General features: G+C 37.0%; 432 protein-coding genes, 6 tRNA genes, 1 other RNA gene, 3 pseudogenes, 4 riboswitches and 1 other annotated feature (2 of these 447 cut by a window edge). Of the genes and pseudogenes, 225 read left to right on the top strand and 217 right to left on the bottom strand.

Annotation, left to right across the window (positions count from 1 at the left end; all coding sequences use genetic code 11):
- From VEIT17_RS05555 to VEIT17_RS05485, 15 genes are all read left to right on the top strand, one after another.
- Nucleotides 1–25, top strand: partial view of a hypothetical protein gene (locus VEIT17_RS05555; protein ID WP_178885163.1) — the final stretch only. 731 nt of this gene lie to the left of the window's left edge; 25 of the gene's 756 nt are visible here — the last part of the coding sequence; its start codon lies off the left edge, out of view; it ends in the stop codon at nt 23–25.
- A 161-nt stretch (nt 26–186) separates the two neighbouring features.
- Nucleotides 187–666, top strand: a complete 480-nt coding sequence (locus VEIT17_RS05550) for a pyridoxamine 5'-phosphate oxidase family protein (RefSeq protein ID WP_178885161.1) — start codon at nt 187–189, stop codon at nt 664–666.
- A 112-nt stretch (nt 667–778) separates the two neighbouring features.
- Nucleotides 779–1840 (top strand): ankyrin repeat domain-containing protein, encoded by a 1062-nt coding sequence (locus VEIT17_RS05545; RefSeq protein WP_178885159.1) that lies wholly within the window; start codon nt 779–781, stop codon nt 1838–1840.
- A gap of 28 nt (nt 1841–1868) precedes the next feature.
- Nucleotides 1869–2288, top strand: coding sequence for a bacteriocin (locus VEIT17_RS05540; protein ID WP_178885157.1), 420 nt, complete (start codon nt 1869–1871; stop codon nt 2286–2288).
- A complete protein-coding gene (locus tag VEIT17_RS05535) occupies nt 2281–2640 on the top strand; it encodes a hypothetical protein (RefSeq protein ID WP_105094477.1) in 360 nt (119 codons plus the stop codon). The genes VEIT17_RS05540 and VEIT17_RS05535 overlap by 8 nt, the downstream gene beginning before the upstream one ends.
- A 47-nt stretch (nt 2641–2687) precedes the next feature.
- Nucleotides 2688–3146 carry a glycosyl transferase family 4 gene (locus VEIT17_RS05530; RefSeq protein WP_105094478.1) on the top strand — a complete coding sequence of 153 codons (459 nt, stop codon included), beginning with the start codon at nt 2688–2690 and terminating at the stop codon, nt 3144–3146.
- Nucleotides 3147–3188: 42 nt separating this feature from the next.
- A complete protein-coding gene (locus VEIT17_RS05525) occupies nt 3189–4703 on the top strand; it encodes an SMI1/KNR4 family protein (protein WP_178885155.1) in 1515 nt (504 codons plus the stop codon).
- A gap of 80 nt (nt 4704–4783) precedes the next feature.
- A complete protein-coding gene (locus tag VEIT17_RS05520) occupies nt 4784–5353 on the top strand; it encodes a helix-turn-helix domain-containing protein (RefSeq protein WP_242013241.1) in 570 nt (189 codons plus the stop codon).
- Nucleotides 5317–6171 (top strand): IS3 family transposase, encoded by an 855-nt coding sequence (locus tag VEIT17_RS05515; protein ID WP_242013293.1) that lies wholly within the window; start codon nt 5317–5319, stop codon nt 6169–6171. The genes VEIT17_RS05520 and VEIT17_RS05515 overlap by 37 nt, the downstream gene beginning before the upstream one ends.
- A gap of 448 nt (nt 6172–6619) precedes the next feature.
- Nucleotides 6620–7198 carry a hypothetical protein gene (locus VEIT17_RS05510; RefSeq protein ID WP_178885153.1) on the top strand — a complete coding sequence of 193 codons (579 nt, stop codon included), beginning with the start codon at nt 6620–6622 and terminating at the stop codon, nt 7196–7198.
- 125 nt (nt 7199–7323) lie between these two features.
- Nucleotides 7324–8340, top strand: coding sequence for a DMP19 family protein (locus tag VEIT17_RS05505; protein WP_178885151.1), 1017 nt, complete (start codon nt 7324–7326; stop codon nt 8338–8340).
- A 78-nt stretch (nt 8341–8418) separates the two neighbouring features.
- The gene (locus tag VEIT17_RS05500) at nt 8419–8904 is read left to right on the top strand and encodes a prolyl-tRNA synthetase associated domain-containing protein (protein WP_178885149.1); all 486 of its coding nucleotides are present in this window, start codon (nt 8419–8421) and stop codon (nt 8902–8904) included.
- Between the two features lie 33 nt (nt 8905–8937).
- Entirely contained in the window at nt 8938–9705 is a 768-nt protein-coding gene (locus VEIT17_RS05495; protein WP_178885147.1) for an antibiotic biosynthesis monooxygenase, read from the top strand.
- A gap of 121 nt (nt 9706–9826) precedes the next feature.
- Nucleotides 9827–10606 carry a protein-ADP-ribose hydrolase gene (locus VEIT17_RS05490; RefSeq protein ID WP_178885145.1) on the top strand — a complete coding sequence of 260 codons (780 nt, stop codon included), beginning with the start codon at nt 9827–9829 and terminating at the stop codon, nt 10604–10606.
- A 137-nt stretch (nt 10607–10743) separates the two neighbouring features.
- Nucleotides 10744–11241 carry a methylated-DNA--[protein]-cysteine S-methyltransferase gene (locus VEIT17_RS05485; RefSeq protein ID WP_005386920.1) on the top strand — a complete coding sequence of 166 codons (498 nt, stop codon included), beginning with the start codon at nt 10744–10746 and terminating at the stop codon, nt 11239–11241.
- 114 nt (nt 11242–11355) lie between these two features.
- Here VEIT17_RS05485 and VEIT17_RS05480 read toward each other — a convergent pair whose 3' ends face one another.
- Nucleotides 11356–12021 (bottom strand): fumarylacetoacetate hydrolase family protein, encoded by a 666-nt coding sequence (locus VEIT17_RS05480; protein WP_178885143.1) that lies wholly within the window; start codon nt 12019–12021, stop codon nt 11356–11358.
- A 158-nt stretch (nt 12022–12179) separates the two neighbouring features.
- On the opposite strand from VEIT17_RS05480, the gene VEIT17_RS05475 reads away from it, so the two are divergent.
- Nucleotides 12180–13403, top strand: coding sequence for a hypothetical protein (locus VEIT17_RS05475; RefSeq protein WP_178885141.1), 1224 nt, complete (start codon nt 12180–12182; stop codon nt 13401–13403).
- Nucleotides 13404–13552: 149 nt separating this feature from the next.
- Nucleotides 13553–14575 carry a branched-chain amino acid aminotransferase gene (locus VEIT17_RS05470; RefSeq protein WP_129822937.1) on the top strand — a complete coding sequence of 341 codons (1023 nt, stop codon included), beginning with the start codon at nt 13553–13555 and terminating at the stop codon, nt 14573–14575.
- Nucleotides 14576–14731: 156 nt separating this feature from the next.
- Here the strand turns inward: VEIT17_RS05470 and VEIT17_RS05465 are convergent, their stop codons facing one another.
- The gene (locus VEIT17_RS05465) at nt 14732–15124 is read right to left on the bottom strand and encodes a thioesterase family protein (protein ID WP_178885139.1); all 393 of its coding nucleotides are present in this window, start codon (nt 15122–15124) and stop codon (nt 14732–14734) included.
- Nucleotides 15125–15504: 380 nt separating this feature from the next.
- Between VEIT17_RS05465 and VEIT17_RS05460 the strand changes: the two genes are divergently transcribed.
- From VEIT17_RS05460 to tnpA (VEIT17_RS05320), 29 genes are all read left to right on the top strand, one after another.
- The gene (locus VEIT17_RS05460; protein WP_178885137.1) at nt 15505–16242 is read left to right on the top strand and encodes a TVP38/TMEM64 family protein; all 738 of its coding nucleotides are present in this window, start codon (nt 15505–15507) and stop codon (nt 16240–16242) included.
- A gap of 52 nt (nt 16243–16294) precedes the next feature.
- On the top strand, nt 16295–17488 hold the full coding sequence (locus tag VEIT17_RS05455; protein ID WP_178885135.1) for an aminotransferase-like domain-containing protein: 1194 nt from the start codon (nt 16295–16297) through the stop codon (nt 17486–17488).
- Nucleotides 17489–17611: 123 nt separating this feature from the next.
- The gene (locus VEIT17_RS05450) at nt 17612–18445 is read left to right on the top strand and encodes an Mrp/NBP35 family ATP-binding protein (RefSeq protein WP_178885133.1); all 834 of its coding nucleotides are present in this window, start codon (nt 17612–17614) and stop codon (nt 18443–18445) included.
- A gap of 247 nt (nt 18446–18692) precedes the next feature.
- Nucleotides 18693–20093, top strand: a complete 1401-nt coding sequence (locus VEIT17_RS05445) for an anion permease (protein WP_178885131.1) — start codon at nt 18693–18695, stop codon at nt 20091–20093.
- Between the two features lie 234 nt (nt 20094–20327).
- On the top strand, nt 20328–21674 hold the full coding sequence (locus VEIT17_RS05440; RefSeq protein ID WP_178885129.1) for a M18 family aminopeptidase: 1347 nt from the start codon (nt 20328–20330) through the stop codon (nt 21672–21674).
- Nucleotides 21675–21959: 285 nt separating this feature from the next.
- Entirely contained in the window at nt 21960–25406 is a 3447-nt protein-coding gene (locus tag VEIT17_RS05435) for a pyruvate carboxylase (RefSeq protein WP_105094255.1), read from the top strand.
- Nucleotides 25407–25604: 198 nt separating this feature from the next.
- Nucleotides 25605–26081 (top strand): transcriptional regulator NrdR, encoded by a 477-nt coding sequence (gene nrdR / locus VEIT17_RS05430; RefSeq protein ID WP_105081086.1) that lies wholly within the window; start codon nt 25605–25607, stop codon nt 26079–26081.
- 25 nt (nt 26082–26106) lie between these two features.
- Nucleotides 26107–27033 carry a dipeptidase gene (locus VEIT17_RS05425; RefSeq protein ID WP_178885127.1) on the top strand — a complete coding sequence of 309 codons (927 nt, stop codon included), beginning with the start codon at nt 26107–26109 and terminating at the stop codon, nt 27031–27033.
- Entirely contained in the window at nt 27033–27602 is a 570-nt protein-coding gene (gene gmhA / locus VEIT17_RS05420; RefSeq protein WP_060924703.1) for a D-sedoheptulose 7-phosphate isomerase, read from the top strand. The genes VEIT17_RS05425 and gmhA overlap by 1 nt, the downstream gene beginning before the upstream one ends.
- A gap of 96 nt (nt 27603–27698) precedes the next feature.
- A complete protein-coding gene (gene rfaE1, locus VEIT17_RS05415; RefSeq protein WP_178885125.1) occupies nt 27699–29177 on the top strand; it encodes a D-glycero-beta-D-manno-heptose-7-phosphate kinase in 1479 nt (492 codons plus the stop codon).
- Nucleotides 29174–30139, top strand: coding sequence for an ADP-glyceromanno-heptose 6-epimerase (rfaD, locus tag VEIT17_RS05410; protein ID WP_005386892.1), 966 nt, complete (start codon nt 29174–29176; stop codon nt 30137–30139). Before rfaE1 ends, rfaD begins: the two co-directional genes overlap by 4 nt.
- Nucleotides 30139–30633, top strand: a complete 495-nt coding sequence (locus VEIT17_RS05405) for a D-glycero-alpha-D-manno-heptose-1,7-bisphosphate 7-phosphatase (protein WP_178885123.1) — start codon at nt 30139–30141, stop codon at nt 30631–30633. The genes rfaD and VEIT17_RS05405 overlap by 1 nt, the downstream gene beginning before the upstream one ends.
- A 92-nt stretch (nt 30634–30725) precedes the next feature.
- A complete protein-coding gene (locus tag VEIT17_RS05400; RefSeq protein WP_024066227.1) occupies nt 30726–31745 on the top strand; it encodes a glycosyltransferase family 9 protein in 1020 nt (339 codons plus the stop codon).
- Nucleotides 31745–32785: a glycosyltransferase family 9 protein gene (locus VEIT17_RS05395; protein ID WP_105094261.1), complete on the top strand. Its 1041-nt coding sequence runs from the start codon at nt 31745–31747 to the stop codon at nt 32783–32785. Before VEIT17_RS05400 ends, VEIT17_RS05395 begins: the two co-directional genes overlap by 1 nt.
- Nucleotides 32786–32789: 4 nt before the next feature.
- Entirely contained in the window at nt 32790–33773 is a 984-nt protein-coding gene (locus VEIT17_RS05390) for a 3'-5' exonuclease (protein ID WP_060924698.1), read from the top strand.
- A gap of 70 nt (nt 33774–33843) precedes the next feature.
- Nucleotides 33844–35235 (top strand): aminopeptidase, encoded by a 1392-nt coding sequence (locus tag VEIT17_RS05385; protein ID WP_178885121.1) that lies wholly within the window; start codon nt 33844–33846, stop codon nt 35233–35235.
- A gap of 50 nt (nt 35236–35285) precedes the next feature.
- On the top strand, nt 35286–35663 hold the full coding sequence (locus VEIT17_RS05380) for a hypothetical protein (RefSeq protein WP_178885119.1): 378 nt from the start codon (nt 35286–35288) through the stop codon (nt 35661–35663).
- 131 nt (nt 35664–35794) lie between these two features.
- A complete protein-coding gene (locus tag VEIT17_RS05375) occupies nt 35795–36772 on the top strand; it encodes an ABC transporter substrate-binding protein (RefSeq protein ID WP_178885118.1) in 978 nt (325 codons plus the stop codon).
- A gap of 24 nt (nt 36773–36796) precedes the next feature.
- Complete coding sequence (locus tag VEIT17_RS05370) at nt 36797–37777, top strand: ABC transporter substrate-binding protein (protein WP_178885117.1); 981 nt, start codon at nt 36797–36799, stop codon at nt 37775–37777.
- A gap of 11 nt (nt 37778–37788) precedes the next feature.
- Nucleotides 37789–38661 carry an ABC transporter permease gene (locus VEIT17_RS05365; protein WP_178885115.1) on the top strand — a complete coding sequence of 291 codons (873 nt, stop codon included), beginning with the start codon at nt 37789–37791 and terminating at the stop codon, nt 38659–38661.
- Between the two features lie 13 nt (nt 38662–38674).
- Nucleotides 38675–39472: an ABC transporter ATP-binding protein gene (locus VEIT17_RS05360; protein ID WP_178885113.1), complete on the top strand. Its 798-nt coding sequence runs from the start codon at nt 38675–38677 to the stop codon at nt 39470–39472.
- Between the two features lie 171 nt (nt 39473–39643).
- On the top strand, nt 39644–39910 hold the full coding sequence (rpsO, locus tag VEIT17_RS05355) for a 30S ribosomal protein S15 (protein ID WP_005386879.1): 267 nt from the start codon (nt 39644–39646) through the stop codon (nt 39908–39910).
- A 409-nt stretch (nt 39911–40319) separates the two neighbouring features.
- Nucleotides 40320–42389: a polyribonucleotide nucleotidyltransferase gene (locus VEIT17_RS05350; protein WP_178885111.1), complete on the top strand. Its 2070-nt coding sequence runs from the start codon at nt 40320–40322 to the stop codon at nt 42387–42389.
- 10 nt (nt 42390–42399) lie between these two features.
- The gene (dut, locus tag VEIT17_RS05345) at nt 42400–42849 is read left to right on the top strand and encodes a dUTP diphosphatase (protein WP_024066377.1); all 450 of its coding nucleotides are present in this window, start codon (nt 42400–42402) and stop codon (nt 42847–42849) included.
- Between the two features lie 217 nt (nt 42850–43066).
- Entirely contained in the window at nt 43067–43528 is a 462-nt protein-coding gene (tnpA, locus tag VEIT17_RS05340) for an IS200/IS605 family transposase (RefSeq protein ID WP_005380067.1), read from the top strand.
- A gap of 284 nt (nt 43529–43812) precedes the next feature.
- Nucleotides 43813–44277, top strand: coding sequence for an IS200/IS605 family transposase (gene tnpA / locus VEIT17_RS05335; protein ID WP_178885105.1), 465 nt, complete (start codon nt 43813–43815; stop codon nt 44275–44277).
- A 519-nt stretch (nt 44278–44796) separates the two neighbouring features.
- The gene (locus VEIT17_RS05330) at nt 44797–45330 is read left to right on the top strand and encodes an NUDIX hydrolase (protein ID WP_178885109.1); all 534 of its coding nucleotides are present in this window, start codon (nt 44797–44799) and stop codon (nt 45328–45330) included.
- 21 nt (nt 45331–45351) lie between these two features.
- Nucleotides 45352–46524 (top strand): phosphopentomutase, encoded by a 1173-nt coding sequence (locus VEIT17_RS05325; RefSeq protein WP_178885107.1) that lies wholly within the window; start codon nt 45352–45354, stop codon nt 46522–46524.
- Nucleotides 46525–46877: 353 nt separating this feature from the next.
- Nucleotides 46878–47342 (top strand): IS200/IS605 family transposase, encoded by a 465-nt coding sequence (tnpA, locus tag VEIT17_RS05320; RefSeq protein WP_178885105.1) that lies wholly within the window; start codon nt 46878–46880, stop codon nt 47340–47342.
- 173 nt (nt 47343–47515) lie between these two features.
- Here tnpA (VEIT17_RS05320) and VEIT17_RS05315 read toward each other — a convergent pair whose 3' ends face one another.
- Together VEIT17_RS05315 and rpsT are read right to left on the bottom strand one after the other, a co-directional pair.
- Nucleotides 47516–49720: an RNA ligase gene (locus VEIT17_RS05315; RefSeq protein WP_178885103.1), complete on the bottom strand. Its 2205-nt coding sequence runs from the start codon at nt 49718–49720 to the stop codon at nt 47516–47518.
- A 137-nt stretch (nt 49721–49857) separates the two neighbouring features.
- On the bottom strand, nt 49858–50118 hold the full coding sequence (gene rpsT / locus VEIT17_RS05310) for a 30S ribosomal protein S20 (protein ID WP_009351773.1): 261 nt from the start codon (nt 50116–50118) through the stop codon (nt 49858–49860).
- A 273-nt stretch (nt 50119–50391) separates the two neighbouring features.
- Here rpsT and polA point away from each other — a divergent pair, with 273 nt between their 5' ends.
- The 16 genes from polA to VEIT17_RS05230 all read left to right on the top strand — a co-directional run bounded on the left by polA (nt 50392) and on the right by VEIT17_RS05230 (nt 66750).
- A complete protein-coding gene (polA, locus tag VEIT17_RS05305; protein ID WP_178885101.1) occupies nt 50392–53013 on the top strand; it encodes a DNA polymerase I in 2622 nt (873 codons plus the stop codon).
- A 39-nt stretch (nt 53014–53052) separates the two neighbouring features.
- A complete protein-coding gene (coaE, locus tag VEIT17_RS05300) occupies nt 53053–53667 on the top strand; it encodes a dephospho-CoA kinase (protein ID WP_178885099.1) in 615 nt (204 codons plus the stop codon).
- Nucleotides 53668–53815: 148 nt separating this feature from the next.
- Nucleotides 53816–54370, top strand: coding sequence for a lytic transglycosylase domain-containing protein (locus tag VEIT17_RS05295; RefSeq protein ID WP_105094289.1), 555 nt, complete (start codon nt 53816–53818; stop codon nt 54368–54370).
- Nucleotides 54354–55049 carry a hypothetical protein gene (locus VEIT17_RS05290; RefSeq protein ID WP_178885097.1) on the top strand — a complete coding sequence of 232 codons (696 nt, stop codon included), beginning with the start codon at nt 54354–54356 and terminating at the stop codon, nt 55047–55049. The genes VEIT17_RS05295 and VEIT17_RS05290 overlap by 17 nt, the downstream gene beginning before the upstream one ends.
- Before the next feature lie 262 nt (nt 55050–55311).
- A complete protein-coding gene (locus VEIT17_RS05285; protein WP_039969229.1) occupies nt 55312–55770 on the top strand; it encodes a ribosome maturation factor RimP in 459 nt (152 codons plus the stop codon).
- Between the two features lie 17 nt (nt 55771–55787).
- Nucleotides 55788–56864: a transcription termination factor NusA gene (gene nusA, locus VEIT17_RS05280; protein ID WP_178885094.1), complete on the top strand. Its 1077-nt coding sequence runs from the start codon at nt 55788–55790 to the stop codon at nt 56862–56864.
- A 2-nt stretch (nt 56865–56866) separates the two neighbouring features.
- Entirely contained in the window at nt 56867–57136 is a 270-nt protein-coding gene (rnpM, locus tag VEIT17_RS05275) for an RNase P modulator RnpM (protein ID WP_105085510.1), read from the top strand.
- 12 nt (nt 57137–57148) lie between these two features.
- Complete coding sequence (locus tag VEIT17_RS05270; RefSeq protein ID WP_119206896.1) at nt 57149–57454, top strand: L7Ae/L30e/S12e/Gadd45 family ribosomal protein; 306 nt, start codon at nt 57149–57151, stop codon at nt 57452–57454.
- A gap of 15 nt (nt 57455–57469) precedes the next feature.
- Nucleotides 57470–59920 carry a translation initiation factor IF-2 gene (gene infB, locus VEIT17_RS05265; protein WP_178885092.1) on the top strand — a complete coding sequence of 817 codons (2451 nt, stop codon included), beginning with the start codon at nt 57470–57472 and terminating at the stop codon, nt 59918–59920.
- A gap of 9 nt (nt 59921–59929) precedes the next feature.
- Nucleotides 59930–60286, top strand: coding sequence for a 30S ribosome-binding factor RbfA (gene rbfA / locus VEIT17_RS05260; protein WP_005386857.1), 357 nt, complete (start codon nt 59930–59932; stop codon nt 60284–60286).
- Nucleotides 60287–60303: 17 nt separating this feature from the next.
- Nucleotides 60304–61248, top strand: a complete 945-nt coding sequence (locus VEIT17_RS05255; RefSeq protein WP_178885090.1) for a DHH family phosphoesterase — start codon at nt 60304–60306, stop codon at nt 61246–61248.
- Nucleotides 61248–62189, top strand: coding sequence for a tRNA pseudouridine synthase B (locus VEIT17_RS05250; protein ID WP_178885088.1), 942 nt, complete (start codon nt 61248–61250; stop codon nt 62187–62189). The genes VEIT17_RS05255 and VEIT17_RS05250 overlap by 1 nt, the downstream gene beginning before the upstream one ends.
- Before the next feature lie 2 nt (nt 62190–62191).
- Nucleotides 62192–63124 (top strand): riboflavin biosynthesis protein RibF, encoded by a 933-nt coding sequence (gene ribF, locus VEIT17_RS05245; protein ID WP_156719750.1) that lies wholly within the window; start codon nt 62192–62194, stop codon nt 63122–63124.
- Between the two features lie 13 nt (nt 63125–63137).
- Entirely contained in the window at nt 63138–63902 is a 765-nt protein-coding gene (locus VEIT17_RS05240; RefSeq protein WP_105085516.1) for a shikimate kinase, read from the top strand.
- Entirely contained in the window at nt 63902–66055 is a 2154-nt protein-coding gene (gene recD2 / locus VEIT17_RS05235) for an SF1B family DNA helicase RecD2 (protein ID WP_178885086.1), read from the top strand. The genes VEIT17_RS05240 and recD2 overlap by 1 nt, the downstream gene beginning before the upstream one ends.
- Entirely contained in the window at nt 66055–66750 is a 696-nt protein-coding gene (locus VEIT17_RS05230; RefSeq protein WP_178885084.1) for a ComF family protein, read from the top strand. The genes recD2 and VEIT17_RS05230 overlap by 1 nt, the downstream gene beginning before the upstream one ends.
- A gap of 47 nt (nt 66751–66797) precedes the next feature.
- Here the strand turns inward: VEIT17_RS05230 and VEIT17_RS05225 are convergent, their stop codons facing one another.
- Entirely contained in the window at nt 66798–67400 is a 603-nt protein-coding gene (locus VEIT17_RS05225; RefSeq protein WP_004693025.1) for an HD-GYP domain-containing protein, read from the bottom strand.
- Between the two features lie 896 nt (nt 67401–68296).
- Here VEIT17_RS05225 and VEIT17_RS05220 point away from each other — a divergent pair.
- From VEIT17_RS05220 to VEIT17_RS05055, 34 genes are all read left to right on the top strand, one after another.
- Nucleotides 68297–69103, top strand: a complete 807-nt coding sequence (locus tag VEIT17_RS05220; RefSeq protein ID WP_105094300.1) for a basic amino acid ABC transporter substrate-binding protein — start codon at nt 68297–68299, stop codon at nt 69101–69103.
- A gap of 11 nt (nt 69104–69114) precedes the next feature.
- On the top strand, nt 69115–69771 hold the full coding sequence (locus VEIT17_RS05215) for an amino acid ABC transporter permease (RefSeq protein WP_024066676.1): 657 nt from the start codon (nt 69115–69117) through the stop codon (nt 69769–69771).
- Complete coding sequence (locus VEIT17_RS05210; RefSeq protein WP_178885082.1) at nt 69768–70487, top strand: amino acid ABC transporter ATP-binding protein; 720 nt, start codon at nt 69768–69770, stop codon at nt 70485–70487. Before VEIT17_RS05215 ends, VEIT17_RS05210 begins: the two co-directional genes overlap by 4 nt.
- Before the next feature lie 523 nt (nt 70488–71010).
- Nucleotides 71011–71208: a cold shock domain-containing protein gene (locus VEIT17_RS05205; protein ID WP_178885080.1), complete on the top strand. Its 198-nt coding sequence runs from the start codon at nt 71011–71013 to the stop codon at nt 71206–71208.
- A gap of 240 nt (nt 71209–71448) precedes the next feature.
- Nucleotides 71449–71976 carry a ribosome hibernation-promoting factor, HPF/YfiA family gene (gene hpf, locus VEIT17_RS05200; RefSeq protein ID WP_178885078.1) on the top strand — a complete coding sequence of 176 codons (528 nt, stop codon included), beginning with the start codon at nt 71449–71451 and terminating at the stop codon, nt 71974–71976.
- Nucleotides 71977–72192: 216 nt separating this feature from the next.
- On the top strand, nt 72193–74628 hold the full coding sequence (gene secA / locus VEIT17_RS05195; protein WP_178885076.1) for a preprotein translocase subunit SecA: 2436 nt from the start codon (nt 72193–72195) through the stop codon (nt 74626–74628).
- Nucleotides 74629–74749: 121 nt separating this feature from the next.
- Nucleotides 74750–75857 (top strand): peptide chain release factor 2 gene (prfB, locus tag VEIT17_RS05190; protein WP_231723933.1). Its coding sequence is split into 2 segments (ribosomal slippage): nt 74750–74806 and nt 74808–75857, totalling 1107 coding nucleotides; the frame shifts between segments, so codons are not numbered across the junction.
- An 8-nt stretch (nt 75858–75865) separates the two neighbouring features.
- Nucleotides 75866–76561: an LmeA family phospholipid-binding protein gene (locus tag VEIT17_RS05185; protein WP_156719753.1), complete on the top strand. Its 696-nt coding sequence runs from the start codon at nt 75866–75868 to the stop codon at nt 76559–76561.
- 12 nt (nt 76562–76573) lie between these two features.
- Entirely contained in the window at nt 76574–78616 is a 2043-nt protein-coding gene (locus VEIT17_RS05180; RefSeq protein ID WP_156719754.1) for a DUF5693 family protein, read from the top strand.
- Nucleotides 78609–79709 (top strand): polysaccharide pyruvyl transferase CsaB, encoded by a 1101-nt coding sequence (gene csaB / locus VEIT17_RS05175; protein ID WP_119208223.1) that lies wholly within the window; start codon nt 78609–78611, stop codon nt 79707–79709. The genes VEIT17_RS05180 and csaB overlap by 8 nt, the downstream gene beginning before the upstream one ends.
- Before the next feature lie 33 nt (nt 79710–79742).
- On the top strand, nt 79743–80579 hold the full coding sequence (locus tag VEIT17_RS05170) for a transketolase (RefSeq protein ID WP_119208221.1): 837 nt from the start codon (nt 79743–79745) through the stop codon (nt 80577–80579).
- Entirely contained in the window at nt 80579–81511 is a 933-nt protein-coding gene (locus VEIT17_RS05165; protein WP_178885074.1) for a transketolase family protein, read from the top strand. The genes VEIT17_RS05170 and VEIT17_RS05165 overlap by 1 nt, the downstream gene beginning before the upstream one ends.
- 14 nt (nt 81512–81525) lie before the next feature.
- The gene (ftsE, locus tag VEIT17_RS05160; RefSeq protein WP_178885072.1) at nt 81526–82212 is read left to right on the top strand and encodes a cell division ATP-binding protein FtsE; all 687 of its coding nucleotides are present in this window, start codon (nt 81526–81528) and stop codon (nt 82210–82212) included.
- Nucleotides 82202–83089: a permease-like cell division protein FtsX gene (gene ftsX / locus VEIT17_RS05155; RefSeq protein ID WP_024066929.1), complete on the top strand. Its 888-nt coding sequence runs from the start codon at nt 82202–82204 to the stop codon at nt 83087–83089. Before ftsE ends, ftsX begins: the two co-directional genes overlap by 11 nt.
- Nucleotides 83089–84294: a murein hydrolase activator EnvC family protein gene (locus VEIT17_RS05150; protein WP_105094305.1), complete on the top strand. Its 1206-nt coding sequence runs from the start codon at nt 83089–83091 to the stop codon at nt 84292–84294. Before ftsX ends, VEIT17_RS05150 begins: the two co-directional genes overlap by 1 nt.
- A gap of 1 nt (nt 84295) precedes the next feature.
- On the top strand, nt 84296–85435 hold the full coding sequence (locus VEIT17_RS05145; protein WP_178885070.1) for a S41 family peptidase: 1140 nt from the start codon (nt 84296–84298) through the stop codon (nt 85433–85435).
- 17 nt (nt 85436–85452) lie between these two features.
- On the top strand, nt 85453–86724 hold the full coding sequence (obgE, locus tag VEIT17_RS05140; protein WP_119208216.1) for a GTPase ObgE: 1272 nt from the start codon (nt 85453–85455) through the stop codon (nt 86722–86724).
- 8 nt (nt 86725–86732) lie between these two features.
- The gene (gene yhbY, locus VEIT17_RS05135) at nt 86733–87017 is read left to right on the top strand and encodes a ribosome assembly RNA-binding protein YhbY (protein WP_024066152.1); all 285 of its coding nucleotides are present in this window, start codon (nt 86733–86735) and stop codon (nt 87015–87017) included.
- A gap of 66 nt (nt 87018–87083) precedes the next feature.
- Nucleotides 87084–88205 carry a glutamate 5-kinase gene (proB, locus tag VEIT17_RS05130; protein WP_178885068.1) on the top strand — a complete coding sequence of 374 codons (1122 nt, stop codon included), beginning with the start codon at nt 87084–87086 and terminating at the stop codon, nt 88203–88205.
- 9 nt (nt 88206–88214) lie between these two features.
- Entirely contained in the window at nt 88215–89474 is a 1260-nt protein-coding gene (locus VEIT17_RS05125) for a glutamate-5-semialdehyde dehydrogenase (protein ID WP_178885066.1), read from the top strand.
- A 139-nt stretch (nt 89475–89613) separates the two neighbouring features.
- Nucleotides 89614–90228, top strand: a complete 615-nt coding sequence (gene nadD / locus VEIT17_RS05120; protein WP_178885065.1) for a nicotinate-nucleotide adenylyltransferase — start codon at nt 89614–89616, stop codon at nt 90226–90228.
- Between the two features lie 3 nt (nt 90229–90231).
- Nucleotides 90232–90801 carry a bis(5'-nucleosyl)-tetraphosphatase (symmetrical) YqeK gene (gene yqeK / locus VEIT17_RS05115; RefSeq protein ID WP_178885062.1) on the top strand — a complete coding sequence of 190 codons (570 nt, stop codon included), beginning with the start codon at nt 90232–90234 and terminating at the stop codon, nt 90799–90801.
- A 12-nt stretch (nt 90802–90813) separates the two neighbouring features.
- On the top strand, nt 90814–91935 hold the full coding sequence (locus VEIT17_RS05110) for an LCP family protein (RefSeq protein ID WP_119208207.1): 1122 nt from the start codon (nt 90814–90816) through the stop codon (nt 91933–91935).
- A gap of 12 nt (nt 91936–91947) precedes the next feature.
- The gene (gene rsfS / locus VEIT17_RS05105) at nt 91948–92310 is read left to right on the top strand and encodes a ribosome silencing factor (RefSeq protein ID WP_024066146.1); all 363 of its coding nucleotides are present in this window, start codon (nt 91948–91950) and stop codon (nt 92308–92310) included.
- A 1-nt stretch (nt 92311) separates the two neighbouring features.
- Complete coding sequence (locus VEIT17_RS05100) at nt 92312–93220, top strand: CvfB family protein (protein ID WP_129822971.1); 909 nt, start codon at nt 92312–92314, stop codon at nt 93218–93220.
- Between the two features lie 5 nt (nt 93221–93225).
- Nucleotides 93226–94566: a Trk system potassium transporter TrkA gene (gene trkA / locus VEIT17_RS05095; RefSeq protein WP_178885060.1), complete on the top strand. Its 1341-nt coding sequence runs from the start codon at nt 93226–93228 to the stop codon at nt 94564–94566.
- Between the two features lie 12 nt (nt 94567–94578).
- Entirely contained in the window at nt 94579–96066 is a 1488-nt protein-coding gene (locus VEIT17_RS05090; protein ID WP_129822973.1) for a TrkH family potassium uptake protein, read from the top strand.
- Nucleotides 96067–96079: 13 nt separating this feature from the next.
- Complete coding sequence (locus VEIT17_RS05085) at nt 96080–96676, top strand: MBL fold metallo-hydrolase (RefSeq protein WP_129822974.1); 597 nt, start codon at nt 96080–96082, stop codon at nt 96674–96676.
- 50 nt (nt 96677–96726) lie between these two features.
- Nucleotides 96727–96802, top strand: a tRNA-Asp gene (locus tag VEIT17_RS05080).
- 5 nt (nt 96803–96807) lie between these two features.
- Nucleotides 96808–96883 (top strand) — tRNA-Phe (locus VEIT17_RS05075).
- 7 nt (nt 96884–96890) lie between these two features.
- A tRNA-Gly gene (locus tag VEIT17_RS05070) sits at nt 96891–96965 on the top strand.
- Nucleotides 96966–96974: 9 nt separating this feature from the next.
- Nucleotides 96975–97049 (top strand) — tRNA-Cys (locus VEIT17_RS05065).
- A gap of 14 nt (nt 97050–97063) precedes the next feature.
- Nucleotides 97064–97152, top strand: a tRNA-Leu gene (locus VEIT17_RS05060).
- Between the two features lie 135 nt (nt 97153–97287).
- Nucleotides 97288–97743: a 2-thiouracil desulfurase family protein gene (locus VEIT17_RS05055; RefSeq protein WP_129823248.1), complete on the top strand. Its 456-nt coding sequence runs from the start codon at nt 97288–97290 to the stop codon at nt 97741–97743.
- Between the two features lie 94 nt (nt 97744–97837).
- On the opposite strand, the gene VEIT17_RS05050 is transcribed toward VEIT17_RS05055, so the two are convergent.
- Nucleotides 97838–99670 (bottom strand): phosphoethanolamine transferase, encoded by a 1833-nt coding sequence (locus VEIT17_RS05050; RefSeq protein ID WP_178885058.1) that lies wholly within the window; start codon nt 99668–99670, stop codon nt 97838–97840.
- A gap of 166 nt (nt 99671–99836) precedes the next feature.
- Between VEIT17_RS05050 and VEIT17_RS05045 the strand changes: the two genes are divergently transcribed.
- The 13 genes from VEIT17_RS05045 (at nt 99837) to VEIT17_RS04985 (ending at nt 110892) form a co-directional block, all read left to right on the top strand.
- Nucleotides 99837–100562, top strand: a complete 726-nt coding sequence (locus tag VEIT17_RS05045; RefSeq protein ID WP_024065984.1) for a segregation and condensation protein A — start codon at nt 99837–99839, stop codon at nt 100560–100562.
- A gap of 12 nt (nt 100563–100574) precedes the next feature.
- The gene (gene scpB / locus VEIT17_RS05040) at nt 100575–101084 is read left to right on the top strand and encodes an SMC-Scp complex subunit ScpB (RefSeq protein ID WP_024065983.1); all 510 of its coding nucleotides are present in this window, start codon (nt 100575–100577) and stop codon (nt 101082–101084) included.
- A gap of 1 nt (nt 101085) precedes the next feature.
- On the top strand, nt 101086–101814 hold the full coding sequence (locus VEIT17_RS05035) for a pseudouridine synthase (RefSeq protein WP_024065982.1): 729 nt from the start codon (nt 101086–101088) through the stop codon (nt 101812–101814).
- Nucleotides 101811–103058, top strand: coding sequence for a BaiN/RdsA family NAD(P)/FAD-dependent oxidoreductase (locus tag VEIT17_RS05030; RefSeq protein ID WP_178885056.1), 1248 nt, complete (start codon nt 101811–101813; stop codon nt 103056–103058). The genes VEIT17_RS05035 and VEIT17_RS05030 overlap by 4 nt, the downstream gene beginning before the upstream one ends.
- Nucleotides 103059–103066: 8 nt before the next feature.
- Nucleotides 103067–103741, top strand: coding sequence for a (d)CMP kinase (gene cmk, locus VEIT17_RS05025; protein WP_024065980.1), 675 nt, complete (start codon nt 103067–103069; stop codon nt 103739–103741).
- A gap of 1 nt (nt 103742) precedes the next feature.
- The gene (locus VEIT17_RS05020; RefSeq protein ID WP_105085548.1) at nt 103743–104363 is read left to right on the top strand and encodes a lysophospholipid acyltransferase family protein; all 621 of its coding nucleotides are present in this window, start codon (nt 103743–103745) and stop codon (nt 104361–104363) included.
- On the top strand, nt 104354–106252 hold the full coding sequence (locus tag VEIT17_RS05015; protein WP_060924660.1) for a bifunctional 4-hydroxy-3-methylbut-2-enyl diphosphate reductase/30S ribosomal protein S1: 1899 nt from the start codon (nt 104354–104356) through the stop codon (nt 106250–106252). Before VEIT17_RS05020 ends, VEIT17_RS05015 begins: the two co-directional genes overlap by 10 nt.
- A 113-nt stretch (nt 106253–106365) precedes the next feature.
- The gene (der, locus tag VEIT17_RS05010; RefSeq protein WP_178885055.1) at nt 106366–107700 is read left to right on the top strand and encodes a ribosome biogenesis GTPase Der; all 1335 of its coding nucleotides are present in this window, start codon (nt 106366–106368) and stop codon (nt 107698–107700) included.
- Entirely contained in the window at nt 107700–108296 is a 597-nt protein-coding gene (plsY, locus tag VEIT17_RS05005) for a glycerol-3-phosphate 1-O-acyltransferase PlsY (protein ID WP_060924658.1), read from the top strand. Before der ends, plsY begins: the two co-directional genes overlap by 1 nt.
- A gap of 3 nt (nt 108297–108299) precedes the next feature.
- On the top strand, nt 108300–109298 hold the full coding sequence (locus VEIT17_RS05000; protein WP_178885053.1) for an NAD(P)H-dependent glycerol-3-phosphate dehydrogenase: 999 nt from the start codon (nt 108300–108302) through the stop codon (nt 109296–109298).
- Between the two features lie 67 nt (nt 109299–109365).
- Nucleotides 109366–109917 carry a 16S rRNA (guanine(966)-N(2))-methyltransferase RsmD gene (gene rsmD, locus VEIT17_RS04995; RefSeq protein WP_060924657.1) on the top strand — a complete coding sequence of 184 codons (552 nt, stop codon included), beginning with the start codon at nt 109366–109368 and terminating at the stop codon, nt 109915–109917.
- Nucleotides 109918–109921: 4 nt separating this feature from the next.
- Nucleotides 109922–110413 (top strand): pantetheine-phosphate adenylyltransferase, encoded by a 492-nt coding sequence (gene coaD / locus VEIT17_RS04990; RefSeq protein WP_024066177.1) that lies wholly within the window; start codon nt 109922–109924, stop codon nt 110411–110413.
- An 11-nt stretch (nt 110414–110424) separates the two neighbouring features.
- Nucleotides 110425–110892 carry a hypothetical protein gene (locus tag VEIT17_RS04985; protein ID WP_005386756.1) on the top strand — a complete coding sequence of 156 codons (468 nt, stop codon included), beginning with the start codon at nt 110425–110427 and terminating at the stop codon, nt 110890–110892.
- 41 nt (nt 110893–110933) lie between these two features.
- On the opposite strand, the gene VEIT17_RS04980 is transcribed toward VEIT17_RS04985, so the two are convergent.
- Nucleotides 110934–112649, bottom strand: a complete 1716-nt coding sequence (locus tag VEIT17_RS04980) for an Rqc2 family fibronectin-binding protein (RefSeq protein ID WP_178885051.1) — start codon at nt 112647–112649, stop codon at nt 110934–110936.
- A gap of 127 nt (nt 112650–112776) precedes the next feature.
- Between VEIT17_RS04980 and VEIT17_RS04975 the strand changes: the two genes are divergently transcribed.
- The 50 genes and pseudogenes from VEIT17_RS04975 to VEIT17_RS04730 all read left to right on the top strand — a co-directional run bounded on the left by VEIT17_RS04975 (nt 112777) and on the right by VEIT17_RS04730 (nt 165681).
- On the top strand, nt 112777–113658 hold the full coding sequence (locus VEIT17_RS04975; RefSeq protein ID WP_178885049.1) for a YicC/YloC family endoribonuclease: 882 nt from the start codon (nt 112777–112779) through the stop codon (nt 113656–113658).
- A gap of 14 nt (nt 113659–113672) precedes the next feature.
- Entirely contained in the window at nt 113673–113942 is a 270-nt protein-coding gene (remA, locus tag VEIT17_RS04970) for an extracellular matrix/biofilm regulator RemA (RefSeq protein WP_005386753.1), read from the top strand.
- Between the two features lie 8 nt (nt 113943–113950).
- Nucleotides 113951–114580 (top strand): guanylate kinase, encoded by a 630-nt coding sequence (gmk, locus tag VEIT17_RS04965; protein WP_060924654.1) that lies wholly within the window; start codon nt 113951–113953, stop codon nt 114578–114580.
- 4 nt (nt 114581–114584) lie between these two features.
- Nucleotides 114585–114800: a DNA-directed RNA polymerase subunit omega gene (gene rpoZ, locus VEIT17_RS04960; protein ID WP_060924653.1), complete on the top strand. Its 216-nt coding sequence runs from the start codon at nt 114585–114587 to the stop codon at nt 114798–114800.
- 53 nt (nt 114801–114853) lie between these two features.
- Complete coding sequence (gene coaBC, locus VEIT17_RS04955) at nt 114854–116047, top strand: bifunctional phosphopantothenoylcysteine decarboxylase/phosphopantothenate--cysteine ligase CoaBC (protein WP_178885047.1); 1194 nt, start codon at nt 114854–114856, stop codon at nt 116045–116047.
- 101 nt (nt 116048–116148) lie between these two features.
- Nucleotides 116149–116249, top strand: a riboswitch (SAM riboswitch).
- Nucleotides 116250–116298: 49 nt separating this feature from the next.
- On the top strand, nt 116299–117489 hold the full coding sequence (metK, locus tag VEIT17_RS04950; protein WP_060924651.1) for a methionine adenosyltransferase: 1191 nt from the start codon (nt 116299–116301) through the stop codon (nt 117487–117489).
- A 62-nt stretch (nt 117490–117551) separates the two neighbouring features.
- A complete protein-coding gene (gene priA / locus VEIT17_RS04945) occupies nt 117552–119735 on the top strand; it encodes a replication restart helicase PriA (RefSeq protein ID WP_178885045.1) in 2184 nt (727 codons plus the stop codon).
- Between the two features lie 13 nt (nt 119736–119748).
- A complete protein-coding gene (gene def / locus VEIT17_RS04940) occupies nt 119749–120237 on the top strand; it encodes a peptide deformylase (protein WP_105094326.1) in 489 nt (162 codons plus the stop codon).
- Nucleotides 120230–121240 (top strand): methionyl-tRNA formyltransferase, encoded by a 1011-nt coding sequence (gene fmt / locus VEIT17_RS04935; RefSeq protein WP_129822980.1) that lies wholly within the window; start codon nt 120230–120232, stop codon nt 121238–121240. Before def ends, fmt begins: the two co-directional genes overlap by 8 nt.
- Complete coding sequence (locus tag VEIT17_RS09810; RefSeq protein WP_178885043.1) at nt 121224–122006, top strand: DUF116 domain-containing protein; 783 nt, start codon at nt 121224–121226, stop codon at nt 122004–122006. The genes fmt and VEIT17_RS09810 overlap by 17 nt, the downstream gene beginning before the upstream one ends.
- On the top strand, nt 121999–123354 hold the full coding sequence (rsmB, locus tag VEIT17_RS04925) for a 16S rRNA (cytosine(967)-C(5))-methyltransferase RsmB (RefSeq protein ID WP_178886022.1): 1356 nt from the start codon (nt 121999–122001) through the stop codon (nt 123352–123354). The genes VEIT17_RS09810 and rsmB overlap by 8 nt, the downstream gene beginning before the upstream one ends.
- An 18-nt stretch (nt 123355–123372) precedes the next feature.
- Nucleotides 123373–124419 (top strand): dual-specificity RNA methyltransferase RlmN, encoded by a 1047-nt coding sequence (gene rlmN / locus VEIT17_RS04920; protein WP_178885041.1) that lies wholly within the window; start codon nt 123373–123375, stop codon nt 124417–124419.
- Nucleotides 124412–125113 (top strand): Stp1/IreP family PP2C-type Ser/Thr phosphatase, encoded by a 702-nt coding sequence (locus tag VEIT17_RS04915; RefSeq protein WP_178885039.1) that lies wholly within the window; start codon nt 124412–124414, stop codon nt 125111–125113. The genes rlmN and VEIT17_RS04915 overlap by 8 nt, the downstream gene beginning before the upstream one ends.
- A 27-nt stretch (nt 125114–125140) precedes the next feature.
- Entirely contained in the window at nt 125141–127066 is a 1926-nt protein-coding gene (gene pknB, locus VEIT17_RS04910; RefSeq protein ID WP_178886020.1) for a Stk1 family PASTA domain-containing Ser/Thr kinase, read from the top strand.
- Between the two features lie 7 nt (nt 127067–127073).
- Nucleotides 127074–127937: a ribosome small subunit-dependent GTPase A gene (rsgA, locus tag VEIT17_RS04905; RefSeq protein WP_024065692.1), complete on the top strand. Its 864-nt coding sequence runs from the start codon at nt 127074–127076 to the stop codon at nt 127935–127937.
- 1 nt (nt 127938) lies between these two features.
- A complete protein-coding gene (rpe, locus tag VEIT17_RS04900; RefSeq protein WP_060924644.1) occupies nt 127939–128589 on the top strand; it encodes a ribulose-phosphate 3-epimerase in 651 nt (216 codons plus the stop codon).
- Nucleotides 128590–128837: 248 nt separating this feature from the next.
- A complete protein-coding gene (rpsB, locus tag VEIT17_RS04895) occupies nt 128838–129551 on the top strand; it encodes a 30S ribosomal protein S2 (RefSeq protein WP_129822985.1) in 714 nt (237 codons plus the stop codon).
- Nucleotides 129552–129666: 115 nt separating this feature from the next.
- A complete protein-coding gene (gene tsf, locus VEIT17_RS04890; RefSeq protein ID WP_060924642.1) occupies nt 129667–130347 on the top strand; it encodes a translation elongation factor Ts in 681 nt (226 codons plus the stop codon).
- Nucleotides 130348–130409: 62 nt separating this feature from the next.
- Nucleotides 130410–131135, top strand: a complete 726-nt coding sequence (pyrH, locus tag VEIT17_RS04885) for a UMP kinase (protein WP_024066541.1) — start codon at nt 130410–130412, stop codon at nt 131133–131135.
- Nucleotides 131136–131140: 5 nt separating this feature from the next.
- Nucleotides 131141–131701 (top strand): ribosome recycling factor, encoded by a 561-nt coding sequence (frr, locus tag VEIT17_RS04880; RefSeq protein WP_024066542.1) that lies wholly within the window; start codon nt 131141–131143, stop codon nt 131699–131701.
- A gap of 26 nt (nt 131702–131727) precedes the next feature.
- The gene (locus VEIT17_RS04875) at nt 131728–131952 is read left to right on the top strand and encodes a hypothetical protein (RefSeq protein WP_242013239.1); all 225 of its coding nucleotides are present in this window, start codon (nt 131728–131730) and stop codon (nt 131950–131952) included.
- On the top strand, nt 131933–132697 hold the full coding sequence (locus tag VEIT17_RS04870; protein ID WP_156719086.1) for an undecaprenyl pyrophosphate synthase: 765 nt from the start codon (nt 131933–131935) through the stop codon (nt 132695–132697). Before VEIT17_RS04875 ends, VEIT17_RS04870 begins: the two co-directional genes overlap by 20 nt.
- Nucleotides 132698–132700: 3 nt before the next feature.
- Entirely contained in the window at nt 132701–133525 is an 825-nt protein-coding gene (locus VEIT17_RS04865) for a phosphatidate cytidylyltransferase (protein ID WP_178885037.1), read from the top strand.
- A gap of 18 nt (nt 133526–133543) precedes the next feature.
- Nucleotides 133544–134689, top strand: a complete 1146-nt coding sequence (locus tag VEIT17_RS04860) for a 1-deoxy-D-xylulose-5-phosphate reductoisomerase (RefSeq protein WP_178885035.1) — start codon at nt 133544–133546, stop codon at nt 134687–134689.
- An 8-nt stretch (nt 134690–134697) separates the two neighbouring features.
- Nucleotides 134698–135714, top strand: a complete 1017-nt coding sequence (gene rseP, locus VEIT17_RS04855; RefSeq protein ID WP_178885033.1) for an RIP metalloprotease RseP — start codon at nt 134698–134700, stop codon at nt 135712–135714.
- Between the two features lie 18 nt (nt 135715–135732).
- On the top strand, nt 135733–136818 hold the full coding sequence (gene ispG, locus VEIT17_RS04850) for a flavodoxin-dependent (E)-4-hydroxy-3-methylbut-2-enyl-diphosphate synthase (RefSeq protein WP_178885031.1): 1086 nt from the start codon (nt 135733–135735) through the stop codon (nt 136816–136818).
- Nucleotides 136812–138530, top strand: a complete 1719-nt coding sequence (locus VEIT17_RS04845; protein WP_178885029.1) for a proline--tRNA ligase — start codon at nt 136812–136814, stop codon at nt 138528–138530. The genes ispG and VEIT17_RS04845 overlap by 7 nt, the downstream gene beginning before the upstream one ends.
- Before the next feature lie 117 nt (nt 138531–138647).
- Nucleotides 138648–139475, top strand: a complete 828-nt coding sequence (locus VEIT17_RS04840) for a PHP domain-containing protein (RefSeq protein ID WP_060924638.1) — start codon at nt 138648–138650, stop codon at nt 139473–139475.
- Between the two features lie 15 nt (nt 139476–139490).
- The gene (locus tag VEIT17_RS04835; RefSeq protein ID WP_178885027.1) at nt 139491–140366 is read left to right on the top strand and encodes an Asp23/Gls24 family envelope stress response protein; all 876 of its coding nucleotides are present in this window, start codon (nt 139491–139493) and stop codon (nt 140364–140366) included.
- A gap of 8 nt (nt 140367–140374) precedes the next feature.
- Complete coding sequence (gene miaB, locus VEIT17_RS04830) at nt 140375–141691, top strand: tRNA (N6-isopentenyl adenosine(37)-C2)-methylthiotransferase MiaB (RefSeq protein WP_060924636.1); 1317 nt, start codon at nt 140375–140377, stop codon at nt 141689–141691.
- Nucleotides 141692–141693: 2 nt separating this feature from the next.
- Nucleotides 141694–144327, top strand: coding sequence for a DNA mismatch repair protein MutS (mutS, locus tag VEIT17_RS04825; RefSeq protein WP_178885025.1), 2634 nt, complete (start codon nt 141694–141696; stop codon nt 144325–144327).
- Complete coding sequence (gene mutL / locus VEIT17_RS04820) at nt 144327–146390, top strand: DNA mismatch repair endonuclease MutL (RefSeq protein ID WP_178885023.1); 2064 nt, start codon at nt 144327–144329, stop codon at nt 146388–146390. The genes mutS and mutL overlap by 1 nt, the downstream gene beginning before the upstream one ends.
- A 1-nt stretch (nt 146391) precedes the next feature.
- On the top strand, nt 146392–147204 hold the full coding sequence (locus VEIT17_RS04815; protein WP_178885021.1) for a class I SAM-dependent methyltransferase: 813 nt from the start codon (nt 146392–146394) through the stop codon (nt 147202–147204).
- Nucleotides 147201–148130 carry a tRNA (adenosine(37)-N6)-dimethylallyltransferase MiaA gene (gene miaA / locus VEIT17_RS04810; protein WP_178885019.1) on the top strand — a complete coding sequence of 310 codons (930 nt, stop codon included), beginning with the start codon at nt 147201–147203 and terminating at the stop codon, nt 148128–148130. Before VEIT17_RS04815 ends, miaA begins: the two co-directional genes overlap by 4 nt.
- Nucleotides 148127–149365, top strand: coding sequence for a methionine gamma-lyase family protein (locus VEIT17_RS04805; protein WP_178885017.1), 1239 nt, complete (start codon nt 148127–148129; stop codon nt 149363–149365). Before miaA ends, VEIT17_RS04805 begins: the two co-directional genes overlap by 4 nt.
- A 199-nt stretch (nt 149366–149564) precedes the next feature.
- A complete protein-coding gene (gene mnmA, locus VEIT17_RS04800) occupies nt 149565–150626 on the top strand; it encodes a tRNA 2-thiouridine(34) synthase MnmA (protein WP_178885015.1) in 1062 nt (353 codons plus the stop codon).
- A 38-nt stretch (nt 150627–150664) separates the two neighbouring features.
- On the top strand, nt 150665–152464 hold the full coding sequence (gene lepA / locus VEIT17_RS04795) for a translation elongation factor 4 (protein WP_178885013.1): 1800 nt from the start codon (nt 150665–150667) through the stop codon (nt 152462–152464).
- Between the two features lie 4 nt (nt 152465–152468).
- A complete protein-coding gene (gene hemW, locus VEIT17_RS04790; protein WP_178885011.1) occupies nt 152469–153653 on the top strand; it encodes a radical SAM family heme chaperone HemW in 1185 nt (394 codons plus the stop codon).
- Nucleotides 153654–153734: 81 nt separating this feature from the next.
- On the top strand, nt 153735–154337 hold the full coding sequence (locus tag VEIT17_RS04785; protein ID WP_060924627.1) for a nitrite/sulfite reductase domain-containing protein: 603 nt from the start codon (nt 153735–153737) through the stop codon (nt 154335–154337).
- 398 nt (nt 154338–154735) lie between these two features.
- Nucleotides 154736–155765: pseudogene (gene hrcA / locus VEIT17_RS04780) on the top strand (heat-inducible transcriptional repressor HrcA).
- The gene (grpE, locus tag VEIT17_RS04775) at nt 155765–156310 is read left to right on the top strand and encodes a nucleotide exchange factor GrpE (RefSeq protein WP_119208672.1); all 546 of its coding nucleotides are present in this window, start codon (nt 155765–155767) and stop codon (nt 156308–156310) included. Before hrcA ends, grpE begins: the two are co-directional and overlap by 1 nt.
- A gap of 28 nt (nt 156311–156338) precedes the next feature.
- Nucleotides 156339–158180, top strand: a complete 1842-nt coding sequence (gene dnaK, locus VEIT17_RS04770; protein ID WP_129823003.1) for a molecular chaperone DnaK — start codon at nt 156339–156341, stop codon at nt 158178–158180.
- A 16-nt stretch (nt 158181–158196) separates the two neighbouring features.
- A complete protein-coding gene (gene dnaJ, locus VEIT17_RS04765) occupies nt 158197–159354 on the top strand; it encodes a molecular chaperone DnaJ (protein WP_004695739.1) in 1158 nt (385 codons plus the stop codon).
- A 55-nt stretch (nt 159355–159409) separates the two neighbouring features.
- Nucleotides 159410–160273, top strand: coding sequence for a 50S ribosomal protein L11 methyltransferase (locus tag VEIT17_RS04760; protein WP_129823004.1), 864 nt, complete (start codon nt 159410–159412; stop codon nt 160271–160273).
- Nucleotides 160270–161001, top strand: a complete 732-nt coding sequence (locus tag VEIT17_RS04755; protein WP_119208676.1) for an RsmE family RNA methyltransferase — start codon at nt 160270–160272, stop codon at nt 160999–161001. Before VEIT17_RS04760 ends, VEIT17_RS04755 begins: the two co-directional genes overlap by 4 nt.
- Nucleotides 161002–161025: 24 nt before the next feature.
- Complete coding sequence (gene mtaB, locus VEIT17_RS04750) at nt 161026–162321, top strand: tRNA (N(6)-L-threonylcarbamoyladenosine(37)-C(2))-methylthiotransferase MtaB (protein ID WP_178885009.1); 1296 nt, start codon at nt 161026–161028, stop codon at nt 162319–162321.
- Nucleotides 162322–162332: 11 nt separating this feature from the next.
- On the top strand, nt 162333–162677 hold the full coding sequence (locus VEIT17_RS04745; protein ID WP_024063776.1) for a histidine triad nucleotide-binding protein: 345 nt from the start codon (nt 162333–162335) through the stop codon (nt 162675–162677).
- Between the two features lie 157 nt (nt 162678–162834).
- On the top strand, nt 162835–163014 hold the full coding sequence (rpsU, locus tag VEIT17_RS04740; RefSeq protein ID WP_004695751.1) for a 30S ribosomal protein S21: 180 nt from the start codon (nt 162835–162837) through the stop codon (nt 163012–163014).
- An 81-nt stretch (nt 163015–163095) separates the two neighbouring features.
- On the top strand, nt 163096–163539 hold the full coding sequence (locus VEIT17_RS04735; protein ID WP_178885007.1) for a GatB/YqeY domain-containing protein: 444 nt from the start codon (nt 163096–163098) through the stop codon (nt 163537–163539).
- A gap of 237 nt (nt 163540–163776) precedes the next feature.
- On the top strand, nt 163777–165681 hold the full coding sequence (locus VEIT17_RS04730) for a type I glutamate--ammonia ligase (RefSeq protein ID WP_178885005.1): 1905 nt from the start codon (nt 163777–163779) through the stop codon (nt 165679–165681).
- Nucleotides 165682–165773: 92 nt separating this feature from the next.
- Here the strand turns inward: VEIT17_RS04730 and VEIT17_RS04725 are convergent, their stop codons facing one another.
- Together VEIT17_RS04725 and tpx are read right to left on the bottom strand one after the other, a co-directional pair.
- Nucleotides 165774–165944 (bottom strand): phosphate-starvation-inducible PsiE family protein, encoded by a 171-nt coding sequence (locus VEIT17_RS04725; protein ID WP_277872769.1) that lies wholly within the window; start codon nt 165942–165944, stop codon nt 165774–165776.
- Entirely contained in the window at nt 165944–166459 is a 516-nt protein-coding gene (tpx, locus tag VEIT17_RS04720; RefSeq protein ID WP_024064190.1) for a thiol peroxidase, read from the bottom strand. The genes VEIT17_RS04725 and tpx overlap by 1 nt, the downstream gene beginning before the upstream one ends.
- A 282-nt stretch (nt 166460–166741) precedes the next feature.
- Between tpx and VEIT17_RS04715 the strand changes: the two genes are divergently transcribed.
- From VEIT17_RS04715 to VEIT17_RS04665, 11 genes are all read left to right on the top strand, one after another.
- The gene (locus VEIT17_RS04715) at nt 166742–168469 is read left to right on the top strand and encodes an ABC transporter ATP-binding protein (RefSeq protein WP_178885003.1); all 1728 of its coding nucleotides are present in this window, start codon (nt 166742–166744) and stop codon (nt 168467–168469) included.
- Complete coding sequence (locus VEIT17_RS04710; RefSeq protein WP_178885001.1) at nt 168456–170201, top strand: ABC transporter ATP-binding protein; 1746 nt, start codon at nt 168456–168458, stop codon at nt 170199–170201. Before VEIT17_RS04715 ends, VEIT17_RS04710 begins: the two co-directional genes overlap by 14 nt.
- Nucleotide 170202: 1 nt before the next feature.
- Nucleotides 170203–170997: a TrmH family RNA methyltransferase gene (locus VEIT17_RS04705; protein WP_178884998.1), complete on the top strand. Its 795-nt coding sequence runs from the start codon at nt 170203–170205 to the stop codon at nt 170995–170997.
- Between the two features lie 185 nt (nt 170998–171182).
- The gene (locus VEIT17_RS04700) at nt 171183–172037 is read left to right on the top strand and encodes a ChbG/HpnK family deacetylase (protein WP_178884996.1); all 855 of its coding nucleotides are present in this window, start codon (nt 171183–171185) and stop codon (nt 172035–172037) included.
- Nucleotides 172034–173026 carry a lysylphosphatidylglycerol synthase transmembrane domain-containing protein gene (locus VEIT17_RS04695; RefSeq protein WP_178884994.1) on the top strand — a complete coding sequence of 331 codons (993 nt, stop codon included), beginning with the start codon at nt 172034–172036 and terminating at the stop codon, nt 173024–173026. Before VEIT17_RS04700 ends, VEIT17_RS04695 begins: the two co-directional genes overlap by 4 nt.
- Before the next feature lie 15 nt (nt 173027–173041).
- Nucleotides 173042–173491 carry an ACT domain-containing protein gene (locus VEIT17_RS04690; protein WP_005386672.1) on the top strand — a complete coding sequence of 150 codons (450 nt, stop codon included), beginning with the start codon at nt 173042–173044 and terminating at the stop codon, nt 173489–173491.
- Nucleotides 173492–173515: 24 nt separating this feature from the next.
- The gene (locus tag VEIT17_RS04685; protein WP_178884992.1) at nt 173516–174805 is read left to right on the top strand and encodes a homoserine dehydrogenase; all 1290 of its coding nucleotides are present in this window, start codon (nt 173516–173518) and stop codon (nt 174803–174805) included.
- A gap of 3 nt (nt 174806–174808) precedes the next feature.
- Entirely contained in the window at nt 174809–175723 is a 915-nt protein-coding gene (gene thrB / locus VEIT17_RS04680; RefSeq protein WP_178884990.1) for a homoserine kinase, read from the top strand.
- 55 nt (nt 175724–175778) lie between these two features.
- On the top strand, nt 175779–176654 hold the full coding sequence (gene htpX, locus VEIT17_RS04675; protein ID WP_060924609.1) for a zinc metalloprotease HtpX: 876 nt from the start codon (nt 175779–175781) through the stop codon (nt 176652–176654).
- A 22-nt stretch (nt 176655–176676) separates the two neighbouring features.
- Nucleotides 176677–177084, top strand: coding sequence for a nucleoside-diphosphate kinase (gene ndk / locus VEIT17_RS04670; RefSeq protein WP_060924608.1), 408 nt, complete (start codon nt 176677–176679; stop codon nt 177082–177084).
- A 65-nt stretch (nt 177085–177149) separates the two neighbouring features.
- Nucleotides 177150–177665 (top strand): cob(I)yrinic acid a,c-diamide adenosyltransferase, encoded by a 516-nt coding sequence (locus tag VEIT17_RS04665; protein ID WP_178884988.1) that lies wholly within the window; start codon nt 177150–177152, stop codon nt 177663–177665.
- A 48-nt stretch (nt 177666–177713) separates the two neighbouring features.
- Here VEIT17_RS04665 and VEIT17_RS04660 read toward each other — a convergent pair whose 3' ends face one another.
- Nucleotides 177714–178049 (bottom strand): hypothetical protein, encoded by a 336-nt coding sequence (locus VEIT17_RS04660; RefSeq protein ID WP_129823014.1) that lies wholly within the window; start codon nt 178047–178049, stop codon nt 177714–177716.
- A 63-nt stretch (nt 178050–178112) separates the two neighbouring features.
- Between VEIT17_RS04660 and cobU the strand changes: the two genes are divergently transcribed.
- The 25 genes and pseudogenes from cobU to dapA all read left to right on the top strand — a co-directional run bounded on the left by cobU (nt 178113) and on the right by dapA (nt 198070).
- On the top strand, nt 178113–178691 hold the full coding sequence (gene cobU, locus VEIT17_RS04655) for a bifunctional adenosylcobinamide kinase/adenosylcobinamide-phosphate guanylyltransferase (protein WP_024066073.1): 579 nt from the start codon (nt 178113–178115) through the stop codon (nt 178689–178691).
- Entirely contained in the window at nt 178684–180201 is a 1518-nt protein-coding gene (locus tag VEIT17_RS04650; protein ID WP_178884986.1) for a cobyric acid synthase, read from the top strand. The genes cobU and VEIT17_RS04650 overlap by 8 nt, the downstream gene beginning before the upstream one ends.
- Before the next feature lie 12 nt (nt 180202–180213).
- A complete protein-coding gene (cbiB, locus tag VEIT17_RS04645) occupies nt 180214–181206 on the top strand; it encodes an adenosylcobinamide-phosphate synthase CbiB (protein ID WP_119208702.1) in 993 nt (330 codons plus the stop codon).
- On the top strand, nt 181206–182099 hold the full coding sequence (cobS, locus tag VEIT17_RS04640; protein WP_024066070.1) for an adenosylcobinamide-GDP ribazoletransferase: 894 nt from the start codon (nt 181206–181208) through the stop codon (nt 182097–182099). The genes cbiB and cobS overlap by 1 nt, the downstream gene beginning before the upstream one ends.
- A 65-nt stretch (nt 182100–182164) precedes the next feature.
- A complete protein-coding gene (locus VEIT17_RS04635; protein ID WP_178884984.1) occupies nt 182165–183049 on the top strand; it encodes a GHMP family kinase ATP-binding protein in 885 nt (294 codons plus the stop codon).
- Between the two features lie 24 nt (nt 183050–183073).
- Nucleotides 183074–184204: a pyridoxal phosphate-dependent aminotransferase gene (locus VEIT17_RS04630; protein WP_178884982.1), complete on the top strand. Its 1131-nt coding sequence runs from the start codon at nt 183074–183076 to the stop codon at nt 184202–184204.
- Nucleotides 184205–184211: 7 nt separating this feature from the next.
- The gene (locus VEIT17_RS04625) at nt 184212–184850 is read left to right on the top strand and encodes a histidine phosphatase family protein (protein WP_156719122.1); all 639 of its coding nucleotides are present in this window, start codon (nt 184212–184214) and stop codon (nt 184848–184850) included.
- Entirely contained in the window at nt 184850–185548 is a 699-nt protein-coding gene (locus VEIT17_RS04620) for a pseudouridine synthase (RefSeq protein ID WP_178886018.1), read from the top strand. The genes VEIT17_RS04625 and VEIT17_RS04620 overlap by 1 nt, the downstream gene beginning before the upstream one ends.
- Nucleotides 185549–185618: 70 nt before the next feature.
- Complete coding sequence (locus VEIT17_RS04615; protein WP_156719123.1) at nt 185619–186692, top strand: M24 family metallopeptidase; 1074 nt, start codon at nt 185619–185621, stop codon at nt 186690–186692.
- A 15-nt stretch (nt 186693–186707) separates the two neighbouring features.
- Nucleotides 186708–187265: an elongation factor P gene (gene efp / locus VEIT17_RS04610; RefSeq protein WP_060924599.1), complete on the top strand. Its 558-nt coding sequence runs from the start codon at nt 186708–186710 to the stop codon at nt 187263–187265.
- 134 nt (nt 187266–187399) lie between these two features.
- On the top strand, nt 187400–187780 hold the full coding sequence (locus tag VEIT17_RS04605) for an Asp23/Gls24 family envelope stress response protein (RefSeq protein WP_178884980.1): 381 nt from the start codon (nt 187400–187402) through the stop codon (nt 187778–187780).
- Nucleotides 187781–187792: 12 nt separating this feature from the next.
- Nucleotides 187793–188188: an Asp23/Gls24 family envelope stress response protein gene (locus VEIT17_RS04600; protein ID WP_129823021.1), complete on the top strand. Its 396-nt coding sequence runs from the start codon at nt 187793–187795 to the stop codon at nt 188186–188188.
- A complete protein-coding gene (gene nusB / locus VEIT17_RS04595) occupies nt 188178–188582 on the top strand; it encodes a transcription antitermination factor NusB (protein ID WP_178884978.1) in 405 nt (134 codons plus the stop codon). The genes VEIT17_RS04600 and nusB overlap by 11 nt, the downstream gene beginning before the upstream one ends.
- Entirely contained in the window at nt 188582–189535 is a 954-nt protein-coding gene (locus VEIT17_RS04590; protein ID WP_178884976.1) for a Kae1-like domain-containing protein, read from the top strand. The genes nusB and VEIT17_RS04590 overlap by 1 nt, the downstream gene beginning before the upstream one ends.
- 2 nt (nt 189536–189537) lie before the next feature.
- Nucleotides 189538–190761, top strand: coding sequence for an exodeoxyribonuclease VII large subunit (gene xseA, locus VEIT17_RS04585; protein ID WP_178884974.1), 1224 nt, complete (start codon nt 189538–189540; stop codon nt 190759–190761).
- Entirely contained in the window at nt 190736–190942 is a 207-nt protein-coding gene (gene xseB, locus VEIT17_RS04580) for an exodeoxyribonuclease VII small subunit (RefSeq protein ID WP_178884972.1), read from the top strand. The genes xseA and xseB overlap by 26 nt, the downstream gene beginning before the upstream one ends.
- A gap of 9 nt (nt 190943–190951) precedes the next feature.
- A complete protein-coding gene (locus tag VEIT17_RS04575) occupies nt 190952–191830 on the top strand; it encodes a polyprenyl synthetase family protein (RefSeq protein WP_178884969.1) in 879 nt (292 codons plus the stop codon).
- Between the two features lie 28 nt (nt 191831–191858).
- Nucleotides 191859–192338, top strand: coding sequence for a divergent PAP2 family protein (locus VEIT17_RS04570; RefSeq protein ID WP_119208723.1), 480 nt, complete (start codon nt 191859–191861; stop codon nt 192336–192338).
- Complete coding sequence (locus VEIT17_RS04565; RefSeq protein ID WP_178884967.1) at nt 192335–193138, top strand: TlyA family RNA methyltransferase; 804 nt, start codon at nt 192335–192337, stop codon at nt 193136–193138. The genes VEIT17_RS04570 and VEIT17_RS04565 overlap by 4 nt, the downstream gene beginning before the upstream one ends.
- 9 nt (nt 193139–193147) lie before the next feature.
- Nucleotides 193148–194032, top strand: a complete 885-nt coding sequence (locus tag VEIT17_RS04560) for an NAD(+)/NADH kinase (RefSeq protein WP_105085621.1) — start codon at nt 193148–193150, stop codon at nt 194030–194032.
- Between the two features lie 27 nt (nt 194033–194059).
- Nucleotides 194060–194635, top strand: coding sequence for a tRNA 5-(aminomethyl)-2-thiouridylate-methyltransferase MnmM (gene mnmM / locus VEIT17_RS04555; RefSeq protein ID WP_060924590.1), 576 nt, complete (start codon nt 194060–194062; stop codon nt 194633–194635).
- A 320-nt stretch (nt 194636–194955) separates the two neighbouring features.
- A pseudogene (locus tag VEIT17_RS09965) lies at nt 194956–195147 on the top strand (arginine repressor); the annotation flags it as partial.
- A riboswitch (Lysine riboswitch) is annotated at nt 195106–195234 on the top strand. (Overlaps the previous pseudogene by 42 nt.)
- A 74-nt stretch (nt 195235–195308) precedes the next feature.
- Nucleotides 195309–196106 carry a 4-hydroxy-tetrahydrodipicolinate reductase gene (gene dapB / locus VEIT17_RS04545; RefSeq protein ID WP_178884965.1) on the top strand — a complete coding sequence of 266 codons (798 nt, stop codon included), beginning with the start codon at nt 195309–195311 and terminating at the stop codon, nt 196104–196106.
- A gap of 23 nt (nt 196107–196129) precedes the next feature.
- Nucleotides 196130–197161 (top strand): aspartate-semialdehyde dehydrogenase, encoded by a 1032-nt coding sequence (locus tag VEIT17_RS04540; RefSeq protein ID WP_105094375.1) that lies wholly within the window; start codon nt 196130–196132, stop codon nt 197159–197161.
- A gap of 21 nt (nt 197162–197182) precedes the next feature.
- Entirely contained in the window at nt 197183–198070 is an 888-nt protein-coding gene (dapA, locus tag VEIT17_RS04535) for a 4-hydroxy-tetrahydrodipicolinate synthase (protein ID WP_178884963.1), read from the top strand.
- A gap of 92 nt (nt 198071–198162) precedes the next feature.
- Here dapA and lexA read toward each other — a convergent pair whose 3' ends face one another.
- Nucleotides 198163–198834 carry a transcriptional repressor LexA gene (gene lexA / locus VEIT17_RS04530; protein WP_024065698.1) on the bottom strand — a complete coding sequence of 224 codons (672 nt, stop codon included), beginning with the start codon at nt 198832–198834 and terminating at the stop codon, nt 198163–198165.
- Between the two features lie 252 nt (nt 198835–199086).
- Between lexA and VEIT17_RS04525 the strand changes: the two genes are divergently transcribed.
- Nucleotides 199087–199395 (top strand): LysM peptidoglycan-binding domain-containing protein, encoded by a 309-nt coding sequence (locus VEIT17_RS04525; protein ID WP_105094378.1) that lies wholly within the window; start codon nt 199087–199089, stop codon nt 199393–199395.
- A 122-nt stretch (nt 199396–199517) separates the two neighbouring features.
- On the opposite strand, the gene VEIT17_RS04520 is transcribed toward VEIT17_RS04525, so the two are convergent.
- On the bottom strand, nt 199518–200528 hold the full coding sequence (locus VEIT17_RS04520) for a site-specific integrase (protein ID WP_024065696.1): 1011 nt from the start codon (nt 200526–200528) through the stop codon (nt 199518–199520).
- 106 nt (nt 200529–200634) lie between these two features.
- On the opposite strand from VEIT17_RS04520, the gene VEIT17_RS04515 reads away from it, so the two are divergent.
- The 3 genes from VEIT17_RS04515 to VEIT17_RS04505 all read left to right on the top strand — a co-directional run bounded on the left by VEIT17_RS04515 (nt 200635) and on the right by VEIT17_RS04505 (nt 203505).
- Nucleotides 200635–201975 carry a VanW family protein gene (locus tag VEIT17_RS04515; RefSeq protein ID WP_178884961.1) on the top strand — a complete coding sequence of 447 codons (1341 nt, stop codon included), beginning with the start codon at nt 200635–200637 and terminating at the stop codon, nt 201973–201975.
- Nucleotides 201976–202170: 195 nt separating this feature from the next.
- Nucleotides 202171–202788 (top strand): phosphatase PAP2 family protein, encoded by a 618-nt coding sequence (locus VEIT17_RS04510; protein WP_005386609.1) that lies wholly within the window; start codon nt 202171–202173, stop codon nt 202786–202788.
- Nucleotides 202789–203355: 567 nt separating this feature from the next.
- Nucleotides 203356–203505, top strand: a complete 150-nt coding sequence (locus VEIT17_RS04505) for a hypothetical protein (protein WP_024066213.1) — start codon at nt 203356–203358, stop codon at nt 203503–203505.
- A 111-nt stretch (nt 203506–203616) separates the two neighbouring features.
- Here VEIT17_RS04505 and VEIT17_RS04500 read toward each other — a convergent pair whose 3' ends face one another.
- The 3 genes from VEIT17_RS04500 to VEIT17_RS04490 all read right to left on the bottom strand — a co-directional run bounded on the left by VEIT17_RS04500 (nt 203617) and on the right by VEIT17_RS04490 (nt 206348).
- The gene (locus VEIT17_RS04500; protein ID WP_178884958.1) at nt 203617–204360 is read right to left on the bottom strand and encodes a DUF4241 domain-containing protein; all 744 of its coding nucleotides are present in this window, start codon (nt 204358–204360) and stop codon (nt 203617–203619) included.
- Nucleotide 204361: 1 nt separating this feature from the next.
- Nucleotides 204362–205270 (bottom strand): haloacid dehalogenase-like hydrolase, encoded by a 909-nt coding sequence (locus VEIT17_RS04495; RefSeq protein WP_024066211.1) that lies wholly within the window; start codon nt 205268–205270, stop codon nt 204362–204364.
- Between the two features lie 139 nt (nt 205271–205409).
- Nucleotides 205410–206348: a DUF1848 domain-containing protein gene (locus tag VEIT17_RS04490; protein ID WP_178884956.1), complete on the bottom strand. Its 939-nt coding sequence runs from the start codon at nt 206346–206348 to the stop codon at nt 205410–205412.
- A 147-nt stretch (nt 206349–206495) separates the two neighbouring features.
- Here VEIT17_RS04490 and VEIT17_RS04485 point away from each other — a divergent pair, with 147 nt between their 5' ends.
- Nucleotides 206496–207245 carry a class I SAM-dependent methyltransferase gene (locus tag VEIT17_RS04485; protein WP_024066209.1) on the top strand — a complete coding sequence of 250 codons (750 nt, stop codon included), beginning with the start codon at nt 206496–206498 and terminating at the stop codon, nt 207243–207245.
- A 111-nt stretch (nt 207246–207356) separates the two neighbouring features.
- Here VEIT17_RS04485 and VEIT17_RS04480 read toward each other — a convergent pair whose 3' ends face one another.
- The 10 genes from VEIT17_RS04480 to ribD all read right to left on the bottom strand — a co-directional run bounded on the left by VEIT17_RS04480 (nt 207357) and on the right by ribD (nt 217543).
- A complete protein-coding gene (locus VEIT17_RS04480; RefSeq protein WP_024066208.1) occupies nt 207357–208019 on the bottom strand; it encodes a hypothetical protein in 663 nt (220 codons plus the stop codon).
- A 105-nt stretch (nt 208020–208124) separates the two neighbouring features.
- On the bottom strand, nt 208125–209414 hold the full coding sequence (locus VEIT17_RS04475) for an amidohydrolase (protein ID WP_178884954.1): 1290 nt from the start codon (nt 209412–209414) through the stop codon (nt 208125–208127).
- Between the two features lie 120 nt (nt 209415–209534).
- Nucleotides 209535–210779: an adenosylhomocysteinase gene (locus tag VEIT17_RS04470; protein WP_178884952.1), complete on the bottom strand. Its 1245-nt coding sequence runs from the start codon at nt 210777–210779 to the stop codon at nt 209535–209537.
- A 75-nt stretch (nt 210780–210854) separates the two neighbouring features.
- A complete protein-coding gene (gene mtnA / locus VEIT17_RS04465) occupies nt 210855–211919 on the bottom strand; it encodes an S-methyl-5-thioribose-1-phosphate isomerase (RefSeq protein WP_178884950.1) in 1065 nt (354 codons plus the stop codon).
- 42 nt (nt 211920–211961) lie between these two features.
- Entirely contained in the window at nt 211962–212756 is a 795-nt protein-coding gene (mtnP, locus tag VEIT17_RS04460; RefSeq protein WP_178884948.1) for an S-methyl-5'-thioadenosine phosphorylase, read from the bottom strand.
- A gap of 108 nt (nt 212757–212864) precedes the next feature.
- Entirely contained in the window at nt 212865–213743 is an 879-nt protein-coding gene (gene hslO, locus VEIT17_RS04455) for an Hsp33 family molecular chaperone HslO (RefSeq protein ID WP_178884946.1), read from the bottom strand.
- 194 nt (nt 213744–213937) lie between these two features.
- Nucleotides 213938–214399 (bottom strand): 6,7-dimethyl-8-ribityllumazine synthase, encoded by a 462-nt coding sequence (gene ribH / locus VEIT17_RS04450; protein WP_119209211.1) that lies wholly within the window; start codon nt 214397–214399, stop codon nt 213938–213940.
- A 72-nt stretch (nt 214400–214471) separates the two neighbouring features.
- Complete coding sequence (locus tag VEIT17_RS04445; RefSeq protein ID WP_119209212.1) at nt 214472–215674, bottom strand: bifunctional 3,4-dihydroxy-2-butanone-4-phosphate synthase/GTP cyclohydrolase II; 1203 nt, start codon at nt 215672–215674, stop codon at nt 214472–214474.
- 17 nt (nt 215675–215691) lie between these two features.
- Nucleotides 215692–216348, bottom strand: coding sequence for a riboflavin synthase (locus tag VEIT17_RS04440; RefSeq protein ID WP_178884944.1), 657 nt, complete (start codon nt 216346–216348; stop codon nt 215692–215694).
- Nucleotides 216329–217543: a bifunctional diaminohydroxyphosphoribosylaminopyrimidine deaminase/5-amino-6-(5-phosphoribosylamino)uracil reductase RibD gene (gene ribD / locus VEIT17_RS04435; RefSeq protein ID WP_178884942.1), complete on the bottom strand. Its 1215-nt coding sequence runs from the start codon at nt 217541–217543 to the stop codon at nt 216329–216331. The genes VEIT17_RS04440 and ribD overlap by 20 nt, the downstream gene beginning before the upstream one ends.
- Before the next feature lie 68 nt (nt 217544–217611).
- Nucleotides 217612–217727, bottom strand: a riboswitch (FMN riboswitch).
- Nucleotides 217728–218019: 292 nt separating this feature from the next.
- On the opposite strand from ribD, the gene poxB reads away from it, so the two are divergent.
- Nucleotides 218020–219762, top strand: coding sequence for a ubiquinone-dependent pyruvate dehydrogenase (gene poxB / locus VEIT17_RS04430; RefSeq protein ID WP_178884940.1), 1743 nt, complete (start codon nt 218020–218022; stop codon nt 219760–219762).
- A gap of 96 nt (nt 219763–219858) precedes the next feature.
- Here poxB and VEIT17_RS04425 read toward each other — a convergent pair whose 3' ends face one another.
- From VEIT17_RS04425 to VEIT17_RS04400, 6 genes are all read right to left on the bottom strand, one after another.
- A complete protein-coding gene (locus VEIT17_RS04425; RefSeq protein WP_178884938.1) occupies nt 219859–220317 on the bottom strand; it encodes a hypothetical protein in 459 nt (152 codons plus the stop codon).
- A gap of 56 nt (nt 220318–220373) precedes the next feature.
- Nucleotides 220374–220616: a hypothetical protein gene (locus tag VEIT17_RS04420; RefSeq protein ID WP_155086993.1), complete on the bottom strand. Its 243-nt coding sequence runs from the start codon at nt 220614–220616 to the stop codon at nt 220374–220376.
- 192 nt (nt 220617–220808) lie between these two features.
- A complete protein-coding gene (locus tag VEIT17_RS04415) occupies nt 220809–224600 on the bottom strand; it encodes a PolC-type DNA polymerase III (RefSeq protein ID WP_178884936.1) in 3792 nt (1263 codons plus the stop codon).
- Between the two features lie 2 nt (nt 224601–224602).
- Nucleotides 224603–225580, bottom strand: a complete 978-nt coding sequence (holA, locus tag VEIT17_RS04410) for a DNA polymerase III subunit delta (RefSeq protein ID WP_178884935.1) — start codon at nt 225578–225580, stop codon at nt 224603–224605.
- 11 nt (nt 225581–225591) lie between these two features.
- Nucleotides 225592–227814, bottom strand: a complete 2223-nt coding sequence (locus VEIT17_RS04405; RefSeq protein WP_178886014.1) for a ComEC/Rec2 family competence protein — start codon at nt 227812–227814, stop codon at nt 225592–225594.
- On the bottom strand, nt 227771–228340 hold the full coding sequence (locus tag VEIT17_RS04400; RefSeq protein ID WP_178884933.1) for a ComEA family DNA-binding protein: 570 nt from the start codon (nt 228338–228340) through the stop codon (nt 227771–227773). Before VEIT17_RS04400 ends, VEIT17_RS04405 begins: the two co-directional genes overlap by 44 nt.
- Nucleotides 228341–228451: 111 nt before the next feature.
- On the opposite strand from VEIT17_RS04400, the gene VEIT17_RS04395 reads away from it, so the two are divergent.
- Nucleotides 228452–229681, top strand: a complete 1230-nt coding sequence (locus VEIT17_RS04395; protein ID WP_178884931.1) for an aminopeptidase — start codon at nt 228452–228454, stop codon at nt 229679–229681.
- A 99-nt stretch (nt 229682–229780) separates the two neighbouring features.
- Here the strand turns inward: VEIT17_RS04395 and VEIT17_RS04390 are convergent, their stop codons facing one another.
- The 3 genes from VEIT17_RS04390 to VEIT17_RS04380 form a co-directional block, all read right to left on the bottom strand.
- Complete coding sequence (locus VEIT17_RS04390; RefSeq protein ID WP_119208988.1) at nt 229781–230260, bottom strand: deoxycytidylate deaminase; 480 nt, start codon at nt 230258–230260, stop codon at nt 229781–229783.
- A 76-nt stretch (nt 230261–230336) separates the two neighbouring features.
- On the bottom strand, nt 230337–232805 hold the full coding sequence (leuS, locus tag VEIT17_RS04385) for a leucine--tRNA ligase (RefSeq protein ID WP_178884929.1): 2469 nt from the start codon (nt 232803–232805) through the stop codon (nt 230337–230339).
- Between the two features lie 90 nt (nt 232806–232895).
- The gene (locus VEIT17_RS04380) at nt 232896–234578 is read right to left on the bottom strand and encodes a glycosyl hydrolase family 18 protein (protein WP_178886013.1); all 1683 of its coding nucleotides are present in this window, start codon (nt 234576–234578) and stop codon (nt 232896–232898) included.
- A 152-nt stretch (nt 234579–234730) separates the two neighbouring features.
- Here VEIT17_RS04380 and lgt point away from each other — a divergent pair, with 152 nt between their 5' ends.
- A complete protein-coding gene (gene lgt / locus VEIT17_RS04375) occupies nt 234731–235555 on the top strand; it encodes a prolipoprotein diacylglyceryl transferase (RefSeq protein ID WP_178884927.1) in 825 nt (274 codons plus the stop codon).
- Nucleotides 235556–235669: 114 nt separating this feature from the next.
- Here the strand turns inward: lgt and trmFO are convergent, their stop codons facing one another.
- The 27 genes from trmFO to gatC form a co-directional block, all read right to left on the bottom strand.
- The gene (gene trmFO, locus VEIT17_RS04370; RefSeq protein ID WP_178884925.1) at nt 235670–236986 is read right to left on the bottom strand and encodes a methylenetetrahydrofolate--tRNA-(uracil(54)-C(5))-methyltransferase (FADH(2)-oxidizing) TrmFO; all 1317 of its coding nucleotides are present in this window, start codon (nt 236984–236986) and stop codon (nt 235670–235672) included.
- On the bottom strand, nt 236979–239378 hold the full coding sequence (topA, locus tag VEIT17_RS04365; RefSeq protein WP_178884923.1) for a type I DNA topoisomerase: 2400 nt from the start codon (nt 239376–239378) through the stop codon (nt 236979–236981). The genes trmFO and topA overlap by 8 nt, the downstream gene beginning before the upstream one ends.
- Entirely contained in the window at nt 239368–240594 is a 1227-nt protein-coding gene (gene dprA / locus VEIT17_RS04360; protein WP_178884921.1) for a DNA-processing protein DprA, read from the bottom strand. The genes topA and dprA overlap by 11 nt, the downstream gene beginning before the upstream one ends.
- 8 nt (nt 240595–240602) lie before the next feature.
- Complete coding sequence (locus VEIT17_RS04355; RefSeq protein ID WP_178884919.1) at nt 240603–242183, bottom strand: YifB family Mg chelatase-like AAA ATPase; 1581 nt, start codon at nt 242181–242183, stop codon at nt 240603–240605.
- An 11-nt stretch (nt 242184–242194) separates the two neighbouring features.
- Nucleotides 242195–242593: a YraN family protein gene (locus VEIT17_RS04350; protein WP_060924313.1), complete on the bottom strand. Its 399-nt coding sequence runs from the start codon at nt 242591–242593 to the stop codon at nt 242195–242197.
- Nucleotides 242594–242871: 278 nt separating this feature from the next.
- Complete coding sequence (locus tag VEIT17_RS04345) at nt 242872–243669, bottom strand: ribonuclease HII (protein WP_178884917.1); 798 nt, start codon at nt 243667–243669, stop codon at nt 242872–242874.
- Entirely contained in the window at nt 243662–244567 is a 906-nt protein-coding gene (ylqF, locus tag VEIT17_RS04340) for a ribosome biogenesis GTPase YlqF (protein WP_009372039.1), read from the bottom strand. Before ylqF ends, VEIT17_RS04345 begins: the two co-directional genes overlap by 8 nt.
- A 68-nt stretch (nt 244568–244635) precedes the next feature.
- Entirely contained in the window at nt 244636–244977 is a 342-nt protein-coding gene (rplS, locus tag VEIT17_RS04335) for a 50S ribosomal protein L19 (RefSeq protein WP_005377523.1), read from the bottom strand.
- Between the two features lie 131 nt (nt 244978–245108).
- Nucleotides 245109–245495 (bottom strand): MarR family winged helix-turn-helix transcriptional regulator, encoded by a 387-nt coding sequence (locus VEIT17_RS04330; RefSeq protein WP_005386549.1) that lies wholly within the window; start codon nt 245493–245495, stop codon nt 245109–245111.
- Between the two features lie 167 nt (nt 245496–245662).
- Nucleotides 245663–247714, bottom strand: a complete 2052-nt coding sequence (glyS, locus tag VEIT17_RS04325) for a glycine--tRNA ligase subunit beta (protein WP_178884915.1) — start codon at nt 247712–247714, stop codon at nt 245663–245665.
- A gap of 1 nt (nt 247715) precedes the next feature.
- The gene (gene glyQ, locus VEIT17_RS04320) at nt 247716–248591 is read right to left on the bottom strand and encodes a glycine--tRNA ligase subunit alpha (RefSeq protein ID WP_178884912.1); all 876 of its coding nucleotides are present in this window, start codon (nt 248589–248591) and stop codon (nt 247716–247718) included.
- 333 nt (nt 248592–248924) lie between these two features.
- Entirely contained in the window at nt 248925–249347 is a 423-nt protein-coding gene (locus VEIT17_RS04315; protein WP_119208998.1) for a hypothetical protein, read from the bottom strand.
- A gap of 1002 nt (nt 249348–250349) precedes the next feature.
- Nucleotides 250350–250700: a hypothetical protein gene (locus VEIT17_RS04310; protein WP_178884910.1), complete on the bottom strand. Its 351-nt coding sequence runs from the start codon at nt 250698–250700 to the stop codon at nt 250350–250352.
- 134 nt (nt 250701–250834) lie between these two features.
- Complete coding sequence (locus VEIT17_RS04305; RefSeq protein ID WP_178884908.1) at nt 250835–252154, bottom strand: amidohydrolase; 1320 nt, start codon at nt 252152–252154, stop codon at nt 250835–250837.
- 132 nt (nt 252155–252286) lie between these two features.
- Nucleotides 252287–252748: a hypothetical protein gene (locus VEIT17_RS04300; RefSeq protein WP_005386525.1), complete on the bottom strand. Its 462-nt coding sequence runs from the start codon at nt 252746–252748 to the stop codon at nt 252287–252289.
- Entirely contained in the window at nt 252741–253544 is an 804-nt protein-coding gene (locus VEIT17_RS04295) for a DUF3100 domain-containing protein (protein ID WP_119206430.1), read from the bottom strand. The genes VEIT17_RS04300 and VEIT17_RS04295 overlap by 8 nt, the downstream gene beginning before the upstream one ends.
- A gap of 283 nt (nt 253545–253827) precedes the next feature.
- A complete protein-coding gene (gene recO / locus VEIT17_RS04290) occupies nt 253828–254532 on the bottom strand; it encodes a DNA repair protein RecO (protein ID WP_178884906.1) in 705 nt (234 codons plus the stop codon).
- Nucleotides 254519–255850 carry a hemolysin family protein gene (locus tag VEIT17_RS04285; protein WP_178886011.1) on the bottom strand — a complete coding sequence of 444 codons (1332 nt, stop codon included), beginning with the start codon at nt 255848–255850 and terminating at the stop codon, nt 254519–254521. The genes recO and VEIT17_RS04285 overlap by 14 nt, the downstream gene beginning before the upstream one ends.
- Nucleotides 255851–255904: 54 nt before the next feature.
- A complete protein-coding gene (era, locus tag VEIT17_RS04280; protein WP_005386518.1) occupies nt 255905–256804 on the bottom strand; it encodes a GTPase Era in 900 nt (299 codons plus the stop codon).
- Nucleotides 256797–257273 carry an rRNA maturation RNase YbeY gene (gene ybeY / locus VEIT17_RS04275; RefSeq protein WP_178884903.1) on the bottom strand — a complete coding sequence of 159 codons (477 nt, stop codon included), beginning with the start codon at nt 257271–257273 and terminating at the stop codon, nt 256797–256799. Before ybeY ends, era begins: the two co-directional genes overlap by 8 nt.
- Before the next feature lie 2 nt (nt 257274–257275).
- Entirely contained in the window at nt 257276–258289 is a 1014-nt protein-coding gene (locus VEIT17_RS04270; RefSeq protein WP_178884902.1) for a PhoH family protein, read from the bottom strand.
- An 8-nt stretch (nt 258290–258297) separates the two neighbouring features.
- Nucleotides 258298–259263, bottom strand: coding sequence for a tRNA modification radical SAM protein MnmL/YtqA (gene mnmL / locus VEIT17_RS04265; RefSeq protein ID WP_178884900.1), 966 nt, complete (start codon nt 259261–259263; stop codon nt 258298–258300).
- A 39-nt stretch (nt 259264–259302) separates the two neighbouring features.
- Complete coding sequence (locus tag VEIT17_RS04260) at nt 259303–261141, bottom strand: B12-binding domain-containing radical SAM protein (RefSeq protein ID WP_178884898.1); 1839 nt, start codon at nt 261139–261141, stop codon at nt 259303–259305.
- A gap of 63 nt (nt 261142–261204) precedes the next feature.
- Nucleotides 261205–261621, bottom strand: a complete 417-nt coding sequence (locus VEIT17_RS04255) for a transcriptional regulator (RefSeq protein WP_105085671.1) — start codon at nt 261619–261621, stop codon at nt 261205–261207.
- A gap of 167 nt (nt 261622–261788) precedes the next feature.
- Nucleotides 261789–263237, bottom strand: coding sequence for an Asp-tRNA(Asn)/Glu-tRNA(Gln) amidotransferase subunit GatB (gene gatB, locus VEIT17_RS04250; protein ID WP_178884896.1), 1449 nt, complete (start codon nt 263235–263237; stop codon nt 261789–261791).
- Nucleotides 263234–264694: an Asp-tRNA(Asn)/Glu-tRNA(Gln) amidotransferase subunit GatA gene (gene gatA, locus VEIT17_RS04245; RefSeq protein ID WP_178884894.1), complete on the bottom strand. Its 1461-nt coding sequence runs from the start codon at nt 264692–264694 to the stop codon at nt 263234–263236. Before gatA ends, gatB begins: the two co-directional genes overlap by 4 nt.
- 11 nt (nt 264695–264705) lie before the next feature.
- The gene (gene gatC, locus VEIT17_RS04240) at nt 264706–264996 is read right to left on the bottom strand and encodes an Asp-tRNA(Asn)/Glu-tRNA(Gln) amidotransferase subunit GatC (RefSeq protein WP_178884892.1); all 291 of its coding nucleotides are present in this window, start codon (nt 264994–264996) and stop codon (nt 264706–264708) included.
- Nucleotides 264997–265197: 201 nt separating this feature from the next.
- On the opposite strand from gatC, the gene VEIT17_RS04235 reads away from it, so the two are divergent.
- Both VEIT17_RS04235 and VEIT17_RS04230 read left to right on the top strand, forming a co-directional pair.
- On the top strand, nt 265198–265725 hold the full coding sequence (locus VEIT17_RS04235) for a hypothetical protein (RefSeq protein ID WP_178884890.1): 528 nt from the start codon (nt 265198–265200) through the stop codon (nt 265723–265725).
- Between the two features lie 26 nt (nt 265726–265751).
- A complete protein-coding gene (locus VEIT17_RS04230) occupies nt 265752–266276 on the top strand; it encodes a hypothetical protein (protein WP_178884888.1) in 525 nt (174 codons plus the stop codon).
- A gap of 215 nt (nt 266277–266491) precedes the next feature.
- Here VEIT17_RS04230 and ligA read toward each other — a convergent pair whose 3' ends face one another.
- The 26 genes from ligA to VEIT17_RS04100 form a co-directional block, all read right to left on the bottom strand.
- Nucleotides 266492–268495: an NAD-dependent DNA ligase LigA gene (gene ligA, locus VEIT17_RS04225; RefSeq protein WP_178884886.1), complete on the bottom strand. Its 2004-nt coding sequence runs from the start codon at nt 268493–268495 to the stop codon at nt 266492–266494.
- Nucleotides 268496–268576: 81 nt separating this feature from the next.
- Nucleotides 268577–270766: a DNA helicase PcrA gene (gene pcrA / locus VEIT17_RS04220; RefSeq protein ID WP_004697124.1), complete on the bottom strand. Its 2190-nt coding sequence runs from the start codon at nt 270764–270766 to the stop codon at nt 268577–268579.
- 104 nt (nt 270767–270870) lie between these two features.
- Complete coding sequence (locus VEIT17_RS04215) at nt 270871–271812, bottom strand: manganese-dependent inorganic pyrophosphatase (protein ID WP_004697337.1); 942 nt, start codon at nt 271810–271812, stop codon at nt 270871–270873.
- 155 nt (nt 271813–271967) lie between these two features.
- Complete coding sequence (locus VEIT17_RS04210) at nt 271968–275150, bottom strand: efflux RND transporter permease subunit (RefSeq protein WP_178884885.1); 3183 nt, start codon at nt 275148–275150, stop codon at nt 271968–271970.
- Nucleotides 275151–275164: 14 nt separating this feature from the next.
- Complete coding sequence (locus VEIT17_RS04205) at nt 275165–276292, bottom strand: efflux RND transporter periplasmic adaptor subunit (protein WP_178884883.1); 1128 nt, start codon at nt 276290–276292, stop codon at nt 275165–275167.
- A 385-nt stretch (nt 276293–276677) separates the two neighbouring features.
- Nucleotides 276678–277019, bottom strand: a transfer-messenger RNA (tmRNA) gene (gene ssrA, locus VEIT17_RS04200).
- 176 nt (nt 277020–277195) lie between these two features.
- On the bottom strand, nt 277196–278350 hold the full coding sequence (bioF, locus tag VEIT17_RS04195; RefSeq protein ID WP_178884881.1) for an 8-amino-7-oxononanoate synthase: 1155 nt from the start codon (nt 278348–278350) through the stop codon (nt 277196–277198).
- A 4-nt stretch (nt 278351–278354) separates the two neighbouring features.
- A complete protein-coding gene (locus VEIT17_RS04190) occupies nt 278355–279083 on the bottom strand; it encodes a 6-carboxyhexanoate--CoA ligase (protein WP_178884879.1) in 729 nt (242 codons plus the stop codon).
- On the bottom strand, nt 279083–279583 hold the full coding sequence (locus tag VEIT17_RS04185; RefSeq protein ID WP_178884877.1) for a hypothetical protein: 501 nt from the start codon (nt 279581–279583) through the stop codon (nt 279083–279085). The genes VEIT17_RS04190 and VEIT17_RS04185 overlap by 1 nt, the downstream gene beginning before the upstream one ends.
- A 150-nt stretch (nt 279584–279733) precedes the next feature.
- On the bottom strand, nt 279734–280204 hold the full coding sequence (smpB, locus tag VEIT17_RS04180) for an SsrA-binding protein SmpB (protein ID WP_004697155.1): 471 nt from the start codon (nt 280202–280204) through the stop codon (nt 279734–279736).
- A gap of 8 nt (nt 280205–280212) precedes the next feature.
- Nucleotides 280213–282576, bottom strand: coding sequence for a ribonuclease R (gene rnr, locus VEIT17_RS04175; protein ID WP_178884875.1), 2364 nt, complete (start codon nt 282574–282576; stop codon nt 280213–280215).
- Between the two features lie 55 nt (nt 282577–282631).
- Nucleotides 282632–282868, bottom strand: a complete 237-nt coding sequence (gene secG, locus VEIT17_RS04170) for a preprotein translocase subunit SecG (RefSeq protein WP_004695991.1) — start codon at nt 282866–282868, stop codon at nt 282632–282634.
- Nucleotides 282869–282873: 5 nt separating this feature from the next.
- The gene (sigH, locus tag VEIT17_RS04165) at nt 282874–283548 is read right to left on the bottom strand and encodes an RNA polymerase sporulation sigma factor SigH (RefSeq protein ID WP_178884873.1); all 675 of its coding nucleotides are present in this window, start codon (nt 283546–283548) and stop codon (nt 282874–282876) included.
- A 72-nt stretch (nt 283549–283620) separates the two neighbouring features.
- On the bottom strand, nt 283621–284154 hold the full coding sequence (locus VEIT17_RS04160) for an NYN domain-containing protein (RefSeq protein WP_178884871.1): 534 nt from the start codon (nt 284152–284154) through the stop codon (nt 283621–283623).
- A 2-nt stretch (nt 284155–284156) separates the two neighbouring features.
- A complete protein-coding gene (gene rlmB / locus VEIT17_RS04155; protein ID WP_060924287.1) occupies nt 284157–284888 on the bottom strand; it encodes a 23S rRNA (guanosine(2251)-2'-O)-methyltransferase RlmB in 732 nt (243 codons plus the stop codon).
- A 1-nt stretch (nt 284889) separates the two neighbouring features.
- Complete coding sequence (locus VEIT17_RS04150; RefSeq protein WP_156718952.1) at nt 284890–285366, bottom strand: Mini-ribonuclease 3; 477 nt, start codon at nt 285364–285366, stop codon at nt 284890–284892.
- Entirely contained in the window at nt 285356–286804 is a 1449-nt protein-coding gene (cysS, locus tag VEIT17_RS04145) for a cysteine--tRNA ligase (RefSeq protein ID WP_178884869.1), read from the bottom strand. The genes VEIT17_RS04150 and cysS overlap by 11 nt, the downstream gene beginning before the upstream one ends.
- Before the next feature lie 49 nt (nt 286805–286853).
- Nucleotides 286854–287059: a binding site (T-box leader), on the bottom strand.
- A gap of 157 nt (nt 287060–287216) precedes the next feature.
- A complete protein-coding gene (locus tag VEIT17_RS04140) occupies nt 287217–288170 on the bottom strand; it encodes a bile acid:sodium symporter family protein (protein ID WP_227282943.1) in 954 nt (317 codons plus the stop codon).
- Between the two features lie 133 nt (nt 288171–288303).
- Entirely contained in the window at nt 288304–289773 is a 1470-nt protein-coding gene (gene gltX, locus VEIT17_RS04135) for a glutamate--tRNA ligase (RefSeq protein ID WP_178884867.1), read from the bottom strand.
- A gap of 2 nt (nt 289774–289775) precedes the next feature.
- Nucleotides 289776–290951 carry a 2-C-methyl-D-erythritol 4-phosphate cytidylyltransferase gene (ispD, locus tag VEIT17_RS04130; RefSeq protein ID WP_178884864.1) on the bottom strand — a complete coding sequence of 392 codons (1176 nt, stop codon included), beginning with the start codon at nt 290949–290951 and terminating at the stop codon, nt 289776–289778.
- Nucleotides 290935–292086: a PIN/TRAM domain-containing protein gene (locus VEIT17_RS04125; RefSeq protein WP_178884862.1), complete on the bottom strand. Its 1152-nt coding sequence runs from the start codon at nt 292084–292086 to the stop codon at nt 290935–290937. The genes ispD and VEIT17_RS04125 overlap by 17 nt, the downstream gene beginning before the upstream one ends.
- A 15-nt stretch (nt 292087–292101) precedes the next feature.
- Entirely contained in the window at nt 292102–293475 is a 1374-nt protein-coding gene (gene radA, locus VEIT17_RS04120) for a DNA repair protein RadA (protein ID WP_178884860.1), read from the bottom strand.
- A 169-nt stretch (nt 293476–293644) separates the two neighbouring features.
- Entirely contained in the window at nt 293645–296092 is a 2448-nt protein-coding gene (locus tag VEIT17_RS04115) for an ATP-dependent Clp protease ATP-binding subunit (protein WP_024065770.1), read from the bottom strand.
- Nucleotides 296093–296179: 87 nt separating this feature from the next.
- Nucleotides 296180–297241 (bottom strand): protein arginine kinase, encoded by a 1062-nt coding sequence (locus VEIT17_RS04110; protein WP_178884859.1) that lies wholly within the window; start codon nt 297239–297241, stop codon nt 296180–296182.
- A gap of 12 nt (nt 297242–297253) precedes the next feature.
- On the bottom strand, nt 297254–297751 hold the full coding sequence (locus VEIT17_RS04105; RefSeq protein WP_227282940.1) for a UvrB/UvrC motif-containing protein: 498 nt from the start codon (nt 297749–297751) through the stop codon (nt 297254–297256).
- A 48-nt stretch (nt 297752–297799) separates the two neighbouring features.
- Nucleotides 297800–298279, bottom strand: coding sequence for a CtsR family transcriptional regulator (locus tag VEIT17_RS04100; protein WP_178884857.1), 480 nt, complete (start codon nt 298277–298279; stop codon nt 297800–297802).
- A 214-nt stretch (nt 298280–298493) separates the two neighbouring features.
- On the opposite strand from VEIT17_RS04100, the gene VEIT17_RS04095 reads away from it, so the two are divergent.
- Entirely contained in the window at nt 298494–299000 is a 507-nt protein-coding gene (locus tag VEIT17_RS04095; RefSeq protein ID WP_005386379.1) for an S-adenosylmethionine decarboxylase family protein, read from the top strand.
- A gap of 105 nt (nt 299001–299105) precedes the next feature.
- Here the strand turns inward: VEIT17_RS04095 and VEIT17_RS04090 are convergent, their stop codons facing one another.
- The 32 genes from VEIT17_RS04090 to recG form a co-directional block, all read right to left on the bottom strand.
- Nucleotides 299106–299789, bottom strand: a complete 684-nt coding sequence (locus tag VEIT17_RS04090; RefSeq protein WP_178884855.1) for an HAD hydrolase-like protein — start codon at nt 299787–299789, stop codon at nt 299106–299108.
- A gap of 1 nt (nt 299790) precedes the next feature.
- Nucleotides 299791–300216 carry a Fe-S cluster assembly sulfur transfer protein SufU gene (gene sufU / locus VEIT17_RS04085; protein WP_024066921.1) on the bottom strand — a complete coding sequence of 142 codons (426 nt, stop codon included), beginning with the start codon at nt 300214–300216 and terminating at the stop codon, nt 299791–299793.
- A gap of 14 nt (nt 300217–300230) precedes the next feature.
- A complete protein-coding gene (locus VEIT17_RS04080; protein ID WP_178884853.1) occupies nt 300231–301460 on the bottom strand; it encodes a SufS family cysteine desulfurase in 1230 nt (409 codons plus the stop codon).
- A 12-nt stretch (nt 301461–301472) separates the two neighbouring features.
- Complete coding sequence (locus tag VEIT17_RS04075) at nt 301473–302519, bottom strand: SufB/SufD family protein (protein WP_178884851.1); 1047 nt, start codon at nt 302517–302519, stop codon at nt 301473–301475.
- A 9-nt stretch (nt 302520–302528) separates the two neighbouring features.
- The gene (sufB, locus tag VEIT17_RS04070) at nt 302529–303938 is read right to left on the bottom strand and encodes a Fe-S cluster assembly protein SufB (RefSeq protein WP_178884849.1); all 1410 of its coding nucleotides are present in this window, start codon (nt 303936–303938) and stop codon (nt 302529–302531) included.
- 8 nt (nt 303939–303946) lie between these two features.
- Complete coding sequence (sufC, locus tag VEIT17_RS04065) at nt 303947–304690, bottom strand: Fe-S cluster assembly ATPase SufC (protein WP_178884847.1); 744 nt, start codon at nt 304688–304690, stop codon at nt 303947–303949.
- Between the two features lie 296 nt (nt 304691–304986).
- Nucleotides 304987–306243: a diaminopimelate decarboxylase family protein gene (locus VEIT17_RS04060; protein WP_060924272.1), complete on the bottom strand. Its 1257-nt coding sequence runs from the start codon at nt 306241–306243 to the stop codon at nt 304987–304989.
- A 58-nt stretch (nt 306244–306301) separates the two neighbouring features.
- A complete protein-coding gene (locus tag VEIT17_RS04055) occupies nt 306302–306718 on the bottom strand; it encodes a DoxX family protein (protein WP_129823082.1) in 417 nt (138 codons plus the stop codon).
- 332 nt (nt 306719–307050) lie between these two features.
- Complete coding sequence (groL, locus tag VEIT17_RS04050; RefSeq protein WP_105089275.1) at nt 307051–308676, bottom strand: chaperonin GroEL; 1626 nt, start codon at nt 308674–308676, stop codon at nt 307051–307053.
- A gap of 111 nt (nt 308677–308787) precedes the next feature.
- Nucleotides 308788–309069 carry a co-chaperone GroES gene (gene groES / locus VEIT17_RS04045; protein WP_004696047.1) on the bottom strand — a complete coding sequence of 94 codons (282 nt, stop codon included), beginning with the start codon at nt 309067–309069 and terminating at the stop codon, nt 308788–308790.
- A 201-nt stretch (nt 309070–309270) separates the two neighbouring features.
- A complete protein-coding gene (locus VEIT17_RS04040) occupies nt 309271–309837 on the bottom strand; it encodes an ANTAR domain-containing response regulator (protein ID WP_105085699.1) in 567 nt (188 codons plus the stop codon).
- Nucleotides 309838–311226, bottom strand: a complete 1389-nt coding sequence (locus VEIT17_RS04035; protein WP_178884845.1) for a sensor histidine kinase — start codon at nt 311224–311226, stop codon at nt 309838–309840. It abuts the gene before it with no gap.
- A 2-nt stretch (nt 311227–311228) separates the two neighbouring features.
- On the bottom strand, nt 311229–312260 hold the full coding sequence (gene tsaD / locus VEIT17_RS04030; RefSeq protein ID WP_178884843.1) for a tRNA (adenosine(37)-N6)-threonylcarbamoyltransferase complex transferase subunit TsaD: 1032 nt from the start codon (nt 312258–312260) through the stop codon (nt 311229–311231).
- Nucleotides 312257–312706: a ribosomal protein S18-alanine N-acetyltransferase gene (gene rimI / locus VEIT17_RS04025; RefSeq protein WP_178884841.1), complete on the bottom strand. Its 450-nt coding sequence runs from the start codon at nt 312704–312706 to the stop codon at nt 312257–312259. The genes tsaD and rimI overlap by 4 nt, the downstream gene beginning before the upstream one ends.
- On the bottom strand, nt 312706–313464 hold the full coding sequence (gene tsaB / locus VEIT17_RS04020; RefSeq protein ID WP_178884839.1) for a tRNA (adenosine(37)-N6)-threonylcarbamoyltransferase complex dimerization subunit type 1 TsaB: 759 nt from the start codon (nt 313462–313464) through the stop codon (nt 312706–312708). Before tsaB ends, rimI begins: the two co-directional genes overlap by 1 nt.
- On the bottom strand, nt 313448–313942 hold the full coding sequence (tsaE, locus tag VEIT17_RS04015) for a tRNA (adenosine(37)-N6)-threonylcarbamoyltransferase complex ATPase subunit type 1 TsaE (RefSeq protein WP_178884837.1): 495 nt from the start codon (nt 313940–313942) through the stop codon (nt 313448–313450). Before tsaE ends, tsaB begins: the two co-directional genes overlap by 17 nt.
- Nucleotides 313932–314912 (bottom strand): thiamine-phosphate kinase, encoded by a 981-nt coding sequence (gene thiL / locus VEIT17_RS04010; protein ID WP_178886009.1) that lies wholly within the window; start codon nt 314910–314912, stop codon nt 313932–313934. The genes tsaE and thiL overlap by 11 nt, the downstream gene beginning before the upstream one ends.
- Nucleotides 314913–315026: 114 nt before the next feature.
- Nucleotides 315027–315587 (bottom strand): GerMN domain-containing protein, encoded by a 561-nt coding sequence (locus VEIT17_RS04005; protein WP_178884835.1) that lies wholly within the window; start codon nt 315585–315587, stop codon nt 315027–315029.
- A 3-nt stretch (nt 315588–315590) separates the two neighbouring features.
- Nucleotides 315591–316688 (bottom strand): N-acetylmuramoyl-L-alanine amidase family protein, encoded by a 1098-nt coding sequence (locus tag VEIT17_RS04000; RefSeq protein WP_178884833.1) that lies wholly within the window; start codon nt 316686–316688, stop codon nt 315591–315593.
- Between the two features lie 245 nt (nt 316689–316933).
- Complete coding sequence (locus VEIT17_RS03995; RefSeq protein WP_178884831.1) at nt 316934–317878, bottom strand: ComEC/Rec2 family competence protein; 945 nt, start codon at nt 317876–317878, stop codon at nt 316934–316936.
- Between the two features lie 2 nt (nt 317879–317880).
- The gene (locus VEIT17_RS03990; protein ID WP_178884829.1) at nt 317881–319452 is read right to left on the bottom strand and encodes an NAD(P)H-hydrate dehydratase; all 1572 of its coding nucleotides are present in this window, start codon (nt 319450–319452) and stop codon (nt 317881–317883) included.
- A 1-nt stretch (nt 319453) separates the two neighbouring features.
- Nucleotides 319454–319825, bottom strand: a complete 372-nt coding sequence (gene acpS, locus VEIT17_RS03985) for a holo-ACP synthase (protein WP_024066570.1) — start codon at nt 319823–319825, stop codon at nt 319454–319456.
- 68 nt (nt 319826–319893) lie between these two features.
- Nucleotides 319894–320685 carry a hypothetical protein gene (locus tag VEIT17_RS03980; RefSeq protein ID WP_178884827.1) on the bottom strand — a complete coding sequence of 264 codons (792 nt, stop codon included), beginning with the start codon at nt 320683–320685 and terminating at the stop codon, nt 319894–319896.
- A 103-nt stretch (nt 320686–320788) separates the two neighbouring features.
- A tRNA-Leu gene (locus tag VEIT17_RS03975) sits at nt 320789–320872 on the bottom strand.
- A gap of 54 nt (nt 320873–320926) precedes the next feature.
- Nucleotides 320927–321688: a 5'/3'-nucleotidase SurE gene (gene surE / locus VEIT17_RS03970; RefSeq protein WP_178884825.1), complete on the bottom strand. Its 762-nt coding sequence runs from the start codon at nt 321686–321688 to the stop codon at nt 320927–320929.
- Nucleotides 321689–321705: 17 nt separating this feature from the next.
- Complete coding sequence (locus VEIT17_RS03965) at nt 321706–322968, bottom strand: glycosyltransferase family 2 protein (RefSeq protein WP_024066567.1); 1263 nt, start codon at nt 322966–322968, stop codon at nt 321706–321708.
- A 19-nt stretch (nt 322969–322987) separates the two neighbouring features.
- Nucleotides 322988–323659, bottom strand: a complete 672-nt coding sequence (gene pssA / locus VEIT17_RS03960) for a CDP-diacylglycerol--serine O-phosphatidyltransferase (RefSeq protein WP_178884823.1) — start codon at nt 323657–323659, stop codon at nt 322988–322990.
- Nucleotides 323652–324293: a phosphatidylserine decarboxylase family protein gene (locus VEIT17_RS03955; protein ID WP_178884821.1), complete on the bottom strand. Its 642-nt coding sequence runs from the start codon at nt 324291–324293 to the stop codon at nt 323652–323654. The genes pssA and VEIT17_RS03955 overlap by 8 nt, the downstream gene beginning before the upstream one ends.
- 14 nt (nt 324294–324307) lie before the next feature.
- Entirely contained in the window at nt 324308–325030 is a 723-nt protein-coding gene (locus tag VEIT17_RS03950; RefSeq protein WP_060924256.1) for a WecB/TagA/CpsF family glycosyltransferase, read from the bottom strand.
- 15 nt (nt 325031–325045) lie between these two features.
- Complete coding sequence (gene guaB, locus VEIT17_RS03945) at nt 325046–326500, bottom strand: IMP dehydrogenase (RefSeq protein WP_178884819.1); 1455 nt, start codon at nt 326498–326500, stop codon at nt 325046–325048.
- Between the two features lie 75 nt (nt 326501–326575).
- Complete coding sequence (locus VEIT17_RS03940) at nt 326576–326761, bottom strand: 4-oxalocrotonate tautomerase (protein ID WP_060924254.1); 186 nt, start codon at nt 326759–326761, stop codon at nt 326576–326578.
- A 132-nt stretch (nt 326762–326893) separates the two neighbouring features.
- On the bottom strand, nt 326894–328936 hold the full coding sequence (gene recG / locus VEIT17_RS03935; protein ID WP_178884817.1) for an ATP-dependent DNA helicase RecG: 2043 nt from the start codon (nt 328934–328936) through the stop codon (nt 326894–326896).
- A 223-nt stretch (nt 328937–329159) separates the two neighbouring features.
- Here recG and rpmB point away from each other — a divergent pair, with 223 nt between their 5' ends.
- Complete coding sequence (gene rpmB / locus VEIT17_RS03930; protein WP_005386334.1) at nt 329160–329348, top strand: 50S ribosomal protein L28; 189 nt, start codon at nt 329160–329162, stop codon at nt 329346–329348.
- 107 nt (nt 329349–329455) lie between these two features.
- Here the strand turns inward: rpmB and VEIT17_RS03925 are convergent, their stop codons facing one another.
- From VEIT17_RS03925 to tyrS, 6 genes are all read right to left on the bottom strand, one after another.
- A complete protein-coding gene (locus tag VEIT17_RS03925; RefSeq protein WP_178884815.1) occupies nt 329456–330445 on the bottom strand; it encodes a deoxyguanosinetriphosphate triphosphohydrolase in 990 nt (329 codons plus the stop codon).
- Nucleotides 330442–331263, bottom strand: coding sequence for a pyruvate, water dikinase regulatory protein (locus tag VEIT17_RS03920; RefSeq protein WP_119208000.1), 822 nt, complete (start codon nt 331261–331263; stop codon nt 330442–330444). Before VEIT17_RS03920 ends, VEIT17_RS03925 begins: the two co-directional genes overlap by 4 nt.
- Nucleotides 331264–331273: 10 nt before the next feature.
- Nucleotides 331274–331903: a helix-turn-helix transcriptional regulator gene (locus VEIT17_RS03915; RefSeq protein ID WP_174683254.1), complete on the bottom strand. Its 630-nt coding sequence runs from the start codon at nt 331901–331903 to the stop codon at nt 331274–331276.
- A gap of 98 nt (nt 331904–332001) precedes the next feature.
- Complete coding sequence (ppsA, locus tag VEIT17_RS03910; protein ID WP_119207998.1) at nt 332002–334383, bottom strand: phosphoenolpyruvate synthase; 2382 nt, start codon at nt 334381–334383, stop codon at nt 332002–332004.
- 76 nt (nt 334384–334459) lie between these two features.
- Entirely contained in the window at nt 334460–335101 is a 642-nt protein-coding gene (locus VEIT17_RS03905; RefSeq protein WP_178884814.1) for an NUDIX hydrolase, read from the bottom strand.
- Nucleotides 335102–335355: 254 nt separating this feature from the next.
- Nucleotides 335356–336564 carry a tyrosine--tRNA ligase gene (tyrS, locus tag VEIT17_RS03900; protein WP_178884812.1) on the bottom strand — a complete coding sequence of 403 codons (1209 nt, stop codon included), beginning with the start codon at nt 336562–336564 and terminating at the stop codon, nt 335356–335358.
- A 162-nt stretch (nt 336565–336726) separates the two neighbouring features.
- Between tyrS and VEIT17_RS03895 the strand changes: the two genes are divergently transcribed.
- A complete protein-coding gene (locus tag VEIT17_RS03895; RefSeq protein ID WP_178884810.1) occupies nt 336727–338814 on the top strand; it encodes a transglycosylase domain-containing protein in 2088 nt (695 codons plus the stop codon).
- A gap of 183 nt (nt 338815–338997) precedes the next feature.
- Here the strand turns inward: VEIT17_RS03895 and VEIT17_RS03890 are convergent, their stop codons facing one another.
- The 40 genes from VEIT17_RS03890 to nth form a co-directional block, all read right to left on the bottom strand.
- Nucleotides 338998–341376 (bottom strand): endonuclease MutS2, encoded by a 2379-nt coding sequence (locus tag VEIT17_RS03890; RefSeq protein ID WP_178884808.1) that lies wholly within the window; start codon nt 341374–341376, stop codon nt 338998–339000.
- Nucleotides 341377–341389: 13 nt separating this feature from the next.
- Complete coding sequence (locus VEIT17_RS03885; protein WP_178884806.1) at nt 341390–343813, bottom strand: U32 family peptidase; 2424 nt, start codon at nt 343811–343813, stop codon at nt 341390–341392.
- Nucleotides 343814–343901: 88 nt separating this feature from the next.
- Complete coding sequence (pheT, locus tag VEIT17_RS03880; RefSeq protein WP_178884804.1) at nt 343902–346346, bottom strand: phenylalanine--tRNA ligase subunit beta; 2445 nt, start codon at nt 346344–346346, stop codon at nt 343902–343904.
- A gap of 9 nt (nt 346347–346355) precedes the next feature.
- Nucleotides 346356–347378, bottom strand: a complete 1023-nt coding sequence (gene pheS, locus VEIT17_RS03875) for a phenylalanine--tRNA ligase subunit alpha (protein WP_178884801.1) — start codon at nt 347376–347378, stop codon at nt 346356–346358.
- Between the two features lie 36 nt (nt 347379–347414).
- Nucleotides 347415–347879 carry a PaaI family thioesterase gene (locus VEIT17_RS03870; RefSeq protein ID WP_024061874.1) on the bottom strand — a complete coding sequence of 155 codons (465 nt, stop codon included), beginning with the start codon at nt 347877–347879 and terminating at the stop codon, nt 347415–347417.
- 224 nt (nt 347880–348103) lie between these two features.
- On the bottom strand, nt 348104–349315 hold the full coding sequence (locus VEIT17_RS03865) for an ABC transporter permease (RefSeq protein WP_178884799.1): 1212 nt from the start codon (nt 349313–349315) through the stop codon (nt 348104–348106).
- Nucleotides 349308–350030, bottom strand: a complete 723-nt coding sequence (locus tag VEIT17_RS03860) for an ABC transporter ATP-binding protein (protein ID WP_005386312.1) — start codon at nt 350028–350030, stop codon at nt 349308–349310. The genes VEIT17_RS03865 and VEIT17_RS03860 overlap by 8 nt, the downstream gene beginning before the upstream one ends.
- A 12-nt stretch (nt 350031–350042) precedes the next feature.
- Nucleotides 350043–351125: an efflux RND transporter periplasmic adaptor subunit gene (locus VEIT17_RS03855; RefSeq protein WP_105085731.1), complete on the bottom strand. Its 1083-nt coding sequence runs from the start codon at nt 351123–351125 to the stop codon at nt 350043–350045.
- A 169-nt stretch (nt 351126–351294) separates the two neighbouring features.
- Nucleotides 351295–352209 carry an ATP-dependent 6-phosphofructokinase gene (locus VEIT17_RS03850; RefSeq protein WP_060924239.1) on the bottom strand — a complete coding sequence of 305 codons (915 nt, stop codon included), beginning with the start codon at nt 352207–352209 and terminating at the stop codon, nt 351295–351297.
- Complete coding sequence (locus tag VEIT17_RS03845; protein ID WP_178884797.1) at nt 352181–353065, bottom strand: shikimate kinase; 885 nt, start codon at nt 353063–353065, stop codon at nt 352181–352183. The genes VEIT17_RS03850 and VEIT17_RS03845 overlap by 29 nt, the downstream gene beginning before the upstream one ends.
- Nucleotides 353066–353192: 127 nt before the next feature.
- Nucleotides 353193–353543: a hypothetical protein gene (locus tag VEIT17_RS09805; RefSeq protein WP_242013288.1), complete on the bottom strand. Its 351-nt coding sequence runs from the start codon at nt 353541–353543 to the stop codon at nt 353193–353195.
- Between the two features lie 46 nt (nt 353544–353589).
- Nucleotides 353590–354186, bottom strand: coding sequence for a fimbrial assembly protein (locus VEIT17_RS03835; protein WP_178884795.1), 597 nt, complete (start codon nt 354184–354186; stop codon nt 353590–353592).
- Nucleotides 354170–355024, bottom strand: coding sequence for a hypothetical protein (locus VEIT17_RS03830; RefSeq protein WP_129823106.1), 855 nt, complete (start codon nt 355022–355024; stop codon nt 354170–354172). Before VEIT17_RS03830 ends, VEIT17_RS03835 begins: the two co-directional genes overlap by 17 nt.
- A 9-nt stretch (nt 355025–355033) precedes the next feature.
- Nucleotides 355034–355441, bottom strand: a complete 408-nt coding sequence (locus tag VEIT17_RS03825) for a hypothetical protein (RefSeq protein WP_119207978.1) — start codon at nt 355439–355441, stop codon at nt 355034–355036.
- The gene (locus tag VEIT17_RS03820; RefSeq protein ID WP_242013287.1) at nt 355422–355949 is read right to left on the bottom strand and encodes a hypothetical protein; all 528 of its coding nucleotides are present in this window, start codon (nt 355947–355949) and stop codon (nt 355422–355424) included. The genes VEIT17_RS03825 and VEIT17_RS03820 overlap by 20 nt, the downstream gene beginning before the upstream one ends.
- A 44-nt stretch (nt 355950–355993) precedes the next feature.
- Nucleotides 355994–356350 (bottom strand): hypothetical protein, encoded by a 357-nt coding sequence (locus VEIT17_RS03815; protein ID WP_119207976.1) that lies wholly within the window; start codon nt 356348–356350, stop codon nt 355994–355996.
- A 7-nt stretch (nt 356351–356357) separates the two neighbouring features.
- On the bottom strand, nt 356358–356819 hold the full coding sequence (locus tag VEIT17_RS03810) for a hypothetical protein (RefSeq protein WP_178884793.1): 462 nt from the start codon (nt 356817–356819) through the stop codon (nt 356358–356360).
- Nucleotides 356774–357229, bottom strand: coding sequence for a prepilin peptidase (locus tag VEIT17_RS03805; RefSeq protein ID WP_238672481.1), 456 nt, complete (start codon nt 357227–357229; stop codon nt 356774–356776). The genes VEIT17_RS03810 and VEIT17_RS03805 overlap by 46 nt, the downstream gene beginning before the upstream one ends.
- A 313-nt stretch (nt 357230–357542) precedes the next feature.
- Nucleotides 357543–357989, bottom strand: a complete 447-nt coding sequence (locus tag VEIT17_RS03800) for a competence type IV pilus major pilin ComGC (RefSeq protein ID WP_277872765.1) — start codon at nt 357987–357989, stop codon at nt 357543–357545.
- Nucleotides 357990–358061: 72 nt separating this feature from the next.
- On the bottom strand, nt 358062–359237 hold the full coding sequence (locus VEIT17_RS03795) for a type II secretion system F family protein (RefSeq protein ID WP_178884791.1): 1176 nt from the start codon (nt 359235–359237) through the stop codon (nt 358062–358064).
- Between the two features lie 8 nt (nt 359238–359245).
- Nucleotides 359246–360265: a type IV pilus twitching motility protein PilT gene (locus VEIT17_RS03790; protein WP_060924228.1), complete on the bottom strand. Its 1020-nt coding sequence runs from the start codon at nt 360263–360265 to the stop codon at nt 359246–359248.
- A complete protein-coding gene (locus VEIT17_RS03785; protein ID WP_178884789.1) occupies nt 360249–361259 on the bottom strand; it encodes a GspE/PulE family protein in 1011 nt (336 codons plus the stop codon). The genes VEIT17_RS03790 and VEIT17_RS03785 overlap by 17 nt, the downstream gene beginning before the upstream one ends.
- 188 nt (nt 361260–361447) lie before the next feature.
- The gene (eno, locus tag VEIT17_RS03780) at nt 361448–362731 is read right to left on the bottom strand and encodes a phosphopyruvate hydratase (protein ID WP_024065658.1); all 1284 of its coding nucleotides are present in this window, start codon (nt 362729–362731) and stop codon (nt 361448–361450) included.
- Between the two features lie 115 nt (nt 362732–362846).
- A complete protein-coding gene (gene gpmI / locus VEIT17_RS03775; RefSeq protein WP_178884787.1) occupies nt 362847–364373 on the bottom strand; it encodes a 2,3-bisphosphoglycerate-independent phosphoglycerate mutase in 1527 nt (508 codons plus the stop codon).
- Between the two features lie 13 nt (nt 364374–364386).
- The gene (tpiA, locus tag VEIT17_RS03770) at nt 364387–365157 is read right to left on the bottom strand and encodes a triose-phosphate isomerase (protein ID WP_105085795.1); all 771 of its coding nucleotides are present in this window, start codon (nt 365155–365157) and stop codon (nt 364387–364389) included.
- A 1-nt stretch (nt 365158) separates the two neighbouring features.
- The gene (locus VEIT17_RS03765; protein WP_105085796.1) at nt 365159–366337 is read right to left on the bottom strand and encodes a phosphoglycerate kinase; all 1179 of its coding nucleotides are present in this window, start codon (nt 366335–366337) and stop codon (nt 365159–365161) included.
- A 13-nt stretch (nt 366338–366350) separates the two neighbouring features.
- Nucleotides 366351–367361: a type I glyceraldehyde-3-phosphate dehydrogenase gene (gap, locus tag VEIT17_RS03760; protein ID WP_105085797.1), complete on the bottom strand. Its 1011-nt coding sequence runs from the start codon at nt 367359–367361 to the stop codon at nt 366351–366353.
- Nucleotides 367362–367419: 58 nt separating this feature from the next.
- Nucleotides 367420–368445 carry a sugar-binding transcriptional regulator gene (locus VEIT17_RS03755; RefSeq protein WP_060924221.1) on the bottom strand — a complete coding sequence of 342 codons (1026 nt, stop codon included), beginning with the start codon at nt 368443–368445 and terminating at the stop codon, nt 367420–367422.
- Nucleotides 368446–368652: 207 nt separating this feature from the next.
- Nucleotides 368653–369279, bottom strand: a complete 627-nt coding sequence (upp, locus tag VEIT17_RS03750; protein ID WP_060924220.1) for a uracil phosphoribosyltransferase — start codon at nt 369277–369279, stop codon at nt 368653–368655.
- Nucleotides 369280–369466: 187 nt separating this feature from the next.
- A complete protein-coding gene (locus VEIT17_RS03745) occupies nt 369467–370699 on the bottom strand; it encodes a serine hydroxymethyltransferase (protein ID WP_060924219.1) in 1233 nt (410 codons plus the stop codon).
- Nucleotides 370700–370744: 45 nt separating this feature from the next.
- Complete coding sequence (rpiB, locus tag VEIT17_RS03740; protein ID WP_119207967.1) at nt 370745–371182, bottom strand: ribose 5-phosphate isomerase B; 438 nt, start codon at nt 371180–371182, stop codon at nt 370745–370747.
- A gap of 11 nt (nt 371183–371193) precedes the next feature.
- Nucleotides 371194–371640 carry a low molecular weight protein arginine phosphatase gene (locus VEIT17_RS03735; protein ID WP_178884785.1) on the bottom strand — a complete coding sequence of 149 codons (447 nt, stop codon included), beginning with the start codon at nt 371638–371640 and terminating at the stop codon, nt 371194–371196.
- 112 nt (nt 371641–371752) lie between these two features.
- Nucleotides 371753–372784 carry an L-threonylcarbamoyladenylate synthase gene (locus VEIT17_RS03730; protein WP_178884784.1) on the bottom strand — a complete coding sequence of 344 codons (1032 nt, stop codon included), beginning with the start codon at nt 372782–372784 and terminating at the stop codon, nt 371753–371755.
- A 1-nt stretch (nt 372785) separates the two neighbouring features.
- Nucleotides 372786–373655 carry a peptide chain release factor N(5)-glutamine methyltransferase gene (gene prmC, locus VEIT17_RS03725; RefSeq protein WP_178884783.1) on the bottom strand — a complete coding sequence of 290 codons (870 nt, stop codon included), beginning with the start codon at nt 373653–373655 and terminating at the stop codon, nt 372786–372788.
- Complete coding sequence (prfA, locus tag VEIT17_RS03720) at nt 373648–374730, bottom strand: peptide chain release factor 1 (RefSeq protein ID WP_105093892.1); 1083 nt, start codon at nt 374728–374730, stop codon at nt 373648–373650. Before prfA ends, prmC begins: the two co-directional genes overlap by 8 nt.
- A gap of 2 nt (nt 374731–374732) precedes the next feature.
- Entirely contained in the window at nt 374733–375638 is a 906-nt protein-coding gene (locus VEIT17_RS03715) for a DUF1385 domain-containing protein (protein ID WP_178886003.1), read from the bottom strand.
- A 57-nt stretch (nt 375639–375695) separates the two neighbouring features.
- Complete coding sequence (rpmE, locus tag VEIT17_RS03710; RefSeq protein WP_004696185.1) at nt 375696–375893, bottom strand: 50S ribosomal protein L31; 198 nt, start codon at nt 375891–375893, stop codon at nt 375696–375698.
- Between the two features lie 79 nt (nt 375894–375972).
- On the bottom strand, nt 375973–376242 hold the full coding sequence (locus VEIT17_RS03705) for a YdbC family protein (RefSeq protein WP_005386267.1): 270 nt from the start codon (nt 376240–376242) through the stop codon (nt 375973–375975).
- A 110-nt stretch (nt 376243–376352) separates the two neighbouring features.
- A complete protein-coding gene (locus VEIT17_RS03700) occupies nt 376353–377792 on the bottom strand; it encodes a hypothetical protein (RefSeq protein ID WP_178884782.1) in 1440 nt (479 codons plus the stop codon).
- A 1-nt stretch (nt 377793) separates the two neighbouring features.
- A complete protein-coding gene (gene nth, locus VEIT17_RS03695) occupies nt 377794–378429 on the bottom strand; it encodes an endonuclease III (RefSeq protein WP_119207953.1) in 636 nt (211 codons plus the stop codon).
- Nucleotides 378430–378552: 123 nt separating this feature from the next.
- On the opposite strand from nth, the gene VEIT17_RS03690 reads away from it, so the two are divergent.
- The gene (locus VEIT17_RS03690) at nt 378553–378822 is read left to right on the top strand and encodes a DUF896 domain-containing protein (RefSeq protein ID WP_178884781.1); all 270 of its coding nucleotides are present in this window, start codon (nt 378553–378555) and stop codon (nt 378820–378822) included.
- A gap of 62 nt (nt 378823–378884) precedes the next feature.
- Here the strand turns inward: VEIT17_RS03690 and VEIT17_RS03685 are convergent, their stop codons facing one another.
- From VEIT17_RS03685 to VEIT17_RS03545, 29 genes are all read right to left on the bottom strand, one after another.
- On the bottom strand, nt 378885–380132 hold the full coding sequence (locus tag VEIT17_RS03685; RefSeq protein WP_178884780.1) for an aminotransferase class I/II-fold pyridoxal phosphate-dependent enzyme: 1248 nt from the start codon (nt 380130–380132) through the stop codon (nt 378885–378887).
- A 243-nt stretch (nt 380133–380375) separates the two neighbouring features.
- Entirely contained in the window at nt 380376–380945 is a 570-nt protein-coding gene (locus VEIT17_RS03680; protein WP_024064722.1) for an outer membrane beta-barrel protein, read from the bottom strand.
- An 81-nt stretch (nt 380946–381026) separates the two neighbouring features.
- Nucleotides 381027–382070: a cell division protein FtsZ gene (gene ftsZ / locus VEIT17_RS03675; protein ID WP_060924208.1), complete on the bottom strand. Its 1044-nt coding sequence runs from the start codon at nt 382068–382070 to the stop codon at nt 381027–381029.
- A 138-nt stretch (nt 382071–382208) separates the two neighbouring features.
- Nucleotides 382209–382553: a small basic family protein gene (locus tag VEIT17_RS03670; protein WP_005386246.1), complete on the bottom strand. Its 345-nt coding sequence runs from the start codon at nt 382551–382553 to the stop codon at nt 382209–382211.
- Nucleotides 382550–383245, bottom strand: a complete 696-nt coding sequence (locus tag VEIT17_RS03665; protein WP_024065456.1) for a DUF881 domain-containing protein — start codon at nt 383243–383245, stop codon at nt 382550–382552. Before VEIT17_RS03665 ends, VEIT17_RS03670 begins: the two co-directional genes overlap by 4 nt.
- A 23-nt stretch (nt 383246–383268) precedes the next feature.
- Nucleotides 383269–384126: a cell division protein FtsQ/DivIB gene (locus VEIT17_RS03660; protein ID WP_024065457.1), complete on the bottom strand. Its 858-nt coding sequence runs from the start codon at nt 384124–384126 to the stop codon at nt 383269–383271.
- A gap of 27 nt (nt 384127–384153) precedes the next feature.
- Nucleotides 384154–385086 carry a D-alanine--D-alanine ligase family protein gene (locus VEIT17_RS03655; protein ID WP_060924207.1) on the bottom strand — a complete coding sequence of 311 codons (933 nt, stop codon included), beginning with the start codon at nt 385084–385086 and terminating at the stop codon, nt 384154–384156.
- Nucleotides 385083–386465 (bottom strand): UDP-N-acetylmuramate--L-alanine ligase, encoded by a 1383-nt coding sequence (murC, locus tag VEIT17_RS03650; RefSeq protein ID WP_178884779.1) that lies wholly within the window; start codon nt 386463–386465, stop codon nt 385083–385085. Before murC ends, VEIT17_RS03655 begins: the two co-directional genes overlap by 4 nt.
- Before the next feature lie 14 nt (nt 386466–386479).
- The gene (gene murG, locus VEIT17_RS03645) at nt 386480–387589 is read right to left on the bottom strand and encodes an undecaprenyldiphospho-muramoylpentapeptide beta-N-acetylglucosaminyltransferase (protein ID WP_060924205.1); all 1110 of its coding nucleotides are present in this window, start codon (nt 387587–387589) and stop codon (nt 386480–386482) included.
- Nucleotides 387589–388959, bottom strand: coding sequence for a UDP-N-acetylmuramoyl-L-alanine--D-glutamate ligase (gene murD, locus VEIT17_RS03640; protein ID WP_060924204.1), 1371 nt, complete (start codon nt 388957–388959; stop codon nt 387589–387591). The genes murG and murD overlap by 1 nt, the downstream gene beginning before the upstream one ends.
- Before the next feature lie 84 nt (nt 388960–389043).
- A complete protein-coding gene (gene mraY, locus VEIT17_RS03635; RefSeq protein WP_024065462.1) occupies nt 389044–390030 on the bottom strand; it encodes a phospho-N-acetylmuramoyl-pentapeptide-transferase in 987 nt (328 codons plus the stop codon).
- A 58-nt stretch (nt 390031–390088) separates the two neighbouring features.
- Nucleotides 390089–391447 carry a UDP-N-acetylmuramoyl-tripeptide--D-alanyl-D-alanine ligase gene (locus VEIT17_RS03630; protein WP_024065463.1) on the bottom strand — a complete coding sequence of 453 codons (1359 nt, stop codon included), beginning with the start codon at nt 391445–391447 and terminating at the stop codon, nt 390089–390091.
- 1 nt (nt 391448) lies between these two features.
- Complete coding sequence (locus VEIT17_RS03625; protein WP_178884778.1) at nt 391449–392933, bottom strand: UDP-N-acetylmuramoyl-L-alanyl-D-glutamate--2,6-diaminopimelate ligase; 1485 nt, start codon at nt 392931–392933, stop codon at nt 391449–391451.
- A 55-nt stretch (nt 392934–392988) separates the two neighbouring features.
- Entirely contained in the window at nt 392989–393393 is a 405-nt protein-coding gene (gene ftsL, locus VEIT17_RS03620) for a cell division protein FtsL (RefSeq protein ID WP_060924202.1), read from the bottom strand.
- Between the two features lie 21 nt (nt 393394–393414).
- Nucleotides 393415–394347 (bottom strand): 16S rRNA (cytosine(1402)-N(4))-methyltransferase RsmH, encoded by a 933-nt coding sequence (gene rsmH / locus VEIT17_RS03615; RefSeq protein WP_060924201.1) that lies wholly within the window; start codon nt 394345–394347, stop codon nt 393415–393417.
- Between the two features lie 9 nt (nt 394348–394356).
- Complete coding sequence (gene mraZ / locus VEIT17_RS03610) at nt 394357–394788, bottom strand: division/cell wall cluster transcriptional repressor MraZ (protein WP_060924200.1); 432 nt, start codon at nt 394786–394788, stop codon at nt 394357–394359.
- A 398-nt stretch (nt 394789–395186) separates the two neighbouring features.
- Complete coding sequence (locus VEIT17_RS03605) at nt 395187–403079, bottom strand: ESPR-type extended signal peptide-containing protein (protein WP_242013286.1); 7893 nt, start codon at nt 403077–403079, stop codon at nt 395187–395189.
- A gap of 378 nt (nt 403080–403457) precedes the next feature.
- The gene (gene trxA, locus VEIT17_RS03600) at nt 403458–403778 is read right to left on the bottom strand and encodes a thioredoxin (protein WP_060924199.1); all 321 of its coding nucleotides are present in this window, start codon (nt 403776–403778) and stop codon (nt 403458–403460) included.
- 9 nt (nt 403779–403787) lie between these two features.
- Nucleotides 403788–404162, bottom strand: coding sequence for a CoA-binding protein (locus VEIT17_RS03595; RefSeq protein ID WP_178886001.1), 375 nt, complete (start codon nt 404160–404162; stop codon nt 403788–403790).
- A 125-nt stretch (nt 404163–404287) separates the two neighbouring features.
- Entirely contained in the window at nt 404288–405256 is a 969-nt protein-coding gene (gene gluQRS, locus VEIT17_RS03590; protein ID WP_172703336.1) for a tRNA glutamyl-Q(34) synthetase GluQRS, read from the bottom strand.
- Nucleotides 405257–405373: 117 nt separating this feature from the next.
- Nucleotides 405374–408283, bottom strand: a complete 2910-nt coding sequence (locus VEIT17_RS03585; RefSeq protein ID WP_178884776.1) for an insulinase family protein — start codon at nt 408281–408283, stop codon at nt 405374–405376.
- A 222-nt stretch (nt 408284–408505) separates the two neighbouring features.
- Nucleotides 408506–408823, bottom strand: coding sequence for a hypothetical protein (locus VEIT17_RS03580; protein ID WP_172703334.1), 318 nt, complete (start codon nt 408821–408823; stop codon nt 408506–408508).
- Between the two features lie 7 nt (nt 408824–408830).
- Nucleotides 408831–410060: an aspartate kinase gene (locus VEIT17_RS03575; protein ID WP_060924195.1), complete on the bottom strand. Its 1230-nt coding sequence runs from the start codon at nt 410058–410060 to the stop codon at nt 408831–408833.
- A gap of 219 nt (nt 410061–410279) precedes the next feature.
- Complete coding sequence (locus tag VEIT17_RS03570; protein WP_060924194.1) at nt 410280–410669, bottom strand: class II SORL domain-containing protein; 390 nt, start codon at nt 410667–410669, stop codon at nt 410280–410282.
- Between the two features lie 148 nt (nt 410670–410817).
- Nucleotides 410818–411360: a cob(I)yrinic acid a,c-diamide adenosyltransferase gene (gene cobO / locus VEIT17_RS03565; RefSeq protein ID WP_178884775.1), complete on the bottom strand. Its 543-nt coding sequence runs from the start codon at nt 411358–411360 to the stop codon at nt 410818–410820.
- A gap of 2 nt (nt 411361–411362) precedes the next feature.
- On the bottom strand, nt 411363–412742 hold the full coding sequence (locus VEIT17_RS03560) for a cobyrinic acid a,c-diamide synthase CobB (RefSeq protein ID WP_178884774.1): 1380 nt from the start codon (nt 412740–412742) through the stop codon (nt 411363–411365).
- Nucleotides 412743–412771: 29 nt separating this feature from the next.
- Complete coding sequence (gene cobI / locus VEIT17_RS03555; protein WP_119209266.1) at nt 412772–413479, bottom strand: precorrin-2 C(20)-methyltransferase; 708 nt, start codon at nt 413477–413479, stop codon at nt 412772–412774.
- Nucleotides 413480–413565: 86 nt separating this feature from the next.
- Entirely contained in the window at nt 413566–414420 is an 855-nt protein-coding gene (locus VEIT17_RS03550) for a sirohydrochlorin cobaltochelatase (RefSeq protein WP_119209267.1), read from the bottom strand.
- 207 nt (nt 414421–414627) lie between these two features.
- Nucleotides 414628–415509, bottom strand: a complete 882-nt coding sequence (locus VEIT17_RS03545) for a sirohydrochlorin cobaltochelatase (protein ID WP_178884773.1) — start codon at nt 415507–415509, stop codon at nt 414628–414630.
- A 432-nt stretch (nt 415510–415941) separates the two neighbouring features.
- Here VEIT17_RS03545 and VEIT17_RS03540 point away from each other — a divergent pair, with 432 nt between their 5' ends.
- Nucleotides 415942–416931, top strand: a complete 990-nt coding sequence (locus VEIT17_RS03540; protein ID WP_178884772.1) for a sirohydrochlorin cobaltochelatase — start codon at nt 415942–415944, stop codon at nt 416929–416931.
- 51 nt (nt 416932–416982) lie between these two features.
- Nucleotides 416983–417924: an ABC transporter substrate-binding protein gene (locus tag VEIT17_RS03535; protein ID WP_060924188.1), complete on the top strand. Its 942-nt coding sequence runs from the start codon at nt 416983–416985 to the stop codon at nt 417922–417924.
- A gap of 73 nt (nt 417925–417997) precedes the next feature.
- Here VEIT17_RS03535 and VEIT17_RS03530 read toward each other — a convergent pair whose 3' ends face one another.
- From VEIT17_RS03530 to VEIT17_RS03470, 13 genes are all read right to left on the bottom strand, one after another.
- Nucleotides 417998–418777, bottom strand: a complete 780-nt coding sequence (locus tag VEIT17_RS03530) for an ABC transporter ATP-binding protein (protein WP_060924187.1) — start codon at nt 418775–418777, stop codon at nt 417998–418000.
- Entirely contained in the window at nt 418777–419772 is a 996-nt protein-coding gene (locus VEIT17_RS03525) for a FecCD family ABC transporter permease (protein WP_060924186.1), read from the bottom strand. Before VEIT17_RS03525 ends, VEIT17_RS03530 begins: the two co-directional genes overlap by 1 nt.
- 119 nt (nt 419773–419891) lie before the next feature.
- Entirely contained in the window at nt 419892–420557 is a 666-nt protein-coding gene (locus VEIT17_RS03520) for a precorrin-8X methylmutase (protein WP_060924185.1), read from the bottom strand.
- Nucleotides 420544–421332, bottom strand: a complete 789-nt coding sequence (cobK, locus tag VEIT17_RS03515) for a precorrin-6A reductase (RefSeq protein WP_129823128.1) — start codon at nt 421330–421332, stop codon at nt 420544–420546. The genes VEIT17_RS03520 and cobK overlap by 14 nt, the downstream gene beginning before the upstream one ends.
- The gene (cobJ, locus tag VEIT17_RS03510; RefSeq protein WP_004696265.1) at nt 421329–422018 is read right to left on the bottom strand and encodes a precorrin-3B C(17)-methyltransferase; all 690 of its coding nucleotides are present in this window, start codon (nt 422016–422018) and stop codon (nt 421329–421331) included. Before cobJ ends, cobK begins: the two co-directional genes overlap by 4 nt.
- 29 nt (nt 422019–422047) lie before the next feature.
- Entirely contained in the window at nt 422048–423193 is a 1146-nt protein-coding gene (locus tag VEIT17_RS03505; protein WP_129823130.1) for a cobalt-precorrin 5A hydrolase, read from the bottom strand.
- 4 nt (nt 423194–423197) lie between these two features.
- Nucleotides 423198–423959, bottom strand: a complete 762-nt coding sequence (cobM, locus tag VEIT17_RS03500; protein WP_024064141.1) for a precorrin-4 C(11)-methyltransferase — start codon at nt 423957–423959, stop codon at nt 423198–423200.
- 1 nt (nt 423960) lies between these two features.
- Entirely contained in the window at nt 423961–424548 is a 588-nt protein-coding gene (cbiT, locus tag VEIT17_RS03495) for a precorrin-6Y C5,15-methyltransferase (decarboxylating) subunit CbiT (protein ID WP_009351736.1), read from the bottom strand.
- Nucleotides 424545–425171, bottom strand: a complete 627-nt coding sequence (gene cbiE / locus VEIT17_RS03490) for a precorrin-6y C5,15-methyltransferase (decarboxylating) subunit CbiE (RefSeq protein ID WP_060924181.1) — start codon at nt 425169–425171, stop codon at nt 424545–424547. Before cbiE ends, cbiT begins: the two co-directional genes overlap by 4 nt.
- Nucleotides 425147–426265, bottom strand: coding sequence for a cobalt-precorrin-5B (C(1))-methyltransferase CbiD (gene cbiD / locus VEIT17_RS03485; RefSeq protein ID WP_060924180.1), 1119 nt, complete (start codon nt 426263–426265; stop codon nt 425147–425149). Before cbiD ends, cbiE begins: the two co-directional genes overlap by 25 nt.
- A gap of 71 nt (nt 426266–426336) precedes the next feature.
- Nucleotides 426337–426831, bottom strand: a complete 495-nt coding sequence (locus VEIT17_RS03480) for a YajQ family cyclic di-GMP-binding protein (protein ID WP_004696277.1) — start codon at nt 426829–426831, stop codon at nt 426337–426339.
- Between the two features lie 321 nt (nt 426832–427152).
- Nucleotides 427153–427869, bottom strand: a complete 717-nt coding sequence (locus tag VEIT17_RS03475) for a hypothetical protein (protein WP_060924179.1) — start codon at nt 427867–427869, stop codon at nt 427153–427155.
- 163 nt (nt 427870–428032) lie between these two features.
- Nucleotides 428033–429637 (bottom strand): WG repeat-containing protein, encoded by a 1605-nt coding sequence (locus VEIT17_RS03470; RefSeq protein WP_129823131.1) that lies wholly within the window; start codon nt 429635–429637, stop codon nt 428033–428035.
- A 173-nt stretch (nt 429638–429810) separates the two neighbouring features.
- Here VEIT17_RS03470 and VEIT17_RS03465 point away from each other — a divergent pair, with 173 nt between their 5' ends.
- From VEIT17_RS03465 to VEIT17_RS03455, 3 genes are all read left to right on the top strand, one after another.
- Nucleotides 429811–430710 (top strand): RluA family pseudouridine synthase, encoded by a 900-nt coding sequence (locus VEIT17_RS03465; RefSeq protein ID WP_129823132.1) that lies wholly within the window; start codon nt 429811–429813, stop codon nt 430708–430710.
- A gap of 251 nt (nt 430711–430961) precedes the next feature.
- Nucleotides 430962–431891 (top strand): class II fructose-1,6-bisphosphate aldolase, encoded by a 930-nt coding sequence (fba, locus tag VEIT17_RS03460; protein WP_129823133.1) that lies wholly within the window; start codon nt 430962–430964, stop codon nt 431889–431891.
- 3 nt (nt 431892–431894) lie between these two features.
- Entirely contained in the window at nt 431895–433451 is a 1557-nt protein-coding gene (locus VEIT17_RS03455; RefSeq protein ID WP_005386176.1) for a putative polysaccharide biosynthesis protein, read from the top strand.
- 80 nt (nt 433452–433531) lie between these two features.
- On the opposite strand, the gene VEIT17_RS03450 is transcribed toward VEIT17_RS03455, so the two are convergent.
- Nucleotides 433532–434914: a hypothetical protein gene (locus tag VEIT17_RS03450; RefSeq protein WP_178884771.1), complete on the bottom strand. Its 1383-nt coding sequence runs from the start codon at nt 434912–434914 to the stop codon at nt 433532–433534.
- Nucleotides 434915–435035: 121 nt separating this feature from the next.
- Nucleotides 435036–436073, bottom strand: coding sequence for an AEC family transporter (locus VEIT17_RS03445; RefSeq protein ID WP_129823135.1), 1038 nt, complete (start codon nt 436071–436073; stop codon nt 435036–435038).
- A gap of 237 nt (nt 436074–436310) precedes the next feature.
- Here VEIT17_RS03445 and VEIT17_RS03440 point away from each other — a divergent pair, with 237 nt between their 5' ends.
- Nucleotides 436311–437051, top strand: a complete 741-nt coding sequence (locus VEIT17_RS03440) for a gamma-glutamyl-gamma-aminobutyrate hydrolase family protein (protein WP_129823136.1) — start codon at nt 436311–436313, stop codon at nt 437049–437051.
- 15 nt (nt 437052–437066) lie between these two features.
- Nucleotides 437067–438374: an APC family permease gene (locus VEIT17_RS03435; RefSeq protein ID WP_060924172.1), complete on the top strand. Its 1308-nt coding sequence runs from the start codon at nt 437067–437069 to the stop codon at nt 438372–438374.
- 366 nt (nt 438375–438740) lie between these two features.
- Here the strand turns inward: VEIT17_RS03435 and VEIT17_RS03430 are convergent, their stop codons facing one another.
- Nucleotides 438741–439580 carry a hypothetical protein gene (locus tag VEIT17_RS03430; protein ID WP_129823137.1) on the bottom strand — a complete coding sequence of 280 codons (840 nt, stop codon included), beginning with the start codon at nt 439578–439580 and terminating at the stop codon, nt 438741–438743.
- A 139-nt stretch (nt 439581–439719) separates the two neighbouring features.
- Between VEIT17_RS03430 and VEIT17_RS03425 the strand changes: the two genes are divergently transcribed.
- The 3 genes from VEIT17_RS03425 (at nt 439720) to VEIT17_RS03415 (ending at nt 443435) form a co-directional block, all read left to right on the top strand.
- The gene (locus tag VEIT17_RS03425; protein ID WP_178884770.1) at nt 439720–440379 is read left to right on the top strand and encodes an HAD family hydrolase; all 660 of its coding nucleotides are present in this window, start codon (nt 439720–439722) and stop codon (nt 440377–440379) included.
- Nucleotides 440380–440787: 408 nt separating this feature from the next.
- On the top strand, nt 440788–442191 hold the full coding sequence (locus VEIT17_RS03420) for a YkvI family membrane protein (RefSeq protein ID WP_178884769.1): 1404 nt from the start codon (nt 440788–440790) through the stop codon (nt 442189–442191).
- Between the two features lie 14 nt (nt 442192–442205).
- Nucleotides 442206–443435, top strand: a complete 1230-nt coding sequence (locus tag VEIT17_RS03415; RefSeq protein WP_178884768.1) for a threonine/serine exporter family protein — start codon at nt 442206–442208, stop codon at nt 443433–443435.
- A 123-nt stretch (nt 443436–443558) separates the two neighbouring features.
- On the opposite strand, the gene VEIT17_RS03410 is transcribed toward VEIT17_RS03415, so the two are convergent.
- Nucleotides 443559–444155, bottom strand: coding sequence for a hypothetical protein (locus VEIT17_RS03410; protein ID WP_178884767.1), 597 nt, complete (start codon nt 444153–444155; stop codon nt 443559–443561).
- A 179-nt stretch (nt 444156–444334) separates the two neighbouring features.
- Between VEIT17_RS03410 and VEIT17_RS09960 the strand changes: the two genes are divergently transcribed.
- The 3 genes from VEIT17_RS09960 to VEIT17_RS09910 all read left to right on the top strand — a co-directional run bounded on the left by VEIT17_RS09960 (nt 444335) and on the right by VEIT17_RS09910 (nt 446368).
- Nucleotides 444335–444469: a hypothetical protein gene (locus VEIT17_RS09960; RefSeq protein ID WP_277872763.1), complete on the top strand. Its 135-nt coding sequence runs from the start codon at nt 444335–444337 to the stop codon at nt 444467–444469.
- Nucleotides 444470–444727: 258 nt separating this feature from the next.
- A riboswitch (ZMP/ZTP riboswitch) is annotated at nt 444728–444815 on the top strand.
- 87 nt (nt 444816–444902) lie between these two features.
- Nucleotides 444903–446123 (top strand): L-lactate MFS transporter, encoded by a 1221-nt coding sequence (locus tag VEIT17_RS03405; RefSeq protein ID WP_178884766.1) that lies wholly within the window; start codon nt 444903–444905, stop codon nt 446121–446123.
- 167 nt (nt 446124–446290) lie between these two features.
- Nucleotides 446291–446368, top strand: a complete 78-nt coding sequence (locus VEIT17_RS09910; protein WP_223209338.1) for a putative holin-like toxin — start codon at nt 446291–446293, stop codon at nt 446366–446368.
- 208 nt (nt 446369–446576) lie between these two features.
- Here the strand turns inward: VEIT17_RS09910 and VEIT17_RS03400 are convergent, their stop codons facing one another.
- Complete coding sequence (locus tag VEIT17_RS03400) at nt 446577–447794, bottom strand: hypothetical protein (RefSeq protein ID WP_178884765.1); 1218 nt, start codon at nt 447792–447794, stop codon at nt 446577–446579.
- 220 nt (nt 447795–448014) lie between these two features.
- Between VEIT17_RS03400 and VEIT17_RS09905 the strand changes: the two genes are divergently transcribed.
- The gene (locus VEIT17_RS09905) at nt 448015–448092 is read left to right on the top strand and encodes a putative holin-like toxin (protein ID WP_223209338.1); all 78 of its coding nucleotides are present in this window, start codon (nt 448015–448017) and stop codon (nt 448090–448092) included.
- A 271-nt stretch (nt 448093–448363) separates the two neighbouring features.
- On the opposite strand, the gene VEIT17_RS03395 is transcribed toward VEIT17_RS09905, so the two are convergent.
- Both VEIT17_RS03395 and VEIT17_RS03390 read right to left on the bottom strand, forming a co-directional pair.
- On the bottom strand, nt 448364–449608 hold the full coding sequence (locus VEIT17_RS03395; RefSeq protein ID WP_178884763.1) for an LlaJI family restriction endonuclease: 1245 nt from the start codon (nt 449606–449608) through the stop codon (nt 448364–448366).
- 1 nt (nt 449609) lies between these two features.
- A complete protein-coding gene (locus tag VEIT17_RS03390; RefSeq protein ID WP_178884761.1) occupies nt 449610–451421 on the bottom strand; it encodes an AAA family ATPase in 1812 nt (603 codons plus the stop codon).
- A gap of 281 nt (nt 451422–451702) precedes the next feature.
- Here VEIT17_RS03390 and VEIT17_RS09900 point away from each other — a divergent pair, with 281 nt between their 5' ends.
- Nucleotides 451703–451780, top strand: coding sequence for a putative holin-like toxin (locus tag VEIT17_RS09900; RefSeq protein WP_223209338.1), 78 nt, complete (start codon nt 451703–451705; stop codon nt 451778–451780).
- Nucleotides 451781–451995: 215 nt separating this feature from the next.
- Here VEIT17_RS09900 and VEIT17_RS03385 read toward each other — a convergent pair whose 3' ends face one another.
- The 3 genes and pseudogenes from VEIT17_RS03385 to VEIT17_RS03375 all read right to left on the bottom strand — a co-directional run bounded on the left by VEIT17_RS03385 (nt 451996) and on the right by VEIT17_RS03375 (nt 459357).
- A complete protein-coding gene (locus tag VEIT17_RS03385) occupies nt 451996–455334 on the bottom strand; it encodes a DEAD/DEAH box helicase (protein ID WP_178884759.1) in 3339 nt (1112 codons plus the stop codon).
- Between the two features lie 172 nt (nt 455335–455506).
- Nucleotides 455507–455656: pseudogene (locus VEIT17_RS03380) on the bottom strand (IS3 family transposase); the annotation flags it as partial.
- Complete coding sequence (locus VEIT17_RS03375; protein ID WP_420031276.1) at nt 455653–459357, bottom strand: YobI family P-loop NTPase; 3705 nt, start codon at nt 459355–459357, stop codon at nt 455653–455655. The gene VEIT17_RS03375 and the pseudogene VEIT17_RS03380, both read right to left, overlap by 4 nt.
- Nucleotides 459358–459519: 162 nt before the next feature.
- Here VEIT17_RS03375 and VEIT17_RS03370 point away from each other — a divergent pair, with 162 nt between their 5' ends.
- Nucleotides 459520–461373: the 5' portion of a DUF2075 domain-containing protein gene (locus VEIT17_RS03370; protein WP_178884753.1), read on the top strand. It continues 129 nt past the right edge of the window; the window shows 1854 of its 1983 coding nt (coding positions 1–1854); its start codon is at nt 459520–459522; its stop codon lies beyond the right edge, outside the window.

The raw sequence follows: 461373 nt of genomic DNA, 5'->3' as shown, positions 1-461373 counted from the left end.
GAAGCAAATAGCTATTTTAAATTGATAGATTATAAATTATTATCGGAGATTAATACCAGTTTAGGTACCAAAAAGGTATGGAAAATCCGGGTGTATTGGAAAGAATACTCTAAAGTTGATGATACTAATAGTGGCACTTTTATGTATCTTGTAAATAGGATTAGTAAATAAAGTAGGAGACATATTATGTTTAAACCAATTCGTAAAAAGATAAATGAAATAGATCGCGCTGCTACAGAAGCATTATTAACCTCTAATCGTCGTGGTAGTTTGGCCATGAATGGAGATAATGGATACCCCTATGCTATTCCTATCAATTATTTTTATGATAATGAAACACAGAAAATTTATTTTCATGGAGCCAAAGCTGGTCATAAAGTAGATGCATTAAAAGCTTCAGATAAGGTATGTTTTACAGTATATGGTGATGAGCGTATTGATGAATCTGAACCATGGGCCCCATATGTACAAAGTGCTGTTGTATTTGGGAGATGCCGTTTATTAGAGGCCGGTCCAAAATCTATAGCTCGATTAAAAGAATTTGCTATGAAATATTATCCTGATGAAGCATTAGCTGATGAACAAATTGCTCGTAATGGTAGAGCAACTCAGATGTTTGAAATCACTATTGAACATATGAGTGGTAAACAAGTACAAGAAAAATAGTAAGATAGCCCTTCGCTTATACGAAGGGCTTTTACTATACACTCATACTTATAAATGTAATATAATGTAATTAGTGATAATCATTTTAAAATATAGTTTATGGGAGAGAGACATGATAGAACTAAAGGATTTAGGTACCTTTGAATCTGTACCTGAAATAGTAGTAGATATCGTAAAAGGAAATATTGTAGCGTTAGAAAATACATTAGCAGATGGTTGGGATATTCATAAACCTATACAATTGGGTAAGTACAGTGAGTATTCCCCTCTAGAATTGGCATTAGTAATGAACTGTTTACCAAGTGTTCGATGGTTAGTTGAACATGGAGCAGATCTAAATGATGAAGAAAATCCAAGCTTCTTATTAGCTGTACGGTATGCTGATCAAAAGGTAATAGATTATATTGTGGATAATGGTGCTAATATTCACGCATTGAACTCTGTGGAGGTAGATGCTTTTCAAGCTGCCTTATATGGCAAGAAATATGAGAACCTACAACTGATTCATGACTTAGGCCATACAGTACATAAGTATGGCGGTAAAGCTTTTAGAAATGCTATTACAGATGAAAATTATGAGGTTCTAGATTTCTTTATTCATAATGGTGTAGATATTAATTACAACAAGCCTGATTCTGTATATCCCTTTAAACCGACACCATTGTGCGTAGCAGCGCGGTATGTTGATTTACAGATGTGTAAATATTTGGTAGAACATGGTGCAGATGTGACTATTGCGGAAAAGGATGGTATGCGTCCTTATAGCATTGCCATTGAAAAGGGCGATATGGAAATGGCGGGGTATTTTAAAACATTAGAGCCTGCTGAGTACCATGATAAACAAAATAAAATGGATCAATTAAAACCATTTAAATTACCAAAGGGGTTAGTAACGTTTTTAGAGGGAGATACACTCTATTTTGAATTGCCAGACTCTGATTTTATATCGGTTGAGTTTTTACCTTTACTTGATACTGTTCCATTTAAAGTGGGACGTCGTAAATTATTACGACTATCTAAAGAGCTAGGCGAGTATAATGATTATCAAATTGTATGGGATCCTAGGTCTAAAAAAATCGGTTGTTATGATATAGAGCATCAAGAGTTACGAGAGCTTTGTAAGTTTGATGAGTTTATAGCAGATATGTCAAGTCAATTAGAGACCTTATTCTAATGTATATTGTAAAGTTGAGGAGATACATATGGCAGATGCAGTTGAGAAGACTTATACAGACTGGTCAATTGATGTAGGTAACTATAAGTATGAAGGAATTACATTGAATGAGGTTGAGCAAAATCTCTACGCTATTGAGAATCAAGAGCAGGATTTTGTAGTTATCTCTCCAGCAAAGGCAATTTCCATAGATAATAAAATGTATAACTTTGTACAAGTTTGTAGTGATCAAGATACCGATTTATTACATATAGAGCTTAGTGTAACTAATGATGGTGATCAGGGTGCGATAATATACGGTAAAAATGAGCTAGGCCCTCAAGAGGCATTACAGATTATAGAAGAATTTATTGCACATCATAAGGCTCCATCATTAGATGATTGGGAAGTCGTACTAGATTTAAGACCGAAGATGGAAAGCTATGTAAAGGGTACAAACGATGATTAATCCTGTAATTTATGATGAACAGTTAAGGCAATATACCATATTCTATGAAGGAATACAGTTTTGCTGGGATGAGAAACCAACAGATACTAATTTAGATACGGCAAAGCTATTAGCTGTTAATTACCATAAAAATATAGATGCAATTGTAACTTTCATTTATAACGAAATACGAGATTGGTATGGTGATATAACTATTGATGACATGAAATCACGCATTGGTATGCCTATTATTGAACCAGAACGTGATGCTGTAACCTATTGCGAGCAAACCTTTGATGATACCCATATCTTTTCTTTTACATTTTGGGATGATGAATTCAAAGATTTACATTATTTTGCCATAGATGGATGATATATTTTCCATGATTTTGCTAGCATGACTTATATGTGGAGTCTATTATGTTATATACACCGAATAACATTTTGTATAAGTATATTCGCTATCGATTTAGACGGATTCAGATTCAGTGCAATATGTTATATGATATAGCACCAGAGGAAGAAGATGAGATTTGTCGTAATCTATTAAAAAAGCGAGCGAAGATATTAATTCCCGTTGGCATAGTATATTTTTTGCTTTTTGGGGTTATCTTCGCTTGGCTAGTAGGAACATGTGAGGACTTAAATCCATTAATGCAATGGGAATTAAGAGTGATAGACTATGTGATACCCATTTTAAATACCATAGATATTAAGTGGTATGCATATCCTCTAGATCTATTATGGGTGGCAATTATATTAGCGCCTATAGCGATTATAAATGCATCTCCTTATATCATTGTTTCCTATATTGTAGATACTATTTTGATACGACGTGAGGTAAAAGCTTTAATCAAAACTTATTTTATGAATGAGTAATTAAAATTTAGATTATATTGGTTTAAACTAGGAGAGAGTATTATGAGTAATCTAAAAGACTTTGATTGGACCGGATTTTGGAACGATGTTGATTATGCCTTTGAATCCTATATTGGTAAACCTGTTACCGATGAGGATATTAAGGATACTGAAGCTGAGCTTGGCTATACATTGCCTGCAGCCTATATTGAGCTACTTAAAAACCATAATGGTGGTGTAGTAAAGAAAAATTGTTTTATTAACGATAATGACGATTGTGTTTATGTAACAGGTATATATGGTATCGATAGAGATAAAAAATACTCTCTTTTAGGTGAGATGGGAAATGAGTTTTGGATTTCAAAAGTAAAATATCCCCCTATCGGTGTCGTTGTAGCCGATACGATTTCTGGTGGGCATGATATGATTTTCCTTGATTATCGTGAGTGCGGTCCAACCGGTGAACCTAAGGTTGTACGGGTTGATCAAGAATGTGATTACTCCATGACTCCCTTAGCAGATAACTTTGGTGAATTTATTAAGAACTTATATTTCAATATAGAAGAAATTACGGATGAAGAGTTTCAAGTATTAAGTGATACGGAAAAGGTTAAGCTCCTTAATGAACAAGAGGGCATCGATATTAAGCGTGCGATGGAGCTATTGACGAACATAGGCATTGATAATTTGTCGCCTATACTATTAAGTACCTTAGGACGTATGTATAACAATAATGGCCGTGCGTCAGAGGCTATCGAGTTGTTTGAACGAATCGATGAGGCACATCGTGATTGGTCTTGGTACTATCGTTGTGGTTATGCTCATGGGATGTTAGCTATTGGTGAAAGCTACGAATCTGAACATGTGCAGAAAGCATTACAGTTAATAGAGACGGGCATAAAAGTGACGAAAGAAGCTCACTTAGATAAACAGCTTGTTTGGTGCTGTGAAGTAGTAAAATATCACCTATCTAAAATTAAGCCAAAAGAGTACAAGGTGGATTATCCTTTGGTATATGAAACTATTAAGACTGTGTTTGATAAGAAAAATAGCAAAGATGCTACAGAAGGTAAAGATATTAAAGACGTTACTGAATGCGATGAAGATAACTATCCTACATATGATGTAGTACATTGGGTATTTAATAAGCAAACATATAGCAGAGAAGAGTTTTCCAAAGAATACAATGAAAATGTAAAGAACTATGTAGATGATGATCAAGAAGATGACGACGATAGATTAGAAGAACCAGAAATTCTAGTAACCTATGAGGCTTGGATTGAAAGTAAAGACCAACTCTTTGACAATGAACGTGTAACCGATGAGGAGTTACGCGAAGAAGATAAAGAAGATGGCATGTGGCAGGTAGAAATTATGGCTCATCTTGTGGCGGATAATGGTACATATTTTACAAGAGAAGAATTGCTCTTTAAATTGCACAATTTGATGGCCAATAAAGAATTAGGAGATCACGTATTCTTTGAAGGCATTGAATACGAAGGCCATGAATGTGAAGGTTACGGACTTATAGATAATGAAGATGGCATACCTGTATTCTATATTTGCTGTGGTAGTTGATTAATAGAGAAATAATATATTAGCCCTTCGCTTATGATATGTACCCCCTTTACTGGACAACCAGTAAAGGGGGTATTTTCATGAGATATAGTTATGAATTTAAAAGAAAAGCAATTGAATTATTCTATCAAGGTGAATGGCCCAAGACGCCTAACGGTGTGAGGACAGATACATTTCATAAACTAATAAGAGATTGGGTTAAATTAGAACGACTTCATGGTTCAGACATTAATAAATGTCGAGGGACTAATAAGTATTGGTCTCCAAAAGAAAAATTTGAGTTAGTATGCCAAGTTCTTTCAGGTCAAGGTTTAAGATCAGTAGCTATTATAGCGGGTATTAATTCTGGACAACTGTATCAATGGGTTCATAAATACAAAACTTTGGGATACAATGGTCTTATTAATAAACCTAAAGGACGACCACCAAAGGATTGCAAAATGAAAGTACCTAAGACTATCTCACCTCGAGAACTCAAAGAGAGTGAATATGAGGAACTCATTCGCTTACGAGCTGAAAATGCTTATATTAAAGCTGAAAATGAAGTCATAAAAAAAGAGATTGCCTTGAGAGAAGAAAAAGAGGCTGCGCGACTCAAGGCGAAAAAGCAGCGATCATCAAAATGCTCCGCCAACAAGGCTATCAACTAAAGTATCTTTTGAAAGCTATGCCAATGTCCAAATCTACCTATTATTTTGAACTTACTAAAGTAGATCTTGTAGATAAAAGGAATACAGAGCTAAAAGATGAAATTCAAAAGATTTTTACAGAACATAAAGGTCGGTATGGTGTACGCCGTGTATACCAAGAACTTCTTAATCGAGGTTTTGTAGTTAATCATAAACGAGTGCAAAGACTTATGCATAGCATGGGACTCGCAGGAAAGCGACCGAAGGAAAAGTATCACTCTTACAAAGGGAAAGTCGGTAAAGTAGCAGAAAATATCGTCAATAGAGATTTTAGTACAACTGCACCATTACAAAAATGGACTACAGATGTGTCTCAATTTAATTTCTCGTGGGGAAAATGCTATTTGTCGCCTATTTTAGATATGAATACGAATGAGATTATTGCTTATGACTTAGCATTAAGGCCCAACTTAGAACAAATTTCTCGTATGTTAGAGAAGGCATTCAAGAAGTTTACGAATCTTTCAGGATTAATCCTCCATTCTGATCAAGGATGGCAATACCAACATAAGTACTTTAGGAGAACACTCAAAGAACACGGTATTATTCAATCTATGTCTCGAAAAGGAAATTGTTATGATAACTCTGTGATGGAAACCTTTTTTGGTAGATTGAAAACAGAAATATATTATGGTTTTGAAACAGAATATTCATCATTTAATGCTTTTGCAGTAGCGATAGAAGAATACATTAACTATTACAACAACAGAAGGATCCAGAAAAAAACAAAATGGATGCCCCCTGTAAAATACAGGGAAGCATCCATGTGTTTAGGCTAGTAAATAATATGTGTCCAGGAAAATGGGTACATATCATTATGCGAGGGGCTTTTACTATACACGGAAATTTATAACAGTAATAAATTAGATTAAATTATTATAATTTTGTGCTTTGGGCTACGTTATTTTATATGAGATTAGTTTACAATAATGAGGAATATATTATGAATAATACAATCAAAGCATGTTGAAGAGAGAGAGTTGATGCCCATGATAGACAATGAACTCATATATGATGAGAGATATTGTGAATATAGTCTTCTTTATGAAGGCTTAAAATTCTGTTGGGATGAGAAAACTTCTAAACTACTTTGCTATTGATGGCTAATATATTGCCATAATAACGGTAAAAAAGCTACTTTAGATAACTAGATTAGGTTGGTGTTGTGAAGTAGTAGAGTATTTATTAAGTTCTATTAGTTTAAAGAATTATAAGGAGGATTATTTCATGATTTTTGATGTGATTAAGAACCTGTTTAACAAGGATGAGAATACTGAGCAGATTGAATATCTCGGTACTGATAAAGATGGTAATAAAATATATGAAGGTTACTATCATGAGTTTAAGGGAATTCCTTGGGTTTTCAATAAAACTACTTATACTAGAGAAGAGTTTATTAAGGCGTTTTATGAATGCTTAGAAGAGCATAACGTTAATCGTGATAATTTACCGCCATTAGTAGAGCCTGAAATTCTTGTAAGCTATGAAGCTTGGATTGAAAGTAAAAGTCAGCTTCACTCTAATGAATACTTGTACGAAGACGATGAATTAGAAGAATACGATAAAGAAGACGGTATGTGGCAAGTTGAAATCTATGCTCGCCTAAAAGCAGATAATGGCCAGTACTTTACTACTGAAGAGCTTCTTTTCAAGCTACATAACTTAATGGCCAATAAAGAGCTCGGTGATCATGTATTCTTTGAAAATCTAGCCTATGATGACCATGAATTCGATGGTGACGATATCGATGAAATCGACGATGATGATGAAGGTACTCCTGTATTTGTGGTATGGCTTGGTAGCTAGTTCAGTAGCTGTTTTGTCGTAAACTATTATTTTAAAATCTGTAACCCATAGTTTTGTGTTGTTTGTTATAATTATCTTAAGATGATTTCATATACATATTTATGCTATGAGGGGACGTGTATTGTATGTCTTTAAGTGTTGAACAGTTTTTATCTTTGTCTGATGCTGAACAGTTACAAACTATTAAAGATCTTAATGATATTGGACAAGAGGAAGTTATTATTGATGTATTAACGGGGGTTGGCACCGATAACTTATCTGTACCTTTATTAGGCGAGCTAGGTAGAGCCTATAACAATAACGATAAACCAGAAGAAGCTATTAAAGTATTTAAGGCCATTGATACAGAATATAGAGATGCAGCGTGGCATTATCGCTGTGCGTACTCCTATGGCTCTATTGCTTCTACTAATCGTGAGGCTTATACATCAGAGAACATGCAACAGATGTTAGCTCTAGTAGATAACGGTGTACAATTAGCAACTAATGAAGATCGAAATGATATAAAGGAATACTGCTTTGAAGTCATGGATATGTGCCGTTTACAGATGGACTATGAAAAGTGTGAAGTTGATTATCCTGATTTATGCTCTGCCTATAGCAAGTATATAGCAGAGAAAAAGAAGAAAAGAGAAGGTGTACCTCGTCAACGAACGATCACTGTAGAAGAAATTTTAGCTACAGATGATATGTGGACCATCAATGAGCCTGCCTATTGGACTATCAATATATATGGCTCATACGATGATTATTTAGAATCTGCAAAAGGTTTTACCGTAGAGCAAAGATATCTTAACGCTATATGCTGGTATTTCGCTGAGGTTAATAATGGTGGGCATCATCAGTTCTTCTATAACTCTACAGGCATTGTATGGGAAGATGCTCTTGCAGGGTTACGCCTCTTCAAGATGGATATACTAGCAGATAATTTACAATCCGTAATCGATTACTTTGGCGGTTCTGTTCCATTTAATAGAGAAGAACGATGGACCATTTTAAAAGAATGGGACGATGAGGTATTTGATTTCCTAGATGGAAAAGACGATGTAGTCTATGAATATGAAGGCATCTTTGAAGATGTATTTGTACATGAACATCCAGAGTTATTTGTATTTGATGGAACCTATACAGTCTCAGAATAAGATTGGTGTATAATTAACACATATATAGTTGCTTTCACTATGATGTTTACTTTCACCAAATTATATTAGAGGTATTACATGTTAGATAAACAAGGCGTATATGATTGCCTACGTGACCATCATATCGATTTTGAAATTACGGATCACGTACCGTTATTTAGTATGGATGATAAGCCCAATGTAGAGTTGCCATATCCTGAGTGGGATGCAAAGAATTTATTCATTCGAGACCATAAACGGGAACATTATTATTTGATTACCGTTCGTGGTTCTAAGCGTGTGGATCTAAAGCAGTTCCGTAAGGACCATAAGCTTAAAAAGATTTCCTTTGGTTCCGAAGAAGAGCTATGGGATATTTTGAAGATTAAACCAGGTCACGTATCTCCATTCTGTTTGCTCCACGATGAAGACCATAAGGTACATTACTACATTGATGCGGATTATAAAGATAATCTAATCGGTATACATCCTAATCAAAATGATGCTACCGTATGGCTACAGGGAAAAGACTTAGTTAAACTTATTGAAGAACATGGTACAATAGTAGAATATATTACATTGTAATCTTGAAGTACTTAGGAGTATTTAAGAACGTCTATGAATAGAACATTATTAAAACGTATGATAATTACATCTGCTATTGCTGTATTAGGTGTTAGTACATCCTTTGCGGCTCTTGTTATGGAACGAGATCAATCTGTAGATACAGCACCTAGTGTCAATATGTATCGATTCGAAGTACCAGCAGAGTTACAAGGTACATATAATAATGTAGGTGTAGCTAATCTAACAGCATCTATGGAGAAAGAACCTAATACATTATCTATGGATGTAGCGCATGTAAAAGGCAATCCATCTGAGTCTTATGTAGTAGAGATTTATAAAGATTTAGCTGCTATTGAAACACATCGCAAATCCGATCATTATCAAGCCTTTGTTAATGAAGTAGGTTCTAAATTAACAAATCGTAAAATGTATGACGTACAGTCTGTACTATTGTTTGAGAAAAAAGATGCTTTATCCATTGTCAATGATGGTAAAGCAGTAGTGACATTAACAGAGTTTACTGTTAATAGCAATGATATCGACACAGTACAACGTCAATACCAACTCGATATTGAACGGGCCGTACGCGATGATGCGGGTTATAAGGCTGGTTATGTGCTTCGTGAAAGAAATGTAAAAAATCATTGGTATGTTATCCAAATTTATAGTGATCAAGAGGCCTTAACAAAACATTTAAATAGTCCTGGTTATCGATTCATGATGAGCCAAATCCAAGGTAGTTTACAAAATGTTACCACAAAGGTTTTAGATGGGGATGTCCTCGTCAACCATGGGGGTCAAGCATTTGTAAGACCTTAAAACTGAATATAATATAGTATAATATAATCACAGTAAAGTTACTGCTAGCATATACATATGTGCTAGCAGTTTTTTGTTATATATTAGGTGAACGTATAGTCTATAAAAAAAGGAGTTACATATGACAGAGCAAGAACGGTTACGCTATTTGGTTGAAGGCTTAGTAGCAGAATACAATGAGCGGCATAACGAACATATAGATATCCCTATGAATGAAGAAGAGCAATTTACTCTCTTTAGATCTTTATGTAATATTCGTCCTGCTGGTGGAATGCCTCTTGAATGGATGAAGATAGAGTCTGAATATTTAAATATATTGTCCCATGAAAAGGGAATCGTAACGATTAGTGATATGGAAGAGCGAGAGCCTCAGATTTATTTGTGGCAAGGAGATATTACTCGATTATCTGTAGATGCAATTGTAAATGCAGCCAATAATAAATTGCTCGGATGTTTTGCTCCAAATCATAAGTGTATCGATAATGAAATCCATACCTTTGCTGGTATAGAGCTTCGCATGGAATGTGCTAGAATGACTGAGTATATGGAGATGCCTGAAAAAACGGGTGTGGCTCGTATGACCTATGGGTATAATTTGCCCGCAAAGCATGTACTTCATACGGTAGGTCCTATTATTTATGAAAGTGTAACAGATAAGGAAAGAATTGAATTAGCTTCTTGCTATCAATCCTGTTTAAAGTTAGCTAATGCTTATAACTTACGCTCCATTGCATTCTGTTGTATTTCTACTGGTGAATTTAGATTCCCTAATGAAGAAGCAGCACAGATTGCCATAGATACGGTACGAACGTATTTAAAAGAAACAAATAGTAAAATACAAGTGGTATTTAATGTATTTAAGGATATAGATTATGATATCTACAACAAATTATTATCATAATATAGATACTTTATATGTACCCATTAATAGAGAATAGGAACCTAAACCTTTTGAAATTCATAAAAATACTGTATCATTTAATATGACTTACAAAAAGTTATGAATGATTGGTTAGTTTAAGAAGGAGATAATGTACTATGAATTATAAATACACCTATGAAAGCCCATTAGGAACTATGATTATGCTTGGTACATTATCATACTTAACAGATTTATTTTTTATCGATGAAGATTATGCACCAAGTTATGATGATGCGGAGTATATAGAGCAACTAACAGGTCCATTTGAAGTAACTATTATGTGGCTAGACCAATACTTTAATGGTAAAAAGCCTTTTATTACACCACCGATTCAGTTAGAGGGGACAGAGTTCCGTAAGTCTGTATGGTCTATATTACAAACCATACCTTATGGTAAAACTACAACATATGGAGATATAGGTAAAGAGATTGCAAAACAGCAAGGAAAAGATAGGATGTCTGCCCAAGCAGTAGGAGGTGCCGTAGGACATAATCCTATATCTATTATCATTCCATGTCATCGTGTGATTGGTAGTAATGGAAAATTAACTGGCTATGCTGGCGGTATTGAACGCAAGAAATACATGCTTGATCTTGAAGCGAAACATAAATAGTACATATTAGATTGTAAAATCATATTTAAATAGACTTATAGAAAAAGAAGAAAGAGATTACTCATGATGGATAGACACATCATAGGTAATCTCTTTTAGTATATATAGGTGGGACTATTTAAATTGATTTACTAAGGTACCAATGCCACTAATCGATATAGATACGGTATCTCCTGATTTTAACCAACCATATCGTTTTTCATTTTTACCAAGTACAACACCACTAGGTGTACCGGTAAAGATAATGTCACCTTCCTGTAGTGTAATAAACTGGGATACAAATTCGATAATCGCGTCCGGTTTAAACATCATTTGTTGTAATTTGGCTTGTTGACGTATTTCACCATTTACTGTTGTAGTAATAGTGGCATTGTCAAAATCAAAATCATCTGGAGAGACAATAGTAGGACCGATAGGGGCAAAGTTATCTAGTGATTTGCCGAGAATCCATTGGGAGCCTCTAAATTGTAAGGTTCGAGCTGATACATCATTACCTATGGTATATCCTAAGATATGTTCTTTAGCTTGGTCGCGAGATATATTTTTACCCGCCTTACCAATAACAATGACGAGCTCGCCTTCGTAATCATAATGAAGGTTTTCATCTTGAATGGGAACTATATCTTGATGTGATGCCAATGCATTAGATGTTTTCATAAAGATTTCTGGAAAATCATGTGTAGCAAGACTAGTTTCCTCTATATGGTCTGCATAGTTTAAACCGATACAGATAATGTTTTTGGGATTAGTAATTAGGGTACGGTTAGTAGATTCTTTCATGAGAGATACCTCCTTAAGAGATAAGATACATATATTGTAAGTTAATTATAGTATAAATCGGTATGTAAAGAATATTTTTGACGAAATAATTATATAGAGGCATTTTTGTCACATCCTGTTTGTTATATTTAAACAAAGTAATAAAAGGAGGAGTTCCTATGTATATGCATAGAAATGTGACAGATAAATTTATAGGTACCGTAGTATCTTGTGACATTATAAGTACGGGTAGCTGGTATGGTGATTTACCAGATGGCGTTCCAAGCGAAGTAAAATTAAATCGTAAAGATTACTGTATTGGAGAGATACAACATATTTCTATTAAGGAAGCTATTAGTGTTACCTATGGCATTAAATGGGAGCATATCTCGAAACCTGTAGAGGGGAAAATAGAATCCTTAACTACTAAGGAGTACTCAATTGACGAATCAAAAAAACAATATCTATTAGAGCTTATGGGACTTAGATTTTCCGATGATATTGACCTATATGATGAGGATGAGTGTGCTGTCCAAGTGCATCTCATCAACACTGAGGATCAGGAATTTATATATGAATTTCCTTTTGATAATACCCTGAGGGCCATGTCTATACTATTCAGACAAATCCTAGGTATGCCTACATTACTTTTATTTGATGGAAATCGAGAAAAAGATAGAATTCAAGAGATTCATATTGAAGTGCAAAAAAATATGTACCAAGAATATGGTGACGTAAATACATTGAATTTTAATTGGAATGAGCCGTCTATTTCCATTGATTGTAATAGTAAGCAATTTGGTCACTCTAGCCATAGTCATAGCGAGTATGTAGATAATCAAATGATTCATCAATTGAAGCAAGATATTGACTTTCACATTGGCGAAACGCTATATAGTCTAGATTCTTTTAGTCTTAGTAAAAGTCATGACCTTGATAGAGACCCTGCTCGTGGTGGTATAGTAACAGTACGTATTAAATGGGCGCATAAAGAAGATACATTGTTTATAGGGAATATAACTGATCAGTATGTGCCCACTTGGTATAAAAATCTAATTAATTTTATACATGCTCATACAAGAGATAAATCTTTACAAGAGTTTTTACAATCAAATCATACATCTGATAGGAGGATTTATACGTATTGTTCAGTATATATTTTTAAGATAAACCAGGAATTTTATTATCGTACTGATAGAAATGATATATATGAAGGGGATATTGTAAAAGTTCCGTTTGGATTCGATAATGCGGTTCGTACTGGTCGTGTAGAATCTATTTCATATCATACGCGTTACGACGTACCTTATGATTTGAAACGAACTAAATTTATTATAGATAAAGACATAGAGATTATTTATGATACCAATCGTTATAGATATGATGATCCATATGATTTATAAGGCATCAAAATAAGTGGTATTCTATATTTTGTACTTAAGTATACTTAACTTATTACATGTCTAATTTCTGTTCTCTATAGAATATGTTGAAATAACTTGCTCATAGTGTTAAGATTATAAGTATATTAATAAGCATGGAGGTAATTGTTATGAGCAAGAATATCGATTGGGATAATCTCGGTTTTGGTTATGTAGAAACCGACTACCGTTATTTGACTACATATAAAGATGGTAAATGGGACGAAGGCGGATTAATTACTGATGCTAACGTTGTTCTTAATGAATGTGCTGGTGTATTCCAATACGCTCAAACTGTCTTTGAAGGTTTGAAAGCATACTACACTAAAGATGGTCACATCGTATGCTTCCGTCCAGATTTGAATGCAGTTCGTTTGAATCAATCTTGTGAACGCCTTGTAATGCCTACATTACCTGAAGGTCGTTTCCTTGAAGCTGTAAAAGAAGTTGTAAAAGCAAACAAAGACTTTGTTCCTCCTTATGGTCATGGTGCAAGTCTTTATATTCGTCCATACATGATGGGTACAAACTCCGTTATCGGTGTAAAACCTGCAGATGAATATCAATTCCGTGTATTTACTACACCAGTAGGCCCTTACTTCAAAGGTGGCGCTAAACCAATCAAAATTCGTATCACTGATTTTGATCGTGCAGCTCCTCATGGTACTGGCCATATTAAAGCTGGTTTGAATTATGCGATGAGTTTATATGCTATCACTGATGCTCATAACAAAGGTTATGCAGAAAACATGTACCTTGATGCGGCTACTCGTACATATGTAGAAGAAACTGGTGGCGCTAACTTTATCTTCATCACTAAAGATGGTAAATTAGTAACACCTAAATCCGATAGTATCTTGCCATCCATTACACGTCGTTCTTTGATGTATGTAGCAGAACACTACCTTGGTATGACTGTAGAAAATCGCCCTGTTCATAAAGATGAATTAAAAGACTTTGCTGAAATTGGTCTTTGTGGTACAGCAGCTGTTATTTCTCCAGTAGGTCAAATCGATACTCCAGAAGGTACTATTAATGTACCAGCTGGTATGGATGATATGGGGCCTATCACTAAAAAATTATATGACACATTACTTGGCATTCAACATGGTGAAATTGAAGCTCCTGAAGGCTGGGTAGTTAAAATTTGCTAATCTTTTAATAGATTAATGTAGTAGATTATATAATTTAACAGGTAAATAGAAATGGCATCTATCGTTGGATAGATGCCATTTTTGTCTTATTTTGTTATGTTAAATTAGAGATTAGGGTATTGTAAAATTAGTTATAGACTATTATTAAATTAGTTATTAGTTAGATTTTGCACGACTTACTACTTTAGCCATGAATTTTTCGTTATTAATAACAAATCGTTCATGAGTTCCTCGACCAATGATACCAACGCCGTCAGATGCTTCAATATCAAAGGTTATTTTACGTCCTTCTACAGCACTAACTGTAGCTTTAGCAGTTACTGTTGCACCAAGTGGAGTAGGGGCCTCATGAGTAATGGATAGAGCGATACCTACATTGCCTTCGCCATCTTCTAAATATGGTTGTACTGCTGCTTGTGCTGCTTCTTCCATTAATGCACACATAGCTGGTGTGGCAAAGACCTCTAAAGAACCGGATTTCATTGTTTTAGCAATATTAGATTCTGTAACTGTTACAGTCGCTGTAGCTGTTTGACCTGCTGATACCATAATATACCTTCTTTCATTAAGAATATTCTCGTTATAATAGTATTATACATCTTTCGATAATTTTTATGCTAATGTAATTATACATATTTTATAGATACTACCAGTTAAAAGTAATTATTTTTAACTGGTAGTATCTATAAAACTAGCCTATATAACTTATAGTCCTAATATTTTTAACTGGTGGTAATTGAAAAATAGCATATAAAAGTATGAATGGTAATATTTTAACGGGTAGTAATTAAAAATAACATATGAAAGTTCTAATGATAATATTTTAGACTGGTAGTAATTAGATAAATAGAATGTTTAGGTTCTTACCTATAACAGTTCTATAGAATCCGTGATATAATAGAACTAGTTTTTTATAAAACGAGGTATATATGAGTACAAAAAAATTAAAGCCTTCTGGTGAAGGTTGGGTACAGTTAATAGCAGGCATTGGTTTTGTCATTCTATTAATTGCCATCAATATAGTAGATCCTACATTTTATCCTACAATGTGGCATTTAGCGACGAGTGGATCCATGGATGAAATAGCAGAGTATATTCAAGGTTTTGGCCCTATGGCCATGGTCGTAAGTATGCTTCTCGATATTTTTGTTAATGCTGTTGGGTTCTTGCCATCTATCTTTATATCTACAGCAAATGGTTTAGTATTCGGTATGTGGCCAGGGATCATTATTTCTTGGCTTGCAGAAACAATTGGTGTAGTCATTAGCTTTTACATTATGCGTTACTTCTTGCGTGATACGGCGGATAAGCTTATTGCTAAGAGTACAGTATTGATGAAAGTAGATGATTTCTCTGGTAAAAACGGTTTTGTGGTCATGTTATTTGCACGATCCTTACCATATTTTCCATCTGGTGTTATTACGGCCCTAGGTGCTATTAGTAAGATTAAACCGAGAGACTACATCTTAGCAAATTTAATTGGTAAGTTCCCATCTACAGCTCTTGAAGTAGCTATCGGTACAGATATTGTAAATTTCCAAGAGAATATGGGGCGATTAGGAATTATTGTTCTTGTTGCAGGTGTTGTATACTTCATTCTTTGGAAAGTATATAAGAACTATATTAATAAGAAGAATGCTGAACAAGAACATGATCCTAATGCGTAATTTTTTAACGTAGTAATATTTTTAACTTAGTATATATGAAAGAGGCGATAGTATGAGCTTTTCTCTTCCTGAACGTGTCACTTTAAAAGGTCCAAATTTTATTCGCGAAGTATTTGAACGTGGTGTTGGCGTAGAAGGTTTTATCAGCTTTGGTATTGGCAATCCAGCGCCAGAAGCGATTCCTGTGGAAATCATTGAAAAGGCATTCGATGAAGTGGTTCACTCTAATCCCATGAGTTTATTACAATATGGCCCAATGCAAGGTGATGCACGTTTAGCAGAATTGACATTAGATCGTCTTGTAAAAGCACATAAGATGAATCCAGAAGGACAAGGCCTTATTATTTCTAATGGTGCAGGTCAATTATTAGGTCTTGTGCCAATTACTGTATTGGAACCTGGCGACGAAGTATACATGGATGAATTTACTTTCACAAGTGCTATCAATTCTGTACGCAACATGGGCGGTAAAGCATTAGGTATTAAGACTGATGAGTACGGCATGATTCCTAGTGAATTAGAAAAAGCCGCTCAGTCTGGTAAGGGTAAATATATTTATCTCATTCCGAATTTCCAAAATCCTACAGGTATTACAATGCCATTGGAACGCCGTAAAGAAATTTACGCTATTGCCTCTAAATATGATTTATTCATCTATGAAGATGATCCATATGGTGAAATTCGTTTTGCTGGTGAATACATTCCAACATTTAAATCTTTTGATACCGAAAATCGTGTTCTCTATGCAGGTTCGTATTCAAAGACATTATCTGCTGGTTTGCGTGTAGGTTTCTTATTTGGCCCAGCTAAAGTTATTGAAGCTATTCAAGCATTAAAAAATAATACAGCAGGGCAAATGCCATTAGTTACGCAAAAAGTGGTAGCTAAAGTGCTCGATACAATCGATTACGACGCACATTTGGAAAATGTACGTAAAGTTTATAAAACAAAATGTGATGCCTTGTTAAATGCTTTTAACAAGTATGCAAGCTCTAAGGTTAAGTTAACACAGCCTACTGGTGGTATGTTCGCATGGATGACGATGCCTGAGGATGTAAATTGTGATGAATTCTTCGAAGCATGTATGGACAGAAATATAGGGATTATTAAGTGTGGTGCCTTTGCAGCTGATGGAGCAGGGGAAGGACATGCATTCCGTTTGAGCTATACAGTACCAACAGTAGAAGAAATTACAAAAGGCATGGAAATTCTTGGAGCTTTAACTAAAGAATTCTGTGGTGAGTAATATATTGATAAAGTTTGATATGACATGATACAATGTAACAGTAGATACATTGTATTTACCATATAAACAAAAGGTTTTACATATAGATGTGAGGTAGTTCCTCAAAGAAAGTAGGTGTTTACTATGGGTTGCGGTAGCAGCAGTGATTGTGGCGGATGCCCATCTCAATCCTCTGGTTGCGGTGGCGGCGCTCCTCAACAACCTCAAGATCTTACAGCTCCATTACACGAGCTTAGTTCTGTTAAACATGTAATCGGCGTAGTATCTGGTAAAGGTGGCGTAGGTAAATCCTCCGTTACAAGCTTAATGGCTATTACTATGGCGCGTAAAGGTTACAAAGTAGGTATCCTCGATGCGGATATTACAGGTCCTTCCATTCCTAAAATGTTTGGCATCAAGGAAAAAGCATATGCTGACGAAATTGGTATGTATCCTGTAAAATCCAAAGGTGGTATTGACGTTATGTCTGTTAACCTTCTTTTAGAAAACGATACAGATCCAGTTTTATGGCGTGGTCCTATTTTAGGCAATGTTGTAAAACAATTCTATACAGATGTTATTTGGAAAGACATCGATTATTTATTCGTTGATATGCCACCAGGAACAGGTGACGTAGCGATTACAGTTTACCAATCCTTGAAATTGGATGGTATCATCATTGTTACATCTCCTCAAGACTTGGTATCCATGATTGTTGAAAAAGCAGTAAAAATGGCTGATTTAATGCAAGTGCCTATTATTGGTGTAGTGGAAAACTACTCTTACTTCCATTGCCCAGATAACGGTAAGGATTACCAAATCTTTGGTGAAAGCCACATTGAAGAAATCCTTCAAAAATACGGTCTATTATTGTTGAATCGTTTGCCAATTGATCCAACTATTGCAAATCTTTGCGATAAAGGTGATATTGAAGCTATTGAGAAAACAAATTTAGAAAACGTATCTTTACCAGAATAGGATTTATATGTTAATGAAAGCTGTGCATACCTAGTGATGCACAGCTTTTTCTCATTTCTTTTTATGTTGTAATATAATATATTTATCATAAGAAGATATAAATATATTTCTAATTTCAAATACTACTGATATATACTGAAGACACCGTAGGATAGGGGGCTTAGTGTGTGTTTTATAGTCACCTTGCGATGCCTTGGTATTTCAGCAGTTATATATTTTAGTTTTTTCCTATGTAGGAGGTATGTGTATGAAAAAACTGTTAAATTGGATTATTCCAGCGGTCTTTGGTATAGGCCTATGGTTTATTCCAACGCCTGAGGGTTTAACACCTCAATCTTGGCATTTATTCGCCATCTTTGTTGCTACTATCGTAGGCTTTATTACTCAGCCATTACCGATTGGTGGCGTATCTATCATTGTAATTACTGTGGCGGCTTTGACTGGTACTTTGAAAATCGGCGAAGCTATCTCTGGTTTTGCTAACTCTGCTATTTGGTTAATCGTAGGTGCGTTCTTATTCTCTCGTGGCTTTATTAAAACTGGTTTGGGGAAACGTATTGCTTATAATTTGATTGCTGCTTTTGGTAGTAGCTCCTTACGTTTGGCTTATGCATTAGCATTATCTGATTTAATTTTGGCTCCAGCAACTCCATCTAATACAGCTCGTGTAGGTGGTGTTATCATGCCAATTACTACAAGCTTGGCAAAAGCGTTCGGTTCTGAACCTCAAGATGGTCCTCGTAAAATTGGTTCCTTCTTGATGCAATCTATTTATCAAGTTAATACAATTACATCTGCTATGTTCCAAACATCCATGGCTGGTAATACCTTGGTTGCTGCTTTAGCACTTCAATCCTTTGGTATCGGTATCACATGGGGTGATTGGGCTATGGCTGCCATCGTGCCTGGTATCATTGCATTGCTTATTATGCCGTACTTCATTTACAAAGTATATCCACCTGAAATCACAGATGCTCGCGAAGCACAACAAATGATTAAAGAAGAGTTAAAAGGCCTTGGTAAAATGTCCTTCCAAGAATGGGTTATGCTAGGCGTATTTGTTTTGGCTTTAGTTTTATGGGCTACTTCTCAATTTACTAAAATTGATGCTACAACTGTTGCATTCTTAGGTATTTCTATTTTGCTTGCTACAAGTGTTCTTGTATGGGACGATGTTAAAAGTGAAAAAGGTGCTTGGGATACATTAGTTTGGATGGGTACATTAATGGGCTTTGCCGGTTTCTTGTCCAAATTGGGCTTCATCAAATGGGCAACAGTACTTGTAGGCGGTTATATTCCAGAAGGATCTTGGATTATTGCCTTCGTTATAGCTGTACTTATTAATACATATTCCCACTATGTATTCGCATCTTTAACTGCACATATTTCTGCAATGTTCGTAGCATTCTCTGCAATTGCTATCTCTGCAGGTGCACCACCAATGTTGACATTGTTGATGATTGCATTCACATCTAACTTGTGTATGTCTTTGACTCACTATGCTGCAGGTCCATCTCCTGTAATCTTCAATACTGGTTATGTTCCTCAAAATACATGGTGGAAACTAGGTTTCTTCGCATCCGTAATCAACTTAATTATCTTTATGGGCCTTGGTTCCATATGGATGAAAGCAATCGGTATGTGGTAAGACCAGATATCCAGAATTTTATATACTTGTAATACATTAAAAACTATATATGTCATAGTTTGATTATAGTGTGGTTACAAAACATACGAAAAGCCGTCCCCTTTGGGGCGGCTTTTTTGTGATAAAATAAGAGCAGTTAATATATTATTAATGTATATGTTGTAAAATTATACGCAAATGAACTATTCATTGTTTATATACGAATAGCATCATTATTTTACATAGGAGGAATCTATGAAATTTGATAATGAACAGTTATTGAAATATATTGGTGCATGTACATCTCCGTATCATACAGTAGATACAAGTTTACAAATGTTATTGGATTCAGGTTTCACAGAACTTAATTTAGATGATGAGTGGCAATTAGACTCTGGTTCTTATGTAGTTAATGTGTTTGGTACTACTTTGTTTGCCTTTCATATAGGAAAGAAACCAGAACACACATTACGTATTGCCTCCGCACATACGGATTTTCCTGCAATTCGGGTTAAACCAAATCCTATTACATCAGTAAAAGGTTATACCAAGTTAAATGTGGAAATGTACGGTGGCCTCATTGAAAATACATGGCTTGATCGTCCTTTAGGGGCTGCGGGTACTGTGGTATTAAAAGGTGATAATGCTTTTGATGTAGACTCTGTATTGGTTGATACAAAACGTCCTATCGCAATCGTTCCAAACTTAGCTATACATATGAATCGTTCCGTTAATGATGGTGTTAAATTAAATCGTCAAAAGGAAATGCTTCCTATATTGATGATGGATCGTAAGGAAAAGGAGAATTCTAGTAAATCTTTAAATGATCGGAACAATCCAAGCTTATTCCCAGAATCTGATATTCAATACGATGCGTGGACTACGTTCTTGGCTGATGAAGTCAACTGTGATCCATCTGAAATTTTATCTTATGAAATGACATTATACCCAACAGAACAAGGCTGTGTATTAGGGACTGAAGGCGATTTTATTAGTGCGCCTCGTCTAGATAATTTAACATCTTGCTTTGGTGTACTATCAGGGATTATTCAGGCTCGTAAGGCTAATGCTGATGGTGTACGTTGTGCTATTCTCTTTGATAATGAAGAGGTAGGGAGTCGTACTAAACAGGGCGGAGCAGGGATGCTTTTACCAAATCTTATTAAACGAGTATATGATGCATTAGGATATTCTAATCAAGAGATGGATAGTTTCATTTCAAAAGGATTTATGATTTCCTCCGATGTAGCACATGGTTTGCATCCAAATTATCCTGAGAAAAATGATATCACTAATATTCCTACCCTTAATAAAGGGGTGGCTCTTAAAATAGCATGTAGTCAATCCTATGCTGGCGATGCACGAGCAATTGCTATAGTTAAGGGACTTTGTGAAGAAGCAGGTGCAGAGTATCAAATTTATGTAAATCGTTCTGATATACCTGGTGGATCTACAGTTGGGTCTATTTCATCTGCTATGTTACCGATGAGAACAATGGATGTGGGCTTACCGTTATTAGCGATGCATTCTGCACGTGAGTTAATGGGGGCCAATGACCAAGAACAACTCAACCGATTAATGGATCATTTCTTAGGTGATTAATTATATAGTATATAGAACTAGTTCGATGTACATCGATAAAAGACATATGAGTTTTTGTCATGTACAGCAACTAATGTATTTTATGATTTCGTAATTAATATAATCCTTTAAATATGTGGAAAATATTGTATAATAGTGATATGTAATTATGAATATAATGCTCATCATAAAAAATGATGAGCTATCCAAATATATTATTTTGACTATAAGTATAGGAAATATTCATATATTAATAAAAATGAAAGCTGATAGTTCACATTAGTGGAAGCTAGTAGGAGGCAATACATGAGAAAAATTAAATCCGTATTGGTTGCCAACCGTGGTGAGATCGCAATCCGCGTGTTCCGTGCATGTAATGAAATGGGCATTAAAACTGTAGCCATTTACTCCAAAGAGGATACATTATCCTTGCACCGTAACCAAGCTGACGAAGCCTATCTCGTAGGGGAAGGTAAAAAACCTGTTGAAGCATATCTTGATATTGAAGATATTATCCGTATTGCAAAAGAACATGATATTGATGCTATCCATCCAGGTTATGGTTTCTTGTCTGAAAACGAAGAGTTCGCTCGTCGTTGCGGTGAAGAAGGTATCATCTTTATCGGACCTCATGTAGAACATTTAAATATGTTCGGCGATAAGGTTAATGCTCGTGCACAAGCTAAATTGGCAGATATCCCAATGATTCCAGGTTCTGATGGGGCATTGCGTGATTTTGAACAATTAGAAGAATTTGCAAATACTCATGGTTTCCCATTGATGATCAAAGCCGTAAATGGCGGCGGCGGCCGTGGTATGCGTGAGGTTCATCGTAAAGAAGATCTTCGTGATGCATATGATCGTGCTAAATCTGAAGCGAAAGCTGCCTTTGGCGATGATGATGTATATGTAGAAAAACTTATTGTTGAACCTAAACATATTGAAGTACAAATCTTAGGTGATGAACATGGTAATGTAGTTCATTTACATGAACGTGATTGCTCTGTACAACGTCGTCACCAAAAGGTTGTTGAAATGGCTCCAGCTTTTGCATTGCCATTGGAAACTCGTAAAGCCGTATGTGATGCAGCTGTAAAAATCATGAAAAATGTTGGCTACGTTAATGCGGGTACTGTAGAATTCTTGGTAACTGCTGATGGCTCCTTCTATTTCATCGAAGTTAACCCTCGTATCCAAGTAGAACATACTGTAACAGAAATGATTACAGATATTGATATCGTTCATTCTCAAATCCGTATTGCTGAAGGTTATGACTTACATAGCCCAGAAGTAGGTATTCCAGCACAAGATGAAGTTCCTTGTAAAGGTACTGCAATCCAATGTCGTATCACTACAGAAGACCCTAAAAATAACTTCATGCCTGATACAGGTAAAATCTTGGCATATCGTAGCTCCGGTGGCTTTGGTATCCGCTTAGACTCTGGTAATGCTTTCACAGGTGCCGTAGTAACACCTTACTATGATTCCTTGCTTGTAAAAGCGACTGCATTCGGTCCTAACAACGAAGAAACTATTCGTAAAATGCTTCGTTGTTTAAAAGAATTCCGTATTCGTGGCGTTAAAACTAATATTCACTTCTTGATTAACGTTCTTGAAAATCCTGAATTCCAAAGCGGTAACTACACTGTTAACTTCATTGAAGACCATCCAGAATTGTTTGAATTAAAACCAGACCGCGATCGTGGTACTAAATTATTACGTTACATTGCTGACGTAACAATTAATGGCTACTCTGGTGCAGGTCCTCAAGTGGTACCTGATTTTGAACCAATTCAAATGCCATCTGATTTAGATGTATCTCCAGCAGCTGGTACAAAACAAAAATTTGATGAATTAGGACCAGAAGGCTTCAGTAAATGGTTATCTGATCAAAAACAAGTATTCTTTACAGATACAACATGGCGTGATGCTCACCAATCCTTATTTGCTACACGTTTACGTACCATTGATATGGCACGCGTAGCTGGTCGTGCTGCAAAAGGTGTTCCTAACTTATTCTCCTTGGAATGTTGGGGCGGTGCTACATTCGACGTATCCTATCGTTTCTTACATGAAGATCCATGGGAACGCTTACGTATGTTCCGTCGCGAAGTGCCTAATACATTACTTCAAATGCTTATTCGTGGCGCTAATGCTGTAGGTTACACATCTTATCCAGATAATGTAGTTCGTCAATTTATCCAACGTGCTGCTGCTAATGGTATTGATGTATTCCGTGTATTCGATAGCTTAAATAGCCTTGATAATATGCATGTAGCTATTGATGAAGTTCGTGCACAAAACAAAATTGCTGAAGTAGCATTGTGCTATACAGGAGATATTCTTGATAGCAACCGTCCTAAATACAATTTAGACTACTATGTAAATATGGCTAAAGAGCTTGAAAAAGCGGGTGCTAATATTATTGCTATCAAAGATATGGCTGGTTTATTGAAACCTCAAGCTGCTTATAATCTTGTATCTGCCTTAAAAGATGCTGTTACTGTACCGATTCATTTACATACACATGAAGGTTCTGGCAATGCTATCTATTCCTATGGTCGCGCTGTAGATGCTGGTGTAGACGTTATCGACTTAGCATACTCTGCATTTGCTAATGGTACATCTCAACCTAGCATGAACTCCATGTACTATGCATTGAGTGGACATGACCGTCAACCTGAAATGAACATTGATTACATGGAAGAAATGTCGCATTACTTTGGCAGCATTCGTCCTTACTACAAAGGCGTAGATAAAGCAGAAGCATATCCTAACACTGAAGTATATCAACATGAAATGCCAGGTGGTCAATATTCCAACTTGCAACAACAAGCTAAGATGGTAGGCCTTGGTGATCGTTGGGCTGATATTAAGAAAATGTACCACCAAGTAAACATGATGTTTGGTGATATCATCAAAGTAACGCCATCCTCTAAAGTTGTAGGTGATATGACATTGTACATGGTACAAAATAACTTGACTGAAAAAGATATTTACGAAAAAGGCGATGTATTAGACTTCCCTCAATCCGTAGTTGAATTCTTTGAAGGTCGTCTTGGCACTCCATACCAAGGTTTCCCTGAAGAGTTACAAAAAATTATCTTGAAAGGTGCAAAACCAATCACAGTTCGTCCAGGTGCAGTATTGCCTCCAACAGACTTTGAACATGTTCGCAATGAATTGAGTGAAATGGGTGCTCAAACAACTGATGAAGATATCAGTGCATACTGCTTGTACCCTAAGGTTTACCAAGATTACAATAAATTTAAAAAAGACTTTGGTAATGTATCTGTACTTGATACTCCAACATTCTTCTTCGGTATGAAACGGGGCGAAGAAATTCAAGTAACTATCGAAAAAGGTAAAACACTTATCATCAAAATGAACGGCTTATCTGAACCAGATGAAGATGGTAACCGTATCGTATTGTTCGAGTTCAATGGTCAACCTCGTGGTATTAAAGTTCATGATAAACATGCTAAGACTACTGGCGTTGTTCGTCGTAAAGCGGATGAATCTAACCCTGGTGAAATTGGTGCTACATTGTCTGGTTCCGTTGTTAAGATTCTCGTTAAAAATGGTCAATCTGTAGCTAAAGGTGAGCCATTGATCGTTACAGAAGCGATGAAGATGGAAACTACAATTACTGCTCCTATCGATGGTATCGTAGAAGAAATCTTAGTTCGTGAAGGTAGCCGCATCGAATCTGGCGACTGCTTGCTTCGCGTTGAAGATGCTCCTAAACGATAGTTAGAATAGTAGATAAAATTAAAAATATTATTTCTAAAGTATTTCATAACATAAAATGCTCTAGAATAATGGAAGAATCCCTAGGAAATCCTAGGGATTCTTTGTATTTTAAAGGCTTTCATGGTACTATATATAGTAGAGAAAATGGGCGTATTATGCACTATTTTAGAGTGATTATTAAAAAAGGAGTAGTAACAGATGAGATGTCCTTATTGCCAACACACAGACACGAAGGTAACAGACTCTAGAACGACTGATGAAGGTAATAGTATTCGCCGTCGCCGCGAATGTATCAATTGTGGCCGTCGCTTTACTACCTATGAAATTATAGAAGAAGTACCACTTATGGTATTAAAGAAAAACGGACGTCGTGAATTATTTGATCGCGGTAAATTATTAAATGGTTTATTGCGTTCTTGTGATAAACGTACAGTGCCTATGTCTGTGATGGAACAAGTAGTGAATGATGTAGAGCGCGATATTCGTAATGAAATCAACCAAGAAGTAACTACTGATCGTATAGGTGAACTTGTATTGCAACAATTAAAAGATATCGACCAAGTTGCATACGTTCGCTTTGCTAGCGTATATCGTAAGTTTGATAATATTGATAGCTTTATGGAAGAACTGAAAGCATTAAAAAAACTAGATGCTAAAAAACCAAAACGTAGTTAATTACTAATAGTATATGTGAGGCTTTATGATAGATTTACACTGCGATACGATTATGAAGTTAATAGATTATCCTAGTAATGGAGATTTGTATCGTAATACTTGGAAAATCGATATAGAAAAATTACAAAAGGCTCACAGCAAGGTGCAGGATTTTGCATTATTTATCAATCTTGGTAATACAAATGACCCTTATGGTCGTTATGAAGCGATGCGTAATTTATGTACATCACAAATTCATCACTATGGAGAGCACATACAACATGTGCTCTCTTATCAAGATGTAGAGTCTGTATATGAGACTGGCAAGATTGGAGCTCTCATGTCTATTGAAGAGGGCGGCGTACTAGGTGGTGACTTAGATAAACTTAAACAAGCTTATCAAGATGGAGTTCGACTTATTACGCTTACCTGGAATTATCCAAATGGACTGGGTGAGCCACATTGTGGTGAGCAGCATAAAAAATTAACACCGAAAGGCGTTGAATTTGTAGAGGCTATGCAAGATTTAGGGATAATCGTCGATTGTTCCCATCTAAATGATGCTGGTACTGAGCAATTAGGAGATATTTTGGATGTACCATTTGTAGCATCACACTCCAATGCACGTGAAGTTACAGCCCATACTAGAAATCTACCAGATAATTTGATTAAGCTTATTGCTAATAAGGGTGGTGTTATAGGCCTTAACTTTGCCCAATCTTTTTTAGGCACATCACCGATAAGTCGAATTGAAGATATCGTAAAGCATGGCTTATATCTCATCAATAAAGGCGGGGAGGATGTAGTGGCATTAGGAACCGATTTTGATGGTATTAAGCCGGATACAGAAATTAAAGACACTTCTGAAATGTATCGATTATACGATGCATTTAAAGAAGCTGGTTTATCTGTGGAACAATGTGAAAAATTATTCTGGAAAAATGCAGATAGACTGTTAAAGGAGATTTTATAATGACTGATTTAAATCCAATCATTGCAGATCGTTTTACCGAGCATTTGGAAGTCTTTGGCAAGACAATGGAGCATATGGATACCATTCAAGAGATTGCATATCGCTGTAAGGCGGCTTTAGAGAATGGTAATAAAATTTTGTTCTGTGGAAATGGTGGTTCTGCTGCTGATTCTCAACATTTAGCAGCTGAATTGATTTGTCGCTTTAAAAAGGAACGACGCTCTCTTGCAGGTATTGCATTGACTACTGATACATCTGCATTAACAGCTATTGCAAATGACTATGATTTTGAATCTGTTTTTGCACGTCAAGTAGAGGGCTTAGGCCGTACAGGTGACGTTCTCATTGGGATTTCTACATCTGGGAACTCCAAGAATGTTGTAAAAGCTGCAGAAATGGCCCGTTCTATCGGCATGCACACCATAGCTTTCACAGGTGAAGGCGGTGGAAAACTAGCTGAATTATGTGATATTACATTAGCTATTCCGAGCAATGTGACAGCTCGTATTCAAGAAATGCATATTCTAGCAGGTCATATAATGTGCGAAATCATTGAAGAAGATTATTAACCGTTACGGTCATATTTATAAATAGATACATGTTTGAAACCCGGTTTTTTAGATAACTCGTTATACATGTATATTGTGGTAAGGAATAGGTGGATTATGATAAATGCTACCATTAATCAATTTTTGACAAAACAACTACCCAATCTAAAGATTGCCGTTATAGGTGATGTGATGGTAGATCGTTATGTTTTTGGTGATGTAAGTCGTATTTCTCCGGAAGCACCGGTTCCTGTAAACCGCGTGGCAAAGATGAAAGAAGTGCTTGGTGGCGCTGGTAATGTTGCGTCAAACTTATCAAATTTAGATTGCACAGTATATCTTGGTGCTATTGCTGGTAATGATGACCATGGTCGTTTATTACAACAATTGCTAAAGGCTGATAAGATTGATACAACAGGTTTATTAACGAGTGATAATCGTTCTACCATTACTAAAATGCGTATTCTAGGCGATCGACAACAGATGATGCGCCTTGATTTTGAAACGATTACAGATTTAACAAGTGAGGAAGAGAAACGACTGTCTGCTTGGCTAGAAAATCTTTGTAAGGCTGGTATCGATGGTATTGTTGTATCTGACTATGGCAAAGGCGTTTGTACACCAACATTGCTTAAAAAAATCTTTAGTTTAGCTAAGGCGTATGGTGTACAAACCATTGTTGATCCTAAAGGTTCAGACTGGTCTAAATATAATGGTGCCACCTGTATTACACCGAATGTAAAAGAACTAGGTGAATGTGTAGGTCATAAGTTAGCTAATGATGATGCCACCATCGTAGAAGCAGCTAAGTCAGTACTGGCTAATGTTGATTTAGAATATATTGTAGCTACACGGTCAGCAAAAGGGATTACTGTTATTGCAAAGGATGGACGCACATGGCATAATCCGGCTACACAACAAGAGGTATTCGATGTAAGTGGTGCAGGTGATACGGTTGTATCTATGATGATGACATGCCTTGCTAGCGGTCTATCTATGCGTTTGGCGTTACATATCGCAAATGGTGCTGCTGGCATTGTCGTATCTAAGGTGGGCACATATCCAATCCACCGATCTGAACTATTGGATTTATGGCATTCTTATAAGCATAGTGTTCAATCGAAGCCTTTATACACAAAAGAAGAGATGAAACAGCTTATTACACAATGGCAAAACAAGGGTGAAACTGTTGTGTTTACAAATGGTTGCTTTGACATTCTTCATCGTGGACATATTACGTACTTACAAGAGGCAGCTCAATTAGGTGACCATCTAATTATTGGTTTGAATTCCGATGCTTCTGTTAGACGTCTAAAGGGCGAAACACGTCCCATCGTAAGTGAAGAAGATCGCGCAGCATTATTAAGTGCGTTGCGTTGTATCGATGGTGTGGTTTTATTCGAAGAGGATACACCAGCTGAACTATTAGCTTATTTACGTCCTAATACGCTAGTTAAGGGCGGCGATTATAAAATAGAAGATATTGTTGGACGTGAGTCCGTAGATCATGTAGAGGTACTTTCATTTAAAGAAGGTTACTCTACATCAGATATTGTAGGGAAAATAGCTACTATGGCTAAGGAGGGTAAATTATGATTATCGTAACAGGCGGTGCTGGTTTTATCGGTAGTAATATTGTAAAAGCATTAAATGACCGTGGTCGTACAGATATTCTTATTGTTGATGATCTTACAGATGGTCGTAAAATCCGAAATATTCAAAATTTAGAATTCTTGGATTATATCGATTGTGATGATTTTGATTGTGCTATTGCTGATGGTACATTTGATGTAGGTCCTATCGAAGTAGTATTTCATGAAGGTGCTTGTGCGGACACAATGGAATATAACGGCAAATATATGATGAAGAACAACTATGAAGGTTCTAAAAATCTATTCCATTATTGCCAAGACCGTCGTATTCCATTCATCTATGCATCCTCTGCATCTACTTATGGCAATGGTACTAATGGTTTCGTAGAAAAACCAGAAGCCGAAGAAGCACTTAATCCATATGCGTACTCTAAATTGTTATTTGATCGCTATGTACGTAAATATGAAGGTGAGTATACAGCGCAAGTTGTAGGTTTACGTTACTTCAATGTATATGGTCCTAATGAGGCTCATAAAGATAAAATGGCTTCATTAGTTCGTCAAATGTTCTACAAAAATAAAGAAACTGGTATTATCAATCTATTTGAAGGTACAGATGGCTACGAAGATGGTGGTCAAACACGTGACTTTATTTATGTTAAAGATGTAGTTAATGTAAACTTCTATTTCTGGGAACATCCTGAAATTTCTGGTACTTTCAACTGCGGTACAGGTAATGCCCATAGCTTCAACCAATTTATGCAAGCTGTTATTGACTATAACGGTAAAGGCAAAATTGAATATATTCCATTCCCAGAGGTATTAAAAGGCAAATACCAAAGCTTTACAGAGGCTGATACTACTAAATTGTTGGCTGCTGGTTATGATAAAGGGTTCCATAAAATGGAAGATGCTGTTAAAGAATATTGTGAATTACTCGATAATAACGAAGGGTACTTACGTTAATGCGCAAAGTATTATTTTTAGATCGCGATGGTGTTATCAACAAAGATGTTAGCTATCTATATAAAATCAGCGATTTAGAATGGGTAGATGGAGCTAAAGAAGCACTGGCTTATGCGTATAGCAAGGGCTATGATCTCATTGTAGTGACCAATCAAAGTGGTGTAGCTAGAGGTTATTATAAGGAATCTGATGTTCAGATTTTACATGATCACATGGCTCATGAACTAGATCGTAGTGGGGCACCAATTTTACATTTTTATTATTGCCCTCACCATAAAGAAGGCTCTGTAGCTCTTTATGCCGTTGATTGTGAATGTAGAAAGCCAAAGCCTGGTATGATTAATCAGGCTATTAAGGATTATGATGTAGACCCTAAAAGTAGTTTCCTTATTGGCGATAGTCAGCGCGATGTTGATGCAGCAGAAGCGGCTGGTGTAAAAGGCTATCTATTTACAGGTACAAATTTGTTAGATTTTATTAAGACTATTATTTAGCTCATTATTTATTTTACGCTTACTTTAGAGTAAATCAGATTCAACGGTGTTATGAGGCTTTTTAGTTGTGGTGTTGTATTTTGGGAGGCTATATGAAAGATTACAAGAATATACTCATCATTAAGATGAGTTCTTTAGGTGATGTAATTCATGCATTGCCTACCTTGTATGCAGTGCGTAAAAATTGGCCTAATGCGCATATTACATGGGCAATTCATGAACAATTTGAGAGTCTCCTACCTGGTAAACCATGGGTAGATGATGTAATCATTATCGACAAGAAACAACTTAAAAAGCCTGCTTATCTATGGCAGTTACGTAAGGATTTACATAGCCGTCATTTTGATATGACTTTAGACCTTCAATGTATTGCAAAGAGCGCCATTGTATCATTATTATCTGGTGCGCCTGAAAAATATGGCTACTGGGAACTTCGTGAAGGCAGTAATTTAGTTAATAAAGCACTTGTTGGTGAACATAAATACGATCATGTTATCGAACGATACCTCGATACCGTACGTGCTCTTGGAGGCGATGTAGAAGGCGTAGAGTTTCCTATGCCTGCTTATGTGGAGGCGGAGAAGTCCGTTAAGCATAAGTTACAATCTCATGGTGTAGAAGATGAATATGTAGTAGTTGTACCAGGTGCTCGCTGGATTGTTAAGGAATGGCCACTTCTTAACTTTGGTGAGCTATGTATCCGCTTATGTGAATCAGGTAAAAAAGTAGTTATTGCTGGTGCTCCAGATGATGCAGAAAAAGGAGCTTTCATAGAAAACTATGTGAAAAATAAGAATCTCATCAACCTAGTGGGGTCTACATCTATGCCAGAGCTAATTGAGTTGATTCGACACTGTGAAATTTTCATCAGTGCTGATACGGGCCCTTTGCATATTGCTAATGCTCTGAAGCGGCCTTTGATTGCATTATTTGGAACCACATCTCCAAAACGAACTGGTCCATATGGAGGGAGTCATGTACATCTTATTATTTCACCTACATCAAAGGCTACACCTGAACAGCCATTAGTAGATGATCCCGATTGTATGGCTCAAATTCCTGTAGATGCTGTGTGGTCTGTATATGAGCAAGTAATTGGAAAGGAACTATAATGGAACTTGATTATAAACGCATTGTGGTCACCTTTCTCATGCACTTAGGTGATGTTATTTTAACGACTCCATTCTTAGAGGTGCTACGTAAAGCGGCTCCACATAGTCATATTACATATGTAATAGATGAAAAACTGCAACAAGTGATGCAATATAATCCAAATATTGATGAACTTATCGTTGTAGATAAAAAGGGGCGTCATAATAGTATTTCTGGGCTCAATGAGATAGCTCGAGAGATTAATGCAAAGGGTAAACCTGATATCGTTATCAATTTACATCCTAATGAACGTACTTCCTATTTAGCCTGGAAGATTCATGCGCCCATTACGACTGGTATGAGTCATTTTTTATTTAGACCGTTTATGACAAAGTATACCCGTCTAGACCGTAAAACTCGCCACGCTGCAGATATGTACATCAATGTACTAGAACAATTAGGTGTAACGGATATTTCTAACTCTGGTTTACATATTGAAACTTGTGAGGCATGGCGCCGTGAGGCTCAGGAGTTCTATGCTAGTCATGGTTTAACAGATAGTGATACGCTCATCGGTTTTAATATTGGTAGTGCTGTTCCTGAGAAACGCTGGCCTGCTGAACGATTTGCCCATGTAGCTGATTATTTGGGTCATTTAGGGTATAAAACAGTATTCTTTGGCGGCCCTATGGATCTCGAAATGGTGCAACCTGTAGTAGAACAAATGGAAACGAAACCGATTGTGGCTACCGGAAAATTCCAGTTAGGACCGTTGGCAGCGGCAATGAGCCGCTGTAATCTATTGATTACAAATGACTCTGGTCCTATGCATGTGGCCATCAGCCAAAAGGTGCCAATTGTGGCGCTTTACGGTCCATCAAATCCATTCTTTTATGGTCCATATCAAGCTCATGCTATCGTTCTGGAAACGATGGACTCCTATGAGGTTGGTAAAAGCATGAAAAAGATTATTAAAGAAGGAAATTATAAAGGCTTGTCCGTAATTTCTGAAGAGCAGGTTATTAAAGCAGCGGAAACGTTGCTTTCAGAATCGAAATAAACATATGAACTATATTGTATTTGATTTAGAGTGGAATCAACCCTATAGCAATGACATTAGCTTTATGAAGCGCACAAAAATGCCACTAACAGGGGAAATCATTCAAATCGGAGCGGTAAAACTGAATGAAAAGATGGACATTGTAGATCATTTTACAATGTTCATCAAACCACAATACCTGCCACGGATGCATAAACATGTCCGTGAATTGACAGGTATTACATCACGAGAACTCGATCATGGTGTGCCCTTTAAGACGGCTATGCAGCACTTTCAAAACTGGTGTGGTGATGAGTATATGTTGTTATCTTGGGGGTCTGATGACATTCTCATATTGCGTGAAAATCTAATGCTTCATAGGATGAAAGCTTTATCTTATGATCAATGGGTAGATGCACAGATGATTTATGCTTATCAGCGATATGGTACGAGTCAACAGTATTCTGTGGCTCATGCCATGGAGGACCTAAATATATCTACGGAGCATTTATCTGCTCATAATGCATTACATGATGCTGTATTTACGGCTCATATATGTCAAAAGCTAGATATACAACAAGGTATTTTACATTATGATCTAATTCGAAAGGAAAGCAGTAATCCTTTCTTATATCCACCAATTTTAACGTTCTTTATGTATGAGAACTTTCCTGAAAAGAAGCGCATTGTTCATGATAGAAGGGTTCGATTATCATTCTGCCCGTATTGTCAGACCCGCTTGGAAATGACGCGGCCAGAACGATTGCAAGGTGATAAGCATCTCGCTATAGGCGTTTGTCCTAAACATGGCGATTTTGCAGTGCAACTTAAAGTTGGAAAATATACGATTAAGTCCGGCAGTACTAAATTCTACGTTACAAAGGTATTAACGCATTGTACGGACGAAATTCGTTCTCTATATACTCAGAAGTCTGAAATTAATCGAGAGAAAGAGCGAAAATATTTGGAATTTCGCCGGGCGGAACTTGAAAAGGACCGCCAAAAATAATTTTATTAATTCCTGTTCACATCTATAGTTTTTTAATTATTAGCTTGTGAGCATTTAGAAAGGATAGATTATGGAACGCAAATATGCATGGCATAATTACGACGATGCCACTATGGAAAAGGTATATGCCTTAAGTGATACATATCGTCAATTTTTAGATAATGGTAAAACAGAACGGGAATGCGTAGTGCAGGCCGTTGAATTTGCAGAAGCAAAAGGATATGTAAATTTAAAAGATATTATTAAATCCAATACGCCAATTAAAGCAGGAGACAAGCTTTATTACACACATATGGATAAATCCATTGCTTTATTTAATATTGGTACTGATGATATTGAATTGGGTATGAATATCTTAGGTGCTCATATTGACTCTCCACGTATCGATGTAAAACAAAACCCACAATATGAAGATAGCAATCTTGTATTTTGGGATACTCATTACTATGGAGGCATTAAAAAATACCATTGGGTTGCTATGCCTCTTGCTATTCATGGCGTTGTAGTAAAAACAGATGGTACTCGTATCAACATCAATATTGGGGATAACGAAAATGATCCTGTATTCTGCATTACAGATTTGTTACCGCATTTGGGACAAGAGCAAATGCAAAAGAATGCAGCTAAGGTAATTGAAGGGGAAGCTCTTGATTTACTCATAGGCAGTCGTCCTGTAAAAGATGAAGAAAAAGAAGGGGTTACTAAATTTATTAACAACCTGCTTGAAAAAGAATATGGCTTTGTAGAACGTGATTTATTATCTGCAGAGCTCGAAATTGTACCAGCAGGTAAGGCGCGTGATATGGGCTTTGATCGTTCCATGGTTATGGCCTATGGTCAAGACGATCGCGTATGCGCGTACACATCTTTAGTGGCTATGCTTGAAGTAGACAATGTTAAACGTACTACTTGTTGCTTGCTTGTAGATAAAGAAGAAATTGGTTCTGTAGGCGCCACTGGTATGCAATCTCGTTTCTTTGAAAATGCAGTAGCAGAAGTTCTCACACTTATGGGTAAACCTAATTCTGTAAGTGTACGACGCACATTGGAAAATTCTCGTATGTTATCTTCCGATGTTAGCGCTGGCTATGATCCGCTATATGCGTCTGCGTATGAAAAGAAAAATGCTTCTTACCTTGGTATGGGGGTAGTATTCAATAAATTTACTGGCTCTCGCGGTAAAGCTGGCTCTAATGATGCCAATGCTGAATACATGGGCTTTATTCGTCGTGTTATGGAATCTAATAATGTAACATACCAAACTGCAGAGCTTGGTAAGGTTGATCTCGGCGGTGGTGGTACCATTGCTTATATCATGGCATTATACGGTATGAATGTTATCGACTGTGGCGTGGCTGTGCTTAGTATGCATGCTCCATGGGAGGTTACATCCAAGGCAGATATTTACGAGGCTAAACAATGCTATGTTGCGTTCTTAAATGCAGCTGATGAATCAATCTAAAATTATGGGGCTTTCACCATTGGTGAAAGTCCATTCTATGTGAGGTATATATGAATCAAACAGATTTAGGCGCAGCCATAGAGGCAGCGAAGGGAGAGGCTACAGAGGTTAAGACTGTAAAGGTCGATATCTTTGATATTCCTGAAACAAAGGCAGAAGAGTATATTGCTAATCGTGAAGAGGTAGCAGAAGCTGCAGCACAAGTTATGAAGCCTTACTGTGTAACGGTAAAACGTGAAACATTAGATCCTGAAGAAGGGGAGGCTGTGGTTGGTTATTATGTAACGGGTGAAATTTTAATGTGTGTCATCCTCGATCCATTTGAAGTGCCCGTTATGAAGGTAGCTCTTGATAAAGGGACCCTTAAAGACTATATTTTAGCGGCCAATGAGCTAACAGAAGATATGTTAGCATCTCTTGAAAAATAAGAGGATTTCATATTTTTATGTGTCCTATAAATGGACAAATGTAAAATACTTTAATCTGCTACATTGATGTAGTAAAGAAATTTGTTTATAATAGATGTATTATAGTCATTGCAGATAGGAAGGAAATCCCCATGAATTTAAAAAAAGGTATTGCCCTAGCGCTCACGGCGGCAGCATTAATGGCATTTACAGGCTGTGGCTCCAATGGAACAACTTCGAATGGTGAATACAAGGTTGGCGTAGTACAACTGGTAGAACATCCTGCACTTGATGCAGCAAACAAAGGTTTTGTTGATGCTCTAAAAGAAAAGGGCTTAGCTGATAAAATCACCTTTGACCAACAAAATGCACAAGCAGATCAATCTAATTTGAACAGCATTGCACAGCGTTTTGTATCTGATCGCAAAAACTTAATCTTAGCGATTGCAACACCGGCAGCGCAATCTATGGCGAATGCAACTCATGATATTCCAATCTTGGGTACTGCTATCACTGATTACGAAGCGGCTAAACTTGTTAAATCTAATGAAAAACCTGGTGGTAACGTGTCTGGTACATCCGATATGAATCCAGTAGAACAACAAGTTGATTTAATTTTACAAGTATTGCCGAATGCAAAAACTATCGGCACAATTTATAGCTCTAGTGAAGTAAACTCTCAAATTCAAGTTGAGAAAATGAAAGCTTACGCAGCTACAAAAGGTATTAAGGTTGAAGAGGTTACCGTTTCCAATGTAAACGATATTCAACAAGCAGCACAAAATCTTGTATCTCAACGTGTAGACGCAATTTATGTGCCAACAGATAATGTAGTAGCTTCTGCGATGAGCAATCTTGTAGCGATTACCGATCCAGCAAAAATCCCTGTATTTGGCGGTGAAGATAACCACGTAAAAGGTGGTGCCGTAATGTCCTTGTCCGTAGATTACTACAAACTTGGATACCAAACAGGTTTAATGGCAGCTAAAATTTTAACTGGTGAAGCTAAAGTTGAAGATATGCCTATTGAAATGCAAAAAGAATTTAAATTAGTTGTAAGTAAAGATAAATTACAAAAATTGGGCATCACATTACCAGAAGAATTGATGAACAAAGCAACTATGATTTAATACACAACTGGTAAGGAGTTACATATGAACTGGAAAAAAGGTATTGCAGTAGCACTTAGTGCTATCTCTATTATGGCAATGGTAGCTGGTTGCGGTTCCAACACAGCAACTAATGATCAAAAGAAAATCGGCGTTATTCAATTGGTAGAACATCCATCCCTTGATGCTGCTAACAAAGGCTTTGTTGATGGCCTTGCATCTAAAGGTTATAAAGATGGGGAAAACATCAAATTAGACCAACAAAATGCTCAAGCTGACCAATCCAATTTGAATAGTATTGCTCAACGCTTTGTATCTGATAAAAAAGATTTAGTATTAGCCATTGCAACGCCAGCAGCACAAACTATGGCAAATGCTTCTCATGATATTCCTATCATGGGTACTGCTATTACAGACTACGTTACAGCGAAACTCGTTCAATCTAACGAACATCCAGGTGGTAATGTATCTGGTACATCTGATATGACACCTGTAGAAAAAGAGGTTGACCTTATTATTGCATTAGTACCAAATGTAAAACGTATTGGTGCTATTTACACATCTTCTGAAATCAACTCCCAACTTCAAGTTGAAAAAATGAAAGCTTATGCAGCTACTAAAGGTATCACTGTTGTAGAAGCAACTGTTTCTAATGTAAATGATATCCAACAAGCGGCTACAAATCTTGTAAACCAAGATGTACAAGCAATTTATACACCAACTGATAATGTATTGGCATCTGCTATGGCTAACTTAGCTCAAATTACTGATGCTGCTAAAATTCCAGTATTTGCTGCTGATGAAGGTATGACAATGACTGGTGGTGTGGCAACATATTCTGTGGACTACTATAAATTAGGTTATCAAACTGGTTTAATGGCTGCAAAAGTGCTTTCTGGTGAAGCTAAAATTTCTGATTTAGCCATTGAAACACAAAAAGATATTAAGTTAACTGTTAACGAAGAACGTGCTAAAAAATTAGGTATCACAATTCCTGAAGCACTTCGTAAAGATATGAAACAATAGAGGAGATTTTGATGTTAGATTTAGTGGTAGGCACCATAACAACAGGCCTTTTATGGTCTTTGTTAGCGGTTGGTGTTTTCATTACCTTCCGTGTATTAGATGTGGCTGACTTAACCGTAGAAGGTACGTTCCCAATGGGGGCAGCCATTTCTGCAATTTTAATTACAAGTGGTATGAACCCAATCCTATCTATCTTGATTGCCGGCATTGGCGGTATGGCCGCAGGTGCTGTAACAGGTTGGATTCATACAAAATTGAAGATTCCTGCATTGTTAGCTGGTATCTTAACAATGATTGCTTTATATTCCATTAATCTTCATATTATGGGGAAAGCTAACGTATCCTTGCTTCGTATGGATACCATTTATTCAATTATCGGTAGTGTACTCCACACAGCAAATATGTGGTCTGCAGCTATCGTAGGTGTTATCGTAGCTGTTGTAGTATGCTTACTATTATTCTGGTTCTTTGGTACAGAAATTGGTACAGCATTACGTGCAACAGGTGTTAACCCTCAAATGATTCGTGCTCAAGGTGTAAATACTGACAACATGATCGTTCTAGGTCTTTTGATTTCCAACGGTTTTGTTGGTATGTCTGGTGCATTGATTGGTCAATTCCAAGGCTTTGCCGACGTAGGTATGGGTATTGGTACTATCGTAATTGGTTTGGCTTCCGTAATTATCGGTGAGGTAGTATTTGGTACAAAATCCTTCGTACGTAGCCTCATTGCTGTAGTACTTGGTTCTATCGTATATCGTATCGTTATTGCAGCTGTACTTTATATGGGTATGCCACCAAACGATTTGAAATTATTCACTGCTATTCTTGTTGCCATCGCGCTTTCCTTGCCTACATTGAAAGCAAAATGGTTGGCTCGCTAAGGAGGGGGACACTATGTTAGAAGTAAAAAATATGGTAAAAACCTTCTTTAAGGGCACAATCAATGAAAAAACTGCTCTTCAAGGTATTGATCTTCGATTAGAAGAAGGCGATTTCTGTACTGTAATCGGTGGTAATGGTGCTGGTAAAAGTACGTTGCTAAACTCCATTGCTGGTGTATTTCCAGTAGATGAAGGCTCCATTACAATCAATGATATTGATGTCACAAAAATGCCAGAATACAAACGTGCTAAATACATTGGTCGTGTATTCCAAGATCCTATGGTTGGTACGGCAGGTAATATGCAAATAGAGGAAAACTTGATTCTTGCTATGCGCCGTGGTAAAAACTTAGGTCTTAAATGGGCTTTCAAAGATAGTGAACAAGCATTCTTTAAGGAACGCCTTGCATTATTAGGTTTAGGCCTTGAAGATCGTTTGTCTGCTCGTATGGGCTTATTATCTGGTGGTCAACGCCAATCTATTACATTATTAATGGCAACTATGCTTCGTCCAGAGCTTTTATTGCTAGACGAACATACAGCGGCCCTTGACCCTAAGACGGCAGAAAATGTTTTGCAATTAACAGATAAACTTGTATCAGAACATAACTTAACAACTCTTATGATTACTCATAATATGCGCGATGCATTGCGCTTTGGTAATCGCCTCATCATGATGGATGCTGGTCGCATTATCTATGATGTAAAAGGGGACGAAAAGAAAAAATTAACAGTTGCCGATTTATTACAAAAATTCGAAGTAGCTGGAGAAAATGCATTGAGCGACCGCATGGTACTTGGTGCAAAATAATAGAAGAGGGCTGTGGCCCTCTTTTATTTATTTACTGTATTTATTCTTTACAAGATAAGGTAGATACTGTATACTAAATAAGGTCGTAAGACATATCGTAAGCGAAGTATTCGAATCTCCAACGGTTACTTAAGCTTATCGGGATTATTTATTTTTTAGGAGGTAACATTAATGTTAACTACAGAAGCTAAATTAGCAGTAATTAAAGAATACGCTACTCATGAAGGTGACACTGGTTCTCCAGAAGTACAAGTTGCGATTTTAACAAGCCGCATCCAATACTTAACAGATCACTTGAAAGAACACAAAAAAGACCATCATTCCCGTCGTGGTTTGTTGAAATTGGTTGGTCAACGCCGTAACATGCTTGACTATCTTCGTCGTAAAGATATCGAACGTTACCGTTCCCTTATCGAACGTCTTGGTCTTCGTAAATAATAAAATTAGCCGTCCTATTGGACGGCTTTTTTATTTTATTTCTCTATGTTATAATAACGTTAGGCAAAGGGAAACGAATGCCGATATTCAATTGTGGCAACACAAAAAAAGGACAGAGCGGCAACTCTGTCCTTTTTTATTGTGCTAGTTGCTATCTAAATCTACTATCTAGCCACTTGATGATGTAATGGCAAGTTACACCACCTATGATAGAGATTATAAGGGAAATGAGATATTCAATCACGACAACACCTCCTTTCTGTTGCCAGAATAGGAGTTAGCAACAACTAGAGTATAACATAATAGTATGAACTAACGTATACTATAATTAATTGAAAATAGCTTATTTTTTCTTGATGATATATAATAAGAAGGTATACATATAAGAAGATTTTTAGGAGGAATAGGAATGGAACAATTCCAAATGGACCTAGCTGGTCGTATGCTTACGATCGAGACTGGGGAACTTGCAAAACAAGCTGGCGGTGCCGTAATGGTTGGTTACGGTGATACTCGTGTACTCGTTACTGCTACAGGTTCTAAAGAGGCGAAGGATATCGATTTCTTCCCACTTACAGTAGACTATGAAGAAAAAATGTACGCTGTTGGTCGTTTACCAGGTGGCTTCATTAAACGTGAAGCGCGTCCACCTGAATCTGCGATTTTGAATAGCCGTTTGATTGACCGTCCTATTCGTCCATTATTTGATAAAGGTGTACGTAATGAAGTACACGTAGTGGCAACTGTTATGTCCGTTGATCAAGATTGCGATCCAGCAATCTGTGGTATGATTGGCGCTTCAGCTGCTTTATCCATTTCTGATATTCCTTGGAATGGTCCTATTGCAGGCGTTCGTATGGGGCGTATCAACGGTGAATTTGTTGTGAACCCAACAAAAGAACAATTAGAAGCAACAGATCTTAATATCGTTGTAGCTGGTACAAAAGATGCTATCCTCATGGTTGAAGGTGGTGCTCAAGAGGTTCCAGAAGAAACTATTCTTGAAGTCATCATGGCAGCTCATGAAGAAATCAAAAAAATCGTAGCTTTCCAAGAAGATATGAAAGCAAAAGTGGGCAAGGAAAAACGCGTATTTGAAAGCAAAGACGTGCCAGCTGAAATCGCTGATGCAGTTCGTGCGTATGGTCATGATAAACTTGATGCAGCAGTACGTTGTGCAGATAAACAACAACGTGATGCGCAAGAAAGCGAAGTACGTGCCGATGTATTAGCTCACTTTGAAGAAATCTACCCAGATAACTTGGCGGATGTAAATAAAGCATTTGACGCAATGACAAAAGAAATCGTGCGTCATATGATTACAGTAGAAAAAATCCGTCCAGATGGCCGTAAACTTGATGAAGTTCGTCCAATCTCTTGCCGTACAGGTGTATTACCTCGTACACATGGTTCTGGCTTATTTACTCGTGGTCAAACTCAAGTATTGAACGTTGCTACTGTAGCTCCATTGTCTGAAACTCAAACAATTGATGGCATTGGTTTAGAAACAGAAAAACGTTACATTCACCACTATAATTTCCCATCCTTCTCCGTAGGTGAAACTCGTTCCTCTCGTGGTCCTGGTCGCCGTGAAATTGGTCATGGTGCGTTGGCTGAACGTGCATTGGTACCTGTAATTCCTAGTGAAGAAGAATTCCCATATGCATTGCGCTTAGTATCTGAAGTATTGGAATCCAATGGTTCTAGCTCCATGGCATCTGTATGTGGTTCCACATTATCCTTGATGGATGCTGGTGTACCTATTAAAGCTCCTGTAGCTGGTATCGCTATGGGTCTCGTAACTCAAGGCGAACACTACACAATCTTAACTGATATTCAAGGCATGGAAGATGCTCTTGGTGACATGGACTTTAAAGTGGCTGGTACAGCAAAAGGTGTAACAGCAATTCAAATGGATATTAAAATTTCCGGCTTATCTCGTGAAATCCTTCATGAAGCATTAGAACAAGCTCATAAAGGCCGTATGCATATCATGGGTATCATGCTTGATACAATTGCTGAACCACGTCAACAAATGTCTCAATACGCTCCACGTATTATTACAATGAAAATTGATCCAGATAAGATTCGTGATGTAATTGGTTCTGGCGGTAAAGTAATTCGTGGTATCATCGATGAAACAGGTGCAAAAATCGACATCGAAGATGATGGCACAGTATTCATCGCTTCTGTAGATCAAGATGGTGCTGCTAAAGCACAACAAATCATTGAAAACCTTACTAAAGAGGTTGAAGTAGGTGAAGTATACCTTGGTAAAGTAACTCGTTTGATGGCATTTGGTGCTTTTGTAGAAGTATTACCAGGTAAAGAAGGTCTTGTACACATTTCCAAACTTGCGAAAGAACGCGTTGAAAATGTAGAAGACGTAGTAAATGTAGGCGATGAGATTATGGTAAAAGTTATCGAAATCGATAAACAAGGCCGTATCAACTTGTCCCGTAAAGATTGTTTAAAATAAGAGGTGTTATATGGATATTCGTGGCTTTGAAGTAGTTTCTGCTTTTGAAGAACAAGATATCAATTTACCGACACGTAAAACAACAGAAAGCGCAGGCTATGATATTGAATGCGCTGAAGCTGTTACTTTAGAACCAGGTCAAGTAGTATTAGTGCCAACAGGTATTAAAGCTTTCATGGCATACGATGAATACCTTGCCATTCACATTCGTTCTAGTATGGCCATTAAACGCCATCTAGCACTTGTAAATAGTACAGGCATTATCGACAGCGATTATTATAATAATGAGGACAATGAAGGTCATATCATGATCGCTTTACTCAATTATGGTAAAGAAACAGTTTCCCTTGAAAAAGGTGAACGCGTAGCGCAAGGTATTTTCTCTAAATACCTTATCACTAACGATGACGATGCTACAGGCATTCGTACAGGTGGTATTGGTAGCACTGGTGCTATGTAAACAACATACAATTCTAAATAGAATGGTGAAAGCCGCTCAACTAAAGTTGGGCGGCTTTTTCTAATTATTGTCTTTAGACTGGTTCGCGACGTAGTCGCGAATCATTAAACCACCCGCTATGCGGGTGCGGCAACGAAAGTTATACAAAAAAATCACCTTGCTTAAGTATAATGTAGGTGTTCAAGCCGCATTATATGCAAAAGAAAGGTGATTTTATATGGCAACAAAGACACAGAGCCTTGCGCACACAAAATGGTTATGCAAATACCACATAGTATTTACACCTAAGTATAGACGTAAAGTTATATATAATCAATACAGAAATAGTTTACGTGAAATACTGAGACGTTTGTGTGAATATAAGGGCGTCAAGATTATAGAGGGGGAGCTTATGGCAGATCATGTGCATATGCTAGTATTAATCCCACCTAAAATATCAGTTTCATCTTTTATGGGATATCTAAAGGGTAAAAGTGCACTAATGATGTTCGATAAACACGCAAACTTAAAGTATAAATTTGGAAATAGACACTTTTGGTCCGAGGGATATTATGTAAGTACGGTAGGTTTAAATGAAGCTACCGTAAAAAAATATATACGTGAGCAAGAGTTACATGACCAGATGAAAGATAAACTTAGTGTAAAAGAATATGAGGACCCTTTTAAGGGTAGCAAGTAATACATATCCCCTTTAAGGGGAGCGTTACGAGTCAATGGCTATGCGGCTTGAACGTAGTGAAAGCCAGCGCCTTTAGACGCTGGCCTAGTACTACGGGCTTATAGCCCGTGAGCAAACCACCCGTTTTACGGGTGGTTCTGATTGTACGCCGAATAGGCATGACTAAACCCCCAGTTAAACTGGGGGTCGGTAAAAAATTCTTAGAGAAAAGGAAAGAACCTCCTAGTGATAGAATGAAGTTGGTCTGGCAACCACAACATTTCAACATAGGAGGTTCAATGTCAATGAATGACGTAAAAAGCTTATCACATAGTAAATGGAGATGTAAATATCATATTGTTTTTGCTCCAAAGTATAGAAGACAAATAATTTACGGTCGGATAAAAGCTGATGTAGGTAAAATCTTACGAGATTTATGTAAGAGAAAAAATGTAGAGATAATAGAAGCGGAATGCTGTCCGGATCATATTCATATGCTAGTAACGATACCACCACATTTAAGCGTATCGAGTTTTATGGGATATTTAAAAAGTAAAAGTAGCCTCATGATATTCGATAAACACGCAAATTTAAAATATAAGTATGGAAATAGACATTTCTGGTGTAGAGGATATTATGTGGATACGGTAGGACGATATGAAGGAGCGATAAAAGAGTATATTCGCAATCAACAACAAGAGGATATAGCGCAAGATACATTAAACTTTAAAGAATATACCGACCCGTTTACGGGTGAGCCAGTAAAATAGGCAAAATAAAAGCCCCCGAGTAGGGGTCAGCCAGTGGTAATAGAGTGGTTGTCAGATCATTCAATGCCCTCTTTAGAGGGCCACCACTAGAGAAAGACCCTTATAGGGTCAGAGCAAACCACCCGTTCTACGGGTGGTTATGATAAAATTTTTTAAATTAATTATTAACACACACGGATACGTGTATTATAATTACATCATAAGGTGAAAGATATCACCAACATGTAGAACGGAAAGTCTTAGATTCTAATAGCAATCCTATAACATAAAAAGCTTGATTAAGATGAGTATAGAATCTAGTATAATTTAATAGTTATCGTTCATAAACGATTTATAAGGTTAGACACTAGCAGCAATCCATTGATTAAATAACCAGAAAAAGTGATTTTGGAGACCTTTTGGTCTAGAGTATCGTGTCTAGTTTGACTATTGGAACCTTATTTTTGTGTACATAATTTGTGCTATAATGAAGAGTAGGTTTTATAAGGTAACAATCATTTTATATACGAGGAATCATATATGGCAATTAGCAAAGAGATACAAAAATCTAGCGAAATGAAATTTGATGGTAAACTAATTAAAGTTACTTATGATATAGCTGATGTTAATGGTAATGAAGCGTGGCGAGAGGTAGTTCATCATCCAGGGGCAACTGCGATTGTAGTTGTTACGGAAGATAATAAAATCGTAATGGAGCGCCAATTCCGTTATGCTCTGCAACAGCCTATGCTTGAAATTCCAGCAGGTAAATTGGATCCTAATGAAGAGCCTCTAACTTGTGCTAAACGTGAGTTAGCAGAGGAGACAGGATATCGTGCTAACGAGTGGATTCCATTAGGTACTATTGCAACAAGTCCTGGTTTCTGTAATGAAGTATTACATTTATATTTAGCAAAAGATCTCACTATGGGTGAAACTAATTGGGATCCCGACGAGTATGTAGAGCTTGAGTATTTTACTTTGCCTGAATTATTAGAGGCAATTAAGGGTGAACAAATTAAGGATAGTAAATCTTTGGCAGCCCTTATGCTTGCTATGCCGTACCTCAAATAGTATTACGTAATAGGAGGATATATGTTTAAACGAATTATCCTATTAGTTATGGACTCTGTTGGTATCGGTCATGCTGCTGATGCTACAAAATTTGGTGATGAAGGTTCTAATACATTAGGTCATATTGAATCGACGGCTGGTCAGATTCATTGTCCTAATTTAAAATCTATTGGCTTAGATCAAATTGCTGATATTTCTGATACTGGTGAAAGCATTAAAGGTGCTTTTGGCCGCATGGCTGAGCTCAGTACTGGTAAAGATACGACTAGTGGTCATTGGGAGATGATGGGGCATCCTGTTACCGTTCCATTCCCAACCTTTTACGAAGGTTTTCCAAAAGAATTAATGGATACTTTCACAAAGGAAACGGGATATGGTTATTTAGGTAATGAAGTTGCATCTGGGACAGAAATTATTGAGCGTCTGGGAGCAGAGCACATCAAAACAGGTAAGCCTATTGTATATACCTCGGCAGATTCTGTATTTCAAATTGCCGCCCATGAGGATGTGATCCCTCTAGAGGAACTATATCGTATATGTCAAATTACCCGTGATAAGGTTTGCGTTGGTGATTATTATGTAGGCCGTATCATCGCTCGTCCATTCGTAGGTGAGCTTGGCAGTTTTGTACGTACCTCAAATCGTCATGATTATAGTCGTATGCCAGAGAAAAAGATGGTACAACAAGAGTTACAAGATGCAGGTGTACCAACCGTAGCCGTTGGGAAAATCGGAGATATTTATGCCCATGTAGGATGGGATGAAAGCTATCCAACAAAGACTAATTCCCATGGCATGAATATTGTTCCATACTTACTTGGCTCCTCTTTTGAGCATGGACTAATGATGGTTAACCTTGTTGAATTTGATAGCTTATATGGTCATCGCAGAAATGTAGATGGATACAAACGGGCTATTGAGGACTTTGATTACCAACTAGGCGGCTTATTGCAATTACTGAATGATGACGATTTACTACTCATCACCGCTGACCATGGAAACGATCCAACTTGGAAGGGAACCGATCATACTCGTGAATTAGTACCAATTCTTGGTTATAGTCCACGTATTGATGGCCCCATAGACCTTGGCGATAGAAAAACCTTTGCTGATATTGGGGAAACTATATTAGAAAACTTTGGTCTGAAACAATGGGGCATTGGAACATCATTCTTAGAGAAACTTAGTAAATAATTTTCTAATATGTTTTTTGTACTTTTAGGTTCAGAATCTATATTATTACCTATGTACGACACTGATATAATTTCAAAATAACAAAATAATATGCTATATATGAGATACTACCAGTTAAAAATAAATAGTTTTAACTGGTAGTATCTTTAAAATAGTTAGTTACATCATAAAGAACGACCAACTTATGTACATCATAAGTTGATCGTTTTTTTGTACGCCGAATAGGCATGACTAAACCCCCAGTTAAACTGGGGGTCGGTAAAAAATTCTTAGAGAAAAGGAAAGAACCTCCTAGTGATAGAATGAAGTTGGTCTGGCAACCACAACATTTCAACATAGGAGGTTCAATGTCAATGAATGACGTAAAAAGCTTATCACATAGTAAATGGAGATGTAAATATCATATTGTTTTTGCTCCAAAGTATAGAAGACAAATAATTTACGGTCGGATAAAAGCTGATGTAGGTAAAATCTTACGAGATTTATGTAAGAGAAAAAATGTAGAGATAATAGAAGCGGAATGCTGTCCGGATCATATTCATATGCTAGTAACGATACCACCACATTTAAGCGTATCGAGTTTTATGGGATATTTAAAAAGTAAAAGTAGCCTCATGATATTCGATAAACACGCAAATTTAAAATATAAGTATGGAAATAGACATTTCTGGTGTAGAGGATATTATGTGGATACGGTAGGACGATATGAAGGAGCGATAAAAGAGTATATTCGCAATCAACAACAAGAGGATATAGCGCAAGATACATTAAACTTTAAAGAATATACCGACCCGTTTACGGGTGAGCCAGTAAAATAGGCAAAATAAAAGCCCCCGAGTAGGGGTCAGCCAGTGGTAATAGAGTGGTTGTCAGATCATTCAATGCCCTCTTTAGAGGGCCACCACTAGAGAAAGACCCTTATAGGGTCAGAGCAAACCACCCGTTCTACGGGTGGTTATGATTACTTTATAGAAGTATATTTCTTATTTAATTATAGCAAGCCTTTACGCTCCATCATTTCTTTTATATTTAGTAAGGTGGATTTACAAACTACATCATATTCTAGTGTACTCAAGAAATCTGCAAATTTTCTATCATCTTCGTTTTTACAGTTTTCGTAAGGAATTTTACCATTTTGTTGATATGGTTCTAGAATCCGGTTACGTCGGTGCTTCCAAGTATTATAATAAGGACCTTTAAATTTTGTCATAAAGCCATTGCTATCAACTAGTACAAATCCTTCAGACTCATGATGTGAATTAAGTTCCTTATTTATGATGCTATTCAGTTCGTCCATTGTATTAACTTGTTGAATTGTTTTTACAATAGATATTAACTGAGTGTCATACTTTTTAAGGATGGAATCTAGTTCTGCTAGTCGCTCCCTAGAGAAAGATACATCAATATGCTTGCCATTTACATCTAACGTATTTTGAATCATATCAAGTACATAAAGATGGTCTTGGTCATATTTTATAATATGTGTATCTTCTTGACTAATGACTTCAAACATCATAGAACAGCTATTACGTTTTAATAACTCTTTGATTTCTTCTTGTAAGCTTGTAGGTAGTTTTTGGAATAAATTTTTAAACAGATCTACGTGCATACCTTCTGTAGTAGATTTAGAAGCAAAGACTAACTCATCATTAATAACACCAAGAATAGCGAGGTATCCATTTTCTTTAGTTCGAATTTCTACAGGGAAGGAGAGAGTATTAGCTAAATTATTTAACTCAGTTTCTGGTCGTTCATTGAGATTAAAGAATTTATTATAACTACGTAATTTCACATCTCCTGTCATGCGATCAACAAATAACCCTCGAGCCTGTACTGTATTTTCATTCCATAATCGTTTGTGGAATACACGTGAGGTAAAGTTCAAGGAATATAGGTTAGGGGAGCATTTTTTTACTTTTACTAATTTAGAATTACCTAAAATATTAATATCTTCATTTTGCGTGAAAATGACATGTTGTGTCATGTTTTGGTATTCATGGCGCATGTACTCTTTATCGTACACATCATTTTTAATACCATTTTTAGTAAAAGCATCTGCAGTAATATCAATGTATTTGAGTTCTCCACCAAACTCTACTTCTCCTTCTAAGCAGAAGGAACATTTACCATCCGGAACACCGCGATGACCATGAATTTGAATAAAGTCCTGACACATTCCTTTTTCATAATTTGTATCATATATTTTAGCAATATCTGTTTCGTAAGCTCCAAAACCATTTATAAAGGTAGAGGTAGCTATAAAGGTCATGTTAGGTACATAGGAAAGACCAGCATGGGATACTAAATATTTTTTGCCATGAAAGCTGAAAGGATAGCATTGACGAAGTGATTTATAAAAGAGGCGTAATTCTCGTTGAAGTGATTCTACATCTTTTTTCGTCATATCTTTTACGATAGGTGCCACTACTTCTTTCATAAATCGTTTGGAATGATCTAAGTTTGAATTGAATGCAAAGTTTGCAATATGTCGTTCGTGATTACCTTCCAACATAATCGTATTAGGCAATGTACTAAGACGCATCATTTCGTACATCATTTCTTTATTTTCAATACCGCGCTCCAAATAGTCGCCACAAAAGATATACAGTGTTTTTTCATCCCATGGAGTGATAGCTTGTTGTAATGCCGTGTAACAGCCGTGAATATCACCGATGACACGCACTCGTTCATATCGATTCGTTAAATTTACAGTAAAGTAATTGTTGATTTCATCGATAGAATTTATTTTCCTACAAAATTTTGGTAATGTAGTTGTTTTAATCATCTTGTGCATGCGTTGTATAACTTGCTCAGGTACTCGTTTGTAATCTGTTCGTGTAGCATTACGAGCTAAACATTCTTCTAATGAGGTATCTGGTTCGTAGTAATATACAGTATATTTATATTTGTTAAGCAATTCTTTATATGCATTAACAGCTTTAGATGTAGTGTGGGTAGCATCTAAAACGACAAAGTCGCCATTGCTCATTCGTTTCTCTAAGCAATCTAATAGGAGTTCCCAGGCCGGACCATTATCCTCTTGTGAAATATACCAGCCGTTTTCACCAAGGGAAGGGCTGCGTAATAGCATACGGAAATGATCGGCTTCTAAGGTGTAAGCCTCAAGATTGTTGTCACGAATCCACTGAGACTTACCACTAGCAGGAGCACCACGCATTAATAATAGTGTTCTCATAGTAATAGTCCTCTAATCTGCCCATAGGGTGTAATAAAATATAACTGTATAAAAAACGAAACAATCATTATATAAAAAAGGGCATAAAAAAACAGCCTCAACGGAAATCCGAGAGACTGTCTTACTTGCTTTTAAAATTATAAAGCGTTTACTTTAGCTGCAAGGTTGGATTTTTTGCGAGCTGCAGTGTTTTTATGAAGTACACCTTTGGAGGCTGCTTTATCAATTACGCTAGTAGCATGAACAAGTGCTTGTTTTGCTTCTTCTACTGCGCCTGCTTGAACAGCTTCTACGGTTTTACGACTTGCTGTACGGATTTGAGATTTTACAGCGGCGTTTTTCGCACGACGTTCAGCATCCGTTTTTACGCTTCTAATACTGGATTTAATGTTTGGCAATTGAGTCACCTCCTTAAAAATCGTTTCTTATACCTGAATGATTATATCATACCACATATTGATACGCAAGGACTTTTCAGCCCAATATTTTCCTTGTTAATATGAAGTATAAAACATTTTCTATTGTTATTTAACTATAGCATATAAGTCTGTTTTATGAAATCAAGATTATTAATATATTTGCTAGTGTTGTAATTAGTTATTTATTTTGATTTTAAAAGTTACTTAGCTCCCTTATGTTATAATAAAGGATAGAATTAAGCGAGGTGTATTATGAAAAAATTAATGATTATAGATGGCAGTAGTTTGTTATTCCGTGCATTTTTTGCATTACCACCGTTGAAGTCTGCTTTGGGGACTCCAACGAATGCGGTGTATGGTTTTTTAACAATGCTCATCAAATTGTATGAAGAAATTAATCCTGATTATATTGCAGTAGCTTTTGATAAAGGTCGTCAGACGTTCCGTACTGAAATGTACAGCGAATATAAAGGCAATCGTCCAGATGCACCAGAGGATTTACGTCCACAGTTTAGTCTTATTCAAGATGTATTAAAAGCTTTAGGTATTTGTGTTATTGAAGAAGAAGGCTTTGAAGGGGACGATATTCTAGGATCTTTAAGTAAGAAATTTGGTACATCAGAGATGGCTGTTCAAATTATTACTGGTGACCGCGATAATCTCCAGCTCGTTACAGAGCATAGTCACGTGTTCTTAACTAAAAAAGGTATTTCTGATATGTTAGAGGTTACTCTTGATAACATGGAAGAACTCTATGGCTATGGTCCTGATAAGGTTATCGAAATGAAAGCCCTTATGGGTGATTCCTCTGATAATATTCCAGGTGTACCAGGTGTAGGAGAAAAAACGGCTCTTAAATTGATTACAGAATACGGTGATCTTGAGTCCGTATATGACCATATCGAAGATATTTCCGGTAAGAAATTAAAAGAGCGACTCGTAGAAAATAAAGACTTAGCATTTTTATCTCGTGAATTGGCAACCATTAAGACAGATATGGACTTATCTTACAAGGTTGAAGATTTTGTACAAAATTTCCATACCTCTGAGGTACAGCCTTTATTCGAAACCTTGGGATTTACTAAATTAACGCCTCGTATCGTACAAGTAATGGGCGGAGAGGAAGCTGATTTTGGTGATCCTGGTTCTTTATTTGCTCCACAAGAGGAAATTTCTCTAGATGATTTAGCAGATGCTAAGGCTTTAACCTCTGATTTCTATACAGATAAAACGGTGGCAATACATGTTGTGCTAGATGGTAAAACCCCATTTAGAACAGTAACGAATGTGTATTTATCTAATGGTGATACTATTGTAAAAACAGATGATACTAAAGCTGTATTAGCGGTTTTACAAGGGGCAAATGCTATCGTTACTACTCAAACTAAAGAGATTATTGAAGCCTTTGGTGAAGATGCACCAGCCGAGATTTCTTTATTTAACGATGATAAAACTGCTCGTGTCCATGATATGTCTCTTCTTGCGTACTTGTTAGATCCTACGCGTACTAACTATGGTTATCTATATTTAACGGAACGTTTCTCCGTGCCAAGCATTGCTAGTGGTAGTGTAGATGTAGAATGCGTATCTATGGTAAAAGCTTTACTCGCTATGAACGAAGTAGCTTGTGAATCTGCACGCCGTGAAGAGCTTTGGTCTCTATATGAAACAATTGAGTTGCCATTGATTCATACTTTAGTAGTAATGGAGAAAAATGGCATTTATATTGATACAGAAAAATTAGCTGAAACTACGGCTCGTTTTAAAGAGGAACTAGCACAAGTACAGCAAGAGATTTACGATATCGCAGGGGAAACTTTCAACATTAACTCGCCTAAACAATTGGGTGTTATCTTGTTTGAAAAGATGAACTTACCAATCATTAAGAAAACTAAGACTGGCTATTCTACTGATGCAGAAGTACTTGATATGCTTCGTCATGAAAGTCCGATTGTAGAGAAAATCTTGGCATACCGTTCAGTAGCAAAATTAGTATCTACCTATTGTGAAGGCTTGGCGGTTCTTATTAATGATAAGACTAAGCGTATTCATACGACCTTTAATCAAATGGTTACCGCAACAGGACGTCTTAGCTCTTCTGACCCTAACTTACAAAATATTCCTGTCCGTACTGAAAAGGGTAGAGAAATTCGTGCCTTATTCTATCCAGGTGCAGGGTACGATACTTTGGTCAGTGCCGATTACTCTCAAATTGAGTTGCGTATCTTAGCTCACTTGTCTGGCGATGAGGCTTTAATTAAAGCCTTCGTTGACGGCAAGGATATTCACCGTTTTACTGCTGCGGAGGTACTAGGAAAATCTCAAGAGGATGTTACGAGTGAAGAGCGTTCCCATGCGAAGGCGATTAACTTCGGTATCATTTACGGTATTTCTGATTTTGGCTTGTCTCGTGACCTCGGTATTACACGGGGTGAAGCTAAAAACTATATTGATTTATACTTTAGCCGTTATCCGAAGGTTAAAGAGTATATGGATCGCATGGTTCAAGAAGCTCATGAAACTGGTAAGGTTCGTACTATGTTCGGCCGTCAACGTGAATTGCCTGATATTAACAGCCGTAACTTTAACCGTCGCTCCTTTGCAGAACGTACGGCAATGAATACACCAATTCAAGGCACAGCTGCTGATATTATCAAGTTGGCTATGAACCAAGTCGAGAAAAAGCTAGAAGATGGAAACTTTACATCTCGTCTTTTATTACAGGTACATGACGAACTTGTATTAGAAGTGGTCAATTCTGAATTAGAAGCAGTAGAAGAATTATTACGTACGACTATGCAATCTGTTGTGGAGTTACAAGTACCTCTTATTGTAGATGTACATCATGCGGAAAATTGGGCGTTAGTTAAATAATAGTTTTTTATATTAGCTTATTAAAAATAGAAGGCATATATGTTTAAAATAGGATTAACTGGTGGTATTGCATCGGGCAAGAGTACAGTCCTTACCTATTTTAAGGACAAAGGGATACCTTATATCGATGCAGATATCGTCGCTCGTGAGGTAGTAGAGCCTGGTACTGAAGGTTTAGAAGCAATTGTGGATGCCTTTGGTTCTAATGTATTGCATGATGATGGTACATTAAATCGTGAAGCATTGGGCGCTATTGTCTTTCACAATGAAGAAAAACGACAATTGTTAAATGGATGTCTAAAAACACATATACGCAATCGTATTTTGGAACAAACATCTCAATATGAATCGGTTAATACACCGATTTTAATCTATGATATTCCATTACTCATAGAGGGGGAGTGGTTTACCATGATGGATGAGGTGTGGCTCGTATATGTGAATGAAACGACTCAAATTGAACGTTTAATGAGTCGCAATGGATATACGAGAGAGGATGCTCTTGCTCGTGTTAATAGTCAAATGCGGCTTGATGATAAACGTGTCTATGCAGATGTAATCATTGATAACAATGGTACGCCTCAGGCTTTGACCACACAATTAGATACAATTTGGAGTGACCGTCTAGAGCTGCTTTTACAAAAACCTCAATAATAACAATAGATGTGTCAAAATTAGTATATAAAAAATAGTATTAAATGGTATAATAAGCCCATGAAATTTAGTATTATAGTATCCTAGCATTTGGTTACAGCTAGATTATGGTAAATGTTATAGTAGTTATATGTAGAAAGGGGGATTTATGAAACGTGCAACGGCAACGGCGTTATCGTGCGTCGTACTTGGGTGGTTTTATTTTACTCATTTAGATGATCCTTTAGCGCGTCAAGTGGCGTACCCCTTTAACTATAGAGATGTAGTGATGGCTGCAGCTGAGAAGGAACAGGTTCCACCATCCTTGGTGGCTAGTGTTATCTTAGCTGAAAGCAAATATAAGAATACTGCTGAGTCTGAAACAGGTGCTCTTGGATTGATGCAGCTCATGCCAGATACAGCACGTTGGGTTGCTCAACAAGTTGGTCATGGTAATTATACAGATCGTCAGCTAAAAGAGCCTGAAACAAATATCGAGTTAGGAACATGGTATCTAGGCCATTTGTTAAAAGAATTTAATGGCGATGAGGTGCAGGCGTTAGCTGCGTATAATGCGGGACGTGGCCATGTTGAATCCTGGCTTAATGAGAATAAATGGAATGGCATGGTTGATACTATACCATTTCCAGAAACACGTAGCTATGTAAAAGCTGTTTTACAGTATCAACAGAAATATGAGGCATTATATGGAAACGATTATTGAAGCTTGTAAAGCATTAGATTATTCATGGTTGCCTCAGCAGATTGGGGGATTTACCTTAGTAGCATCCAATGAATCTGATTACACTGCGCTACTTGAACGCATTACAGCAGGTGAAGAGGTATTAAAGGTACCTATTTTTCATTATCAAAATGATCTAGGGTGGCGATGGTCTGCCTTATATGATAAAGAGGTAGAGGACTATACGGTTCATATTGAAATGCCACTCTTTTCCTTTGTGGATATTTCGTTTGTGCGTGCTGATTTAGAATCGTTCTGGAAGGGGTTACAAGATCGCTGTGTCAAAGGTTTAACTAATATGTTAATCGAGCCAGCAAATAACTTTACTTTTACATACCGTCGCCGAGGCATACCTGAATGGAATTTTTCCGAGGTCATGCCTAAAGAATTGGAAGGTTTTATATGTGATGTTGATCCAGCTCACGGAATTCGGATGATTAATGGTTCTTTTATTATCGGTGAATATCGTAAGATGGATGAATGTACTGGATTATTGCTATATTATAACGAATTACGTGATGAGTACTTTGCAGAGCTTCGCTATAAAAACTATCCTGAAATAGACCATCATTTAGATGCTAAAAATTTAGTTGATTTAACAGCTGTTCTTCGTGAGCATCTAGGACCTATATTAAAAGGATTAAATGATCGGGTTGACTAATAATTGTAAAGTGTGACTATGCTATTTTTTGAGTTATTTTATATTACATGAAATAATCTAAGTGGGAATGTTTGGTTAAAGCCCATAAGAAAGCGTAGAATTTGTATATACACAGTAAATGTGATATACTATATATGACTTTTATATAAATCTTTTAAAAGAGTGGGCTTATGTCCACTCTTTCATTTATGATTAGCCTAATTTTAAGGTGTTTGTAATCAAGAGATATATACAAGATGTAGTAATAAAGGAGGCGATGGCTATGAAGAGAGAAGCAGTAGAGGAATTTGTATCCTCTGTAGTTGAAGGTATTATAGCCGGCACCGAAATGGAACTAGTCGATGTAGATTACGTTCGTGAACGCGATTGGTATTTGCGTGTCTATCTCGACAAGCCAGGTGGTGTAGATTTGGATGACTGCCAGTTGGTTAGCGAAAAACTAAGTGCTGTGCTCGACGAAAAAGATCCAATTACGGAAAACTATTTATTGGAAGTATCTTCTCCAGGCCTAGATCGAGTTCTTAAGAAGGATAAGGATTTGGTTCGCTATAATGGTCGTGATGTTGATATCCAGCTATTTAAACCGATTAATGGCAGTAAGCAATTTACTGGTGTATTAGAAGGTTTTACAGACACAACTATCGATTTTACTATCAATGGTGAAAGCATGACATTCGAACGGTCTGCCATTGCACAAATTCGATTACATCTTGATTTTTAATATATGGAGGCATACGAGTGAGTCAAGAATTAATTCAAGCGGTAATGGTGCTTACAAAGCAAAAAGGTTTTGCTCCTGAGGTTATTTTTGAATCCTTAGAGGCTGCATTGTTGCAAGCATATCGCAAAGAACCTACATCTAATCCAGATGCGTACGTTGTGATTGACCGTGAAACAGGCGTTTATAAAGTAATGGCTAAAAAACAAGTAGTAGAAACTGTGGAATTGCCAGAAACAGAAATTAGCTTGTTAGAAGCGCGCAAAATTGACAAACGTTTTGAAGTTGGCGACGTAGTAGAAGTCGATGTTACTCCAGCTAACTTTGGCCGTAGTGCTGCCCATACTGCAAAACAAATGCTTATTCAACGTTTGAAAGAGGCTGAACGCAGCGTAGTATATGAAGAATACTATAGCCGTGAAGGCGATATCATTACTGGCGTTATTACACGTGTTGAAGGTAAAAATGTATTTATCAATTTAGGTAAAACAGAAGCAATCTTGCCACCTACTGAGCAAATTGCTACAGAAACATATCGCGAAGGAGATCGTATTAAATGCTATATCGTAGAGGTTAAGAAAACTACGAAAGGGCCTCAAATCATGATTTCCCGCACACATCCTGGTTTATTAAAACGCCTCTTTGAATTAGAGGTACCAGAAATTTATGAAGGTGTGGTAGAGCTTAAATCCGTAGCTCGTGAGCCAGGTATGCGTTCTAAGATTGCTGTTTATAGCCGCGATGAAAATGTTGACCCAGTAGGTGCTTGCGTAGGTCCTAAAGGCCAACGTGTACAACATATCGTTGATGAGTTACATGATGAAAAGATTGATATCGTTAAATGGGATGAAGATCCAGCAATTTATATCGCAAACTCTTTGAGTCCAGCAAAGGTTGTATCTGTTGATGTAAGTGAAGAAGAAAAATCCTCTTACGTTGTAGTTCCTGATTATCAATTATCCTTAGCAATTGGTAAAGCTGGTCAAAATGCTCGATTAGCAGCCAAATTAACTAACTGGAAAATCGATATTAAGAGTGAAACTCAAGCAGCTGAAGAACCTTTTGCAGGTTTTGGTAATGCTGAGGATGGAGAATAGTCATGAAACCGAAATCCCAACCTATGCGCACCTGTGTAGGATGTGGTGAGCCAAAGGTAAAACGTGAATTGATTCGCGTAGCCTTGAGCCCAGACGGTAACATCAGTATTGATCGCACTGGTAAAGCACCAGGACGTGGAGCCTATCTATGTGAATCCATGTCGTGCTTTGAACAAGCCTATAAGGCAAAACGATTAGAACGGTCATTAAAGCATAGTGTATCGAAAGAGATATACGAAGCGTTACAACGTGATTTACAAGAACATGAGTAATCACTGATATACATGAATGAAGATAAAATTTTGAATCTCTTAGGTTTAGCACAACGAGCAGGCAAGGTTATTTCTGGTGATTTTATCGTAGAAAAGGCTATAAAGAGAAAGGAACCAAAATTGGTACTTCTCGCTGGTGACTGTGCAGCCAACAATGAAAAGAAATATACTCAATTAGCAGAAACACATCAGATTCCACTTCATAGTATTGCCAATAAAGAGGCGTTAGGAACTGCCATTGGTAAAGAAGTTAGGGTTGTAGTCGCCGTACTAGATGATGGGTTTGCAAAGGCAATAGTAAAAGAGATTGATCGATAATAAGGGGGTATGTAGATGTCCAAAAAGCGCGTCCATGAAATCGCAAAAGAGTTCGGCGTAGAAAGTAAGCAGGTCATTTCTATCTTGCAACAACATAATATTAATGTTACGAAAGCAGTGAATTCTGTAGATGATTCAGGTTATGATATTGTAAAAAAACAATTAGGTAAGAAATCTGAAGCACCTAAATCTACACAAAAGGTAGAACAAAAATCTGCTGCAACAGCAGCTCATAAACAAGAAGCTGCACCACATAAACAACAAAATCCAAATCGTTCTAACGAACACAAAAAGGATAATCAAAAACAAGGTGGTCAAAAACAAGACGATCAATCTAAACAAAATGACCATAAAAAGGGCAATGTACGTCATGTACAAATCTCTGAACCTACACGTAAATCCGAAGGTAACCAACAATCTGGTGACCGCGCTAACAACCGCCCTAACAATAATAATCGCAATAATGACAATCGCAATAACAATGGTCGTCCTAATGATGCGCGTAATAATGATAATCGCAATAACGATAATCGAAACAATGATAACCGCAATTCTAATAACAATGATCGTCGTAACAAGAAAAATAAAAAAGGTGGTAACAACCGTCCTCAATCCTTGTTATCTACATCTATGCAAAAGAAAAAGAATCGCGTAAAACATCGTAATGAACAGTACTTACAACAAAAAGCTGAGGCTGAACGTAAGGCTGAAGCAGCGATTGCTACGGAAATCGAATTATCCGGTCCTTTAACAGTTAAAGAGTTAGCCGAAAAAATGGGCCGCGAAGTATCTGAAATCATCAAAAAGTTGATGCTTTTAGGTGTTATGGCTAGCATTAACCAAGAGGTTGACGTTGATACTGCTACAATCGTAGCTGAAGAATTTGGTGTAACTGTAACAGAAGTAGAACCTGAAGAAGATCCTACTGATATCATTGAGATTGAAGATGCACCAGAAACATTAAAACCTCGTCCTCCAGTTGTTACTATCATGGGTCACGTTGACCATGGTAAAACATCCTTGTTGGACGTAATTCGTCAAACTAATGTAACAGCTGGCGAAGCAGGTGGCATCACTCAACATATCGGTGCTTACCAAGTTCGTTATAACGACAATAAAATTACATTCCTTGATACTCCTGGCCATGAAGCGTTTACAGCTATGCGTCTTCGCGGTGCTAAATCTACAGATATCGCAGTTCTCGTTGTAGCTGCTGATGATGGCGTAATGCCTCAAACTATTGAAGCCATAAACCATGCTAAATCTGCAGATGTACCAATTATTGTTGCTATCAACAAAATGGATAAACCAGGTGCTAACCCAGACCATGTTAAACAACAATTGTCTGAACATGGACTTTTACCAGAAGAATGGGGCGGCGATGTAATCATGGTTCCAGTTTCTGCTAAACAAAAACAAGGTATCGACGACTTGCTCGAAAATATCTTGCTCGTAGCAGAAGTTATGGAATTAAAAGCGAACCCTAACCGTAAAGCTTACGGCGTAGTTATCGAGGCTCAACTTGATAAAGGTCGTGGTGCTGTATGTACCGTATTAGTACAAAAAGGTTCCCTTCGCGTAGGTGACACTGTACTTGCTGGTACTGCTTATGGTAAAGTACGTGCTATGACAAATGAACGCGGTGAAAAGGTAAAAGTAGCTCGTCCTTCTATGCCAGTAGAAATCTTGGGCTTCTCAGAAGTTCCACAAGCTGGTGAAATCATCAATGGTATGGATGATAACGAAGCACGTGCAATCGCAGAAAAACGTATTGCTAAACAACGCGTTCAAGAATTGCAAGCTACTCACAAAGTTACATTGGATGATATCTTCAATCAAATTCAACAAGGTGAGTTAAAAGATCTTAATATCATCATTAAAGCAGACGTTCAAGGCTCTGTAGAAGCATTGCGTCAATCCTTGGAAGGTATTAAAAATCCTGAAGTACGTATCGTTATCGTTCATGCTGCAGTAGGTGCTATTAATGAATCCGATATCATGTTGGCTTCTGCATCTAATGCCATCGTTATGGGCTTCAATGTACGTCCTGATGCAAATGTACGTCGTGCCGCAGAAAATGAAAAAGTTGACCTTCGTACATATCGCGTAATCTACGATGCTATTAATGACGTTGAGTCTGCGATGCGTGGTATGTTGGCGCCTCAATTCAAAGAGGTTGTCGTTGGTCGTGCAGAGGTACGTCAAGTTATTTCTACACCTAAAGCAATTGTTGCCGGTTCTTATGTAACAGAAGGTCGTATTACTAACGATTCTGAAGTACGTTTGATCCGTGATGGTATTGTTGTATTTGAAGGTAAAGTTGACTCTTTACGTCGATTCAAAGACGAAGTAAAAGAAGTTAAAACATCCTTCGAATGTGGTATCTCCTTAGAAGGTTACCGCGACATCAAGGAAGGCGACGTAATTGAAGCGTACTTGATGGAAGAAGTTGCACCTCAAATATAGGAGGTTTATATGAGTGACGTTCGTGTCAGAAAATTACAAGAATTCATCAAACAAGAGGTAAGTCAAATGTTGATGCGTGGATTGAAAGATCCTCGCATCGGCTTTACTACTATTACCGATGTTCATGTAACCGGTGATTTACGAGAGGCTACAATTTACGTTTCCTTGTTTGGTTCCGATAAGGAAAAAGAAGATACTCTTATCGCTTTAAAGCATGCAGCAGGCCACATTCGTACTGAGCTCGGCAAAGTGCTTAAGTTGCGCCATATTCCTTCTATCACATTTGATAAGGATACGTCTTTAGACTATAGCATGCATATTGAATCCCTTTTGAATGAAATCAAAAAGGACGAAGAAAAAAATTAACACAAAGGATAGAGAACATGAGTAAGATTACTATTAATCAATTACATGTGGCTCTGTGTGAAGCTAATTCTATTATGCTAACCGTCCATGTTAGACCTGATGGTGATGCTATCGGGTCCATGGTGGCCTTTTACGAAGCCCTTGTAGGGCAAGGTAAAACTGTATATATGGTAGTGGATGATGTAGTTCCTGAAAAGTACTCATTCTTACGATATACGGACCACATCCATGATGTAGCGTATTTTGAAACAAATCCTGTTGATATTGATATGCTAATGGTATTGGATGCTAGCACGTATGAGCGAATTGGCAAAGTAGGTGCACTATGGAGTGCACCTATTTTTAATATAGACCACCATATTTCTAATACGGAGTTTGCGGATCATCTATATTTAAAGCCAGAATTTGCTGCTACAGGTGAAATTGTTACGGACTTATGTACGAAATGGAATTGGCCTATCACCGAGTCGATGGGCACTGCATTATATATGGCTATTGCTACAGACTGTGGCTTCTTTAAGTTCAGTAATACCACAGCCAATACTTTAGAAATGGCTGCAAAATGTGTAGCAGCTGGTGCTAGACCTAATGTTATTTCTGAAACGATTGAAGCTGTGTCTGCCAGTCGTCTTGAATTAACAAAACAAGTTATGCAAACTATCGAGTTTTACAAGAATAACACCGTGGCTACAATCGAGTTGAATCGTGAAGCCATGACAATTCTTGGGGATGATACGGATGGTTTTGTAGATATTATTAGAAACGTTGATACTGTTGATATAGCTATTTTATTAAAAGCTGAAGCTGATGATAGAACGCGAGTAAGCTTGCGTTCTAAAGGAACCGACGTGAATGCTATAGCTAGCAATTTTGGCGGTGGCGGACATATTCGAGCTTCCGGTTGTACCATTAATTTACCATTACAGGAAGCAAAACAAGCTCTTATTGAGGTGATTAAATAATGGATGGCGTTTTACCATTTTTAAAACCTCCTGGAATAACAAGTCATGATGCTGTTGCCATTTGTCGCCGCATTTTAAAAGAGAAGCGCATAGGACATAGTGGTACTTTAGATCCTATGGCATATGGTGTATTGCCAGTATTTCTTGGTAAGGCTACGCGACTTATTGAATACACTGATGGTTTTGATAAAACCTATGTGGCAGAATGTAAATTTGGGACTTTTACAGATACTGAAGATAGTTCAGGTCAACCCGTATTGCCTGATAATGACATGATATTGCGAGATGGCGTTCTATTAAATGAATCGTCTCAAAGTTCAGAACTTTCTGATGCTATAGTAAAGCCGACTTTTGAAGAATTAGTCAATACATTGAATACGTTCTGTGGAGTTCAAAATCAGAGACCATCAAAATATTCCGCTATTAAAGTAAATGGTATTCGTGCTTATGAATATGCCCGTAAAGGTATTTCTGTAGAATTGCCATTACGGAAAATTCATATAAAAAATATTGAGCTTCTAGCGTATGGATTTCCATATTTTACAGTTCGTGTAACATGCTCTGGAGGCACTTATATTCGTTCATTATTACGTGATATATGTGTTTCATTAGGTATACCAGGAACGATGACATCTTTGGCGCGTACTCAAGTAGGGCCCTTTGATATTGGTTCTGCAAAAATGGCTGAGGAACTGATGATTCATGGTGAAAGCCTATTGTTACCAACGGATACAGCAGTTTCACATCTTTCAAAAGTAACGGTAAATAGTGTACAATTAAAGATGATGGTTCAAGGTAAACAATTATCTATTGATAGTGAATTTTCCTATACCAAACCAGATCATTATTATAGAGCCTATGGTCCTCATGGATTCATTGGTATTATGAAACGAACAAACCACACATTAAAGGTGGAAAAAAATATTTTTATTGAAGGATAAGTATGAAGCAATTACATTCGTTTGATGAACTACGTCAAATCAAAGATACAAAAGTATATGCCCTAGGTACCTTTGATGGCATTCATCGAGGTCATCAACGAGTTATACGGAAGGCTGTTGAAGAAGCTGCATCAGTTAATGGTGTTAGCATTATCATTACCTTTGAACATCATCCGTTGACAATTCTACATCCAGAACGTGTTCCGAAGAGGGTTATTCAAGAAGAGGTTATGGATACCGTTCTTGATGATTTGAATGTAGATTATATTTTGCGATTACCTATGAATGAAGAACTACTTCAAATGAGTGCTGATGAATTTTTAGATGCTCTTTGTACGGATATGAATGTTCAAGCCATCGTAATAGGTGAGAATTTTACATTCGGTGCAAAAGGATTAGGTAATCCTACATATATGAAACAAGCATTGGTTGATAAGCATATACAAGTCCTAGTACAGCCTTTATTGCCTTGTGATGGTCTTAGTACACCTATTTCAAGTACTGAAATCAGAAAAGCGATTCGAGAAGGGCGTTTAGAAGATGCCACGCATTGGCTTGGAAGACCATTTCAATTTAAAGGGACTGTTATAAAAGGTGATCAACGAGGTCGTACATTAGGATTTCCTACTTTAAATCTATTACTTCCTAATGAAATGGCTACACCTCCAGATGGAGTGTATGCTAATCGCGTGTGTATTGATGGCATTTGGTATGATGGGGTAGGTAATATTGGGGATAATCCTACCTTTAAAAATCAGTACCATAGATGCGAAGTACATCTGTTTAACTTTGACCAAGATATATATGGAAAAACAGTTCTTGTACAATTTATTTCCTATATTAGAGGCGAAGTTAAATTTAATAACTTACAAGATCTTATTGATCAAATGAAGGTGGATGAAGAACAGGCTTTAGCTATTTTGGCTAATGCATAATAAGGGGGTTCTCATGGATATTAAAGAAGCTCGTAAACAAATAGATAGCATTGATGCTGTATTAGTCGCTGAATTTGAAAAAAGACTATCTTTAATCAAAGAAATTGGTAAATATAAAGATGAACATCATTTACCCTTAGTAGATGAAGCGCGTGATGAAAGTATTGTTGCATTGCATACTGCAAATTGCAAAGATAAAACGTTATCACCTTATGTTGAAAATTATATAAAGACTGTTGTTTCTATGAGCAATGAGTTTTTAAAAGAGCATATGCATAAGCATATTTTTCTCATCGGTATGCCAGGAGCTGGTAAGACTACAGTTGGTAAAATGTTAGCCAAAGAATTGGGCCGAGACTTTTACGACTTAGATCAAACAATTCAAGATAAAGTAGGGAAATCTGTACAAAATATTTATATTTATGATGGTAAAGATGCTTTCAGCGAGTATGAATACAGTACAATTAAAGAACTAATTCATAATAAGCCATCTGTTATTGCTACCGGTGGTGGTACTGTTACCTATGACAAAACAGTAAAGTTAATGCGCAATAATGGTCTTGTTGTATTTGTTAACCGCGATGTAAATCATATCCTAGATGATTTGGATCTTGAAATTCGTCCACTTGTAAAAGAAAGTATCGAGTATATCTTTAATGTATATGAAGAACGATACCCTTTATACGAAGAAGTGGCACATATTAAAATCGGTAATGAAGGCAGCATTACCGATGCGGTACAAGAAATTATTGAAGCCTTACCTAATACGGAGAAATAATGGACGCCATACGAGGATTTGTATACCGAACTATATATGAGAATACACAACGTACGTATTGCGTGTTTGTCCTTAAAGATTATAATGAGGAATACATTACTTGTACTGGTAAATTTGAGTCTCCTAAAGAGGGGGAAGATATCGAAGTTCGCGGCCGTTATGTAGAACATGAAAAATATGGTCGACAATTTGATGCTACTAGTGTAGAGAAGTTAAAACCTGATAATATGGGTGCTGCAAAGACCTACTTAATGAACTTAGGGATTAAAGGTTTTGGTGAAAAGTCCGTAGAAAAGGTACTTGATTATTTTGGTATTCGTATATTAGAAATTTTACGAGAGGAACGTCCTGAAGAAATTAAGGATGTTCCTGGTCTTCGAAAAAGTATTAAGGATGAACTATTTAATACGTTACTTGGTGAAGGTATTTTATCCGATTTAAATCACTTTTTTGAAAGTCACCATATTTCGTCTAAATGGAGTCGAACTGTATACACTTATTACGGTGTTCAGTCTGTGGCTGTTATTGAAGATAATCCTTATACTTTGTTACGTGTAGCACCAGATATGCTCTTTGGTACGGCTGATACACTGGCGGAACATTTAGGTATTACTGGCAGTGACTCTCGCCGTTTAGAGGCTGGTTTAGAATGGATTTTACGCAGTTTAGATAATCAAGGGCATACATGTTTGCCTGTTGATCAACTTATTGGTCGTTTAGATGATCTATTACAAACTGATGTAGATGATATTGCTAACTTTATTGAAAGCCTCTTGGAGCAAGGTGCGTTATATAGTACTTATTATGAAGATATCCTATATATTTACCCTCCAGAAATGTATGTGTCTGAAGTAGAAAGCGTTCATTATACAAAAGACTTCTTATTAGAAGCAGATCCGATATCTCTTGATATTCCTAGCTTTATAGAAAAGTTTGAAGTTGATAATCATATTACATTTGGGGAGGCCCAAAAAGAGGCTATACAGCTATCTTTCTTTGAAAAGCTTTCCCTAATAACTGGTGGTCCTGGTACTGGTAAAACAACCATTATTAAAGCTTTGGTAAAAGGATTTCAACTTGGTGGATTAGGGCGAATTATTCTTTGTGCTCCAACGGGACGTGCTGCTAAACGACTTACAGAGGCTACTGAGTTTGAAGCAACAACGATACATCGTTTGTTGGTACCCGTACAGGGAAGTGACTCTTACGACTTTACTAAGAATGAAGATGATCCATTAGATATTGATGTTATCATCATTGATGAAGCATCTATGCTCAATGTACGTTTATTCTATTCGTTAATGGCAGCCATTCCAAAGGAAGCTCATGTCATTATTGTAGGTGATGTTGATCAATTGCCACCTATTGGAGCAGGTTTTGTATTAAAAGACTTACTCGATAGTGATTGTGTTCCTTATACACGACTTAATCAGATTTATCGGCAAAGTTCTGGTAACACTATTGTAGAAAGCGCTTATGCTATTAACCGTGGTGAAATGCCAAAACTTGATAGTCTAAGTGAAGAGTTTTCCTTTATACCTGTTAAGTCTTACGATATGATGATGAAAGCTATCATAGATGTATATAAACGAGAACAGGAGCATATTGAGGATGAATTAGATATTCAAATTATTTCTCCTATGCGACGTGGTGAAGCAGGGAGTACTTTGATCTCTCAATATGTTCAACAAGCAGTTAATCCTCCAGATAGTTTAAAAGGGGAAGCACGCGTTAATGGTATTACATACCGTGTAGGGGATAAAGTTATTCAAATCCTCAATGATTATGAGTTAGAAGTCTTCAATGGTGAAATTGGTGTAATTTATGCCATTACACGAACAGACATTTGCATCCGATTTATCCATAAAGAGGTTCGTCTACCTATCGACGAAGCACATATGATTATGCCAGCTTATGCTATTACGGTTCATAAGAGCCAAGGTAGTGAATATGGTGTAGTTATCATTCCATTTGTTCCACGTTATGGTGGTATGTTACAACGTAATTTATTGTATACAGCTGTTACGCGTGCAAAACGGAAGGTTATAATTGTGGGTACTACAAGTGCCGTAGAACGTGCTGTACGTACCGTAAACGGTGATGAACGATATACATTGTTTAAAGAACGACTACAAGGGAGATGTGATTCGTAATGAGTCTTTGGGATTTCCTATTTCCACCTGTATGTCCTCACTGTGGGACTTCTGTAGCAACGCAAGGGGATTGGTGTGAAACTTGTTTTAAAGATCTATTACATATCCGTCACGTGCCACAAAAATTTTTGCATTATGTAGATGATGTATGTGTGCTGGCGGATTATCGTGGTGGTTTAAAGTCTATGATATACGATGTAAAATTTAATGAAAAAAAGGAGCAGTCCAAAGGGGCTGCTCCTTTTTTAGCATCGTACAACTTTTACATGAAATATGATGAGTTTCATATTGTTAATAGCAAGTGCTCTGTTATTTATGATTATATTATTCCTGTTCCGTCTAGCGAAAGGAAAAAAGCTAAGAGAGGATATAACCAAGTTGATTTATTTTTTACCAAGTGGGCTAAATCTTTACAAAATATAGATAATAAACATTTTGCTTGGTTAGACTGTTTATACAAATTTGATACTTCTAATGATATGTGGGCGTTAACGAATAAGGAACGACATCAAAATATTGAGGAGGCCTTTGTCATTGGCGCTAACTATAAAGATATTGAATTAAAGGATAAGACAATACTTATCGTAGATGATATATATACTACAGGGGCTACGATCGAAGCCGTCGCAAAGGTCATTAGAGCATATAAACCTTGTAAAATTGATGCATTAACATTAGCTAGTGGTAGTTTTTAAGTATATAAAAAAAGCGTTCACCTTAAGGTGAACGCTTAATCATGAGACTAACCAAGAACATCGATAAATGCTTTTACTACATCTGGATCGAAAAGGGAGCCAGATGCACTAAAGAGTTCTTCTTTAGCTTTAGCTTTAGTTTTTGCCCAAAATTCAGTAGAAGGATTCACTGTTGTATCGTAATAATCTGCTACAGCGATAATTCTAGCTCCTAATGGGATATTAGCACCACGCAAATGTTTAGGATAACCAGAGCCATCCCATTTTTCATGGTGATAACGAATATAAGGCAAGATTTGTTGACAACATGGGTAGTTTTCAATCATATTGGCACCACTCGCAGCATGTTGTTTATACTTGGACATTTCTTGCTTGTTAAGATATGGAGATTTTTGAATTAATGCATTAGGTACCATTAAAAGCCCTACGTCATGAAGTAAAGCTGCGTGGCGAATTTGCTCAATTTCATTTAATGGTAAACCCATCTTAGCAGCAATACTAACTGCATAGTTTGAAACTTGGATAGAATGAGTGTATAGATGATAGCTCTTCATTTGTATCATTTGCAAGAGCTGAGCACTAATGGCTTCTAAACTGTCCTTCTCCAGTTCGTACAACCCTGATGGTTGCATTAATGATAACATAAACATAATAAACCCCTTTAACTAACATGTAGAACATATGGTACAACCCCTCGTACTTATGTTCATATCGTACAACTTTAGGCCGTTCTTATTTAATAGTATACAAATTATACACCATAAATAATGTTTTGTGTATGATACGTATGTTCTGTTATACATGTTGTATTCATATTTAGCATACTAAAAATAATTGACATTTTAGGAATGCACTAAATATAGTACCTTGAAATATTAATTTTATAAATATTAAAATAATATGAAGAATATTTTAGGTTTTCTATTACAATTTTCTATACATCGGAAAAAAGGGGTTGCAAAATTTGTTCTCATTTCAATGAGAAATAAACGTTAATATGTTCGATAAAGATAAAAGTTTTGTATATTTTATTAAATTATATGTCTTCGTAAATCTAGACATGAATTATGTTATTCTTTATAATACGTCTATACGGGTCTGTGGTTGAAAGTCGATGCCAGTCGCAGGCAAAACGATCCACATAAGCAACCCAAGGGGTTGTGAGCATGGTGCGGCTTAGGTGTAAGTCCTGCCGGTAAAACCGAGAGGAGTAGTAGTGGGGAGTCTCGGACTTATGAGCGAACCTTCCAGCAGGCGAGTGTGGGGGCAAAGACCAGGTCAGCCGTATACGGGCACATGAGGCTTTTCTCATGTGCTTTTTTCTTTTTATACATCTGTATATTAAAAAATCTATAGAAAACCACTACCTATGGGAAAGTTATTATACATTGATATCATAATTATACAATGAGTGCATAAAAATAAAATGCAAATATAGTGATTTATTGATATCTAAGAATTTTCTATACAAAATTGTTGACATAATTATACTAAGTGATATACTAGTGTAATAAAAATAGTTAGTTTAGTGAACGAGGATGATTTGATGTTAAATAGGAAGTTAAAAAAATTAATCATTGGTGGTTGTATGTTAGTATTGGCTGGTACTGTAATTGGCGGTTGTGGAACTTCTACACAAACAACTTCTAATAAATTAATCGTTGGTACTAATGCCACATTTGTTCCATTTGAATTTAAAGATGAAAAAACTCAAGACTATACAGGCTTTGATATTGATCTTATTCGTGCTATCGGTAAGCGTATCAATAAAGATGTAGAGCTTAAGAATGTTGCCTTTGATGCTCTAATTCCAGCGTTAAATACACATGATATTGATGTAGCAGCATCTGGTATGACTATTACAAAAGCTAGAAGTGAAAAGGTGTTATTCTCTTCTCCATATTATGAAAATGCACTTGCTGTAGTATATAAAGATGGTGCCAATATTACATCCCTTGATGATCTTAAAGGTAAAAAGATTGCTGCTCAATTAGGTACAACTGGTGCTGATTTAGCTCATAAAATTGAAGGTACTACTGTAAAAGAGTTTGACCATAGTAATGAAGCTTTGTTAGAATTACAAAATGGCGGTGCTGATGCAACTGTAATTGACTTGCCGGTAGCTCAATTTTATAGTACTAAACATCCAGACCAACATATTAAATTTATGGCATATCCAAATACGAAAGAATATTTGGGCTTAGCAATCAATAAAGACAACAAAGACTTGCAAGAACAAATTAATAAAGCAATCGCCGATATGAAGGCCGATGGTGAATTTAATACATTATATAAAAAATGGTTTAATGTAGATGCACCAGCTGATATGCCAGTAGTGTTAGAATTTAAATAATAGGAGAGATCATGAGTTTTAATTGGGGGTTAATTGCGGATAATTTACCGCTTTTATTACAAGGTGCACTTGTAACCGTTGAAATTACAGCTATGTCTGTAGGCTGTGGTTTCTTTATCGGTCTATTAGTAGCCATAGCAAATTTATCTAAATTTACTGTAGTTAGATTATTAGCAAAATGCTATGTAGATATCATTCGTGGTACACCACTATTGGTACAAATCTTCTTGATTTACTTCGCATTGCCAATGATTACTGGACAACGTATTGATCCATTTATTGCTGCTGTTACTGCATGTAGTATTAACTCTGGTGCTTATGTATCTGAAATCTTCCGTGCTGGCATTCAGTCTATTGATAAAGGTCAAATGGAAGCGGGTCGATCTCTTGGTTTGACTTGGGGCCAAACTATGCGTTATATCATCATGCCGCAAGCTTTCAAAGCAATTATTCCACCATTGGGTAATGAATTTATTGCTATGTTGAAAGACTCCTCATTGGTTTCTGTAATTGGTTTCGAAGAATTGACACGCCGTGGTCAACTAATCATTGCCAAAACATATGCATCATTTGAAATTTGGGGGACAGTTGCTGTTATCTACCTTATTATGACAGTAACAATTTCACAATTGGTTGGTTACCTTGAAAGGAAATATAGCATTAAATGATTAAGTTAGAAAATGTACATAAATCCTTTGGTAAAAATGAAGTATTAAAGGGCATAGATTTACATATCGAAAAAGGTCAAGTTGTAGTTATTATTGGTCCATCAGGTTCTGGTAAAAGTACAGTATTGCGTACTATGAATTACTTGGAAGAGCCTACATCTGGTAAGGTCATTGTAGATGGTATGGATCTTTCAGATAAATCTAAACTTAATGAAGTCCGTGCGGAAGTAGGAATGGTATTCCAAAACTTTAATCTTTTCCCACACATGACTGTAATGGAAAATCTGACCTTAGCACAAACTAAGGTCCGCAAAACATCTAGTGATGAGGCTAAAAAAATTGGTCAAATTTTATTAGATCGTGTTGGTTTGAAAGATAAAGCAAATGCTTATCCTGACTCTTTATCTGGTGGTCAAAAGCAACGTGTTGCTATAGCTCGTGCTTTAGCAATGAAACCAAAGGTTATGCTCTTTGATGAGCCTACCTCTGCATTGGATCCAGAAATGGTTCGCGAAGTTCTGGATGTAATGAAGTCTCTAGCCGAAGAAGGTATGACGATGGTTATTGTTACTCACGAAATGGGCTTTGCAAAAGAGGTTGCGGACCGAGTATTATTTGTAGATGGTGGATTAATTCTTGAAGATGATACTCCTGAAAAAGTATTTGATGCACCAACAAATGATAGGACAAAATTGTTCTTATCGAAAATTTTATAATAATAATTTCTAACATAAAAGGAAGTAAATTCTGTTTACAGAGTTTGCTTCCTTTTTTGACTATTTTTAAAGTTAACTGAATTTGTACATATTAGATTTTATGATATATGAATCTATTTATATCTATTAATATATTTGATAACTTGATGTCAATTCATTTAATTAGCCCCTATAAATAAGCCATTCTAGGTATTAATTAATCTATGAAATACGATTATTGCCATAAATATTTGTGATATATAAATATTTTATACATATATATCTTATGATAATAATTTTTAATTCATATAATTTTATGATTATAAAATTATGCAATAAATTAATATGCTGTTCGTAAATATTTATAACATTGATAAATCAAGGGTTTTATGTGATTTTTGCAGGGTGGGATATAAATGAGATATCTTTGTATATTCATTAAAAGTGTTAATATTATTGTTTGATATTTTATACATGCTGTGTTATGATACAAGTGTAGTGCAAGACAGTAAGACAATATATATATTTTTAGGAGGATGTTACCATGTTAGGTAAAGTAAAATGGTTCAGCGCAGAAAAAGGTTATGGTTTTATTGAACGCGAAGACGGTAGCGATGTATTCGTACATTACTCTGCGATCCAAGACGAAGGTTTCAAATCTTTGGCAGAAGGTCAAAATGTAGAGTTTGATATCGTTGATGGTAACCGTGGCCCTCAAGCTGCTAACGTTGTAAAAGCGTAATAACATACCAAAAAATACATAAAAGCAACATATAGCAAAACTCTGATATCGCATGATATCAGAGTTTTTTTGCTACTACTAAAAGTAATATTTATAATTCTACAAAAAATATAAAATTCTTTTTGAAAAAAAGAGGAGTTTTATATGTGAATGTAGAAATACTAAATATAACACGAGAGATAAGTAAAAAATACTACACACTCGTATCTCGTGGATGATTTTTAGAAAGGGTGTTGACTTATGAAAGTAGCAATCAGAGGTAAAAACATTGAAGTGACAGATGCTCTAAGAGCATACATCGAAAAGAGATTGAGCAAATTAACTCGTTACTTCGATGATGAGTTAGATGCACAAGCGGTTTTATCCGTTGTAAAAGATAAATCTACTGTTGAACTTACATGCTTCGTTAATAAAATTGTTCTTCGTGGTGTAGAAACAAACGATGATATGTATGCGGCTATTGATTTGGTAATAGACAAAATCGTACGTCAAATTCACAAACATAAAACTCGTTTAGCTAAACGCTTCAAAAAACAAGAGGCTTTCCATCCAGAAGCTTTAGCGGCTCCTGTAGAAGAAGAAACTATCGAAGTTGTAAAACGCAAACGCTTTGCAGTACGTCCTATGGATGTAGAAGAGGCTATTTTACAAATGAATCTTATTGGTCATGACTTCTTTATGTTCTTCAATGCTGAAACAGAAGCAATGAATGTAGTATATCGTAGACATGATGGATTCTATGGCTTGATCGAGCCAGAATTACAATAACCTATAATGTCGGCTGACAATAATCCTAACTCCTTTCTACTTTTTTAATCAGCCGATTATTATACTAAGGTGGATGACCATTTTGAGTCATCCACCTTTTTTATAAAAACCTATAAATAATCGTGAAATGCCTTGAATTCTTTGACTATTCAAGGCATTTTCGTTATAATAAATTAGATAAAATAATGTAAGATGTCCTATAGAGGAGTGATTTGTTTGTTAAGCTTTTTACAAAGGCTATTAGGCAATAATAACGCAAAAGAAATCAAGAAAATGCGTGCTATTGCTGATCATATTAATGAAATTGAACCGAATTATGTTAAATTAAGTGATGCTAACTTAGTAGCGAAAACCGATGAGTTTAAACGTCGTTTGCAAAAAGGGGAAACGTTAGACGACATTTTACCAGAAGCATTTGCCGTAGTTCGTGAAGCGTCTAAACGCGTGTTAGGCATGCGTCATTTTGATGTACAGTTGATTGGTGGTATTTGCCTTCATAGAGGTAATATCGCAGAAATGCGTACTGGTGAAGGTAAAACATTAGTTGCTACATTACCAGTATATCTAAATGCATTGACAGGTAATGGGGTACATGTTGTTACAGTAAATGATTATTTGGCGACTCGCGATAGCGAACAAATGGGGCGTTTATATAACTTCTTAGGCCTTTCTACAGGTCTTATTGTAGCTAATCTCGATTTTAACCAACGTAAAGAAGCATATGCATGCGACATTACATATGGTACAAATAATGAGTTTGGTTTTGACTATTTGCGCGATAACATGGTATCTGATGTATCACAAATGGTACAACGTCCATTGAATTATGCAATTGTCGATGAAGTTGACTCCATCCTTATCGATGAAGCGAGAACTCCACTAATTATTTCTGGTCCTGGTCAACGTTCCACAGATAATTACTATAAGTTAGCTAAAATTGTTCCTCATCTTGTGAAAGATGAAGATTATACAATTGATGAAAAACAAAAGACTATTGCACCTACAGATTCTGGTATTGCTAAAGTCGAAAAAATGCTTGGTGTTGAAAACTTGTATGATGCAGAAAACATTGAGTTAAATCATCTACTTGGTGCATCTCTTCGTGCATATGCTATGATGCATCGCGATACTGACTATGTAGTTAAAGATGGTGAAGTTGTTATCGTCGATGAATTCACAGGTCGTTTGATGTTTGGTCGTCGTTATTCCGATGGTTTACACCAAGCAATCGAAGCTAAAGAAGGATTGAAGGTTGAACGTGAAAGCCAAACATTGGCTTCTGTTACATTCCAAAACTATTTCCGTATGTATAAAAAGCTTGCTGGTATGACTGGTACAGCCAAAACAGAGGAAAAAGAGTTTATCGATATTTACGGTTTGGAAGTATTACCTATTCCTCCAAATAAACCATTGGCTCGTATAGATTTGCCTGATCAAATCTTTAAAACAAAGGCAGCTAAATATCGTGCCGTAGTACGTAATGCTGTAGAACGCCATCAAACAGGTCAACCAATTTTGATTGGTACTACATCTATTACTCAATCTGAAGAACTTTCAGATATGTTATTACGTTCAGGGGTACCACATAAAGTATTGAATGCTAAACATCATGAAAAAGAAGCGGAAATTGTTGCAGATGCTGGTCAAATGGGCATGGTGACAATCGCTACAAACATGGCTGGTCGTGGTACTGATATCACACTTGGTGAAGGTGTCCCTGAATTAGGCGGTTTGGCTATCTTAGGTACTGAACGTCATGAAAGTCGCCGTATCGATAATCAGTTGCGTGGTCGTGCTGGTCGTCAAGGTGACCCAGGTTCCTCTCAATTCTTCTTATCCTTAGAAGATGATTTAATGCGTATCTTTGGTGCTGATAATATTACAGGTATCATGGATAAACTAGGCATGGAAGAGGATGAGCCTATTGAGCATTCTTTGATTACTAAATCTATTGAACGTGCTCAAAAGAAAGTAGAAGATCATAACTATAATATTCGTAAATATGTCCTTGAGTATGATGATGTTATGAATCAACAACGTGAAGTATTATACGAACAACGTCGTCGTATTTTACGTAACGAATCCTTACGTGACACAATCAATGAAATGATTGATAAACTTGTTACTGAATCTGTAGATGCTTATGCAGATGAAAAATTATATCCAGAAGAATGGGATTATGAAGGTCTTTATAAGCATTTAAGTCAATATTTCTTAACAGAAGAGATTATGTCCTCTCAAGATATGGAAGAGTATAGCCGTCAAGAATTGTTAGAACGTTTACTTGAAATTGCTCATGCTGAATATCAAGATCGCGTTGATATGCTTGGTGATGCTATGTTTGGCCAACTTGAAAAGGCTATTATGTTGCGCGTTGTTGATAACAAATGGATGGAACATTTGGATAATATGGATATGTTGCGTGAAGGTATTGGCCTTCGTGCATATGGCCAAAAAAATCCATTGGTGGAATATAAATTTGAAGCCTTTGATATGTTCCAAAACATGATTGCTGCAATTCAAGATGAAACAATCATGGCGTTATACAAAATTCGTGCACAATTGATTCAAGAAATTGAAGAACCAGTTGACCACTTAGAAGGTGCACAACCCCATCATGAAGATGTGTTGGAGCCACAAAACATAGATTAAGATTTGTGAATGGCACGTTGCTCAATGGGATTTCCTTCTGGGCAACGGCCATTTTTCTATTTTATTAAGGTGATAATTTATCGATGTAATAAGCTAATAAGTAAAAGGTGGTGAACATAAATTGTTAGAAGATTTAAAACCGATTATTTCTAATCTTGAAGAACGTATTTATGGAATGAGGGATTCACTTTAACATCGCTCAGAAAGAGGATCGAATCTTTACACTAGATGTACAAATGAGCGACCCTACATTTTGGGACGATCCTGATAAGGCTCGTGAGATTTCTCAAGAGGCTACACAATTAAAGAATGCTGTAGAAAGCTATAAACAACTTGTTAGTGACATCGAAGATGCGAATGTGATGCTAGAGATGGCTATAGAGGAAGATGATCGTTCTCTAGAAGGAGAGATTAAGGATTATGTTCAACAAATAGAAGAAACTGTAGAAAAACAAGAGGTTCTTTTATTGCTTAGTGGTGAGTATGATGCTAATAATGCGATCTTAACATTCCATGCTGGTGCAGGTGGTACAGAAGCACAAGATTGGTGTTCTATGCTCATTCGCATGTACTTGCGTTGGGCTGAAAAAGCAGGATTTTCTATTGAATTGATGGACGAACAGCCCGGTGATGAGGCGGGCACTAAATCTGCTACATTTTTAATTAAAGGTGAAAATGCTTTTGGCTATTTGAAATCTGAAAAAGGCGTACACCGTCTTGTTCGTATCTCACCATTTGATGCTGCAGCACGTCGTCATACATCCTTTGCTGCTGTTGATGTAATGCCAGAAATTGATGATACAGTAGAAATTAATATAGACATGAAGGATGTACAAGTAGATACATATCGAGCTAGTGGTGCTGGTGGTCAGCATATTAATAAAACAGATTCGGCTGTACGTATGACCCATAGACCCACTGGTATTGTAGTTCAATGTCAATCACAGCGTTCCCAAATGCAAAATAGGGAACAAGCATTACGTTTATTACGAGCAAAATTATTTGAATTAGAATTAGAAAAACAAGCAGAACTTAAAGAGCAAATAGGTGGTACATACCAAGCCATTGAATGGGGCAGTCAAATTCGCTCCTACGTATTCCACCCATATAATCTCGTTAAGGATCATCGTACAGGGGTTGAAACAGGGAATGTACAATCCGTTATGGATGGTAATTTAGATCAATTTATGGAAGGCTTCTTGAAAAAAGAAGCAAATTTAACAGTTTAGGAGTTCTTATGAAAAAGTTTTTACTATTCGTACTAGTGCTGATTATTGCCTTGGCAGCAGCAACACAATTTTTATTACCTTCTTATATTAGTTCTCGTATTGAAAAACAATTAAATGATTCCCTAAAACCATCTGCTCAAACTGTAAATGTTGAGTCTCAACCAGGATTCAAATTACTTTATGGTGAAGCTGATCATGTATACGGTTCTTTAGATGATGTAAAACTTGGTAAATTAAATTTTGCAAACTTCAAATATGATGCAACACAAATTCTAGTGAATCCAATTTCATTATTGGCTAGCCAAGAAATAGATGTTGTTAGAGTAGGAAACTCAAGTATTGACGGTATAGTTACTAATGAAGATTTAGCAACATTTTTAAGCACTCAAGCAGGCAGTGAAATTCAAGATGTACAAGTAAATATTAGTAAAGATAACATTAGTTTAACTGGCAAGATGAATGTAGGTATGGTATTTAAAGGCGCTGTTAAATTAGATGGCAATTTAGAATTAAAGGATAATACTTTATTATTTGCACCTAAGAAATTCACCATTAATGGTGCTACTATCCCAGGTTTAACATCTAATGTACTAGAAGCTACTGAAATCTATAACTTCAATAACTTCCCTATTCCTGTAAAAGCAGAAAGCTTAACTATCGATAATGGTGAAATTCACATTAAAGTTAAACCAGTGCTCAACTAGAAAGGATTTGTCGTGAATCATCGGAACACCCAGAAAAGTAAGTATTCTTGGATTCTTATATTATGTATTATTGTAGGCCTTATATCCTCTTTATACTTAGTATTTGAACGCCATCAGATAGAAAAATCTCAAAACCATATAGAAAATATCGTAGATTATGATGCTGTTTTACGGGCTAATGCTTTTGAAAAACGTAGTCAACAAGAGGCCTTTGATGCGCTTCGCAATGCAGGTGTAACAGCATTTGCCATTTATGATCGCACCTTAGAAAAAGCTAAAGATGCAGGTCAAGTTAAGGTATTATCTTCCGAAGAAATGGATTCTGTCCGTGTTAATGGGGCATCCGTGAAACATGGTGCAACTTATGTAGCTTTGATTTCTGGTAAAGAAGGCTATTATAAAGAAATTCGGGAAGATTTATATCATCGTATTGGTAAAGATAAAGTTAAAGAGCTCAATACAAGTATTGGTCCGGTTCTTGAGTTATATGGTGCTACTGCAGATAGCTATCTAAAAATGAATCTTGGTATTTCCAAGCTTCAAGCTCAAGAAGTTGCTAATCGTGGATTTAATGTTATTGTTCGACCTACAAATTATAGAAATGTAACGTCTGAAGACCTTCAATATCTATTTAAACGCCTTGAAGGAATTCCACATGTTACTGGTATGATTTTTGCTGGCAAAGAAGCTCTTGGTGCGCCTAACTTAACTGATGAAACCTTAGAATTATTACATAAAAATCACATTCCTTTAGTTGGTATCGAAGCTGTTAACCAACTTCAATATGAGCCACAACAAGGTTTCTTAGAAATGGCTGCTAAAGAGAATTATAGCGTTGGTCGTGTATATACAATTGCTAAGGACGAATTAAAGAAAATTACTCCTGAAGAAGCGGCACAACGTTTCTATATTAGTGATATTGAACGAAATATTCGTTTCAATTTATTCCCTATGTATGAAACGGGTGTAAATAATGAAACAGTATTACAAACTACCATTAACTATATTGGTATGACTACTGAAAAATTATCTACAAAAGGTTATGAATTTGGTCCTGCTGATATTTATCCACCATATACACCTAATCCATTGTTAGTTGTTATTACTATGATAGGTGCTATTGCACTTTTCGTTTACGTTGGTCAAATGTTACTTCCAATGCGTAAACATACACAATTGGTCGCATTCTTTGGAATATCTCTTGTATCTGTAGTATTATTCATCATTACAAGTGGCACACTGATTACTCAAATTTGGGCCTTATCTAGTGCTATTATGGCTCCTGTAGGTGCTATGATCCGTTTGATGGAAGAATGGCGTCGTTATGATGGTGCTCGTCCATTAGGTGCTATTAAATCTACCGTATTAGCAGTTCTTTATCTCGTAATTGCTGCACTCTTTGCAGCTATTGGCGGTATGTATATTGCATCTTTGCTAGGAAATACGAAATTCTTTATGGAATTTGCTATCTTTAGAGGTGTTAAGTTAACATTTGTACTTCCAGTTGTATTAGTGATTATCGCTTATTTACAACGTTTCCCATTGTGGAAAGGTCGTATGATTAACTCTAAAGAAGAAGCAAAGAAATTTGTAGTTGAATTTTTAACAATGGATGTTAAGTTCTACGTATTCTTTGTAATGGCTGCTCTTGGTGGTGTGGCATGGGTATTTGTTGGCCGAAGCGGTCATACAGCAGGTGTTCCTGTACCAGGAGTTGAACTCATGCTTCGTCGTTTTCTTGAAAATACAATGTATGCAAGACCTAGAGAAAAAGAGTTCATTATTGGTCATCCTGCATTAATGTTAGCTACATTTGCATTCCTACGCAAATGGCCTACAGTGATCCATTTCTTATTAACTATTGCTGGTGTTATTGGCATAGCGTCTATGGTTGAAACTTTCTGTCATATTAGAACTCCTGTATTCATGTCTATTATGCGTGGATATGATGGTTTGTTAATTGGTGCGCTCTTAGGTTTGCTTCTTATCATTGCTGTTCGTTTCATGATGTATGTAACACAATGGTTCCAAGCTCGGGAGGTTGACCATGAGTAATATTGTTATCTCTGGCTACTATGGTTTTGGTAATGCTGGTGATGAAGCAATGCTTTGTGCTATTATCGATGCCATTCGTAAAGAGGAAGCAGATGCGCATATTACGGTTATTTCTGGTAATCCTACAGAGACGAGCAAAAAGCACAATATTCATGCGGTGGGAACCTTTTCTGCATTCGGTATTCTAAAGGCTATTTCAAATTCTGATTTAGTTATCAGTGGTGGAGGCAGCCTGTTACAAGATGCTACTAGTATTCGCAATACATATTACTACTTAAGTATTATGGCTTTAGCAAAAATGATGGGTAAAAAGGTGATGCTATACTCACAAGGTATTGGACCTTTAAATCGCCCTTCTACAAGGAAAGCTGTTAGCTTTGTTTTGCGTTTTGTTGATACTATAACGGTTCGTGATTCTATTTCTAAATCTGAATTAGATTCCTTAGGAATTGAAGATGTTGAGGTTACGGCTGATGCTGTATTAGCCATGCAACCAGCTGATTTGAATATTGGAAAACGCATTCTAGACGGCTATACATCAAAGCTACCTATATCCACAGAAGCTCCAAAACGAATCGGAGTAGCTGTTCGTAGTTGGAAAGATGATACAGAATACCGTGAATCACTAGCCAATGTCTTAAGTCGACTGCAAGAACAGGATAATGTAGAGATTATATTTATACCTATGTCTCATCCAGAGGATACAAAAGAAGCTAAAATTATTGCTAGTTATATGCCAAAAGGAGCTATTGTTCTTGAAGGACCATTCTCTACAGAGGAACAAGTATCCTTGTCGGGGAATGTAGACCTTATGATTGGCATACGTCTTCATGCATTAGTATTTAGTTCTTTAATGAAGAAACCTGTAATTGGCATTTCCTACGATCCTAAAATCACTAGTTTCTTACATATGATTGGTCAAGAACCAATCGGTACAATGACCCATCTTAGAGAAGAGGCTTTATATCAGAGATGTCATAAGCTCTTAAATTCAAGAGAAGAGTACCAAGCATCTTATGATCGTATTGAAGCGTTGCGTGTTAACTCTCAACGCAATGCAGAAATCGCTATTTCATTACTTAAAAATTATTAATATATTGGATCTAATCCAGAAAGTGAGGTCTCTATGGCTACATTAACACAAGATGTTAAACAACTAGTTCAAGAGAAGGCAAAAGCTATTCGCGTGAGTATTGTTCAGTCTGTAACAGCAGCGAAATCTGGTCACCCAGGTGGTTCTCTATCCATCGCCGATGTGATGGCCTTGTTGTACTATGTAGAAATGAATGTAGATCCAGCAAATCCAAAAGCTCCTAATAGAGATCGCTTTGTCCTTTCTAAAGGTCATGCAGCACCTGCATTATATGCTACATTGGCTGAAAAAGGTTACTTTTCTAAAGATGAGCTTTTGAATTTACGTAAAATTGACCATATGTTACAAGGTCACCCTGATATGAAACATACTCCAGGTGTTGATATGTCCACAGGTTCCTTGGGTCAAGGTATCTCTGCAGCATGTGGCATGGCATTGGCTGGTAAAATCGACAATGCAGATTACCGTGTTTATTCCATTCTTGGTGATGGTGAACTTGAAGAAGGTCAAGTATGGGAAGCTGCTATGTTTGCCGGCCATTACAAACTCAATAACTTAACTGCTTTTGTCGACTTTAATGGTCTTCAAATTGATGGAGATATTACTAAAGTTCTTTCTCCATTGCCTATTCCTGAGAAATTTAAAGCTTTTAACTGGAATGTTATTGAAGTAAATGGTCATGATCTTGATGAACTTCATAATGCTATTGAAGCAGCTAAAGCTTTCACAGAAGGCCCAACTTGCATTGTAATGCATACTGTAAAAGGTAAGGGCGTTGAAGAAATGGAAGGCCAAGCAGGTTGGCATGGCAAAGCACCAAGCGCTGAGCAAGGTATAGCCTTTGTTAATGAAATTATGGGGGTACAATAATGGGTAAAGCAACACGTGAAGCATATGGTAATGCGTTAGCTCGCATTGGTAAAGAAAATACAAATATTATCGTATTAGATGCAGATTTATCAAAATCTACTAAAACTGATACATTTAAAAATGTTTGCCCTGAACGTTTCTTTAATGTAGGTATTGCAGAACAAAATTTGATTTCTGTTGGTGCTGGACTTGCAGCAGCTGGTAAAACCCCATTTGTTTCTTCCTTTGCAATGTTTGCAACAGGTCGTGCATTTGAACAAATTCGCAATGCTGTATGTTATCCAAAATTGAATGTAAAAGTTTGTGCTACACATGCGGGTATTACAGTAGGTGAAGATGGTGCTACACATCAAAGCTTGGAAGATATTTCTTGTATGCGTACACTACCTAATATGACAGTAGTAGTACCTGCGGATGAACGTGAAACAGAAGCTGTAGTTGAATGGGCTGCATCCTATGATGGTCCTGTATACGTTCGCTTGGGCCGTGCTGGTGTAGATGATGTAACAGCTGAAGGTTATACTTTTGTACCGGGTAAATCTACTACTTTAGTTGAAGGTTCTGATGTAACAATTATCGCTTGTGGTGCTTTGGTTGGTCCTGCTGTTGAGGCGGCAAAAACCTTAGCTGAATCTAATGTATCTGCACGCGTTATTAATATGGCATCTATCAAACCAATTGATGCAGATGCAATCGTAAAGGCAGCTACTGAAACAGGTGCTATTGTTACAGCTGAAGAACATAATATCATTGGTGGCCTAGGTTCTGCTGTGTCTGAAGTTGTTGTTGCTAATAAGCCAGTACCTATGGAATTCGTTGGTGTTCGAGATACATTTGGGGAGAGTGGTACACCAAAAGAATTAATGGCTAAATATGGCTTAACAGCAAAAGACATTGTAGAAGCAGTAAAACGTGTAATCACTCGTAAATAATCAAAGGGGATCCCATGATTGAATTTAAGAATGTTAGTAAAGTCTATGATAATGGTTCTGTTGCATTAGACGATGTGTGTTTAACTATAAATGACGGCGAATTTGTCCTCATTTGTGGTCATAGCGGTGCAGGGAAATCAACTCTATTTAAATTATTAACCCATGAAGTAGTACCTGACGCTGGTACTGTTATAGTTGATGATTTTGATGTTACGCGTATGAAGCGTAGTAAAATTCCAAAATTACGTAGAAAGCTTGGTGTTGTATTCCAAGATTTCCGGTTATTACCAAATAAAACGGTATCAGAAAATATTGCTTTTGCACTTGAAGTAATTGAAGAGAAACCAAAGGTAATTAAAGAAAAGGTAAGTCATGTACTAGAGCTTGTTGGGTTAACAGACAAGGCAAATGATTTACCAGAGGATCTATCTGGTGGTGAACAACAACGTGTTGCTATTGCCCGCGCCATTGTAAATCGACCTTCTGTGCTCATTGCTGACGAACCGACTGGTAATCTAGATCCTGATACAAGTAAAGGTATTGTAGATTTGTTTAAGCATATCAATAATTTTGGTACAACTGTTATTATGGTTACCCATAATATGGATCTTGTTTCGTATTTAAATAAACGTGTTATTCGTCTTAAAGATGGTCGCGTTCTAAGTGATAATATGAGAGGTGCTGAAATTAATGAAGCCTAGAACATTGAAATACTTTTTTAAAGAAGCCCTCAAATCTATGAAGCGTAACGGTCTTATGACGTTAGCATCTATTTCTACAGTGGCTTTATCTCTATTTATGCTTGGTGTATTCCTTTGCGGTGTTATCAATTTGAATAACATGGCATCTAGCTTAGAAAACCAAGTTCAATTGAGCATTTATTTAAAAGATGGTTTAACAACTGACCAAATTATGGCGGTAGGTAAGCAAATTAAAGCTATACCAAATCTTAAGCATTTGGAGTTTGTTAATAAAGAGCAAGCTATGAAGGAATTCAAAGCTCGTCTTGGTGATCAACAACAATTAGTAAATGCCCTAGGTGATGTAAATCCATTGCCAAATTCTTACGTATTAACCTTTGATAATCCTAGTGATGTTAAGGCCACAGCTAAATTAGCTACTACATTCCAAGGTGTTGAAAGTACACATTATGGTCAAGATATTGTGGAAGAACTCTTCCGTATAACTCAAGTTATCAGAATTGGTGGTATCGTATTAATTGCATTCTTAGCAGCAGCTACATTATTCATCATTTCTAATACAATTCGTTTGACTGTGTTCGCTCGTCGTAAAGAAATTGCCATTATGAAATATGTAGGTGCAACAAATGGCTTTATCCGTTGGCCATTCTTGATAGAAGGCATGTTATTAGGTTTAGTTGGAGCTATTATTGCCGTTCTTTGTGTAGGTGAATTCTACCATTTTATTACTATGGAAGTTTCTGAGTCTTTAGCATTCTTCCCATTAGTACCAATGTTCCCATTCTTCTATGATGTGGCTATCTATATTTTAGTTGGCGGTATTATAGTAGGTGCTATTGGTAGTACAATTTCTTTAAAACAATACATGAAGGTGTAATGTTTATGAAATACAACACAATCAAATCTCGTCTGGTGGCAACAATTTTAACAGGTATAGTAGTACTGGGAACACCACTATACATTGTTGCGGAAGATGAGGATTTAACGAATCAATTAGATTCAATTCAACAACAAGTTAATCAACAAAACTCTATTAAAGCTGATGCTGAAACTGTCATTGTAAGCGTATCTGAACAGTTGCGTCAAATTGAAGAGCAATTGCGTCAAGCTCAACAACAGTTAGAGTCTATTCAACAACAACGTGTAGCCGTTGAAAATGATATTACTGTTAATGAAAAGTTACTAGCAGAAGCACAAAAACGTTTAGAAGGACGTGAGTCCGTATTTTATAAGCGTGTACGTGATATTTATATCAATGGTCGTCTAAGTTATTTAGATGTTGTTATTGGTTCTAAAGACTTTAGTGATTTTGCAAATCGACTAGAGATTTTAAAACGCATTATTGATGCTGACATTAAATTAATCGATGAAATCAAAAAAGAACGTGCTGAAATTGCTGCACGAAAGCAAGCTCTTGAGCAATCTCGAGCTAAATTAGTGGAGCTTGAAAAGGCAGCAGTAGCTAAACAAGCTGAAATTGAACAAAAAAAGAAAGAACGGGAAGTCGTTCTTCAAAAAGCACAAAATGATCGTGCCACTGCAATGCAAGCTGTGGAAGAACTCAATGCTTCTTCCGCTCAAATTACTGCACTATTAAAAGCACGTCAAGCGGAACGTGCAGCGGCTCGCGCTGCTGCAGAAGCGGCGGCCGCAGCAGCAGCTCAACAGTCTGCACCAAGTTACTCTTGGGTGCAAGGTTCTGGTCAACTGGGGTGGCCTGTAAGTGGTGAAATTACTTCTCCATATGGTTATCGTACACATCCAATTTGGGGAACAACGATTTATCATTCTGGTATAGATATTGGTGTTGATGAAGGTACACCTGTTCATGCTGCTGATGGTGGTACCGTTGTTTGGTCTGGTTGGATGGGCGGCTATGGTTATGCCGTAGTTATCGACCATGGTAATGGCATGTCCACCCTTTATGGCCATAATTCTGAGCTTGCTGTCTCTGAAGGACAAGATGTATCTAAAGGTCAAGTTATAGCCTATGCTGGTAGCACTGGTAATAGTACTGGGCCACACGTACATTTTGAAGTTCGTATAAGTGGGGATCCTGTGGATCCTATGGGATATTTATAATATGAAATTTGATACACGTACGGTGTTATGGAGCCTATTGAAATATATAGGCTCTGGCATCGTTATTATGTGGCTCATGTTTTGGTATCTATCTGGTTCATTCTGGGGGTTACCAAGACTATTTGTAGCCTACTATGCTGCGAGTCAAGTCTTTATGACACCTATGTCTAAAGCTACCCTTTATGATGGTATGTTAAAAGGTTTGATTGGCTCTTTGGGAGAGCCTCATAGTGTTTATTTAGATGCTGATGAATTTAAGTCCATGAAAATGCAAACATCTGGTACTTATGCTGGTGTAGGCATGGTTCTTGGGCATGATGATAAAGGTTTATATGCAGTTAGTATTATGGAAGATCAACCAGCTTTCAAAGCGGGCATTAAACCTGGGGACCATATTATTGCTATCGATGGTCAATCCACAAGTGATATTACTGTAGAAGATGCATCCTCTCGAATTCGCGGTGAGGCGGGTACTGTTGTAGCCCTTGATATAGAGCGCAATGGTGAAACATTGCACTTTGATATCACTCGTGAATCCATTGTGTTACCAACTGTTAAAAGTAAAATGCTCACAAGTACAGTGGGATACATTCGTATCAGTCAATTCGCTGAGAATACAGCTGATGATTTTGAAACACAGTTTAAAGAATTGCAATCTCAAGGTATGAAGGCACTGGTGTTAGATCTCCGTGATAATCCTGGTGGTTTGTTATCTACAACAGAAAAGATTTCTAACTATATTATGCCTCCAGGTACACTAGTAACGGTACAAAATCGAGCTGGTAAAAAAGATGTTTATAAGTCGAATGGCCCAGAAGTAGCTATGCCATTAGTAGTTCTTGTTAATAAAGGATCTGCTAGTGCATCTGAAATTATAGCTGGTGCTATTCAAGACCGTAAACTAGGTACTATTTTAGGTACTAATACATATGGTAAAGGTACAGTTCAAACTATTTACCCTAGCCTTGATAATGAAGGCGTTAAGGTAACTATAGCTAAATACCATACACCAAATGACCGTGTTATTGATGGCATTGGTATTAAACCAGATGTAGAGCTTGATCTACCAAAAGGTGTAAATCCATCTAGTACATTAGATGATATTCAAATTAAAAAGGCATTAGAGTTATTACAGCAATAATGCATAGGAGTTAAAATATGTTTATAGATAGAGCGCGTGTCTTTGTTAAGGCCGGTGACGGTGGGGATGGCATGTCTAGCTTCCGCCGTGAGAAATACGTGCCAAATGGCGGCCCTAGTGGCGGCGATGGTGGTAAAGGGGCAGACGTTATTTTTAAAGCGGACAAGAATATTAATACTCTTGTAGACTTTAGATATAAACGTCAGTTTAAGGCGCCTGCTGGTGGTAATGGTGAAAGCTCTAACAAGCATGGTCGCGGTTCTGAGCCACTGATTATCCCGGTTCCGTTGGGCACTGTAATTAAAGAAGAAGAAACAGGTAAAATTTTCTGTGACCTCGTTAACGATGGCGATACATTTGTTATTGCTAAAGGTGGTCGTGGGGGCCGTGGTAATGCACGCTTCCAAACAAGTGCTAACCGTGCACCGACATTTGCAGAAAAAGGTGAACCTGGTGAAGAGTTCTGGTTACAACTAGAACTAAAAGTATTGGCTGACGTTGGTTTATTAGGGTACCCATCTGTAGGTAAATCTAGTATTTTACGTAAGGTTTCTAAAGCTCAACCAGAGGTTGCGGCTTATCACTTTACTACATTGACACCTGTACTTGGGGTAGTAACAATCTCTGGGGACCGTAGTTTTGTACTAGCTGATATCCCTGGCCTTATTGAAGGTGCTAGCGAAGGTGTTGGTCTAGGACATAACTTCTTGCGTCACGTAGAACGGACTAACATTTTAATTCACGTCCTTGATGTATCTGGTATGGAAGGACGCGATCCAAAAATTGATTTTGATGCTATTAACGAAGAACTTCGTAAATATTCTGAAAAATTAGCCAATAAAAAACAAATTGTTGCACTCAATAAGATTGATATGGTCTTTGATGATACAACAATTCCTGATACAAAAAAATATTTTGAAGATAAAGGCTACGAAGTCTTCCTTATCAATGCATTAAGTGGTGAAGGTTTACCAGAGCTCATGGAACGAGCATACTACTATGTAGAAAACTACGAGCCAGAACCGGAAGCAACTGATGATACAGTAGTATACGAAGCAAAACCAGATGTAGAATTCGTTATCACTCGTGGTGACGATGCTGCATTCTATATTACAGGTAAACGTATTGAACGTTTAGTAGCAATGACAAATTTAAGTGATGATCAATCTCTTCGTAGATTCCAACGCATTTGGCGCTTTATGGAGCTAGATGCTAAATTAAAAGAAAAAGGTTGTAAAGACGGTGATGAAGTTGTGATTGGCGATCAACGCTTTACATTCCAAGAGTAGGAGTAATAATGACAGGAAAACAAAAACGGTATTTACGCTCTTTGGCAGCAACAATGCCACCAGTAGTTCAAATTGGTAAAAATGGTTTAGAAAATAGTGTTATTGATAGTGCTCGCGCAGCCTTAATGGCTCGTGAATTAATCAAGGTGAAATTACACAACAATAGCCCTGAAGATAAGACGATTTTCCAAGAGTTAGCCGATATGTTAGGTGCTGAATTAGTCCAAGTCATTGGTTTTAATGGTGTTTTATATAAAGCTAAAAAAGAACCTAAAATTATTTTACCTAAGTAAATCGTCATATTACTAAATTTTATTATAGTGGGAACGTCATAACCTGTTGACCTAGGAGGTTAATCTATGCGCAGTGCTATCATCGACGCAAAAAGAATAGTAGTTAAAGTAGGCAGTAGTACGTTATGTTATGCTAATGGACATTTAAACTTAGAGCGCATAGAAAGATTAGTACGCCAATTATCAGATTTAGCTAATCAAGGTAAAGAGGTTATCCTTGTTTCTTCTGGTGCAACGGGAGCTGGCCTTGCCCCTCTAGGATTTAAAGAAAAACCTAGAGACCTTGTTTTGAAACAAGCTGCTGCAGCAGTAGGACAAGGTATCCTCATCCATATGTATGAGCGTATGTTTCGTGAATATGGTCGTACAGTAGGTCAAATTCTATTAACAAAAGAAGATAGTACAGGCCGTCATAGTTATCTAAACTTGCGCAATACACTACATACGTTATTGCAACTCAATGTTATTCCTATTATCAATGAAAATGACGTAGTTGCTATTGAGGAATTTAAAATTGGTGATAATGATACTTTATCTGCTACTGTTGCAGGCATTGTAGATGCTGATTTGCTTATCATCTTATCCGATATTGAAGGATTATATACAGCTAATCCAGCAACTAATCCTGATGCAACATTGATAGAAGTCGTTTCCGAAATTACTGATGAAACCTATGCTATTGCAGGTGGAGCTGGATCTAATATGGGTACAGGTGGCATGTATACCAAGATAAAGGCAGCCCATATGGCTACAAACTCTGGCGTACCTATGGTAATTACATCCGGTGAAGTGGAGGATTCTGTGCGTCGCGTATGTAAGGGTGAAAATATTGGTACCCTCTTTGAAGCACATGATGCTGGCTTATCAGGAAAACATCACTGGCTTGCCTTTGGTAAACGATTAAAAGGATCAATCACTATTGATGATGGTTGCGCTCGTGCTGTATTAGATAAAGGTGCTAGCATTTTACCAGCTGGTATTATTGATGTAGATGGGGCATTTGGGCCTGGTGATACCATCTCTATTTACCATGATGGTAAAGAAATCGGTCGAGGTCTTATTAACTATGGCATCGAAGATATGAAGGCCATTAAAGGTCATAATACAAATGATATAGCTAAAATTTTAGGTATTAATACAACCTATGATGAAGCAGTACATCGTAATAATCTAGTTTTATTACATTGAGGATATCCTATGAACCAGTATGAAGAAATTTGTAAAGATATGGGTCAAAGAGCTAAAGCGGCATCCTTTGAATTGGCTCAAATTGATCAAGGTACATTAGATTCTGCATTATTGGCAATCGCTGATGCTGTAGAAGCACAAACCGATGAAATTATGGCCGCTAATCAATTAGATCTAGATAAATCTGGCGATTATAATGTACCTCAAACCATGATTGATCGATTAACATTAACACCTAATCGTATTGCTCAAATGGCAGAAGGTGTTCGTCAAGTGGCGACTCTTGAAAGCCCTGTGGGATCTGTTATGGAAACGATTACACGTCCTAATGGCTTGACTATAGAAAAAAGAGCAGTACCTTTTGGTGTTATTGGTATTATTTTTGAAGCGCGCCCCAATGTGACTATCGATGCTGGTGTACTTTGTTTAAAAACTGCAAATGCTACTATATTGCGCGGTGGTAAAGAGGCATTCCATACTAACCAAATTATTGTGTCTATTATGCGCAATACCTTAGAAACACTAGGCATTACGCCAGATGCGATTCAACTCGTGGAGGTTCTAGAGCGAGAGATGGTTGGCGTATTACTGCAACAACGTGAATATATTGATGTTGTTATTCCACGTGGTGGAGCAGGACTCATTCGCCGTGTTGTTAATGAAAGTAGTATTCCTGTAATTGAAACGGGGAGTGGTGTATGTCATACCTTTGTCGATGAATATGCCAATCTAGATATGGCGTTAGAAATTGCTATTAATGCAAAGGTACAGCGTCCATCTGTATGTAACTCTATGGAGACTCTATTAGTACATCAAGCTGTAGCTGCTGAGTTTTTACCTCGTCTTGATGTAGCGTTACAAGAATATGGGGTACGAATTCACGGCGATAATGCTGTAGCTCAATATATGGGTAATACAATTCCTTTAACAGATGATTCTTTCAATACAGAATATAATGATATGGACTTAAATGTACGTATTGTTGATACTCTTGAGGAAGCAATCGATCATGTGAATTTATATTCTACACATCATTCAGAAGCTATAGTAACAGATGAACCAATGCGTGCAAAAGTATTTATGAACTTAGTAGATTGTTCTACAGTGTATCACAATGCATCAACTCGTTTTACTGATGGTTTTGAATTTGGTTTTGGTGCGGAAATTGGTATTAGCACCCAAAAGCTTCATGCTCGCGGACCAATGGGATTACAAGCACTAACATCTTATAAATACTTTGTATTTGGAGAAGGCCAAGTTCGAAAGTGAAGACCGTATATTACTTAATAAGGGCATACTACAGATATATTCAGACTCCAAAAGGTCGATACGAATGGATATCCTATGGAAAGGCATTGCTCTTGTTTATCGTTATCTGTGTCATTGTCATTAAGGGTGTGGCATTATTATGGTAGAGAAACGTCGTATAGGAATCATAGGTGGAACATTTAATCCTATCCATTTAGGGCATCTAATGATTGCTGAGGTTGCTTGTGAAAGCTTTAACCTAGAAAAGGTAATTTTTGTACCTGCCAAGGTTCCGCCTCACAAACAACATGATGTAATAGATAGTCGTCATCGATATGCTATGACGGCAGCAGCCGTATCAGATAATCCTAATTTTGAGATTTCTGATGTAGAGATGCGCCGAGGAGGCCCTTCGTATACAGTTGATACTATTCAACATTTTAAGGTCCTTTATGGACCAAATGTTGAATTTTACTTTATCGCTGGTACTGATACAATTCGTGCATTACCAACGTGGAAGTTTATTGAGGAATTATTAGATGAGGTCCACTTTATTGGCGCTACAAGACCTGATGGATCAAGTGCAATTGACGAAACATTAGCAATTTTAGGCCCTAAAGCACGTGAAAAAATACATCTTATGGAGGTTCCTGAGATGAAATTATCTGCTACGTATTTACGAGAACGTCTACACTCTGGTAAAACAGTTCGATATATGTTGCCAAAATGTGTGGTGGAATATATTGAGGAACACCATATTTATGGGAAGGAATAAAGGATGTTATCATTTGATGAAATACAACTTAGAGTGAGTCAATGGCTGAGCAAGAAACGATTTAAGCATACTCTTGGCGTTGTGGAATCGGCTACTCATTTAGCTAAGCTTTATGGCATTGATGTGGAAAAGGCTAGATTAGCCGCATTACTACATGATTGCGCTAAAGAATTGCCTTTACAGGATATGCAAAATCTTGTGAAAAGTGAATCTTATGATGCTGATCAAGAATTATTAAGTAATGGCAATCTTTTACATGGTTTAGCTGGTATGATTCGAGCAAAAAAAGAGTTTTCTATATCTGATGATGAGGTTTTAGAAGCCATTCGAGTTCATACGACTGGAAAGGTACATATGTCTACGCTAGATAAGGTGATATTTTTAGCAGATTATATTGAGCCTAATCGAGATTTTCCCGGTGTGGATGAGTTGCGTAACGTTTCAGAACTAGATTTAGATAAGGCTGTATTGCTTGGTTTTGATAATACTATTATTCATCTTATTGAGCAAAATTTATCGATTTATCCGTTGACCATTCTTGGTCGTAATGATGTGTTACAATCTTGTAAATAATGGAGTTTATATATGGAAGAACGTGAACGAGCAAGAGCTCGCCGTCGTAGAAGAAGACGTCAACAAAAGTCATCTGTTAAATGGCCTAGATTTATAGTAGCTGTTATTGTAGTACTTGCCCTACTTGGGGGTATAGGCTATGGTTTGTATACTGGGGTATCTTATGTGTATAGAGCTGTTACAGGTACTACTGAGACAACTGATACAGCTGTAGATAATGGAAATAAACAAGATGGTAATACTGTATCTGTAGAACAAAAAGGGTTAGATAAACCATTATACATTCTTGTTGTCGGTACTGATGATAATAATCCTAGTCAAAGTGATAGTCTATTCTTGTTATCCATTAATTTAGATCAAAAAACAATGGATGTTATTGGCATTCCTAGTAATAGTAAAATTGATAATAGAGATCAGACCGATGCAAGTATGCTCAATAGCATCTATGAAAAAGGTGGTATTGATCTAACAAAGGCTGTCATTGAAGATATGTTCCATATTTCTATACCATATTATGTTGTAGTTAATCAAAATGCTTTCAAAAAGACTAACGATGTATTAGGAAATCAACAAATCTATGTAGAACAGACTATGGAACACGTAGATGCAGAGGGAAATAAAGATATTGATTTGCAACGAGGATATCAAACATTAGATAGTGATAAGGCTTTATCCTATTTACGATATTCTGATCCAAAACACGATACATTTACACGTGTACAACGACAAGAAAGATTTTTGAAACTATGGGTAGAAGAAGAGCATAATTCATTCTTCTTAACAAATGCATGGCATATTTGGAGAATTTGGGATCATTATGATAGTAATATTTCTACATTAGATGCTATTAAGCTTGTGTATAATGCTAGCAAAATTAATAAGGAAGAGATTCATTTCTATATTCTTCCTGGTGAAAAAGAGTTAGTTGGCGATATGACATATTGGAAGGTAAATCCAACAGAAGCACAACGATTAGTAGGCATTACGATGGGAAATCTACCAGCCAATGAAATGACACAATTTGTTACAGCTCCAACTAATAGTACAGCCAAGGTTGCACCTGAATCAGAACATAATGGTGGTACTATCACAAAGCCATCAGAACCGGGTGATGAGAGTACTAATAAACGTTAAAAGGGGAATAGTATGAAAAATAAAGAAGAAGTTAAACAAATCGTATTACAATTAGCACAAGCTGCTTTTGATAAAAAAGGCAGAGATATCGAAATTCTCGATTTAGAAGGTGTATCTATGTTAGGGGATTACTTCCTAATTGCTAGTGCAAATAATATTAAGCAATCTCAGAGTATTGCTGATGAAATGGAAGATAAAGCAGCAGAATTGGGCATGACAGTAAATCATAGAGAAGGTTATCGCGAAGGTGAATGGATTTTACTTGATTTTGGCGATATTATTTGTCATGTCTTTGGTGGTGATGAGTTGCGAGAATTCTACGGTTTAGAAGAATTATGGAATGATGCAGTTCGAGTTCCATTTGAAGGAGTATAGTATGGCTACAGAATTGTTGGAAAATACAATTGCCACATTAAAAGTATTGCGTACTAGTGATCAAGGGGCTTTTCTAGATGGTCAAACTGGCAATACAAATGATGATATTTTGCTTCATAAGGATCAACAAACATCTCCTGTTGCCATTGGTGATGAAGTAGAGGTATTTTTATATCGCGATCCAAAGGGGCGTTTGACTGCTTCTATGCGTTTACCAGCGATGAAGGTAGGCCAAATTGGGTATGTTGAGGTAATCAATACTACAAACTTTGGCTGTTTCGTAGAGGTTGGTACTGAGCGTGGTATCTTCATGCCTCACGCAGAGATGCGTGGTCGTCCTCAAGTGGGCGAAAAAGTTTGGGTTCGACTCTATACAGATAAATCTGGTCGTTTTGCAGTATCTATGGATGTTGATGACGAAATGCGTCGCGCATCTAAGGCTGCTACAGATGCTAAAGTAGGACAACTTGTTAAAGGCGCTATCTACAACTTGACTAGTGATGGGGCATTCTTCATCACTCCTGAACGATGGATTGCCTTTTTACATCGTTCTGAGATGACTAGAAAATTAAAAGTAGGAGAAATGGTTGAAGGTCGTGTTACCTTTAAACGTGATGATGGTCGTATCAACGTATCTATGCGTCCTACTAAGGAAAAGGCACTCATTTCTGATGGAGACATTATAATGGAGTACCTTCTTAATCGTGGAGGCAAGATGCCATATAGCGATGAATCTTCTGCGATGTTGATTAAAGATAAATTTAATATCAGTAAAGCTGCCTTTAAGCGTGCTTTAGGGCATTTGATGAAAGAGAAAAAAATTGTTCAAGATGATGGTTGGACATTGTTAACTGAAACAGGACGTCAATGGACACCTCCTGTTGGTAATGAATCACAAGAAGAGGAATAAAGGCGATGAAAATTGTCATTGTAGGTGCTGGTAAGGTTGGCTATTCCTTGGCACAACGCTTGATACAAGATAATCATGATGTATATGTAATTGATCGTTCTCCAGAACGTATACAAAATCTTGAAAATACACTAGATGTTAGCCTTGTTCAAGGAAATGGCAGTGATATACAATTGCTCAACGAAATCGGTATGGATGATGTAGGAATGTTTATTGCTGTTACCGATTCTGATGAAGTAAATATGTTATCTTGTTCTGTAGCTAAAATTACAGGTGTTCCTACAACGATTGCTCGTGTGCGAGATAATACTGTAGCAGAACATATGGATGATGAGATGCGTGCTAAATTAGGGGTCGATTTATTTATCAATCCTGAAATGGTTACGGCTCAAGAGCTTTTACAAATTCTAGAGACTCCATCAGCTATTGATGTAGAAGATTTTGGCCAAGGTTCTGTACGCCTTATGGAATTTAAGATTACAGATGATATTCCATTAATAGGTCAACCTTTAAAAGATATTAAATTCCCTGAAGGTGTTTTACTAGTAGGGGTTTTACGGTATGGTGAAATGATTATTCCCCATGGTGAAAGTATTCTACAAGTTGATGACAGTGTATTCTTCTTAGGCTTAAAAGAGTCTGTTGAAGAAGTAGAAAATCTTTGGTTCCATAATCACAGTACATTTTATAAACGGGCTGTTATCATTGGGGCTGGTCTATTAGGTAGAAATCTAACAGTTCTTTTAGAACAAGCGGGATTCTCTGTTAAGGTCATTGAAAAAGATTTTAACCGCTGTGAAAAACTTGCTAATCTTGTAGATAAGTCTATGGTTATCAATGGAGATGCTACAGACTTTGACCTTTTAGAAGCAGAAGAAATTGCAGATAGTGATGTTATAATTGCTGTTACAGATGATGATAAGCTCAACTTGCTTGTTGCTCTTGTCGGCAAGCATATGGGCATACCAAAGACAGTTGTGCGCGTAGGTCGACCTGAATACATTATGCTTATGGAACAAGTGGGTATTGATGTTGTATTCTCGCCACGTTTATTTACAGCGAGTCAAATTTTACGTTTCGTGCGTAGTGGAGAAGGTGTTTTATCTATTTCGACCTTTGAAGGTGGAAAAGCGGAATCTATAGAGGTTGCCATTACAAGTGAATCACCTGTGGCTGGTAAACAACTAAAAGACATTCGTTTACCAGGGAAGGCGTTAGTTGGTGTAATTTTACGTGGTGATGAAGCCATCGTACCACGTGGTAATACTGAAATCTTAGATGGAGATCACATTGTTCTATTTGCGTTACCTGAATCTGTAAGTAAATTACTTAAATATCTTACCTAGTATGGAGGGACTATGCGCATTCAAATTGTCATGTCCTTAGTGGGGCGATTATTATATATATTTGGGATTTTTACATTAATTCCTTTTATATATGGTATCGTATTTGAAACTGCATATTGGTCGTTTTTGGTTACTACTGGTATTTCATTTGGCTTAGGTGGACTTTTATCCTATTATGGTCATGAAAGTCAAAGCTTTAGTCTTCGTGATGGGTTTTTAGTTGTATCAGCTACATGGATATTAACTATTATCTTAGGTTCCTTACCATTTATTCTTAGTGGTATATTAACCAATGTATTTGATGCTCTATTTGAAGCTACATCAGGGATTACAGCAACTGGTGCTACAATTATTAATAGCGTAGACGATTTACCTAAGACATATGTTTTATGGCGTGGACTAATGCACTGGATTGGTGGGATGGGGATTATTGTCCTTATCTTATCGTTCTTAAAGAACTTAGGTGCAGATGCAGCTCATATGTTTAATGCAGAAGCATCGGTACCAAAACCTGGTGTTGTTATGCCTCGTATTCAATCAATGGCCTCTAAACTTTGGCGTTTATATGTTGCTTTTACCGCCATTTGTTTCGTTATGCTGTGGGCTGGTGGTATAGAGCCTTTTGATGCATTAAATTATGCATTTTCCATTATTGCTACAGGTGGTTTTGCACCTACATCTGCAGGTACATTTATTTATGAACAAAGCAACTATATCTGTTTTGTATTTATATTTTTCATGATACTTGCTGGTGGTAATTTTGCAGTATATTATAATGCACTGCAAAGAGGCATTCGCGTTTTGATTGATGATTTTGAAACACGTATGTATTGGCTAGTTATTTTTATTGGAATTGCTATAATATCAATTTCGATGGCAGTACAATCAAATATTAATGATCCAATTCAAATCTTTAGAGATGTTTCCTTTAATTATGTATCGATTCAAACTGGTAGTGGATTTGCTGTAAGCGATTATGATTTGTGGCCAGCCGCTGCACAGATGATGTTATTTATTTCATCATTTTTTGGTGGTTGTAGTGGTTCTACAACAGGGGGCGTAAAAATTATTCGCCTCATTATTCTAATTAAGAGCAGCATTATTTATTTAAGAAAATCAATTCATCCTGAGATGGTACAAGTCGTGCGCATTAATGGTAAACCGATGCCTACTAAATGGATACAGATGGCACAGCAATTTTTATTTTTATATTTAATGATTTACGTTATATCTGTTTTCCTTATGACTTGTACTGGAATGTCTACTTATGATGCGATGCAAATTATAACAGCTTTTCTTAGTAATGTTGGCATTGGATTTGGTGGTTTTGGGCCTACAGATGCCTTTGGTAGTATGTCTGATGGTGCTAAATGTGTAGCCATGGTAGACATGTTATTAGGTCGTTTGGAATTATTTACAATTCTTGTTATGCTTCATCCTCAATTCTGGGAAGGGTATTTTATAAAAAAACAATCTGCTAAACGGTATCGTATCCTATAGGAGGGCGAATAATATGAATATTATAAAACGCCCTCTAGGGCTTTATAAAGCAAATTGTTATGTATTAATTAAAGATGGAAAATCTCTTATTATTGATCCCGGGTTTCATAGTAAGCATATAATTGAAATGGTAGGAGATTCTGAGCCTTTAGCAGTATTATTAACACATGGTCATTGTGATCATGTATCGGCTCTTGATGAGGTTTGTGAGTATTATAATATTCCTGCTTATTTACATCCTTTGGATCAAGAGTTATTACAACTAATCCGACGTAGACCTAGTGTATATAAAAAGAAGATGTACACGAATTGTAAAGATTTAGTGGCCGGTAAATTAGAAGTAGGGCCTTTTATAATAATGGTACATCATACACCAGGCCATAGTGCTGGCTCAGTTTGTTTGGAGATTGGTGGACATCTTTTTTCTGGAGATACTTTATTCAAACAAAATGTAGGAAATACCGATAACTACAAGAGTAATCCCCGTGATTTAATCATTAGTTTGAAGCATATATTAACATTATCAAAGGATTTAATTGTCGAACCAGGACATAAAGAATCTACAACATTAAAAGATGAAGAAGAATTCATCAAAAATATTGTAGGATAGTGTTGACAAAAGTCCTGATAACCGATATACTAAGCAAGTACTTTGGATACGGCCCCGTGGTGTAGCGGTTAACATGTCGCCCTGTCACGGCGAAGATCGTCAGTTCAAATCTGATCGGGGTCGCCATTCATGCCTCGGTAGCTCAGTTGGTAGAGCAACGGACTGAAAATCCGTGTGTCGACAGTTCGATTCTGTCCTGAGGCACCATGTACATGCGGGAATAGCTCAGCGGTAGAGCACCGCCTTGCCAAGGCGGGGGTCGCGAGTTCGAATCTCGTTTCCCGCTCCAACTTTATATGGCGGCATAGCCAAGCGGTAAGGCAGAGGTCTGCAAAACCTTTATTCCCCAGTTCGATTCTGGGTGCCGCCTCCACAATCGTTACCCATGCCGGGGTGGCGGAACAGGCAGACGCAACGGACTTAAAATCCGTCGGTTGGAAACAACCGTACCGGTTCGATTCCGGTCCTCGGCACCAATTAAGACTAACTTCGGTTAGTCTTTTTTTCTTATTTAAATCTAGATTTTAAATGTGTATAATTTAAAAATATGAAAGTGCGTTTGTTATTAGAATGGCATAGTTTAAATACGATTATCTATGTTTAATAAAGTTATGAATAATAAAGCAAAATTATTAATTAGTGAATGTTTATGTGGCGTATCCTGTCGTTATGATGGAAAAGATAATCTTATAGAACAGTTACCACTGTTAAAGGATACTTTTGATCTAGTAACCGTATGTCCAGAAGTATTAGGTGGGCTTAGCACACCTCGTGATCCTGCGGAACGACAAGGTAAACGTGTATGTACGGCTAATGGAACTGATGTAACCACAGAATTTCATAAAGGAGCTCAAATTGCATTGCATATAGCAATGCAACAGGGATGTAAGCAGGCTCTAATGAAAGCAAAAAGTCCTAGTTGCGGTTATAAGCGTATTTATGATGGTACCTTTAGTAAAACCCTGCGAGAGGGGAACGGATGTACTGTAGAGGCCTTATTAATGAATAATATAGAGGTTTATACGGAAGAAGAAATTGACTTATTAATGGAACAAAAAAAGAGATGAGTTTTTAACTCATCTCTTTTTTCGTGTTAGTGAAACCTAAACTACATTATACTAACATAATAAAATGCATTTATATTACTGAAAATGTTAAGGTTTATTTTCCTGCGTTTACAGGATCATTAGTTAATGGTTGTTCCCCTAGTAAGGTAGTTAGGTTATGTAAATTGAATCGATACTTACCATTACTAAAGTCTCTTGTTACATCATACCGTTGATTAGGTGCGTGCATAAGACCAATCAATGTGTCATATAGTAAATCATTTGTAAAGTATTGATGTTCGTGTTTAGAGAGTTCTTTTGCTGTTTGAGGATACTCAGCACGATATTGAGGTGATAAATATATCCAGAATGGAATATGAGTCATAACAAAGTCAAATGTATCTGGATTATGAGATTTATCCAAGCTTTCACCATGGTCAGAGAAATACACCATGGCTTGTAAGTTTAATTTTTCCTTACCATAAGTATAAATCTGTTGTAATAACCAGTCTGTATATAATTGGCTGTTTGCATATGCTTCTTGGCCATCTGGATATGGACCTTGTTTCCATTTACTAAATTCATGTGGATAACGGTCATTGTAGTAAATATGACTACCCATGATATGAATGACGATGAAGTTATTTTTACTTGGATCAACAGACTGTAATAATGGTAAGAGTGATTCATCATAGCGATCAGAGAAAGCATAGGATTCATGTGACCATTTAGTGGTATCTGCTGTTTTAGCCATTAATGAAATAGCTGTATCATATTCGCCAAATACACCTTGGTTACTAAACCAAGAAGTAGTATATCCTGCTTTTTTAGCAACATCTAAAATATTCGCAGAATCGAGGAATGGTTTATCATCATATTGATTACGTTCAGATAGAGCACGTTCGAGGGTAGGTACTGTTTGTACGTATGATGAATATGCGTTATCAAAGAAAACAAAATCTTTATTATCTGCACGCATAGTACCTTGCCATGGCGTATCATCATAAGGGAAGTTTGGATTATATACCTTCATATAATCACGAGAACTAGATTCACCGATAACTAATATGATAGTACCTGGTGTTTTACTAGCAGAAGTTTCCTTTGTATCCAAATTGAAGGAATCGAATACTAAATGATGGTTATCATTATATTGTTGCATTTGTTTTACATAGTCGCCAGCTGCAATCCAGTTTGCTACAATACATGTTTTCGGGAATAAGAAGAATGGTACGTATACTAAGAATGCTACTATGGATGCAATGAGCAATGTGGAGCGCATAGGTCGTGTAGTATTCAAGTTTACTACCGCTTTCATTCCTAGATTAGACCAGTAGAGTAGATAGGTCCATATTACAAGGCCAATACCAACAGCGATAAGACCAGGAATGCCAGCAGCATTTTTTAAGAAACCAAATGCTTCTTCAGGATTTGTCATGTATACTGCTAGTAAACTAGCTGGCGTTAAACAATGCCATGTAGTTAGATAGTATCCTATTTGTAAGAATGGGATAAGGCTCAATATCATGGTAATAATTGCCATGATTAATGATGTAGTTTTATGGAGACGATTTGTTTGGTTTAGTAAAAATTGAATCCCAGATAAACCCATAAAGATTAATAAGCCAAATAAAAAATCATTAGCAAATTCATAAAAATATAAGGGTTTTACATAGGACCAGTGGAACAGAAGTGGGAATGTAAGGGCCCAAAGAATACCGACTAAGCCATATCCCAAAAATGGTCTATGAAAAACGGTACATCCCATAAAATATTGAAATAAAAAAGTACCTACAATTGTTGGTACTGCTAAAATCGTTATATCTTCAACATCTAGACCTAGTGTAATAGGTTCATAGATGAAAAATAGAGCTATATATAAAGCAATACCAATGATACCAAAGCGAAAGATGGGGTTTCTCCCAATTTGCTTTAAACTAGATGACATAATAAATCCCCTCTTGAAGGAATACACAATAATTTATTTCTATAATATATAATAATTACTATAATAAAGATAGCAGATGACTGTAAAAAAAACAATTATTTGAAAGTACTACTATAAATGCTTTATAATTATATGGTTAAAGTATATTTTCTAAGGATTGGAGTTTATGGGAGATTATAATTACAAGTTGGATGTCTTTGAAGGTCCTTTGGACTTGCTTTTGCATCTTATTGAAAAACATAAAATAGAAATCACCGATATTCCTATCGTTGAAATTACGAGTCAATACTTGGAATATTTAGATAATTGGAATCACTTTGATATTCATTATAGTAGTGAGTTTCTTGTAATGGCTTCTACTTTGTTACAAATTAAATCGCGTATGCTATTACCTAAAGCTGAACCTGAGCCGGAGGATGCTGAAGATCCACGTGATGAATTGGTAGCTAAATTAGTAGAATTTAAAAAAATCAAAGATTTTACAGCTATATTGATGGAACGTACAGCTGTATCCGCCAACATATTTAGTAGACCTGAAGAAACAAGCGTACTTGGGATAGACAATGTATATAGTTTAGAACTTTCCCGATTATATGAGATTTTTTATCAGACTATAAAACGCGCTAAGGAATTACCTGAAGAGGAGCCTATTCGCGAGGTCAAAGTTGAAAAAGACAGTTATAGTTTAGAGGATATGATTTTGTCTTTATCTAGTCGAGTACGACGTGGTGAAAGTTTATATTTTAGAGAGTTATTAATAGCAATTGAAACAAAAAGTGGTATGGTAACAATCTTTATGGCTGTTTTAGAATTGTTGAAGCAACAAGTTATGGAAATGCGCTATGAAGAGGATGATATTATATTCACTGCAGCCTTAGAAGGTACCGTATAGAAAGGGGGCTATATGAGCTTACCAACAATGCATTTAGAGGCCGTGTTATTCTCATCGGCAAAACCTATATCAATAGAAATGCTTGAAGAAGTATTTGAACTTTCAAAAGAGGAAGTACAAGATTATATAGATACATTACAACGGGAACTAGAAGAGAAAAATCGCGGCATCCGTTTGAGAGTATCTGGAGCAGGTATTGAGTTAGTTAGTGCCATGGAAAGTGCTGACTATGTAGGGCATATCCGTAAGAGAGAAGATAAATTATCTAATGCAGCGATGGAAACATTAGCTGTCATAGCCTATAAACAACCTATAACTAAAGCTGAAATTGAAGAAATCCGCGGTGTAAATAGTGATAAGATTATTAAACAATTACTCACTCGATCTCTTATTGCGGAACTAGGTCATAAAGATACTGTAGGAAGACCTATTCTTTACGGAACAACTGACGAGTTTTTAAGAAGTGCTGGCGTAGAATCTATTGAGGCTTTACATCAAGAAGTTTCAGAAACAGAAGGATAATATGGAACGATTACAAAAATTTATTGCTAGTTGTGGTGTAGCATCACGACGCAAGGCAGAAGAATTGATTACAGAAGGAAAAGTTCAGGTTAATGGTCGTAGAATCACTGAATTAGGTGTGAAAATTGATCCTCAAAAGGATAAAGTTAAGGTTAATGGTCAATTATTAGCCCAAGAGAAACCAGTTTATTACTTGTTAAATAAACCAAAGGGGGTTATTACATCTGTGTCTGACCCTCAAGGTCGTGAAACTGTTATAGATTATATTAAAAATGAATCAAAACGAATCTATCCAATAGGTCGCCTTGACTTATATACAGAAGGGTTATTGTTGTTGACTAATGATGGTGAGTTGGCTCAAAACTTAACTCATCCGTCTAAGGGCGTAGAAAAAACATATGAGGTGCGTATTAAGGGCCGTGTTCGTGATGAAGATTTACAGGTTATTGCCAATGGTGTAGCACTGGAAGATGGTATAACAGCTCCTGCAACAATTGTAGATCTCGGTTTTGATGATCATAATGGTGTTCATGAAGTAGAAATTACAATCCATGAAGGTCGTAATCGCCAAGTTCGTCGTATGTTTGAACACTTTGGGTACCGTATTCATAACTTAAAACGAATTGCCTATGCTGGGCTTACCTTAGGTGGTGTTAAACGTGGTGGTTCTCGTCAGCTTACAATTCGTGAAGTAAAAGCTCTAAAAGCGTTAGGAGCAGGTAAGGAATGAAACAAATTGTAGTCATTGGCGGTGGTGCAGCAGGTCTTATGGCAGCTGTTATAGCTGGTCGTGAAGGGGCACGTGTCATCTTACTAGAAAAAATGAATATGGTTGGTAAGAAGATGGGCATTACAGGTAAAGGTCGCTGTAATATTACAAATAGTGCAGATATGGCCGAGTTCATTAAAAATACGCCTGGTAATGGTAAGTTCCTATATGGCGCTTATGAACGCTTTAGTAATGAAGACTTGCTTGAATTATTACATAGTTGGGGCTTAAAAACTAAGGTTGAACGAGGGGGACGTGTATTCCCAGAATCTGATTCTGCTTTAGAAGTACGCAATATATTCATGAAAATCCTTAAAAAGTATAAAGTACAAGTTCATTTAAATGAACCTGTTACATCAATTACTGTTGAGGATGGTCGTGTTGTAGGAGTTACAACAGATAAGGAACAATATGCTTGTGATGACGCTATCATTTGTACCGGTGGTGCCTCTTATCCGTTAACTGGTTCTACTGGTGATGGATATGCTTTAGCTAAAAAAATTGGTCATACCATTACAGATATAAGACCATCATTGGTACCAATTGTAACAGGGGAATCTTGGGTAAAAGATATTATGGGGCTTAGTCTTCGTAATGTTGAGGTATCCGTTATTTCGAAAAATAAGTTACAAGCAAAACAATTTGGGGAAATGATGTTCACTCATTTTGGCCTTACGGGTCCTACAATCTTGTCTTTAAGTCATACAGTAGGCAAATTGTTGCGTAAGAAAAATCCACAAATCACTATTGAAATAAATCTGAAGCCTGCATTAACTGCAGAAGTTTTAGACAAACGCTTACAGAAGGATTTTGATTTATATTCAAAAAAACAATTAGCTAATGGGATGAAAGATTTGTTACCTGTCAATCTGATTCCGATTGTGATAAACCTTGCTGAATTAGATCCAAGTAAACCCATTAATCAAATTACAAAAGAAGAACGTATGCGTTTATGTCATGTATTACAACATATGACATTAACTGTAAAGGAGTTACGCCCTGTAGCAGAAGCAATTGTTACAGCCGGTGGTATTTCGTTAAAAGAGTTTAGTCCCAAAACCATGGAATCTAAATTGGTGAAAGGCTTATATGGTGCTGGTGAGGTTCTAGATATTGATGCCTTTACGGGCGGCTATAATTTACAAGCTGCTTTTTCCACTGGTTATGTGGCGGCAATGCATGCTGTACATGGTGATGAAGAATAGAGGTTATTATGAATACTAAAAAAATTGCCATTGCTATTGATGGTCCTGCAGGGGCTGGTAAAAGTAGTATTTCAAAAGTAGTGGCCAATGAATTGGGTTATTTATATATTGATACAGGCGCTATGTATCGAGGTGTAACATGGGCGGTTCTCGATAGCCATGTTAATGTGAACAATCAAAAAGATGTAGAATCATTGCTCCCTTCATTAGATTTAACATTAGAGCCTACTGCAAATGCTTGTAAAGTATTTGTAAAAGGTCAAGACGTGACAGATCTAATTCGACAACAACAAATCAATGAGAATGTATCGACTATTGCTTCTTATAAAGGTGTTCGTGAATACTTAGTTGAACGCCAACAAGCTATGGCTGCTGTTGGTGGTGTTATTTTAGATGGTCGCGATATAGGTTCTGTTGTACTACCAAAGGCTGAGTTGAAGATATATTTAACAGCATCTGTAGATGCACGAGCAAAACGTAGATGGCTTGAAGTTCAAGGTACTTCTAATGAACAATCATTAGAAGACATTAAAAAGAATGTTGAAAGTCGCGATGAAATGGATAAAAATCGCGATGAATCTCCACTGGTGTGCGTTGAGGATGCTATTGTTGTGGATTCTAGTAACATGACGTTTGATGAAACAGTGGAACATATATTACATCTAGTACAGGAGCGAATCTAAGATGAATAAATTTTCTACATGGCTTTGGCGTACTGCCTTTTGGTTGCGCTATAAAGTCGGTTATGGACTAAAGGTATATGGGCGTGATAATTTTCCTATGGAAGGTCCCGTTATTGTTGTACCAAATCATTTGAGTAACAATGATCCGCCTATCTGTGGCTATGCATTACCTAGACATGTACATTTCATGGCGAAACAGGAATTATTTGTGAATCCCATTTCTCGATTTTTCTGTACATGGCTTGGTGCATTTCCACTAAATCGCGGTGCTATCGACAAGGTAGCTATACGTCATGCCTTAGGATTATTGAAAGACAATAAGGTGCTAGGGATATTTGCTGAAGGAAACCGTCAAAAGAGCGGTAAGCTTGGAAGATTTCATGATGGCGCAGCATCAATTGCATTGCGTACAGGCATTGGTATAACACCAGTTGCTATTATTGGATCTCATAATATGAAGAAAAATCAAGTAGCTTGTATTATTGGTAAACAAGTTCCTGTAAATAAAGCTAAACCAACACCTGAAGCAATCAAAGAGGTTAATGATCGTGTTAAAGGTGAAATTCAACGCATGATAGATTCGTATCATGAAAATCGTATAGAGGAGACTTTATGGAAATAATTTTGGCTGAAAACCATGGCTTTTGTTATGGTGTTAAGCGAGCCGTTGAAATGGCTAATGAAGCTGCCGAGGGTAAGGGTAAAAGTTATACATTAGGTCCTATCATTCATAATCCTCAAGTTGTAGGTCGCCTTGAAAGTAAAGGTGTAAGTCCTATTCAAGAGGTAGCAGATATTGACGAAGGGACAATGATTATTCGATCTCATGGTGTAGGCCCTGCTATTTATGCAGAAGCTGAAGAAAAGGGATTACATATTTTAGATGCTACATGTCCTCATGTAAAAAAAGCGCAACAAGATGCTAAGTCTGTCATAGAAGATGGAATGACTTTGGTGATTTTGGGCGAAAAAAACCATCCTGAGGTAAAAAGTATCAATTTATGGGCAAATAACAAAGGAATAATCATCGAAGATGAAGAATCCGCAAAAAAACTACAAATTGTGGAAAAAATGGGTGTTGTTGTACAAACAACCTTTTCACAATTCAAATTTAACAGTATAATAGAGATATTAGAGAAAAAATCTAAGAATCTTAAGGTTTTCAAAACGATATGCAATGCAACGCAAGAACGACAGAACTCTGCCGTTGACTTAGCACGTAATGTAGATCTTATGATAGTGATAGGCGGTAAGAATAGCGGCAATACAAACCGATTGGCAGAGGTTTGTCGTGACGTTGGATGTACAACTTATCACATTGAAACTTCTACTGAATTACAACTGGAATGGTTTAACCGAGTACAGACGGTAGGAGTTACAGCAGGAGCATCGACTCCCGACTGGATTATTAAGGAGGTCATTGAGACAATGAAAGATTTTGCAGAATTATTAGCAGCAGAAGGTCAAGAAGAATTTAAGAAAGGGAACGTTGTAGAAGGTACAGTAGTTCAAGTTGAAGATGAACGCGCTTATGTATCTTTTGGCTACAAAACTGAAGCCATTTTGAACAGAACTGAAATTTCTTATCCAGCACCAGAATCTGCCAAAGATGTGTTGAAAAATGGTGATGAAATTAAAGCAGTTATCATGAACCACATCAAAGAAGATAATCCTATTTATCTTTCCATGACTCGCTTGGCTAAAGATGAAGATTGGCAATATGTTATCGAAGCACAAGAAAAAGATGAAGCTATCGTATGTAAAGGTATTGATGCTATCCCAGCAGGTTTGGTAGTAACAGTTAAATCCCTTCGTGGTTTCATTCCATTGTCCCAAGGTGATGTTCATTTCGTAAAATCCTTGGACAACTTGGTTGGTACAGAATTCGAAGCTAAAGTACTTGAAATCGACGAAAAGAAAAACCGTTTGGTTCTTTCCCGTCGTGCAGTATTGGAAGTAGAACGTCAAGCTAAATTAGCTGAAGCATTGAAAAACATCAACGTTGGCGACAACTATAAAGGTATTGTTCGTAAAATCATGCCTTATGGTGCTTTCGTAGATATCGGTGGTATTGAAGGTTTACTTCACATTTCCGACATTTCTTGGCAAAAAATCAAAAAAGTGGAAGATGTTCTTTCCGTTGGTCAAGAAATCGAAGTTAAATTACAATCCTTCGACGCTGAAAGCAACAAATTATCCTTGTCCTTAAAAGCTTTGACTAAGAGCCCATGGGACGTAGCTGAAGAAACATTGCATGTTGGCGATGTTATTAACGGCAAAGTTGTTCGTTTGGTAGCTTACGGTGCATTCGTAGCTGTTAACGACGACATTCAAGGTTTACTTCACATTTCTCAAATTACAAAACAACGTAATGCGAAAGTTGAAGACTACTTAAACCGCGGTCAAGAAGTAGAAGTTAAAATCATTTCTCTTAACAAAGACGAAAAGAAATTGGGTTTGGCTTTAACTGAATTGATGGAAGCAAAAGAAACTGCAGAAGACGCTGAATAATTCATTGTCTAATATAAGGCTAACCAAGGTTTCCTTGGTTAGCCTTTTTGCGTACTTTACGTAGAATATGATAAAATATAGTAATGTATTAGATTAGATAATGAGGTGAAACCATGGCAAAACCATTAGTGGCTGTTGTAGGTCGTCCAAATGTTGGGAAATCTACACTTTTTAATGCCATTGTTAATAAACGAATCTCTATTGTTGAAGATATTCCTGGTGTAACACGGGATCGTATTTACTTTGACGCAGAGTGGTTAAATCGTGAATTTACAATGATAGATACAGGTGGTATCGAATTCATAACAGATAATAGTCATGTTATTCCTAAGATGATGCGTTTACAAGCTGAATTAGCAATTGAAGAAGCGGATGTAATATTATTTGTTGTTGATGGTAAACAAGGAATTGTTCCTGCCGATGAAGAAGTTGCAAATATATTACGTGCTAGCGGCAAACCTGTAGTTTTAGTTGTTAATAAAATTGACAGTGTTAATCAAGAACCTAATATTTATGAATTCTATAATCTTGGCTTAGGTGATCCAATTGGTATTTCTGCTAAGAATTTAATGAATTTAGGTGACTTGCTTGACGATACGGTTAAACATTTCCCTCCAGTTGGTACAAATGTTGATGATGAAGATACTATTCATGTAGCGGTTATTGGCCGTCCTAATGTAGGTAAATCTTCTTTGACTAATGCATTATTAGGGCAAGACCGCGTAATCGTATCTGATGTAGCAGGGACAACACGTGATTCCATCGATACATATTGGACTCATGGAGATCAAAAATTTGTCCTTATCGATACTGCAGGCATGCGACGTAAATCTAAAATCGAAGAAGCTGTTGAACGATATAGTATTGTGCGTTCTTTACGCTCTGTAGACCGTTCGGATATTGTTGTTCTTGTGCTTGATGCTCAAGATGGTGTTACAGAACAAGATAAGAAAATTGCTGGATATGCCTATGAAGCAGGCAAGGGTGTAATTATTGTTGTAAACAAATGGGATCTTGTTGAAAAAGATGATAAAACAACTCTGCGCTTTACTGAAGATATTTATGATGAATTAGGGTTCTTACAGTTTGCGCCGATTCTATTTGCATCTGCATTGACTAAGCAACGTATTCATCGCTTAGCTGATATGTTGAAATTCGTTTCTGAACAACAGTATCGCCGTGTATCTACAGGTATATTAAATCAATTATTGCAAGATGCTCAAACAGTAAATCCCGTACCATCTCGTAATGGCAGAATTCCAAAGATTTACTATATGACACAAGCAAGTGTTAAACCACCTACATTTATTTTGTTTGTAAATGAACCAGAATTAATTCACTTCTCGTATATGCGTTTCTTGGAAAATAGATTACGTGAGTCCTTTGGCTTTGAAGGAACACCAATTCGTTTAGTGTTGCGTGGTAAGAAACGGGATGATGAAGACTAATGGATATTATGGTTATCGTATATGCTATATTGGCATATCTTATTGGTTCAATTCCTAGTGGTTTAATTATCGGTAAAACCTTCTTTAATACAGATGTCCGCCAATATGGTTCTAAAAATATAGGTGCCACTAACACATATCGCGTTATAGGTCTCAAAGCTGCATTACCTGTATTTCTCTGTGATGCCTTAAAAGGCGCGGCTGGAGTAATATTATTATCCTCTTATGGACCTATGTATATGATCTTAGGTGGTATCCTTGCTATGATGGGCCATAACTGGTCTATATTTTTAGGCTTTAAAGGTGGTCGTGGCGTAGCTACAGGACTAGGTGTATTAATTGCTTTGTCACCATTAGTTGCTTTGATTGCCTTCTTGGTATGGGGCGTTATTGTCTATTTCACTAAGCTCGTATCACTAGGATCAATTATAGCTGCCGCTTTGGTACCAATCTTAATGTATTTTACAGGCGAATCTTATTGGTTCGTTGGCTTTGGCGCTTTGGCTGCTTTATTTGTCATTGTTCGCCATTGGGATAATATCAAACGTTTACTTGCAGGTAATGAGTTAAAAGTAGAACGTATCAAAAAGGATTAATATATGAATGTTGTTGTTGTCGGCTCTGGTAGCTGGGGTACTGCTCTTGCTATTAAATCCGTATTAGCTGGAAATACTACAACTTTATATTGTCGTCGCCCAGAATTTGCAGTTCAATTAGCTAAAGATCTAGAGAATAAAGAGTATTTACCTGGCGTAACATTGCCAAATGAATTAGTATATAGTTCAGATCTTGCTACCTGTATTAAAGGGGCCGATATCATTCTCATGGTTACGCCATCTGTACATGTACGTACTAGTTTAGAGTCTATTAGACCATATGCTCATAAAGAACAATCATATATACTTTGTTCAAAAGGTGTAGAGCGTACTACTGGCAAATTGCTGACTACAGTTATGAGAGAGGTTCTAGGAACAGTTGGATGTAATCTCGCTGTTTTATCTGGTCCAAACCATGCGGAAGAAATTGGACGAGATTTACCGGCTGCATCTGTTTTAAGTACAGAAGATCTTGATGTGGCCACGATGTTACAGAAAGCATTATGTAGTCAAAACTTTAGAATTTATGCAAATACCGATATTACTGGTGTTGAGTTAGCGGGGGCTACAAAGAATATAATTGCTCTCGCTGCTGGTATTGTAGACGGTCTAAAGTTAGGGGATAACTGTAAAGCATTGCTCTTAACACGTGGGTTGCATGAGATGACCCGCTTTGGTGTAGCCTTAGGAGCACAAAAAGAGACCTATGCTGGCCTAGCTGGAATGGGTGATTTAATTGCTACATGTATGAGTCCCCATGGTCGCAACCGGGCAGCTGGACAACAATTAGCAGATGGAAAGACGATGGACTATATTATTAATCATACGAATATGGTTGTAGAAGGTTTCTTTGCCACGGACATTATTTATAAAATGGCTTGTGAACATCATATTGAAATGCCAATAACAAAGGCTTTATATGAAGTTTTATATGAAGAAAAATCTCCTGCTTTGGCATTAGCAGAATTGATGGGACGAGATATTAAAATTGAAGTATCATAAATAAAAGATACTTTTAATTTGGTTATTTATATACTATAATTAATGAGTATAATCTTGTGAGGGTTGTATGCGAATTATTGGCGGAACTGCAAAGGGACATACTATAAAAGCACCTAAAGGGGTAGATACTAGACCTACACTTGATCGTGTTCGTGAAAGTGTGTTTAATGTATTATCTAATAGAGGTATATTTGGTACTCATGTATTAGATATATTTTCAGGTACAGGTGCAGTAGCTATTGAAGCCTTAAGTCGTGGTGCAGCACATGCAGTAGCGGTAGACTTTAAAACAGGAAAATTGATTTTGGAGAATGCCAAACATTGTCATGTGGAAGATCGGTTAGAAATCATTCCGAGGAAACTTTCACAATTAAAAAATTATATAATGGGACGACAGTTCGATTATATTTTTTCTGATCCACCATATGAAAATGGATTTATACAAGAAACCATAGATATGGTTGTAGACTGTGATTTATTAAAGCCCGAAGGTGTTTTATTACTAGAGCACCATAAGGACGAGGCATTTACCTTGCCTGAATCATGGAAATGTATAAAAGAACAGAAATTTGGTTATACGATGGTTTCCTATTTTGTAAACACTGCTGAAAGGAGCTAAACCTGTGCGTATAGGTGTGTGTCCGGGTAGTTTTGACCCAGTAACAAATGGACATGTTGATATTTTTGAACGAGGCAGTCGATTAGTTGATAAATTAATCATTGCTGTCAGCTCTAACCCAAATAAAAATTCTCTATTTACCATGGAAGAACGGGTTGAGATGATTCAAAATTCTGTCAAACATATTCCTAATGTTGAAATTGATTGTACAGGTGGTCTACTTAACCAGTATGTTAAATCTAAGAATGCCACTATAATCATTCGAGGATTGCGAGCTTTAAGTGACTTTGAATATGAATTTCAACGTGCGTTGTTTGCAAAATATTTGGATGATGATATTGAAACTGTATTTATTATGACAAATAACAAATACTCTTTCGTCAGCTCCACAGGTATTCGTGAACTTGCAAAATTTGGCGGTAAGCTAGATGGTTTAGTTCCGGATGATGTTAAGGAAAAACTTGAAGAACGCTTTAATACGGTCCATAATAAATAGGGGTGAAATGTATGAAAACAGAAAAATTATTAGAAGATTTAGAGGTTCTTATTGAATCTAGCAGCCGTATTCCTATGACTACAAAACGTATGGTTGAGGAAGACGAAATTATGCGTATTATTGATTCTATTCAAGAGTCTTTACCATTGGAACTTGAAGAGTCTCGTCGTATTGTAGCAGATAAAGATAAAGTACTAGCTGATGCTCAACGTCAAGCTGAAACTTTGATTGATCAAGCTAAAGACTACATTGCTAAATTAACTGCTGAAAGTGAACTAGTTAAACAAGCTCAAGAACAAGCTAATCAAATTATCAATGCAGCTAACCAATCCTCTGAGGAATTGAAATCCAGCTCCATCCAATATGCTGGTGATGTTCTTAAATATGTGGAAAACAATTTAGAAAAAACATTGGAAAGCTTACGTCAAAATCGTGAAAGTTTGAAACAAACTGAACAACGTACAGAAGAAAACCAATAATATTATAAGAAAAGAAGCGAAGGATTTCCTTCGCTTCTTTTTTATTCATTATAATTATCAGGCTTTTTAGGCTCAACGATCATTGTTTGATGCGTATTAAAAATAACAAAACCAAGTGGAGACCCAGGTGGCTTTTTGATATTTTTAATGTATGTATAATCTACAGGTACTTTGCTAGTTTCACGTGCCTTACTAAAGTAGGCTGCGTATTGAGCGACTTTAGATAGAATCATATCATCAGGCTCTACATTAAGTCTTAATATGAGATGGGAACCTTGAATATCTTGTGTATGGAACCAAATATCTGTTGGTTTTGCAAATCGATGAGTCAAATATTCATTTTGTTGATTGTTACGGCCAATAAATATTTCACCTTCATCGATGGTTAAATGAATGTAATTTGATTTACCTAATTTATATGATAGTGGCTTCTTCGATTTTTTAATAATGCCTGCATCCATACATTCTTTACGAATTTCTTCTAAGCTTTCACGGGTAGTGGCTAATGAAATACTATATAAAATTGATTTGAGATATTCAAGTTTTGTAGTACTAGCATTAAGTTGATATTCACCACTGACCATACGATTTTTTAATTTAGTATAGAGCTTATAATACCATTGACCATTTTCTACAATTGTAAGATTTGGCTTTAGAGGAATTGTTAATAATTCTCCATCTTCAGAAAGAAGATTTGGTAATTGGATAGAAGGTTCATATTGAACTTGTAAGTGAGCATTAATCATTAAGATATCACCATATAGTTTATATGTATCCATTTTATTGGTGTCATCTAATTCATCTTTAATCTTTTGATGACGAACTTCTTCTTTTTTTATGGCTGCTGTTAAGATCTTTTCTAGTTCTTTATCTGCAGTGTGAATGGATTTTGTATTATGAATCGATTCTTCTAAGGCTTCTGAAATCGTACTATATTCTTTAAGGACTTTATAATTTTGTAGGATAAAAGTGGCGTGTGCTTTTTTATTATTATCATTAATTAAAGTAAGCAAACCATTACTTTCATTGAGCTTAATTTTTAACTCATATAATGCCTTAGCTAAGGCATCAACTTGCGTGGAAATTAAGTCGCTTATGATCTCATTACCGCTAAGATTTGCAGTCAATAATACTTCATCCAACAAAGGTTTACCAAAACCGTTAAAGATGGCACGTATAGATTGTTGTACAGTGCCATCACCGAAGGAGGTAAGTAAATTTTTGATTTCATCATAATCAAAATCCATTAAACTTACACGATTAGCATTAGGTGGTAATTCATAGTGTAGTTTAGGACTTATAGAACGTTCACGATTCATTAAAGGTGATACGTGAATTAATGATTCTAAAATCACTCCATCTTGCACAAAAATACAGTTTGAATATTTGCCCATTAATTCTACATAAATAAATGTGCTCGTAATAGAACCATCCATTTCAAGCTTATCCGTTTGGATACACATGATTCGGTCCCCATTGATTTGTTCAACCTTTACAATACGGCTTCCTTCAATATGTTTGCGAAGAAACATACATAGAGAACTAGGTTCTTTTGGTAAATCTTGAAGAGGTTTACTGAGATACATTGCGGGGGTTGCACCAACAGTGATGACCAAGCTTTGATCTTCGTTAAGTGCACGAATTTTAAATAGTAATGTAGTTTTATCTATTTGATATAATTTTTGTATTTGACCTGTTTGTAATCGCTCATTTAGTTCTTTAGCGAGAACAGACATGGTAAGTCCGTCTAAATTCATGGTACTCCTTTCAATTCTATTTAGAAGTATAGTTTAGTATAACATAATGCACATATAATTCTTAGTATTTAAACACGGAATGTATAATTCGTGGTACAATAATAAAAACTGCTAAGGAGGATATCATATGAAAAGTATGACCGGTTTTGGTTCTGGTACGGCAACCAAAGATGGCATTACCTGTACGGTAGAAATTAAGTCAGTAAATGCACGATTCTTGGATTTATTTATACGTAGTCCAAAGCAAATAAACCCGTTTGAAAGTATTATTCGTGGATTAGTACAAGATCGAATTACCCGTGGTAAAGTTGAAGTATCTGTTTCTATTCAGGATGCAGGGGAAAGACCTAAAACTTTTACTATAAATAGTGTATTGAGAAAGCAGATACAAGAATTGCTTGTTCAAGAAGAGTTTTATGATGACCCTAAAAAAGTGCCTTTACAAGCGGTCAATTCCATTTCTAATGAATGGATACAACAACAAGACACTCCGATTGCAGAAGATGTGCTTTCAGAAATAGTACAAGAATCTACAAACCAAGCACTGGATGCCTTAATAACAATGCGTACAGTAGAAGGTAAACATATTGAACAAGATTTGTTGTCTCGTATCACTACTTTAGAAAATATAATCAAGATTATTGATGAGAATAAAGCCGGCGCTGTAGATGCGTATCGTGAGCATATAAAGGGAAAAATTCAAGAATATTTAGTGTCTTTAGAGGCGAGTATAAGTGAAGATCGTTTTTTGCAGGAAATTGCTTTATTGGCTGATAAGACTGATATTACGGAAGAGATTGTCCGATTTACCTCACATGTGGTACAATTAAAAAACATACTTGTAGATGAGAATTCAATTGGTCGTAAGGTGGATTTTATTTTGCAAGAAATGAATCGTGAAGTGAATACAATTGGTTCCAAAGCTATGGATTCAAGTATTACAGAGTTTGTGGTTCAGCTAAAATGTGAGTTAGAGAAAATTAGAGAACAAGTACAGAATGTAGAGTAATAGGAGGTCCATAAATGAGTATTCAGTTATTGAATATAGGCTTTGGTAATATGGTATCTGCTAACCGTGTTATGGCTATTATTAGTCCCGAATCTGCACCGATAAAACGTATGGTTCAAGATGCGCGTGACAAGGGCCTACTCATTGATGCTACATATGGTCGTAAGACTCGTGCTGTATTAGTTATGGATAGTGGTCAAATTGTATTATCTGCAATTCAACCAGAAACCGTAGCACATCGACTTGTGCAATATGATGTAGACGAAGATACAGTAGAATCATAGGAGTACATATGTCAGACAGAGGATTATTAATCGTTATATCCGGGCCATCTGGCGCAGGTAAAGGTACGATTTGTGCGAATATTCGAAAAGAAATGCCTAATTTAGTATATTCCGTTTCAATGACCACACGGGCACCTCGTGTTGGTGAAGTGGAAGGGGTTAATTACTTCTTTCGCTCGAAACAAGAGTTTGAAACTCTATTAAGTGAAGATGCATTTTTAGAATATGCAAAGGTATATGATAATTACTACGGTACACCGAAGCAACATGTAATGGATTTATTGGATGATGGTAAAAGTGTACTGTTAGAAATTGATATTCAAGGTGCTATGCAAGTTAAAGAACGTTTTAGTGATGCTGTATTTATCTATATAGTACCACCGTCATTAACTGAGTTATCTGAGCGCTTACATAATCGCGGTACAGATGCGAAAGAAGTTATTGATAAACGGTTGTCATTAGCTTGTTCTGAATTGGCATTAGCCCATCGATATGACTATATAGTTGTAAATGATGATCTCGGAGAGGCATCTGAGAAGGTTGCATCTATCTTACGAGCTGAATCCTGTAAGATTAGTCGCAATAAAGAGCAAATTCAATTTATTTATAAACAGTATCAAGAGTCTAAGGAGAAGTGATAGTATGATGGTAAAACCTCCATTGAAAAAATTGGAAAATCAAGTAGATAGTAAATATACTTTGGTAACATTGGCAGCTAAACGTGCTCGTGAATTAACAGATGGCGAACCATGCTTAGCTGAATCTACACATGCAACTGACAAGCCTGTTTCCTTGGCATTCTATGAAATTGCCGAAGGTGAAGTGACTTATAAACGCACTAAAGAAGGCATTAAATAAGAACAACAATTCCTTGTATCATTGATACAAGGAATTTTTAAAAGGAGAAGAAAATGCGAGGAAAACATATCATTGTCGCTGTATCTGCAGGTATTGCTGCGTATAAGGCAATTGAAGTAGTGAGCAGGCTTCGTAAAAAGGGTGCTGAAGTAAAGGTTGTTATGACTCAAAATTCCACTCATATAGCTTCACCTCTTACATTTGGTGAAATTAGTGGACATCCTGTAGCTATTGACATGTTTGAACAAGTACATCAATGGGATGTGGAGCATATTGCATTAGCTACATGGGCAGATGCATATGTGGTTGTTCCAGCTACGGCAAATGTAATTGGTAAAATATATGCCGGTATTGCAGATGATATGCTAACAACAACAATAATGGCTACTAAGGCTCCAAAATATCTTTGTCCTGCTATGAATACAGAAATGTATAACAATCCGATTACTCAACGTAATTTGGAAGGTTTACGTTCTCATGGCTACCATATTATGGAACCTGCGGAAGGATGGCTTGCTTGTGGGGTTACCGGTGTTGGTCGTTTACCAGAGCCTGAAGCCATTGTAGATTGGCTTGAATCACAGATGTGCAAATCTAATGAACTTGAAGGTATTACAGTGCTTGTTACAGCCGGTGGTACACAAGAGAATATTGATCCTGTTCGTTATATTGGTAATCGGTCTAGTGGAAAGATGGGGTATGCTATTGCTGAGCAAGCAGCCCGGATGGGGGCTAACGTTATTTTGGTCAGTGCACCCACATCTTTAGCCGTACCTAGTGGAGTAGATTTTGTTCCTGTTGACTCTGCTTTATCTATGCAAAATGCTGTTGAATCTAAATATGACAAGGTAGATGTGGTTATCATGGCGGCAGCGGTATCTGATTTTAGAGTCTTTCACAAGGCAGAACAAAAAATAAAGAAAATGGAGTCCATGACATTAGAACTTGTTAAAAATCCAGATATTCTACAAGGTTTAGGTGCTAAAAAGAACCATCAAATTCTTGTAGGTTTTGCAGCAGAAACTGAGCATGTTATTAAATACGGTCAAGATAAGGTTGCTAGAAAAAATTTAGATATGCTCGTAGCAAACGATGTTAGTAAATCTAATGCAGGCTTTAATGTAGATACAAATGAAGGATACTTCTTATATCCTCATAAAGATCCAAAAGAAATGCCGAATATGAAAAAATCTGAATTGGCCCATAATATTATGAAAGAAGTTGTGGAATTAGTAAAAAATAAATAACACGATACATGAGAGAATCTTATGTTTGTAGTTTGTAATTGATAGAAAGATATGTAATAATGACTTGCTTTATCAATGTAAATACACTATAATATTTCTGTAACTCATCAAGAGTAGTGGAGGGATAGGCCCTGTGAAGCTACAGCAACCATTCCAAGAGGAAAAGGTGCTAATTCCTATGACAAATGTCGTTAGATGGGAGGGTCTCTCATGAGTACATGAGAGGCTTTTTTTCGTATTAGGAGGATAAAATGGCTGAAAAACATATGTTTTTTACTTCTGAATCTGTTACTGAAGGCCATCCAGATAAAATAGCTGACCAAATTTCTGACGCTGTTTTGGATGCGATTATTGAAAAGGATCCAACTGCTCGTGTAGCTTGTGAAACTTTAGTTACTACTGGTCTAGTTCATGTAGTAGGTGAAATTTCTACTAATACATATGTAGATATTCCTCGCATCGTACGTGATACAGTTCGTGAAATTGGTTATACACGTGCAAAATTTGGCTTTGACTGCGACACTTGCGGTGTACTTGTTTCTATTGATGAACAATCTGCTGATATTGCAATGGGCGTAGATGAAGCTCTTGAATCTAAAGATGGTAATGGTGAAGCACTAGATAAAATCGGTGCTGGTGACCAAGGTATGATGTTTGGTTATGCATCTAATGAAACACCTGAACTTATGCCTATGCCTATTTCTTTGGCTCATCGTTTATCTCGTCGTCTTACAGAAGTTCGTAAAGATGGCACTTTAACATATCTTCGTCCAGATGGTAAAACTCAAGTTACTGTTGAATATGTTGATGGTAAACCAAAACGTATTGATACAATTGTTATCTCTACACAACATAGCCCTGAAGTTACGCAAGAACAAATTAAAGCAGACTTGAAACGCTTTGTTATCGATGCAGCATTGCCTGCTGAATTTGTTGATGAAAATACAAAATATTTCATTAACCCAACTGGCCGTTTCGTAATCGGTGGTCCTCATGGTGATGCTGGCTTGACTGGCCGCAAAATTATCGTAGATACTTACGGCGGTATGGCTCGTCATGGTGGCGGTGCTTTCTCTGGTAAGGATCCATCTAAGGTTGACCGCTCTGCAGCATATGCAGCTCGTTATGTAGCTAAAAATGTTGTAGCAGCAGGCCTTGCTGATAAGTGTGAAGTACAAGTTGCTTACGCTATTGGTGTTGCACATCCTGTATCCGTTTTAGTTGATACTTTTGGTACAGGTCGCATTGAGGAAACTAAAATTCAAGAACTTATTAAGAAACATTTCGACCTTCGTCCAGCAGGTATTATTGAAATGCTTGATTTGTTAAAACCTCATTATCGCAAAACTGCAGCATATGGTCACTTTGGTAGAACTGATGTAGATTTACCTTGGGAGCGTACTGACAAAGCAGCAATTTTAAAAGCTGAAGCTGGCTTATAATACAAAAGGTCTTAGTAGAATTTCTACTGAGACCTTTTATAGTAAATGAAAGGATATAATGTATGCGTGTCGCAAAAGTTATCATCAATAGACCTGCTAAACAACTTCATAAACCGTTAAGCTACTTAATGCCTGAAAAGTTTGGCAATATCTTACCTGGTACACGTGTACTTATTCCTTTAGGCAATAGTCGTGAAGAGGGAATTCTGATTGGTTATGAAGAATTATTAGAACCTCCTGAATTTAAATTGCGAAATATTGTTCAAGTATTAGACAATGAACCTTGGTTTACACCTGAAATGATGGATACGGCCCGTCGTTTAAATGAATATTATTTATTCTCTTATGGCGATGCATTGCGTTTATTTACAGTTAATAAAACTCTAAAATCTTATGAGGCGCCTAAGGAAGAATGGCTTGTGGTTACACCTGCTTTCACGGTAGAACAATTTAGTGAACGAAAAAAGAAACAACGGGAATTGGCTAAATATTTACTTGAAGTGGGTGGCGCATCAAAAGCATTATTATTGGCTAAAGGTTTTTCTCGAATGGTCATTAAACAAGTGAGTGAAGCTAAGGGGATTACTATTGAATCTAGATTTAAAGCTACAAAAACCTCTTTTGATGAACTATTTACAGAAGAAGTAAATATACCATTAACTGATGCACAACAAGCTGTGTATGAACCGATACAAGTGGTGATGAATACACATCAGCATAAAACCTTTTTGTTGCATGGCGTAACAGGTAGTGGAAAAACCCAATTGTACTTAAAAGCTACGGCAAAATGTATTAGCCAAGATAAAACTGCTATTATTTTGGTTCCAGAAATTATTTTGACAGATCAGATAGTGCGTCGTTTTGTAGAAACCTTTGGTGATGAAGTTGTAGTATTTCATAGTAAGTTAACAGTTCAACAACGCAATAATAACTGGGAGCGTTTACGTCGCAAGGATAGTCATATTATCATTGGTGCACGATCAGCAGTATTTGCTCCCGCAGAGGACATTGGACTTATCGTAGTAGATGAAGAGCATGATACTTCTTATAAGCAAGAGGACATGGTTCGTTACCATGCTAGAAATGTTGCATTATGGCGTGGGGAAGCACATGGTTGTCCTGTAATACTAGGTTCTGCAACACCATCTGTAACCTCCTATTACAAAGCTAAGCAAGGGGAGTATCATTTGCTTGAATTACCACATCGTATTTTTGAACAACCAATGCCAAAAGTAACTATTGTGGACATGAAGGAAGAAATTCTTCATGGCAACTATTCTGTTTTTTCTGATGCTATGAGTAGCTTGATTCAAAAAACATTGAATGAACATAACCAAATGATTATTCTATTGAATAGACGTGGTTATAGTACCTTTGTAATGTGTCGCGATTGCGGGGAAACTATTATGTGTCCTCATTGTGATGTAGCTATGGTGTATCACCAAGCAGGTGAAGAATTACGGTGCCATTACTGTGAACATCATGAACCGATTCCTACAATCTGTCCAAAGTGTAATAGTCAACGCATTAAATTCTTTGGATCAGGTACACAAAAGGTGGAGGAAGAGTTGCGACGTCATTTCAAATCGGCTCGTATTGCCCGCCTTGATCAAGACATAACTAAAAACAAACAATTAGCAGAAGATATTTTACATGATTTTGGGACTCATAAATATGATATCTTACTGGGAACACAAATGGTGTCAAAAGGTCATGACTTTAAAGATGTAACAGCTGTCGGTATTTTAACGGCTGATTCAGTTTTAAATATTCCTGTATATTCCGCATCTGAAAGAACTTTTGATTTACTTACACAGACATCTGGCAGGGCTGGTCGTGGTGATAAACCGGGCAGTGTAGTAATACAAACATATAATCCGTTAAATTATGCTATAATAAAGAGTAAGGCTCATGATTATGTAGGCTTTTACAACGAAGAAATTCAAAATCGTAAAGCATTAGGATATCCTCCGTTTAGAGAGATGATTCACATGGTAGTGCGTCATCAAAATATGGAGACCTTAGAGGCCATAGCTAATCGTATTGTAAGCGATTTAGAGGTCCATAAAGGTGATACCGATATTCTCATTAATGGACCTTATGAAGCAAGTATCAAAAAAGTACGGGATATGTATCGTTTAGCGATTATGATTCGAGGTACTGACTTATCAAATTTAAAAGAATATATATATAATTCATGGATCTTCACACAAGAAGGACTTTTGATTGATGTAGATCCTGTTTAGCATAGGAGTATAAATGGCAGTATTAGATGTTGTGAAAGCAGGTCACCCCGTTTTAAAACAAATTGCGGAACCTGTAGAACATGTTAATAAAAAACTTAGAGCCCTTATCGATGATATGGCGGAAACAATGTATGAGACTGATGGCGTTGGGCTTGCTGCACCTCAAGTAGCGGTGTCAAAACGAATTATCGTCGTAGATGATCATGCCGGTAGTGGTCTCATTGCATTGATTAATCCTGAAATTACGCATGCTGAGGGATCTCAAGTGGGACCAGAGGGTTGTTTAAGTGTACCAGGGTATTTTGGCGATGTGGAAAGATTCGACAAAATTACTGTTAAAGGTATAGACCCTCATAATAAAAAGGTAACAATTAAAGCTGAAGGATTTTTAGCGCGTATTTTTCAACATGAGATTGATCATTTAGAAGGTCATTTGTTTATTGAAAAAGCAACTAACTTACGATTGATTACTGATCACCCAGAGGAGAAAGAAATTGTCTAATCAAAAACAATTACGCGTCGTATTTATGGGGACGCCTGATTTTTCTGTTCCTACTTTGGAAGCATTAATAAAGGCTGGTCACTCTATTGTTGGTGTATACTGTCAGCCAGATAAACAAAAAGGTCGCGGTAAACAAGTTCAAATGCCACCTGTAAAAGTGGCAGCTTTAAATCATAATTTACCTGTATTCCAACCGGTAACATTACGTGATGAACAAGTACAAGCAGAACTAGAAGCTCTAAATCCCGACGTAGTAGTGGTTATTGCATACGGTAAAATTTTACCGCCATGGCTTATTCGTTTACCACAATATGGATGTATTAACGTACATGCATCTATTTTACCTAAGTATAGAGGTGCTGCACCAATTCATTATGCCATATTAAATGGTGATACTAAGACAGGTGTTACAATTATGCATATGGATGATGGCCTTGATACAGGCGATATTATTGATATCGTGGAGACTGATATTTTGTGTGGTGAAACAACAGGGCAATTATTTGAACGTATGGCATTACTAGGGGGCAAAACAATCGTTCCAGTATTAACTCGGTGGGTTAATGGAGAAATTGTGGCGACGCCACAAGATGATACAATGGCTACACATACTGCTAAGATTACAAAGGAAATGGGTCAGATTGACTGGTCTAAGCCTGCTAATGAAATTGTAAATCTTATTAGAGGTCTTAATCCAGCTCCTGGATGTTATACGTATCTCAATGGAAAACGTTTAAAAGTATGGTCAGCAGAAGTAGTTCCAAGTGATACGACTCACGGTTTGATAGATGTCCATGGTAAACATGTACCAATTGCAATATCAGCCACAACTGTGCCTGGTACAATAGTATCTAAAATAGCCGGTTTAGGTGTATTTTGTGGTGATGGAAATATAATTCTATTAACAGAAGTCCAACCAGAAAATAAAAAACGCATTTCTGCAATTGATTTTATTAATGGACATCAGATTAAGGAAGGTATCGTTTTTGGAGACTCAATATAAGCAGTACGAAACGTATCCGTTATACCTGATATTATCATCAATTACATGTACTTTAATTACAGCAATAATCGGATTTCTAATGTATGTGTTAGAACCGGGGCTTTCACAATTACATCCTATTGCACCCATAATAAGTACAGTGATTTTTTCTGTATGCATTTGTGTTATATGGTTATTGTGTATATCCTTGATTATTGCTAGTTTTGGTATACTACGGTTACATCCTATTGTTTTAAGGATAGCTAATCGGTTTATATATGGATTATTTCCATTATCTTTATTGATTGGCAAAGTGAGAGGGGTTACTAAGGATCAATTGCGTCAGTCTATGATTGATTTGATTAATCATCTCGTGATGCTTGATATGTATACAGTTGATCCAGAACGTATATTGTTATTAACACCTCATTGTTTACAAGAAAGTTCATGTGTTCATAAGGTTACACATGATGTATACAATTGTAAGCAATGTGGTAGATGCCAAGTTGGAAGTTTATTGCAAATTGCTAAAGAGTATGGCTGTCAATTTATAGTGGTAACAGGTGGTACATTAGCGCGAATGAAGGTAAAAGAAGCACGACCAAAGGCTATTGTAGCTATTGCTTGTGAACGTGATTTAGCAAGTGGCATGGCTGATGTATTTCCCATACCTGTCATTGGTGTTTTAAATGAAAGACCTAATGGACCTTGTTGCAATACTACAGTAGATCCTCAACGTGTTCGCGCAGCAGTTGAACAATTAATTGGTAGGAAAAATGATGACTGAAGTTAAAACGAATCAACAACTAAATATTCGATTGCTCGCAGTGAAAGCTTTGAGTGATATTAATCGTAATGGTGCTTATGCCAATATCAAGTTACAAGAGTATTTACAAAAATATCATTTATCCGATTTAGATCGAAGATTTTTCACGGAGTTGGTCTATGGTGTTATCCGTAGAAAAAATTATTTAGATGCCATTATTGTTCATTTCGCGAAAAGACCATTAAAGAAATTATCGTCCATGGTTGTAGAAATCCTTAGACTTGGCATTTATCAAATTATCTATATGGATAAAGTCCCTGAAAGTGCAGCGGTCAATGAATCTGTAAAACTGGCAAAAAAGTTAACTAGAGGATTATCTGGCTTTGTAAATGCCGTATTACGTTCAGTATTACGTGAAAGTGATAGTATTTCTATTGGTGAACTTGCCAAGTCTGAGGCTGAAGAAATTTCTTTCATTTATAATCAACCTTTATGGCTTGTTGATTTATGGATGAATGAAATGGGGAAGGATAAGACTATAGATCTTTGTGCTTGGTTTAATGAACAACCTCGTTTGACAGCACGTATAAATACTGTAAAAGTATCTATTGAGGATTGTTTAAAAGAACTACGAGATTTAGGTTGGACTGTTGAACAGGACAATGATATTCCAGAAGTAGTTTATATTGATGCACATCAAGGGCATTTGGAAAAAGCAAAACCTGTTATGGAAGGTCATATTACTTTTATGGATAAAGCCTCTATGCTCATTGCTCATGTAGTTGATCCTAAGCCAGGAGAGCGCATATTAGATTGTTGTGCTGCACCAGGTGGTAAGTCTATGCATATGGCAAGTCTCATGAATAATACGGGTGCTATTATGAGTTGTGATATATACGATCATAAATTAGAGCTTATGAATCAAAATGCTGAACGACTTGGAGTATCCATAGTTTCAACTAAGCTACAAGACGGTCGTTATTTACCCGATAATTGGAAAGAACAATTCGATCGCGTCTTAGTAGATGCACCGTGTTCTGGACTTGGCATATTACAAAAAAAGTTGGATATGCGTTGGCGTAAAACACAATCTTTACTTACTGACTTACCTCCATTACAGCTTGAAATATTAGAAAAAGCTGCTGAAATGGTTAAAGTTGATGGATATTTAGTATACTCTACTTGTACTATCAATAGTGGGGAAAATGAGGATGTACTAGAAAAATTCCTAGCAACTCATAAGAACTTTATCATTGATCCTGTATCATTTGAAGGGTTGCCACAAGCTGTAGAGGGTATGATTACAACATATCCGCCACGAGATCAGATGGATGGATTCTTTATGGCTCGTGTAAAACGCATATCATAATAATAGAAATGGAGTACCATGATAGAATTATTGGGTAAGTCTTTAGAAGAGTTACAATCTATCTTTAAGACCCATAATATACAAAAGTTTCGAGCGAAACAGTTAATAGACTATATTTATCATAGATATATATTTGATTTTGAAGAGATGACGCAGTATCCTAAAGAGTTGCGTCAATGGTTAAGTGATAACTGTGTTATTTCTTTACCAACATTAATTACTGAGTCTGTATCTCCAGATGGGAAGACTCGTAAAATCCTTGTTGAAATGACAGATCAAAGCCGGGTAGAAGCCGTTTTAATGGAGCAACATTATGGATACTCTGTATGTGTTTCTTCTCAAGTTGGCTGTGCCATGGGCTGTGTGTTCTGCGCCTCTACACAAGGTGGTTTATATCGTGATTTAACAGTGTCTGAAATCATTGGACAAGTCGTTATTTTCGGAGCTCTTACAAAAGAGCAAATCCACTCTGTTGTAGTTATGGGGGCAGGGGAACCATTACAAAACTATGATAATGTGTTACAAGCTTTGCAATTGTTACACGATCCGGTAATTTGTAATATTAGTTATCGTAAGATGACTATTTCCACTTGTGGTTGGGTTCCTAATATTTATAAATTAGCTGATGAAGGTTTGCCTATAACTTTGGCTCTTTCATTACATGCTACAAATAATGAAGTGCGTCGTAGTATTATGCCAGTTGGGGCTCGTTATGAATTGACGGAAGTCTTAGATGCGGTAAAATATTATTATGATACGACTCAACGTCGTATCACCTTTGAGTATATTCTTATAGATTCAGTAAATGCATCTATGAAGGAGGCTCATGCATTGGGGAAAATCTGTAAAGATTTCCCAAATTGCCATGTTAACTTAATACCTGTTAATGGCAATGAACATATAGAATTATATAAACCATCTATTACAAATATGAATACATTTAAAGACATCGTTGCTTCCTATGGCGTATCTGTAACGGTACGAAAAGAGATGGGCGATGCTATCCAAGCCGCATGTGGGCAATTAAAAGCAGCTCATGGTCGGGAAAAGGAGAATTATGAATAATTTTGTTGGTTTAAGTAAAATTGGACTTGTGCGTCAGCGCAATGAAGATCGATTTTTTATAGACGGTCCTATTTGTGCTGTCACTGATGGCATGGGTGGATATAGTGGCGGTGAAATCGCTAGTACCTATGCTGTTGATGAAATTAAAGAGTATTTGGCCTCCATTGAATCAGTGGGGCAACAAGATTTATGTGATGCTATTATTCATGCCAATGAACGTATAGCCAATCGCGTAGCTCATGAAGAACGTCTTGCTGGTATGGGCACTACTGCTGTTGTTACGGCCGTTAATGGTGACCATTTATACTGGGCAAGTGTTGGTGATAGTCGTTTGTATGTATATAGAGATGGTCTTTTACGACAAATTACTACAGATCATTCTATGGTACAAGAATTATTAACTGCTGGAGAGATTACAAAGGATGAAATGCTAAATCACCCTCAACGAAACTTATTGACCCGTGCAGTTGGGGTTGATGATACTTTAGAGGTTGATAGTGGTGTAGAATCTATTCTTCCAGGTGATCGTATTTTACTTTGCACTGATGGACTATGTGGTTATGTATCAGATGATATTATTGCTAGTGCATTACAATCTAATAATGATGATATGAAGGTTGTAGAATCATTGATGGAAGCCGTATATGATGTCGGAGCAGGAGATAATGTGACCATTGTGGTGGGAACAATCTAATCTAGAAATGGAGAAATAATGAGTACTATGAATATAAAAGGTATACTTCTAGATAACCGCTACCGAATTGTTGATAAAATTGGCGTTGGCGGAATGGCTGACGTATACCTTGGAGAAGATACCTTATTAGGTAGACAAGTAGCAATTAAAGTATTGCATGCTAACTTTGCTAATGATGATGAGTTTGTTACGCGTTTTAAACGAGAAGCACAAGCGGCGGGCAAACTAAATCATCCTAATATTGTAAATATGTATGATGTAGGGTTTGATCAAGATTTACACTATATCATTATGGAATATGTAGATGGTGAAACATTAAAAGAGTATATAACGCGACATGGAAGACTATCCATAGACGAGGCTGTAAAATTCACTATTGCTATCGCAGAGGGGTTAGAACATGCGCATACGATGGGAATAGTGCATTGTGATATTAAACCTCATAATGTCATAATTACTCGTACGGGGCGTGTAAAAGTAACTGACTTTGGTATTGCTCGAGCTATGAATGCTACTAATACAGTTATGTACACGAATTCGATTTTAGGCTCTGCTCACTATTTATCACCTGAACAAGCCAGTGGAAAACCAGTAGATGGTAATACTGATATCTACTCTTTAGGCGTAGTTTTATATGAAATGCTTACAGGTAAAGTTCCTTTTGAAGGGGAGACTCCAATTGCAGTAGCATTAAAACATGTACGTGAAAAAGTAGCGCCTCCAACTCGATATAATCCTTCAATCCCACCGCTTTTAGAAGCTGTCGTAATGAAGGCATTATCTAAAAACCCTGAAGATCGTTTTGATTCTATTTCTGACATGATAAGTGATTTACGATTGTCTCAAGGCTTTACAATGGGTAAAACTCAACGTCATGAACCATATGATTTTGCAACCCAAATGATACCAGCTGTTGATCCTGAAGCACTTGAGGATTTCAGTGATATTCAAGAAGAGCAAAAAGATGAGGGTAAAAAGAAGAGTATGTTAAGTAAAATAGCATCTATCCCACAAAAATATATCGTCCTAGGGGCTGCCGTAATTTTTTTAGTAGCCTTCTTAGGTGCCTTCTTGAGTTATGGTAATTTCTGGAGTAACACAACTGTAGATGTACCTAATGTTGTGGGTAAACAAGTTTCTGTAGCTAAAAATATTTTAGAAGATAAACATTTGCGTGTTTCTACAAGCGAGGTTACTAATCCTGATGTACCAGCTGGTCAAGTTATTTCTCAAACACCAGGTGCAGGAGAAAAGGTTAAAGAACAACGTACAATTCACCTTGTTGTATCTAAAGGTGTTGGTGATATTACAGTACCGGATTTGTCTGGTTTAACAGTAGATCAAGCTCGACAACGACTTAAAGATGTTGGTTTAGTTGTTGGTAAAGTAACACAACAGTCTGTAGATAATAAACCTGATGGTGTTATCATAGCTCAAAGTCCATCTGGTGATTCTAAAGTTTCTAAAGGCACAACAATTGATCTCGTTGTAAATAAAGCAAAAGCTAAAAAGATTCAAATGCCAAATGTCATTGGTATGACTTTAAAAGATGCACGAGATACATTGAGTAATGCTCATCTTGGTGTTAATCAAGTCGCTGGTTCTGTAGAGGAAAAATCTATTGTAACAGAACAAAGCATAAAAGCTGGCGATGAAATTGATGAAGGTACTGTAGTAAATCTAACTACTGAATATAAAAATGACAAAAAGAAAGATGATAAAAAATCTGACAGTAGTAGTAATAAAACTACTGGTACGGTAGATATTACAGTTCCGGCAGGCTCTAAAAACCAAGAGCTAAAAATTGTCGTAAAAGATGATGACGGTTCTGCTGTTATCTACGATGATACAAATAAACCTGGTGATCGTATTGTTAAAAAAGTTTCTGGTGTAGGTAATGTTCGCATTGAGGTTTATCTCAATGGTGCATTAGTACAAGAAACAGCATTATAGGGGAATTATGATTACAGGTATTGTTGTCAAAAATATGAATGGTTACTTTTATGTACAAGACGATGCAAGTACTGTTCATGAATGTAAAGTTCGAGGTAGATTAAAGAAAGGTCGCTATAGTTTACTAGTCGGTGATCGTGTTACGATTTCTGAGGATGGATTCGTTGAGTCCATCCTCGATCGTCATAATTCCATGGTTAGACCTGCGGTAGCTAATATTGATCAAGTTGTATTGGTTGTAGCTGCTCATGAACCAGATATTAATGAGCTTTTACTAAATAAAATGCTTGTCATGATTGAACATGCAGATATCCCTATTGTATTATGTATTAACAAATGTGATTTGATGGATCCAGATACAGAAGCCATGGTAAAGCTTTATAAATCTATCGGCTATGAAGTATTGATGACATCTACATATAATATGACAGGTATTGATGAGTTACGTCATGTGTTAGAGCATAAGGTAACTGCCTTTGCAGGCCCTTCTGGTGTTGGTAAAAGTAGTCTATTAAATGCTGTTGATCCTAAGTTTGCATTCCAAACGGGTGAGGTTAGTGGCAAAATAAAGCGCGGTAAACATACGACCCGTCATGCTTCTTTATATAGTTTGGATTCAGATTCTTTTATTATGGATACACCTGGATTTAGTGCGATTGAGTTTAACGATGTTTCATTAGAACGGTTACCTACGTTATTCCCTGAATTTAGTAATTATGTTGATACATGTAAATTTAATCCTTGTTATCATGAACATGAACCTATTTGTGGCATAAAAGATGCTTTAGATGCAGGCCATATTCATCAAGGACGTTATGATGCATATATGTCTATACGTAATGACATAGAAAGTCAACGAAAGAGGTTTTAAAATGATTAAAATTGCACCATCTATGCTCTCTGCAAATTTTGCAACATTAAGCGAAGAAATAAAATCTATTGAATTAGCTGGAGCTGATTTATTGCATATTGATATTATGGATGGTCATTTTGTACCAAACCTAACATTTGGTGCACCTATCGTGAAAGCCATCCGTCCTTATACACAATTACCATTTGATGTTCACTTAATGGTTACAAATCCTGGTGACTATGTAGAAGAATTTGCAAAGATTGGTGTAGAGTATTTTACATTTCATCAAGAAACTGTGCCACATATGCATCGTTTAATCCAACATATTAAACAATGTGGCATGAAAGCAGGGGTTGCACTTAATCCAGGTACACCAGTGTCCTTGTTAGAGGATGTGGCTGCTGATCTAGACATGATTTTAATTATGTCTGTAAATCCTGGCTTTGGTGGACAATCTTTTATTCCAAATGCTATTAAAAAAGTTAAGCAAGCTAAAATGCTACTAGAGGAAGTAGATAATACAACTGCAGTTATTGAAGTAGATGGTGGCATTAATGATATTACATGTGTCCCAATTAAAAGAGCAGGTGCTACTGTTTTAGTAGCAGGATCTGCTGTATTTGGCGCTGATGATCGAGCACATATGATTGAATCTATTCGCAATAATTAAGATTTCTATTGTATCGGCAATATAGAGTACAAGCTTTAATATAGTCTACTGACAATCAATTCATTAAATTAAAATAAGGAGTGATGGATTCTTAAAGAAATCCTCACTCCTTGCTTGCTTTTACAATAATTATTTGTTAAAATTATTAGGTATGAAAAATATGCACGTCGGTGGACTTCGGTACTGTGCCTAATTTTGGGTGACCCGAAGGATGAAGCGGCGGAGGTTAATTAACAGGAGGTGCCACAATGGCAGTAGTATCAATGAAACAATTATTAGAGGCTGGTGTACACTTTGGTCATCAGACTAGAAGATGGAACCCTAAAATGGCGAAATTCATCTTCACTGAACGCAATGGTATTTATATCATTGACTTGTCTAAAACAGTTAAAAAAGTAGAAGAAGCTTACTCTTTCTTACGCGAAGTTGCTTCCCAAGGCGAAGTAATCTTGTTCGTAGGTACTAAAAAACAAGCTCAAGAAGCTATTAAAGAAGAAGCTATCCGCGCTAACATGTTCTTCGTTAACGAACGTTGGTTGGGCGGTATGTTGACTAACTTCAAAACAATTGAAACTCGTATTAAACGTTTAAAACAATTGGAAGCTATGGCAGAAGATGGTACTTTCGAAGTATTGCCTAAAAAAGAAGTTATCGGTCTTCGTCATGAAATGGAAAAATTAGAAAAATACCTTGGCGGTATCAAAGATATGCCTAAAATGCCAGGTGCTCTTTTCGTAGTTGATCCTAAAAAAGAAAAAATCGCTATTGCAGAAGCTAAAAAATTGGGTATTCCAGTTGTTGCAACAGTTGACACTAACTGTGACCCTGATGAAGTAGAATTCCCAATCCCAGCAAATGATGACGCTATCCGCGCTGTAAAATTATTGGCTGGTAAAATGGCTGACGCTGTTCTTGAAGGTCGTCAAGGCGAATCCTTGGACGGTGTTGAAGCTGCGGAATAATTCTGCAAAGCTACTAAATCATTTCTGATTAGCATTTGAAAGATAAATCTATAACATATATAATTAGGGTAAGGACTATATCCTTACCTTAATTAGTACTAGGAGGAACAAAATAATGGCAATTACTGCTGCTTTGGTAAAAGAATTGCGCGACATGACTGGCGCAGGTATGATGGACGCTAAAAAAGCATTGGTTGAAACTGATGGTAATATCGATAAAGCGGTTGACCTTCTTCGTGAAAAAGGTTTGGCTGCGGCAGCTAAAAAAGCTGGTCGTATTGCAGCTGAAGGTGTAGTACAATCTTACATCCATGCTGGTGGTCGTATTGGCGTATTGGTAGAAGTTAACTGCGAAACTGACTTCGTTGCTAAAACTGATGATTTCCAAAGCTTGGCACGCGATATCGCTATGCAAATTGCAGCTGTAAACCCTACATACTTGAACCGTGAAGAAGTTCCTGCTGAAGTAATCGAACACGAAAAACAAGTATTGTTGGAACAAGCTAAAGTAGAAGCTGAAGAAGACGTAAAAGCTGGCCGTAAACCAAAACCTGAAGCTGTTTTGGAAAAAATGGTTGCTGGTCGTATTGAAAAATTCTATAAAGAAAACTGCCTATTAGAACAAGTATTCATTAAAGATAGCGACAAAACAGTTACAGACATCATTAATGAGAATATTGCAAAAATCGGTGAAAACATCAACGTACGTCGTTTTGTTCGCTACGGTTTGGGCGAAGGCATTGAAAAACGCCAAGATGACTTCGTAGCTGAAGTAATGGCATCTGTTGGTAAATAATTAAGAAATAATAAGAGAACACCGTACAGTGTTCTCTTATTTTGCAATAGAGGAGTAAACACATGGCAAAGAGAAACTTTAGACGTATTGTTTTGAAGTTGAGTGGTGAAGCATTAGCGGGTGAACAAGGTTTTGGTATTAACCCTGATGTTGTTGAAGAATTTGCAAAAGAAATTGCTGCTTTAGCAAAATCCACTGATTTAGAAATCGCAATTGTTGTTGGTGGCGGTAACTTGTGGAGAGGGTTAGCTGGTAGTAACCAAGGTATGGATCGTGCTACAGCTGACTATATGGGTATGCTAGCAACAGTAATGAACTCCTTAGCATTGCAAGATGCATTAGAACAAGCAGGCGTAGATACTCGCGTTCAAACTGCTATCGAAATGCAAGAAATTGCAGAACCTTATATTCGTCGTCGTGCCATTCGTCATTTAGAGAAAAAACGTATCGTAATCTTCGGTGCTGGTCTTGGTAAACCATATTTCTCTACAGATACGACTGCTGCATTACGGGCGGCTGAAATTGAAGCAGATGCAATTCTGATGGCGAAGAAATTTGCTGACGGTGTATATGATTCCGATCCTAAAACGAATCCTAATGCCGTTAAATTTGATGAATTAACATATAATGATATCATTACAAAAGAATTAAAGGTTATGGATGCAACATCCACAACTTTATGTAAAGATAATAATATTCCTATTATCGTATTTAGCATGGACATTCCGGGTAACATTACAAAAGCCGCTAAAGGTGAAGAGATTGGTACCATTGTTCGAGGAGAATAATTCAAATGGAAATTAAAGAATTGTTACAACAAGCAGAAGAACGCATGAATAAGTCTATTGAGGCTTTAAAACATGAATTCGCATCTATTCGTACAGGCCGTGCTAGTGTAGCATTGCTTGATAAAGTAATGGTTGATTATTATGGTAGCCCTACTCCAATTAACCAAGTTGCGAATATCTCTGTACCTGAGCCTCGCATGATTGTAATTGCACCTTGGGATAAAACTATGATTGGTGCCATTGAAAAGGCAATTTTACAATCCGATCTTGGTTTAAACCCAGGTAATGATGGTGCTCAAATTCGTTTAACTATTCCTCAATTAACTGAGGAGCGCCGTAAAGAAATCGTTAAGGTTGTTCATAAAAAAGCTGAAGATGCTAAAGTTGCAGTACGTAACATTCGTCGTGATGTAAATGATGCATTGAAAAAAGAAGAAAAAGCTAAAACAATTACTGAAGATGATGCTAAAGACGGTTTAGATCAAATCCAAAAACTTACAGATGCTAAAATTAAGCAGATTGATGAGTTAAAAGCAGTAAAAGAAAAGGACGTATTAGAAGTATAATGTTAGATTCTAATAGCCTTATTGGAATGCCATGGCAGCTTGCAAAGTCTCGTTTGCAGGCTGCCCATATTCCTTTTAAGGTAATGATTGGGGGATCCTTTAATCGCTTTTTTGATATTGCCGATAAAGGACTTTATGTAGCACGTATTACCAAGGTTGATGAGTGTTTACATATACTAGTGTATAGACCAATGATTGCCAGCGACTTCGGAAATTCTATCGAGGTAGACTATGCTAAAGAAATTATTTAACCGTAAACCATCTGATACGCCTGATATTGATAGTAATGCGATTCCAAAACATGTTGCTATTATTATGGATGGCAATGGTCGTTGGGCTAAACGAAGAGGGATGCCACGATCTATGGGGCACCGTGCAGGAGCCGACGTATTAAAGCAGATTGTTATTGCTGCAGATGAGATTGGAATTAGAGCTCTTACGGTATATGGTTTCTCCACAGAGAACTGGAAGCGTCCTGAACAGGAAGTTTCTTTACTTATGGCTCTCATAAAAGAATACTTAAACAATAATGTTAAGTATATGCATGAACATAATGTACGCATTCGCTTTATTGGATATATTGGTGCTCTTTCAGAAGAGCTTCAAAAGATTATTCGCGATGCAGAATTATTAACTCAGAATAATACAGGCCTTACTTTACAGTTAGCTCTTAACTATGGTGGGCGTGATGAAATAGTTAGGACTATCCGCAACATCACCAATTCTGTTGTAGATGGATCTATTACTACAGACGATATTACAGAAGACTATGTTAGCTCCCAACTTTTCACGAAGGAGTTTAGTGATGTAGACTTATTAATTCGTCCAAGTAGTGATTTTAGAATTAGTAACTTTTTATTGTGGCAGCTAGCTTATGCTGAATTCTGGTTTACTGATTTACATTGGCCGGATTTCACTAAAGAAACATTATTGGAAGCTGTTGCAGCATATCAAAAACGAGAACGCCGATTTGGTGGCTTACGCGATGAGGAATAAAAAATGTTAAAAACACGTGTTATAACCGCTGTTATAGGTTTTATTATTGCCTTAGGGGCCATTACATTAGGCGGATCTGTGTATGATGTTCTTATTACATTATTAGCTCTATTGGGATGGCGTGAGTTTGTTTTACTAGGTAAAGCTAAACATGTGCGAATGTCCATTTTATGGGGTTATATTAGTATTTTATTATTGATGATTGCCTTTGCATGTCATCAGTATATTTTAGCAATTGCTATATTAGTATTGAGTTTATCAGCCAATTATATGTTATGTACATTTGGTGAAAATAAATACTCTTTAGCTAGCGTTTCTTTTAGTGTATTTGGTTTATTATATGTTGGTATTGGCATGATTTCTTTGCTCATGATTCGTCATGACTCTATTTACATGTCTTTATCAATGCCATTTGAATTATATAATTGGGGAACAATTACTCTTTGGCTAGTATTGTTTACCACATGGGCTAGTGATACTTTTGCGTACTTTGCGGGTCGTGCCTTTGGTAAACATAAAATTGTTCCATCCATTAGTCCTAATAAAACATTAGAAGGTTTTATTGGTGGATTTATTGGCTGTATTATTACAGGTGCTGTATTTTCGTATATCGTGGGTATTCCATGGTGGATGGGTATTCATGTTGGTATGATCAGTGGTATATTAGCACCATTAGGTGATTTATTTGAATCAAAGATTAAACGATTATGTAATGTGAAAGATTCTGGTACCTTATTACCAGGTCATGGCGGTGTATTGGATCGATTTGATAGCTTATTATTTACGGCACCTATTACATTGATTTATATATTACTATTCTCGTTCTAATCTAATAGAGGTAAGCTTATGAAATACCTAAGTATTATTGGCAGTACTGGCTCAATCGGTACACAGACACTAGATGTGGTGTCTCAACATCCAGATCAATTCAAGGTGGTTGCCTTAGTGGCACATCATAATATTGACCTCTTAGAAAAACAAATTAAAGAATATCAGCCATTAGTAGCTGGTCTAGTTGATGAAAGCGCTTTTAAAGAACTACAAGGACGCTATACAGGTCCTACAAAACTTGTGGGCGGTAAGGAAGCACTCATAGCTGCTGCTACGATTCAAGAAGCAACTATGGTTGTAACTGCTATTGTTGGAGCTGCAGGTATTGAACCTACTGTAGAGGCCATAAAGAAACGTAAGACTATAGGTCTAGCTAATAAGGAAACATTAGTTGCTGGTGGACCATTGATTACATCTTTGGCTAAGGAGTATGGCGTACAAATTCTACCAATTGATAGTGAACATAGCGCAATATTCCAGTGTTTAGAAGGGCAAAATCGCGAGAATGTTGATTCCTTAATTGTTACCGCTTCTGGTGGCCCTTTACGCACTTGGGACTCTGATAAAATTCAAACTGCCACAGCTGCTGATTGCCTACGTCATCCAACTTGGAATATGGGCAATAAGATTACGATTGACTCTGCATCTCTATTTAATAAAGGGTTAGAAGTAATCGAAGCTCATTGGCTATTTGGTTTTGATTTTGATCATATTGACGTAGTGGTACATCCACAAAGCATTGTTCATTCAATGATACGAATGAAAGATGGGGCCATCTTAGCACAAATGGGGAATCCCGATATGAGGGAGCCTATTCAGTATGCTTTGACATATCCTAAACGTGAAACTTTACATATGAATCATCTAGATTTTTCAAAGGCTTTACAATTAGAATTCTTGCCTCCTCGATATGATGATTTCCCGGCTCTTCGTCTTGCTTATGAAGTGGGCCGATCAAGCGGTTTTAAACCAGCTGTGTTTAATGCTGCAAATGAAACTGCAGTTTATGCATTTTTAGATGATAAAATCGCCTTTGGTGATATTTATAAAGTCGTCACATCAGTTCTTGAATCTATGGGATCTGAAGATGACTTTACATTAGACAATTTATTGGCCATTGATAGATGGGCTCGAGAAAAGGCCACATCATTGATGGTATAGGAGTATATATGACAACGGCATTAGCCACAATATTTGTATTTGGTTTAATCGTGTTTATTCATGAATTAGGCCATTTCATTACAGCAAAAATGTCAGGTATGCAAGTAGACGAATTTGCCATTGGTTTTGGACCTGCCATATTCAAGGTTCAAAGAGGGGAAACTTTATACTCGATTCGTATCATTCCTCTTGGTGGATTTAATCGTATTGCAGGTATGACACCTGACGAGCCTCTTAATGAGCGTTCATTTTATACTAAACCTGCATGGAAGAAATTTATTGTTATTTCTGCAGGTGCTGTATTTAACTTTTTATTGGCCATAGTTTTATTCTTTGGTCTCAATGCAACAGTAGGTAATCTCACGTATACAAATGATCCTGTTATTGGTAATATCATCCCAGGTAGCGCTGCTGAACAGGCACATTTACAATCTAACGATAGAATTCTTACCATCGATGGTAAAAAAATCTCTACATGGGATGAAATCCGTCCTAGCCTACAAGGTACTGCCAATCATGGTGTTACTGTTGTAGTAGATAGAGAAGGGGAAACTGTAGAAACTACAGTGATTCCAAAAATGGAACAGGATAGTCCTAAAATTGGTATTTATCCTAGTTATACTCGAGAAACTTATAGAATTGGAGAATCTTTTAGTTTAGCCGTTACTCGCACAGGTCAAACAATTGTTGCTATGTTAAGTGGCTTATATGATATGATTCGAGGCACACAGGCAGCAGAGCTATCTGGCCCTGTAGGGATTTCACAAATGGCTGGTACTATTGCACAATCTGGCTTTGCGCCACTATTAAGTTTTGCTGCATTTTTAAGTATTAACTTAGGGGTTATTAATCTTTTGCCATTACCTGTATTAGATGGTGGTCATTTAATTATTATTTTGGCTGAAGCCATCACAGGTCGTAAGTTACCTGCTAAGGCACTTATGTATATTCAAATGGTTGGTGTTGCTTTGATGGTAGCATTATTCTTATATGTAACAACTCAGGATATATTCCGATTACTATAAGATAGATGGGAGATTACAATGATTGTACGTAAACCAACAAATGGTATCTATGTAGGTACAGTTAAAATTGGTGATTATGCACCGGTAAGTATTCAATCAATGATTACAACAGATCCGGTACATACGGAAAAGGCGATTGCTGAAATTAACCATTTAGCAGAGGCTGGGTGTGAACTAGTTCGTGTCGCTGTTCCAACAATGGAGTCTGCAAAGGCTTTAAAAGCCGTTAGAGCTGGTATTTCTATTCCATTGATTGCGGACATACATTTTGATTATAGATTAGCGTTAGAGGCTATTGAAAATAATGTAGATGGCTTGCGCATTAATCCTGGTAATATTGGGGGCGAAGATAAGGTATTAGCTGTTATTGAAAAAGCTAAACCTAAACAAATTCCAATTCGTATAGGTGTCAATGCTGGTTCTTTACCAAAGCATATCCTCGATGCTCATGGTGGTCATCCTACAGCAGATGGTATGGTAGAGACTGCATTAGAACATGTGCGAATTCTTGAAAAGCTTGACTATCGCCAAATGAAATTATCCATTAAAGCAACGGAAGTTCCTTTAATGGTAGAAGCCTATCGTAAGTTATCCGATAAAATTCCTTATCCTTTGCATTTAGGTGTTACTGAGGCTGGGACGATAAAACAAGGTACCATTAAGTCTGCTATGGGTATTGGTGCTTTATTATTAGACGGCATTGGTGATACATTACGGGTATCTTTAACGGGTGACCCAATACATGAAATAGAAGTAGGCCGAAGTATTTTAAGTAACTTGGGATTACGCAACTTTGGTGCTACAATGATTTCCTGCCCTACATGTGGCCGATGCCAAGTCAATCTGTTTGACATGGCGGGAATTGTAGAGGAGCGCTTAGCATCTATTAAAGCACCGATTAAAGTTGCTGTTATGGGATGTGTTGTAAATGGGCCCGGTGAGGCTCGTGAAGCTGATTTTGGTATTGCTGGTGGTAATGGTCAAGGTATTGTTTTCCGAAAGGGTGAAGTTATCAAGACTGTACCAGAAGCTGAATTAGTAGATACATTATTTAGAGAAATTGATCAATATTTAGAAAGCTTAAATGAGGAGTCTTTATGTTAGCCACTAAATTATATGCACCTACATTGCGTGAGGTTCCATCTGATGCTGATGTAGTTAGCCAACAGCTTATGCTTCGCGCTGGTTTTATGCGCAAAACTGCAAATGGTTTATATAGCTTTTTGCCATTGGGGTGGAGAAGTATCAAAAAAATTGAAGCCATTGTACGTGAAGAAATGGATCGTGCTAGTGCTCAAGAAATCATGATGCCTATCTTACAACCTGCAGAAATTTGGAAAGAGTCTGGCCGTTGGAACGCATATGGCGCAGAAATGATGCGTATTAATGATCGTCATGATAATGAATTCTGCTTGGGACCAACTCATGAAGAGATGATTACAACTCTTGTAAAAAATGAGATTAACTCCTATCGTCAATTACCAGTAAATTTATATCAAATCCAAAGTAAATTCCGTGATGAACGTCGTCCACGTTATGGTTTGATGCGTAGTCGCGAATTTATTATGAAAGATGCATATTCTTTTGATGTAGATGAAGCTGGTTTAGACGAATCTTATAAATCTATGTATGATGCATATACACGTATTTTTACGCGTTGTGGTCTTACATTCCGTCCTGTAGAAGCTGATAGTGGTGCCATCGGTGGTAGTGGAACACATGAATTTATGGCAATTGCTGAAGCTGGTGAAGCTGATATTGTATATTGCACAAAATGTGACTATGCTGCAAATATTGAAATTGGTAAACCTGGTATTATGAAACAGGAAGAAGAAGCACTACAAGAGTTATCCGTTGTAGATACTCCTAATGCTAGTACTATTGAAGCTGTGGCGGAAATGTTAAACTTACCACTACATAAAACTATCAAAGCTGTAGTATTCTCCATTGATGGTAAAGTGGTATTAGCAATTGTTCGTGGTGATCATGAAGTTAATGAAGTGGCAGTACAACATGCAGTTTTAGGTTCTGTAGAACCTGAAATGGCTACACCTGAAGAATTAGAAAAAGTTGGCTTAACAGCTGGCTTCATCAGTCCAGTAGGATTAAAACAAACAGAGGAGTTTGCTATTGTTGTGGATGAATCTGTTATGGAATCTTACAATGTTTGTGGCGGTGCCAATAAAAAAGATGCGCACTATGTTAATATCAACCCTAAACGTGACTTTAATGTAGATGATATTATTATTGCACCAATTCGTTTAATTACAGATGACGATGTTTGCCCAACTTGTGGTGGTGCATTAGAACATGCCAAAGGTATTGAAGTTGGTCAAGTATTTAAATTAGGCACAAAATATTCTGAAGCATTACAAGCTACATTCTTAGACCAAAATGGTCGTCCTAATCCAATGATTATGGGCTGTTATGGCATTGGTGTATCTCGTACATTAGCTGCAGCTATTGAGCAATACCACGATGAAAATGGTATTATTTGGCCTCGTTCTATTGCACCATTTGAAGCTGTTATCGTACCTATTAATGCTAAAGATGAAGCGTTGATGTCCACAAGTCAAACCATTTATAGTGCATTACAAAATGCAGGTGTAGATGTGTTACTTGATGATCGTAAAGATCGAGCTGGTGTAAAATTTAAGGATGCTGATTTAATTGGTTATCCACTTCGTATTACAGTAAGTAAAAATACACTTGAAAATAATGAAGTAGAAATTCAAATTCGTAAGTCTGGAGAGGCCATTACATGTGCCATTGATTCTGTAGCAACCAAGGTTACTGAATTGCTTCAAGATTTATAATTAAATTGCGATTCTAGTGAATACTCATTAGGGTCGCAATTTTTCTTTCTAAACTTGAATTAATAGACTAAATCAGTCATAATTAAAAGATAGGATATTTGTAATGGGAGGTGCTCTATGCTTGTAGATTTTCACATGCACTCTATCTATTCTGATGGAGTCAAAAGTCCAGAGGAATTATTACGTCATGCATTAGATTGTAATCTATCTATGATGGCTTTGACTGATCATGATGAAATCGATGGTATTAAAGCATTGCGTACCGCTCAGGAACAATTAGATCCAGAGAAAACCATTAAAATTATTAATGGTTGTGAGTTTAGTGCCGATTATAAAGATAAATCGATTCATATTTTGGGCTATCGTTTTGATGAAACTAATAAGGAATTAAGAGATTTTATTAAGTATTTTAAATCAAAACGAGAAGAACGAATCGATGAAATTATTAAACGTTGTAATAATGTTGGATATTTAATATCAAAAGATGACCTACTCAAAAAATTTCCTAAAACACAAGCTTATGGGCGTCCACATATTGGACAATTATTAATTGATGGTGGCTACGCCAAGGATATCAATGATGTATTTAAAGGTATTCTCCGAAAAGATAGTCCTTGCTATGTGCCTAAGGTTAAGGTTGAGGTTCCATATATTATTGATATTATTCATAAAGCTGGAGGCCTTGCCGTTATGGCTCATCCTAAATTAGTATCTAGTGATGAGTATGTAGTAGAAATGTTAGCTTATGATTTTGATGGTATGGAAGTTTACCATACTAAACATAACGCGGATGATGTGAAACGATATAAAGCATTAGCAACAAAACATAACTTGTTTATTACAGGTGGTTCTGATTTTCATGGTATTCCAGGAAAAGCACCAGATAAATTTGGAGACTACTTGGTATCATCTGAGAATGTATCAGAATTTATTAGTTTGTTATAAATAATGAGGTTGACTATGGAAGTCATTGCATTTGTAGGTAGTAGTGGCACTGGTAAAAGCCATCGTGCGCTCGTAGTTGCTCATGAAAACAATATTGAATGTATTATCGATGATGGTATTTTAATTCACGATAATAAGATTGTAGCAGGTTTTTCTGCTAAGAAGGAATCTAGCCGATTAAAAGCTGTTCGTCGTGCCATTTTCCAAGATGAAGTGCAAGTAAAATCAGTACGTGAGCAATTAGATAAAATCAATCCTAATAAACTTATGATTATTGGTACATCCGATAATATGGTTAAGAAAATTACTAAAGCATTAGGCTTGCAAGATCCTGATCGGTATATTCGCATTGAGGACGTTGCTACACCTAAAGAAATTGAAAAGGCACAACATGCTCGTCTAAAAGAAGGTAAACATATTATTCCAGTTCCAACGATGGAATTGAAACCTCACTTTAGAGGGTACTTAATTGATCCAATCAAAACTATGTGGCGTCGACGTACATTAAAAAAACAAGACCAAGATACATTGGGGCAAATTGGGTCAGAAGGCTTTGAACGTTCTGTAGTACGCCCTGCTTTCAGCTATTATGGACGACTCACCTTTGATGATGATGTAATTATTAAATTGATTCGCAATGGCCTTAAAAAAGTAGCTGGTGTTGACGAGTCTAGTGTTATTTCTTTCAAAAAAAGCGATAAAGGCCAAAATGGTCTAGTCGTAGATATGGCTGTTGTTATTGAACATGGTTATCCTGTTAAATCATTAATGCAACAGGTGCAAAAGTCTGTTCGTAATGAAATCGAATATATTACAGGCATGTCTATTGAACGGATGTCCATAAAAGTTAAAAATATTATAGAAACAAAACGTAAGATTGTTAAAGTATAGGAGTTAGAATGAAGTCTTATTATATTTACACCTATGGTTGTCAAATGAATACTGCTGATTCTGAGCGCTTATCGCATCAGTTAGAATCTGTTGGCTATACACCTACAGAGGACGTAGAAACTGCAGATTTAATATTATTAAATACTTGTGCAGTACGTGAGAATGCAGAAACAAAAGTCTATGGCCGCATAGGTGAGCTAATGAGACTGAAGAGAAAAAATAAAAACTTGATTCTTGCTGTTACAGGATGCATGGCACAGAAGAATCAAGCAGAAATGTTTAAGCGCGCTCCACATATTGATATTGTCTTAGGTACTCATAATATTCAACATATTAATGAAATGATTGAAGAGGTACAACGAGGTCATACACATCAAATCAATGTAGACATGGATAATTCTGTATTGCCAGAATTGGAAGCAAAACCTAATGGTACCTTTTATGCATGGGTACCTATTATGAATGGATGCAATAAGTTCTGTACGTACTGCATCGTTCCTCACGTTCGTGGTAGAGAAATTAGTCGTCCTGTAGAGGCCATCGTAAAAGAGGTAACCGAACTAGGGGCAAAAGGCTTTAAAGAGATTACTTTATTGGGGCAAAATGTAAACTCTTATGGCTTAGATTTTAAAGATGGTACCGATTTTGGTACATTAGTGGACGCTCTCGATGGTATTCCAGGTATTGAACGTATACGTTATATGACAAGTCATCCTCAAGATATGACTAAATCTATGATAGATGCCCTTGGTCGATCTTCTAATATTGTTACTCATTTACATTTACCGATTCAATCTGGTTCGGACCGTATCTTAAAGAAAATGAACCGACATTATACAGTGGAGCATTATAAAGAACTACTTTCTTACTGTCGTGAGAAAATTAAAGATGTAGTTGTTACTACCGATATTATTGTAGGTTTTCCTGGGGAAACAGAGGAAGATTTTCAAGCTACTTTACAACTCTTAAAAGATGTTCGTTATGATATGGCGTATACTTTCATCTACTCTAAACGCTCTGGTACGCCAGCAGCGACTATGGATGATCAAGTTCCAGAAGAGGTTAAACGCGTGCGTTTACAAACATTGATGGACGTACAAAATGAAATCTCTTATGAACTAAATAAACCTATGGAAGGGCAAGTGTTTGATATTATTGTAGAGGGGCCAAGTCCTCGTGATGAAGATATGTGGTTTGGTCGGACATCGGGCAATAAAATGGTGTTATTCCCGAAAGACGATTCTTTATCAATTGGCGAAACTGTACCTGCATATATTGATAAAGCACAAACTTGGGTTTGCTACGGTACAATACAAAAGGGGTAAGTATGGCAAAAAAGCAAACACCTATGATGGAGCAGTATTTAGATATTAAATCTAGATATTCTGAAGAATTACTGTTCTTTCGGTTAGGTGACTTTTATGAATTATTTAATGATGATGCATTAATTGCATCTCGTGAACTTAATATAACATTAACAGGACGCCCAACAGGAGATGAGGAACGCACACCAATGTGTGGCGTTCCTTTTCATGCTGCTGAAAGTTATATAGAAACATTGGTAAAAAAAGGTTATAAAGTTGCTATTTGTGAACAATTAGAAGATCCTAAAGCAGTTAAGGGTATCGTTAAGCGTGACGTTATTAAGGTCATTACACCGGGGACGGTAATGACTGAAAATGGTAATGATGCACGGTCAAACAATTTTTTATCATTATTTTATATGGTAAAAGATGCATGGATACTCGTATTTTCAGATGTATCTACTGGGGAAGTTATTTGGCATCGTATTACTGATTGTGAAAAACGAAGTGATATGTTTGATGCGCTCAGTATGTATCGTCCTAGTGAAATTATATTGCCTGAAGGAACTGTATTACCGCAAGATATAAAAGACTTTATGGATAATCAATTCAGCAATATTGTATTATCTCCATTTAGTACATATCATACACAACGAGAGGTAGCGGAAAAAGCAGTTACTCACTTTGGTGATTTAGGCCTTATGGAAGAGGATGTATGGGAAGCATTAGGGTATATGCTTTTATATTTAGAGGATATTATTAAGTCTGAAATTTCCCATATTAACTATGTACATCAATTGAGTGTAGGTAATCGTCTGATCTTAGATACATCTTCTTTACGCCATTTAGAAATTACCCATAATCTCCGTGATGTCGGTCAAAAAGGAACATTACTCGATGTACTAGATCGTACGTTGACACCAATGGGTGCGCGCCTATTAAAGCAATGGCTTGAAAGTCCGTTGACTGATGTAAATCAAATTCAACGTAGACAAGCTGCCGTAGCAGAACTTATTACACGTGGAGCAGAGAGGTCTCATATCCGTAGCTTATTAGATTGTATTTATGACTTTGAGCGCATCGTAGGTCGTGTAGAAACAGGTTCTGTGTCACCTAGAGATTTAACGGCTCTTCGTGAATCTCTAGCAGTATTGCCAGATATTAAAGATGTATTAGGTACATGCTCAAGTTTAGCATTAACATCCATTAATGACCGTATCCAAGATCATAAAGATATTTATGATTTATTATGTCGTGCTATTGCTGACCAACCAGCATTGACATTAAAAGAAGGCCGTGTCATTAAAGATGGTTTTAATCCGGATTTAGATGAACTGCGTTCTTTAGCTACTAATAGTGAGCAGTGGCTGGCTAAGATGGAAGCCGACATTAAAGAGGCTACAGGTTTATCTAAAATAAAAACTGGCTATAATAAAGTGTTTGGTTATTATTTCGAAGTTTCTCATAGTAAATCTGAACAAGTACCTGATTACTTTATTCGAAAACAAACTTTAGCTAATGCAGAGCGTTATATTACGCCTGAGTTAAAGGAGTTTGAAATCAAAATTCTTAGCGCTAAAGACAAGATAATCGCTTTAGAACATGAATTATATCAACAATTACGAAATGATATAAAACTTGTTATTAAAGATGTACAAGAAACAGCTCGTGCTCTTGCTGAGCTTGATGTATTGTGTTCTTTGGCACTAGTAGGTTACGAAGAGAATTATATTTGCCCTACCATCGTAATGAATGGCCAAATCAATATTCGAGATGGTCGTCATCCTGTAATTGAAAAATTCTTGAAGCGCGAAGTTTTTGTACCAAATGATATCGTTCTAAATCATGATGATGAGGAATTCTTGCTCATTACAGGCCCTAATATGGCCGGTAAATCAACATATATGCGTCAAGCTGCTATTTTGATGATTATGGCTCAAATAGGCTCCTTTATTCCTGCCCGTGAAGCATCTATTTCTCCAGTGGATCGCATCTTTACACGTGTAGGTGCTAGTGATGATATTTCTACTGGTCAAAGTACGTTCATGGTAGAAATGAAAGAGGTAGCCTATATTTTAGAGAATGCTACACATAACAGCTTAATTATCTTAGATGAAATTGGTCGTGGCACTAGTACATTTGATGGTTTAAGTATCGCTCAAGCTGTAGTTGAGCATATTTGTAAGCATATTCACGGCAAGACATTATTTGCTACCCATTACCATGAGCTAATTAGTTTAGAAGAAAGCTATAGTAAATTAAAGAATTACACTGTAGCTGTAAAAGAAAAAGGTAAGGATGTTGCATTCTTGCGCCGCATCATCAGAGGTGGCGCAGATCGAAGCTATGGTATTCATGTAGCGAAATTGGCAGGATTACCAAACTCTGTGTTAAAACGTGCAGAGGTAATTTTGGAATCTTTGGAAGACCAAAGTCATGATGCTAGTGATTTAAATAATCGTGTTATGGGAGCTCAACTTAATAATGTAGTGAAGCCAGTTACTAAACAATTGAGTGATTCTTCACTAGGTAACTTATTTACTCATTCTGTAGTCGATAGCTTACTCGAAGTGGATGTAATGAGTATGACACCGATTGAAGCATTAAATAAATTATATGAACTACAAGAGGAGGCTCGTAAAGGAGGCGGGAAATAATGGCAACCATTCATGTATTGGATGAAACCACAATCAATAAGATAGCTGCTGGTGAAGTTGTGGAACGTCCCGCATCAGTTATTAAAGAGCTCATTGAAAACTCCATTGATGCGTCCGCCACTAATATTGAGGTTGAAATCGGCGATGGCGGTGTAGCTTACATGAGGATTACCGATAATGGTATCGGTATGACAGAGGAAGATGCACGCCTTGCAATTTTGCGTCATGCTACCTCTAAAATACAACAGGTAGAGGATTTATTTGATATAGCATCCCTCGGCTTTCGTGGTGAGGCTTTGGCTAGTATTGCCTCGGTGTCTCATTTTTCTTTGACTACACGTAAAGCTGACTCAGATTTGGGCACTCGTATTACCGTAGATGGTGGTACTTTCACCGATTGTATTCCTTATGGTGCGGCACCTGGTACGACAATTGAAATTAAAGATTTGTTTTATAATACGCCAGCGCGTCGCAAATTCTTGAAAACAGAGCGTACCGAATCTTCTAAAATTCAAGATATTGTAGGCAAACTTGCACTTAGTAACCCACATATTTCTTTTAAACTCATCGTAGATGACCGTGTAGCTATTATTACTCCTGGAAACGGCAATATTGGTGATACGGTAGCTGCATTATATGGCTATAAAATGAAAGATGATATTTTCACTGTTGCTTATGAAAGTGACTCTATTTATATTGATGGTGTAGTTAGTAAACCTACACTTCTTAAAAGTACAAGAATTTGGCAAACTATTATCGTTAATAACCGTGTTATTTCCGATAAAACAATAATGAAGGCTATCGATAATGCTTACCATGCATTGTTACCTAAAAACGGTCATCCTTTAGTGGTGCTTAATATTACTGTACCTGCTGGTATGGTTGATATTAACGTTCATCCACGAAAGAGTGAAGTAAAATTCTCGGATGATAAGATTATATTTAAAGCTGTTTATCATGGTATTTTAAACGCCTTAAATAATCCTCTACATGAGCGATACGAACGAGAATCATCTTCTTATATGAATGGCACAATTAATAATGGATCTGATTTCCGTAATAATGAAACCAATAGTAATGACGTAAATACTAACCGGAATGCTACAGTTACTAATTCTAGTTCATATGGTAGTTTATCTCATCATGGCAATAGTACGTATGATTCGTATAGAACGCCTTCTGTTGTACAAGATGAGATGCAGTCTGCTGAGCATATAGCTACTGCGGTAGATTATGACAAAGTATTTGGTAGTCGCCGTACTAAAGGTTACGAAGTCATGCGCGGTGAGACTACACAGTTTGTAGAGAGTCTTAAAACTAAGGGTTTTACACCACCTCCGCCAAAGGCTACTTATGAACAGTCGTCCTTTACAGACGAAAGCTTCGATGCTGTTCCTACTGAATATACTAGTTATACGAAGGAAGACGTTGAGAAATTTAAGTCTTTAGCTCAAGATATTCGTGAAGAAAATACAGAGGCGCGTACCATTCAAAATTCTGGATTCTTACCTATGGGACAAGTCGCTTCTTGTTATATTTTGGCTAAAAAGGGTGATGATCTCTACATAATAGACCAACACGCAGCTCATGAACGTGTACGTTATGATAAGCTTTGTAAGTCTTCTGAATCCATTCCTATGCAATCTATCCTTGTGCCTCAATATAGTGAGGCTACAGATGATGAAATGAATTTGGTAGAGGAAGAACGTGAAACCTTACTAGATCTTGGATTTGAGGTAGAGTTAGGTGGTCCTACGAAAATTAAATTGGTAGGGGCTCCTGTAGATTTAGTAGAGTCAAAGGCTTTTGAAATTCTCCAATATGTATTTTCTTACTTACACGAACACCAACAGCCTACTAAGGCTCAGTTACGTCATGAAATGCTAGCGTATGCATCTTGTAGAGGGGCCATTAAGGCAGGTCATAATTTAAATATGTATCAAATGACTACCTTAATTGAGGATCTCTTTAGTACAGAGAAACCGTACGTATGTCCTCATGGTCGTCCAACGATAATCAAGTTTACACCTGATGAATTAGGTAAGTTATTCTTACGGTCTTAATATGAATATACTAACGACATCTCAAAAATCTAATGAGGCCATTCAGGAGGAAGCCAAAGCATTGGCTTCCTCTATGCATATGACATATATTAAACGAGGTAAAACATCGATACCAGCCTTATTCGGTAAGTATCAATGCGAATATATTGCGGTTCTTGCTGGTTCTGGATTAACGATTCATTTCCCAGAAAATCAACAACATACCTTTCATTTGTCTATGGCTCAATTACGTATATTGCGTTTACAACGCGGTGAAGGGGATCATCTAGTTAATGCGGTACAAGTCATATTAGATAAAAAAGGATTATCTAATAGAGATAAATTTACATTTTTAGACTGTACAATTGGTCTTGGTAGTGACAGTATTGTAGTGAGTTATGGTTACCCACAGGCTCAAATAACTGGTCTAGAAGGGTCTTTACCTATATGGCTTGCCACTAGTCATGGCTTAGCTCATTATATTCATAGTGACGATAGTGTAACGAATGTATTGCGACGTATTAAAGTAAATCATGATAACTTTGAGCATTATTTACCAAACCTACCTGACAATAGTATTGATATTATTTATTTTGATCCTATGTTTGAAGTTCCTGTAGAGGAAAGTCCTCAATTCAAACCTCTTCGGGGACATACTGTGGAAAGTCATATAGAGGATAAAATCATGGCACAGGCTATGCGTGTTGCCACGTATGGTGTTATTATTAAAGAACGACCATTTAGTTCGGTCTTTCAAAACTATCCACCGCATCAATGGGTGGGCGGAAAATATAGTCGTATAGGCTATGGTGTATATATGAAGGAGTTAATGTGAATCCCTTAATTACCATCGTTGGACCAACGGCGGTAGGCAAAACAGATCTAACCTTGGACTTAGCAGAACAGCTACATGCTGAGGTTATTTCTGGTGATGCTTACCAAGTATATAAACAACTCAATATTGGTACCGCTAAACCATCGGCGGATGAACTTAAGCGTGTGAAACATCATCTTATCGATATTTTAGAACCAAATGATTCATATTCAGTGTCTATTTTCCAGAATCAAGCTAAAGAGATAATTGGTAGATTAAATGACAGGAATATTCTTCCTATTCTCTCTGGTGGTACAGGGTTATATGTTCAATCGTTATTAGAGAACTATAACTTTAATGACGTTAAGCCTAATAAAAGTTTACGATCAGAACTAGATGAGCTATTTAATGCTAAAGGTATTGATGGTTTACGAGAATATGCTATCACCTTAGGAAAAGAACATAATATAGAAATTCAATATAGTGATAAGCATCGTTTGTATCGAGCTGTTGAAATATTACATCATGGTGATGTAGATTCATTACGTAATCAGACAAAAGATGGTGTATCATATAAAGGGCCTGTTATTGGTCTTATGAGAGATCGTGATCAGTTATATGAGCGCATCAATTTTCGCGTTGATATGATGTTTGATGCAGGTTTGATTAAAGAAGTAGAACAACTCATTAAGTCTGGAGTAAATCCAGATTGCCAAGCTTTTAAGGGGATTGGTTATAAAGAGGTTGTAGACTATATGAATGGTAGTATTAGCCTCGATGAATGCCGCGATTTAATTAAGAAAAATACTCGTCATTTTGCCAAGCGACAAATCACTTGGTATAAGCGCATGCCATATATTGAATGGATTCATATTGATAATAATACATCTAAAGATTTTATATTTAATAAAGCTATGGAATTAATTCGTAGAGAAGGATTAGCATGACATTAGAAGAAATACGTAGTAAAGCCCTTGAGATGGCTGAACCTGAATTTAAAAAGTTTGAACCTATTGCATTAGCCAATACAAAAAAGGTGTTAGAAGCCTTTAAAGAGTGCCAAGTATCTGATTATCATTTTACAGGTACTACGGGTTATGGTTATAACGATGTGGGCCGTGAGAAGTTAGATGAAGTATTCGCCTATGTATTTAAAGGTGAAAAAGCCATTGTTCGTCCCCATTTTGTTTCTGGTACTCATGCACTAGCAACAACTTTGATTTCTTTAATGGGGAATGGTTCAAAAGGGACTGAATTTATCTATGCAGTTGGGGCTCCTTACGATACGATGCAATCTGTTATCGGTGCATCTCGTGAAGTGCGTGGATCTCTTGTAGAAAAGGGGTTTACCTATACTGAGGTACCTTTAAAAGATAATACGTATGATGTAGAAGCCATCGCTAATGCTGTTAATGACAATACGCGAGTAGTAGTGATTCAACGCTCTCGTGGTTATAGTACGCGTGAACCATTATCTATTGCGGATATTAAGATTATTGTAGATGCTGTAAAAGCTAAAAACTCGAATACTATTTGTTTTGTAGATAATTGTTATGGTGAGTTTACAGAACTGCAAGAGCCTTTAGAAGCTGGTGCAGATATTATGGCGGGCTCTCTCATTAAAAATGCAGGTGGCGGTTTGGCACCAACTGGTGGCTATATCGTAGGTCGTGAAGACTTAGTTGAAGATGCAGCGTATCAACTGACTGCTCCAGGACTTGGTGATCATATGGGCTCTTATGCGCCTGGTTACCGATTATTCTTCCAAGGCTTATTTATGGCTCCTCACGTAGTATTACAAGCTCTTAAAGGGGCTGTATATACAGCTGCAGTAGGTGAATTGTTAGGGTATGATGTTTTCCCTAAGGTAAATGCTGAACGCTATGATTTAATCCAAGCTATCAATTTAAAAAATGGAGAAGAAATGGAGCACTTCTGTGTAGGTATGCAAGCATATTCTCCTGTAGATGCCCACGTACATCCAATTCCTGGCGATATGCCTGGCTACGAAGATAAAATCATCATGGCCGGTGGTACCTTTGTACAAGGCTCATCTATTGAATTAAGTGCAGATGGTCCTGTTCGCCCTCCGTATACGATTTTTATGCAAGGTGGACTTGTATTTGAACATTCTATGCTAGGTATTTTAGGTGCTGCAGAAGAATTACTAAAACATAGATAATAATTAGAATCTCTTTCTTTTGATGAAAGGGATTCTTTTTATTTCAAATCTTTTCAATATACCTAATTCTAGGCTATAATATAAGTTGCTATAATTTCATAGCAATACTACTCGGACTTTTACACCGAACTAGTGTTTTACACGTCAGGCTTTCACCCTGATTAGTTTTATGATCAAGAGATCATTAAAAGGAGAAAGTATGGAAAAAGTTATCGCTGTAGCTATGAGTGGCGGCGTAGATAGTTCTTTAACTGCTGCAATGCTACTAAAACAAGGCTATAAAGTATTTGGTATTACCCTATGGCTGTGGGTGAGTGGTACACCTTATGATTCAGTGCCGCTCGCTGTAACAGATGCTAAGAAGATGTGTGATTTTCTTGGTATTGAGCATCATATTATTGATGCTCGTGATGTATTCTACGATAATGTAGTAGATTACTTCGTAAAAGAATATGCCTATGGTCGTACGCCAAATCCTTGTGTATTCTGTAATAAAAATATCAAATTTGATTTGATGCTCAATCGAGCCCTTGAACTTGGTGCAACACATATGGTTACTGGCCATTATGCACAGGTTAATTATAATGAAGAAACTGGTTTATATGAATTACATAAAGGCGTTGATCCTACCAAAGATCAAAGCTATGTTATGTACAATATGAACCAACGCATTTTGAGTCATCTCATGTTCCCACTAGGTGGGCAATGTAAGACTGAAACACGTAAATTAGCTGCTGAATATGATTTGCCAGTAGCTAAAAAACCAGATAGTGTAGATATTTGCTTCTTGCCTCATGGGAACTATCAAAAGCTTGTAGTAGAAGAAATGAAAGATAAACCAAAGTCTGGTAATATCGTTACTGAAGATGGTGAGGTATTAGGTAAGCATAATGGTTTATTTAACTACACTATAGGCCAACGTAAGGGCCTAGGGATTGCATATAAGCATCCATTATATGTAATTGGCTTTAATGGTGAACGCAATGAAGTCATTGTAGGTCCTAATGATCGACTATTTACGAATCGTATGATTTGTAAGTTCTATAATTTCTTAGATGATACAATTCATAAAGAATTAAAGGTAGAAGGTAAAATTCGCTATGCAGCAAATCCTTCACCTTGTACTGCACGTATCTTAGATGATGATACGATGAAAGTTATCTTCGAAGAACCACAACGGGCTATTACACCAGGTCAGTCCGTAGCCTTTTATAATGGCACTCAACTATTAGGAGGTGCTGTTATCGATCGCGTATGTTAGAAAGGAGAATACAAGTTCCTTGAACTTGTTTACATAGTATGTCAACGAAAAAGATTAGAAACTTCTGTATTATAGCTCATATTGACCATGGTAAATCTACCATCGCCGACAGATTAATTGAATATACTGGCACATTACAAAAACGAGAAATGGAAGCGCAAGTCCTAGACTCCATGGATTTGGAACGAGAACGTGGTATTACTATTAAGGCACAATCTGTTCGAATTTTGTATAAAGCACAAGATGGAGAAGAGTATACTTTGAACCTTATCGATACTCCTGGCCATGTGGATTTCAGCTATGAAGTATCTCGTTCTCTTGCAGCTTGTGAAGGTGCATTACTAGTAGTAGATGCTGCACAAGGTGTAGAAGCTCAAACGTTGGCAAATGTGTATCTCGCTTTAGAACATGATCTTGAAATTATTCCTGTTATTAACAAAATTGATTTGCCTTCTGCCGATCCTGATCGGGTTAGACATGAAATTGAAGATATCATTGGTTTAGACGCATCAGAAGCAGTATTATGTTCTGCTAAATCTGGCATTGGCATTCCAGATATTTTAGAAGCCATTGTAAATAAGGTGCCTGCACCACCAGATAAATCTGATGAACCAACAAGAGCATTGATTTTTGATAGCCGCTTTGATGCTTATAAAGGTGCAATTGCTTATGTGCGTGTAAAAGAAGGTACTATTAAAGCAAAAGATACCATTCGCATGATGCATGATAATAAGGATTTTGATGTAACTGAGCTCGGTATCTTTACACCAAATCTTGTGCCTGTTCAGGAATTATCATGTGGTTCTGTAGGTTGTATTGCGGCAAGTATTAAGAATGTAGCAGACTGTCACGTAGGTGATACGGTAACATTAGCTGATAATCCTGCACCAGAACCATTACCAGGCTATCGAAAAGCCGTATCCATGGTATATTGTGGCTTGTATCCAACAGATTCTAAGGACTATGAAAATCTTCGTGATGCATTAGAAAAGTTACAGCTTAATGATGCTGCTTTAGAATATGAAGCTGAAACATCTTTAGCATTGGGTTTTGGTTTCCGTTGTGGCTTCCTTGGGCTGTTACATATGGATGTAATTCAAGAACGGTTAGAGCGTGAATATAACTTATCCCTTATTACAACAGCTCCATCTGTAAACTACAAGATTTATAAGACGAATGGAGAAATGCTTGAAGTGGATAACCCTGCTAAATTACCACCACCAACTGAAATCGATTACATTGAAGAACCATATGTAAAAGCTACTACAATTGTGCCTAAAGACTTTGTTGGTACTATTATGGAGTTATCTCAAGATAAACGTGGTGAATATCAATCCATGGAATATTTGGATGAAACACGTGTATCTGTTGTGTATCACTTGCCTTTGAGTGAAATTATTTACGACTACTTTGATAAATTGAAATCTGCTACCAAGGGTTATGCGTCTCTTGACTATGAGTTGATTGGGTATAAACAATCTCCAATGGTTAAGATGGATATTCTGTTAAATGGTGATCCTGTGGATGCATTGTCTATTATCGTACATAAGGACCGTGCTTCTACACGTGGTCGTGCGTTAGCTGAAAAATTAAAAGAATTGATTCCTCGTCAAATGTTTGAAATTCCAATTCAAGCAGCGGTGGGCACGAAAATTGTGGCTCGTGAGACTGTAAAAGCGTGGCGTAAAGACGTTTTGGCGAAGTGTTACGGCGGTGATATTTCTCGTAAACGTAAACTCTTAGAAAAACAAAAAGCTGGTAAGAAACGTATGAAGTCTGTGGGCTCTGTAGAGATTCCACAAGAAGCATTTATGGCTATTCTCAAGGTTGAGGACTAATATAATGAAAACAGATTCTAATATCCTGAATCTGTCTACACTTGGGGATATGGGCTTGTATGTCCATATCCCTTTTTGTAAACAGAAATGTATGTATTGTGATTTTCCAGCCTATCAAAATTTACAAGATTATTATGAAACCTATGTCTATGCATTAGTACAAGAAATGGATTTATGGGTGTCAGAACACCCAGAGTCTAAATCGAAACCTATTGATACTATTTATTTTGGTGGTGGAACACCTACTGAATTATCAATACAACAGCTACAGATGATTGTAGATAAAATTAAAAGTACTTTTACTATTACTGACGATTGCCATATGACTATAGAGTCTAATCCTGGTGAAGTAGATCTACAGTATCTAACTAAGTTAGTTAAACTAGGTTTTAATCGCATTAGTTTTGGTGTTCAAACCTTTGATGATAAGGCGCTTACCATGCTGCATCGCAGTCATGATGGGGAAAAGGCTAAACAAGCTGTTTATGATGCTAAAGAGGCTGGATTTACAGATATTAATATTGATTTAATTTATGGCTTGCCACGACAAACCTTAGAGGATATTCAGCATAATTTAAATATTGTAAAAGATTTACCAATTAATCATATTTCTACGTATGGTTTACAAGTTGAGGTAGGCACTTATTTATATCATTTAGTACAAAAGAACTTGATCTCTATTCCTAGTGAAAGTATAGATGAGTCAATGTATGATACGATGATGTCTGGTTTAAAAGCACTAGGGTTTGAGCGATACGAGATTTCAAATTTCGCGAAGGGTAATTTCTACAGTCGTCATAATTTAAAATATTGGCATTATATAGACTATTTAGGATTTGGTGCAGGTGCGCATTCCTTCTATGATGGAGTCCGCCGTAGTAACAATCGTAATGTGATGCCTTATATACAATCCGTTGATCGATACATTATGCCTACTATCGATACGGAGACGATTACTGTAGAGCGAGCACAAGAGGACTTTTGCTTCTTAGCGCTTCGCACTAAGTGGGGCCTTGATGAGCAAAAATTTGAGGATAGATTTGGTGTATCTGTTCATAACTTATTTGGTAATATATTAGAAGATTTGGTTACTAAAGGCTTATTAGAGTATCAAAATGGTAGTTATCATTTAACCCCTGAAGGCGCCAAGCATGGGAATTATGTGTTTAGTCAATTTATTCGAGAGTAATTTCTCACAGTTTCTCAAAATTTAATATGTTAGTATAAATAGGATGATGATGAATAAGCATGCTAGATTTGAGGAGGAACGATGAAGACATCTGTCATATTACACGGTTTACATAATGAATTTACTTTAGATCAAATGAAGGCATGCATAGAACTGGCTGAAAAATATGGAGGATCTTTCCGCCATGTAGTAACAGGTATACAAATTACAGGTATTGAAAAAGACGATAAGGAAAAACTTATCTCTGAATTACCAGAAGGCGTAACCACTGTTATTCATAGGGGTGTTAATTCCTTAATCGCCTGCGTAGGTAAAGGCTATTGTAAAAATGGCCAAATGGAAACTAAAGAATTGGCTGATTATGTAGAGAGAAAACATTACGGCCGAAAAACATCTCACAAGTGCAAAATTGGTATCAGTGGCTGTGGTCGTAACTGTCCAGATGCAATGGTAAAAGATATTGCTTTTATTGGTACATCTCAAGGATTTATGTTGGCTGTTGGTGGCAATACAGGAATGCGACCAGAGGCTGGTAAAATTTTGGCTAGAAAGCTTACTGTTGAGCAATCCAAAAAAGCTGTAGATATCTTAGTAGATTGGTATGCAGAACATGGAGAGCCTCGTGAGCGTATGGGAAAATTATTAGAACGCCTAGGTAATCCCTTAGAAGGTGTAGAACTATAAGTTGCTATATTTTAAGTGCGAATGGTTTTATAGTACTTAATCTGTTCGTTTATCTAGAGAGTTATTAGTTTTTCTCCGAATTTTAGTAACAATAAAATTATGATATATATAAACACTTATACTATTTTATGGTTTTAATAATAAAAATTTTATTAGACCATCATATTCTACTTTTTAGATTTTAGGATATGACATAAATGTAGATAGTATAAGTGTTTTCTAATTATTACACTTTGATTTTTTGACTAATTAATTAAAAATATTCAATTGTCTTTTTGACTAAATAGATATTATTTGACTTTTTAAGGATTTTTTTGCTTGACAATTTTTTCCAATGTGATAATATTATACATGCGATTAGCACTCAAAGTTTATGAGTGCTAACAAGAGGTGTCATTATGGATGAAAGAAAACAGCGCATCTTGCGAGCCATAATTGAAGACTACGTTAAATCTGCTGAACCTGTAGGTTCCAGGACGATTGCAAAGAATTATAATCTTGGTATTAGTCCTGCAACAGTACGAAATGAAATGTCCGATTTAGAGGAGTTAGGCTATTTGGAGCAACCTCATACATCGGCGGGACGTATTCCTTCAGCTAAAGGCTATCGCTTATATGTTGATTCTATGTTGAATCAACAACCTGTTCCATTACAGGATGCTGAGAAAATTGAAATGTTATGGAAACATTCTAATGGATCTACGAGTGAGCTCTTCTTAAATATGGCTAAATTATTATCACAAGTGAGCCATAGTATGAGTTTGTTCTTAGCTCCAGCCTATGATAGAGCATTAATCAAATACATTCATGTATTGCCGCTTGATTCACATCAAGCTGTTATGGTTGTTATTACTGAGACTGGTGCTCTTGATAATGAATTAATGTACTTTACTGAAGGCGTTTCGCCTGATGTATTACAAAGTTTAGCTATGCAATTTAGCAATGCTTTACAGAATATAGGTATTGGTCATGTAACGGCTGAAGCGTTAGGAACACTTTTGATTCATATGGAAGGTCCACAAGGGATTTTGATGATCCTTTCAGAAACATTATTACGAGCAATTAATAAACGTAAGTTGTTCTATTCTGTAGGTACCACAGAGTTGTTAAATCAACCAGAGTTTAAGTCTGTTGAAAAAGTGCAACCCTTGCTTTCATTAGTGGAAGAACAAAATCAATTGGGACAATTATTAAAGGATGATTCACCTACACCTGTGAAGGTAAAGATTGGCAATGAAAATGATACCGAAGCACTTCAATCGATGAGTGTGGTACAAGCTGATTTTACAAATCAAGATCAGCCTATCGGTACTCTTGCTATTCTAGGACCGACACGAATGGAGTATGGTCGTATCATTGGTATGTTGTCTCATATGAAACATATAATGGAATCTATGGTAAAAGAACAAAAATAGAAAGGGCATATAATGGCTGAAGAACAAGACATTAAACAAGAAACAGTGGACGAAACAGTGGAAGCTACAAATGTAGAGGAACCAACTGTTGAGGAAGCTGAAGAAGTTGTGGCTGATGCAGCTCAAGTGTTAGAGGAGCTCAAAGCAGACTTTGATAATCGCTACAAGCGTTTACAAGCGGACTTCGACAACTTCAAACGTCGTACTAATCAAGAAAAAGAGCAACTTGCAGGATATGTTAAAGGGGATGTACTTACAGATCTACTTCCTGTATTAGATAACTTTGAACGAGCTGTTCAAAGCCCAGTGGAAGGTGATGCAAAGGTATTCCTTGATGGATTTATCATGATCCATCAAAACTTGATGGCTATGCTATCTAAACATGGTTTAGCCGTTATCGATGCGGTAGGTAAACCATTTGATCCAAATTTCCATCAAGCGATTATGCGAGTGCCGTCAGATGAATATGAATCTGATACGGTATGTGAAGTATTGCAAACTGGCTATACTGTTGATGGTCGTTGTATTCGTCCTGCAATGGTAAAAGTTGTTGAATAGATTATAAAGGTTTTAGGAGGCATATATTATGGCAAAGGTAATTGGTATTGATTTAGGTACTACAAACTCTTGTGTTGCGGTTATGGAAGGCGGCGAACCTACGGTTATTACTAACCAAGAAGGCGCTCGTACTACTCCTTCCGTTGTTGGTTTTGCAAAAAATGGCGAACGTTTAGTAGGTCAATTGGCTAAACGTCAAGCTGTATCTAACCCAGAAAACACAATCATTTCTATTAAACGTCACATGGGTACAGACTACAAAGTAACTGTAGAAGGTAAATCTTATACTCCTCAAGAAATTTCTGCTATGATTCTTCAAAAAATCAAAGCTGATGCAGAAGCTTACTTGGGCGAGCCTGTTAAACAAGCTGTTATTACAGTTCCTGCATACTTTACAGATGCTCAACGTCAAGCTACAAAAGACGCTGGTGCGATTGCAGGTCTTGAAGTACTTCGTATCATCAACGAACCTACAGCAGCTGCTCTTGCATATGGTGTAGATAAAGATGAAGACGGTAAAGTTCTTGTATTTGACCTTGGTGGTGGTACATTCGACGTATCTATCCTTGAACTTGGTGATGGCGTATTCGAAGTATTGGCAACATCTGGTAATAACCATCTTGGTGGCGATGACTTCGACCAACGCATCATGAACTACCTTATTGAAGAATTCAAAAAAGAAACTGGTATCGATTTATCCAATGATAAATTAGCTGATCAACGTTTAAAAGAAGCTGCTGAAAAAGCTAAAATTGAATTGTCTGGCGTAGCAAGTACAAATATCAATTTGCCATTCATCACAGCTGATGCTACTGGTCCTAAACACTTAGACGTAACATTAACTCGTGCCAAATTTGAAGAATTGACTGCTGACTTGGTACAAGCTACTATTGAACCTACACGTAAAGCTATGCAAGATGCTGGTCTTTCCGCTTCTGATATCGATAAAGTATTGTTAGTTGGTGGCTCTAGCCGTATTCCAGCTGTACAAGAAGCTATTAAAAAAGTATTGGGTAAAGAACCAACTAAAAACGTTAACCCTGATGAATGTGTAGCTATTGGTGCTGCTATTCAAGGTGGTGTATTAGTAGGTGAAGTAAAAGACGTATTGTTGCTTGATGTAACTCCATTGTCTCTTGGTATTGAAACAATGGGTGGTGTATTCACACGTATTATCGATCGTAACACTACAATTCCTACATCTAAATCTCAAGTATTCTCCACTGCAGCAGATAACCAACCATCTGTAGATATCCATGTATTGCAAGGTGAACGTGAGTTCGCAGCAGATAATAAAACATTGGGTCGATTCAACTTGGATGGTATCCCAGCAGCTCCTCGTGGGGTTCCTCAAATCGAAGTAACATTCGATATCGATGCTAATGGTATCGTACACGTAAAAGCTAAAGATTTGGGTACTCAAAAAGAACAAAAAATTACAATTACTTCTTCTAGCGGATTAAAAGAAGACGAAATCGATCGTATGGTTAAAGAAGCTGAAGCACATGCTGCAGAAGATAAAGCTAGAAAAGAAGAATTAGATGTTAAAAATAATGCAGACTCCTTGGTATATCAAGCTGAAAAAGCATTGAAAGAACTTGATGGTAAAGGCGATACTGCTTTATTGAAAGAAGTTGAAGAAGCAAAAGATAAATTGAAAAAATCTATCGAAGCTGGCAACATTGAAGACATCAAAAAAGATAGTGAAGCTTTGGAACAACCATTACATAAATTAGCAGAACAAATGTATGCAGCAGCACAACAAGCTCAACAAGCAGCTGGTGGTGCAGATCAAGGTCAACAACAAACAAAATCTGATGACAATGTAGTTGATGCTGATTACACAGTAGTGGATGACGACAAGAAATAAGAAGGGTTGGTAACTAATGGCACGTGATTATTATGACATCCTAGGGGTTAGCAAAAATGCCTCTCAAGATGAAATCAAAAAGGCCTTCCGTAAAAAGGCACGCCAATACCATCCAGATGTAAATAAAGATAATCCTAAGGAAGCAGAAGCAAAGTTTAAAGAAGCGAACGAAGCTTACGAAGTATTGTCTGACGAAACTAAAAAAGCTCAATATGACCAATTCGGCCACGACGCCTTCAAACAAGGAGGCGGCGCTGGCGCCGGTGGTTTCCAAGGAGGCTTTGGAGGTTTCGGTGGTCAAGCTGGCGGATTTGGTGATATCTTTGGCGACATTTTTGGAGGCATGTTTGGTGGTGGACGCCAACAACAAGGCCCTCAAAAAGGCAATGACTTGCGCGAAGATATTGATATTTCCTTTGAAGATGCAGCCTTTGGTAAATCTATGGAAATAGAAGTGCATCGTCATGAAGAATGTGATCACTGTCATGGTACTGGTGGTGAACCAGGATCTCGTGTCGATACTTGTCCAAACTGTCATGGTTCTGGTCAAGAAGCGGTTATTCAAAATACTCCATTTGGGCGTATGCAATCCGTTCGCACTTGTTCTCGCTGTCATGGTACTGGTAAAAGCATTGAAAAACCTTGTTCTAAATGCCGTGGTACAGGTGAAATGCTTGCAAAACGCAAGATTTCTATTAAAATTCCAGCAGGTGTAGATAGTGGTTCTCGCTTACGCGTTGCTAATGAAGGTGAACCAGGTATCTTAGGTGGCCCTAAAGGCGATCTTTATGTATATATTTTTGTTCGTCCTCATAAGGAATTTGAACGAAATGGTAATGACGTTATTAGCCGTGTGAATATTAGCTTTGCTCAAGCTGCTCTTGGTGCGACTATACAAGTTAACACCTTAGATGGTAAAGTAGAGTTAAAGATTCCGGAAGGTACTCAAACGGGAACGGCATTCCGCGTAAAGGGCAAAGGTATTCCATATTTGCGTAACCCTAACCAAAGAGGGGACCAACATATTGTAGTAACTGTCCAAACGCCTAAAAAATTGACCGATACTCAACGTGAGTTGTTATTACGCTTTGCTAATGAAAGCAATGAAGATGTAAATAACTTGCAAGTGAGCAAAAGTCTCTTTGAAAAAATCAAGGACTGTTTAACGAAATGAACAGCTCATGTGAAGGAATGGTTTGTTCCATCACATTCCCTATAAAGGAGCATATATGCAGTGGATAGAAGTATCCATTGTCTGTGAAAGAGTAGCCACCGATGAGGTGACTACTCTTTTTGACGATTACGCAGACAATGGAATTATAGAAGAAGATATTGAAGAACAACCTAATTTAATAAAATTAACGCTCTACGCTGATCCAACACTTGATGCCGATGTGATTAAAGAAGACTTAGAAAAACGTCTTACAGAGGCAAATATTACGGTAAAATCAATAGATGCTCATATACTAGACGAATCTACGTGGTTAAATTCTTGGCAACAATATATTGAGCCTACAGAAATATTACCAAATATTGTAATTAAACCTGCATGGCAAGAATATGATAACGTCGACAATAAAACAATTATAGAAATCGATTCAGATATTTCCTTTGGTACTGGCTCTCATGAGACAACACGTACATGTGCCGAACTATTGAAATCTTATAGTGAATCCATGGATCTTAATCAAGTTACTTGTTTAGATATTGGTACAGGAACGGGTATTCTCTTATTGGTAGCAGCACATTTAGGAATCAAGCATTTGGTTGGTATTGATATTGAGGAATATGCTGCCAATCAAGCTCGTATTAACTGTGAGAATAATCATGTATCTGCAGAGATTATTTGTGGTAATTTGGATAGTGATTTCAATGGTACTGCCCAATTAATTTTAGCTAACTTAACAGTGGATCCACTTAAAATACTATTACCTCAAATTGGTAAAAAACTAGAGGATAAGGGAATTTTAATTATAAGTGGCATTATAGATGATCGGTATGATGAAATCATGCCATATATTAAGGCTAATTGGCATATTATTGAGGAGCGCATTGCAGGGCCTTGGCATACATTTGCGCTAGAAAAGCGATGAAAAAGATTTTTATTCCTACACCATTAGATGAAAGAATAGAATTACCGAAAGATGTGACGCATCATGTGTTACATGTATTTCGTCATAATATAGAGGAACCCATTACTGTAACGGGCAGTGATAATCGTTGTGGTATCTATCAGATTACTGATGAAGTTGATGGTATAGCACAGGCTAAACTTATTGAATATGTAGCGATTGATGTATCGTCGTATCGAACTATTCTAGTTCAATCCTTATTGAAAGGTGAAAAGTTAGAATGGGTATTACAAAAAGCGACGGAATTAAATGTAGATACCATTTATCTTGTATCTACGGCAAACTGTGTAGCTAAATATGATGATAAGAAACTACAATCAAAAGTCAGTCGTTGGGAAAAAATTATGTTAGAAGCAGCCCAACAGTGTGGCCGCAATCAACTGCCCACACTTGTAGTAGGTGAAACGCTTTCACAAGTATTAACAATCGAAGCTGACGCATTAAAATTAGTAGCTTATGAAAATGAAGATGGTCATACTATTAAGTCCGCACTACAATTAGTACACACTAATCAAACTATAACTGATATTCTAATCTGTATTGGTCCAGAGGGGGGCTATCAAGAGAAGGAAATCAATGCTATTATAGAGAGTGGCGGTAAATCAGTATCGCTGGGCAATACTATTTTACGAGCAGAAACAGCTGCCATTGGATCATTAGCAATGATTCAATATGAATTAGAACTATAAATTAAACAAGAATAAAGAGGTGTAATGAAAACCGTTGCTTTTACAACCTTGGGCTGTCGTGTCAATCAGTATGACACAGATGCTATGAAAGGTTTATTTTTACAAAATAATTACGAAGCAGTAGACTTCGATGAAAAAGCGGATATATATGTAATTAATACATGTTCTGTAACGAATATGGGGGAAAAAAAATCCCGTCAATTAATTCGTAAGGCTAAGCGTCAAAATGAAGATGCCTATGTTATTGTAACTGGTTGTTATGCTCAACTTGATCCAGATGCGATTGCTGCTATTGATGGTGTTAACCTTGTGATAGGTACAAACAATCGATCTAAAATCGTTGAGCTAGTAGAGCAATTAGAATCTACAGAACGTCAAATCAATGCTGTTAGAGATATTATGAACGAGTCTAACTTTGAAGAAATGCCATTATATGGTAATGAATCTGACAAAGCTCGTGCTTTCATGAAAATTCAAGAAGGTTGTAATAACTATTGCGCCTTTTGTATCATTCCTTATACTCGAGGAAAATTGAAATCTCGTAAAGTGGATGATATTGTACAAGAGGCAAAACGTTTAGTAGAACATGGATTCCATGAAATCGTATTAACAGGTATACATTTAGGGAATTATGGTGTAGAATTACCAGGTCGCCCTACATTAGCCGATGTAGTAAAAGCTTTATTAGAGATTCCTAATTTATATCGTATTCGTTTCGGGTCTATTGAGTCGGTAGAGGTTTCTGATGAGTTAGTAGAATTAATGGCTACTAATAAACGTGTTTGTCCACATTTACATTTACCACTACAAGCTGGTTCTGATCATGTATTAAAGTTGATGAAACGCCATTATACATTGCAAGAATATAAAGACTTGATTGCAAGTTTGCGTTCTCGTATTAAAGATTTATCAATTACGACTGATATTATTGCAGGTTTCCCGCAAGAAACAGATGAAGACTTTGAAGAAACATTAAATACAGTACGGGAAATTGGGTTTACCCATATTCATGCATTCCCATACTCTATTCGTGAGGGCACACCTGCAGCTACTATGCCGGATCAAGTACCTGAAGCTGTAAAGAAAACTCGTGTAGCACTTTTGAATGGTCTTAGCCAATCTGGTTATGAAGCATACGCAAAATCTCGCATTGGTAAGCCTGGTGAGATTCTCATCGAAAAGGAAGAGCATGGATACTATATGGGCTTAACAAATGAGTATGTAAATGGTAAAGTAAAGTCTGATGGATTACATAAGATTGGTGATCTAATCGGAGGTACTGTTGTTGGTTTAGAAGATAATTATTTAATTATTGAATAAGGAGTCTAATTATGAGTGATTGCATTTTCTGTAAAATTATCAATGGTGAAATTCCATCTAAAAAAGTATTAGAAAACGATAAATTTTATGCATTCCATGATATTGAACCAGTGAAAAAAGTACATGTTCTTATTGTGCCAAAAAATCACGTAGCTAACATTGCTCATCTTACTGAAAAAAATGAAGACTATGTAGAAGGTTTATTGCCATTCGTACGTGATGTAGCAAAAGAACTAGGTATTTCTAAAGATGGTTATCGTTTGATCTTTAATACTGGCGCAAAAGCAGGTCAAACTGTATTCCATATGCATGCACATCTTTTAGGTGGCGAAGAAATGGGCTGGCCTGAAGCTTAAAATTGAGTATAATGTATTCTTTTTATAATACTTATTAAAATTCCTATAAAATATACCGGAAAATATTGACAACATCTATACCTATACATATAATATTATATGTGCGTATGTAAATTATCAGCACTTCCCGAGATTATTTTTGGAGGGAGGGATATAGATGTCTGAAATCAAAGTCGGTAAAAACGAAACGCTTGAAAGTGCTCTTCGTCGATTCAAACGCTCCTGCCAAAAAGCGGGTGTTTTGTCTGAAGTAAGAAAACGCGAACACTACGAAAAACCAAGCGTAAAAAGAAAGAAAAAATCTGAAGCAGCAAGAAAACGCAAATTCAGAGCATAAGATGATTACCCTAATTCTGCCTTTTCATGGCTTCATGAAATCCAGAATTAGGGTTTCTTTATATATAAAATAGGAGGAACTATGAGCTTAAAAGATCAATTAAAAGAAGATATGAAAGCGGCTATGAAAGCTCGTGAAGAAGGAAAAACGGCTTTATCTGTAATTCGAATGGTTAATAGTGCTATTAAGAATGCAGAAATCAATGATAAAGTGGAGCTTGATGATAATGGTATTCTTGGCATTTTGGCGAAAGAAATGAAAACTCGCCAAGATTCTTTAGTTGAATTTGAAAAAGCGGGTCGTGAAGACTTAATCTCTCATGTAAAAGAAGAGATGGCAGTACTACAAAAATATTTACCAGCTCAAATGAGTGAAGATGAAATTCGTACAGTCGTAAAAGAAGCGATTTCTGCATGTGGCGATGCTGTAAATATGGGGAATGTTATGAAACATGTAATGCCAAAAACTAAAGGTCGTGCAGATGGTAAAATAGTTAATAATATCGTTAAAGAGTTACTTGGATAATATATTGTAAAATAGCTAATTAAACGGTTGATATAGTTAGTATATTTAATTCATTAACATAGAACTCTAAAACTATAGTTAAGAGTATTATGAAATTCTATAGAAAGTTATTGACATATATTTTCACTATATGATATTATGAGTGCAACAAAATAATTGGTCAACGAAGACTCCACTTTAGATATATGGAATATATATCTATTTGTTGGAGTCTTTTTATTTTTAGGAGGAACCATTATGACAAGTACTAAAGATTTATTGTATTACATTCCAGCAGGTCAATATGGTAAAGAAGGTGTTCTTGCACTATTAGAACAACATCCAGAAATTAAATTTGTATCTCTTGTAGGTATTGATTTAGCTGGTAATGATACAGATGAAAAAATCCCTATGGCAGCATTCTTTGATGATTATGAGGCATTCTTTGAAGGTCGTGCTGTTCAAACAGATGGTTCTTCTGTAGTACTTACAAATATCGCCACATTGAATAATGCACGTGTAGATATGTGGGGCGACCCAAGTGTAAACTGGTTCGTTGATTATAACTATGAAAATATCGATGAAGCAACAGGTTTACCAACTGGTACACTTCGTATTCCTGCATTCTTGATGCATAACTACCGTTATGTTGACTCTCGTTCTATCTTAAAAAACAGCTGTGATTATGTTCGTGCAGAACTATTATCCTTGATCAAAGAACATGGTCTACCTGGTATGCCTCATGTGAAAGCTGATGACGTTGTAGACATTATCTTTACATCTGCTACAGAATTGGAATTCTGGGTAAAAACTCCATCTAGAACAGTTACCAAAAAAGAATTATCCGTATCTCAAAAATTACAAGAACAATACTGGCAACGTACACATGGTACAGTTCGTACTGCATTAGAACAAGCAGTTGAACGCTTAGACCAATACGGTATGGTTGCAGAAATGGGCCATAAGGAAGTAGGTGGCGTTAAAGCTAAACTTGATGAAGATGGTCATGAAGCAGTTGTACTAGAACAATTAGAAATCGACTGGAAATTCTCTAATAACCCATTACAAACAGCAGATAATGAATTACAAGCTCGTATTATTGTTCGTGAAGTGTTCCGTGAAAATGGTCTTGATGTAACATTCAATGCAAAACCTATTATTGGCGTAGCTGGTTCTGGTGAACATACACACTTTGGTGTTATGGCTAAATTAAAATCTGGTAAACTTGTAAACTTGTTTAGCCCAGAAGATATGCGTAAAGAATCTGCTAGCTCCTTGGGTATTGGTGCTATCATGGGGTTATTGAAACACTATGAAGCAATCAATCCATTTATCAGTTCTACAACAGACTCCTTAAATCGTTTAAAACCTGGCTTCGAAGCTCCAGTATGTATCGTTACATCTTTAGGTACTGATCCTTCCGAACCAAGCCGTAACCGTACAATCCTTTGTGGTTTGATTCGTGATATCGATAATCCTATGGCTACACGTTATGAATTGCGTTCTCCAAACCCTTATACAAATACATATACTGCATTAGCATTGATCTTCATCTCTGCATTTGATGGTATGAAATATGCTATTACATCTGGTAAAACACAAGCACAATTAGAAGCAGAGCTTTCCAAAGAAGTGGGTGAATCTGCTGATTACCTTGCTACAAATCGTGCATATCGTACAGAAAAAGACGTATTCGATGATTTCACTCAAGAAGAACGTAATCAAATGTTTGGTGTTGCACCAGCCACTGTATGGGAAAACATTAAAGGTTACCATAACAATCCTGAATTAGTTGAAACATTAGCTCAAGGCAATGCATTTGCAAAAGATTTGATGGATTCCTTTATCGCATCTATCTTGAAACGTTGGAAACTTGTATTGGCTCACCGCTTAATTCCTGATAATCTTGATACAGTTCGTAAGATGGTAGCTATTCATACTGATAGCCGTAATAGTGTAGATGATAAACGTTTTGCAGAGGTTAATGACTTACGTTTCTATCTTGCTAAAGATAGTGATGATCGCAAATCTTTATTCACTCGTTTAATCGATGCACTTAATGCCGGTGAATATGACTTAGCATCTCAATTACAAATTGAAATGAACGATAAAATGGAAGAATTAGAAGCTAAATATACTAACTATGCAAAAAACATCTTCTAATATCGGTTGATTCTATTACTCAAAAAGGGCTCCTACATTTGTAGGAGCCCTTTTATTCATATTAACTTTTTATAATTTAGTCGTTAAAGCTATTACTCGTTATGTCCTATAAACTTTTCTACTAATACTAAACTACATACAAGTACAAAAATTGCAACGGACCAAATTAAATTATCAAATGCAGATTCATGGTCAATAATTAGAAGTCTTACAATTGCTGTAATCCCAATATACAAAAAGAAATCAAGAGAATATCTAAGGATTAGATATCAGCTTTAATTGCTTCTAATGCAGCATCGAAGTTAACTGCTTGAGTTACTTCAGGTACGTATTCAACATAAGTTACTTTATTTTCTTTGTTGATTACTACTACGCCACGAGTTAAGAGACGAAGTTCTTCAATCAAGAAGCCATAGTTTTCACCGAAGGAAGCGTCTTTGTGGTCAGACAAAGTAATAACTTTATCTACGCCAGCAGCGCCACACCAACGTTTTTGAGCGAAAGGCAAGTCCATAGAAATTGTCAATACTACAACATCATCAGAAAGTGCTGTAGCATCTTGGTTGAACCAACGAGTTTGAGCGTCACAAACGCCTGTATCAAGGGAAGGAACAACGGAGATAACTTTTACTTTACCTTCGAAATCTTTTAATGTTTTAGGTTGTAAGTCGTTGCTTAAAACTGTGAAGTCAGGAGCTTGTTGACCTACTTTAACTTCTGGGCCAACCAATGTGATAGGGCCACCTGCAAATGTTACTACGCCAGTACGTTTTTCCATGTTGTATTCCTCCTAAGAGTTTTAATTCTAATGTTCGTAAGGATACGTTTTGTATCTATGCATAGTATAACACTTACATTACCATAAGTAAACTAAAAAATTCGATATAGTGTTTTTAAGGGAATAAATAGTATATTATTGGCTTTATAATCAAGAAAATATCTTTTAACTACATTATATACGTATAGGTGTATTATGATATATGAAAAAAATGTGTATACTATAAGGAGTATATTTAAATAATGATAATCCTGTAATATAGAAATTTAACTGAGAGGTCCTATGAAATCTATAGAGCTATTTATGCAGTTTTTCCGCCGAGAAGGTTGGGTATATGCCATCGGTTTAACTATGCTAATCGCTATTGATATAGCATTTTTATTTGTTCCACAATTCATTGGTAATGCCATCGATACACTAAGTCACAATAAAGAGGGATTAGTCAATTATATTATTTACTTTATTTTATTATTTATTATTATAACGATTCTAAAAGTTATTTCGCGACGCACCTTACTTGGTTCCATCCGTCGTATGGAGTACCTTTTTCGTGAAATCTTGTGTAGAAAAGCATTACAAATAAAAACAACATATTATGAGGCAAATGGACCTGGTAAAGTTATGGCGTTGATGACAAATGATGTTACATCTCTTCGTGTAGCGTTAGGTTTAGGTGTAATGATTGTGGTGGATATTATATTTTATTCCATTGTAGGATCTATTATTTTAATACAAAAAATAGATGGTCTATTAGCTTTTAAAATCATGACACCTGTATTCTTTATCATTGTTACAATATTTGTGTTGGGCAGAAAATTACGTGCTAAACAGCGTAGTGCTCAAGCTACTTATAGTGATATGACAGAATTTGGGCAAGAATTATTTCAAGGAATGGATGTAATTAGGGCTTTTAATAGGGAACGAATTATATCTCATTCTTTTGAGAAAATAAATAAACTAAATTATAAGAAAAATATGGAGGTTGCCTTACTAGACTCTGTACTAACACCGTTAACGAGAATTGCTCCTTTTATTTGTATTAGTATCAGTATTTTCATATGTGGTCACCTAGCTGTAGATGGTCAAATGTCCATAGGTGAATTTGTAACTATCAATTCATTCATTATGCTAATCGTAGGACCTTTAATTGGCTTTGGTGGACTCATTTCGATTGTACAAAAAGGCTTGGCATCTTTAGATCGTATTACCGATTTCTTACGACTACCAATAGAGTCAATTGATGACTCAACTGAAGTATTACCACTTGAGGATATTAATATACGATATTTAGATTTTAATTATGAAAATTCTAAAGGTCATGCATTGTCTCAAGTATCTACAACTATTCGTAAAGGCTCTTTTATAGGCATTGTTGGTAAACCTGGTTCTGGTAAAAGTACGCTCTTTAAATTACTCATTGGTTTGCAACAAAGCCCCGCTAAATCTATTTATTTTGGGAACCAAGATATTTCAGATATACCTTTATCTAAGCTTCGAAATTCAATAGCTTATGTACCAACTCAATCTTATTTATTGAGTACTACTATTGAAGATAATATTAAATTTGGTAAAGAATTACCTATGCATGAATCCGTAGAGGTGGCTGCAAAAAAAGCCGACCTATATAGAGATTTAGGTAATCTATTAGATAATGACTTACATACTCTTGCAGAAGAAGGACATGATTTATCTGGTGGTCAAAAGCAACGTATTAATATGGCTCGAGGTTTTTATAAAAATGCACCATATTTATTATTAGATGATTGTTTCTCAGCTTTAGATGCAGTAACAGTAAATACTATTTTAGAGACATTACATACAGTAAATACACAAACTATATTATGTATTTCACAACGATTAGAGGTTATTGAAAAAGCTGATAAAATTATTGTCTTTGATGAAGGTCATATAGCTGAAGAGGGGACACATGAAGAATTATTAAATCTCAATGGTTTATATAAAACACTCTATGAAGCACAGAAAGGAGAGGCTCAAAATGAAAACGCATAAAGAAAGAAACGATTGGGCTTTATTCTCCTATATAACTGCATATATTAAACCCTATTTAGGAATCCTATTAGTCGCAGCAATCGCTCTAGCTGGAAATCTTATCCTATTGTTGCTTAGACCATATATTACAAAACAAGTAATCGATCTAGGGTTTGCCACAAATGATATTAACGTTATTGAATATTATGCTGTTTTATATGGCCTTACTATCATTGGTAGTGTGTGCTTTATTTTCATAGAAAACTATTTTTTAAAAAGCTTTGGGCAAAAGATTATTTATAAGATTCGCCATATTGTGTTCCAAAAAATTCTACATAAACCACATGATGAATTTTATAAATTGCCTATTGGTAATTGGGTGACTCGAATTACTAATGATGTAGAATCACTGCGCACCTTATATACAGATGTATTATTGAATTTAACTAGTAGTGGATTAATGATTATCGGTATATTAGCCTTTATGTATGCTATTAATATACCATTAGCCATTATTATGACAATTTTAGTGCCTATTATGGGTGGCATTATTTGGGTATATCAAAAGTTCTCTAGAAAGGCTTTTCGTCAAGTAAGACGATCCGTAGCAGCGTCAAATGCGAGTATTAAGGAACTACTTAATTATATTGTTATTGTAAAGTCCTATGGTGGAGAAAAGGCTATAGAAGATAAATATGAAACTGTTAATAAAGGTTTTTTAGAAGCCGGTCTTTTTGAAGTAACAACATTTTCTATTTTTAGACCTCTCGTTGATGGATTATTTTTTGTAGCATTAATTGTTATATTTACCACTACCAATTTAATTGATTCTATAGCTGATGCAGGTACTGTTTTTGCTTTCATTCAATATATGGATCGATTTTTTCAACCATTAAAGGACATTGCAGACAAATATAATTCCCTGCAAAGTGCATTAGCTGGTGCAGAACGGTTAGTTCCATTATTAGAGGAAAAAGAGCGAAATATGGTAGATGAAGTTCCAAAGGAACTGATTCCTGTAGAATCAATTGAATTTGATCATGTTTGGTTTTCCTATGAGAATAACGATGTCTATGCATTACAAGATTTTACCTTACATATTAAAGCTGGTGATTTTACTGGTATTGTAGGTCCATCCGGTAGTGGTAAGTCCACATTATTGTCCTTACTAATGGGTATCTATAAACCTACAAAGGGTTCTATCTACATTAATGGTATTGATATTTCAAAATATGATAGTTCTGTACTTCGTCATTTAATGGGCTATGTATTCCAACAAGCTTACTTATTTAAAGGTTCTATTAAAGATAATCTTACACTTTTTGATAACTCTATATCTCATGATGAAATGGTAAAAGCTGCAAAACAAGTAAATTTAGATTCTATGATTGAACAATTACCTGAAGGCTATAATACACCTGTTGGGTACTTAGGTTCTCTGTTATCAGATGGACAAAAGCAATTACTAGCCTTTGGTCGTACATTAATAAGAAATATACCTATTTTATTATTAGATGAAGCAACTGCTAATATTGATAGTCATACGGAAAAACAAATACAAGCAAGTATCGAAAATATCCGTGGCAGTAAAACAATCGTAAGCATTGCTCATCGGTTATCCACCGTACAAGACGCTAATGAAATTGTTTATATTGAATATGGTAAAATAAAAGAAAAAGGTTCTTTCAACGAATTGATTGAGTTAAAGGGCGCCTTTTATAATCTATGGATTCGTCAAAAAAGTGGGAGTTAGCATGGAATTTATCCAATCTAAAGATAATAAAACTATAAAGCATATAGTTTCTCTAGGACAACGCAAAAATCGTAGTAAATATGGTGAATACATTGTAGAAGGGATTCGTTCCATTCGTGATATTTCAACTATGGGGGTAATAAAAGCAATTGTTATACGCGAATCTAAATGTAAAGATAAAAATATAGAGAAATTATTATCCTTAGAGTCGATGCAATCGATACCTACTTATATTGCTCAAGATCCAGTATTTGATAAAATTGATAACACCGTAAATGGTCAAGGTATCTTTGCTATAGTATCTAAACCTACATATAGTATGGAATCAATTTCTATTGAAGATGGTGTATATATTACATTAGATGGCGTACAAGACCCTGGTAACCTAGGTACGATTTTACGTACCGCTGTAGCGGCAGGTGTGAAGGGGATATTTTTAATGAAAGGTACTGTTGATCCATATAATGATAAGACTGTACGTAGTACAATGAGTGCATTACATAAAATACCTGTTTATGAAGATGTTACATTATCTATGCTTAATGATCTTATTGCAGAATCTAATATGTCTACCTATGTAACTGCCCTAGATAATTCAAAACCATATCATATGGTGGCCTATGATAAACGATGTATGTTGATTTTAGGCAATGAAGGGAATGGTGTAACACCAGAGGTTATGAATCTATGTAAACACCGTATTATGATTCCTATGTATGGAGATATAGAATCCTTAAATGTGAGTGTGGCAGCAGCTCTATGTATGTATAAAGCACAAGAACAATTGATGTGCTAATTAAAATATATTAGGGTTGAATCATGTATTTATGATAAAAATTTATAAGTATATCGAAAGTCCTCTACTAGTATACAAGTAGAGGGCTTTTGTATTGATTTTATAGCTCTGTATTTGGTACAATAACATATATCCTTTGTGGGAGAACAAAGTTCTCCCTTTTTTTTATGAAAAGGAAGTAAACTATGTCCAAATTAATAGTAAATGCAGATGACTTTGGTCTTCATAGTGCAGTTAATGCTGCCGTCATTGATGGTCATCGTACAGGTATCATTACGAGCACCTCTCTATTAGCGGGAGGCGAAGCTTTTTCAGAAGCCGTAAGTATGGCAAAAAATAACCCTAAGTTGGGCATTGGTGTTCATATCGCCTTAGTAGGTGGACTTAAACCAGTATGTAATCCTGCTGAAGTACCATCGCTGCTAACCTCTGAAGGCGTATTTCCAGAAACATATATCGATTTTATGAAGCGAATTTATACTGGAAAGATTAATTATAGTGAATTGCGCAAAGAAATTCACGCTCAAATGGAACGTATTATGGAATCTGGTTTACATGTAACGCATATTGATGGTCATCAACATATGCATGTATTACCGACGGTACTACCAATCGTAATAGAGCAAGCTAAACAGTATAGTATTAATGCTATACGCATTCCAGATGAATCTTCTTTATTTGTCAATTATATGTATTCTCCGGTGCGATTGTTAGGTAAGGTGGGGTTATCCACTGTGGCTGCAAAAGCACGTCCTACAATACGTGATAATGGCATGTATTCAACTCAATACTTTTGGGGTATGGTAAATGGGGGACACATTAACCAAAAAAACTTAATGGGTATATTAAAATGCGTATCTAAAAAATCGGGTACTCATGAATTGATGATTCATCCAGGTTTAAATAATACGCTTCTTGGAAATCAATATAAATGGGGCTATCATTGGGAAGATGAATTACAAGCTGTATGTTCCAACCATACGCATTTATATATTAGACAACATAATATTGAGCTAATTAATTATGGAGATTTGATATGAGTAAAATGATGAAGAGAGGCATTTTTATGTTTCTCTTACTATTGGCTGTGTCAATTGGTATCATTTACTACACTATTGATCTAGATGCATTAAAAACAATTTCATCATTTAATAGTATTTCTTTATTATTGGCTTTAGTGGCCTTAACAGTAGGCATGTATTTTGATGGTTTACGGTTACAAAGACTCGTAAAAATCGGAGGATATAAGTTATCTATAAAGGCTGTACTTCGTGTAATCTTTAGTAATTATTTCATGGCTATGTTAACCCCTGGTGCTAGTGGGGGTGCTGTTGCTCAAGTATTAGTATTACGGAGTTATGGTGTGCCAATATCTAAAGGGACTCCTATTGTGTTAATACGTACCGTATTTTCTATCATGTTCCTTGTTATTATGTTACCCTTCGTATTCTTAAGAGATGCTATTGAAATTCCATATATTTCAAGAGATATGCTATTGATTTTTGCAGTAATATCTGTCATTGCAATGCTGGTAGGTACTTATATCTTACAAACTAAATATATGCGTCAATTTGTATATAACTTAGCGCAACGGTTTAAAGCTCATAAAACGAAAGATTGGCTTTCTAAATTAGAAACATTAAATCAAGGTTTAGGATTACTATATAAACAACCAATTCAATCGTTTATTGTATTTATTGAATCTGGGTTGAGTCTATTATCCTTATACTGTATTGCGCCAGCATTAATGTATGCTTTTACACCAGATATTCCGATCATTGATATATTAGATCGAATGATTCTATTGAATCTTATTTTATATTTTGCACCAACACCAGGGGGAACAGGGATTGCAGAAGGACTATTTGTAGTATTGTTTAGTACCTTTGTCCCTAATGGAACGGTTGGTATTGTTGCTGTAGCATGGCGCGTTATAGCAGAGTATTTGCCATTTTTTGTCGGCATGTATGCGGTGTTAACATTATATGGGCGTCAATTTGTAGCCCAAGAAACTTCAACAGAACAATAAGGGAGTGTGTGTTCTATGACTAAACCAAAAAAAGATAAGTTTTATCTGGTGCAAGAAGATATTTTACCAGAAGCGATAAAAAAGACGATTAAGGTAAAAGAAATTTTGAAACTAGGTGAGGTTAAAACTATTAATGAAGCAGTGGAAAAGATGGATTTGAGTCGTTCTGCATACTATAAGTATAAAGATTATGTATTCCCATTTTTTGAAATTGCTCAAGGTAAAATTGTAAGCATTTATGTTTCAATGTCTAATGAATCAGGTATGTTATCTAGTGTGTTAAAAGCAATTGCAGAACGCAATGGTAGTATATTGACTATCAATCAAGACATTCCTCTACAAGGTATAGCTAATAGCAGCATTTCCTTTGAAACTAAAGACTTACAAGGTTCATTAGAAGATTTATTATTAGATATTCGCTCTATGAAGGGCATTATTAAAGTAGAAATTTTAGGCCAAGCATAGGCTAATTAAGAGAGTAGGACAATTATGACCACTATAAAAATTGCGTTATTAGGTTTTGGTACTGTTGCACAAGGTACATTTAATTTATTGCAAGATAATGCTGAGTTAATTAGAAATCGCACAGGTGTTAATGTTGAAATTTCTAAAATCTTTGTACGTAATCCTGATAAATATAGCGATATTACATTGCCTGAAACAGCTCAATATGTAACAGATATTGATGAAGTACTAAAAGATGAGTCCATTCAAATGGTTGTGGAATTAATGGGTGGTACAACCTTTGCTAAAGATTGTGTAGAAGGCGCTTTAAAGGCTAAAAAAAATGTAGTAACTGCAAATAAAGATTTGTTAGCAGAATCCGGCCCATATCTATTAGACTTAGCTAGCAAAAACGGCGTAGATTTACGCTTTGAAGCATCTGTATTAGGTGGGATTCCAATTATCCGTACATTATATGAGTCCTTAGCTGGCAACCGTATTACAGAGCTAATCGGTATTATGAATGGTACTACAAACTTTATTTTAACTAAAATGTCTGAAGAAGGTTTAAGCTATCAAGACGTACTAAAGGAAGCGCAAGATCTTGGTTATGCTGAGGCCGATCCTACAGCAGACGTTGAAGGTCTAGATGCGGCACGTAAACTTGCTATTCTTGCATCTATTAGTTTCAATCGTCGCATTTTCTTTGAAGATGTATCCGTAGAAGGTATTACTTGCATTGATACGGAAGATATTAAATTTGGTAAAGAATTTGGTTATAACATCAAGCTATTAGGTATTGCAAAAGAAACTAGTCAAGGTTTATCTCTAAATGTATACCCAGCATTTATTCCTACCACACATCCCTTAGCATCTGTTCGCGGTTCTTATAATGCGATTTATGTAAAAGGTAATGGTATTGATGATGTAATGCTATACGGTCGTGGTGCTGGTAGCTTACCTACAGGTAGCTCTGTAGTATCCGATATTATGGAAGTGGCTAAAAATGTTTCATACAACGAAACAGGTCGTTTGAAGCCATTCTATTATGATCAAAAAAATATTTACTCACCTGGTAAGATTCAATCTAGCTATTACTTACGTTTGGAAGTAGATAATAAAACAGGTGTATTAGCAAAAATTTCTGCCAAATTAGCAGAACAAAAGATTTCTGTTTTATCCATCGTTCAAAGAAATATGGATCCAGAAACTGCTGTATTAGCGATTGTAACATCTAAATGTCCTAGATCTTATATTTTAAATCTTATCGATTCCTTTAACAGCTTGCGTTCCGTTAAGTCTGTTAATAGTGTAATTCGTATTATGGAAGATTAAGCTATGAACACTGTTCGCGTACAAGTACCAGCCACTAGTGCTAACTGTGGACCTGGTTTTGATTGCTTAGGTTTGGCACTCAATTTATACAACTTTTTTAGCTTTACACCTGATGTAAAAGCTACAGAATACACCTATACTTTTGAAGGTTTTGGCGCAGATATTTTACGTGCTGAAGATCCTAAAAAAAATCTTATTGGCTTTGCAATGGATCAAGTTTTTGCTACTGTGCAAGAACCAATCCAATATGGACATATTGTGTCTGAAACTTTAATTCCTCCATCTCGTGGGCTCGGTAGTAGTAGTACAGCAATTGTAGGCGGCTTATTATTGGCTAACGCGTTAGTTAATCATCCACTTTCAAAAGAGGAATTGTTAGTCATTGCAAACCGTATGGAAGGTCATCCAGATAATGTGGCACCTGCTATTTTCGGTAATTTATGCTGTGCTACAGGCTTAAAAACAAAGGTATTAAATACAGTTATCTCTGTTCCATCTGAATTGCATTTTGCCGTAGTCGTACCTGAGGTGATGGTTTCTACAGAATACGCTCGTTCTGTGTTACCTAATCATGTACCATTTAAAGAGGCTGTGCAAAATGTGAGCCATGCATCTTTATTTGTAACCAGTTTGATTACACATCAATTAAGCAATTTATCTGTTGCATTAGATGATAATTTGCATGTACCATATCGTAAAACATTAATACCACATTGTGATGTAGCCTTTGAAGCAGCTAAAGCTGCTGGCGCATATGGTGCAACTATTAGTGGATCTGGATCCACTCTAATTGCCTATGTAGATAAAGCCCACGTACAAGCTGTGGCAGATGCTATGGGTGCTGTATTTACATCTAATGGAATTGAAAATAGAACATATTGCTTAGAAGCCGATAGTAAAGGAGCATCAATTATTTAGTTTGTGGTATAATTATAGTGTTAGGCATAGTCCATAACTATAATTGGAGGAAACTATGAACAATATGAAAACAACGCTTTTATTAGCGACTTTGACGGCCATTTTAGTGGTCTTAGGTGATATGATTGGTGGTAGAAGTGGTATGATGATTATGTTCGTTATATCCATGGGCATGAATTTTATGTCCTATTGGTTTAGCGATAAAATTGTTTTAGCACAATATAACGCACAACAAGTTACTGCACAATCTAACCCTAAATTATATGGTATGGTAGAACGATTGGCTAAAAATGGTAAATTACCAATGCCAAAGGTATATATCATCCCTAGTGATGTACCTAATGCATTTGCTACAGGTAGAAATCCGAGTCATGCAGCAGTTGCTGTTACAGAAGGTATCCAGCGACTATTAACAGACGACGAGCTAGAAGGTGTTTTAGGACATGAATTAACCCATGTCAAGCATCGTGATACATTGATCAGTACTATTGCTGCTATGATGGCAGGCGCAATTTCTATGATTGCTCAGGTTCTACAATTTTCTGCAATCTTTGGACGCTCCGATGATCGAGAAGGTTCTAATCCTTTAGCATTAATAGGTGCCATAATTATTGCTCCTATCGCAGCAGGACTTATTCAGATGAGCATTTCTCGTGCCAGAGAATTCTTAGCTGATGAGGGGGGCGGAGAGATGTGCCGCAACCCTTTAGCTTTGGCGTCAGCCCTTGCAAAAATTGACTACTATTCAAAACATGGTGCATTGCCAAATGCAAGTAATGCAACAGCCCATATGTTTATCATCAACCCGATGGTTGGTATTGGTGAAAGCTTGAGCAATCTTTTTAGTACACATCCTCGTACAGAGGAACGTATTGCAAAATTGAAACAACAAGCAATGAATCCTAAATATAAAGAAAAAGCATTATTTTAATTAATATCTACAGGAGGATATCATGCAAGAAACATTAGTTTTAATAAAACCAGATGCAGTTAAGCGTCAATTAAGTGGTGAAATTATTAGCCGTTATGAACGTAAAGGTCTTGTCATTAAAGCGTTAAAACTTTTACAAGTACCTCGTGAATTAGCGGAAGAGCATTATGCTGAACACAAAGAAAAACCATTTTTCGGTGAATTAGTTGATTTCATCACATCTGGACCAGTTCTTGCTTTCGTATTGGCCGGAGACAATGCCATCGTATCCGTACGTGCTTTAAACGGTGCCACAAATCCTGTAGATGCTGCCCCTGGTAGTATTCGTGGCGACTATGCCCTAACAATGGATGCAAACGTAGTACATGCGTCTGATTCTCCAGAGGCTGCTACTCGTGAAATTCATCTTTGGTTCCCAGAATATAACTAATCTCAAAGTTGAGAACATGTAGCTTTTCATTCTACATTTATGTATTTCTATAGGAGGTAATTCATATGGCAAGTAGTGTTTACACAAAAACAGGTGATGCTGGTACAACTGGTTTATATACCGGTGAACGAGTACCTAAATCCTCTTTACGCGTAGAAGCTTATGGTACAATCGATGAATTACAAGCCTTTTTAGGCTTGGCTCGTTCCTATGCTGAAAATCCACGTGTTGCTACTGAATTATATGATATTGAGCGCAACTTATGGACTTTAATGGCCGATATTGCCAGTTTAAATGCGGCGCCAGTCATTACAGAGCAACATGTTAAACATTTAGAAAAGGTTATTGATCGCTTTGACGAAAAGCTTGAACCATTATCTAGTTTTGTGATTCCTGGTGAAAAACAATCTTCAGCTTATTTACATGTAGCGAGAACGATTACTCGACGTGCTGAACGTGATTTATGGCGTGTATTAGATGCTGGTGAAAGCGTTCATGAATCTAATTTAAAATATTTAAACCGTCTATCCGACCTTTGCTTTATTATGTGTCGCGTAGAAGAGGAAATTGGAGCTGAATAAACAAAAAAAAGCTATGTATTTTACATAGCTTTTTGCTCGTTATAGACCTTATTGTGAAATTGTTTGATTTAAAACATCGTGAGGACTTGGATAGTAGAAGAAAATATGAGGAATTTCATAACGGAATTTTTCTCTCAATAGATCAGAAAGTGTTGTTTCGAAGTTTATAATCTTATCAGCTTCGAAATCAAAATCTTCTACTAAAACCAATAACTGTGGTTCTACTTGAGGTGCATTTTCTGGTAACATTTCTGGTGGTAGTGGAACATTTACAACTACACGTGCAGTGCCAATATATTTACCTTGTCCATCGTCGATGGCAACACGATAGGTATTATCCCATAAAGTAGCCATCATTTTTAGTTTCATATTCATAATTTCCATAGTATCGCTCCTTTGTTATACTTATAATGATACTGAAATTATAAATTCTTGTATAGGTGCATTATGAAATCACAAATTATATTGTGTTCCGGTGGGGCACGAAGTGGAAAAAGTGAATTTGCAGAACGTTTAGCCCTTGCCACAGAAGGTCGAAAAGCTTATGTGGCAACAGGACAAGCTTTTGATGATGAAATGGTTGATCGTATAAAGAAACATCAAGAGCGACGTGGTAATATATGGACGAATTTTGAAATACCATTATATTTGGCCGAAGAGTGGCAACATATTAGTAGTGTAGCGGATGTAATACTCATAGACTGCTTAACCATGTTTACAACAAATCATATGATGGCTCATGGGTCAATACAAGGCCAACAAGATGCAAATCGGTTAGAAGATACTGTACTTTCAGAATTAGAAGCATTATTAAATCTAATTAAAGTAAGTGATGATAAAATAGTTATATTTGTAACTAATGAAATTGGTCTTGGTATTGTACCAGATAATAAGCTAGCAAGATATTTTAGAGATATTGCAGGCCGCGTCAATCGAACAGTAGCAACTGAGGCTGACAAATTATACTTAACGATTAGTGGCGTTACCATTGAATTAAAATCCCAGGAGGTTCATATAAATGGCTAAGAAAATTATGTTCCAAGGAACAAGTTCCAATGTAGGCAAAAGTATTTTATGTACTGCATTATGCCGTATCTTTTATAGAAGAGGTTTTAAAACTGTTCCCTTTAAAGCTCAAAATATGGCCCTCAATTCTTATGTGACAAAATGGGGCGATGAAATTGGCCGTGCTCAAGTAGCGCAAGCTGAGGCTGCTGGCATAGATCCAATTGTACAAATGAACCCTGTGTTATTAAAACCTACAGGTAATCAATCTTCTCAAGTTGTATTGATGGGTAAACCTGTGGGCGTTTATAGTGCTAAAGAATACCATACAAAATATTCCTTAACCGCTCTTGATAAGGTAAAAGAATCTATCGATTTCTTAGATTCCAATTTCGATATGATGGTTATTGAAGGTGCAGGTAGCCCTGCAGAAGTGAATCTCAAGGCTAATGATATCGTAAATATGCGCATTGCTAAGATGACGAAAGCACCTGTATATCTCATTGCTGATATCGATCGTGGTGGTGCTATTGCATCTATTGTGGGTACATTAGAATTGCTCGAACCAGAAGAACGAGATCTCATTAAAGGTATTGTTATCAATAAATTCCGTGGTGATATTAAACTATTAGAACCTGCCCTTACCTTTATTGAAGAAAAAACAGGTAAAAAGGTAGTTGGTGTCATTCCTGCCATTGAAAACCTTGATATTGATGAAGAAGACTCTGTTGCACTGGAAAACAAACGCAATAGTGGTGCTAAAGAAATTCAAGTAGTGGTTATGCAAACACCTAAAATTTCTAACTTTACTGACTTTGATGCATTAAATTATGAACCAGATGTATCTGTTCGATTCGTCGGCCCTGGCGATGTTATTGGCAATCCTGACTTAATCATTTTACCGGGCTCCAAAAATACACTAGCAGATCTTACATATCTTCGTAACTCTGGTTTTGCCGATGAAATAAAAAAACTTGCTGACCAAGGTACACCTGTTATTGGTGTATGTGGGGGCAATCAAATGTTGGGTAAAACGATTTATGATCCGCATCATATGGAAGGAGATATTGAAGAAATTGAAGGTCTTGGTTTAGTCGATTCTTCTACGACTATGAAGGATCAAAAAACAACACATCAAGTAGAATTCAATGTTTCAAATCTTCAATTTTTAAATGGTACATTTACAGGTGAAAAACTAGTAGGCTATGAAATCCATATGGGTGATACTACACCATTAGTAGATAGTGTGCGCCGTTGTTTCACCATTACAAGTCGCAGTGAAGAAGCCGTTAATGTAGTCGATGGTTTTATCGATGGTAATCACCAAGTAATGGGGACATATATTCATGGTGTGTTTGATAATGATGAATTTAGACGCTTTATTATCAATCAGTTGCGTGAACGTAAGGGGTTAGAACCATTAGATGTAGTATTCCATTATTTCGAACACAAGAATGCAGCTTATAATCGATTAGCTGATATTGTAGAGGAACACTTAGATATGGATTATATTATGTCTACCTTGGGGTAATAGGGGAGATATATGGAACATTTAACAATCTTGCATTGGTTTACAAAGTATAGCTTTGTATGTATACCAGTCTTAGCATTTTTATTAGATTTACTCATTGGAGATCCTAATAGTAAATACCATCCTGTAGCTATTATTGGTCGCATCATATCCTTTTTTGAGGCTGTTCTCTATAAAGATACTGATAACGATACTAAAAAATTATGGTACGGTGGTATTGCAGTTGGCTTAATCCTCGTTTCTGTATATATTATAGTGTCTTTAATACTATGGCTTGGTGGCGTAGTTGATGAATGGGTAGAATATGCTCTTGAAGTAATTATTTTATATATTGCTATATCTCCACGTTCACTAGCTGGTGCAGGCTTTACTATTAGCCAATTAATTAAACAAGATAATATTGTAGAGGCACGCAAACGATTATCTTGGATTGTAGGTCGCGATACAGAAGAATTAGATGAAAGTGAAATTACACGAGCTACGGTAGAAACCATTGCTGAAAACACAGTGGATGGAATTATTGCTCCGTTATTCTTCTTTATCCTTGGCGGTCCAATGGGTGCAATTCTATATAGAACTGCCAATACTATGGACTCTATGCTTGGGTATAAGAACCAAAAATATTTATACTTTGGACGAGTAGCAGCTCGCTTTGATGATCTGCTCAATTGGATTCCTGCACGCATTACCTTTATATTATTAATAATTTCTGCATTCTTTTTACGCTTTGATGCTAAAAAAGCCCTACAAATAGGCTTGCGTGATGCCCATAAGCATCCAAGTCCTAATGGCGGTTATGCAGAAGCACCAGTCGCAGGAGCCTTACATATCCGATTAGGTGGATACAACCAATATTTCAAAAAAATGACCTTCCGTGAATACATGGGAGATCCCATTGAAAAATTAAATCGTAACCACATTACACGTACAATTTATATGATGTATTTTACGACTATACTAATGATCATAATTAGTACAGCCATTACTTATGGGATGAATGTATAATGACACCTTTTTTCATAGCATTACAGTTTCTAACACGTTTAAAAATCGTTAATCAAACAGAATGGTCTGTAGAAGATTTTGGTAAATCCGTTGTAGCCTTTCCCTATGTAGGCTTAATTATTGGCCTTATTTTAGCATTATTGTATGGTATATTATCACCATTTATACCGTTAGTACCATTGATGTTAATCCTTGTTATAGCGGAATTCTTAATTACAGGTGGTCTCCATGCTGATGGCCTAATGGACACCAGTGACGGTTTATTTTCTGGACGTGAAAGGGACCGTAAGTTAGAAATTATGAAAGATAGCCGTATAGGTTCTTTTGGTGTTGTTGCTTTTGTATTTGTTACACTTTTAAAATGGCAATTATTAACAGCGATTCCAACAGCGGAATTTATTCCAATGGCACTGATTATGATGCCATTAATGAGTCGTTGGTCCCTTGTTTTGAGTATTCGATCCTATCCCTATGCACGAGAGCAGGGGATGGGGGCTGCATTCGCTAATTTAGCACCTAAGCATGTTATTACGTACAACACACTTTCAACCTTCTTTATGCCTATTGTAATATTACTAATTGGTGTAATTTTATATACCCTTTTATATGGCGTATATTCCATTTTTTCCATAGCTGATGTAGGCTATGTTGTTGGATTAGGTGTATTGGTTTACGCTACATTAGGTATTTTTCAAATCAATATTGTAAGTATGATTATTACCTATATTATCAATCGTATACTCAACCATTATATTGTTAAGCAACTTGGTGGTACTACAGGTGATACTTACGGATTTGTTGTTGAAGTTACAGAGGTTTTACTACTTTTAATTTATATTATTATATTATCTGTATTATCTGCTTCTGTAGCTTCTAATACTACGATGTTTTAATAATTATTTATCCATTGTTTTATAAAAACAATTACAGTTTTTGTTTAATGCGAAAGGAGTTTAATGTGACCTATTATGTAAGAGCCCCAGGTACATGTGGGGAATTTCTACAAGGTTCTATTAATGAACAGTCATTTTTAGTGACTTGTCCTATTAATCGTTACTCCTACGCATTAAGTAATGTAAAACATCCATTTTCACAGCAGTATTGTGCATTACAACCTAAATCTGCTAAGGCAAGACAATTAGTACAACGGCTATTGCAAAAAAATAATAAAGACCAATCTTGTCCACCTGTATATGTACGTTCTGATATTATACAAGGAAAGGGGATGGCTTCAAGTTCTGCGGATATTTCTGTAACGGCTATGGCTACTGCTTTAGCTATGGATTATAATTTATCACTAAAAGAATTAGAGCAAATCTGTTTATCCGTAGAACCTACAGATGCTTCATTTTACCAAGGTGTAACGCAGTTTGATTATATTAAGGGTACCATTTCTCAACCACTAGGAATGTGTCCGCCATTGAAAATTCTTGTATTTGATGAAGGCGGTAGTATAGATACCATTACCTTTAATCAACAAGTAGATTTACAAGCTAAAATTTTAGAAAAAGAGCCTATTATACGTGAATCACTAGATTTATTTAAACGAGGCTTACATACACATGATATTAATTTAATTGGTCAAGCAGCTACATTGAGTGCTTTTGGTAATCAACGCATACTGTATAAAGCAAACTTATATGATTTTCACGATATAGGTAATTACTATAACAGTGTTGGTACAATCATAGCTCATAGTGGTACCATTATGGGACTGCTATTTCCAGTAGATTACGGTCGCATCGATGATTGTAAGCAAGAAATCATGCGTAAATTACCAGAGCTATCCTATGTGGATACAGTAGAAACCACAAATGAAGGATTAACCTATATTAAACGATAATATATTTAATAGAAAGAGAATTAAATGTCTAAGATACATGGGGGCAATATATTTCAATTTGCCCATGAACAAGGAATTGAACCATATGAGGTGGTCGACTTTAGCGCTAATATTAATCCCCTTGGACCTAGTCAACGTGGATTAGACGCATTAAATGCACAATTGCGCTACATTTCTCATTACCCTGATGCTACCAATGATGATGTATTAAATGCTATTGCTGATACATATGGAATGGATAAACATCAAATTATAGTTGGTAATGGTGCAGCCGAGCTATTATATGCTATTTGCCGTTTACCTGGATATACAGGTGCTTTTGTACCAGCACCAGGATTTTCTGAGTATAAAGAGGCTCTTGAAGCAAGTAAGATTCCTGTACGTGATATTTTTTATCGACCTCGGGAAGATGATAATGGAAAACCTTATTTTGAGGTACCATATTTGGCATTAGAAACCTTTGCAGCTGAACTAAAAGGGCAAGATGGTCGCATCATTGTATTTTTAGGTAATCCTAATAATCCAGATGGTACATTACTTGATAAAGATCATATTCGCACTGTAGCGAGCATGTTGAAAGATGCAAATAGCTTACTTGTTATAGATGAATCATTTATCGATTTTGTTGGAAATGATCCATTACAAGATAATGAGCATTCTATGCGCTCTTTAGTAAATGAATTCGATAATATCATCGTAGTTCATTCCTTCACAAAATTCTATGCTGTACCTGGTTTACGCATTGGTGCCGCTTTTGCTAACGAAACATTAATTACTCAATTACAGCAATATATTCCTAGTTGGTCTGTAAACACATTAGCGCAAGCATATACAAAGTCTGCCTTGAATGATGTGGATTACATTAAGCGAACAAAACAAGAATTAAATGACGAAAAAGCATTCATGTACAATGCATTAGATGCTATAGAAGGAATTACTGTATATCCACCTTCAGCTAATTTTATGTTGTTCCAAGTTAATCAAGAAGGAATTACAGCAAACTATATTAATGAAGAGCTAAAAAAATATAATATGATTGTGCGCAATTGTGACTCCTATGTAGGTTTAACTAATCACTGGGTACGCATTGCTATTAAAGATCATGATACTAATATTAAACTGGTGGATAAACTGACAGATATTTTGAAAGTATAGGAAGATTATGAAGACATTATATATTGTGCGTCATGGTGAAACCGATTGGAATAAAATGGGGAAATATCAAGGTATTACAGATATTCCCCTCAATGAAAACGGTTTGAATCAAGCTAAAGCATGTGCTAATGCCCTTAAAGATGTTACCTTTGACCGTATCTTATCTAGTGATTTAAGTCGTGCCTTAGTTACAGCCGAAACGATTCGAGGTGACCGCACAACATCTATCACAGTAGATAAACGATTGCGAGAGCTTAATTTTGGTGACTGGGAAGCTATGCTATTTTCAGACATTGAAGCACGTTGGCCCGGCCTTATTGATGAGATGTATTTGCGGCCTCATCTTGTAAAAGTACCAAATGGCGAAAGCTTTAAAGATTTGCAAGATCGTGCCTGGGCAGGTCTGGAAGAATTCCTCAATGTTAATGATGAAGAAGAGACTCTTTTAATAGCATGTCATGGCGGAACAATTAGAACCTTATTATGTAAATTATTAGATATTTCTATTAGTCATTGTTGGAATTTTAGCCAAGGTAATACAGCTATTAATCGTATTTTCTATAATGGTATGGGCGAATACGATCATAATATTTTGAATTTGCTCAATGATACAGCTCATGTTGAATTACTCCAAGGACATGTATGATGCGACTCGATAAATTATTAGCTAATAAAGCTTATGGCAGTCGAAAAGAAGTTCATCAACTCTTAAAGGACCAAAGAGTTACTATTAATGGTGAAATAACAACAAAAAAAGATATCCACGTTGATATTGAATCTGATGTAATAACAGTTGATGGTCAAGTGGTTAATACTAAGCAGCAGTATTATGTAAAATTTCATAAACCCAAAGGCTATGTAACAGCTGTGGAGGATGCAAAGCATCCCGTTGTAATGGATTTATTGCCCCCTGAATATATTAAAATGGGGATAGTTCCTGTGGGAAGATTAGACAAGGATACAGAAGGATTACTGTTGCTTACCAATGATGGTGTTTGGGGACACTCAATCATCAATGGTAATAAACATGTATCCAAGGTTTATTACGTAGAATATGATGGTGAGTTAACAGAAGAAGGAATTCAACGTATAAAAGAGGGGATTGTACTAGGTGACGGAACCCATTGCAAGCCTGCTTTAATTGATGTTGTATCTTCTCAATCTCTGCATATTACCATTGAAGAAGGCAAATATCATCAAGTAAAACGTATGATTGGTGCAGCAGGCGGTACTGTTACATATTTAAAACGGTTAACTATAGGCCATATAGATTTAACAGGCATAGAAGAGGTTGGTTCTGTACAGGACTTAACCATTGGTGATATAGAGGCTTTCAAAAAATAGCATAAAATTCTATTCAATATAGGTATTTTATGGTAAGATTAATTGTACTTTATAGACTAGGAGCATGATTATGAATGGTTTAAATCTGCTACAACAGTATATTAAAGAGCAAGAATTAACAGGCGTCATTTTGATGAGCCCTATAAATTTACATTATTTTGCTGGTTTTACTGGTACTACAGGCTTTGCTATCATTACACAAGATAAAGCCTTTATGATTACTGATTTCAGATATACTGAGCAAGCTACAAAACAATGTGAAGGATATACAGTCATTCAATATGAATCCTCTGTTATGGATACTCTTGTAGATATATTCAATGAGCATCATATTCACGAAGGTTTATTCGGTATTGAAGGCAAGCAAATGCCGGTAGATACGTATGAAACCTTATGTGATACATTAGATGAACGCTTTAATTTTACTTCTATCAATTTTGCTAAACTACGAGCAGTTAAACGAGAAGATGAATTAGAATTATTGCGAAAAGCTGCTAAAATTGGTGACGACGCCTTTGCTGCATTATTACCACAATTAAAGGTAGGAATGACAGAAAACGAAGCGCGCATCATATTAGAAACAGAAATGTTAAAACGTGGATCAGAGGAGCCTTCCTTTGCAACCATCGTTGCTTCTGGTAACCGTTCTAGTATGCCTCATGGTGTAGCTAGTGATAAGGTCATTGAAGCAGGTGATTTTGTTACCTTCGACTTTGGCTCCGTATATAAGGGTTACCATTCCGATATGACTAGAACTATTGTAATGGGTCCTGCCTCTGAATTACAAAAAAAGCTGTATAGTATAGTTTTAGAAGCACAAAAACGCGGCGTAGCTGCTGTTCGGGCTGGTATTACTGGTAAAGAACTCGATGCAGTATGTCGTGATTATATCAAAGAACATGGATATACCAAGGAATTTAATCATGGTACTGGTCATGGCGTAGGTCTCGAGATTCACGAAGAACCAGTGGCTAATACAAAATCCGATACGGTATTTACAGAAAATATGATCATTACGGTAGAGCCTGGTATTTATATTACAGGTACTATCGGATTGAGAATAGAGGATAGTGTCATCGTCAAATCTGACGGCTATGAGGTGTTGACACATAGTCCAAAAGAGTTAATTGAAATAGGTATTTAGAAGGAGAAGAGTTAGATGATTTCCAGTAATGATTTTCGTCCAGGTGTAACCGTTGAAATCGACGGTAATGTATGGCAAGTAGTTGATTTCCAACACGTTAAACCAGGTAAAGGTGCTGCATTCGTACGTACTAAAATGAAAAATTTGCAAACTGGTTCTGTAGTAGAACGTACGTTCAATGCTGGTGAAAAAGTTCCTAAAGCACATGTTGACCGTCGTCGTATGCAATACTTATACGAATCTGATGGCGCTTACACATTCATGGATAACGAAACTTATGATCAAGTTGAACTTAACCTTGAACAACTAGGTGATGCTAAAAACTTCCTTCTTGAAAATATGGAAGTATCCATCATGTTCTTCCAAGGTATCGTAATCGGTATCGATTTACCTGTAGCTGTTGAACTTCGAGTAGTTGAAACAGATCCTGGTATCCGTGGTGATACTGCTACTGGTGGTAACAAACCAGCTGTATTGGAAACAGGCTACACTGTAAAAGTACCTCTCTTCATTGAAGTAGATGATGTACTTCGTATTGATACTCGTACAGGTCAATACATCGAACGTGCCTAATACTTATTGATATGTATTGGGGCTAGATCTTTTCATGGAATCTGATTCCCCATATATCTAACATTTGCACTGTAAGCACTTGTCGTCTATGTAATTATATATAGGGACAAGTGCTTTTTTTGAAAGAGGCCAGTATGACCAAGAAAAATACTGAACTAGAGTCGGGTAAAATTAAGATTAGTGAAGATGTATATGCTACGATTGTCACTATGGCAGCACTTGAAACAAAGGGTATACATCATATGAGCTCCACCTTTAATGATGGTGTTAATACCTTCTTTAGACGTAAATCTGATCATGAAGGTGTTAAGATATCATTTAATGATGAAGGGGCAATTTCTGTTACTTTATATGTTTGCATTCAATATGGGTACCGTATCCCTGATGTGGCCTTACGTTTACAAGAACGTATCAAAACAGCTTTAGTTTCTTATACAGAAATTGAGGTACAAACCATTGATGTAGTGGTACAAGACATTATTTTTGATGATTTAGTAACACCATCACAGCCTTAGGAGGGTATCTATATGAGTTCAGACAATCAATTAAACTATGGATTAGATATGGATACCATTGATATTGCAGATTCTGTCATCATCGATGTAGCTACTAAAACGTTAGCTACGATTCCAGGTATTCATTCTTTAAGCCCTCGCTTTTACGATGAATTAGTAGAGGGCATTACACATGCCTTTGGTCAACGTAGTTTACCGGGTATCAATGTTAAACATCGTAAAGGTTTTATTGAAATCAATATTTATATTAAAGCCTTGTATGGATACAATCTTATTGAATTATCCAAACAATTGCAGTTAGAAATCAAACAAACCTTAAAGAATATGCTTGATCTTGATCATGTTAAGGTTGATGTTCATATTGAAGGTATTGTTAAAGAAAAGGAGCCAACTCCACATGGTAATTAAGCGAAATCGACGTGAAGCACGTCAATACGCATTTCAAATGTTATATGCTAATGAATTTCATGCTGACCAAAGTGATGTTCAATTTCCAGAAGGACATATGCATAAATCTATGGATAAGGCTTATGCGAATAATATTATAAATGGTGTATTATCCTCTTCTGAAATTATAGATGCAGCATTACAGCCATTTTGTAAATCACGTAAAGTTGAAAACTTAGACAAGGTCGATCGTGCTATTTTACGTATTGCTTTATGGGAAATGACAAATGAAGATGAACCTTTAGAACCATCTATAGCTATTAATGAAGCTATTCAATTAGCTAAAGATTTTGGTTCTGATTCTTCCTATAAATTAATTAACGCAATTCTAGATGCATATAATAAGAGTAAATAATGAAACGATATTACTTAGGCATTGATACTAGTTGCTACACTACAAGTTGTGCCATTATAGATAGCGACTTTCAAATAGTTGGGGAAGCCCGCAAAATATTAGAGGTCAAACAGGGTGAGCGAGGACTACAACAATCAAATATGGTCTTTCAACATACAAAGGCATTGCCTAAGTTAATATCTGAATTGCCACAACTACCAATTAGTGGTATCGGTGTTAGTGGTTTTCCTAGACGTGAGGAAAATTCCTATATGCCAGCCTTTATGGTAGGGCTAGGGTATGGTCAATCTCTAAGTCATATGATGAATGTACCTTTACAAGTTTTTGCACATCAAGAAAATCATATTTTAGCTGCCCTTCGAGAATTAAAAACTATTCCTAAAGATCCATTTTTAGCACTTCATTTATCTGGTGGTACTACGGAGCTCGTATATTGTCATTATAAAGGAGAAGGCATATTTGAGTCTCACATTATTGGCGGCTCTAAGGATTTACAAGGTGGTCAATATGTAGATCGTATTGGTGTTGCAATGGGTTTGCCATTTCCTGCAGGTAAGCATCTAGAGGCATTAGCATTACAAACTACAGAATATGAACCATTACCATCTTCTGTAAAAGAAGGTTGGATAAGCTTTGCCGGGCCATGTAGTGCGGCTATGCGTCGCATTAGTGCTTCCATGAGTGATTTAGACAAGTCTAATTTGGCGAGAGCTGTATTCACCTCCATAGGAAATTCGTTAGAAAAAATGATTACCTATCATTTACAAAATAAACCTGTTCGAACATTAATTGCCGTTGGTGGTGTAATGAGCAATAGCTTACTTCGTCATCGTATGGAGCATTATTGTAGACGTAATCACCTTACATTACATGTAGCACAGCCACAATTTTCTGTTGATAATGCCACTGGCAATGCTTTTGGAGCTGCTTTTTTAGAGGAAATTAGAGGATAATCGTGAATGTATTAACCATTACACAATTAAACAATCTTATAAAGCGCACCTTAGACCGAGAATACCTACTTAAGAATGTCTATGTTAGCGGTACTATTATTAACGCAAAGCGTCATAGTAGTGGTCATATGTATTTCTCTTTAAAAGATGAAGAATCCGCTATTGATGTTACCATGTGGTCTAGTACAGTTATGCAAAAAGGATTGGCTAATGCCATTCAAAATGGATTATTAGTGACTGTAAAAGCATCTGTTAATTTTTACAATAAAATGGGGCGTTTAAATCTTATTGCATCGGATATGCAAATAGGGTCTAAAAGCCCATTACAGCTCGAATTTGATGCGTTAAAACGAGAGTTAACGGCGCTAGGATACTTTGATGACAACCACAAACAAAGTCTTCCATACATGGCAAGTTGCATAGGTATTGTTACATCTCAATCTGGCGCTGTATTGCATGATATTTTACACGTTAGTGAGAGACGTAACCCATTAGTGCAATTTAAATTATTCTCCGTTCCTGTCCAAGGCAATACTGCAGGACCTGTTATTGCAAGAGGTATTGCTGCTGCCGATGCTGACCCAGAGGTTGATGTCATCATCGTTGGTCGTGGTGGTGGATCTATGGAGGATTTATGGTGTTTCAATGATAGAGCTGTTGTAGAGGCTATTTATACTGCTAATACACCAGTTATCTCAGCAGTAGGTCATGAAACAGATTATACTTTATGTGATTATGTAGCAGATGCTCGTGGTGCAACGCCAAGCCACGCTGCAGAAATGGCTGTACTTCCTATTACTACACTACAAGATCAATTAACAGAAAAAGAAGAATACCTACACGAGTTTATACGTTATACATTACAGCAGAAACGTACAGATTTGACCTTGCTCTTTAATCGTAGATTAGGTATTCCAGCTCTACAATTTTTGCATAAACAGAAAACGCATTTACAAGAGCTTTCACAATCATTAACTAATGCTACAAAAGAACGATGCAATACAGAGAAACATAGTTTAGCATTATTAGCTCAACAATTAGAATCTCTTAATCCATTACAAATGATGGTAAAAGGGTTTGCAAAGGTTGAACATGATGATAAACCTATAACGTCTGTTACTCAATTACATCCAAAGGATGATATACGAGTTACACTTGCTGATGGTTATGTGAATGCTACGGTAAAGGAGGCGCACAAAGATGGCCGCATCACTAAAAAGTTATGAGAAAAAATATAAAGCCTTAGAGGATATTGTTAAACAATTAGACGATGGTAATATGACTATCTCTGAACTTTTAACGCAATATAAGAAGGGCTTAACATTAGTAAAAGAATGTGCAGAAATGCTCGATTCTGTGGAAGATGAAGTACAACAAATTATCGAAGAAGTCCGCATCAGCGAATAAGGAGATTCTATGTTCAAAGACTATTTAGCGTCTAGCAAACAACATATTGAACAATGGTTAGGTGAAGTATTAACTAGCCCAAATAGAGAATTTAAACCCCTTTATGAATCTATGAATTACAGTTTAATGCAAGGTGGCAAACGAATCCGACCAATCTTATCTAAAGCTGTATTAGAAATGCTTCATAAAGATCCAGCTGATTATAAGGAATTTCTATGTGCTATGGAGTGTATCCATACATATTCCTTAGTACATGATGATTTACCAGCCATGGATAATGATGATTATCGTAGAGGTAATTTAACAAATCATAAAGTTTATGGTGAAGGTATGGCTATTCTAGCTGGTGATGGTTTATTAACTTATGCTTTTCAACTAATGACTGAGAATAAAACTGCTACACCTCAACAAAAAATAGAGGCTATTCAATGCGTAGCTACTGCAGCAGGCCCGGAAGGCATGGTTGGTGGTCAAGCCTTCGATATGCTCAGTGAAGATAAGCATATACCACTAGAAGAATTAAAAGTTTTACACAGTGGAAAAACAGGTGCATTATTTAATGCATCTGTAGAATTAGGTCTTATTTTAGGCAATGCAGATACGACTACTCGAAAAGCGCTTATGGAATATGCTAATTGTTTAGGATTGTTATTCCAAATTACTGATGATATTCTAGATGTAACTGGTACAATTGAAGAATTAGGAAAAACTCCTGGCAGTGATATTCGCCAACATAAATCTACCTATGTATCCTTACTAGGTTTAGAGGAGGCTAAAAACCAAGCTTCTTTAGTTGGAAAACAGGCTCATAATGCTTTAAACTCCGTTTCTTATGATACATCTATACTAGCTGCACTAATTGATTATCTTTTAGAACGTACTAATTAATTGGTACTACCTGAAGAAGGTATAAATAATGATTGATATATTACCACAAATAGCACACAACTACATAGCACAAGCTGCATTTTGGGGATGGTTTACTGCGCAGGCTATCAAATTTGTATGGCAACTAGTTCGACATGGCAAATTTCGTCCAGAACGGCTTGTAGGATCTGGAGGATTTCCCAGCTCTCATACATCTTTCGTAATTGCTACAACCACAGCCATATACCTAAAAAATGGAGCATCTGATCTTTTTATACTATCTCTAGTATTCTCTATTGTAGTCATGTATGATGCATCAGGCGTACGATTAGAGGCTGGGCGTCAAGCTCAAATTCTAAATCAAATTGTAGACTATTTTACAAAGAAAAATATACCTGTTGCCATCACTCGTAAAGAGGCCTTAAAAGAGTTATTAGGCCATACACCAATAGAGGTATTTGGGGGATTAATTCTTGGCATTCTTGTAGCATGTATTCAATTTTATTATATTTATAATGGTGTTATATGAGCAGTAAAGAACGTTTAGACATACTCCTCGTTAACCGAGGACTTTTTGAAAGTAGAGAAAAAGCCAAAGCGGCCATAATGGCTGGCCAAATCTTCATGGATACTACGCGTATTGATAAAGCAGGTACAAAAATTCCTGTAGATGCCAATATTGTAGTAAAGGGCAATACGTTGCCTTATGTTAGTCGCGGTGGATTAAAGTTAGAAAAAGCCATTCAAACGTATCCTATCAACTTACAGGATGCTGTTATGGTTGATATAGGTGCTAGTACAGGTGGTTTTACAGATTGCGCCCTACAAAATGGTGCATCTAAAGTCTTTGCCATTGACGTAGGCTATAATCAATTGGCTTGGAAATTGCGTCAAGATCCGCGTGTGATTAATATGGAAAAGCAAAATATCCGTACTGTTACACCTGAGCAACTTGGTGAACTTGTGGACTTTATTTCTATTGATGTAGCATTTATTTCTTTGGACAAGGTTCTGCCAGTTGCAACTACCTTATTAAAGGATACAGGAGCTCTTGTTGCTTTGATTAAGCCTCAATTTGAGGCGGGCAAAGAGAATGTAGGTAAAGGCGGTATTGTGCGAGATCCTAAAATCCATAAAGAAGTTTTACATCGTATCTTACACGTTGCTCATGATTGTGGATTATATATTCACGGCTTAACATTCTCACCAATTAAAGGCATGGAAGGCAATATTGAGTTTTTAGGTTATTTTAAAAAGTACGAAGAAGGGGCTTTAGCCATTGATGATGCTTTAATTGATACAGTGGTTGCAGAAGCCCATTCATTATAGGAGATTACTATGCGTATCGGATTCTTCCCAAACATGGGGAAAAGCAATATTATGGCAGTTTTAAAAATGGCTGCACATATTTGTAAAGATGAAGGTATCGAAGTATTTTTGCCAGATGATCTCGAATCAGATGCACCTGCACGAGTACTTAAGATTCCTGAAACTCACATTTTAAGTCGTCCAGAAATCTTTAAACAAATTGATATTGCCTTTAGTTTTGGTGGTGATGGTACCATCATCCATTTGGCAAGACAAATTTACCCATATAATGTACCTGTTTGTGGTATTAACCTTGGTGAACTCGGCTTTTTAAACCAAATTGAAGTTCATCAAATGCAAAGTCATATTAAACGTATTGCAAATGGTGATTATAATATAGAAAAACGTGGACATTTATATGCATATATTGACCGAAATAATGGTAATGAAGAAGAATTAGTACCTATAATTAATGAAATCGTTATTACCCGTGCTGAACCAGCAAAAATGGCACGTATTAACATGTCTATCAATAATCAACATACACAAATGTATCCTTCAGATGGCTTGATTATTTCCTCTGCAACTGGGTCTACGGGATATAATCTATCTGCAGGTGGTCCTATTATGAAGCCTGATAATAGATCCATTATTGTTACACCTGTAGCGCCACATCTGATTCAAGGTGTTTCACTTGTATTAGAAGAGCATGATACAATTCAAATCACGATGCCAGAACGTGAACCACAATTACATATCTGTATAGACGGTACATTTGACTATACGTTTACCAATAAAGAAACACTACATATAAGCTCTAATCCTGTATATTGTTTATTCGTACGTTTTAAAGATCAATGTTTCTTCGGTACATTATTTAAAAAACTAGCATCTCGTCGTGACGAGTTGTTGTAATACTAAAATCTCAAGTGGGGTGATTTTGTGATTAACATTAACAATGCTGTTCAGTTTCAACATTTAATCTGGGATCGAGTAATGAAACACGCTAATATAGTAGTAGATGCAACATGTGGTAATGGCCATGATTTACTATATTTGGCAGAACGAGCAAAAAAGGGCTGTCATTTATATGGCATCGATATTCAAATGAAAGCGATTAATAGCAGCCAAGAGTTATTGCAGTCAAATGACATAGCACAAGATGTAAGTCTAACATTTATTCATGACTCCCATGATCGTGCATTAGCTAATCAATTAAAAGATGAAGTTATTGATTTAATGATCTTTAACCTAGGCTATTTACCAGGTGGTGATCATCAAGTTATAACTAAACCGCATCAAACTATTGATGCCATAAATGAAGGCTTAGAAAAATTATCGAAGTCTGGAGTTATCACAATTGTTGCTTACCCTGGAACAACAGAAGGGTTTGAAGAAATGCAGATGCTTAAATCGTATTTATCAGATTTAGAACAAAAATTGTATAATGTATGTCATTGGCATCCAATGAATCAAATCAATAATCCACCTGAGTTATTCATATTGCAAAAACGATAAAACGAAATATATCTTTATTCATTATGAATAAAAGTCATAAGAAATATGTAAAAGCCCCTTTATAGGGGCTTTTATTTATACATGTATAATCTTCTAATTTTAAATTATTAATTTCATATAAATAGATGAAGCCTATAGGATATGTGTTTATACGCTATCAGTATATAGAAAATTAACAATATTTTAAATATTAATATAATATGCATAACTAGTATGAGACATGCAATTTATACCATATATTAATTATGAATATATGGTATAATAATAGCAGAAAGATACTATTCTCTTTTATGTGCAAGGTTTAAAAAAGGGAGTTCAAAATGAAACGCTATCGCTATAACAAAATCAAAGAAATCGTGCAGTCCAAGGCGATTGAAACTCAGGAGGAATTAGCAGCGGCCTTATTAGAAGAAGGTATTGAAGTAACGCAAGCTACAGTTTCTCGTGATATTAAGGAATTGATGTTAATCAAAATTCCTACAGGCGATGGACACTATCGATATGCATTATCTCCAGAAGAAAATGTAGTTCTATCTGGTTGTCTATTTAATAGATGGACGACTGTCATCAATTTGAATTGGTGGAGTGCTATCATTGAGCTTTTAGTAACAGTTATAAGCTATATAAACTATAAGGCCAGTGGATGCATCCACTGGCTTTTTTGGAGGTATATATGATTCGAGTAATGGTAAATGGCGCTGGCGGTAAAATGGGCCGCGAAGTAGTCAAAGCAGTACATAATGATCCTGAATTAACATTAGTAGGTGGCATCGATCCTACTAAGGCGGGTCAAGATGTAGGCTCCGTAGCGGGCATCGAACAATTAGGAATTGAAATGAATGCCTCCATCGATGAGGTTCTAAATACAAATAAACCTGATGTAATTGTAGACTTTACAAATCCTGCTGTCATTTATGAAAATGCTAAAAAAATGTTATCTGCAGGTATTCATGTAGTTATTGGTACTACAGGTTTAACTGCGGAACAACGTGACGAATTAGATGCTATTGGTCGCCAAAATAATGCAAACTGCCTTGTAGCACCTAATTTCTCTCTTGGTGCAGTTATGATGATGAAGGTTTCTGCAGAATTGGCACCATATTTCCCTAATGTAGAGATTATTGAACTACATCATAACCATAAATACGATGCCCCATCTGGTACATCTATTTTAACAGCTAAATTAATTAACGAAGCTAAACAAGCGGCGAATGCAACGCCTGATGAGGATTTGACTCGTGAAAGTTTACCAGGTGCTCGTGGCGCTAAGGTTGATGACGTAACAATCCACAGCGTTCGTTTACCTGGTTACGTAGCTCACCAGGAAGTACTATTTGGTGGCTATGATGAAACGTTAACAATTCGTCACGATAGTTTAAGCCGACTTTCCTTTATGCCAGGTGTAGTATTAGCATGTAAAAAAATTAGTGCTAAAACTGGTTTAACTTACGGCTTAGAGCATTATTTATAATATTAGAGCAAGGAGATATAGTAATGAAAAAACCTAATGTTGCAATTCTTGGTGCTACTGGTGCAGTAGGTGCTGAATTTATTACACTTATTGAAGAGCGTAATTTCCCATATGAAAATTTAAAATTGTTGGCATCTGCTCGTTCTGCAGGTACTGAACTTACAGTGAATGGAAAAACATATGTAGTAGAAGAAGCAAAGCCAGAATCCTTTGAAAATATTGATATCGCGTTATTTGCAGGTGGTTCTATTTCTAAAACATTAGCACCAGAAGCTGCTAAACGTGGTGCAATTGTTATCGATAACTCTAGTGCATTCCGTATGGATCCTGAGGTACCTCTTGTTGTACCAGAAGTAAATCCAGAAGATATCTTAAAACATAAAGGTATTATTGCTAACCCAAATTGCTCTACTATTATTATGAGCTTAGGTTTAAAACCACTACATGATATTTCTCCAATTAAACGCATCGTTGTAAGTACATATCAAGCAGTATCAGGTGCTGGTAAAGAAGGTATTGAAGAACTTGAAAACCAAGTAAAACAATATACTGCTGGCGAAGAAATGACTGCAAACTTATTGCCAACAGGATCTGCCCCTAAACATTATCCTGTAGCATTTAACTTATTGCCACAAATCGATGTGTTCTTGGACAATGATTACACAAAAGAAGAAATGAAAATGGTCAATGAAACACAAAAAATTCTTCATGACGACACAATTCAAGTAGTACCAACTACTGTACGTGTTCCAGTGTATCGTTCCCACTCTGAATCTGTTTTAGTAGAAACAGCTGAACCAGTTTCTGTAGAAGCTTTCAGAGCAGCATGTGAAAAATTCCCAGGTTTACAAGTAAAAGATAATCCTGCAGAACAAATTTATCCAATGCCATTATATACGTCTAATCAAAACGACTGTGAAATCGGCCGTATTCGTAAAGATTTATATAACGACAAAGGTATGAATTTCTGGATTGTAGGGGACCAAATTCGTAAAGGTGCAGCACTTAATGCGTTGCAAATTGCTGAGTACTTGGTAGAAAAACAAGCATTTTAATCTATCAAGGGGAGGACAGATATGAAAACCTTTGGTCGAGTATTAACGGCTATGATTACATCATTTAATAATGATGGATCCCTTAACATAGAAAATAGTGTAGCTATTGCTCATCATTTATTAGATAATGGATCCGATGGACTCGTTGTATGCGGTACAACAGGGGAAAATCCATCCATGTCAAAAGAGGATAAATTAGCATTATTTACAGCTATTGCTAAAGAATGTGGTCATAAAGGTTCCATTATTGCTAATGTAGGTTCAAATGACACAAAAGCTTCTGTAGACTTTGTAAAAGAAGTATCTAAAATTGATGGAATCGATGGTTTATTAGTTGTAGTACCTTACTACAATAAGCCTAATCAACAAGGTCAATACTTACACTTTAAAGCTATTGCAGAGGCTACTACACTGCCAATCATGGTATATAATGTACCAAGCCGTGTAGGAACAGGCATTTTCCCAACAACACTAGCACAATTACATAGTGAGTATCCACATGTATGCGCGATTAAAGAAGCTAGTGGCAATCTTATGATTTCATCTGAAATTAAACGCTTAATGCCTGAGGATGACTTCATGGTATATAGTGGAGATGATGGTCTTACATTGCCAATGCTATCTGTAGGAGCATGCGGTGTTGTATCCGTAGTTTCTCATATAGCGGGCAAAGATATGAATGCTATGATTCAAGCTTATGAATCTGGTCATAATCACGAAGCGCTTCGTATTCATCAAAGCTTAGCGGATATCATAAAAGCTATGTTTATTACTACAAATCCTATTCCTGTTAAATATGCAGTCCGTAAAATAGGTTTACCTGCTGGTGTATTTAATTTGCCAATGTGTGACCCTAGTGCCGAAGAAGCAGCATATATTGATAAAGCTTTAACAGAATATATAAAATAAAATAAAAAACAGGAGCTATTTAATATAGCTTCTGTTTTTTTACAAGTCTTAAGTATAATAGAAAACCGACAACCATAAGTTGCCGGTTTTTTCTATATTCTGTCTCGTACAAGACCAATGACAAGACCTTCAATATGACAGTCATCCACAATAATAGGATCAAAATTATCATTTTCAGGTTGTAAACGAATATGACCATTTTCTTTATAGAAACGTTTTACTGTAGCTTCGTCATCGATACGTGCTACAACAACATCACCATTATTAGCCGTATTTTGATGGCGTACGATGAGCATATCACCTTCATACATACCAATATTCATCATGGATTCGCCTTGAACGCGTAGTAAGAAGCAGTCAGAATCACCAGTTAATTGAACAGGTAATGTAAGAGTAGATTCTAAATTTTCTACCGCAGTAATAGGCATACCAGCTTGTACAGTACCAATAAGAGGAACTTGTTTTAAACCAGCACCTAAGAACTCAAAATTATCAGAACTTGATGTTTCATTACCATCTACAGAAATAGAAGGTTTTGTATCCTCTAGTACTGTAATAGCACGATTTTTATTAGGATCCCGTTTAATATAACCAAACTTTTCAAGAGCATTCAAATGAGATTGCACAGTAGAAGTAGAACTAAGGCCTACATGGGTACAGATTTCTCGAACAGTAGGACAACGATATTCATTATGTAATGAGTCCTTAATAAAATCTAATATACGGCGCTGTTTAGTATTAATATCTGTAGCAGGGCGTCTCACGATGAACCTCCATAGTCAATGTAATGTCAAAATACTATTAATATATATGTGGAAAAATTTACTCATTTCGTACTATATAATAAAAACATAAGATAATTACTTATCTTATATACCTATTATAGGCAATTTTAAAAGTTTTTGCAAACATTTGTTCTAAAACACTTGACCGAACATTCGTTCGTGTGCTAATATAAGCATGTAAACAAACAAATGTTCTCAGATATTATGTTCGATGTAAATGTGAGGTATGAGATGAAAAATATATTGATGATGGTAGGAATGTGCTTAACAATCTTGTTCGGCTATAATATGACAAATCCTGTAACAGCTACAAATACACATGCAGTACGTGAAGTAAAGGTACAAGCAGGCGATACGATGTGGGATATTGCAGCTCGAACAGCTCATAAAGATATGGATGTTCGAGAAATGGTATATGCCATGAAAGAACTCAACAATATCAGTGATTCTGGTACACTTGTACCTGGTACAGTATTAAAGGTACCAGCACATAATTCTGATAGTCCAGTTAGAGCTTTGGACTATGTGGCTCAAAACTAAATATATATGGGTATAACCCACACGAAAAAGCAGCTACTCAATAGAGATAGCTGCTTTTTGTTATCTAATGTATGTTATTATACGATTTATAGATATTATCTTAATCAACTGATTTATAATTATCATCTAAATCGTTTTTCAAAGATTGTAGAAATAGGATTATCTACAAACTTATTGGCTTCATTAATATAACGACGAACCATGTTAACACTGTGATGACGTGTTTGTCTCATAATATTACGTTCTTCCACACCATAAGCTGCGGCAGTTGTTGCAAAGCCATGACGTAAACTATGAGCTCCATACATAGATGGATCAAGACCAATGAGAGAAATATATTTCTTCACAATTTCTGCAATCATTTTATCGGATATGCCTGTTTTACGAAGTGACATATTTTTAGTAAAACCTCTAAATATAGGACCTTCAGTAATACCAGAGGCACGTAACCATTGCTGTAAAGCACGTACCGCGTCTAGAGGAGAACCGGATAGATGAGGAATCGCTACAACAGCACCTTGACCTTCTTGGTCGGCTTTTGAGGATGGCACAAAGATTTCAACACCTTGTGGAGAAAACTGTAGATGTTCTACTGTAATAGCTGCAATTTCACTACGACGAAAAGCACCCATAAAACCAATTAAAAGAATGGCCTTATCTCGTAATAACTGTAATTCAGGTACATCTAGTTTAGTCATACAATCTAAAATATCTTCAATATCCTCTAATAGTACTGGTGTTTTACCTTGTTGAAATGTACCTTTTAAACGTCTAATCCCTCGTAACGCTTGTTTTACAATTGGTGCCATACATGGATTATCCCGATGTCCAGAGGCATTATAATTCTCTGAGATAGCGCTAATACGACGAGAGATTGTATTTGCCTTAGCATAATCAGCAAGATCATTTATATAATTCACAATTGTTTCTGGTGTAGCTGGAAAATAAGGTACCTTTTGATAAGTACACCAATCAACGAAATCATCCCAATCTGATTCGTAAGCATCCACAGTATTCTCAGCCTTAGATAACAATATACTTTGTTTAGCTTTCATAGACAACTTGGTACTATTCATAAGCGCATCATTATTACGCAAATAGAAATGTTTTTGTTGTTCCTTAGATTCTGACATAATTCACCCTTATCCCTAAAATTATCAATATAATTGTACCATAGATTAGACCGTAATATGCTATAATTAGAGAATATGATAACTAATTCGGGAGAGTTTATAAATAATGACGAAGAAATATATTTTAGTAGGAACTATGCTTGTCCTCTTGGGGACGAGCGGCTGTTCATACATTCCAACAGAAAATATTTCTTATGGTGTATATTACAATGATACAGATTTATCTAATACACCTAAGAATGAATTACAGGCTCGCTTACAAGAGTTAAATAGTAAAATTCCTCAAACTATATCTATTGATATGGGCAATAATAAAAAACAACAAGCTACCTATCATGATTTAGGGATCCAAATCGATACAGATGCTATGGTAAAAGCTATTTCTACATATGGCTATGAAGATGATATGTGGACACTACTTTCAAATAGATTTAATGCCTTATTCTACGGTCATCATTTTAAACCACAATATAAGCTTGATGAGGTAAAAGGTAAAACCTATCTAAGTGAATTGGCTAAAACAATTGATACGCCAGGACATGATGCATACCTTACCATTGAAAATGGACAAGTTGTATTACATCCTACAAAAGAGGGTAAGCGTATCGATATTGATGCTACGCTTAAGAAATTAAAAGATGATTTACAGGCCGGTGATAGTATTAACTCCTTATCTATGGTATTTACTACACAAAATACTGTAAAAGTAAGTGATGCCGATTTAAAACCATTGAATACGGTATTAGCTTCTTACACTACAGAGTATGATCCTAGTAATGAAAGTAGAACCCATAATATTCAATTAGCATCTGATAAAATAAACGGTACCCTAATTAAATCGGGTGCACAGTTCTCCTTTAACGATGTTGTAGGTGAACGTACTGCAGAGGCTGGCTATGATGATGCACCTGTTATGATTGATGGTAAATTAGTTCCAGGTATTGGCGGTGGCATTTGCCAAGTAAGTTCTACCATATTTAATACAGCTTTACTATCCGGTATGAATATTATCGAGCGTACACCACACTTTGAGCCAGTAGGATATATTCAAGCTGGTCGTGATGCCACTGTAGCATGGGGCTATTTAGACTTTAAGTTTAGAAATCCTTACCAACAATCTATTTATATCCTTAGTGTTATGAACAACGGAACATTAACGATCTACATTATAGGTACGGCTCAAGATAAGCCTAAAAATGTTTCTATTTCTGTAGGAGACTATGGCGAAATTCCTAACAAGACTATCACTAAGGTAGATCCTTCATTAAAAGAAAAAGAAGTGCAGGAGGGGCATGTAGGTTTAACAATGAATACGTATAGAACCATTACATATGGTAACTGGGTTACGCAAACAGATTCCTTTGAATCCGTATATGATCCAGTAGATACGATTATAACAATGCCTCCAGAAGGTACTACTAAAAAAGCAGATAAAAAGAAACCATAATTAAAGATTTTATTAAATATAGCCTAAGCTATTGACCATGATGTATAAATAGTTTAGGCTATTATTTGGATGTAAATGAGAAAGTGATATATACATAGTATAAAGTATATAGAAATCCAATACAGAATATTGAGGATATAATCTACATTCATCCATTCTCAATAATTATCATTTAATAAAATAGAAGAGGAAGCTATGGACACAATCTTACAATTTGATCACTCTTTGATTTTCTATGTACATGATCACCTTGTATATAGTTTTTTAACACCTATTATGGCATTTATTTCAAAAATTACTGGCAGCGGTGCCTTATGGATTGTAATTGCCTTGTTATTGATGTTACAGAAAAAATATCGTGTATTAGGCGTAGCTATAATAATTGCATTAGGATTTGTATTCATCATCGGTGACCAAGGTTTAAAACCACATGTAGCTAGATTAAGACCATTTGTAGATTTTCCTAATGTAACGGTTCCATTAGAATCTGCATTACCAAAAGCAAATAGCTATTCATTCCCGTCAGGCCATAGTTTTGGTTCATTTGCGTCAGCCATGACTATTTACCTAGGCTTGAGTCAAATAGCGCCTCAGAAGCGATATTTGGGAATTATAGCATTACTGGGGTCATTAGTAGTAGCATTTTCGAGAGTATATCTATTTGTACATTATCCAACAGATGTATTAACAGGCTTAGTATTGGGAATCATCGTAGGCTTCATTGCTTGGAAGCTTGCAAGAATTGGTTGGAACTGGTGGACTAACCGCCATAATGATGTAGAATACGAACCATATACATTTAAACGTAAATAAGCTTAAATAGCTAAAAAACTAGATAACATAAGAGATTGGGCCATTTAGGCCCAATTTTCTTAATACAATTACTTCCGATAATATATCGTTATCGGAAGTAATTCAAAAAGAAAAGAAAACTAGCCTATATTTCTATAAGCTAGTTTTACTAATTTAAACTAAAAAATACTTTTATCATTGTGTAATGGATCTGAATTAAATATACTCTATCATACAATTATTTTTTTATCAGTTCAATCCAACCTAGAGATTGATCACCAAGAGCCTTCATAATTATATTGGGTTGTTCACCTTGTAATTTCTCTATTTTAAATTGAATAATATTTCCTTTTTCTTTTGCTTTTCTGTCTGTAATTATATATATTTCCCGTCCGATTGATTCATCTCTACAAATAAAATCTATATATTAATAAAGCTATATATCGGGCAAATTTTTATTATTATAGATATATGTGTAGAATTATTATTATTTAATTTTAAATACATATTGAAATTTTTGATATAACATTGTAAAATAAGCATATAAATTATGTAATTTACTCATATTAACTCTCATGGAGGTATTATATGTGCTGGTGTGATATCGTAAGTAAAGCTAAAATTGGCAGTTTAAAACATTTAGGTAATGGTATGGAAGGTTCTTTAAGATTTTTAGCAGAAATCATTGTAGGTCTTAGTATTCTTCGTGTATTCGTAAACTGGATTTTTGGCATTTAGGCCTTACAATTAAATAGGAATATATAAAAGACGCTTAGTAATCTAAGCGTCTTTTTTAGTATGTTATTAAGTTATCAAGCTTTATATATCTATATATATCGCTAGATTATATTATTGATATGCTTCGCTGCAATCAATATATTCCATAATCAATTGGCAGATTTGACCATCTTTATCAAAAGCCCAGTATACAGGGTATAAACCATCACCAAAGCCAGATTGAATCATTGGCACAGTCAATTCGGTTTCAGGAATTGTAAAGTTGATCCAATCCCCTTTAGAACGTTGGTATTGCGGATATGCTAATGCATTTAATTGGAACAAATCACTGTAGTAATCATCATAGATATTTTTGTCAGGATAGTTAGTATGCCATTGATCATAAAACTTTCTATAGGTTTTAATAGTTTCTGCATCAACCACGGTAGCAAGTCCAGAATCCACAGGGAAGCCAATGTAGCTTTCACCATCATCAAGATCTGTTAAATCTTCTGTACCTTTTAAAGCCAATTCATAGTTCACAGGCTCATTACCACTAAAAACAACGCGGCTTGCTACATAACGGTATTCATTAGGTTCCATTTCAATGATTTTTGTTTCCAACAAGTACGTACCTGGTTCTACCGTTCTAATATATGTATCCGGTTTATTCGGCAATGTTACCAAAGGGTCACAACATGTAATATGGCCTGTTGGGAATGTTACAGTCCACATAGGTAATGTATGCAATGGAAATCCTTTTAGCTCTTTACGGTTAAATAAATCATGATATGGTACGGTAGGTTTTAATTTACCTTCAGAACCTAAACGATTAAACTCTTGAATCCATTCACTTGTTAATTTAGATTGATCCATGTTACTCCTCTGCTTCGTGTTTACAATGTACATATTCGCCTTCTAACACTTCGTAGGCTGCGGTTTTACGAATAATTTGTTTAACTAATGTATCTAACTTTGAACCATTTGTATAGTCTGCAGGTGCATAATAACGTATGCGGTGATGACGCATCATCTTATACACCTTATCTTTATCCTTCTTAACAGGATCATAAACACCTATAGAATGACCGCCATTAGCATTAACCAAGCTCATGCAAGGAATATCTGTATCACTATCCCCAATATATATCATATTGCGGAACGGTACACGTTGATCTTCAGGCTTAACATAATCATTAACACCTGTGTCATTGATATCTAAAATTCCTTTTTGAATACGGAATAAAAACTGTGTTTTATTTGTATAGTTAATGGCTTGTGCAGGCCAAACTGCTACGCCTTTGTCGTCGAACATGAATGCACTGGCATAGATTTTGGTGAAAGCTCCCTCTTTCGCCATTTCAGTACCTTCTATCATCTCTTTTAAACCAGACGATATGATGTAATGTTCAATGCGTACACCGTGTTCTAAACCATATTCACGAATACGCTCAAACCAAGTGCGAACACCTTCATATAGTTCCACTTGATTCCCATATTCCATAAGCTTTTCTCGAGTTACATAAAAACGGCCCACTGCTTCTTGAATCATCTTGTACATATAAGCCAAGTTATTATCCATATCATTTTTCTTAGCCAGCTGATTAGATTCTTGCCAGAACTGTTTGATTTGCTCTTCATCATAGCCAACAGATTGGATAAAGCCTTGTGCCTGCATATCATCAGGTGTTAAAGTCTTATCAAAATCATAACACATAGCTAGTACTGGCATAGACGATTCAGATGATTGTAATGATGCTTTACTGTCAGTCTTATAGGTGATCATACTCCACCTCCTTGTAATAATACATAAACAATTAAAAGTAGTTTAACTCTCTTATATTCTTGAGGTGACCCAACCCCTTTTGTCTATATTTTACACGATACGTCAACGCTATAGGCGTAAAAGCAGGGCATAATTCTCCTTAAAATAAAGAATCTTGTGTGTAATTTGTATCTACAATCCAGCTTTTTTCCGCACTTTCTTTAATAATTGCTGTTTTTGAAAGTTTTCCAATAAGTAAGCTAGAGTTCGGATCATGTAATAAGCAATTTTGGCGAACTGCAGCCTGATTTGTATTGGCATAACAATAGCGACAAAAATGGCTACAAGTATCATAGGCACCTATATCACCATGTAAATAACAATTACACTCTGGTCTAGCTGGTGTACGTTTCGGTGCTTTTAATTTTACGTTCCAAGCACGTTCATAACAGTCTAGCGTAAAACAGCCCTCTGTATTAACACCTAATTCTTTGAAAATGTCCCCTTCTCCACAGGTTTTAAGTATCATATGATGAGAATGAGCTATAGATACTAATTCTTTAATAATCTTCATTTGAATATCTAAACTCGGTCTATAACCTTCGGGAAAGGTCTGAGCTACCTTATCAAAAATATCTAAGAAACTTACAACTACCGTATCTGTATATCCTTCGAGGGCTTTAGCCATTTTATAAAAGCTTTCAAAATGAAAATCAACTGTATAGTTGTGGGTTAAAATAATAGGATCATAACGCCACACCATGGACTGAGGATTACGTTTTGTAGATATATGTTTAAATCCGTCTATTACTAAATCCACTTGTGGAACATTAGTCTCTATATCTGCTCCATATGGAGTTATAGTCATATGCCAATACTGTCTATAATCATTTATTTCATGTAAGAGCGGAATGAAAGGCAACGGATTCTTTGTACAAAACGCAATACCATCTACTACTTCATGATTGATAGGATATCGTGTTATATGTATCGGATTATAGGGATTGCGTACATCTACAAATCCTTGGCGGACGCGATTAATTAACCATTGCCCATAAAAGGCAGGAATATCCGTACGCTGTCCCGTCTGTAAAATCATTATCCTGTCCTTTCATAAAACAAAAATATAGATGTATTATATCACACTCAATATTAATTATTTATGGAGTAAGTGTGATATTTATAGTATGGTACATTCTCATTTTATGGTACTATTAAGTGTATTAAAAATGAGGAGAACTGAAAAATGAATGATATATTTGAAAAAAATCATCCTATGAAGGATGATAAAGAATTTATTACATCCTATTGGACAGATCGAGCTCACGATTTTGGAACCTTACGAGCTAAAGAATTAGAGAGCCCTAAACTTAAATTATGGAGAGATGAACTAACGAGTCATATCTTTGATTCTGATCGCTCTTTACGTATTTTAGACATTGGTTGTGGTGCAGGCTTCTTTAGTATTATCCTCTCTCAACTAGGACATACAGTACACGGCATCGATATTACGCCTAATATGATAGACGAAGCAAATCAACTGGCAGAATCCCTTGATTGTGATGCTACCTTCTCCGTCATGGATGCTGAAAATCTCAGCTTTGACTCCAATACCTTTGATATCGTTGTAGCCCGCAATGTAACATGGAACTTACCACATCCAGATAAAGCCTATGCTGAATGGTTACGCATCATTCGTCCAGGCGGTTTAATCCTCAATTATGATGCGGAACATGCTCGCAATCACCATGACTTACCACAATCTGTTCATCATGCCCATGAGCATGTAAGCAATGACTTAAAAGAGCGGTGCCATACGATTTATCATATGCTTGAAATTTCATCCTTTACACGCCCTCAATGGGATAAAGAAGTGCTCACAAAATTAGGTGCTAGCTCCGTCACTATTGACTCCACAGTAGGTCCTCGTATTTACAACGAAGAAGATGAATTTTATATTCCTGTACCAATGTTCTTAGTGAAAGTAATAAAATAGCATTCAAAGTAAAACATTACAAAATAAACCCACTCCATGTGATATGTACCCCTTTTATTAGGTATCTAATAAAGGAATATATCATACTATGAGTGGGTTTTATTTTATTTATTATTTCTTATTGTCTTTAATGATAGAGTCATCAAAGTTATAGGTTGTTATAAACTTTGTTTTAGGATTTGCTGCATTGCCAATCTCTTCTAAATATTTATTAGAAGCTACTTGAAGATCTTTCTTATACGCATCGGCTAATGTTTGTAAATTGTTCGTTTCGTTTACTCGTTTAAAGGTTTGATCCATAAATTTAATAGTATCTGTTTTTGAATCATAAATAAGAGCAGTATTTGGTATGCCAGTAATATCCATCTTAATTGTATTAGAATTTGAGCTATCTGCATTACCTACTATATCGTTAGCACTCATTACAAGTGTAAGTGCCGTAATATAATTTAGACGAGTTTCCTTTATATCCCCTACCATTTGAGTAGATTCAATAACAGGTCTCTTTTCAGGCGTCGTATATTGATAGTTATAAGCTTTCATATCTGCTGTATAAATCGTCTTACTATCATTTCGAGCTGTAAGATTCATCGTAAAAATAGGCGTGTCAACAGCACTCACTACATTTTGAACGGTATAGCCTGAGTAAGCAATCCATTCCCCTTCAGGTCCTTTAGGCTGAGAAGACGCACTATTACTACTACAACCAGCTAATATCAACAAACTAACTAAGGCGATACAAAGTGAAAGGTATTGAAGTATTCTTTTTAGCATAGCAGTACCTCGCATACAAACTTATATTATATAAATACAAACCTAACTAGTACTAAACTAGACAAGAAAAAGCTAATCAATTACAGCTATAGTTTTTTTAATATATTAGTTACTGAAATACTCTTGAGCCTTAGTGATTTCTGCACGAAGTTTTTCTTCATCAATAGTAAGCAATTCTTTGTCTTTCATAAGAACTTTGCCACCTACAATTGTAGTATTTACATCAGAACTGTTAGCAGAGTATACAAGTGCCGCTAAATCGTTGTAACGAGGCATCCAGTGCATACCAGATACGTCATATAGCACGATATCTGCACGATAGCCTTTCGCTAATACACCAAGATCAGTATAACCAAGGGCTTTTGCGCCTTCTACAGTGCCCATATGCCAAGCTGCTTGTGCAGGAATGGCTTTAGGATCGTAGAGACGTGCTTTATGTAGAGTAGCAGCAAGGCGTACTTCTTCGAGCATATCCGCGTTATTATTAGATGCGGAACCATCCGTACCAAGACCAACTGTTATACCTTTACCGATCATTTCAGGCACAGGTGCAATACCACTTGCTAATTTTAGGTTAGATTGCGGATTATGTGCTACTGCTACATTATTTTCAGCCATAATTGACATATCTTCATCTGTAACATGAACACAGTGTGCAGCTAATGTAGTATTCCAGAATAAACCTAGGTCATGCATATGAGCGATTGGAGTTTTACCTGTAGCTTTCATTACATTCTCCACTTCCCCTTTAGTTTCAGACAAGTGCATGTGAATGCCACAGTTTAATTCATGAGATAAAGAGATAACCTTCTCCATATAAGCATCTGGACAAGTATATGGTGCATGTGGTCCAAGTAATACCTTGATGCGGTCATTATCAAAGCCATTCCACGTGCGGAATAAGTCAGCATTTTCAACTAATGCTTGATCTGCTGTTGGAGAAACACCAGCTAAACCACGAGATAACACAGAGCGAATGCCTGTTTCTTTTACTACCTCAGCTGTAGTATTCATAAAGAAATACATATCGCTAAAGGTTGTAGTACCAGTACGCAGCATTTCAGCAATGCCAAGTTGAGTGCCATAACGAACATAATCGTCGTTAAGTTTTGCTTCTGTCGGCCAAATTGCTGTTTCAAGCCATTCCATAAGCTCAAGATCATCTGCATAGTTTCTAAATAGCCCCATCGCAATATGAGTGTGCGTATTTACAAGACCTGGCGCTGCCAATTGGCCTTTACCATTTAGTACATCCTTAGCAACATCTTTTGCTTTAATAGCTTCACTATCCTTTAAAATAGCTGTAATATAGCCATTTTCAATTTCAATAGCATGATCTTTAAGAACACCCTCATCGGTGAGGACGTCTACATTAGTAATCAATAAATCAGACATTGTCTTCCCTCATAGGTATAACCGAGCCATAATAGCTCGGTTATAGTTATTAATTCTGAAAGTATATAGTAGTAATAATGCACCTAAGCCTATCATTTACTATTACATTTCTATTCAATATTAGTTTACTTTTGTTAAGTAGTCGATTTGTTCTTGTGTTAAAGAATCTAAATCATAGCCCATGGAGTTCAATTTAAGTTTAGCGATTTCCACATCTAATTCATGAGGCAATACATATACTTTTGGCTCCATTTCTTTGCCGTTTTTCAAGATATGCTCTGCAGCAAGGGCTTGCATAGCAAAGGACAAGTCCATGATTTCTGCAGGATGACCATCACCAGCAGCAAGGTTTACTAGACGACCTTCAGCCAATACATAGAGTTTACGACCATCAGCCATAGTATAGCCTTCGATGTTTTGACGAACACGTTCATGGCTTACCGCAAGGTCTGTAAGATCAGCTACATTAACTTCACAATCAAAATGACCAGCATTACATAAAATAGCTTTATCTTTCATTACTTCGTAATGTTCTTTCACAATTACATCTTTGCAACCTGTAACAGTACAGAAAATATCCCCTACTTTAGCAGCTTCAATCATAGGCAATACTTTGAAACCATCGAATACAGCTTCAATCGCTTTGATTGGATCTACTTCAGTTACATATACATGAGCACCAAGGCCTTTTGCACGCATAGCAACGCCTTTACCACACCAACCATAACCAGCAACAACCACGTTTTTACCTGTTACTGTTAAGTTTGTAGTACGCATAATACCATCCCAAACGGATTGGCCTGTACCATAACGGTTATCAAAGAGATATTTACAGTAGGAATCGTTTACTGCAATCATAGGGAACGTCAATTGTTTAACGTTCTCTAATGCATATAGACGATGTACACCTGTCGTAGTTTCCTCACTACCACCTAAAAGGCGTTCCTTAGCATCTTGGCGTGTTGTGTGCAATAAGTTTACCAAATCGCCACCATCATCAATGATAATGTGCGGTTTATGATCAAGAGCCTTGTTAAGGAAGTTGAAATATTCTTCCTCAGTACAATCATACCAAGCATATACAGTTAGGCCCATATTAACGAGACCTGCCGCTACATCATCTTGTGTAGATAATGGATTGGAACCAGTTACAATAACATCAGCGCCACCGCGTTTTAATACAGTAGCTAAATATGCTGTTTTTGCTTCCAAGTGAACACTTACAACAATAGTTTGACCTTTGAAAGTTTGTTCTGCTTCAAAACGATCGCCCAAGGTATTCAATGTAGGCATAAAGTTAGAAACCCAATCAATTTTTTTACGGCCTTCTGCAGCTAAATTAATATCTTTAATTAAAGATTGCATAATAACTCCTTTTACTAATATGAGTTGATATAGTTAAAATAAAGATTTGATAGTAAACCCAATTGGATTTGTTTGTTATTTAGATTCTACAATTTGACGTAGCTTATCAATAGACTCTTCGTAGTTTGGTTTTAATACACCTTCTTCAGTAATGATGGCAGTCACTAGTTCATGTGGTGTCACATCAAAAGCTGGATTAAGCACATCAATGCCATTAGGTGCAGTTTGAACCCCATGCAACGATGTAACTTCATAATCGTCGCGCATCTCAATAGGAATATCAGCACCATTTTCAAGGGTAAAATCAAATGTGCTGTATGGCGCGGCTACATAGAATGGAATGTTATGGAATTTAGCTAGTACAGCCACACCATAGGTACCAATTTTATTGGCTACATCACCTTTTGTAGTGATGCGGTCAGCACCGACGATAACGGCATCAATGAGGCCATGTTGCATCGCATAGGCCGCCATATTATCAGTCTCAAGAGTAACAGGGATACCATCCTCATGAAGCTCAAAAGCAGTAAGTCGAGCACCTTGTAATAATGGTCTTGTTTCATCAGCATACACGCGTTCTAATTGTCCATTTTCATGTAATTTACGGACAACACCGAGTGCTGTTCCTAAACCACCTGTAGCTAGTGCACCAGCATTACAATGAGTTAGAATGCGAATATTTTTTTGACCTTCAAATAGAGTTGCTCCTGCTTCAGCCATACGACGGTTCAATGATACGTCTTCTTCGTGAATTGTAATAGCCTCTTTTCTAATGAGCTCTACTACTTCACTCATAGAGAACATGCTTTCAACATGCTCTTTTACAAGAGAAATAACACGATCTACAGCCCAAGCTAAGTTGATTGCGGTAGGACGAGTTTCCTTTAAGGTCTCACTAAATTCATATAAGCTTGTAAGTTGTTCACTAAATGGTGCATCCAAACGGCCTGCTTCCATAGCCGCTAAAATGAGGCCATAACTGGCAGCAACACCAATAGCAGGTGCGCCACGAACGCGAAGCATTTTTATAGCTTCAGCCACTTGTCGCCAATCTGTACAGTGAACATACGTAATTTCAGTAGGCAATTTAGTTTGATCTAATAGTACTAGCGTATCTTTACGCCATTCAATATTAATCATACATTCTCCTTTGATGAACTATTGTATTTCATTATGAATGGATTATAGTTTAAAGCCACCATATTCATGCATGCGATTATGCGCATCATAACGAGCATCTACATCGATTACATCAATAGCACCTAAAATGAGAGCTTTAAGCTGAGCTGCCATGTCGCCCATCATTTCTACCACTTCGCTATGTGTTAGAGCAGATTCAGAAATACCTGCTGCATAGTTTGTAATCATAGAAATCGTAGCATATGCCATTTCAGCTTCATTAGCTAAATTTACTTCAGGTACATTTGTCATACCTACTGTATCCCCACCAAGCATGTGGAACATTTTAATTTCCGCTGGTGTTTCAAAGCGCGGACCTTCTGTACATACATAAGTACCACCATTATGAACAGACAAACCTTGTTCAGTACCAACCTTTTGAAGAATATCACGTAATTCAGGGCAATAAGGATTTGTTACATCCAGATGTGCTACTGGACGGTCACCACCTTCATAGAATGTAGTGATGCGGTTCTTCGTGAAATCTAAGAATTGATCTGTCAAAACGAAATGACCAGGCTTGAAGTTTTCATTTAAAGAACCTACAGCTGTTGTAGAGATAATAAATGTAACGCATAATTTTTTTAGACCCCAAATATTAGCACGATAGTTAATTTTGTGTGGAGGAATTGTATGATCTTTGCCGTGACGAGCAACAAAGATTACCGTTTTCCCATGGTATGTACCTTGTACATAATCTATTTCACCATATGGTGTCATTAAGGATTCTTCATGAATATTTTCAAAGATGGATGGATCATAAACGCCAGTACCACCAATTACGCCAATTGCACTCATTGTGACCTCCTATTATTAATCACTCTATCTTTTATTTTCTCATAGAATAGAAAAACAGGCTATAGGAAAAACCTAGTAGCCTGTATTTTTTCAATATATTATAAAGTTTTATTGAATTGGACCTTTAGGGGTAAACATATCTTGTAACTCTTCTCGTGTGAAATGATACTTTTCATTACAATAGTGACAAACAAGCTCTGTTACGTCATCTTCCAAGATAGCCTGTTTATCTTCTTCTCTTAATGTCATGAGTACGGCACCAAAGCGATCACGTCCACAACGACATTGGAAGTGAATCGGTTCATTATATACTTCATTCACAGTTAAACCATCAAGAACGCGTTCCATAAGGCCTTTACCGTCTGGATTTGCTTTCAAATATTCTGTAATTGGGCCTAATTCATTAATATTCTTTTCGACTTGGGCTAATGCTTCATCTGTAGCATCTGGTAAAGCTTGTACGATAAAACCGCCTGCCACAACCGTGTGATAATCTGGATCTACCAATACACCTAAGCTAATAGTAGAAGGCACTTGCTCAGAAGCATATAAATAGTAAGCCAAATCTTCTGCTACTTCGCCACTTTGAATAGGACTTGTGGAGGTATAGTCTTGTGCTAATTGTGTAAAGCGAGTCACTTGCACTTCCCCATTATGACCTACTGCAGCACCTACATCAAGCTTACCAGCTCGTTTTAAAGGTACATCTACATGTGGCTCATCCACATAGCCACGAACTGTATTATCTGCAAACGCATCTACATGAACTACACCTAGAGGGCCATCACCTTTAATGCGCAAACTTACATTTTCATGATTTTTAAAATCACCAGCTAATAAAATAGCTCCCGTCATAGCGCGACCTAAAGCAGCCGTTGCGACAGGCCATAAATCATGACGCACACGAGCCGTTTCAACAGTATCCGTTGTTACCGCTAAAGACATACGTACCCCTTCTCGGGTAGTAAAACGTTTTATATAATCCATTCTATCATTCCTTATTATTAATTAAAGTTTAAAACGCACTTATAAGTGCTTATATAGTATATCATGTCATAGATTTACTTTTCAATAATAGAGAATATATGTTCGTCTAGCCTATTTTCAAGATAAAGGAACATATTTTCGATAATTTAAAAACACTCAGCATCATAAGACACTGAGTGTTTACTATGTAATTATTAGAATTGATCGATAAGGTTAACCATTTCGATAGCGCCCATAGCACAGTCGTAACCTTTATTGCCAGCCTTAGTACCAGCACGTTCAATCGCTTGTTCAATATTTTCAGTAGTTACTACACCGAACATAACAGGAACACCAGTTTCTAAGGAAACATGAGCAATACCTTTAGCTACTTCATTACATACATAGTCATAATGAGTTGTAGCACCACGAATAACAGCACCAACGCAGATAACCGCATCGAAGCAACCAGATGAAGCAGCTTTTTTAGCGATCAATGGGATTTCATAAGCACCTGGTACCCAGATAACAGTGATATCCTCTTCTTTTACATCGTGACGCAATAAGCAATCTTCAGCGCCACCAATTAATTTGGACGTAATGAACTCGTTAAAACGAGAACCGATAATAGCAAATTTTTTACCGCTACCTAATAAATTACCTTCTTGAACCTTCATTATGTTGACCTCCTATATTCCTGTAAAGGAAATTCTTATGTGACGAGCAATTTGTTAAATAAAACTAAATGATTAGTCTTCTAACATATGACCCATTTTTTCTTCTTTTGTCCTTAAGTACCCTGCATTAAATTTATTGGCTGCAATAATGAGCGGTACCCGGCTAGTTACATCAATACCCCAATGTTCTAAGCCATGACGTTTTTCTGGATTGTTTGTCAACAATCGAATACTCTTAATACCTAAGAAACGGATAATTTGAGCAGCCAAGGAATATTCGCGCATATCTGCAGGGAAGCCTAATTGTTCATTAGCCTCTACAGTATCTAAACCTTGCTCTTGTAAAGCATAGGCTTTAATTTTATTTGTTAAACCGATACCACGGCCTTCTTGACGCATATATACTACAACGCCTTTACCTTCTTTTTCGATGGCACGTAACGCGTTATCTAATTGCTCACCACAGTCACAACGTTTAGAACCGAATACATCACCGGTTAAACATTCAGAGTGAATACGTACAAGAACATCGTCACAGTTTTGTACATCACCTTTAACAATAGCTAAATGTTCTTTATGATCTAAATCATTTTTAAATACAAAGATATTAAAGTCACCAAATTTAGTAGGTAGTTTAGAACAAGCACCGAGCTCAACCATATCTTCATGTTGTTTACGATACTCAATAAGTTCTGCTACAGATGCAATTTTAAGATTATGTTCTTTAGCAAATTGTAATAGATCTGGCAAACGAGCCATATCGCCATCGTCTTTTGTAATTTCACAAATAACAGCTGCCTCTTGTAAGCCTGCTAAGCGACAAAGGTCGATAGATGCTTCTGTATGGCCTTGGCGTACTAAAACGCCACCCTCTTTATATACTAGAGGGAATACGTGACCAGGACGACGGAAGTCTTCTGGTTTAGCATTTGGATCTAATAATTTTTGAATTGTATAAGCACGTTCTGCTGGAGATACGCCTGTTGTAGTATCTACATGGTCAACAGTAACGGTGAAAGCAGTTTCATGGTTATCTGTATTTTTGGCAACCATTGCAGGAATGCCAAGCTTCTCTAAGGCTTCACGACGCATAGGTGTACATACGATACCACGTGCGTATTTAACCATAAAGTTAATATTTTCTTGTGTAGCAAACTCTGCAGCGATGATAAGATCACCTTCGTTTTCACGGCTTTCATCATCAACGATAATAACAGGTTTACCAGCTTTAAGGTCTTCTAAGACCTCTTCAATTGAATGTAATTGTTCGCTCATAGGAACGCTCCTTACTTTTATATAAATCCATTCTCTACTAAGAGGGATTGCATAGATTTCTTAGGTTTTTCTTCGGTAGATTCACTACCGAGATTCATAAAATGACGAATGTATCGACCAGCGATATCTGTTTCTAAATTAACCTCAGTACCGATATGAGCAGAACCTAAAATAGTTTCCCCCAAGGTATGAGGAATGATAGATACGGAAAAACTGCTATCCGTTCGTCGCATAATTGTGAGGCTAATACCATCGATCGTAATGGACCCCTTATAAATAACGTAATCCATGACGGATTTCGGGGCCTCTACGGTAAAGATAATGGCATTATCCGTTTGCTCCCGATTAATGATGCGGCCCGTCCCATCTACGTGACCTGCCACAATGTGACCACCAAATCTACCGTTGGCGAGCATAGCACGCTCTAAGTTGACTGGTTGATGAACTTTCAAATTTGTAAAAGTAGTCATCTTGATTGACTCAGGCATAACATCAGCTGTAAATACGCCATTACCAATCGTTGTAGCCGTTAAACATACACCATTAACAGCTACGGAGTCACCTATTTTTAAATCACTAAATATTTTATTCCCCCGAATTGTTATGGCTAAGGATTTAGGGCCCTTTTTAATGCTCTCTACACGGCCGATTTCTTCAACGATTCCCGTGAACATAAGCGCCCCTCCTTCCTTGACGATACGCTTCGATGCGAATGTTATTATCTAATATTTTAGTTTTTGTAAAAGTTAACTGCGGAGAAGATTCTAAGCTTTCAAAGCCACGACCACCTACAGCAGGTGTAGCCTCTGTTCCACCGATTATTGTATTACCAATATAGGTAACAACCTTATCAAAGTTCAATGTTTCTACAAATGAACTTATAATGGCAGAGCCACCTTCAACTAATACTGAAGTATAACCAAAATCGCCCAACTTCGTAAGAATATCATCAATAGATAGTTTTTTAATATCTATTACGATATCTGTACTTTTACTTTTACGAGTAGATACTGATTCAACAACAGTAACAAGAGCCCCTACTTGTTCCAGCGCCTGTATTCGTTCTTTAGGACAACCTTTAGATACAAATATATGCACCTTACGAGTATCTACTTCAAATACACGACTTGTGGTAGGCGTTCTACCAAGACTGTCCAATATGATGACATCTGGTTGATGAACTTGGATAGGCTCATTAAGAATGTTTCTATCCGATATAGTATCTATTAATTCATCATTACTGAGTCGACAGTTTAACTGAGGATTATCTGCTAAGATTGTACCGATACCAACGAGCATAGAATCATGAGTAGCACGTAATACATGTCCATCACGGCGGGAGGACTCATTCGTAATCCATTGGGATTGACCAGTAAAAGTGGCAATCTTACCATCAAGGGACATAGCACTTTTAATAGTTACGAAAGGTTTACCTGTCTGTATATATGTAAAGAAATGCTCATTTAGTTCAGCACATTCCTCACTACATACGGGGCAAACAACCTCTATGCCTGCTTCACAGAGTAAATCCATACCCTTTCCCGATACTAGTGGATTAGGATCTGTACTCCCTACAACGACCTTAGCTATGCCAGCCTCGATAATACGCAGCGCACAAGGTGGAGTTTTACCATAATGAGAGCATGGCTCTAAGGTTACATATAAAGTAGCACCTTTAGCATTATCACCTGCTTGATTTAAGGCATGAACCTCAGCATGATCTGTACCAGCCTTATGATGATAACCTTCACCGATTATTGTATTGTCTTTAACCACTACGGCACCCACCAAAGGATTTGGAGAGGTGTGACCTGTGGCTAATTTTGCCAGTGCAATGGCGCGTTTCATATATGCTACGTCATCCACCATATCACCTCAATAAAAAAAGGACTATATACATAGTCCTTGGGTAATCATAAATACGCACGTCAAATGTGCCTCGTCTTTTCTCATCCAGACTGTACTGTCGGTATCGGAATTGCACCGATTCATACCTAAAAGGTTCGCGGACTATACCGCCGGTAAGGAATTTCACCTATCCCCAAAGACTCATCTATTTTGTTTCTGAATTAATAGTAACACTTTTATTAGGGTTATGCAACAATAAGAGTTTTGTATTGAGAAAAGATATTAAATATATAACCTGGAATAAAATAACTATTATTATATTTCTATTTTTATTAGATTGAAAATATATTATAATAACAATATAAACATGTATAAACTATGTATACATTAAATAGTAACTTTTATCACATAATTACACTACAAAGAGGTCTAATATAATAATATATGGTTTTATAACAATACTTAATTGATATTATTTATTAAATAAAGGTGATAATATGGCAAAAAAACGAATTTCTGATGTACTTATAGAAGTCTTAGCCAATGCAGGTATCGAACGCATTTATGGTATCACTGGCGATAGTTTAAATTCTGTAAACGACAGTTTACGTCGCAATGGTAAGATTGCTTTTGAACATGTTAGACATGAAGAAACAGCAGCCTTTGCTGCAGGTGCAGAAGCAGCTTTAACTCATAAATTGACTGTATGTGCTGGTAGTTCTGGTCCTGGTAATTTACACTTGATCAATGGTTTATTCGATTGTCATCGCAATCGTGTTCCAGTATTGGCTATTGCGTCTCATATTCCACAATCCGAAGTAGGACTAAATTACTTCCAAGAAACACATCCAGAAAACTTATTCAAAGAATGTTCTTGTTTCTGTGAACTCGTTTCCAATCCAAAACAAATGCCGGAAATTCTTTTCCGTGCTATGAATGCAGCAGTTGGTAATCAAGATGTTGCCGTTATAGTCCTTCCTGGCGATGTAGCAGTAATGGAAACGGAAATTGATGAATTACCAGTATGGCATCACCCTCGCTTACCTCATATCGTTCCACAACGTGAAGATATCGAAGAAATGGCTGCTCATTTAGAAAAAGGTGAACGCATTACCCTCTTCTGTGGTGCAGGTTGTGAAGGTGCACATGATGAGGTCGTAGAATTAGCAAAACGCTTACAAGCTCCTGTAGTACATGCCTTCAGAGGTAAAGAATGGGTTGAATGGGATAATCCATATGATGTAGGTATGACAGGCCTATTAGGCTATACATCTGGTTATCGTGCTATTGAGCACTGCGATACACTCATTATGCTTGGTACAGACTTCCCTTACCGTCCATTCTATCCGGAAAATGCAAAAGTAATTCAAGTTGATAGAGATCCTAGTGCGTTAGGTCGCCGTGTACCTCTTACACAAGGGATTATTGGTACAGTAAAAGATACATTAAAAGAGTTGTTACCTCTCGTAGGTCAACGTGAAAATACTGAATTTATTGATACAATACGTAAGGAATATACAAAATTCAGAGAGAATTTGGATAGCTATGCTGCGGCTGAACCAGATGGTGTAGCAATTCATCCACAATATTTCGTTAATCGTTTGAATAAGCTAGCAAGTGAAGATGCCATCTTTACTTTTGACGTAGGTACTCCAGTTATTTGGACTGCCCGTCACTTAAAAACAAATGGTAAACGCCGTATCTTAGGTTCCTATAACCATGGTTCTATGGCCAATGCTATGATGCATGCCATCGGTGCACAAAATGCATGTCCAAATCGTCAAGTCATCTCCCTCTCTGGTGATGGTGGTTTCACTATGATGATGGGCGAAATGCTAACGTTAAAACAATTAAATCTACCAATTAAAATCTTCGTATTTAATAATGAAGAACTTAGCTTCATCGCTATGGAAATGAAAGCTTCTGGCTACCTAGACTATGCTACAGACTTTGTAAATCCAGACTTCGGTAAACTTGCAGAAGCGGCTGGTATTAAAGGTGTGAGCATCCAAAACTCCAGTGAGGTAGATGAAAAAATTAAAGAAGCACTCGATCATAATGGTCCAGTAATCGTCAATGTTCGCGTAGATAAACAAGAACTTGCTATGCCTCCAAAAATTGCTTACCAACAAGCTAAAGGCTTCAGTAAATACTTAATCAATGCAATCCTTGATGGCCGTGGTACAGAACTTAAAGAAATGGCAAAAACAAACTGGATGAAATATAAATCTCTGTACTAAAATCTACCAAATATTCAAACTCTGTCAAAATAAATAAACTGCAAAACTTTCAAAAAAGAGGTGTCACAAAATGATGACACCTCTTTTTTTCTTAATTTAATCATATACTGTTATAAAACCTTCAGTCCATCCCTTTAAATTAAGAGTGATAGTAGCTATTCCTAAACACTCTATGCCATGTACTTTAAATATATCCCAGGTTTTATACCACTCTATTGCTTTCTCTGCATATTTTAAAGTACTAAATAAACCTATGTATCCTGAACATGTATAATAATCATCTATATCATAATCATACCAAACACCATAAATTTTGTTGTTTATGATTTCATAACCAACATCATCACCTATATGCGCACAATCATTTAAATAATGAGTTGTTATCGAAAATGAATCATCAGCCAAATCAGAAAAACCTATCAAATTTTTTGACTCAGTTAATGCCTTTTCTGCTAATGATAATTTAGAAAAAAAGCCTAGGCCAAAATACTCTGTATAAGGTAACTCATTATTCTTTTTATAGTGAGCTACAGCTTCATATATCGGAACTCTCATAATTAACCAACTCGTTACAAAATAAAAACAATATAAATATGACACTCTAATAATTTCTATCTATAATAATCGTCCTCGTAATCGTCTTTATACCGTATTGCATCCACCTCTGATGGGGATAGCACATTCCCTTCTTCATCAACATATTCTCGGAATTCGTTAAAGTATACACCTGGAATATCTGATTCTTCTAACTCAGGAACATCCTCCGCCTCAATGTCCCAAAATTCAATCTCTATAGGTTGATTTTGTCGTTCCTTAGTAATATTAGATCCAGTTCCATTTTCTTCTGATTTCATTTTCGGTTCTTTAGTAATATTACTATCTGATGAATTAATTCCTAGAAATTTCAATAATTTTCTTATCATTACACAACACTCCCTTGTACCAATGATATATCAATTGTATTGTATCAAAATATATAAAAATAAGCACTATATCCTATTTTGGATATAGTGCTTACTTTGTATTTAAGTATAACTAGTATTTTATTATGCTCCAAAGAGTGACATTTGTTCGTCTTCAGGTAGTTCACCACAGCATTTGAGTTCTTTCATAAGATCAATGATGGTGTTAGATACTTTACAACGACGTTGCAAGTCTTTTAGAGATGTAAACGGACGTTCTTCTCGTTCAGCTACGATAGCATCAGCTACTGTTTCACCTAAGGAGTCAATAGCTAAGAATGGTGGTAATAGAGCACCATCTTTAATGCTAAAGCGTCTAGCTTCAGAGTGTTGAATATCTACATTAACAAAACGATAACCCCGTTGATACATTTCCATAGATACTTCTAAGGCACTCATAAGGTCCTTATCTTTAGGACTGGCACCACGATCAAGAGCTTTAATACGATTGAACTCAGTCATTTGCGTTTTAAGGTCACCCGTCATAATGCGCAAATCAAAGGCCTTGGCACGAATGGAGAAGTAGGCTGCATAGAAAGCCAATGGATGGTACACCTTAAACCATGCGATACGGAAGGCCATCATTACATAAGCTACAGCATGGGCCCGTGGGAATAGATAGGAAATCTTTTTACAAGATTCAATGAACCATTCAGGAATATTATTTTCCCGCATTTCAGCTTCAAATTCCGTAATAGCTTGACCTTGTTTATTCCGTTTTTCTATGCCCTTCCCTTTACGTACGTTTTCCATAACGAAGAAGCTATGCTTTCTATCCATACCGCGATGGATTAAGAAGTTCATTACATCGTCACGGGTAGAAATGGCTTCGTTCAATTTACAAGTACCATTTTTAATGAGGTCTTGCGCATTGTCGAGCCATACGTTTGTACCATGAGAGAAACCAGAGATACGAACCAAGTCAGAGAATGTTTGAGGACGAGAGTCTTCCAGCATGCCCCGTACGAACTTCGTACCACATTCTGGCACAGCCAAACTGGCTACTTGGTCACCTTGTAATTGCTCAGGTGTTAAACCAATCCCCTCTGTAGAAGAGAATAAGCTCAATGTCTTTGGATCATCAAATGGGATTGTCTTAGCATCTATACCGGTCAAATCCTCTAGCATACGAATGATAGTCGGATCATCATGCCCCAAGATATCAAGCTTAGTCATACGGCCTTCGATAGAGTGATAGTCAAAGTGTGTTGTTAATACACCACTTTCCTTCTTATTCGCTGGATGTTGTATAGGTGTAAAGTGATGCACATCCATATCGCGAGGACATACCATGATACCGCCAGGATGTTGTCCAGTAGTATTCTTAACATTGGTAAAGCCTTTTGCTAAATGTTCAAAGAAACCACTACGAGCTTGAATATCTCGAATTTCTGCATATTTTTTAACATAACCAAAAGCAGTTTTATCAGCTATTGTACCGATGGTACCAGCTTTAAATACATTATCTCGACCAAATAATTCTTCCGTATATTTGTGAGCCTTTGCTTGGTAATCACCGGAGAAGTTAAGGTCAATATCTGGAACCTTATCACCTTCGAAACCAAGGAAGATGGCAAACGGAATATCATGGCCATTAGTTTGTAGCGCATGACCACACTCTGGACAATCTTTACGTGGTAAGTCAAAGCCACCTGCGTATTCGCCCTTTTCAAAGAATTCAGAATGCTTACAATTAGGGCATATATAATGTGGCGGTAATGGATTTACCTCTGTAATTTCAGACATGGTTGCTGCAAAGGAAGAACCTACAGAACCACGGGAACCTACGAGATACCCATCATCAAGTGATTTTTTTACCAGCTTATGAGCAATGTAATACAATACGCCGTAACCATTGGAGATAATACAGTCTAATTCATAATCAAGTCGCTCTTGTACTACGCGAGGCAATGGATCACCATAAATGGCTTTCGCATTTCTATAACACATTTCTGTGAAAGCTTCATCGGCACCTTCAATCTTTGGTGAATATGTGCCATCTGGAACTGGTTTAATATCTTCGATGCTATCATTAATTGCACGAGTATTAGTAACAACTACTTCATAAGCCTTTTCTTCACTTAAATACGGGAAAGACGCCAACATTTCATCTGTAGTACGTAAGTGCAAATCTGGTTGTTCATCCGCATCTGGATAACCACATGCCGTTAACATGATTTCACGGTAAATCTTTTCTTCTGGTGTTAAATAATGAACGTCACAAGTAGCACATACTGGTTTATTTAAAGCTTCCCCTAATTCGATAACTGTCTTATTCATATCGATAAGAGCTTGCTCATCTGGCATAAGGCCTTTACGAACCAAGAACATATTGTTCGTATGTGGCTGAATTTCAAGATAGTCGTAGAAAGAGGCTACCTCTAGTAATTCTTCCTTTGTAGCACCACGGACGATGGACTGCATAAGTTCCCCGGCTTCACAAGCAGAACCGATGATGATACCTTCACGATGTTCTTCAATAACAGAACGAGGCAACCGAGGGCGTATCTTATAGTGTTCAAGGTGAGAAATAGATATCATCTTGTACAGATTGCGCAAACCTACCATATTTTTAGCTAATAAGATAATATGGTAACGTTTATCTTTTTCTTTTTTCTTCTTCTTATCTACTACAGGCTCTTCATCACGAGCAACAATTTCATCATCAATGAGATAACCTTCTACACCGTAGATAACCTTAACGCCCAACTCTTTACCAAGAGCTTGAGCTTCTGGAAATGCTTGTACAACGCCGTGATCTGTAATAGCTACCGCAGGATGACCCCATTTTTTTACTGTTTTAAATAGGTCTTTAACAGATACAAGGGCATCCTTATCACTCATCTTAGTATGCAAGTGCAGCTCTACACGGGAGTCTGGACGGTTTTCAGTGCGCTCCACGCTATTAGTTTCCATAGCTTCAATGCTTCGAATAGATAAGATATAATCCTTATCAAATCGATCATCAAAGCTGACGCTACCTTGTACGCGTACACGTTGTAAACCTTTTAATTGTTTAAGTAGCGCATCCCCTTCTTCAGGGCTATTCGCAAACTTAATAAATTTGATGCTATTCGTATCGTCTACGATGCTACCGTTAACGATACTTTTACCAGTCTTAGTATCACGTTTATCTAGACCAACAAATACACCTTCAAAAATAACACTAGGCGTATCCAAAGTGCCCATAATTTTAGAGGTAACTCCCTCAATTTTAGGCCCTAAAATCATGCCTTCATCAGTAGGAGCATCCTTGGGGGCACGACGAGGATATTTACTATCCCCTTCACTACCTTTAGCAGTAGATTTTGTAGTACTTTTAGGAGCAAAACCTTTACTTGCTTTAGGTGTACTGCTCACAGATGCGACAGTATCACTATTGCTAGATGCTGCAGCCGTTTGATTAGAACGAGATACAACGACAGGACTATTATTAAAGTAGCCCAGCTCAACAGCCTCTACAAATGGAGCGAAATCATCTTCATCAACATCATCATATTCATCTTCTTGGTCATAACCAGCAAAAGACTTGCCTCTAGGCACTTTGTTTTTAGCCTCTTCAGCTTCACGTTGCGCTTCTGCCGCTTCAATCCATTCACCAGCACCACAGCCACCACCATAATAATAGGTATCTAAGCCTTCCCCTGTTTCAGTATCTACCTTCCAGGCAAAACAACAAGCTGTATCTGTATTCGTTGGAATATTATCAAAAGAAATATTTTTTTCCTTATACCATGCAGATAATCTTTCACGCAAACTAAGCAATGTAGAAAACGCAGAATCTGCAGCTTGTATCGTCACATGTTGGCTATGACAGTTTACATAGAAGGATGATTTCTTATTCTGTTTTGGTACAACACGATAACGTACTTTCATTTTTATCCTTTATACCCACAATAGGTAATACATAAATCTCTAAATCGCCAAATATCGCCCTTGCTGCTACGGCTATCCAAAATAATCTCATAGAGCCCTTTTAATAAAGCTCGTAGCGCCTTAATCGAAATTCTAGGACTCGCCTCATAAGCTAACTTAATTGGATATGGTTTAAATGACGAATCATGGTCCTTACATAGGTTTTGAATAGCTTGAACAGACATTCCCGCTTGGCGACATTCGCTGACTAGTAATTGCAAACGTAATTGCCCCTCAATGTAGCTCATAGCACGATCTAATTCTTTATAACCGAACATAAACGGAAATAGTTCAAGTAATGTATCAGTATCTCGTTTTAACAAAGCCTCTTTAAAGGTAAAAATATTTTTAGCTCCATAATCACTACCATTTTCTTCGAGAAACTCTTTGGTAATGACTTTATCGCCTGTAATTTGCAAGAAATAACGGTCAAATTCGGTTCGCATGAAAGAAACTGGTACATCTTGCCACAATTCGATGAGATGAGCTACATATTCTTGTGCATCAGGGGTCATTTTAAATCCATTAGATGTACAATATTGACGAATCCACATCACTAGGTCTGCCCCTTCAAGGCGCTTACATTGATGATTTGGTATTTTATCTAAAATCTCTTTATTCTGCTTGATGCGTTTATCAATCATATCATGATAAATCAAAACTATAGGATTATCCCCATTATATTCCATGAGGAGTTCATACAATGGAATCCAGGCATCACTATTTTTACCGCTTTTACGAATAATAGGTAAATTCACTAAGCAAAATACCTTTTGATCACCAAAAAGAGAGTCTTCACATAGTTTTTCACTTATCTTCTGTGGCCCAGCTTCATCATCTAATACTGTTACTGGAAGGTCAGGATAGGCACTTAAAAATTTACGTTTTTCTTCTTCAATTAATTGTGGCTCATCGCCATAAATGAGTTTAATTTCAGCCATACATCCTCCTTTCACAGATACATATCCTCAATAAAACTGTACCCCATAATATACATATATTCTGATGATGGGTCCACATCGCGTAAAGCCCCATGTGGACTGCCAAATAGAACTATATTATGCGGCAGTAATCTGCCAATTTCATTCATTGAACTAGATCGACTCGTAATAAATAATGTATTAATCTTATCATTTAATTTTAGATTTTTTTCTCCTCTTTGTCCATTATATACATCGATTTCTTTCATACTATTTTTATATATTGTTTTTGCAGATCCGTTACTATGAAAATAGTCTACCTTTACAACTTTTGGATTCACACCATATGCCCTTATAGCTTGATTGACAAGCCTTTCGTTAGGCGTCGTTTTAATATGGTCTGGCGCATCAATTAATAGATGAGCCCCTTCATGATTAGGTTCTATACAAAGCAATACATTGCATTGCTTCATTGGAATATAATGAACTAATGTTTCCTTATGGTGCTGCGTAACATAATAGGAAGCGCCAAAGGTTAAAATCATTAAAGATAATGATATTACTATATGTACAGTATATCTTTTTCTATGCGTCAAAAAGTACGTAAATAAACCTAATAGCACATAATATATATAAGCACAATAAGGATGCATCATACCAAGCCATAGTAGACTGCCACTACGACCTAACACATGATTTAAATATAAAGATATACGCAATAGTACATCTAATAAAGACCACATTAACGATATAGAAAATACGTAACTGACTAAAGTACTTACAAATATTAAAACTATAGATATATCTAATAGGGGCGCTACTATACAAGCTGCTAATAAACTAGCAATGCTAATATAGTGAAAGTAATAGAGCTGTAACGGTAAAATTAATAATTGGGCCGACACACATAATACGAGCGGCATTTTTAACCATCTAGGCAGCCATTGTATCCGTTCGTATAATACCTTTCCCCATATGAGCAATCCATAAGTCGCCCCAAAGGATAGCTGAAAGCTCACATCAAACAAAGAGAATGGATCATATATGAGGCATAGAATAGCACATATACATAGCGCTTGTTTGGCCTGATATAGTCGTCCCTTTATATAGGCGATACACATGAGTATGCTCATCATCGTAGCACGTAGAACAGGTGCATCGCCGCCTACGATACCACAATATATACAAGCAACTATAATACCAAGAATTAAACATGTACGTTTTCTTAATTTAATGAGTCGTCCAAGTCCGTATACAAGTGCTAACAGTAAAGCAATATGTGATCCTGATATGGATAAAATATGGATAAGGCCTGTATAAGAGAAAGCCTTCATTTGGTCTTCTCCAAGTTCACTATAATGACCACCTAAAGCTAACGCTTGAGCTAATACTTTTTGCGGTCCCTCTAGATTGTGACCAATATTTTTATCTATAGATTCGTGTAATACACCAGCAATTAATAGGCCTTTCCTAAATAATTTGTCAAAAAATGTATCTTTATAGTAAAACCTTTGTAAATCTTTGTTGCTAGCAGTGCGATATACACCATCATAGATACGACCTCTAGTATTCGAGCTCATATATCTGCCTCTTAGATTAATACGACCTTCCTCTTCAATGAGAAATAAGGGTTTTGGTGTACCTTCAATAATTGCATATTCTCCTAGTCGTATTGGATAGTTCGTAGCAGATTCCTTTGAGTAAACTTGTAAACGCCCTTGTGCTTTAATATAGTCATTTTTTGCAGTATTTTTATAGGGATGTAGGCCATGAATTGCAATACTATATTTGTAATACTCCTGTCCATTCAAATTTACTTTTTCAGGAGCAGCAAGAACTGTACAAAGGTATTCCCCTTCTTGCTGTAAATAATATGATGTATAACTATTGAAATGTATAATCCGTAAATCTGTTTGATAATACGATAGTCCTACAAAAAGAGACACTAAAACTATTAACTTACCAAGTGAACACCACCAATCAGACGATTGTAAAGCTTTAAAAACACTGACACCTATAATGGCTATGCCTATAGCAAAGATGTAGTGCATCTGATTAAGTACTGGATAATACTGACCATAGCCTAATATTGTACCCATAATTATAGAACCCAATATAATATGTGCCCATTGGCTATGGGTTAAAACATTACTGTTCCCATTAACATCATTTACATCATTGAAGAGTCCATCATTTTTGCTATCTCGATGACTAAATTGTAATTTTGTCTTTAATCTTCTTAAATACGCCGTCACCAATTCCCTTCACCCCCTTGATGCCTTCAACAGATGTAAAGGGACCCTTTTGTGAACGATACTCTTCAATTCTCTTTGCCATAGCAGGACCAATGCCGGGTAACGCATCTAGTTCTTTAGCAGTGGCGGTATTAATATTTATTTTATTACCACGCAATAACGCTTCAGGATTTCCGTGAAAGTTAAATACTACGTGGATATGATCTCCTCCAGTCACAGATTTAGCCATATTAATAGACTCTACATCTGCATACGGTAACAGCCCTCCTGCTAGCTTGATAACATCTCCTACTGTTGCTGAGCTTTCAAGCTCATATAGACCAGGTGAAACTACGGCACCTGTAATATAAGCAATCGGTTTATTAGATATTTCTACTACATTTGATATAGAAGAATTTCCATCTACTCCTCCTTCAACAAGGACAGAATCGCTTTCATCTGTTATAATAGGCCATAGGAAATAAATTCCTACTAAAATACATAGGATTAATATAATTATCATATACGGCTTCAATTTATATTTCATAGTGCACCTCCTACTGAAGGATTTCCCTATGAAAAATAAAACTCCTACCCATGACTCTATTAGTCACACTAGCAGGAGTTTAACAATTGATGTCGAATAAAAGGAGAATTTATGAATCAAGATACATTAAAAAAATATGCCCATACATTACTAAAGTACGGCGTAAATTTACAAGAAGACCAAACATTAGTTATTTCTGTTGATGTAGAAAATAAAGATTTTGCAGTAATCGTTACTGAAGAAGCCTATGAACTAGGTGCAAAAGAGGTAGTTCTTAACTGGAGATGTTCCCCTATCGCTCGTCAACGCTTATTACATGCTAACGAGTCTGTTTTAGAAAAACCGGCTAACTGGATTCCTGAATTTTACAAACAGTATATCGATGATAAGGCAGCCTTCTTATCTTTAATTAGTGCTAATCCAAAAGCTTTAGAAGGTATCCCAACAGATCGAATTTCCTTACAATCTCGTAATTTGAATAAAGCGTTATCCTTCTACCATACAGCTATCATGAACTCTTCTATTACATGGTGTGTTGCCTCTGTACCTACAGTTCTATGGGCAGATCTATTAGGCTATGAAGGTACGGACGAAGAAAAAATCGACCAATTGTGGGCAACATTATTAAAACTTTGTCGCATTGAAGGTATCGAAGCAAAAGATACATATCGTCATCATATGGCAAAATTGCGTCACCGTTGTGAAGCATTGAATAAATTAGACTTAAAGGCATTGCGTTATACTTGTGAAAATGGTACTAACCTCCTATTGGAATTACCAGAAGGCCATATCTGGCTAGGTGGTGAAGAATCCTCTAAAGATGGTACTATTTTCAACGCTAATATACCTACAGAAGAAGTTTTCTCTGCTCCACAATACAATGGCGTTAATGGTATTGTGTACAGTACAAAACCTTTAATTTACCATGGCAACACTATTTCTGATTTCTCCTTTACATTCAAAGAAGGTAAAATCGTTGAGTATACAGCCAAAGAAGGTTATGAAGTTCTAAAAGAATTAGTAGAAACTGATGAAGGCTCCCACTACCTTGGCGAAGTAGCATTAGTGGATCACTTCAGCCCAATTAGCCAGTCTAACCAAATCTTCTACGAAACATTGTTTGATGAAAATGCGTCCTGTCATTTAGCAATTGGTGCATCCTATCCTACATGCCTTAAAAACAGCGATGGTTTATCTGAAGAAGAATTAAAGGAACGCGGCCTTAACCACTCCTTAACACATGTGGACTTTATGATTGGTCATGAACACATGAATATTAAGGGATATACACGTGATGGTCAAGCTGTTGATATTATGATTGACGGTCGTTTACAAGTATAATTTAGGTATATAATCTGATATAGTAAAAATATAGAAAAAGCTCTTATCCATTATTAATAGATAAGAGCTTTTCTTGTAATAATATGCTTTTATTGATTATCATACGGTAATATGTACGGTACGTCCCGTAGGTTTATATTCAATAATTTCTACACCTGCTGTTTTTAGCATCCGTTTAGATGCCTTAACCTCTTTTGTATCTTTGTAAAGATCATCTCGGTAGATAACAGCCTTAATACCACTTTGAATGATGGCTTTTGCACATTCATTACAAGGGAATAATGTGACATAAATCTTAGAGCCTTCTAAGGAACCTCCCCGATAATTTAGGATGGCATTGAGTTCGCTATGTACAGTATAGAAATATTTATTATCATCTGCTGTATCGCGTTCCCATGTGAAATCATCATCACTACAGTTTAAAGGCATACCATTGTAACCAATGGATAAAATTTTATTGTCATTGCTAACGATACATGCACCAACTTGTGTATTTGGGTCTTTAGAACGTTGTGCTGCCAAAATGGCAACGCCCATGAAGTATTCATCCCAGGAAATATAATCGCTACGTTTTGCCATAATTACCTCACTATAAAATAAGCCCCCTTCTACCTATGTAGTTGGGGGCTTACTGTATTAAACGAATAGAATATCGTTATTTAACAACGATATTTACAAGTTTACCAGGAACATAAATAACTTTTACAATATTTTTACCTTCTGTAAACTCTTGAACACGGCTAGATTCTTTAGCCATTGTTTCTAATTCTTCTTTTGTAATATTTACGGAAACAGTAAGTTTATCACGAACTTTACCATTTACTTGTAATACTACTTCTACTTCATCTACAACAAGAGCCGCCTCTTCGTATACAGGCCATTTTTCAGTATGAATAGATGTAGTTTCACCCAATTCATGCCACAACTCTTCTGTCATATGAGGAACGAATGGTGCTAAAAGAAGTAATAAGGAATGAGTCAATTCATTAGCCAAAGCGCTATTAATTGTTTCAGCTTTGTCCTTATGAGCGTACATAGCATTTACAAGTTCCATGATGGCAGAAATAGCAGTATTGAAGTTGAAGTTGTTATCGAGGTCTTCTGTTACCTTCTTGATAACACGGTGCAATTCACGACGCAATGCAAATTCGTCTTTTGTAAGTTCACCAGTTACATTTTTCTTAGCTTCTTCGTTATATGCATCAACAATACGCCATACACGACCTAAGAAACGGTAAGAACCTTCAACGCCTTGGTCAGACCAATCAAGGTCACGATCTACAGGTGCTGCAAATAGAATAAACAAACGTGCAGTATCTGCACCATAGGTATTGATAATTTCTTCAGGAGAAACTACATTACCTTTGGATTTAGACATTTTACTGCCTTCTTTAAGAACCATACCTTGTGTCAACAAACCACGGAATGGTTCGTTAGCTTCGATAAGGCCTAAATCATGAATAACTTTCACAAAGAATCGAGAGTATAACAAGTGCAAGATTGCATGTTCAATACCACCGATATATTGGTCAACGTTCATCCAGTAATTAGCAATTTTTTTATCGAATGGAGCTTGGTCATTTTTAGCATCTGTATAGCGCAAGAAGTACCAAGAGGAATCGATAAATGTGTCCATTGTATCTGTCTCACGACGTGCAGGACCACCACATTTAGGACATGTAGTATTTAAGAAGCTTTCAGATGTAGCCAATGGAGATACGGCACCAGATTCAAATTTAACATCCTCTGGCAAGCGTACTGGCAACTCTTCTTCAGGAACGAGTTGTTCACCGCATTTTTCACAATATACTACAGGAATTGGCACGCCCCAATAACGTTGACGAGAAATCAACCAGTCACGAAGGCGGAAGTTTACTTTACCTTCACCAATACCGCGTTCATTAAGGGCAGCTGTAATATTTTTACGAGCCTCTTCAGATGTTTGACCGTTATAATCGCCAGAGTTAACTAGAGTGCCGTCTTCATGGTACCATTCTTGCCATTTTTCAAGGCTATATTCTTCGCCTTCCCGAGCTACAACTTGTTTAATTGGCAAATCATATTTATGAGCAAATTCCCAGTCACGTTCATCATGTGCAGGGGAACCCATTACAGCGCCAGTACCATAGTCTACTAATACATAGTTAGCAATCCAAACTGGAACTTGTTCGCCAGACATAGGGTTTACTGCATAGGAACCAGTGAACATACCTTCTTTTGGTGCATCTGTAGATGTACGATCGATATCGCTCATATTGCGCATACGCGTAATGAAAGCTTCTAATTCAGCTTTATTAGGAGCATTTTCAATAAGGCGTTCTACATATGGATGTTCAGGAGCCAATACTACATAGCTTACGCCATAAATAGTATCAACTCGTGTAGTATACACAGATACGCGTTCATTAATGGATGGAACTTCGAAGGAGAACTCTGTACCTTCAGAGCGGCCAATCCAGTTCTTTTGCATCAATTTAACACGTTGTGGCCAGTGATCAAGAGTGTCTAAATCAGTTAACAAACGATCAGCATATTCTGTAATACGCAAGAACCATTGAGACAAATCTTTTTTCTCAACTGGGTTATCACAGCGCCAGCAAGCACCGTCGATAACTTGTTCGTTCGCCAATACAGTATGGCACGTTTCACACCAGTTTACTTTAGCTTCTTTTTTGTATGCTAAGCCTTTTTTATAAAATTGTTGGAAGAACCATTGAGTCCATTTGTAATAATCTTCTTTACATGTTGCAACTTCACGGTCCCAATCATAGGACAAGCCAAGTGCTTTTTGTTGCAATTTCATGTTCTCGATGTTGTCTAGTGTCCATGTTTTAGGTGCAATACCATGTTTGATAGCTGCGTTTTCTGCAGGCATACCAAAGGAGTCCCAGCCCATTGGATGCAGCACGTTGAAGCCCTTCATTTTTTTGAAACGAGCTACTACGTCACCGATGGAATAGTTACGCACGTGACCCATGTGTAAATTGCCAGATGGGTACGGGAACATTTCTAATACATAGTATTTTTCTTTAGATTCATCATATTCTGTTTTAAATGTATGGTTATCTTCCCAATACTGTTGCCACTTTTTCTCAATATCTTGGGCTACATATTTTTCATTCATGTAGGGGCCTCCTCATATAGTCAACCTCATTAGTTGCCGTTTTATAATCAATATTTTTATTTTACTACTTACTATGAAAGCAGTCAAACTCTAGCGTTTTACTACTTGTACAGATTTTGTTAATTCGTTTTTAGTAGTTGTATTTTGAACAGAACCATGACTCTTATAAGAAGCAATTTTATCCTTTGCCTCTTGTGCATCACGTTCCTTTTGCGCTTTAGCCTCTTCTTCTAAACGTTTTTTCTCCGCTTTAGCTTGCTGCGCTTCTTCCTTAGCTTTACGTTTAGCTAATTCTTTTTCCTCTTTAGCCTTGCGTTTAGCTTCTGCCTTTGCGGCTTTTGCCTTTTCTTTTTCCTCTAAGCGCAATTTATATTGTTCAAGTTTAGTTAATGGTTTTGTTTCTTCTACTACAGGTTCAGGAACAACCGCTGTAGGAGATTTAGGGATGCCACGACCTAAGTCTTTACCTTGAATCATAGCGATAGTACTTTCATCTTCAAAGCCTTTACGCCATGCAGCAAAACCACCAAGCTGTAATTCTTTTACGAGATCTAGTTTCAAACCTAAAGACGTATTATCTTCAAACCAGATACGGTCAGAACCAGAGCCAGTTGGGATAGATAAATAAAATAGTTTTAATCGATCATCCCAAGTCATTTTATCTTTATAATTTGCAAAATAGCTACCCGTGTTTTTCATAGCCAAAGTTTCGCCTTTTGCATAGCCATTAGTATCATGCCATAAGCGCATATAGAATGGTACACCAAGTACCAATTTTTGAGATGGTACTTCAGAAAGCATTTTTTCTGTATGTTTGCGAACCCATGGATAACTTGCTACAGGACCTGCTGTTGTACTTTTAGCCCATGTTTCGTCATACGCCATAAGAACTACATAGTCTACAGAATTAGCAAAAGCACTGCGGTTATATACTAAGGACCATTCTGGGCTATCAGAATAACCAGTTACATCGATGGATGTTTTAATATTGTATTGATGTAAATGGTTAGATAAATACGCTACAAATGCTGTTAAACGATCACGATCGGCATAATCAATATTTTCAAAGTCAAAGTTATAGCCATCAAAGCCGTAAATATAAGCATATTGCACGAGGTTATGTGCATATTTTTTCCATACAGATTGATCTGCTAAGATACCACTAGTAAAGCCAGGATCAAAACGATTCGTAATCAAAGGCCATACGTGGTAACCTTTGCTCTTATAATCGTTAACATAATCAATACTTACATTAGGACTTGCTTCAAGGCCAAGACTATGTAATTTGAACCAGCTTGGAGAAATGATATTATCACCACTGGAATTCAGTTTTGCTTGATATGGAGTCCCCTGTGTTGGCCATGGATCAAAGGCCCAAGATAATGGTGTCTGCATTGTATAAGGAGCTTTTACTGTAGAGGCTTGCGGTGCAGGACCTAATGTTAATTGACCATTGACCTTTGTATAGCTCACACCAAGCATAGCTGGATCAGACTCAATATCGACATAGGTCATGCCATTTTTGCTAGTTGTGGGCAATTTTACAGGTTCCCCAACAGCAGCAGGATTTAAAACAATAGCATTTCCTTGTAACTCTGTTTGAGGTACATACACCGTATAGGATGTTTTATATTGATTTGCCTCGTAATGACGTGTTGTATTTGCTAAGAATTGGTCAACGGGAACCAACACCTCAGCTTGTACTGCAGTCGTAGATAATGCGGACATTACTAAAGCTGTTAAGGATTTTAAAATAGTAGATTTACGAATCATGAACTCTCCTAACTCTAGCCCCATAAGGGGATACAATTTCAATCTCTATATTATACCATATTATATAGAATTCATCTCAGTTGTTGCATGAAGGGTACATGTAATTTATAATTTACCTTATACAATACAAGTTATTACAAAAGGAGTTTTATATGCATCAATATCTATTTTTTATAGGTGACTTTCCTATCAGGGCTTATGGTGCCATGTTAGCCTTAGCTATCATCTGTGGTGCCTCAGTTGCCTATGTTTTATTAAAAAAAGATGGTCGTGGTTGGCATGAACATATCATCGACTTTTCCATTACTGTTGCCGTAGCGGGTCTCATTGGTGCCAGATTATGGGATGTGTTCTTCTTTGATTGGCAGTACTATGGCAATCATTTACTAGAAATCCCCTTTGTATGGCAAGGTGGCATGGCCATTCAAGGCGGTGTCGTTCTTGGCACCATTGCAGGCTATTGGTACTTACGTAAAAATAATATCGATTTCTGGGCTTTTGCCGATTTATTTGCACCAGCATTGATTTTGGCACAATCTGTAGGCCGTATGGCAAATCTCTTAAATGGCGATGCCTTTGGTCATCCTACGGGCGGTAATTTTGGCATTCTCTACCCTGAAAGCACGTTAGCACATCGCACCTACGGCAATCAACCATTATGGCCAGCCGAAATCTGGGAAGGTCAAATCGACATTCTTATCTTTGTAGCCCTCCTATTATTTAGCTCCTTTAAACATGCTAAAGGTCAAGTATTCGTGCTTTATGCGATTCTCTATTCTACGGCTAGATTCTTCCTTGAATTTTTGCGCGGTGACTATGTAAACTTAACATTAGGCTTAAAATCTGCTCAAATGACTAGCTTGATTGTCATCATCATTGGTATCTGTGTATTTATCTATCTAGGCTATCTAGAAAAGAAAAATCAAAAATTAATTGTTGCTACAGAGCCTACAGTTAAAACTAAAAAACGTAAATAAAACAGTAAATAATAAAAAATCCTTCATTCCTAGGTATGTGAATGAAGGATTTTTTATGTAAGTCATAATTTACGATTGACCTAACAAGCTAAATCAATACGTAAATAACTTATCTTATAAATTTTCTTTACCTTTTAATGCATCCAGTTCTTCTAATGCTCTATTAGCAATGAGTGCATTTTTCTCTTTTTTCTTACGTACTTTTTGAGGCCATGGATCCATGATGCCAAAGTTGACATTCATCGGTTGGAAGTTAGACCCTTCGTAGTTAGAAATATAGTGGCTAAGGGAGCCGATTGCCGTAGTTTTAGGGAAATCAATAAATGAGCGTTCCTCTAAATAACGTTCTACTTGAAGACCTACCATAAGACCACTAGCAGCAGATTCTAAATACCCTTCTACGCCTGTCATTTGACCAGCGAAGAATAGACGTGGTTCTTTTTGAAGTTGGAATGCATGGTTTAACAACTCAGGAGAGTTAATATATGTATTGCGATGCATAACGCCATAACGAACGAATTCAGCACTTTCTAGACCTGGAATCATACCAAATACACGCTTTTGTTCGCCCCATTTTAAATGAGTTTGGAAGCCTACCAAGTTAAACATGGTGCCTTCTTTATTCTCTTTACGCAATTGTACTACTGCATAAGATTCCTCATTAGTCCGTTTATCTACTAAACCAACTGGTTTAAGTGGGCCATAACGCAATGTGTCTTCCCCACGGCTGGCCATGATTTCTACAGGCATGCAACCTTCAAAATAGATTTCCTTTTCAAAATCCTTTGGTTGCACAGCTTCAGCTGTAGTGAGTTCATGCCAGAATTCTTTATATTCCTCTTCTGTCATAGGACAGTTAAGGTAATCTGCATCGCCCTTGTCGTAGCGAGATGCGGCAAATACTTTGTCGTAATTTAAAGATTCTGCCGTAACAATAGGAGCTGCTGCATCGTAGAAATAAAAGCCTGTTTCACCTGTTAAGGCTTTAATCTTATCTCCTAATGCTTCAGACGTAAGTGGACCAGAAGCGAAGATAACAGTGCCTTCAGCAGGTATGTCAGTTACCTCTTCATTGTAAACTGTAATATTAGGATGTCCCTTTACCTTCTTCGTCACCATTTCACTAAACAAATGACGATCAACGGCCAAGGCACCACCGGCAGGTACAGCAGTCGCATCAGCACATTCCATAATCAGGGAACCTAAACGACGCATTTCTTCTTTTAAAAGACCTACCGCATTTTCAATATTGCCAGCTCGCAAGGAGTTACTACATACGAGCTCTGCAAATTGATCTGTTTGATGCGCAGGAGAACTCTTCACGGGGCGCATTTCATATAAGTCTACATGAATGCCACGATTAGCGAGTTGCCAAGCCGCCTCAGAACCTGCTAGGCCCGCACCAATAACAATAACATTTTTATTATTCAACTGTTGTTTCCTCTTTTTTAGCTTTGCTAGACTTTTTAGATTCTTTAGATTTTTCAGATTCTTTAGATTCTTTTACAGTTTCTTCACTAGCTTCGCTTTTTTTCTTTCTTGTTTTCTTTGGTGGTCTAGTTGGACATGTTTCATTGGAACAGAACTTTTTAGTTGTACCATTTTTATATGTCTTTTCAACCATAATAGAACCACATGTTTCACAGAATTCATGGGTTGGTTTATCCCATAATGTAAAGTCACATTGTGGATATCGATTACAGCCGTAGAATAGACGACCACGACGAGACTTACGCTCTACGATTTCCCCATCCTTACATTTAGGGCAAGTTACACCTGTACCTACTGTAATAGGTTTAGTATTTTTACATTCTGGGAAGTTAGAACATGCAAGGAACTTACCATAGCGACCAAATTTATATACCATTGGGCTATGACAGAGTTCGCACGTTTCATCACTTTCCATAGATGCAATTTCGATGCGATCCACATCGCTCGCATCTTCTAGCTCTTTAGCGAATACTTCATAGAAATCAGACAATACCTTTAGATATGTATCTTTACCGGACGCAATAGCGTCAAGCTCTTCTTCAAGGTCTCGTGTAAAACCTGTATTGATGATTTTTTCAAAGTACGCTATCAAGAAGTCTACCACTACAAAGCCTAGCTCTGTTGGAATAAATTGTTTATTCGTATTCTCTACATAGTTACGACTAACGATAGTATCCAGAATTGGTGCATACGTACTAGGACGACCAATACCTAGTTCTTCTAGTGTTTTGATAAGACTCGCCTCAGAGTAACGTGGAGGTGGTTGCGTGAAATGTTGTTCAGGCAATACCTCTACTGTATGAGCAGCATCATTCTTTTTAAGAGCTGGCAATTGAGGAACATCCTCTTTTTTCGCATCTTCATAAACGGCACTAAAACCAGGGAAGATAACACGAGATCCTGTCGCTTTAAATGTGTAATCATCATGAACAGTCAATTCAATAGTTGTAGATTCATTTTGTTGTGGTGCCATTTGGCTCGCCATAAAACGATTCCAAATCAATGTATATAACTTAAGCTCATCACGACTCAAGAAGGGCTCTACCATTTTAGGTGTTAACTCTAAAGATGTAGGGCGAATCGCTTCGTGCGCATCTTGAGCAGAACCTTTTGCACCATACATATTAGGTTTAGAAGGATAATAATCTTCACCATAGTTACGAATAATATAGTCCTTAGCCATGACCTGCATCTCTTTAGAGATACGCGTAGAGTCTGTACGCATGTACGTAATCAAACCTACGTGGCCATAGGAACCGATTTCAAGACCTTCGTAAAGATGTTGTGCAATCATCATGGTACGCTTCGCACCAAAGTTCAATTTACGCACACCATCTTGTTGCAACGTAGACGTTGTAAAGGGAGGTGCCGCCTTACGAGAACGCTTGCGCTTTTCAATATTTGTCACTACTGCATCGGCTCCGCCAATAGCATCTACTACGGCTTGCGCTTCACTTTCAGTAGTAATATCGATTTTTTCACCTTTAATATGAGTCAATTCTGCTGTGAAAGCCTCTTTTTTAGGCGTTTCAAAATTGCCTTCAATGGTCCAATATTCTTGTGGCACGAAAGCTTGAATTTCTCGCTCTCTTTCACAGATAAGTCGAACTGCAACGGATTGCACACGACCTGCACTGAGGCCTTTACAAACCTTTTTCCATAATAAAGGACTCAATTTATAGCCTACGATACGGTCTAATACACGGCGTGCTTGTTGGGCATCAACCATGTTCATATCGATAGTCCGTGGAGATTCCAAGGCCTCTGCTACGGCATTTTTAGTAATCTCATTAAACGTAATACGACATGTAGATGTAGGATCTACATTTAATATGTACGCTAAATGCCAAGAGATAGCTTCTCCTTCGCGGTCAGGGTCAGTTGCGAGCAATACGGCACTGCTTTCATCGGCGTAGGAAACGAGTTCATCAATAACCTTTTTACGAGTTACCAAATTGCTATAACGGGGCGTAAAATCATGTTCGATATCGATGCCCATTTGAGACTTTGGCAAATCTCGTAAGTGGCCCATACTCGCCTTTACAACATAGTTAGGACCTAAGAATTTTTCAATTGTTTTAGATTTAGCAGGAGACTCTACGATAACCAACACTTTGCCATCAGGATTATAAACGCGTGGTTCCCGTTGCTCTGGTGGTACGGACGTTTGTAGTACAGATTTATCTCGTACAATTCCCATGGGAGTAAGGGCTTCTTTAGCAACCTTACGCTTTATCGTAGTACTCTCTTTCTTAGTACTTTTCTTTTTAGTATCTTTACTAGTACTAGCTACTTTTGGCTCGCCAATAACGATTGATCGTTTAATGGACAAGTATATCACTCCTAGTCATATTAATATAGCCTCTCGGCGGTTGATGTTCTATAGCCCCTTCCATTTCTAACTCTAGTAATAAGGGCTGCAGTTGTTGTAATGGAATAGAGGTCGCTTTCAAAATATCACTAACGGTGATACAACGATCATGAGGTATTTCACTCAATATTAAACTCTTATCCAAACTAAAGCTTAACATAGAGAGCCCTTGTGTATCAACACCTTGACCATGATTCACTATTTGATTACTATCTTTTACACCCATTGTATCTCTTTTATTTGGTGGTGAAAGTTTTTCTTTAGTACTAAACATATCTCGCAAGGTTAAATGATATTCCTTAACGATGTCCTCATAACTAGTTAATACAAAGGCTCCATTACGCATGAGGAATTTATTGCCATCTGCCGTATGGTCTAATAAATTACAAGGCACTACAAATACATCTCGACCTTCGCTAACAGCCATATCCGCCGTAATCAATGAACCACTACTTCCTTTTGCCTCTACTACGATTACACCTCTACTAAGGCCGCTAATGATACGATTTCGAGCAGGGAAATGTTTAGCAGATGGTGGCGTACCAGGTGGGTACTCAGATACAAGCAACCCATTGTTTTGTAGGATTCGGTCAAATAATTTTGTATTCTCTCGTGGATATACAATATCTAAGCCACAACCCATGACTACAATACCGTATCCCTGACTCGCCAATAATCCTTCATGACCATGTGTATCGATACCACGAGCCCCGCCACTGACGATAATAACGCTGTATTTGCCGAGCTCTTTACCAAGCATTCTCGCCACATTGCGTCCATACAATGAGCAGCGCCGTGCCCCTACAAGGGCAATCCGATTTAGCCGTTTATCTAAAAGAGCTCTATTACCTCGCATAAACAATATAGCCGGTGGATTATAAATATGGTTCAAAATAGATGGAAAATCTTTATCTAAAAAGGTAGTAACATCCATCTTATATTCGTCTATTTTATGAATTATATAATCTAACTTTTCATCCTTAGCCGATGATGCTATAGCACGTTTATCAGTGTTAGAAATATGTGTATAAGGCTTTAAATTTTCAACCTTCTTAACGGCATCCCAAGCATCATAGGGCGACCCAAAATCCTCTATGAAACGCCGTACATGTGTGGCTCCCACATTATATAAACTTTGCAAGCCAGCAATATAAATAGTATCATCGTATCTAGTCATCTTTACACCTATTTACCTGTTCTAAACAACATAGCCTCGGAAATGTGATGAGGCTCCACTTGTGGATTTCCCTCAAGGTCTGCTATAGTACGAGCCACCCTTAATATGCGATCAAAGGCACGCCCACTTAAATGAAAGTGATCAAATATATTGCCTAATACACTCCACGCCTTATCAGTAATATTACACAGTTCACCTATGGCCTTATGAGGTACGGCTCCATTAGAATTAAATTCTAAGTTTTCATAACGTTTCTGTTGTAAAGCAGTTGCCATAATAACTTGTTGCCTCATGCTTTCACTGGTCATAGTAGACGTCGAATTATCCAATAATTGTTCTAGTGTAGGTCTTTCAATGGGAATATGTAAATCAATGCGGTCCATAATAGGCCCTGACAACCGTCGCTGATAGTTTTTAACCATCGTTTCAGAACATATGCATTCCCTATGTGGATCATGATAATAACCACAGGGACAGGGATTTGCGGCCAATATACAAATAAAATTAGCGGGATACATATAATTACCTTGAGACCTATTGATAGTAATTGTGCGAGACTCTAAGGGCTGCCTTAGGGCATCAATAACTTGGCGCTGAAACTCTGGGGCTTCATCCATAAATAAAACACCACCGTGTGCAAGTGTGACTTCCCCAGGACGTCCCTGTATACCTCCACCCACCATACTCGCCAAAGTCGCCGTATGATGTGGATGCCTAAAAGGCCTAGTTTTGACGAGTCCCTTATCACCGAGTAAACCGATCACATCTTGGATGCGACTTACCTCAACCATCTCATTCCAAGTCATAGGAGGCAATATGGTCGGTAATCGTTCGGCCATCATCGTTTTACCACCACCAGGCGGACCTATCATAATACAATGATGATGTCCTGCAGCACTAATGAGCATGGCTCGTTTACCAAGCTCTTGACCTTGTACATCGCCAAAATCTACATCATACGTAGTATTATGGTTTTTATTATTCATCGTATCTGTTAATATCTCATCTTGATTTTTCCCTATTTTTACCTTTTTAGAAGTTGGAATAGATTTAGATTTAACCTGGTCTTCTAAGACGGTGATAATATTTTGTAATGAAGACTCGCCATATATAGTAAGATTTGGAATAGCTTTCAAATTATATCCATTTTCTACGCTTGTATATATAGTGTTGTAATCAGCTTCTAACCCTGCCAATGACATCGCCAAGGTGCCAAAGGTCGGTAGCAGTGAACCATCTAAGGCTAGCTCGCCCATAAATAGACATCTATTCAATAAAGCTGAAATTTTCGCTTTACGCCCCTTTATCTGCCCTGATGCAATGAGAACCCCTAAAGCAATCGCTAAATCGAGTCCTGCGCTACTTTTACGAATTGTAGCAGGTGCTAGATTGACTACGATACGCCTCATAGGGAAGTCATAGCCACTATTTTTGATAGCCGCCCTCACACGTTCCCGAGCTTCCTTTACGGACTGATTAGGCAGTCCTACGATATCAAATACAGGTAAACCTTGCGATATATCGACTTCAACCGTAATTATGCATCCGTCTATGCCATGTAAGGTGGCTCCATAAAGTTTTGCATACATAGGTAACCTCTCTAAAAGCACTGCGGCAAATAATGAATGGAACTTTGAAAGTCTTCATGCAAGTACACTTCGATTACATCAAAGGATAACTCTTTCCAACGCCGTCTTTTCTGATGCAAATCATACAAAAATAACATGGCTGCCCGTTTAATATGCTTTTGCTTCTTCTTAGTTACCGCCTCTCGAGCCAATCCATGCTGCATTCCTCGACGGGCTTTAATTTCAATAAAGTGATATACTAAATCACGTTTAGCAATAATATCGATTTCACCTAATCTAGTTCGATAATTTGTATCTACTACAGTAAGGCCTATTTTTTCAATATATTTAATGGCCACCCGTTCACCCCATTTTCCAAGTTCCTTGGAATCGAGTTCATTGAATGCTTTACCCGTACTAATCGTTTTCATATATACCTCCTATTTACGTGTAGTAACTACAATAACTTATAGAATAGTTATCACTCAATCTACATCTAAACTTTCAACAGGTAACACTTACTTGTAGCGTAGAGTATGGAGACTATAAAAGTAAATACAAAAGAGGTTCCTAATAGTCACATCGGTGACCAATAGGAACCTCTTTACGGTTATGAACTATATGCGATTTATAATGATACAACTAATACAATTAATACAAATATAGAAGTTAACTTAATAGTCGAATCATAAAATAAGTTTATTAATAATTACTCTGGCTTAACCCAACGAACAATAGATTTAATAGGTTCAAAGCTCTTGCGATGTAGTGGTGTTACACCTTGTTGTTCAACAGCTTCTTTATGTAACTCCGTATAATAGCCTTTATGAATACCAAATCCGTAACCAGGGTATTCATCATCAAGGCTCTTCATATATCGATCTCGTGTAACCTTTGCAATGATTGATGCAGCCGCAATATTAGCGCTTTTACTATCGCCCTTAATAATAGATTCAACAGGAATCGTCAGATCAGGCAATTTCATTGCATCAGCTACTACTGCTTCAGCTGGTACGCTGAGCGTGCGAATCGCCTCATACATCGCTTGTCGCGTTGCTTCATAGATATTGAGCTCATCAATCTTTTCTGGGCCGTAAGAAATACAGCTAACTGCTATAGCTTCGTCCATGATGATATCGTAGAGGGCTTCACGCTTTTCTTCAGTTAGCTTTTTAGAGTCATTTAAACCAGGAATTAATGTCATAGGCGGCAATATAACGGCAGCTACCGTTACAGGTCCTGCAATAGGGCCACGACCTACCTCGTCGACACCAGCTACATGATACATACCTTGATCGTAGAACATACCTTCATAGTCATACATGCTCATGAGGCGTTGTTGTTCTTTTAACTCTTTTTCTTGGCGCTTAATGTAAGAAGCAGCCAATTTTTGTACAGAACTACGAGTATCCTCTTGGGCTAAAGACAAAATATCTAAGGCTTGTTCAGTTTCAAAAAGAGCTTTTATATCTGCCACTTTTAATTTACTAAATGTATCCTTATCCATTTTGTGTATCCTCACCGTTTTCAGGATAGTATGGTTCTTCATCAACTTTATCGAGAGTAATTGTACCTAATTTAGTATTGCGGTAGTCTTGCAAGATAATGCGGCGAGCTTTATCAAAGTCTACTACACCACCACTTACGAGACAACCACGACGACGACCGATACTTTCAAGAATCGTATCTACATCCGTCATCTCTTCTTCTTTTAATTTATATCGCTCTACCAAAATATTTGGTGTATTCGTCAATAAATGATTTAATAGCTGTTTCATTACATGCTCTAAGTCGTACACATCATCAGAGACAGCACCCGTCATAGCAAGGCGAGCCGCTGCGCGTTGATCCTCTAATTTAGGCCATAATACGCCTGGTGTATCAAGTAGTTCAAGGTTTTTACCGATCTTAACCCATTGTTGACCACGTGTATGACCAGCTTTGTTAGCTGTACGCGTAGCTGCAGAGCCAGCTAAGGAGTTAATCAACGTAGATTTACCTACATTTGGAATACCTAAAATAATAGTACGTACAGAACGGCTACGAATACCTTTAGCTACCCAACGATCGATGATAGGCTTGCTTAAACGCTCTACCGTAGATATTAACTTCTTATTACCCTTGCCAGACTTAGAATCGATAGCCAATACTGTGATACCTTGTTTAGTAAAGAATTCGGTCCATTCCTTTGTGGCTTTAGGATCCGCTAAATCTACTTTATTTAACAGTACGATATGAGGTTTTTGACCAACGAGTTCAGTAATTACAGGGTTCGCACTAGAACGAGGAATACGCGCATCTAGTAACTCGATAACTACGTCTACCTTTTTGATATACTCCGTAATCATACGTGTGGCTTTCGCCATATGCCCAGGGAACCAATGTACGATAGGTGAATCTGCCATAGTATTTCCTTTCTACATCTAAATTTTAGCAAAAATAAAAGGCTGCCAACGGCAGCCTTTTATGAACATTAGCGTTTTTCGCGAATACGAGCAGCTTTACCAGTAAGGTTACGTAAGTAGTACAATTTAGCACGACGAACAACACCACGGCGCATAACTTCGATTTTAGCTAAGCGTGGGCTGTGAAGTGGGAATGTACGTTCTACACCTACACCGGATGCAATACGACGAACTGTGAAAGTTTCACGTACGCCACCGTTTTGACGTTTAATTACCAAACCTTCGAATACTTGGATACGTTCACGAGAACCTTCCACTACTTTTACGTGTACGCGAACTGTGTCACCAGCGCGGAAAGTAGGGATGTCTGTACGAAGTTGTTCTTGTTCAAGTACGTTAATAATGTTCATTGTTTCCTCCTGTTTGCAGACATTCAATACCTACACCTTATAGGCAGCGGACTGTCTCAAATTAACAGCAATATAGTATCATAAATCACGTACTGTTCGCAAGTATTTTCTATATAATTTTGAGAAACTAATTATTTACTTAAGATTGGGCGCTTTAACTTACCTAACAAGCGGTATAAATCATCTTTTTCATCATCAGAAAAATCAGAAAATAGTACATTAAGAAATTGGTCATATGAATGTAATAATGACTTACCTAATCGTTTCCCCTCTTCAGTGAGCCCTACTACGGAAATCCGTTTATCCATATAATCGATGTGCTTTGTGACATACCCTAATTCAATAAGAATATCGGTCTGCTCTGATACTGTAGCAGGACGCATATTAAGAGCATCTACTAATTGTTTTTGAGATGCCCCTTCAGATCGCATATATAATTCTATAATTATTTTATCACGAGACTTTTCTTTACCATTTGGAACCTTACATAAGGCTTTATATAATTCATCATGATTCATGACAGTTATCTCCTCATACAACTTTGTATATTATAAGATATTCGCCATGGTCTCAAAAAATCCTGCATAAAATTTGTATATTCTTCGTAAAAGCAAAAAGAGGTACCAATGGTAACTCTTCTTTCATATATTACTGTAAAAGTTTTATCTATCTTTTACCTAATATATTATTTTAATGCACTAATATCACCGATAATAGCCATTACGCTGTACGCTAAGCGAACAAGTTGTAGACGGTTAGCTTTAATAGCTTCGTCTTTATCCATAACCATTACATCTTCAAAGAATTTGTTGATAGCTGGAACTAAAGTAGCAGGAACAGCTACAACAGCAGTGTAATCATTTGCTTCCCACGCAGCAAGGCTAGCTTCAGATGCTTTAGAAGCGGCTTCAAACAATGCTTTTTCAGCATCTTCTTTTAACAAGTCGCTATTAACGCCTGTATATTCCACATCTTTTACAAGATTGTACATACGAGTATAAGCTTGAACAAGCTCAACGTTTTCATCGATGCGGTTTGCTAACAATGCATTTACAAGACCTTCTGCATCAGCTACGGACAATTCATTGTTAGACAACAACAAATCGATTACATGATGAGGAACTTCGCGATCAAGGAAGATATTTTTCAAACGAAGTGTGAAGAACTCTTCAACTTGGTTAAGCAATTCTTCTTGTTTATCAGCAGCTACATTCAATAACTCCATAGATGCTTTGAAGATTGGACGCAAGCTGATATTCCATTCGCTACCAAGCAAGATGTTCAAGATACCAATTGTTTGACGACGCAATGCATATGGATCTTGAGAACCTGTAGGAATTAAACCACGGCTGAAAGTAGCAACGATGTTATCTACTTTATCAATAATAGACAATACTTTACCTGCTTCTGTTTGAGGCAATACATCGCCTGCAAAGCGTGGTAAATATTGTTCAAAAATAGCTTCTGCCACTTCTTCGGACTCACCATCAAGTAAAGCGTACTCTTTACCCATTACACCTTGTAATTCTGTGAACTCTGTAACCATACCAGTTGTAAGGTCAGTTTTAGCAAGCTCTGTAGCGCGTTCTAATACAACAGCTGCATCTTCGTGTAAGCCACATTCTTCACCAAATACACGGCCCAATTTAAGCAAACGTTCAGTTTTATCGGCTAAGTTACCAAGACCTTCTTGGAATACGATTTTAGTCAACCCATCTTGACGATCGATAAGAGGTTTCTTGCGGTCTTCGTTGAAGAAGAATTTAGCATCATCAAGACGAGCGCGCAATACGCGTTCATTACCAGCTTGAACTACTTCGATGGAATGATCGGAGCCGTTACGAACTGTTAAGAACATTGGCAACAATTTACCATCTTGACCAACTAATGGGAAGTAACGTTGATGGTCTTTCATTGGTGTAATGATAGCTGCATCAGGAAGTGCCAAGTAGGACTCTTCAAAGCCACCGCACAATGCTGTAGGCCATTCAACAAGATAGTTAATTTCTTCTAACAAATCATCATCCCAAACGATGGATGCATTTTTAGAAGCTGCAATATCATGTAATTGTTTAGAGATCAATTCACGACGTGCGTCTTGATCAACCATAACAAAGTTTTCTTTTAATGTTTCTACATAGGATGCTGCATTCTTAATAGTGATTTCATCAGCCCCTAAGAAGCGATGACCACGTGTTACATTACCAGATTTTACAGTAGCAAATTCTACAGGAATTACTTCTTCATCAAGTAATGCTACAAGCCAACGTACAGGACGTACGAATTTAGCATCTAAATTACCCCAATGCATGGATTTAGGGAAGTTAAGGCCTGATATCAATTGTGGCAACATGTCTGTAACAATATCTTTTGCTGGTACGCCTGCCGTTTTAGTTTCAGCGTAAATATAGCCGTCTTCTACAACGAGATCAGCTACATCAAGACCTTTACCACGAGCAAAGCCGATAGCTGCTTTTGTAGCATTGCCGTCAGCATCATAGGCGATGGATGCAGAAGGACCTTTATGACGTTCGCTGATTTCAGCGGATGCGTCAGCAAGACCTTTCACAATAAGAGCCAAACGACGTGGTGTACCGTAGGTTGCGATGCTTTCAAAAGGAAGATGGGCATCATTTAATTTTGTTTCAGCCAATTGTTTTAATTGACCTAAGATATTTGGCATAAAGCCGGCAGGAATTTCTTCTGCACCGATTTCAAATAATAAATCCTTTGCCATCTTATTTATCTCCTTTCAAAAGTGGGAAACCTAATTCTTCGCGTTTAGCAAGGTATTGTTGTGCACAAATACGAGCTAATGCACGTACGCGGCCGATGAAAGCAGTACGTTCGCTGATAGAAATAGCACCACGGGAATCAAGTAAGTTGAATGTGTGGGAACATTTCAATACATAGTCGTAAGCTGGTAATACATAGCCCGCTTCGCAAACGCGTTTTGCTTCTGCTTCGTACATATCAAATAATTTGAAGAGCATATCTGTATCTGCTAATTCAAAGTTATATACGGATTGTTCTACTTCGTTAGCATGCCAAACGTCGCCATATGTAACGTTTTCATTCCATTTAAGGTCATATACGTTTTCTACACCTTGAATGTACATAGCCAAACGTTCTAAACCGTATGTAATTTCTACGGAAACTGGTTTACAGTCGATGGAACCAACTTGTTGGAAATATGTGAACTGAGTTACTTCCATACCATCAAGCCATACTTCCCAACCAAGGCCCCAAGCGCCCAATGTTGGAGATTCCCAGTTATCCTCTACGAAACGGATATCGTGATCTTCCGCATGAATACTAAGAGTTGCCAAGGATTGTAAGTATAATTCTTGGATATTATCTGGAGATGGTTTCACAATAACTTGGAATTGATGATGTTGGAACAAACGGTTAGGGTTATCACCATAACGACCGTCTGCTGGACGACGAGAAGGCTCTACATAACATACCGCCCATGGTTCAGGACCAATAGCATGCAAGAATGTTGCAGGATTCATTGTACCTGCGCCCTTTTCAATATCATATGGATTTTGAACGATACAACCTTGATCGCTCCAGAATTTTTGTAGATTTAAAATAATCTCTTGAAATGTCATTGCTGCCTCCACTTTACACAACCGACATAAAATCAACCATTTCGTTACAAACAAAAAAGTCCCTGTAACGAAAAACGTTACAGGGACGAGTATACCCGCGGTTCCACCCTATTTGGCTTGCGCCCTCTTTTTTCTATGTTGGCCTTTACTAACAGATACCTGCGTTCCTGCCAATGCTCTACAGCGCCTTCAACCAAATGTGAGCTTACACCATCCTCACTCGCTAGAGAGGTTTACTACTCTGCTTCATCGCATATATTATACACAATATTGTAGCAATACAGAGGGAAAAATGTCAACACAGATATAAATTAATGGGTACCAGTAATGCGGTTACTTTACATATAAGGATTTAAGGATTAAAAGAATCACACTACTAGAACCTATTAAACGTTGCCAATTACTCATATCTGCATAGAATATAATCCATAGCAAGAATAGAATATAAATAATTAACCACATATAGTCATATAGTGAATAAGATTCAAATGAAAGTCTAAAAGCAGAACTATTAAGTTCATCTTCTTTCACAATTTTATCTATCCATCCTACTAAGAACCATAAACAGAAATAAAATGTAGAGTGTCCTTTATTGATATATTTTCGATATAGTAAAACAAAAAGTTTTCTATGACTAATGAGAGGCCACAAAAGCATTACAATAAAGATAGTACATACTAGTGTTGCCTCTGGAATCGCAACAATCCCCTCAATAGGTATAGCATCTATTGCATTTAATGTCCATGCAACTATCATAAATAAAGAACACCATAATCTATATCTAATTAGACTTATGAAATTACGTTTCTGTTTATAGACATTCATTTAATAAGATTCCCATCATGTACGTATAATCTTCTACCTTAATTTTACTTAATATGAAACTATACAGAGAATAAGATAGCCATTAATAACAGTAATACAGTAAATAAAGAAAATAAATAATAAATTCTTTTATTATCACTATTTTTAAAAATTAGTGAAAACAGGTATGTACTAAATGATAACAATAAAAACTCAATTAGGTACTTAAATTCTTTATTTAAGGTATCTAAGAACTTTAAATCTGTAAAAAGCACAAATAAAAATATACCCAAACTAATCAGTCTATATTTTTCATTTATGTCCTTATTGGATCTTCGGATATATTGAATTACACTATAGGCAAATGCTAAAAACAAGGATATAGTAGCAAAATAATATATTAATTTCATTGATTCTATTACACCTCATTTTTACTTCTTCATCTGTTGTAATATTTTTTACAAGGCTTACAGCTCAAAAACTAATTTTAATAAAGCAAAAATAATAAGCCAGCATACAAAAGTAAGGCCATAAGATTTATATGCTATCTTATGACCTTTAATATAGTCATATATTATTTTTCCCATAATAGAGAATAATAAAATCAAAAAGATCACATAAAATGCTAGCTGTATCATTTAACCAAGCCTCAAGTTTTAAATTAATACTATTTATATGCCTAAAATTGCCTTCAAAATGCCAAAGAATATTAACCAACAAACAAAAAATGCTCCATAGAAATCATAATGGATTTCGGCACCGGTCATATAATCATACCCCATACTGTATATAAGAGAAATTAAGTTGAATAATGCAAATGCATAGAAAAATATTTTTTTTATTGTAATCATTTTAATTTTCACCTAAAAAACAAAAAATGAATTTAATAATACTATATTTACTACATACAATATTATTTTTTTCATAATATAAGCCTTCTTTACTTATAGATATTTAAACCTGATGTAAAGCTAGTAAATCAACATCGTTATAAACTAATGTCAATAAGTTATAGTTTTGATCTATTGAAAATGTTCCTTTAAGGCCGCCTGCATCAACAAATGAGTAAGTACTATCATCAATTTTATAGAATTTACTTTCTAAGGGTACTAAATATTTATCTAATGCTAATCCAACCTTCTCTGCTTCTTCTTCAGAACAACCTAAAACATCTCGTACACGTTTAAAGTATGGCTTGTGAACATTTTCTATTCTGTCTTCTATTATTTTATTTGTTTTTTTATATGTCTTAAATCTATAGATTAGATATAAGATAGCTAGTAGTAAAGCAAGACTCTCGTTCATAATCTCCTATAAAAATATACTAATATATACATTAGTATATAAGAAATAGACTTAAATAAATCATTATAGTTATATAAATAAATTGTAAACCACCTACCAAAGATAATCAATTCATCTTCGGTAGGTGGTTTATTTTATTCCCCCTTAGCAATGCGATCTAAGAGTTCAATATAGCTTTGTTTGTTTAATGCTGGTGTAAAGTTGTCTAATACATCTTTAGCGCCTGCTGCATCATCGTATAGTAAGTCTACAATGGTCATAGCCAAGGCTTGTGCTGTTTTAATGTACGCTACATCAGGTACAGAGATTTCGTATTCTGCGCTGTGTAGTACACCACTGATACAGCCAACCCATGGATGGATAACCGGCATCAAGTGAGATACGTCCCCCATATCTGTACTAGCTGTAATATGTGGACCTTGGTATACATTGGCTTCACCAAAGATAGGATTGGAATTTTCACGTAATAGAGCATTCATACGTTCATCATTACGCATCGGTAAATAACCTGGTAGGTCCTTGATAATACATGTAGCCCCTACTGCATCACCACCGGCTTTTAATGCTCTGTTAACACGATGATTGCCATCTACAATAGCTTCAATATTAGAAGCACGCACATAACTTTCAACTTGAACATAATCAGGCACACAGTTTACCAGTGTACCTCCTTGATTAATGATTGGATGGAATCTGAAATAATCGCTTTCTTTGAAAGTTTCACGAATGGAGTTAACCCCCATAACCCCCATTAAAGCAGCATTAAGAGCATTAATACCTTCATGAGGTGCTTGAGCCGCATGAGCCACCTTGCCGTGATACTCAATCAGTTTAGATACAAAACCATTGGAGGTACTACCAAGCCCCATTTCACCAGCTGGAGTTTTGGCAGTCTCCACATGCATTTGCATAGCCATATCGATATCATCGAAAGCACCTTCATAGATAAGCTGTTGCTTGCCGCCCATATATTTCAGTTTTCCTTGTTCACGCAATTTGTTGCGGTAATCAATTTCAATCATTTCCTCTGCAGGGACAGCAAATAGTACAACATCGCCTGCTAATTCGTCCATCACTGCTTGTAGGCCTATAGCTACGGCAAACATATTGGTAATTTGTACATTATGACCACAGCAATGAGCAGCCCCTGTTAAATCATCGGCACGAGGATGGCGAGGACAGAGAATGGCATCTAATTCTCCCACCATTGCAACCGTATATTTACTATCTCGGCCATTCATTCTACCTTTTACACCCGTCAATGCATGACCAGTAGTATAAGAAATGCCAAGTTCATCAAACATAGCTTGAACCTTTTTAGAGGTTTTTACCTCTTTAAAACCTAGTTCAGGTTCAGCCATAATAGATTCAGCTAATTCTCGTAAACGCGGTTGTGCATCAACAATTGCTTTACAAACACGTTCTTTAACTTCTTCCTTTGTCATACGGCTCATACTATCTCCTTTATAAAATCGACCGTATAAAATACGGTCGATCATGGTTTCATGATGAATAGATATCTTATGAAATATAAATCTATAATTATATCTTAACATAATTTAGACATCTTACATTATGATTTAGTATTAAATTAAACCTTCTAAATGAAGTACTAATTGGGCTAATGCTGTTGCACAGATGAAAGTACCTGCTGTTACAGCTAGTGCAACAGGAATAATGCGCCAAGATAAGCGACGGAATGCACCAAGGTCTTTCCCTAAGGATAAACCTGCATAAGCAAGTACTGGTGTTGTAGTAGCAAGGAATGTAACTTGGCTAGTTTTTGCAATAATCCATTCTTGGCCAGGCATACCTGGTAAGGATGCAACAACACCGACTAAGGAAACCCAGAATACCATAGGTAATTTATTAGCATATGGCAAGTTAGAGAGCAATGCACCAATTGTAGCAAGGACTGCTAAGATAGCTACGCCAACTAAGCTATCGCTAAATAGATGTTTACCATCCATTACATTACCTACTGCAGTGATGATAGCAGCAATACAGATAACGATGACAAATTGTGTTAATTTTTCGCTTTTACTCATGATTTGCTGCCTCCTCTGCTAAATCCTGTTCACGGGTACGACCTGTAAAGAAGTTGTATGTTTTTTCCATAACAGGTAAAGAAACAAATAGACCAAAGTATACGCCTAGAACGGTAGTCAACAAGTTTGCAGCCCCTGCAAGAGCCATAATTTGTTGTTCGTAATCTGGATATACTGCAATGATTGGAGCCGTAGCGGCAGCCATCATACTAGCACTACCTACGCCCGCGCCCATAGCTAATGCCAATGGGTGGAACCATCCAGATTGTGCCAACATACCAGCCAATACGGAGGACCACATAGCACCGATAAGAACGCCACAGATGTACATGCCCATAACACCACGGCCCTCAGGAGAGCTAAAGCCAAATTTGTCGATAATAATTGCTACGTTCGGCTCACGGTCTACGGAGTAACAAGCACCTACTGCTTCTCGACGCATACCTACTAATAAAGCTACTGGTAAACCGAATACAATCGTACCAAAGAAATGCCCAAGCTCTTGTAGTAATAATGCCCAGCCTGCACTTGTAAGAATACCAAGATTTGGACCGATACCTAAACCTACTTTTACCATCAAGATCATAACGGCAATACCGATATAATCTGCAGATTTTTCCATCTGTTTAATAGTAAGAATTTTAAACTTAGGAATAGAAATTAATAAACCTAGAACCAATGTGTACAATAATGGCAATAATACAACGGGACCTAGTTTTTTTATGCCTATAAATTCAGCAACTACAGTTAGTACGAGCGCTAGAAAATGTATTTTGAGATTTCCCAAAAGCTGCATAATGACCTCCTATAAAAACATATAATATAATATTGTTATATTATAAATAATTGTTATTAAAAGTGTCAACTACAGATGTACAAATGTCTATTTGGATTATCTTTTTTCAATCATATAAATACCCTTTTCAGCATCAATTACCTTAATGATAATATTTTCTATCATTGATGGTTTCACTTTATGAAACCTTTGATCTTGTTCATCATAATAAATGGCCCATTCAGACATACATGCTGGAATCAACAAAAGGCAGTTTGATTTCTCAAACTGCCTTTTACTATCATTAAATTATGGAATTTAAAAACTTAACGCTTTGTAATGGTTTACCGATTTCTTGCTCGCAGTATGCAAATAGTAGTTTTTCAAGATCCTTCCAAATTGTTTTAGGAAGTTCTATAGGCGTGTCTTCGCCCCACTGGTAAGCGAGAATTTGAGGTAATCCAGCTTTTACAGAACGAGAAATACTTAGATTTGTCGTTTCTTTCACCTGTATCCAGAATGGATCGATACCATCTTGATGTGAAAAAGCATTAGCACTAGGCACAACACCTGCGAGGGATAGTAATTGCCATCCTAGCATTATCGTTCCTAGCTGTACATTGCGGCGCCGTATTTGCTTGGAATAGTTTACAACGGTATCAAACACCTTGCGATCTACATCATACATAGCAAAAAGTTCTTGAATGAGCTCACTGGCCACTGCAGCATAAGCAATATTATCTAAATTAACATCTAATGATTCTACCACATAGGAACCATCAATTTGTGTAACATTTACATATTCACCATCAGGTACGACCGTTATATACATGGCACTAAAGGGACGTAAATAGGAACTGTTACGCATGGTCATCATACGCTTATGCGGTATAGATGCACGAATGAGTCCTAAGCTGGGTGTGATAAAAGTAAATACAGAGTATAGCTTATATTTTTTTCGACTAATAACGATGGCAGGTGTGTTAAAACCACCATTAAGCTTCTTCATGTTCTTCTTCCGTTGTTTCCTCTTCAGGTAAAGGTGTTACTTTAATACGGGATACGCGATAGCCTTGCATTTGTGTTACTTCAAAGGTATATCCCAATGCATCCACAGTATCACCAACGATTGGTGTCCGTTCTAAAAGACCAAATACATAGCCCCCAATTGTATCAGAATCGGAATCGTCGATTTCAACGTCCATCATTTCCTCTACTTCGTCTACGAGGACTTTACCATCAAATTCGAAGGATCCATCTGCATAAGCAATTTTAGCTGGTAAGTGTGGTTCATGTTCGTCTTGAATATCCCCAACGAGCTCTTCGATAATATCTTCAAGGCCTACGAGACCAACCATACCACCGTACTCATCTACAACAATAGCTTGATAGATACGACGAGTTCTCATGTATTGTAGCAGTGTGGATAACTTCATTACCTCTGGCACAGTTAAGATATCACGTTTTACATTACGCAAATCCTTGCGCGCTTGGTTAGGACGTTCCATGAGGTCCTTAATATGAACTAGGCCAATGATATGATCCTTATCCTCCACACATAGAGGGTAACGTGTATGAGCCTTAGAGCGAATAAATTTCATCGCTTCATCGTAACCGTCTTCAACGAAAATACAGTCCACATCTTGACGCGGTACCATAACCTCTTTAGCTCTACGATCTACAAAGTTAAATACATTGTCAATCAACTCTGATTCCACTTGGTCTAGTTGACCTTCTTCATGGCTTCGAGAGATCATCATGCGAATCTCTTCTTCAGAGTACACAAGGTCTAGCTCTGTTAAATATTTTGTTTTGTAAAAGCCCAAAATAACAGTGGATATTTTGCTAGCAATCCAAATGAACGGATATACCAAACGACCAGCAGCTACTACGATACGGCTATAGGTATTTACATACTTTGTTGGGAACGATAAGCCCAATGCTTTAGGTACGATTTCACCAAAGATTAAAACGATTAAGCTAATTAATAACAATAACAGTATATCTAGTACGAAGTGCATCCATGTACTATGCACATTAAATACCGCTACAAGTTGATCTACGGTATTATCAAATACAAATGTACCAGTGCCCGCAAGGGCTAAGATAAAGAATAGAATCAAAAACTGTGTAGTATTTAAGAAATACTCAGGGTTTTGATAGAGCTTTAATAAAAACTCCCTATCCTTCTCTAAAAGGATATCCATATCCTCAACATGCTCTTTACGAAGACGAGCAAAGGAGAACTTTGCGACCACAAAAAAGTTAATTAAAAATATACATACAAGACCAAACCCTATGGGTAACAGGCCATCTACACTATCCATCTTAATTCCTTTCATATAATAGGGAAAACGAGTTAGTTTTTATTATAGCAAAAATTATTTTCTATAACCAAGTTCAGATAACATGCCGGATTTATTGCGCCAATCCTTTTTAACCTTAACCCAAAGGTCTAAGTACACCTTTGTAGCCAATAGTTTTTGAATATCTACACGGGCTTCAGCACCAAGTTGTTTCAACAAGGCACCTTTCTTACCGATGATAATGCCCTTTTGAGAGTCTCGTTCACAGTAAATAGTAGCACGGATATATGTTGTGCCATCATCACGTGTTTTCATTTCATCTACGTCTACAGCGATAGCATGAGGGATTTCATCACGTGTAGCCAATAGGATTTTTTCACGAACAATATCAGAAATGATAAGACGTTCTGGTTGATCCGTAATCATATCCTCTGGGAAGTATTGTGGACCTTCCGGTAATGTTTCTTCTAATACATTTAAAACTTCATTTAGGTTCTCTTTATCCTTTGCAGAAATAGGAATAACCCCGGCAAATGGATATGCATCTTGATAAGACACAATAGCTTCTAAAAGCTCCTCTTTTTTTAGAGTATCAATCTTGTTAACGACTAAGAAAACAGGAACTTTTACACGTTTTAATTGCTCTATAATAAAATTATCTCCAGGGCCGCGTTTTTCATTGCCTGCTACTACAAATAAAACAGCTTCCGTTTCTTTCAAGGACTCAATGGCAGCATCTACCATGAATTCACCTAATTTATGTTTTGGCTTATGTACACCTGGCGTATCCATGAAAACGATTTGTTTTGCTTCATCTGTATATACACAGATGATACGGTTACGCGTTGTTTGAGCCTTATCAGATACGATAGCGATTTTATCACCAATAAGGGCATTAATTAAGGTAGATTTACCAACATTAGGGCGTCCAACAACGGCAACAAAGCCAGATTTAAAATGTTCGTTCTTATTCATTATATGGTGCATCCTCCCGCACATAACCGAGATTACCTAAGATAAATTCTTCTTCAGTACGCATCTCTTTTTTATCTTCATCGTTCATATGGTCATAGCCTAAGATATGTAAGCAACTGTGAGTCGTTAAATACGCTAATTCTCGTTCAAAGCTATGTCCATATTCGATAGCCTGTTCACGAGTGCGCTCTAAAGAAATAATCATATCACCAAGTAAGTGATGTTCCTCTTCACTGCCTTCGTAATCATCCCCTTCATTAAGGGCAAAGGACAATACATCGGTAGGTCTATCGATGCCGCGATATTCTTTGTTAAGCTCGTGAATCTTAGCATTATCGCAGAGCAAAATACTCATTTCATCCTCTTCAAGACCATATACGCGACTCACTTCATCGCAGACCTTGCGTATAACAGCCTCAATATTGGAATCCTCTCGAATTCCTTCATCATAGCTAATATGTATATACATGCTTATCCTTTCGCTACATGGTCTTTAGATGCTGCGTTAGTTTCCGCAGTCTCACCAGCTAATTTACGTTCATGATACTGATCGTAAGCTTTTACAATACGACCAACTAAATCGTGACGAACAACGTCTTGATCGCTAAAGTAAACCATATTAATCCCCGGTACATGACGCAATACCTTTTCAGCCTCGCCAAGACCAGACACAACACGTGGTGGCAAGTCAATTTGTGTCTTATCACCGTTGACTACCATTTTAGAGTTGTTACCTAAACGTGTTAAGAACATCTTCATCTGCTCAGCCGTCGTATTTTGAGCTTCGTCTAGAATAACGAAGGCGTTTTCTAAGGTACGACCACGCATATATGCTAATGGTGCTACCTCGATAGTACCGCGCTCCATAAAGCGTTGTACTTGCTCGATGCCAAACATTTCATGTAATGCATCATAAAGAGGTCGCAAATAAGGATCTACCTTGTCTTGTAATTCACCAGGTAGGAAGCCTAATCGTTCACCAGCCTCTACAGCAGGACGAGTCAAAATGATTTTATCTACGTTGCGGTTTTTTAAATAGAATGCGGCTAACGCTACGGCTAGGAATGTTTTACCTGTACCAGCGGGGCCAATGCCAAAGGTAATGGTATTTTTACGAATGCTATCTACATAGTATTTTTGACCTTCTGTTTTAGGCGTAATATTTTTACCCCGCATGTTAACGGATAAGGTATCTTCAAACATAGTATGTACAGCATCAGCTTTGCCATTAGCAACGAGTTTGGCCGCAATACGAACTTGAGACTCAGTGATGGTACTGCCTTCACGGTATAAGAACACAAGTTCTTCTAACGTACGATACAAGGCCTCTACTTGTTTTTCATCGCCCTTGATAACCACAGTATCACCGCGTGCCACTACATCTGCAGAGATGACTTCAAGCATCATATGCAGATATCGATTATGTTGACCTAGTATGGATTGTGCTAGGTCATATGTAGGAAATGTAAAAACTTGTTCGCTCATATAACCTCCTAATCTATAAACTTACGAACGGCTTTGCCGTTTAAATAATCACATAAATCACCTTGATGAGCATCTAGTTCGTCTAACTTATCATCAATTAAATCTTGAACGCGCCACCACCCCATGGACCAATTCGTAAATAACGTATTATCTTCAGGTGCTCGGCCTACAAGACGTTGTAATACAATGTCAGGATGCAAGTGACGAACAAAATTCACAACCCGATCAGCATATTCCTCAGCACTAATTAAAGTAAATTGCCCTTCTTGATACCACTTAGCCATCAATGTATTTTTAACGATATATAAGGCATGTAATTTAACTTGATCGACACCAAGAGCTGACAAAATACGGGCTCCTTCAATAGTATCCTTTATAGTATCCCATGGAAGATTAACAATCATATGTGTGGTAACGTTAAATCCGTATCGTTTAATGCGCAATACAGCATCAATAAACTGTGCTAAATCATGGCCTCGATTAATCTTCTCAAGGGTATCATAATTGACCGTTTGCAATCCTAATTCAATATAAATATCCTTATGAAAGCGATCTCTAATGTCAGCCAATATGTCTAAATATTCATCGGCAATACAATCTGGTCGCGTCGCAATAGCAATGCCTACTGCTTCGTCGATGCAGCCTTGCTCCATGTAGCTTTTAAAATCATCAAGTCCCAAATAGGTATTACTAAAGTTTTGATAATAAGGTATAAATTTTTTCGCCTTATATTTAGGACCTATGTGAGCAATGTTTTCCTCTAATTGCATGCGCACTGTCATCCAAGCAGGACGATTTTCATAGCCCGCACCGATTTCACCACAAAAGGTACAGCCCCCTACGCCGGCTGAACCATCTCGATTTGGACACGTCAGCGGTAAGGCAACAGGCAATTTATAAACCTTTTCCCCATAGGTTTCTTTATAATATTTAGATACCATGCGGTATCGTTTTGGTCTCGTTGTATCGGTCATAACACTCCTATTTAACTAACCAATCATCGCTTGTGAAATTTAACAAGCCTCTATTTCAGGACGTATAAACGGTTTTACCTCTTTATTAACGTCGATAATTACTGTAAATGGTGTATTAGGTACATTCTCTATACCTAATACATGTGCCGTGTCTTCAGACATTGGCATTTCTACATATTGTTGGCGAATTTTGCGCCATTCTTTGAAGGTATAGTTTGGAATATACTGAGATGCAATCTCTTCGTTGCGCCAGAATGATTCCCCTTCTTGTAAAAGTTCCTTTGTCTGTTTCGGCAAACCAACGGCTTCGCTGCGAACCTTACCTCGATAGCTAACAAGTGTATCATATTGCAATAGTTCGGCTGCTACCTTGTCGCCTTTAGACAAGAAGAAATTATATAAAAACTCGATTTGGTCGATATCTTTCAAATTAACCTTATGATTTCCAGCATCGAGCCAAGCCTGTGTCATGTCACAGAAATAAGAAAAGGCATCTTTTTTAGGTTTCACTTTAGAAGGATCATACTTTTTCATAGGTGGTACATGATTTGTTGCTGTATCCTCACCAGTTATAGATGTATCAGTATGTTCCTTTATGAGCTTGCTACCAATATAGCCAAAGACCGTTCTAAAGCGTTCACTATTATAGAAGCGTTCAAATACATCTTCAAAGTGTTTTAAAAAGCGTATATCTTTATAAGGTAATACATGAGTGGTTAGTACCTCATATGGCGCTAACGGATCACTAATATATTGGTATTCCTTCATGCGGCGTACACCAGAGCCTTTTAAAAGTTTCAAGAACCCTATTTGCAGCGCATGAGGTTGTAAGCTAAATAAATCGTTGAAGGATAATCCAAATCGTGCTTTATTTTCGTAAGGTAAGCCTACAATTAAATCCATATGAACATGAGTTCTACCTGCTTCAATAATAGGTCTAATTGCCTTTTGAATGTACGGCCAATCGTTATATCGGTTAATAGCATCTAAGGTTTTCTTATGTGTACTTTGTACGCCCACTTCGATTTGAATACGCCCTGGCGGTGTTTCACAGAGAATATTTGTTTCCCATTCCGTCATGAGCTCAGGTTCCATTTCTAAATGGAAGTTCGTCTCTGTATTGGCATCACGCATAAATTCCATCAATGGACGATGGTGATGTGGTGCACAGTTAAATGTTCTATCTACAAACTTAACTTGCTTTACCTTATGGTCGATAAACCATTGTAACTCTTTGAAGGTTCTCTCCTGTGGGAAGAACCGCACTGTATTCTTATTACCAGATAAGCAATACTGACAAGAGAATGGACATCCGCGAGAGGATTCATAATAGATGATTTTATGTTCTAAATCCTCCATATCCTCTTCTACATATGGGAATGGAATGGTACTAAGATCTTTAACCTCTACGGCCTCAGTGGATCCCATAAGTTGACCTGTAATATGGCGGCCCCGTACACCAGGGATTTCTTCTCCTAATCCATCCTTACCATTTTGTAATGCACTAATGAGTTGGTAGAAAGCTTCTTCCCCTTCGCCTTGTACAACATAATCCACAGCATGGCAACGATTTAGAATTTCATCGGCAGTGAAAGATACCTCCGGACCGCCTAAGATAATTTTAATATCTGGTCGAACGGCTTTCACCATATCCACCACATGTAAGGTCATTTCAATGTTCCAGATATAGCAAGCGAAGCCCAATACATCTATATTGCGCTCTGTAATATCGCTGAGAATATGTAAAACAGGCATATTAATAGTATATTCTACTATATCGTATGCCTGTCCGTGAGCCTGCCCGTAGGCTTTCAGATACCGCAAAGCCAGGGAGGAATGTATAAATTTTGAGTTTAATGTGGATAAAACTACGTTCATAGGTCCCCTTTAAATCATCGAATGGCTCAGCCACCGTCTAGTCATAATATATATATTATACCATTAAAAGAGCCCAAAGATAAAGGAAACAATAGCCCCCACTAAAATGACAACCCCGACTACAGAGAGAATAATGCCACCGAAGAATACAACTGCTGCTAAAACAACAGCTAATATGATAATCAAAATGATGCGACTAAGCCAGCTTGTACTATTAAAGCTATACACCTTAACATGAGGGCCATATTGATTGTACTCTTCACTGCGTTGATACTCTTCGTTCATATTACTAGGTGTAGAGTCCACATGAACAAAATCTCCTACCTCTTCAATAGTTACACCATCAAAGTCACGGCGTTCATCATCAGATAATACTCGTGTATTTGGCTCTCCGAAGTGAGCATTACCACCAAAGCTATCGCTACGTTCATTATTTCTATATGTATTTTGATTGTTATTTGTATTGTGTTGATCAGACATCGTTACGTCCTTTATATGACCAAAAGAATAATTAATTTTATACAACTTATTATACCATATTTTTCTGATAAAAATGCAAATAAATATCCCCTATAGATATGAATTCATATATCTATAGGGGATATTTTTGTTTGTATTGCTTATATGACTATAGGCTAACGGCCAAATTAGTCTTTCAAGTATTTTTGAAGCAATTGATTTACCATACCTGGGTTAGCACGGCCTTTAGATTCTTTCATAACTTGACCTACTAAGAAGCCAATAGCTTTACCATTGCCACCTTTGAAATCTGCCACTGGTTGTGGATTATTAGCAATAACTTGCTTAACAATTTCTTCAATAGCACCAGTATCTGTGATTTGAACAAGACCTTCTTCTTTTACGATAGTATCAGCATCCTTGCCGGATTCCCACATGGATACGATAACTTTTTTCGCAATTTTACCAGAGATTGTACCTTTATCGATAAGGGCAATCATACCAGCCAAGTTTTCTGGGCTTACTTTAGATTCAGCGAATGTTAAACCACTTTCATTAATCATCTTGGACAAGTCACCAAGCATCCAATTAGCCACAGTCTTAGCATCTGCACCTGCTTTTACAGTAGCATCTAAGAAATCTGCAGTTTTACGAGATACAGTAAGGATTGTTGCATCTTCACGAGACAAACCATATTCAGATACAAAGCGTTCAATCTTAGCATCTTGCAATTCAGGTAACGCACGGCGTACTTCTTCAATTTTTTCGTCCGTAATTACAATTGGTACCAAATCTGGTTCAGGGAAGTAACGGTAATCGTTTTCTTCATCTTTCTTACGCATACCAATCGTAATGCCTTGAGCATCATCCCAAGTACGTGTTTCTTGATCTACTTTACCGCCAGCTTCGATCAACTTAGCTTGACGCAAGGCTTCATATTCAACAACCTTTTGAATAGCTGTTAAGGAGTTAACATTCTTAGTTTCTGTACGCGTACCAAACTCTTTAGTACCGCGCAAACGTACGGATACGTTACAGTCACCACGCAAGGAACCTTCTTCCATACGACCGTCAGATACTTCTAAGTATTGCAAGATGGAACGTAGTTTTTCAACATATGCTCTTGCTTCTGCACCGGAACGAATATCTGGTTCAGATACGATTTCAAGAAGAGGAACACCTGTACGGTTGTAGTCAACGTTAGAAGATTTAGAATCGGAAATAGTGTTACCACTGTGAACGAGTTTACCTGCATCTTCTTCCATGTGAATACGCGTAATACCAATGCGTTTAGTTTCACCATTTACTTCAATGTCCAAATGACCATTTAAGCAAATTGGCAAATCATATTGAGATGTTTGATAGTTTTTAGGCAAATCTGGATAGTAGTAGTTTTTACGGTCAAATTTATTGAAGTTTAGAATTTCACAATTCAATGCTAAACCAACTTTGATAGCAAATTCTACTACTTGTTTATTTAACATAGGCATAGCACCAGGTAAGCCAAGGCATACTGGGCATACATGTGTATTTTGATCGCCGCCGAATTCAGTGGTACAACCACAGAAGATTTTAGACTTAGTCTTAAGCTCTGTATGAACCTCTAAACCAACGACTGTTTCGTATTTACTACTCATAGAGAAACCTCCCCAGTTGGTGCTACTAATTGACAGTCCGGACGTGCTTGTTCAAATGTGAAAGCAGCACGTAATAATGTTTCTTCACCCATAGCAGGGCCAAGTAATTGTAAGCCAATTGGCAAATTATTGCTACTCATACCTGCTGGGATGCTAATACCTGGAATACCTGCAAGATTTGCTGGTACTGTACAGATATCTTCTAAGTACATTGCCAATGGATCATTAGCTTTTTCACCAAATTTGTAGGATGTATTAGGTGCAGTTGGTGTCAAAATCAAATCCACCTTGGAGAATGCTTCGTCAAATTCGTTTTTAATAAGGCGACGAACTTTCAATGCTTTCAAATAATAAGCATCATAGTAACCAGCACTCAATACATAGGTACCTAACAAGATACGGCGTTGTACTTCAGGACCAAAGCCCTCTGTGCGAGTTTTAGTAGACATATCTACTAAGTTATCTGCAGGTACCCGCATACCATAACTTACACCGTCATAACGAGCCAAATTGGAGCTAGCTTCTGCCAATGCGATGATATAGTATGCAGACAATGCATATTTAGAATTAGGCAAGGAAACCTCAACGATTTCAGCTCCTAATTTTTTGTATGTTTCGATAGCTTCTTCCACAGCTTTACGAACTTCGCTATTGAGACCTTCACCAAAGAATTCTTTAGGTACACCAATTTTTAGATTTTTTACATCATTTACAAGTGCTGTAGTGTAGTCTACACGAGTGCCTGGAATGGACGTTGAATCTTTAGCATCGTGACCAGAGATTGCATTTAATACTAACGCTGCATCTGTTACATCACGTGTAACAGGTCCAATTTGATCCAAAGAAGATGCGAAGGCAATTAAGCCATAACGAGATACATTTCCGTATGTTGGTTTTAAACCTACAACGCCACAGAAGGATGCTGGTTGACGAATAGACCCACCTGTATCAGAGCCGAGAGCCCAAATAGCAGACCCGCTGGATACAGCTGCTGCACTACCGCCAGAAGAACCGCCTGGTACGCAATCAGCATTCCAAGGATTAGATGTTTTAGCTAATGCAGAGTTCTCTGTAGAGCCACCCATAGCGAATTCATCCATATTAAGTTTACCAAGGCTAATATAATGATTGTCTTGTAAACGTTCAATAACTGATGCATTGTATGGAGGCACAAAGTTTTCTAACATTTTAGATGCACATGTTGCAGGTTCATCTTTAATACAAATATTATCTTTAATTGCACCAGGAATACCTGCCAATGGGGAAATAGCTTCACCTTTAGCAATTGCTTCATCTACAAGCTTAGCTGTAGCCAAAGCACGATCATGAGAATCGGATAAGTACGCATGTACAGTCGGTTCCACTTTCGCTTTATGTGCAATAACAGCATTCGTCAATTCAACAGCGCTGATTTCTTTATTCACTAGTTTCTTGTGTAATTCATGAATTGTTGCCACAGCGAAACCTCCTATTCTTGTACAACGCGAGGTACTTTAAAGTACCCATCCTCTGCTTCTGGAGCATTGGATAAAGCTAAATCATGATCAAGGGATGGTTTTGTTTCATCCTCTCTAAATACATTGTGCAATGGTACTGCATGAGCCATAGGCTCCACACCATCAAGTTCTAATGCATCTAGTTCAGCAACATAAGTCAAGATGTCGGACAACTCTTTTTCTACATGTTCCATATGTTCTTCCTTAACTTCCAAGCGTGAAAGTAAGGCGATTTTTTTTATTTCCTCTTGGCTGATTTTCATCGAGACACATCCTTTCATATCTTATTATTATATAGCATAGATACGTTATTTTCAAAGGAAATAACACATCTATGCTAAATATATGAATATAAAAATTAAGATTTAAAAGCTACTTTAATTATTCTTGTCTTTTAATAATATTATATATATTATTAAAGTAAATAATATATATAACATTAAGTTTTTTAGGAAGTGATTTAATTGATTAGATTTTTATTCTTATTCGTATTCATTTTAATTCCGTTTTCATCAAATGCTATATCATTAAATGAATTAAGAAATAATCCTATTAAGTATAAACTAGTATACTCTGATAGTTTAGGTGATCAATATGTTAATAATGACTCTATTAATGTTATTAGATATGCTCCACCTTATTATATTATAAAATCTACAGCTTATTTGGTTTCTTATCAATATAATGTAATTTCAGAACTAGATAATACATACTTTTATGACTATAGTAATAATGTTTCAGTCTTATTAAATAAAACTCATTCAGAAGCAGAATTTGGTAATCAAGTCAAAAAATATGCTGGTGTTAAATATCAGACAAATATTCTAACTATTTATAATTACAATGGTGAATTATATGAAGGACCAGTTACAACTAACAAAGGGCCGAAAATTCCTAAAATATTGTCACCAGCATATGAATCAGCGATGTATTCTTTTTATAAATCTTATAATATGTATTTTAACTTACCTTCAAAGATGCAAAAATTCTAAGTTTCATTAAGGAGTACGGTAATATTATGATTAAATTTTTATTTGCTATATTTTTAATTTTACTTCCACTAACAACTAACGCTATTTCTCTCCAAGAAATAAAAGATAATCCATCAAAATTTAAATACATATATGCTGATAATAAGGGAGATGGCTATATTGATATAAACAGTATAAATGTTATAAGATATGCGCCTCCATATTACGTTATAAATTCCTCACTATATTTAGTTGACTATAGCAATAATGCAATAGCTCAATTAAATAGTACATATTTCTATGACTACAATAATAATGTAAGTTCTACTTTAGAAAAAAGTGAAAATAAAACTGACTTTACAAATAAAATCTTAAAATATGCAGGTGTAAAATATCGAATAAATTCTATGCAAACATATAATTTTGATGGTACAGCAATATCTATTACACCTTATTCTGAAAGTATAACTACTCCTACACTTCTCTCTCCAGCATATACAGCAGCTATGTTTACATTTTATAAATCATATAATAAGTATTTTAATCCACCTGCCCTAAATCAGAAGTTCTAACTATTTAAAGCCCGAAATAGCTATAATTTATATATTATGATTATTTTGGGCTTCATTTTATAAAGGATACAATTTTTTGATGGGACTAGTTTATCTCAACAGTTATAAAAAAACTTGCTATACCTGTGCAGCGACATTACGCAGGACGGAGCAAACAGGTGTAGCAAGTTCTTTTTAACTAGTTTATAGAAAAGCTAACGGGCCCCATCAAAAAATTAATTAAGTTCTCCTAATTCTTTTAATAGTTCTACAAACTCTTCTTCATTCATAACACGAATACCCAATTCATTTGCTTTAGTAAGCTTACTACCACTGTCTTCGCCAGCAATAACAAGGGTTGTTTTCTTAGATACGGAACCTGTAACCTTAGCCCCATGAGCTTCAAGAATCTTACCAGCTTCACTGCGCCCCATAACTTCAAGTTTACCTGTGAGAACGACAATTTCACCTTCCATTTGGTTGCCTGCTGCTTCAACAACATCTACAGTCATTTTAAGTCCTGCCGCTGTTAAACCTTCAATGATCTCTACATGAGCAGGATCTTGACGGTATTCAACAATACTATCAGCCATAGTAGGACCGATTTCTTCTACTGCAACGAGTTCTTCTTTAGTAATTGTCATGAATCGTTCCATAGATTTCACAACGTTAGCAATTGTGCCGGCTGCTTTAGATCCAATTAGGCGAATACCGAGGCCATACAATACGCGGTCTAATCCACGAGTTTTAGAGTCTGCGATGGCTTTCACCAAATTCTCTGCAGATTTCTTACCCATCCGATCCATGGTAACTAGTTGATCTACTGTTAAATGATATAAATCCACCACATTAGTAATTAACTTATTATTAATCAAGTTTTCTACAATGCTAGGACCAAGGCCATCTATATTCATAGCATCGCGAGATGCAAAATGGATAATTTGTTCTTTTTCAATGGCTGGACAGTGTTTATTAGTACAACGAACAGCGGCTTCACCTTCACGACGAACTGCCGGAGAGTCACATACTGGACAGCGATTTGGAATGGTGAAAGGCACCTCAGAACCAGTACGTTTTTCTGGAACTACGCGGATAACTTCTGGAATAATTTCAGCCGCCTTGTGAATGATAACGTGGTCACCAATGCGAATATCCTTTTCATTGATAAAGTCTTGATTATGTAATGTTACACGACTTACATTCGTACCAGATACGAATACGGATTCAAGCTCGCCTGTTGGCGTAAGAACACCTGTACGTCCTACATTGATAGTAATATCCTTAAGAACGGTTTCTACCTCTTCTGGAGGATATTTGTACGCTGTTGCCCATTTAGGATCCTTCGCAGTACTGCCAAGTACCTCTTGGTCATCAAAACCATTAACCTTAATTACCATACCATCTGTATCGTATGGCAACTCATGGCGCTTTTCACCCCAATAATTAATAGCCTCTATGACCTCGTCAATTGTTTTGCATACGCGGTAATGAGGATTTACAGAAAACTTGAACGTTTCTAGACTTTGTAGCAATTCCTCTTGGCTATGAATATTAGCCCCCACTTCAGAACCGATTGCATAGGCAAAGAATGCTAAATTACGACTAGCCGTAATGGCAGGATCTTGTTGACGCAAAGAACCGGCTGCTGCATTACGAGGATTTACGAAGGTAGGCAAGCCCTCTTCGTCACGTTCTTCATTTATACGTTTAAATTCGCTATGAGGCATATACGCTTCACCGCGAACCTCGATAAATTCTGGCGCATTCTCTAGATATAAAGGAATGGATTTAATAGTACGCACATTAGCAGTTACGTCTTCACCAATGCGACCATCACCACGTGTTACGGCACGTACAAACATGCCGTTCTCATAGTGCAAATTAACAGCTAAACCATCGATTTTAAGTTCTACCACATAAGCAGAAGGCTTATGACCTAATTCCTTCTCTACACGACTAGCAAATGCACGTACTTCATCAGCACTAAATACATTAGATAAGCTCAACATAGGACGGCCATGAACGACCTTTTCAAAGGAACCTTCCACCTTCATACCTACCCGTTGTGTTGGAGAAGATGACACAATATATTCAGGATGAGCGGTTTCCAAATCAACAAGCTCACGATATTTTTTATCATATTCAAAGTCACTCATTGTAGGAGCATCTTTTACGTAGTATAAATACTGCGCATGAGTTAGCTCTTGTTGTAACTCTTTAATTCTATCTTTCGGATTCATATTACATCCCTTTTACAGTGCAGTAACACTCTATACGTTCCTTACAAGTAAGGTAGAGAGGTTAACTGCCATACACAAATTTTATCCCTTCTTAACAGGTGCAAATTTTGCCATTACTACACGTACACCTTGTGTGGGGAATTCAATTGTCAGCTTCATACCAGCCCCTTCGCCGGCAACATTGATGACTTTACCATTGCCCCACTTGCTATGAATAGCCGTATCACCAACCTTCCAATCGGCAATTACTTCATTGCGAACGATTGGCTTTGTAACTGGTCGGCTTGTGACACTCATATGTTGCGGCACATGACGCTTAATATCATCAGGTACTTTACGCTTAGCACGCAAACCATCTACTAACTCTTCTGGAATTTCATCGATAAAACGAGATGGTAAATAGCTGCTAGTCCGTCCAAATACGGTACGCGTAGTGGCATTAGAAATATATAATTCCTTTTCAGCACGAGTAATACCTACATAAGCAAGGCGGCGTTCCTCTTCAATTTCCTCAGGATTCATCAAGGTGCGACTATGAGGGAATAAACCTTCCTCCAAGCCACCTAAGAATACAATAGGGAATTCCAAACCTTTCGCAGCATGTAATGTCATCAATGTAACTTTAGACTCTTCTTGCTCGAAAGAATCAACATCATTTACGAGTGCTACTTGTTCCAAGAAGTCTTCCACTGTACCATTTGGATTTGTATCTTGGAAGTCTTTAGCTACAGATAAAAGTTCACCGATATTCTCAGCGCGAGCCTGATCTTGTGGATCTGTACTCTCTTCTAATTGTGCCAAGTATCCGGTTCTATCGAGAATAGATTCTAAGATATCAAGTACAGTTTTATCTTCCATTTCAGCTACGAGAGTAAAGATAAGGATACCAAATTCCTCTAACTTTTCCTTTGTCTTACCTTTAATCGTATCTACTAGATGCAGCTGTGTTAATGTCATAAACAAGGACGTGCCATTTGCACGAGCATAATCTTGTAGTTTTGCCACTGTAGTAGCACCAATACTACGCTTAGGTACATTGATGATACGCAATAAGCTCAAATCATCGAATGGATTATATAACACACGTAAGTAAGCTAAAACGTCCTTAATTTCTTTACGATCATAGAACTTCGTGCCCCCTACCATCGTATATGGCAGAGCCCGTTTAATCAGCGCTTCTTCAAGTACACGAGATTGAGCATTTGTACGGTACAAAATAGCCATATCACCATAAGGCACACCATGAATATCGTGCTTTTTAGCGATAGTATCGCCGATGAAAGCAGCTTCTTCATGTTCAGACTGAGCCGTAAAATGCTGAATTTTAGCCCCTTCTGTCTTATCTGTCCATAAATTTTTCTTAGGACGACCTTCATTATTTTCAATTACCGCATTGGCTGCATCAAGAATAATCTTTGTAGAACGATAGTTTTGTTCCAACTTGATGGATGTACAGTTCGGATAATCCTTTTCAAAGTCCAAGATATTTTGAATATCTGCGCCACGCCATGCGTAAATACTTTGATCAGCATCACCTACAACGGCAATATTTTTCCAATGAGAGGCTAATAATTTAGCCAATAAATATTGAGCATGGTTCGTATCTTGATACTCGTCGATCATAACATAACGAAAACGCTTGCTATATTTATCTAACACAGCCTCATTAGACTGTAATAATTTTACGGCCACTAATAATAGATCATCAAAATCTAAAGCATTATTCTTACGCAATTCTCGTTCATAATACTCATATACATCAGCAACCTTTTGTTGGTAAAAGTCTCTCGCTTGCTTTCTAAAATCTGAGGCAAATAACAATTTATTTTTTGCATCAGATATGGCACCAATCATAGCACCTACAGGATAGTATTTATCGTCGAGGTTTAATGCTTTTAAAGCGGCCTTAATAACAGCTTGCGAGTCAGATGTATCGTAGATTGTAAAATTACTGTTATAACCTAAGAAGTTATCTAATTCAAAACGCAAGAATTTCGCACAGAAGCTATGAAATGTGCTAAGCCAAATGCGATTAGCTACATCCCCAACAAGACCTTCTACACGGCTTTTCATCTCTTTAGCCGCTTTGTTGGTAAATGTAATCGCCAAGATTTCATATGGATTAACACCTTGAGCCAATAAATGTGCAATGCGAACGGTTAACACCTTTGTTTTACCAGATCCAGCACCAGCTAAAATCAATAAAGGGCCTTCCGTATGTTGAACGGCTTGTTGTTGCTCTTTATTTAAACCTGTTAGTAATGAATTCATCGGAACACCCCTATCGCCCTTACATATACTATAGTTTCATAATCATATAAATAGAGAAGAAGAACGTTGCAAGCAACGTTCTTTTCCCTTTGTATACTACTATACTATTTCATAGCACCAAGAATTGGTGGTACGATTTGTTTTTTACGAGACATAGTATTTGGCAAGAATACGCCATTGTCTTTAACTTCTTTTTCAAATGCTTTTGTTACTACTGCTTCCACATCACCACTGAATAATAATGTAGTGCTTTCATCAAGAATATTTGTAATCATGATGTAAGATGCATCGTAGTTGTTAGCACTGCGAAGAGCTTCTAACGCTTGTACTAATTCACCTTGTTTAGCCAATACGTCTGTAGTATCCATAACAGAAATTTGACCGATAGAAATTGTTTTACCTGCTTCGGAGAATTCCTTCATGTCTGTACGAACGATATCGTCATTAGTCAAATCAGAAATATCTGCACCAGCTTTTAACATATCAAGGCCATAGGACTCGATATCTACACCAGCGATTTCTGCCAATTTATGAGCCATTTCTTTATCTGTTTCAGTACATGTTGGAGAACGGAATAAAACAGTATCAGAAATGATAGCGGACAACATCAAGCCTGCAATAGCTTTAGGAATTTCTTGATTGTTTTCCATGTACAATTTAGTAATGATTGTATTGGAGCAACCTACTGGTTCTAAACGCATAAATACAGGACCATCAGTTTCGAAATCACCAATGCGGTGATGATCCACAACGCCGCACATATTCATAGACTTGTAACCGTCAATGATTTGTTTAGATTCATTGTGGTCTGTTAAATATAAGTTACCACCTTCTGGAGCAAATTCTTCCCAATTCTTAACAATTTGAGGGTGTTCAAAACCAAAATGATTCAATACGTATGTTGTTTCTTTATTTGCTTCACCTGCACATACTGGAGTAGCTGGTGTGCCCATTTGTGTTAAGAAATTAGCAAAGGAAATAGCAGAACAAATAGAATCTGTATCAGGGCTTTTATGACCTGCTACATATGTTTTTACATCACTCATAATATACCTCTTTTATATAAATTTCATACTTAATATCGACTTACGTCAATCCGATTTTTAACTCTATTATTATATCATAAATTATATAAAAAAACACGCCACTACTAAGTAGTGACGTGTTTTTGTCATTCTACAAAATTATCTAATGTAAATGATTAGTCGTGATTTTTTTTGCGGTTTGTAAACAAACCAGGTCCAAGTGTTTCAATGATGATGAACAGCATTGGAATGATAAAGATACCAAACAATGTTGCTGTTGTCATCCCTGCTACTACAGTAATACCCATGGATGTACGAGCACCAGAACCAGCACCAGTAGATACTGCCAATGGCAATACACCAAGGATGAACGCAAAGGATGTCATCAAGATTGGACGCAAACGAATTTTTGCAGCTTCGATAGCAGCATCAACAACGTTCATGCCACGTTTGTCAACACGAATCTTAGCATACTCAATGATCAAAATCGCATTTTTTGCGGCCAAACCAACAAGGGTTAAGAGGCCAATCTGCATGTAAATATCATTAGCTAAGGAATATCTACCTGTAAAGTTCAACAAGAATGGAACTAAAGAAGCACCAATCATACCAGATGGTACGGAGAACAATACGGCAAATGGTACCTTCCAAGATTCATACAAGGCAGCCAAAATTAAGAATACAAACACTAGACCTAAACCAAGAATCATGATGGTTTGAGAACCAGCTTTCAACTCTTCACGAGATTGACCTGCCCAGTCATATGTATAACCGGCTGGTAATGTTTTAGCTGCCGCCTCTTTCAATGCATTAATAGCATCACCAGAGGAATAACCATTCGCTTGAGAGCCACCGATTTGTACAGCCATCGCATTATCGAAACGAGTAATACTAGATGGTGTACCAGTTTGTTCCTTCGTAATATAGTTAGATACTGGAACCATAAGGCCCTTGCTATTACGAACAGCCAGCATATTAAGCTGTTCTGCATTTTGACGGTAAGCGTCTTCAGCTTGAACTACTACCTTATAGTTTTTACCGTACATGGTAAAATCATTGACTTGAATACTACCATAGAAACCTTGCAATGTAGTAAAGATATCAGCTAATGCCACACCATCTTGAGCCGCTTTTTCACGATTCACATCAAATTGTAAGGATGGTGTAGATGTATCAAATGTAGTGTAAATAGATTGAATTGCTGGACTCTTACGAGCTTCTGCTAAGAATTCATTAGCACGTTCCGCCATAACTTGAGGGCTGTCACCAGCTTTATTAATGATATACATACTGAAACCACCAGTAGCACCTAAACCAGGAATAGATGGTGGATTCAAAGCAACTACAGTTGCTTCTGGTACGCCTTGAGCAGCAAATCCAAATGTTTGACCAACCATTGCATTAATAGATGTAGCTTGTGTAGTACGATACTTCCAGTCAGACATAGTGGCAAAGATTACACCTGCACTAGATTTTTGACCGTTCCCTAAGATGTCAAAGCCTGCTACAGTAAATACCCCTTGGAATAATTGCTCATCTTTAGGTTTTTCTGGATCATTTTTGCCTTCTAAGAAGGAAGCAATTTTTTCAAGTGTTGCCATCGTACGCTCAGATGTAGCACCTGGCGGTTCATTAACGGCAATCATATAATAACCGCTATCCTCTGCAGGTACAAAGGATGTTGGTAAGAAGTGGAATACTAAACCAGTACCACCAGCAAAGATTAACAATGCAATAACAGTTAAGCTCAAACGATGACTTAAACGAGCCAATTGGATACCATACCAATCACTGAAACGTTCTAGGCCTGCATTGAATTTGTTTAACTGACGATGTACCCAATCTTCACGCTCTTTAGGTGTGTGAGGTTTTAACATCGTAGCACATAGTGCTGGTGTTAATACAAGGGCGATAATCGCAGAAATAACAACAGATACAGCGATTGTTAATGCAAACTGTTTGTAAAGAATACCTGTCATACCACCCATGAAGGCAACTGGTACGAATACAGCTACCAATACAAAGGCGATACCAATTACAGGGCCTTGTACATTTTCCATCGCTTTAATAGCCGCCTCTTTCGGAGGTAAGCCATTATATTTTAATTCATACTCTACCGCTTCTACTACTACGATAGCATCGTCAACAACGAGACCGATAGCCAATACCATGGCGAATAATGTTAACGTATTGATAGAGAAATCAAGTAATACGAAAGCACCAAATGTACCTAGCAAGGATACTGGAACAGCAATCATAGGAATAATTGTAGATCTCCAGGATTGTAAGAATACATATACTACAAAAAGAACGAGTAGTAATGCTTCTACAAAGGTATGCTTTACCTCATTGATAGATGCACTTACGAATTTAGTATTATCTACAACTACGTTATATTGCATATCTGGTGGGAAGGATTTAGATTGTTCATCTAGTACCTTCTTAACATTCGCAATAGTTTCTAATGCATTAGCATCATTTTGCAAGGAAATAGCGAAGCCTGCTACCTCTTTATGCGCGGACTTAGCAATAAGGTCATATCCTTTAGCACCAATTTGAATGCGAGCAACATCTTTTAGATGCAATACCTTACCATTAGAGCTTTTAATAGCAATGTTACCAAATTGTTCAGGTGTCACAAGACGACCTTCAATTTTGATAGGATATTGAAATGCTTGTTCCCCATTAGTAGGATTTTGACCAACTGTACCTGCCGCAGCCTGTAAGTTTTGTCCCTTAATAGCTGCGGTTACTTCAGAAATAGTAACACCTAGATTTTGCATCTTCGCTGGATCTAACCAAATGCGCATAGCATAGTCGGAACCGAACTCTCGCACAGAACCGACACCCTTAATAGATTTAATAGCATCCATCATATAGTTGGTACCATAGTTCTTTAAGAATGTAGAATCATAAGTACCATCAGGTGAGTTCAAGGAGAATACCATAGCCATATCACCAGAAGATTTAGTAGTTGTAACACCAACTGCTTGTACCTCTGCAGGTAATTGAGCAAGTGCTGCTTGTACACGGTTTTGTGTATTAACCGTATCCATATCGGCATCTGTGCCTTGATTGAACTGAACAGTCAAAGAGTAGCTACCATTACTAGAGCTACTAGATGTCATATAGTCCATATCTTGTACGCCTACGATTTGTGTTTCAATAACACTGGCTACCGTATCATTAACAACTTGAGCCGTTGCACCTGTATAGGCTGTGTTAACACTTACTGTAGGAGGAGAAATTTGTGGATATCGAGCTATCGGAAGGTTCATCATAGAAATGAGACCTACCAAAGTAATAACGATGGCTATTACGATGGCAAAGATAGGTCGATTAATAAAGAATTTCGACACGATCTAGCCCCCTTCTATTTTGTAGCTTTTAATTGTTCTTTTGAAAGCAATTTAGCATTAACCTTCGCACCGTTTTTAACCTTAGTTAAGCCATCAACGATGATTGTGTCTCCAGGTGCTAAGCCGGCCTTAATAATTGTATCGCTACCACTTGTACCGCCAACTTCAACACTTTTTTGTTCTACTACACCATCCGCATTTACAACAAAGATAAAGTTTTTATCCATGATTTGAAGAATAGCGCGACTAGGAACAAGAATAGCGTTTTTAATTTTTTGACCAGGAGAAATTACTGTAGCAAACATATTTGGCAACAACAAATGATCAGGATTTGGGAAAGATGCTTTCAACACAAGCTTACCTGTTGATTGATCAAGACTTTTTGCGGCTTGAACAATAGAACCCGGTTGATTATACGTTTCGCCATCAGCAAGTTTTAATTGAATATTTGGACCATTGGAATCATCGCCGGTTGGATTTTTCATGAAGTCAAGATATTCTTGCTCTGTCATACTGAATTCAACAAAGATAGGATCGATAGAATCAATAGTTACTAATGTTGTAGAACCTGCTTGTACAAATGTGCCCATATCGATATCATCCATACGTAATGTACCAGAATACGGTGCATATACCATTGTATCGCCTAAGTTATCTTGAGCAATTTTTACGGATGCTTCGTATGCTTCATAAGCTGCCTTAGCTTGTTCTGTAGTGCTGCGTTGTGTATCTACACGTTGTTGCGCAATAGCATCTTGTTGAGCTAATGTTTCATAACGATTAAGGTCTACTTCAGCATTTTTATAGTTTGCATTAGCTTGAGCTGCTTGTGCTTCAGCATTGGCAAGAGTAGCTTCGTATTGACGAGAATCGATACGATATAATGGCTGGCCAGCAACAACTTGCTCCCCGCCTTTAACATATTTTTCAACTACGTAACCGGTTACACGAGCATGTACAGCTACAGAGTTTTCTGCAACTACTGTACCAGCATAGGTTTGGTTTACCTGTGCATCACTTGCAGTAATTTTGTATGCATTGACACTCACGTCGCCTGCTTGCTGTTGATTACTGCCACAACCAGCAACCATTACAGCGGATACAACGAGAGCCGCTAACATACGGGAATAACGGAACTTCATTATCTGTACTCCTTTACACGAAACTATTCATCTATGTGTCATAATTACATAAATATCTTTATATATTTTACAGGATTCTATAGATAAAGTCAATTTTTTCGATACCCGTCCACCTTTATAAAACATAGATAAAATCTATATAAATTCATATTCATTGTGCACAATCAAAACGATAAAAATTATTGACATTTTAGATTCTTTGTGTACACATTTTCTGATTAAATATCTGTGCTCCGTGGGGAAATCAAGGTGAAATCATGGTGAAATTTCAAGCGAACAAATACGTATTTAAGCAGTCATATACGAACACTAAAAAAAGCTAAAAGATTAGGTAACTACTGCATTTGTTCAGTATTTACGTATCTTCTAGCTTTAGCTTGAATATTGGTGGAGATGAGGGGAGTCGAACCCCTGTCCAGAAGTGTTGCCATATAGACTTCTCCGAGCACAGTCTATGATTGAGTTCTCAGGTTGCTACCGCTCACAGACAAGCTACACAACCCCAGTTCATGTTGTCTCGCCTAATTCATATGAACAACTGAATTAAGCCAGCCTACGGTTTGACGTCCATTCACACTTGGTAGGCACAAGTATGAGGGACGTAGCTTATGCAGCTAATGCAAAATTTTCTTCTGCGTTTAAATGTTTTCCCACCGTTTAACGGCCTCATGGAACGCCGACTCGCTATCTATACCACACGCACCCCTGTCGAAACCTTTACATCCCCGTGCGTCGGTCTCATAATTATAAGCCTATTTAGTATTACTGTCAATTACATGAAACCTTCACCAATTCGGTATATTCACTACTCTTAGCCTTCTCAACTTATCTAAATTTGACAATTTTACCAATCCAAGATTCTTTTATCCCTGTCTTCAGAGGATATATTATCTATTATCATGATTATAACTGTTTCATAGCATTTTGCAGTGATTGGCACACATAATCTATTTGTTCTTTATTATGCGCAGCAGTCACCGTTAGTCTAATTCTGCTTTCACCAATAGGTACTGTAGGCGGACGAATAGCGGTGCCTATAATGCCATCCTCATATAGATAATCAGATACGGCAAGTGTATCTTCATTACGCCCTATTAGTATTGGGAAAATTGGCGTTTCATTAGTAGCATCAATTCCCATAGAAATCAATTGATCTGCCATATAGTTTACATTTTCATGTAAACGCGCTAAAACAGATGCATCTGTCTCAAGAACCTGTAATGCAGCTAAGGCCGCCCCTATATCAGCAGGAGATAATGCGGTAGAGAATATAAAACTGCGGCTCGTATTAACGAGATAATCTATGATAGTACTATTTGCAGCTACATAACCACCAACAGAGCCTAAAGATTTACTCAATGTACCAAGTTGTATGTCTACTTCTTTTTCAAGTCCAAAATAGGCCGCTGTACCATGACCATTACCAATAGTTCCCGTTGCATGGGCATCGTCAACCATGAGCAATGCATTGTAATCACGGCTTAATTCATACAGTTTATCTAGTGGTGCAATATCCCCATCCATACTAAATACGCCATCAGTAACTATAAGCTTTCGAGTGTTTCGATCTACCTGTTTTAACAGATACTTTAACTCGTCTATATCACAGTGGCTATATGTTTTTACAGTACCTCGACTTAATCTACAACCATCAATAATACTAGCATGATTAAGAGCATCACTAAAAATAATAGTATTCTTATCAGCTACGGCAGAAATAGTTCCTACATTGGCCATATAACCGGTATTAAATACAAGGGCTTTTTCAGTATTCTTAAATTTAGCTAATGACCTTTCGAGCTCTGTAAATAATGGAAATGTACCAGATACAAGGCGCGATCCACCAGATCCTGTTCCATATTGTTGAGCCCCTTTCAGGGCCCCTTCTATGACACGAGTATCAAAAGTTAAGCCCAAATAATTATTTGAAGCCATCATTAAATATTCTTTATTATCTCGTTTTACTCGCACTGCATCTAGAGGACAGTATTCTCTTAAGGTTCGTAAATTATGGTTCTCTATCTTAGAGTCTAATTGTTCTTTAAAAAATTCGTACATTTTATCACCGCTTAACAAGTACTGGAGCACGCTCCAAATACTCAATTACACTTTCACTATCTATATTAGACCGTACAAAGAAAACACGGCCCCCTATATTTGAGCCCAATTCTTTCATATTAGGAATTCGATGGTATACACCATTGCAAGCAACATAACCTACTGTATAGTCGGGATCATCAGACCAGCATAATTCTCCCACAATACCATCTGCTGATTGTACCTTAGACGCTAATACTAAGGCCTCTCTCATATGTTCATTATCACCTAATGCATAAGAGTCAAAGGAGTCCATATGACTCACACGTACTCCGCGGTCACCTGTATCTAAGCGCTCGCCAGTAATGGCATCCACTAACATAGCGCCGCGCATAGATTTATCTAAACCTTTTAACAAAGATATAGCTTTAAGAACAGCTGTTTCACTAATATTAGGACCTGGTAAAAGCTCAGTCACCAATTGATGGGATTCAGAAATGCTACTAGTTTTATGTTCCTCTACCTTTAGACAGTCAATATATGTAATCTTCTCCGGTGGGATTAAATCTACAGTAATATTGATAAAATCAGCTGTTCCTTTACTGTGATGCAGTGCGCGATCAGTTAACGATTGAGCTATAGTCCCTACTTCTTCTAACTTCACAATCCGCTCTGCACCAGAAATATGGTGGCCCCCTTTTTCATGGGGACCACCTTGTGCTGCACGCATGCGTACACTATATAATTCACTCATTATGATACCTTACCTTTTATTACATGATTTTGATGTGCTTGACTGTGGATTTTACGGAATACTTTTACAAATACAGGAGCCATAATGACCGTAAAAATCATGCCAGGCACTGCCAAGGCAACCATAGGTAATGCGGCCTTACCGATATATACAGACAAGGTCAATCGCGCTAATGCAGATGCAATCGGGCCAGAAATCATAATACCTATCATATGATTGTGGCACATCCAAAGAATTAGCCCTACGATAAGTCTAAATTGCATAGCAATCATAACATTCAAAATAGTTTGTGTACCTAGTGCTAAACCGATTAAACTAGATAGACATCCGCTAATAATATATTTCTTAAATCCGAATACGGCACATATGGCTACCGCCAATGGAGCTGACAGTTGAAACTCTATACCTGGAATGACATTAGGTATTTTAATAGCACCTAATACCGTAATCATAGCCGTTAAAATAGCAACCTCTGTAATGTACCGAATATTCTGATTCATGATGTTTCTCCTCTACTTAGAAAATGTCAACCACAAACACTGCTCTTGTTTACATTATAATTTCAATATGCATATTTATCAACTAAAAATATAAGATAAGTTAACAAATATCACAAAAAAATCGAGCCATCATGACTCGATCTTTTTACCTTAATATTTTTGTTGCTCTTTGAGACGCTTTGCAATATCTCGCTTAGCATCGCGTTCCGCCATATCTTGACGCTTATCGTATAACTTTTTACCAGTTACAAGACCCACAGTTACCTTTACATAACCATGGCTAAAATGGAAGTTAAGCGGCACTAAAGAGAATCCTTTCTCCTTAACCTGTGCATGTAATTTATTGATTTCAGATTTATGCATCAACAATTTACGGGTCCGTTCAGGTTCATGATTAAAACGATTGCCTTGTTCGTATGGGCTGATATGAACACCATACAACAAAAGCTCGCCTTTATCAATGCGACAAAAGCTATCCTTTAAGTTCAGTTTACCTTGACGTATCGATTTAATTTCAGTACCTGTCAAAGCAATGCCTGCTTCATAGGTTTCATGAATATTAAAATCATGACGGGCCTTACGATTATCAGCAATAAGAGATGGACTAGATTGTTTTGCCATATGTACCTCTATCGTTTACGTTTACTTTTAGATTTCTTAGATTGACTGCGCTTAGTCGTTTTATTAGACTTCTTACGACTTGATTTGCCTTTACTAGTTTTTTTACTGAAAGCATCGTACTTAGAATGACTAGATTTATTACTATCGCGTCGTGAAGATTTTTTACTGGATTTTCCTGAAGATTTACGACCTTTTCGACTACCATAGCCATCTCGACTACTTGCATAGTCAGAACCATTTTGCAATTGTTCTTGTATAGCCATTAGGTTATTGACTTCACCAAGTACAAAGTCGATCTGTTTCTTTTCTACATCAGCTTTTACTAATGTAACAGTTACCTTTTCACCTAAGTGATAGGTTTTACCTGTTCTTTTGCCTACAAGCACAAAATGTTCTTCATCAAAGAAATAGTAATCATCATTCATCATGCTCATATGCACAAGGCCATCGATACCGTTTTCTAATTCTACAAACATCCCAAAGGATGTAATGCTAGAAATAGTTCCTTCAAAGACTTCCCCTACAAATGGAACCATGTATTGAGTCTTTTTAAGATCTACTGTATCTCGTTCAGCCTCAGTAGCTACTTGCTCCTGTATAGAAGAATGTTCAACAGCTCCAGCTAAGAATGCTTCCTCTACATCCCGTTTAGAATAACCATTTTTCCAATGCATATCAGCTTTTAAAAGGCGATGAACCATTAAGTCTGGATATCGTCTAATAGGAGATGTAAAATGCGTATAACATGTAGATGCTAAGCCAAAGTGTCCTACATTGTTAATACTATATTTAGCCTGTTGCATAGAACGCAAGGTCATAATTTGAGCTACTTGCTCAATATCTTGACCCTTTACTACATCTAAGATTTTTTGGAAATCTCTTGGTGTTACACCATCAGTACTAAGGACGAGATTTTGCCCCAAGTAATTTAATACCTTTTGGAATAAATCTAACTTTTCTTCACTTGGGTTCTCGTGAATACGATATACCGATGTACGATGCGTATTCTTTAAGTGTGTCGCCACTGTTTCATTGGCAATGAGCATACATTCTTCGATAAGTCGTTCCGCCATGGTACGATCTCGTTTTACAATACGTAACGGTGTACCATCATAATCGAGTAATACTTTATATTCAGGGAAATCAAAATCTAAAGCACCTCTACGACGACGCATTCGATTCAAAATCTTAGAGATTTCTGCCAAATCATGCAGCATAGGCATAAAGTCTTGTAAGTCATGAGGAATAATATTTTCCTCTAATGCTTTATAGACCTCTTTATAGCTACAACGACGTCCTACATGGATAATAGATGGACGAATACGATAATTTACAACCTTACCCTCTTTATCTATTTCCATCATACATGTCATAGCATAACGGTCTTCATGAGCATTTAAACTACAAATGCCATTAGATAGGACCTCAGGTAACATCGGTACTACACGATCTACTAAATACACAGATGTACCGCGTTTATAGGCCTCATTATCAATGGCCTGTCCGGATACTACATAATGACTCACATCTGCAATATGTACACCTAACTCATAATTACCATTTGGTAATTTTCGGCCACTCACAGCATCGTCTAAATCTTTTGCATCTTCTCCATCGATAGTGACCATTTGCAAGTCACGAAGCTCCCAACGGGCAGGGTCTTCATGAATAAGGGTATCAATTTTCTTGCTCGCTTTGATAACATCATCGGGGAAATTAAATGGAATCTTATGATTAGCCATGATGCAGTTAATATCAAGACCTACATCGCCCTTATAACCAAGAATTTCAGTAATAATACCTTCTGGCTTTTTATCGCCTTCAGGCCATTTAGTAATTTTCACTAATACCTTTGCGCCACTACGAGCATCTAATGTATTTTTTAAATCTACAAAGATATCAGTCCCAATTCGCTCATCATCAGGGATAACAAAGCCAAAGTGTTGTTGTCGGTCATAAGTACCCACTACGGTTTCATTAGCTCGTTCAATAACATCAACGATAATGCCTTCTCGTTTATGCTTTGTATAATTAGAAGGTATGACACGAACGCGAACCTTGTCATTATGCATGGCAGTACCTTTATTTTGTTCTGCTACATATATATCTTCATCTTCAGGCATAATGACAAAGCCAAAAGACTTACGATAGCCCTTATAAATACCTTCATATTCTTCATGTTGTTGCTCTGCATATTGATATACATCAGGTCGCGAAGATGTTAATACCCCTTCTCGAGCTAGCATTTTTGCAGAACGAATAAACATCTCAAGATCTTTACCACCACGGATATGGTTATCCATGGCCGCATCTTCAATATGATATGCATGTGGTTGTATAGATTTATAAAAGTCTAATACTTTCTTCTTCAAATTTTCACCTCCTCATTTGATAAAAAGAAAAAGCCTGCAAAGCAGGCTTTCATCATTAGAATTGATTAATCATTGCCCCTAACACTAAGCTCAACACAGCAAAGATAATCCCCAATATAATCGTACATTTAGATAAGAAAGCGTCTAAACCGCGTTGCTTACCACCAAAAGAAGAGTCTGCCGCACCAGATACAGCACCGCCCATGCCTGCGTTTTTGCTATTCTGTGCAACAACTACTACGATTAATAAAATAGATACGATTACTTCTACAATCATTAAAAAATTTGTCACGACTGTCATCCTTCCTGTGTGGCTCTTGGAGAGTCCAAAACCCGATGTTCTAAATACTTCTCTAATTTACGTTTAACCCTTTGTAACGCATTGTCTATAGATTTGACACTGCGATCAGTGACCTCAGCCATTTCTTGGTAAGAACGTCCGTCTAGATATCCTTCCAAGACCTCCCACTCGAGTTCACTTAAAATATGACCAATATTGCGCTCAATATCATCCAATTCCTCTTGGCTGATAATAAGGTCCTCAGGATTGGTAACCTTTGCTGAAGATAGCATCTCGATCAATGTACGCTCTGATTCCTCTGTATAAACTGGTTTATTTAAAGATACATAGGAATTTAAAGGTGCATGTTTTTGTCTAGTAGCCGACTTAATAGCCGTAATAATCTGTCTAGTTATACAAAGCTCCGCAAAAGCTCTAAAGGACGCCAATTTATCATGTTTAAAATCCCGCGTAGCCTTATAAAGACCAATCATCCCTTCTTGAATGATGTCTTCACGATCTGCACCTACTAAAAAGTAAGAACGCGCCTTTGCACGAACAAAGTTTTTATATTTATTAACAATATAATCGATTGCAAACTCATTTTGCTCTTCTTGAGCTATGACCACAACTTGCTCATCGGTCATTTCTTTGAAATTGTAATCGGACTTGCCTGTATGAATTGTGTTCATATGCTCCTCCTTACAATTGAGCAGAAAAACCAATATATTCATTATACTGGAACTATATGTGATTTTCAACTATCAATGGCCACGCCTTAATTTCTCTAGCTTTTCAGCTACTTCAGGAGATAATAACCCTCCTAATTCATTACGTCGCAAGCTAAATTGATCTCGTCTATGTTCATGAGCATATTGTAATCGTTCCTCTTCCTTAGCTATACGAATCATATTTTGTAATTCTCGAGCTGGAATGCGTAAGCCTCCAGATCCAAGAATTTGATTTTGTTCAGCTCCATCAGAGGTCACAACATATACATTGGTGTATTTACCTTTTCGCAAAAACACCTCTCGCTCAATAAAGGAATCCGCCGTTTCCCCGTCCTCAGTATACACTTCGAGGAAGCCGCTCGTAATAGCCTCTACAGAACCACCAGATTTTGTATATTTACCATCAAACACAAGGATAACTTCATAACCCTTGAATTTTCCGTAATTCAACAATCTATCTCGAAGCTCCATACGGGCATGTTCTAATGATTCATGAGCGAGTTTCTTTAGATGAGTCCAGGCGAATATCACATTATATCCGTCTACAATTAAAATATCTTTTAGCATAATTATTTCGCTTGGCGCTGACGCACAGCTTCATACATAAGAACAGCAGCAGCCACAGATGCATTCAAAGAATTTAAATTTCCATACATAGGAATGGTAACGAGGAAATCACATGCGTCTTTCACAACGCGACTAATGCCCTTACCTTCGTTACCAATGACGATAACAGTAGGGATTGTCATATCTGCCTCGTATAAAGTGCGATCCCCTTCCATATGAGCGCCCATAACCCAAAAGCCTTGTTTTTGAAGTTGTTTGATGGTTTGAGCTACATTTCCAACCTGCACTAGAGGAATTTGTTCAATAGCACCGGCTGATGTTTTAGCAACTGTCGCATTAATAGGTGCATTATGTCGCTTAGGAATGAGAACAGCCGTAGCCCCCACACATTCAGCAGTACGAATGATAGCCCCCATGTTATGAGGATCCTCAACGCCATCTGTCAAAATAAGCAAAGGTACTTCATGATTCGTCTCTTGTAGCACTTCACCTAGTTCTTTAAATTGAACGGCAGAAACAAGAGCTATAACACCTTGATGTGGTACCTCTAAATCATATTTATTCATTTGTTTGATAGGCGTTGGACGTACTTCAATACCTTGAGATTTAGCAAGACCAACAATATCAGCTAGACCAGTTTTAACCTTATCTTCACTGACCATAATGCGTTGAATAGAACGACCGCTTCTAAGGGCTTCTTTAACTGCATTGCGACCTACAATATAATTATCCATACTACATACCTCGTAGAGTTATTGAAAAGGCTTGCTTCATAACATCTTGTAATCGCTCATCTTGACGCGTTTCATAAAGAAATCCCAGTACGGCTTCAAAAGCGGTACTACTGCGATATTCTTGAACCGAACTGCTTTTCGGTACATTTACATTACTATTTCTAGCACGTCGTGCAATAGCTTGTTCTTGTTCTGTAAAAGTATCCTCTATTTCTAGCAATACCTTCGCTTGTGACTTAGCACAAATAAACTCAGTAACAATTGTGTGCAACACTTGCACCTTCGTTATATTCATTTGTACCACTCGTTCACGCACATACATGGAGTATACGGCATCACCAATATAGGCAAGCATAACCGCATCTGTACTAAGGCATTCCTCTATAGTTCTTTTACGCAAACGAAGCGGCTCTTGTTCAAGAGCCGTCAACTTTTTTATCGCTTCATTCTTTAAGAATTGAAATTGTTTAAACTTCACGTTTTTTCCACCGTGCACCTTGAGGAGAATCCTCAATAGTAATACCGATTTCAGCCAAACGATCGCGGATACAATCAGCTAGTGCCCATTGTTTTTGATCACGACACGCTTGACGTACAGACAAGATAACCTGCATTAGTTCTTCATATTCAGCAGCATTGGCACCTGTGTTGCCTTCCCATGCTTTTTCAAGAATACCAATAACCTCTGTCATGAACTTGAAGATACGCTTAACCTCAGCAATTGCTTCTTGGCAAACAACGCCTTCACGGGCTGTCACAGCTTGGTAATAGATGTTGATTTCTTTAGCAAGACCAAACATACTAGATGTAGCTAAAGCAGTATTGAAATCATCACTCATTGCTGCTTCGAATTCTTCTTCATACTCTTTAGCTTTTTCTAATAAATGTTGAGCCTCATCACAAGGACCTGGTTCACATTTTTCAAGGTACAATAGATTTTCAATAGCAGTGCTTAAACGTTCTAAGGATTTATTTGCTTCTTCTAAACGTTCATCAGAGAAATCTAATGGACTGCGATAATGTGTGCTCAACAAGAAGTAGCGCAATGCGTCTGGACTATATTGTTCTAAAATATCTTTTACCAAGAAAAAGTTATTCAAGGATTTAGACATTTTTTCAGAATTAATAGTGATGAAACCATTGTGTAACCAATAGCGTACAGATGGATGTTGACCAGAGCAGCCTTCAGATTGAGCAATTTCATTTTCGTGATGTGGGAAGATCAAATCACTACCACCACCATGGAAGTCAAATTCTGTACCTAAGTACTTTTGGCTCATAGCAGAACATTCAATATGCCAACCTGGACGGCCATTACCCCAAGGGCTTTCCCAATATGGTTCACCTGGTTTTGCAGATTTCCATAATGCAAAGTCCATAGGATTTTTCTTACGACCATCAACTTCGATACGAGCACCAGCTTCCATATCATCTAATGTACGACCAGATAACTCACCATAATGTTCAAATTTATCAACGCTATAATATACATCACCATCGAGTTCATAAGCATAGCCTTTTTCAATCAATGTAGAGATCATAGCAATAATATCTTCGATATGTGTAGAAACACGTGGATAAATATCAGCACGTTGTACACCAAGGGCATCCATTACTTCAAAATAGCTGTCGATATAACGATTTGCAATAGTATCCCAAGATACGCCTTCACCATTGGATGTATTGATGATTTTGTCATCCACATCAGTAAAGTTTTGTACATATGTTACTTTATATCCTACATGTTTCATATAGCGACGAATTACGTCCCAAGTTACAAATGGACGTGCATTGCCAATGTGAGGATGGTTATATGGTGTAACACCACATACGTACATTTTTGCTTCACCTGGTGTTACAGGGTTGAACACCTCTTTTTGGCGCGTCATAGTATTATAAACTGTAATTTCTCTCATCGTTACCGATGCCTCCATCTTCGTAAAATAAAAAAGACCCCTCATCTCATACAGAGACGATGGTCCGCGGTTCCACTCTGTTAGGTACCAATGTAGTACCCACTCATCGCATAACGGCGCGTCACCGGACAAACCTACCTATAATCGGAATGTCAGCTCGTGAATGCATTTCGTCCACCTATCCTTGAACCCTCCCACCATCGGTTCTCGCTAAAAAGTTAGTTGTAGAGTACTTCTTTCAGTCTTAGCTGTTACTATTAAATCTATATTCAGATATATAAATATTGTATCAATTATCCTATAGAATGTCAATGAAAACAAGAAAACCCTCATCTTTCAATATATCCAAATAATGTATTAAACATGCATATTTCGGATATAAATTTGAAAGATGAGGATGAGGAATTAACTATTAAGCATTTTCCAATTTTTCTTGATCATCATGTTTACGGCAAATACCTGCAAAGATAGAGCCTGTAAAGTTATGAATGATGGAGAACACTGCACCTGCTACAGCAGCTTGAGGTGTGAAGTGTTTAAGTGCTAAGGATACGGATAATGCGGAGTTTTGCATTGCTACTTCGATTTGCATTGCACGACGAGAAGAAACATCGATGCTTAACGCTTTACATACAAAGTACGTTACTACATAACCACTCACATTTTGTACTAAGCACGCTACGAAAATGATGAAACCAGTTTCAGCAATTTGTTTTTGGTTCACCGCAGTAACAGCAGCCAAGATTAACAATACTGCAATAGCCGCAATTGTAGGGCATACAGATTTAACAGGTTCGATCTTAGAGCCAATGAAGTAATTCAATACGATACCTAAGATGATTGGTACCAATACGATTTTTACGATAGAAATAAACATCGGCATGAATTGAATTTCAATAGAAGATGTGGCACCTGCATACAATACAACGAATAAAGGTGTTAATACTGGAGCCAATAATGTAGAAACAGTCGTTGCAGATACGGATAACGGAACGTTACCATTTGCAAGGAATGTCATAACATTAGAAGCAGTACCACCAGGACATGCACCTAACAAGATGAATCCGATACCAATTTCTGGTGGGAAATTGAAGATTAAGGCTACCAAGAAACCTGCTAATGGCATCCATAAAAATTGGATAACAGATACGAGGATAACTTTCATCGGTTGCTTAAATACATCAAGGAACACTTGAGCTGTTAATGTTAACCCCATGGCAAACATTACAAATTGTAGCATGTACGCAATGTACGGCGTCATCCAAGAAAATACGGTTGGTAATAAATACGCTAACACTGCCATCAATAGCACTATCCATGAAAGATAACTATTGAATAAGTGGTTAAGAGAACGAATAATACTCATAAAAGCACTCACTTTCATAATAAATAAAAATAAAAGACGCCGATTATTATAGCATTTCTATTGAATAATCTCAATATACATAAAAAAGCTCTCATAACCATAGCTATGAGAGCTTTTAAATTAACTTATATTACTATTTTGTTAAAGCACTTACATTATCTAAACGATGTAAGCATTTTTCTTTGCCAAGCAATGTAACAATATTATTCAAATCTGGACCATGCATTTGACCAGTTAAAGCTACGCGGATTGGCATGAATACGAATTTACCTTTCAAAGCAGTTTCTTTCATTACTGCTTTAATTGTTGCTTTTACAACGTCAGGCGTAATTTCATCAAGTTCCGCCAATGCACTGCGGAATGCGCCGAGAACTGTTGGTGCTGTTTCTTCATTCAATACAGCACGCAATTCCTCTTCGTGACCTTCTTCAAGGAATACAGTTTCACCCATGAACATGCCTACATGATCTTTAATTTGAGCACCATAGCTAATATGGTCGCGGAATGTAGAGCATAACAATGTCAACCAATCAATATCCGCTTGATTCAAGCTATCTGGAGCCAAACCAACCTCTTTCAAATGAGGCAAGCAAAGATGGAATAGCTCTTCATCGCTTAAGTTTTTCATGTAGTGGAAGTTGATATGGTTCAATTTATCAATATCGAATACAGCAGGGTTTTTAGCTACGCGATCCATGGAGAAGGCTTGAATCAATTCATCTTGTGTGAAAAATTCTTCTTCTCCTTCTGGAGCCCAACCAAGAAGCGCCAGGAAGTTTACAAGTGCTTCTGGCAAATAGCCCAATTGTTTGTATTGTTCAACAGATGTAGCACCATGGCGTTTGGACATTTTTTTGTAATCTTTACCAAGAATCAAGGAAATGTGACCAAACTTAGGTACTTCCCAGCCTAGTGCTTCATAAATAGCCATTTGACGTGGAGTATTAGATAAATGTTCTTCTGCACGAATAACGTGAGTAATATCCATCATATGGTCATCCATTACTACCGCAAAGTTATATACAGGAATACCATCAGATTTTACGATTACAAAGTCACCTACACCATTGGATTCAAAGGATACATGACCACGTACCATATCATCGAAAGCATATGTTTTATTCAAAGGAACGCGCAAGCGAATGGTTGGTTTACGACCTTCTGCAATATATTTAGCCTTTGTTTCTTCATCTAAATGTTGGCAATGGCCATTATATTTAGGTGTTTCACCACGATCCATTTGTTCTTGGCGAACAGCATCTAATTCTTCAGGTGTGCAATAGCATTCATATGCTTTGCCTTCGTCCAACAAACGTTGTGTTACTTCTTTATATAAGTCAAGACGTTCTGTTTGACGGTAAGGACCATTATCGCCACCTACATCAATGCCTTCATCCCAGTTCATGCCAAGCCATTGCAAGGAAGCTTTGATATTTTCTTCACTTTCACGGGTAGAACGAGCCAAATCTGTATCTTCAATACGCAATACAAATGTGCCTTTTTCTTTACGTGCTAACAACCAGTTAAACAAAGCAGAACGAGCGCCACCAATGTGGAATGGACCCGTAGGGCTTGGAGCAAAACGAACTTTCATGGAACTCATGATTATACCTCTCCTTCATATACAGAAATGACAGCTTGTGCAGCAATGCCTTCACGGCGCCCGATGGCACCTAGCATTTCATTTGTTGTCGCTTTAATACTAATACGTTCTAATGGTATTTCTAAAACAGATTGTAAGTTAGACTTCATCGTGTCGATGTGTGGTTTTAACTTAGGTGTCTCTGAAATAACCATAATATCTATATTATAGGCTTGTAACCCACGTTCTTTCAATAAGGAATTAACCTTTTCTAGTAAAAGCATGCTAGAAATCCCTTTATACTGGTCATCTTCAGGCGGGAAATAATAGCCAATATCTCGTAGCCCTGCAGCACCTAACATAGCATCCATCAATGCATGAATGAGAACATCCGCATCGGAATGACCATCAGGGCCGAGTTCAGATTCGATATGAACACCGCCAAGAATACATGGGCGACCTGCTTTTAATTGATGAATATCATAACCAAATCCAACGCGCATACGTGTATCCTCAATTCCTAAATATCGCTTAGCTACTGCAATATCATTTGGTGTTGTCACTTTAATATTACAATAATCCCCTTCAACTATATGTACAGGCTTACCTACATACTCAACTAGTGATACATCATCAGTACCAAGATACTTGGTTTCATATGCCGCTTGATGAGCCTCTACAAATAATTCTTTTTGAAAGCCTTGTGGCGTTTGAATTTGGTATAGCTCACTACGCTGTAATGTTTCTAAAACATTATGGTCTGTATCAACTCGTTTAATGGTATCCGTAGCTGGAACACCTACCGTAGCAGCACCATAGGTATTAGCCGCGTCAGCAACATTATTAAACATTTCTGTAGAAGCTAATGGTCGCGCTCCATCATGAACAAGGACAATATTGGTATTCTCTGATACAGCCTGTAAGCCACATGCTACAGAGTCTTGACGCTCTTTTCCACCAAGTACTATCTGAACGGGAACAGTCAAATCCAACTCTTGTAAATGTTTTGTCATATATTCTTGTTCGCCTTCGGCTACAACAAGAATAATCTCTTTCAAGCCATCAACATTCGCTACATTTTGCAATGTACGCTGAATGATAGAGAATCGTCCCAAAGGGATAAATATCTTATTTTCTTTGTACCCCATGCGACGCCCTGCTCCAGCGGCGAGAACAATACAACTAATTACCTTGTCCATTTTGTCCTCCATCTACACGAGCAAAGATCATGCGACCTGCACTAGTTTGTAATATGGATGTAACCATTACCTCTACAGTTTGGCCCACATAAGGTTTACCATCTTCAACAACAATCATGGTACCATCATCGAGATAAGCAACACCTTGGTGTACTTCCTTGCCTTCTTTCATAATTTGCACGCGAATCCATTCGCCTGCAATGAGGGCTGGTTTTAGTACATTCGCTAATTCATTCAGATTAAGCACCTCAATGCCTTGCACTCGAGCCACTTTATTTAAGTTGAAGTCATTAGTCATCAACTTCCACTGCTTATCCAATGCAAGACGCATTAATTTAGAATCTACTTCTGTAAGATCATCATAGTCGTCTTCTACCACTTCAATGGCTACCTTATTGGCATCTTGCATCTCTTTCAAAATATCGAGACCACGGCGACCACGATTGCGCTTTGTAGAATCTGCAGAGTCAGAAATAATTTGTAACTCATTCAATACAAAGAGGGGAACCATGAGAGGGCCTTCAATAAAACCTGTATTACATAGTTCCTTAATACGTCCATCAATAATAACAGATGTATCTAATAATTTTGGCGTACTAGAAGCTTTATCAGATTTATGAGTAGAGAACATTTTAAAACGACTTGTTTTTTTACTTCCATCTCCGCCCCATTGTTGTACATAATTATTGTACATTTCAGGACCTTTACGAGCCATAATCTTAAGGCCACTATATCCAAAGATAGCACTCAATATAATAGGAATATAAGGTCCTATGATAGGTACTTGATTGAATGCAACACCAATTAAATTTGCAATAATAAGACCGAATAATAAACCGATGGTGCCTGCAATCAATTCTTGATTTGGAATATGAGTGAGAATACGTTCTAATCGTTTAGCAATCACTAAACCTTGTTTTAAAATGAATGAAGAAATTAAATAACCAATAATAACGCCTATTAAAGTACCAAGAATTAATACTGAAATACGTGCAATGGTCAATGACATATCCCCAAAGGACTCAAATTGAGAGACCAAATATGGGTCGATAATAGGTGCTAAGCTATCCATTCCTACATAGGCCGCTGTGCCCACAAGAATGGCTATTACATAGCGCAATATCCGATAAATCATCAAATCACCTCCTAATTAAAAAAATACCAGTTGCATTGCCTCTTGAATAGATTTAACGCCTCTAATCTTGATAGAACTATCATTATCCTTGATTTGCTTATAATTGCCTTCAGGAATAATAAACTTTTTAAAGCCTAATTTCTTTGCTTCATTAATACGCTGCTCAATACGTGGAATACTACGAACATTACCAGTCAGTCCTACTTCACCTAAAATGACCATATCTGTAGGAACAATGCGATTTTTTAGATTAGATACGATAGCAACAGCCATAGATAAATCACATGCTGGCTCATTAACCTTGAGACCACCAATAACGTTAACATACACATCTTTATTGCCCAATGTAAAGCCACAGCGTTTTTCTAGTACTGCTAACAATACAATTAGACGATTTAAATCATAACCTATGGCAGTACGTCGCGGCATGCCAAAAGCAGTTGTAACAACAAGGCTTTGTACCTCTACAAGAATAGGACGAACCCCTTCAAGATAAATCATAACGGCACTGCCGCTTTCCTCATCAGATCGTTCTGCCAATAAAGAAGCTGATGGATTAGATAACTCTTGTAAGCCTTCCTCAACCATGGCAAAGATACCTGTTTCAGATGTAGATCCAAAACGATTCTTAATAGAGCGCAAAATACGGAATTGGTAAGACCGTTCGCCTTCAAAGTAAAGCACTACATCCACCATATGTTCTAACATACGAGGACCCGCAATATTGCCTTCCTTGGTAACATGTCCAATGATTACCGTTGGAATATTTCGTTCTTTACAGAAGCGAAGAAGGCGCGAAGTACATTCTCGCACTTGGCTAACACTACCTGGAGCAGCATCGATATCTCCGGTATACATGGTTTGAATGGAGTCGATAACTAACAAAGAAGGCGTCATTGCATCAGCTTGCTCTAAGATATGATCTAAATCTGTATCAGCAATAACTTGTAGTCGCTCACTATTGATATGAAGTCGTTCTGCCCGAAGCTTAAGCTGTAATTGAGATTCTTCTCCAGATGCATATAGTACAGTACCTACCGTATCAGCCACCTTTTGGGATACTTGAAGAAGTAGTGTAGACTTGCCTATACCAGGATCACCACCTAAGAGCATAAGAGCCCCAGGAACAATCCCTCCACCTAATACGCGGTCGATTTCACCAAAGGTAGTAGATACACGAGCGATAGATGAAATTTCAATATCTGGTAAAGCTGTTGGTTTTGTTGTTTGGTTTCCTACACCTCGTGAAGGTGTGCGGCTATGTTTAGTTTCTTTAATAATCTCTTCAACTAATGTATTCCATTCGCCACATTGTGGACAACGTCCCATCCATTTAGATGACTCAGCCCCACAATTCTGACAGAAGAATACTGATTTTGCTTTTGCCATAATACCTCAAAACTTTTATATAAGATAAAAAAGGTCATGAATGATAACCATTCATGACCTTTTATGCATAATTTTACTACATGGTTAACTATCACTATTTTATAGTATACCATTTAAGCCATATAATTTATATGAAAGGTAGTCATTAACTATTAATTTTGTATTTATATTAAATCGTTACAACAATATCATTATCCTTTGCATCTGCTTTAATAGTTTTTCCTGCTATCGCCTCTCCTTTCAAAATAAGATCGGATACAGGGTCCTCAATTAGGCGTTGAATAGCGCGTTTCAAAGGCCGAGCACCCATAGTAAAATCGGAACCTTCTCTAACGAGCAATTTCATAGCCTCAGGTGTAATTTCTAAATGTAAATCACATTCTTCAAGACGCTTTGTTACATCACTCATTAAAATTGTTACAATTTTTGTTAAGTCCTCTTCAGTTAATGGATGGAACACAATCATCTCATCAATACGATTTAAGAACTCTGGCCTGAAATGACGTTTTACAGCATCCAGAACAGATTTCTTAGCCTCTTTAAAATCTTTGGTTTTAGAATCATTAGTATGAGATTCTGCTTTTTTCGGTGCTAAGAAACCTAATTCTGTAGAGTTCTTATGTAATGCTTTAGCACCTAAGTTACTAGTCATGATGATAACCGTATTTCTAAAGTCTACGGTTCTCCCTTGACTATCTGTAAGTCGGCCATCATCAAGAACTTGTAATAGGATATTAAAGAAATCTGCATGAGCCTTTTCTACTTCGTCAAGTAAAATAACGCTATATGGTTTACGTCGAACTGCATCAGTCAATTGGCCTCCCTCTTCATAGCCTACATATCCTGGAGGGGCCCCAACTAAACGGGAAACAGTATGTTTTTCCATATATTCAGACATATCAAGTCGAATCATAGCAGATTCATCGCCGAACAAGGAGGATGCAAGTGCTCTTGCTAGCTCAGTTTTACCAACCCCTGTTGGTCCAAGGAATAAGAAGGAACCAATTGGACGTTTTGGATCCTTTAATCCAGCCCTTGCACGGCGCACAGCTTTTGCTACAGCTGTAACAGCATCATCTTGACCGATGACGCGTTTATGTAACTCATCTTCTAAATGAAGCAAGGTTTCTGATTCTTCTTCTGCGATTTTTGCAACTGGAATACCAGTCCATTGAGCTACTACGGCAGCAATATCATCTTCTGTAACTATTAATTTTTGATCACTTTCTTCTTTAGCTACAGATTTTTTATCATCAATTTCTTTAACTAGAACTTGCTCTTCATCACGAAGTTTAGCTGCCTTTTCAAAATCTTGTGATGTGACAGCCGCTTCTTTTTCCTTCTTAACCGTATTGAGTCTGTCCTCTAAAGCTTTAACATCTGGTGCCGCCGAAAATACCTTCATACGGACCTTAGATGCAGCCTCATCAACCACATCGATAGCTTTATCCGGCAAAAATCGATCTGTAATATATCTACTAGATAAAGTAACAGCAGCTTTTAATGCTTCATCTGTAATTTTAGCCTTATGGAAAGCCTCATAACGATCTCGTAAGCCTCTCAAGATTTCAAGAGCATCCTCTTCATTAGGTTCCCCTACTTGAACAGGTTGGAAACGACGCTCTAAGGCAGCATCTTTTTCAATATGCTTTTTATATTCATCAAGTGTCGTAGCGCCAATAACTTGGAATTCACCGCGTGCCAAAACTGGTTTCAAGATATTTGCCGCATCCATAGCGCCTTCAGTGGCACCTGCTCCAACTAATGTGTGAATTTCATCAATGAAGATAATCATATCGTCATGTTGTTGAACTTCATCAATCGCTTTTTTTAAACGCTCTTCAAATTCGCCACGGTATTTTGCACCAGCTAACATAGAGCTAATGCTAAGGGAAATAATGCGTTTATTACGCAAAATTTCTGGCACATTACCGTTGACGATACGTTGCGCCAAGCCTTCAGCAATGGCCGTCTTACCTACACCAGGTTCACCAATGAGAACGGGATTATTTTTAGTTCTACGGCTAAGTATTTGAATAACTCGTTGAATTTCTGTATCACGACCAATAACAGGATCAATTTTACCTTGTTTTGCGGACTCATTTAAGTCCGTACCAAAATCAGTTAATTCACCTAAGTCGCCATTGTTATTCGCTCCTTCTTGACCACTATGATCACCATTAGTACTAGAGCCAAGAATATGACGAATCGCTTCAACTATATCGTCGGTACGAATATTCATAGCCCGTAAAATCCCAACTGCAACACCACCGCCGTCGCTGAGTAAACCAAGTAGAATATGCTCAGTACCAACGTAATTATGATTCATGCGATTAGCTACTTGAACAGCTAACTCAAGTACATTCTTAACACGTGGCGTCATATATATAGATGTTGCTTTTTTATTACCGCGGCCCACTTGCTCTTCTACAGCTTCAAAAATATCTTCTGTAACAATACCAAGCTCTTCTAAGGCCTTAGCAGCAACACCATTTTTAACCTTTGTCAGGCCGATGAGTACATGTTCAGTGCCTACATAGTCATGTCCCAACTCCAATGCGGCTTCTTGAGCAAAGGAAAGAACACGCTGTGCATCATCTGTAAATCGTTGCATCATACTATCACCTCATCTATCTATGTAAATTGTAATTATTTCTCTTCAAATATATGTAAACAATGGTAGGCTATACCATTGGAATAGCTGTTAATGTGAAAGCTTTAGACGGATTACCTTTGCCCGATAGCTATCACGCTCGATATCTGTTAGATTATCATTTCCTGCATACTTTGAAAGGAAATTAGGTCTAGTTATAGCAATCAACTCATTAAAGGAATCCTTACCCCATTGAGGTAAAATATTTAAGTCAACGCCTAACTGGATATCACTAAGCTTTGTTAAGGCCTCTTTACCATTTACACGGCGTGCATTCTGTAGGACTCCATAGGAGCGCCATAACACATCTTCTAAGCCTTCTTTATCATTATGTAATAATAACTGACGAGATTTTCGCTCTTCTGCAATAATCCCTTCTACAATCTTTGTTAATTGTTCTATTGTATCTTCTTCACTAGTACCCATGGTACGTTGGTTAGAAATTTGATATATATTTCCTAATGCTTCTGAACCTTCACCATATAATCCACGCACAGAGTAGCCCAACTGAATGATACTACGAATAAGGCGTGTAATTTTTCCAGATATAGTCAAGGCTGGTAAATGTAACATTACAGATGCTCGTAAACCTGTACCGACATTAGTTGGACAAGCCGTTAAATAACCAAATCGTTCATCAAAGGCATATGGATATTTTCCTTCAATAGCCTTATCGATTTTTAATATACGTTCATAAGCTACTTCTAATCTCAATCCAGAAACCATAGATTGAATTCGCAAATGATCTTCTTCATTTACCATAATCACAATTGATGCATCGTCAGAAACCACTAAGTTGCGGTACGGTAGTTTTTCCTCTAAAGCAGGGCTCATCAAATGTTTTTCAACCAATATGGCCCGTTCACGCTCACTTAATTGCTCAAGATTGATATTGGAGTATTGATGTCCATCTGCTTCTTTTAAAGGTTGAAGTAAGCCTCTGGAAATAGTATTTACTTTTTCTAACGATGACATATCATTACGATTTGTAAATAATATCCCGTCAAAGTTTCTAGCCAGACGAATGCGACTAGAAATCACAATATGATCCGTTGCGTCCGTATCGAGTTGTAGCCATGAACTTAAAGGAGAGTCTAATATAGTATCTAACATAATAAGAACCTCCTATTCTTTATTGCCACCAATGATGGCTTCTAATTCTTTTATTTTATCTCTTAAGATAGCTGCATCTTCAAATTTCTCTGCTTGAATTGCCATCTCTAATTGATTACGCAATTGTTTAACTTCATACTTAGCTTTAAACACATTATTACCATGACTAGGAACTGACCCTTCATATTCAGAACTACCTTGCAAACGTTGTAATAACGGTTTTATTTCACTAGCAAAGGTTTCATAGCATCTATCACAACCAAACTTGCCTACCCGATTAAACTCATCATAAGTAATACCACATTGAGGACACCGTTTAGATTGATGAGATTTTAATAAATTATCAGGATAGACCATATTTTTAAAGAAATCATTGGTAAAAAAGCTATCATCCCACATATCATTCATAAAGGAACTATAGGGAGATAATTTTCCCTCTTGTTGTAGTGCTGTAGCACAAGTATTGCACAAATGTTGTTCCGTTTTCTGATTATTTACAATATTTGTCATATGGATAGTAGCTTCATTTTTATGGCAATGATCACATATCACTGATCATCACTCCTTCCGTAGTGTATCCACCATTGTTGCGTATAGCTCACGAATTGCATTATTTCGATGTTCAATATCAGTATTTTCAATCAATATAGCAAAAGAATTATGCATCAATTGAGCCTCACGACGAGTAATTTTTTCTGCTTGTATTAATTGAAATAATGATTGGTCTACATCTTTTATATCAATTAAACGATCTACTGTATTTTGACCTTCATAAATACGATAGGTTGTTACAGCTGGTAGAGAATCAGAACTTTCTGGATTTAATTTTGTGATTCGAATATATCCACCTAATCCACGTCTTGATTCAACATCAAACCCACGCTCATTGGAAAATCGCGTACTTAAAACATAACTAATTTGCGAAGGTGCACAATCTAACTCATCAGCTAATTCGTTACGCTTTAAAATTAATTTCTCTTGTTCTTCACGCATACGATCCAATATAAACTTTTCTATTTTATCAGCTATCATACTCATAAAAAACACCTCTTTAACATTTTATTTAATATATATTTTGACTATTTGCTTTTTACATATTTCTATTATATTTGACTTTTTGACTTTAGTCAATATAAAGGTCAAATTTCTATACTATACATTTGACCTTTTAATACATCCCCCTATAATTGGACTTAATCTTAAATTATGGGTATAATAAATAAGATATATTTTTATGAAAGAAGGTGTTGTTATGGCAGAAGCATTAGGACAAGAACTGTTAATTGATTTATATTCCTGCGATGAAGATGCAATCTCATCCGCTACAGCTGTACAAGAAAGTGTAGCAACCGCATTTGATTTAGCTGACCTTGATGTTGATGAAATCAGTTGTCAAGTTATGGACGAGGAGATCGCCCTCCTATCTGTTGCACCAGGCTTTCACTTTACATTGCACACGTATCCTGCTCTAGGTTATGTGGCTGTTGATTTGTATTCTTTTGAGCAATCCTTACCGCTCACATTAATTATGAAAGCGTTGCGTAAATCTTTCAGAGCAGAAAAGGTAAAAGCAACAAGTGTACAACGTGGCGACTTTGGTAACGAACGCGATATGAAGCCACGTCGTAAAACAAAGATTACTACACTTGGTCGTGTTTCTCGTACACGTATTCAACTCAAACAAACAGGCGGCAAATTGAAAAAACAAAGTGCTAAGGTTATCAAAACATTAGCTAAAAAAAGCGGCCTAAAAAAATAGTACAAAGGACTAACCTTATTGGTTAGTCCTTTTATTAGATAGATACAAAAAGGCTAGAGGAAATCCCTCTAGCCTTTTTAAGGTTAATATTTTATTTATAATAGCTTATCTACGAACCATCATTTCTTCAAGATCGAGAACATCAGCAATTTCATCAACATCATCACAGATGTACTCTGCATCGGCTTCTTTTAGTTCAGCTTCTGTACCATAACCATAAGTAACACCGATAGAAATACAACCAAGTTCGTTAGCTGCCTCTACATCATACTTACGATCGCCTACCATAAAGGCCAAACGACGACCATTTTCATCAGTTAAAGGATTTCCACAAAGTTTAAGAGCTTTTTCAAGAATCTCTTTCTTATGCAATAAACCGCTTTCATAATTAGCACCCACAATTACATCAAAGTAAGATGTTAATTCAAAGTGATCTAAAATATCCTTAGCATAATGCTCAGGCTTTGCTGTAGCAACGGCAATAGTATATTGTTCTGTTTTGCATTTAGCCAACAAGTCTACAATATTCGGATACACTTGATTTTCAAATTTGCCGATTGTACCATATCGTTCGCGGAATTTAAAGTACGTTTCTTCCGCTTGGTCAAAGGTCATGCCACAATGCTCTTGAAAAGCATCTACCAATGGTGGTCCTAAAAATAATTGCAATGTTTCTTCATCAGGAACATCATAGCCAAAATGTTCCAATGCAAATTTAACACTTTTAAGAATACCTTCTTGAGAATCTGTTAAAGTTCCATCTAAATCAAATAATATTGTTTTCTTCATATTATTTCTTTAAAGCCTCTTTTAATGTATGCCATGCAAGAACCGCACACTTAACACGTGCTGGCATGTTAGAAATATTTTGCAATGCCATAGCATCTTCTAATTCTTCTAACTCATTTTCATCGGTAATTTCTTTTTTGATCATACCTAAGAAAATTTCTACCAAACGAAGAGCTTCCTCAACAGATTTCCCCTTAATGATATCAATCATCATAGATGCAGACGCTTGACTGATAGCGCAGCCAGAGCCTGTATAAGCAGCATCTTTAATAATGCCATCTTCTACGTTGAGTTGTAATGTTAGATCATCACCACAACTAGGGTTATGGCCATGTTCAGAATTTGTAAAATGAGCTAACTCATGTTTATTACGCTTATCTTGGTTATGTTCCAAAATAAGTTCTGTATATAATTGATCCATTTCCATTGATGGTAAATCTCCTAATCTTTAAAACCCATTACTGAACGAACAGTCTTCAATACTTCTAAGAATGCATCTAAATCTTCCTTACGAGTATATAAGTACATGCTTAGACGAGTAGATGCAGATACATTGTAGAATGCACCTAATGGTTGTGCACAATGGTGTCCAGAACGAACACAAATGCCTTTAGAGTCCAAAATCGTAGCTACATCATGAGGATGTACATCATCTACAGTGAATGCAATTACACCATGTTTTTCCTTAGGATTTTGAGAACCAATCACATGAACATGTGGTAATGCAACAATTTTAGGAAGAATATATGCTACTAGTTCCTCTTCATAAGCTTTAATAGCATCCATGCCAAATGATTCTAAATAATCAATTGCCGCATGTAAGGAAACGGCGCCATCAGCATTTGGTGTACCTGCTTCAAACTTATATGGAAGCTCATTGAATGTAGTAGTTTGTTCTTTTACATATTCAATCATATCCCCACCCAATAGGAAAGGTGGCATCGCTTCTAATAACTCACGTTTACCATAAAGTACACCAATACCTTGAGATGCACACATTTTATGACCAGAGAATACGAAGAAATCGCAGTCTAATTCTTGAACATCAATTTTTTTATGAGGTGTAGATTGAGCACCATCGAGAACTACTACAGCACCTACGGAATGCGCTTTTTCAGTTAATTCTTTTACAGGGAATTCCATACCAAGCACATTACTAACATGAGCAAAGGCAACAATTTTAGTGTTCTCATCAATTTTATTGATTTCACCATCTTTTAAATGCCCATGTTCATCAAGGTACATATATTCTAAGGTTGCCCCTGTTTGTTCTGCTACATATTGCCATGTTACAAGATTGGCATGATGTTCCGCAACAGTAATGACAATCTTGTTACCTTTCTTCACATTATGAAGACCATAGCTATGAGCAATCAAGTTCATAGATTCTGTACTATTACGTGTAAATACAACTTCTTCACGCTCACGAGCATTGATAAATTCAACTACGCGATCACGTGCATTTTCATAGTCTTCAGATGCTTCAATAGCTAAAATATGAGAGCCACGATGTGGATTACCATTACGTTGTGTCATATGTTCCACAACACGATCAATTACGGATTGTGGAATTTGTGCAGTAGCACCGCTATCTAAATAGATAACGCGGTGCCCATTATGCTCTTTATGTAGTATAGGAAAGTCTTTATATGCTTCTGCAATTGGTCTCATAAAAACGCCTCTTTAAATTTTATTACGTACAGCTGCTAACGCTGCTTCTTCAATCGTTTCATCACCAATGCGATCAATAATAGGTCGAATCATAGATTCTACAATGATATGTTTTGCTTCTACTTCACTAAAGCCACGGCTCATGATATAGAACAATTTATTATGATCAATTTGGCCTGCACTCGCTGCATGATTGCCCACTACATTATCTTCTTTACACAATAATAGAGGTAAAGAAACAGATTTTACAGTTGGATCTAACAATAAGCAAGTATCTTCTTCCGCACCTTCAGAAGCTGTTGCACCATGAAGGAAATCAAGAGTACCACGGAAAGATTTTTTAGAATTGCCACTAAGCGCACCTAATGTATGAATATCACTGAAGGATTTTTTACCACCATGACTCATAATCATGGAGATATCAAATTTTTGCTCTTCGTTACCAAGATAAGCAATATCATGAACCATACGAGATTCTTGACCTACTAAATCATGATAGTAGTTCAAAATATTTTCGCTACCACCAAGTTCAATGTTAATATATTCTACATCTGCTTTATCTTCTAATTTTGTATAACGATGTTCGATATGTTGTACATGTTCAGGTAAAAGATTTACCTTTTTCACTACAACTTTACCGCCTTCTTTTACATCGTATTCATTTAGATAACTAACATTTGTTAAAGCTTCACCAGCGCCAGTTACATAGAATTGTACCTCTAGTTCTGCCCCTTCACCAACGATGAATTGGAAACGGTTAGCTACACGTGCATTAGCATCAATGCGGATACCTACAACTTCCTTTCCCTTAGCAGGTATATTGATAGCATAACCTTCCGCTTTTTCCACTAATACTTGAACAGCTTCTTTATTGGCACCTTCATAATTACCATCTAGCAATGCTGTACCAGCAGGTAATGGTGAAAGTATATTTTGATTCGCTTCCACAGCGATGGATTGTACAGATGTATCTTCTCCAGCTAGAGAGCTTACAGTATGGTTAACACGCAACCATCTGAATGTCGGTCTAGGGAGTTCATTAAATAGTAATTCGCTCATAATTCCTCCTTAACCGATAGAACCTTCTAATTCAAGATTGATTAGATTGTTCATTTCTACAGCATACTCAAGTGGTAATTCTTTGGAGATTGGCTCAACGAAACCACGAACGAGCATTGCACGAGCTTCTTCTTCGCTAATACCACGTGTCATGAGATAGAAAATCGCTTCGTCGGAAATACGACCGATTTTAGCTTCATGACCTAAATCCACATTATCGTTTTCTACGATAATAGCTGGAATTGTATCAGATTGAGACTCTGCATCAAGCATCAAGGATTCACAAGATACAGTCGCTTTGGAATGTTCTGCTTTAGGGCCAATTTTCAAAAGGCCACGGTAAATAGCAGCACCACCGGATTTGGAAATAGATTTAGAGTTTACATTACTAGTTGTGTAAGGAGCATTATGAACTACCTTACAACCAGTATCAAGGAATTGTCCTTCGCCAGCAAATGTTACACCTGTGAATTCAGCATGTGCACCTTTACCATTAAGGATACTCATTGGATACAAGCAAGATACTTTAGAACCAAAGGAACCAGATACCCACTCAATAGTACCACCTTTACCTACTACACAACGCTTTGTATTAAGGTTGTACATGTTTTTGGACCAGTTTTCAATTGTAGAATAACGCAATGTAGCATTATCCTTTACAAACAATTCAACGGCACCGGCATGAAGGTTAGATACGTCGTATTTAGGAGCAGAACAACCTTCGATGAAGTGCAATTTAGCCCCTTCTTCTACGATGATCATAGTATGTTCAAACTGACCAGCACCTGGTGCATTCAAGCGGAAATAGGATTGCAATGGAATCTCTACTTGTACGCCTGCTGGAACATATACAAAGGAACCGCCAGACCAAACGGCACCATGAAGAGCAGCCCATTTATGATCTGTAGGTGGAATCAATGTCATCCAGTATTTTTTTACGATTTCTTCATGCTCATGAAGTGCAGTTTCAATATCAGTATAGATAACGCCTTGTTTAACAAGATCTTCTTGAATACTGTGGTATACAACTTCAGAGTCATATTGAGCACCAACACCTGCAAGAGATGTTTTTTCCGCTTCTGGAATACCTAAGCGGTCAAAAGTACTTTTAATTTCTTCTGGAACTTCGTCCCAGTTTTCTTTCATATCTACTTTTGGCTTAACATAAGTATGGATATTTGCCATATCTAAGCCAGTAATATCAGGAATCCAATTTGGAATACCCATGCGATTGTAGATTTCTAAAGATTTCAAACGGAAGTCAAGCATCCATTCAGGTTCATTTTTATTAGACCAAATTTCACGGATAATATCTTCTGTTAAACCAGCATCAGAAATATAAGAATATTCAAAGTCATTCTTAATATCGTAGACACCACGGTCCATATCCGCGACTTGGGTTTTCTTTCTTTCTTCCATTGTGCCTCCTATGCTAATGCTTTGTATGCGTCGTAACCTTTTTCTTCGATTTCACGTACAAGAGAAGCATCACCAGTTTTAACGATCTTACCATTGATCAATACATGAACGAAATCAGGTTTTAATTTTTGCAAGATTTGGTTATGGTGAGTGATGATCAATACAGCATTTTCTTCGTTGTGGAAACGTTGTACACCTTCAGATACGATACGAACCGCATCTACGTCAAGGCCGGAGTCTGTTTCATCAAGAATAGCCAATTTAGGATTTAAAATGGACATTTGAAGAATTTCATTTTTCTTGCGTTCACCACCGGAGAACCCTTCATTTACATAACGTTGTGCATAAGATACATCGAAGGATAATTCATCCATTTTTTCTTTCAATTCTTTTTTGAAAGATAAAGCACGTACATTTTTACCAGTAATTGTAGATTTCGCAGTACGGATGAAGTTTTCTACTGTAATGCCAGGAATAGAAATTGGATTTTGGAAGGACATAAAGATACCTGCTTTCGCACGATCATTTACTGCATCTTCCGTAATATCTTTACCATCAAAAACAATAGAGCCGCTATCTACAGTATATGTAGTGTTACCCATAATAGCATTGGCAAGTGTAGATTTACCTGCACCATTTGTGCCCATTACAACATGGATTTCACCTTTATTAATTGTTAAGTTGATACCTTTTAAGATTTGTTTACCTTCAACGGATACCTTTAAATCTTTTATCTGAAGTAATTCAGCCAAAATGTTCACTCCTTCTCATAATGTATGTATTAATAAGAAACATACAAGCATTATATGTAAAACGTATATATTGACACATATAAAAAGGCGGTACGCACTAACGTGAATACCGCCGTAATTCTCGCCAACTTAGCAAGTATGTGCATAACAATCTATAATCATTATACATTCTTATCTAAATGATAGCAAGATATTCCTACTAAAATATACAGGAATTAAAAGAATATCATATATTACATATATTGATAGGTTTTTATTAATATTCATTCTCATCCTATTCGATTCTCAATATTAAATTATAGGTTAGAGAAATCGAGGGTGCCAAACAAATCATCATATGTTTCAGCACGACGAATTTGTGTAACAGAACCGTCTTTATGCAATAACAACTCAGCTGAGCGCAATTTACCATTATAGTTGAAGCCCATGGAGTGACCATGCGCACCAGCATCATGAATGATGATACGATCGCCAATATCGATTTTTGGCAACTCACGTTGAATAGCAAATTTATCATTGTTTTCACATAAAGAACCAGTTACATCGTACACGTGATCCTTAGGTGCATTTTCTTTGCCCATTACAGTAATATGGTGGTAAGAACCATATAAAGCTGGACGCATAAGGTTTGCCATACAGGAATCTAAACCGATGTAGTGACGATAAATATCCTTTTTGTGAATTGCTGTAGAAACTAAGTAACCAAATGGACCTGTAACCATACGGCCACATTCATAAGCCAATGCTACATCACCAAGGCCATTAGCTACAAGAATTCTATTATAGGCCTCTTCTACACCTTTACTAAGTGCATTGAAATCTACTGGTGTTTGTTCTGGTTTATAAGCAACACCTACACCACCACCAAGATCGATAAACTCAACATTGATGCCTAGTTCATTTTTAATATCTACTGCTAGATTGAAGCAAAGTTCAGCAGTGCCAACTAAGCCATCAATATCAAGCTCGTTAGATACAACCATTGTATGGATACCAAAATGTTTTACACCTTTAGCTTGCAACTGTTTATAAGCTTCAAGAATCTGTTCACGTGTCATACCATATTTAGCTTCTTCAGGAAGGCCGATAATTGTATTACCCCCTTCTTTTAAGGAGCCTGGGTTATAACGTACGCAGAATGTATCAGGCAAAGAACCATGATTTTTTTCTAAATATTCAATATGTGTAATATCATCAAGATTGATGATAGCACCTAATTCAAGTGCTTTTTTATATTCCACATATGGTGTGTCATTAGATGTGAACATAATATCATGACCTGTAATGCCCACTTTTTCACATAGCATTAACTCTGCTAAGGAAGAACAATCGGCACCTACACCAAGCTTTTGTAATACACGCATAATATATGGATTAGGAGTTGCTTTTACAGCAAAATATTGTTTGAACCCTTTATTCCAAGAAAATGCATTAATGAATGCTTTCATATTTTCAATGATACCTTCTTCATCATAAATATGGAATGGCGTTGGGTATTGGGCAATAATATTTTCTAATTGTTCAGCTGTAAACGGAACTGTTTTTGTGTTCATAATAACCTCGCTATACAAATAAAAGACCCATCAAACGATGAGTCTATTATCCTAATTATTATTTAAATAAAGCTTTATCAAGGCTATAGCGACCTGCGCCAGCGAAGAACAACATAAGAGCACCGAAGCCCATTTGAGATGGATAATCCCAGCTAAAGAAACTACCACTAAGATTTAATGTCGTTGCTATTGCTAATGTACCTATGAGTAACAAAGATCCAATTCGTGTAAATAGACCAATTACTATAAGTACACCACCTATCATTTCTGCATATGCGGCCATAGTACCTAAAATTTCATAACCACCAGGTACACCTAATGGTGCCAACATAGCTCCAACTTTATAAAGGCCTTCAGCACCGCTCAAGTACTTTAAATATCCATGATAAAACATGGAAATACCAAGTGCCAAACGGTAAACTAAGAGGCCAAAATTAATATAATTAGGTTTACTTTTAAAAATAAAGCTTAACATAGTAATCCTTCTTTCAAACCAAAACAAAAATCGAAATAATTCGATATCGTTATTATAGTGGAGAAAAACTACCATGTCAAACTAGACTCAATATTAAATTCTATAGAATTATAACATATGTGGTATACAAAATCAATTTTATCGATTTGATAAACCACATATAATCTTCTAATTTAATACCTAAAAAGTCAAGAAATATTCTATACCTATTTAATACAAAAAACCATTTAATTTTCAGATATATAAAAATAATCCTAATGAAAAAGTGAACATAAAGTTCCTAATTCATTAGGATTATTCTAAATTTTATAGATTATGCGCTAAGCAGTTGATTACATCATACCGCCCATGCCACCCATTGGAGGCATTGCAGGTACTGCAGCATTTTCTTCTACTTTGTCAGCTACGATTGTTTCAGTAGTCAATACAAGAGATGCGATGGATGCAGCATTTTGAAGCGCAGAACGTGTTACTTTAGCAGGATCCACGATACCAGCTTTAACCATGTCGATATATTCTTCAGTCAATGCGTTGAAACCAACACCAGCTTCTGTATTTTTAACTTTTTCTACTACAACGGAACCTTCAAGACCAGCATTGTAAGCGATTTGACGAAGAGGTTCTTCTACTGCACGTTTAACAAGGTTAATACCAGTTTGAACATCACCAGTAGCTTCCAATGTGTTCAATGCAGGGATGATATCGATGAATGTAGTGCCACCACCAGCTACGATACCTTCTTCAACAGCAGCGCGAGTTGCGTTCAATGCATCTTCGATACGAAGTTTTTTATCTTTCATTTCAACTTCTGTAGCAGCACCTACTTCAATAACTGCAACACCACCGGATAATTTTGCAAGACGTTCTTGTAATTTTTCACGGTCGAATTCGGAAGTTGTTTCTTCTACTTGTGCACGAATTTGGCTTACACGTTTAGCAATTACATCTTTATCGCCTACACCATCGATGATTGTAGTTTCATCTTTAGTGATGCGAACTTGACGAGCTGTACCAAGATCAGTAAGTTCTACAGAATCAAGTTTGCGGCCCATATCTTCAGTAATTACAGTACCACCAGTCAAAATAGCGATATCTTCAAGCATAGCTTTACGACGGTCACCGAAGCCAGGAGCCTTTACAGCTACTGCTTTGAAAGTACCACGCAAGCGGTTTACTACCAATGTAGCCAATGCTTCACCTTCTACATCTTCAGCGATGATAAGAAGTTCTTTACCTACTTTTACCACTTTTTCAAGTGTTGGCAACATATCAGCGATAGCACTGATTTTACGGTCAGTAATCAAGATGTATGGGTTATCCATAACAGCTTCCATACGGTCAGGATCAGTTACCATGTATGGGGAAATGTAACCACGGTCAAATTGCATACCTTCTACTACGTTTAATGCAGTTTGCAAGCCTTTGGATTCTTCTACAGTGATAACGCCGTCGTTACCTACTTTTTCCATAGCTTCAGCAATTAAGCCACCGATTTCTTCGTCTGCAGCGGATACACTTGCAACTTGAGCGATTTCAGCTTTACCAGAAACTTTAATGGAACGTTTTTTGATTTCTTCAACCAATGTTTTAACTGCTGTTTCAATACCTTTTTTCAAGATCATTGGGTTAGCACCAGCTGCTACGTTGCGCATACCTTCTTGAATCATAGCTTGTGCCAATACTGTTGCAGTAGTAGTACCATCACCAGCTACGTCGTTAGTTTTAGTAGCAACTTCTTTAACTAATTGAGCGCCCATGTTTTCAAATGGATCTGGAAGTTCGATATCACGAGCAATAGTTACACCATCATTTGTGATTGTTGGGGAACCGAATTTTTTATCCAATACAACATTACGACCTTTTGGTCCCAATGTAACTTTTACAGCGTTTGCCAATTGATCAACGCCACGACCTAAAGCGCGACGAGCTTCTTCATTAAACAAGATTTCTTTTGCCATATGTATTACCTCCTAGATAATAACAGTATCTAATGTAAGGGAATGTATATGCCCGTAGGCAATATAGAATGTATCAATAGTATGTTTAGCTCTATACAGATATATTAGCTATTATAATACTGCTAAGATATCGCGTTCGCTAATGATCAAATGAGTAGCGCCATCGATTTCTAATTCGCTACCAGCATATTTTGCGAACATAACAGTATCGCCAACTTTAACTTCTGGAGCTACACGTTGACCATTGTCATAAACTTTACCAGCACCTACAGCTACTACTACGCCTTCTTGAGGTTTTTCTTTTGCTGTATCAGGAAGGAAAATACCACTTTTAGTTTTTTCTTCTTTTGCTTCTAAACGGATAAGAACGCGGTCAGCTAATGGTTTTAACATATGATGTCACTCCTTATTTACTAGTTATTATTTACAATTCATTAGCACTCTAAGTAGTCGAGTGCTAATCACATGTATTATTATAACCTATGTCAAAATAAATGCAAGTAGAAATTTTGATTTTTTGACTTTTTAGTTTTTATTTGATGTTAGGCACAAAAAAACTAGTATAAGTTTTGATTCTTATACTAGTCTTTGTATCTATTTTGAAACTTGATTAATTAATGCTTTACAGATATTAACAATACTATCTCGTTTCTTCATACTTAAGGCACGAATACGATTGTACGCTTCCTCTTCTGATATAGAGTATAGCTCCATCAATATACCGGTCCCTTTTTGAATGATTTTACGATCTTCTAATGATTGTTCTAATTCAGCCATTTTTTCACGTAGCTCAGCATCACTATGATAGCGCCCTAATGCCATTTCTAAGGTTGGAACCAATTGTTCTTCACGAATAGGCTTAATTAAATATCCATATACGCCAGATTCTCTAGCCTTATTTATTAAATCCTGTTGACTATAACTAGTTAATAGAACTACTGGTGCTTCATGGTGAAAGCCAATTTGACGTGCTGCTTCGATGCCATCTAATTCTGGCATTTTTACATCCATTAAAACAATATCAGGTTTATATTCTTTGCAAAGCTTGATGGCTTCAACACCATTAGTCCCTTCTGCCACAACTTCATGACCACAGGATTCAATAATATCGCGTAGATCCATACGTATAAGGGATTCATCATCCACTATTAAAACGCGCATTTACTTCTCCTTCTTCATATGTATTGTCACTAGAACACCGGTATCAGTATTTTTAACAGATAGACGCCCTTTTAACTCATGGGTAACTAAATTATTAATGATAGTTAATCCTAATCGCTTATTCGAGTTAATAGAGAAATCTTTAGGTAACCCTTTTCCTGTATCAGAAAAATCTAATACAATATATTCCTCTAATTCCGAAACTGCTAGACGAATCTCCCCTGCTTTACCATCTAAACCATGTTCAAGACTATTAGTGATTAACTCATTAGTTATGAGGGATACATAACTTGCCATATGGGATGAAATCAATATATCTTCTCCACTATAGGTAAAGGTAACCTCTTGGTCTTGTCGAATCATACTCATGCGCAACAAACGACATAACTCGTCATAGATTGATCGGATACCAATATAATCCTCATCATAATGGGACACAATATCATGAACCAAAGCCATACTTTCAATACGATTGATTCCCTCTTGTAAGGCTTGTTTAACTTCTGGCAGGCTAGAATGTCTTGCTTCCATACGTAGTAATCCCGCTACAGTTTGTAAATTGTTTTTTACACGGTGATGAACCTCTTTGATAATAGAATTCTTTACTAGCAATTCTTGTTGCTGCTTACTTTCACGGGTACAATCGTGAAGCACGAGGAAACAACGTGTTTCATTGCGTCCCATAGCAATAGGAATCATATGCTGACGAATTACCATATCTTGATAAATTTCTTCACTAGTGTATATCGTTCTATCATCCAACACTTGTTGTATGGCGGAAATTTTCAAGGTACTGCTATAAATTGATGACCCTACTAGTCGTCGATCAAATCCAAGTAAATCTACTAATTGTATAGCTGACTCATTACCATAGAGAATTCTATGAGAATCATCAAAGATGATTAAACCATCAAAATAAGAAATTGGCTCATACGATTGTATTTGCTCATCTGTAGCAGTCAGCATGAGGCGTTGCATCGTATCAGATAAGATATATTCTTGTTCATATTGATTTTTTTTAATAGATGAAGATACTGTAAAAGCTATCCCCCCAATAATACGACCACCATTATCGACAACAGGAAAAACATGTTGTCGTTGATCATGCTCTCCCCCAATAAGAGGTTGACCATTTTCCATCATAGAATGCCACGTATTATTTCCTTTTAATTGTCGAGTAATAACACCTTGCTCGGTCCGTTCAATGCATAGCATATCTGAACGTTGCTGCATATCACCTTGTGATTTTTCTAGAAGAGGCGTAAAAATCTGTATCCTTTGACGGGTCAATGACTCGCCAAAGGATATAAGTTTACTAATATGCTCTAGTAATGAGGTTTGTAAGGGACCTAATGGTGTTGTATTTAAAATATCTTGACCGATATCCACAATTAATCCTCTTTCCAAGATACATGACCAATTTCAACACTTGGTTTTGCATTCAATGTCAAATCGGCGAACTTACCAGCTTGAGCCATATAATAGGCACGACAACCAATCATGGCAGCATTATCGGTGGACAGAATTTTATGAGGCTTGTAATAGGTAAAGCCTTCTTCCTTACACATAACCTCTAAGGCTTGTTGTAAGCCTTTATTAGCAGATACGCCGCCCGCAATGGTAATACGCGTTTCACCTAATGTATGAGCTGCATCTTTCGTTTTTTCAACTAATACATCAACAATAGCCTTTTGGAAGGACGCCGCAACATCGGCTTGGTTAATAGGTTCATTCTTTTGTTGCTTGCTATTTAAATAGTTTAATACAGCAGACTTTAAACCACTAAAACTAAATTCAAAATTACCAGGCTCACTTAAAGCCTTTGGAAATTCAATTGCCTCTGGATTACCTTCAAGGGCAAGTGCATCAATATGAGGGCCACCTGGGTAAGGGAAGCCCATAACACGAGCAATTTTATCAAATGCTTCACCCGCTGCATCATCACGAGTCTGACCAAGAATATCAAACTCTTCATACCCTTTCACATGGACTAGCATGGTATGACCACCAGATACAACGAGACTCAAAAATGGAGGTTCTAATTCTGGATTAGCTAAGAAGTTAGCAAAAATATGACCTTCCATATGGTGAACTGGTACCAAAGGAATGCCTGTAGCAAAGGATAATCCCTTTGCAGCAGCTACACCAACCAATAATGCCCCTACGAGACCAGGACCATAGGTAACACCAATATGGTCAATATCTTGTAACGTTACATTCGCATCTCGTAGCGCTTGATCTATAACAGGTATAACTTGTTCTATATGGTGACGCGATGCGATTTCTGGCACAACACCACCAAATTTTCTATGAATCGGCACTTGGCTAGAAATTACATTAGATAAAACAGTGCGACCATCCTTTAAGACAGAGGCTGATGTTTCATCACAGCTACTTTCCAAGGCTAATGTGTATATACTCATTCTATTTCCTCTGAAACGAGAGACATAATATAAGCATCCTCTTTTGGCTCTGAATAATAATCTTTACGAATCCCTTTAACAGAGAATCCAAGATTTCTATACATTGCTAAGGCAGGCAAATTGGATATGCGTACCTCTAAGAAGATTTCATGCATACCTCTCTTGAAACATTCATCTATTAATTGTTTAGTAAGTTCTGAGCCATATCCCTTACCACGAGCAGAAGGAATAATGGCAATGTTTGTTATTTGTCCTTCATCATATACGAGCCAAGCACCAGCATAACCAACAATATGATTATCTTCGTAAATAACCATATATAATTTATTATCGGTCCCTTCAAGTTCAGCAAGTACAGATTCAAAACTCCATGGAACTGAAAAGCACTGCTGTTCTATATCATAAATGACCTGAACATCATCGATAGTCGCTAACCGAATCTCCATTATTCTGCTCCTGCCGCTTCAGTCACTACCACAGTAGGATTTTGATTTAACATTTCAGGATTATCCTTATGTCGTTCCTCCCATAACACCTCTGCCTCAGAGCGACGAATATAATAAGGAACCATATCCATTGGATCACATATCTCTTCACGTTCTATCAATTCACGACTTGCTAATAGTAACGAACTTGCCTTTGGAATACGTTGTGAAATATCTAGGACAGTCAAATTAGTATCGCCTTCCTCTAAGAGCTTTTCAATGCGCTTGATGCCATCCCCTAAGAATAGAACCTCTTCCTTTGTTTCTCTAAATTTATCTAATAAATCACTAGCAGCAATAACAAATGGATCCTCTTTACATACTAGTTTATTATTTTCATATCTATATAAACCAGCATATACATGCTTTTTCTGAGCATCGATAACAGTACAAATAGTACGATTTGTATATGAAACATTATGAGCTAAGCTGTCCATTGTCATCACACCATACAATGGAATTTGTAAGGCGTAAGCCATTGCTTTAGCAGTCCCCATGCCAATACGCAATCCAGTGAAAGAACCAGGCCCGATACTAACGATAATACCTTTTAACTCATTCTTTTTTACTTGTGAGGCACGCAATAACATATCAATGTGAGGTATTAGTTGCTCAGAATGAGTTAATCCAGCTTGGATAGTCAACTCACCAATAAGGTTATGCTCATCCATTAAAGCCACACTCGAAACGAGTGAGCTTGTCTCAATTCCCAACCACATATGGGCCTCCTATTTCTACTAAATCATCCTCTGAAAGGTAATCACTACCTAATGTGATAGATCGGCTTGTATCATCAATGCGCGTCAAATAAATCCATAATGTTTCATCTGGTAATTCATCTGGGAATTTATCGGCCCATTCCACAATGGATACGCAATCCTCTGTATATTCGTAGAAGCCAATATTTTCAAGCTCGCTTATATCATCCAAACGATATACATCAAAATGATATAAATGTATTCTATCCACATCATAAGTATTCATGATTGCAAAGGTAGGGCTTGTAATCTCCTCTGTAACTCCAAAGCCTTTCGCAATGCCTTGGGATAGGTGCGTTTTTCCTGTCCCCAAATCACCAATTAAGGCAATACATAAAGGTTCTCCGCTTTGTTTGGCCCATCTACCTATTAACTGTCCAAATTGTTGTGTATCTTCTACTGTATGAGTTTCTAATTGAACATGTGCCTTATAATTCATGAAAATGATTATATCCTTTCGCTTCTATGGTCTTAATCGTTTTATCCGGTGTTACCATCTGAACATGACATGGTCCAGATATAACTTCACCGATTATAGTAATGCCAGATAAACTCTCTAATTTAGGAATCGATGCTTTAGGAGCCGTGAATACTAGTTGAAAATCCTCACCACCATATAATGCATAATCCACTGGATTAGTCTGTAAATACTTAGCTAATTCATAAGTTTCTTCATGAAGTGGAATAGCTTTTTCCTCTATAACAATAGATACGTTACTAGCCGATGCAATTTCATTTAATTCACTACCGAGACCATCACTAATATCATTCATACTATGAACTCCCAGTTGTCTCAATTGTTGGCCTAATTCAATTTGTGGATCTGGTCGTTGATGACCAACCTTCGTCATAGAATAGCCATCTAAATTATAGGATAACGCACCTAAACCTGTGGCAGCATAACCTATATAATTTGTAATGCCCACAATATCGCCAACTTGCGCACCACTGCGCATAATGGCAGTGCCAGTAGGAACATCGCCTATGATGGTAATAGTCCACACCATAGGTCCTTCCGTACGCACCGTATCTCCACCAAGAATATTAAGATGATATCTAGCACATTGATCTTTAATACCTCTATAAATTTCATCTAAAATAGCTGTATCAACATATTCAGGTGTCGCCACAGATAAAACTATTTGTCGAGGGGTCCCCCCCATAGCAGCAATATCACTTAAATTAGCTGTCATGAGACGATAGCCTACATCATAAGGTTTCATGTAGCGAAAGCTAAAATGAATACCTTCCACCATCGTATCTGTACTAATTAATTGATCTGTTTCATCTGTAGCACGATACACTGCACAATCATCACCAATCCCTGTAATTACAGTGCTCGAATCATGTATCGTATCATTTTGAATGTGGCGTATGAAATTAAATTCCCCTACATCTTTTAATTGCATCTCATCACCTAGCTTCCGATTAGTATACATATTGTATTGTAACATATATAAAAGACAACAAAAATAGCAGATAGTTGATATATCAACTATCTGCTACCAATGAGCCTAATATAATTATTTTTTAATTAGGTTTGTCATCCGTTTAACAGGATTTTTCGTATCAAAGGAACCTACAGTAGAAACCTTTTTACCATTATCAACGAAGAGAACACCATTAATATTATCAAAGGATGTCAATGTATTTACAATGGCAGCCATTTGCAATTTAACAGTTAAGTCCCCACCATTACCTTTTACGAAAGCGTCATTAACCTCTACAGAAGCAATGCCGTCCTTTACAGTAACGGATATGATTTCAATATCCTTAGAGAATACTGGATATTTTTGTGCTCTATCAGCTTTTAGCATCGCTAGAAGAGCAGCTTTAGGCGTTACTTTATCCGCCTCAATCTCAACAGTTGATTGTGTTACCCCTGAGCCATCCTCTGTTGGAACAAAGAAGGCCATCTTAACCTTTTCTTGAGATACTTTTGTTGTTTCTGCATCCTTATTGACTTTCGTCTCTTGCACAGGTTCACTTTTACCTGTTGTAGGAGCTTGATTAGGTGTACAACCTGCTACAAATGCAAGCAAGCCTACACAGAGGATCGACAGAACTTGTTTACGTAATTTCATCGATTAACCTCCAAAGTAACTAGCAACACCATTGGCAATGCGATTAGCAAAGTCTTCTTGTGTTTGAGGAGATTGCAATGCACGTTCCTCATTAGGGTTAGAAATAAATCCAAGCTCTACAAGAATGGCAGGCATATTAGTATGTCTTAATACATACAAATTACCTTCTTGAATGCCACGGTCACCATTGAATCCTGGTACACTAGCAATTTGAGATTGTACCTTTTGTGCTAAACGAGCATCATTACCTGTTTTACTATAGTAGTATGTTGCAATACCACCAACACTTGGGTTGTTAAATGCGTTAATATGCACACTGATGAGCGCATCAGAATTGCTACGGTTCGCTACATTAACACGAGCGCCTAATTCATCAACACCACTTGCATTAGGACCATATACGTCTACGTCTGTAGTACGAGTCATAAGCACTTTAGCGCCACGATTTTCTAAGGCTTTTTTCAAGTACATAGAAATCGGTAGTGTAATATTTTTCTCTTGTACACCATGTGGTCCAACGGCACCAGAGTCACTACCACCATGACCTGGGTCAATAGTAATTGTCTTGCCAGATAAACCACCGCTAATAGAATAGTTACCAGATCCTGTCGGCATATTTTTCGCAGGATGTGCAGAAGGAGATGGACGTTTGCCATAGTAAGCAGGTTTAGGTGCCACACCTTTTTTCTGTACATCTACAACGATGCGATACGGTTTCTTATTAACCGTATCTTTTTTCAAGGAAAATACCTTTACATCACTCGTATCGATAGATGAAGGTGTCTTGATTGTTACTTTCACATCTCTGCCATCCTCTGTAAGTCTAGCAGAACTAGCTATGCTAGAGTCCATATTAATATTCACTTTAGCAGTTTTTAGCTTTGTGTTCTTTAAGGTAACAGTCGTCGTTTTCCCATCTTTGCTAATCGATGCAGATGCTTTCACAGGTGTTGATAGATCCATTACCATACGAACATATGGTACAGGTGCATCAGTTCGTGTCACCCATCGAGCATCTTCAAGATTAGCTGCCTTTGCTTGAGTCAAGAATAGAGGTAAAGCCATCAAGACAGCAAGGCACATAAAAAATAGTTTACGCAATACATTCACTCCAATCTAACTGACATACGTAGTGTCCAAACCATAGAGATGAGTCGATGATATCTTTGTGAATCAAAGTCTCATCGTTCCAATCTATCCATAAACTAATGTTAGATTATAGATAGATTATTTCATACAAACATGAAGATTAGTATGCCGATTATACATATTACTATATAAAGTCTTTATACAGTAAATACAAAAATCAGTTGCTTAAAATTATTTTTTGTGCTATACAATCGATACTAACGTTCAGTTGTAATTTGCCATTCATTCCCATCCGTACTAATGTGAATACGTCCCATCGTATCTGTACGGTAAATGGCAATATTGTTCTCCTGCAAACGACGCAATGTTATATCGTGAGGATGACCATAACTATTATACATGCCATTTGAAATTAATGCACTTTCTGGTTTAATAGATTTCAAAAAATCTTCAGAGCTACTTGTACGAGAACCGTGATGTCCTACCTTAAGAACGCGAGCAAACAGTCTAGAGTTCTGCTCTTTTATGAGTTTTTTCTCTTCTTGTAATTCTGCATCACCAGTAAAGAGCATAGAGAATTTACCAAAAATTAATTTACCTACGATAGAGTTATTATTAAGATCTGGCTCCCCTTTTTTATCTGTTAAAGGTTCCGCCCATGGTGCATATACTACAAATACAGCACCATGTCCAAAATCAACTACATCTCCACTACGCAATGTAGAGCGGTGGATTTTATTTTTATCAATCCATTTCTCATAGGTTTTATACATATTATTATCAACAGAAATGCCATCATCATATACATGTTCAATAGGCATTGCTTTGGCAATAGCATAAAAACCGCCCATATGATCAGCATGTGGATGTGTAATGATAATATTTTTTAACTTAGTAACACCCATAGATTTTAGCTGAGCTACAATATTTTCACGATGCTCTATGTCACCTGTATCGATCATACTATATTCATCAGCAACCTTAAGCAGTATAGCATCCCCTTGACCGATATCTAACATATATACGTCTAGATGGCCTTCAGGGTTCGTTTGCTTAGTATCGATAGAATAGCCTTCATTTGTACTAGAACTAGTCTGAGATGCTGCATTAGCTACATCTTTATGCGTACATCCTGCAATAGCAAAGATTGGAATACATAGCACTAATAAAAAGGCTATAAAGCGCTGTATTTTATTTGTCATTCTTATTCTCCCAATAATTCACTAATGACACAGCCTATAGAAGTACTTACATCACTAGGTGTATATCCCCACGTTTTCGTATCACTTAGTATATCTGCACTGCGACTATGTACATAGACCCCTAAAATGGCACTATCCTGTAAGGAATACCCTTGGCTAATAAAGCCTGCAATGACTCCGGTTAATACATCCCCCATACCGCCAGTTCCCATACCAGCGTTTCCGATAGTATTAACATAAACTGTACCGTCAGGTAGTGCCACAACAGAAGGAATTCCTTTTAGAACAAGTACTACCTGATGAGCCTTAGCAAATGCTCGTGCCAATGTAATATAGTGACGTTCAATCCATTTTATAGGTAAATCAATGAGCCTACTAAACTCACCTAAGTGAGGTGTCATAACACAATAAGGTAGATCTCGTTCCACCATGTATATAGACTCAATCGCACCATCGCGTAAGGTATCTTTATCAACAGAACCTACATGGCCCAACGCATAAAGCGCATCTGCGTCAAGAACTAATTGACCTTCGTAGCTATCTAAAATAGAATCTACAAAATCAGGAATATCACAAGTACGTCCTAGTCCTGGTCCCATAGCAACCACTTGGCGACCTTCTAACATAGCTTGATTAGCCTCTGTAGAGGTGACCATAACTTCCGGTATGATGCGACCTTGTACGATCTGTTTAATCGATTCTGGAACCCCTAATGTCACCTTGCCAGCACCGCTATGAACTGCAGCCTCTGCAGCTAAAATAGGTGCACCAATCATATCACTAGAACCACCAATAATCAAGGTATTCCCATTAACGCCTTTATGAGCCATAGGAATTCTATAGTTGATGAGTTTTTCCGCTAAGTCAGAGTCTATAGTTATAGTACTAGCTCGTTCTCCGAGTACCTGTTGCCAAGGAGCCCCCAAAGGAGCAACCACTACGGTACCCCCTACAGCCTTGCCAGGATATAGTAATAAACCTTGTTTGATAGCACCAAAGGTAACTGTGTAATCATAGACCAAAGTACCTTCAGCTACTTGACCTGTTGTGGCATTTAAGCCAGCAGGTACATCGATAGCCCACAAATCAAAATTATATTGACTGCGCATAGTATCAATAACGTGCAATATGTCTATTGTCGTATCTCGAAGACGTCCAGCTAAACCTGTTCCCATAATGCCTTCTACAACTATAGCTACATTTGACCAATCATTAAAATCATCAAACATATCAATGATACAGCCCATTGCTTCACATCTCTTGAGTTGAACTGCAAAAAGATCGCTACATTTACTCGTATCACCTACTAGTGCAATTTGTACCGGTACACCTTGCTCTAAAAGATGACGAGCTGCTACAAGGCCATCTGCCCCATTATTACCTGTACCACAGATAAATAGTACAAAACTATTGATAGAACGTGCATTATCTAAGGAAAACAAGTCATATTGTCCCCACAAAGCATCCACAATGCCACGTCCTGCATTTTCCATTAAAATTTCTAAAGAGACACCTAATTGCTTAGGTACTTCTTGATCTATATATCGAGCATCTTCAGTTGTTAATATTTGCATCTTATGCTCCTTCAAGTATAACTGTACTCATTGCATATGCTTTGCAATGACTAATCGATACATGTGTATCCGTATAGCCTAATGTTTCATAAATATCTTTAAAAGTATCTTGTAATCGAATTAAGGGAGCCCCTAATTCATCATGACCGATTTCTATATCTTGCCATGAACCATGACGCATTCCCGTACCTAATGCTTTAATGAAAGCCTCTTTAGCAGCATATATACCGGCATAAGACTCGTAACGCCCCTTATTTCGGCTTTCACAATAATCAATCTCATGAGGCGTATATACACGGTCGCGAAATGATTGAGATTTCTCTAAAGCTTGACGGATGCGGTCAATTTCTATAATATCATTCCCTAATTTCATAATAACTCCTAAATTATCCTAACATTTATATTATACACTCTTAAAGTGGATAAAAACATAGATAAAATCTAGGCATTTACAGAGAATGGCAATGTGGCTAGACTGTAAATTTCTACCTTACCTTTACGGTTAACCGCCACGTACATCTGACCATTACGGTAATCCATATCCTCTACTTCCATTCCTGAAGTATAAGGGCTTATATTCTTTACTACGCCTTCATCATCGACGAAAACGAAGGTCGTTAAGGTTGTAAAAATAGTGTTACCATTAGCAGCATAAGCACCATTATTATTTAAGTCGGTATGCTCTGCATCAATCTTATACGTTTTTACCTTATTAAAATTTGAATCATAGTAGTTAATAGTACGATGAGAATTTGTTAAAGGCACAATCGACACATATTCATTACGCTCTTTATCAAAGGCAAAATTAAATACCTTTTCTTTCAATTTAATAGGCGCTTCAACAATCATACTATCCGCCTCTATAGGCGTAACAATATATCCATCTACAACAGCATTAGTAGTATAGTAGCGATTGTTATTCGGATTATAGGTTAACGTATTCATATGACCTAATAAACGTTTTTGACTATATTCATACTTAGCAGTCACTTGCAACGTTGTGGGATTAATTTCATAAATAATTTGCTTTGTATTATCAGCATTTATACATGCGAGAACAAATACATCTTTTTTTGAGTTATAACAAAATCCTTGGCATTGATTTACGCCCGCATCTAACGGGATTTCTGCTAAACGAGATAAAGGCAATGGCATTTGGACAGCGCTTACAGGTTGTGCAAGCTTTGGTATATCAAAGACATTAGCAATATAATCAATCACACCTTGATCCATATTATCACCTCAATCGAACAAAAATGTATATAATCGTATATTAATTCATAAATATAAATATATAAAAAATAGGCGGTAAGACAAAAGTCTTACCGCCTAAAGTTGGTGCCGGAGGTGGGACTTGAACCCACACGGTGTTACCCGCTTGATTTTGAGTCAAGTGCGTCTGCCATTCCGCCACTCCGGCGTCTCGGAACATTTGTTATTATACAGATATCCCAATACAATGTCAACACATTTTTTATATTTTATCTAAAATATTTTGAACCGCTTCCATACCGCTGTCACATTGTTGCTTCCACGTAAGAGCTACACCTGTTATATAGCCTTTACGAGCATATTCCACATCAGTGGGAACACTTTCAGCACCATAATCTAGCTCGCCTGCCAACCAATAGTAATCCTGCCCTCTTGAGTTAATACGAGCATCAATAATATTGCTATAAGTTTGTAAACCTTGACTAACCATTTTAAAATGATCCCAATCACATACGCCACGTAACGGAAAGTTCACATTTAATAAGCCATCAAAATTCCCTTTCACATAAATTTTTTCTATCAATTCATGGATAAAGGGATGCATTTCATCCCCTCGTTCAGGAGAATATCGTTCCACAGACAATGCTAACCCTGGAATGCCATAAAAACAACTTTCCATAGCAGCAGATACAGTACCAGAATATAGCACATCTGAGCCCAGATTAAAGCCATGGTTAATACCTGAAATCACAAGATCAGGCATATCATCAGTCAATAAATAACTAAGGCCAAACTTCATGCAATCAGAAGGAGTTCCCGTTAGAGCATAAAGGCGAGGATTTTCATCCTCGCCATTGTACGCGTCTAATTTTAAAGGAATCTCAGTCGTCAATGCATGGGATTTAGCACTTTGCTCATTTGCAGGTGCTACAACGGTAATTCGATAATAATGACTTAAGTACGATGCAAGACGGCGTAAACCATCTGCTAAAATACCATCATCATTACACATTAAAATATGCATAGTCACTCCTACAGATTCTATTTTTTATTCTTATTCATATTGCCCATACGTGTTAATTTCACGTCATTCAAACCAACAGCTCGCGTATGAACTGTATGAGACCATTCCTTATTATGACGACGGAACCAACCTAAAATATTTACAGGAACCCAAGAGTATACAAAAATTGGATATAACAAATAGTAGAACCAAATTTTAGGTGGAACCTTAATTTTTAACAATACAATAAGTGGGAACAAATATTGACCAATACCGATAATTTGCCATACAGACATCGGCATAATTTGATACAAAATATTTGTATAAATCGGCACATATGCATTGATATATGAAAATACTAAATATATAGTTGTCAACAACAAGAAATAAGGCTGACTAACTTGTAAAATGCCATCTAGAATAACGATATTTCCTTGTTTAATACCTGCGGCAAATAATTTAGGAATATATCGATCCGCACAGTCAAATTGACCTTGTGCCCAACGTAAACGTTGTTTACAAGAAGCCATCATAGTCGTAACTTTTTCATCATACACAATGGCATCGTGAGCCCAAGTAGTTTTAAGACCATGTGTTAATAGCTTCATAGAGAATTCCATATCCTCAGTCAAGCTATTACAATCCCAGCCATATTCACGGATGATAGATGTACGTATACACATACCAGTACCACCTAGTGCTGTGGACAAGCCAATGCGGTATTTTGCTAAATGCCACATATGATTAACCATCCAAAACATGATGGAAAATGTACCCGCAACCCAAGAGTCTGTTGGGTTTTTAGAGTTCAAATAACCTTGAATTACAGACTCACCTTTTTCAAGATGATCATTCATTTCTAACATAAATTGAGGATGTACTAAATTATCGGCATCAAAGATAAGAAAGGCATCATATTTCCGATCCATTCTTTCCACACGATCAAACATCCACCCCATGGCATAGCCTTTGCCTACTTCTTCTTTATTGAATCGTTCATGTACATTGGCACCAGCAGCACTTGCTACCTCAGCAGTCTTATCTGTACAGTTATCGGCAACAACAAAGATATCGTACAACTCATCAGGGTAGTCCAAACTACGTAAGTTTTTTACTAACTCACCAACTACGGCTTCCTCATTATGAGCACACACAACGATAGCAAAGGAATTTTTAGGGGTATAGTTTTTATGTACTCGAGACCGCCACATACCAATTACGGCGAGCACAAAATAATAAACCGTATAAATTACGATTATTACCTGCATAGGGATCAATATCAGATCCAGTAGGTAATTCATACTATTATCCTCCACACACTTATTTACGCACTATATTTAACGCCCCATTAACAAGGCCAAATACTACATAACCAGCAAAGATCATTACTGCCCATGTATGCCAATCATATACGAGACAAGCTATGACAAAAATAGCAGTTAGTACAATGGAAAGTTTATTAATATAGATTGCAGTTTTACCTTTGAAGTCTGGGTATTTTACTTCACTAACCATTAAAAAGCCTACACCAATCATGCAAACTACTAATACAAATTGAGGAACCTCTACACCACACAATACGTAGGTAGCCGCCAAGCAACCTGCAGCTGGAATTGGCAATCCTTCAAAGTAACCATGAACTTCTTCGGTTTTAATGTTAAAACGAGCAAGACGGAATGCGCCCAATACAGCAAATACTAATAATGGTACATAGGCAATCCATCCCAAACCATAAAGCTCTTTCATATATAACATATAAGCTGGTGCTACACCAAAGCCTACAACATCTGACAAAGAGTCTAATTCACGACCCATAGGTCCTGCCACACCTAAAGCTCTCGCTACACGACCATCTAAACCATCAGCAACTAAGGATAATAGTACGCAGATAGCAGCATAGAAGGTATTCCCTGTAGCAGAGAATGTGATACCTAGAACACCAAAAGCTAAATTAGCACTAGTAAACAAATTTGGAATAATAGATTTATTCATGACGCAACCTCCCGATAACAGTGTCTCCACCTGTAATATGTTGACCTTTTTCCACGAACAACTCTACATTCTTATCCATGTAGATTTCAGTACAAGAACCGAATTTAATCATCCCGTACAATTGGCCGCGTTCAAGCACGCTATCAAGGTCTGTCCAAGATACGATACGACGCGCTAAAAGGCCTGCAATTTGTGTTACCAATACGGAAGTACGATCATTTTCAATACAAATAGTATGACGTTCATTTTCAAAACCTACACTATCTTTAAAAGCAGGCAAGAAACTGCCCATTGTGTAGTGACGGTATGTAATTTTACCATCAATAGGCGCACGATTAGCATGTACGTCAAAAACAGATAGGAAAATAGTTACTTTTTTACACTCTTTATGTAAGTAAATATCTTCGTATACATCAGAAATATCCATAATTTTACCATCCGCTGGAGATAAAATTAAATCAGGATCTTGAGGGATTACACGTTTAGGATTTCTAAAGAAATTGACGAAAAATAATGCCAGAATAAATGAAATAATCGCAATTACATAATGTCCTAAAAACCCTAATACCACCGCGATAATGAGCATAGCCCCTATCAGTGGAAACCCTTCCTTAATTATTGGTCCTGTAGGCACGATTCAACACTCCTCTATTTATTTCTAATAACGGTCCACATAAACTTCGGAATAGCCAACATGCGGCCAATCCGTTGAGGTTCTAAATATAATCGATACAACCATTCGAGACGATTGCGTTGCATCCATTCTGGAGCCCGAGGAATATTACCTGCCAAGACATCAAAGGAACCACCTATGCCGATAGCAACAACGCCATCCAGGTGACTCAATTTTTCTGAAATCCATTGTTCTTGCTTTGGTACGCCTAAGGCAACAAAGACTAATTTTGCCTTAGACTCACTAATAGCTTTAACGATTTCTTGTTCCTCTGTGCTATCGAAGAATCCATCATGAATCCCTGCTATATTTAACGGTCCAACTTGGGCAGATAAATTATCAATTGCTCGTTGAGCAACACCAGGTGCTGCTCCTAAGCAGTATACAGGAATTTGCCGTTCAGCCGCAACTTTAAATAATCGTTTAGTTACGTCTACACCAGTTACGCGTTCAGGAACATGTTCACCTTGACGCTCTGCAGCCCACAAAATGCCAGCCCCGTCAGGAACGACGAGACTAGCATTATTCAATATGGTGTGCAATGTAGGATTTTCATTTGCCAACATAACCATTTCTGCATTAGCCGTGGCTACTAAATGTAGTCCCGGCTCTTCAGTTAATTGTAAAATACGTTGGACAGCCTCATCCATTGTTACACAATCGATAGGCACAGATAAAACAGAAATACGTTTATTCAATGTAATACTCCATTATCAACCACTATAATTTGGTGCTTCAACGGTAATGCTTACATCATGCGGATGACTTTCTTTTAAACCAGCCGCTGTAATTTGAATGAATTGAGTATTTTCAATCATTTCTTGGATGTTATGACATCCGCAATACCCCATACTTGCACGCAAACCACCAACCATTTGGAAAATTGTATCAGCCAACATACCTTTATAAGGCACGCGACCTTCAATACCTTCAGGAACTAATTTCTTAGCTTCAGTTTGGAAATAACGATCTTTACTACCAAGTTTCATAGCACCTAAACTACCCATGCCACGGTATACTTTATAGGAACGACCTTGGTAAATCACTGTTTCTCCTGGACTTTCATCAGTACCAGCTAAAATATTCCCCATCATGACTACATTAGCACCAGCAGCAATAGCCTTAGCAATATCGCCAGAATATTTAATGCCCCCATCAGCGATGATAGGAATGCCATAGCGACGACCTACTTGAGCAGACTCGTAAACAGCAGTAATTTGAGGTACCCCAATACCTGCAATAACGCGAGTTGTACAAATAGATCCAGGTCCAATACCAACCTTAACAGCATCAGCACCAGCTTCAATAAGAGCCTCTGTACCAGCTGCAGTAGCAACATTGCCTGCAATAACAGGAATATGAGGATAGGCTTGTTTAATTTCTTTCAATGTACGTAGTACGCCTGCAGAATGCCCATGTGCTGTATCTACAATGATTACATCAGCCTTTGCAGATACAAGTGCATCAAGACGATCATATAAATCTTTAGACACACCAACAGCAGCACCAACTAATAGGCGGCCACTACTATCTTTAGCTGAATTTGGATATTTTGTCGCTTTTTCAATATCTTTTATAGTAATTAATCCTTTTAAGTTTCCATCATCATCTACGAGAGGTAATTTTTCAATGCGATGTTCACTTAAAATTGCTTTCGCCTCTTCAAGAGATGTACCTTCTGGTGCAGTAACAAGGGAATCCTTTGTCATGCATTCTCCGATTTGGCGTGTTAAATCAGTTTCAAAACGCATATCGCGATTTGTAATGATCCCTACTAGTTTACCATGTTCTGTGATAGGTACACCAGAAATTTTATATTTTTCCATAATTTCTGCTGCATCAGATAGTAAATTTTGAGGGCTTAAGAAAATAGGATCGACGATAACACCATGTTCAGAGCGTTTTACCTTATCAACTTCATGGGCTTGTTCTTCAATAGACATATTTTTATGGATAACACCAAGGCCACCTTCACGAGCCATAGCAATAGCCATACGGGATTCAGTAACTGTATCCATCCCAGAACTAATCATAGGGATATTCAATGTAATGTCACGAGTTAATTGAGTTTTTAACTCTACTTGATGTGGTAGCACATCAGAAGCCGCTGGTACTAACAAAACATCATCAAAAGTTAGTCCACGCATACCGAATTTATCGTCTCTCATATTTAATTCCTTTCCGTATAATAAAACAAAACTACGACCCGCCTAGTCCATCTGGACTAGGCGGTCAGTCGTAGCTTAGCGTTCAGACCGCAAAATGCCGCCTTCCATATAATCATCTTTTTTCATATCTACGAAGATAATCTTTACTGCGTCAGCAGGTACATTAACGATATCAACCGCAGCTTTAGTGATAGCTTCACCTAATTGTTTTTTTTGTTCTTTTGTGCGCCCTTCAACGAGCTCTACATGAATAAGTGGCATATTGACCTCCATAGATGAAAAATGAAATAAATTTGTTTGTTCTATTATACGGTATGAGGAACAGATACACAAGGGAAAAACCCAGATAAAATCTAATATTATCGCTACTTATGTACTTATTATTCCTACCTCTTAATTATACAATATTCTAAGAAATTTTTCACCAAATCTTTTTTCTAATTCTTCTTTCATTACAGATTCAAGTTTTTCCATTCCATACTGACTTGCAAACTCTAGTACATCCTTGCGAGCCTGTACCAATATTTCAATATCTTTAATAATATTAGCAACCCGTAAATCAGGTAATCCTGATTGAGCTAAGCCAAATAATTGACCAGAACCACGAAGCAGTAAATCTTGCTCTGCTAGTTCAAATCCATCTTGGGTCTGTTCCATCAATTTTAATCGCTCTTGGCTCACATCATTTTTAGAATCACTCACAAGAATGCAATAAGATTGATGAGACCCACGACCTACACGGCCACGTAACTGATGTAATTGAGATAGGCCAAAACGTTCTGCCCCTTCAATACACATAATGGTCGCATTTGGCACATTAACACCAACCTCGATAACGGTAGTAGAAACGAGCAATGAAATCTCACCCCTATGGAAGGCATTCATCACTTCATCCTTTTCACTTGGTTTCATGCGCCCGTGTACAAGACCAACTTCATAAGCCTTGTAAAAGTACTCTTTTAACTCCAGATATAATTCCTCAGCAGCTTGTAAATCTAACTTTTCAGATTCTTCAACAAGTGGGCATACTACATAAACTTGACGACCTTCTGCCATCTCCTTGCCAAAGAATGTTCTTAATCGTTCCTTATACGAACTATCTACAGCATAGGTTTTGACAGGTTTACGTCCCGGTGGCATTTCTTTAATTAAGGATACTGCTAAATCACCATACACAGATAATGTCATGGTTCGTGGAATTGGTGTAGCCGTCATAATAAGTACGTGAGGATATGTCCCCTTCTGTTGCAACCGAGCCCGTTGTTCTACACCAAAGCGATGTTGTTCATCGATAATAACAAGTCCTAAGTTGTGGAAGTTAACACCTTCCTGAATAAGAGCATGAGTGCCAATTATCATATGAATGGATCCATCAGCTAACCCTTCATAGATTCGTTCTTTTTCTTTTTTTGTAGTAGAACCCGTTAATAGCTCTATGGTAATCCCCAAATTACCACATACTTCTGTTATACCTTCGTAATGTTGTGTCCCTAAAATCTCCGTTGGAGCCATTAACGCCCCTTGGTACCCATTTTCAATGGCTTTCAACAAACTCAAGGTAGCTACAACCGTTTTACCGGAACCTACATCACCTTGCAATAATCGCTGCATAGGCCGTTCATCTTCCATATCGATACGAATGTCCTCTAATGCACGCTGTTGATCCCCTGTTAAGGAGAACGGTAAATTTTCTATACACTGAGCCATTAAGTCTCCATTGGGACCCATCTTAGGACCTTTATGACATTGTTCTTTATTTCGTAACAATGCCAATCCAGATTGCATGACAAATAACTCCTCATAAGCGAGTTGATGACGCGCCTCTTCATATCGCTCTGAAGACTCTGGGAAATGCATCATTTTAAATGCATCATAACGATTCATATATTGATGTACTTCACGAACTTCAGCAGGCAAAATCTCTGGCAACTCATGATTAGCTGCAAACCAATTACGTACCGATGAGCGCACCACAAATTGAGATACCCCATCTGCAAGAGCATAAATAGGAACGATACCACGATCAGGTTCTCCACCGTCTCCCAAATTTTCTATTTGGGGTGTATTCATTTGCATAGACCCATATTGGAACTCGGCTTTACCATACGCATATAGGAGCTGACCCTTTTTGTAAAAGTTCTTCTTATACCCTTGGTTAAATAGCACAATCTTTAAAGGACTTGTACCATCTGCAATGACTACTTCTAAAATAGACAATCGAGGGCGAGGACGTTTTTCTTGTACAGCAATAACATTCCCAACCACGCCACCAGTCATACCAGACTTTAAATCACCAATTCTATAAATCGTACGGCGGTCTTCATAGGTTCTTGGGAAATACGTTAACAAGGATGTTATATTGGTAATTCCCAACTTATGTAATTGTTTCTCTCGACCAGGACCTATCCCCTTTATGGTCGTCAACCGTTCATCCATAGAAACTCCTTTAAATATACGATAAACACATGAGATATATCCAATTTCTGTATATCCTTGTGTAAAAGCCCACTTATATCATAGAATATGATATATAGTATACCTTATATTGTAGTATATTTCATAAAAAGAGCAATATGTACGATAAAAACACTTGCTTTACGCTACTCTTTATGATAATATACTTTTGTTATGTTATAGATTAAGCTTGGAGGTGGAAACTATGGCAAACCTTTGCGAAGTATGTGGCAAATCCACATCTAGCGGTATGAACGTGAGTCACTCTCACATTCGCACAAGAAAAACTTGGAAACCGAACATTCAAAGAGTACGGGCGGTTGTAGACGGTGCTACTAAAAAAGTAAACGTATGCACTCGCTGCCTTCGTTCTAATAAAATTACACGCGCGTAAAATAAAAAGTACATGTACTCTTTGGGGTTCTAGAGCCCCAAAAAAAGCAGTTAGTTCATTTGAACTAACTGCTTTTTTTGTTATCTATATACCTATTATTTAATGATTTATAGCGTAATATTTGGAATATAATACTGTTTAAATAGCTTAATGGCATATTGATCCGTTAAGCCTGCTACATAATCTACCACATCACGGGTAGAATAAAACTCTCTTGTACTTTCACAGCCCTCCATATCATCAGGATGTTCCATAAAGTGAGTAAATAAGTTTTTCACCACATGAGATGCCTTATTTCGATCTGGAATTAAAGCCGGCGCTAAATAAACATTTTTAAACATAAATTGACGGAATAGATTCATGGTCATCTCTATATCACTAGACATAGAAATAACAGGTTTATCTAAAGACTCTCGCACCATATCTTCAACCATGGCAGTAATCATACTAGAAGGAGTCATACCAAAATGCTCTCGCACTTCAAAAGGTAATTCCTCAGCCGTCAACATACCAGCGCGCTGTGCATCATCAAAATCATGACACAAATAGGCAATGCGGTCTACGATACGAATAATTTGACCTTCCAAAGTGACAGGGATATGTGCCCCTGTATGACCTACGATGCCATCACGTACAGCAGTCGTTAAATTAAGACCTTGATGGTCTCCATGCTTTTCTAAGACTTCAACCATACGCAAGCTTTGTTCATTATGATTAAAGTGACCAACCATATCACGCAACGCATATTCACCGACGTGACCAAATGGGGTATGTCCCACATCATGCCCCATAGCGATAGCTTCTACTAAATCTTCATTTAGTCGCAACGCACGAGCCACTGTACGACCTATTTGTCCTACCTCAAGGGTATGGGTCATACGCGTACGATAATGGTCACCTGGCGCAATATAAACTTGTGTCTTATGCTTTAACCGTCTAAAACATTTACTGTGAATAATGCGGTCCCGATCACGTTGAAAGGCAGTTCTAAGTGAATCGGGAGCTTCCTCTAAATCACGGATGGCATCACGGCTTTTAGCTGCATAAGGAGAGAGGAGTAAAACCTCCCTCTCCTCTATTTGTTCCCGTATATTCATTTACCCTCCGATGCACGGTTTTTATCGATCAATTGCATAACTAGAGATGCTGTTTCTTCGATAGATTTATTAGAAACATCTAGCACTTGGCAATGTAAACGACGCATAATAGCTTTTGCATATTCTAATTCAGATTGAATACGCTCAATAGATGCGTAGTTTGCTTCGTCTTCAAGACCGATAGCGCGTAACCGTTCACTACGAATATTATTTAATTTGAATGGGTCAATAATAAGGCCCACGATTTTTTTTGCTGGAATTTTAAATAATTCCTCTGGTAATGGTACCTCAGGTACTAATGGCAAATTGGCAGCTTTAATCTTTTTGTACGCCAGGAACATAGATAATGGCGTCTTACTTGTTCTAGATACACCAATAATAACTACATCGGCCTTTTCAAAGCCAGATGGATTTTTACCATCGTCATATTTTACGGCAAATTCAATGGCTTCTACCTTTTTGAAGTATTCTTGGTCAAGCTTATGAACCATACCAGCTGTCATACGAGGCTTTGTGGATGCAACAGTACCTACAGCATTGAGAACTGGGCCCATAATATCTACAGCAGGAATATTGTATTCTGCTACTTTTTCATGAAGATATTTGCGCAAAGACTCAGATACAATGGTATGACAAATAACATGATTACCACGTTTTGCATCTGCTATAACTTCATCAATTTGGCTTTCACTATCAATATAAGGAATACGAACAATTTCAATTTGTTCCTTATCATATTGACTCGCCGTAGCTCTTGCTACAGCCTCTGCAGTCTCCCCAAGGGAGTCCGATATTGCATAAATAATTTTTTCTGCCATTCTATCAACCTCAATGTATGCTACATTCTAAAAATACTTTCGCTACCGTCGTTTTAGATACACGGCCTACAACCTTTAGGCGTTTCTTGTTTTCCACATCCTCGCGAACGACGACAGGTAAACAATCCACTTCATAATCTATCATCTTCTGTGCAGCCTCTACTAATGTATCGGTAGGCTCCACAGTTATAACCTTACTCACAGGGGTCATAATCATAGATATAGGCATTGTGTGCGAATCTGTTTGCCCCATAGAGGCACGCAACAAGTCCTTACGGGATACGACACCTACTAAATAGGAATCATCACACACTAGAATAGTCCCTACATCTTCAGTAAATATAGTAACAATCGTGTCATACAAACTTGTATCCCCGTTGACTACAACGGCTTGAGATAATACATCACTTACCAGAAATGACTTTAATCGCTCCGCCGTTTGTGTTTCTTTTGAAAGTCCCACATAGTAATAACCTACATTCGGACGCGCATCTAAAACACCTAGCATAGTTAACACCGATAAATCTGAACGCAATGCAGATCTAGTAACCTCTAAATGTTCAGCAATAGCACTGCCCGTTACAGGCCCTTCTTCACGAACGATTTGAGCAATTTGTTCTTGTCGTTTCGACAGTTTCACACGGTAACCCCCTTTCATCTCTGTTTGTATTATATCCTAAGTTACCATTCAGAAAAAGAGGAGACCTACGGGCCTCCTCCTTCAATACCACTATATGATTACCAAGTTAAGTCATCAGTTTCTTGACGACCACGACCAGTCATAGCATCGAGCATAATTCGTTGTTCGATTTGAGCCACCATTTTCTTAGTGTTCACAACCGCATCTGGGTTAACAGAAATGGAGTCGATACCACTCTTCACGAGGAATTCGCAAAGTTCAGGATACACGCTTGGCGCTTGACCACAGATGGATACAGTTTTACCATCTTTGTGAGCCACTTCGATGAGATGGCGAATCGCTCTACGAACTGCTAGATTCCGTTCATCATAGATATGTTGAACTGTTTCGTTATCACGGTCACAGCCAAGAACGAGCATAGTCAAGTCGTTAGAACCGATGGAATAACCATCTACATATTTATTGAATTGATCAGCTAAGATTATATTGGATGGAATTTCAGCCATAAGCCAGATTTTGAAATCTTTACCGCGTACAAGGCCTTCTTGAGCCATTAAGTTAGTAACAAGTTCAGCTTCCTCTATAGTACGGCAGAATGGAATCATAACTTGTAAGTTTTTGAAACCAAATTCGTTACGTACTTTTTTGATTGCTTCTAATTCTAATTTAAAAGCAGGTGTATATTTTGGATCATAGTAACGAGCTGCACCACGCCAGCCAAGTAATGCACTGGATTCATGTGGTTCATATTTGTCGCCACCGTTGAGATCACGGTATTCGCTAGATTTGAAGTCGCTCAAACGAACTACTACTTGGCGAGGAGCTAATGCTTGACACACTTTACGCATACCTTCTGCCAATGTATTAACTGCAAAATCACTGCGACCAGTTTCGATAAGATGTAATGGGTGTTCGTGAATGAAAGTTGTCCAAATGAACTCTTCACGCATTAGACCAATGCCATCACATGGTAATACACCATGTTTTTCAGCTAAATCAGGATTGCCTAAATTCATGTAAATCTTAGTGCCTGTTACAGGAACATATTCAGTTGCAACACTTGCAGTAGCTTGTGCTTCTGGCTTTTTAACGATATCTTCTAATACACCATCGTATACGATACCATTTGTGGCATCAACAGTAATCATTTGACCATCTTTAATGGATGTTGTTGCTTCATGGCTACGGCTCTTAGTACCTACGATACAAGGAATACCAAGCTCACGGCTAACGATAGACGCGTGACAAGTCATACCACCAGCATCAGTAACGATTGCTTTTGCCTTTTTCATTGCTGGTACCCAGTCAGGAGCTGTCATAGCTGTGACAAGGATTTCGCCTTCTTTGAATTCATCAATATCCTCAGGATTGATGATAACATGAGCTTTACCGGCTGCATTACCAGGGGAAGCTGGCAAACCTTTTACAATAATTTCACGATTACCTGCATCTAATGTGCTAGGTTTTTCAGTTGTTTTTGGTTTTTCTTTACGGGACCAAACTGTTTCTGGACGAGCTTGTAAAATCCAAATTTTACCGTCTCGTTCATCTACGCCCCACTCCATATCCATGTAACAACCATAATGTTTTTCGATTGCTTTTGCGTATTTAGCAAGCTCCAAAACTTGAGCATCTGTAATAACTTGTTGTTTAGCTTCATCTGCTGGAACAACTTCTTCAACACAGTCGCCGTCAGCTTTACGAACTAAGCGGATATTTTTGTCATTAATCATGCGATCTGTAATTTCCATTTTATCTTTATCTACATGGAAATTATCTGGTGTAACTGTACCTTGTACAACGTACTCACCAAGACCCCAAGAACCTTCGATAAGGATGTTGTTATCGTTACCTGTTACAAGGTCAACAGTGAACATTACGCCAGCGGCTTTAGAGAATACCATCATTTGAACGGCTGCACTCAATGCTACTGTCATATGATCGAAACCTTGTTTTACACGGTAGTATGTTGCACGATCTGTGAAAGTAGATGCATAACATTCTTTTACTTTCTCGATGATAACGTCAGCACCACGTACATTTAAATATGTATCTTGTTGGCCTGCAAAGCTTGCGTCTGGCAAGTCTTCTGCTGTTGCACTAGAACGAACTGCTACGAATGGATTTTCTTCGTTTACTTTTTTACCAAGTTCTTCATAAGCATGACGGATAGCATCTGCCAATTCTTTAGGCATTTCTTCTTCGCAAATCATGCGGCGAATTTTAGCACATACTTCACGCAATAATGCAGAATTTTCTACATCATCTAACGCATCAAGTTCAGCGCGGATTTTATCTTCCAAACCTGTTGCTTTCATAAACTCACGATAACCATGAGCAGTTGTAGCAAAACCATAAGGTACAGGTACATTAGTGGAGGATGTCAATTCCCCTAAGGAAGAAGACTTACCACCAACTAAATTAACATCTTCACGTTGTAATTCATCAAACCAAAGTACGTATGCTGTTTCGCGATTCATGTGAGAACCTCCTAGTCAATTAGTGCAACACATTAAACCTTTTACACATAAATAGTATACCTTAATTTAAAATCTGTCAATTTATATAAGGATTATTATGCAAATAAATCTCCCTATAGATATCTAAAAAGTTTTTCAGCACTCGCCCCGTTAGTCCCCATATGGTGTATTGTTTATAGGGATAGAAATAGACTGAGTAGTTTTGTCTAATTTTCCAGTCTATGTTGTAGCCTTCTAATAAATGGAATGGAAAGTCCTTTAATGGTCTTGTAGCTATATCTAGATGACCTACAGTTGGCTCCATCTCTAATAGATATTGTAAAGGTACGGTAAACACTTCTCCTACTTCATCAGGATTTGGTTTTAAATCACTTGTATGTAATCGCACTGCAACGGCATATAGTTTTACCCCAATAGCAGATACAAAGCAGTCTAAATTACCAAGTAATTCTATTTTGTCTAAATCTATACCGAGTTCTTCAGAGCATTCACGCATGGCAGCATGGGCACTGCTTTTATCATTAGGCTCACAGTGGCCACCAGGAAAGCTAATTTCACCAGGCTGACGGCGTAGCTTATTACTGCGTACAGTAAACACTACATGGTCTTCCCCATCTATTTCTAGTAATGGTACGGCTACGGCCGCAGTTATAACATCAATATCGGTGAGAACAGTATGTTCTCGTTTTTCTAGGAAATTAGATAGTTTCTTGTCCATATATAGTCCTCTTACTTTATAGTAAAATTTATATGATATCCATATAAATCTTTTATGTATCAAATTAGTATTTTATATTTATCTTTTATATTTATCTTTTATATTTATCTTTTATATTCATCTTTTATATTCATTATACATTAACTTGTACCTAAATTTTGGAGTTACTATTAATAGATACAATAGAGGAAAATCTTATAAAGAAAATGGACAAAAAAACTGTGATGAGGTTTCTACCCCATCACAGTTTTATATTAGTTAAATTTAATTTTTACGAATTTACGTTTACCTACTTGAACGATCATGCCCTCTTCAAGGGTAAGGTTTTCTTCTGTATATTTTTCTCCATTTACTTTAAAAGCACCAGCTTTAATGGAGCGACGTGCTTCACCATTAGAGGCAGTCAAACCAGCATCTGTACAGAATTGCGGTACAAAGATTGGTTCTGTTGGCGCATCCAAAGCGTATTCAGGAATATCTGTAGGCAACGCGCGTTGTTGGAATACGCGTTTGAATTCTTCTTCTGCTTCGAGAGCAGCTTCTTCACCATGGTACAAACGAACGATGGTACGAGCTAATTGCATTTTAGCATCACGTGGATGTAATTCACCACTTTCAAGACGTTTTTCCATATCTTCTTGCTCTTCGATTGGCATGTCTGTAACGAGCATGAAGTAACGCATCATCAATTCGTCTGGAATGGACATTGCTTTACCATACATTTCTTTAGGTTCTTCATCGATACCGATGTAGTTACCTAAAGATTTACTCATTTTTTGAACACCATCAAGGCCTTCAAGCAATGGCATTGTAATAACAACTTGTGGTTCTTGACCTTCTAATTCTTGTAAATGACGACCCATTAACAAGTTGAACGTTTGGTCTGTACCACCAAATTCAACATCAGCATGTAATGCTACAGAATCTTGACCTTGCATCAATGGATACATAAATTCATGAACACCGATTGCACGACCTTCTTTGAAACGTTTATTGAAATCATCGCGTTCCATCATACGCGCTACAGTGTAAGAACTTGCCAAGCGAAGCACATCAGCAAAATTCATAGATTCTAGCCATTCACTATTGTCGCGGACGATAGTTTTTTCAGGATCTAACACTTTAAAGATTTGTGTTTTATAGGTTTCAGCATTTTTCAATACTTCTTCTTTTGTAAGTGGTGGACGAGTTACACTTTTACCAGTAGGATCACCAATACGAGCAGTGAAACCGCCGATAACGATCACTACTTGATGACCAAATTCTTGGAACAAACGTAGTTTGCGAAGTGGTACTGTATGGCCTAAATGAATATCTGGCGCTGTTGGGTCCAAACCTAATTTTACAACTAAAGGTTTATTTTCCTTAATGGATTTTTCTATTTTCTTTACAAAATCTTGTTCATTAATTAAATCTGCTACGCCGTGTTTAATTTGGCGCACTTGTTCTTGAGCACTAACCATGATAATCCTCCTCGAAATACTATTGTTTTAGTATACCATTATCTAAAAACTTTCACAATTATATATATAGTATTGGTTTTAACCCTTTTATGATATAATATTTATAACTGCGTAATAGAATTTACGTTATATTTACTAACAAAAGAAAAAAGAGGTGACTCTATGAGTAATAACTCAAATGCGAGAAGTAGCCGCCGTTCTAATAGTAGCGGCTCTACACCGAAGAAAACAAGTCCGAAGCGTCTATTTTGGATTTGTGCTCTTCTCCTTATACTCATCGTAGCCGGAGGTGGCTGTGGTTTCATCAGTGCTACACTGTCTAACCTACCAGATGTATCCAATGTACGTCCTTCTGCATCGTCTCAAATTTACGATGTCCATGGTAATCTTATCACAACGGTTCATTCCACAGAGAACAGATTACCTGTACCTTTAAAAGATGTACCAAAGGATTTACAAAATGCCTTTGTTGCTACTGAGGACTCTCGCTTCTATTCCCATCACGGTATCGACCCTGTTGGTATCTTGCGTGCTGTATGGGTTAACATTGTTCATAGTGGCGTATCTGAAGGTGGTTCTACAATCACTCAACAGTTAGCGCGTAATGCATTCTTATCTCAAGACAGAACATTTAAACGTAAAATTTCTGAAGCATTGCTAGCACTTAAAATTGAACAACATTACACGAAGGATGAAATCCTTGAAATGTACATGAACCAAATTTACTTTGGCCAAGGTGCATACGGTGTACAATCTGCAGCTCATGTATACTTTGGTAAGGATGCTAGCCAATTAACGCTAGCCCAAGCAGCACTTATTGCAGGCTTACCACAAAGTCCTAACTACTACTCTCCATTCAATGATTTGGAAGCTAGTAAAAAACGTCAAGCTGTTGTATTAGGCCAAATGGTTAAATACGGTTACATTACACAAGAGCAAGCTGATGAAGCACGTCAAGCAGATTTAGGCTTAGTGGCAAAACAAGAACAAACGCATGAAAAATCTAATGCATCTTACTTCATTAACTATGTTATTGCACAAGTTTCTGAAAAATATGGCGATGATGCAATCTACAAAGATGGTTTAAAAATTTATACCACTCTCGATATGGATGCGCAAAATGCTGCTGTTGCAGCAATGCAAAATCTACCAACTATGTATACTGACCAAAATGGTCTACACCAACCACAAGGTGCTATCGTAGCAATGAATCCACATAATGGTTATATCGTTGCCATGGTCGGTGGTCGTGGAGATGATGCCTTTAACCGTGCATCACAAGCGGAACGTCAACCAGGCTCTGCTATGAAACCATTCGTTTACTTAGCTGCTATTCAATCTGGTAAAACTCCAGGGTCCATTGTTGATGATAGCCCTGTTGATTTTAATGGATGGCGTCCTCAAAACTATGAACGAAACTTTGAGGGTAATATTACATACCGCTATGCATTACAACATTCTCGTAACGTACCAGCTGTAAAAATTGCTGATGAAGTAGGTATGTCTAAGATTATCGACTTAGCTAAGAAGATGGGTATTACTACCTTAACTGATGAAGATAACAACTTATCAACAGCACTTGGTGGTTTAACTCATGGTGTTTCACCATTGGAAATGGCTGAAGCTTATGGCGTACTTGCTAATGGTGGCGTCAAGGTTCAACCTACAGCAATCATAAAAATCGTGGACCGCAACGGACAAGTAGTGGAAGAAAATTCCATCCAAGAAAAGCGCGTCGTTGAAGAAAAAGATGCTGCTATCATCACTGATATGTTAGAATCTGTTATTAATGGTGGTACTGGTGGCAATGCTGCTATCGGTAGACCTGCAGCTGGTAAAACAGGTACAACAGATGATGAAAAAGATGCTTGGTTCGTTGGATATACGCCTGATTTAGTTGCTGCTGTTTGGATTGGTGATGACTACGGATCTGAAACATTAGGTATTACTGGTGGTTCAACGCCAGCTGTAATGTGGAGACAATTTATGTCGGCCGCATTAGCCAATACCCCTGCTTCCGACTTTAATGTACCAGCTAGCGCTCAAGCAGCTGTTTCTGAAGGTTATTATAATCCTGTAAAAGCACAGCCTAAAAAAGAAGCTGCTAAGGACGAAAAAGCAGACAAAAAAGACGATAAAGACAAATCGAAAGATGAAGCTGTAAAAGATGACAGTGGCTCAAAAGATGATGCAACTGAACAGAAATCTAATTCATCGAAAAGTAAAAAGTCTAGTAAAAAAGATCGTTAATCTCATACTCTAAAGGAGCGGAACATGTGTTCCGCTTCTTTCTTTTACGTAAAAAGGTAGTAAGTTCTAAGAACTTACTACCTCTTCTATTTCTATATATGTATATGGCTATACCCCATAACCAATTTGATATACGATAATAATTTACTGTATTATATATAACTATATCACTATTGTGTAGCTTTATTTCAGAACTACATTGGTAGCTCCTACACCACCTTCGTCATAGCCTGCCGTTTCAAAATGAGCTACATGCGGTAAGGTACGCAAATATTGATGTACACCTTCACGTAATGCGCCAGTCCCCTTACCGTGAATAATGCGCACTTGATTAACACCACCAAGCAAGGCTTGGTCAATAAATCTACCAACAGAAACTGTCGCTTCATCTACCGTTTGTCCAAGAATATTGATTTCAGTACGAACCTCTTTTTGGCGTTGTACGGCAGAGCCCCCCATACGTTTTCTAGTTTTAGGCATAGCTGCTTTTTGTTCCCGTGCAAGCTTATTTCCTTCTTCACGTGTAGTAGATTGTAATTCGCTAACCTTTACAGTAGCTGTTAGTCCATTAATATCTACATTCACACGATTGCCATTGATAGCTAATACGGTACCTAATGAGCGCAAAGATGTAACATATACTGCTTGGCCTACCTTAATAGCATCTGCAGTCAAAGATTTACGATCATCATCGACTGGAGATTCTGGTATATGTACATTAGAGATACCCTTACGTGCAGCATTAATAGCAGATTGACGCTTATCCTTATTTGTTTCAGAGAATTGTGCTTTCAATTGCTTGATAATCGCTTCCCCTTCGACGCGTAAGCTACGTTTCATAGATTCTGCATCAGCTTGAGCTTTGGCTAAGATTTGTTTACGCTTTTCGTTAAACTGTTTCTTTTCCTTCTCTAATTGACCACGCATGCGACGTGTTTCATCAAGCTCTTTCTTTAAGGCTCTTTCCCGTTCAGATGCCTTACGAAGTTGCTCATTCAAATCTGAAAGAACTTCTTCCATTTCATGGCTACCAAATTGAGATTTATACTCTGCAGCGCGCGTTACGATATCTTTTGGCAAACCTAAACGGGCCGCAATACTCAATGCATGGCTACTACCTGCTACACCGATATGAAGTCGATATGTTGGCTTTAACGTACGCTCATCAAACTCTACATGGCCGTTTTCGATTCCTTCTGTATGGTATGCATAGTTTTTAAGCTCATTATAATGGGTGCTTACCATCATAAGGGCACCTTTTTTACGGAAGAACTCAAGGATAGATACAGCAAGTGCACTACCTTCCTCTGGATCTGTACCGGATCCAAGTTCATCCAGTAATACCAAGTCATTTGGACCACAATGTTTAATAATGGAAATAACTTGTGTCATATGAGCAGAGAACGTACTAAGGCTAGCCTCAATACTTTGTTCATCCCCAATATCGGCAAAGATATTTTGGAATATAGGCAACATTGAGCCGTGGTCTGCAGGGATAAATAGACCACATTGGTTCATTAAACTCAATAACCCTAATGTTTTAAGGGATACTGTTTTACCGCCTGTATTAGAACCAGTAATCAATAAAATACGGTACGATGTACCTAATTGAATATTTGTAGGCACTACCACATTCGGTGGGATTAATGGGTGCCGAGCTCTCATGAGATTGACAGTTCTATCAGTACTCAAGATGGCCGGTACACCCTTATAAGAAATAGCAAGGCTCGCCTTACCATATACAAATTCGATGTGGGATATCTTTTCACAAGCATCCATCAAATCATTACTATGTTGTTTTACAAGGGCTGATAATTCACGGTAAATACGCAATACCTCTTGCTCTTCACCAATCAATGCCTCTTGTAATTCATTATTTAGATTCACCAAGCGCATCGGTTCAATATAGAGTGTTTGACCCGTTGCAGAACGGTCGTGAATAAGACCATCAAAATATTGGCGATATTCCTGTTTTACAGGGATTACATAGCGATTGTTACGCTGTGTAATGATTGTTTCTTGGAAATACTTCTGATTATCCTTGTCGTGTAAGATAGCTTGAATATCATTTTTAATCTTTTCACGAGTTTTAATAATCGTATTTCTTAGGCTCGCCAACTTAGGAGATGCTGTATCAAGCAATTCCCCTTTTTCATCAAAAACGCGTTTAAAGCGATTTTCAATGCGATCTGTATTTGGCATATCCTGTACCCATAAGGATAGTAAAGGATATTCCATATATTTCGTTCTAAAAAACTTTGTCATGCGCTTATAAGCACCAATGGTTAAATAAATATCCCACAATGCTTCACGAGTAAGGACAAAGTCTTTACGACTCTTCTTACAGGACTCACGAATATCTCGCGTACCGCCTAACGGTTGTTCTACCTCAGTTTGCAAAGAACGCATTGCCTCCGCCGTTTCATCAAGGTTCTCTTGAATGGCTTTCGCATCTGTCATAGGTTCGATGTGCATAGCTAATTCTTTAGCAATGGTAGAACTACAGTGTTGTTGTAATTGTTCTTTTATATGGTGAAAGTCTAATACATCTTCGTTAAACAATGTACTACCTCTTTTATAAAATACCTCTAAAATAGTGGCCCCTTGTAATAGGTGTATCATCTTTACCTACACTCTTAGGCGGAGCCTCTTTTGTTCCATTTTGAATGGATACATAATCTGCTACGATAGTACGCAAGCGATGTGGATCCATATGTCGACCATCGATGCGCAAAATATGTAGCCCTTTTCGATGTAACTCTGGCACATAGGCACGCATGTCCATTTCATGACTATTCATGATGTGCATACGGCAATAAGGATCGGTACGCAATGGGAACACTTCCCCTTTACGGTCCTTCAATGCATAGTCCTCCCTTACACATGGCATAGGACAGTTTTCCTTTTTACCAGTGCCCACAAAGCTTGCAATGGCACAGTATTCGGAAATCATCATTTCTGTGTAACCATGTACCATTATTTCTAATGGCAATTTAGTAGATTTTTGCAAGTTAACAAGTTGTGCCAAGGTTAACTCTAAGGATGGCGCTATGCTACTCATATGTAAATCTTCCCATACTTGTAAGGAAGAGCCATTAAATATATTAAGGCCTGTATCGGCTTCAATAGCACCTGTATACCCTAAGTCACGAAGCCACAATAACGCTTGAGGGACGTGAATAGAAATGCTATCCGGTTTCGCCTCAACTATGGCCTCAAGGGTATTCATATACGCCTTTACTTCATCATCTTTCACGACCCGAGGCGTAGCAAATACACAGAGTACATTATAGTCTTTGCAAATCTTAGCTACCTGCCCGTAGATGCTAAGTTCATAAGGTTTACGTTGTAAACGGTCACCACCGAAGATAATCTTCTTAGCGCCCCCTTCAATAGCTGCTTTCACAGCCTCTAGTTCATCAACGCGAGCACTCACCATAGGCTCAGAATATTGAACCTTACCCTTAGCAACCATAGATGACATATCTTGAGGCTCTACAGCCAGCTCAGCCCAAGCCGTTTCATGGTCTGTAATCAGTAAGTTTTCTAGCGCTTCTACAGCATCTCGGCGCAATGCATTTAACACACTAGCTGGCCACATATAAGGTCCATCAGGAATAGACATAGAGCCAAGCGTAAACAATGTATTGCCTAATCTACCTACTTGGTCAGTAACCTTCTCTAATGTAGTCGGTTTATTGTTAGCATAAACCGGTTCAAACTCATTAGATACAGTCACAGTACGCCCATCATTCAATACAAAGGTAAGGTCTGTGCAAGGTTGTTCTCGGTCTGTATTAATAGATAGATAACCATGTACCTCTAATTTAGCACTAAAATCTTGTAAGCCTCGTTGCTTTTGAGATTTTGGCGTAGATGCTAAAAATACTTGTCCCGCTGCAAACCCTTCATCAGGTTTGCCTACAAAATGCTTTTCATCCATTAAGGACCAATTTTGATCAATTTGATAATACGTAATACTACCAGAATCTTGCATTACCTTTAAAAGTGATCCTTTTTCAATCGGTTCTGTTAGGAATAAATGAACTTGTCCTTTTTTGACCTCTGCTTTACCAATTAATTTGCCTTGATTATTTGGAGCTACAACAGTCATCATAGATTTCCCTACATGGTCTGTTAAGTAATCTGTAGAGAAGCCACGATTAAACCCAGATGCCAATGCATCGGCATCAGCAGCATCCATATGAGCCGTATCTAAAATATGGCGATAAGTCCCAATAACTTGGCGTACATAGGAAACCTTCTTCATACGTCCTTCTACCTTAAAGGATGTAACACCGGCAGCTACGAGCTCATTCATATGCTCACTATAGTTAAGATCCTTTGGACTTAATAGATAGGCTTCGTGTTTAGGTAGCAAACTAGTACCAGAAGAATCCAATAGTTCATAAGGCAACCGGCAAGGTTGTGCGCAAGCACCACGGTTACCACTGCGACCACCGATAAAGGAACTCATCAAGCATTGACCAGAATAGCACACACATAAGGCACCATGTACAAAGACTTCGATTTCAGCTGTACAGTTTTTACAAATATGTTCAATTTCAGGAAGGCTCAATTCACGAGCCAATACAACACGGGTAAAACCGAGGCTTTCATAAAAACGAACAGCATCTAATGTAGCCGCCGTCATCTGCGTACTGCCATGCAAGTGAAGTTTAGGAGCCACACGCTGAGCTAGTTTAGCAACTGCTAAATCTTGAACGATAATAGCATCCACACCGATGCGCTCTAAGTCCTTTAAATACGCCTCGAGATCCTTTAATTCGGAATCACCTATGAGGATATTTACGGTTACATATACGGACACATCTAAAATATGAGCCAAACGAATAGCCTCAGCCAGTTCTTCAATGCCAAAGTTTGCTGCATGAGCACGAGCATTAAAGCCTTTACCGCCAAGATAAATAGCATCAGCCCCAGATTCTAAAGCGGCTATAAAGTTTTCCATCGTACCGGCAGGAGCCAATAATTCCATGGATAATCCTTTCTACCTAACTAAAGGTATAACTATAGTACTAAAAGGGTTTACCATATGGTAAACCCTTTCAATATACTGCTTGAGATTAACGTAATCTGCAGTTAATTTCTGCTAATGCATCGATAATAGCTTGAATGTTACCATCAATATCTTCATCATTCAACGTGCCTTCCATAGAGCGGAATTGCAAGTTGTATGCAAGACTGCGGTAACCAGCTTCGATATGTTCACCTTCGTAAACGTCGAAGATAGATGCACTTTCTAAATATTCGCCACCATGCTCTTTAATGATAGATAAAATTTCACCACTAGATACGGACACAGGTGCCACAATAGCAAGGTCACGGCTAGTACCTGGGAATTTACTGAAAGATGTATAGCGGAATGCTGGAATCGTTAAGGATAATACTGCTTCCAAATCGATTTCAAACATGTATACTTTTCCTGGTAAATCAAAGTTTTTGCTCACTTGTGGATGTAATTCACCATATTGAGCAATCATTTTACCATCAACTACGTATTGAGCACTTACACCAGGGTGGAAGTAAGGTTCAGTGCCACGATTAATTTCATAGCCTTTAACACCTAGTTCAGCCAACAACGCATCTACGATACCTTTTACATCATAGAAATCTGTAGTGCGTTCTGCTTGATTCCAGCCAGCTTGGTTTGCTTTGCCCATCAAGATACCACAAGCCATAGGGCTTTCATGAGGTACCTCTGTCAAAGGCAATGCTTTTGGTTCATATACATTCGCTGTTTCAAACAACCAAAGATCCTTATTTTGTTGCGCAATATTGCGTTTGGCAGCTTCGATAACAGCTGGCACCAATGTAGTACGCATATAAGGGAATTCTTCGGAAATAGGATTCAAAATTGGAATGGCTGTATAACGGCTATCCCCTTCAGGAAGCATCATATTGGAAAGGCCATCTTTATGCATAAAGCTAAATGTAATGATTTGAGTCATACCCAATTTAGCTAACGTATGTGTTACCTCTTTCGTAAGAGCTTTCTTAGGCGTCATACCACCAGAGGACAATACGGCTACAGGAATTGTAGGAGCGATATTATCATAGTTATAAATACGAGCTACCTCTTCAGCGATATCAGGCATTACTGTTACGTCACCGCGCCATGTTGGAACGAGGGCAGATAATTGGTCCCCTTCTTCAGTTACAACGAATTCAAGAGCAGTCAAAATGCGAACCATTTCGTTTTTTTCAATGTTTGTACCCAAGTAATCGTTGATTTGTTTTGCTGTGAAAGTAACTGTATGTTGCTCTACAGGGTTCTTGTACACATCGATAATGCCTACATCAACTTTACAGGATGGGCAAATTTGTTGCAACAACTGTGCTGCTCTGTCGATAGCATAGGCAGTGTATTTATGGTTTACGCCACGTTCAAAACGTCCAGATGCTTCAGAACGCATACCAAGCGCTTTTGCAGTGCGGCGAATGGATGGTCCATTAAACACAGCAGCTTCAAGCATAACAGTAGTCGTTTCATTTGTTACTTCGCTATCAAAGCCACCCATGATACCAGCTACACCTACTGGGCGTTCTGCATCGGCAATAATAAGCATAGAGTCATTCAATTCACGTTCAGAACCATCAAGTGTAACAAGAACTTCACCATTTTTAGCACGTCTTGCCACTAGTTGATGACCTTTTACATGGTCATAGTCATAAGCATGCATAGGTTGACCAAGTTCTAACATAACATAATTTGTTACATCTACTACATTATTAATAGGACGAATACCGCTGTTACGCAAACGATTTTGCATCCACAATGGAGATGGCTCAACCTTTACATCTGTAACGATACGAGACATGAATCGTGTACAAAGATCATCCGCTTCGATAGATACAGATGCTTTGCCTTCAATGGACTCACCATTTTCGTTAACCATGATAACAGGGAATAAAGCTTTTTGATTTGTCATCATGCCGAATTCACGGGATAAACCAACCATGGAGAAGCAATCTGCTCGGTTAGCAGTCAATTCAAATTCATATACTGTGTCGTTTAAGCCCAACACGTCTTTTACATCAAGGCCGATTGGTGTGCCTTCAGGAAAGATATAAATACCTTGTGCTTCTTCTGGCAATACTAAATCGCTGGAGATACCAAATTCTGCAACAGAACAGAACATGCCTTCAGATACTTCGCCGCGCAATTTACCTTTTTTAATTTCTGTTCCATCAGCTAAGCGAGATTTATGGTACGCTACAGGTACGATTTGACCTACCGCTACATTTGTGGCTGCTGTTACGATTTGTTTTGTAACAGGCTCACCTTCTTCAGTAAGGCATTCAACTTGACATACTTGTAATTTATCTGCATCTGGATGTTTCGTGATTTCTACGATTTTACCAGTATAAATTTTCTTAATGCCATTATCCATAGCAATGACATCTTCTACAGGAATCCCTGCTTGTGTTAATTCATCGGCCAATTCTTGAGCAGGACGATTCATATCCACAGGCACGTATTCGTTCATCCACTGTAAACTTGCTTTCATGAGTTCCTCCTAAAATTGTTCCAAGAATCGTACATCATCTTCAAAGAATAGACGTAAATCATTAATGCCATATAAAAGCATAGCAATACGTTCTACGCCCATACCAAAGGCAAAGCCTTTAACCTTTTCAGGATCGTACCCATTAATACGCAATACATCAGGATGAACCATACCGCATCCTAAGATTTCAAGCCAACCTGTATGAGAACATACACGGCAACCTTCACCACCACACATTACACAGGAAATATCTACTTCTGCAGATGGTTCTGTAAATGGGAAGAAGCTTGTACGGAAACGTACTTTTGTTTCATCCCCATACATATGACGCAAGAAGGACTCTAATGTGCCTTTCAAATCAGCAAATGTAATATGCTCATCGATGATGAGACCTTCCACTTGATGGAATACTGGGGAATGTGTTGCATCATAATCCCAACGATAAACCTTACCAGGCGCAATCATACGGATTGGGCTATTAGGCTCATGACGTTGCATTGTACGAGCTTGTACTGGAGATGTATGCGTACGCAATAAGAAGTTTTCTGTAATATAGAAGGAATCTTGCATATCACGTGCAGGATGGTCTTTAGGCAAGTTTAAGCATTCGAAGTTAAAGTAATCCTGTTCAATTTCTGGCCCCTCTTCAACGGTATACCCCATTTTCATGAAGAAGTCCTCAATCATTTCATTAACCTTAGTTAATGGATGAATATGACCAGCTTTTTGTGCACGACCTGGCAATGTAATATCGATGCGTTCTTGTTCTAAGCGAGCATTTAACTCTTCTGTTTCCATACGAGTTTTAACGGCATCAATTTCAGCCTCTAATGCTTCACGAACCGCATTAACAAGAGCACCAGCCTTAGGGCGTTCTTCAGGAGATAATTTACCAAGACCTTTTAGTAATGCTGTTACCTCACCTTTTTTACCTAGATATTTTACACGTATATCTTGCAACGCTTGTTGATCAGCAGCGCCTTTGATAGCCTCAAGGGCTTCTGCCTTAAGACGTTGTAATTCTTGTTCCATTAAAGCATCCTCCTATATTTAAAAGTCCAAACTATATTATACCAAATCAGGGTTGTCTTCTTCAATAAAACGCCATGGTAATTCAGGTAATGACTTCTCTTCTAGTACAAAAAATGTACCACGTGCCAAGTGAACAAGTTCACCTAATTCATTATAGATACGTGCTGTAGCAACCATAGTCGTTTTACCATTATGCTCTACATTGGCTACACCACGCAATACAGTACCACCCTTAACAGCTTTTACATAGTTACCATTAAGATCAATAGTGCTAACAGATTTGCCCAATGTGAAACAAGCGGTCCCCATTACACTATCTGCTAAACCAATACAAACAGCGCCATGCAAGTCTCCTCGGAAATTACAATACTCTGTATCATTTGTTTGTAAGGTCATTTCTGCATGACCTGGTTCAACTGCTGTAATTTCAGAATCTTTTACCCAAGAAAATGGATTCTGATTTCGTAATTCGTTGAAATATTCTAACAATGTTGTAGCCATAAGGTTCTCCATTCAATATACTTACCCGTAGATTAGGTAATCTACATACCCCGTTTATTACAAATTGCTTGCATGAAATTTTCATATGTATATAGCACAAATTACATACAAGCATATAAAAATGGTGCGTTACATCATACATATTGTATCATGCAACGCACCATATGCGAATAACTCTATCTATTTATTAGTATGTTCTTAAAATACACACTTACAATTCAAGACTATTCATAATGTAATGCATCAATTGGATTAAGTTTTGCCGCCTTGCGAGCTGGATAAATACCAAAGATCAAACCAATTGCCATAGAGAAGGCAAAAGACATTACAATAGTTGGTATAGATATAACTGTACTCATGCCTGAAGCCATACCAATTAACTTAGAGGCCCCTATACCGAGTGCAATACCTATGATGCCCCCCATCAGACTGATAACAACAGCCTCGATAAGGAACTGTGTAACGATAACACTATAAGTTGCACCTAAAGCCTTACGCACCCCAATTTCTCTTGTCCGTTCTGTTACTGATACGAGCATAATATTCATAATGCCGATACCACCAACAACGAGAGAGATAGCAGCTACGGCGCCAAGGAATAATGTTAATGTTCCTGTAGTTTCCTCCATAGTTTCCATGATGGAGTTCATGTTCTGAATATTGAAATCATCTAGATTAGTATCCTTGATTCCATGACGTACGCGCAACAGGTTTTCAATATCGGATTGTAATCGATCGATACCGTTTTCATCCTTACCTACTACGTAGATCATTCGAAGATAATCAACACCTTCTACCCGTTCCATGGCTGTAGTATACGGGATAATAACCATATCATCTTGGTCATTACCCATAGCACCACTGCCCTTACTATTAAGGACACCAATGATACGGAACGGAATATTTTTAACACGAATTTCTGCACCTACTGGATCTTCATCACCAAATAGATTTTTAACAACTGTTTTACCTACTACTGCCACACGTTCACGATTCTGTACATTCTTTTCAGATAAGAAGCGACCAGATTTCATAGACCAATTGTTTACATCTAAATAATTATAACTAACACCAGATACAGAAGTGGTCCAGTTTTTATTTTGATAAATTACTACATACGAACCATTTGTCATCGGACTGGCAGCTCTTACACCATCCAATTTTGAAATCGCTTCGTAATCAGAAACCTTTAAAGACTTCATAGAACCTGCAGAAGGTCGAACCCCTGGTGTGCGCGGTGCACCAGGCATAACCATCAATAGATTAGATCCTAAGCTAGAGATGGAGTTTTGAATATCTTGCTTTACACCATTACCAATAGATACTAAGGCAATTACGGCAGCTACACCGATGATGATGCCTAACATGGTTAAAATGGAACGCATTTTATTAGCAATGAGGGATGCCCATGCCATTAAGAAACTCTCTTTATACATGTGGCACCTCCTGTACAGGCGTCATATTAAGATTTTGAGAATCCTCTACAATCAAACCATCACGCAATACTACATTACGACTTGCATAGGTTGCAATTTCAGGTTCATGAGTAACGAGGATAATTGTACGCCCTTCATCATAGAGACCTCTAAAGATATTCATAACATCAATAGTCGACTTGGAGTCAAGGTTACCTGTCGGTTCATCGGCCATGATGATAGCCGGATTATTCGCTAACGCACGAGCTATGGCTACACGTTGACGCTGACCACCAGATAACTCAGATGGCAAGTGATCCATACGATCCCCAAGGCCAACAGAGGATAACAATGCAGCGGCACGTTCATTACGTGACTTTTTATCCATCCCTGCATAAATCATAGGGAGCGCCACATTCTCTAACGCTGTCAATTTTGTTAATAAGTTAAAACTTTGGAATACAAAACCTATTTGTTTGTTTCGTACAAAGGCCAATTCATCGTCGGATAAGGTAGCAACCTCATCGCCATTTAGTCGGTATGAACCTGTTGTTGGTCTATCTAAACAACCAAGTATGTTCATAAAGGTAGATTTACCAGAACCAGATGGACCCATAATAGACACAAATTCGCCTTTGTTTACCTGTAAGTCGATACCATGTAAAACAGGTACCGATAATTTACCGTTTACATAGGTCTTCGTAATCCCTTGTATATCGATTACTGCTTGATTCATATTCACCTACTATTAGAACGGTCCACGGCTATTATTCTTAGGTGCTGTTACATCACCACTTACGATGATTTCATCACCTTCAGATAAACCTTTTAGAATTTGTACATTAGTATCACCAGTTACACCTGTAGAAACAGCTGTACGTACTGGTTGACCATCTTTAATAACATATACATATTCCCCTTGCTTATCTGTACGCACTGCAGTAAGAGGTACTACCAATGTATTTTTAATATCTTCGCCAAAGATAGTTGCACGAGCCGTCATAGATGGTAAGAAATTATTAGAAATATTTTCAGGAATTTGAACTTTTACGGTATAGTACACAACGCTATTGCTTGTAGCGCCCATATTGCCTTTTGTACCTTTTGCAATTTCAGACACGTAACCTGTGAAAGTTTCACCTGGTTTAGAGTCTACTGTAAATTCTACTTTCGCACCCTGTTTAATACTACCAATATCTGTTTCATCTACAGTTAGATAAATTTCTAAATCACTTAAATCTGCAATCGTAGCGATAATCATTTGTGTAGAAATGCCAGTACTGATAGTTTGACCAGCTTTCAAAGGTGTACCAATAACAGTACCAGACATTGGCGCCGTAATAGTAGCATCATTTAAATCTGCTGCTGCACGGTCATACGTAGATTTTGCGCGTTCATAAGCTGTTACAGAATCATCATAGGTTTGTTGAGCAATAGCATTTTGATCGGCTAATGCTTTATAGCGGTTCATATCAAGTTCTGCCTTAGCTAGTGCAGCACGAGCATCATCTGCAGAGGCTTGTAATTGACGTGTATCAATATAGGCAATCACTTGACCCGCTGTAACTTGATCATTCTCTTTAACTAAAACTTTTTCAAGTTTACCAGCTACATTCGTAGAAACGTCTACATAATTAACAGGGTTAATAGTACCCGTAGCACTAATACTTGTTTTTACATCACCCTTTTCTACCTTACCAGTAGTATATAAGTTTTGTGTTTGCTTAGAACCTTCACTATGCATGTAGTAGTATGTACCACCACCAAGAACACAAAGAACAACAGCACCAGCAATAATGCGTTTACGATGCTTTTGTAAGAATTCTTTCATTATAATCTCCTTATAAAAAGATGAAGATATCGCCAATAAAGTATCTATTTATGATGATACTATTAGTATTTTTAAATTATACAGCACCAATTACTTTTATGCAATATAATTTCATTAATGAATAAATGATGATAAAAAGAAAATGACCCTTTCGGGTCATTAGATAATATCAACTGCTTAAGATTGATAAAAGTGTATAGTCCTTATCATTGATAGGGAAATTAAGACTTTCTGCCTCTTGATAGGAAATAGGACGAATATGACCATCTATATAGCCCAATAATCGATTATCTGTATCATTCATTAATAACTCAATACAGGTTTCACTCATACGAGCCGCTAAAATAGCATCAAATGCAGATGGACCGCCACCGCGTTGTAAATAACCCAATACGGTCAAGCTCGGATCAAATTCCGTATAATCCTTAATATAGGATTTAACTTCCCCACTATTATAAGCACCTTCTGCAACGAGTATCACACTATATTCTTTACCACGAATCTGTGTCTCCTTTAAATGGCGGCATACCTCATGTAAAGGCATAGGATTTTCAGGAACGAGTACAATTTCTGCACCACATGCAAGTCCAGCTTTAAGCGCAATATGACCTGCCTTACGTCCCATTACTTCGACAATAGCTACTCGTTCATGTGAATTAGAAGTATCACGAATTCTACCAACCGCATCAACTACAGTATTGAGCGCCGTATCAAAGCCTATAGTATATTGAGTACCACCCATATCATTATCTATAGTACAAGGAATAGTCATTGTGGACATACCTAATTTCGCTAAACTGGTAGCACCGCGCATAGATCCATCACCACCGATAACAATAAGGTGATCGATACTATGAGACTTCAATATATCATAGGCCTTTTTTTGAACATCCTCATTTTGGAACTCTGGAAAACGAGCTGTTTTTAGCATCGTTCCACCTTGAGTAATAATGCCTCCCACAGAGCGGTTTGATAAAGGAATAAATTGCTCTTCCATAATGCCTAAATAGCCACGTTCAACGCCGAACACTTCAAAACCTTCATGTATTGCTTTTCTAGTTAGCGCTCTGATGGCGGCGTTCATGCCAGGTGCGTCTCCGCCGCTTGTTAGTATTGCGACTCTTCTCATATCCATTCCCCCCTTGTGGTGCATGTTGTTTGGATATAGCTTCTGACTTACGTCCTTTACCTTTCTGATTAGACGTCTTCTGTTTACGACGTTTATCACAGCAAGATGTATTAGATCCTACCTTATTAGAACCTAATGTTTGAGAAGTTCGTTTATGAGCTTCTATTTTCTTAGGTATTCTACTATCATTTGTATTTCTAGTAACAGAATTATTTAGTTTTAGTTCTTGAGATGATTCTTTATCATCTCCATTGTTCATATCATTGGGTTGACGTCTTGCTTTAAATTGCACGCCTGAAGCAACTAATTCATCTTCAATACGTTGCATAAAATCATAGGTCCGACCATTTGTTGTATCTAGTACAAAATCACACTGCTTATATACTGGTTTCCAGGATTGTATCATAGCGTGTACAAAAGCATGTACATTATTGTAATCCATAGTTGGCCGTTTCCCAATTCGGCGATTTACACGGCTCACAATACGAAATTGTGCAGCGCGAATACCAATAATATATGAGTATTTTTTTAATACTTTTAACGTACGATGTTCAATCGGAAAATTACCACCTACAGATATAACCGCTTCATGGTATAAGCATACCTTTTTAAGTACATCCATTTCAGCACGACGGAATGCTTTTTCTCCAATTTTCTTGAATATTTCAGCAATAGGCAACCCAAAACGACCTTCTAATACGCGATCAGTATCTACAAATTGCCATCCCTTGCGTTCTGCAAGATTACGACCGAAATGACTTTTGCCACTTCCCATAGAACCGATGAGCATAATATTGCGTTTTATTATCATCTATTTATGTGCCCCTTATTATTTCATATCCTTCATTGTACTATAAAATGCTACAAAAACAAAGACAGACTATAGATTAACTCTCTATAATCTGTCTCTATTAGTATTACTAAAAATAATGTATATGTTAAGACCTCATAGTTGGTTTCACTGCACAAAGTACATATACGACATTGCCTTTCCGTTCTATGTCCTCTATTTCTATACGGCGTGAAGGTTCTTTCTCATCAACAGTATTAATCCAGTTTATAAGTCGTTCTGTACTCCCTAATACAGTTAACTCTAATACACCTTCATGCTCATCAGTACTAACAATCATTAATGGTTCTCCTTGCAAAGAATCAAAAACACTTGTATTAGAACTCGTGTTAGATACCTTATTTTGCGTAAATGACTCTAACAATTTGGCTTCCTTAGATACAATATAATCTGACTCAGCATGCATTTTAATAACATAGTTTTCTTGTCGCTCTTTCAATTGAATAACTTTCTGATTTAAACTAATAAATCCATATAGTGAACTACTAATGATGATGCTCCACACTATTACGATCATTAGTATCTTCTCTACTGGATGTGTTGTGCTCTCCTTTAGATCCTTCCACATGGAATGTATATATACCTTTATCTGCTTTAACTGTTCCATGACACTCCATCCCTATTAGTCTGTGTTGAAGACTAGCTATAAACTTACGACACGCATCATCAGTAACACCTACACCATCCACACTAATCTGTCCATCTTTTATATGGAGGTGCTGTAAACTAATACCTTGCTCCATAGCTATATCAATGACATATAGGACTATAGTATTTTGAATCATAGATGATGTATTATTTTTTGAACTATTCTTAAGAATTTGATCTTTAACGGCTATTATATCTGCATACTGTTTCCCTATAGACTGATACTGTGGATTTTGTAATAGACTCAATAGTTCTGATTTTTCAGCTTTATAATGTTCGTAACTAGACCAGCAATAACCTAGAGATAATAATCCTACTATTCCGTATATAATACTCATTCCATATAGATAATATCGATATCTGTGCCATATACTATGCCAATATAACGAACGAGGCATTAAATTAATGTGTCTATCCTTACCAGCCCAAGCCAATCCATTTAAGCCCCCTTGCTGCCATACCAATGGCCATATCCCAATCTAGTTGGCCTTGATTACACCGATTACGACCACGACCTAAAAATAGTAGAGGAATATACTCTGTCTCTCCATATATGGAGATAATAGCTTCCATATCCTTTCGTTCCTCTTCAGTTAACTGTTCTAAACCATACAGCTTAATGCCTTGTATTTCATCTACGCCAAACTCCTGCAATCTAGCCTCAAGCTGTTCTATCCCTTCTGATACATCGGTACTAGTAATTGGAATTCTACATTCTTGAATACATATATCGTTCCACCATAGCCATAAGTGTAAATTACCCTTTTCAACAACGCCAGTTACAGTCCCACTACGCCGCATCAAACTGTAACAAATAGGGATAGGCCAAAAATCGATTACATCTACTGGAGCATAAGTGTCTCGTATTCCTTGTTTTAACAGTTCTAATGAATGACGCTCTACAGCTACCATAAACATATGATAATTATGTCTTGGATATTCTCGACGACACGCATCCATTTGGAAGCTATCTCCATCAAAGTTAAAGTAATCCTCTACATTCCACTTGATAAATTCTTTCATATCAAAATCGTGAGGATCATAAGGTGCCACATGCATTTGTGTATCAATATTTGCCACAATGCTGTAGGCACCATCATCTAAATCATACATTTCAATAAATTTTCGAATATCCTCATCAATAGGTGCACTGCGTTTCATTTCTAGTGCATCGGTAATGACCATAGTTTTATTTTCTACATGAGCTGTAACACATACAATATGTTCATCTGTAATGCATACTCCAGTATGTATTTTCTTTTTTCGTTTCATAGATTCACCTCAATATGGTTTCACCTTTATAACATGCATATTATTATCCTTATCTACCGTCACATACATATGTACTCGACTAACAATTTTGTGACGCTTCAATTTCCCATAACTCATAACATGACGAGGGTTTTCTGATACTGAGTCAGCTTCAATCGTTATTTCCACGTCCGCATCATCAGCTACTATTAGCTTTTGCTGAAAGTCCCATGTATTACCCGCTCTACAGTAGCCTACAAACCAATGTGCTCCACTTTGAGCTGCATAGTGTGCCTCTTCTAAATGCAATTCATCTATTGCATTACCTTCACAAATTTGACCAATACGCAGCCCCATAAAGGCTAACAATAATAAAAAAGACATTGTAAGTATCGCTACATATGTAATGAATCCAGCATTATGGGCTCCCATGTTCATGACTCGGTTCCTCATGATATTTATACCAATCATATATACTACTTTGACCTATAGCAACTTCATATATAGCTAATCCTCCATATCCAGCAGTATATTGCTTATCACCAGTAAATCGATTTGTAATATACCAACGCATGTGGACAGTTTCACTTTCATCTATACTAAATGGATGCTCTTGTGTATACCCCACATTTCGCTTATCTTTTGTACCTATAATGCGGCTACCACTAACCGGCTGCAAGCTGCCATCCGTAAGTTTTCTATACAGCGCATGGCGTTGTACAGTTAATGTAGTCCGTTTAGTATCGTGAACATATAAAGTCTTATTTCTATCCTCTACAGTTACCTGTACAGGATTCCATATAATTTGAGCCACAACCATACGCCTTGTATACCTGCCATCCTCCATCATCGCAACACTATCTATTAATTTTGCATTCCACATAACTCCGTAAAAAACTATCCCTAATAACAAGGTTAGAACGATAGTAGAAATAGTTATACTCATAAGTGTGGAATACAAAATAAAACCACTTTGTTTATCATGAGTAATCAACGTATTTCCTCCAAAAAGAGCGATAAGCTATACACAATAGTTTCATTATCTATGGCCTGTACAGTTAATCGTTGTAGGGCAATGCCATTTTCTACGGTAGGTTCTATGTGTGTTTTATAAGTAATAGATTCCCTAGGGCTCATAATAAATTGAGAGTTATGAATCCCTTCTTGAATGTGACCTGTTTTGTAATACTGGGACTTACTTTCCTCTAAATATGTTACAGTATCTTGTACTATATGATCCCAATAATAAGCCTTATAAATTGTCAAGGTAGCCATCCAAAATACAGATAGTATAACAGGCAATATAAACATAATAATGGCAGTTGATACTAAGGCATCTCCATACATAAATCCCTTAGTGTACTTCTTCCCATCGAATACGTCCCGTCTGCACAGATATCCATATACGATTTCTCTCACCACTTTCTCGATCCCGTAAAATAAGTTCCGTTCCATCATAAGGCAATCCTAGAGAAGAAAAAGAGATAATCGTTAAAGGTTGTACGTTTTCAATCCCTGTAGGTAACGATATATCGACTGTATGATGATGCGCATCCTCCTCTAAGGTATAGCTATCTTTATTTAATATGAATAACATGCGCCCTTTCCCATTCGACTTATGACCAAGCATGGACCAAAGTTGAACCTTTTTTAACATATATACCACTTCTTGAGTACTTCCATTTAAGGTATAACGACTGGGCGTCGTAACAATGGGCAAAGACAGAGAAATCAAAAATAAAAATAAACTAATAGCAATAATCCACTCGGCTAACAAAGAGCCAAACTGATGATGTATAGGTTGTGCCTTAACCATTGATATAACACCTCCATATAGGATCCGCCATGTAAGGCACACCAACCACCAAAGCATAGAAAGGGACCAAATGGAATATATCGATTACGATAGCTCGTTAGTAAGAGATAGAGAGAACCAACGCAAAAGGCTACGTAAAAAAAGCATATAATCTCCCAAGGCGTAAGCCACATAGAAATAGCAGAAAACCATTTCACATCGCCTAGTCCAAAACCTTTATGACTAATAAGACGAAGTCCATATGTAATAGTACCTACAGTCATAACACTTATGATTGTTATAAGCATAGACTTATCATTTAGAAAGCTATACAAAATACCACCTATAACAAGCACTAAGGCCCCTTCATCAGGTAATATATAGTAATGCATATCGATGGTAGCACCTGCTATGATGATGAGTGAAAACACAGCATACAAAGCAACGTGAATAAAAGATATTACCTGGGATGAAACTATAATAGGTAGTACTATGGATGCTATATACACGATCAAGGCTATAACATAATGAGTCCCTTTCATACCTTGTCCTTCCATACAATCAACTATAGATATGTAAATCTAACGATTGATATAACTACATATATATGAAAACCTAAATCTACATATATATGAAAACCTAAAACTACATTCCTATCATTAATACATGCACATTAAATACTAAATACTAGTTACTTGATACTGATATTAGATGCTAGATGCTAAATTCTACATATAAGTTACGTTAAGGTGCATCAGGTGCTTTAACTACAACTGCTTTTGCCGTACCGCCATTAACCACTTCATAAGTAATGGTATATTCCTTATCCTTTGCAGTCTTAACATGTTCTGTAAGATAACCTTCTTTATATAGATTTTCTACAGTTGGTGGTGTATCTACATTCTTGTCGATCATATAGAGCTGCGTTGCATTTTTAATTATTTGAATATCTGCTGTTTCCTTCGCATTTCGTGCTCTATCAGCAGCCGATAAGAATTGTGGCATCGCAATAGCTGCCAATATGGCAATAACGGCTACCACAACCATTAACTCAACAAGGGTAAAGCCCCCTTTTCTCGACTTCTTGAAATTTTCCCGAACACGAGAAATATGTAAGTGGTCTAAAACCCATTGACCACATAGTTCTAATCGAGAATTTAAACCATGAACCATATGTATAACAGAACTCATAATATCCTCCTTATAATGATTAAATAACATCTATCCATTAATATTGACCTCTATTGTGCTAACTATAAATAGCTATTGTCCTCCCAACTTAGCAATAGACGTAAATAATGGATACATAACAGATACAACTAAAACGGCTACACCAATTCCCATTACAGTTAGCAAAATTGGTTCTAAAAGCCTCTCTAGTCGGGCGATATATTTTGAAAGTATAGATTCATAGTAATGTCCACAATGATGTAGCATCTTAACGAGCTCTCCACTTTCCTCGCCAATAGAAATCATTTGCCATATAAAGGAATTTCCAATATTCTCAGATCTAAGGCTCTCTTCAAAAGAATGGCCAGTTAATAACTTTGCCTCTACTTTCTCACTACATTCGGCACCATACATATTGCCCCATAAAGGTCTTGTGATATTCATAGTATGAATAATAGAAATTCCAGAATCTAACAAAAGGGCCCAAACCTTTAGCATACTTGTATAGTAAATGCAGGTCATCCATTGGTATCTGTGAGCCAACAGCCAAAGCCAACGATGTACTTTGCGTTTTATACTATGTTGATGGTATGCAAAGACTAAAGCGCCTATCCCTACACACTGCATAATAAAGACTAATATAGGATGATTCTTTAGCCCTTGTCCTAATGCAAAGAGGGCTCGTGTCATCAATGGTAATGTAATATGCATGGTAGTAAAAACCTTCTCAAAGGATGGAATGATAAACAGGATGGTAACGAGAAAGAATACGTTCATCATGAGAAGAAGAAATATAGGATAAGAAATAGCACTCATAACCTTTTGCCGCAATTGTCGCTCCCAGTCATAGTGACGTGAAATGTATTGTAAGCTTTCACCTAAAGTGCCTGCTGCCTCTCCACTTTCTAGTAGTGCTAAGGCTATCGCAGGGCAGCCTTCACTACGCAATGCTTGCGATAAGGTTTGGCCTCTCTCAATCGATTCATAGAGGGCTGTATATAAAAGCCCTCGCTTCCCATGACAGAGTAACTGTAATGCCCTCCGTAAAGGCACACCAGACTCGATGAGTAGTCCTAATTGATAGGTTACATCTACCACCATGGTATGATTCCACTTATGCTTTTTCTTATTTACTTGTAAAGTAATTTTATAAATCTTGTATCCATCGCGCTTTAACCGTGTACCGACCTCCTGTTCTGAATCTGCCCACATCAAACCTTTTACTGTTTCATTATTCTCATTTTTTACGACATATTCATAAGCCTCCATATCTGCACCTACGATAATTGTTGATCTAATAGCATATGTAGTTGATGCTGCGTTCCATATTGTGCTTTTACATCTCGTACGGCCATTTCTAGTGTTTTCATAGGCAGTTGTGTTTCTTGAATCGAGATAATTTGCGGTTCCTTACGAGTGCGTATTAAATTTGCCACTGCATGAGTGTTTAACAAAATATCACGAATGGTAATAAACTTTTTATTCCACCTAAGAAGTCGTTGACATATAACAGCACGTAACACTTGAGATATTTGACTGCGAATTTCCTCTTGTTGTTCACCAGGAAATAGTGAAATCATGCGGTGAACAGCCATCACGGCCCTTTGGGTATGCATAGTAGCCATCACAAGATGCCCCGTTTCAGCCGCATGAAGAGCGGCCTCTAATGTTTCACGATCTCGAAGCTCTCCAACCATAATGACATCTGGGTCCTCTCTCAATGCATCGCGAATACCATTAGACATAGACTTAATATCGGCACCTAATTGGCGTTGATGAATTAAAGATTTCTTAGGCTTAAACTCAAATTCTATGGGGTCTTCTAAGGTAATGATATGGCGCTCCATAGTTTGATTTATATAGTCAATACAACAGGCTAAGGTAAAACTTTTTCCACTACCTGTAGGCCCGCATACAAGCAATAGACCATCATGTGCTTCACATAGTTTTTGAAGTAAATGTCCTTCACTGTTATCTTCTAGCTTAAGTTGTTGATGGCACAATAACCGCAGTGTCCCACATATCGTTTGATTAGCCTTATATAGATGAACACGTATACGCACGCCACAACAGGAACAAGCTTCATCGAGAGATTGCCATTCATAAGAGGCTATACCACAACGTCGTAAAATATCTTCAATTAAGATAGTAGTACATATAAACGAAGTAGCCTTCAATCCATCACCATGTCGCAAATAGATAGGCTCACCACATTGTAGATGAATATCTGTGGATGATAATTGTATTGCTTGTTCAACAATGGTTTCTAAATTTCCACTATTACAGCATGAGTCCACAACGATGCACCTCCTCTATCGATGTAACATGCTGAGATACAGCTTCACGAGCGGAATCCTCTAGTGACAAAAGTAAATGTGCTTCTAATTGATCCCAGTGAACTGAATTGGTTGGTATTTCTAAATATTCAAAGAGCGCAGTCCGTCCATGATACGTGGTACCATCAAATTTTCGAACTAAACGTTGCGCTATTGCCCCCATTAAAGTAGCCCGTATTAAATACGGTTCTACCCCCATATCCATGAGACGCGTTACAACACCAATAGCTGTGTTAGTATGAATTGTAGATAACACTCGATGCCCTGTTAAAGCAGATTTAACGGCCAGCTCTGCAGTCTCCTTATCCCTGATTTCACCAATCATAATCGTATCTGGATCTTGCCGTAATACAGACCGAAGACCTTTGGCAAAGGTAAAACCAATCTTCTCATTAATACCAATTTGGATAGCCCCTTTTATTTCAGCCTCTACAGGATCTTCTAGACAGATTAACTTTGTTTCCTCTAGATTAAGCATACGTAACATGGCGTATAAGGTGGCGGTCTTACCACTGCCAGTCGGCCCACAAATAAGCAACAAGCCATAAGGACGTTTCAATAATTGTGCAATATGCTCAAAAATATCTGTTCGCATCCCTAGCGCTTTTAAATCTTTATGGCTCCCTTCATTCCCCATAAGGCGACAAACTAAGGTTTCTCCGTATAGGCTAGGCAATGTAGACACACGCATTGTTACAGACTTATCTTTATGACTCCAAGCCCAACGACCATCTTGGGGTAAACGCTTCTCGCTAATATCTAGAGAACTACACACCTTGATGCGGTTGATAATGAGTTCAGCTTCCTCAAATGACACAGTCATGTAATGTTGCATCAGTCCATCTTGTCGTAACCGAACTTGGACACCACTTTTTGTGGGATCAAAGTGAATATCACTGACATGATGTTCTAAAGCATATAGGATAATGTCGTCTAATGTTACGTCTACATACATGGTCACCTCCTATACCTTGCGGTATGTTTTTACCTCACACTAGCGTATGGCGTTATAGGTTTCGACATCATCACCAAAATCCCTTTTTTATTTTTAAAAATCCACGAAGCGAAAACTTTTCTATTTTTGGACATACAAAAAAGGCGCCCCGAAGGGCGCCCTTATTGGACTTTTAGCTAAGACAATTTTTATTTTAAGTTATAAAAAACGTCATTACCTTTATATTGTGCTGTTTCGTATAACATTTCTTCAATACGAAGCAATTGATTGTATTTAGCTACACGTTCAGAACGAGCTGGTGCACCAGTCTTAATTTGACCAGCATTTACAGCTACTGCAATATCAGCGATAAATGTATCTTCTGTTTCGCCAGAGCGGTGAGATACTACACATGTATAACCTGCACGTTTAGCAAGTTCCATAGCGTCGAATGCTTCTGTTAAAGTACCGATTTGGTTTACTTTTACAAGAATAGAGTTACCTACACCAAGTTCGATACCACGAGCTAAGCGTTTCGTATTAGTTACGAATAAATCATCACCAACAAGTTGTACGCGATCGCCAAGGCGTTCTGTCAATAATTTCCAGCCATCCCAATCTTCTTCAGCAAGACCATCTTCGATGGATACGATTGGATATTTACCTACTAAGTACTCGTAGAAATCTACCATTTCAGCAGCTGTTTTAACTTTGCCTTCGCCGGCTAGATTGTATTTACCATCTTCATAGAATTCGGAAGATGCAGAATCAAGAGCTAATTTGAAATCTTTACCAGGTTCATAACCAGCTGCTTTAATAGCTTCACAAATTACTTCTAACGCTTCTTCATTGGATGCCAAGTTTGGAGCAAAACCACCTTCATCACCTACAGCAGTGCTAAGACCTTTATCATGAAGTACAGATTTCAATGTATGATATACTTCTGCACAGCTACGAAGAGCTTCAGCGAAGGATTCTGCGCCTACAGGCATGATCATAAATTCTTGAATATCTACGTTATTATCCGCATGTGCGCCACCATTCAAGATGTTCATCATAGGAACTGGCAATTCTTTTGCGTTGAAACCGCCAAGGTATGCAAACAATGGCAAATCTAAAGATTCAGCTGCTGCACGAGCTACTGCCATAGATACACCAAGAATTGCATTAGCACCTAAGTTAGATTTATTGTCTGTACCATCTAATTTCAACATCAAGTTATCGATAGCTACTTGTTCAGTCGCATCATAACCAATAATGGCAGGACCGATTTTAGCATTTACATTATCGATAGCTGTTAATACACCTTTTCCGGAGTAACGGGATTTATCACCATCACGTAATTCTACAGCTTCAAATTTTCCTGTGGAGGCACCAGATGGAACTGCAGCTGTTGCAATAGTACCATCTTCTAAACATACTTCAACTTCAACAGTTGGGTTACCGCGGGAATCTAAAATTTCTCTTGCAATGACTTGTTCAATTACTGCCATTTCTTCACCTCATAAAAATCTAATGGGATAACTGTCATGCGACAGATATTATATATTGAGCAAAACCATATAGGTTATAACTCTAGTTAACCACTAATATAGTGAAAGTTCTATATTATGCTTTTTGTACTAAACTATGACCTGTCATAGATTCTGGTTGTTCTATACCAGCCAAGTCTAATAATGTAGGAGCAATATCACATAATTTGCCAGCCTCTAATGTAGCTGTTTTTAAGGTATCACTCATTAAAATTAAAGGAACCAAGTTTGTTGTATGCGCCGTATGAACTTTGCCAGTTTCATGATTAACCATAAGCTCAGCATTACCATGGTCTGCCGTAATTAACAAGTGGCCATTCTTACTGCGTATAGCCTCAACGATACGACCTAAACAAGTATCTACAGCCTGAACTGCTTTAACAGCTGCTTCAAAACTACCTGTATGACCTACCATATCTGGATTTGCAAAGTTCAAGATAATCATATCATACGTTTCATCTTGAATGGCTTCTACAACCTTATCAGTTACTTCATAAGCACTCATTTCCGGTTGCAAATCATAGGTTGCCACTTGCGGAGATTTCACAAGTATGCGGTCCTCACCTTCAAATGGATCCTCTTTACCACCGTTGAAGAAATACGTTACATGAGCATATTTCTCTGTTTCAGCAATGCGCAATTGACGATAGCCACCTACGCTTAGTACTTCGCCTAGTGTTTCGGATAAAATGTCCTTTTCATACACAATATGAACTGGTAAACCATCTTCATATTTGGTCATAGTAGCCATGTATAAAGATAATGGTTCACGGTTAAAGCCATCAAAGTCTGGCAACACTAAGGCTTTTGTAAGTTCTCTGCCCCGATCTGGGCGGAAATTACAGAAGATTACTGCATCACCACTTTTGATAGTTCCTTCAGTATCAATCACTGTAGGAAGAACAAACTCATCCGCTGCATCTTTGTCGTAAGACTGCTGTACTGCTTCACAAGCAGTTTTTGCTGTTTCGCCTTGACCGTTTACAATCGCATGGTAAGCCAATTCAACACGATCCCATCGATTATCGCGGTCCATCGCATAGTAACGACCGCTCACGGTAGCAATCTTGCCACAGTTTAACTCTGCCATATACGCTTCTAAGTCTTTTAAATAGCCTTGTGCACATTGAGGGGCTACATCACGACCATCGAGCAAGGCATGTACATAAACGTGCTCAATACCATGATCATGAGCCCCTTTGATAACTGCCTTAATGTGCTCTAAGGAGCAATGTACATTGCCATCTGATACTAGACCGATAAGATGTAAGCTTTGTTTTTTACCGACTTCGTATAGTTCCTTTATAACAGGGCGATTATAGAACTCCCCAGATTCAACGTCTTTAGTAATACGTGTCAAATCTTGGTACACAATGCGACCAGAACCAAGGTTTAAATGGCCCACCTCAGAATTCCCCATCTGTCCTTCTGGAAGTCCTACTGCTAGCCCTGATGCTTCTAATTTTGTATGTGGATACATATCCCACAATTGATTAAAACAGTGCGGCTTCGCCTGTACTACAGCATTGGTTGTATCTGATTGATCTCCCATGCCAAAGCCATCTAGGATGACTAGCATTACGGGAGCCTTTAATTTAGCCATTTTTAACCTCATATTAAGCGCTTACTTGATTCGCCGCTTTAATAATATCAATAAATTCATCAACTACTAAGGATGCACCACCTACAAGGGCACCATCAATATTTGGTTCCCCAAGGATTTCACGGGCATTTTCGGATTTAACACTACCACCATATTGGATACGCACGGCATCAGCAGTTTCATCATCGTACAAAGAGCGAATATACTCGCGAATTTCTTTACATACTTCTTCTGCTTGATCAGCGGTTGCTGTTTTTCCAGTCCCTATAGCCCAAATTGGTTCGTACGCAATAATCAATTGACTAACTTGTTCCTTTGGAACGTCAACCAGAGCCCCTTTAAGTTGAGACGTAATCCAGTCTAGAGTATGACCAGATTCACGTTGTTCTAAACTTTCACCAACACAGACAATAGGAGTCAAATTATGGTGAAATGCACTTTTGATTTTTGCATTTACCGTCTCATCTGTTTCACCATAATATTCACGGCGTTCAGAGTGACCAATAATAACATAATTGACGCCTACCTCTGTAAGCATAAGTGGTGAAATCTCACCAGTGAATGCACCAGCATCATGATAATCCATAGTTTGTGCGCCTACTTCAATAGCTGTATCTCTTGTTAGTGCTACAGCACGTTCAATAGCTGTGAAAGGCGGGCAAACAACTACATCACAGGATAATTCCATATCTTGTAACACGCTGTTAAACGCTTCGATCAGAATTGATCCAGACGCAATGGTGCCATTCATTTTCCAATTTCCTGCAATAATGGGTTTTCTCATATTATGCCTCAGACAATGCAGCAATACCTGGTAGAATTTTGCCTTCTAAGAATTCTAAAGATGCACCACCACCTGTGGAGATATGGCTAATTTTATCTGCTAAGCCACTTTTTTCAATAGCCGCTACAGAGTCGCCACCACCAACGATAGTCATCGCATCGGATTCAGCTACAGCTTTTGCTACTGCATTAGTACCAGCTGCAAAGTTTTCCATTTCAAATACGCCCATAGGACCATTCCAAATAATAGTCTTCATTGGCGCCAATGCTTCTACATAGAGCTCCCGTGTTTTAGGACCAATATCTAGAATCATCCACCCATCTTCAATATTTTCAACGTCAACGATTTTAGTGTTTGCGTCGTTGCTGAAAGCATCAGCTACTACAGCATCGATAGGTGTCAATAATTTAGCACCTGCTACGCGAGCTTCCATAACAAGATCTGTAGCAATAGCTTCTTGACCTTCTTCAAATAAAGAGCTACCAATGTTGCAGCCTTGTGCTTTTATGAAAGCATTTGCCATACCACCGCCGATAATCATTACATCCACTTTAGGCAAAAGGTTTGAAATGACAGAAATTTTATCTGTTACCTTAGCACCGCCGATAATAGCTGCCATAGGTGTTTTAGGATGAACTACAGCTGCACTTAATGCATCAATTTCTTTTTTGAGCAAGAAACCTGCTGCCATAGGGATATAGTCAGCAATACCAACTACGGATGCTGCATTTCGGTGAGATACACCGAATGCATCATTGATTGCTACATCAGCAAGAGATGCCAATTGTTTAGCAAATTCAGGGTCGTTTTTAGTTTCTTCATTATGGTAACGCAAGTTTTCAAGCATCAATACATCGCCTGGTTGTAATGCTTTTACAGCCTCTTCAACCTTAGGGCCAATGCAGTCATCTACGAATGCTACTGGCTTGTTGATAAGCTCAGATAAATGTTTTGCACATGGTGCCAAAGACATTTCAGGTTTGCGTTCCCCTTTTGGACGACCAAAGTGAGAAGCAAGAATTACCTTTGCCCCTTTTTCAATTAAATAATTGATAGTAGGTAATGCACTACGAATACGAGTATCATCAGTGATGACACCGTCTTTCATAGGAACATTAAAATCAACACGAACAAATACTGTTTTATTATCTACTTGTAAACCTTCGATTGTTTGTTTCATCAAAGCCTCCCGATTATAAGCCTTTGCTTGCTACGAATGCTGCCATGTCGATAAGACGTTCGGAGTAACCCCATTCGTTATCATACCAAGAAACAACTTTTACCATATTGCCATCCATAACCATTGTTAAATCAGCGTCAACAATGGAGCTACGTGGATCGGAGCTGAAGTCACAAGATACTAATGGCACATCAGATACACCTAAGATACCTTTTAATTCGCCAGCAGCTGCTTTGCGGAATGCTTCATTGATTTCTTCTTTAGTTGCAGGTTTTTCAAGTTCGCAAACAAGATCTGTAGCAGATACGTCAGGAGTTGGAACACGCAATGCAAAGCCATCTAATTTACCTTTTAATTGAGGCAATACTTTAGCAACAGCTTTTGCTGCACCAGTAGTTGTAGGGATGATAGACATAGCTGCTGCACGAGCACGGCGAGGGTCTTTATGACGTGCATCAAGAATTTTTTGGTCATTAGTATAGGAATGAATAGTTGTCATCATGCCACGTTTAATGCCGAATTCATCGCATAATACTTTAGCGAATGGAGCCAAGCAATTTGTTGTACAAGATGCATTAGAAATAATATGATGTTTTGCAGGATCGTACATATCTTGGTTAACACCCATAACCATAGTTAAGTCTTCGTTTTTACCAGGTGCAGAAATCAATACTTTTTTAACTGTAGGTTGATTTAAATGAACTTTTGCTTCTTCTGCATCGCGGTATTTACCTGTACATTCCATAACGATTTCTACGCCTTCTTCAGACCAAGGCAATTTAGAAGCATCGCGGTCATGGAATACGCGAATTTTTTTACCATCAACATAAATGTTGTCTTCATCGAATGTTACTTCGTTAGGAATTGTGCCATGAACAGAGTCGTATTTTAATAATAATGCAGTACCTTCATTATCGCCAGTAGCATTGATTGCTACAACTTCTACATCAGGATTGTTAATCGCTGCACGTACTACACATTTACCAATACGACCAAAACCGTTAATACCAACTTTTACTGCCATTGTTAGATCCTCCTAATAACAAAAATATTCTAACAAAATATTTAACTACTAACCTCATTTATAACGCTGAAATTTGTAACAATTGACGCATACCTTCTGCAGCTTGCTCATCAATGATAAGTATGCCTTTTTGACAAGCTCTCATAACACCAATAATGGCACTCGATTTGTCTTGGCCACCAGCCACAGCAATCACATTTGGAATTTTTGCAACATCCGGAAGTGATAACCCAATATTATTAGTGGAGTAAATCAACTTACCATCTATATCGCAATATTGACCAAGAGCTTCGCCAACAGCATGATTATCTACTAACTGCTTACGCACATCATCAGCTATATGGCGCTGATCCGCCATACGCATAGCTGTACCAATACCAAACAACAATACGTCAGTCCTACTAATGAGATCCCCAATTTCCTTAATTTGAGGTTCACAAGTCATGAGCATATGCAATGAGTCTTGTGAAAGCCCATCAGGTAAATGGAGCATTTTATAGGTCCCACGAAGTCGTTCAGCTAGCACTGAAGCAATTACGTTAGCTTGATATTCAACTACCTCACCAACGCCCCCACGGGCAGGTACAACAATAGGATTAAATGGTAATACAGGCATCTCTTCAGCTACTGCAGCCATTGTACTACCACCACTGATAGCAACTACAGAGTCAGGTTCTAATAATTCCTGTAATAGCTTTGCTGCTGCAAAACCTAACTTTTTAACCATCAACGTTCCTTCTGTAGGCGTAATGATAACCCTATCGATATGAAGTGCTTCAGTCAATCGATGTTCTAGCTCGTTAATACGATCTAATTCATTTAAAAAATTTCGCAACTTTGGAACAATTGCATGTCCCTCATCAGTGAGAAAAATCCCTGGTTTATAAATGTCTACAAGACCATTAGCACGCATTAACTCAATATGACTTCGTACGGTTCGCTCTGGAAGGTCCGTTGCAGTAGCTAATGTCCTACGGCCTATAGGCTCTTCATAAACTAGGTGGTTTAATATTTTGTATCGCTCCTTTAATACACTAACGATTTCAGGAACAATACGTTCACATATCATTAGAAACTCGTTCATCGGGTCCCTCCTTTACCCGTTGGGATTGTATGAATCGTTTTTCGTCCCATGTGAACAAAATTCGTCCCACCTAAAATAAAAAAATACTTTTACATCTGTATTGTATACCCTATGTAGATTTTATTCAAGACTTTATAGGAGAAAACGACATAATTTAGATATTTTATACGACTTTGTACCTAAATTATGTCGTTTTATATGATTATATTATTTTGTACCGAAGATACGATCACCAGCATCGCCTAAACCAGGCAAGATGTAACCATGATCATTAAGTTTTTCATCAAGGGCCGCTACATAAATAGGAACATCAGGATGTTCTTTATTCACTGCTTCCACACCTTCAGGAGCCGCAACAAGACACATTAACTTAATATTTTTAGCGCCTTTTTCCTTTAACAATGTAATAGCAGCTGCTGCACTACCACCAGTAGCTAACATTGGATCTGTTACTATAAAGTCGCGTTCACCTACATCAGAAGGTAACTTGCAGTAGTATTCTACTGGTTTCAAAGTTTCAGGATCACGATATAAACCGATATGACCAACCTTTGCAGTTGGAATCAAGTTAAGCATACCATTTACCATACCTAGGCCAGCACGAAGAATTGGGATAATACCCAATTTTTTACCTGCAATACGTTTGCCAGTCATTTTAGTTAAAGGTGTTTGTACTTCTACATCCTCTAATGGAAGGTTACGAGTAATTTCATAACCCATCAACATAGTAATCTCATCAAGTAATTCTCTAAAATCCTTAGAGCCTGTTTCTGCATCACGCATCAATGTAACTTTGTGTTGAATCAATGGATGTGTCATAACATTAACTTTCATGACTGTCCTCCTATAAATAATTTACATACCCTATCGGTATCCATTTAATATTCATATTTACTCTATCACAGATTGATAAATCATGCCATAAAAATATTAAAAGGGATATGCCTAGGCACACCCCTTTTATGCTACTTATAGGTTTATAGGACTACAAATATGTAATTGTTATAATTAATCTAATAGATTAGTATAAAGGATACGCTTTACAAAGTGCTGCCACACGTTTGCTTGCTTCTTCATGAATTGCTTTATCTTCAGGATTTTTAAGAACAGTTGCAATGATATCTGCAATTTCTTCCATATCTTTTACTTGTAAGCCACGTGTTGTAAGAGCTGGTGTACCAAGACGGATACCACTTGTTACAAATGGGCTAGCTGGATCAAATGGAATTGTATTCTTATTACATGTAATGCCTACTTCATCAAGTAAGTGTTCTGCTTCTTTACCTGTTAAACCAGTATTGCGAACATCTACAAGCATAACGTGAGTATCTGTACCGCCAGAAACAATTGTTAAGCCTTTTTCTTGCAATGCAGCAGCCAATGCTTTTGCATTATCAATAACTTGTTGTGCATATACTTTAAACTCAGGTTGTAATGCTTCACCAAATGCTACAGCTTTAGCAGCGATAACATGCATCAAAGGACCACCTTGAATGCCAGGGAAGATAGCTTTGTCGATTGCTTTTGCATATTTTTCTTTGCAAAGAATCATACCGCCACGAGGACCACGTAATGTTTTATGAGTCGTTGTAGTAACGATATCAGCATATTCTACAGGATTTGGATGTAAACCTGCTGCTACAAGGCCTGCGAAGTGAGCCATATCTACCATGAAGATAGCATCAACTTCATGAGCTACATCAGCCATTTTTTTGAAGTCAATTTGACGGCTATAAGCACTACCACCAGCGATAATCAATTTAGGTTTTGCTTCTAAAACGATTTTACGGAACTCATCATAATCGATTTGTTGAGTTTCTGCATCTACACCGTAAGGTACTACATTAAAATATGTACCAGATACGTTAACAGGAGAACCATGAGTTAAATGACCGCCATGGGACAAATTCATTCCCACAATAGTATCACCTGGTTGTAATAATGCAAAATACACACCAAAGTTTGCTTGAGAACCAGAGTGAGGTTGTACGTTGGCATGTTCTGCACCGAACAAGCGTTTTGCTCGTTCAATAGCTAATGTTTCGATAACATCAACATTTTCACAACCGCCATAATAACGTTTACCAGGATACCCTTCTGCATATTTGTTAGTTAATACGCTACCTTGAGCTTCCATTACGGCTTGAGAAACAAAGTTTTCAGAAGCGATCATTTCTAATTTATCGCGTTGGCGTGCTAATTCTTGATTGATAACAGCTTGAATATTAGGGTCTTGTTTTTCTAAGAAACTCATGAGTATCCTCCTCGTGCAAAACGAATATATATAGGTAATGATGTATTACTTCTCTAATGTTTTAATTTTCTCTACACGGCGTGCGTGACGGCCACCTTCGAACTCTGTTTTCATAAAGATGGCAACAATATCATTAGCTAGGCCCGGACCAATAACGCGTTCCCCCATTGTGAGAATATTAGCGTCATTATGTTCACGACATGCATGAGCAGAGAATGTATCATGACAAAGAGCAGCGCGAATACCTGCAATCTTATTTGCTGCAATACCGATACCAATACCAGTACCACAAATCAAAATACCTCTGTCTGCTTGACCAGATACGACTGCATTTGCTACAGGTACAGCAATATCAGGATAGTCGCAAGAATCAGGTGTATGACAACCAAAATCCTCTACTTCATGTCCCAATGCATTTAACAATTCCTTAACGGATGCTTTTAAATTTAATCCGCCATGATCACAACCAATTGCAACTTTCATAATTTCATCTCCTACGCCTTCTGAGGCACTGATGTAAGACCAGCCTCTACTAAGTGATAAATTTGTTCCGCACATTGATTATATACGGTTTGATCAGACCCATATGGGTCCGTAACATCACCATCTTGACCACCCCACTCGGAAATCGTTTTGATTTTACCTTCCTCAAACGGGAATTGGCGAAGTAGTACAGATTTGTGATCTTTCGTCATACCAATGATAAGATCTGCTGCATTAACGAGCTCCATCGTCAATGGTCTCGATTCATGATCAGAAATATCTGCAATGGAACGGACGGCTTCTATGGCTTGTTCAGTTGGTTTTGCTCCATAGGCGGCAAATAGACCAGCTGATACAGTCGTCACATCCTTATGTTGCTCCGCTGCAAGGGCCCGTGTAATACCTTCAGCCATAGGGCTACGGCAAGTATTACCGGTACATACAAATAAAATATTCATAATAACATCCTTACTTAATCACATTTTGTGATTACTTTATACATTATAGCAAATTCATCCAATATGTAAAGACATATTTCTATTATCAGTGGACATTTTTATTTCAGTAAATTTACTTATAAATGATATGATGACTCGAGGCCTTTTCCATGCGGTTCATAATGGCAACACCAAAACCGTCGTCATCAACACCTTCTGCCAAGATTAAGGCAACATGATTTTCATTAAAATATAATAGGCTTTTATAAAAGTCATGGCCTAATGATAAGGCATCACCATAGTTGCCAAAACAATGGAATATAAAGCGTGTATCCTCTTTCATAAGGTTATACGTTTCATGACTCACTAAACAACCTATAGGACCTTCTATCCCCTCTGAAAGCTCTTTAAAAGTACTTGCCACCCGCTCTGGACTACCTACAACAACTGTCATAGGTGCATCAGGAGCATAATGGGTATACTTCATACCAGGAGCTTTAGGCTTAGTTGTAGCATTAACGAGAGCAGTATCATATTCAACCGCAGACACAACATTTTCAAGCTGTGCTTTTGTAATTCCGCCTGGTCTCAATATAATGACCTTATCATCATGTACTTCCACTACAGTTGACTCTACACCAATCGTACATGGACCAGCATCTAAAATGTAGGAAATACGGCCCTTCATATCATGGTAAACATCTTGTGCCGTTGTAGGACTTGGACGACCAGATATATTAGCACTAGGCGCTGCTACAGGTACACCAGCGCGTTCTAATAATGCACGGCACACCTTATGATCAGGGCACCGCAATGCCACGCGAGGTAATCCACCAGTAGCACGATCTGGCACTAAATCAGATTTAGGCAATGTAATCGTTAATGGCCCTGGCCAAAACGTATCCATTAATAGTTGTGCCGTCTTTGAAACCTCTGTTACTAAAGGTTTTATACTTTCACTATTAGGAACATGCAAAATAAGGGGATTATCTGAAGGACGACCTTTCGCAGCATAGATTTTATCCATTGCCTCTGGATCAAGGCCATTAGCACCGAGTCCATATACAGTTTCTGTAGGAATGGACACCAATTCACCATTACGCAAAGCACGAGCAAGCATATCTAGCTCTTGTTCTGATGGATTTGTAATAATTTGAGTATCCATATTATCCCTCATATACTGCGGTTACAACACGGTTATTACCACCAAGATCAGCGATACACTGAATGTTGGAGTAATGACCAGCTTCTTTTAATAAAGCCTTTACCTCTTCCGCTTGATCGTAACCTATTTCAAAGGCTATACGGCCTTGCGGTTTTAAGTATGTACCGCATTCTTTAGCTAAAATACGATAGAATTCTAATCCATCTTCACCACCAAACAAGGCAATATGAGGCTCATTTAATACATCCTGAGACAATAATTTAGCATCCCCTGTACGGATATATGGTGGATTCGATACGATGAGGTCAAACTTTTCAGCTTTACCAGCCAAGGCAGAAAACATATCGGACTCTAAGAATTGAACACGATCATGTAAGTTAAATCTTTCACTATTCTCCTCAGCCACTGCCAAGGCATCCGTAGATATTTCAAGACCTACACCACACGCATACGGCAAATAGTGTAATAGACTAAGTAGTATCGTACCAGGGCCTGTACATACATCAAGGATGCGAACCTTACTATCTTTTGAGTACGTACCTAATACATGTTCAATCAAAGTTTCTGTATCAGGTCGTGGAATCAATACCTTATCATTAACCTTAAAGGTCAATCCCATAAAGTCCTTTTCCCCAATAATAGCCGCTACACAATGCCCCTTAGCTCGTTCTTGAACGAGAGGTCTGAAAGCATCGAGCTCCTCTTGAATAAGTGGTTGGTCATAATGGGTATATAGATAAATACGATCCTTGCCTAAAACGTGAGAAAGCAGTACTTCCCCATCAAGTCGAGGTGTATCCATCTCCTTGCTTTGAAAGTACTGCTCTGTCCACTGGAGAATACGACCGATTGTCCAAATCTCCTTATGCATTTGTATTAGCCTCCTGCATTTTTGCCGCTTGGTCAGCAGCATTTAAGGCTTGAATGATTTCATCTAGATCGCCATTTAAAATAGCATCTAATTTATACAATGTTAAGTTAATACGATGATCAGTTACGCGACCTTGTGGATAGTTATAGGTACGAATACGTTCACTACGGTCACCTGTACCAACTTGACTCTTTCGGTCTGCTGCCATGCTAGAAATAGCCTCTTGTTCAGCTTGGTCTTGCAATTTAGCACGCAATACACGCATGGCTTTTTCACGGTTTTGTAATTGAGAACGTTGGTCTTGACAAGCTACAACGATACCGGATGGTAAGTGTGTAATACGAACAGCAGATTCAGTTTTATTGATATGTTGACCGCCCGCACCACTCGCACGATAGGTGTCGATTTTTAAGTCTTTTTCATTAACTTCAATATCAACATCTTCCATTTCTGGTAATACAGCCACAGTAACTGTAGACGTATGTACACGGCCTTGTGTTTCTGTAGCAGGCACACGTTGTACACGGTGTACACCAGATTCAAATTTCATTTTAGAGTATACATTTTCACCATCTACAGAGAAAATAACTTCTTTAAAGCCACCTAATTCAGGCTCATTGGCATCGATAATCTCACAACGCCATCCTTGGCTTTCCGCATATTTTGTGTACATACGGAACAAATCGCCTGCAAATAGTGCTGCTTCATCACCACCGGCACCACCGCGAATTTCAATGATAATATTCTTATCATCATTAGGGTCCTTAGGCAATAAAAGGATTTGTAGTTTCTCTTCTAATTCCTCTTTTTGAGGTTTTAGCTCTTTTAATTCCTCTTGTGCCATTTCGCGGAATTCTTCATCCATGGATTTATCTTCAATAACTTCCATAGCTTCATCAATACCAGCTAATACTTTTTTATAAGTACGGAATGTTTCAACTGTTTCAGATAATTGAGCATGTTGACGTGTTAATTTACGCCATTCATCTTGGCGGGCAATCACTTCAGGGTCACTGATGCGCTGCTCCAGGTCCATAAATTTATCTTCAATAACTTGTAATTTATCTACTAACATGTTTATTCCTCTTCATATGCATCACTCTCAAGAGGGCGAACCTCTTCAAGAGCTCGTATAGCGACTTCAATTTGATCATCTTCTGGTTCACGTGTGGTCATGTACTGTAATGCAAGACCTGGTTTGATAAGAGCTTTCACAAAGGAATGCTCACTACGACCAGCAAGACGAATAACCTCGTACGCAATACCTGCCACTACTGGCATGAGAAGTACGCGGCTCAGAATACGCTCCAACAAATTAGGCCAACCTAAAAAGGCAAAAATAAAGATACTCACCACCATAACGATAAGTAAGAAATTTGTACCACATCGTGGATGTAAACGACTTTGTTTACGAACGTTTTCTACAGTAAGAGGCAAGTCTAATTCATAGGTATGAATTGTTTTATGCTCGGCCCCATGATATTGGAAAACTCGTTGAATATCCTTCGTAAGCCCAATCCCCCAAATGTAGAGTAGAAAAAGTACTAAACGAATGACACCTTCAATGAGATTTAATACTACATGATTATCCTGTACACCAGGAATAAATTTTACGATAAATGTAGGCAATGCCAAAAATACAGCTATCGCAAATATGGTGGAAATAACCATAGTAATGGCAATTTCACTATTAGACATTTCTTCCTCTTCATCGCCAGCGGCTTTAGCGGAGAAGGACAATGCCTTCATGCCAATTACGAGGGATTCATAAAGGGCTACACAGCCTCGAAGAAATGGTTTTTTCAAAATTGGATATGTGTCAGCAATAGATTTTGTAGGCTCTTTTTGAACTACAATGGTTCCCGCTGGTTCTCGTACAGCTGTTGCTGTAACACCAGGCCCCCTCATCATGACACCTTCGATCACAGCTTGTCCACCGACAAACTTTTTAATACGTTCTGTGTTCACAAGAGCTCCTCTCATAAACAAATAGAGGCAGAGCCCATAGCCCTGCCAATAGATGCTACATTACATGACAAATTATTTGCCGTAACGTTTGTTAAATTGTTCAATACGACCACGAGCTTGAGCAGCACGTTGTTGACCAGTGAAGAACGGATGGCATTTGGAGCAAACGTCTACACGAAGGTCTTCTTTTACAGAGCCAGTTTTGAATGTGTTGCCACAACCGCAAGTTACTGTAGCTTCTTTATAGTCTGGATGAATACCTTGTTTCATTCTATACACCTCTTTCCGACAATCAATATTATTCTTATAGATTATAGCATGACATATGCACAAATGCAAGTTGCCAATACTATTCCTTGGATGCTTGCTTTTCTTCAATAGACTCAGCTAGGATGGTCTCTAAGTCACTTTCATTAAGGATGTCACGCAATGCGATGAGCTCCTCTAAAGAAAGGGTAATACCCTTTTTCATGCTTGTATATTCACTATCCCAAGCACGAAGGTCAAACTTAGGATTATATTTGCCCCAGCTAGTGCATGTTAATTGTTTTTTCCAACCGTCTTTATCTTCAGATAAAGTACCAATAACTTTGAAGATTTCAAAATTAATAACAGCCATGAATCCTCCTTTCTTACACATTCGTGTAGTATGTTTCATACCTACTATATTTAGTAGTTTATATTTTTTAGGATACGATATATTTTAAACTAAATATCGGACTTTTACAATTAGTTTTTATAATCGCTATAATCTTCAATATCAATAGATGTTGTTGGTGGCATAACTTGAGCACCTAATTCATCTACTGTAGATTTCCAATCTTCTGTCGCTTCTGTCACAGCCTTGATATACGCTTCATCAGCGGCTTGAACAGATGTGATTAGTTGAGCCTCGTCGTTAACATCTAACACGCGACGACGTACGCTGCTAAGCATATAACCGAATGACTCATCTGTTTGAACGAGCATGGAAACTTCTTGAATCAATGTTTGACCAATAGTACTACAGAAGTATGCATACCACATATAGGCTAATTCAGCATCTGGGAACATCCAATAAATGTCCTCTTTTGGTGCTTCTGTAGTAATATCTACATCTACATGATCTGCATGACGTTTAAATGTAAGGAAATAAGCGCCATTTTCAACAAGAGCATTACGACCTAATTCAGAAACTCGGCTGTCGATACAATAAATACCATCTTGTCCTAAGGCTACATCAGTTTGACCACCTGGTAGCAAAATAGAACGCAAAGACAAGCCATAATTTAATACAGTAAACACTGGCAATTGAGCGAACACACCATGAGGCAATGGAATATAGTTAATCGTTTTCCATTCTTCTCCTACGCGTTCACGTAGACCAACACGCATCTTTTTAACATCATATTTGCCATATACAATTTCGTAAGCCCCTAATGGTGTCCATTCACGAATCGCTTCTACACGCTTTTGATTCAAGAAGAATTGTAATGCCATATTATTCAAACCTAATTGATTTTGTGCCATCGTAGCAGGCAAGAATAATTGTGCAGTTCCTTCTGGAACAAGATTATGTAAACCATTAGCCACTTCTTCCACAATATCTTCAGAGGATTGGAACATGCCAACCGTTCCTGTAAAGATATGATCAAAATAGCTGCGATGAGGCCATTGATTAATAATTTGCGCCATTGGATATAAACGTGTCAAAATGCTATAGCACACTGGAGATGCCGTATAAAGCACAACTTTTTTATCTTCATAAGATTGAAGAATTTCTTCAATCATACCTGCGTATTCTTCTACATAAGCATATAGAACGAGTTCTCCCGTTTTACTATGGGCTTCGATACTTTCACGAACAGGAGTCTCCCAAATAGTACCAACATCTAGACCATCTAAAATACCTGTATCGCTAATAAAATCAAATAATTCGACTCTAAACGAAGGGCCATATAGAGCTTGGAATGTATTCAAATCATATGGAACAGGGCCAAAAGATTCTACTGTAGATTTTTCTGCTAACGCATATAAATCATCAGCCGTAACACCCCACTCACGGGAGCTAGCATTACTAGAAATCAATTGATCTAACACTTTAAAACGCATTAACTCATTTACAATATCAATACCTTCAATACTATGAGTAGCACAAAGGGCAATAAATTCTTCGTTATTTACTTTCATATTAAACCTTTCCAGCTGAAGGACATAAGTGATTTAAAAAACATTCTTCACATAATGGCTTACGAGCCTTACATAGTTTACGACCATGATAAATCAACCAGTGATGAGCAGCCGACCAATCCTCTTTAGGAATTGCCTTCTGCAACTTTAATTCCATCTCTTCTGGTGTTTTAGCAATACCCAATTTTAATCGGTTAGACACACGGAATACATGAGTATCTACAGCGATCGCTGGCGTACCAAACAATACAGATACTAGCACATTTGCAGTCTTACGACCTACACCAGGTAATTCAACGAGTTGATCAAACTCCCGTGGCACTTCCCCGTGGTATTGTTCTACTAGAATCTGACAAGTGGCAATCAAATTTTTGGCTTTAGATTTATAAAGGCCACAGTCCTTAATCAGAGTTTCTAATTTGGTAACCCCAATTGCTAACATCTTAGCCGGATGATTTAGTTCAGGAAATAACCGTTTAGTAACGATATTAACTCTCTCATCCGTACATTGTGCAGATAATACGACTGCCACTAATAATTCAAATTCATTTGTATACTCAAGGGCAGGTTTTGCATCAAAATAATGCTCTTGCAATAATTTCAATTGCTCTGCCTTTATTGCTTTTGTTACACGCATATAGATCTCCTTTCTCACTTGTGAAAGTACAGACGCGTACAACTTATATCTTACCATACGTATTCATTTAGTTCTATGTTATAATAAATCATGTTATTCTAATATAGAATACAGGAGGTCAATATGAGCAATATTAACGATACATTAAAACGTATAAATGAACTAGCAGCAAAGAAAAAATCTGGGCAACAACTCACACCAGAGGAATTAGCAGAAAAAAAAGAACTTTATGAAATTTACTTAAGCTTCATTCGAGGCCAAATCACAGATACATTGGACCGTGTTGAATTCGTAGATCTAGAAACAGGTGAACGTACAGCTCCTAAACAAGCACTCGAAAACTTGGCTAACCAAGCTGACAAAGACATAAAAGAACATAAAGATATTCACTAATATAAGAAAAAACCACTTGATACAAGTATCAAGTGGCTTTTTGTATAAGTTTTAATTATCTATTATAATTTGCCGAGGCGTTTCATAGCATTATAAATTTTTTCAGCTAGTCCTGTCATTTGGAATTTAGGAATACCACAAGCAGCTATGCGAATACCGTTAGTTAAAGCGATAACATAGATATGTTCTTTTTTCAACTCTTCACAGATAGCATTAGCAGAATCTGTAGGAATCGTAATAAAGAAACCACCTCGATATGGCAACATAGGAAGACCAACTCGGGCTGCTTCTTGTTTAAATATATCAGCACGATCACGAATCAATTGATAATAGCAATTACGTTCATCTTCATAAGCTTTAAACTTAGCTGGATCAGCTACAATATTTGCCATTGTACGCATTGCAGGCCGGCATATATTAGACCATGTAGCACGGCTTGTAGATTTGTTGATTTCTAAGAATTCATCAGCAATTTCTTCATCATCAGAAATACCAATCAAGGCACCTACACGTTGCCCATACATAGTGAAGCCTTTAGACAAGCTATAGCAAACACATGTAAGGATTTCTTTTGGCAAATGACTGAATTTACTAAAGAATGCACGAACCTCTTCTTTTTCACCAGAATAATCAAGGTATGCTACATCAATGCCAATGATTACATTATTACGGCCTATAGCAACGAGTTCTTTCAAGAAGTTAAGGATAGATTCCCAATCTTTGTCCTCTATAGAGTAACCTGTTGGGTTATTACCAGGTGTATTAAACAAAATTACGACATTTGTTTGTTTTGCAGCTAATTCATTTACACGATTTTGGAACGCTTCATGGTTAAAGTTATTATGTTCATCAAATAAAGAATAGGTAACAAGTGTACGACCTACATCGCTACAAAGTATACGATAGGCACCCCAGTACCAATCAGCAGTCAACACCTCATCACCAGGTTCTGTATAGTTATGAACTAAGTGATGAATACCGCCTGTACCACCTGTAGTAGCAATACTACGGATATGACCTTCTGGACGAGATTGTCCAAAGCATTCCGCCTCTGCAGCAGCAAGGAACTCAGGTACACCTGCAATCGGAGCATAACCAACATATTCAGAATCTGGAAGACTTAAATATTCGTCCTTAACGGTTTTAAGGAATACTAATTTACCATCCTCATCATAAATCGCACCTAATGTACCATTAACAACGTTCTCGCGACCATTTTCTTTAGCATCAGCTTGGGCTTGGCCAGCAGTTACAAAGATTACATCTTTAAGTTTTTTCCCTTTTGCATGCTTTGCAGCAACACTTGTCATAACTTGCACCATCCTATCTAAAATGAATTATTACATATTTATCATACCTAAACTTATTTAATTATACAATGAGTATTTAAAAATATATTGTATACATAAGAAAAAATACTAATTACAATCTGAATTATAAAAAAGCTAAGGTATATAGGATATATACAATATCCTATATAAAATATTTTTATAAATCATATGCTAGTATTTATAAACAAAAAAGACCACTCATTAGAGTGGTCTTTGATATCCTTAGAAGGAGTAGCCTACACCAGCGTGTAAACCTTTTGCAGTTTTATCGTTGCTATTTACGCTATATTTATCATAGCCATAGTATACGTTCAAGTCTACATCAGGGCGAACTTCATATTGAGCACCTACTTGGTAAGTTTGTTTAATATCGTTACCCCAACCAGCTTTAGCAAAGCCGTTTACTTTTTCTGTCAATGGCACATGACCAATAACACCAGCTTGGAAACCTAATTCTGTATCATTTGTACGAATTGCAGTACCAGCACCATATACGTTTACGTTTGGATGCACTTTATAAACTAATGCTAATTGATGATCTTTAATGTCGCCATTTTTTGCATTCAATTTATCATAAGAATATTGAACAGCAGTTTTATTAGAAAGATCGTGTTGCAAAGAAACCCCGAAACCGTCGTTACTATTGCCGCCACCTTTAGATACATGTTGTTTAAATGCATAATCAGCTTGTACTTTAGTGGAACCGTCGCTAATTTTTGTTACAGGTGCCGCTGCAAATGCACTACCTGCCACAACTGTAGCTGCTAGAGTTAATAATACTAATTTCTTCATTTGTACCTCCTATACACATATCTCAAGATATGTCTTACTAAGTTACTTATTTACGAATGTTTTGATTATACACTCTATAAATTAACGTTTCATGAATACAGGGATATCTGGGATACCGCTGTTAGTTGTTGTTGTAGTGGCTGCTGGACGAGATGTAGTAGTTGTTTTACCGAATTCTGGTACGCTTTTAGCGTTATTGCCAAAACCAGTTGCTACAACAGTAACTTGAACTTTATCGCCCAAGCTTTCATCGATAACAGAACCGAAGATGATATTTGCATCAGGGTCTGCTGCATCAGAAATAATTTGAGCAGCTTCGTTTACTTCAAAAATACCCAATTCGGAGCTACCAGAAATATTAAGCAAGATGCCTTTTGCACCATCGATGGAAGTTTCCAATAATGGGCTATTGATAGCCATTTTTGCAGCGTCTGCAGCACGGTTTTCACCTGTACCTTCACCAATACCCATCAAAGCTTCGCCTTGATTAGTCATGATAGTTTTAACGTCTGCAAAGTCAAGATTGATTAAACCAGGAATTTGGATCAAATCGGAAATACCTTTGATACCTTGACGAAGAACTTCATCAGCTTTGCTGAATGCATCAGATACGGAACATTTTTTATCTACAACTTGTAACAATTTGTCATTAGGAATAACAATAATTGTATCAACTTTTTGAGTCAAGAACTCAATGCCTTTTTCTGCCGCAGCACGACGACGTTTGCCTTCGAATGCGAAAGGTTTAGTTACAACGCCAACTGTTAATGCACCAACTTCTTTAGCACATTCAGCTACGATTGGAGCAGCACCAGTACCAGTACCACCGCCCATACCAGCAGTTACGAATACCATATCAGCACCTTCAAGAGCTTTAGTAATTTCTTCACGGCTTTCTTGAGCTGCTTCTTCACCGATTTGTGGGTTAGCACCAGCACCAAGGCCTTTAGTAACTTTTTCACCGATTTGAATTGTTACATCCGCTTTAGACAATTCAAGCACTTGGTTTTCTGTATTAACGGCTAAAAATTGAACACCTTTAATTTGGTTATCAACCATACGATTAACAGCGTTATTACCGCCGCCACCAACACCGATAACTTTAATATTTGCAAAATCAGACATTGAACTTCCTCCTCTTATCGTTATCTATTGTATCAATATACGTCCCAATGTATCGATTTATATACTGACTATCTTATAACAATTACATTTATTTTACACTAAAATTTAAAAACTTTCCACTATATAGAATGTGATTTATTAGAACCGCTTAGTCATAATTATTTTGCGTATAGCGCCTACATTAATAAATACACGTAACCCAAATCCAATAAGGGCCACATAATATAGGTTAATGCCTATTAAATCACCAACATATACAAGAATAACAGCTAATACCATATTTGAAAAGAACCCAATGACAAAGTTACTAAGATCAAATGTTCTTTCCAATGCTGCTCGACTGCCACCAAATACTGCATCTAAAGCTGCTAGAACAGCTACCGAAGTATAATTCGAATAACTAGCGGGGATATGAAGTGGTGCTATCCATCCTAGGATAGCCCCTATAATTAGGCCAATGATGGCAAAGATATAGATATTCATTCTTTACCTCCTAACTCATTAGGCTTCATATGTTCTTCTCTAAAAGTACCTGTGAAAGCAGGAATCGCTACATCCTCTTCTTGCTTTATAGTTACCTTTATTCCCCAATGTTTAAGTGAATCTACTACACCACCGCGCATAGTTAGCGCAGAATTTAATGTCTTTGGATCTCCAATAGCTTTCACCGTAAAGGGAGCTCCAAAGACCTTCCCATTTACAGTAATAGTCGGGCCTGAACATCGTATTTCAGACGTTCCTATGAGGCGTTGATCATTAATAGCTATCGCTTCAGCCCCACCAGCCCGTAATTCATTAACAATTCTTAGAATATCTTCATCATGAATTACATATAAATTGGGGTTTTCTCCACTTTGTACAGGCTTTAAGCTATCTTCAATCAACACACTAACGCCCGGCCCTTTAACATTAGTTAAAGCCGCTTTCATCATGAGCTGTTCATCAGCTTTACCACCGCCATTAGCGCCAGATTTTTTTAGTGACTCAATTTGCTTTAACAAAGCATCACGTTCACTCTGGGCCTCTCTCAATTGTACCGCTAAATCGCCAGTTCGTTGTAAGCGAATATTTTCTTCTATATTATCTTGAGTCATCTTATATTGGGTAACAACCATGAACCCTAATATACAGCTGACTATGGCAATTGCCCACCGTTCGTGTCTCACGACAATCATCTACCTTTATATTCAACATGACCTTATCTATCTTGTTTTTTATCATCCTTCTTAGTAGATGAATTTTCTGTAGTCGGTGCTCCATTCTGATGCTTTTTAACTTCTGGCATCACATCGGTTTTAATGTACGGTGATGAAACATTAACATCTATATACTGTACATTACCATGTGTCTTTTTAATATCTTGTAACATCGACTGAGTTAGCTCTGCTTTTTTAGCTAAGTCTTTGCCATCCCCCAGTCGAATCTGTACACCTGAAACAGTATATGCCATTATCGCATCAGGATCTCCAATATTAACCTCTGCAATATTCTTGAATGTCTCCTCATCGAGTGAGTTCAAATATTCAAGAGCCGCCAATATCGGTTTATCTACTACTGTATCACCTAATAGTATATTTCCAGCTTTCACACCAGAAATCATAGGAACAGATGTGTCTTGTATAGCTGGCTCAGATGCGATCACTTGTCCCTTACTATCAAGGGTTAAGTATCCAAACTGAGCCGGTACAACTGCAACTGCCTTGCGTTCTACTACATTTACCACCATTGTCAGTGGCAACTGATAGCTAATTTGAGCCTCTTCGACACGTAAATCTTTCGATAATCTAGTTTTTAATTTTTCTGTACTAATCTGCAATATATTAACAGGTTCATGAATATCACCAGCTACCATTACATCTTGTACAGTTACCTTATCCGATCCAGTAACTTTTAAAGATCCAAAAGGAATAGGTAGTGTAAACAACCCCACCAACACGAGAGTAACTGCACCACCGATTTTTAACACTCGTTTTCTAAATACAGCCCGTTCATCACGAACAGGTGTAGAAGACTGCATCTCCCCAGAGTTGGATGGATGGTTTTGCTTATCATCCATAGTTAACTCCTTATCTTCTATTAGCCCTTAAAATTTCCCTATACTAGCTGTTAATAGAATTCTTTCACATAATGTTGGGAAGTCAATTCCCATTTCTTTTGCTGCTTTTGGTACTAAAGATGTTGCTGTCATACCAGGCACAGTATTGTATTCAAGAACATACATATTATCTGCATGGTCTGTCATAACATCAACACGAATTACCCCACTGCCTTGTACTTCACGATACACAAGTTCCCCAATGCGTTGCATTTCAGCAGTCATTTCTGCACTAATAGGCGCTGGCACTAAATACTCAGTAGCACCTACAGTGTACTTACTCTTGTAATCATATTCACCAGAATGTGGACGAATTTCAATAACAGACAATGCTTTACCATCTAATACAGATACTGTAAATTCACGACCATCAAGAAATTGTTCTACCACAAGAATAGGGTCATATTTTAGAGCTTCCGTTACAGCCTCTTCTAACTGAGCTTCATCGCGAACAATAGTAACGCCAATGCTGGAGCCTTGCGTAGCAGACTTCACAACTACTGGAATTGTAAAATCCTTACGAATATGTTCAATAATAGCTTCTGCAGATTCAAGATTACCAGTAAAGGACTCGGATGCCGCAGTAGGAATATTGGCACCTTTAAATACATCTTTACTTACTTTTTTATTCATACCTACTGCATGAGCCATAATACCTGACCCAGTGTATGGAATTTCAGCCATTTCTAATAGGCCTTGCAACGCACCATCTTCGCCGTAACGACCATGAATTGCATTAAATACAACCTCGCCACCTAAGTCTTCAATATCTTTTAATACAGTGCGTGGATTTAGTTCTAAAGTTTGGGCATTATAACCTTTGCTTTCAAGTGCTTCTGCAATAGCAGCGCCAGTACGACGAGATACTTCAGCCTCTTTGGAAGGACCACCCATTAATACGATTATTTTTTTATCTTTCATTGTAAGCCTTCCTCCAATATAGCTAATAATTTTGGCCCATATTGATTAATAGAACCTGCACCCATGGTGATAACTAGATCATTAGGTCTTACTATTTTCGCTAATACCTCAGGCAAATCGTCAACAGATGGTACATAATTTACATCTTGACCTGTGGCCGTTTTAATAGCATTTGGAATCGTATTGCCATCAATACCAGGGATTGGATCTTCACCAGAGCTATAAATATCTGTCATATATACTTCATCAGCGCTTGTGAAAGCAGTAGCAAACTCATCCTTTAACAAGCTTGTGCGAGTAAAGCGATGTGGCTGGAATACACAGATAACACGATGCTTTTCCAACTCTTTTGCTGCTTTCAATGTTGCTTTAATTTCTGTAGGATGATGAGCATAGTCATCAACAACCCATACACCTGCTACGTGACCTTTTGTTTCGAAACGACGTTTTGCACCGATAAACTTACCTAAACCTTTTGTAATAATGCGCGTTTCTACACCACAGCAATCATGAGCAACAACAAAGGCAGCCAACGAATTCAATACATTATGTTCACCAGGAACTCGTAAGCGAATGCGCTCAACATTCACACCATTATGGTATACATCATATACCAAAGTAGAGTCTACATAGTGAATATTTTTAGCTACATAGTCATTATTATCACTTAAGCCATATGTAATGAAATTACGATTTACACGGCTCATAACATAACGAATATTCTCATTATCTCCACATACGATTGCTTTGCCAGATTCTGGTAAGGTTTCGACAAACTCACAAAATGCATTTAACAAATTATCCATTGTTTTGTAGTGATCCATGTGATCATCTTCAATGTTAGTAATAACAATAGTATGTGGGCGTAGTTTCAAGAAAGACCCATCACTTTCATCTGCTTCAACTACAGAGAAATGCCCCTTACCTAGACAACTACTACCTTTTAAATAATCTACTTCACCACCGATAATAACTGTTGGATCAGCTTCTGCTTCTACTAAAATTTGTCCAATCATGGATGTAGTAGAAGTTTTACCATGAGCACCAGCTACTGCAATGCCATCTGTTACGTCTAACACAGCTTTTACAATATCGGAACGGTGTAAAATTGTAATACCTTGCTCTTTAGCAGCTACAATTTCAGGGTTATCTTCGCGAATAGCCGTAGAACGAACTACTGCATCAACGCCTTTTACATAATCTTTATTATGGCCAATATGAACTGTAGCGCCCATATTTCTGAACTTTTCAATAACTGCAGAATCAGCTACATCTGAACCAGATACGTCATAACCTTTTTGAATTAAAATATTCGCTATAGCACGCATGCCAGACCCACCTATACCAATAAGATGAATCTTATGAATACCGTCTAACATAAAACCTCTCCTTGTTACTTTGCAATAGATAATGCTAACTTTGCAATATCATGAGCCGCATTAGGTTTACCTAACTGCAACGCTCGTTCTCCCATTTGTGACAATAAATCACGATTGGCCATAAACATTTCAATTTCCCCTATCAAATCATGGGCACTTAACATTTGATCAACAATCATATGCGCTGCCCCTTCTTGAACAAAAATACGGGCATTATAGGTTTGATGATCTTCCGCTGCATATGGATATGGTACCAATACAGATGGAATACCTCGAACTGCTAGTTCAGCAAGACCGATAGCACCAGACCTAAAGACTGCTAAATCAGCTGCCGCCAATGCTTTTGGCATATCGTGTAAATATGGCAAGATCAAGGAGGAATCACCTAAACCATCACCATTGGTAATACCAAGCTGAGATAACACAGATTGATATTCCCCATCCCCTGTAATATGGATTAATTTAATTCCTTCTGTTCCTTGAAAATGCTTATGTACATCAATCATAGCATTATTGATGGTTCTCGCCCCACGAGAACCACCGGCTATAAGAACAGTGAACGTGTCATCACTTAAATTAAAATAATTACGTCCATCTTCCCTAGTATCAACTAATACATCAGGACGTACTGGATTACCAGTATATACTACGCGTTTTGCCTTTGAAAAAGATGATTCTGCATCCTTGTAACCCATAGCGACTACATCAACAAAACGGCTTAGAATTTTATTTGTAATGCCTGCAATGACATTTTGTTCCTGTATCAACGTTGGAATATTGCGCAATGCTGCGGCCATAAGAATAGGACCACAAACATAACCGCCCGTACCAATAACTACATCAGGCTTAAAGTTGGAAATGATTGTATTAGCTTTCACAAGAGAAAAAGCAGTCTTGCCTAACGTCACCAACGTACCAAAAGATAATTTACGTTGCAAACCTTGTACAGGTAATGTAGTAAATTCAATGCCTTCTTTAGGCACTAAGGTAGCCTCTAAGCCCCTTTCCGTTCCTACATATAAAACCTGTGCATCAGGGTTCTGTTTCATAATTTCCTTATATATAGTTATTGCTGGGTATATATGTCCACCAGTGCCACCACCTGAAATAATGATACGTTTCATTAATGGTGTCTCCCTTCTTGCAACATATGAACACAGTTTTTAAAATCATCGCCACGTTCTTCAAAACAGCTATACCAATCAAAACTTGAACAAGCTGGCGATAATAATACAATATCACCTTGGACAGCCAATTTATAACCCTGTTCTACAGCATCTTTCATAGATGAAGCTCTATAAATAGGCTGAACACCAGCCTCTTTTGCAGCAGCTTCAAATCGATCCGCCGCTTCCCCCATAAAGATAACAGCTTTTGTGTGATGTTTAACAAGCTGCATAAAGTCTTCTAACGGAGTCATTTTATCATGACCACCAGCTAATAAAATAACGGATTGATCAAAGGATTCCAATGCTTTTACAACAGAGTCAACATTAGTAGCTTTAGAATCATTATAGAATGTAATTCCATCAAGAGTTTTAACTCGTTCTAATCGGTGTTCAACACCATGGAACTCGCTTATAATACGATGAATAGTTTCTATCGGCACACTTAACGCATAAGCTAAAGCGATAACAGTTAAAATATTTTCAATATTATGGCTACCTGGAATGTGGATATCAGCACTACCAATAACAGGTGTTGCTATACCATTCTTTGTTACATAACATTGTCCTTTATCATAGTAAGCACCATTTGAAACCACTTGATGTTGACTAATTTCAAGGATATGGCTAGGTGCACGATGTTTCATGTCTGCTACAATAGGATCATCAATATTAAGCACCATAAAATCTGTACTCAATTGATTTTCAAAGATGCGTTCCTTCGCAGCAATATAATTTTCCATTGTCTTATGACGAGCTAAATGATCTGGTGTAATGTTGAGCATAATAGCACCAATCGGTCTAAAATGCTTAATTGTTTCTAATTGATAGCTAGATAACTCAGCTACCAAAAAACCATCTGCTGGCATGGAATAGGCTACTTCACTAAGAGAATCGCCGATATTACCACCAACGCGAACTGGCTTTCCAGTTCCTTCCAATACCTTAGTTAATAATGTTGTAGTAGTGGTCTTACCATTTGTACCTGTAACGGCTACAATTGGCGATTTAGATAACTCATAAGCTACTTCTACTTCACTAACCACATCAATACCACGAGCTTGAGCGGCTTTTACAATGGGAATATCTAGAGAAATACCTGGAGAAATAACAATGCGATCCACGCCATCAAGCAAGGATTCATCTTGTCTACCGGTAATAATATCTACACCTGCTGATACAAGTCTTTTTTCCTCATCTGCAGGCAGTGTAACAGGCTTATAATCATTTAACACTACATGGGCCCCAACTTGAGCTAATACCCAAGATGCGCCTATACCGCTGGCACCAGCGCCAAGAACAAGTATATGTTTATCTCCGTATTCCATCTATATCACCTAAATTATCAACAAAAATAATGTATTCCTATCTTATAAGCATACCATTATTTGCGTGTTCCGTTAAGTATTATCTTACAAAGTTATAGTCGCTAAAACGACACCAATAACAGCTAATACAGCACCACCAAACCAGAAGCGATTAACAACAGTTTGCTCAGCCCAACCAGATAACTCAAAATGATGGTGAATTGGGCTCATTTTAAATACGCGTACACCACGAGTTTTAAAGGATATAACTTGAATAATAACGGACAATGCTTCCATAACAAAAATGCCACCAATTACAACGAGTAGCAATTCTGTTTTAGTCAAAATTGCCATAGCCGCAAAAGCACCACCTAAAGCTAAGGATCCAGTATCCCCCATGAACACCTTCGCAGGGTTTACATTGTATACCAAGAAACCAAGGCAAACAGCGGCTACAATAGCGCCAAAGTAAGCAACGCTTTCAGCACCAATAGAATTTGTTGTAGATGCAGCCATAAGACCAATCACGGAGAAAGCAATCGCAGCTACAGCAGAGGTACCACTAGCTAATCCATCAAGACCATCTGTAAGGTTTACTGCGTTCGTAGCACCTACGATAATTAAAAACGCCAAAACATAATAAGCCCAACCTAATTGAAGATGTATATCTGCTACAGGAATCCACAATGTGGTAGGAATAACCATAATTTCAGTAATACAGTAACAGAATATGGCCGCCAAAATAAATTGACCTAGCAATTTTTGCTTAGCTGTTAAGCCAAGATTACGTTTTTTAACGGCTTTTACAAAATCATCAAAAAAGCCCAATAAACAATGACCCAATGTTAAAAACAATAACATGCCTGTACCTACATTCCATGGTGCGAAAATAGCAACACCAAGAACAAGGGCGATCATCATGAAGGCACCACCCATTGTTGGCGTACCCGCTTTCGCCTGATGACTTTCTGGACCTTCTTCACGAATACTTTGTTGTGCGTGTAAAGAACGCAACATAGGAATAGCAATTTTACCTAGCACTACTGTAATGATAAAGGTCACTACAAAGGCTAATAGAATATGATATATCATATGAACCCTCTACTCATTAATAAACAGATGACGGCTAGATATAACTAGCCGTAACCATTTATTCTCGATCTTTTAATTCTTCAACAACCCGTTCCATTCGCAAGCCTCGGGAACCTTTGACAAGGATAACATCCCCTTTTTCACGAATATCGCTATAGGCATTAGCCATTTCCAAATGGCTATTACAACGGAATGCAGTTAAACCTGCTTTTTTTGCTTCCTTAGCGATGAAGGCCGCAGCATCACCAAATGTGAATACTACACTATAGCCTTCTTCAGCAAGCAATTGACCAATTTCACGATGCGCCTGTTCAGTATAATCACCAAGCTCAAGCATATCACCAAGCATAGCGATTTTACGTTTACCTTCTAGTTGACCTAATGCTTTAATCGCTTCAGCCATAGAGGAAGGATTTGCATTATATGCATCATTTAAGATAACAATATCTTCAAATGGTACGATTTCTTGGCGCATAGGAGTGCCAGTAAACTCGCTTAAGCCTTTACGAATGGTGTTGGATTTAATCCCCAAAACACGACCAGCTACAATTGCTGCCAATGCATCATATACATTGTGTTCACCAATCATAGGTAAGAAGATATCGAAGACTTCGTCATAACATTTGCAAGTAAACTTAATACCGTCTTTTTTATAACGCAAATGGCTACCAATACAAGTAGCGTTGCGTTCAATACCATAGGTAATAGTTTTACCCTTAGCAAGGCTATCCATAGCCTTAACATATGGATCATCTTCATTGAGAATAGCCACACTATTTTCAGGCAAACAACGAATTAATTCACCTTTAGCTTGTGCAATGGCTTCACGAGAGCCTAACAACTCAATATGGCTAGTACCAACATTGGTAATAATGCCCATAGTTGGTTCCGCAATCAATGCAAGCTCTTCAATTTGACCAAGGCCACGCATGCCCATCTCTACGACACATGCTTGATGTTCTGCAGTTAAGCGCAACAATGTTTTTGGCAAACCAATTTCATTATTAAAGTTTTTTTCAGTTTTCAAAACATTAAATTCTGTACCAAGTACAGCGGCCACCATTTCCTTTGTCGTAGTTTTACCAGAGGAACCAGTAATAGCTACTACAGGAATATCGAAACGGCGACGATGGTAACGTGCCAAGTTTTGGTATGCTACCAAGGTATTTTCTACCTCAATACAAACAATACCTTCTACGGCACGACCTTTTTCTACGATTGCACCTGTAGCACCCTTTTCAATGGCCGTGTTGATGAAATCATGACCATCAAAGGTATCACCTTTTAAGGCTACAAATAAAAATCCTGATTCAATCGTTCTTGTATCAGTAGATACATCTAAGAACTTAATATTGTCGGTATGTGTACTCGTCCCTTCTGTGGCTTCTACCACTTGAGACAATGTAAATTCTGCCATATTAGATCTCCTTGAGGGCTGCTCGCGCCTCTTCACGATCATCAAAATGAATCGTTTTATCCTTTAAGATTTGGTAATCCTCATGCCCCTTACCTGCAATCAGTACAATATCCCCAGGTTTTGCATTTTGTATTGCATGTTGAATCGCTTCCCGACGATCAACAATAACTTCATAATGAGAGCCTTCACGAAGGCCTTCTTTAACGCCTGCTTCAACATCTTTTACAATTTGTACAGGATCCTCTGTACGTGGATTGTCAGACGTTACATACACAACATCACCATATTGTGCAGCAATACGGCCCATGATAGGTCGTTTTGTCGCATCTCGGTCACCACCACAACCAAAGACTACAATAATGCGATTTTCTTGAATAGCCTTTGCAGTTTGTAGAATATTTTCTAGCCCATCTGGTGTATGTGCATAATCTACAACCACAGCAAATGGTTGACCTTCTTCAATGAGCTCAAAACGGCCAGGCACAGCGCTAAATGTTTTCAATGCTTTATCTATATCTTCCATAGATATGCCTTCTAATAGACAAGCACCAATAGCAGCCAAAGTATTATATACATTAAATAAACCTGTGGTATTCATAGCTACTGTATAGTCATAGCCATCATAAGAGACAGTGTAACGGCTAGACTTAGGTGTCATTTCTACATCATGAGCATTCAACGTACCTTTACCATCAATACTGTAAGTAATGATAGGTGCTGTTGTTTTCTCAATTACACGATGACCATATTCGTCATCGATATTAATGATAGCCCCTTTACCAGATTTAGTTTGATTAGGTGCGCTAACTTGTTCAAATAATTTACACTTAGCTGCCAAATAATTTTCAAAGGTCTTGTGAAAGTCCAAATGATCTTGTGTTAAGTTTGTAAATACCGCTGTATCATATTCAACACCAGAAACTCGCCCCAATGCCAATGCGTGTGAAGAAACCTCCATTACGCAATGTGTAACACCTTCCTCTACCATTTGATGAAGAATATGTTGCAAATCCACTACATCAGGTGTCGTATTATGAATTGGATATGTTGTATCACCAATCATAATATGAACAGTACCAATAACGCCCACTTTATGACCTTGAGCTTTCAAAATATGGCGAATCATATGCGTTGTAGTCGTTTTACCATTCGTACCAGTAACGCCAATCATGCGCATGGAATTTGCTGGATAATCAAAGAAATATGGCACACATGCCATCATAGCTTTACGAGTGTCCTCTACAGTGATAACACAAACATCACCACTTACCTCTACTGGTTTAGATACAAGTACTGCTACTGCACCAGCTTCAACAGCTTTATTTACATAATTATGACCATCTACAGTGGCACCATCTAAAGCAATAAATAAACTGCCTACTTTTACAGCACGAGAATCAGCTGTAATATCTAATACTTTAACAGCTGTATTACCTTCTACATGCGTTGTTTGCAAGGTTTTTACTATATCTTGTAATTGTTTCATATACAATCTCCTTTACACGCAAAGGAAAGCAGCCCAATACGAGCTGCTTTGCCTGCTAGTCTATAATTTGCTGTTTCTCTTGTACAGTGCGTTCAGTAACAGCGCTTTTTGTGCTATAAACAAAAGAATCAGGCAAAACCATCCCTAGTTGTTGTTCTGCGATTTGTTGGATACGAACGGGCGACTTTAAGGAAGCCACTTCAACATCCAAAGCATCATTATCTTTTGTTAATTGTACTACAGCTTGCTGTGTTTTAACTACTTCGTAGCCTAATTTTGTGCTGTACGCATTCATAACCATCATAATAAGCAAAAATGCAACTAATGCAGCAATACCATATACAACTTGCCACATCATAGGACTCAAATCTAAAGCCACACTTGCACTACGTTTTCTCCCTTGTGAAGCGACCAACACATCGCTTTTTACTTGGCCCACAACAGCCTTTCTCGCTAACATAAACACTAACCCCTTCCAATTCTACAACTTGACGGCTACGCGCAACTTCGCGCTTCTAGCCCTCGGATTAACCTCAATCTCCCCTGCACTTGGCTCTATAGCCTTATTCTTCGCCTTCACAACAGCTTTGTGGTTACATACACACATCGGTAGTTCTGGAGGACATATACATGCTGTACTCAACTCTTTGAAAGTTTGTTTTGTAATTCGATCTTCCAAGGAGTGAAATGTGATAACCCCAATTTTCCCCTTTGGTTTCAACATGGATACAGCATCTACAAAACTATCATGCAAGATAGCTAATTCTCTATTTACTTCAATGCGAATGGCTTGGAACGTCCGTTTTGCCGGATGCGGTCCATCTTGACGCGCCTTCGCAGGTATTGCTTGTTTAATAATTCTAACTAACTCACCAGTAGTGGTTATTCGTTTTTCTTGACGTGCATTAACGATGAATTCAACAATCCGCTTAGCCCATCGTTCTTCACCATAGTCACGGATAATTTGCAATAGTGCTTCAGCATCATATTCATTAACAACTTCCTCTGCTGTTAATGGTGCTTCCTTATCCATCCGCATATCAAGTGGACCATCATTCATATATGAAAAGCCACGTTCTGGTGTATCTAATTGATAACTTGATACGCCAAGATCAAAGATAAAACCATCTACTTCATAGATGCCCTCATTTTGAAGGGCTTCCTTTAAGTCAGAAAAGTTTGTCGGTATCGTTAACACCTGACACTTTAAATCAGATAGACGCTGTCGAGCTACGCTCAATGCATCTTCATCTTGATCTAAACCGATTATCATGCCTTCTGGGTCAAGCATTTCGCCCACTGCGTGCGCATGTCCTGCCCCACCAAGGGTACAGTCCACATAAATGCCTTTTGGATTAGTTACGACGGAGTCCACCGTTTCGCGTAAAAGTACGCTGGTATGATTAAATTCCATCATAGCCTCCTATAACATAATCCCTTCAAGCCCTTCGACTAATTCTTCCATACTTTCAGCCACTTGATCATCATAGTAATCATATTTTTCGCGGCTCCAAATTTCAACGTGATCCCCAGCACCGACAATAACGGCCTGTTTATCAAGGCTCGCATATTCACGTAGTGGTACAGGAATGAGGACACGACCTTGTTTATCATACTCAAGCTCAGCAGCACTACCAAAAACAAAACGTTTTAAGGCACGTACGCTAGCTTTAGTGGAGGATTGTGATTGTAAAGCTGTAGAAATTTTCTTCCACGCTTCTTCGGTGTAAATAGCTAAGCAGTTATCTAGGCCCTTAGTCACAATGCATACTTCGCCTAGTTGTTCACGTATTTTCGCGGGTATAATCATCCGCCCTTTTGTATCAATGGTGTGATTATATTCTCCCATGAACATACGTATCACCGCCCTTTACTATTCCTTATCCACCACTATATGGTAAATTCTACCACAATTCCCCACCATTCACAATAAAAAATCCATTTTTATCCCACTTTTTTATATTTTTCTTTCATAATCTCTATTTTTCTCGTTTTTTCTTCGATACATATGTTCGAAAATAAATAATAATTAGCTCATAAAAACCACTATCTACCACCAAGAGGAATTATATAGTTCTATCTGTATCTAATCCCCACTACAAGATAGCTATCCACTCTATTACACCAAAATATAAAGATATATATGGAGATAATCACCACACATCCACACAAAAGAAAACCGCGTAGCATTTCTGCTACGCGGTTTCTATACCTACGATAGATTATCATGTAACCCATCGGTTGGGAGGCATATTATTTAGTTGTTTTTACAGCTACTTTTGGAGCTTGTTGTGGTTGTTGTGCAATCACTTTATCAAGAAGTTCACGAATTTCTTTGTTTTGTGCTTGCAAATCAGCCACTTTGTCTTCAAGAACTTTTACAGTTGCAGGAGATGCTTTAGGAGCTGTAGGAGCATTACCAATACCGATTGTTACACCAGCATTTGCCATTACGCTATGGTCACCACCATAAGCTGCACCAGCATGGATTAATAAATCAGGATTTGCATAATGAGCTACACCCAACGCAGTAGATGTTTTACCTTTGTAAGTACCAACAGCGGCCATAATTTGAGCTTTTTGACCTTCATGGTATTCGATAGGTTTCAATGCTGCCAAAGCTGCTGCATTAGCACCTACAACTTTAACATCACGTTCTACGCTGCTAATGCGGCGAGAGTTTTCTGCGATTTGTGCATCATGTTGTACAAGTGTTGCATGATCTTGTAATGCAATGTTAGAAGCTTTCAAGCTGTAATTTGCAGCTTCTGCTAATGTACTGATATCTTGAGTATTTTTATTTACTTGTAAGCCCAATACATTAACTTTTTCATTATTTTCTAATGCAATAGCACCAATGTTTTTAGTTAATTTAACGTTTTCATCAACTTTAGTATTTACATTTGCAATTGCTGTTGCATTGTTAGAAATGTCTTCAGTATTTTTGTTTACTTGTAAACCTAATACACTAACTTTTTCATGATTTTCTAGTGCTAGAGTACCAACAGCTTTAGTTAATTGTGCATTTTCGTTAACTTGGTTAGCTACTGCAGTTACACGGTTATCTACCTTAGTGATATTTGTAACATTAGTATCTACTTTAGCATTTAGAGTGTTGATGTTTGTAGTATTTGTATTAACTTGGCTAGATACTTTGCTAATATTGCTTGTATTTGCATTAACTTGGTTAGTTACATTTGTAATATTAGTTGTATTTTGGTTAACAACATTATTAATATTAGCAATATTAGTTGTATTAGTATTAACTTGTTTAGATACATCGTTAATAACTTTACTATGTTCATCAACTTTGTTGATTACTTTTTGTACAGTTACATTAGTATTTTGAATTGCTTCAGCATTTTGCTTGATCGCTGCTTTGTTAATATTGATGTTTTCAGTGTTATGTTTGATTGCTTCAGTATTAACAGAAACTTGGCTTTGAACATTTTTAATGCGTTCTTCGTTAGCATTTGCTTTTTGAGTATTAACATTAACTTGTTCTTTTACTTTGTTTACATCAGCGCTTACATTTTGTAAGTTCTTAATTGCTTCAGTATTTTTGCCAACTTGATCTTTCAAACCAGATACATCAGTTTTGATATTGTTGATTACAGTATTTTGATTATTAACTTTCACATCAATATCATTTACTTTGCTATCGATGTTAGTTACTTTATTGTTAATATTAGTAACTTTGTTATCAATGTTTGTAACTTTAGCATCAATGTTCTTCACATCGTTTTTAACGTTAGTAATGTTGTTGTTTACAATATTGATTTTTTGATCAACTTTAGCATTGATGTTTGTGATATCGGCTTTAACTACTGTCACATCAGCTTTAATATTGTTTACATTCTTTTCAACGTTAACAACATTAGCTTTAATGTTATTAATATTGGAAGTATTATTTTGAATGTTTACAGTATTAGCTTGGATATTGCTGTTTTGAGCGTTAATGTTTTGAGTAATATTTTCTACTTTTTGAGCTACATTAACGATTGTAGTATTGCCTTTACCAACTTGACCCTTCAAGGATTCAATTGCTTGAGAGTTAGCATCAACTTTACCAGTTAAGTTATTAATAGCTGTTGTATTAGATTCAATACGACCAGTATTAGCATTTACTTTAGCAGTTACATCTGTAATGTTAGCAGTGTTACCAGCAACTTGTTTGCTAATGTTTGCAATAGCTGTTGCATTGTGAGCAATGTTAGTTGTATTATTTGTAACTTGTTTGCTTACATTCGCAATAGCTGCAGTGTTATTAGCAATATTTGTAGTGTTAGACTCTACTTTATTGTTAATATTAGCTACATTTGCTTTGATGTCAGTAATAGACTTGCTATTATTAGCAATTGCATTTGCATTAGCTTCAACTTTAACATTTACTTCATTAACTTTGTTGTTGATAGTTTTATTGATTTCTGTGTTGTTATTAGCAATCTTAGCATCAATATTTTGGTCAACTTTGTTAATGATTGTTTTGTTATTTTCGTTGATTGCAGTTTCAATGTTTTTGTTAATAACAGTGTTGTTATTAGTAATTGCAGTGTTGATATCATTTCTAATTACTGTGTTGTTAGCTTCAATCTTAGCGTTGATTGTGTTTTCAACATTAGTAACTGTTGTACCAACTTGGCCCTTTAATGCTTTAATAGCATCTTCATTAGCGCTGATACGTGTAGAGTTATCTACAGTATTACCTTCTAAGTAATCTAAACGTTCATCATGACGATCTACACGTTTAGTAAGACCAGCTACATCACCTTTAACACCATCAATCTTAACATTTACATCACCAATCTTAGTATTGATTGTATTGTTGATTTGTTTGTTGTTTTCATTGATTTTTACATCGATGTTTTTATCAACTTTGTTAATGATTGTTGTGTTATTAGCAGTAATCTTAGCATCGATATTTTGATCTACTTTGTTAAGGATTGTAGTATTGTTAGCTTCAATCTTGTTATTGATAGTAGATTCGATGTTAGTGATAGTAGTACCAACTTTACCGTTCAATGCTTCGATAGCTTTTGTATTCTTGTCGATAGCAGCTTTGTTATTGCCAATGAATGTACGGTTTTCCATTGCAATTGTACCAGCTACATTGATGTCTTTTTCATTTTGGTCAACACGTTTAGTAAGACCATTCAAGTCACCTTTAATGCCGTCAACTCTAACATTTACATTGTTGATTGTATTGTTAATCGCTTTGTTGTTTTCAGCGATCTTAACATCTACAGATTTATCAACTTTGTTAATAATTGTTGTGTTATTTTCGTTGATTGCATTTTCAATGTTTTGGTTAATTACAGTGTTGTTAGCTTCAATCTTAGTATCGATATTTTTATTAATAGTTACATTATTTTCTGTAATCTTGTTATTAATAGTAGTTTCGATATTTTTAACTGTATTACCAACTTGACCTTTTAATTCATCAATAGCTTTTTTGTTATCGCCAATGAATTTACGGTTTTCGATAGCAATTGTACCAGCTACATTGATATCTTTTTCATTTTTGTCAACACGTTTAGTAAGACCATCCAAATCACCTTTAACACCATCAACTTTAACGTTTACGTTGTTAATTTCTGTAGTATTTTTAGCAATATTAGTTGTGTTATTAGTAATATTTGTAGTGTTTTCAGAGATACGTTTGCTATTATCAGCGATTGCTACTACATTAGCTTGAATGTTTGTAGCATTAGTAGCAATTTTAGTAGTATTATTTTCTACTTTACCATTGATATTAGTAATTTCTTTTTTAATATCGTTGATTACTGTAGAAGATTTACCTACTTGACCTTTTAATTCATCAATAGCTTTTGCATTAACATTGATATTTGTAGTGTTATTTGCAATAGCAGCTTTGTTATTTGCAATAGCAACTTTGTTATCGCCAATGAATTTACGGTTTTCAATTGCAATTGTACCAGCTACGTTGATGTCTTTTTCGTTTTGTTCTACACGTTTAGTAAGGCCAGCTACATCACCTTTAACACCTTCAACTTTAACATTTACGTTGTTGATAGCAGTTGTATTGTTAGCGATGTTAGTAGTGTTAGCATCTACTTTCACATTAGTTGCATCGATACGTTTGCTATTATTTACGATAGCCTTTGTATTAGCATCAACTTTAACGTTTACGTTGTTGATCGCAGTTGTATTGTTAGCAATATTAGTAGTGTTAGCATCTACTTTCACATTAGTTGCATCAATACGTTTGCTGTTGTCTACAATAGCTTTAGCATTAGCATCAACTTTAACATTTACGTTGTTAATTGCTGTAGCATTTTTAGCAATATTAGTTGTATTATTTGCAATATTTGTAGTATTGTTTTCTACTTTACCATTGATATTAGTAATTTGTTTCTTAATATCGTTAATAACTGTAGATGATTGACCTACTTGACCTTTTAACTCATCGATAGCTTTAGCATTGATGTTGATATTTTTAGTATTGTTTGCAATAGCAACTTTATTATCGCCAATGAATTTACGGTTTTCCATTGCAATTGTACCAACTACATTAATATCTTTTGCATTAGCTTTCACACCATCTTCAACTATAGAGATACGTGTGGAATGATCATTAATATTATCTTGTAAGTAGTCTAAACGTTGATCATGACGATCTACACGACCTTTAAGGCCATCTAAATCACCTTTAAGACCATTCAAATCACCTTTAACGCCATCAATCTTAACATTTACATCACCAATCTTAGTATTGATTGTATTGTTGATTTGTTTGTTATTTTCATTGATTTTTACATCGATATTTTTATCAACTTTGTTAAGAATAGTAGTGTTATTTGTATTGATTTTAGCGTCAATGTTTTGATCTACTTTATTAATGATTGTTGTGTTATTATTATTGATTTTTTGATCAATATTTTGGTTAATAACAGTGTTGTTAGCTTCAATCTTAGTATCGATATTTTTATTAATAGTTACATTATTTTCTGTAATCTTATTATTAATTGTAGTTTCGATATTTTTAATTGTAGTGCCAACTTGACCTTTTAATGCATCAATTGCTTTAGTGTTTTTATCAATAGCAGCTTTGTTATTGCCGATGAATTGACGATTTTCCAAAGCAATATTGCCAACTACATTGATGTCTTTTGCATTAGCTTTAACACCATCTTCTACTACAGTAATACGTGTAGAGTTATCTACAATATTATCATGTAAGTAGTCTAAACGTTGATCATGACGATCTACACGACCTTTAAGGCCATCCAAATCACCTTTAACGCCATCAATCTTAACATTCACATCACCAATTTTTTTGTTGATTGTATTGTTAATTTGTGTGTTATTTTCGTTGATTTTCACATCAATGTTTTTATCAACTTTGTTAATGATTGTTGTATTGTTAGCATTGATCTTAGCATCAATATTGTTATCTACTTTATTGATAATAGTAGTATTGTTAGCTTCAATCTTATTATCGATAGTTTTATTAATTACTGTATTGTTTTCGTTGATTTTATTAGTAATTGTATTTTCGATATTTGTGATTTGATTGCCAACATGACCTTTTAACTCATCAATAGCTTTTTTGTTAGCACCAATAAGTGTACGGTTTTCAATAGCAATTGTGCCAGCTACATTGATGTCTTTTTCATTTTGAGCTACACGTTTAGTAAGACCATCTAAGTCGCCTTTAACACCATCAATTTTTACATTTACATTGTTGATATTATTATTGATTACTTTATTATTTTCAGTAATCTTAGCATCAATGTTTTGGTCTACTTTATTAATAATTGTTGTGTTATTATTATTGATTTTTTTATCAATATTTTGGTTAATAACAGTGTTGTTAGCCTCAATCTTAGTATCGATATTTTTATTAATTACTGTATTATTTTCATTGATTTTATTAGTAATTGTGTTTTCGATATTTGTGATTTGTGTGCCAACATGACCTTTCAAATCATTAATCGCTTTTTCATTGTTGGAAATACGCGCAGAGTTAGCATCGATGCGTTTACTATTATCTACAATGTTTGTAGTATTAGTTTTCACATTATCCTCAACAATGGAAATACGTGTAGAATTATCTGCAATATTATCTTGTAAGAAGTCTAAACGTTGGTCATGACGATCTACACGGTCTTTAAGGCCATTTAAATCACCTTTAACACCGTCAACTTTTACATTAACGTTATTAATTGCAGTTACATTTGCGTCCACTTTGCTATTGATATTAGTGATATTGTTTTTAATATCTTTAATATCTACTTGAACATTGCCGATGTTTTGACCAACTTTACCTTTCAAATCAGCAATATCTTTAGTGTTGATATTAACTTGGTTTTGAGTGTTGGATACATCAGTCTTAATTGTTTTATTATCTTGTTCAAGCGTCTGGATGCGACCTTCATGATTAACTAAAACTTTACCTTGATTATCAACTTTAGTGTTTAATTCAGTAATTGCAGTGGCATTTTTATTGATATTTGTAGTGTTGTTAGTGATGTTTGTTGTATTAGCATCTACTTTAGCACTTAAATCAGTTACAGAATTATTAATCTTAGTAATATCAGCTTTAACAGCATTAATTTTATTATCAACGTTAGTATTTACTTGATTGATAATAGTTGTGTTGTTAGCTTCAATTTGAGTATTAATATTTTTGTTAACTTCATTAATAATATTTGTTTTGCTATCGTTGATTTTTACATCTACATTATTATTAACTTCATTGATGATCTTAGTGTTATTTTCACTAATTTTATTATCAATAGTTGTGTTAATATTATTAATTGTTGTGCCAACTTTACCTTTCAAATCATCAATGGATTTTTTGTTCTCGTTAATAGCTTTTTTGTTATCACCGATAAGTTTACGGTTTTCCATGATGAAAGTATTATTAGCGTCAATATTTTGTGTGTTATTTTCGACTTTAGTAGTTAAATCAGCAATAGATTTGCTATTTTTATTAACATTTACAGTTAAGTTGTTAATAGCTTTTTTATTATCACTAACTTTAACATCTACATTATTGATATTTTGATTGAGTTCATTTTTAACATTAGAAATATTAGTATTTAACTCATTTTTCGTATTATTGATAGTTGTTTTAATATCATTAATCTTAACATCTACATCTTTGTTCACATTGTTAATAATAGTAGTGTTATTATTTTCAATTTTTTGGTCTACTTGGTTAAGAATTGTAGTGTTATTGTTTTGTATTTCATTTTTAATATTTTGATTTACTTGATTAATAATATTAGTATTATTAGCTTCAATATGTTTTTTTACACTAGCATCAATGTTAGTATTTACATTATTAACAACATTATTTGTAATATTAGTGATTTTATTATCGATTTTTACATCAATATCATTGTTAATTTTAGTAAATTTAGCATCAATATTATTGTTAATATTTGTGATGTTTTGTTTAATATCAGTGATTTGAGTGCCAATATGACCTTTTAATCCTTCAATATCTTTGCTATTTTTATCAACTTTAGCATTGATTTTATTAATGTCAGTTTTTACACTCTCAACCTTATTATTAACAGTATTAATATTAGTAGTATTGATATCTACCTTTTTATTTACAACGTTAATGTTATGTGTATTTTTCTTAACATTTTCAACATCAGTAGTTACAACTGTATAGTAGTTATTAATTACGGTATTACCATTGGAACCGCCTTTTTTAGGGATTTGTTGTTGCTGCTGTTCTTGTGGCACTTGTTGTTGCCATTGTTGCTGTTGTTGCTGTTGTTGCGGCACTTGTGGACGTGGACGTCTTTGTTGTTGCTGCTGTTGTTGCGGCACTTGTTGTTGCCATTGTTGTTGCTGTTGCTGTTGTTGTTGCTGTTGTTGTTGCTGTTGTTGCTGTTGATCTAATTGTTGTGGATCAACTTGATGTTGATCTTGCATATGACCCCAAGCATTTTGATCAGGTGTTAACCATCTTTGGCTACCAATAAGATCAGCTCTAGCCCAATCCTCAGGGCTGGATGCATTAGCAACACCTCCAGAAAAGCTAGCCGCCAAAATAACGGCTGCTACAATTGTAGTAGCAGATTTTTGGTGAGACTTAGCTAACTCGGACGTTACGACATAAGCGTGCTTCGTTGCACTCCATACAACTTTGAATACCTTATTCATATTAAGTTCCCTCCCAACATTTGTGGCTCTCACCCCACAATGAAGAAATAAATCAAATATTGCACTATTTTCACTAAACATTCACAATATTTAACATAATACTACCATATATTATTTTAAATTTCCATAAAAAAATTAATAAGTTAAACTTATGCTTCATTTTTTACTCATTCAAAAATAAGTAATTATCCGCATAAATACTGTGTTATTAATAATATTGAATTATATAAAATGAAAATTTATATTTTAATTTAATTTTATATTTATACGATACTTTTTATTTACCTCTATAAAAATTATGAAAAAAACCTCATCAATGTATGCTTTATACATTGATGAGGTTTTTTTGCCTCTATTTATATAGTTTTATACCGATTATTAGAATTTAGATTCAATAGCACCTTGAAGGTCGCCTTTTGGCATGAAGCCAATTTTGCGGTCTACTACTTCGCCATCTTTTAAAATAACGAATGTTGGCAATACTTCAACTTGTAAGTTACGTGCTAATTCAGGTTCTTCATCAGTGTTCACTTTTACAAAGTTAGCTTTACCTTCAAGTTCACCTGCGATTTCTTCGATGATTGGCATCATACGTACGCAATAACCGCACCATGGAGCCCAGAAATCAATAACAGTAACGCCACCTTGATTTACTAAATCTTGATATTCAGCAGTTTTTAATTCTTTTAATTCGCTCATTGTACCCTCCTACGGTAATTGAACTAATACACAATCTTGAATGACATGCAGGTTTAAAGCATGTGCTTTTTCAACAACAGATGGTTTATCCGCTCCCGGTTGCAACCACACAGTAGGAATGCCAAGTTCTTTACATTCATCAAGTGCAGCTAAACCTGCTGCTTCTGGCACAACAAAATCTACCACAGCTGGTACAACAGGAAGTGCAGAAAGACTAGGATAACATTTGTTACCATCTATCTCTGCAATATTAGGATTAACTGGATATACTTCATATCCGTGATCTTTAAGACATTTATAAATCTTATAGCCGAACTTTTCGGTTTTATGAGTGGCTCCAATAACGGCCCATACTTTTTGATCTAAAGCTTGTTGAATTGTCATTTTGACCACCTCTTATATACTATTATAACGAAATATCGAATATTGTCAATGTAATATATCGAATTTTATAGTTGAAGAATTATACTCTTTTAGCAAATATTTCAGAACTAAAATCAATGTATCTATTATCGCTCAATAACAATTGTTTTTTGTCTTAAACTAGAACACGATAGATCTAAATTCATTAACTCAGAAAGATTTATTTCTCGATGAGTATATCTGTCTTTATCTATAAGCCCACCAGCGACAGCTAATTCCCATAAAATTCTGGATGCTGACCATTGCTGTTCTCGTAGTTCACGGATTGTAATACTCTTTTGACGTTTAGAAAGTCTATGGCCATCTGCATCCACTAAAAGTGGTGCGTGACCATACTTAGGAACTTCTATATGCTTGTGGGGATAGCATTGTTGTAATGTATTATATAAATATAATTGTTGACCTGTTGTATCTAGTAAATCATCACCGCGAATCACTTCAGTTATTCCCATAGCTATATCATCTAATACGACGGCTAAATTATATGCGTACATGCCATCACCACGACGTAATACATAATCATCTAGTTCTCCTTCCAAATGAATATGCTGTGTACCTTGCCAGCGATCATCAAATTCTAGATTACATGAATCTATAGCTAAACGTAAGGATGGTTCTTTTATAGAGGATAATTCGTCTACTGCATTCTTGCTTAAATGGCGACATTTACCATCATAACGATGAACTACTTCTCCTACATGAGGCGCTGATGCTATAGATTGTAGCCGTGCTCTATTACAAAAACAAGGATAAATTAGTTTTTCTAATGCTAGAGATTCTAGTATGTCTGCATAATATGTTTGTCTTTCACTTTGCCAATAAGATACCTCAGGACCACCTACACGAGGCCCTTCATCCCATTCAAAGCCAAGCCATTCTAAATCATCTAGTAAAGCTTCACCTAATTCTCGTTTTGACCGTTGCAGGTCTATATCCTCCATCCGTACAACATATTTTCCTTTTTGTTGGCGTGTGGAGATATATGATAAAAGCGCTATCCACACATTACCAAGATGAATATATCCTGTGGGACTAGGCGCAAATCTACCTTTCATGAGAACTCTCCTATAGTAGAAAACAAGTGGCATATTCATTATGAATATGCCACTTATCCATCCAAAGATATGTCAAACTAAAAATTAAAGCAATATCATTTATAGATATAAAATTATTTAGCCTAAAGACACAATGTTATCAAAAACATTACCAGCATCTTTAATTTTTTGTTCGTTACCCATTGTGCAAATATGATTATCATTCAGTACAGGTTCTACTACATCTGCTAGTGCAACAATATCTTCTGGCTTACATGCAATCACTTGTTTACGGAACTCTACTTTGTCCTCTAGTTTAGCACCACTGAAATACATACCCATTGCACGTGGTCCACGCAATGCTGGCGTCATTGGTAAGTCCAAAGAACTCATAGTACCAATAATATATTTACGCATTTCACGATCAGTCAATGTGAAGTCACGAAGGTATTGAGGCAACTCTTTATATACATCTAAAGTTTCTAACAAGTTAGGATCACGATAACTACAGAAAATCATATTGCCATCATCATAGAAATTAGCAAATGCTCCGTAAGCACCACCTTGAACACGAATACGAATCCAAAGGTATTCATAACGTAATATTGTTTCTAACACGCTCATGGGACCAACATGTTTGAAACCATGATCAATGAAATTACCACCTTGAGCTACGTATTGAACCTTACCAGCTGTAACGATACCATCATTGCCGGAAAGACGAGTGATTTGTAATACATCATTACTCAATTCGGTAGTATCCCAAGTGTCAACCAATGGTTTCATTAGGTTTTCAAAAGCTTCTAATTCGCCTTCTTCACCAACAAACATAATATCTACATTATTAGCACGGAAAATTTTACGAGCTACTTCAGCTAATTTTTCTGGTAATAATGGCAAAGCCGCTGGATTAGAAGCTAGCTCGCTGATTTTTTGATAGTAACCTAAATTGCCATTATCTCTAAACTTACCAACTGCAGAAACTTGAGCCATAACACGTTGACTCACGATAGAATTACCGCGGCGGAATGCTTCATTATCCCAAATAGCTTTGCTTTCTTGAACAAGCTCAGTTAAACGGCTATCATCACTGTAATCTGCCTTTTTTACGACTTCATTAATCAAGCGACATAAATCAGGTAGTTTAGCATGTAATGCTTTTGCACGTACAATCATAAGAGGTGTAAACTCATCGCGCTTACCATCTTTACTGATGGCCGTAATATCAGAACTTAACCCACCTAAATTCATATTGATATCTTTAGCCAATGCTTCATAACCGCGCTCGGATGTGTCAACACGGCCAAGGATATCACTTAAAATATCAGCGTAGAATAAGTCCTCTTCTGTGAGGCAGTTCAATTTAAAGTACAAGCCTACATAATTGATACCCTTTGTGAAAGTAGGTACAAAATGTATTGTCGTATTACCGATTTTACTTTCACGGCGTTCTACAGCTTCCATATTAGGATTTAAATCAGATAACTCGAGCAATGGAATAGATGCTAGAGCTTCATCACTATCTGGAGTTTCTTGACGAATTTTAAGGCGTTTTGTTTGTTCTACAATCGCGTCAATCTCCTCTTTTGTCATATTCGCTTTTACAGCAGCTAAATGTTCTTTAACCTCTGCATCTTTGCGCTCTTGAAGGCCACGTTCAGGATAGATAGATACAAGAACCTTATGGTCATTATTCAAGATAGAATGACGAATTAAATCTTCGAAATATGTACCAGCCAAACCTTTGCGAATATTCGCTAACGCCTCTTCATAGTGTAATAACTCTAATGGATCATTATCATATAACCAATTATCCATCATGCGGATAATATACGCTAACCCAATAGGTCGTCCCCCAAAGTCGCTTTCACGAAGAGCAAACTCAATGCTATTCAAAGAAGCTTCTAATAATTCTTTATCTAAGCCCTTATCACATAGCTCTTGTAAGGTAGATTCTACAATGCGTTGCAAGTCAGCTTGTTTATCTAAGTTTGAACCCGTAGCTTGTACTGTCCACATAGGTTGACGAATGCTATCTAAATAATAGCCGCTTACGTCAGAGCCAATACCAGCTTTTACCAAAGCCTGTTTAAGAGGCGCCGCTGGAGATGTCAACAAAGCATGTGTTAACACTTCAAAAGCCAAGCTATGTTCAGGTGTTACATCAGGCAATACATACGCAAAAGAATGCAATGTACGATTATCTGTTGGTTCTTCAGAACCTACACTATATGGATAGCTCACTACTTTTCCTTCTGTAAATGGTGCTTGTAGAGCTACCTCGGTATGAATCTCAATAGCATCAAAATGACTTAAGTATTCATCATTCAAAAATGCTAATTGCTCTTCAATATTCATATCACCATACAAGAAGATATAGCTATTAGATGGATGATAGTGAACACGGTAGAATTCTTGGAACTCTTCATATGTTAAATCTGTAATATAGTCAGGATCCCCACCAGAGTCAACACCATAGGTCGTATCTGGGAAAAGCTCACGCATCATTTGACGTTCTAATACAGAGTCAGGAGATGAGTAAACACCTTTCATCTCATTGAACACAACACCTTTATAGGTAAGTTCATCGTCTGCATGTTCTAGCTCATAATGCCAACCTTCTTGCATTACGATTTCTGCATCTTCACGAACACGTGGGTAGAATACTGCATCAAGATATACGTCCATCAAATTATGGAAGTCTTTATCGTTCTTGCTGGCTACAGGATACATTGTTTTATCCGGATATGTCATAGCATTCAGGAACGTGTTTAAAGAACCTTTTACCAGTTCAACAAAGGGCTCTTTCAATGGGAATTTGCGAGAACCACATAGAACAGAATGCTCCATAATATGTGCCACACCGGTACTATTGTGAGGTGTTGTTCTAAACGCAATATTGAATACTTTATTAGAATCTGGTGAATCAATATAAATTAAACGAGCACCAGATTTTTCATGCTTCATTTCATAAGCGGTACCATTGATCTCATCAATGCGCTCAATGCGGTCAAGGCGAAAGCCAGAATAAACCTTATTTATTTCCATGCTGTCCCTTCTTTCTATATAAATATAATTAATTTCTTCCTAACAATTTATTATAACACATCGACAACTCTATATATAGATGTTAAGAATAATTATCGAATTTGAATAGAAAAGCAAAATCATACCATTTATACCATCATAGATTGTAATTCTATAATTTCATAAACAAATTATGCTAAACATATTACAAAACCCCATAGGCATAGGCCTATGGGGTTTATATTATTTAGTATGTTGCATTTGCCACTTTTGATTGCGGCGCAAGGTTAATAAGCCTTCTAGTATAGCTTGAAACTGTACAAAGCTCAATGTATAGGGTTCATACATATCCGGTACTACCTTGTAAGAAATAGTAACTTCGGCCTTATCATAATCGTAGAAAATGCCATGTAAATTACTTACCGTAGTATAACCAGTTTGAGCTTGCTCCAATGTTGGAATAGGCTGATTTTTTAGATTTCCTAGTAGATCGCTAATGAAACCTTCCTTACGACCTTGGTCATTGAGCATTTCATCCATAAAACTACGTAGACTATCCATAAATAGATTAACCTCTTTGATCTAACAATAAGCCATTGTGAATTACACGAACAGCATCTTTAACGCGGTCTTCAGCAACAAGGCAAGAAATACTAATTTCAGAAGTAGAAATAATTTCAATATTGATGCCTTCTTGGCTCAAAATATCAAACATTTGAGCTGCCACGCCTGGTTGACCTAACATACCTGCACCAATGATAGATACTTTTGCCATTCTTTCGTCAATATTTACAGCTTCAATATCAACAGTTTTTTGTAATTCTGCTAATACTTCACGAGCTAGTACAACATCATCCATAGCTACAGTGAAGATGAGATCAGTTTTAGGTTCACCTACGGCGCGGATAGATTGAACAATCATATCAACATCCACGTTTTTTGCAGCCAATGCTTTGAACACAGTTGCTGCAACACCTGGTTTATTTTCTACGCCTACAAGGGCTACTTTTGCTGTATTAGTATCATCAGCTACGCCAGTAATTACGTGTTTATTTGCTTCCACAGTATAATCCTCCCGAATAATAGTACCTGTATTGTCACTAAATGTTGAACGTACGTGAATAGGTACACCATAACGGAAACCCATTTCTACAGCGCGAGGTTGCATTACACCTGCACCAAGACGTGCCATCTCAAGCATTTCGCCATATGTTACTTCTTCTAATTTGAAAGCCTCTTTTGCAACGCGAGGGTCTGTAGAGTAAACGCCTTCAACGTCTGTGAAGATTTCACAAACATCAGCTTTCATGGCGCCTGCCAATGCAACAGCAGTTGTATCAGAGCCACCGCGACCTAAAGTAACCATATCACCATATTCAGTAATACCTTGGAAACCTGCAACTACTACGATATTGCCTTCATCCAAAGCCTCAAATACGCGATTTGGATCAACGCCTAAAATACGGCCTTTATTGAATGTATCACTACTTGTAATACCTGCTTGGTCACCTGTTAAGGACATAGCTTTATGACCACGTTCGTTGAAAGCCATCGCCATTAATGCAATCGTTACTTGCTCACCTGTAGATAGCAAGCGGTCCATTTCACGACCATAAGGCTTAGATGTTACTTCTTTAGCCAATGCTACCAAGTCATCTGTTGTATCACCCATAGCGGATACAACGATAACGATTTTATCGTCTTCTTTCTTCTCACGAAGGACGCGATCAACAATATTAAATATTTTTTCTGGTGTAGCTACGGAACTACCACCAAATTTTTTAACGATTAAGGCCACAATAATCCCTCATTTAACTTATCTACTAAAAATCAATATGCATATACTTTACCACAAACAAATAGCACTGTAAAGGGATATAAGGCAATTTATCCACTATACAAAAACAAAACTCTTTTGAGTGCGGACACAACTTTAGCATGATTATTTCAGTTATTATTAAAATTTACATACAAAAGACCAGCCTTATGGCTGGTCTTTATTAGTTGATTAAGTTAATTAAGCAACTGTGATTGCTTTTTCGGATTCCCACAAACCGTGGATATTGCAGTAAGAAACAGCAATCAATTTACCAGATTTGTTCAAGGAAACTGCCAAAGAACCTTCAGAAATTGCATGTACAGGGCCTTCGTTTGCAGTTGCGCCATCACCATGTACGTTGAAGGAAATTTCACCAACTTCGAATGGCAATTGAGTACCTTCAGCTACGAAGTACAATTTGATCCATTCAATGTGATGTTCTACAGTGTTAGGATGTGCGATATCTTTACCAACGGACAATGTTACGTGGAAAGTTTCACCTGCTTTTACAGTGTCAACAGTCTCGATAACAGGAACGTGTTTTTCAGTAGCGAAATCGCCGGATTTAATGTAATCATGTACAGCCATAGTTAACCTCCTGGTTAGTGTTATATACATACTTAATGTCAAGAATATTTAGCACCTTGTGCTTATGACTATATTATACATTTTCGATATAGTTTTAGCAAGAGCTTTTTCGAAAATTTTAGATTTATTTATATTCACGCTCTGCGTATTAGAACTCTATCCCCTTGGCGGCTTTAATGCCTTTTTCATAAGCATGCTTAACTACCTTCATCTCTGTTACTGTATCAGCCACATCAATGATTTCAGGTTTAGCATAACGACCTGTCAAAATTACGTGTAAGCGCTCAGGTTTATGTTTAAGCATATCTACTACAGAATTCACATCAATAAGATCGTAATTAATGGCATTATTAATTTCATCCATAATGATAAGATCCCATCGATCTGAATTTACTTCTTCCACTAATGTGTGCCAAGCCTCTTGAGCTGCTGCCTTATGGCGAGCAAGCTCAGCCTCTCCTACTTCATCTCGTTTATAGTAAATAAATCCCTTACCCATGGAACGAATTTCTACTTGGTCCCCTAATTTGGCAAGACCTGCTAGTTCGCCATAGCCATTACCACTTTTAATAAATTGTAAGATTAACACCTTAAAACCTTGGCCAACAGCACGTAATGCCACGCCTAAGGCTGCTGTTGTTTTTCCTTTGCCATTGCCAGTATTAACTAAAATTAAGCCTCGTTCACCCATATTTAGCTCCTTTTAGCTTTATAGTTAGCACATATATCAACAAAATGTTGTGTACCTTCATCAGAACCAGCAAAGTTCAAATGTAAATACGATGCTAATACATTATCAGTTGCATAGCCGCCATCATAAGATTGAGGTCTTCGACCTCCTTCTAAGTGAAAGGCCCACGGGAAATTCTCTACAGTTGGTTCCATCGTAGAGAAATGGAACTCATGCCCACGAAGAGATGTATCTGCGGTACCTAATAAGGTATCTCGCTTAGCTGTAGCCGTAACATACCCTACTTTTTGTAGCTTTTGTTGCATAATGCAATTAGCAGGTACAATACCTACTGTATCATATACGGCGCCCTCAAAATCGTGGATACTTTCACATAAATACATGAGGCCACCACATTCTGCATAAATAGGCATACCTTTTTCATTAGCTTCACGGATAGATTCCTTCATTGACTCGTTACTAGAGAGTTGGAACAAGAACATTTCAGGGAAGCCACCACCAAATACAAGGCCGTCTACTTCGGGAATCACTAAATCATTAAGAGGGCTAAAATAAACGAGCTCAGCCCCCTTCTCTTCTAAGGCAGCTAAACTTGCAGGATAGTAGAAAGAGAACGCCTCATCATAGGCTACGCCAATTTTAACTCGCTTTTCAATGGATGTAGCATCTACAGTCTCTGGTAACTCAATAGCAGGTGCACTAGATGCAATCTCCAACAATTGATCTAGATTTACCATTTTCTCAACGGCTTCACGAATCGTGTTGATAGCCTCTGTTGGATCGATTTCAGTAACAGGTGTGAGTCCTAAATGGCGCTCAGGAGAGTGCATACGATCATCTCGATAAATAGCACCAATAACAGGTACACCAATTTTATCCATACCTTCACGAACCATGCGCTCGTGGTTGGCAGAACCTAAGCGGTTTAAGATAACGCCGCCAAAGTTTACCTCTGGATCATAATCACGGAAACCTTTGGCAATAGCAGCCGCACTTTCACCCATAGCCTTGCAATCGATAACAAGCACCACCGGTGCATTCAATTGCTTAGCAATTTGAGCTGTGGAGCTAACACCTTCTCGACCACCATCATATAAACCCATAACACCTTCAATAATAGCAAGGTCTACTCCATGCGCCATAGTAGCAAAGAAAGGATTTAATTTGTGAGGTGGCACGAGCCACGTATCTAAATTATAGCTGTCACGGCCGGATGCAATTTTATGAAAGCCCGGATCAATATAATCCGGGCCCACTTTAAAGGATTGCACCGTACGTCCACCATTTGCATAAGCAGCCAATAAGCCCGCTACGATAGTTGTTTTACCTACACCGGAGTTAGTGCCAGCAATGACAACACGTGGAATATGTACTGTGTTCATAAATATTACCTCGTAATACGACGTGTTTGTTAACGGTCCTTACGTTTTGCAAGGATTGTAGACAAGTAGTTGAGTTTAGTATCTTTTGGCATATTATCAAGGCCTACGAATACTTGCTCATCTGGCAAACCTACACGGCTGATCATAACCGCATCATCTGCCATATTATGTTTAATCAAAGTTTCTTGTACTTCATCAAAGTTTTTGTACACTTTCATGATTACTGCATCATCAGCTACGGCTAATACAGCATCAATTTTTTCTTTAGGTGCTGTAGCAGGAACGATAGCTAATACTTCTTCCTTCTCTACAATTGGATAACCAAGGTGGGAACCAATAGCACAGAAAGCAGTAACGCCAGGAATTGTTTCAATTTCATGGCCTGTATTTTCAATCAAGCGATATACATACATGTATGTGCTGTAGAACATAGGATCACCCAATGTTAAGAACACAACGCTTTTTCCTTCATCTAAGTAAGACAAGATAATGCGTTTTGCTTCTTGCCAGCCTTCCTCTTGTGTAGCATCATCCAATACCATTGGGAATACTACAGGAACGATTTCTGTATGTTCTTGAATATATGGGGAAGCAATATTAAGTGCTACAGAACCATCTTTCTTTTCTGTTTTAGGTGTGATAATAATATCTGCTTCACCTACGATGCGAGCAGCTTTTACAGTCATTAATTCAGAATCACCAGGGCCTACGCCAATGCCATATAATTTACCTTTCATGGGGTTCTCCTATTCTTATAGTTACATTCTATTTATAAATTTCATATCTTTTATTATAACTAATTTATGCAAGATATACAAAACTACTATTTAATATTTGGAATTGTTGGACGATGTGGACTACGTTTGCCATACAAATCATCAATACAATCTTGCACATGTTGACGGAAGATATCTTGTATTGCTTCATATTCACCAAGTGCGCTATGGATTGGTTTAACTTCATAACCGTAATCGGCAAGTTCATTAATAACGCTATCTTCTTCATCACCAAAGAGATCGTTTTGTGCATGATCTCCAAGAACTAATAATAATGGGTGCACATAAATTGTGTTTGGCCGTTTACCATCGAGCCATTCCCATGGCATAGCTACATCTGCTACATATGGCGCATTTTCTAGTACTGCAATACGCACATTCGTAAGTCCATCACGAATTAATTTAAACTGTAAATTACCATATGAGGAGTTGCCAGAACCGAGGCCACCATGACCAACCAATAGTAACCCGTCTTCTTTAGAAATGTTAAGCGATTTAATGAATCGGTCAATTAAGATTTGGTAATCATCTGGATGCTCTTCTTGGCCAATATAATATACGAGAGGTCTACCTACGCGCAATACTTCTAGCTGTCCTTCCCCTTCATGAGCAAGGATATTATTTTTCAATTTATCAAACTCTTCACCGCCAGTGAAGTGAAGTGGTTGTACATAAATATGTGTATACCCTTCTTGGATGAGTTTTTCTAATGCCCCTTGTTCAGTAGGCACCTCAATCCCCCGTTCCCGTAATCGTTTAACGATAATACGAGAGGAAAAAGCTAGTTCCACAGTATAGTCCGGATAAGCTTTACGGATATGTTCTACTACGGAATCAATATTATGTTCACGAGCACTGTCAACAGTGGACCCAAAAGCAACAACTAAAATAGCTTGTTTCATGGAAGTCTCCTTATCTAATTAATACTGTATCTTAATCATACCATAGACGACACCTTAGGGGCATACCATAGGACGTATAAAATGGATATTATAAATATTTTTCATAGTAAAAGTAAAAATCCTCCTCATTGGATTTCCAACAAGGAGGACTTTTACGTATATAAAGGAGTGTGGAGAGATGTATGTCTAATTATGTGAGAGATTAAACTAAGAAATCATACCTTGTGCTTCTATACGAGAGTTTGTCATTACAGGTTTTACAGATTCATGAGGCATGGGACGCTTCCGATCTGACATGCGGATAGCTTGGCCTAGATGTTTCAAGAATAAATCTTGTACATAAGGGTTTTCACCAAGACCTTCATTCCAAATATCTACATTATACCCTTCTTCAGCGAGCAATGCATAAATGGAGTCAGAACGCTCACCGCCAAGGTAGTCCATTAAATGTGTAGAACCAATAAGAGCTAATGGTACTACTAACAAGTCTTTATGACCCATACGATCTAATAATGTAAGTGCTTGTTTAAATGTAGGGAATCCATTTGTAGTAAATACTACTACATTTGGTGCTGCCCCATACATGGCTTTCAATTGTAATGTACTAAACTCTAATTGGTTTTGACCATTTGCCATGAGCACTATAGATTTATTAAGTGCTTTTGTATTAACATGACGTACGATACTTTCTAATGTTGCTTCATAATCGTCAGCATAGTTTTTTACACCTAATGATGTAAGTAATGGTTTACCTATATTTACTTGATTAAAACCATATTCATTGCTATGTAAAAACTTCAATGCTTGTTTACGCATTTGTTGGTAACACTGATCTGCTACCAATGTAATGGGTTGAATGTATACCTCATCGACACCCAACCGAGCAAAATCCTGCATAGCATCTGTGAAAGAAGAAATCTTTTCATCATATTTCTCATTCCACTTTTCCACTAATGCATCAGATAAGAATACACGGCGTACCTCCATATCGCTATACATGGAACGTACTTTTTTCTCTATACTGCCGATGGATTTCTCCACAGCATCTTGATAAATTGATCCAAAGGATGCAATAATTATGCCTTTCATATGTGACCTCCATATCGCTCATACATGATACAATCTTCATAACTGAAAATTGTTATCAACTACTATGTAATAATAGTACAAGATTCACGAATATAAGTCAATGAGAAATAATATCAAAATTTTTATTTAATAAGGAATAGAAATACTCATGTATTCACATATTCATATCCTTATAACCAAAAAGAATATAATTATAAAAGCTAATACTATACTATATTCATCACATTAATTTCTTAAAAATACCTTATTTTTTATACTTCTAGGGGTATGGGGTTTATTGACACTCCCATTTCCCTTTGTTACGATTGGCATAAGGTTATATATGCAATTAATCTATAGTAGTCTATAAACCTATAATAATTTTTATTAATTTATCTACACTACTAAGATTTTTGCATAGACTGTAGTTTAGTTATGAATAGGAGTATAGAAATGAAAAAACAATTAGCTTTAGCATCCGCTATTCTAGGTCTTGCAGTATCCTTTGGTGCACCTGTTGTCTCTAATGCTGCATATCAATTAAATCCTGAAGTAAAAGACCCTACTCCAGCATTAAAAGAAGCTTCTGCAATCGGTGTTCGTACACACAATACTGAAGCTTTACAAAACTTGCCAAACAAAGATGCTATCGTTGTTATGAGCTTTGGTACAACTTTCAAAGATACTCGTGCGAAAACAATCGATGCAACTGTAGATGCTATTAAAGCAGCTCATCCAAACACAAAAGTAATTACAGCTTTCACAAGCCATATTATTCGTGATCGTATCCAACAAAAAGAAGGTATTACCTACCCAACTCCTGAAGAAGCATTGGCTGAACTTAAAAAAGACGGTTACACTCGCGTTGCATTAGCATCCCTTGATGTAATTCCTGGTATGGAATACAACTACGATGCAGCAGTATATAATTTGTACAAAAATAATTTCAAAAAAATGACACTTGGTACATCTCTTATGTACTGGATGGGTCAAGAAAACCAAACTGACCAAGTTATTGAAACATTAAAAGCTGTTCAATCTCAATTCCCTAAATTAGGCAAAGAAGACGCTGTTCTTATCATGGCTCATGGTACTCCAGATCCTTCCAATGCTTACTATTCTGTAATTCAAGACCGTATCCATACTCTTGGTATGAAAAATGTATTCGTCTACACAGTAGAAGGTACTCCAAATCTTGAACAAGTTATCCCTCAATTAAAATTACATGGTATTAAGCACGTTACATTGATGCCATTCATGATGGTTGCAGGCGACCATGCTAACAATGACATGGCTGGTGCTGAACCAGATTCCCATAAATCCATCCTTGAAAAAGAAGGCTTCAAAGTAGATACTTACCTTCATGGTTTAGGTGAAAACCAAAATATCCGTAACTTGTTTGTTGAACGTGCAAACGAATCTTGGGACGCATTACAAAAATAATCAATCCATAATTTAACTAGTATCGTTATATAACGTACATAGGAGTACATCATGAAAAAACTACTACTTTGTAGTCTTGCTTTGGTCATGGTTGTACTAGCAATAGCTGGGTGTGGTAAATCCACATCCAGCTCTTCTGCTACTACGAAGGAATTGACCTTTAATGGTCAAACCTACACTGTACCAAAGGATCCGCAACGCATCGCCGTTCTTTCAAATTCTGTATTGTCCATGCTATACGCAGTAGATGGAAAGGCAGTTTCCCGAGCTAGCACAACAGATAAATTAGCCCCAGAATTAGAAGCATTACCTGCATTAGGTCAAACGGCTAACATCAATATGGAACAATTGTTAGATTTAAAACCAGATGTGGTATTGGGTTTGGTAAACCAACATAAAAAATATGAATCCCAATTACAATCTAACAATATTCCAGCCGTACTTTTCAATTACGATGGCATCAAGGATAATGTGCCAATGCTAACATTCCTTGGAGAATTAACAAACCATCAAGATAAGGCTAAATCCGTTATTGCCACCTATGAAAGTAATATTCAAAAGGTTAAGGATGCCATTAAAAACCAACAACCTGCACGTATTGCCGTATTGCGTGCTACCGGTAAAGGTGTGACAGCTGAAACCGACGAAGCGGTAACTGCATCTATGGTCAAAGAATTAGGTATGACAAATGTTGTAACATCTCACCTAGATGGTACAACTAAAGACAAAACGGTACCGTATTCTCTTGAAACATTAACCGCTGATAACCCTGATATTATCTTCGTCGTTACCATGGGTAAAGAAGAAGAAATTACAAAGGCCATGAAACAAGCTATGACAGATAATCCTGCATGGGCTAATCTTAAGGCTGTACAAAATAATCGTGTCATTTACTTACCATCTAAACTATTCCTACTTAACCCAGGTCTACAAACACCTGAGGCTATGGCTCGTTTAGTGAAAGAAGCATATGGCATTGATGTTACATTTTAACATATCCTAACATACTAAAGAGGGCATTCCCCATTTCGGGAATGCCCTCTTTCACTATTAGTCTAGCTATCTACTAAACTAAACCTTTTACGCGTACATATTGTTTATCATCAAAGGTATCGATTTGTACATCTACGGAAAATACATCTCTAAATAGTTCATCCGATACGATTTCTTTCGTGTCTCCAGCTGTCACTAAATGACCGTCTTTTATAATAGCCATATAATGAGAATATTGTACGGCTTGCGTCAATTCATGGAGTACCATCAATACGGTTAACCCTTGTTCATCGTTTAATCGTTTTAACAATTCCATGATTTCTAGTTGATGGTTAATATCTAAGTATGTTGTTGGTTCGTCTAACACTAATAATTTTGGTTGCTGTGCTAGCGCCATAGCAATCCAAACGCGTTGCCGTTCACCACCAGATAAGGATGGGATTAATTGTTCTCTCAAATGATTCGTTTTTGTAATGTCTAATGCATAATCAACAATTTCACGATCTTCTTTAGCCGTGTTTTTCCACCACGTTTGGTATGGATACCGTCCACAATATACCAATTCTTCTACAGTCATATCCTTTGGCATATTCGGTACTTGTGGCAAAAATGCCATTTGCCGTGCCAATTCATTTTGTGAATACGACTGTAATGGTTTACCTAAAATAGTCACACATTCACGAGGACTATGAATATATCCAATCATAGACCGTAAGAGTGTACTTTTACCACAACCATTAGGCCCGATTAAAGTCGTTATTTTACCAACAGGGACAGATACATTAATATCATGTAAAATATGACGACCTCCGAGAGTGACGGATAACTGATTTACATCAATAGCCGTATTCATTAGTTATCCCTCCTCAATAGATATAAGAAGAATGGCGCCCCAAAGAATGCCATGATAATGCCAACCGGTACCTCAATTGGACTCCACATAACACGCCCTACCGTATCACTAACAACGAGGACGAGTGCCCCTAATAATGCAGAGCCGGGGAGTAAATACGCATAATCATTACCGATGATAAGTCGTAACATATGCGGTATAACGAGGCCTACGAAACCGATTAAGCCCGCAATACTAACGGCACCTGCTGCTAATAGAGCCGCAACAGCAGTCATAATAAACCGCGTTTGTTCTACCTTAAGGCCTAGCCCCTTTGCTGTTTCATCACCTAAACTTAAAATAGTAAGACGTTTGGCACCTAAACAGGCAAAAATAAGACCGACTAACGCGTATGGGAACAAAACCTCTACTTGTGGCCAACTGCGTGCAGCCAAGCCCCCTACCATCCAAAGTAAGGCTCCTTGCACACGATCTCCATAGAATACAAGTAGTGCAGAAATACCAGAGCCTAAAAAAGCAGCCACCGCAACACCAGCCAAGATGATACGGCTTGGGCGTACACCATTCTTCCAAGCAAGAGCATATACCATCAACGCCGCAACCATAGCACCTATAAAGGCGACGAGAGGCACAATATGATCATAGCCAGGGAAAAGAATAAATATAATAACACCGGCAAGTCCAGCACCGGAGGAAACGCCAACGATTTGAGGATCTGCTAAAGGGTTCTTCATAACCGCCTGTAAAATGGCACCCGATACGGCTAAACAAGCACCAACTAATGCAGCAACAATATTACGAGGCAACCTAATATTCCAAATGATTTGCGATGCTGTATCTGTTAGCTCACTAGCCCACAATGTGTGCCAAATCTCCGATAGTGACACCGGTGTGGAGCCCCAAATCAGTGAGATAATCATGCTAGCTATGACAGCAATAACCAAGATAATAATAACTGATATGCGAAAGAGTTTTCGTTCATTCAGAGAGTCCACAGTAACCTCTCCTTTCACCAATACATGGTGCTATCAGCACCCGTATTATACATATAAACCTCATAATAGATACAGTAAAACCCGAATCGCCCCCAATAAGCAACGATTCGGGTTAACTATTATTTAGATTCTTTGCCTTCTACGAAGAGCATATCGTTGCGTTTTACGTCTGTGTAAAGCAATGCATTACATACGGATGCTGCAATTGGGCTACCACCCTTGTTACCTTTTACAGTGATATAAGGAACTGGGGATACTTCCATCAAATAATCTTTAGATTCCGCAGCGCCAACAAAGCCTACAGGAATACCGATGATAAGAGCTGGTTTAATACCTTCTTCAAGAGCAAGGCGCAATACTTCGTACAATGCAGTTGGCGCATTACCGATAGCAACGATTTGGCCTTCTAATTGTTTGCCAAATGTACGCATAGCCGCGATGGAACGAGTTACACCTAATTCTTTAGCCATTTTAGCTACATTTTCATCTTTAATTAAGCAGTGCACTTCATTACCGCGAATTTTAAGAGCTGGCTTAGAAATACCGGTGCGAACCATTTCTACATCTGTATAAATATCTGCACCATTATCCAATGCTTCAATACCTTTTTGAACAGCATCAGGGCTCATTTTTACGAGTTGTGCGTATTCAACGTCACCAGAAGCATGTACAGTACGGGATACTACGCGCACTTCATCATCTGTTAAACCTAAATCTTTTACATAGTCGTAAATGATTTGCATACTTTTATCTTCAATAGCTTTAGGATTTTTAACGTAATCCATTAGTGTCCTCCCATAATTTGAAAAATTCATCATTCGATGATACTACGTGGCTTTCAATCTTAACACGTGGACGATCGATAACAATAACATGGATGCCAAGATCCATGGCTGCTTGTAATTTTGTATCAGCACCACCTACAAGGCCAGAGTTTTTCATAACTACAACGCTAGCCTTAGTATCGTGGAACATGATGCGGTTCATATCATAAGAAAATGGACCTTGTACAGCAACAATGCGCTTTGGACTTACATTGAGGTCTTCCATCATTTGTAACACCTCTGCGGTTGGCAAAATACGCGTCCATACTTCGCAATCCTGCAAAGCTTCAGATTTGGCAAAAATGTGCATTGTCTTACTACCAGTAGTCAAATACACATGATTGTTATTTTCCTTCGCTAATTTGCCTGCTAAATTGGCTGCTTCTACTTCATCTACTACGATATGTAATTTATCATATTCAGGCAATGGCACCTCTTTACGTTCAAACCGAACAAAAGGTATACCTTCGGCCTTTGCTGCATCTTGAGCCGTAGCTGTAACAATAGCAGCATACGGATGACTTGCATCAATTAAGAGTCGTACATTGTGCTCTTTGATCAAGTTTTGCATCGCCTCTTGGTCAAGACGGCCCGTATGTACAGTAATACCTTTATGGGCAGCAAGCTCTGCACCATATTGACTAACAACCGTTACAAGCACATCTTCACCAGTTCGTTTTTGGATTTCTACCGCTAAGGTGCGACCATCCAAAGTACCGGCAATAACCCAAATCATAATTTGTAGCCTCGAGGTGTAATCATGCGCCCGTTTTCAACATAGGTTTGGCTGTTACCAATGATAACAAGTGTTTGCATATCTACTTCTTCGTTAGTAAAGTTTTCAAGATCAGAGATTACCATATGTTGACCTGGGCGACCTGCTTTTTGCACGATGCCAACAGGTGTTTTAGGGTCGCGGTATTTAAGAACGATTTCGCGAACTTCATCTAAGTGAGTAACGCGTTTTTTACTGCGTGGGTTGTACAAGGAGATAACCATGTCACCTTGTGCGCAAAGGTCAGCACGTTTTTTAATAAGATCCCATGGAGTCATCAAATCACTCAAAGAAATGACTGCAAAGTCATGCATCAAAGGCGCACCCAATACAGATGCTGCTACGTTTACAGCACTAAGACCAGGTACGATGTCTACGGAAGGACGTTTTTCTGCTGGTACTTTATTAGCAAGTTCCAATACGAGGCCTGCCATGCCGTATACGCCAGAGTCACCAGAGGATACTACAACTACTTGATGACCTTCTACAGCCAAATCAACGGCTTGTTGGCAACGATCAACTTCTTGCATCATCGCAGTACCTACAGTTTCTTTACCTTCGATAAGGTCTTTAATCAAGTCGAGGTATGTCAAATAACCTACCACGCGGTCAGCAGCTAAGATAGCTTCGCGCGCTTGAGGCGTCATAAACTCTTCATCACCAGGGCCAATGCCAATTACTTTGATGTTACCTGTGCAATGGCTACCGTTGTTTTGGGATAAATTGTTTTGTGCTGTATTAATGTTCGGCTCTTGGCCGCTAGTAATGCCGTTGTCTCGCATACGTTTCCTACTCCTATAGTTCCTTTTACAAAATTAGATTCTTTTAATTTTTCTTCTTCAATGAGTGGTGCCATCTCGTCCTGTGTATAGAACACGATAGGCCACCCCATAATTTGCATAGCCTCTAAGAGGCCTACTTCGTCTTGTTTAACAATAACCGATGCTGCCGTTACAAGGCTTTTTGGTGAAAGCTTATGTGCTGCTAGCGACTGTTGTATGGCGTCAACGATCAATTCCTTTGGCGTATCTCGACGACAGCCAATGCCCATCGTATAGGTACGAGGGCGCAAAATCAATTGATGACCATACTCCGCAATTACTTTGTCTGTAATAACTACGCGAGAAGAACCTTCTTCAGTGCTTTCATTTTTACATGGAATGGAGGCAAGTTCCTCTAGAGAAACAATATGAACCATACCATGCTCACCAATATGAGCTTTCGCAGCTTGTTCTAAATGCTCTGCATTCGCTAAGCTAGCATCGATATAATAATCAACACGCTCTCCCCCTACGATGGCAGAGTTCACATTGATTAAGGTTTGAAAATCATCCACCAACAGATGCTCATGGCGCGCCAACACGTCAGGCGCTGGCAATCCGTTTACATCCGTAGCGGTTGTAATAACTGGGTCCGCATCGATGGCCAGCGAAATGGACTGCGTCCATTCGTTGGCGCCCCCAAGATGACCAGATAATAAGCTAATTACATGGTGTCCTACTTCGTCCATTACGACTACAGCAGGATCTTTGGATTTATGCTCAATATACGGTGCAATCATGCGCACTACGATACCGAGTGCCATAATACAAAGTACTTGGTCGTAATCCTTGAAAATCTGTCCAATATGATTTTTCAGAGAATCAAAATAAATGGCCTCTCCACCAGAGGGACGATTTTCTTTTTCAAAGCAATCTGCATGAGGTGCCACCAAAGACTTAATGCGTTGACCTAGCTTTGCACCTCGTTCAGACACAGAAAGAATAGCTGTTCTATTCTTCTTGCTTCCTGTCAAAGGCGCAACAGTTTCTAGTTCTTTCATCCTACTAGTCCTTAGCACTGCGGTACATGTGAGCAAAGCCTTTATCGTAAAGCTTAGATAATTCGTATTCACTATCTAATACATGGCTTACTACGATCATAGCTTGGCGCAATACGCCTTCTTTCGCTACGATGTCCGCAATGGTTTCCAATGTGCCGCGGATAATGCGTTGGTCTGGCCAAGACGCTTTTACCACTATCGCCACTGGAGTCGTTTTGTCATAACCGCCCTCGATGAGTTCAGCTACAACCTTATCTAACATTTGAACGCTAAGGAAAATACACATTGTCGCTTCATGAGCTGCTAACATGCGCAATTTTTCCTTTGGAGGCATCGGTGTACGGCCTTCCATACGTGTAATGATAACTGTTTGGGACACATTAGGTAATGTGTATTCTTGTTTCAAAGCCGCTGCTGTAGCAAGGAAAGAGCTTACACCTGGCACGACTTCATAAGATATACCCATGCCAGCCAATGCATCCATTTGCTCTTGAATCGCACCGTAAATAGCAGGGTCACCTGTGTGAAGGCGAACTACGCTTTTACCAGCCTCAACGGAAGCTTTCATAACAGCCAACACCTCATCAAGGTTCATGGTAGCACTGTTATGAATTTCACAGCTTGGTTTACAAGCCTCTAAAATGGCAGGGTTTACCAAGGAGCCAGCGTAAATAACAACGTCTGCCTCTTGCACTAAACGATACCCTTTGCGAGTGATTAACTCAGGATCTCCAGGGCCTGCGCCTACGATATGTACGTCAACCATATTACTCTCCTTCTGCGATACGCGTTGCAGATACAATGAAAATCGGACTCAATGGGTCTAACAAATGATATGGACCAGCCTTGCGGTAACGGCTGATAGACATTTGGTAACCTTCATAGGTGAAAGGACGACCTTTCAACTCTTTTAAGATTGTATAACCAGTTTCCATAGTTACTGCAGTTACCACTAGACGACCGCCTACTTTTAAAAGACGTTGCGCCTCATCCATGATGCCTGTCATACCACCAGCACTACCGCCGATGATAACCGCATCAAGCTCAGGCAATTCTTCCATGCCTTCTGGAGCTTTAGATTTGATAACCGTCATATTATTTACATTGAATTTCTTCATGTTTTCATTGATAAGGTCGATGCCTTTATCAAAGCGTTCAATCGCATATACATGCCCTTTAGGAGCCGCCAAGGCTGCTTCAATAGAGATAGAGCCTGTACCAGCACCTACATCAAGAACGATGCTATCTTCCTCGATGCGCGCCTCGTTCATAACGGCTTTGCGAATCTCGCATTTCGTCATCGGCACGTCACCGCGGATAAATTCCTCATCAGGAATTCCGAAAAAATGTCTCATCCTAGTACCACCATTACAGAATGACCAAAGCCTTCAAGTTCAGTTAACACCTCTAACGTGGAGTCTACGATTTTTTCATCATCATAGCTCAAGCGCTCTAGAGCTGCTGCTCTCGTTTCTTTTGGCCAACCTGCATCTATTAAAATACGCGCAATATGCGCTGGATTATATTCAGGATCCGTTAAGAATCCCATCTTTTTACCTGCTTCATATACGAGCTTCTCTGGTGCCGGTTGACGACCGTGAAAGCTCATTAAATCTGCATCATGCCACACCTCATTAAGTCGTGCGAAGGCAAAGGTCATAGAACTAATGCCGGGCACAACCTCAATAGAGTTAGCAGTAAATTTCTTTTTCAAATACGGTAACAAGCTGTAGTAGCCTGTATCACCGCTTACCATAACTACAACATCATGGTCGTTGAGCTCACGCTCAATTTGCTCAGCCAGTAAGCTAAGCTTACCCGTTACAGGATATGTAATTTGGCCAGGCTCTTGAAAGTCCTCTAAAGACCGTTCACTACCTACCAATACGGTGGCATGTTTAATTAAATTAAGGCCTCTAGGTACCACATAATCAGGATTACCTGGTCCAATGCCTACGATATACAAGGTATGTGCCATTGTTCAAGCTCTCCTATCTCTTTAGCATGCTTATCCATTGCCAAAATCTCGCCCTTTAAGGTGGTAATAATGATACCTACCTCTGCTTCATTAGCAATGTATCGCTCACTACGTAACGATGCACGATCCACAACGCGTTGATATACACCAGTCAGTCCTTCTCGTTCTAAAATAGGGAACGTAGACTCTGTGGTTTGGCAATTAAACAACTCTTCACACACCGCTTGGGATGCCCCTTCTAAGGCAGCATAGGCCACGATGCTTTCCATGCGACCATCACTCATGCGATTGTGGGTATGGAAACTACCACTAGCAAGTTTTATTAGCTTGCCAATATGACCGATAATCAAAATACGCTTGAAGCCAATTTGTACTGCCTTTTCCAGCATAAAACCGATAAAGTTACTGGTTTCTGCCATTTGGTTCTTATGTATACCAAGTACTTGTTCCGCAAGATCCTGACCAATACGGCCCGGCACGAGAACAGCCGTTTCACAACCATTGGCCTTCATAACTCTCAATTGAGGCACCAACGAGTTCTTGAACCCTTCTTCACTCATAGGCTTAACGATACCCGTAGTACCGATAATGGAAATACCACCTTCGATACCCAGGGTATGATTTAAGGTTTTCTTGGCTAATACCATACCGTTTGGTACGCTCACCGTTACCGTTACACCTTGGCCATGTACACAATGCTCTTCAAAGACGATGTTCATCATCGTCCTAGGCCCTGGATTGATAGCCGGTTCTCCTGGCGGCATCGCAAGGCCCGGTTTCGTTACCGTCCCAACGCCAAAGCCCGCTCGGAATCGTAGTTCACCAGTATCATCAAGAGTCACCGTCGTTTCCACATCATTGCCATGGGTTACATCAGGATCGTCACCGCCGTCTTTCATAACGGTCACCTTAGCCTCTGTATCGGATATGACCTCTACCTGTTTGATAGGTACCTCAATATACTGACCTTGAGGATTTTCAATGACCACTTGGTCCACAATATTCTTATCTAAGAGGGCCAATAAACCAGCTTTCATACCTGCCGTAGCACATGAACCTGTGGTATAGCCACCCTTCATGTCCTCTACTTTCATAAGGCCTCCTACACCGATAGGGTTAGCGACTCCAATGAATCAAACTACCCCTTTCTTATCGACATATGTTATTAGGAACGGAAGTTAACGAATTGCAATTCTACAGGGATATCCAATTGTTTTAACATTTGGATTACTGCTTGCAAATCATCTTTATCCTTACCAGATACGCGCACTTGATCCTCTTGGATAGATGCTTGTACCTTGATTTTCATGTTTTTAATTGCTTTTACTACTTCTTTAGCATTTTCTTTTGTAATGCCTTTTTTAATAGTAATGATTTGGCGAACTGTAGCACCAGCAGCTGGTTCAACTTTGCCGTAGTCAAGATTTTTAATCGCTACGTTACGTTTAACCATCTTGCCTTTTAAAACATCGATAATGGCATTCAATTTATATTCATCATCACCGATGATTTTGATAGTGTCACCTTCAAGACTAATTTCCGCTTTAGAACCACGGAAATCATAGCGCGTACCAATCTCTTTTTTCGCTTGGTTTACCGCATTATCTACTTCCTGCATATCCACTTCGGACACAACGTCAAAGGAACAATCTTTAGCCATTTTATACCTCCTACACCTGAACCCGTTGGGCATGGGGTTCATAGCATTACTTTCATCATCCTCATATTCCAAGTGAAAGTGTAAATGTACACCAAATCGGAATATATCTCTATAATTATACCTTAAAACATGCTTATTTTCTAGGTAAATCGATATTTTTAATTATAACTATTAGTACAATAAAAATACGATAAAATAAATAATACTTTAGAGTCTTAATAAGCTAATATAAAACAATATACCCAGCAGCAATATATATCATATATCATATATCACTACTGGGTATTTATTAATAAATATAGTAATTATAAAAATTACAGATTATCGTGTAGGTAACACAATATTTTGACCAGATGGTTTACTTGGATTCATTGCATTTGGCAAATCTTCAACAGTTGTATTTAGATCTGTATCAGCAGCTACAACAGCAACAAATTTTTGACCTGGTTCATAGTAAATATTAGTCCCTTTCATGAAGAGACCACCTACTAAGCTAACAGCTGCAGCAACCGCAACTGCCCCATTGTCAGAATGACCTTTACCTTTTATTTGAGCATCTAGAGGAACAGATACACCATTAATAGTCTTAATTTCATTAATGCTAAATTCTAATCGTCCCTTACGGCCAAACATACCATTTTTTCTAGATTTAGTAATCGTACCTAATACTTCTTGATTAACTGGTATTACCACAACATCATTGATAAGAAGATTTTCGAGTGTTTTTAATCTAAATGTATTGCCTTCTTTACTTCTTCTAGAGCTAATTGGAGTAATTAATTCTAATTCAATCTTAGTATCCTTAGGAATATAAGCATGACCATTAGCAATTGAGCTTGTACGTACACTTGTAGACATTTCATCACTTTTTAAAAGTTGAATTCGATTAACACCAGATGGCATTTCTGTTTTTACAAGAGCACTATCAGTCTTAGGCTGTTCTACTACACTTTCTCCATGAACAACAGTCGGCATTAAGCAGCCTAAACTAATACAGCCTACAGCAAGAAGTTTCAAAAGAGCTTTAGAAGATTTCATATATACCCCCAAAACAAATAAAAACATATAACTATACATTATAGGCTCAGTATATCATATCATGAATTTTTAATGAACTAATTATTTTAGTTATAATATTTGTTATGAATTTGTATCAAATAGCACAATAGATTATACACAGAAAACGTTGACCAAATACGATTTATAACACATTAACTGCATCATACATTGGTTGAACAACCCATTCACCATTGGAGTTCATTACCCCCCATTTTCCATTCGACTTCACTGCGCCATAACCATGTCTAAAAGGTACAGTTTTACTAATCAACTTATTCTTATCATGGAATAAAACTTTACCACTATCATCAATTAGTTGATAATCGTTAGATCCTTTATGAATCCAAGCATAGGCCCCACCAAATGCATCTATTGTCATATCCTTAGTTGTTGTAAATACAATATTACCGGATTGCATATCAATTAAGTATTTACTTTCACCTTTTGTAGCTACCATCCGAGTAGCACTTACAAAATTAATTGAATCATAAACAAATGGATTAACTTGTTTTCCTGTTTCTAAATTAAAAATACCAGCTTTTCCATTATCTTTATTGATGAGTACTAACAAGGCATTAATAGTATCCATTTCACCAGCATCATAATTACCGGGTTGAATAATATACTCACCTTTACGATTCATAAATCCTAATTTACCTTGATTTTTAACAAGTGTACCATAAGACGTCATAGGCCATACAGCATCATTCTTACTGTCGATAATGATATTACCACTACGGTCCAAATAACCTCGTTTTACACCATCATAAACCGGATTCCAAGCATCACCATAATAAATTCCACCTTGACTGCTTAAACCTATTCCAACAGCCATGCTTAAGAATCCGCCTAAATTGAACTTACTAATATGACGACGATATTCAGCTAATCCATTCTTAAATTCATCAATATCATCTGTAGGAGATTCAAAAATTGGATTGCCACTCCCATCAATAGCTATAGTTTTACCTTTAGCACTTTTAACAAAGGCACGATCTTCGCTAAACTTTGTATACACTTCCTTAAATTGTGGCTCAATCACAGTTTTATTAGAAGCATCTACAAATCCCCATTTATTTTTTACAGAAACTGCTGTATAAGAATCACTTGGATAAGAAACAGAGTTTATTTTAACATCGCCATTAGATAAATTTTTTGCCATTTCACGACGTGCTAAAATATCTTTATCATGCTCACCATAGGTATCAACCCCACTAGAAATCACGGAACCATCAATGTTAATATGTTCTAATGTCTTTTTAGTATATGCATAATATGTACCGTCAGCAGATAATGATGGATCAATATCTAAATACTGTGGTTCAAGCAAAACTTTACCGTCTGTACCGACTACACCCCATTTTCCTTTTTGTTTTACGGTTGCTAATTGTCCTAACTTAATAAAGTTATCATTGTCAATTACAGCTTGAATCGTTTTAAGAGCTGCTGGAGGCTGATGTTGATTAGAAATAATAGGTACAGCAACATAGTCCCCTACACGACCAACACCAACAGATACGGATATACCACTTGATTTAGCTGTAGATTTTTCCATAGTTGAAACTGAAGTAGAGGATGTTACTGTTGCATGTTGCTCACGAATCACACGTGTACCAGTAGATGTTGGTGTATCTTGATTCATCACTGTTGTACTAGTAGTAGATGTTGTAGTAGATGCTGCGAAAGCACTTGTAGACATAGCCGCCAACACACAAGCGACTAATAAGGATTTCTTATTAAGATTCATAAACCTCTCCTTTTACAAATTAAATTTAGGTACAAAATAATCATATCTATACCAAATCTATATATTAAAAATATATAAAATTTATTAACATAAATTATACTATATAGACCTTCAGAAAAACAACGAATTATGAAAAATTCTTCATCCATTATTTATTTGATATAATATTATCTATGAAAACAGCAACCATAATCGACTTGATTGTAGATTCTGACGTACATACGCGGTCTATGAATCATATTATAAAACAACAGCATATTTCACAACGTATGAGACGGCGATTGCGAAATGACGGTATCATAACAGTAAATGGCAATGCTGCTACGTGGAACACCCTAGTACATGGTGGTGATCATCTCGTTATGAAATTGACACCAGAGCAAGAATTTAGTGTAAGCCCTATGAATCTGGATATTATCTACGAAGATGAGTATATTCTAGTTATCAACAAGGAGGCTGGTGTACTCATGCATCCCACCTCTACGGTACGAGATCATACCTTAGCAAATGGTGTTCTACATTACTATCAAGAGACAAATCAGCATTATGATTTTCATCCGGTTCATCGATTGGATAAGGATACCTCTGGCATTGTTATCATCGCAAAAACATCTGTAGTACAACATGCGTTTGATAAAAAGCGAACTCATTTTCATAAAAACTACGATGCTATTGTAGAAGGTCAATTACCTGCTAATTCTATAAGCATTCAGTGGCCTATTGGACGCAAACCAGGCAGTATTATCGAGCGTTGTTGTACGAGCGAAGGTAAACCAGCGCACACAGATATAACGGTTCTTGGTAGTAATGCCATTAGTCAAAATATGGGAGACCATTACTTCACTCATGTTCAATGTTTGTTACATACAGGGCGAACCCATCAAATTCGTGTCCATCTATCTCAACTGGGATATCCACTTGCTGGAGACGACCTTTATGGTGGGCATTTAAATTATATTGGACGCCAAGCACTCCATGCATCACGCGTTAGCTTTTACCATCCCATGACAGATGAATGGTTAGAACTACAGGCACCAATACCATCGGATATGAAGGCATTACTGACCTACTAAGGTAATCAATATTTACTAAATAAACACTAATACATAAAAATTAACCCACATGGGCTATAAAATTTGACGAATTTTATGCATAAGTTATACAAAAAATATTGGCCCTTTATAGTGTTTCTTGATATACTTAACTTGAATTGATATATGATTGCAATAACACTAGTTTTTTATCTAGCTCATATGCGCTAGAAATACTAGCAGTCACAGTATTAATAACATGATATGACAGGCCTATGGCCAAGGAGGACAACATGCCATTAGTTACTACTACAGAAATGTTCAAAAAAGCCTATGAAAGCGGCTATGCTGTTGGCGCTTTCAATGTAAACAACATGGAAATCGTACAAGGTATCGTAGATGCTGCCAAAGAGGAACAATCCCCTCTTATCTTGCAAGTATCTGCAGGTGCGCGTAAATATGCTAAACATATTTACCTTGTAAAACTCGTAGAAGCAGCTCTTGAAGACAGCAACCTACCTATCGCTCTTCACCTTGATCACGGCGATTCCTTTGAAATCTGTAAAGACTGTGTCGATGGTGGTTTTACATCCGTTATGATTGACGCATCTCACCATGATTTCGATGAAAACGTAAAAATCACTAAACAAGTTGTTGAATATGCTCATGCTCATGGCGTGGTAGTAGAAGCAGAATTGGGCCGTTTAGCTGGTGTTGAAGATGATGTAAATGTATCCGATGCAGATGCACGCTTCACCGATCCAGAACAAGCTGCTGAATTCGTACATCTTACAGGTGTAGACTCCTTAGCAATTGCTATTGGTACTAGCCACGGTGCTTACAAATTCAAAGGCGACCCTTACCTTGACTTTGATCGTTTGAAAAAAGTTGGCGAATTATTGCCTAACTTCCCAATCGTATTGCATGGTGCATCCTCCGTATTGCCTGAGTTCGTAGCTAAATGTAACGAATTCGGTGGCAACATTCCTGGTGCACAAGGCGTACCTGAAGAAATGCTTCGCAAAGCAGCTCAAATGGCAGTTTGCAAAATCAACATCGATACAGACCTTCGTCTTGCTATGACTGCATCCGTACGTGAATACTTGGCTCAAAATCCATCCGAATTTGACCCTCGTAAATACTTAGGACCTGCTCGTGATGCTATTAAAGGCATGGTAGCTCACAAAATTAAAAATGTTTTAGGTTCTTCCAACAAACTATAATCAATGGCTAGTGGATTTTTAAAAGGAACCTTAATTTTAACCATTGCCGGTTTCGTAGTGAAAGCCATCGGTAGTATTAACTGGATTCTTCTATCCCGCATCTTGGGTGGTGAAGGTATCGGTATCTACCAGATGGCCTTTCCTATCTATTTGTTACTATTACAAATTTCGAGCGCAGGTGTGCCGATTGCCATCTCTATTTTGACGGCAGAACGATTAGCCTTACACGACTTTGGTGGTGCTAAGAGAGTATTCAATATATCTTTTACAATGTTAACCATTACAGGCTTTATCGCCAGTCTTGCCATGTACTTTGGTGCAGATTGGCTAATCTCTAGTGGCCTCATTGCTGAAAGCCGTGCCTACTACTCTATCATCGCGCTCGCTCCGGCAGTATTCTTTGTAACGTGGATTTCCTGCTTCCGCGGATATATCCAAGGCTATGAAATGATGACGCCAACGGCGGTCAGCCAAATCGTAGAACAACTGTTACGTGTTATCGTCATGCTCGGTGCTGCAGCGATCTTATTGCCTTACGGTTTACCAGCTGCTGCAGGTGGTGCTAGCTTAGGTGCTGGTGTCGGTGCCTTTGGTGCCTTCCTAGTGCTCTTGTACTACTACTATAAATTGCCTAAGGCAAGTAGTACTGGTGAAAGCTACGATGGTCCTCGTGAATCAGCTAAAGAAATTTTGTCACGACTCTTAACATTGTCTATTCCAATTTCCTTAGCAAGTATCATGTTGCCACTGACGGCTAACCTCGATTTGCTCATCGTACCACGTCGACTCTTAGATGCTGGTTTCCCGATGAATGAAGTAACAGAATTGTTCGGTTATCTTACAGGTATGGCGGTACCGCTCATCAACTTAGCTACCATTATTACAGCGGCCCTAGCAACAAGTATTGTACCAGCTATCTCTCATGCCTTTGCAAAACGCGATCATCAAGGTATTTATGAACGTACCTCTGGCTCCATGAGATTGACATTTATGGCTACTGTACCATTTACAGTGCTATTGTATGTACTTGCTGCTCCAACAGTTACTTTGATTTACAATGCACCTAAGGCAGAATTAGCTACACAAATCACTGCGTTCTCTATCTTCTTCCTCGGTGTACACCAAGTAACAACAGGTATCTTACAAGGCCTCAACAAACCGCGTATTCCTGTAATTAATATGGGTATTGCGTTAGTAATCAAAGTCATCCTGAACTGGACATTAACGGCCATCCCATGGCTTGGTATCGGCGGTGCCGCTTGGGCAACCGTTGCTGATATTGGCTTTGCAGCGTTACTCAACTTGATTTATATCAAAAAATACACAGGCTACTTCCTCGATATTTCCCTTCTATGGAAAAATGTGGTCAGTGCTGGTGTTATGGGTATACTCATCTTTATGAGTTACCACTACTTAACAGATATTTTACCAATGTGGGTTAACTTCATACTCACAGGTATCGAAGGTCTATTGCTCTACGTCATCATCATGGTTCTTCTAAAAGGACTTAATAAAAACGATGGCGCAAGCATGCCACTCATTGGTAGATTCTTTAGATAATAACTTAAAGAGGTTTAACACTTACGTGTTAAACCTCTTTTTTATGCCACTTACTTTACGCTATCTTTTTTATAGTATTACTACTTATCATTATGTACTTTTTTATCTTTCACAATATCCCTAATAGTAGGACTTGTTTGTAATACGTCTAACATTTCAGGTGAAATGCCGATTCCCACAAAAGCCTTATCATTCCAAACTTTACTACGTTTAGCATCTACATATTGAATTACGTCTCTCAATTTATAGTTACTTACGTGAACATCATCAGGTTTGTATAAATAATACGTATAAACATACTGATTATCATACAAAACCATGCCAAATAGTGTTGCATTTTCCTTGTTAGCTTCAAAGTATAAAGCTGGAACACCATTGTTCCAAACTGTGGCATATTGTAATCGCTTATGACCTTTCAAGGCATATTTTTTAACAACAGTTCTTAAGTAACTATATAAAATATTTTGTTTTTCAACACTAGCACCTTCTATAAATGGTTGCTTACCAAATACAGCTTTAATACGTCCAGACATATAAACATCATATTCAGCTGGGCCTATAACCTCATGTTTCTTGAATTTACTATTTTTTAATACCCTAAATGTATAAGTTCCCAAATGAACAGGATCAGTATATGCTAACACATCACTAGCTGGCTTAATAGAAGGTAAGACAAAGTTAGCCAAAGGTCCCATTGTATCTGAGATAGAACGTTTAGTATCATCTTTAATATAATTTTTTATAATATCTTTATTAAGAGATTGACCAATATGATAAGAAATAGTAGGTGTTTTAGGTAATGTAAAGTTGATTGTCCCCACAACCAAATGACCATCAAAGCCTATTACATCCCATGTTGCTTTTTCAAGTCCAGGATACGTAAATACATCGCCTTCTACAAATCGAACTGAGTCTTTTCGCTTTTCTAATCTCTCATTCAAAGTATTCTGTAAAAGAGATTTATTTAAATCAGTATACTCTATATTTGTATCTTCCCATTTAGAACCTTTAGGCTGTTGTCTTGTTTCATATCTAAAATCAGATACGGCGTTAATAGTTCCTCCCACACTCTTAATAGAAGACTTAGACATATGTTTAGGATCAATAGACCAACCTACTATACTTTCTTTCGAGCCTGTAAATTTAATATCAGCCCCATTCTCTGTAATAATATATACACTCCTAGAATGATGTATTGCTCTAGTCAATTCTTGTACTACATAAATATCATCATCTAATTTTTCATTATCATAATTTGGCTCATGTTGTGCCCATTTTCTAACCTCAGACTCTTGGTAGTCATCAACCTTCTTAGCGAATTCTCCTTGAATACGATATTCTTGATACGCTTCTTTCCCAATATCTGGGCGAGCCCCAGGAATATTAACATCAATGGCCTGAGATACGCCTATAGTCCCTATAAACCCAATACAACTCAGCAATAACAAACGTCTTAGCATCATATCTCTCTCCTTAAACACATACATTTGTTTATAATTTTAACACTTAGTTTATATTTTATCAATTTCACTCGTATAGAAAATATAGGAAAAAAAGTCTGACTATATTGTCAGACCTTTTAGTTTATGCTGTTATACCTATCATAGTTAGGATTTCCATAATAATTGGTATAGCTACCACAAATAATATAGTACTAATCATGACAAGTCCTGTAGCAAATGGCAGATCAGCTTTGGATTCATTGGCTACGATTGGTAATACTGCAATAACGGGACCCGCCGATTGTACAACAAAGGTAATGATTGCTATTGGTTCTAGGACGATACCTGCTCCATATTGCAAGCCCAGAATGACACAGAACATGATAATCGGTGAAATTACAAAACGACCGATAATACCACCAATGGAATCTTTATTAATACTCATACTTTTTAGCCCCGCATCATGAAGTACGATACCAATATAAATCAAGGATAATGGGGTTACCATATCACCTAAGTAATTCAATGTAGTATGTAAAATTGGTGCTAAAGGAATTTCAAAGAATAAGAATATTAATGCTACAAAGAACCCTAACAATGGTGGAGGTAATAACTTCTTCAAATCAAATTTAAACTTCTTACGCTTTGTTTCTGTATCTACTGTGCTATTACTTATACCATCAGTTTTACTATTATCAAAACCTAATTCGGCATTAGGCAGTGGATCTAATTCTATAAGGAATACCCCTACCATCCATACTGAAATAGTGTTACCGATATAATATAACAAGAAATATGGTAGCGCATCTTGACCAAAGAGGGCGATTTGCACTGGCAATCCAATAAATAAGCAGTTATCATTAACCACCATATTTATGAAAATACCACGCCTACCTCGAGGTACTTTTAGCGCTTTCATCATGATAAAAGCAACGATATACGCAATTACATAGGTTAATGTAACGGCTAGCATCCCATATCGAAGGTCCCATAAATCCGATGTATGTAGATGATGCAATACAGATACAAATACACCGGCTGGTAACGCAACAGACATGATAAATCTAGATAGATTACCACTAAATATGGGATGAAACATCCCTCGCCCTTTTAATATATATCCTAGCGAGATCAGCAATACAATAGGTATGATGCTCTGTAAGGATGTAAGAAAAACCATAGTAAACCTCCCGTACAGTTTATTTGTTATCTATCATATCATGTTTTTAATAAAACATATATGAATATAATTTCCCTTCAGAGCCAATAAGAATTTTAGAAGATGTATCAAGGTTAACATATTTTAAGATGTATAAGTTTTATAATTAATTACAATAGTAGTATTATTTATTCACGAATATTTGATATACTAAAATTATACTAGTTGTACAAATTTTTACACATATGAGGTGATATTATGACAAAACCATTCATTGGTGTATCTGGCAATATCTTACGAGATAACGGCGGTGCCTACGTAGATTTATTACGTTCTTATGTAAACCATGATTATCCACGCTCTATCGAAGAGGCTGGTGGCATTCCAATTATCATTCCATTTACAAAAAATCTCGACGTAGCCCGTGAAACAGTGGCAAAACTTGACGCCTTATTATTATCTGGCGGCCATGATGTATCTCCACTTAATTACGGTGAGGAACCATTGCAAGGTCTAGGCGATGTATTCCCTGAACGAGATCAATTCGATTTTGCATTATTAAAAGCAGCGGAAGAAAAACAAATTCCTATCTTTTGTATTTGTCGAGGCATTCAAATTTTAAATGTATATCGTGGTGGTTCTCTATACCAAGATTTAAAGTATGACGAAAACTGTACGATAAAACATTCACAAAACCAAACACCTTCTCTTGGCACTCATACAGTAGATATTGAATTTGAATCAAAACTAGCCAGTGCAATTGGTCGCTCCACATGGATTACAAATTCTCACCATCATCAAACAGTAAAACATGTTGGTAAAGGTTTACAAGTAGTAGCAAGAGCTAAGGATGGTACTGTAGAAGGTTTAGAAGACTCCTCCTATCCTTGGTTAGTAGCTTGTCAATTCCATCCAGAAATGATGTCTGAAACAGATGAGAATGCAAAACGCTTATTTGCTGCCTTTGTAACAGCAGCCCGGGAAAATATAACTAAATAGTAGGAAGGTTTTAGTATGAAAGAAACAGGAAAATTTGGCTTCTGGAGTATTGTACTCCTAGGCATCAATGGTATTGTAGGGACAGGTATTTTCCTACTACCAAACAAAGCATATTCTATCATTGGTTCCGCTAGTTTAGGCGTCCTATTATTTGATGCCGTAATTGCAGGATGTATCGCCCTTTGCTTTGCTGAAGCGGCAAGCTTATTTACACGTAATGGCGGACCTTACCTATATGCAAAACATGCATTAGGTGACTTTTGGGCCTTTGAAGTAGGCGTTTTAAAATGGATTGTAACCGTTATTGCTTGGGCGGCCATGGCCGTTGGCTTTGCTACCGCATTAGGTGCTGCAGTGCCGGCGTTAAGTGGTGATTTTGCAAAAGATGTTATTTCATTTATCTTGATTGTAGGTCTTACCATTGTAAATATCTTTGGTGTTAACGTATCAAAATTCGTTAACAACTTAATCACTATTTCTAAGTTAGTTCCTCTTGCCCTATTCATTGCAATTGGCATTTTCTTTATAAATGGAGCTAACTTTACGCCAGTCTTCCCGCAAGATACTTATGTAGATGGTTCATTTGCACAAGCCGCAGTTCTTCTATTCTTTGCCTATACAGGATTTGAAGTTATTGCCATTGCTGCAGAAGATATGAAAAATCCTAAAAAGAATTTACCACGTGCTATTATCATGTGTATGCTTCTCGTGTCCGTTCTATATATGGCAATACTCGCCGTATCTATCGGTGTACTCGGCTCTGACTTGGCTAATACAAAAGCACCAGTCCAAGATGCTTTTAACGTAATTGTAGGTCCTATCGGTATGTACGTTGTATTAGTAGGAACACTAATTTCTATGGGTGGTATCAACTTTGCGGAGGCTTACTATGCACCTCGTGTGGCTACCTCTATGGCTGAAGACGGTATGTTACCAAGTGCTCTAGCTAAACGTAATCGTTACAATGCACCATATGTTGCAGCTATCGTTACAGCCATTGCCAGTGTATTACTTGCATGGTCTGGTTCCTTTACTACACTAGCAGCCATCAGTGCAGTATCTCGTTTTACACAATACCTACCAACATGTTTAGCAGTTATTATCTTCCGTCGTAAATGGGCAGACAAAGCTCGATCTTATACAATCCCTGGTGGCTATTTAATCCCAGTTATTGCAATCGGCACATCCCTATGGATGCTCGCCCAAGCTCAAACTAACCAATTACTATGGGGTCTAGGCGGCTGTATTGTAATCTTGCCATTCTACTACTCCTATTGGAAAAAGAAAAAAGCGGGTCTCATTAAAGACCATGACGAAATGTAGAAAAGCTTTTAGTTCGCTTACATATATCTATTTTAGAGATACTACCAGTTAAAAATAATTTCAGGCATCCCATATATACTCTTTTTTGAGATACTACCAGTTAAAAATAATTATTTCTAATTAAATTTAAAACTACCAGTTAGTCATGTTGTTTTGTAAACCGATCTTCAATAACAGGAGGTCGATCTACTACAACGTGAAATTAACTGGTAGTTTTTTACATTTCTAGACTAAATATAATACTTTTAACTGGTAGTATCTCATTAATCATATATAGTTAGACTAAACATAATTCTTTTAACTGGTAGTATCTCGCTAACCATATATATTTAGACTAAGTATAGTACATTTTACTGATAGAATTAATTAAAATAAATCTTCTTCAGTAGTTGTTGTCTTGGTTAGTTCTTCTTCGATATAGCCAACTTCATCAGTAGCTTCGTCTTCGTCGCGTGTATCGATATAGATACTAATAAGCGCTAGTGCGCCTTCTTCATTGAGGGTTGCAATGGCACTCATAGGACCATAGGTTAAAATAAGGCCATCTTCTTCATCGCGAATAATATGAGGCACCGCATCAAAGTGTTGGTTCATGAGCTGATCAAAGTAATCCTCTACATCAAGGCCACTTTCAAGAGTAATCGATTCAGCATCCCCCTTTTGGAATACAACACGTGTGTCTTCATCTATATATTGGTAGAAATCGTCTACATCAATATTTACGGTTTCAAGCCACATGCTGAGGGCTGTAATCCAATCTTTCACAGTAGTTGGTGCAGAAATAAAAGCATACTCGCTTTCATCATCGCCAAAGCGAAGGTCATCATACTCAATACTATAATTTTCCTGACTAGATACAATGCGGTCTACGAGCCCCTCATCATTTACATCAACAAAAATCATGTACACATAGTTATCGCCGCTTTCATAAGAAACAGTCAAACCATGACGGCCCTCATGGAATAGCTCATCCTCCTCATACACATCGGTAATATGCATCACCTTGCACGTAACAGGTACATTATCAGCCTTAATAGACTCAGTCATAGAGGATAAAAACTCAATACTTTCATTACGATTGCGCCCAATAATACCACGCCCTGTGGACATGTACTCGCAATCCTCGGCTAGAATATTTTCAATGCCGTGAATATCTGCGGATTCAAGAATAGATTTTATCAATAAAAGAGCTTGTATTTCAGTCATACTACGCCTCCTATACGCTGTAATAATTACTGCTACTATTGTAACATAATTATAGTAACAAATACGGCTATTCTCTTGATTTTCTCCATATTTATCATATACTTATATAGTATATATCGATTTCGTATTGGAGGTCCCCATGAAATATACAACCATCGTCTTTGATTGCGACGGCACATTACTTGATACGGCTACAGATTTAGCGAATGCTGTAAATCATGTACTACGTACACATAACTTCCCTGAAAAGTCTCTAGCAGAGGTAAAGGCAGCACTAGGCAATGCAGTAACGTACTTGATGCGTCAATGCTTGCCAAGTTCTGTAGCAGATGATGAACTAGCGCCATACATTGAAGAGTTCAAAGCTTACTATGGTGAGCATTTAAAAGATACAACAGCTCCTTACCCAGGCATTCTAGATATGCTAGATGCATTACGTGAAAAAGGCTATAAATTGGCTATCGTATCTAACAAAATCCAAGAAGGTGTAACACCTCTCAACAAAGAATACTTCGGTGATCGCTTACCTGTTGCTATTGGTGAAAGACCAGGATTACAACGTAAACCAGCACCAGACATGGTACTTCAAGCGTTAAAAGAACTAGATTCTACACCAGAAGAATCTATTTATGTAGGTGACTCTGAAGTTGACGTAGCTACTGCGAAAAACTCTGGTCTACTCTGTATCGGTGTTACATGGGGCTTTAGAGAAGAATCTCTTCATCAAGAATTAGGCGTAACACATATTGCCCGTAAAGCAGAAGATATTTTAAGTATTGTGGAAAACTTAAATAAATAACATCCTAAATTATAATCATTAATCTATAACAAATTCATATAAAATAAACGATTTACTTCTTAAAACCGCACAAAAATGGGAATTAAAATATTAGACTCCTCATTTTTTGCGGTTTTTCTTTTATTTTCTCTAATTTATTTCAACTTTCACATTATACTTTTTACGTATAGATACTATTCCCAATCCATTGCCTTAAAAATGTGATATATGTTACATTCAGGAGACAGTACGTTCACATGTACACGCCGTCAATTCAATAGTTAGTGTATTGAACTTAAGGCCTATAAATAGCTCCATTCTTAGCTAATCTTATAGAGATTGGCGGTGAGGTTTCCATAAACTGAATCATTAGTATGATATAATATTATTTTGTATACTAAGTTATGTATTTGAAAGGAGGAAAATATAATGCAACAATCATGGAAAATTGCATTTGCCTACATAGGTGTTATTGTAGGTGCAGGACTCTCAAGTGGACAAGATCTTCTACAATATTTTATAAGTTTTGGCCAAATAGGTCTTATTGGTGTTCTATTACTAGGTCTATTAAATGCCGCATTTGGTAAAATCATGCTTTCTTTGGGGAGCTACTATCGTGCAGATAATCATGAAGAAGTTTTTACACAGATTTCCCATCCGATCATTACAAAAATCCTTGATTTTGTTCTAATCGCTGGTAGTTTTATTATGGGCTTCGTTATGATAGCCGGTGCAGGATCAAACTTAGAACAACAATTTGGACTTCCTTTTTGGGTTGGCGGATTAATTTGCTCACTTTTAATCATAACCGTATCATTTATGGACTTTGATAAAATTACCAGTGTTCTAGGTGTTTTTACACCTATTATGATTGTAATGATATTCATCATTACAGGTTACTCTTTTATTGGTAAAAGTCATGATTGGGCTGCGTTAGATACTATAGCCCACACAATCAAACCAGCCACAAGCAATGTATGGTTTTCTGTCATTAATTATTATTCTCTATGTGCTATGACAGCTGTTTCTATGGCCTTTATTTTAGGTGGTTCTGTTGTTCGTATTGGTATTGCAGAAAAAGGTGGCACTCGTGGTGGCCTATTAGTCGGATTAGTTGTTTTTATAGCTGCTATCTCTATTTTTGCCAATCTAGATACAGTAAAAGATGCAGATTTGCCGATTCTTGCTATTGCCAATCAAATTCATCCTTGGCTAGCATATATATATGCAATCACAGTCTTTTCACTTATTTTTAATACAGCATTCTCTCTTTTTTATTCTATTGCTAGACGTTTTGCCAACGGCAGCACAAAAAGAATGAGAATTGTTATTATTTCTGTAGTAATCATAGGATATATATGTAGTTTCTTTGGTTTTAAAGATTTGATTAGTATCCTCTACCCAATTCTCGGTTATATGGGACTATTACTCCTAATTATTCTTATTTATGGCTGGCTCCGTGATCGTAAAGATATCATTATGGAAAAACTCTTCCGAAGAAAGATGCTCCATTTATCATTAAAAAAACATAGTCCTCACAAAAATCTTTCAGAAAAAGAACGCGAACTATTCCATACATTAGGTGATATTAGTCAAGCAGATACAAAATCTCTTAAAGAAGATATTCATAATGAAGCAAAAGAAATACTTTCAAATACGGAAACAGTTCAAGAGCTAAAAGACTATGTAGAAGAGCATCTCTCAATAGACGAAGAAGTTATACATCAAAATATCAATATCCTACAAGAACAACAGGAAGAATCAAAATCAACTGAATCTTCTAAAGATAGACCTATCAAAAAGTCCAATATAAATAACAATGAAGTAAAATGAATAACGAGGAAATAATGACAGGTGTGGAATTAGAAATTATACTAAAAGCTGGAAAAATACTACTTAGCAGTGGCGCCGAAATCAGTCGTACAGAGGATACTATGAATTACATAGCAAGAGCTATGAATTTTAAAGATTTAGAAGCCTACGTATCAAATAGAGGCATTTTTGCAACTGCTAAGAAAGCTGATGGAACTGAAATTACTCGTATTTATAACGTTCCTGAAGTCGATATTAACCTCAGCAAAATTGAATCTGTTAATGCTCTCTCCCGACGTATCACACAAAAAAATATTACTATTGAGGAGATTGAAAGTGAACTTAATCAAATTGATACCATGTCAGACTATTCTTTTTTTTGGAGATTAGTAGCTTATACGTTAGGAGCTTCGGGCTTTAGCTATGCAATTGGTAGTTCTATAACAGACTCTATAATTGCAGGTATTATAGGCTTAATATTAGGCGTCTATATGTGTACCATCAAACGCATACTTAGCTCTGATGTATTGATTACCATTTTAGGTAGTATTCTAATAGCCTTATTGGGTAATCTCTTTATCCACTTTGAATTAGGCTCCAACTTATCAGTTATATTACTAGGAGCCATGATTGACATTGTTCCCGGAGTTCCTTTCGTCAATGCTATTAGAGAGTATAGCCAGAATAACTATAATACAGGAATAACCCTTATGATGGGCGCGTTACTTACCTGTATTTCAATGGCTGTAGGGGTCGCAGTAGTACAATCACTACTCTTCAACACACAAATGATTCCTCTTTATACCTCTAATTTAGATACTAATTCCTTAACCTCTATGTTTATGCGTAGTATAATGGCTGGTATTGGTACTACAGCATTTGCAATCTTATTCCGTGTAGCTAAACAACATTTTATCGATTGTACAATATTAGGATTCATCTCATGGTTCTTGTTCTTAACATTATCTTCACTACAGTCTAATGTTATGCTCTCCATATTCATCAGTGGTTTTATCATCGCCATAGCATCAAGAATATTGGCTGTTAAACGGAAATGCCCTGCTATAGTTTTCCTAATGACTAGCTTATTCCCTTTACTACCAGGACTCAGCTTTTATCGATCCATTTATTATATGCTAATGGGACAAGAAACTATTGCCATTAGCTTCGCAAAAGAATCCTTTTTGATAGCTTTTACAATTGCTATATCTATCGCAATTGTAAAACATATAAAACCACCACAAATCAAAAAACACACTTATTAGTAATATAACCTTATATCAAATTCATGTAAATTAAAGCATTATAAAAGAGGTTCCTATAAGTCACTACTATGACCATTAGGAACCTCTTTTATTTATAACTATATTGTGCTAATTAGATATCACTTATTTATAACTGAACTGCGCATCCATAATCATTTGACGCAACTGCTCAATGCGAACACCATTTGGTAGCTTGTCTCTATAAAACTGCAACTTATAATAGTAACGAGTTTCCTCATAATCAGTAACTAATACCATATCAGTCCTATTATGTAACGGCCAGCCATACATAAATTCGGCTAGCAAACTACGCACACCATCATTATTGACCTCTATTACATCATGCTTAACAGGCAATATCATCTTAACTGTAGGTTCAGGAACCGTCCTATCTTTAACAATCTCATTAACCTCAGCATCTAACGTGGAACTCGTACTATCGATAGATCTAGCCTTTACATGCATAAATACCCCATCAGAGGTTCTAAACGCCCTACCATCAATGTCCTTTGTTTCACCCTGCGTTTCGATAGCATTCTTTAATACTCGGAATTGATACGGTCCATAAAACTTTGTATCTGTAATAGCATCTAATACCACATCATATTGACCATTATGTACATTCGTAACATGCATAAAAGGCTTTATATCGCTAGCTTGTGAAAGCATCGGTACGGCTAAACACAAACCTAAGCTTATTAATGTAATACAACGTTTCATATGAGTCTCCCTCTCCCTAAAAACTATTATCTTATTTGTATTGTAACATAATTAATCTATTCCATTATAATAGTTACAAAACGAAAGAGGTTCCTATTGGTCACCTAGGTGACTATTAGGAACCTCTCATCTATTTACTTTTATTATGGACATCACTATATTGAAGTTGAGGCCTCTAAATGGGTCCAGCCTTTGCTAATCTTCTAGAGATTGGCGGTGATCAATATGAGTACATTCGAAGTGTTATCGTTAATGATTTCCTTTGGTATGCTTGTAGCGACCATTATCATGGCAGCAAAGTGATTGACCTCTAGCTGAAAGCTAGCTTTCTAATCGTGGCATGAAAAAAGGCCCGACATAGAAGTCAGACCGTTTCTTCAATTTTTCTTATTAGAAGCGAAGTCTGGCGTCGAAACCATTTATGCCTCACTTTGATATAAATTATATCATATCTAAACAAGGAAAGAAATCTAAGTATTTCTTTCCTTGTTTTCAATTATAAACCTTTATAGTGCATACAATAGTGACTTATATCAACGACAAGATATCCTCTCAATTGCTATATTTGTAACATATTACTACTGGGCTGACGGATTCGTAGAATTGACTACATGCACAGTAGCGCACATCGTGTGATAGCCGACCGTCTGGGCAAGCTTTTGTTCAGGCGGTCTTTTTTTATTTTCTTGTAGCAAATAATACTGTACAAAGTTTAAATCATCTCACCTATATGAAAGGAGTTTTCTTATGAGAAATCGTTGGCTTATTGCACTAGCTGCCATTGGTCTGCATATATCCATCGGTAGTGTGTACGCATGGAGCGTGCTCACACGACCTATTATGGCAGATATGGGATTTACTATGTCTCAAACAACATGGACCTTCTCCCTAGCTATCCTGATGCTTGGACTGTCTGCAGGCTTTTTAGGATCCTTTGCAGAAAAAATAGGTCCCAAGAAAAGCGGCCTTCTTGCTATGTTATTCTGGGTGGCAGGCCTATTAGGTACTGCTTATGCACTTAGTGTCCATAATCTTACCTTACTCTATCTATTCTATGGTATCATCGGTGGTATCGGACTAGGTATTGGTTATATAACACCAGTTTCTACACTGGTAAAATACTTTCCAAATCGCCCAGGATTTGCCACCGGGTTAGCCATTATGGGTTTTGGATTTGCTTCACTCATTGCAGGACCACTTATGCAATTCCTCGTAGCTCAAGTTGGATTAGTAAATAACTTCATTATCCTCGGCGTAATCTATCTAGTGGTTATGGGCGCCTCTTCTCTCTATTTGAAAGCACCTCAACCAAAACAACCACCTCGAACTACGAAAGATAAATCCACTATGTACGTTCACAACCATGGTATGCTAGCCAATGATGCTATGAAAACTTGGCAATTTGGTGCCCTTTGGTGGATTTTCTTTATTAATATTACCTGTGGTATAGGTCTTCTATCCTTAGCATCCCCTATGGCACAAGAAACCATTGGTATGACACCTGCAGCAGCTGCATCACTAGTTGGTATCATCGGTATCTTCAATGGTGGAGGTCGCATTGCATGGTCCACTATCTCCGACTACTTTGGCCGTGCACAAACTTACATACTATTCTTTGTTATACAAATCATCGCATTCTACGTACTTGCCGAAACCAATAATGCTCTAACATTCCAAGTTTTAATTCTTCTCATTATCACCTGCTATGGCGGCGGATTCGCCTGTATGCCAGCATATCTTGCAGACCTCTATGGCATACGCCAACTCTCCACTATTCATGGCCGCATTCTAACCGCTTGGGGATTAGCTGGTATAGTTGGTCCTATGCTCGTGTCATACTTTCACGAAGCAGGATATGGATATACTACAGCCTTAGTATGCTTTGCTCTTCTATTTGTATTAAATACAATTATTGCTATAATCTTAAAAATATACGGCAAACGAGGTCTGCATAAAAGATACTGTTAAATCCCCCAAACTAATTACAAAACGAAAGAGGTTCCTATTGATCACCTAGGTGACTATTAGGAACCTCTAATCTATTTACTTTTATTATTCACAACATTATATTGAACTTGAGGCCTCTAAATGGGTCCAGCCTTTGCTAATCAACTCGAGGATTGGCGGTGATCAATATGAGTACATTCAAAGTGTTATCGTTGATGATTTCCTTTGGCATACTTGTGGCGACCATTATCATGGCAGCAAAGTGATTGACCTCTAGCTGAAAGCTAGCTTTCTAATTGGGGCATGAAAAAAGGCCCGACATAGAAGTCAGACCGTTTCTTCAATTTTAAAACTTTAGAAGCGAAGTCTGGCGACCAAACCATTTATGCCTCACTTTGATATAAATTATATCATATCTAAACAAGGAAAGGAATCGTATGATTTCTTTCCCTATTTTATTTATAAAAATAAGGATTAGATAAACCAAACATCCTCTTGATACATATTACCAGTGTCAGATAATGTTACATCTGTAATTAATTTTCGTAACTGCGCCTTAGTATATGCACCATCATCTAAGGGATATTGGATTGAATTTTGGTACTTAAAACTATCATCATAAGTAATAAACATCAATACACCCTGGCGATTATCTAATTCAAGATCTAGTAGTAAACCTGGCACACCATCATTCCAAACAAAGGAATGGCTACCTTTGATAATCTTTGGAGATCCAGGAAATCCAAAGAACTCAGCAGTCTTATTATCTATTTTTTGTAACAGATCAATTTCGTCAAATGAACTAAATACACCCTTTTCCAAATTATTTACAGGGTCAATCAAAATTTGTTGCCTTATATCTCTATCAACTGTGAAAGTCACACCATCTATCTTAACATTAGGGTTATTTTCTTTAACGGCTGTTTTAGGAACTCTAAAAGAATATTTCTTATAGTTTTCTACTCGGCTATAGTCATCTAAACCTCGAAGAGATTGAATTGAAGGCAATACATAATTAGCCATTATTTTATTAATATCATTTGATGTGACACTCTCTGTTACACGAGGATACAGAATAATATTATATGCTTGCTTAGGATGCTTACTCAACTCAAAATTTAAAGCAATAATGTCCATATCTACAGCACCAGTAAGAGTTATTTTTCTCCAGTAACTTTTACTAAGACCATCATATTTAAAAACCATATCTGTTTTATCAGGAGCATATGGCATTTTATTTTCAATAATAGCAGTAACAATCATTGGGGACTGAAATAAATAACCAGCCGTTGCATCCGGAAAATCACTTAATGCCTCTTTTTGTACTGCACTAAATGGTAATGTTACTGATAGGCCACCCTTTTTATTATGTAAATTCACTACTGTGTTACCATCAAACTTACGACGTTCAATAGTATAAATCTCATTCTTTAAGGATTCTACAGCATCGTCGTCTACAACAACACCAAACTCTTGATTAAAGCGCGCTTTAGAATAAGCGGAAAATGAATCTGCCTTCTTTTTTAATCTCTCATCATATGTAGACTCAATTTTATCAGTCGTATATACCGCCTGTACATATGCATCACGCGAAATACTTGGATCTGCACCGGGAATATTCACATCAACAGCATAACTAGATACACTAACAGCGCTCAATACAATAGCACTTAATAATAATCGTTTTAACATATACATCTCTCCACAAATAGTAATTTTAACTGTATTGTAACATAATAGGAACACAATTATGAATACGATTACAAAACGAAAAAGGTTCCTATTGGTCACCTAGGTGACTATTAGGAACCTCTAATCTATTTACTTTTATAATTAACGGCACTATATTGAAATTGAGGCCTCTAAATGGGTCCAGCCTTTGCTAATCTTCTAGAGATTGGCGGTAATCAATATGAGTACATTTAAAGTGTTATCGTTAATGATCTCCTTTGGGATACTTGTAGCGACCATTATCATGGCAGCAAAGTGATTGACCTATAGCTGAAAGCTAGCTTTCTAATCGTGGCATGAAAAAAGGCCCGACATAGAAGTCAGACCGTTTCTTCAATTTTAAATTACTAGAAGCGAAGTCTGGCGACCAAACCATTTATGCCTCACTTTGATATAAATTATATCATATTTAAACAGGGAAAGAAATCTAAGGATTTCTTTTCCTGTTTTAACTTTACACATCTAAATTTGACTAAAAAATACAAGAGCTAATTTAACCTAATTTATAACTACAATATTTTCAAGGACAACTAACTTGAAAATAATTTCTTATAATCACTGATTACAGCTTTAAGATTTATATATTCTTCAAGAATATATAGACCATCAATGTGTCGTCTATCAACATGTACTACAGTTTTTCTTTCACCGGATGTAGGTATAACTAAAGCATTTCTAATAATGGCATTTTTATATTTACCACGCAAGTAATAGTAATAAAAGGCTTGCTTATAATTAAATGAATTCACATCATTAGAAAAATACTTAGAATCGAATAGTAAGATTAATTGTTGTCTTCTACTAGTTATAATGTTTAAGTAATGATCAAACTGTATAGAAAATCGGCCACGGCCTCTTGTTTTATTTTCCTCTATATCTATGTTATCAGGCTTTATTATTTTTAAATTACTAGATTGTGACTCCTTTGTAATTTTATAATCATGTCCCATAATTTGGAGATGACTAGATAGATAGGAGTTTACCATACGCTCCCAGAACCATCCAAAATACAGAGTTAGAAACTTAGATGACTTACTACGATTACTTTTCCATTGAAAGTATCTTATCAAGGAATTCAATAACAATCGTTCATGATCCTTGAAAAAACGACCAACTAATGTTTGTAACTTAGAGATACAAAAATTGTACTCGTCAAAAATAGGATTATAAAATTGACGCTTATAAGGATGGATATCATCTAATAAAGATTGAAATGATTTATAAAAATCATATAAGACATAATCCATACACTCAGTAATAAAAATTGACTCATCGTATTCACAGTTAACTATAAACGGAGAGTATACAAAATTTCCATCACTTAATAAGGGGCGAATTGTATTTATTGTTTGGTACCAATTGATATGACCTTTATATCCTTTTGAAGTATCTCTAATTTGACTATGATATAAACCAAACTCTAAATAATATCTAAGAATATAGTAGTACGCATCTACAGGAATTGTATCAGATAATTGTCCAGGCTCCACACCATAGAGTTGTCTATCTCGCTCTATAATATACAATATATCCTTCATCTCTTTTAAAAGTTGTAACTTTTCATCTCGTGAAATTGCGTTCTCAACATTATAATGCTTTGGAAATGAAAGCAGAATATTATCTTCTTTTATTACCATTCCTACAAAAGAGCAATTCAACCTCTCATTATATCGATCACAATATGGATATATATCCCATTCTCCACAAAAAGACTCTGTCAAATTATCACCATCATTTATGATCTCAAAGTGATAATCTAATACATCATTTATCATGTTATAACTTCCCGTATTGCTCGATTACAGATTTACTTAAAATATTCTCTTGCTTTTCAAATGCATAATATAATTGACTAAAAGATGTTATACCGTCAGCAAAAAGACTTCCACTAGTATACGAAACACGCTCTACATCCTGCCATAAATAATGTAATAATTTATTGGCAACTTGCTCTCTATTTAAGTCCTCATCACCTTTATCCTTTAAGAAGAAAGGACCGAGCTGTTTGTCTTCTGCTAATCCTAAATCATTTATGATAACATGATTGATTGCTTGATATAGTTTTACCCACTCATACTGATTGTCACTTGTAAAATTAATACTAAAATTATTGACGTAGCCATTAGTATCTGACTTAATAGGTTCAACTCCGACATATGTAAAATCGAATCTTCGTTTAAACGCAGTATCAATAACATTAACATTTTGATCACTTGTATTAACGGTACCTATGATATGTAAATTCTTTGGAATAACAATCTTATATCCTGGCTTTATAGCTCCATTTAAAATAAGGTATTCATAAATGGATTTATTGTTAATACCATACATGCTTTTACCAGTATCATCTCTATCCAATAGCTGGAATATGTCACCAAAAATACTAGCAATATCACCACGAGACATTTCCTCTAAAATAAGATATACATCTATACCACTATCTTGATTTCTTAACGCAGCAAACAGAGCAGTTGTAAAAATTCCTGGTACAAATTCATAAGAAATTTTCCCATCTTTTGTTACAGGCATAATATTACCTACAAAATCAAAGTAAGAGTAATCACGATAAATAGTGGTACGGAAAACATAAGGGTTATCATCACATTCATTGAAGCCTGGATAACTTTGTCTTATTAAAGAGCTTATACTATAACTTTTGCCAGTACCAGGTGCACCATAAAACATAACTTGTATTGACATGTCTCTTTTAGTTTTAGCTAATATTTCTTTACTATCTAAAGTCAAAGAGAAATCTGGTGCCAATTCTTTTATTTTTTCTATTATAATATCTGCTTGAGTATCTGAAATTGAGGCAAGCCCACCTTGAAGATTTAATGAACTTCCATCATTAAACCAACTATTAATCTCAGAAAGACTTATTGGGTTATCAAATTTATGAACACAACGTAACACAGCTTTATTAGTTTGTAAATCAGGTAAAATTAAATAATCAACAATTTGAAAAACACAAACTATGGAACCCGCAGGTTGATTAGAGCCCTCTCCAGAATCTTTATTATACCCTAAGCCAAATCTTCCGATTTCTATGTTCTTTTCAGTTGCATAGTTGTACGTAACAACATCACCAACTTCAAGTTGATACCAAGAGAAACCAGATTCTTTAAAGTTTGCAGTTGCTCTCCATAACAATCTCTTTTCATTTTTTGCTACATTAGCCACCTTTGTTTTTTTCCTAGTTATCTTTTTTCGTCTCTCTTTCCAATAAACTTGCGCTTTAGCCCTAATTTCTTTTTCCACATTTAATGTTGATATATCTAGCTCTTGACCTTTTGGTGTTAATAAAATACGACTATTTTTACCTTTACTCTCACGACTTAAAATACCTAAAACTTCTAGCTCTTTTATTGCAAGACTAAATCTTTTAGTAAAATCCTTATAAGGGATTCCTGTTTTCTCTGAAGTATATACAGCTTCAGCATATTCAGCAATATATGGATCCATCTTAATTATTTGAGAGCGTAATTCTGCTGTCGTTAATGAACTACGCGATTGACTAAGTACCTCTAAAATAGGTTTTATTAAATAAGAAACTCTTTCCTCTGTTGTTAAATTATCAATATCCCCCATATTATCCCCCACATTTTTCCAATAAAAGAAGTATACCAAATCTCATAATCTAGCTATATTACTTATATTTTATCATAGATAAATCAAATTATGAATATTTCATGAATCCCAAAAAATGTAAATATTTAGTACTGAAAATAGAAAAGGTCCTAATAGACAAATTAATGACCATTAGGAACCTTTCATATTTTTACTTTTATTATTACTAACACTATATTGAGCTTAATCCCACTAAATTACTCCAACCTTTACTAATCTCCTAGAGATTGGCGGTGATCAATATGAGTACATTCAAAGTGTTATCGCTCATGATTTCCTTTGGTATACTTGTAGCGACCATTATCATGGCAGCAAAGTGATTGACCTCTAGCAAAAAGCTAACTTTCTAATCGGGGCATGAAAAAAGGCCCGACATAGAAGTCAGACCGTTTCTTCAAATATTTACTTTAGAAGCGAAGTCTGGCGTCGAAACCATTTATGCCTCACTTTGATATAAATTATATCATATTAAAACAAGGAAAGAAATCTAAGGATTTCTTTCCTTGTTTTGTTTGTAAGGTCACAATTTACTAGCTTATAAATCCTCTAAAGTATAAATAGGCAAGTATCTTTGTGCGAATGAAAGGTTTTTATTAAGTTCTGCCCATTTGGTAGCATCACCAATAACATAGATATATTCTTTTGCTCTAGTAAAGGCTACATTTACGTTGTTAGCGTTAACCCATTTAATAGCTCCATTAGCAGTGCCATCGCTTTGACAGCCTAACATATAAATGACAACTTTAGCTTCTTTACCTTGGAAAGTATGAACAGTTCCAATATTATCTTTTAACCAACCGCTCTTATTATCTTTATCTGTCCAGTTTACAATATCATCACTAATAGATTGCATGTAGCTTTTAAATCCATGTGCAACACTAGTAAATGGTGTAATGATAAATATATCTTTAAATTCTGTATTTCTTGCTCGTAACTTTTGGATCAATTCAAAAGCAATTTGCCCTTGTACTTGTATATATCGATCTTTACCCGCACTGGCTTCAATATGGCTTGCATCATATGTTATCCAACAGCTTTCTTTACATGGATTAATAGGATCATCAGAATCTATGGTCTTATTAATCATAAAACCACCATACGATAACTCATTAGCAACTGTAAACATCGGATCTTTACACCGTCTATGAATAACAAGCGGACAACCGACCCAAGATTCAGAGCCATCAAGATTTTTGATAATACCTGCAAATGGATTTTGTGCATCAGCTAAACTTTGTACGGATAGCTCTTTACTCCGATACTTACCAATACCTTCTCCACCAATTTTTTCTACAAATAAATCCTGCACAGTTTGTACCGGTTCAATTTGCTTTGGATCGCCAACTACTATTGCCTTTTGCGCTCGGAACAATGCTCCTACAAGCATATGAGGTGACGCCTGCCCAGCTTCATCAATAATAATGGTCCCTAAGGAGCCTTCAGATTTACAATTAATCAAGAATCTCTCCACAGCTGCAAAAGTAGATGAAATAACAGGCACTGCAATCATCAAGGAATTAAGTAATACAGGGAAAATCGTAACAAGATCAAAGTTTTTCTGTAATTTTTTCCTATCACTTAATGATCCCCAATACTCACTGAGTAATTGCATATTTTTTCTGAAAGCATCACTCATAACTACAGCCTTTTGTAATTGTAAGGCATCATATAATAAACGCTCTCTACATTCATTTAAATAATTACATACATATAAGAATGCCGTATGCGCCTCTGCGCGATCCGCATCAGATGACATTAACTTTGATGCTATATCATCAAAACAATGTATCGTATCTTTACCACTAGCTTTTAATGTCCCTAAAATCTCTTGCTGTGTTTTCTCTGATTCTAGAATTGTACTATCAATCCCCTTAATATCAGATAATAGGCTATCTTTCGTATGGATTATAGATTCACGCTCATTGACTAACTGATGTAATGCAGTTAATTGATCTTTAACAGTTTGAAGCTTGTTAGTCTCCTCTTCAATTACAGATAACAATGTAGGATTACCCATAGCTTTTAAAATAGACCAATTAGTAGCACTCCACAGCTTATCAAAAATAGACCGTTGATTGTTATACTCTATTAATTTAGTCTCAATACTATTTTTATGCTCTATTAACTGTAACAAATCACCATCTAATGTATCATATTTACTTAATTCTTCATTGATTGTATGAACTTCCGCTTGTAATCCATCGATTTTAAGATTTAAATCTTGAATTAATTGAACGTTCTCTTCATATGTTGTTACATAAGTAAATAATGTTTTTACAAGCTTATATTGAGCCTGAAACTGTCTTTTAGCACTTTTAAAAGCATCTTGAGCACTAGGAATCCCCATAACAGAAGACAAATCTGAGGATAATACATGCAATGCAGTCATAAAAGTATTAATATTAGATTTCTTACCAAGTCTAGCAGAAATTAACCCCCATTGATCATGTCTCTCTACCAAACGATCAGCTAAAAATGTAAAATATACCTCACTGGATTTAACGTATTTATATTTCTCAGCCTTAGCGAAACAAGATAAATCAACCTGCTGGTCTGAGAACTCTGGATTAAATAAGGTAGACCCATTAGTTCCCGCTTTTACAGAGGAAATATTTGGTAATTCTAATGTAATATTTTCAACAGCCTTATTATTTGATGAAAGCACCAACATACCATATACTGCTATGTCACTAGGTATAGTATAGTAAAAGGATTTACCATCCCGGCCCACAACCTTTTTGAAGATATCATTTACATGATTACTTTCACAAAACTTAGCAGCACGTTCAACAATATTACTAGCAATAATATCCTTTAATAATGTTGTTTTACCTGTACCAGGAGGGCCATTAACAGAAAAGATATCTTTAGGATTCTCCTTAGCAATATTAACAGCAATTTGCTGCATAAAGGATAAATTAAACTTTGAAGGCCATCTACCATATGGTAAAACCTTTGGATTATACCACTTTTGCATCTGATCCGTATCTTTTAACAAATCATAATGCTCAATATCCTGATTAAGACTATTGATATAAGACAATACCTTATCATTGTTCTTTAATGTATCAATGTTCTGTAAAACCAACCGTAGATCATCTAGGAAAAAGCTTGATTTTAGATCATTAATAGGCATTGTATCAGCTTTAACAAGCTGAATATCATCGGTCTCAAAACCGCAATAGCCATACACATCACCAGCACGGAACATGGTAATACCCATAGGCTCCAGGATATGTTCTTGTATATACTCATTGATTACACGTGCAGCTTTATCTAGAGTTACCTTTTCCTCAGGAAGATTAAAACTATCCTCGATATCTTTAACAACCACATCCCAACCATCTAGCTTAATATCTTTAAAAGCCACATCAGGCTGAGACATCATCTGATAAATCACCCAAATAAAAGGAGCAATTTGTAAACTTCCCGCTTTATAGTGACCCTCTGCATCAGCGATAAATGAAGCACTATACACATTCCCTAAATATGGTTTTTCTGGATGTTCAACCTCTAATTTTTCAATAAAGGCTTCTAGTACTTCAGTCCCTTTGACTACGCTTAATAGAACCGCATATTCATCATCTAACACATAGTCCTTTTTATCCTTAAAACATGTAATCTCATCAGTAATCGAGTAATTATATGGATCATTTGGCAACGGCACTACATACATAGATACACGTGAATTTGTTTTCTTCCACAAAGGATTAATTACTGACTGTTGATAAATAGTAGTTCTATCATAGTCAGTTGAAAATATAAGCTCTTTAATATACTTCTTGGGAAGCGCTTTATACTTTGGAACCTCTTTCGGTTGCAAACATTCAAGTGAATACCAATAATTTATAATTTGCTTTGCACTATCTCTCATCTATATCTACCCTCTCATTAGACTAATGAAAGTATTATATAGAATAAAAAGAAAACTTTTATGAAAAAAGTATACTAAATTAATCGATACCTATTTTCTTGGACAGATATAATTAAGATACTTTTTGAGAATGAGTTCGGTATTCTACCGGACTCATTCCTTTTAATTTGAACTAAATGCGTTTTGTATTGTAATAAATAATACAATTCTTTAACTCACTAATAAACTCTTCATAGATAGCAAACTTTTCTAAATATAACAACTCTGACTTCAACAAGCCAAAGAGGTTTTCCATCACGCTATTATCCAAACAATTTCCTAACTCTGTAACATTATCTTATTATCTTTTCTACGCTTTACCGTACCTAATTGAACTAAAAGCTCCACAATCTCTTCCTTATATTGAGTATCAACACTTGGATATTTTCCATCCCATATCAAGGCTAATTCAGATACTTCGTCAACAGCAAGCATATATTCTTTCAACTCATTTTCATTAATACTTGAAATTTTATTTTTAATAATTTCTATCTTATCATCAATACTTATATTATTATTATTCAAGAAGTATAAAATCAAAACTTTATCATTACACATATTTATGAAAGACAAGAGTTGACCTGTTTGATTTAACGCAATTATAAATTCATCTTTAAATTTAAACTCTAAAAAATGAATACTAATAAACTTTTTATTCTCCTCTGAAAGATAATTATTTAAGATATGAATAACTAATTCTGTTCGCTTAATATCTATTAGCTCTAATAATGGATCACCACTTAATTTATCTAATATTGGAACTACAACATTTAAAGAAACATTACTATTCAAAATATCATATATTAATTCATCCTCTAATTCACAATCAAGTAACAGCTTTATTATGCGCTCTTTATCAATCTCTTCAACAAAATTTAACCATAAAACCAATTCTGAATAATATTTTTTACTTATTATATATTTAACATTCTCAACTGTTATTGCAAGTAAATTTCTTCCAATAAGCTTACTAATTCGCTCTTTAGTAAAACCATCTTCAAGTTCAGTAATCATTTTATCGACTATTTGTAATAATAAATCAAATAATCTTATACTAATACCAGAATAAGTTATTAAATCATTACAAATACTCTTATTAGCTATTAGTATCTCCTCAATATTACTTACCATAATATTAGATTCAATATACTGTACCAACTCTTCATCATAATGTGTTATATGCGTCCAATAGTATGCTAAATTTTCTTTATTAAATTTTATAGTATTAGTTGTTAGGAAAATATCAAACAACTCTTGATTGAATTCAGTAATATTTAAAGCAGTTGCATCACTGATAATGCATTTATTATTACTCAAATAAGTTATTTTAAGATCATTTGATATTTTAGAAGAATATACATTAATCACTACATTTTCATCATTATAATACGTTATATCTTTTGGACTAGACATTATATAATCAGTAATAAATTCATCAAAATTAGCACTAATATACTCGGAAGAAGATTTTAAGCACTCTAAGTTTAAAATATTGGTTATCAAACTGCCATATTCAATTTCTCTAGCCAAAATACGTTCGGTAATCAAAAGAATATTATTAATATTTAACCTAAAGGCTTTATGTTCTTCTATAATTAACAAAACCTCTTTAGATAACTCTATATTTGTTAAATCATTAAACTTTAAATTTAAATTATCAATATGCTTAATAAGAGTTTGTACTCTATTAGCTGGCACCAATGCAAGAATATTACTATTTGCCTCTATCAATTCTTTAAAAGAATCTAAGTATTTATTATCTATATTCTCATTAGTTATAAGTGCAACCAATATGTTTTGATATGCAGTAATATAGTTAATCTTACATTCGTTTAAAATTGCTAGCAAATAACCTACATCAATAGTTATTAAACTTTGTATAAATTTATCTATCATTGATAAATCAAAGTCATCTAAAATTTTAGCTAAATTAGAATAGCTCCTATCTTTGTCATAAGCTTTAATAATTATAATTATTTTATCTACTAATCCTTCATTTAACATTTCTTGGAAAATATACGTATTAAGTATATTAAATCTAGAATAATCACGATTTGAAAGACGACTAAGTATTTCTTTGGGATTATTTACTTTAAAGCTTACATCCAACTGTTTATTTTCATACAAAGACTTTAAAAAAATTACATCATTTTTACCTAATAATTTTGACTTATCAAAGTTAAATTTACCTTTATAATACTCATAAGTTTCATCAATCAAACCTTCACTTATAAGAAGCCTAATTAAGGGAAAGTAATGATCATCAATAATTTTATTAGTTGTTTTAGTAAAGATATTTTCACGGTCCTCACTATTCATAGTAGAAAGAATTTTAGCATAAGAATAAATATCAATTTTTTTAATTTTAGTATTTATCTTTTCAATCTTCTCTTCTAAAAGCTTAATCTGCAACTTTTTATCTTCATATAAATTGTCAACTTTATTTTTTCTTTCTACTGATGTTAATATATATTTCTCTAAAAATTGTTCGAAATTGTAACTATTATTGCTATAATGATCAAAGATTTGTTTCTGTTGGGACTTTTCTTTACTCCAATCTTTTAATAGGTCACTCCATAAAGCTCCACTTTCACCACCAGCAAAAGATATGTTACTTGGAATCATCAATGCCATGAGTTCGAATTTATTTGATTCAAGCTTATCATTTATCATATTAATTTCATTTCTAAGCTTAAGACAATTATTATCTAAATCATCTATGATTTTTTCTTTACTATCCTCTAACTTATGAAATAAATCTATAATATAACCTTGATTTATTTGTAGTAAATCGAATTCATAAGGAAATATATTTTTAAGTGTTATCATTGCAAAAAGCTTATTACAATCTAAATCTAAATCTTTTGGCTGTATAATCTCTGAGTATACTTTATATTCATTCACTATATTTTTTAATAAACGCATATCATCTATATATAATGCAATTTTTGATAGTACATCTTTTGATGGAGGAAAATTTATTGAAGCAAACAAATCTACTAAAATATGCTCGGATGTTCTAGAATCAACTATAGGAACAACAGGTAAAATAAAGTCAAAAAACTTAGTTCGATTTTTTGAAAGAAACAAACCATCTCTAAGCATATATACAAATTTTACTGTATATTCTTTTTTATTTGCTAAAATAAATGAATTCAATAAAAAATTTAACTCTCTCAGTTTAGTAAAAATATTTATATTATTGTATCGGTCTAAATCTTCAAATATTACACACTCAACTTCAGCACTATACAATAAATAAACAATTTCCTTAATATCACGATCCAAAATTGTTTCATCAGTATCTACAGACTCATTAAATCTAGCCTCTGCCCCTTTAAAACTAACTTTATCAATTTTCACCCTATACTCTTTATTTAAATAATAAAAAAAAGTTACTAAAGACACTAAAAATAAAATTATACTTACTAAAGATGTATCAGGGATACTCCAATTGATAAAATATAACTGAAAAATAGCAGTTATATCAGCTCTATAAAACCAACTAAAAACAGATAATACAACCAAACTATAACAAATAGCTTTAAGACCAGCTGACCAAAATGAAATATTCTTTTTGAAATTATACTTACTCAATATAATTTTATCTTTATCAATCTGTGCCAGTATTTGATTGATAATTTGTCTTTCAACTCGATTCTCTTGTGTAGACTCTTCAAATGTTTTTGATTTAGGATTAACTGATACATCATAATTTCCTAAGGAGATAAAAATTGGTTTTTTTTCTACGTTCCACTTCTTAATATGTGTTAACCATATAGAACTTTTACCAGCTCCATATATACCTGTAATTGCAATATTTTTAATATTTTTATTTTCTAAAGCAAAATTTATAGCATCTGTATATATTTTTTCATTAGCATCTAATTCTGCTGGTCCTAAAATATTAAAACCTTTTTTTTCCTCAATTGTTTTACTAGATGTTTTTTTACATAGTTTATTATCAGACTTTGATATCTTCATTAATAAATTGTTATCTACCCTTTTGAGCATTACACTATCTCCCTACTAATAATAAAATAGTAAAATTCCTATATAAATAATGGCCAATCTATATAAATGTTATAATAATATTATTCAACACTCTTCATGAAACTTCCTTCATTTTTAATCAGGTAAAATAATATGATTATCTACTCTTCTACAAAACAATCTTTTATCCAAGATTTTGAGCAAGGTGTTTTGGTAAAAAAACTCCATCAAACATTAACAGAAAAATATCGTCGTGTTGGCGAATCTGAGATTCATTCATGGCAAACTTCATTATCTTATATGGCTAATGTCATGCGTGATTTTGCTATACCAGACTTAGCAGGTGTTGCCATTGAATATATTGTTCCAAATACACAAAAACGAGTGGACTTTATTATTACTGGTTTAGACCAACAAGATAAAGAGCATGTAGTTATTGTTGAGCTTAAACAATGGGGCGAAGCTTTCAAAGTAACAGATAAGGATAATATTGTATCTACCTATCTGGGTGGTGGAATCCGTGAGGTAACCCACCCTTCCTATCAAGCTTGGTCCTACTGTAGTCTCATTGAAAACTTTAATGAAGATGTTCAGACTAGACCTATCGAACTACACCCATGTGCATTTTTACATAACTTCGATGAAAGTATCTCCCCTGAGCTCCGTGATCCAATCTATAATGATATCTTACATATCTCTCCGATGTTCACACTAGGCCAAATGGATAGCTTACGTAATTTTATCAAAACCTATATTCCAAAGCCTGATACTACAAATATCATGGACTCTATTGAGCATGGTAAGTTAAGACCATCAAAATCACTTCAAGATTCTATTTTGAATATGCTAAAAGGCAATAAAGAATTTGTCTTAATTGATGACCAAAAGGTAGAGTTTGAACAAATAAAAAAAGCTGCCTTTGAGGCTATTAAAAATAACCAGAAAACGGTATATATAGTTCGTGGTGGCCCTGGTACCGGTAAAAGTGTAGTTGCTATCAACTTATTAGCTGAATGTATCCACAATGGCTATATGGCACAATATATTACTTCAAATGCTGCGCCACGTAATGTATATAGCACCATGCTACAAAAAGGATTTAAGAAAACAGAGATTAAAGCATTATTCCAAAGTAGTGGTACCTTCCATACACGATCTAAAAATGCACTTCAAATTGCAATTGTTGATGAAGCACATCGATTACGTGAAAAATCTGGAATGTACCAAAATGAAGGAGAAGACCAAATCAAAGAAATTATTAATGCCTCCCTCTTTAGTGTCTTCTTTATTGATCGAAATCAACGTGTTACTTTTAAAGATGCAGGTACTATCGATAAAATATTAAAGTTTAGTACAGAACAAAAAGCGCTTATCTATGAAGGTGCACTAGAATCTCAGTTTCGTTGTAATGGCTCTGATGGCTATTTAGCTTGGCTAGACAACGTTCTTCAAATTGCAGAAACTGCAAATTATGATGGTTTTGAAGGTGATTATGACTTTAGAATCTTTGATAATCCTCATGATATGTATAACGCTATAAGAACTAAAAATGAGATAAACAATAAATCTCGACTTTTAGCAGGCTATTGTTGGGACTGGCCTAAGGAAGGTCGTACAACATCTATAGTCAAAAACATTCAAATACCAGAACACAATTTTGGAATCAGCTGGAACTTAGGTAATTCTAATACATATGCTATAGATCCAGATTCTATCAATGAGGCTGGATGTATTCATACTACTCAAGGTCTCGAGTTTGAATATGTCGGTGTAATCATTGGTGATGATTTACGTTATGAAAATGGTCAACTTATCGTAGATATTACAAAACGTGCAAAAACCGACCAGTCTATTAAAGGCATTAAGAAACTTTTAAAAGAAAACCCAGAAGAAGCACAACGTATTGCAGATGAGATTGTAAAAAATACTTATCGTACATTAATGACACGAGGTCAAAAAGGCTGTTATATTTACTGTACAAATAAAGAACTATCTAATTATTTTAAA

The sequence above is a fragment of the Veillonella nakazawae genome (assembly GCF_013393365.1).
Taxonomy (GTDB): Bacteria; Bacillota; Negativicutes; order Veillonellales; family Veillonellaceae; genus Veillonella; species Veillonella nakazawae.
This window is presented reverse-complemented; position numbering and strand designations above follow the sequence as displayed.

Bases quoted from the DNA above. Each gene is read 5' to 3' on its own strand.
- VEIT17_RS05550 (WP_178885161.1), top strand. From the start codon at position 187: ATGTTTAAACCAATTCGTAAAAAGATAAATGAAATAGATCGCGCTGCT.
- VEIT17_RS05545 (WP_178885159.1), top strand. From the start codon at position 779: ATGATAGAACTAAAGGATTTAGGTACCTTTGAATCTGTACCTGAAATA.
- VEIT17_RS05540 (WP_178885157.1), top strand. From the start codon at position 1,869: ATGGCAGATGCAGTTGAGAAGACTTATACAGACTGGTCAATTGATGTA.
- VEIT17_RS05535 (WP_105094477.1), top strand. From the start codon at position 2,281: ATGATTAATCCTGTAATTTATGATGAACAGTTAAGGCAATATACCATA.
- VEIT17_RS05530 (WP_105094478.1), top strand. From the start codon at position 2,688: ATGTTATATACACCGAATAACATTTTGTATAAGTATATTCGCTATCGA.
- VEIT17_RS05525 (WP_178885155.1), top strand. From the start codon at position 3,189: ATGAGTAATCTAAAAGACTTTGATTGGACCGGATTTTGGAACGATGTT.
- VEIT17_RS05520 (WP_242013241.1), top strand. From the start codon at position 4,784: ATGAGATATAGTTATGAATTTAAAAGAAAAGCAATTGAATTATTCTAT.
- VEIT17_RS05510 (WP_178885153.1), top strand. From the start codon at position 6,620: ATGATTTTTGATGTGATTAAGAACCTGTTTAACAAGGATGAGAATACT.
- VEIT17_RS05505 (WP_178885151.1), top strand. From the start codon at position 7,324: ATGTCTTTAAGTGTTGAACAGTTTTTATCTTTGTCTGATGCTGAACAG.
- VEIT17_RS05500 (WP_178885149.1), top strand. From the start codon at position 8,419: ATGTTAGATAAACAAGGCGTATATGATTGCCTACGTGACCATCATATC.
- VEIT17_RS05495 (WP_178885147.1), top strand. From the start codon at position 8,938: ATGAATAGAACATTATTAAAACGTATGATAATTACATCTGCTATTGCT.
- VEIT17_RS05490 (WP_178885145.1), top strand. From the start codon at position 9,827: ATGACAGAGCAAGAACGGTTACGCTATTTGGTTGAAGGCTTAGTAGCA.
- VEIT17_RS05485 (WP_005386920.1), top strand. From the start codon at position 10,744: ATGAATTATAAATACACCTATGAAAGCCCATTAGGAACTATGATTATG.
- VEIT17_RS05480 (WP_178885143.1), bottom strand. From the start codon at position 12,021: ATGAAAGAATCTACTAACCGTACCCTAATTACTAATCCCAAAAACATT.
- VEIT17_RS05475 (WP_178885141.1), top strand. From the start codon at position 12,180: ATGTATATGCATAGAAATGTGACAGATAAATTTATAGGTACCGTAGTA.
- VEIT17_RS05470 (WP_129822937.1), top strand. From the start codon at position 13,553: ATGAGCAAGAATATCGATTGGGATAATCTCGGTTTTGGTTATGTAGAA.
- VEIT17_RS05465 (WP_178885139.1), bottom strand. From the start codon at position 15,124: ATGGTATCAGCAGGTCAAACAGCTACAGCGACTGTAACAGTTACAGAA.
- VEIT17_RS05460 (WP_178885137.1), top strand. From the start codon at position 15,505: ATGAGTACAAAAAAATTAAAGCCTTCTGGTGAAGGTTGGGTACAGTTA.
- VEIT17_RS05455 (WP_178885135.1), top strand. From the start codon at position 16,295: ATGAGCTTTTCTCTTCCTGAACGTGTCACTTTAAAAGGTCCAAATTTT.
- VEIT17_RS05450 (WP_178885133.1), top strand. From the start codon at position 17,612: ATGGGTTGCGGTAGCAGCAGTGATTGTGGCGGATGCCCATCTCAATCC.
- VEIT17_RS05445 (WP_178885131.1), top strand. From the start codon at position 18,693: ATGAAAAAACTGTTAAATTGGATTATTCCAGCGGTCTTTGGTATAGGC.
- VEIT17_RS05440 (WP_178885129.1), top strand. From the start codon at position 20,328: ATGAAATTTGATAATGAACAGTTATTGAAATATATTGGTGCATGTACA.
- VEIT17_RS05435 (WP_105094255.1), top strand. From the start codon at position 21,960: ATGAGAAAAATTAAATCCGTATTGGTTGCCAACCGTGGTGAGATCGCA.
- nrdR (WP_105081086.1), top strand. From the start codon at position 25,605: ATGAGATGTCCTTATTGCCAACACACAGACACGAAGGTAACAGACTCT.
- VEIT17_RS05425 (WP_178885127.1), top strand. From the start codon at position 26,107: ATGATAGATTTACACTGCGATACGATTATGAAGTTAATAGATTATCCT.
- gmhA (WP_060924703.1), top strand. From the start codon at position 27,033: ATGACTGATTTAAATCCAATCATTGCAGATCGTTTTACCGAGCATTTG.
- rfaE1 (WP_178885125.1), top strand. From the start codon at position 27,699: ATGATAAATGCTACCATTAATCAATTTTTGACAAAACAACTACCCAAT.
- rfaD (WP_005386892.1), top strand. From the start codon at position 29,174: ATGATTATCGTAACAGGCGGTGCTGGTTTTATCGGTAGTAATATTGTA.
- VEIT17_RS05405 (WP_178885123.1), top strand. From the start codon at position 30,139: ATGCGCAAAGTATTATTTTTAGATCGCGATGGTGTTATCAACAAAGAT.
- VEIT17_RS05400 (WP_024066227.1), top strand. From the start codon at position 30,726: ATGAAAGATTACAAGAATATACTCATCATTAAGATGAGTTCTTTAGGT.
- VEIT17_RS05395 (WP_105094261.1), top strand. From the start codon at position 31,745: ATGGAACTTGATTATAAACGCATTGTGGTCACCTTTCTCATGCACTTA.
- VEIT17_RS05390 (WP_060924698.1), top strand. From the start codon at position 32,790: ATGAACTATATTGTATTTGATTTAGAGTGGAATCAACCCTATAGCAAT.
- VEIT17_RS05385 (WP_178885121.1), top strand. From the start codon at position 33,844: ATGGAACGCAAATATGCATGGCATAATTACGACGATGCCACTATGGAA.
- VEIT17_RS05380 (WP_178885119.1), top strand. From the start codon at position 35,286: ATGAATCAAACAGATTTAGGCGCAGCCATAGAGGCAGCGAAGGGAGAG.
- VEIT17_RS05375 (WP_178885118.1), top strand. From the start codon at position 35,795: ATGAATTTAAAAAAAGGTATTGCCCTAGCGCTCACGGCGGCAGCATTA.
- VEIT17_RS05370 (WP_178885117.1), top strand. From the start codon at position 36,797: ATGAACTGGAAAAAAGGTATTGCAGTAGCACTTAGTGCTATCTCTATT.
- VEIT17_RS05365 (WP_178885115.1), top strand. From the start codon at position 37,789: ATGTTAGATTTAGTGGTAGGCACCATAACAACAGGCCTTTTATGGTCT.
- VEIT17_RS05360 (WP_178885113.1), top strand. From the start codon at position 38,675: ATGTTAGAAGTAAAAAATATGGTAAAAACCTTCTTTAAGGGCACAATC.
- rpsO (WP_005386879.1), top strand. From the start codon at position 39,644: ATGTTAACTACAGAAGCTAAATTAGCAGTAATTAAAGAATACGCTACT.
- VEIT17_RS05350 (WP_178885111.1), top strand. From the start codon at position 40,320: ATGGAACAATTCCAAATGGACCTAGCTGGTCGTATGCTTACGATCGAG.
- dut (WP_024066377.1), top strand. From the start codon at position 42,400: ATGGATATTCGTGGCTTTGAAGTAGTTTCTGCTTTTGAAGAACAAGAT.
- tnpA (WP_005380067.1), top strand. From the start codon at position 43,067: ATGGCAACAAAGACACAGAGCCTTGCGCACACAAAATGGTTATGCAAA.
- tnpA (WP_178885105.1), top strand. From the start codon at position 43,813: ATGAATGACGTAAAAAGCTTATCACATAGTAAATGGAGATGTAAATAT.
- VEIT17_RS05330 (WP_178885109.1), top strand. From the start codon at position 44,797: ATGGCAATTAGCAAAGAGATACAAAAATCTAGCGAAATGAAATTTGAT.
- VEIT17_RS05325 (WP_178885107.1), top strand. From the start codon at position 45,352: ATGTTTAAACGAATTATCCTATTAGTTATGGACTCTGTTGGTATCGGT.
- tnpA (WP_178885105.1), top strand. From the start codon at position 46,878: ATGAATGACGTAAAAAGCTTATCACATAGTAAATGGAGATGTAAATAT.
- VEIT17_RS05315 (WP_178885103.1), bottom strand. From the start codon at position 49,720: ATGAGAACACTATTATTAATGCGTGGTGCTCCTGCTAGTGGTAAGTCT.
- polA (WP_178885101.1), top strand. From the start codon at position 50,392: ATGAAAAAATTAATGATTATAGATGGCAGTAGTTTGTTATTCCGTGCA.
- coaE (WP_178885099.1), top strand. From the start codon at position 53,053: ATGTTTAAAATAGGATTAACTGGTGGTATTGCATCGGGCAAGAGTACA.
- VEIT17_RS05295 (WP_105094289.1), top strand. From the start codon at position 53,816: ATGAAACGTGCAACGGCAACGGCGTTATCGTGCGTCGTACTTGGGTGG.
- VEIT17_RS05290 (WP_178885097.1), top strand. From the start codon at position 54,354: ATGGAAACGATTATTGAAGCTTGTAAAGCATTAGATTATTCATGGTTG.
- VEIT17_RS05285 (WP_039969229.1), top strand. From the start codon at position 55,312: ATGAAGAGAGAAGCAGTAGAGGAATTTGTATCCTCTGTAGTTGAAGGT.
- rnpM (WP_105085510.1), top strand. From the start codon at position 56,867: ATGAAACCGAAATCCCAACCTATGCGCACCTGTGTAGGATGTGGTGAG.
- VEIT17_RS05270 (WP_119206896.1), top strand. From the start codon at position 57,149: ATGAATGAAGATAAAATTTTGAATCTCTTAGGTTTAGCACAACGAGCA.
- infB (WP_178885092.1), top strand. From the start codon at position 57,470: ATGTCCAAAAAGCGCGTCCATGAAATCGCAAAAGAGTTCGGCGTAGAA.
- rbfA (WP_005386857.1), top strand. From the start codon at position 59,930: ATGAGTGACGTTCGTGTCAGAAAATTACAAGAATTCATCAAACAAGAG.
- VEIT17_RS05255 (WP_178885090.1), top strand. From the start codon at position 60,304: ATGAGTAAGATTACTATTAATCAATTACATGTGGCTCTGTGTGAAGCT.
- VEIT17_RS05250 (WP_178885088.1), top strand. From the start codon at position 61,248: ATGGATGGCGTTTTACCATTTTTAAAACCTCCTGGAATAACAAGTCAT.
- ribF (WP_156719750.1), top strand. From the start codon at position 62,192: ATGAAGCAATTACATTCGTTTGATGAACTACGTCAAATCAAAGATACA.
- VEIT17_RS05240 (WP_105085516.1), top strand. From the start codon at position 63,138: ATGGATATTAAAGAAGCTCGTAAACAAATAGATAGCATTGATGCTGTA.
- recD2 (WP_178885086.1), top strand. From the start codon at position 63,902: ATGGACGCCATACGAGGATTTGTATACCGAACTATATATGAGAATACA.
- VEIT17_RS05230 (WP_178885084.1), top strand. From the start codon at position 66,055: ATGAGTCTTTGGGATTTCCTATTTCCACCTGTATGTCCTCACTGTGGG.
- VEIT17_RS05225 (WP_004693025.1), bottom strand. From the start codon at position 67,400: ATGTTTATGTTATCATTAATGCAACCATCAGGGTTGTACGAACTGGAG.
- VEIT17_RS05220 (WP_105094300.1), top strand. From the start codon at position 68,297: ATGTTAAATAGGAAGTTAAAAAAATTAATCATTGGTGGTTGTATGTTA.
- VEIT17_RS05215 (WP_024066676.1), top strand. From the start codon at position 69,115: ATGAGTTTTAATTGGGGGTTAATTGCGGATAATTTACCGCTTTTATTA.
- VEIT17_RS05210 (WP_178885082.1), top strand. From the start codon at position 69,768: ATGATTAAGTTAGAAAATGTACATAAATCCTTTGGTAAAAATGAAGTA.
- VEIT17_RS05205 (WP_178885080.1), top strand. From the start codon at position 71,011: ATGTTAGGTAAAGTAAAATGGTTCAGCGCAGAAAAAGGTTATGGTTTT.
- hpf (WP_178885078.1), top strand. From the start codon at position 71,449: ATGAAAGTAGCAATCAGAGGTAAAAACATTGAAGTGACAGATGCTCTA.
- VEIT17_RS05185 (WP_156719753.1), top strand. From the start codon at position 75,866: ATGAAAAAGTTTTTACTATTCGTACTAGTGCTGATTATTGCCTTGGCA.
- csaB (WP_119208223.1), top strand. From the start codon at position 78,609: ATGAGTAATATTGTTATCTCTGGCTACTATGGTTTTGGTAATGCTGGT.
- VEIT17_RS05170 (WP_119208221.1), top strand. From the start codon at position 79,743: ATGGCTACATTAACACAAGATGTTAAACAACTAGTTCAAGAGAAGGCA.
- VEIT17_RS05165 (WP_178885074.1), top strand. From the start codon at position 80,579: ATGGGTAAAGCAACACGTGAAGCATATGGTAATGCGTTAGCTCGCATT.
- ftsE (WP_178885072.1), top strand. From the start codon at position 81,526: ATGATTGAATTTAAGAATGTTAGTAAAGTCTATGATAATGGTTCTGTT.
- ftsX (WP_024066929.1), top strand. From the start codon at position 82,202: ATGAAGCCTAGAACATTGAAATACTTTTTTAAAGAAGCCCTCAAATCT.
- VEIT17_RS05150 (WP_105094305.1), top strand. From the start codon at position 83,089: ATGTTTATGAAATACAACACAATCAAATCTCGTCTGGTGGCAACAATT.
- VEIT17_RS05145 (WP_178885070.1), top strand. From the start codon at position 84,296: ATGAAATTTGATACACGTACGGTGTTATGGAGCCTATTGAAATATATA.
- obgE (WP_119208216.1), top strand. From the start codon at position 85,453: ATGTTTATAGATAGAGCGCGTGTCTTTGTTAAGGCCGGTGACGGTGGG.
- yhbY (WP_024066152.1), top strand. From the start codon at position 86,733: ATGACAGGAAAACAAAAACGGTATTTACGCTCTTTGGCAGCAACAATG.
- proB (WP_178885068.1), top strand. From the start codon at position 87,084: ATGCGCAGTGCTATCATCGACGCAAAAAGAATAGTAGTTAAAGTAGGC.
- VEIT17_RS05125 (WP_178885066.1), top strand. From the start codon at position 88,215: ATGAACCAGTATGAAGAAATTTGTAAAGATATGGGTCAAAGAGCTAAA.
- nadD (WP_178885065.1), top strand. From the start codon at position 89,614: ATGGTAGAGAAACGTCGTATAGGAATCATAGGTGGAACATTTAATCCT.
- yqeK (WP_178885062.1), top strand. From the start codon at position 90,232: ATGTTATCATTTGATGAAATACAACTTAGAGTGAGTCAATGGCTGAGC.
- VEIT17_RS05110 (WP_119208207.1), top strand. From the start codon at position 90,814: ATGGAAGAACGTGAACGAGCAAGAGCTCGCCGTCGTAGAAGAAGACGT.
- rsfS (WP_024066146.1), top strand. From the start codon at position 91,948: ATGAAAAATAAAGAAGAAGTTAAACAAATCGTATTACAATTAGCACAA.
- VEIT17_RS05100 (WP_129822971.1), top strand. From the start codon at position 92,312: ATGGCTACAGAATTGTTGGAAAATACAATTGCCACATTAAAAGTATTG.
- trkA (WP_178885060.1), top strand. From the start codon at position 93,226: ATGAAAATTGTCATTGTAGGTGCTGGTAAGGTTGGCTATTCCTTGGCA.
- VEIT17_RS05090 (WP_129822973.1), top strand. From the start codon at position 94,579: ATGCGCATTCAAATTGTCATGTCCTTAGTGGGGCGATTATTATATATA.
- VEIT17_RS05085 (WP_129822974.1), top strand. From the start codon at position 96,080: ATGAATATTATAAAACGCCCTCTAGGGCTTTATAAAGCAAATTGTTAT.
- VEIT17_RS05055 (WP_129823248.1), top strand. From the start codon at position 97,288: ATGAATAATAAAGCAAAATTATTAATTAGTGAATGTTTATGTGGCGTA.
- VEIT17_RS05050 (WP_178885058.1), bottom strand. From the start codon at position 99,670: ATGTCATCTAGTTTAAAGCAAATTGGGAGAAACCCCATCTTTCGCTTT.
- VEIT17_RS05045 (WP_024065984.1), top strand. From the start codon at position 99,837: ATGGGAGATTATAATTACAAGTTGGATGTCTTTGAAGGTCCTTTGGAC.
- scpB (WP_024065983.1), top strand. From the start codon at position 100,575: ATGAGCTTACCAACAATGCATTTAGAGGCCGTGTTATTCTCATCGGCA.
- VEIT17_RS05035 (WP_024065982.1), top strand. From the start codon at position 101,086: ATGGAACGATTACAAAAATTTATTGCTAGTTGTGGTGTAGCATCACGA.
- VEIT17_RS05030 (WP_178885056.1), top strand. From the start codon at position 101,811: ATGAAACAAATTGTAGTCATTGGCGGTGGTGCAGCAGGTCTTATGGCA.
- cmk (WP_024065980.1), top strand. From the start codon at position 103,067: ATGAATACTAAAAAAATTGCCATTGCTATTGATGGTCCTGCAGGGGCT.
- VEIT17_RS05020 (WP_105085548.1), top strand. From the start codon at position 103,743: ATGAATAAATTTTCTACATGGCTTTGGCGTACTGCCTTTTGGTTGCGC.
- VEIT17_RS05015 (WP_060924660.1), top strand. From the start codon at position 104,354: ATGGAAATAATTTTGGCTGAAAACCATGGCTTTTGTTATGGTGTTAAG.
- der (WP_178885055.1), top strand. From the start codon at position 106,366: ATGGCAAAACCATTAGTGGCTGTTGTAGGTCGTCCAAATGTTGGGAAA.
- plsY (WP_060924658.1), top strand. From the start codon at position 107,700: ATGGATATTATGGTTATCGTATATGCTATATTGGCATATCTTATTGGT.
- VEIT17_RS05000 (WP_178885053.1), top strand. From the start codon at position 108,300: ATGAATGTTGTTGTTGTCGGCTCTGGTAGCTGGGGTACTGCTCTTGCT.
- rsmD (WP_060924657.1), top strand. From the start codon at position 109,366: ATGCGAATTATTGGCGGAACTGCAAAGGGACATACTATAAAAGCACCT.
- VEIT17_RS04985 (WP_005386756.1), top strand. From the start codon at position 110,425: ATGAAAACAGAAAAATTATTAGAAGATTTAGAGGTTCTTATTGAATCT.
- VEIT17_RS04980 (WP_178885051.1), bottom strand. From the start codon at position 112,649: ATGAATTTAGACGGACTTACCATGTCTGTTCTCGCTAAAGAACTAAAT.
- VEIT17_RS04975 (WP_178885049.1), top strand. From the start codon at position 112,777: ATGAAAAGTATGACCGGTTTTGGTTCTGGTACGGCAACCAAAGATGGC.
- remA (WP_005386753.1), top strand. From the start codon at position 113,673: ATGAGTATTCAGTTATTGAATATAGGCTTTGGTAATATGGTATCTGCT.
- gmk (WP_060924654.1), top strand. From the start codon at position 113,951: ATGTCAGACAGAGGATTATTAATCGTTATATCCGGGCCATCTGGCGCA.
- rpoZ (WP_060924653.1), top strand. From the start codon at position 114,585: ATGATGGTAAAACCTCCATTGAAAAAATTGGAAAATCAAGTAGATAGT.
- coaBC (WP_178885047.1), top strand. From the start codon at position 114,854: ATGCGAGGAAAACATATCATTGTCGCTGTATCTGCAGGTATTGCTGCG.
- metK (WP_060924651.1), top strand. From the start codon at position 116,299: ATGGCTGAAAAACATATGTTTTTTACTTCTGAATCTGTTACTGAAGGC.
- priA (WP_178885045.1), top strand. From the start codon at position 117,552: ATGCGTGTCGCAAAAGTTATCATCAATAGACCTGCTAAACAACTTCAT.
- def (WP_105094326.1), top strand. From the start codon at position 119,749: ATGGCAGTATTAGATGTTGTGAAAGCAGGTCACCCCGTTTTAAAACAA.
- rsmB (WP_178886022.1), top strand. From the start codon at position 121,999: ATGACTGAAGTTAAAACGAATCAACAACTAAATATTCGATTGCTCGCA.
- rlmN (WP_178885041.1), top strand. From the start codon at position 123,373: ATGATAGAATTATTGGGTAAGTCTTTAGAAGAGTTACAATCTATCTTT.
- VEIT17_RS04915 (WP_178885039.1), top strand. From the start codon at position 124,412: ATGAATAATTTTGTTGGTTTAAGTAAAATTGGACTTGTGCGTCAGCGC.
- pknB (WP_178886020.1), top strand. From the start codon at position 125,141: ATGAATATAAAAGGTATACTTCTAGATAACCGCTACCGAATTGTTGAT.
- rsgA (WP_024065692.1), top strand. From the start codon at position 127,074: ATGATTACAGGTATTGTTGTCAAAAATATGAATGGTTACTTTTATGTA.
- rpe (WP_060924644.1), top strand. From the start codon at position 127,939: ATGATTAAAATTGCACCATCTATGCTCTCTGCAAATTTTGCAACATTA.
- rpsB (WP_129822985.1), top strand. From the start codon at position 128,838: ATGGCAGTAGTATCAATGAAACAATTATTAGAGGCTGGTGTACACTTT.
- tsf (WP_060924642.1), top strand. From the start codon at position 129,667: ATGGCAATTACTGCTGCTTTGGTAAAAGAATTGCGCGACATGACTGGC.
- pyrH (WP_024066541.1), top strand. From the start codon at position 130,410: ATGGCAAAGAGAAACTTTAGACGTATTGTTTTGAAGTTGAGTGGTGAA.
- frr (WP_024066542.1), top strand. From the start codon at position 131,141: ATGGAAATTAAAGAATTGTTACAACAAGCAGAAGAACGCATGAATAAG.
- VEIT17_RS04875 (WP_242013239.1), top strand. From the start codon at position 131,728: ATGCCATGGCAGCTTGCAAAGTCTCGTTTGCAGGCTGCCCATATTCCT.
- VEIT17_RS04870 (WP_156719086.1), top strand. From the start codon at position 131,933: ATGCTAAAGAAATTATTTAACCGTAAACCATCTGATACGCCTGATATT.
- VEIT17_RS04865 (WP_178885037.1), top strand. From the start codon at position 132,701: ATGTTAAAAACACGTGTTATAACCGCTGTTATAGGTTTTATTATTGCC.
- VEIT17_RS04860 (WP_178885035.1), top strand. From the start codon at position 133,544: ATGAAATACCTAAGTATTATTGGCAGTACTGGCTCAATCGGTACACAG.
- rseP (WP_178885033.1), top strand. From the start codon at position 134,698: ATGACAACGGCATTAGCCACAATATTTGTATTTGGTTTAATCGTGTTT.
- ispG (WP_178885031.1), top strand. From the start codon at position 135,733: ATGATTGTACGTAAACCAACAAATGGTATCTATGTAGGTACAGTTAAA.
- VEIT17_RS04845 (WP_178885029.1), top strand. From the start codon at position 136,812: ATGTTAGCCACTAAATTATATGCACCTACATTGCGTGAGGTTCCATCT.
- VEIT17_RS04840 (WP_060924638.1), top strand. From the start codon at position 138,648: ATGCTTGTAGATTTTCACATGCACTCTATCTATTCTGATGGAGTCAAA.
- VEIT17_RS04835 (WP_178885027.1), top strand. From the start codon at position 139,491: ATGGAAGTCATTGCATTTGTAGGTAGTAGTGGCACTGGTAAAAGCCAT.
- miaB (WP_060924636.1), top strand. From the start codon at position 140,375: ATGAAGTCTTATTATATTTACACCTATGGTTGTCAAATGAATACTGCT.
- mutS (WP_178885025.1), top strand. From the start codon at position 141,694: ATGGCAAAAAAGCAAACACCTATGATGGAGCAGTATTTAGATATTAAA.
- mutL (WP_178885023.1), top strand. From the start codon at position 144,327: ATGGCAACCATTCATGTATTGGATGAAACCACAATCAATAAGATAGCT.
- VEIT17_RS04815 (WP_178885021.1), top strand. From the start codon at position 146,392: ATGAATATACTAACGACATCTCAAAAATCTAATGAGGCCATTCAGGAG.
- VEIT17_RS04805 (WP_178885017.1), top strand. From the start codon at position 148,127: ATGACATTAGAAGAAATACGTAGTAAAGCCCTTGAGATGGCTGAACCT.
- mnmA (WP_178885015.1), top strand. From the start codon at position 149,565: ATGGAAAAAGTTATCGCTGTAGCTATGAGTGGCGGCGTAGATAGTTCT.
- lepA (WP_178885013.1), top strand. From the start codon at position 150,665: ATGTCAACGAAAAAGATTAGAAACTTCTGTATTATAGCTCATATTGAC.
- hemW (WP_178885011.1), top strand. From the start codon at position 152,469: ATGAAAACAGATTCTAATATCCTGAATCTGTCTACACTTGGGGATATG.
- VEIT17_RS04785 (WP_060924627.1), top strand. From the start codon at position 153,735: ATGAAGACATCTGTCATATTACACGGTTTACATAATGAATTTACTTTA.
- grpE (WP_119208672.1), top strand. From the start codon at position 155,765: ATGGCTGAAGAACAAGACATTAAACAAGAAACAGTGGACGAAACAGTG.
- dnaK (WP_129823003.1), top strand. From the start codon at position 156,339: ATGGCAAAGGTAATTGGTATTGATTTAGGTACTACAAACTCTTGTGTT.
- dnaJ (WP_004695739.1), top strand. From the start codon at position 158,197: ATGGCACGTGATTATTATGACATCCTAGGGGTTAGCAAAAATGCCTCT.
- VEIT17_RS04760 (WP_129823004.1), top strand. From the start codon at position 159,410: ATGCAGTGGATAGAAGTATCCATTGTCTGTGAAAGAGTAGCCACCGAT.
- VEIT17_RS04755 (WP_119208676.1), top strand. From the start codon at position 160,270: ATGAAAAAGATTTTTATTCCTACACCATTAGATGAAAGAATAGAATTA.
- mtaB (WP_178885009.1), top strand. From the start codon at position 161,026: ATGAAAACCGTTGCTTTTACAACCTTGGGCTGTCGTGTCAATCAGTAT.
- VEIT17_RS04745 (WP_024063776.1), top strand. From the start codon at position 162,333: ATGAGTGATTGCATTTTCTGTAAAATTATCAATGGTGAAATTCCATCT.
- rpsU (WP_004695751.1), top strand. From the start codon at position 162,835: ATGTCTGAAATCAAAGTCGGTAAAAACGAAACGCTTGAAAGTGCTCTT.
- VEIT17_RS04735 (WP_178885007.1), top strand. From the start codon at position 163,096: ATGAGCTTAAAAGATCAATTAAAAGAAGATATGAAAGCGGCTATGAAA.
- VEIT17_RS04730 (WP_178885005.1), top strand. From the start codon at position 163,777: ATGACAAGTACTAAAGATTTATTGTATTACATTCCAGCAGGTCAATAT.
- tpx (WP_024064190.1), bottom strand. From the start codon at position 166,459: ATGGAAAAACGTACTGGCGTAGTAACATTTGCAGGTGGCCCTATCACA.
- VEIT17_RS04715 (WP_178885003.1), top strand. From the start codon at position 166,742: ATGAAATCTATAGAGCTATTTATGCAGTTTTTCCGCCGAGAAGGTTGG.
- VEIT17_RS04710 (WP_178885001.1), top strand. From the start codon at position 168,456: ATGAAAACGCATAAAGAAAGAAACGATTGGGCTTTATTCTCCTATATA.
- VEIT17_RS04705 (WP_178884998.1), top strand. From the start codon at position 170,203: ATGGAATTTATCCAATCTAAAGATAATAAAACTATAAAGCATATAGTT.
- VEIT17_RS04700 (WP_178884996.1), top strand. From the start codon at position 171,183: ATGTCCAAATTAATAGTAAATGCAGATGACTTTGGTCTTCATAGTGCA.
- VEIT17_RS04695 (WP_178884994.1), top strand. From the start codon at position 172,034: ATGAGTAAAATGATGAAGAGAGGCATTTTTATGTTTCTCTTACTATTG.
- VEIT17_RS04690 (WP_005386672.1), top strand. From the start codon at position 173,042: ATGACTAAACCAAAAAAAGATAAGTTTTATCTGGTGCAAGAAGATATT.
- VEIT17_RS04685 (WP_178884992.1), top strand. From the start codon at position 173,516: ATGACCACTATAAAAATTGCGTTATTAGGTTTTGGTACTGTTGCACAA.
- thrB (WP_178884990.1), top strand. From the start codon at position 174,809: ATGAACACTGTTCGCGTACAAGTACCAGCCACTAGTGCTAACTGTGGA.
- htpX (WP_060924609.1), top strand. From the start codon at position 175,779: ATGAACAATATGAAAACAACGCTTTTATTAGCGACTTTGACGGCCATT.
- ndk (WP_060924608.1), top strand. From the start codon at position 176,677: ATGCAAGAAACATTAGTTTTAATAAAACCAGATGCAGTTAAGCGTCAA.
- VEIT17_RS04665 (WP_178884988.1), top strand. From the start codon at position 177,150: ATGGCAAGTAGTGTTTACACAAAAACAGGTGATGCTGGTACAACTGGT.
- VEIT17_RS04660 (WP_129823014.1), bottom strand. From the start codon at position 178,049: ATGGAAATTATGAATATGAAACTAAAAATGATGGCTACTTTATGGGAT.
- cobU (WP_024066073.1), top strand. From the start codon at position 178,113: ATGAAATCACAAATTATATTGTGTTCCGGTGGGGCACGAAGTGGAAAA.
- VEIT17_RS04650 (WP_178884986.1), top strand. From the start codon at position 178,684: ATGGCTAAGAAAATTATGTTCCAAGGAACAAGTTCCAATGTAGGCAAA.
- cbiB (WP_119208702.1), top strand. From the start codon at position 180,214: ATGGAACATTTAACAATCTTGCATTGGTTTACAAAGTATAGCTTTGTA.
- cobS (WP_024066070.1), top strand. From the start codon at position 181,206: ATGACACCTTTTTTCATAGCATTACAGTTTCTAACACGTTTAAAAATC.
- VEIT17_RS04630 (WP_178884982.1), top strand. From the start codon at position 183,074: ATGTCTAAGATACATGGGGGCAATATATTTCAATTTGCCCATGAACAA.
- VEIT17_RS04625 (WP_156719122.1), top strand. From the start codon at position 184,212: ATGAAGACATTATATATTGTGCGTCATGGTGAAACCGATTGGAATAAA.
- VEIT17_RS04620 (WP_178886018.1), top strand. From the start codon at position 184,850: ATGCGACTCGATAAATTATTAGCTAATAAAGCTTATGGCAGTCGAAAA.
- VEIT17_RS04615 (WP_156719123.1), top strand. From the start codon at position 185,619: ATGAATGGTTTAAATCTGCTACAACAGTATATTAAAGAGCAAGAATTA.
- efp (WP_060924599.1), top strand. From the start codon at position 186,708: ATGATTTCCAGTAATGATTTTCGTCCAGGTGTAACCGTTGAAATCGAC.
- VEIT17_RS04605 (WP_178884980.1), top strand. From the start codon at position 187,400: ATGACCAAGAAAAATACTGAACTAGAGTCGGGTAAAATTAAGATTAGT.
- VEIT17_RS04600 (WP_129823021.1), top strand. From the start codon at position 187,793: ATGAGTTCAGACAATCAATTAAACTATGGATTAGATATGGATACCATT.
- nusB (WP_178884978.1), top strand. From the start codon at position 188,178: ATGGTAATTAAGCGAAATCGACGTGAAGCACGTCAATACGCATTTCAA.
- VEIT17_RS04590 (WP_178884976.1), top strand. From the start codon at position 188,582: ATGAAACGATATTACTTAGGCATTGATACTAGTTGCTACACTACAAGT.
- xseB (WP_178884972.1), top strand. From the start codon at position 190,736: ATGGCCGCATCACTAAAAAGTTATGAGAAAAAATATAAAGCCTTAGAG.
- VEIT17_RS04575 (WP_178884969.1), top strand. From the start codon at position 190,952: ATGTTCAAAGACTATTTAGCGTCTAGCAAACAACATATTGAACAATGG.
- VEIT17_RS04570 (WP_119208723.1), top strand. From the start codon at position 191,859: ATGATTGATATATTACCACAAATAGCACACAACTACATAGCACAAGCT.
- VEIT17_RS04565 (WP_178884967.1), top strand. From the start codon at position 192,335: ATGAGCAGTAAAGAACGTTTAGACATACTCCTCGTTAACCGAGGACTT.
- VEIT17_RS04560 (WP_105085621.1), top strand. From the start codon at position 193,148: ATGCGTATCGGATTCTTCCCAAACATGGGGAAAAGCAATATTATGGCA.
- dapB (WP_178884965.1), top strand. From the start codon at position 195,309: ATGATTCGAGTAATGGTAAATGGCGCTGGCGGTAAAATGGGCCGCGAA.
- VEIT17_RS04540 (WP_105094375.1), top strand. From the start codon at position 196,130: ATGAAAAAACCTAATGTTGCAATTCTTGGTGCTACTGGTGCAGTAGGT.
- dapA (WP_178884963.1), top strand. From the start codon at position 197,183: ATGAAAACCTTTGGTCGAGTATTAACGGCTATGATTACATCATTTAAT.
- VEIT17_RS04525 (WP_105094378.1), top strand. From the start codon at position 199,087: ATGAAAAATATATTGATGATGGTAGGAATGTGCTTAACAATCTTGTTC.
- VEIT17_RS04520 (WP_024065696.1), bottom strand. From the start codon at position 200,528: ATGTCAGAATCTAAGGAACAACAAAAACATTTCTATTTGCGTAATAAT.
- VEIT17_RS04515 (WP_178884961.1), top strand. From the start codon at position 200,635: ATGACGAAGAAATATATTTTAGTAGGAACTATGCTTGTCCTCTTGGGG.
- VEIT17_RS04510 (WP_005386609.1), top strand. From the start codon at position 202,171: ATGGACACAATCTTACAATTTGATCACTCTTTGATTTTCTATGTACAT.
- VEIT17_RS04505 (WP_024066213.1), top strand. From the start codon at position 203,356: ATGTGCTGGTGTGATATCGTAAGTAAAGCTAAAATTGGCAGTTTAAAA.
- VEIT17_RS04500 (WP_178884958.1), bottom strand. From the start codon at position 204,360: ATGGATCAATCTAAATTAACAAGTGAATGGATTCAAGAGTTTAATCGT.
- VEIT17_RS04495 (WP_024066211.1), bottom strand. From the start codon at position 205,270: ATGATCACCTATAAGACTGACAGTAAAGCATCATTACAATCATCTGAA.
- VEIT17_RS04490 (WP_178884956.1), bottom strand. From the start codon at position 206,348: ATGATTTTACAGACGGGACAGCGTACGGATATTCCTGCCTTTTATGGG.
- VEIT17_RS04485 (WP_024066209.1), top strand. From the start codon at position 206,496: ATGAATGATATATTTGAAAAAAATCATCCTATGAAGGATGATAAAGAA.
- VEIT17_RS04480 (WP_024066208.1), bottom strand. From the start codon at position 208,019: ATGCTAAAAAGAATACTTCAATACCTTTCACTTTGTATCGCCTTAGTT.
- VEIT17_RS04475 (WP_178884954.1), bottom strand. From the start codon at position 209,414: ATGTCTGATTTATTGATTACTAATGTAGACGTCCTCACCGATGAGGGT.
- VEIT17_RS04470 (WP_178884952.1), bottom strand. From the start codon at position 210,779: ATGCAATCTTTAATTAAAGATATTAATTTAGCTGCAGAAGGCCGTAAA.
- mtnA (WP_178884950.1), bottom strand. From the start codon at position 211,919: ATGATTAATATTGAATGGCGTAAAGATACGCTAGTACTATTAGATCAA.
- mtnP (WP_178884948.1), bottom strand. From the start codon at position 212,756: ATGAGTGCAATTGGCGTAATTGGTGGTACTGGCGTTTATGATCCATCC.
- hslO (WP_178884946.1), bottom strand. From the start codon at position 213,743: ATGGATTATATAAAACGTTTTACTACCCGAGAAGGGGTACGTATGTCT.
- ribH (WP_119209211.1), bottom strand. From the start codon at position 214,399: ATGAAGGTTCAAGAAGGTAATTTATTAGGTAGCGGTAAAAAATTTGCT.
- VEIT17_RS04445 (WP_119209212.1), bottom strand. From the start codon at position 215,674: ATGAGCGAACAATTACATTCAATTGAAGAGGTCTTAGAAGACCTTAAA.
- VEIT17_RS04440 (WP_178884944.1), bottom strand. From the start codon at position 216,348: ATGTTCACGGGAATCGTTGAAGAAATCGGCCGTGTAGAGAGCATTAAA.
- ribD (WP_178884942.1), bottom strand. From the start codon at position 217,543: ATGGTGGATGACGTAGCATATATGAAACGCGCCATTGCACTGGCAAAA.
- poxB (WP_178884940.1), top strand. From the start codon at position 218,020: ATGGCAAAAAAACGAATTTCTGATGTACTTATAGAAGTCTTAGCCAAT.
- VEIT17_RS04425 (WP_178884938.1), bottom strand. From the start codon at position 220,317: ATGAGAGTTCCGATATATGAAGCTGTAGCTCACTATAAAAAGAATAAT.
- VEIT17_RS04420 (WP_155086993.1), bottom strand. From the start codon at position 220,616: ATGAAATCAGAAGAAAATGGAACTGGATCTAATATTACTAAGGAACGA.
- VEIT17_RS04415 (WP_178884936.1), bottom strand. From the start codon at position 224,600: ATGAAAGTACGTTATCGTGTTGTACCAAAACAGAATAAGAAATCATCC.
- holA (WP_178884935.1), bottom strand. From the start codon at position 225,580: ATGGCTGAAATTAAACTCATTTATGGCGATGAGCCACAATTAATTGAA.
- VEIT17_RS04400 (WP_178884933.1), bottom strand. From the start codon at position 228,340: ATGAAATATAAATTGAAGCCGTATATGATAATTATATTAATCCTATGT.
- VEIT17_RS04395 (WP_178884931.1), top strand. From the start codon at position 228,452: ATGAATCAAGATACATTAAAAAAATATGCCCATACATTACTAAAGTAC.
- VEIT17_RS04390 (WP_119208988.1), bottom strand. From the start codon at position 230,260: ATGGCAAAACGTAGCGATTATATTTCCTGGGATGAATACTTCATGGGC.
- leuS (WP_178884929.1), bottom strand. From the start codon at position 232,805: ATGAATGAAAAATATGTAGCCCAAGATATTGAGAAAAAGTGGCAACAG.
- VEIT17_RS04380 (WP_178886013.1), bottom strand. From the start codon at position 234,578: ATGATTCGTAAATCTACTATTTTAAAATCCTTAACAGCTTTAGTAATG.
- lgt (WP_178884927.1), top strand. From the start codon at position 234,731: ATGCATCAATATCTATTTTTTATAGGTGACTTTCCTATCAGGGCTTAT.
- dprA (WP_178884921.1), bottom strand. From the start codon at position 240,594: ATGACTAGATACGATGATACTATTTATATTGCTGGCTTGCAAAGTTTA.
- VEIT17_RS04355 (WP_178884919.1), bottom strand. From the start codon at position 242,183: ATGTATGCAAAACTTTATGGAGCCACCTTACATGGCATAGACGGATGC.
- VEIT17_RS04350 (WP_060924313.1), bottom strand. From the start codon at position 242,593: ATGAAAACGATTAGTACGGGTAAAGCATTCAATGAACTCGATTCCAAG.
- VEIT17_RS04345 (WP_178884917.1), bottom strand. From the start codon at position 243,669: ATGGATAAGGATACATTTAGTAAATTAAAAGTGGCAGATATAAAAGCT.
- ylqF (WP_009372039.1), bottom strand. From the start codon at position 244,567: ATGGCAGATTCACCTATCGTACATTGGTTCCCTGGGCATATGGCGAAA.
- rplS (WP_005377523.1), bottom strand. From the start codon at position 244,977: ATGAACATTATTAACGTACTTGAACAAGAACAACTTCGTACAGACATC.
- VEIT17_RS04330 (WP_005386549.1), bottom strand. From the start codon at position 245,495: ATGAATCATGATGAATTATATAAAGCCTTATGTAAGGTTCCAAATGGT.
- glyS (WP_178884915.1), bottom strand. From the start codon at position 247,714: ATGGCAAAGGATTTATTATTTGAAATCGGTGCAGAAGAAATTCCTGCC.
- glyQ (WP_178884912.1), bottom strand. From the start codon at position 248,591: ATGACATTTCAAGAGATTATTTTAAATCTACAAAAATTCTGGAGCGAT.
- VEIT17_RS04315 (WP_119208998.1), bottom strand. From the start codon at position 249,347: ATGATAGTTGCATGGACATTAAATGCAATAGATGCTATACCTATTGAG.
- VEIT17_RS04310 (WP_178884910.1), bottom strand. From the start codon at position 250,700: ATGAACGAGAGTCTTGCTTTACTACTAGCTATCTTATATCTAATCTAT.
- VEIT17_RS04305 (WP_178884908.1), bottom strand. From the start codon at position 252,154: ATGAGCCGTATGACAAAGGAAGAAGTTAAAGAACGTGTTTGTAAAGCA.
- VEIT17_RS04300 (WP_005386525.1), bottom strand. From the start codon at position 252,748: ATGAGTAAAAGCGAAAAATTAACACAATTTGTCATCGTTATCTGTATT.
- VEIT17_RS04295 (WP_119206430.1), bottom strand. From the start codon at position 253,544: ATGCAGCTTTTGGGAAATCTCAAAATACATTTTCTAGCGCTCGTACTA.
- recO (WP_178884906.1), bottom strand. From the start codon at position 254,532: ATGAAGAAGCTTAATGGTGGTTTTAACACACCTGCCATCGTTATTAGT.
- VEIT17_RS04285 (WP_178886011.1), bottom strand. From the start codon at position 255,850: ATGGATAGTGTAGATGGCCTGTTACCCATAGGGTTTGGTCTTGTATGT.
- era (WP_005386518.1), bottom strand. From the start codon at position 256,804: ATGAATAAGAACGAACATTTTAAATCTGGCTTTGTTGCCGTTGTTGGA.
- ybeY (WP_178884903.1), bottom strand. From the start codon at position 257,273: ATGTATATACATATTAGCTATGATGAAGGAATTCGAGAGGATTCCAAT.
- VEIT17_RS04270 (WP_178884902.1), bottom strand. From the start codon at position 258,289: ATGAGCGAACAAGTTTTTACATTTCCTACATATGACCTAGCACAATCC.
- mnmL (WP_178884900.1), bottom strand. From the start codon at position 259,263: ATGACCGATACAACGAGACCAAAACGATACCGCATGGTATCTAAATAT.
- VEIT17_RS04260 (WP_178884898.1), bottom strand. From the start codon at position 261,141: ATGAACGTAGTTTTATCCACATTAAACTCAAAATTTATACATTCCTCC.
- VEIT17_RS04255 (WP_105085671.1), bottom strand. From the start codon at position 261,621: ATGTCTGATCAACACAATACAAATAACAATCAAAATACATATAGAAAT.
- gatB (WP_178884896.1), bottom strand. From the start codon at position 263,237: ATGAGTAGTAAATACGAAACAGTCGTTGGTTTAGAGGTTCATACAGAG.
- gatC (WP_178884892.1), bottom strand. From the start codon at position 264,996: ATGAAAATCAGCCAAGAGGAAATAAAAAAAATCGCCTTACTTTCACGC.
- VEIT17_RS04230 (WP_178884888.1), top strand. From the start codon at position 265,752: ATGATTAAATTTTTATTTGCTATATTTTTAATTTTACTTCCACTAACA.
- ligA (WP_178884886.1), bottom strand. From the start codon at position 268,495: ATGAATCCGAAAGATAGAATTAAAGAGTTACAACAAGAGCTAACTCAT.
- pcrA (WP_004697124.1), bottom strand. From the start codon at position 270,766: ATGAATTCATTACTAACAGGTTTAAATAAAGAGCAACAACAAGCCGTT.
- VEIT17_RS04215 (WP_004697337.1), bottom strand. From the start codon at position 271,812: ATGAGTGATGTAAAAACATATGTAGCAGGTCATAAAAGCCCTGATACA.
- VEIT17_RS04205 (WP_178884883.1), bottom strand. From the start codon at position 276,292: ATGAAGTTCCGTTATTCCCGTATGTTAGCGGCTCTCGTTGTATCCGCT.
- bioF (WP_178884881.1), bottom strand. From the start codon at position 278,350: ATGTACGAATTTTTTAAAGAACAATTAGACTCTAAGATAGAGAACCAT.
- VEIT17_RS04190 (WP_178884879.1), bottom strand. From the start codon at position 279,083: ATGAGTGAATTATATAGTGTACGCATGCGTGCAGCACAAGGTGGTCCC.
- VEIT17_RS04185 (WP_178884877.1), bottom strand. From the start codon at position 279,583: ATGAATCAGAATATTCGGTACATTACAGAGGTTGCTATTTTAACGGCT.
- smpB (WP_004697155.1), bottom strand. From the start codon at position 280,204: ATGGCAAAACAATCTAGTCCATCTCTTATTGCTGATAATCGTAAGGCC.
- sigH (WP_178884873.1), bottom strand. From the start codon at position 283,548: ATGAACACAATTCATACAGGCAAGTCCGATTACAATTTCAAAGAAATG.
- VEIT17_RS04160 (WP_178884871.1), bottom strand. From the start codon at position 284,154: ATGCTAAAAGATATTTTAATTGTAGACGGATATAATGTGATATTCGCC.
- rlmB (WP_060924287.1), bottom strand. From the start codon at position 284,888: ATGGATAATTATATTGTAGGTCGCAATGCAGTTAAAGAAGCCCTTAGA.
- cysS (WP_178884869.1), bottom strand. From the start codon at position 286,804: ATGAGAGAAATTACAGTTTATAATACTATGACGCGCCAAAAAGAGGTG.
- VEIT17_RS04140 (WP_227282943.1), bottom strand. From the start codon at position 288,170: ATGAGTATTATTCGTTCTCTTAACCACTTATTCAATAGTTATCTTTCA.
- gltX (WP_178884867.1), bottom strand. From the start codon at position 289,773: ATGAGTTCCATGAAAGTTCGTTTTGCTCCAAGCCCTACGGGTCCATTC.
- ispD (WP_178884864.1), bottom strand. From the start codon at position 290,951: ATGGACAAGGTAATTAGTTGTATTGTTCTCGCCGCTGGAGCAGGGCGT.
- VEIT17_RS04125 (WP_178884862.1), bottom strand. From the start codon at position 292,086: ATGATTTATCGGATATTGCGCTATGTAATAGCCATTCTTGTGGGCACA.
- radA (WP_178884860.1), bottom strand. From the start codon at position 293,475: ATGGCAAAAGCAAAATCAGTATTCTTCTGTCAGAATTGTGGGGCTGAG.
- VEIT17_RS04115 (WP_024065770.1), bottom strand. From the start codon at position 296,092: ATGATGCAACGATTTACAGATGATGCACAGCGTGTTCTTTCCTTTGCT.
- VEIT17_RS04110 (WP_178884859.1), bottom strand. From the start codon at position 297,241: ATGTTAGATACTATATTAGACTCTCCTTTAAGTTCATGGCTACAACTC.
- VEIT17_RS04105 (WP_227282940.1), bottom strand. From the start codon at position 297,751: ATGACAAATATTGTAAATAATCAGAAAACGGAACAACATTTGTGCAAT.
- VEIT17_RS04100 (WP_178884857.1), bottom strand. From the start codon at position 298,279: ATGAGTATGATAGCTGATAAAATAGAAAAGTTTATATTGGATCGTATG.
- VEIT17_RS04095 (WP_005386379.1), top strand. From the start codon at position 298,494: ATGGCAGAAGCATTAGGACAAGAACTGTTAATTGATTTATATTCCTGC.
- VEIT17_RS04090 (WP_178884855.1), bottom strand. From the start codon at position 299,789: ATGAAGAAAACAATATTATTTGATTTAGATGGAACTTTAACAGATTCT.
- sufU (WP_024066921.1), bottom strand. From the start codon at position 300,216: ATGGAAATGGATCAATTATATACAGAACTTATTTTGGAACATAACCAA.
- VEIT17_RS04080 (WP_178884853.1), bottom strand. From the start codon at position 301,460: ATGAGACCAATTGCAGAAGCATATAAAGACTTTCCTATACTACATAAA.
- VEIT17_RS04075 (WP_178884851.1), bottom strand. From the start codon at position 302,519: ATGAGCGAATTACTATTTAATGAACTCCCTAGACCGACATTCAGATGG.
- sufB (WP_178884849.1), bottom strand. From the start codon at position 303,938: ATGGAAGAAAGAAAGAAAACCCAAGTCGCGGATATGGACCGTGGTGTC.
- VEIT17_RS04060 (WP_060924272.1), bottom strand. From the start codon at position 306,243: ATGAACACAAAAACAGTTCCGTTTACAGCTGAACAATTAGAAAATATT.
- VEIT17_RS04055 (WP_129823082.1), bottom strand. From the start codon at position 306,718: ATGTTAAGCTTTATTTTTAAAAGTAAACCTAATTATATTAATTTTGGC.
- groL (WP_105089275.1), bottom strand. From the start codon at position 308,676: ATGGCAAAAGAAATCTTGTTTAATGAAGAAGCTCGTCGCGCTTTAGGT.
- groES (WP_004696047.1), bottom strand. From the start codon at position 309,069: ATGTTAAAACCATTAGCTGACCGCGTTCTTATCCGTTTAGAAGCAAAA.
- VEIT17_RS04040 (WP_105085699.1), bottom strand. From the start codon at position 309,837: ATGCGCGTTTTAATAGTGGATGATGAATCCCTTATACGTATGGATCTA.
- tsaD (WP_178884843.1), bottom strand. From the start codon at position 312,260: ATGAGTATATACACATTAGCCTTGGAAAGTAGCTGTGATGAAACATCA.
- rimI (WP_178884841.1), bottom strand. From the start codon at position 312,706: ATGGAGATTCGGTTAGCGACTATCGATGATGTTCAGGTCATTTATGAT.
- tsaB (WP_178884839.1), bottom strand. From the start codon at position 313,464: ATGTGGTTGGGAATTGAGACAAGCTCACTCGTTTCGAGTGTGGCTTTA.
- tsaE (WP_178884837.1), bottom strand. From the start codon at position 313,942: ATGAATTATAAGGCACATGTTCAATTAGAAACTCATACAGTAGAAGAT.
- thiL (WP_178886009.1), bottom strand. From the start codon at position 314,912: ATGCAATTAAAAGATGTAGGGGAATTTAATTTCATACGCCACATTCAA.
- VEIT17_RS04005 (WP_178884835.1), bottom strand. From the start codon at position 315,587: ATGAAATTACGTAAACAAGTTCTGTCGATCCTCTGTGTAGGCTTGCTT.
- VEIT17_RS03995 (WP_178884831.1), bottom strand. From the start codon at position 317,878: ATGACAAATAAAATACAGCGCTTTATAGCCTTTTTATTAGTGCTATGT.
- VEIT17_RS03990 (WP_178884829.1), bottom strand. From the start codon at position 319,452: ATGCAAATATTAACAACTGAAGATGCTCGATATATAGATCAAGAAGTA.
- acpS (WP_024066570.1), bottom strand. From the start codon at position 319,825: ATGAAATTAGGGAATGATATTATAGAAATTGACCGCATCCGTCAAGCT.
- VEIT17_RS03980 (WP_178884827.1), bottom strand. From the start codon at position 320,685: ATGGATCAAGGTGTGATTGATTATATTGCTAATGTCTTTGATATACCA.
- surE (WP_178884825.1), bottom strand. From the start codon at position 321,688: ATGCATATTTTAATGTGTAATGATGATGGTATTTTAGCAGATGGTTTA.
- VEIT17_RS03965 (WP_024066567.1), bottom strand. From the start codon at position 322,968: ATGAATTACCTACTGGATCTGATATTGATCCCTATGCAGGTAATAATC.
- pssA (WP_178884823.1), bottom strand. From the start codon at position 323,659: ATGAATAAATCTATTATTCCAAATTTGTTTACTAGTGCTAATTTAGCT.
- guaB (WP_178884819.1), bottom strand. From the start codon at position 326,500: ATGAGAGACGATAAATTCGGTATGCGTGGACTAACTTTTGATGATGTT.
- VEIT17_RS03940 (WP_060924254.1), bottom strand. From the start codon at position 326,761: ATGCCACTTATTCATGTAGAGCTCGTTGAAGGGCGCACAAAAGAACAA.
- recG (WP_178884817.1), bottom strand. From the start codon at position 328,936: ATGGATGAACGGTTGACGACCATAAAGGGGATAGGTCCTGGTCGAGAG.
- rpmB (WP_005386334.1), top strand. From the start codon at position 329,160: ATGGCAAACCTTTGCGAAGTATGTGGCAAATCCACATCTAGCGGTATG.
- VEIT17_RS03925 (WP_178884815.1), bottom strand. From the start codon at position 330,445: ATGAATATACGGGAACAAATAGAGGAGAGGGAGGTTTTACTCCTCTCT.
- VEIT17_RS03920 (WP_119208000.1), bottom strand. From the start codon at position 331,263: ATGGCAGAAAAAATTATTTATGCAATATCGGACTCCCTTGGGGAGACT.
- ppsA (WP_119207998.1), bottom strand. From the start codon at position 334,383: ATGAATCGCGAAACAGCATACGTACTTTGGTTTGATGAATTACAACGT.
- VEIT17_RS03905 (WP_178884814.1), bottom strand. From the start codon at position 335,101: ATGGACAAGAAACTATCTAATTTCCTAGAAAAACGAGAACATACTGTT.
- tyrS (WP_178884812.1), bottom strand. From the start codon at position 336,564: ATGGTTAGTGCTCAAGAACAAGTGCGCCAAATTAAACACGGCGTAGCA.
- VEIT17_RS03895 (WP_178884810.1), top strand. From the start codon at position 336,727: ATGAGTAATAACTCAAATGCGAGAAGTAGCCGCCGTTCTAATAGTAGC.
- VEIT17_RS03885 (WP_178884806.1), bottom strand. From the start codon at position 343,813: ATGGAATTATTGGCTCCTGCCGGTACGATGGAAAACTTTATAGCCGCT.
- pheT (WP_178884804.1), bottom strand. From the start codon at position 346,346: ATGAAAGCAAGTTTACAGTGGATGAACGAATACGTGCCTGTGGATATG.
- pheS (WP_178884801.1), bottom strand. From the start codon at position 347,378: ATGGAACAAGAATTACAACGTCTTAAGGCAGAAGCCCTTGAGGCTATC.
- VEIT17_RS03870 (WP_024061874.1), bottom strand. From the start codon at position 347,879: ATGGCTACAACATTGTTAGAATATTTCAACGAATTACGAAATCAGAAT.
- VEIT17_RS03865 (WP_178884799.1), bottom strand. From the start codon at position 349,315: ATGTATAAAGAGAGTTTCTTAATGGCATGGGCATCCCTCATTGCTAAT.
- VEIT17_RS03860 (WP_005386312.1), bottom strand. From the start codon at position 350,030: ATGAATCAAGCAGTAATCGATATACAAGGGATTACGAAGACCTATGTA.
- VEIT17_RS03855 (WP_105085731.1), bottom strand. From the start codon at position 351,125: ATGAAAGAATTCTTACAAAAGCATCGTAAACGCATTATTGCTGGTGCT.
- VEIT17_RS03850 (WP_060924239.1), bottom strand. From the start codon at position 352,209: ATGAACGCCGCCATCAGAGCGCTAACTAGAAAAGCAATACATGAAGGT.
- VEIT17_RS03845 (WP_178884797.1), bottom strand. From the start codon at position 353,065: ATGATAATAAAACGCAATATTATGCTCATCGGTTCTATGGGAAGTGGC.
- VEIT17_RS03830 (WP_129823106.1), bottom strand. From the start codon at position 355,024: ATGAAACGAAAAAAGAAAATACATACTGGAGTATGCATTACAGATGAA.
- VEIT17_RS03825 (WP_119207978.1), bottom strand. From the start codon at position 355,441: ATGAACATGGGAGCCCATAATGCTGGATTCATTACATATGTAGCGATA.
- VEIT17_RS03820 (WP_242013287.1), bottom strand. From the start codon at position 355,949: ATGAGTATAACTATTTCTACTATCGTTCTAACCTTGTTATTAGGGATA.
- VEIT17_RS03815 (WP_119207976.1), bottom strand. From the start codon at position 356,350: ATGTATGGAGATGCCTTAGTATCAACTGCCATTATTATGTTTATATTG.
- VEIT17_RS03810 (WP_178884793.1), bottom strand. From the start codon at position 356,819: ATGGTTAAGGCACAACCTATACATCATCAGTTTGGCTCTTTGTTAGCC.
- VEIT17_RS03800 (WP_277872765.1), bottom strand. From the start codon at position 357,989: ATGAGTTCTGTTATACATATGGTTCATGGTTTAAATTCTCGATTAGAA.
- VEIT17_RS03795 (WP_178884791.1), bottom strand. From the start codon at position 359,237: ATGGAGGCTTATGAATATGTCGTAAAAAATGAGAATAATGAAACAGTA.
- VEIT17_RS03785 (WP_178884789.1), bottom strand. From the start codon at position 361,259: ATGTATGTAGACGTAACATTAGACGACATTATCCTATATGCTTTAGAA.
- eno (WP_024065658.1), bottom strand. From the start codon at position 362,731: ATGGCAGTAATTGAACAAGTCATTGCAAGAGAAATTTTAGATTCCCGC.
- gpmI (WP_178884787.1), bottom strand. From the start codon at position 364,373: ATGGCTAAATTAAAGGCTCCCGTAATGCTAGTCATCCTAGATGGCTTT.
- tpiA (WP_105085795.1), bottom strand. From the start codon at position 365,157: ATGAGAAAACCCATTATTGCAGGAAATTGGAAAATGAATGGCACCATT.
- VEIT17_RS03765 (WP_105085796.1), bottom strand. From the start codon at position 366,337: ATGAAACAAACAATCGAAGGTTTACAAGTAGATAATAAAACAGTATTT.
- gap (WP_105085797.1), bottom strand. From the start codon at position 367,361: ATGGCAGTAAAAGTTGGTATTAACGGTTTTGGTCGTATTGGTAAATGT.
- VEIT17_RS03755 (WP_060924221.1), bottom strand. From the start codon at position 368,445: ATGAACGAGTTTCTAATGATATGTGAACGTATTGTTCCTGAAATCGTT.
- upp (WP_060924220.1), bottom strand. From the start codon at position 369,279: ATGAAAGTTAATGTTATGACACATCCATTGATTCAACACAAAGTTACA.
- VEIT17_RS03745 (WP_060924219.1), bottom strand. From the start codon at position 370,699: ATGAGTTTCTTAGAAAAACAAGACCCTAATATTCAAGCTGTTATCAAT.
- rpiB (WP_119207967.1), bottom strand. From the start codon at position 371,182: ATGAAAGTTGCAATTGGTTGTGATCATGGCGGATTAAATTTAAAAGCA.
- VEIT17_RS03735 (WP_178884785.1), bottom strand. From the start codon at position 371,640: ATGAATATTTTATTTGTATGTACCGGTAATACTTGCCGTAGCCCTATG.
- VEIT17_RS03730 (WP_178884784.1), bottom strand. From the start codon at position 372,784: ATGGATACTCAAATTATTACAAATCCATCAGAACAAGAGCTAGATATG.
- prmC (WP_178884783.1), bottom strand. From the start codon at position 373,655: ATGCATAAGGAGATTTGGACAATCGGTCGTATTCTCCAGTGGACAGAG.
- prfA (WP_105093892.1), bottom strand. From the start codon at position 374,730: ATGTTAGTAGATAAATTACAAGTTATTGAAGATAAATTTATGGACCTG.
- VEIT17_RS03715 (WP_178886003.1), bottom strand. From the start codon at position 375,638: ATGAGAGGAGCTCTTGTGAACACAGAACGTATTAAAAAGTTTGTCGGT.
- rpmE (WP_004696185.1), bottom strand. From the start codon at position 375,893: ATGAAACAAGGTATTCATCCAGACTATAAAGAAGCTACAGTAACTTGC.
- VEIT17_RS03705 (WP_005386267.1), bottom strand. From the start codon at position 376,242: ATGGCTGTTATTAATTTTGAAATCTTCAAAGTTATTGGTACTTTATCT.
- VEIT17_RS03700 (WP_178884782.1), bottom strand. From the start codon at position 377,792: ATGAAAGTAAATAACGAAGAATTTATTGCCCTTTGTGCTACTCATAGT.
- nth (WP_119207953.1), bottom strand. From the start codon at position 378,429: ATGCGTGTAACAAAAGCAATAAAGGCAGAGCAATTGAAATTATTGCAA.
- VEIT17_RS03690 (WP_178884781.1), top strand. From the start codon at position 378,553: ATGAGCAATATTAACGATACATTAAAACGTATAAATGAACTAGCAGCA.
- VEIT17_RS03685 (WP_178884780.1), bottom strand. From the start codon at position 380,132: ATGACAAGTGTTGCTGCAAAGCATGCAAAAGGGAAAAAACTTAAAGAT.
- VEIT17_RS03680 (WP_024064722.1), bottom strand. From the start codon at position 380,945: ATGAAGAAATTAGTATTATTAACTCTAGCAGCTACAGTTGTGGCAGGT.
- ftsZ (WP_060924208.1), bottom strand. From the start codon at position 382,070: ATGTCTGATTTTGCAAATATTAAAGTTATCGGTGTTGGTGGCGGCGGT.
- VEIT17_RS03670 (WP_005386246.1), bottom strand. From the start codon at position 382,553: ATGAATATCTATATCTTTGCCATCATTGGCCTAATTATAGGGGCTATC.
- VEIT17_RS03665 (WP_024065456.1), bottom strand. From the start codon at position 383,245: ATGATTGTCGTGAGACACGAACGGTGGGCAATTGCCATAGTCAGCTGT.
- VEIT17_RS03660 (WP_024065457.1), bottom strand. From the start codon at position 384,126: ATGGATGATAAGCAAAACCATCCATCCAACTCTGGGGAGATGCAGTCT.
- VEIT17_RS03655 (WP_060924207.1), bottom strand. From the start codon at position 385,086: ATGAAAGATAAAAAAATAATCGTATTAATGGGTGGTCCTTCCAAAGAG.
- murC (WP_178884779.1), bottom strand. From the start codon at position 386,465: ATGTTAGACGGTATTCATAAGATTCATCTTATTGGTATAGGTGGGTCT.
- murG (WP_060924205.1), bottom strand. From the start codon at position 387,589: ATGAAACGTATCATTATTTCAGGTGGTGGCACTGGTGGACATATATAC.
- murD (WP_060924204.1), bottom strand. From the start codon at position 388,959: ATGGAATACGGAGATAAACATATACTTGTTCTTGGCGCTGGTGCCAGC.
- mraY (WP_024065462.1), bottom strand. From the start codon at position 390,030: ATGATATATCATATTCTATTAGCCTTTGTAGTGACCTTTATCATTACA.
- VEIT17_RS03630 (WP_024065463.1), bottom strand. From the start codon at position 391,447: ATGGCAGAATTTACATTGTCTCAAGTGGTAGAAGCCACAGAAGGGACG.
- VEIT17_RS03625 (WP_178884778.1), bottom strand. From the start codon at position 392,933: ATGAAACAATTACAAGATATAGTAAAAACCTTGCAAACAACGCATGTA.
- ftsL (WP_060924202.1), bottom strand. From the start codon at position 393,393: ATGTTAGCGAGAAAGGCTGTTGTGGGCCAAGTAAAAAGCGATGTGTTG.
- rsmH (WP_060924201.1), bottom strand. From the start codon at position 394,347: ATGGAATTTAATCATACCAGCGTACTTTTACGCGAAACGGTGGACTCC.
- mraZ (WP_060924200.1), bottom strand. From the start codon at position 394,788: ATGTTCATGGGAGAATATAATCACACCATTGATACAAAAGGGCGGATG.
- VEIT17_RS03605 (WP_242013286.1), bottom strand. From the start codon at position 403,079: ATGAATAAGGTATTCAAAGTTGTATGGAGTGCAACGAAGCACGCTTAT.
- trxA (WP_060924199.1), bottom strand. From the start codon at position 403,778: ATGAGCGAATTAAAAGAATTAAAAACTGCTGAATATCAAGATTTAGTA.
- VEIT17_RS03595 (WP_178886001.1), bottom strand. From the start codon at position 404,162: ATGACAATTCAACAAGCTTTAGATCAAAAAGTATGGGCCGTTATTGGA.
- gluQRS (WP_172703336.1), bottom strand. From the start codon at position 405,256: ATGAAAGGTAGATTTGCGCCTAGTCCCACAGGATATATTCATCTTGGT.
- VEIT17_RS03585 (WP_178884776.1), bottom strand. From the start codon at position 408,283: ATGGAAATAAATAAGGTTTATTCTGGCTTTCGCCTTGACCGCATTGAG.
- VEIT17_RS03580 (WP_172703334.1), bottom strand. From the start codon at position 408,823: ATGGATAGTCTACGTAGTTTTATGGATGAAATGCTCAATGACCAAGGT.
- VEIT17_RS03570 (WP_060924194.1), bottom strand. From the start codon at position 410,669: ATGGCTGTACATGATTACATTAAATCCGGCGATTTCGCTACTGAAAAA.
- cobO (WP_178884775.1), bottom strand. From the start codon at position 411,360: ATGGGTGAACGAGGCTTAATTTTAGTTAATACTGGCAATGGCAAAGGA.
- VEIT17_RS03560 (WP_178884774.1), bottom strand. From the start codon at position 412,742: ATGAACACAGTACATATTCCACGTGTTGTCATTGCTGGCACTAACTCC.
- cobI (WP_119209266.1), bottom strand. From the start codon at position 413,479: ATGAAAGGTAAATTATATGGCATTGGCGTAGGCCCTGGTGATTCTGAA.
- VEIT17_RS03550 (WP_119209267.1), bottom strand. From the start codon at position 414,420: ATGAAACAAGCTATTTTAGTTGTTGCTTTTGGGTCCACTGTTGACAGT.
- VEIT17_RS03545 (WP_178884773.1), bottom strand. From the start codon at position 415,509: ATGAAAGGCATAATTATTGCATCCTTTGGATCAATTTATCAAGATGCT.
- VEIT17_RS03540 (WP_178884772.1), top strand. From the start codon at position 415,942: ATGAAAAAACAATTAGCTTTAGCATCCGCTATTCTAGGTCTTGCAGTA.
- VEIT17_RS03535 (WP_060924188.1), top strand. From the start codon at position 416,983: ATGAAAAAACTACTACTTTGTAGTCTTGCTTTGGTCATGGTTGTACTA.
- VEIT17_RS03530 (WP_060924187.1), bottom strand. From the start codon at position 418,777: ATGAATACGGCTATTGATGTAAATCAGTTATCCGTCACTCTCGGAGGT.
- VEIT17_RS03520 (WP_060924185.1), bottom strand. From the start codon at position 420,557: ATGGATTACGTTAAAAATCCTAAAGCTATTGAAGATAAAAGTATGCAA.
- cobK (WP_129823128.1), bottom strand. From the start codon at position 421,332: ATGATTTGGGTTATTGCCGGTACTTTGGATGGTCGCACCTTAGCGGTA.
- cobJ (WP_004696265.1), bottom strand. From the start codon at position 422,018: ATGACGCCTCAAGCGCGCGAAGCTATCTTAGCTGCTGACCGCGTGGTA.
- VEIT17_RS03505 (WP_129823130.1), bottom strand. From the start codon at position 423,193: ATGAAAGAACTAGAAACTGTTGCGCCTTTGACAGGAAGCAAGAAGAAT.
- cobM (WP_024064141.1), bottom strand. From the start codon at position 423,959: ATGGTTGACGTACATATCGTAGGCGCAGGCCCTGGAGATCCTGAGTTA.
- cbiT (WP_009351736.1), bottom strand. From the start codon at position 424,548: ATGAGACATTTTTTCGGAATTCCTGATGAGGAATTTATCCGCGGTGAC.
- cbiE (WP_060924181.1), bottom strand. From the start codon at position 425,171: ATGGCACATACCTTGTATATCGTAGGCATTGGACCAGGTAATCCTGAT.
- cbiD (WP_060924180.1), bottom strand. From the start codon at position 426,265: ATGAAAGTAGAGGACATGAAGGGTGGCTATACCACAGGTTCATGTGCT.
- VEIT17_RS03480 (WP_004696277.1), bottom strand. From the start codon at position 426,831: ATGGCTAAAGATTGTTCCTTTGACGTTGTGTCCGAAGTGGATATGCAG.
- VEIT17_RS03475 (WP_060924179.1), bottom strand. From the start codon at position 427,869: ATGAAATCTTCTAAAGCTCTTTTGAAACTTCTTGCTGTAGGCTGTATT.
- VEIT17_RS03470 (WP_129823131.1), bottom strand. From the start codon at position 429,637: ATGAATCTTAATAAGAAATCCTTATTAGTCGCTTGTGTGTTGGCGGCT.
- VEIT17_RS03465 (WP_129823132.1), top strand. From the start codon at position 429,811: ATGAAAACAGCAACCATAATCGACTTGATTGTAGATTCTGACGTACAT.
- fba (WP_129823133.1), top strand. From the start codon at position 430,962: ATGCCATTAGTTACTACTACAGAAATGTTCAAAAAAGCCTATGAAAGC.
- VEIT17_RS03455 (WP_005386176.1), top strand. From the start codon at position 431,895: ATGGCTAGTGGATTTTTAAAAGGAACCTTAATTTTAACCATTGCCGGT.
- VEIT17_RS03450 (WP_178884771.1), bottom strand. From the start codon at position 434,914: ATGATGCTAAGACGTTTGTTATTGCTGAGTTGTATTGGGTTTATAGGG.
- VEIT17_RS03445 (WP_129823135.1), bottom strand. From the start codon at position 436,073: ATGGTTTTTCTTACATCCTTACAGAGCATCATACCTATTGTATTGCTG.
- VEIT17_RS03440 (WP_129823136.1), top strand. From the start codon at position 436,311: ATGACAAAACCATTCATTGGTGTATCTGGCAATATCTTACGAGATAAC.
- VEIT17_RS03435 (WP_060924172.1), top strand. From the start codon at position 437,067: ATGAAAGAAACAGGAAAATTTGGCTTCTGGAGTATTGTACTCCTAGGC.
- VEIT17_RS03430 (WP_129823137.1), bottom strand. From the start codon at position 439,580: ATGACTGAAATACAAGCTCTTTTATTGATAAAATCTATTCTTGAATCC.
- VEIT17_RS03425 (WP_178884770.1), top strand. From the start codon at position 439,720: ATGAAATATACAACCATCGTCTTTGATTGCGACGGCACATTACTTGAT.
- VEIT17_RS03420 (WP_178884769.1), top strand. From the start codon at position 440,788: ATGCAACAATCATGGAAAATTGCATTTGCCTACATAGGTGTTATTGTA.
- VEIT17_RS03415 (WP_178884768.1), top strand. From the start codon at position 442,206: ATGACAGGTGTGGAATTAGAAATTATACTAAAAGCTGGAAAAATACTA.
- VEIT17_RS03410 (WP_178884767.1), bottom strand. From the start codon at position 444,155: ATGAAACGTTGTATTACATTAATAAGCTTAGGTTTGTGTTTAGCCGTA.
- VEIT17_RS09960 (WP_277872763.1), top strand. From the start codon at position 444,335: ATGGGTCCAGCCTTTGCTAATCTTCTAGAGATTGGCGGTGATCAATAT.
- VEIT17_RS03405 (WP_178884766.1), top strand. From the start codon at position 444,903: ATGAGAAATCGTTGGCTTATTGCACTAGCTGCCATTGGTCTGCATATA.
- VEIT17_RS09910 (WP_223209338.1), top strand. From the start codon at position 446,291: ATGAGTACATTCAAAGTGTTATCGTTGATGATTTCCTTTGGCATACTT.
- VEIT17_RS03400 (WP_178884765.1), bottom strand. From the start codon at position 447,794: ATGTTAAAACGATTATTATTAAGTGCTATTGTATTGAGCGCTGTTAGT.
- VEIT17_RS09905 (WP_223209338.1), top strand. From the start codon at position 448,015: ATGAGTACATTTAAAGTGTTATCGTTAATGATCTCCTTTGGGATACTT.
- VEIT17_RS03395 (WP_178884763.1), bottom strand. From the start codon at position 449,608: ATGATAAATGATGTATTAGATTATCACTTTGAGATCATAAATGATGGT.
- VEIT17_RS03390 (WP_178884761.1), bottom strand. From the start codon at position 451,421: ATGGGGGATATTGATAATTTAACAACAGAGGAAAGAGTTTCTTATTTA.
- VEIT17_RS09900 (WP_223209338.1), top strand. From the start codon at position 451,703: ATGAGTACATTCAAAGTGTTATCGCTCATGATTTCCTTTGGTATACTT.
- VEIT17_RS03385 (WP_178884759.1), bottom strand. From the start codon at position 455,334: ATGAGAGATAGTGCAAAGCAAATTATAAATTATTGGTATTCACTTGAA.
- VEIT17_RS03375 (WP_420031276.1), bottom strand. From the start codon at position 459,357: ATGAAGATATCAAAGTCTGATAATAAACTATGTAAAAAAACATCTAGT.